The sequence below is a fragment of the Streptomyces sp. NPDC001858 genome (genome assembly GCF_053594615.1).
Window position 1 is genome coordinate 57672 of record NZ_JBSFEV010000002.1, and the last position, 420970, is coordinate 478641.

The 420970-nt window shown below is 71.0% G+C and carries 370 protein-coding genes, 7 tRNA genes, 1 other RNA gene and 2 pseudogenes (1 of these 380 running past the window's edge); 208 read left to right on the plus strand and 172 right to left on the minus strand.

Annotated features, from left to right (window positions below; all coding sequences use genetic code 11):
* Positions 1 to 31 carry the 5' end (the start) of a hypothetical protein gene (locus tag ACWCPF_RS02780; protein ID WP_351917132.1) on the minus strand. Its footprint begins 161 nt before the window's first position, so only the first 31 of its 192 coding nucleotides appear in the window; its start codon is at positions 29 to 31; the stop codon falls past the left edge of the window.
* A gap of 291 nt (positions 32 to 322) precedes the next feature.
* Here ACWCPF_RS02780 and ftsE point away from each other — a divergent pair, with 291 nt between their 5' ends.
* From ftsE to ACWCPF_RS02865, 17 genes are all read left to right on the plus strand, one after another.
* Positions 323 to 1012 (plus strand): cell division ATP-binding protein FtsE, encoded by a 690-nt coding sequence (gene ftsE, locus ACWCPF_RS02785; protein WP_451043163.1) that lies wholly within the window; start codon positions 323 to 325, stop codon positions 1010 to 1012.
* 31 nt (positions 1013 to 1043) lie between these two features.
* Positions 1044 to 1961, plus strand: coding sequence for a permease-like cell division protein FtsX (ftsX, locus tag ACWCPF_RS02790; protein ID WP_451043164.1), 918 nt, complete (start codon positions 1044 to 1046; stop codon positions 1959 to 1961).
* A 67-nt stretch (positions 1962 to 2028) separates the two neighbouring features.
* Positions 2029 to 3219, plus strand: coding sequence for a S41 family peptidase (locus ACWCPF_RS02795; protein ID WP_451043165.1), 1191 nt, complete (start codon positions 2029 to 2031; stop codon positions 3217 to 3219).
* 75 nt (positions 3220 to 3294) lie between these two features.
* Positions 3295 to 3843, plus strand: coding sequence for an SsrA-binding protein SmpB (smpB, locus tag ACWCPF_RS02800; protein ID WP_451043166.1), 549 nt, complete (start codon positions 3295 to 3297; stop codon positions 3841 to 3843).
* 109 nt (positions 3844 to 3952) lie between these two features.
* Positions 3953 to 4340, plus strand: a transfer-messenger RNA (tmRNA) gene (ssrA, locus tag ACWCPF_RS02805).
* Between the two features lie 820 nt (positions 4341 to 5160).
* Entirely contained in the window at positions 5161 to 5838 is a 678-nt protein-coding gene (locus ACWCPF_RS02810; RefSeq protein ID WP_451043167.1) for a hypothetical protein, read from the plus strand.
* Positions 5839 to 6443: 605 nt separating this feature from the next.
* Positions 6444 to 8576 carry a bifunctional polysaccharide deacetylase/glycosyltransferase family 2 protein gene (locus ACWCPF_RS02815; RefSeq protein ID WP_451043168.1) on the plus strand — a complete coding sequence of 711 codons (2133 nt, stop codon included), beginning with the start codon at positions 6444 to 6446 and terminating at the stop codon, positions 8574 to 8576.
* Positions 8573 to 9853, plus strand: coding sequence for an acyltransferase family protein (locus ACWCPF_RS02820; protein ID WP_451043169.1), 1281 nt, complete (start codon positions 8573 to 8575; stop codon positions 9851 to 9853). Before ACWCPF_RS02815 ends, ACWCPF_RS02820 begins: the two co-directional genes overlap by 4 nt.
* A 203-nt stretch (positions 9854 to 10056) precedes the next feature.
* Positions 10057 to 10971 carry a hypothetical protein gene (locus tag ACWCPF_RS02825; protein WP_451043170.1) on the plus strand — a complete coding sequence of 305 codons (915 nt, stop codon included), beginning with the start codon at positions 10057 to 10059 and terminating at the stop codon, positions 10969 to 10971.
* 162 nt (positions 10972 to 11133) lie between these two features.
* Complete coding sequence (locus ACWCPF_RS02830) at positions 11134 to 12537, plus strand: nitrate/nitrite transporter (RefSeq protein ID WP_451043171.1); 1404 nt, start codon at positions 11134 to 11136, stop codon at positions 12535 to 12537.
* Positions 12538 to 12638: 101 nt separating this feature from the next.
* A complete protein-coding gene (locus ACWCPF_RS02835) occupies positions 12639 to 13814 on the plus strand; it encodes a uroporphyrinogen-III synthase (protein ID WP_451043172.1) in 1176 nt (391 codons plus the stop codon).
* 175 nt (positions 13815 to 13989) lie between these two features.
* The gene (locus ACWCPF_RS02840) at positions 13990 to 14568 is read left to right on the plus strand and encodes a CGNR zinc finger domain-containing protein (RefSeq protein ID WP_451043173.1); all 579 of its coding nucleotides are present in this window, start codon (positions 13990 to 13992) and stop codon (positions 14566 to 14568) included.
* Positions 14569 to 14886: 318 nt separating this feature from the next.
* Complete coding sequence (locus ACWCPF_RS02845; RefSeq protein WP_010039908.1) at positions 14887 to 15408, plus strand: sigma-70 family RNA polymerase sigma factor; 522 nt, start codon at positions 14887 to 14889, stop codon at positions 15406 to 15408.
* A 50-nt stretch (positions 15409 to 15458) separates the two neighbouring features.
* Complete coding sequence (locus tag ACWCPF_RS02850) at positions 15459 to 16241, plus strand: anti-sigma factor family protein (RefSeq protein ID WP_451043174.1); 783 nt, start codon at positions 15459 to 15461, stop codon at positions 16239 to 16241.
* Positions 16242 to 16310: 69 nt separating this feature from the next.
* Positions 16311 to 18704: a HelD family protein gene (locus ACWCPF_RS02855; RefSeq protein ID WP_451043175.1), complete on the plus strand. Its 2394-nt coding sequence runs from the start codon at positions 16311 to 16313 to the stop codon at positions 18702 to 18704.
* 309 nt (positions 18705 to 19013) lie between these two features.
* Entirely contained in the window at positions 19014 to 20432 is a 1419-nt protein-coding gene (locus tag ACWCPF_RS02860) for a malic enzyme-like NAD(P)-binding protein (protein ID WP_451043176.1), read from the plus strand.
* 312 nt (positions 20433 to 20744) lie between these two features.
* Positions 20745 to 21026 carry an HU family DNA-binding protein gene (locus tag ACWCPF_RS02865; RefSeq protein WP_004000874.1) on the plus strand — a complete coding sequence of 94 codons (282 nt, stop codon included), beginning with the start codon at positions 20745 to 20747 and terminating at the stop codon, positions 21024 to 21026.
* A 135-nt stretch (positions 21027 to 21161) separates the two neighbouring features.
* Here the strand turns inward: ACWCPF_RS02865 and murA are convergent, their stop codons facing one another.
* Positions 21162 to 22508 (minus strand): UDP-N-acetylglucosamine 1-carboxyvinyltransferase, encoded by a 1347-nt coding sequence (gene murA / locus ACWCPF_RS02870; protein WP_451043177.1) that lies wholly within the window; start codon positions 22506 to 22508, stop codon positions 21162 to 21164.
* Positions 22509 to 22802: 294 nt separating this feature from the next.
* Between murA and ACWCPF_RS02875 the strand changes: the two genes are divergently transcribed.
* From ACWCPF_RS02875 to ACWCPF_RS02920, 10 genes are all read left to right on the plus strand, one after another.
* Positions 22803 to 23375 carry a YqgE/AlgH family protein gene (locus ACWCPF_RS02875; RefSeq protein ID WP_451043178.1) on the plus strand — a complete coding sequence of 191 codons (573 nt, stop codon included), beginning with the start codon at positions 22803 to 22805 and terminating at the stop codon, positions 23373 to 23375.
* Between the two features lie 53 nt (positions 23376 to 23428).
* A complete protein-coding gene (locus ACWCPF_RS02880; RefSeq protein ID WP_351911809.1) occupies positions 23429 to 23716 on the plus strand; it encodes a DUF3039 domain-containing protein in 288 nt (95 codons plus the stop codon).
* A gap of 287 nt (positions 23717 to 24003) precedes the next feature.
* A complete protein-coding gene (locus ACWCPF_RS02885; RefSeq protein WP_451043179.1) occupies positions 24004 to 25299 on the plus strand; it encodes an extracellular solute-binding protein in 1296 nt (431 codons plus the stop codon).
* Positions 25296 to 26216, plus strand: a complete 921-nt coding sequence (locus ACWCPF_RS02890) for a carbohydrate ABC transporter permease (protein WP_451043180.1) — start codon at positions 25296 to 25298, stop codon at positions 26214 to 26216. The genes ACWCPF_RS02885 and ACWCPF_RS02890 overlap by 4 nt, the downstream gene beginning before the upstream one ends.
* Positions 26213 to 27037: a carbohydrate ABC transporter permease gene (locus ACWCPF_RS02895; protein WP_451043181.1), complete on the plus strand. Its 825-nt coding sequence runs from the start codon at positions 26213 to 26215 to the stop codon at positions 27035 to 27037. Before ACWCPF_RS02890 ends, ACWCPF_RS02895 begins: the two co-directional genes overlap by 4 nt.
* A gap of 6 nt (positions 27038 to 27043) precedes the next feature.
* On the plus strand, positions 27044 to 28669 hold the full coding sequence (locus ACWCPF_RS02900; RefSeq protein ID WP_451043182.1) for a beta-N-acetylhexosaminidase: 1626 nt from the start codon (positions 27044 to 27046) through the stop codon (positions 28667 to 28669).
* 237 nt (positions 28670 to 28906) lie between these two features.
* Positions 28907 to 29800, plus strand: coding sequence for an FAD binding domain-containing protein (locus ACWCPF_RS02905; protein WP_358805253.1), 894 nt, complete (start codon positions 28907 to 28909; stop codon positions 29798 to 29800).
* The gene (locus ACWCPF_RS02910) at positions 29797 to 31599 is read left to right on the plus strand and encodes a 2Fe-2S iron-sulfur cluster-binding protein (RefSeq protein WP_451043183.1); all 1803 of its coding nucleotides are present in this window, start codon (positions 29797 to 29799) and stop codon (positions 31597 to 31599) included. Before ACWCPF_RS02905 ends, ACWCPF_RS02910 begins: the two co-directional genes overlap by 4 nt.
* Positions 31596 to 33905, plus strand: a complete 2310-nt coding sequence (locus ACWCPF_RS02915) for a xanthine dehydrogenase family protein molybdopterin-binding subunit (RefSeq protein WP_451043184.1) — start codon at positions 31596 to 31598, stop codon at positions 33903 to 33905. Before ACWCPF_RS02910 ends, ACWCPF_RS02915 begins: the two co-directional genes overlap by 4 nt.
* Before the next feature lie 255 nt (positions 33906 to 34160).
* Positions 34161 to 35426 carry an SUKH-4 family immunity protein gene (locus ACWCPF_RS02920; RefSeq protein ID WP_451043185.1) on the plus strand — a complete coding sequence of 422 codons (1266 nt, stop codon included), beginning with the start codon at positions 34161 to 34163 and terminating at the stop codon, positions 35424 to 35426.
* 112 nt (positions 35427 to 35538) lie between these two features.
* Here the strand turns inward: ACWCPF_RS02920 and ACWCPF_RS02925 are convergent, their stop codons facing one another.
* The 3 genes from ACWCPF_RS02925 to ACWCPF_RS02935 form a co-directional block, all read right to left on the minus strand.
* On the minus strand, positions 35539 to 37911 hold the full coding sequence (locus tag ACWCPF_RS02925) for an endonuclease/exonuclease/phosphatase family protein (RefSeq protein ID WP_451043473.1): 2373 nt from the start codon (positions 37909 to 37911) through the stop codon (positions 35539 to 35541).
* A 218-nt stretch (positions 37912 to 38129) separates the two neighbouring features.
* On the minus strand, positions 38130 to 39446 hold the full coding sequence (locus ACWCPF_RS02930) for a hypothetical protein (RefSeq protein WP_451043186.1): 1317 nt from the start codon (positions 39444 to 39446) through the stop codon (positions 38130 to 38132).
* Positions 39443 to 39868, minus strand: coding sequence for a hypothetical protein (locus tag ACWCPF_RS02935; RefSeq protein WP_451043187.1), 426 nt, complete (start codon positions 39866 to 39868; stop codon positions 39443 to 39445). Before ACWCPF_RS02935 ends, ACWCPF_RS02930 begins: the two co-directional genes overlap by 4 nt.
* A gap of 1567 nt (positions 39869 to 41435) precedes the next feature.
* On the opposite strand from ACWCPF_RS02935, the gene ACWCPF_RS02940 reads away from it, so the two are divergent.
* From ACWCPF_RS02940 to ACWCPF_RS02950, 3 genes are all read left to right on the plus strand, one after another.
* Entirely contained in the window at positions 41436 to 41927 is a 492-nt protein-coding gene (locus tag ACWCPF_RS02940; RefSeq protein ID WP_451043188.1) for a hypothetical protein, read from the plus strand.
* A 144-nt stretch (positions 41928 to 42071) separates the two neighbouring features.
* Positions 42072 to 42539, plus strand: coding sequence for a GntR family transcriptional regulator (locus ACWCPF_RS02945; RefSeq protein ID WP_451043189.1), 468 nt, complete (start codon positions 42072 to 42074; stop codon positions 42537 to 42539).
* Entirely contained in the window at positions 42536 to 43102 is a 567-nt protein-coding gene (locus tag ACWCPF_RS02950; RefSeq protein WP_451043190.1) for an HD domain-containing protein, read from the plus strand. The genes ACWCPF_RS02945 and ACWCPF_RS02950 overlap by 4 nt, the downstream gene beginning before the upstream one ends.
* Here the strand turns inward: ACWCPF_RS02950 and ACWCPF_RS02955 are convergent.
* Complete coding sequence (locus ACWCPF_RS02955; RefSeq protein WP_451043191.1) at positions 43090 to 43563, minus strand: NUDIX domain-containing protein; 474 nt, start codon at positions 43561 to 43563, stop codon at positions 43090 to 43092. The genes ACWCPF_RS02950 and ACWCPF_RS02955 overlap by 13 nt on opposite strands.
* A gap of 2 nt (positions 43564 to 43565) precedes the next feature.
* The gene (locus ACWCPF_RS02960; RefSeq protein WP_451043192.1) at positions 43566 to 44333 is read right to left on the minus strand and encodes an XRE family transcriptional regulator; all 768 of its coding nucleotides are present in this window, start codon (positions 44331 to 44333) and stop codon (positions 43566 to 43568) included.
* Positions 44334 to 44824: 491 nt separating this feature from the next.
* On the opposite strand from ACWCPF_RS02960, the gene ACWCPF_RS02965 reads away from it, so the two are divergent.
* From ACWCPF_RS02965 to ACWCPF_RS03035, 15 genes are all read left to right on the plus strand, one after another.
* Positions 44825 to 45115 (plus strand): hypothetical protein, encoded by a 291-nt coding sequence (locus tag ACWCPF_RS02965; RefSeq protein WP_451043474.1) that lies wholly within the window; start codon positions 44825 to 44827, stop codon positions 45113 to 45115.
* Positions 45112 to 46230: a conjugal transfer protein gene (locus ACWCPF_RS02970; protein WP_451043193.1), complete on the plus strand. Its 1119-nt coding sequence runs from the start codon at positions 45112 to 45114 to the stop codon at positions 46228 to 46230. Before ACWCPF_RS02965 ends, ACWCPF_RS02970 begins: the two co-directional genes overlap by 4 nt.
* Positions 46227 to 46844, plus strand: a complete 618-nt coding sequence (locus tag ACWCPF_RS02975) for a GGDEF domain-containing protein (protein WP_451043194.1) — start codon at positions 46227 to 46229, stop codon at positions 46842 to 46844. The genes ACWCPF_RS02970 and ACWCPF_RS02975 overlap by 4 nt, the downstream gene beginning before the upstream one ends.
* Entirely contained in the window at positions 46841 to 47182 is a 342-nt protein-coding gene (locus ACWCPF_RS02980) for an RRQRL motif-containing zinc-binding protein (RefSeq protein ID WP_451043195.1), read from the plus strand. The genes ACWCPF_RS02975 and ACWCPF_RS02980 overlap by 4 nt, the downstream gene beginning before the upstream one ends.
* 158 nt (positions 47183 to 47340) lie before the next feature.
* Entirely contained in the window at positions 47341 to 49563 is a 2223-nt protein-coding gene (locus ACWCPF_RS02985) for a cell division protein FtsK (protein WP_451043196.1), read from the plus strand.
* Between the two features lie 141 nt (positions 49564 to 49704).
* Positions 49705 to 49956, plus strand: coding sequence for a hypothetical protein (locus tag ACWCPF_RS02990; protein ID WP_451043197.1), 252 nt, complete (start codon positions 49705 to 49707; stop codon positions 49954 to 49956).
* A 17-nt stretch (positions 49957 to 49973) separates the two neighbouring features.
* Complete coding sequence (locus tag ACWCPF_RS02995; protein ID WP_451043198.1) at positions 49974 to 50168, plus strand: hypothetical protein; 195 nt, start codon at positions 49974 to 49976, stop codon at positions 50166 to 50168.
* 15 nt (positions 50169 to 50183) lie between these two features.
* A complete protein-coding gene (locus tag ACWCPF_RS03000; protein WP_451043199.1) occupies positions 50184 to 50651 on the plus strand; it encodes a hypothetical protein in 468 nt (155 codons plus the stop codon).
* 18 nt (positions 50652 to 50669) lie between these two features.
* Positions 50670 to 50963, plus strand: a complete 294-nt coding sequence (locus ACWCPF_RS03005; RefSeq protein WP_451043200.1) for a hypothetical protein — start codon at positions 50670 to 50672, stop codon at positions 50961 to 50963.
* Positions 50964 to 50980: 17 nt separating this feature from the next.
* Complete coding sequence (locus ACWCPF_RS03010) at positions 50981 to 51430, plus strand: hypothetical protein (RefSeq protein WP_451043201.1); 450 nt, start codon at positions 50981 to 50983, stop codon at positions 51428 to 51430.
* A 172-nt stretch (positions 51431 to 51602) separates the two neighbouring features.
* A complete protein-coding gene (locus ACWCPF_RS03015) occupies positions 51603 to 52481 on the plus strand; it encodes a bifunctional DNA primase/polymerase (RefSeq protein ID WP_451043202.1) in 879 nt (292 codons plus the stop codon).
* A gap of 128 nt (positions 52482 to 52609) precedes the next feature.
* On the plus strand, positions 52610 to 52801 hold the full coding sequence (locus tag ACWCPF_RS03020; protein WP_451043203.1) for a hypothetical protein: 192 nt from the start codon (positions 52610 to 52612) through the stop codon (positions 52799 to 52801).
* A gap of 11 nt (positions 52802 to 52812) precedes the next feature.
* Positions 52813 to 54357, plus strand: a complete 1545-nt coding sequence (locus tag ACWCPF_RS03025) for a DUF3987 domain-containing protein (protein ID WP_451043475.1) — start codon at positions 52813 to 52815, stop codon at positions 54355 to 54357.
* Between the two features lie 339 nt (positions 54358 to 54696).
* Positions 54697 to 54924: an excisionase family DNA-binding protein gene (locus ACWCPF_RS03030; protein WP_451043204.1), complete on the plus strand. Its 228-nt coding sequence runs from the start codon at positions 54697 to 54699 to the stop codon at positions 54922 to 54924.
* An 84-nt stretch (positions 54925 to 55008) separates the two neighbouring features.
* The gene (locus ACWCPF_RS03035; RefSeq protein ID WP_451043205.1) at positions 55009 to 56289 is read left to right on the plus strand and encodes a tyrosine-type recombinase/integrase; all 1281 of its coding nucleotides are present in this window, start codon (positions 55009 to 55011) and stop codon (positions 56287 to 56289) included.
* Positions 56290 to 56368: 79 nt separating this feature from the next.
* Here the strand turns inward: ACWCPF_RS03035 and ACWCPF_RS03040 are convergent, their stop codons facing one another.
* Positions 56369 to 57544 (minus strand): pentapeptide repeat-containing protein, encoded by a 1176-nt coding sequence (locus tag ACWCPF_RS03040; protein WP_451043206.1) that lies wholly within the window; start codon positions 57542 to 57544, stop codon positions 56369 to 56371.
* 1614 nt (positions 57545 to 59158) lie between these two features.
* Between ACWCPF_RS03040 and ACWCPF_RS03045 the strand changes: the two genes are divergently transcribed.
* The 3 genes from ACWCPF_RS03045 to ACWCPF_RS03055 all read left to right on the plus strand — a co-directional run bounded on the left by ACWCPF_RS03045 (position 59159) and on the right by ACWCPF_RS03055 (position 60825).
* The gene (locus ACWCPF_RS03045; protein ID WP_451043188.1) at positions 59159 to 59650 is read left to right on the plus strand and encodes a hypothetical protein; all 492 of its coding nucleotides are present in this window, start codon (positions 59159 to 59161) and stop codon (positions 59648 to 59650) included.
* A 144-nt stretch (positions 59651 to 59794) separates the two neighbouring features.
* On the plus strand, positions 59795 to 60262 hold the full coding sequence (locus ACWCPF_RS03050; RefSeq protein WP_451043189.1) for a GntR family transcriptional regulator: 468 nt from the start codon (positions 59795 to 59797) through the stop codon (positions 60260 to 60262).
* A complete protein-coding gene (locus tag ACWCPF_RS03055; RefSeq protein WP_451043190.1) occupies positions 60259 to 60825 on the plus strand; it encodes an HD domain-containing protein in 567 nt (188 codons plus the stop codon). Before ACWCPF_RS03050 ends, ACWCPF_RS03055 begins: the two co-directional genes overlap by 4 nt.
* Here the strand turns inward: ACWCPF_RS03055 and ACWCPF_RS03060 are convergent.
* Together ACWCPF_RS03060 and ACWCPF_RS03065 are read right to left on the minus strand one after the other, a co-directional pair.
* A complete protein-coding gene (locus ACWCPF_RS03060) occupies positions 60813 to 61286 on the minus strand; it encodes an NUDIX domain-containing protein (RefSeq protein ID WP_451043191.1) in 474 nt (157 codons plus the stop codon). The genes ACWCPF_RS03055 and ACWCPF_RS03060 overlap by 13 nt on opposite strands.
* A gap of 2 nt (positions 61287 to 61288) precedes the next feature.
* Positions 61289 to 62056: an XRE family transcriptional regulator gene (locus ACWCPF_RS03065; RefSeq protein ID WP_451043192.1), complete on the minus strand. Its 768-nt coding sequence runs from the start codon at positions 62054 to 62056 to the stop codon at positions 61289 to 61291.
* A 491-nt stretch (positions 62057 to 62547) separates the two neighbouring features.
* Between ACWCPF_RS03065 and ACWCPF_RS03070 the strand changes: the two genes are divergently transcribed.
* From ACWCPF_RS03070 to ACWCPF_RS03140, 15 genes are all read left to right on the plus strand, one after another.
* On the plus strand, positions 62548 to 62838 hold the full coding sequence (locus ACWCPF_RS03070) for a hypothetical protein (RefSeq protein WP_451043474.1): 291 nt from the start codon (positions 62548 to 62550) through the stop codon (positions 62836 to 62838).
* Positions 62835 to 63953: a conjugal transfer protein gene (locus tag ACWCPF_RS03075; RefSeq protein ID WP_451043193.1), complete on the plus strand. Its 1119-nt coding sequence runs from the start codon at positions 62835 to 62837 to the stop codon at positions 63951 to 63953. The genes ACWCPF_RS03070 and ACWCPF_RS03075 overlap by 4 nt, the downstream gene beginning before the upstream one ends.
* Positions 63950 to 64567 (plus strand): GGDEF domain-containing protein, encoded by a 618-nt coding sequence (locus tag ACWCPF_RS03080; protein WP_451043194.1) that lies wholly within the window; start codon positions 63950 to 63952, stop codon positions 64565 to 64567. Before ACWCPF_RS03075 ends, ACWCPF_RS03080 begins: the two co-directional genes overlap by 4 nt.
* Positions 64564 to 64905 carry an RRQRL motif-containing zinc-binding protein gene (locus ACWCPF_RS03085; protein ID WP_451043195.1) on the plus strand — a complete coding sequence of 114 codons (342 nt, stop codon included), beginning with the start codon at positions 64564 to 64566 and terminating at the stop codon, positions 64903 to 64905. Before ACWCPF_RS03080 ends, ACWCPF_RS03085 begins: the two co-directional genes overlap by 4 nt.
* A 158-nt stretch (positions 64906 to 65063) precedes the next feature.
* Positions 65064 to 67286 (plus strand): cell division protein FtsK, encoded by a 2223-nt coding sequence (locus ACWCPF_RS03090; RefSeq protein WP_451043196.1) that lies wholly within the window; start codon positions 65064 to 65066, stop codon positions 67284 to 67286.
* Between the two features lie 141 nt (positions 67287 to 67427).
* Positions 67428 to 67679 carry a hypothetical protein gene (locus ACWCPF_RS03095; protein WP_451043197.1) on the plus strand — a complete coding sequence of 84 codons (252 nt, stop codon included), beginning with the start codon at positions 67428 to 67430 and terminating at the stop codon, positions 67677 to 67679.
* Between the two features lie 17 nt (positions 67680 to 67696).
* Positions 67697 to 67891 carry a hypothetical protein gene (locus ACWCPF_RS03100; protein ID WP_451043198.1) on the plus strand — a complete coding sequence of 65 codons (195 nt, stop codon included), beginning with the start codon at positions 67697 to 67699 and terminating at the stop codon, positions 67889 to 67891.
* 15 nt (positions 67892 to 67906) lie between these two features.
* On the plus strand, positions 67907 to 68374 hold the full coding sequence (locus ACWCPF_RS03105; RefSeq protein WP_451043199.1) for a hypothetical protein: 468 nt from the start codon (positions 67907 to 67909) through the stop codon (positions 68372 to 68374).
* Positions 68375 to 68392: 18 nt separating this feature from the next.
* Positions 68393 to 68686 carry a hypothetical protein gene (locus tag ACWCPF_RS03110; RefSeq protein WP_451043200.1) on the plus strand — a complete coding sequence of 98 codons (294 nt, stop codon included), beginning with the start codon at positions 68393 to 68395 and terminating at the stop codon, positions 68684 to 68686.
* A 17-nt stretch (positions 68687 to 68703) separates the two neighbouring features.
* Positions 68704 to 69153, plus strand: coding sequence for a hypothetical protein (locus tag ACWCPF_RS03115; protein WP_451043201.1), 450 nt, complete (start codon positions 68704 to 68706; stop codon positions 69151 to 69153).
* A gap of 172 nt (positions 69154 to 69325) precedes the next feature.
* Positions 69326 to 70204, plus strand: coding sequence for a bifunctional DNA primase/polymerase (locus tag ACWCPF_RS03120; RefSeq protein WP_451043202.1), 879 nt, complete (start codon positions 69326 to 69328; stop codon positions 70202 to 70204).
* Positions 70205 to 70332: 128 nt separating this feature from the next.
* The gene (locus tag ACWCPF_RS03125; RefSeq protein WP_451043203.1) at positions 70333 to 70524 is read left to right on the plus strand and encodes a hypothetical protein; all 192 of its coding nucleotides are present in this window, start codon (positions 70333 to 70335) and stop codon (positions 70522 to 70524) included.
* Between the two features lie 11 nt (positions 70525 to 70535).
* Positions 70536 to 72080 (plus strand): DUF3987 domain-containing protein, encoded by a 1545-nt coding sequence (locus ACWCPF_RS03130; protein WP_451043475.1) that lies wholly within the window; start codon positions 70536 to 70538, stop codon positions 72078 to 72080.
* A 339-nt stretch (positions 72081 to 72419) separates the two neighbouring features.
* Positions 72420 to 72647, plus strand: coding sequence for an excisionase family DNA-binding protein (locus tag ACWCPF_RS03135; protein ID WP_451043204.1), 228 nt, complete (start codon positions 72420 to 72422; stop codon positions 72645 to 72647).
* A gap of 84 nt (positions 72648 to 72731) precedes the next feature.
* Complete coding sequence (locus tag ACWCPF_RS03140; RefSeq protein ID WP_451043205.1) at positions 72732 to 74012, plus strand: tyrosine-type recombinase/integrase; 1281 nt, start codon at positions 72732 to 72734, stop codon at positions 74010 to 74012.
* Between the two features lie 79 nt (positions 74013 to 74091).
* Here ACWCPF_RS03140 and ACWCPF_RS03145 read toward each other — a convergent pair whose 3' ends face one another.
* Together ACWCPF_RS03145 and ACWCPF_RS03150 are read right to left on the minus strand one after the other, a co-directional pair.
* Entirely contained in the window at positions 74092 to 75267 is a 1176-nt protein-coding gene (locus ACWCPF_RS03145; protein WP_451043206.1) for a pentapeptide repeat-containing protein, read from the minus strand.
* Between the two features lie 249 nt (positions 75268 to 75516).
* Positions 75517 to 75588 (minus strand) — tRNA-Cys (locus tag ACWCPF_RS03150).
* Positions 75589 to 75825: 237 nt separating this feature from the next.
* On the opposite strand from ACWCPF_RS03150, the gene ACWCPF_RS03155 reads away from it, so the two are divergent.
* The 6 genes from ACWCPF_RS03155 (at position 75826) to ACWCPF_RS03180 (ending at position 82393) form a co-directional block, all read left to right on the plus strand.
* Positions 75826 to 77322, plus strand: coding sequence for an MFS transporter (locus ACWCPF_RS03155; RefSeq protein ID WP_451043207.1), 1497 nt, complete (start codon positions 75826 to 75828; stop codon positions 77320 to 77322).
* Between the two features lie 3 nt (positions 77323 to 77325).
* Positions 77326 to 77523, plus strand: coding sequence for a hypothetical protein (locus ACWCPF_RS03160; protein ID WP_371660291.1), 198 nt, complete (start codon positions 77326 to 77328; stop codon positions 77521 to 77523).
* Positions 77523 to 77891 carry a type II toxin-antitoxin system death-on-curing family toxin gene (locus ACWCPF_RS03165; protein ID WP_451043208.1) on the plus strand — a complete coding sequence of 123 codons (369 nt, stop codon included), beginning with the start codon at positions 77523 to 77525 and terminating at the stop codon, positions 77889 to 77891. Before ACWCPF_RS03160 ends, ACWCPF_RS03165 begins: the two co-directional genes overlap by 1 nt.
* A gap of 132 nt (positions 77892 to 78023) precedes the next feature.
* On the plus strand, positions 78024 to 79826 hold the full coding sequence (locus ACWCPF_RS03170; protein WP_451043209.1) for a DEAD/DEAH box helicase: 1803 nt from the start codon (positions 78024 to 78026) through the stop codon (positions 79824 to 79826).
* 369 nt (positions 79827 to 80195) lie between these two features.
* A complete protein-coding gene (locus ACWCPF_RS03175; RefSeq protein WP_451043210.1) occupies positions 80196 to 80846 on the plus strand; it encodes an IclR family transcriptional regulator in 651 nt (216 codons plus the stop codon).
* Positions 80847 to 81601: 755 nt separating this feature from the next.
* On the plus strand, positions 81602 to 82393 hold the full coding sequence (locus ACWCPF_RS03180) for a YlbL family protein (protein ID WP_451043211.1): 792 nt from the start codon (positions 81602 to 81604) through the stop codon (positions 82391 to 82393).
* 26 nt (positions 82394 to 82419) lie between these two features.
* Here ACWCPF_RS03180 and ACWCPF_RS03185 read toward each other — a convergent pair whose 3' ends face one another.
* Genes ACWCPF_RS03185 through ACWCPF_RS03205 form a run of 5 tightly spaced genes read right to left on the minus strand, consistent with a single transcriptional unit; the run spans position 82420 to position 86632 of the window.
* Positions 82420 to 83364 carry a glycine betaine ABC transporter substrate-binding protein gene (locus tag ACWCPF_RS03185; RefSeq protein ID WP_451043476.1) on the minus strand — a complete coding sequence of 315 codons (945 nt, stop codon included), beginning with the start codon at positions 83362 to 83364 and terminating at the stop codon, positions 82420 to 82422.
* Between the two features lie 8 nt (positions 83365 to 83372).
* Positions 83373 to 84236 (minus strand): ABC transporter permease, encoded by an 864-nt coding sequence (locus ACWCPF_RS03190; RefSeq protein ID WP_451043212.1) that lies wholly within the window; start codon positions 84234 to 84236, stop codon positions 83373 to 83375.
* Positions 84233 to 85477, minus strand: coding sequence for a betaine/proline/choline family ABC transporter ATP-binding protein (locus ACWCPF_RS03195; RefSeq protein WP_451043213.1), 1245 nt, complete (start codon positions 85475 to 85477; stop codon positions 84233 to 84235). Before ACWCPF_RS03195 ends, ACWCPF_RS03190 begins: the two co-directional genes overlap by 4 nt.
* A complete protein-coding gene (locus ACWCPF_RS03200; protein WP_451043214.1) occupies positions 85470 to 86117 on the minus strand; it encodes an ABC transporter permease in 648 nt (215 codons plus the stop codon). Before ACWCPF_RS03200 ends, ACWCPF_RS03195 begins: the two co-directional genes overlap by 8 nt.
* Positions 86118 to 86155: 38 nt before the next feature.
* Positions 86156 to 86632, minus strand: a complete 477-nt coding sequence (locus ACWCPF_RS03205; protein ID WP_451043215.1) for an Lrp/AsnC family transcriptional regulator — start codon at positions 86630 to 86632, stop codon at positions 86156 to 86158.
* 125 nt (positions 86633 to 86757) lie between these two features.
* Between ACWCPF_RS03205 and hppD the strand changes: the two genes are divergently transcribed.
* Positions 86758 to 87903, plus strand: coding sequence for a 4-hydroxyphenylpyruvate dioxygenase (hppD, locus tag ACWCPF_RS03210; protein WP_451043216.1), 1146 nt, complete (start codon positions 86758 to 86760; stop codon positions 87901 to 87903).
* A 117-nt stretch (positions 87904 to 88020) separates the two neighbouring features.
* On the opposite strand, the gene ACWCPF_RS03215 is transcribed toward hppD, so the two are convergent.
* The gene (locus ACWCPF_RS03215; RefSeq protein WP_451043217.1) at positions 88021 to 89442 is read right to left on the minus strand and encodes a tetratricopeptide repeat protein; all 1422 of its coding nucleotides are present in this window, start codon (positions 89440 to 89442) and stop codon (positions 88021 to 88023) included.
* Between the two features lie 98 nt (positions 89443 to 89540).
* Between ACWCPF_RS03215 and ACWCPF_RS03220 the strand changes: the two genes are divergently transcribed.
* The gene (locus ACWCPF_RS03220) at positions 89541 to 90911 is read left to right on the plus strand and encodes an FAD-binding oxidoreductase (protein WP_451043218.1); all 1371 of its coding nucleotides are present in this window, start codon (positions 89541 to 89543) and stop codon (positions 90909 to 90911) included.
* Between the two features lie 56 nt (positions 90912 to 90967).
* On the opposite strand, the gene ACWCPF_RS03225 is transcribed toward ACWCPF_RS03220, so the two are convergent.
* Positions 90968 to 91444 (minus strand): SsgA family sporulation/cell division regulator, encoded by a 477-nt coding sequence (locus tag ACWCPF_RS03225; RefSeq protein WP_451043219.1) that lies wholly within the window; start codon positions 91442 to 91444, stop codon positions 90968 to 90970.
* Positions 91445 to 91730: 286 nt separating this feature from the next.
* Here ACWCPF_RS03225 and ACWCPF_RS03230 point away from each other — a divergent pair, with 286 nt between their 5' ends.
* Together ACWCPF_RS03230 and ACWCPF_RS03235 are read left to right on the plus strand one after the other, a co-directional pair.
* Positions 91731 to 93245, plus strand: a complete 1515-nt coding sequence (locus ACWCPF_RS03230; protein ID WP_451043220.1) for an RDD family protein — start codon at positions 91731 to 91733, stop codon at positions 93243 to 93245.
* A gap of 98 nt (positions 93246 to 93343) precedes the next feature.
* The gene (locus ACWCPF_RS03235) at positions 93344 to 94042 is read left to right on the plus strand and encodes an RDD family protein (RefSeq protein WP_451043221.1); all 699 of its coding nucleotides are present in this window, start codon (positions 93344 to 93346) and stop codon (positions 94040 to 94042) included.
* A 103-nt stretch (positions 94043 to 94145) separates the two neighbouring features.
* On the opposite strand, the gene ACWCPF_RS03240 is transcribed toward ACWCPF_RS03235, so the two are convergent.
* Positions 94146 to 94484, minus strand: coding sequence for a hypothetical protein (locus ACWCPF_RS03240; RefSeq protein WP_451043222.1), 339 nt, complete (start codon positions 94482 to 94484; stop codon positions 94146 to 94148).
* Between the two features lie 355 nt (positions 94485 to 94839).
* Between ACWCPF_RS03240 and ACWCPF_RS03245 the strand changes: the two genes are divergently transcribed.
* Together ACWCPF_RS03245 and ACWCPF_RS03250 are read left to right on the plus strand one after the other, a co-directional pair.
* Positions 94840 to 97191, plus strand: coding sequence for an immune inhibitor A domain-containing protein (locus ACWCPF_RS03245; protein WP_451043223.1), 2352 nt, complete (start codon positions 94840 to 94842; stop codon positions 97189 to 97191).
* A 121-nt stretch (positions 97192 to 97312) separates the two neighbouring features.
* Positions 97313 to 97666, plus strand: a complete 354-nt coding sequence (locus ACWCPF_RS03250) for a hypothetical protein (protein ID WP_450945626.1) — start codon at positions 97313 to 97315, stop codon at positions 97664 to 97666.
* Between the two features lie 37 nt (positions 97667 to 97703).
* Here the strand turns inward: ACWCPF_RS03250 and ACWCPF_RS03255 are convergent, their stop codons facing one another.
* The 4 genes from ACWCPF_RS03255 to clpS form a co-directional block, all read right to left on the minus strand.
* Positions 97704 to 98126, minus strand: a complete 423-nt coding sequence (locus ACWCPF_RS03255; protein WP_451043224.1) for a Mov34/MPN/PAD-1 family protein — start codon at positions 98124 to 98126, stop codon at positions 97704 to 97706.
* 484 nt (positions 98127 to 98610) lie between these two features.
* Positions 98611 to 100065: an amino acid permease gene (locus tag ACWCPF_RS03260; RefSeq protein WP_451043225.1), complete on the minus strand. Its 1455-nt coding sequence runs from the start codon at positions 100063 to 100065 to the stop codon at positions 98611 to 98613.
* 288 nt (positions 100066 to 100353) lie between these two features.
* Complete coding sequence (locus tag ACWCPF_RS03265; RefSeq protein WP_451043226.1) at positions 100354 to 100962, minus strand: DUF2017 domain-containing protein; 609 nt, start codon at positions 100960 to 100962, stop codon at positions 100354 to 100356.
* 44 nt (positions 100963 to 101006) lie between these two features.
* Entirely contained in the window at positions 101007 to 101324 is a 318-nt protein-coding gene (gene clpS / locus ACWCPF_RS03270) for an ATP-dependent Clp protease adapter ClpS (protein ID WP_451043477.1), read from the minus strand.
* Positions 101325 to 101462: 138 nt separating this feature from the next.
* Between clpS and ACWCPF_RS03275 the strand changes: the two genes are divergently transcribed.
* The 6 genes from ACWCPF_RS03275 (at position 101463) to ACWCPF_RS03300 (ending at position 106094) form a co-directional block, all read left to right on the plus strand.
* Complete coding sequence (locus ACWCPF_RS03275) at positions 101463 to 102797, plus strand: nicotinate phosphoribosyltransferase (RefSeq protein ID WP_451043227.1); 1335 nt, start codon at positions 101463 to 101465, stop codon at positions 102795 to 102797.
* 110 nt (positions 102798 to 102907) lie between these two features.
* Positions 102908 to 103492 carry a nicotinamidase gene (locus ACWCPF_RS03280; RefSeq protein ID WP_451043228.1) on the plus strand — a complete coding sequence of 195 codons (585 nt, stop codon included), beginning with the start codon at positions 102908 to 102910 and terminating at the stop codon, positions 103490 to 103492.
* A 62-nt stretch (positions 103493 to 103554) separates the two neighbouring features.
* On the plus strand, positions 103555 to 104580 hold the full coding sequence (locus ACWCPF_RS03285) for a LacI family DNA-binding transcriptional regulator (protein WP_451043229.1): 1026 nt from the start codon (positions 103555 to 103557) through the stop codon (positions 104578 to 104580).
* Positions 104581 to 104673: 93 nt separating this feature from the next.
* Positions 104674 to 104769 (plus strand): putative leader peptide, encoded by a 96-nt coding sequence (locus ACWCPF_RS03290; protein ID WP_351911754.1) that lies wholly within the window; start codon positions 104674 to 104676, stop codon positions 104767 to 104769.
* Positions 104770 to 104857: 88 nt separating this feature from the next.
* Positions 104858 to 105136: a MoaD/ThiS family protein gene (locus tag ACWCPF_RS03295; protein ID WP_351911825.1), complete on the plus strand. Its 279-nt coding sequence runs from the start codon at positions 104858 to 104860 to the stop codon at positions 105134 to 105136.
* Positions 105137 to 105143: 7 nt separating this feature from the next.
* Positions 105144 to 106094, plus strand: a complete 951-nt coding sequence (locus ACWCPF_RS03300) for a PLP-dependent cysteine synthase family protein (RefSeq protein ID WP_451043230.1) — start codon at positions 105144 to 105146, stop codon at positions 106092 to 106094.
* Between the two features lie 35 nt (positions 106095 to 106129).
* Here ACWCPF_RS03300 and ACWCPF_RS03305 read toward each other — a convergent pair whose 3' ends face one another.
* Positions 106130 to 106603, minus strand: coding sequence for a type II toxin-antitoxin system PemK/MazF family toxin (locus ACWCPF_RS03305; protein ID WP_451043231.1), 474 nt, complete (start codon positions 106601 to 106603; stop codon positions 106130 to 106132).
* 216 nt (positions 106604 to 106819) lie between these two features.
* Here ACWCPF_RS03305 and ACWCPF_RS03310 point away from each other — a divergent pair, with 216 nt between their 5' ends.
* Positions 106820 to 107572 (plus strand): MBL fold metallo-hydrolase, encoded by a 753-nt coding sequence (locus ACWCPF_RS03310; RefSeq protein ID WP_451043232.1) that lies wholly within the window; start codon positions 106820 to 106822, stop codon positions 107570 to 107572.
* A gap of 69 nt (positions 107573 to 107641) precedes the next feature.
* Here the strand turns inward: ACWCPF_RS03310 and ACWCPF_RS03315 are convergent, their stop codons facing one another.
* The gene (locus tag ACWCPF_RS03315) at positions 107642 to 108958 is read right to left on the minus strand and encodes a PTS transporter subunit EIIC (protein ID WP_451043233.1); all 1317 of its coding nucleotides are present in this window, start codon (positions 108956 to 108958) and stop codon (positions 107642 to 107644) included.
* Positions 108959 to 109083: 125 nt separating this feature from the next.
* Positions 109084 to 110385, minus strand: coding sequence for a PTS transporter subunit EIIC (locus ACWCPF_RS03320; protein ID WP_451043234.1), 1302 nt, complete (start codon positions 110383 to 110385; stop codon positions 109084 to 109086).
* A gap of 98 nt (positions 110386 to 110483) precedes the next feature.
* Between ACWCPF_RS03320 and ACWCPF_RS03325 the strand changes: the two genes are divergently transcribed.
* From ACWCPF_RS03325 to rdgB, 4 genes are all read left to right on the plus strand, one after another.
* The gene (locus ACWCPF_RS03325; protein ID WP_450945637.1) at positions 110484 to 110753 is read left to right on the plus strand and encodes a glucose PTS transporter subunit EIIB; all 270 of its coding nucleotides are present in this window, start codon (positions 110484 to 110486) and stop codon (positions 110751 to 110753) included.
* A gap of 78 nt (positions 110754 to 110831) precedes the next feature.
* Positions 110832 to 111569 carry a ribonuclease PH gene (rph, locus tag ACWCPF_RS03330; protein WP_451043235.1) on the plus strand — a complete coding sequence of 246 codons (738 nt, stop codon included), beginning with the start codon at positions 110832 to 110834 and terminating at the stop codon, positions 111567 to 111569.
* Positions 111570 to 111658: 89 nt separating this feature from the next.
* Positions 111659 to 112075, plus strand: coding sequence for a hypothetical protein (locus ACWCPF_RS03335; protein WP_451043236.1), 417 nt, complete (start codon positions 111659 to 111661; stop codon positions 112073 to 112075).
* A gap of 34 nt (positions 112076 to 112109) precedes the next feature.
* On the plus strand, positions 112110 to 112712 hold the full coding sequence (gene rdgB, locus ACWCPF_RS03340) for an RdgB/HAM1 family non-canonical purine NTP pyrophosphatase (protein ID WP_451043237.1): 603 nt from the start codon (positions 112110 to 112112) through the stop codon (positions 112710 to 112712).
* Between the two features lie 55 nt (positions 112713 to 112767).
* On the opposite strand, the gene ACWCPF_RS03345 is transcribed toward rdgB, so the two are convergent.
* From ACWCPF_RS03345 to bcp, 3 genes and pseudogenes are all read right to left on the minus strand, one after another.
* A tRNA-Leu gene (locus ACWCPF_RS03345) sits at positions 112768 to 112852 on the minus strand.
* Positions 112852 to 113039: pseudogene (locus tag ACWCPF_RS03350) on the minus strand (HNH endonuclease); the annotation flags it as partial. The pseudogene ACWCPF_RS03350 and the gene ACWCPF_RS03345, both read right to left, overlap by 1 nt.
* A 98-nt stretch (positions 113040 to 113137) precedes the next feature.
* Positions 113138 to 113605: a thioredoxin-dependent thiol peroxidase gene (gene bcp / locus ACWCPF_RS03355; RefSeq protein ID WP_451043238.1), complete on the minus strand. Its 468-nt coding sequence runs from the start codon at positions 113603 to 113605 to the stop codon at positions 113138 to 113140.
* A gap of 105 nt (positions 113606 to 113710) precedes the next feature.
* Between bcp and ACWCPF_RS03360 the strand changes: the two genes are divergently transcribed.
* From ACWCPF_RS03360 to ACWCPF_RS03370, 3 genes are all read left to right on the plus strand, one after another.
* Positions 113711 to 114040, plus strand: coding sequence for a DUF3618 domain-containing protein (locus tag ACWCPF_RS03360; protein WP_451043239.1), 330 nt, complete (start codon positions 113711 to 113713; stop codon positions 114038 to 114040).
* Between the two features lie 97 nt (positions 114041 to 114137).
* A complete protein-coding gene (locus ACWCPF_RS03365) occupies positions 114138 to 114440 on the plus strand; it encodes a GroES family chaperonin (protein ID WP_398425392.1) in 303 nt (100 codons plus the stop codon).
* 166 nt (positions 114441 to 114606) lie between these two features.
* Positions 114607 to 114927, plus strand: a complete 321-nt coding sequence (locus tag ACWCPF_RS03370; RefSeq protein ID WP_451043240.1) for a DMT family transporter — start codon at positions 114607 to 114609, stop codon at positions 114925 to 114927.
* 56 nt (positions 114928 to 114983) lie between these two features.
* Here the strand turns inward: ACWCPF_RS03370 and ACWCPF_RS03375 are convergent, their stop codons facing one another.
* A complete protein-coding gene (locus ACWCPF_RS03375; RefSeq protein WP_451043241.1) occupies positions 114984 to 117383 on the minus strand; it encodes a transglycosylase domain-containing protein in 2400 nt (799 codons plus the stop codon).
* 243 nt (positions 117384 to 117626) lie between these two features.
* Between ACWCPF_RS03375 and ACWCPF_RS03380 the strand changes: the two genes are divergently transcribed.
* Genes ACWCPF_RS03380 through ACWCPF_RS03395 form a run of 4 tightly spaced genes read left to right on the plus strand, consistent with a single transcriptional unit; the run spans position 117627 to position 121112 of the window.
* Entirely contained in the window at positions 117627 to 118427 is an 801-nt protein-coding gene (locus tag ACWCPF_RS03380; RefSeq protein WP_451043242.1) for an ABC transporter permease, read from the plus strand.
* 49 nt (positions 118428 to 118476) lie between these two features.
* Entirely contained in the window at positions 118477 to 119241 is a 765-nt protein-coding gene (locus ACWCPF_RS03385; RefSeq protein WP_451043478.1) for an ABC transporter permease, read from the plus strand.
* Between the two features lie 59 nt (positions 119242 to 119300).
* Complete coding sequence (locus tag ACWCPF_RS03390) at positions 119301 to 120407, plus strand: ABC transporter ATP-binding protein (protein WP_451043479.1); 1107 nt, start codon at positions 119301 to 119303, stop codon at positions 120405 to 120407.
* 9 nt (positions 120408 to 120416) lie between these two features.
* A complete protein-coding gene (locus tag ACWCPF_RS03395) occupies positions 120417 to 121112 on the plus strand; it encodes a DUF1707 SHOCT-like domain-containing protein (protein WP_451043243.1) in 696 nt (231 codons plus the stop codon).
* A gap of 79 nt (positions 121113 to 121191) precedes the next feature.
* On the opposite strand, the gene ACWCPF_RS03400 is transcribed toward ACWCPF_RS03395, so the two are convergent.
* Positions 121192 to 122535, minus strand: a complete 1344-nt coding sequence (locus tag ACWCPF_RS03400) for an SGNH/GDSL hydrolase family protein (protein WP_451043244.1) — start codon at positions 122533 to 122535, stop codon at positions 121192 to 121194.
* 185 nt (positions 122536 to 122720) lie between these two features.
* On the opposite strand from ACWCPF_RS03400, the gene ACWCPF_RS03405 reads away from it, so the two are divergent.
* Positions 122721 to 123983 carry a DUF445 domain-containing protein gene (locus ACWCPF_RS03405; RefSeq protein WP_451043480.1) on the plus strand — a complete coding sequence of 421 codons (1263 nt, stop codon included), beginning with the start codon at positions 122721 to 122723 and terminating at the stop codon, positions 123981 to 123983.
* Positions 123984 to 124014: 31 nt separating this feature from the next.
* Here the strand turns inward: ACWCPF_RS03405 and ACWCPF_RS03410 are convergent, their stop codons facing one another.
* Positions 124015 to 125517: an alginate lyase family protein gene (locus ACWCPF_RS03410; RefSeq protein WP_451043245.1), complete on the minus strand. Its 1503-nt coding sequence runs from the start codon at positions 125515 to 125517 to the stop codon at positions 124015 to 124017.
* Between the two features lie 153 nt (positions 125518 to 125670).
* Entirely contained in the window at positions 125671 to 126126 is a 456-nt protein-coding gene (locus ACWCPF_RS03415) for a hypothetical protein (RefSeq protein ID WP_451043246.1), read from the minus strand.
* A 144-nt stretch (positions 126127 to 126270) separates the two neighbouring features.
* Between ACWCPF_RS03415 and ACWCPF_RS03420 the strand changes: the two genes are divergently transcribed.
* Both ACWCPF_RS03420 and ACWCPF_RS03425 read left to right on the plus strand, forming a co-directional pair.
* Positions 126271 to 127275: a GlxA family transcriptional regulator gene (locus ACWCPF_RS03420; protein WP_451043247.1), complete on the plus strand. Its 1005-nt coding sequence runs from the start codon at positions 126271 to 126273 to the stop codon at positions 127273 to 127275.
* Positions 127276 to 127375: 100 nt separating this feature from the next.
* Positions 127376 to 128413, plus strand: coding sequence for a hypothetical protein (locus tag ACWCPF_RS03425; protein WP_451043248.1), 1038 nt, complete (start codon positions 127376 to 127378; stop codon positions 128411 to 128413).
* A gap of 65 nt (positions 128414 to 128478) precedes the next feature.
* Here ACWCPF_RS03425 and ACWCPF_RS03430 read toward each other — a convergent pair whose 3' ends face one another.
* Entirely contained in the window at positions 128479 to 128802 is a 324-nt protein-coding gene (locus ACWCPF_RS03430; protein WP_451043249.1) for a hypothetical protein, read from the minus strand.
* 222 nt (positions 128803 to 129024) lie between these two features.
* Here ACWCPF_RS03430 and ACWCPF_RS03435 point away from each other — a divergent pair, with 222 nt between their 5' ends.
* The gene (locus tag ACWCPF_RS03435) at positions 129025 to 129462 is read left to right on the plus strand and encodes a hypothetical protein (protein ID WP_451043250.1); all 438 of its coding nucleotides are present in this window, start codon (positions 129025 to 129027) and stop codon (positions 129460 to 129462) included.
* A gap of 19 nt (positions 129463 to 129481) precedes the next feature.
* Here the strand turns inward: ACWCPF_RS03435 and ACWCPF_RS03440 are convergent, their stop codons facing one another.
* From ACWCPF_RS03440 to ACWCPF_RS03450, 3 genes are all read right to left on the minus strand, one after another.
* Positions 129482 to 130579, minus strand: a complete 1098-nt coding sequence (locus tag ACWCPF_RS03440) for a CU044_5270 family protein (RefSeq protein WP_451043251.1) — start codon at positions 130577 to 130579, stop codon at positions 129482 to 129484.
* Positions 130576 to 131202, minus strand: a complete 627-nt coding sequence (locus ACWCPF_RS03445) for an RNA polymerase sigma factor (protein ID WP_451043481.1) — start codon at positions 131200 to 131202, stop codon at positions 130576 to 130578. Before ACWCPF_RS03445 ends, ACWCPF_RS03440 begins: the two co-directional genes overlap by 4 nt.
* Positions 131203 to 131294: 92 nt before the next feature.
* Positions 131295 to 132020, minus strand: coding sequence for an SDR family NAD(P)-dependent oxidoreductase (locus ACWCPF_RS03450; RefSeq protein ID WP_451043252.1), 726 nt, complete (start codon positions 132018 to 132020; stop codon positions 131295 to 131297).
* A 101-nt stretch (positions 132021 to 132121) separates the two neighbouring features.
* Between ACWCPF_RS03450 and ACWCPF_RS03455 the strand changes: the two genes are divergently transcribed.
* Both ACWCPF_RS03455 and ACWCPF_RS03460 read left to right on the plus strand, forming a co-directional pair.
* Complete coding sequence (locus ACWCPF_RS03455; RefSeq protein ID WP_451043253.1) at positions 132122 to 132991, plus strand: helix-turn-helix transcriptional regulator; 870 nt, start codon at positions 132122 to 132124, stop codon at positions 132989 to 132991.
* A gap of 75 nt (positions 132992 to 133066) precedes the next feature.
* Complete coding sequence (locus ACWCPF_RS03460) at positions 133067 to 133924, plus strand: hypothetical protein (protein WP_451043254.1); 858 nt, start codon at positions 133067 to 133069, stop codon at positions 133922 to 133924.
* Positions 133925 to 133928: 4 nt separating this feature from the next.
* Here the strand turns inward: ACWCPF_RS03460 and ACWCPF_RS03465 are convergent, their stop codons facing one another.
* Both ACWCPF_RS03465 and ACWCPF_RS03470 read right to left on the minus strand, forming a co-directional pair.
* Positions 133929 to 134480: an N-acetyltransferase gene (locus ACWCPF_RS03465; RefSeq protein ID WP_451043255.1), complete on the minus strand. Its 552-nt coding sequence runs from the start codon at positions 134478 to 134480 to the stop codon at positions 133929 to 133931.
* A complete protein-coding gene (locus ACWCPF_RS03470; RefSeq protein WP_451043256.1) occupies positions 134477 to 135742 on the minus strand; it encodes a helix-turn-helix transcriptional regulator in 1266 nt (421 codons plus the stop codon). Before ACWCPF_RS03470 ends, ACWCPF_RS03465 begins: the two co-directional genes overlap by 4 nt.
* Positions 135743 to 135911: 169 nt before the next feature.
* Between ACWCPF_RS03470 and tgmA the strand changes: the two genes are divergently transcribed.
* The 4 genes from tgmA (at position 135912) to ACWCPF_RS03490 (ending at position 139543) form a co-directional block, all read left to right on the plus strand.
* Positions 135912 to 136175, plus strand: coding sequence for a putative ATP-grasp-modified RiPP (tgmA, locus tag ACWCPF_RS03475; protein WP_451043257.1), 264 nt, complete (start codon positions 135912 to 135914; stop codon positions 136173 to 136175).
* Positions 136175 to 137152: an ATP-grasp ribosomal peptide maturase gene (gene tgmB, locus ACWCPF_RS03480; RefSeq protein WP_451043258.1), complete on the plus strand. Its 978-nt coding sequence runs from the start codon at positions 136175 to 136177 to the stop codon at positions 137150 to 137152. The genes tgmA and tgmB overlap by 1 nt, the downstream gene beginning before the upstream one ends.
* A complete protein-coding gene (gene tgmC, locus ACWCPF_RS03485) occupies positions 137136 to 138350 on the plus strand; it encodes an ATP-grasp peptide maturase system methyltransferase (RefSeq protein ID WP_451043259.1) in 1215 nt (404 codons plus the stop codon). The genes tgmB and tgmC overlap by 17 nt, the downstream gene beginning before the upstream one ends.
* Positions 138351 to 138559: 209 nt before the next feature.
* Complete coding sequence (locus ACWCPF_RS03490; RefSeq protein ID WP_451043260.1) at positions 138560 to 139543, plus strand: HNH endonuclease; 984 nt, start codon at positions 138560 to 138562, stop codon at positions 139541 to 139543.
* A gap of 31 nt (positions 139544 to 139574) precedes the next feature.
* On the opposite strand, the gene ACWCPF_RS03495 is transcribed toward ACWCPF_RS03490, so the two are convergent.
* Together ACWCPF_RS03495 and ACWCPF_RS03500 are read right to left on the minus strand one after the other, a co-directional pair.
* Complete coding sequence (locus ACWCPF_RS03495; protein WP_451043261.1) at positions 139575 to 139787, minus strand: DUF397 domain-containing protein; 213 nt, start codon at positions 139785 to 139787, stop codon at positions 139575 to 139577.
* Complete coding sequence (locus ACWCPF_RS03500) at positions 139784 to 140632, minus strand: helix-turn-helix domain-containing protein (protein ID WP_451043262.1); 849 nt, start codon at positions 140630 to 140632, stop codon at positions 139784 to 139786. The genes ACWCPF_RS03495 and ACWCPF_RS03500 overlap by 4 nt, the downstream gene beginning before the upstream one ends.
* 216 nt (positions 140633 to 140848) lie before the next feature.
* On the opposite strand from ACWCPF_RS03500, the gene ACWCPF_RS03505 reads away from it, so the two are divergent.
* On the plus strand, positions 140849 to 141478 hold the full coding sequence (locus ACWCPF_RS03505) for an ATP-binding protein (RefSeq protein ID WP_451043482.1): 630 nt from the start codon (positions 140849 to 140851) through the stop codon (positions 141476 to 141478).
* A 237-nt stretch (positions 141479 to 141715) separates the two neighbouring features.
* Here ACWCPF_RS03505 and drmB read toward each other — a convergent pair whose 3' ends face one another.
* Genes drmB through ACWCPF_RS03525 form a run of 4 tightly spaced genes read right to left on the minus strand, consistent with a single transcriptional unit; the run spans position 141716 to position 153484 of the window.
* A complete protein-coding gene (drmB, locus tag ACWCPF_RS03510; RefSeq protein WP_451043263.1) occupies positions 141716 to 143572 on the minus strand; it encodes a DrmB family protein in 1857 nt (618 codons plus the stop codon).
* Positions 143569 to 146832 (minus strand): helicase-related protein, encoded by a 3264-nt coding sequence (locus tag ACWCPF_RS03515; RefSeq protein ID WP_451043264.1) that lies wholly within the window; start codon positions 146830 to 146832, stop codon positions 143569 to 143571. Before ACWCPF_RS03515 ends, drmB begins: the two co-directional genes overlap by 4 nt.
* Positions 146829 to 148733, minus strand: a complete 1905-nt coding sequence (locus tag ACWCPF_RS03520) for a UvrD-helicase domain-containing protein (RefSeq protein ID WP_451043265.1) — start codon at positions 148731 to 148733, stop codon at positions 146829 to 146831. Before ACWCPF_RS03520 ends, ACWCPF_RS03515 begins: the two co-directional genes overlap by 4 nt.
* Complete coding sequence (locus ACWCPF_RS03525) at positions 148730 to 153484, minus strand: DEAD/DEAH box helicase (protein ID WP_451043266.1); 4755 nt, start codon at positions 153482 to 153484, stop codon at positions 148730 to 148732. The genes ACWCPF_RS03520 and ACWCPF_RS03525 overlap by 4 nt, the downstream gene beginning before the upstream one ends.
* A 763-nt stretch (positions 153485 to 154247) precedes the next feature.
* Here ACWCPF_RS03525 and ACWCPF_RS03530 point away from each other — a divergent pair.
* Genes ACWCPF_RS03530 through ACWCPF_RS03540 form a run of 3 tightly spaced genes read left to right on the plus strand, consistent with a single transcriptional unit; the run spans position 154248 to position 158272 of the window.
* The gene (locus ACWCPF_RS03530; protein ID WP_451043267.1) at positions 154248 to 156383 is read left to right on the plus strand and encodes a helix-turn-helix domain-containing protein; all 2136 of its coding nucleotides are present in this window, start codon (positions 154248 to 154250) and stop codon (positions 156381 to 156383) included.
* Between the two features lie 3 nt (positions 156384 to 156386).
* Positions 156387 to 157382 carry a hypothetical protein gene (locus tag ACWCPF_RS03535; protein WP_451043268.1) on the plus strand — a complete coding sequence of 332 codons (996 nt, stop codon included), beginning with the start codon at positions 156387 to 156389 and terminating at the stop codon, positions 157380 to 157382.
* Positions 157379 to 158272: a DUF6339 family protein gene (locus ACWCPF_RS03540; RefSeq protein ID WP_451043269.1), complete on the plus strand. Its 894-nt coding sequence runs from the start codon at positions 157379 to 157381 to the stop codon at positions 158270 to 158272. The genes ACWCPF_RS03535 and ACWCPF_RS03540 overlap by 4 nt, the downstream gene beginning before the upstream one ends.
* Before the next feature lie 9 nt (positions 158273 to 158281).
* On the opposite strand, the gene ACWCPF_RS03545 is transcribed toward ACWCPF_RS03540, so the two are convergent.
* From ACWCPF_RS03545 to ACWCPF_RS03565, 5 genes are all read right to left on the minus strand, one after another.
* Complete coding sequence (locus ACWCPF_RS03545; protein ID WP_451043270.1) at positions 158282 to 159835, minus strand: DNA cytosine methyltransferase; 1554 nt, start codon at positions 159833 to 159835, stop codon at positions 158282 to 158284.
* Positions 159836 to 159880: 45 nt separating this feature from the next.
* Positions 159881 to 160846, minus strand: a complete 966-nt coding sequence (locus tag ACWCPF_RS03550) for a DNA cytosine methyltransferase (RefSeq protein ID WP_451043271.1) — start codon at positions 160844 to 160846, stop codon at positions 159881 to 159883.
* 50 nt (positions 160847 to 160896) lie between these two features.
* A complete protein-coding gene (locus ACWCPF_RS03555; protein ID WP_451043483.1) occupies positions 160897 to 161319 on the minus strand; it encodes a very short patch repair endonuclease in 423 nt (140 codons plus the stop codon).
* A 170-nt stretch (positions 161320 to 161489) separates the two neighbouring features.
* Positions 161490 to 162509 carry an SEC-C domain-containing protein gene (locus ACWCPF_RS03560; protein WP_451043272.1) on the minus strand — a complete coding sequence of 340 codons (1020 nt, stop codon included), beginning with the start codon at positions 162507 to 162509 and terminating at the stop codon, positions 161490 to 161492.
* Positions 162510 to 162608: 99 nt separating this feature from the next.
* Positions 162609 to 164084 (minus strand): beta-1,6-galactanase, encoded by a 1476-nt coding sequence (locus tag ACWCPF_RS03565; RefSeq protein ID WP_451043273.1) that lies wholly within the window; start codon positions 164082 to 164084, stop codon positions 162609 to 162611.
* Between the two features lie 211 nt (positions 164085 to 164295).
* Here ACWCPF_RS03565 and ACWCPF_RS03570 point away from each other — a divergent pair, with 211 nt between their 5' ends.
* Positions 164296 to 165087: a class E sortase gene (locus ACWCPF_RS03570; protein ID WP_451043274.1), complete on the plus strand. Its 792-nt coding sequence runs from the start codon at positions 164296 to 164298 to the stop codon at positions 165085 to 165087.
* A 49-nt stretch (positions 165088 to 165136) separates the two neighbouring features.
* Here the strand turns inward: ACWCPF_RS03570 and ACWCPF_RS03575 are convergent, their stop codons facing one another.
* Together ACWCPF_RS03575 and ACWCPF_RS03580 are read right to left on the minus strand one after the other, a co-directional pair.
* On the minus strand, positions 165137 to 165520 hold the full coding sequence (locus tag ACWCPF_RS03575; protein WP_451043275.1) for a GntR family transcriptional regulator: 384 nt from the start codon (positions 165518 to 165520) through the stop codon (positions 165137 to 165139).
* Complete coding sequence (locus tag ACWCPF_RS03580) at positions 165513 to 166268, minus strand: hypothetical protein (RefSeq protein ID WP_451043276.1); 756 nt, start codon at positions 166266 to 166268, stop codon at positions 165513 to 165515. Before ACWCPF_RS03580 ends, ACWCPF_RS03575 begins: the two co-directional genes overlap by 8 nt.
* Before the next feature lie 231 nt (positions 166269 to 166499).
* Here ACWCPF_RS03580 and ACWCPF_RS03585 point away from each other — a divergent pair, with 231 nt between their 5' ends.
* The 3 genes from ACWCPF_RS03585 (at position 166500) to ACWCPF_RS03595 (ending at position 168667) form a co-directional block, all read left to right on the plus strand.
* Positions 166500 to 166811, plus strand: a complete 312-nt coding sequence (locus ACWCPF_RS03585; RefSeq protein WP_451043277.1) for a DUF6412 domain-containing protein — start codon at positions 166500 to 166502, stop codon at positions 166809 to 166811.
* 133 nt (positions 166812 to 166944) lie between these two features.
* Positions 166945 to 167646 (plus strand): YidC/Oxa1 family membrane protein insertase, encoded by a 702-nt coding sequence (locus tag ACWCPF_RS03590; protein ID WP_451043484.1) that lies wholly within the window; start codon positions 166945 to 166947, stop codon positions 167644 to 167646.
* 163 nt (positions 167647 to 167809) lie between these two features.
* Positions 167810 to 168667 (plus strand): fumarylacetoacetate hydrolase family protein, encoded by an 858-nt coding sequence (locus ACWCPF_RS03595; RefSeq protein WP_451043278.1) that lies wholly within the window; start codon positions 167810 to 167812, stop codon positions 168665 to 168667.
* A gap of 96 nt (positions 168668 to 168763) precedes the next feature.
* Here the strand turns inward: ACWCPF_RS03595 and ACWCPF_RS03600 are convergent, their stop codons facing one another.
* Both ACWCPF_RS03600 and ACWCPF_RS03605 read right to left on the minus strand, forming a co-directional pair.
* Positions 168764 to 169273 carry a heme-degrading domain-containing protein gene (locus tag ACWCPF_RS03600; protein ID WP_451043279.1) on the minus strand — a complete coding sequence of 170 codons (510 nt, stop codon included), beginning with the start codon at positions 169271 to 169273 and terminating at the stop codon, positions 168764 to 168766.
* Entirely contained in the window at positions 169273 to 170364 is a 1092-nt protein-coding gene (locus tag ACWCPF_RS03605; protein ID WP_451043280.1) for a Gfo/Idh/MocA family protein, read from the minus strand. The genes ACWCPF_RS03600 and ACWCPF_RS03605 overlap by 1 nt, the downstream gene beginning before the upstream one ends.
* 56 nt (positions 170365 to 170420) lie before the next feature.
* Between ACWCPF_RS03605 and ACWCPF_RS03610 the strand changes: the two genes are divergently transcribed.
* The 5 genes from ACWCPF_RS03610 (at position 170421) to ACWCPF_RS03630 (ending at position 175706) form a co-directional block, all read left to right on the plus strand.
* Positions 170421 to 171755 carry an ROK family transcriptional regulator gene (locus ACWCPF_RS03610; protein ID WP_451043281.1) on the plus strand — a complete coding sequence of 445 codons (1335 nt, stop codon included), beginning with the start codon at positions 170421 to 170423 and terminating at the stop codon, positions 171753 to 171755.
* Positions 171756 to 172337: 582 nt separating this feature from the next.
* Positions 172338 to 173294 (plus strand): LPXTG cell wall anchor domain-containing protein, encoded by a 957-nt coding sequence (locus ACWCPF_RS03615; protein ID WP_451043282.1) that lies wholly within the window; start codon positions 172338 to 172340, stop codon positions 173292 to 173294.
* Positions 173295 to 173502: 208 nt separating this feature from the next.
* On the plus strand, positions 173503 to 174282 hold the full coding sequence (locus ACWCPF_RS03620; RefSeq protein WP_363174178.1) for an HAD-IIA family hydrolase: 780 nt from the start codon (positions 173503 to 173505) through the stop codon (positions 174280 to 174282).
* Between the two features lie 104 nt (positions 174283 to 174386).
* Positions 174387 to 175043 (plus strand): hypothetical protein, encoded by a 657-nt coding sequence (locus ACWCPF_RS03625; protein ID WP_451043283.1) that lies wholly within the window; start codon positions 174387 to 174389, stop codon positions 175041 to 175043.
* 3 nt (positions 175044 to 175046) lie between these two features.
* Positions 175047 to 175706, plus strand: a complete 660-nt coding sequence (locus ACWCPF_RS03630; protein WP_451043284.1) for a class F sortase — start codon at positions 175047 to 175049, stop codon at positions 175704 to 175706.
* A 303-nt stretch (positions 175707 to 176009) separates the two neighbouring features.
* Here the strand turns inward: ACWCPF_RS03630 and ACWCPF_RS03635 are convergent.
* Positions 176010 to 176083, minus strand: a tRNA-Lys gene (locus ACWCPF_RS03635).
* A gap of 205 nt (positions 176084 to 176288) precedes the next feature.
* Between ACWCPF_RS03635 and ACWCPF_RS03640 the strand changes: the two genes are divergently transcribed.
* The 5 genes from ACWCPF_RS03640 to ACWCPF_RS03660 all read left to right on the plus strand — a co-directional run bounded on the left by ACWCPF_RS03640 (position 176289) and on the right by ACWCPF_RS03660 (position 182149).
* The gene (locus ACWCPF_RS03640) at positions 176289 to 177728 is read left to right on the plus strand and encodes a peptidoglycan-binding protein (protein ID WP_451043285.1); all 1440 of its coding nucleotides are present in this window, start codon (positions 176289 to 176291) and stop codon (positions 177726 to 177728) included.
* 134 nt (positions 177729 to 177862) lie between these two features.
* Positions 177863 to 178972, plus strand: a complete 1110-nt coding sequence (locus ACWCPF_RS03645; protein ID WP_451043286.1) for an SPFH domain-containing protein — start codon at positions 177863 to 177865, stop codon at positions 178970 to 178972.
* Between the two features lie 200 nt (positions 178973 to 179172).
* On the plus strand, positions 179173 to 179778 hold the full coding sequence (locus tag ACWCPF_RS03650) for a lytic polysaccharide monooxygenase auxiliary activity family 9 protein (protein ID WP_451043287.1): 606 nt from the start codon (positions 179173 to 179175) through the stop codon (positions 179776 to 179778).
* A 103-nt stretch (positions 179779 to 179881) separates the two neighbouring features.
* Positions 179882 to 180298, plus strand: a complete 417-nt coding sequence (locus ACWCPF_RS03655) for a DUF3592 domain-containing protein (RefSeq protein ID WP_451043288.1) — start codon at positions 179882 to 179884, stop codon at positions 180296 to 180298.
* Positions 180299 to 180490: 192 nt separating this feature from the next.
* Positions 180491 to 182149, plus strand: a complete 1659-nt coding sequence (locus ACWCPF_RS03660; RefSeq protein ID WP_451043289.1) for an AMP-binding protein — start codon at positions 180491 to 180493, stop codon at positions 182147 to 182149.
* Here ACWCPF_RS03660 and ACWCPF_RS03665 read toward each other — a convergent pair.
* The 7 genes from ACWCPF_RS03665 to ACWCPF_RS03695 form a co-directional block, all read right to left on the minus strand.
* Positions 182115 to 182188 (minus strand) — tRNA-Lys (locus ACWCPF_RS03665). The genes ACWCPF_RS03660 and ACWCPF_RS03665 overlap by 35 nt on opposite strands.
* A gap of 126 nt (positions 182189 to 182314) precedes the next feature.
* Positions 182315 to 183073 (minus strand): IclR family transcriptional regulator, encoded by a 759-nt coding sequence (locus ACWCPF_RS03670; protein WP_451043290.1) that lies wholly within the window; start codon positions 183071 to 183073, stop codon positions 182315 to 182317.
* A gap of 206 nt (positions 183074 to 183279) precedes the next feature.
* Positions 183280 to 184035: an ectoine/hydroxyectoine ABC transporter ATP-binding protein EhuA gene (gene ehuA, locus ACWCPF_RS03675; RefSeq protein ID WP_451043485.1), complete on the minus strand. Its 756-nt coding sequence runs from the start codon at positions 184033 to 184035 to the stop codon at positions 183280 to 183282.
* A gap of 10 nt (positions 184036 to 184045) precedes the next feature.
* Positions 184046 to 184696 (minus strand): ectoine/hydroxyectoine ABC transporter permease subunit EhuD, encoded by a 651-nt coding sequence (gene ehuD, locus ACWCPF_RS03680; RefSeq protein ID WP_451043291.1) that lies wholly within the window; start codon positions 184694 to 184696, stop codon positions 184046 to 184048.
* Positions 184693 to 185337, minus strand: coding sequence for an ectoine/hydroxyectoine ABC transporter permease subunit EhuC (gene ehuC, locus ACWCPF_RS03685; protein WP_451043292.1), 645 nt, complete (start codon positions 185335 to 185337; stop codon positions 184693 to 184695). The genes ehuD and ehuC overlap by 4 nt, the downstream gene beginning before the upstream one ends.
* The gene (gene ehuB / locus ACWCPF_RS03690; RefSeq protein ID WP_451043293.1) at positions 185334 to 186239 is read right to left on the minus strand and encodes an ectoine/hydroxyectoine ABC transporter substrate-binding protein EhuB; all 906 of its coding nucleotides are present in this window, start codon (positions 186237 to 186239) and stop codon (positions 185334 to 185336) included. Before ehuB ends, ehuC begins: the two co-directional genes overlap by 4 nt.
* Positions 186240 to 186378: 139 nt before the next feature.
* On the minus strand, positions 186379 to 187329 hold the full coding sequence (locus ACWCPF_RS03695; RefSeq protein ID WP_451043294.1) for a D-2-hydroxyacid dehydrogenase: 951 nt from the start codon (positions 187327 to 187329) through the stop codon (positions 186379 to 186381).
* 213 nt (positions 187330 to 187542) lie between these two features.
* Between ACWCPF_RS03695 and ACWCPF_RS03700 the strand changes: the two genes are divergently transcribed.
* The 3 genes from ACWCPF_RS03700 to ACWCPF_RS03710 all read left to right on the plus strand — a co-directional run bounded on the left by ACWCPF_RS03700 (position 187543) and on the right by ACWCPF_RS03710 (position 189993).
* Positions 187543 to 188241: an aspartate racemase/maleate isomerase family protein gene (locus ACWCPF_RS03700; RefSeq protein ID WP_451043295.1), complete on the plus strand. Its 699-nt coding sequence runs from the start codon at positions 187543 to 187545 to the stop codon at positions 188239 to 188241.
* Between the two features lie 25 nt (positions 188242 to 188266).
* Positions 188267 to 188755 (plus strand): hypothetical protein, encoded by a 489-nt coding sequence (locus ACWCPF_RS03705; protein WP_451043296.1) that lies wholly within the window; start codon positions 188267 to 188269, stop codon positions 188753 to 188755.
* Positions 188756 to 188817: 62 nt separating this feature from the next.
* On the plus strand, positions 188818 to 189993 hold the full coding sequence (locus tag ACWCPF_RS03710) for an LLM class flavin-dependent oxidoreductase (RefSeq protein WP_451043297.1): 1176 nt from the start codon (positions 188818 to 188820) through the stop codon (positions 189991 to 189993).
* On the opposite strand, the gene ACWCPF_RS03715 is transcribed toward ACWCPF_RS03710, so the two are convergent.
* Positions 189972 to 191807, minus strand: coding sequence for a putative bifunctional diguanylate cyclase/phosphodiesterase (locus ACWCPF_RS03715; protein ID WP_451043298.1), 1836 nt, complete (start codon positions 191805 to 191807; stop codon positions 189972 to 189974). The two genes, ACWCPF_RS03710 and ACWCPF_RS03715, sit on opposite strands and share 22 nt — an antisense overlap.
* A gap of 323 nt (positions 191808 to 192130) precedes the next feature.
* On the opposite strand from ACWCPF_RS03715, the gene ACWCPF_RS03720 reads away from it, so the two are divergent.
* Entirely contained in the window at positions 192131 to 193447 is a 1317-nt protein-coding gene (locus tag ACWCPF_RS03720; protein WP_451043486.1) for a M6 family metalloprotease domain-containing protein, read from the plus strand.
* Positions 193448 to 193517: 70 nt separating this feature from the next.
* Here the strand turns inward: ACWCPF_RS03720 and ACWCPF_RS03725 are convergent.
* From ACWCPF_RS03725 to ACWCPF_RS03755, 7 genes are all read right to left on the minus strand, one after another.
* A tRNA-Lys gene (locus tag ACWCPF_RS03725) sits at positions 193518 to 193591 on the minus strand.
* Positions 193582 to 194169, minus strand: coding sequence for a bifunctional DNA primase/polymerase (locus tag ACWCPF_RS03730; RefSeq protein WP_451043299.1), 588 nt, complete (start codon positions 194167 to 194169; stop codon positions 193582 to 193584). The genes ACWCPF_RS03725 and ACWCPF_RS03730 overlap by 10 nt, the downstream gene beginning before the upstream one ends.
* A gap of 133 nt (positions 194170 to 194302) precedes the next feature.
* Positions 194303 to 194671 carry a hypothetical protein gene (locus ACWCPF_RS03735; RefSeq protein ID WP_451043300.1) on the minus strand — a complete coding sequence of 123 codons (369 nt, stop codon included), beginning with the start codon at positions 194669 to 194671 and terminating at the stop codon, positions 194303 to 194305.
* Between the two features lie 357 nt (positions 194672 to 195028).
* Positions 195029 to 196369: an AAA family ATPase gene (locus ACWCPF_RS03740; RefSeq protein ID WP_451043301.1), complete on the minus strand. Its 1341-nt coding sequence runs from the start codon at positions 196367 to 196369 to the stop codon at positions 195029 to 195031.
* Entirely contained in the window at positions 196366 to 197964 is a 1599-nt protein-coding gene (locus ACWCPF_RS03745) for a hypothetical protein (protein WP_451043302.1), read from the minus strand. The genes ACWCPF_RS03740 and ACWCPF_RS03745 overlap by 4 nt, the downstream gene beginning before the upstream one ends.
* Positions 197955 to 199088 carry a hypothetical protein gene (locus ACWCPF_RS03750; protein ID WP_451043487.1) on the minus strand — a complete coding sequence of 378 codons (1134 nt, stop codon included), beginning with the start codon at positions 199086 to 199088 and terminating at the stop codon, positions 197955 to 197957. Before ACWCPF_RS03750 ends, ACWCPF_RS03745 begins: the two co-directional genes overlap by 10 nt.
* Positions 199039 to 200010 carry a phosphatase PAP2 family protein gene (locus ACWCPF_RS03755; RefSeq protein WP_451043303.1) on the minus strand — a complete coding sequence of 324 codons (972 nt, stop codon included), beginning with the start codon at positions 200008 to 200010 and terminating at the stop codon, positions 199039 to 199041. The genes ACWCPF_RS03750 and ACWCPF_RS03755 overlap by 50 nt, the downstream gene beginning before the upstream one ends.
* A 223-nt stretch (positions 200011 to 200233) precedes the next feature.
* Between ACWCPF_RS03755 and ACWCPF_RS03760 the strand changes: the two genes are divergently transcribed.
* Complete coding sequence (locus tag ACWCPF_RS03760) at positions 200234 to 200827, plus strand: histidine phosphatase family protein (RefSeq protein ID WP_451043304.1); 594 nt, start codon at positions 200234 to 200236, stop codon at positions 200825 to 200827.
* A 47-nt stretch (positions 200828 to 200874) separates the two neighbouring features.
* On the opposite strand, the gene ACWCPF_RS03765 is transcribed toward ACWCPF_RS03760, so the two are convergent.
* Complete coding sequence (locus ACWCPF_RS03765) at positions 200875 to 202335, minus strand: hypothetical protein (protein ID WP_451043305.1); 1461 nt, start codon at positions 202333 to 202335, stop codon at positions 200875 to 200877.
* Between the two features lie 268 nt (positions 202336 to 202603).
* On the opposite strand from ACWCPF_RS03765, the gene ACWCPF_RS03770 reads away from it, so the two are divergent.
* Both ACWCPF_RS03770 and ACWCPF_RS03775 read left to right on the plus strand, forming a co-directional pair.
* Complete coding sequence (locus tag ACWCPF_RS03770; protein ID WP_451043306.1) at positions 202604 to 202993, plus strand: hypothetical protein; 390 nt, start codon at positions 202604 to 202606, stop codon at positions 202991 to 202993.
* A gap of 101 nt (positions 202994 to 203094) precedes the next feature.
* A complete protein-coding gene (locus tag ACWCPF_RS03775) occupies positions 203095 to 203964 on the plus strand; it encodes a spermidine synthase (RefSeq protein WP_451043307.1) in 870 nt (289 codons plus the stop codon).
* Positions 203965 to 204047: 83 nt separating this feature from the next.
* Here the strand turns inward: ACWCPF_RS03775 and ACWCPF_RS03780 are convergent, their stop codons facing one another.
* Positions 204048 to 204614, minus strand: a complete 567-nt coding sequence (locus ACWCPF_RS03780; protein ID WP_451043308.1) for a hypothetical protein — start codon at positions 204612 to 204614, stop codon at positions 204048 to 204050.
* A gap of 122 nt (positions 204615 to 204736) precedes the next feature.
* Here ACWCPF_RS03780 and ACWCPF_RS03785 point away from each other — a divergent pair, with 122 nt between their 5' ends.
* From ACWCPF_RS03785 to ACWCPF_RS03820, 8 genes are all read left to right on the plus strand, one after another.
* On the plus strand, positions 204737 to 205450 hold the full coding sequence (locus ACWCPF_RS03785) for a response regulator transcription factor (protein WP_451043309.1): 714 nt from the start codon (positions 204737 to 204739) through the stop codon (positions 205448 to 205450).
* On the plus strand, positions 205447 to 206832 hold the full coding sequence (locus ACWCPF_RS03790; RefSeq protein WP_451043310.1) for an ATP-binding protein: 1386 nt from the start codon (positions 205447 to 205449) through the stop codon (positions 206830 to 206832). The genes ACWCPF_RS03785 and ACWCPF_RS03790 overlap by 4 nt, the downstream gene beginning before the upstream one ends.
* A 168-nt stretch (positions 206833 to 207000) precedes the next feature.
* Positions 207001 to 208317, plus strand: coding sequence for an ABC transporter substrate-binding protein (locus tag ACWCPF_RS03795; protein WP_451043311.1), 1317 nt, complete (start codon positions 207001 to 207003; stop codon positions 208315 to 208317).
* Entirely contained in the window at positions 208314 to 209294 is a 981-nt protein-coding gene (locus tag ACWCPF_RS03800) for a carbohydrate ABC transporter permease (RefSeq protein WP_451043312.1), read from the plus strand. Before ACWCPF_RS03795 ends, ACWCPF_RS03800 begins: the two co-directional genes overlap by 4 nt.
* Positions 209291 to 210175: a carbohydrate ABC transporter permease gene (locus ACWCPF_RS03805; protein WP_451043313.1), complete on the plus strand. Its 885-nt coding sequence runs from the start codon at positions 209291 to 209293 to the stop codon at positions 210173 to 210175. Before ACWCPF_RS03800 ends, ACWCPF_RS03805 begins: the two co-directional genes overlap by 4 nt.
* Positions 210176 to 210203: 28 nt before the next feature.
* Positions 210204 to 211517 (plus strand): glycoside hydrolase family 36 protein, encoded by a 1314-nt coding sequence (locus tag ACWCPF_RS03810; protein WP_451043314.1) that lies wholly within the window; start codon positions 210204 to 210206, stop codon positions 211515 to 211517.
* Positions 211514 to 213544, plus strand: a complete 2031-nt coding sequence (locus ACWCPF_RS03815; protein ID WP_451043315.1) for a beta-galactosidase — start codon at positions 211514 to 211516, stop codon at positions 213542 to 213544. Before ACWCPF_RS03810 ends, ACWCPF_RS03815 begins: the two co-directional genes overlap by 4 nt.
* A 195-nt stretch (positions 213545 to 213739) precedes the next feature.
* Positions 213740 to 214267 (plus strand): hypothetical protein, encoded by a 528-nt coding sequence (locus ACWCPF_RS03820; RefSeq protein WP_451043316.1) that lies wholly within the window; start codon positions 213740 to 213742, stop codon positions 214265 to 214267.
* A 69-nt stretch (positions 214268 to 214336) separates the two neighbouring features.
* Here ACWCPF_RS03820 and ACWCPF_RS03825 read toward each other — a convergent pair whose 3' ends face one another.
* The 4 genes from ACWCPF_RS03825 to ACWCPF_RS03840 form a co-directional block, all read right to left on the minus strand.
* Complete coding sequence (locus ACWCPF_RS03825) at positions 214337 to 215773, minus strand: GH1 family beta-glucosidase (protein WP_451043317.1); 1437 nt, start codon at positions 215771 to 215773, stop codon at positions 214337 to 214339.
* Positions 215774 to 215977: 204 nt separating this feature from the next.
* Entirely contained in the window at positions 215978 to 216865 is an 888-nt protein-coding gene (locus tag ACWCPF_RS03830; RefSeq protein WP_450945927.1) for a carbohydrate ABC transporter permease, read from the minus strand.
* Between the two features lie 41 nt (positions 216866 to 216906).
* On the minus strand, positions 216907 to 217917 hold the full coding sequence (locus tag ACWCPF_RS03835; RefSeq protein WP_451043488.1) for a carbohydrate ABC transporter permease: 1011 nt from the start codon (positions 217915 to 217917) through the stop codon (positions 216907 to 216909).
* Between the two features lie 5 nt (positions 217918 to 217922).
* Positions 217923 to 219251, minus strand: coding sequence for an ABC transporter substrate-binding protein (locus ACWCPF_RS03840; RefSeq protein WP_451043318.1), 1329 nt, complete (start codon positions 219249 to 219251; stop codon positions 217923 to 217925).
* 392 nt (positions 219252 to 219643) lie between these two features.
* On the opposite strand from ACWCPF_RS03840, the gene ACWCPF_RS03845 reads away from it, so the two are divergent.
* Positions 219644 to 220699, plus strand: a complete 1056-nt coding sequence (locus ACWCPF_RS03845; protein ID WP_451043319.1) for a LacI family DNA-binding transcriptional regulator — start codon at positions 219644 to 219646, stop codon at positions 220697 to 220699.
* 85 nt (positions 220700 to 220784) lie between these two features.
* Here the strand turns inward: ACWCPF_RS03845 and ACWCPF_RS03850 are convergent, their stop codons facing one another.
* From ACWCPF_RS03850 to ACWCPF_RS03870, 5 genes are all read right to left on the minus strand, one after another.
* Positions 220785 to 221294, minus strand: a complete 510-nt coding sequence (locus tag ACWCPF_RS03850; RefSeq protein ID WP_451043320.1) for a GNAT family N-acetyltransferase — start codon at positions 221292 to 221294, stop codon at positions 220785 to 220787.
* A gap of 77 nt (positions 221295 to 221371) precedes the next feature.
* Positions 221372 to 221444: transfer RNA gene (locus ACWCPF_RS03855), tRNA-His, on the minus strand.
* A gap of 105 nt (positions 221445 to 221549) precedes the next feature.
* Positions 221550 to 222152 carry an oligoribonuclease gene (gene orn / locus ACWCPF_RS03860; RefSeq protein WP_451043321.1) on the minus strand — a complete coding sequence of 201 codons (603 nt, stop codon included), beginning with the start codon at positions 222150 to 222152 and terminating at the stop codon, positions 221550 to 221552.
* Between the two features lie 147 nt (positions 222153 to 222299).
* Positions 222300 to 223511 (minus strand): helix-turn-helix domain-containing protein, encoded by a 1212-nt coding sequence (locus ACWCPF_RS03865; protein WP_451043322.1) that lies wholly within the window; start codon positions 223509 to 223511, stop codon positions 222300 to 222302.
* 377 nt (positions 223512 to 223888) lie between these two features.
* Entirely contained in the window at positions 223889 to 224230 is a 342-nt protein-coding gene (locus ACWCPF_RS03870; RefSeq protein ID WP_451043323.1) for a hypothetical protein, read from the minus strand.
* A gap of 355 nt (positions 224231 to 224585) precedes the next feature.
* Here ACWCPF_RS03870 and ACWCPF_RS03875 point away from each other — a divergent pair, with 355 nt between their 5' ends.
* Complete coding sequence (locus ACWCPF_RS03875) at positions 224586 to 225113, plus strand: universal stress protein (protein ID WP_451043324.1); 528 nt, start codon at positions 224586 to 224588, stop codon at positions 225111 to 225113.
* Between the two features lie 159 nt (positions 225114 to 225272).
* Positions 225273 to 225839, plus strand: coding sequence for a GPR1/FUN34/YaaH family transporter (locus ACWCPF_RS03880; protein WP_451043325.1), 567 nt, complete (start codon positions 225273 to 225275; stop codon positions 225837 to 225839).
* 181 nt (positions 225840 to 226020) lie between these two features.
* Here the strand turns inward: ACWCPF_RS03880 and glmS are convergent, their stop codons facing one another.
* The gene (gene glmS / locus ACWCPF_RS03885; protein WP_451043326.1) at positions 226021 to 227838 is read right to left on the minus strand and encodes a glutamine--fructose-6-phosphate transaminase (isomerizing); all 1818 of its coding nucleotides are present in this window, start codon (positions 227836 to 227838) and stop codon (positions 226021 to 226023) included.
* Positions 227839 to 227885: 47 nt separating this feature from the next.
* Positions 227886 to 228143 carry a hypothetical protein gene (locus ACWCPF_RS03890; protein WP_451043327.1) on the minus strand — a complete coding sequence of 86 codons (258 nt, stop codon included), beginning with the start codon at positions 228141 to 228143 and terminating at the stop codon, positions 227886 to 227888.
* 186 nt (positions 228144 to 228329) lie between these two features.
* On the opposite strand from ACWCPF_RS03890, the gene ACWCPF_RS03895 reads away from it, so the two are divergent.
* Complete coding sequence (locus tag ACWCPF_RS03895; RefSeq protein ID WP_451043328.1) at positions 228330 to 229892, plus strand: purple acid phosphatase family protein; 1563 nt, start codon at positions 228330 to 228332, stop codon at positions 229890 to 229892.
* 71 nt (positions 229893 to 229963) lie between these two features.
* Here ACWCPF_RS03895 and ACWCPF_RS03900 read toward each other — a convergent pair whose 3' ends face one another.
* Positions 229964 to 230875, minus strand: a complete 912-nt coding sequence (locus ACWCPF_RS03900; RefSeq protein WP_451043329.1) for a DUF4429 domain-containing protein — start codon at positions 230873 to 230875, stop codon at positions 229964 to 229966.
* Positions 230876 to 230944: 69 nt separating this feature from the next.
* Between ACWCPF_RS03900 and ACWCPF_RS03905 the strand changes: the two genes are divergently transcribed.
* Positions 230945 to 232447 (plus strand): beta-N-acetylhexosaminidase, encoded by a 1503-nt coding sequence (locus ACWCPF_RS03905; protein WP_451043330.1) that lies wholly within the window; start codon positions 230945 to 230947, stop codon positions 232445 to 232447.
* Positions 232448 to 232519: 72 nt separating this feature from the next.
* On the opposite strand, the gene ACWCPF_RS03910 is transcribed toward ACWCPF_RS03905, so the two are convergent.
* From ACWCPF_RS03910 to ACWCPF_RS03955, 10 genes are all read right to left on the minus strand, one after another.
* Entirely contained in the window at positions 232520 to 234289 is a 1770-nt protein-coding gene (locus ACWCPF_RS03910; RefSeq protein ID WP_451043331.1) for an IucA/IucC family protein, read from the minus strand.
* On the minus strand, positions 234286 to 234816 hold the full coding sequence (locus ACWCPF_RS03915) for a GNAT family N-acetyltransferase (RefSeq protein WP_451043332.1): 531 nt from the start codon (positions 234814 to 234816) through the stop codon (positions 234286 to 234288). The genes ACWCPF_RS03910 and ACWCPF_RS03915 overlap by 4 nt, the downstream gene beginning before the upstream one ends.
* On the minus strand, positions 234813 to 236102 hold the full coding sequence (locus tag ACWCPF_RS03920) for a lysine N(6)-hydroxylase/L-ornithine N(5)-oxygenase family protein (protein ID WP_451043333.1): 1290 nt from the start codon (positions 236100 to 236102) through the stop codon (positions 234813 to 234815). The genes ACWCPF_RS03915 and ACWCPF_RS03920 overlap by 4 nt, the downstream gene beginning before the upstream one ends.
* Positions 236086 to 237528, minus strand: coding sequence for a lysine decarboxylase DesA (gene desA / locus ACWCPF_RS03925; RefSeq protein ID WP_451043334.1), 1443 nt, complete (start codon positions 237526 to 237528; stop codon positions 236086 to 236088). Before desA ends, ACWCPF_RS03920 begins: the two co-directional genes overlap by 17 nt.
* A 150-nt stretch (positions 237529 to 237678) precedes the next feature.
* Positions 237679 to 238482: a siderophore-interacting protein gene (locus ACWCPF_RS03930; RefSeq protein WP_451043335.1), complete on the minus strand. Its 804-nt coding sequence runs from the start codon at positions 238480 to 238482 to the stop codon at positions 237679 to 237681.
* 91 nt (positions 238483 to 238573) lie between these two features.
* Positions 238574 to 239632 carry an ABC transporter substrate-binding protein gene (locus ACWCPF_RS03935; protein WP_451043336.1) on the minus strand — a complete coding sequence of 353 codons (1059 nt, stop codon included), beginning with the start codon at positions 239630 to 239632 and terminating at the stop codon, positions 238574 to 238576.
* A gap of 203 nt (positions 239633 to 239835) precedes the next feature.
* A complete protein-coding gene (locus ACWCPF_RS03940) occupies positions 239836 to 240996 on the minus strand; it encodes an acyl-CoA dehydrogenase family protein (RefSeq protein ID WP_451043337.1) in 1161 nt (386 codons plus the stop codon).
* 6 nt (positions 240997 to 241002) lie between these two features.
* Entirely contained in the window at positions 241003 to 241920 is a 918-nt protein-coding gene (locus tag ACWCPF_RS03945; protein ID WP_451043489.1) for a hydroxymethylglutaryl-CoA lyase, read from the minus strand.
* Positions 241921 to 241928: 8 nt separating this feature from the next.
* Positions 241929 to 243944: an acetyl/propionyl/methylcrotonyl-CoA carboxylase subunit alpha gene (locus ACWCPF_RS03950; protein ID WP_451043338.1), complete on the minus strand. Its 2016-nt coding sequence runs from the start codon at positions 243942 to 243944 to the stop codon at positions 241929 to 241931.
* Between the two features lie 6 nt (positions 243945 to 243950).
* Complete coding sequence (locus ACWCPF_RS03955; protein WP_451043339.1) at positions 243951 to 245603, minus strand: carboxyl transferase domain-containing protein; 1653 nt, start codon at positions 245601 to 245603, stop codon at positions 243951 to 243953.
* 113 nt (positions 245604 to 245716) lie between these two features.
* Between ACWCPF_RS03955 and ACWCPF_RS03960 the strand changes: the two genes are divergently transcribed.
* From ACWCPF_RS03960 to ACWCPF_RS03970, 3 genes are all read left to right on the plus strand, one after another.
* Complete coding sequence (locus ACWCPF_RS03960) at positions 245717 to 246310, plus strand: SACE_7040 family transcriptional regulator (RefSeq protein WP_451043340.1); 594 nt, start codon at positions 245717 to 245719, stop codon at positions 246308 to 246310.
* A 133-nt stretch (positions 246311 to 246443) separates the two neighbouring features.
* Positions 246444 to 247601, plus strand: coding sequence for an acyl-CoA dehydrogenase family protein (locus ACWCPF_RS03965; protein ID WP_358805303.1), 1158 nt, complete (start codon positions 246444 to 246446; stop codon positions 247599 to 247601).
* A gap of 83 nt (positions 247602 to 247684) precedes the next feature.
* On the plus strand, positions 247685 to 248551 hold the full coding sequence (locus ACWCPF_RS03970) for an acyl-CoA thioesterase (protein WP_451043341.1): 867 nt from the start codon (positions 247685 to 247687) through the stop codon (positions 248549 to 248551).
* Positions 248552 to 248698: 147 nt separating this feature from the next.
* Here the strand turns inward: ACWCPF_RS03970 and ACWCPF_RS03975 are convergent, their stop codons facing one another.
* Positions 248699 to 249511, minus strand: coding sequence for a phosphatase (locus ACWCPF_RS03975; RefSeq protein WP_451043342.1), 813 nt, complete (start codon positions 249509 to 249511; stop codon positions 248699 to 248701).
* Positions 249512 to 249577: 66 nt separating this feature from the next.
* Positions 249578 to 251077 carry a helix-turn-helix domain-containing protein gene (locus ACWCPF_RS03980; RefSeq protein WP_451043343.1) on the minus strand — a complete coding sequence of 500 codons (1500 nt, stop codon included), beginning with the start codon at positions 251075 to 251077 and terminating at the stop codon, positions 249578 to 249580.
* A gap of 174 nt (positions 251078 to 251251) precedes the next feature.
* On the opposite strand from ACWCPF_RS03980, the gene speB reads away from it, so the two are divergent.
* The gene (speB, locus tag ACWCPF_RS03985) at positions 251252 to 252220 is read left to right on the plus strand and encodes an agmatinase (RefSeq protein WP_451043344.1); all 969 of its coding nucleotides are present in this window, start codon (positions 251252 to 251254) and stop codon (positions 252218 to 252220) included.
* Entirely contained in the window at positions 252217 to 253902 is a 1686-nt protein-coding gene (locus ACWCPF_RS03990; RefSeq protein WP_451043345.1) for a thiamine pyrophosphate-binding protein, read from the plus strand. Before speB ends, ACWCPF_RS03990 begins: the two co-directional genes overlap by 4 nt.
* Before the next feature lie 61 nt (positions 253903 to 253963).
* Here the strand turns inward: ACWCPF_RS03990 and ACWCPF_RS03995 are convergent, their stop codons facing one another.
* Both ACWCPF_RS03995 and ACWCPF_RS04000 read right to left on the minus strand, forming a co-directional pair.
* Positions 253964 to 254500: a hypothetical protein gene (locus ACWCPF_RS03995; protein ID WP_451043346.1), complete on the minus strand. Its 537-nt coding sequence runs from the start codon at positions 254498 to 254500 to the stop codon at positions 253964 to 253966.
* A 26-nt stretch (positions 254501 to 254526) separates the two neighbouring features.
* Positions 254527 to 255105 (minus strand): PadR family transcriptional regulator, encoded by a 579-nt coding sequence (locus ACWCPF_RS04000; protein WP_451043347.1) that lies wholly within the window; start codon positions 255103 to 255105, stop codon positions 254527 to 254529.
* 347 nt (positions 255106 to 255452) lie between these two features.
* Here ACWCPF_RS04000 and ACWCPF_RS04005 point away from each other — a divergent pair, with 347 nt between their 5' ends.
* Positions 255453 to 255803, plus strand: a complete 351-nt coding sequence (locus tag ACWCPF_RS04005; RefSeq protein WP_451043348.1) for a hypothetical protein — start codon at positions 255453 to 255455, stop codon at positions 255801 to 255803.
* A gap of 62 nt (positions 255804 to 255865) precedes the next feature.
* A complete protein-coding gene (locus tag ACWCPF_RS04010; protein WP_451043349.1) occupies positions 255866 to 256492 on the plus strand; it encodes a hypothetical protein in 627 nt (208 codons plus the stop codon).
* A gap of 86 nt (positions 256493 to 256578) precedes the next feature.
* On the opposite strand, the gene ACWCPF_RS04015 is transcribed toward ACWCPF_RS04010, so the two are convergent.
* From ACWCPF_RS04015 to ACWCPF_RS04025, 3 genes are all read right to left on the minus strand, one after another.
* A complete protein-coding gene (locus tag ACWCPF_RS04015; RefSeq protein ID WP_451043350.1) occupies positions 256579 to 257385 on the minus strand; it encodes an endonuclease I family protein in 807 nt (268 codons plus the stop codon).
* Positions 257386 to 257596: 211 nt separating this feature from the next.
* Positions 257597 to 259915: a glycosyltransferase family 39 protein gene (locus ACWCPF_RS04020; RefSeq protein ID WP_451043351.1), complete on the minus strand. Its 2319-nt coding sequence runs from the start codon at positions 259913 to 259915 to the stop codon at positions 257597 to 257599.
* Between the two features lie 96 nt (positions 259916 to 260011).
* Complete coding sequence (locus ACWCPF_RS04025) at positions 260012 to 261235, minus strand: RNA-guided endonuclease InsQ/TnpB family protein (RefSeq protein WP_451043352.1); 1224 nt, start codon at positions 261233 to 261235, stop codon at positions 260012 to 260014.
* Between the two features lie 398 nt (positions 261236 to 261633).
* On the opposite strand from ACWCPF_RS04025, the gene ACWCPF_RS04030 reads away from it, so the two are divergent.
* The 5 genes from ACWCPF_RS04030 to ACWCPF_RS04050 all read left to right on the plus strand — a co-directional run bounded on the left by ACWCPF_RS04030 (position 261634) and on the right by ACWCPF_RS04050 (position 269657).
* Complete coding sequence (locus ACWCPF_RS04030; protein WP_451043353.1) at positions 261634 to 262488, plus strand: serine hydrolase; 855 nt, start codon at positions 261634 to 261636, stop codon at positions 262486 to 262488.
* Between the two features lie 57 nt (positions 262489 to 262545).
* Positions 262546 to 263571, plus strand: a complete 1026-nt coding sequence (locus ACWCPF_RS04035) for an esterase-like activity of phytase family protein (protein ID WP_451043354.1) — start codon at positions 262546 to 262548, stop codon at positions 263569 to 263571.
* Positions 263572 to 263698: 127 nt separating this feature from the next.
* The gene (locus ACWCPF_RS04040) at positions 263699 to 267418 is read left to right on the plus strand and encodes an ABC transporter ATP-binding protein (RefSeq protein WP_451043355.1); all 3720 of its coding nucleotides are present in this window, start codon (positions 263699 to 263701) and stop codon (positions 267416 to 267418) included.
* 285 nt (positions 267419 to 267703) lie between these two features.
* Complete coding sequence (locus ACWCPF_RS04045) at positions 267704 to 268105, plus strand: hypothetical protein (RefSeq protein ID WP_451043356.1); 402 nt, start codon at positions 267704 to 267706, stop codon at positions 268103 to 268105.
* Positions 268106 to 268235: 130 nt separating this feature from the next.
* The gene (locus ACWCPF_RS04050; RefSeq protein ID WP_451043357.1) at positions 268236 to 269657 is read left to right on the plus strand and encodes a S28 family serine protease; all 1422 of its coding nucleotides are present in this window, start codon (positions 268236 to 268238) and stop codon (positions 269655 to 269657) included.
* Between the two features lie 21 nt (positions 269658 to 269678).
* Here the strand turns inward: ACWCPF_RS04050 and ACWCPF_RS04055 are convergent, their stop codons facing one another.
* The 4 genes from ACWCPF_RS04055 to ACWCPF_RS04070 all read right to left on the minus strand — a co-directional run bounded on the left by ACWCPF_RS04055 (position 269679) and on the right by ACWCPF_RS04070 (position 276803).
* On the minus strand, positions 269679 to 273860 hold the full coding sequence (locus ACWCPF_RS04055) for an nSTAND1 domain-containing NTPase (RefSeq protein ID WP_451043358.1): 4182 nt from the start codon (positions 273858 to 273860) through the stop codon (positions 269679 to 269681).
* Positions 273857 to 274183 carry a CU044_2847 family protein gene (locus ACWCPF_RS04060; RefSeq protein ID WP_451043359.1) on the minus strand — a complete coding sequence of 109 codons (327 nt, stop codon included), beginning with the start codon at positions 274181 to 274183 and terminating at the stop codon, positions 273857 to 273859. Before ACWCPF_RS04060 ends, ACWCPF_RS04055 begins: the two co-directional genes overlap by 4 nt.
* 67 nt (positions 274184 to 274250) lie before the next feature.
* A complete protein-coding gene (locus ACWCPF_RS04065; protein ID WP_451043360.1) occupies positions 274251 to 274895 on the minus strand; it encodes a hypothetical protein in 645 nt (214 codons plus the stop codon).
* 123 nt (positions 274896 to 275018) lie between these two features.
* Positions 275019 to 276803 (minus strand): glycoside hydrolase family 3 protein, encoded by a 1785-nt coding sequence (locus ACWCPF_RS04070; protein ID WP_451043361.1) that lies wholly within the window; start codon positions 276801 to 276803, stop codon positions 275019 to 275021.
* A 474-nt stretch (positions 276804 to 277277) separates the two neighbouring features.
* Between ACWCPF_RS04070 and aroA the strand changes: the two genes are divergently transcribed.
* Positions 277278 to 278543: a 3-phosphoshikimate 1-carboxyvinyltransferase gene (gene aroA / locus ACWCPF_RS04075; protein WP_451043362.1), complete on the plus strand. Its 1266-nt coding sequence runs from the start codon at positions 277278 to 277280 to the stop codon at positions 278541 to 278543.
* Positions 278544 to 279019: 476 nt separating this feature from the next.
* On the opposite strand, the gene ACWCPF_RS04080 is transcribed toward aroA, so the two are convergent.
* The 3 genes from ACWCPF_RS04080 to ACWCPF_RS04090 all read right to left on the minus strand — a co-directional run bounded on the left by ACWCPF_RS04080 (position 279020) and on the right by ACWCPF_RS04090 (position 281588).
* The gene (locus ACWCPF_RS04080; RefSeq protein WP_451043363.1) at positions 279020 to 279820 is read right to left on the minus strand and encodes a sugar phosphate isomerase/epimerase family protein; all 801 of its coding nucleotides are present in this window, start codon (positions 279818 to 279820) and stop codon (positions 279020 to 279022) included.
* Positions 279821 to 280128: 308 nt separating this feature from the next.
* Positions 280129 to 280545 (minus strand): hypothetical protein, encoded by a 417-nt coding sequence (locus ACWCPF_RS04085; RefSeq protein WP_451043364.1) that lies wholly within the window; start codon positions 280543 to 280545, stop codon positions 280129 to 280131.
* The gene (locus ACWCPF_RS04090; RefSeq protein WP_451043490.1) at positions 280542 to 281588 is read right to left on the minus strand and encodes a LacI family DNA-binding transcriptional regulator; all 1047 of its coding nucleotides are present in this window, start codon (positions 281586 to 281588) and stop codon (positions 280542 to 280544) included. Before ACWCPF_RS04090 ends, ACWCPF_RS04085 begins: the two co-directional genes overlap by 4 nt.
* A 339-nt stretch (positions 281589 to 281927) precedes the next feature.
* Here ACWCPF_RS04090 and ACWCPF_RS04095 point away from each other — a divergent pair, with 339 nt between their 5' ends.
* The 5 genes from ACWCPF_RS04095 to ACWCPF_RS04115 all read left to right on the plus strand — a co-directional run bounded on the left by ACWCPF_RS04095 (position 281928) and on the right by ACWCPF_RS04115 (position 287950).
* Entirely contained in the window at positions 281928 to 283085 is a 1158-nt protein-coding gene (locus tag ACWCPF_RS04095) for a Gfo/Idh/MocA family protein (RefSeq protein ID WP_451043365.1), read from the plus strand.
* Positions 283082 to 284236, plus strand: a complete 1155-nt coding sequence (locus ACWCPF_RS04100; RefSeq protein ID WP_451043366.1) for a dihydrodipicolinate synthase family protein — start codon at positions 283082 to 283084, stop codon at positions 284234 to 284236. The genes ACWCPF_RS04095 and ACWCPF_RS04100 overlap by 4 nt, the downstream gene beginning before the upstream one ends.
* A gap of 32 nt (positions 284237 to 284268) precedes the next feature.
* Positions 284269 to 285066, plus strand: coding sequence for a sugar phosphate isomerase/epimerase family protein (locus ACWCPF_RS04105; protein WP_451043491.1), 798 nt, complete (start codon positions 284269 to 284271; stop codon positions 285064 to 285066).
* Positions 285067 to 285268: 202 nt separating this feature from the next.
* Positions 285269 to 285520 (plus strand): hypothetical protein, encoded by a 252-nt coding sequence (locus ACWCPF_RS04110; RefSeq protein ID WP_451043367.1) that lies wholly within the window; start codon positions 285269 to 285271, stop codon positions 285518 to 285520.
* 327 nt (positions 285521 to 285847) lie between these two features.
* Positions 285848 to 287950, plus strand: a complete 2103-nt coding sequence (locus ACWCPF_RS04115; RefSeq protein WP_451043368.1) for an NPCBM/NEW2 domain-containing protein — start codon at positions 285848 to 285850, stop codon at positions 287948 to 287950.
* A 260-nt stretch (positions 287951 to 288210) separates the two neighbouring features.
* Here the strand turns inward: ACWCPF_RS04115 and rbsD are convergent, their stop codons facing one another.
* From rbsD to ACWCPF_RS04140, 5 genes are all read right to left on the minus strand, one after another.
* Complete coding sequence (gene rbsD / locus ACWCPF_RS04120) at positions 288211 to 288600, minus strand: D-ribose pyranase (RefSeq protein ID WP_451043369.1); 390 nt, start codon at positions 288598 to 288600, stop codon at positions 288211 to 288213.
* Complete coding sequence (rbsK, locus tag ACWCPF_RS04125; RefSeq protein WP_451043370.1) at positions 288597 to 289502, minus strand: ribokinase; 906 nt, start codon at positions 289500 to 289502, stop codon at positions 288597 to 288599. The genes rbsD and rbsK overlap by 4 nt, the downstream gene beginning before the upstream one ends.
* An 82-nt stretch (positions 289503 to 289584) precedes the next feature.
* Positions 289585 to 291546 carry an ABC transporter permease/substrate-binding protein gene (locus tag ACWCPF_RS04130; RefSeq protein WP_451043371.1) on the minus strand — a complete coding sequence of 654 codons (1962 nt, stop codon included), beginning with the start codon at positions 291544 to 291546 and terminating at the stop codon, positions 289585 to 289587.
* Complete coding sequence (locus ACWCPF_RS04135) at positions 291536 to 293098, minus strand: sugar ABC transporter ATP-binding protein (RefSeq protein ID WP_451043372.1); 1563 nt, start codon at positions 293096 to 293098, stop codon at positions 291536 to 291538. The genes ACWCPF_RS04130 and ACWCPF_RS04135 overlap by 11 nt, the downstream gene beginning before the upstream one ends.
* Positions 293095 to 294189, minus strand: coding sequence for a LacI family DNA-binding transcriptional regulator (locus tag ACWCPF_RS04140; protein WP_451043373.1), 1095 nt, complete (start codon positions 294187 to 294189; stop codon positions 293095 to 293097). The genes ACWCPF_RS04135 and ACWCPF_RS04140 overlap by 4 nt, the downstream gene beginning before the upstream one ends.
* 225 nt (positions 294190 to 294414) lie before the next feature.
* Here ACWCPF_RS04140 and recD2 point away from each other — a divergent pair, with 225 nt between their 5' ends.
* Together recD2 and ACWCPF_RS04150 are read left to right on the plus strand one after the other, a co-directional pair.
* Entirely contained in the window at positions 294415 to 296691 is a 2277-nt protein-coding gene (gene recD2, locus ACWCPF_RS04145; protein ID WP_451043374.1) for an SF1B family DNA helicase RecD2, read from the plus strand.
* 206 nt (positions 296692 to 296897) lie between these two features.
* The gene (locus tag ACWCPF_RS04150) at positions 296898 to 298187 is read left to right on the plus strand and encodes a citrate synthase (RefSeq protein WP_451043375.1); all 1290 of its coding nucleotides are present in this window, start codon (positions 296898 to 296900) and stop codon (positions 298185 to 298187) included.
* Positions 298188 to 299043: 856 nt separating this feature from the next.
* On the opposite strand, the gene ACWCPF_RS04155 is transcribed toward ACWCPF_RS04150, so the two are convergent.
* From ACWCPF_RS04155 to ACWCPF_RS04165, 3 genes are all read right to left on the minus strand, one after another.
* Positions 299044 to 301284, minus strand: a complete 2241-nt coding sequence (locus ACWCPF_RS04155) for a heavy metal translocating P-type ATPase (protein ID WP_451043376.1) — start codon at positions 301282 to 301284, stop codon at positions 299044 to 299046.
* 100 nt (positions 301285 to 301384) lie between these two features.
* A complete protein-coding gene (locus ACWCPF_RS04160) occupies positions 301385 to 301624 on the minus strand; it encodes a heavy-metal-associated domain-containing protein (RefSeq protein WP_358805082.1) in 240 nt (79 codons plus the stop codon).
* A gap of 131 nt (positions 301625 to 301755) precedes the next feature.
* Complete coding sequence (locus ACWCPF_RS04165) at positions 301756 to 302427, minus strand: TetR family transcriptional regulator (RefSeq protein WP_451043492.1); 672 nt, start codon at positions 302425 to 302427, stop codon at positions 301756 to 301758.
* A 212-nt stretch (positions 302428 to 302639) separates the two neighbouring features.
* Here ACWCPF_RS04165 and ACWCPF_RS04170 point away from each other — a divergent pair, with 212 nt between their 5' ends.
* Positions 302640 to 304949: an MMPL family transporter gene (locus ACWCPF_RS04170; protein ID WP_451043377.1), complete on the plus strand. Its 2310-nt coding sequence runs from the start codon at positions 302640 to 302642 to the stop codon at positions 304947 to 304949.
* Positions 304909 to 305952 (plus strand): zinc-dependent alcohol dehydrogenase family protein, encoded by a 1044-nt coding sequence (locus tag ACWCPF_RS04175; RefSeq protein WP_451043378.1) that lies wholly within the window; start codon positions 304909 to 304911, stop codon positions 305950 to 305952. The genes ACWCPF_RS04170 and ACWCPF_RS04175 overlap by 41 nt, the downstream gene beginning before the upstream one ends.
* A gap of 46 nt (positions 305953 to 305998) precedes the next feature.
* On the opposite strand, the gene ACWCPF_RS04180 is transcribed toward ACWCPF_RS04175, so the two are convergent.
* The 4 genes from ACWCPF_RS04180 to ACWCPF_RS04195 all read right to left on the minus strand — a co-directional run bounded on the left by ACWCPF_RS04180 (position 305999) and on the right by ACWCPF_RS04195 (position 309264).
* Positions 305999 to 306583 (minus strand): GNAT family N-acetyltransferase, encoded by a 585-nt coding sequence (locus tag ACWCPF_RS04180; RefSeq protein ID WP_451043379.1) that lies wholly within the window; start codon positions 306581 to 306583, stop codon positions 305999 to 306001.
* A gap of 57 nt (positions 306584 to 306640) precedes the next feature.
* Complete coding sequence (locus ACWCPF_RS04185; RefSeq protein ID WP_451043380.1) at positions 306641 to 306841, minus strand: helix-turn-helix transcriptional regulator; 201 nt, start codon at positions 306839 to 306841, stop codon at positions 306641 to 306643.
* A 385-nt stretch (positions 306842 to 307226) separates the two neighbouring features.
* A complete protein-coding gene (locus tag ACWCPF_RS04190; RefSeq protein ID WP_451043493.1) occupies positions 307227 to 308060 on the minus strand; it encodes a helix-turn-helix domain-containing protein in 834 nt (277 codons plus the stop codon).
* Between the two features lie 286 nt (positions 308061 to 308346).
* On the minus strand, positions 308347 to 309264 hold the full coding sequence (locus ACWCPF_RS04195; protein WP_451043381.1) for a sugar phosphate isomerase/epimerase family protein: 918 nt from the start codon (positions 309262 to 309264) through the stop codon (positions 308347 to 308349).
* Between the two features lie 166 nt (positions 309265 to 309430).
* On the opposite strand from ACWCPF_RS04195, the gene iolC reads away from it, so the two are divergent.
* The 8 genes from iolC (at position 309431) to ACWCPF_RS04235 (ending at position 320910) form a co-directional block, all read left to right on the plus strand.
* A complete protein-coding gene (gene iolC, locus ACWCPF_RS04200) occupies positions 309431 to 310381 on the plus strand; it encodes a 5-dehydro-2-deoxygluconokinase (RefSeq protein WP_451043382.1) in 951 nt (316 codons plus the stop codon).
* A complete protein-coding gene (locus ACWCPF_RS04205) occupies positions 310381 to 311367 on the plus strand; it encodes a Cgl0159 family (beta/alpha)8-fold protein (protein ID WP_451043383.1) in 987 nt (328 codons plus the stop codon). Before iolC ends, ACWCPF_RS04205 begins: the two co-directional genes overlap by 1 nt.
* Before the next feature lie 7 nt (positions 311368 to 311374).
* Positions 311375 to 312199 (plus strand): 5-deoxy-glucuronate isomerase, encoded by an 825-nt coding sequence (iolB, locus tag ACWCPF_RS04210; protein ID WP_451043384.1) that lies wholly within the window; start codon positions 311375 to 311377, stop codon positions 312197 to 312199.
* Positions 312196 to 314088, plus strand: a complete 1893-nt coding sequence (iolD, locus tag ACWCPF_RS04215; protein WP_451043385.1) for a 3D-(3,5/4)-trihydroxycyclohexane-1,2-dione acylhydrolase (decyclizing) — start codon at positions 312196 to 312198, stop codon at positions 314086 to 314088. Before iolB ends, iolD begins: the two co-directional genes overlap by 4 nt.
* A 14-nt stretch (positions 314089 to 314102) precedes the next feature.
* Complete coding sequence (mmsA, locus tag ACWCPF_RS04220) at positions 314103 to 315605, plus strand: CoA-acylating methylmalonate-semialdehyde dehydrogenase (protein WP_451043386.1); 1503 nt, start codon at positions 314103 to 314105, stop codon at positions 315603 to 315605.
* A 134-nt stretch (positions 315606 to 315739) separates the two neighbouring features.
* A complete protein-coding gene (locus tag ACWCPF_RS04225; protein ID WP_451043387.1) occupies positions 315740 to 318397 on the plus strand; it encodes an alpha/beta fold hydrolase in 2658 nt (885 codons plus the stop codon).
* Positions 318394 to 319248, plus strand: a complete 855-nt coding sequence (locus ACWCPF_RS04230) for an ABC transporter permease (RefSeq protein ID WP_451043388.1) — start codon at positions 318394 to 318396, stop codon at positions 319246 to 319248. The genes ACWCPF_RS04225 and ACWCPF_RS04230 overlap by 4 nt, the downstream gene beginning before the upstream one ends.
* 141 nt (positions 319249 to 319389) lie before the next feature.
* On the plus strand, positions 319390 to 320910 hold the full coding sequence (locus ACWCPF_RS04235) for a YfbK domain-containing protein (RefSeq protein ID WP_451043389.1): 1521 nt from the start codon (positions 319390 to 319392) through the stop codon (positions 320908 to 320910).
* A gap of 71 nt (positions 320911 to 320981) precedes the next feature.
* On the opposite strand, the gene ACWCPF_RS04240 is transcribed toward ACWCPF_RS04235, so the two are convergent.
* Both ACWCPF_RS04240 and ACWCPF_RS04245 read right to left on the minus strand, forming a co-directional pair.
* Positions 320982 to 321389: a rodlin gene (locus ACWCPF_RS04240; protein WP_451043390.1), complete on the minus strand. Its 408-nt coding sequence runs from the start codon at positions 321387 to 321389 to the stop codon at positions 320982 to 320984.
* Between the two features lie 110 nt (positions 321390 to 321499).
* A complete protein-coding gene (locus ACWCPF_RS04245) occupies positions 321500 to 321910 on the minus strand; it encodes a rodlin (protein WP_451043391.1) in 411 nt (136 codons plus the stop codon).
* Positions 321911 to 322138: 228 nt separating this feature from the next.
* Between ACWCPF_RS04245 and ACWCPF_RS04250 the strand changes: the two genes are divergently transcribed.
* From ACWCPF_RS04250 to ACWCPF_RS04260, 3 genes are all read left to right on the plus strand, one after another.
* Entirely contained in the window at positions 322139 to 322549 is a 411-nt protein-coding gene (locus ACWCPF_RS04250; RefSeq protein WP_451043392.1) for a rodlin, read from the plus strand.
* Between the two features lie 241 nt (positions 322550 to 322790).
* Entirely contained in the window at positions 322791 to 323018 is a 228-nt protein-coding gene (locus tag ACWCPF_RS04255; protein ID WP_451043393.1) for a chaplin, read from the plus strand.
* Positions 323019 to 323124: 106 nt separating this feature from the next.
* Positions 323125 to 324396: a chaplin family protein gene (locus ACWCPF_RS04260; RefSeq protein WP_451043394.1), complete on the plus strand. Its 1272-nt coding sequence runs from the start codon at positions 323125 to 323127 to the stop codon at positions 324394 to 324396.
* A gap of 45 nt (positions 324397 to 324441) precedes the next feature.
* Here the strand turns inward: ACWCPF_RS04260 and ACWCPF_RS04265 are convergent, their stop codons facing one another.
* A complete protein-coding gene (locus ACWCPF_RS04265; protein WP_451043395.1) occupies positions 324442 to 325686 on the minus strand; it encodes an FAD-dependent oxidoreductase in 1245 nt (414 codons plus the stop codon).
* A complete protein-coding gene (locus ACWCPF_RS04270) occupies positions 325686 to 326990 on the minus strand; it encodes a carboxylate--amine ligase (RefSeq protein WP_451043396.1) in 1305 nt (434 codons plus the stop codon). Before ACWCPF_RS04270 ends, ACWCPF_RS04265 begins: the two co-directional genes overlap by 1 nt.
* A 161-nt stretch (positions 326991 to 327151) precedes the next feature.
* Between ACWCPF_RS04270 and ACWCPF_RS04275 the strand changes: the two genes are divergently transcribed.
* Positions 327152 to 328624, plus strand: a complete 1473-nt coding sequence (locus ACWCPF_RS04275) for a glycosyl hydrolase (RefSeq protein WP_451043397.1) — start codon at positions 327152 to 327154, stop codon at positions 328622 to 328624.
* Positions 328625 to 328652: 28 nt separating this feature from the next.
* On the opposite strand, the gene ACWCPF_RS04280 is transcribed toward ACWCPF_RS04275, so the two are convergent.
* From ACWCPF_RS04280 to ACWCPF_RS04320, 9 genes are read right to left on the minus strand one after another with little or no spacing between them, the layout of a single operon-like run.
* The gene (locus ACWCPF_RS04280; protein WP_451043398.1) at positions 328653 to 329768 is read right to left on the minus strand and encodes a GNAT family N-acetyltransferase; all 1116 of its coding nucleotides are present in this window, start codon (positions 329766 to 329768) and stop codon (positions 328653 to 328655) included.
* The gene (locus tag ACWCPF_RS04285; protein WP_451043399.1) at positions 329765 to 330415 is read right to left on the minus strand and encodes a lipopolysaccharide biosynthesis protein; all 651 of its coding nucleotides are present in this window, start codon (positions 330413 to 330415) and stop codon (positions 329765 to 329767) included. Before ACWCPF_RS04285 ends, ACWCPF_RS04280 begins: the two co-directional genes overlap by 4 nt.
* Positions 330412 to 331575 (minus strand): glycosyltransferase, encoded by a 1164-nt coding sequence (locus ACWCPF_RS04290; RefSeq protein ID WP_451043400.1) that lies wholly within the window; start codon positions 331573 to 331575, stop codon positions 330412 to 330414. The genes ACWCPF_RS04285 and ACWCPF_RS04290 overlap by 4 nt, the downstream gene beginning before the upstream one ends.
* Positions 331572 to 332312 (minus strand): polysaccharide deacetylase family protein, encoded by a 741-nt coding sequence (locus ACWCPF_RS04295; protein ID WP_451043401.1) that lies wholly within the window; start codon positions 332310 to 332312, stop codon positions 331572 to 331574. The genes ACWCPF_RS04290 and ACWCPF_RS04295 overlap by 4 nt, the downstream gene beginning before the upstream one ends.
* Positions 332299 to 333981: a murein biosynthesis integral membrane protein MurJ gene (gene murJ / locus ACWCPF_RS04300; RefSeq protein WP_451043402.1), complete on the minus strand. Its 1683-nt coding sequence runs from the start codon at positions 333979 to 333981 to the stop codon at positions 332299 to 332301. The genes ACWCPF_RS04295 and murJ overlap by 14 nt, the downstream gene beginning before the upstream one ends.
* Positions 333978 to 335354 carry an O-antigen ligase family protein gene (locus ACWCPF_RS04305; protein WP_451043403.1) on the minus strand — a complete coding sequence of 459 codons (1377 nt, stop codon included), beginning with the start codon at positions 335352 to 335354 and terminating at the stop codon, positions 333978 to 333980. The genes murJ and ACWCPF_RS04305 overlap by 4 nt, the downstream gene beginning before the upstream one ends.
* Positions 335355 to 335362: 8 nt before the next feature.
* The gene (locus tag ACWCPF_RS04310; RefSeq protein WP_451043404.1) at positions 335363 to 336778 is read right to left on the minus strand and encodes an exopolysaccharide biosynthesis polyprenyl glycosylphosphotransferase; all 1416 of its coding nucleotides are present in this window, start codon (positions 336776 to 336778) and stop codon (positions 335363 to 335365) included.
* A complete protein-coding gene (locus tag ACWCPF_RS04315) occupies positions 336775 to 337950 on the minus strand; it encodes a glycosyltransferase (RefSeq protein ID WP_451043405.1) in 1176 nt (391 codons plus the stop codon). The genes ACWCPF_RS04310 and ACWCPF_RS04315 overlap by 4 nt, the downstream gene beginning before the upstream one ends.
* Positions 337951 to 338003: 53 nt before the next feature.
* Positions 338004 to 339128: a DUF3344 domain-containing protein gene (locus ACWCPF_RS04320; RefSeq protein WP_451043406.1), complete on the minus strand. Its 1125-nt coding sequence runs from the start codon at positions 339126 to 339128 to the stop codon at positions 338004 to 338006.
* Positions 339129 to 339367: 239 nt separating this feature from the next.
* On the opposite strand from ACWCPF_RS04320, the gene ACWCPF_RS04325 reads away from it, so the two are divergent.
* The 8 genes from ACWCPF_RS04325 (at position 339368) to ACWCPF_RS04360 (ending at position 344651) form a co-directional block, all read left to right on the plus strand.
* Positions 339368 to 339607 (plus strand): chaplin, encoded by a 240-nt coding sequence (locus tag ACWCPF_RS04325; RefSeq protein WP_451043407.1) that lies wholly within the window; start codon positions 339368 to 339370, stop codon positions 339605 to 339607.
* Positions 339608 to 339873: 266 nt separating this feature from the next.
* Complete coding sequence (locus tag ACWCPF_RS04330; RefSeq protein ID WP_451043408.1) at positions 339874 to 340794, plus strand: hypothetical protein; 921 nt, start codon at positions 339874 to 339876, stop codon at positions 340792 to 340794.
* A gap of 139 nt (positions 340795 to 340933) precedes the next feature.
* Entirely contained in the window at positions 340934 to 341221 is a 288-nt protein-coding gene (locus ACWCPF_RS04335) for a hypothetical protein (protein WP_451043409.1), read from the plus strand.
* 169 nt (positions 341222 to 341390) lie between these two features.
* Positions 341391 to 341891 (plus strand): DUF5949 family protein, encoded by a 501-nt coding sequence (locus tag ACWCPF_RS04340; RefSeq protein ID WP_451043410.1) that lies wholly within the window; start codon positions 341391 to 341393, stop codon positions 341889 to 341891.
* Positions 341891 to 342499 carry a vitamin K epoxide reductase family protein gene (locus ACWCPF_RS04345; protein WP_451043411.1) on the plus strand — a complete coding sequence of 203 codons (609 nt, stop codon included), beginning with the start codon at positions 341891 to 341893 and terminating at the stop codon, positions 342497 to 342499. Before ACWCPF_RS04340 ends, ACWCPF_RS04345 begins: the two co-directional genes overlap by 1 nt.
* A 114-nt stretch (positions 342500 to 342613) precedes the next feature.
* Positions 342614 to 343135: a hypothetical protein gene (locus ACWCPF_RS04350; RefSeq protein ID WP_451043412.1), complete on the plus strand. Its 522-nt coding sequence runs from the start codon at positions 342614 to 342616 to the stop codon at positions 343133 to 343135.
* Between the two features lie 165 nt (positions 343136 to 343300).
* Positions 343301 to 343801, plus strand: a complete 501-nt coding sequence (locus ACWCPF_RS04355; protein WP_451043413.1) for a tyrosinase family oxidase copper chaperone — start codon at positions 343301 to 343303, stop codon at positions 343799 to 343801.
* Entirely contained in the window at positions 343785 to 344651 is an 867-nt protein-coding gene (locus tag ACWCPF_RS04360; protein WP_451043414.1) for a tyrosinase family protein, read from the plus strand. The genes ACWCPF_RS04355 and ACWCPF_RS04360 overlap by 17 nt, the downstream gene beginning before the upstream one ends.
* Before the next feature lie 124 nt (positions 344652 to 344775).
* Here ACWCPF_RS04360 and ACWCPF_RS04365 read toward each other — a convergent pair whose 3' ends face one another.
* The 4 genes from ACWCPF_RS04365 to ACWCPF_RS04380 form a co-directional block, all read right to left on the minus strand.
* A complete protein-coding gene (locus tag ACWCPF_RS04365) occupies positions 344776 to 345099 on the minus strand; it encodes a chaplin (protein ID WP_451043415.1) in 324 nt (107 codons plus the stop codon).
* A 140-nt stretch (positions 345100 to 345239) separates the two neighbouring features.
* Entirely contained in the window at positions 345240 to 345527 is a 288-nt protein-coding gene (locus ACWCPF_RS04370; RefSeq protein ID WP_451043416.1) for an acyl carrier protein, read from the minus strand.
* Positions 345524 to 346606, minus strand: coding sequence for an HAD-IIIC family phosphatase (locus tag ACWCPF_RS04375; protein ID WP_451043417.1), 1083 nt, complete (start codon positions 346604 to 346606; stop codon positions 345524 to 345526). Before ACWCPF_RS04375 ends, ACWCPF_RS04370 begins: the two co-directional genes overlap by 4 nt.
* Positions 346603 to 348390: a GNAT family N-acetyltransferase gene (locus ACWCPF_RS04380; RefSeq protein ID WP_451043418.1), complete on the minus strand. Its 1788-nt coding sequence runs from the start codon at positions 348388 to 348390 to the stop codon at positions 346603 to 346605. The genes ACWCPF_RS04375 and ACWCPF_RS04380 overlap by 4 nt, the downstream gene beginning before the upstream one ends.
* A gap of 537 nt (positions 348391 to 348927) precedes the next feature.
* On the opposite strand from ACWCPF_RS04380, the gene ACWCPF_RS04385 reads away from it, so the two are divergent.
* Positions 348928 to 349308 carry an S-adenosylmethionine decarboxylase family protein gene (locus ACWCPF_RS04385; RefSeq protein WP_069773010.1) on the plus strand — a complete coding sequence of 127 codons (381 nt, stop codon included), beginning with the start codon at positions 348928 to 348930 and terminating at the stop codon, positions 349306 to 349308.
* A gap of 31 nt (positions 349309 to 349339) precedes the next feature.
* Positions 349340 to 350122: a 4'-phosphopantetheinyl transferase family protein gene (locus ACWCPF_RS04390; protein WP_451043419.1), complete on the plus strand. Its 783-nt coding sequence runs from the start codon at positions 349340 to 349342 to the stop codon at positions 350120 to 350122.
* Between the two features lie 63 nt (positions 350123 to 350185).
* Here the strand turns inward: ACWCPF_RS04390 and ACWCPF_RS04395 are convergent.
* Positions 350186 to 350258, minus strand: a tRNA-Arg gene (locus ACWCPF_RS04395).
* 321 nt (positions 350259 to 350579) lie between these two features.
* Between ACWCPF_RS04395 and ACWCPF_RS04400 the strand changes: the two genes are divergently transcribed.
* The 4 genes from ACWCPF_RS04400 to ACWCPF_RS04415 all read left to right on the plus strand — a co-directional run bounded on the left by ACWCPF_RS04400 (position 350580) and on the right by ACWCPF_RS04415 (position 356864).
* Entirely contained in the window at positions 350580 to 352187 is a 1608-nt protein-coding gene (locus ACWCPF_RS04400; protein WP_451043420.1) for a dynamin family protein, read from the plus strand.
* A 3-nt stretch (positions 352188 to 352190) separates the two neighbouring features.
* Positions 352191 to 354245, plus strand: coding sequence for a GTPase (locus ACWCPF_RS04405; RefSeq protein WP_451043421.1), 2055 nt, complete (start codon positions 352191 to 352193; stop codon positions 354243 to 354245).
* A 296-nt stretch (positions 354246 to 354541) separates the two neighbouring features.
* Complete coding sequence (locus ACWCPF_RS04410) at positions 354542 to 355090, plus strand: single-stranded DNA-binding protein (protein ID WP_451043422.1); 549 nt, start codon at positions 354542 to 354544, stop codon at positions 355088 to 355090.
* A 349-nt stretch (positions 355091 to 355439) separates the two neighbouring features.
* Positions 355440 to 356864 (plus strand): TQXA domain-containing protein, encoded by a 1425-nt coding sequence (locus ACWCPF_RS04415; RefSeq protein WP_451043423.1) that lies wholly within the window; start codon positions 355440 to 355442, stop codon positions 356862 to 356864.
* Between the two features lie 75 nt (positions 356865 to 356939).
* On the opposite strand, the gene ACWCPF_RS04420 is transcribed toward ACWCPF_RS04415, so the two are convergent.
* Positions 356940 to 357278, minus strand: coding sequence for a hypothetical protein (locus ACWCPF_RS04420; RefSeq protein ID WP_451043424.1), 339 nt, complete (start codon positions 357276 to 357278; stop codon positions 356940 to 356942).
* Positions 357279 to 357693: 415 nt separating this feature from the next.
* On the opposite strand from ACWCPF_RS04420, the gene ettA reads away from it, so the two are divergent.
* The 3 genes from ettA to ACWCPF_RS04435 are packed head-to-tail and all read left to right on the plus strand — an operon-like array spanning position 357694 to position 360467.
* Complete coding sequence (gene ettA / locus ACWCPF_RS04425; RefSeq protein ID WP_451043425.1) at positions 357694 to 359358, plus strand: energy-dependent translational throttle protein EttA; 1665 nt, start codon at positions 357694 to 357696, stop codon at positions 359356 to 359358.
* Positions 359359 to 359364: 6 nt separating this feature from the next.
* Entirely contained in the window at positions 359365 to 359775 is a 411-nt protein-coding gene (locus ACWCPF_RS04430) for an acyl-CoA thioesterase (RefSeq protein WP_451043426.1), read from the plus strand.
* Positions 359772 to 360467 (plus strand): hypothetical protein, encoded by a 696-nt coding sequence (locus tag ACWCPF_RS04435; RefSeq protein ID WP_451043427.1) that lies wholly within the window; start codon positions 359772 to 359774, stop codon positions 360465 to 360467. Before ACWCPF_RS04430 ends, ACWCPF_RS04435 begins: the two co-directional genes overlap by 4 nt.
* Positions 360468 to 360526: 59 nt before the next feature.
* Here the strand turns inward: ACWCPF_RS04435 and ACWCPF_RS04440 are convergent, their stop codons facing one another.
* Positions 360527 to 360940, minus strand: coding sequence for a globin (locus tag ACWCPF_RS04440; protein ID WP_451043428.1), 414 nt, complete (start codon positions 360938 to 360940; stop codon positions 360527 to 360529).
* A gap of 135 nt (positions 360941 to 361075) precedes the next feature.
* On the opposite strand from ACWCPF_RS04440, the gene ACWCPF_RS04445 reads away from it, so the two are divergent.
* A complete protein-coding gene (locus ACWCPF_RS04445; RefSeq protein WP_451043429.1) occupies positions 361076 to 362110 on the plus strand; it encodes a methyltransferase domain-containing protein in 1035 nt (344 codons plus the stop codon).
* Between the two features lie 175 nt (positions 362111 to 362285).
* Here the strand turns inward: ACWCPF_RS04445 and ACWCPF_RS04450 are convergent, their stop codons facing one another.
* The 14 genes from ACWCPF_RS04450 to ACWCPF_RS04515 all read right to left on the minus strand — a co-directional run bounded on the left by ACWCPF_RS04450 (position 362286) and on the right by ACWCPF_RS04515 (position 381819).
* Positions 362286 to 363968 (minus strand): FHA domain-containing protein, encoded by a 1683-nt coding sequence (locus ACWCPF_RS04450; RefSeq protein ID WP_451043430.1) that lies wholly within the window; start codon positions 363966 to 363968, stop codon positions 362286 to 362288.
* A gap of 62 nt (positions 363969 to 364030) precedes the next feature.
* Positions 364031 to 365377 carry a vWA domain-containing protein gene (locus ACWCPF_RS04455; RefSeq protein WP_451043431.1) on the minus strand — a complete coding sequence of 449 codons (1347 nt, stop codon included), beginning with the start codon at positions 365375 to 365377 and terminating at the stop codon, positions 364031 to 364033.
* Between the two features lie 160 nt (positions 365378 to 365537).
* Positions 365538 to 366914 carry a PP2C family serine/threonine-protein phosphatase gene (locus ACWCPF_RS04460; protein ID WP_451043432.1) on the minus strand — a complete coding sequence of 459 codons (1377 nt, stop codon included), beginning with the start codon at positions 366912 to 366914 and terminating at the stop codon, positions 365538 to 365540.
* A 3-nt stretch (positions 366915 to 366917) separates the two neighbouring features.
* Complete coding sequence (locus ACWCPF_RS04465; protein WP_451043433.1) at positions 366918 to 369608, minus strand: tetratricopeptide repeat protein; 2691 nt, start codon at positions 369606 to 369608, stop codon at positions 366918 to 366920.
* Between the two features lie 2 nt (positions 369609 to 369610).
* A complete protein-coding gene (locus ACWCPF_RS04470; RefSeq protein ID WP_451043434.1) occupies positions 369611 to 370984 on the minus strand; it encodes a hypothetical protein in 1374 nt (457 codons plus the stop codon).
* A gap of 95 nt (positions 370985 to 371079) precedes the next feature.
* Positions 371080 to 372111 (minus strand): glutamate ABC transporter substrate-binding protein, encoded by a 1032-nt coding sequence (locus ACWCPF_RS04475; protein WP_451043435.1) that lies wholly within the window; start codon positions 372109 to 372111, stop codon positions 371080 to 371082.
* Positions 372112 to 372155: 44 nt separating this feature from the next.
* Positions 372156 to 373535 carry a hypothetical protein gene (locus ACWCPF_RS04480; RefSeq protein WP_451043436.1) on the minus strand — a complete coding sequence of 460 codons (1380 nt, stop codon included), beginning with the start codon at positions 373533 to 373535 and terminating at the stop codon, positions 372156 to 372158.
* Between the two features lie 171 nt (positions 373536 to 373706).
* A complete protein-coding gene (locus ACWCPF_RS04485; protein ID WP_451043437.1) occupies positions 373707 to 374696 on the minus strand; it encodes an N-acetylglucosamine kinase in 990 nt (329 codons plus the stop codon).
* Positions 374687 to 375952 (minus strand): 6-phospho-beta-glucosidase, encoded by a 1266-nt coding sequence (locus tag ACWCPF_RS04490; RefSeq protein ID WP_451043438.1) that lies wholly within the window; start codon positions 375950 to 375952, stop codon positions 374687 to 374689. Before ACWCPF_RS04490 ends, ACWCPF_RS04485 begins: the two co-directional genes overlap by 10 nt.
* 7 nt (positions 375953 to 375959) lie before the next feature.
* Positions 375960 to 376856 carry a carbohydrate ABC transporter permease gene (locus ACWCPF_RS04495; protein ID WP_451043439.1) on the minus strand — a complete coding sequence of 299 codons (897 nt, stop codon included), beginning with the start codon at positions 376854 to 376856 and terminating at the stop codon, positions 375960 to 375962.
* A gap of 4 nt (positions 376857 to 376860) precedes the next feature.
* Positions 376861 to 377829 (minus strand): carbohydrate ABC transporter permease, encoded by a 969-nt coding sequence (locus tag ACWCPF_RS04500; protein WP_451043440.1) that lies wholly within the window; start codon positions 377827 to 377829, stop codon positions 376861 to 376863.
* Positions 377830 to 377831: 2 nt separating this feature from the next.
* Positions 377832 to 379181 carry an ABC transporter substrate-binding protein gene (locus ACWCPF_RS04505; RefSeq protein ID WP_451043441.1) on the minus strand — a complete coding sequence of 450 codons (1350 nt, stop codon included), beginning with the start codon at positions 379179 to 379181 and terminating at the stop codon, positions 377832 to 377834.
* 101 nt (positions 379182 to 379282) lie between these two features.
* Positions 379283 to 380494, minus strand: coding sequence for an ROK family transcriptional regulator (locus tag ACWCPF_RS04510; RefSeq protein ID WP_451043442.1), 1212 nt, complete (start codon positions 380492 to 380494; stop codon positions 379283 to 379285).
* A 212-nt stretch (positions 380495 to 380706) separates the two neighbouring features.
* Positions 380707 to 381819 carry a mechanosensitive ion channel family protein gene (locus ACWCPF_RS04515; RefSeq protein WP_451043443.1) on the minus strand — a complete coding sequence of 371 codons (1113 nt, stop codon included), beginning with the start codon at positions 381817 to 381819 and terminating at the stop codon, positions 380707 to 380709.
* A 324-nt stretch (positions 381820 to 382143) separates the two neighbouring features.
* On the opposite strand from ACWCPF_RS04515, the gene ACWCPF_RS04520 reads away from it, so the two are divergent.
* From ACWCPF_RS04520 to ACWCPF_RS04540, 5 genes are all read left to right on the plus strand, one after another.
* Positions 382144 to 382680 (plus strand): HNH endonuclease, encoded by a 537-nt coding sequence (locus tag ACWCPF_RS04520; protein WP_451043444.1) that lies wholly within the window; start codon positions 382144 to 382146, stop codon positions 382678 to 382680.
* Between the two features lie 206 nt (positions 382681 to 382886).
* Positions 382887 to 383072 (plus strand): hypothetical protein, encoded by a 186-nt coding sequence (locus ACWCPF_RS04525; RefSeq protein WP_451043496.1) that lies wholly within the window; start codon positions 382887 to 382889, stop codon positions 383070 to 383072.
* Positions 383073 to 385148, plus strand: coding sequence for a 4-alpha-glucanotransferase (gene malQ, locus ACWCPF_RS04530; protein WP_451043445.1), 2076 nt, complete (start codon positions 383073 to 383075; stop codon positions 385146 to 385148).
* A 90-nt stretch (positions 385149 to 385238) separates the two neighbouring features.
* Positions 385239 to 385499, plus strand: a complete 261-nt coding sequence (locus tag ACWCPF_RS04535; protein ID WP_451043446.1) for a hypothetical protein — start codon at positions 385239 to 385241, stop codon at positions 385497 to 385499.
* A 124-nt stretch (positions 385500 to 385623) separates the two neighbouring features.
* A complete protein-coding gene (locus ACWCPF_RS04540; protein WP_451043447.1) occupies positions 385624 to 387426 on the plus strand; it encodes a hypothetical protein in 1803 nt (600 codons plus the stop codon).
* Positions 387427 to 387465: 39 nt separating this feature from the next.
* Here ACWCPF_RS04540 and ACWCPF_RS04545 read toward each other — a convergent pair whose 3' ends face one another.
* Positions 387466 to 387987: a MarR family winged helix-turn-helix transcriptional regulator gene (locus ACWCPF_RS04545; protein WP_451043448.1), complete on the minus strand. Its 522-nt coding sequence runs from the start codon at positions 387985 to 387987 to the stop codon at positions 387466 to 387468.
* Positions 387988 to 388127: 140 nt separating this feature from the next.
* On the opposite strand from ACWCPF_RS04545, the gene ACWCPF_RS04550 reads away from it, so the two are divergent.
* A complete protein-coding gene (locus ACWCPF_RS04550; protein WP_451043449.1) occupies positions 388128 to 389048 on the plus strand; it encodes an EamA family transporter in 921 nt (306 codons plus the stop codon).
* Between the two features lie 98 nt (positions 389049 to 389146).
* Here the strand turns inward: ACWCPF_RS04550 and pepN (ACWCPF_RS04555) are convergent, their stop codons facing one another.
* Positions 389147 to 391714, minus strand: coding sequence for an aminopeptidase N (gene pepN / locus ACWCPF_RS04555; protein WP_451043450.1), 2568 nt, complete (start codon positions 391712 to 391714; stop codon positions 389147 to 389149).
* 182 nt (positions 391715 to 391896) lie between these two features.
* Between pepN (ACWCPF_RS04555) and ACWCPF_RS04560 the strand changes: the two genes are divergently transcribed.
* Together ACWCPF_RS04560 and ACWCPF_RS04565 are read left to right on the plus strand one after the other, a co-directional pair.
* The gene (locus ACWCPF_RS04560) at positions 391897 to 393090 is read left to right on the plus strand and encodes an MFS transporter (RefSeq protein ID WP_451043451.1); all 1194 of its coding nucleotides are present in this window, start codon (positions 391897 to 391899) and stop codon (positions 393088 to 393090) included.
* A 432-nt stretch (positions 393091 to 393522) separates the two neighbouring features.
* Positions 393523 to 394050, plus strand: a complete 528-nt coding sequence (locus ACWCPF_RS04565) for a DUF1203 domain-containing protein (RefSeq protein ID WP_451043452.1) — start codon at positions 393523 to 393525, stop codon at positions 394048 to 394050.
* On the opposite strand, the gene ACWCPF_RS04570 is transcribed toward ACWCPF_RS04565, so the two are convergent.
* On the minus strand, positions 394047 to 395078 hold the full coding sequence (locus tag ACWCPF_RS04570) for an aspartate-semialdehyde dehydrogenase (protein ID WP_451043453.1): 1032 nt from the start codon (positions 395076 to 395078) through the stop codon (positions 394047 to 394049). The genes ACWCPF_RS04565 and ACWCPF_RS04570 overlap by 4 nt on opposite strands.
* Positions 395079 to 395408: 330 nt before the next feature.
* Between ACWCPF_RS04570 and ACWCPF_RS04575 the strand changes: the two genes are divergently transcribed.
* Complete coding sequence (locus tag ACWCPF_RS04575; RefSeq protein ID WP_451043454.1) at positions 395409 to 395936, plus strand: sigma-70 family RNA polymerase sigma factor; 528 nt, start codon at positions 395409 to 395411, stop codon at positions 395934 to 395936.
* A 1-nt stretch (position 395937) separates the two neighbouring features.
* Complete coding sequence (locus ACWCPF_RS04580; RefSeq protein WP_451043455.1) at positions 395938 to 396729, plus strand: hypothetical protein; 792 nt, start codon at positions 395938 to 395940, stop codon at positions 396727 to 396729.
* 63 nt (positions 396730 to 396792) lie between these two features.
* Here the strand turns inward: ACWCPF_RS04580 and ACWCPF_RS04585 are convergent, their stop codons facing one another.
* Positions 396793 to 400104 carry a S8 family serine peptidase gene (locus tag ACWCPF_RS04585; RefSeq protein WP_451043456.1) on the minus strand — a complete coding sequence of 1104 codons (3312 nt, stop codon included), beginning with the start codon at positions 400102 to 400104 and terminating at the stop codon, positions 396793 to 396795.
* A 293-nt stretch (positions 400105 to 400397) separates the two neighbouring features.
* Between ACWCPF_RS04585 and ACWCPF_RS04590 the strand changes: the two genes are divergently transcribed.
* Both ACWCPF_RS04590 and ACWCPF_RS04595 read left to right on the plus strand, forming a co-directional pair.
* Positions 400398 to 400847 (plus strand): NUDIX hydrolase, encoded by a 450-nt coding sequence (locus tag ACWCPF_RS04590; protein WP_451043457.1) that lies wholly within the window; start codon positions 400398 to 400400, stop codon positions 400845 to 400847.
* A gap of 143 nt (positions 400848 to 400990) precedes the next feature.
* Positions 400991 to 402196 (plus strand): glycosyltransferase, encoded by a 1206-nt coding sequence (locus ACWCPF_RS04595; protein ID WP_451043494.1) that lies wholly within the window; start codon positions 400991 to 400993, stop codon positions 402194 to 402196.
* On the opposite strand, the gene ACWCPF_RS04600 is transcribed toward ACWCPF_RS04595, so the two are convergent.
* The 3 genes from ACWCPF_RS04600 to pepN (ACWCPF_RS04610) all read right to left on the minus strand — a co-directional run bounded on the left by ACWCPF_RS04600 (position 402193) and on the right by pepN (ACWCPF_RS04610) (position 406638).
* The gene (locus tag ACWCPF_RS04600) at positions 402193 to 402579 is read right to left on the minus strand and encodes a hypothetical protein (protein ID WP_451043458.1); all 387 of its coding nucleotides are present in this window, start codon (positions 402577 to 402579) and stop codon (positions 402193 to 402195) included. The two genes, ACWCPF_RS04595 and ACWCPF_RS04600, sit on opposite strands and share 4 nt — an antisense overlap.
* Before the next feature lie 89 nt (positions 402580 to 402668).
* Positions 402669 to 403727, minus strand: a complete 1059-nt coding sequence (locus ACWCPF_RS04605; RefSeq protein WP_451043459.1) for a hypothetical protein — start codon at positions 403725 to 403727, stop codon at positions 402669 to 402671.
* 319 nt (positions 403728 to 404046) lie between these two features.
* A complete protein-coding gene (gene pepN / locus ACWCPF_RS04610) occupies positions 404047 to 406638 on the minus strand; it encodes an aminopeptidase N (RefSeq protein ID WP_451043460.1) in 2592 nt (863 codons plus the stop codon).
* Between the two features lie 153 nt (positions 406639 to 406791).
* Here pepN (ACWCPF_RS04610) and ACWCPF_RS04615 point away from each other — a divergent pair, with 153 nt between their 5' ends.
* Positions 406792 to 407436, plus strand: coding sequence for a mycothiol-dependent nitroreductase Rv2466c family protein (locus tag ACWCPF_RS04615; protein WP_451043461.1), 645 nt, complete (start codon positions 406792 to 406794; stop codon positions 407434 to 407436).
* Between the two features lie 57 nt (positions 407437 to 407493).
* Positions 407494 to 407587: pseudogene (locus ACWCPF_RS04620) on the plus strand (SAM-dependent methyltransferase); the annotation flags it as partial.
* Between the two features lie 51 nt (positions 407588 to 407638).
* Here ACWCPF_RS04620 and ACWCPF_RS04625 read toward each other — a convergent pair.
* The 10 genes from ACWCPF_RS04625 to ACWCPF_RS04670 form a co-directional block, all read right to left on the minus strand.
* Complete coding sequence (locus ACWCPF_RS04625; RefSeq protein ID WP_451043462.1) at positions 407639 to 408901, minus strand: RNA-guided endonuclease InsQ/TnpB family protein; 1263 nt, start codon at positions 408899 to 408901, stop codon at positions 407639 to 407641.
* A 125-nt stretch (positions 408902 to 409026) separates the two neighbouring features.
* Positions 409027 to 409671 (minus strand): response regulator, encoded by a 645-nt coding sequence (locus tag ACWCPF_RS04630; protein WP_451043463.1) that lies wholly within the window; start codon positions 409669 to 409671, stop codon positions 409027 to 409029.
* The gene (locus ACWCPF_RS04635) at positions 409668 to 410828 is read right to left on the minus strand and encodes a sensor histidine kinase (RefSeq protein ID WP_451043464.1); all 1161 of its coding nucleotides are present in this window, start codon (positions 410826 to 410828) and stop codon (positions 409668 to 409670) included. The genes ACWCPF_RS04630 and ACWCPF_RS04635 overlap by 4 nt, the downstream gene beginning before the upstream one ends.
* 32 nt (positions 410829 to 410860) lie before the next feature.
* The gene (locus tag ACWCPF_RS04640) at positions 410861 to 413080 is read right to left on the minus strand and encodes an MMPL family transporter (RefSeq protein ID WP_451043465.1); all 2220 of its coding nucleotides are present in this window, start codon (positions 413078 to 413080) and stop codon (positions 410861 to 410863) included.
* A 196-nt stretch (positions 413081 to 413276) separates the two neighbouring features.
* On the minus strand, positions 413277 to 414170 hold the full coding sequence (locus tag ACWCPF_RS04645; RefSeq protein ID WP_451043466.1) for a TauD/TfdA dioxygenase family protein: 894 nt from the start codon (positions 414168 to 414170) through the stop codon (positions 413277 to 413279).
* A gap of 22 nt (positions 414171 to 414192) precedes the next feature.
* Positions 414193 to 415554: an LLM class flavin-dependent oxidoreductase gene (locus ACWCPF_RS04650; protein WP_451043467.1), complete on the minus strand. Its 1362-nt coding sequence runs from the start codon at positions 415552 to 415554 to the stop codon at positions 414193 to 414195.
* Positions 415555 to 415677: 123 nt separating this feature from the next.
* The gene (locus tag ACWCPF_RS04655; RefSeq protein ID WP_451043468.1) at positions 415678 to 416412 is read right to left on the minus strand and encodes an ABC transporter ATP-binding protein; all 735 of its coding nucleotides are present in this window, start codon (positions 416410 to 416412) and stop codon (positions 415678 to 415680) included.
* Positions 416388 to 417260, minus strand: a complete 873-nt coding sequence (locus ACWCPF_RS04660; protein WP_451043469.1) for an ABC transporter permease — start codon at positions 417258 to 417260, stop codon at positions 416388 to 416390. Before ACWCPF_RS04660 ends, ACWCPF_RS04655 begins: the two co-directional genes overlap by 25 nt.
* Positions 417257 to 418324 carry an ABC transporter substrate-binding protein gene (locus tag ACWCPF_RS04665; protein WP_451043470.1) on the minus strand — a complete coding sequence of 356 codons (1068 nt, stop codon included), beginning with the start codon at positions 418322 to 418324 and terminating at the stop codon, positions 417257 to 417259. Before ACWCPF_RS04665 ends, ACWCPF_RS04660 begins: the two co-directional genes overlap by 4 nt.
* A 254-nt stretch (positions 418325 to 418578) precedes the next feature.
* Complete coding sequence (locus ACWCPF_RS04670) at positions 418579 to 419808, minus strand: ROK family protein (RefSeq protein ID WP_451043495.1); 1230 nt, start codon at positions 419806 to 419808, stop codon at positions 418579 to 418581.
* Positions 419809 to 420265: 457 nt separating this feature from the next.
* Between ACWCPF_RS04670 and ACWCPF_RS04675 the strand changes: the two genes are divergently transcribed.
* Entirely contained in the window at positions 420266 to 420844 is a 579-nt protein-coding gene (locus tag ACWCPF_RS04675; protein ID WP_451043471.1) for a biotin transporter BioY, read from the plus strand.
* Positions 420845 to 420970 lie beyond the last annotated feature (126 nt).

Sequence of the window (420970 nt, forward strand, 5' to 3'; positions counted from 1 at the left end):
AGTTAGCGCACACCAGCCGGTCGTATGTCATGCGCTCGCCCTCCTTGCACCGGTTCCACGTACACAACGCCTACGGGAACGGGAACGTTCCCCCTCCACTGTGCCAGGTTCCTCCGGAGGGTGCGCGGCTCCCCCGGAGAGCGGCCGGAGCGCGAGCGGGGAGCGACTGGGAAGCGAACGGGGAGCGGCCGGAGCGCGGGGGACGTACAAAGGCGGGTACAAAAACGCACAAGCCACACCCAACCCTTCCCGACGCCTGCGCCGCCCTCCTCGGTTCGCGTATGGTCACGCTCATCTACCCCCGGCGACCCGTGGTGCATCCGTGATCCGATTCGACAACGTCTCCAAGGTCTACCCCAAGCAGACCCGCCCCGCACTCAGGGATGTCTCCCTAGAGGTGGAGAAGGGCGAGTTCGTGTTCCTCGTCGGGTCCTCCGGCTCCGGAAAGTCCACCTTCCTGCGGCTGATACTCCGCGAGGAGCGGTGCAGTCAAGGTCAGGTGCACGTCCTGGGCAAGGACCTCGCGCGCATCTCCAACTGGAAGGTGCCGCAGATGCGCCGCCAGCTGGGGACGGTCTTCCAGGACTTCCGACTGCTGCCCAACAAGACGGTCGCGGAGAACGTGGCCTTCGCGCAGGAGGTCATCGGCAAGTCCAAGGGCGAGATCCGCAAGTCCGTGCCGCAGGTGCTCGACCTCGTCGGGCTCGGCGGCAAGGAGGACCGCAGGCCGGGCGAGCTCTCCGGCGGTGAGCAGCAGCGCGTGGCCATCGCGCGGGCCTTCGTGAACCGGCCCAAGCTGCTGATCGCGGACGAGCCCACCGGCAACCTCGACCCGCAGACCTCCGTCGGCATCATGAAGCTGCTGGACCGGATCAACCGGACCGGCACGACCGTCCTGATGGCGACGCACGACCAGAACATCGTGGACCAGATGCGCAAGCGCGTCATCGAGCTGGAGCAGGGCCGGCTCGTCCGCGACCAGGCGCGCGGCGTCTACGGCTACCAGCACTGACCGTCTTTCGGAAAGGCCTGAACAACACGCCATGCGCGCCCAGTTCGTACTGTCGGAGATCGGCGTCGGTCTCCGCCGCAACCTGACGATGACCTTCGCCGTCATCGTCTCCGTCGCCCTGTCCCTGGCGCTCTTCGGCGGGTCGCTCCTGATGAGCGACCAGGTCACCACGATGAAGGGCTACTGGTACGACAAGGTCAACGTCTCGGTCTTCCTCTGCAACAAGAGCGACGCCGAGTCCGACCCGAACTGCGCCAAGGGCGCGGTCACCGCGGACCAGAAGAAGCAGATCAAGTCCGACCTCGACAAGATGGGCGTCGTCGACTCGGTGACGTACGAGTCGCAGGACGACGCGTACAAGCACTACAAGGAGCAGTTCGGCGACTCCCCGCTGGCCAGCTCCCTCACGCCGGACCAGATGCAGGAGTCGTACCGCATCAAGCTGAAGGACCCGGAGAAGTACCAGGTCATCGCGACCGCCTTCGACGGGCGGGACGGCGTGCAGTCCGTGCAGGACCAGAAGGGCATCCTGGACAACCTCTTCGAACTGCTCAACGGCATGAACTGGGCGGCGCGGGCGGTGATGGGGCTGATGCTCGTCGTCGCGCTGATGCTGATCGTCAACACCGTGCGCGTCTCGGCCTTCAGCCGGCGGCGGGAGACCGGGATCATGCGGCTCGTCGGCGCCTCCGGCTTCTACATCCAGGCGCCGTTCATCGCCGAGGCGGCGGTCGCCGGGCTCATCGGCGGCACGGTCGCCTGCGGATTCCTGGTGATCGCCCGCTACTTCATCATCGATCACGGACTGGCCCTGTCCGAGAAGCTGAACCTGATCAACTTCATCGGCTGGGACGCCGTGTTGACGAAGCTTCCGCTCATCCTCGCCACCAGTCTGCTGATGCCCGCGCTGGCCGCTTTCTTCGCGCTGCGCAAGTACCTCAAGGTGTGACGCACGCCCCGAGGGCCGTACGGTCAACCGACCGTGCGGCCCTTCGCGTTCCCCTAGACTCACCGCCATGTCAGGCCGCGACCTGTTCTGTCAGCCCCGCCGTTTCGGCCGCGGGGCCGCCCTGACATTGGTGTTCGCGAGCGTGCTCGTCGCCGGTGCCGCGACCGGAGCCCTGCCCAGGGAGCCGGGTGACGGGCGCGTCGGCGCCTCGGACGCCGCTCCCGCCCCCGCGCCCACCGGTCACTCCGAGGACGTCACCCGGGCCGCCGAGGAGGCCGCGGCGAGCGGCAAGTCCCCGATGGAGGCCGCCGAGCGCGCCGTCAGCCGCAGCGGGGACCGCTGGGCCGCCGTCTACTCCGAGGGCGAGTACCAGGAGTTCGAGGACTCCCTGGACGGCCGCTACACCGGCGTCGGCCTGGAGGCGCGCAGTGAGCGGGACGGCCGGATCGAGGTGACCAAGGTGCAGTCGGGATCGCCCGCGGCCGCCGCCGGGATCCGTTCCGGCGACCGGCTGCGCACGGTCGACGGCCGCAGCGTCGACGGCCTCCCGGTCACCGACGTCGTCTCCTTACTGCGCGGTGACGGCGCAGGCGAGGACGCCTCCGCCGGCACCACGGTCCGGCTCGGCCTGGAGCGCGGCACGCACGCGTGGACCGAGACCATGCGCCGGGCCCTGCTCTCCACGGACTCCGTCACCGCCCGCAGCCGCGCCGACGGCATCACCGTCATCACCGTCGCCGCCTTCACCAAGGGCGTCGGCGACAGCGTGCGCACCGCCGTCCGGCAGGCGCCGGTCGGCGCCGGGATCGTCCTGGACCTGCGCGGCAACTCCGGCGGACTGGTCACCGAGGCCGTCGCGGCCGCCTCCGCCTTCCTCGACGGCGGTCTCGTGGCCACCTACGACGTCGAGGGCGAACAGCACGCCCTGCACGCCGAGGCCGGCGGCGACACCGCCAGACCCCTGGTCGCGCTCGTCGACGGCGGCACGATGAGCGCGGCCGAGCTGCTCACCGGGGCCCTCCAGGACCGCGGCCGCGCGGTCGTCGTCGGCTCGCGCACCTTCGGCAAGGGCTCGGTCCAGATGCCGAGCCGGCTGCCCGACGGCTCCGTCGCCGAACTGACCGTCGGGCACTACCGCACCCCCTCCGGCCACAGCGTCGACGGCCGGGGCATCACGCCCGACCTGGAGGCCGACGAGGGAGCGCTGGAGCGCGCCGAGACCGTACTGGGCGGACTCGGGGACGCGTCGGCCCGGTAAATCCGGTCCCGCGGGCCGTCGGCTCCCTAATCGGCTTTCCCTCCGGGCCCCTCCAGGTGCGAAAATGGCGGGACTATGAGCAAGGGAATGTACGTACCGAAGGAGTCCCAGCCGAAGCAGGGCGGGGCGGCCGCCACGGCCAAGGCCAAGGACGGCAAGCGCAAGATCGTCGCGCAGAACAAGAAGGCCCGGCACGACTACGCGATCATCGACGTCTACGAGGCGGGCCTCGTGCTCACCGGCACCGAGGTGAAGTCGCTGCGCCAGGGCCGCGCCTCGCTGACCGACGGCTTCGTCCAGATCGAGGGGAACGAGGCGTGGCTGCACGCCGCGCACATCCCCGAGTACAGCCAGGGCAGCTGGACCAACCACTCGGCGCGCCGCAAGCGCAAGCTGCTGCTGCACCGCGAGGAGATCGACAAGCTGGCGGTGAAGTCGGAGGAGACGGGCCACACCATCGTGCCCCTCGCCCTGTACTTCAAGGACGGCCGGGCGAAGGCCGAGATCGCGCTGGCGCGCGGCAAGAAGGAGTACGACAAGCGGCAGACCCTGCGCGAGCAGCAGGACCGCCGGGAGACGGACCGGGTGATCGCGGCGGCCAAGCGCAGGCAGCGGCACGCCTAGCCGTCCACGCGCGCGTGGCCGCGGGGAATACGGTGGCATCGTCGGTCGTCGGTCACGTACGATGGGCATCAGCACCGGGCGACCGGTGTGCGCATTGAAAAATCAACATGGGGATGATCGGTTTCGACAGCGGCTGTCGAAGCAGGGGAAGCGTGTCGAGGAAGCGGCAATGATCTCGTAAACCATATGTCGCAAAAAATAATCGCCAATACCAAGAGCGATTCCCAGTCCTACGCCCTCGCTGCCTAATAAGCAGTGAGTGTAGGGCCCTTAATGGGTGTCAGCCCGGAAGTGTTCCCGATCCGGATCCTGGCATAATCTAGGGGACTAAACCTTGATCCCGGTCACGGGGTGAAGAGGGAAATCAAACAGTGACTGGGCCCGTCGGCGACTTGTTCGCGTGATCACCGGGGCCGAGAAAATCACAGCGAACTGCACACGGAGAAGCCCTGATTCTGCACCGTTGGACGCGGGTTCGATTCCCGCCATCTCCACTCATCCCATGTGACAGAGAACCCCGTCCCTTTCGAGGGACGGGGTTCTCTGCCGTTCCGGGCCCTGTGTGACCGTCCAAACAGCAGTTGCGCCGGCACGTCGAGCGGACCCGGGCCTCGGGACCCGGCTCACCGGTCCGTTGCGTGCGCCAGCGGGGTGTGCGTCAACGGGGCGTGCGGGAATTCACCCGAGCTGAAGGTTTTATTCAATCGCGGACAAATATGGGCAATTCCTCGCTCGTGTCGGTGGAATTTCCGGCCATGCCTGAGGCCGCGTTCCGCGCCCCTCCGGGCTCGCCGGCCAGGCCCTCCCGTGTCACTGGTGTGGCGAAAGGTGCCTGTCTCCCCGCTCCTCGGCGCTGCGTCAAGGGACTGTTTTCGGACATGGGCATGAACATGACTTCTGTCCATATATGACACATCGCGAACACAGGGCCCATGCCTGCGCTAGATTCGTCGACCTGAGCACAATGGGGTAAATGGGGCACGGGAACTGGGTGGGGGCCCGGTTCCCGCGACGTGTGCTCGGGGTCGTAGGTGCACCCAGAACAGTTCCGTGGGGGGAAGAGCGCACGTGAAGAATTGGCGAGAAGACGCCCAACCGGAGTGGCCGGAGGCGGCACCGCCGACCAGGGATATCCCGGTCGTGGGAGCAGGATCCCGGCAGTACCGATCATTGCTGGACGTACTGCCGCAAAGCGGTTCATCCGGGACCTCGAACGCCTCGAACAGCCTTTCCGAAAACGAACGGTCGAGCGATCTCCGGGATCCCTGGGGCGAAGAGCCCGGCGGTGCCGAGGCCAAGGCCAACGATCCGGGCGAGGTGACCGTCCAGCTCGACCCGCTGAAGAAGGGGCGGGCCGACGGTCCGGACGCCGCCTCCGACGTCCCGGTGTTCGTCGACGAGTCGGGCCGCCGCGGCCGGACGTTCCGCCGCATCGGCATCCTCGTGGGCACCGCGTGCGGGGCCTACGCCGTCGTCATCGTGGCCACGCTGCTGTCCGGCAACGCCGTCGCGCCCTGGCTGCCGGTACCGGTGCCGGGCAAGGCCGACGACAAGCCGGCGGCCGGCAAGGTGGACGACTCGGAGACGCCCGAGGACTCCGCGACCTCGCGACCCGGGGCGCCGGGCGGGGTGCTTCCGGGCGGCGCGGGGATCACCGCGTCCACGCCGGGCGCGGTGCCGGGCAAGCCGGGGGTGAGCGCGGCGCCGGGTGCGTCGGGGAGCGCGGCTCCGTCGGGCGGGCCGTCCGGCGCGACCCCGCCCTCGGCGAGCGGCAGCGCCCGGCCCAGCGCCGGGCCGACGGCCTCGGCGCCTTCGACGCCGCGCCCGAGCACGCCGGTCGTACCGCCGCCGGCGTCCTCGCCGCCGCCCGCGCCCTCGTCGCCCGCCGCTTCGCCGTCGGCCGACTCCTCGCCGTCCCCGGCCGGAGGAGCCTCCAACACGGTCGCCGACGGCCCGCCGGAACCGGCCCCGGCCGCCTCGAGCCCGGCGGCCTGAACCGGCCCTCGCACGCGGGTCGCCGACGGCGGCGCCCGGCATACCGGCCCCTGAGGGGGCCGGGCCCGCGTCGGCCGACGGGTCGATGCCGGCGGTCCGGTGGTCCGGCGGTCGGTGCCGGGCCGACCGCCCGCCCGCCGCGGCCGACCGCCCACTTTCCCGAGACGACCGCGACCGGATCCGCTCCGGCCCGTTGGCTCTGTGCCGGTCGGCTCTGCGCCCGTTCGCGCAGTGCCCTTTCACCGCGCGCTCTTCACTCCACGATCTGCACTCCACTCTCTGCAGCCTCGCTCTTCACTCCACGCAGCCCGAACTCGCGGCGTGGGTCCCTTTCGTCCGTCCTCGTCCCCGGAGAACCACCTCTCATGGCACCACGTACCAGCCGACGTTCGGCCCGACGGTCCGCAGTCGGGCAGCCCGCGCACTCGCCGTCTTCCTCGTCGTCGGGAAGCTCATCGGGAAGCTCATCGGGAGGTGAGCCGGCCGGCGCAGGGCCCGGCCACGGGCGGCGGTCCGGCCGGCGACAGGGGCGGGGCCGGGCCCCGGGGCACGCCGCCGGCGGTCCCGGGCACGGGTCGGCGCCGCCTCCTGAACGCCGTCGGTCGATGCCGCTGCGGCTGCGGCATCTGCTGCCGATGGTCGTGCTGCTCGCGATGATGGCGATGCTGATGCTGCGCGGCTACGTGCACAGCGAGATCCTCGCCGACCACCGCGTCCGCCCCGAGGCCGCCGCCGAGAAGGTGCCGGAGCTGATCCGCGAGGGCGGGCCGGTCGTCGACACCCGCGGCGGACGGCAGACCAGCCTGGACGTGCCCGACGGCCGGATCGTGCTCACCTTCGACGACGGGCCCGACCCCAAGTGGACCCCCGTGGTCCTCGACGTCCTCAAGAAGCACGACGCGCACGCCGTCTTCTTCATCACCGGCACCATGGCCTCCCGCTACCCGGACCTGGTCCGGCGGATGGTGGACGAGGGCCACGAGATCGGGCTGCACACCTTCAACCACCCCGACCTCTCCTACCAGTCGAACAAGCGCATCGACTGGGAGCTCACCCAGAACCAGCTGGCCCTGGAGGGCGCGGCGGGCATCCGCACCTCCCTCTTCCGGCCGCCCTACTCCTCCAGCACGGACGCCCTCGACGACGAGACCTGGCCGGTCACCGAGTTCGTCGGCAGCCGCGGCTACCTCACCGTCTTCACCACCGCCGACAGCGAGGACTGGCGCCGGCCGGGCGTGCGGGAGATCATCCGCAACTCCACTCCGGCGGACGGCAAGGGCGCGATCGTCCTGATGCACGACTCCGGCGGCGACCGGTCCCAGACCGTCCGGGCGCTCGACGCCTACCTGCCCGAACTCCAGCGGAAGGGCTACGAGTTCGAGAACCTCACCGAGGCCCTGAACGCGCCGAGCGCGCACACCCCGGTCGGCGGACTCGACCTGTGGAAGGGCAAGGCCTGGGTCTTCCTGGTCGCGGCCTCCGACGACATCACCGCCGTCCTGGTCGTCGGCCTCGCCGTGATCGGCGTCCTCGTCTTCGCCCGCTTCGGCCTGATGCTGCTGCTCTCCGCGCTGCACACCCGCCGCACCCGCCGCAAAGGCTTCGTCTGGGGTCCCGACGCGCCGGTCACCGAACCGGCGTCGGTGCTGGTCCCGGCCTACAACGAGGCCAAGTGCATCGAGAACACCGTGCGTTCGCTGATGAAGAGCGAGCACCCGATCGAGATCCTCGTCATCGACGACGGCTCCAGCGACGGCACCGCCCGGATCGTCGAGGACCTCGCCCTGCCCGGCGTGCGCGTCGTCCGGCAGCTCAACGCGGGCAAGCCCGCCGCCCTCAACCGGGGCATCGCCAACGCCCGGCACGACCTCATCGTGATGATGGACGGCGACACGGTCTTCGAGCCCTCCACGGTCGGCGAACTCGTCCAGCCCTTCGCCGACCCGCAGGTCGGGGCCGTCGCCGGCAATGCCAAGGTCGGCAACAAGGACACCCTCATCGGCGCATGGCAGCACATCGAGTACGTGATGGGCTTCAACCTGGACCGCCGGATGTACGACGTCCTGCGCTGCATGCCGACCATCCCCGGCGCGGTGGGGGCCTTTCGCCGCTCCGCGCTGGACCGGGTCGGCGGCATGAGCGACGACACCCTCGCCGAGGACACCGACATCACCATGGCCATCCACCGCGACGGCTGGCACGTCGTGTACGCGGAGAAGGCGCGGGCCTGGACCGAGGCGCCCGAGTCCGTCCAGCAGCTGTGGTCCCAGCGCTACCGCTGGTGCTACGGCACCATGCAGGCGATCTGGAAGCACCGCCGGGCGCTGATCGAGAGCGGTCCCTCCGGGCGCTTCGGCCGCGTCGGGCTGCCCCTCGTCTCCCTCTTCATGGTCGTCGCGCCGCTGCTCGCCCCGCTCATCGACCTCTTCCTCGTCTACGGCCTGCTGTTCGGCCCGACCGGCAAGACGATCGCGGCCTGGTTCGGCGTCCTCGCCGTCCAGGCGGGCTGCGCGGCCTACGCCTTCGTCCTGGACCGCGAACGCCTCACCCCGCTGATCTCGCTCCCGCTCCAGCAACTCCTCTACCGGCAGTTGATGTACATGGTGCTGCTCCAGTCCTGGATCACCGCGCTGACCGGCGGCCGGCTGCGCTGGCAGAAGCTCCGCCGCAAGGGGCAGGTGGCCGCGCCGCCGGGCGCACCGGCAGCGGCGAGCGCGGACGGAGGCACGGCCCGATGAGCACCCAGAGCACCGAGCCGACGGAATCCACCCAGCCGACAGAATCCACCCAGCCATCGCAAGCGAACGAGCCGACGGAATCGACCGCCGCCCTCGACCTCTCCGGTCTCGAGAAGGAGGCCAAGAAGAGCGGGGGGCGGGACCGCTACTTCGATCTGCTCCGGGCCGTCGCCCTCTTCCGCGTCGTCTTCTACCACCTGATGGGCTGGGCCTGGCTCCCCGTCGTCTTCCCCTCCATGGGCGTGATGTTCGCGCTCGCCGGCAACCTCATGGCCCGCTCGCTGGCCAGGCGCCCCGCGCTGGAGGTCGCCCGCGGGCGGCTGCGCCGGCTGCTGCCCCCGCTGTGGCTGCTGGGCGCCGTCGGCCTCACCGGCATGCTGGCCGGGGGCTGGGGACCGGACGGCGACGAGGACTCCACCTGGTGGTGGCTCCAGCTGGCCTTCTGGATCGTGCCGCTGGGCGACCCGCCCTACGGCGACACCGTGCCCGGCGTGCACGGGCTGATCGGCGACGACTGGGCCGCCGACATGGGCGTCCCGCTCTGGTACCTGCGCGCCTACCTCTGGTTCGTCCTGCTCTCCCCGCTGCTGCTGCGCGCCCTGCGCCGGCTGCCCTGGCCGACGATCCTCGCGCCGATCGCGCTGTCCGCCGCCCTGGAGTTCGGCGCGCTGTCGGTGCCGGGCTGGCGGCTGGAGGCCGGCGTCGTCGACTTCGGCGCGTTCGGCGCGTGCTGGCTGCTGGGCATGGCGCACCAGGAGGGCATCCTGCGCCGGCTGCCCCGCTACGTCGTCCCGTCGCTGGCCCCGGCGGTCGCCGGGACCGGCCTCTGGTACGCGCTGAGCCAGAACCTGCGCGAGGGCCACGACCTGGACGACATGCCGTTCGCCCAGTCCCTGTGGTCCTTCGCGGCGGTCCTGCTGCTGCTGCACATCAGCCCGTCCTGGACCGAGTGGCCCGTCCGGCTGCGCCGCTGGGACCGGCTGATCACCCTGCTCAACTCCCGTGCCGTGACGATCTACCTGTGGCACAGCGTGTGCATCGGGGTGGTGTCGGCCCTGTGGGACCACCTGTGGAACATCGCGTGGCTGGAAGCGAACGCCGGCTGGCTCCTGGAGAGCCCGTGGGCGCAACTGCCCGCGATCTGGCTGCTCACGGCGGCCTGTGTCGTCTGCTTCGGCTGGGTGGAGGACCTGGCGGCCCGCCGCAAGCCCCGGCTGTGGCCGGACGGACGAGCGACGAAGTCGCCGCACCGAGCCCGGAGCGCACGAAGCGCCTGAAGCGTCTGGATCTCCCGACGTGCCCGAAGCTCCTGACCTGCCCGAAGCGCCTTGACCTGCCTGCGGCGATGCCCGTAAAGGGCAGGTCAAGGCGGGTCGGACGTCGATTCCCGGCGCCCGGGGCGTGTGGAAGACTGCCTCGCGTTGCGTAAGTGAACAGCGGTCCGGCCGACGGGCGACGGGCGACGGGGGAGTGAGTGCCGGTGAGCAAGCGGCAGATACAGAAGATGCTTCGGCTGATGGCGGGAGGCGAGCCCGTCGAGCTCACCAGCGCCATGGCCTCGGTGAAGAAGCTGGCCCGACTGGCCTTCGTGGCCCAGCAGTTCGGGTACGAGTACGCGGACGTACGGCAGGGCGGCGGACGCAGCACCGCGCTGGTGATGCTGATCCTCCCGGACCCGAGCCCGCAGGCACGCGCGCGTGCCGCGCAGAACTGGGCGCAGTATCCGAACGCCTCCGACGGCGTCTCCCTGCCGCCCCTCGTGCCGGACGCCTTCGAGCTGCTCAAGGCCCGCATCAACTTCGACCTCACCGGCAAGAACGCCGAGAAGAGGATGGGGTACGGCGCGCTGGGCGCCACCGCCGGCTGCGCGATCATCGGCATCCGGCTGGGCGCCAGTGGACCGGACTTCGCCGTCGCCGCCGTCATCTGGGCCGTACTCATGGGCGTCCTCGGCATCGGCCTCGTCGTCACCCGGCGCCGCAACGCCAAGTTCGCCGCCCGTCTCCAGGCCGCCGGGTTCTTCCCGATGACGGACGAGACGGGCCGGCTGCGGTATCTGCCGCCGGGCGCGCACCCCTATGGCGGCGGTCTCCCGGGGCAGGCCGCGGGCCCGTACGGACCCTACGGCGCCGCCCCAGTCACCCCTGCCGCGCCCGCCGCGCCCACGGGCGGTCCCGGCGGCTACGGGCACCCGCACCCCCAGCCCCACCAGTCACACCAGCCCCACCAGCCCGGACCGTACGGCCAGCCCGGGCCGTACGCTCAGCCCCAGCCGTATCCCCAGCAGTACCCTCAACCCCAGGCTCAGCCGTACCCTCAGCCGTACCCGCAGCAGCCCCCGGCCCAGTACCCGCCGCAGCAGCCCAACCCCTACGGCCAGGCCCCCCAGCGCTGAGCTCTCCCCGAAACCTCTCACCGGGCGCCCACGCAAGGTGAGAGCAACGTTCCTTTCCGGTCACCCACAGCCACAGCCCGGAAACGCGCCCTCCCTACCTTCGGGACTCATCACCGCTCATCCCCCCGAACCACCCGAGCCCCGGAGCACCGTGGAGGCGTCATGACAGCCCCGAGTACAGCCCCCGCACCAGCGTCGTCCCCGTCGTCCCCGAAGAAGGGGAGCCGCTGGATCGAGGAGTGGGACCCGGAGAACGAGGCCTTCTGGAACGAGAAGGGCGAGAACGTCGCCCGTCGTAACCTCGTGTTCTCCGTCCTCTCCGAGCACATCGGATTCTCGATCTGGACCATGTGGTCCGTGCTGGTGCTCTTCATGGGCCCGGAGTACGGCCTCACCCCGGCCGACAAGTTCCTGCTGACGTCGATGGTGACGCTGGTCGGAGCGGTCGTCCGGGTGCCGTACACCTTCGCCGTCGCGGTCTTCGGCGGCCGGAACTGGACGATCGTCTCGGCCGGTCTGCTGCTGATCCCCACGATCGCCGCGTTCACGGTGATGGAGCCGGGGACGTCCTTCAGCACGTTCCTGCTGGTCGGCCTGCTCGCGGGCATCGGCGGCGGCAACTTCGCCTCCTCCATGACCAACATCAACGCCTTCTTCCCCCTCCGTAAGAAGGGCTGGGCGCTCGGTCTGAACGCGGGCGGCGGCAACATCGGTGTGCCGGTCCTGCAGCTCGCCGGCCTGGCCGTCATCGGCGCGAGCGGCGGTCCGCGCGTGCTCCTCGGGATCTACATCCCGCTGATCGTGATCGCCGCGACCCTCGCCGCGCTGTACATGGACAACCTGGCGTCCGTGAAGAACGACACCGGCGCGGCGATCGACTCCGCGAAGGACGCCCACACCTGGATCATGTCCTTCCTCTACATCGGCACGTTCGGGTCGTTCATCGGCTACAGCTTCGCCTTCGGCCAGGTCCTGACGAACCAGTTCGGCCGGACGCCCCTCCAGGCGGCCTACCTGACCTTCATCGGCCCGCTGCTCGGCTCGCTGATCCGCCCCGTCGGCGGCTGGCTGGCCGACCGCTACGGCGGCGCCCGCATCACGCTCTACAACTACGTCGGCATGGCCGCCGCCACCGCGGTCCTGGTCTTCGCCAGCATGCAGAAGTCGCTGCCGCTGTTCGTCTCCGTCTTCGTGGTGCTGTTCGTGCTCACCGGCCTCGGCAACGGGTCGACGTACAAGATGATCCCCGGCATCTTCCAGGCGAAGGCCGTCGCCAAGGGGCTTCAGGGCGAGGAGGCGGCCGCCTACGGCCGGCGGCTCTCCGGGGCCTCCATGGGACTCATCGGGGCGGTCGGCGCGCTGGGCGGCGTCGGCATCAACCTGGCCTTCCGGCAGTCCTTCCTCTCCTACGGCTCCGGCACCGGCGCGTTCGTCGCCTTCCTCGCCTTCTACGCGGCCTGCTTCGTGGTCACCTGGGCCGTATACCTTCGCCGCCCGGCGGGCCGGGTGACGGCATCGAGTTCGTCCTCCGAGGCGAAGCCGCAGCTCAGCTATGCCGAGGTGTGACGTAACACTGGCGACATGAAGCCGAACCGAGCCTGTCACGGACCGTTGACAGGCTCGTCGGCATGTAGGTGTTGATGCGAATCGAGCGCGGAACGAGAGCTATGTACGAGGAACAGCGACCACCGGCCGTCAGCCCTCAGGGCGTCGTCGAACACGGACCCCTCGCGGGCTTCACCGTGGGCGTGACGGCCGCGCGCCGGGCCGAGGAACTCGGCGTGCTGCTCCAGCGGCGCGGGGCGGCGGTGCTGCACGCGCCCGCCCTGCGGATCGTGCCGCTCGCGGACGACGGCGAGCTGCTCGCCGCCACCAAGGACCTCATCGACCAGGCGCCGGACGTCGTCGTCGCCACCACCGCCATCGGCTTCCGCGGCTGGGTCGAGGCCGCCGACGGCTGGGGGCTCGGCGAACAGCTGCTCGCCCGCCTCGGCGGCGTCGAGCTCCTCGCCCGCGGCCCCAAGGTCAAGGGCGCGGTGCGGGCCGCCGGGCTGACCGAGGAGTGGTCGCCGTCCAGCGAGTCCATGGCCGAGGTGCTCGACCGGCTCCTGGAGGAGGGCGTCGACGGGCGCCGGGTCGCCGTCCAGCTGCACGGCGAGCCGCTGCCGGGGTTCGTGGAGTCGCTCAGGGCCGCCGGCGCGGAGGTCGTCGGGGTGCCCGTCTACCGGTGGATGCCGCCGGAGGACATCGCGCCGCTCGACCGGCTCCTCGACGCCGCCGTCACCCGCGGACTGGACGCGATCACCTTCACCAGCGCGCCCGCCGCCGCCTCGCTGCTGTCACGGGCGGAGGAGCGCGGGCTGCTCTCCGAGCTGCTCACCGCCCTGCACCACGACGTCCTGCCTGCTTGCGTCGGCCCGGTCACCGCGCTGCCGCTGCAGGCGGCGGGCGTGGACACCGTCCAGCCGGAGCGGTTCCGGCTCGGGCCGCTCGTGCAGTTGCTGTGCAAGGAACTGCCGGGGCGGGCCCGGGCGCTGCCGGTCGCCGGGCACCGGGTGGAGATCCGGGGGCACGCGGTGCTGGTGGACGACTGTCTGAAACCGGTGCCGCCGGCGGGGATGTCGTTGCTGCGGGCGCTGTCGCGGCGGCCGGGGTGGGTGGTGCCGCGGTCCGATCTGCTGCGGGCGCTGCCCGGGGCCGGGCGGGACGAGCATGCCGTCGAGACGGCGATGGCCCGGCTGCGGACGGCGCTCGGCGCGCCGAAGCTGATCCAGACGGTGGTGAAGCGGGGGTATCGGCTGGCGTTGGATCCGGCGGCCGACGCGAAGTACTCCGACGGTTAGGCGGGTTGTCGCGCTCGCCGTCGCTTGGCGTGCCGTCTCTGGGGGCTCTGCCCCCAGACCCCCGTTCGGCCTGAACGGCCTCGTCCTCAATCGCCGGACGGGCTATGAAACGTCATCCTGCGCTGGCACTGTGAAGGGGACTGTTCTCCCCGGACTACGCCTGAGGCGGTGGCGGATGGAGTTCCACGAGCTGCGGTTCGATGCCGGGCGGAGTTGTCTCGATCTGCTGGCGACCAGTCATCCCCATGAACACCTGGACGCCGTCGCGCCGTTGTGCGCCTGGATCCGGGGGTCCGGGCTGGTGCCGGCGGACACCCCGCTCGGTCACGCCGACGGGGCGTGGCCGGTGGCGTTCCGGGAACTGCGGCGCAATGTCGGACAGTTGGTGCACGGGTGGGTCGCGCACCACGCCGTCGGGCCCTACGACCTCGCGCTGGCCCGGGTCAACGATCTCGCCCGGGTCGCGCCCCCGATCCCCCGTGCCGTGCGCGGCGAAGACGGGGTGCTCGTGCGGGCGTTGGACCATCCGCCCGGGTGCGCCGCCTTGCTCGCGGCCGTCGCGCGGGACACTGTGGAGCTGCTCACGGATCCCGTCGCCCGCGCGGATCTGAGGCAGTGCGCGGGGGACAACTGCCCGATCGTGTACCTCGACACCTCCCGCGGGCGGCGTCGGCGCTGGTGCTCCAGTGAGGTCTGCGGGAACCGGGAAAGGGTGGCTCGGCACCGGCGGCGGGCGGCGCTCGCATCCAGGTGATGGGGCGTTATGTCCCTTCTGTGGAGCGGGCGTTAAAGTGATTTCGGTTACACCTCGTTTACTCGTGTCGCTTGCCGGGCAGCCGCCGCGATCTCGCTCCCGTGGTGGAAATGTAAAGAAAACGAGGGGGGAATGTGCCCGCATGTCCCTCTCGTCATGACACCCGGAAGAAAAGTCTCCCCACGATGTGAACACCCGACACTCCACTTCCGTACCCGTTGTCGAGCGACCGACTGGGGGAACCCCCGGACACCGGAGGTGGGCGTGCGCAAGGATGCGGCCGTGGCCAATGAACGTGGATCGAGGGCCCGACATCGCATGTCCCAGCCCTCGGAACCTGACGAGGAGCTGATGCGTGCTCTGTATCGGGAGCATGCCGGACCCCTGCTTGCGTATGTCCTGCGCCTGGTTGCCGGAGATCGGCAGCGTGCCGAGGACGTCGTGCAGGAGACGCTCATCCGTGCCTGGAAGAACGCCGGTCAGCTCAATCGAGCGACCGGATCGGTACGCCCCTGGCTGGTGACGGTCGCACGCCGCATCGTCATCGACGGCCACCGCAGCCGGCAGGCCCGGCCGCAGGAGGTCGACCCGTCGCCGCTGGAGGTCATTCCTGCGGAGGACGAGATCGACAAGGCGCTGTGGCTGATGACGCTGTCCGATGCGCTCGACGACCTGACCCCGGCCCACCGGGAGGTGCTCGTCGAGACGTACTTCAAGGGGCGTACCGTCAACGAGGCGGCCGAGACGCTGGGCATACCCAGCGGCACCGTGCGCTCACGGGTGTTCTATGCCCTGCGGTCGATGAAGCTGGCTCTGGAGGAGCGGGGGGTGACGGCGTGATGAGCGTGTACGGGGGATTCGGAGCAGGTGGTTCGGGTATGTCTGGCCCCATGCAGGGATCAGTGGGATCGCCGAGCCCGAGCGAACACGAGACCGTCGGCGCCTACGCCCTCGGCATCCTCGACGACGCCGAGGCGACCGCCTTCGAGATGCACCTCGCGGGCTGCGAGTGGTGTGCTCAGCAACTCGACGAGCTCGCCGGCATGGAGCCCATGCTGGCCGCCCTCGCGGACCTGCCGGGCGCCGGCACGCCCGCGATCGGCGAGTCCCTGTCGGCCCGTCCCAGCCCGCGCCTCGCGGAACGGCTGGTCGACGAGGTGTCCGACCGCCGCGCGCAGAAACGTCGCCGCTCCTTCTTCCTGGTCGCGGCCGCGGCCGCGCTGATCATCGGCGGCCCGCTCACCGTCCTTGCGGCGACCGGCGGCGACAACGGCACCAAGGGCACCGAGGCGAGCGCCACCAAGTCGGCCAACTCCGCCAAGGACATCTTCGCGACCCTCACCGACCGGGTCTCCTCGACCGACTCCGCCAGCAAGGTCACCGCGACCGTCGGCATGGGCGAGAAGCTGTGGGGCACGGAGATCGGCGTCGAACTGAAGAACGTGACCGGTCCGGAGAAGTGCTCCCTCATCGCCGTCGGCAAGAACGGCGAGCGCGAGACGGTCTCCTCCTGGTCCGTCCCGGAGTGGGGCTACGGCATCGCCGACGCCAAGACCGAGCAGGCAAAGAACCCGCTCTACGTCGTCGGCGGGGCCGCTTTCAGCACCGATGAGATCGATCACTTCGAGGTCATGACCTTCGACGGCAAGAAGCTCGTCGAGATCAAGGCGTAGCGTACGTAGCTTTGCCGGGTCCCCTTCGCGTACGGTTGACGGCTGCCCAGCACGTCAGAAGGGGGCCCGGTGGCCGTACAGGCTCAGCAGGAAACCGCGGTCGGCGCCGCGTCCGACTCGGTCCGAGAGCGCGAGATCAGCGTCGAACAGGAACATCTGGACCGGGTGTACCGGCGTCTCGAGGAGAAGATCCACGAGGCTGAGTTCCTCATGAACGACGCGGCCAAGCGTGGCCAGGTCGGCACACCCGGCGCGCTCGCCGAGCGGGACGCGCAGGTCTTCCGCGCGGGAGTCCACCTCAACCGGCTCAACAACGAGTTCGAGGACTTCCTGTTCGGGCGGATCGACCTCCTCCTCGGGAAGGACGGCAAGAAGGGCCCGGACGGCGCCTACACCGCCGTGGAGCCCGCGGAGGGGACCGTCCGGCCCGACAACAGCGCCGACATCGCCGAAAGCCTCCACATCGGCCGCATCGGAGTCCTCGACTCCGAGTACGCCCCGCTCGTCATCGACTGGCGGGCGCCCGCAGCCGCGCCCTTCTACCGCTCCACCCCGGTCGACCCGGGGCGCGTGGTGCGCCGCCGGGTGATCCGCTCCAAGGGGCGGCGCGTCCTCGGCGTCGAGGACGACCTGATGCGCCCCGAGCTGACGGCCCTGCTCGACGGCGAGGAACTGGCCGTCATCGGCGACGGCGCCCTCATGGCCGCCCTCGGCCAGGCCCGCAGCCACACCATGCGCGACATCGTCGCCTCCATCCAGGCCGAGCAGGACCTGGTCATCCGGGCCCCCGCCGCCTCCGTCACCTACGTCGAGGGCGGCCCGGGCACCGGGAAGACCGCCGTCGCGCTGCACCGGGCCGCCTACCTGCTCTACCAGGACCGGCGCCGGTACGCGGGCGGCATCCTGATCGTCTCGCCCACACCCCTGCTGGTCGCCTACACCGAGGGCGTGCTGCCCTCCCTCGGCGAGGAGGGCCAGGTCGCCATCCGCGCCATCGGCTCCCTCGTCGACGGCGCCGAGGCCACCCTGTACGACGCCCCGGCGGTGGCCCGGGCCAAGGGCTCGTACCGGATGCTGAAGGTGCTGCGGAAGGCCGCGCGCGGCGCTCTGGAGTCCGGCGGCAGCGGCAGCGGCAGCAGTGGCAGGGGCGCCGGTCAGGGGCAGCTGTCCTTCGGCGACGGCGACGGCGACGCCGACCAGCCCGCCGCCCCCGCCGGGACGCCCACCCGGCTGCGGGTCGTCGCCTTCGGCCGCCGGCTGGAGCTGGAGGCCGCCGACCTGGACCGCGTCCGGCAGAGCGCCCTCAGCGGCACCGCCCCCGTCAACCTGCTGCGCCCCCGCGCCCGCAAGCTCCTCCTGGACGCCCTGTGGGAGCGCTCGGGCGCGGCGGGCCGGCACACCGACGCCGAGCTGGCCGCCGAGCTGCGCTCGTCCTTCGACGAGGACGTGACCAGTGAGGACGCGTTCATCGGCTTCCTCGACGCCTGGTGGCCCGAGCTGACCCCGCAGGCCGTCCTCGCCGCCATGGCCGACGAGCGGCGGCTCGGCCGCTGGGCCCGGCGGATCCTCAACCCCGGCGAGGTCCGCCGGGTCGCCCGCTCCCTCAAGCGGGACGGCCGCTCCGTGCACGACATCGCCATGCTCGACGAGCTCCAGGCGATCCTCGGCACCCCGGCCCGCCCGCGCAAACGGCGCGAGCTGGACCCGCTGGACCAGCTCACCGGCCTGGAGGAGCTGATGCCGGTGCGCGAGGAGACCCAGCGCGAGCGCGCCGAGCGGCTCGCCCAGGAGCGCGTCGAGTACGCGCACGTCATCGTGGACGAGGCCCAGGACCTCACGCCGATGCAGTGGCGGATGGTCGGCCGCCGCGGCCGGCACGCCACCTGGACGGTGGTCGGCGACCCGGCCCAGTCCTCCTGGTCCGACCCCGACGAGGCGGCCGAGGCCCGTGACGAGGCCCTCGGCAGCCGCCCCCGCCGCCGCTTCGAGCTGACCGTGAACTACCGCAACCCGGCCGAGATCGCCGAGCTGGCCGCCAAGGTGCTGGCGTTGGCCATGCCCGGCGCGAAGTCCCCGTCCGCGGTCCGCTCCACGGGCGTCGTCCCCCGCTTCACCGCCCTGCAGGGCACCCTGGGCGCGACCGTCCGCGCGGAGGCCGAACGGCTGCTGCAGCGGGTCGACGGCACCATCGGCGTCGTCGTCGCCATGAACCGGCGCGAGGAGGCCCGGCGCTGGCTCACCGGCCTCGGCGACCGCGTGGTGGCCCTCGGCAGCCTGGAGGCCAAGGGCCTGGAGTACGACGCGACGGTCGTCGTCTCCCCGGCGGAGATCGCCGACGAGTCCCCGGCCGGGTTGCGGGTGCTGTACGTCGCCCTGACCCGGGCCACGCAGCAGCTGACGGTGGTCTCGGCGGACCGCGACGACCCGGACGCGAACGGAGTGCCCGACCTCCTCAGAGACTGATTCCTGTGAACTCCCCGGACGGGAATGGTGTTCGGGCATCCGTTTGTTAGCCTGGTCGTGACACCGGCTCGATCCAAGCCCCCGGGCCCAACCTTCGTCGCTACGAGCGACCACTTGCCGCGAGGCGAGCATGGCGGGTCGGTGTCATGAACGTCGGAGAGGCCCACATCACGTTGTGATGTGGGCCTCTCCTATTTGAAGTCATTGAGAACAAAACGATCGCAATTCGGGGCGGCTTTCGCCTACTCGTCGGTAGGTGCGACGATCGGACGGCAAACCCGCGACCCAGCAGTGCAGAGGAAGTCGGCCATGGCAACGGCGCCCAGCGTCTCCTACTCGATCACGGTCCGTCTGGAGGTGCCCGCCAGCGGAACGGCGGTCTCCCAGATCACCACGGCCGTGGAGTCCCACGGAGGCTCGGTGACCGGCCTCGACGTCACCGCGTCCGGCCACGAGAAGCTCCGCATCGACGTGACCATCGCCGCCACCTCCACCGCCCACGCCGACGAGATCGTCGGGCAGCTGCGCCGCATCGAGGGCGTCACCCTCGGCAAGGTCTCCGACCGTACGTTCCTGATGCACCTCGGCGGCAAGATCGAGATGCAGTCCAAGCACCCCATCCGCAACCGTGACGACCTCTCGATGATCTACACCCCGGGTGTGGCCCGGGTCTGCATGGCGATCGCCGAGAACCCCGAGGACGCCCGCCGCCTCACCATCAAGCGCAACTCCGTTGCGGTCGTGACGGACGGCTCGGCCGTGCTGGGCCTCGGCAACATCGGCCCGAAGGCCGCGCTGCCCGTCATGGAGGGCAAGGCGGCCCTCTTCAAGCGGTTCGCCGGCATCGACGCCTGGCCGCTGTGCCTGGACACCCAGGACACCGACGCGATCGTCGAGATCGTCAAGGCCATCGCCCCCGGCTTCGCGGGCATCAACCTCGAGGACATCTCCGCCCCCCGCTGCTTCGAGATCGAGGCCCGGCTGCGCGAGGCCCTCGACATCCCGGTCTTCCACGACGATCAGCACGGCACCGCGATCGTGGTCCTCGCCTCCCTCACGAACGCCCTGCGTGTCGTGGGCAAGGGCATAGGGGACGTCCGGGTCGTCATGTCCGGCGCCGGGGCGGCCGGCACGGCCATCCTCAAGCTGCTGCTCGCGGCCGGCGTGAAGAACGCGGTCGTCGCCGACATCCACGGCGTCGTCCACGCGGACCGCGCCGACCTCGTCGACGCCGCCCAGGACTCGGCGCTGCGCTGGATCGCCGACAACACCAACCCCGAGGGCCTCACCGGCACCCTGAAGGAGGCCGTGCGCGGCGCCGACGTCTTCATCGGCGTCTCCGCCCCGAACGTGCTCGACGGCGCCGACGTGGCGGGTATGGCCGAGGACGCGATCGTGTTCGCGCTCGCGAACCCGGACCCCGAGGTGGACCCGACGATCGCCCGCCAGACGGCCGCCGTCGTGGCCACCGGCCGCTCCGACTTCCCCAACCAGATCAACAACGTGCTGGTCTTCCCGGGTGTCTTCCGCGGCCTGCTGGACGCGCAGTCCCGCACGGTCAACACCGAGATGATGCTCGCGGCCGCGAAGGCCCTCTCGGAGGTCGTGAGCGACGACGAGCTGAACCCGAACTACATCATCCCGAGCGTCTTCAACGACAAGGTCGCGGGCGCGGTGGCGGGTGCGGTGCGGGACGCCGCGAAGGCGGCGGGCGCGTCGGCGTCGTAGGCTCTGTCGCGGAGTGTGCGGGGGCTGTGCGCCTTGTGAGGATCGCCACGGCGGCCCCCGCAACGGCGCGTCGCGGAACCTCGCGCAGATCGCCGCGCTTTAGGGTTGCGCGGAGCTAAGCATCCCTCGTGTGGCACACGTGTGACACACATGGGTTGTCTCACGCCTCCGTGCGGGTGCCGGATTGGCTTTCCCGCCGCAGGTAGGGGCAGGATGCGTCTCTGGGCGCGAGCACAACGACTTCGCTGTGCCCCACATGCGGCTCCGCCGCGTGGCACGCCTCAACGGCAAGAAGAACACGGGAGTAACAACATGAACCGCAGTGAGCTGGTGGCCGCGCTGGCCGACCGCGCCGAGGTGACCCGCAAGGACGCCGACGCAGTGCTGGCCGCGTTCGCCGAGGTCGTCGGCGACATCGTCTCCAAGGGCGACGAGAAGGTCACCATCCCCGGCTTCCTGACCTTCGAGCGCACCCACCGTGCCGCTCGCACCGCGCGCAACCCGCAGACCGGCGACCCGATCCAGATCCCGGCCGGCTACAGCGTGAAGGTCTCCGCGGGCTCGAAGCTCAAGGAAGCGGCCAAGGGCAAGTAAGCGCTCCGCTGAGAGCGTCGTGGTCAACGACGAGGGGGCGGCACCCGGACTTCCGGGTGCCGCCCCCTCGTCGTTGCTGTCAAGGATGGCCTCAAACGCCGGCCGGGTTGTTTTGGCGGCCGGTGTTGATGAGTCCTAGCCGAGGGGCTTGCCCGGGAGTTCTACCTTTGCGCCCAGTTCCACGAGCTTTTCCATGAAGTTCTCGTAGCCGCGGTTGATGAGGTCGATGCCGTGGACGCGGGAGGTGCCCTGGGCCGCGAGGGCGGCGATCAGGTACGAGAAGCCGCCGCGCAGGTCGGGGATGACCAGGTCGGCGCCCTGGAGCTTCGTGGGGCCCGACACGACCGCGGAGTGCAGGAAGTTGCGCTGTCCGAAGCGGCAGTCGGAGCTGCCGAGGCACTCGCGGTAGAGCTGGATGTGCGCGCCCATCTGGTTCAGCGCCGACGTGAAGCCCAGCCGGGACTCGTAGACCGTCTCGTGGACGATCGACAGGCCCGTGGCCTGCGTGAGGGCGACGACCAGCGGCTGCTGCCAGTCCGTCTGGAAACCGGGGTGCACATCGGTTTCGAGGGCGATGGACTTCAACTGGCCGCCCGGGTGCCAGAAGCGGATGCCCTCGTCGTCGATCTCGAACGCGCCGCCCACCTTGCGGTAGGTGTTCAGGAACGTCATCATCGAGCGCTGCTGGGCGCCGCGGACGTAGATGTTGCCTTCCGTCGCCAGCGCCGCGCTCGCCCAGGAGGCGGCCTCCAGCCGGTCCGCCAGGGCCGCGTGGTTGTAACCGCCGAGCTTGTCCACGCCGGTGACGCGGATCGTGCGGTCGGTGTCCATCGCGATGATGGCGCCCATCTTCTGCAGCACGCAGATGAGGTCCTCGATCTCCGGCTCCACGGCCGCGTTCGAGAGCTCGGTGACGCCCTCCGCCAGGACGGCCGTCAGCAGCACCTGCTCGGTCGCGCCGACGGACGGGTACGGCAGCCGGATCTTCGTGCCGCGCAGCCGCCGCGGCGCCTCCAGGTACTGGCCGTCCGCCCGCTTCTCGATCGTCGCGCCGAACTGCCGCAGCACCTCGAAGTGGAAGTCGATGGGCCGGCCGCCGATGTCGCAGCCGCCGAGGCCGGGGATGAAGGCGTGGCCGAGACGGTGCAGCAGCGGACCGCAGAGCAGGATCGGGATCCGGCTCGAGCCCGCGTGGGCGTCGATGTCGGCGACGTTGGCGCTCTCGACGTAGGTCGGGTCGAGCACCAGCTCCCCCGGCTCCTCGCCCGGACGGACCGTCACCCCGTGCAGTTGCAGCAGGCCGCGTACGACCCGCACGTCTCGGATGTCCGGAACGTTGCGCAGCCGGCTCGGCTCACTGCCCAGCAGGGCGGCGACCATGGCCTTGGGTACGAGGTTCTTCGCACCGCGGACACGGATCTCGCCCTCGAGCGGGGTTCCGCCGTGGACCAGCAGTACGTCGTCAGAGCCGTTGACGGTCATGTATCTCGCGTTCCATGGATGGTGGAGTGGGTCGGGGCAAGGGCCATCGGGTAGGTGCAGGGGCCAGAGGAGACAGAGTAATCGCCGTCGACCCCTGTCCCGTAAGCCCGAGGACCACCCAGCGAGGTCATAGCTGTGTCACAACACGGACGGTTTCCCGGCGGGCACAGGGGGTCACCGCCGCGGCTGTTTCCGTTCGTGCGCCCGGACCGCATCCGTGCGCTCGACCTGCCCCCGCTCCCCGAGCCCCGATTGCCTCCCCCATTCACGGGAAGATGCGGGATCATGTCTGGCATGACCGAGGTGTCCTCGCTCACAGGGCGGCTGCTCGTGGCAACGCCCGCCCTGGCGGACCCGAACTTCGACCGTGCGGTGGTGCTCCTTCTCGACCACGACGAGGAGGGCTCCCTAGGTGTCGTCCTCAACCGGCCCACCCCGGTGGGCGTGAGCGACATCCTGGAGGGCTGGGCGGACCTCACCGGCGAGCCCGGCGTCGTCTTCCAGGGCGGCCCGGTGTCCCTCGACTCCGCCCTCGGGGTCGCCGTCATCCCGGGCGACACGAGCCTCGACGGCGCCCCGCTCGGCTGGCGCCGGGTGCACGGCGCCATCGGCCTCGTCGACCTGGAGGCCCCGCCGGAACTCCTCGCCGCGGCCCTCGGCTCCCTGCGGATCTTCGCCGGGTACGCCGGCTGGGGTCCCGGCCAGCTGGAGGACGAGCTGGTGGAGGGCGCCTGGTACGTCGTGGAGTCCGAGCCCGGCGACGTCTCCTCGCCGTCCCCCGAGAGACTCTGGCGCGAGGTGCTGCGCCGCCAGCGCAGCGAACTGGCGATGGTGGCGACCTATCCGGACGACGCCTCGCTCAACTGACGCACGTGTGATGCGCGTGAGCTTCGCCGCCGGGCTTCAGTACCCTTGGCGGTATGAGCACTCTTGAGCCCGAGCGCGGGACTGGTACGGGGACCCTCGTAGAGCCGACGCCGCAGGTGTCGCACGGCGACGGGGACCACGAGCGCTACGCCCACTACGTCCAGAAGGACAAGATCATGGCGAGCGCCCTCGACGGGACGCCCGTCGTGGCGCTGTGCGGCAAGGTCTGGGTGCCCGGCCGCGACCCGAAGAAGTACCCCGTGTGCCCCATGTGCAAGGAGATCTTCGAGTCCATGGCCGGCGGCGGGGACGACAAGGGCAAGGGCGGCGACAAGAAGTAGCCGGCCTGAAGCGGCCGGCTCGGCTCGCCTCGGTTGCGTCGGCCGGCTCGGTTTGGTTTTTCCCAAGGCCCTCGGGGCGCGTTTCGGCGCGCTTCGGGGGCCTTTGGCGTGCTTCTGGCGGGCTTTTGGCGTGATTCTCGCGGCGGCTGCCGTTGCACGGGATGCGTCAAGTGGTCACAGAGTGGTGGAGACCTCTTGTCGACGTGTTCATGTAGTCCCTAGCCTCCGGTGTGTTGTGCAGAGCAAAACAGCCATTGCATATGTTGCAACGCTCGGAGGATCGCTCCATGAAGCTCCCCATCAGACTGGCCGTGCTCGCGGCCGCCGCGCTCGTCGCCACCGCGTGCGCCCCCCAGACGTCCGACAACTCCGCTTCCGACACCGACGCGAAGACGGGCACCGTGCGGGTCTGGCTCTTCCAGGAGGTCGGCAACAAGCCGAAGGAACAGGTCGTCGACTCCGTCGTCACCGCGTTCGAGAAGGCCCACGACGGCGTCGAGGTCGCCGTCGAGTACATCCCGGTCGAGACCCGCGCCCAGCGCGTCAAGGCCGCCTTCAACGACCCCAAGTCGGCTCCCGACGTCATGGAGTACGGCAACACCGACACGGCCGGCTACGTCCACGACGGCGGACTCCTCGACGTCACGAAGGACTTCGGCGACTGGAGCGAGACCAAGGACACCGACCCCACCGCCAAACAGTCCGTCACCGTCGACGGCAAGCTCTACGGCGCCCCCTTCTACGTGGGCGTCCGCGCCCTCTACTACCGCACGGACGTCTTCGAGGAACTCGGCCTGACGGTCCCGAGGACCATGGCCGAGCTGGCGACCACCGCCCGCAAGATCCGCACCGCGAAGCCCGACCTGTACGGCCTGGTCGTCGGCGGCGCCTACACCTACGGCGCGATGCCCTTCGTCTGGGCCAACGGCGGCGAGCTCGCCAACGGCAAGAGCGGCTCGTACGCCTCCGCCATCGACAGCGCGGCCGCCCGGAAGGGCATCGCCGCGTACACCTCGCTCTTCTCCGACGACAACTGCCCCGCCGCCAAGTGCGCGGGCATGGGCGGCAACGACAGCGTCACCGCGTTCGCGGCCGGCAAGGCGGGCATGGTGATCGGCGGAGACTTCAGCCACACCGCCGTGGAGGCGGGCGCGGTGAAGGGCAAGTACGCCGTCGTGCCGCTGCCGGGTGTGACGTCCGGCTCGATCGCTCCGGCGTTCGCGGGCGGCAACAACATCGGCGTGCTGAAGAGCACGACGCACCGCACGCTCGCCGTCCAGCTGATGCAGGCCCTCGCCGGCAAGAAGACGCAGGCCTCGCTGTTCGACGCGATGGGCTTCCTGCCCACCTTCACCGACGTCCGGGACGCGGCCGCCGCGAAGGAGCCGTTCGTGAAGCCGTTCGTCCAGACGCTGGCCGCCGGCACCAAGTTCGTGCCCGCGTCGCCCGCCTGGTCGCAGATCGACTCCCAGCTGGTCGTGCCGACCATGTTCCAGGAGGTCATCAGCGGCAAGAAGGACGTGGCGGCGGCCTCGACGGAGGCGGCGCAGAAGATGGACACCGCGTTCGGCTCCACCGGGTGACGCCGGGCACGCCTGTCAGCTCGGGGCGCGCGGATCTCGGGCGGCGGGGGCAGAAGGCGCCCTGGCTCTATCTCGCGCCCGCTCTCGTCGTCCTTGCCGCGTTGCTCGTCTATCCCGTGTACCAGCTCGGGCTGATCTCGCTCTTCCGGTATACCCAGGCGCAGGTCAGCGGTGGGCAGCCGACCGTGTTCCGGGGGTTCGGGAACTACGCCGACATCGTTGCCGACGACCAGTTCTGGCAGGTGCTGCTGTCCACGGTCGTCTTCGCGGCGGCCTGCGTCGTCTCCACGCTCGCCGTCGGCTGCGCGCTCGCCGTGTTGCTCACGCGCGTGCGTGCCGTGCCCCGGCTCGCGCTGATGCTGGCCGCGCTGGGCGCCTGGGCGACGCCGGCGGTCACCGGCTCCACGGTGTGGCTGCTGCTGTTCGACCCCGACTTCGGCCCGGTCAACCGGCTGTTGGGACTCGGCGACCATTCCTGGACGTACGGTCGCTACAGCGCCTTCCTCTTGGTGCTCCTCGAAGTGGTGTGGTGCTCCTTCCCGTTCGTGATGGTCACCGTCTACGCCGGGGTCCGCGCCGTCCCGTCGGAGGTGCTGGAGGCCGCCGAGCTGGACGGCGCCTCGCAGTGGCGGGTCTGGCGGTCCGTGCTGGCCCCGATGCTGCGGCCGATCCTCGTGGTGGTCACGATCCAGTCGGTCATCTGGGACTTCAAGGTCTTCACCCAGATCTATGTGATGACGAACGGCGGCGGCATCGCCGGGCAGAACCTGGTCCTGAACGTCTACGCCTACCAACAGGCCTTCGCGTCCTCGCAGTACGGCCTCGGCGCGGCGATCGGCGTCGTGATGCTGCTGATCCTGCTCGCCGTCACCCTGGTCTACCTGCGGCTGCTGCGGCGGCAGGGGGAGGAACTGTGAACTCTTCCCGGCGATGGCTCGCCGACGCGGTGGCGCTGCTCGTCGCCGTCGTGGTCGCCTTCCCGCTCTACTGGATGGTGCTGAGCGCCTTCAGACCGGCCGGGGAGATCGAGTCCGGCGAGCCGCGGCCCTGGACCCTGTCGCCCTCTCTGGATTCTTTCCGGCGGGTGTTCGGGCAGCAGGAATTCGGTCGGTACTTCCTCAACAGCCTTGTCGTGGCGTGCGCGGTGGTGATCTTCTCCGGCGTGATCGCGTTTCTCGCCGCGACCGCCGTGACCCGATTCCGGTTCCGCTTCCGGACCACCTTGCTGATCATGTTCCTGGTGGCCCAGATGGTGCCTGTGGAGGCGCTGACGATCCCCTTGTTCTTCCTCATGCGGGACTTCGGTCAGTTGAACACCCTGGGGTCGCTGATCCTGCCGCACATCGCCTTCTCGCTGCCCTTCGCGATCTGGATGCTGAGGGGGTTCGTGAAAGCGGTTCCGGAGGCGCTGGAGGAGGCCGCGTACCTCGACGGGGCGAGCCGCAGCCGCTTTCTGTGGCAGATCCTTTTCCCGCTCGTCCTGCCCGGACTGGTGGCCACGAGCGTGTTTTCCTTCATCTCCGCGTGGAACGACTTCCTCTTCGCCAAGTCCTTCATCATCAGCGACACTTCGCAGTCGACGCTGCCGATGGCCCTGCTGGTCTTCTACAAGCCGGACGATCCCGACTGGGGCGGTGTGATGGCCGGCTCCACGGTGATGACGATTCCGGTGCTGGTGTTCTTCGTACTCGTACAGCGACGACTGGTCTCCGGGCTGGGCGGAGCGGTCAAGGACTGAACTGACGTGACTGAACTGATTCCGGTGCCCCGCAGCGTCGTCGCCGGTTCCGGCGAGGTGCGGCTGACGGCGCACTCCCGGATCTACGCCGGCATTGCGACAGAAGGTGTCGGCGCCTGGCTGACCGGCGTCCTCCGGCAGGCCACCGGCCTGCCGCTGCGCGAGGGGCGAGAGCTCGACGACATCGAAGGCGGTGGAATCGGTCTGCAGCTGGACTCCCGGCTGAGCCCCGAGGAATACCGTCTCGTCAGCGACCCGACCGGCGTCCTCATCGAGGGCGGCAGTGCGGCCGGTGTCTTCTGGGGTGCTCAGACTCTGCGCCAACTCCTCGGCCCCGACGCGTACCGCAGGGCCCCGCTCGGCCGTGACCGGACGTGGGCCGTACCGCATGTCACGATCGAGGACGCCCCGCGCTTCGGCTGGCGCGGCCTCATGCTCGACGTGGCCCGGCACTTCATGCCCAAGGAAGGCGTCCTGCGGTACCTGGATCTGATGGCGGCGCACAAACTCAACGTCTTCCACTTCCATCTGACGGACGATCAGGGCTGGCGGATCGAGATCAAGAGGCACCCCCGGCTGACCGAGGTCGGTTCCTGGCGGGCGCGCACGAAATTCGGCCATCGCGCCTCACCGCTGTGGGACGAGAAGCCGCACGGTGGCTACTACACACAGGACGACATCCGCGAGATCGTCGCCTACGCCGCCGAGCGGCATATCGCCGTCGTCCCCGAAATCGATCTGCCCGGCCACTCGCAGGCCGCGATCGCCGCGTACCCGGAACTCGGCAACACCGACGTCATCGACACCTCGCTCCTCTCCGTGTGGGACACCTGGGGGATCAATCCCAACGTACTCGCCCCCACCGACAACACCCTGCGCTTCTACGAGGGGGTCTTCGAGGAACTCCTGGAGCTGTTCCCCTCGGAGTTCATTCACGTCGGGGGTGACGAATGTCCCAAGGACCAGTGGCGGCAGTCGCCGACCGCGCAGGCGCGCATCCGGGAACTCGGCCTCGCGGACGAGGACGAGTTGCAGTCCTGGTTCATCGCTCACTTCGACAAGTGGCTCTCCGCGCGCGGGCGCAGGCTCATCGGCTGGGACGAGATCCTGGAGGGCGGGCTCGCCGAGGGCGCGGCCGTGTCGTCCTGGCGCGGTTACGCGGGCGGGATCGCCGCCGCGCGGGCCGGGCACGACGTCGTGATGTGCCCCGAGCAGCAGGTCTACCTGGACCACCGGCAGGCGCCGGGCGCGGACGAGCCCGTGCCGATCGGCTACGTGCGCACCCTGGAGGACGTCTACCGGTTCGAGCCCGTTCCCGGGGAGTTGACCTCGCAGGAGGCGCGGCATGTGCTCGGCGCGCAGGCCAACCTGTGGACCGAGGTGATGGAGGACCACGCGCGCGTGGACTACCAGGCCTTCCCGCGGCTCGCCGCCTTCGCCGAGGTCGCCTGGAGTGCGCTGCCCACCCCGCGGGAGCGGGACTTCGCCGGCTTCGAGCGACGGATGGCGGCCCATTACGGGCGACTTGACGCCCTGGGCGTCGGCTACCGCCCGCCCGCCGGGCCCCGGCCCTGGCAGCGGCGGCCCGGTGTCCTGGGGCGTCCGATCGACGGTCCGCCCCCGAACCGGTGATACCGCTCGTCACGGAAAAACCCCTGCAGGATCACCGAAGAGTGGCAATTCACGCGCACCGGTGATGCCGTACGAAAACGGACCATCTCCACGGTGAGGTGGGTGAATGCCTCCTAGCGGACCCCCGCGTTCGGGTGTTGCGAAGATGTGCCAGAGTTGCCACGTCCGCCCTGTCAGCACGTACCGTACGGCAACACAGGTGGGACCAGGTGGGGCAGCGGGAAGGGGCAGCCGGTTTTGAGCACGCACGCACCGCAGGCGGCGCAGGCCGTCACGCTGCCCACGTCGCTGGACGAGGCCGTGGCGGCGCTCGCGGCCATGCCCGCGGCCGTGCCGGTGGCCGGCGGCACGGACCTGATGGCCGCCGTCAACTCCGGGCAGCTCAGGCCCGCCGGGCTGGTCGGCCTCGGCCGGATCAGCGAGATCCGCGGCTGGCAGTACCAGGACGGCCACGCGCTGCTCGGCGCCGGACTCACCCACGCGCGCATGGGCCGCCCCGACTTCGCCGCGCTCATCCCGGCGCTCGCCGCCGCCGCGCGCGCCGCGGGCCCGCCGCAGATCCGCAACGCGGGCACCCTGGGCGGCAACATCGCCTCGGCCGCCCCCACGGGCGACGCGCTGCCCGTGCTGGCCGCGCTGGAGGCGACCCTGATCATCGCGGGCCAGGGCGGCGCCCGCCGGGAGATCCCGGTGTCGCACCTGCTGGCCGGCATGGAGATGCTGCGCGGCGGCGAACTCATCGGCTACGTGCGCGTGCCGCTGCTGCACGCCCCGCAGGTCTTCCTGAAGGCCACCGGCCGCACCGGCCCGGGCCGTGCGGTGGCCTCCGTGGCGCTGGTCCTCGACCCCGCCCGGCGCGGCGTCAGGTGCGCCGTCGGAGCCATAGCGCCGATGCCGCTGCGGCCCCTGGAGGCCGAGCAGTGGGTCGCCCGGCTGATCGACTGGGACAACAACCGCACGATCGTCCCGGAGGCGCTGACCGCCTTCGGGGAGTACGTCGCAGCCGCCTGCATCCCCGACCCGGTGCCGGGCGTGGACGGCTCCGTACCGGAACTTCCGCCTGCCGTACTGCACCTGCGGCGCACCGTCGCCGCGCTGGCCCGACGAGCACTGGGGAGGGCGCTGTCGTGACCGACGACCAGCACGGACCCGGACACGGACAGGACACCGGGCGGGAGCAGGGCGCTCCGCAGGGCGGCGGCCGCTGGGACCCGCTGCCCCAGGGGGACTACGACGACGGCGCGACCGCCTTCGTCAAGCTCCCCGAAGGCGGCATCGACGCCCTGCTGGCCGCCCGCGGCGCCGACCCGCTCGCCGCGCCCGGCCACGGGTACGTGCCGCCGCAGATAGCGGTCACGCCCCCGCCGGACGACGCCTGGGCGGCCCCGCCCGGCGGCAGCGACTGGCCCGCACCCCAGGGCACCCCGCAGACGGTGGGCGACGACCGGTTCTCGTACCGGCCGGGCTCGACCGGCCAGTGGTCCTTCGACGACAACTCGACGGCCCAGGGCGCACCGCAGCCCGCCCCCGGCCACGACGTGACCGGCCAGTGGTCGATCCCCGTCGCGGGCGGCGACCTTCCGGACGAATCGGGCGAGTTCACCACATCGGCCCTGGTCGAGCAGTGGGGCGGCACGCCCCCGGCCACCCTGCCCGGCGGCGCGCCCGCGCCCTGGGCGACGGGCACGACCGACACGACCGGCACGGCGAACCAGACCTGGGGCCCGCCCACGGACCAGCCCGGCATGGCGGCGCGACCGGCGACGGACACACCCCCGTACGGACTCGCGCCCCAGCACACGCCCGCGCACGGGACGGGTTACGCGCCGGAGCACGACACGCCGGCCGCCGACCACGACCTGCGCCACCCCGCGCCCGACTACACCGGGCACACGGAGCACCCCGGGCACACCGAGCACCACGCCCACTCCACCGGGACGTTCGCCCCGGACGGCGGCCAGGCCGCCCCGGAGATCTCCGCCGAGGCGTACACGGTGTCCCCGGACGGCCCCCAGGAGGCCGCTCGGCGGCCCGCTGAGGCCGACGGGGCGACCGAGACGCCCGGGAGCCCGGACCACGCCCACGAGGCCGCCCACGGCCCCGCTGAGCCGTCCGCCGAACCCGCCGCCGCGCACGGAGCCCCCCGGGACCCGGCCGACGCGCCCGACGACGAGCCGTCCGAAGGCGGAACCGCGCCCGAGGCGGACGCGGAAGCGGAAGAGACCCCCGCGACCGCCGCGCCCCCCGAGACCGACGACACGCCCGACGACGCCCCGTCGCCGTTCCACGAGGAACACCCCCTCGCGGCCTACGTGCTGCGCGTCAACGGCTCCGACCGCCCCGTCACCGACGCCTGGATCGGCGAGTCGCTGCTCTACGTGCTGCGCGAGCGCCTCGGCCTCGCCGGCGCCAAGGACGGCTGCTCGCAGGGCGAGTGCGGGGCCTGCAACGTCCAGGTCGACGGCCGGCTCGTCGCCTCCTGCCTGGTCCCGGCCGTCACCACCGCCGGCAGCGAGATCCGCACCGTCGAGGGCCTCGCCGTCGACGGCCGGCCCTCGGACGTGCAGCGGGCGCTCGCCAAGTGCGGCGCCGTGCAGTGCGGGTTCTGCGTGCCCGGCATGGCGATGACCGTGCACGACCTGCTTGAGGGCAACCCCGCGCCGACCGAGCTGGAGACCCGCCAGGCCCTGTGCGGCAACCTGTGCCGCTGCTCCGGCTACCGGGGCGTCCTGCGGGCCGTCAAGGACGTCGTCGCCGAACGCGAGGCGCACGCAGAGGCCGAGTCGAACGGGGACGAGGCCCGCATTCCCCACCAGGCCGGCCCGGGCGCGGGCGGCGTCCATGTGTCGGCCTTCGAGAACCCGGCACAGCCCCACCCGCATGACCCGGCATACGGCCAGGGCCAGGGCCAGGACGGAGGCCAGGCGTGAGCAACGAAGCAGCCACCGCGACGAACCCCGCGGCGGCGGCCCCGGCCCCCGAGCCGATCCCGCACGGCCTCGGCGCGTCCCTCCAGCCCGCCGACGCGCGCGCCAAGACGGAGGGCACCTTCCCGTACGCGGCCGACCTGTGGGCCGAGGGCCTGCTGTGGGCGGCCGTGCTGCGCTCACCGCACCCGCACGCGCGCATCGTGTCCATCGACACGTCCCACGCGCGGGAGATGCCCGGCGTACGGGCCGTCGTCACCCACGAGGACGTCCCCGGGCGCGCGTTGCACGGCCGCGGCAAGGCCGACCGGCCGGTGTTCGCCTCCGACGTCGTACGCCACCACGGCGAGCCCATCGCCGCCGTCGCCGCCGACCACCCGGACACCGCGCGGATGGCCGCAGCGGCCGTCATCGTCGAGTACGAGGCACTCGACCCGGTGATCGACCCCGAGCAGGCCTTCGAGGCCGAGCCCCTGCACCCCGACGGCAACCTGATCCGGCACATCCCGCTGCACCACGGCGACCCGGCCGCGGCCGGCGAGATCATCGTCGAGGGCCAGTACCGGATCGGCCGCGCCGACCCCGCCCCGATCGGCGCCGAGGCCGGCCTGGCCGTGCCCCGTCCCGACGGCGGCGTGGAGCTCTACCTGGCCTCCACCGACCCGCACACCGACCGGGACACGGCCGCCGCCTGCTTCGGCCTCGAACCCGAACGGGTGAAGATCGTCGTCACCGGGGTGCCCGGCGCCACCGCCGACCGCGAGGACCAGGGCTTCCAGCTCCCGCTCGGCCTGCTCGCCCTGAAGACCGGCTGCCCGGTGAAACTGACGGCCACGCGCGAGGAGTCGTTCCTCGGCCACGCCCACCGGCATCCCACCCTGCTGCGCTACCGCCACCACGCGGACGCCGAGGGCCGGCTGGTGAAGGTCGAGGCGCAGATCCTGCTCGACGCGGGCGCCTACGCCGACACCTCCGCCGAGGCCCTGGCCGCCGCCGTCTCCTTCGCCTGCGGCCCCTATGTCGTCCCGAACGCCTTCATCGAGGGCTGGGCGGTCCGCACGAACAACCCGCCGTCGGGCCATGTGCGCGGCGAGGGCGCGATGCAGGTGTGCGCCGCCTACGAGGCGCAGATGGACAAGCTGGCGAAGAAACTCGGCGTCGACCCGGCGGAGCTGCGGCTGCGCAACGTCATGGCCACCGGCGACGTCCTGCCGACCGGCCAAACCGTGACCTGCCCGGCGCCCGTCGCCGAACTGCTCCAGGCCGTCCAGGAGTTCCCGCTCCCGCCGCTGCCCAAGGACACGCCCGAGGAGGACTGGCTGCTGCCCGGCGGCCCCGAGGGCGCCGGCGAACCCGGCGCGGTGCGCCGGGGCGTGGGCTACGGCCTCGGCATGGTGCACATGCTGGGCGCGGAGGGCGCGGACGAGGTCTCCACGGCGACCGTCAAGGTCCAGGACGGCATCGCCACGGTCCTGTGCGCGGCGGTCGAGACCGGCCAGGGCTTCACGACGCTGGCCCGCCAGATCGTCCAGGAGACGCTCGGCGTCGACGAGGTGCACGTGGCGCCCGTGGACACCGACCAGCCCCCCGCGGGCCCCGGCTGCCGCGGCCGCCACACCTGGGTCTCCGGCGGCGCGGTGGAACGCGCGGCCAAGATGGTCCGCACCCAGCTTCTGCAGCCCCTGGCGCACAAGTTCGGCATGTCCACGGAGCTGCTCCAGATCACCGACGGCAAGATCACCTCCTACGACGGCGTCCTGTCGACGACCGTCACGGAGGAGATGCACGGCAAGGAGCTGTGGGCGACGGCACAGTGCCGCCCGCACCCGACCGAGCCGCTGGACGCCGCCGGCCAGGGCGACGCCTTCGTCGGCCTCGCGTTCTGCGCGATCCGCGCGGTCGTAGACGTCGACATCGAGCTCGGCTCGGTACGCGTCGTGGAACTCGCCGTCGCCCAGGACGTCGGCCGGATCCTCAACCCCGCGCAGCTCACCGCCCGCATCGAGGCGGGCGTGACGCAGGGCGTCGGCATCGCCCTCACCGAGAACCTCCGCACCCCGCGAGGCCTGATCCGCCACCCCGACCTCACCGGTTACGCGCTGCCCACGGCCCTGGACGCCCCGGACATCCAGATCGTCAAACTGGTCGAGGAACGGGACGTCGTCGCGCCGTTCGGGGCGAAGGCCGCCAGCGCGGTCCCGGTGGTGACCTCGCCCGCGGCGATCGCCTCCGCCGTCCGGGCCGCGACGGGCCGCCCGGTCAACCGGCTGCCGATAAGGCCCCAGGCCGCGGTGGTGACGGACCGGTGAGCGAGCGGGATCCGGCTGCGGCGGCGGTGGCCGTGGTGCTCGGCGGGGTCCGCCTCACCTGAGCCGCGTTGCGCGAGCCGCCGCCTGCCTCCCCGAGGGAACGCGTGGGGCTGCTCGGACGTCTGTCAGTGTGAGGGACCGGCGTCCGGCGTCCCGTGTGCGGGGTGTTGTCGCTGGTCGGGGCCGTTGTCAGTGGTGCCGCGTAGGCTGCGGAGCAGTGGGACGGCGCACGCAACTTTCCGCACGGGGGACCCGATGAGCACGACCAGGACCACCATCGGCACGACGACCACGGCCACCGCCATGACGACGATCACCTTCACCGAGGACGAACTGAACCCGTACATCACGCACGCGCCGACGCGCCGCTGGCTGACCGGCCCCGGCCTGCCGGCCGTGCCGGGCGACGGCGCGCTGATGACGTTCGAGGCGCTGCGCACGGACGGGCTGCGCACGGTCGCGGACTCCACGGGCGACCCCGGCGGCCTCCTGGCGGCGGAGCTGCGCGACCGGCTGGTCATAGGCGGAATCCTGGGCGCCGACGGCCGGGAGACGGAGTCGGTCCTGCTCGACGGGATGACCGGCGAGATCTCGACCACGTACTTCCTGCACGACGGCCCCGGCCTGATGGACACCCGCCCGCTCGCCCCCTCCCTGGAGAAGCTGCTGCGCTACGCGACCGCGGTGGACGAACTGGCGGCGCTGCGCGGCCAGTTCGCCTGCTACGCGGGCCGCCTCGGACCGAAGGCGGTGGCGGAGGCCACCCGTCAGCTGCTCGCGGTCTTCGAGGAGGCGGCGGAGGGCGCGGAGAACGCGGCGACCGCGGAGGCGGACCGCGAGGGCGACTCGGGCCTCTTCTGGAAGCTGGCCGCGGTGATCCGCCCGCTGGCGCTGGTGGCCGGCCCGGGCACGACGTCCGGCCTGGCGCTGGACCTCCCGGTCCGTCTGCTGGACGAGGAGTTCGGCTCCGGCGAGATCGTCCGCTTCGAGGACGTCGACTTCCCGAACGCGCTCACCCACGCCCCGACCCGCCGCTTCCTGCGGGAGACGGGCCTGCCGGAGGAGGTCGTCTGGTTCTCGCTGGAGACCGACATGCCGCTGCAGACCCTCGCCGAGTACGGCGAGGACGACCGCGGCGGAGCCCGCACCGAGGGGCGGCTCCCGGCCGACGCCGACCGGCTGATCCGCCTCGGCCACCTGCTGGAGGACACCAGCCTGGTCGTCGACGGCGCCACGGGCGCGGTGCTGAGCTGGAGCGAACCGGACCTCGGTCTGCGCCCGCTCAACGCCGACATCTCCACCCTGGCGTTCACCCTCTGGCTGATACGCCGCGAGCGCGCGCTGGACGCGGTGCACGAGCTGACCGAGGCCTACGACCAGCTCGCCGAGACGATGTCCCGCACCCTGGCCGCGGTCGACCCGGTCGCCTGCGACCCGACCCCGAACAACCCCACGGACGACGGCTGGCGCTACTGGCCGGGGATGTTCGAGGACGAGGCAGGCGGCGGCCTGTACGCCTAGCAGTGCCTGGAGACGCGCCCCCGAAGGGGCGCGGGGAACTGCGTGACCAGCCACGACGGCGCCGCACCGGAACGACGGCACTTCGCGGCACTTCCAGCGGAGCGCGGAGCGCCTAGTGGCAGCGGCTGACGTCGATCCGCACGATCTGCGGGTCGTGGTCGCTGGCCTGGCCGGCGAACTCGGCGTTGATGTGCACCACGTCGTAGTCGAAGTGCGTGACCGCCGGGCTGGTCAGGATGTGGTCCAGGGTCTGCGAGTTGCCGTCGAAGACGTAGGTGTAGCGCTGGTCGGCCGGCAGGGTGGTGATCAGCGGCTTGAGGACCTTGCCGTCCGTCAGCGTGCTGACGGTCCCCGAGAACTCGTAGTCGTTGAGGTCGCCGAGCACCACGGTCTTGGCGTTCTTGTCCGCCGCGAGCAGCGACTTGACGAACGCGTTCACCTCGGCGGCCTGCGCCTGACGCTGGGTCTCGGAGCTGCGGGCCGGCGGCTGGTAGCGGGAGTGCAGGGGCTGGTCGCCGCCCTTGGAGGTGAAGTGGTTGGCGATGACGAACACGCTCTCGCCGCGGAACACGAACTCGCCCACCAGCGGCTTGCGGCTGTTGGCCCAGGCGTCGCTGGTCGGGTCGATGCGCCCGGGGGAGTAGGTGAGCCGGGCGCCCTTGCGGGTCTTCACCACGCCGGTGGCGGTGGTGGCGTCGCCGCCGGCCCGGTCGGTGAACGAGACCCGCTTGGGGTTGAACAGGAACACCTGGCGGATGTTGCCGCCGGGCTCGCCGCCGTCCTGGTTGTTCGTCGGGGCGACGTAGCGCCACTGGTAGCGGGGGCCGCCGGCCGCGCGGATCGCGTCGGTGAACCGCTTCAGCGTGGCCTCGGAGGTGACGGTGCCGTCGTTCGTCGCGCCGTTGTCGTCCTGGATCTCCTCCAGGGCCACGACGTCGGGGGAGTTGAGGTTGACGGCGATGCCCTGGGCGAGCCGGTCGATCTTCTCCTGGTCGTCCAGCGCGTCCAGGTTCTCCACGTTGTAGGTGGCGACCGCGAGCTCGTCGCCCTTCTGGCGGCGGGTCACCTCCGGCTTCAGCCCGTTGTCGACCAGGGTGCCCAGCTGGGTGGCCTGGACGTTGTAGCCGCCGTAGGTGGAGTAGTCGAGCGGCCCGGTGGTGCTGCCGGAGAGTTCGTCGCCGACGTCGGCGAGCGGGAAGGCGGCGGCGGTGCCGAGCGACATCACCTTCAGCCGGCCGGTGTTCGGCTGGTCGTAGGAGGAGTAGAGCGTGCCGCCGTGGGGCGTGGGGCTCTCCTGCGGCTTGACGGTCACCCACAGCTCGCCGTACTCGTTGCTCGGGCCGACGACCCGGGCGTCGGAGAACGAGACGCGCATGCCTTCGGCGGCCTCGAAGAAGTCCTGGGCGTAGGCGGCGGGTTCGAGCGGGAGCGACTCGATGCTCGCGCCGCCGGCGGTGGGGATGTAGGCGTCCGGCACGCTGCTCGCGTCGGCGGTGACGGCGGCGGGCAGGGCGTTGCCGCTGCTGAGCACGGTCGCCGTCGGCGCGGTGAGCTCGGTGAGGGACTGGCTGCTGCTGCTCGGGTAGTACTCGGTGACCTTGCCGCTGACCAGCACGGAGTCCCCGACGGCCACCGTCGGCGTGACGGACCCGGTGTACACGAAGACGCCTTCGCTGGTCCTGGGGTCGGCGTCGGCCGCCGGGTCCTGGATCCAGTACCCCTGGGACCCGGAGGTCCGCACTCCGGTGACGATCCCCGGCACCCGGGTGACGGTCTGCCCGGCGAGCGGGGAGAGCCGGGTGGCGCCCTGGATGTCGTGGACGCGGACGGTCCCGGGCGTAGTGGGATCGCCCCCGCCCCCGTCCCCGTCGCCCGGATCCGGGGTCTGCCCGGCGGAGTTGACGGGGGACGGCGTCCCGGACGCGAGATCGACGGCGTTGTCGTCGGTGTCGGCGAGGGCGGCGGCGCGGCTGACGGAGGCGGTGTTGGAAGCCCCGGCAACCGGCCCGCTCCCCTCCCGCACGACGGCGCTGCCGTAGCCGACCAGGTCCACGATCCGGCTGTCGGCGGCGCAGTCGGCGGCGGTCTTGCAGGTCAGGGCGGCGGTGCCGGAGACGAGCGCGATGGTGCCGGTGGTGGCGCTCATGGCGATGGACCCGGTGGCGTCGACTGCGGGCAGGGCGACCGTCCCCCCGGAGCCGACCCCCTCGCCGACGAGGAACCGCCCGCCGGGCGCGACGCTGCCGCTGAGCGCGGTGACCTGCCAGGTCGAGGAGGAGGACGGCGAGCCCGGCAGGTACTGCACGCTGTACCCGGCGAGGTCGTAGGCCGCGGCGCCCGCGTTCGCGAGCTCGACGAAGTCCCGGGTCAGGGTCGCACCCGAGTTCCCGCCGCCGCCGTACACCTCGGAGATCACCGCGGAGGCGGACGGCGTCGCGTAGGCCGCGGGCAGCGAGGTGATGGCGAACGCGCTCGCCACACCCACGGATATGAGCGCGTAGGCGGTACGGCGGGGTCTGTTACCTACAGATCTGGACACGCTGGCGATCTCCTCGTACGTCGTCGGGTACGGCCGATGGTGGTGTGGGGGAGTCGGCTCAAGTTACGCGCGTAGAGAGGCGGTCTCAAGAGGTCGTAGGTTAAATCCGGGGAACGGGAAGGTGTGTTGAGCCGCCCGGTCGAAGAGTTCGCGGCCGCCCGGAGTCAACTGCCGCCGGTCGGGGCGTCGTCGTGGTCGGACGATCGGGACCGACTGGGCTTCGCGGAACTCTGGTCGACCCGGTCCGCCAGGAGCAGCATGGCGGTGAGGAGGCCCAACACGGCCGGCAACCCGATCTGGTGGGTGACGCCGATCCGGTACAGCCCGATGCTCGCCCCGACACAGGCCACGATCCCGAGGACGACGACGAGACCCGCGAGCGCTCCGCCGTGGTCCTCCCGGAGACACCGCGAGCACCACCGCGACGAGCACCTCTCCCCGCTCGCCACCAGCTTGATCCCGCGGACCTTTTTGTATCTGTAGTGAACGCGGAACTTCCCGAGGCGCGAATGATGCATGCGGCGTCGACGTCTGCGCAGGCAGACGCGCCGGTCGCAGGGAGAGGTGCCGACGACGATCTCCCTTGCGAGGTTCCACATGACCTGCTGGTGCACATGCCCCGGACGGCCGCTACCGCCGTAGCCACCAGCGGTAGCGGTAGCCGTAGCGCCGACGGCGGTGACGGTGGCCGCCGGGCCTGGCCCGCTGAGCACGGCGACCGGCTCGCGCTCCTCCGGTCGCGGCTGTGTCGACTGCGAGGGCCGCTTCGCGAGGCGACGGTGGGCGTCGTCGCGTTCGGCGGCGTACTGGTCGGCGCGGGCGCGTTCGGCCGCCGCCTGCCGGTCGGCGTGCTGCCCGGCGGCTTCCGCGGCCTCACGGCGTCGGCGTTCGGCGCGGTGGTCGGCCTCGGAGGCGGCGGCGGAGGCGTAGGCGGCGTCGCGCTGCTCCTGCAGCCGCGCGTTGGCGGCCAGCGTGTCGACGTGGCGCTGTTGGAACTCGGCGAGTTGGCCTTCGAGTGCGGCGAGCCGGTCGGCGTAGGCGGCGAGTCGGACCCCGTGCGACTGGAGGTCGGCGAGCCGGCGTTCGACGGCGACGAGCCGGTCGGCGTAGGCGTCGACCTGGGTCGCGTAGTTCCGGAGGTCGTCGAGGGCGGCGTCCGCGTGCGGGACGGGCCTGCGTTCGAGCACGGCGAGCCGGTCGGCGTGGGTGGCGAGCCGGTCGGCGTGTCGCTGGAGGTCGGCGAGGGCGGACTCGATCTCCGGCAGCGACCCCCCTGGCGGCTCGGCGCCGGGCGCCGCGTGATGGATGTGCAGCTCACCGATGTTCGTGACCCGACTGTCCGGGGCACAGGCGGAGTTCTCGACACTGCCGCCGACCCCGATGGCGTCCGGACCGACGTGCAGGTGGCGCGCGCCGTCGGCGGACGAGGCGGCGGTGCCGTCGACGGGGCGTTTTCGGCGGGACCAGGGCTGTGCGGTCATCGGCGGCTGTCGTCCCCCAAGGCGTTGTCGGCGATGTCCCCGACGGCGGCCACCGAGCCCGGCCCGGCCTGAACCTCACCTCTGCCCGGCCGGTCGGCGGGCCGCCGCCGGGGCGTATGCGGCCCCGAAACCACGGCGCCCTGCCCGATCGCGTTCCCGACGAGGTCCCCGCCGGCCGCGATGCCGCCTCGCTCGGCCCGTACGAGACGCCTGGAGCCGCCGATGCTGCCCGAGGCACCGTTCAGGGCGAGCACGGAGATCGCCACCCCGGCCAGCCCGACCACCGCACCGACGACACTCGCCACCTGCCCCGCGGCATTCAGATCCCCCACGACGGCGAGCGACACCAGCGCCGCCGACCCCGCCCCCGCCACTCCCACGGCGGCCCACACCACACCCCGGCGCTGCCCCACGATCCCCATCGACCCCTCCCGCCGCCCGTTCCGAAGAAGCGCCCACAGAGTCCCACCACGCGACCCCAACCGCCGGGAGAACAAAGAGACATCGCAAAACCGCTCATCAGACGCCTCGAACGATCACGTTCAGGCATCCGGCCGGACGACCGAAAGGGCGGCACCCCACGCGGGGTGCCGCCCTTCCGTTCTGCCTGGTCAGACCGGTCGGAGGCCGTGGCGGGAATCGAACCCGCGTAACTCGCTTTGCAGGTTTGTCTGTGCTGGTCAGGGCATGGTTCGGGTGCGTTCATGTGCGTTCGAACTCGTACAGGTGGCGAGCTAGACGGGGTAGAGCGAACCGCTGTGGACGGTCGTGTACGGCCATGAACGAGACGGAAACTGAGACGGACTTGGAGTCCCGGCATCCGCACGTAGCCGTTCACGGACGGCTGACAGGGCCAGGATGCGACCATGGGCGGAGCCCGCTGTGACTGACACCTCCTGAGCGACTTCACGAGGGCAGATGGGATGCTCAGTAAGGAAAGAGATCATGCGTAGTCGTACTTACTTCGTTCCGTTCTCTCCGACTCCCACCGCTTTGCCGAAAGGGCGTGTGGAGTCTTTCCTTGAATGGATTTCAAACCGTAGTGAACTTCCTGCCTCCATTCGTTCGCGGGCCCGGTTTAGGTACATCCATCTAAATGGCACTCGGTTTACGCGTCGTTTCACTCAGCGGGATATCGAGGAGAATGCCAATGCGCGCCTTCCTCAAGGCGAATCGGTTTCGTTTCGCGCAATTTGGATGGTTGAGTTCTATACGCCACCGGACGCTAGGGATATTTATAGGAGACTTCAGCAGCTTGACGGCCTTGCCCCGGCGGCGACTCGGCGGGGTTACGCAAATTGGTTCAGGTCTGCCCGAATGGCTGACGGAGGCGCTTGGATCAAACTGCCCAATTTTGCGCCTCCGGGTCAGTCGACTTTGGGGCGGGATGAGATTTTTACCGCACTTCCTGAGGGGGTCAGTCGAGTTTGGGCCAGCCTTGTAGCAGTGACGCATGGGATCAGTGCGCTCGTGCTTAGGTTTGAATATTACGAGGATTTCGCAAAGAGCTACGGGGAACTTTTGCGTGAAGATCAAGGTAAGAGATTGGAGCCTATCGGTAATGGGCACTCCATCATTTCTCCAATGTCTATGAAGTCGCGAAAGGTTAAGGAGTGGCGGCGATGTCGGGTTCAGCAGGCTAGCGCATGGGTTACCGCGCATTACCCCGGGCATTTCGCCCGACAGGCCGAAACGCACCCTGTCGTCTACTTTGTTACAACATCTAACGTAGTGCCGTGGCGAGATGAGCCATCGGGCAACAGGGCCGATGGGTACGGCGTGCTTGATTTGAGACCCGACTTTAGGTCTCAATGGGAGCCGGTGAATCTGACATCGCTACGGTTTCGATGGGCGACTGAAAACACAGATTATTGGCATGGCGGACAGGAGTTGCTCACGTGTGCGGCGCGCGAGTCGGATTTGCTATCTGCGGAACCTGTTGGAGTTGGTTCCCACTCCTCTTCGAGCATCTCCCATGCCATGCAACGCTTGGATGACGATCTTAATGGTATCGCCGTTAGGTGGAGTCTCTACTACTACGTCGACAAGCTAAGTGATCAGATTGCGGAGGTTCGAGATCAGGCCACTTCAATCGCGAACGACGCTACTCACAAGGCTTTCGTATCTCTTCGAAATCGCCTGCTAGTCAGTGGAATTGAAAGTCAGCTTGTAGGGAAAGAAATTGTCGCCTTTTCTGCGAGCAATAGATGGGTCGGGCAAAGCTTTCAGTTGAACGAAATTTTGTCTCAGGCGCTTTTGGGTCTAGGTGGGTCTCCGGGCCGGTTTCATTCCGCTCTGGCAGGACGTATCGCGAACGAGTCGGCCCGAATTGCTAGTTCGGAAAAAGAAATCAGGGATTTGGTGTCGGCTGCCGCTGACTTGACTAATGCGGCGTACGGGATTCGGTTGCAGGCGGTAGTGCTCTGGCTTACGGTGGTCTCGATAGTAGTGGCAGTTATTGCACTGGTCGTTGCCTTTTAGATCAGTTGCTTCAGAATTTCATGGGGCGTGGATGCGGTTCCCTGAACGAAGCGAAGCCGGTACCTTTTCCAGCTGAGGCGCTCTGGCCCGACCCTCAGCGTGGGACGCTTGACGCTGACGGCGGGATACGAAGAGGGAGGGTGAGTGGCGCAACAGGCAAGCCCGCGCGGGACTTTTCAGAAGATCGCTGATCAGCTCAAGGCACAGATGGATCGCGACCCGGAGTTGGTGGAGCTACCACCGATCGCAGAGGTCATACACGATCACCAGGTCTCGCGCGGTGTGGTGCTTCGGGCGTTCGCGGCGCTTCAAAGGGCTGGTGTTGCAGAGCCCGTTCCGGGCGGACGCTGGCGCTTGGTCAGGGAGGGACAGCGGACCGATCGCCGGCCCCTCGCTGAGCGGCTCACTGACGTCTTCGCGGATGACGGCCTTGAAGTTGGGGCAGCGTTCCCGAGTGCTTCTGTGCTGTGCGAGAGGTTCGGTGTCTCGCGCCCGACGCTCACCAAGGCGTTGGGGAAGCTGGAAGCCGCAGGATGGCTGTCCGAAGGGGGGCAGGGCAAGCTACGTACCGTGCGGGCCCTGCCGAATCGAGAGGAGAGTTCCGCACCGTGACGGGACTGACGGAGTGGGCGTACCCGCTCGCCGAATCGCTGCTTTCCGACCCATTGCCGCGTCGTTGGAAGCACTCGGTTGGAGTCGCCGAGCGCGCACGCAGCATCGCGCCGATCCTCGGTGCGGACGCGGAGCTGTTGGAGGCTGCTGCTGTCCTACACGACATCGGGTACGCGCCGGACCTCGCCAAGACGGGATTTCACCCGCTCGATGGGGCCCGTTACCTTCGCGACATCGCGCATGCTGACGAGCGGGTTGTGCACCTGGTGGCTCATCATTCCTGCTCATGGATGGAAGCAGAGGCCAGGGGGCTGCGCGAGGAACTTGAGGCCGAGTTCCCGCGCGAGAGCGCGCACCTCAATGACGCCCTGTGCTACTGCGACATGAACACGACTCCGGACGGCACGCCCACGAACCCGGTCGATCGGATCAATGAGATTGCCGGCCGGTACGGTCCGGACAGCCTGATCGGGACGTTCATCCGTCGGGCCGAACCGGAGATCCTCGCGAGCACATCACGCGTACTCGAACGCGTCGCCGTCGCGAAGCGTCAGCCGACGTAGGGTGCCGTGCGCGTTTGGTTTATCGCGTGCTCAATTCTGAGCTGCATGGTGGGGTGGACGTCTAGCTTCGGCAGGTCCGATGGGGCGACCCATCGGACCTGCGTCGTTTCGTTGCTCGTGCGTACCTCGCCCCCGATCGGTCGCGCGTGGAAACAGATGCTGAACTGCTGCCTGACCTCGCCGTCGTCGTACTGCATCACGTGGCCGGGGTCGGTGTAGATCCCGGAAATGTCGACGACCTCAGCCTTGATTCCTGTCTCTTCCCAGACCTCGCGAACCACTGTGTCACTGATGGATTCGCCTACATCGTGCCCGCCGCCAGGCAGCGCCCAGCGTCCATTGTCGGATCGCTGGATCATCAGCACCTGTCCCGCGTCGTCTTGCACGAACGCGACCACGGACGGCACCACCGAGTTGGCCGGCGGGGCGTCAGGGTCGTGCAGGTAGTCAATGCGTCCCATGGTCAGGCTCCTGTGATACTCGCGATGTCTTGATCTGTGATCGGTCGGGCGTTTTCCCAGGTGTGTTCGATGCTATTCGCGTACGTGTCGAACAGTCCGCCCCCAGGCAGTCGACGCAGATGCAGGACTGGGGCCATGTAGGCACCGATGCCGTAAACATGTGGGTTCACCAGCATCTCGTCATCGGACCGGTAGATGGAGTTGTAGAGCGTGGCATCGTGCAGCCGGAACCCGATGTCAGGGTGACTTCTCATGAGCGGCCGGTAGTGCACTAGGGAATTCCGAATCTTGCCGCCCATGATCCGATGTCCCTCGTCTATGCCGCGCTGCTCGACTGCCGCGCAGTCGGGGTCGCCAAGCAGGATGCGCACCTGTGCGCCTGCCTCAACCTTCGCCTTGGCGAGGTCGTGAAAGACGGGGTCCTCAGACAGAAAGAGCCCGGAGTAGACGAGTACGTCAATGTTTTGTCGCGCCCGTCCGTAGATCTCTCGCCAGAGACCGGGCGGCACCGCGTGGCGATGTGGGTAGACCGTGACGATCTCGGCTTTCGTCAGGTCGGCCGCGCTCTGAACTGCTCGATCGTCGTCCCAGAGCGTCGTGACATCGACCTTGAGAGCGGCGGCCGTCGCGTACTGATGTCGCCTATACGGAACCTTCCCCTTCGTGATCCAGCGTTCGACGGTCTTCGGATTGACATCGATCTCTTCGGCCAGCGTCTGAACCGTCATGCCGCTGGCTAACAGGGCAGACCGCAAGCGTTCGTTGGACATCTGAACCCCCGATGGGACGTCTAGGGACCTCTTGAAGGTACTCAGACGTCCTTGAGGTGTCCACGTACGGGGTGACCAAGTCCCCTGACCTGGGGCGATTCTGATGGTGCGCCAAGAAGTTCCGGCGCAAAGCCAAGAGGTTCCGCCGCTGCACTTGACGGATCCCCATGCGGTACCTGTAAAACAGGTACCGCAGCGACGTCCGGAGGAAAGCCCGAGGGGGTGAGTACGAAGGCAGCGTTCGTTCCTTGAGAACTCAACAGAGTGTTGTGAGCTGACGGGGCCTGACCCCGTCCCCGTGGCGGCCGGGTGATGACCGTCGGCCCCGGCATGCAGCCGTGAAGGGCGCGGGATCGAATCCCGCCCGGGGCGCTGGGCCTGCCGCCATGCGTGGTGACGGCCCTCATTTCCGGTGCGGCGGCACTCCCGGACAGGACAGCCCGCCGCCCGGTTCCCTCCCGACGTAGCAAGAGGAGAGATCCACCATGCGCATGCGCAACTTCGTCGCCGGCCAGGAAGCGCACGGCGACACCGAGTTCGCGGAACTGGCGATCGGCATCGACGTCGACCTGTTCCGGGGCCCGCTGGAGTTCGAGACGGACGACGAGCGGGCCGCCCGTGAGGACGCGGCCCGTGACGTCCTCGCCGACCTGTGGGAGCAGGCGGAGGCCGGTGAGGAGATCGCCGGTTGGGACGCCCTATACGCCGACGCGCTGACCCGGACGGTGCCCTTCCTGCGTGCCGCTCGCGGCCACCGCGAGGGAGCGGGGGAAGCGGCATGAGCGAGATTCGCAAGCCCCTGACAAGGGTTCAGATCGGTGTGCTGACGGCCGCGTTCGTGCCGATGCTGGCCACGGGCGTGGTCGGCGGCATCGGCACCTACAGCAACATCGGCCACGCCTACGGCACCGGCACCGCGCTCGGTGCGCTCGGTGCCGGCGAGGGCGCGACGGCGGTGCTCGCGCTGGTCCTGCTGGGGTTGACCATGCTGGGGCAGTCCTCGCCGCGCGTCGTGCGGGCGGGACTGTGGGCGTTGCCGGCCGCCGCCGCCGTCATGGGCGCGATGGCCGCCCCGGACCCGGGCCGCACGGTCGTCTACGCGCTGACGCCGATGGGCATGTCCGTCTCGGCCGAGGGCATGGCGTTCCTCGCCCGTCGGATCGTGGTCCACACCGACGGGCGTGATGCGGAGAACGAGCGGCGCACGGCCGACATCGTGCAGGCCCTCGCCTACCACCGGGCGCGCGCCGCACATCACCCGACCAGTCGGGTGCGGAAGCGTTCGGATCGGGTGTCGTGGCGTCTGGCTCGCAAGGTCGGGGTCGGGGACACGGCGTTGGGATCGAGGCTGTTGGACGTCCAGCGCGACCGGATCACCGGCGGTGCGGACGCTGCGCTCGCGGCGATGTTCGCTCCCGCCGCGCTCGATTCGATTCCGGTCGCGAATGAGGAGGAATCGTCTGGTAGTAGTCGAGAACGGTCTATGGCTGACCTGCTGGAATCGAGCGCTCCGACGGTCGTGGTGACGCGGCTTTCGGTGCCCGATCCGGTGCCGGTCGACTTCGGCAAGAGCGGCACCGGCATGAAGTCGATGCCGGCTGTCGTCCCGGCGGTGAAGCCGGTGCCGATCGCCCCGGCACCGGTCCGGTCGCTGCCGGCCGCGTCGACCCCGGCGCGTCGGGCGACGGGCCGTGTCCCGGTCGCCGCGAAATCGACCCGCACCCGCCGCACCCCCGACCAACTCATGACGGAGGCGCGGAAGGCGACGGCCGGTTGGACGGACGCGCAGATCACCGCTGAGGGCATCCGCCGGGCCCTGCGCACCTCGCCGGCGAACGCGCGGACGCTGCGGGACGCGCTGCTCGCCGAACGCGCCGCGACGGCGGTGACGCCGTGAGCACCCTCGCCGCGCTCTTACCGACCGTGCCGCCCATCCTCGGGTGGGCGGTGCACGCCCGGTGGCTGCACGCACGGCTGACCACGGCCCGCCGTGACCCGCTGACCGGGCTGTGGACGCGGGACGCGTTCACCCGGCGGGCCCGCCGCCTGCTGCGCGACCCGCGCGCCGTGGTCGTCCTCGCGGACGTCGACCGCTTCAAGCAGATCAACGACACCCACGGCCACGCCGCCGGTGACCTGCTGCTCGCTGCGGTCGCCGCCCGTCTCGCCCACGGCACCAACCCGGGCGGGGTCGCGGGACGGTTGGGCGGGGATGAGTTCGCCGCCGTCGTCGTCGACCGCGACGGCACCATGGCCGACCGGCTGCACACCCTCGCCCGCGTCCTCGCCCGCCCCGTCGACACCGCCCCCGACGTGCACACCACCGTGTCACTGGGGTGGGTGCGCGCCGTCGACCATCCGGGCGAGGACCTGTCGGCGCTGCTGCGCCGCGCGGATGAAGCGATGTACGCGGCCAAGCGGTCCGGCCGCTCCGGGCCCCGGCGTGCCCGCCTCGGTCGCCTGCTCGGGTCGGTGGCCGGCCGTCGTCCCGGACGGCGCGGCGCGGCATGAGTACCCTGCCCGTCTTCCGGTGGCACCTCGCCCCGGACGGCTATGCCACCCGCCGCCAACTGAGGGCCCGCGACCTGCGCCCCGGCGGTCAGGACGTCGCCGCCCAGCTTGAACGCCCCCGGCGGCGGGGCCGCCCGCCCCTGGTCGCCTATCTGTACCGCGTCGACCTCGCTCGCCCGGTGCGTCCGATGACGCCGGCGAAGTGGGCGGCGCTGGCAAAGGCCAATGCCGCCCGCCGCCGTTGCCCCGAGTGTGGCCAGGACGCCGGGTACGTCATCCCGCCCACGCTCGGATCCTGCGTGACCTGCGCATTTCCCGAGGAACAGCGCGTCGCGTGACCTGCGAGGGGTACAGACCGTACCCCTCCGCATGGGGGCAGGATTCCTACCCCTTACCGCCCAGTAGGGCCCTCATCATCTCTGCACCGGGTCCGGCCGCCCGACCTTCCACAGCAAGCCGGCCGGACCCTTCGACTCCAAAAAGGAGCACCTACATCGTGTCCGAGACCACCACGTTCACGCCCACCGGGGACCCCGAGGGCACCGAGCGGCCGACGGCCGACGTGCTGCCGTTCCCGCTGAAGAAGACCACCGGCCCGGCCGCGTCCGGCGAGGGCGAGGCCAAGCCGGGTGAGTGGGAGGCCGAACTCCCCGACGCCGACGACCCGGAGGCCGACGGGCTGACCGAGGGCGTCGCGGTCGACCCGCCCCGCGAGGTTTACCCGCCCTCGGTCGCGGAGTGGATGGAGGCCAGGGACAAGGCCCGTCTGCCGGTCCTGCCGGACTGGGTGAAGCTCCCCGACCAGCGCACGGCCGTCCGCAAGTGGGCCGTCCGCCACTACACCGCCGTGGCCGGCTACCACGCCGTACGCCTGCCGCTGGTCTACACCCCGAAGATCTGCATGTACTCGCCGCGCGGCGCGTGGCGCTGGTCGGCCGCCGTCGGCCGGTGGGTGGCCGACACCGAGGGCAAGCCCCTCAGGCTCGCCGCCGTCGCCGACGAGAACGCGGCCGACTACCTGAAGCTGTCCCGGCAGCGCAACGACCGGGTCAGGCTGCGGGGGATCGTCGCCGCGCTCGGAGGGTTCATCGGCCTCGCCGCCGCGCTGACCCTCTACGTCATGGCCCCGTCCTGGCTGTTGCTGCTGTCCGTGGCCGCGCTGACCACCACCCTGGGCATCGTGGGCGCGCCGGCGGATCGGCCGCTGATCGACATGGCTAAGGTGACGTTCCGCAAGCGGAAGCTGTCCTCGGACATCGTCATCCGCGCGCACGAGGTGGCGCGGCTGACCAGCAAGGATCAGTCGATCTCGTTCCCGCGTCCGATCGGGCGGGACGGCGACGGGTGGCGGGTGGTCGTCGACCTGCCGTACGGCAAGACGTTCGAGGACGCCCTGAACGCCCATGCGCGTCTGGCGTCCGGCATGGACATCGCCCCGACGCAGTTGTTCTTGGACAAGGACGACAGCAGCGGGCGGCGGGTGTCGTACTGGATCGCCGACCGTGACCCGCTCGCCGTGCCGTCGGGCAAGTCGCCGCTGCTGGGGGCGACGCGGGTGGACTTCTGGAAGCCGTTCCCGTGGGGCGTCGACGAGCGCGGCAACCCGGTCATGGCCACGATGCTGTGGCTGTCGCTGCTGGTCGGCGCGGTGCCCAGGCAGGGCAAGACGTTCTCCGCCCGCACCATCGCCCTGGCCGCCGCGCTGGATCCGCACGTGCGGCTGTACGTGTTCGACGGGAAGGCGTCGCCGGACTGGCGCACGTTCGTCAAGGTCGCTCACCGCATCGGGTTCGGCATCGTCCCGAAGAACGGGGTCGACCCGGTTCAGCATCTGCTGACCTCGCTGCGGGAGTTGAAGGCGGACGTCGAAGACCGCTATCACCGGCTGTCCGAACTGCCGCTGCACATCTGCCCGGAGGGCAAGCTGACCCCGGAGATCAGCCGGGACAAGAAGCTGAACATGCCGCTGACGCTGTTCGTGGTCGACGAGGTGCAGGAGTACCTGACCCATCCCGAGCACGGCAAGGAGATCCTGTCCCTGCTGGTCTACCTCGCCCGCGTCGCCCCCGCGGTGGGCGTCAGCGTGATGACGGCGACGCAGAAGCCGGACGACAAGGCGTGCCCCTCGGAGCTGCGCGACCAGCATCAGGCCCGGTTCGCGCTGCGCGTCGGTGCCTACCAGGTCTCCGACACCATCCTCGGTGCCGGCTCGTACAGCGAGGGCTTGGACGCGTCCAAGCTGCTGAAGTCCCACAAGGGCGTCGGTCTGCTCAAGGGCATGTCCGATGACTCGGGGATCGTGCGGACCTATCTCGCCGACGGCCGCGACGCCGAACGCGTCCTGACCCGCGCCGCCGCGCTGCGCGAGGCCGAGGGCACGCTGTCCGGGGACGCGGTGGGCGAGGCACCGGCCCCGGAGACGTCCGCGACGATCCTGGACGACGTCGCGGCCGTGCTCGGCAAGGGCGAGGCCAAGGTGTGGTCCGAGACGATCGTCGACCGCCTCGCCGACCTGCGCCCCGATGTCTACGGCCCGTGGGCGCAGATGGAGGCCAAGCCCAAGGCCGAAGCGCTCACCGCAGCGCTCAAGCCGTTCGGCGTCGGCACCGGGCAGATCAGCCGGCGCATCGACGGCGAGCAGGTCAACAAGCGCGGCATCAAGCGCGAGGACGTCGCCGCCGCGATTACACAGCGCAACGACAAGAGGGACGCCGGATAGGTCCCGAACCCTGCTACCGGTAGCGGCGGGCGTCGCTACCGGTAGCAACCCTGCTAGCAACTGAAACCGCCCCTGATCAGGCCGCTAGCAGATAGCGGCCGACCTGCGGAAACCCCCTTCAACCCCTCCGAGAGGCACCTGATGAGCCTTCCCCTCCTCGCTGCCGCATGCCTCCTCATCGTCACCCTGGGTTACGGCGTCAAGTGCTGGCTGAGCCCGTTCGGCGACTGCCGCAAGTGCGACGGCATGGGCCACGACCTCAAGACCGACCGCAAAGGACGCCTCAAGCGCGGCAAGGACTGCCGCCGCTGCCAGGCGACCGGCAAGCGCATACGCGTCGGCCGCTGGATCTACAACCGCGCCGCGCGCACCTACCGCGCCGGCACCCGCTGACCCCCTCGGAGACGCCCGTGGTCCTCACCGTCCCGCTCGTGCTGCTGCTCGCCGTCGTCGCTGCCCTGCTGCTGCGCTCCAAGGCCGTCGGTGCCGGCGCGGCCGTCGCCCTCGCCCTCTTCGGCTTCTACCTCGCCGGCACCGACGCGGCCGACACCGTCAACCAACTCGTCACCGCCCTCGCCGACGCCCTCAACGACGTCGGCCGCTAGAACGGAGACCAGGACATGAACGAACCCACCCTGTACGGCCGGACGTCCGGGCACGACACGGCGGCTGTGGAAGTCCACCGCCCCACCCCGCTCGCCCCCGCGCACACCGTCCCGCTCGTTCCCGTGCAGCCCGGCGGCATCCCGACCGTGGCGAGCGTCGTCCTGCCCGACGGCCGCGTCGTCACCGGCTACGCCATGAACCCCGTCCAGCCGGAACCGGTCGCCGCCAAGCCGGCCGTCTCCCGCGCGGCGGTGAACGTCGCCCTCGGAGGCGTCGGCTTCCTCGCCGTGTGCGGCGGGCTGCTGCTGCTGACCGCGTTCATCACCGCGCTCACGGCGCTGGTCACGCAGCTCGTCATCCTCGCGGCCGTCGTGTTCGGCGGGTGGGTCGCCGTGCAGATCTTCGGCGGACGCGGCCACGGCGGCGGGACCACGGTCAACATCCGCAAGGCCGTCATCAAGCGCAACAAGTTCTACGGCTGACAAGGGAGAACAACACCCGTGCTCCGACTCCGCATTCAGGTCTCCGACTGGCCGCGCCGCGCGCTGGTCCTGACCGACACCCCTCGCCCCGACTGCTCGGACTGCCGGGGCGAGGGCGGACACGCCTACGACTACGGCGACCACAACGGCGAGTACGCCGGCACCGAATGGGACCCCTGCCCCTGCTGGGACGAGAACCGCCGCATGACCCTGCTTCCCCTGCCGCGTCGCCGTCCCCGGTGGCTGCGCCGCCGCTCTATCGGGCGCGACCCGTGGGGCACCGACGGCTACAGCGACGAACCGCCCTTCTGACCCCGAGAGGAACGCCTGTGTTCGAGATCAGGATCATCTGCGACCCCGCCGACTCCGACCGCGTCACCGACGTCCTGGAGAAGGCGTTCAAGACCGGACGGGTCACGGTCCACACGGCCCGCGGCGGCAAGCGTCAGCGCCTCTACCTCGACGCCGATCACGCTGACGTGTGGCCCGACGCCGAGCAGGCGTACGCCACCGCCCCCAGCATCCACAGCGAACTGGACTGGATCGCCCGCACCCTCAACGACGCCGAGTGCTACACCGCGTTGAAGCGGGAGTACTACGTGCGCAAGGCCGCCGTCCTCGACCGCATCGCGCTCAGCGAGGGAGCCGACCGCCGCGACGACGACACCGCCCACGTGGCCGCGAAGTTCCTGGTCGAGCTGGACGACGCGCACGCGGACTGCGAGCCGCGCGCCTACGTCCGTCAGCAGTACGCGCTCATGGTCGCCGACGGCCGATAGCTGTGCCCGTGGGCGGCGGCACTCCCGGACAGGACAGCCCGCCGCCCACGGTCTCCGATCCCGACATTGCAGAACAGGAGACCTACAGCATGACCGAACCGCGTGTTTTCAGCGAGGGCCTCATGGTCCCGGCCACTCGAACGGGACGGGCTCTTGTCGTGGGGCTGATCTCATGAGCGCGACGCCCGAACCCCTGCGCGTCGCCCTCGCCCTCGCGGCGGCCGGTGTCCCGGCGCTGCCGTTGCGGCAGGGCAAGGCCCCGTTCGGCAACTGCCGCACCTGCAAGGACAGCGCCTGCGGTGACCGGCCCAACATGAAGGCGGCGGGCCCTTGCTGGTGTCCCGCGCCCTGCCACGGATGGGCCGCCGCCACCACCGACCCGCACACCCTCACCTCGCCCGCATGGGCCCCGGCATGGTGTCACGCCGTGGCCGTCGCGTATCACCCCGGCGGGGCGGGGGTGACCGTCGTGGACCTGGACAACGCGGCGGCTGTCGCCTGGGCCCTCGAGACCCTGCCCGCCACCCGCACCGTGCCCACGACGCGCGGCCAGCACTGGCTCTACCGGGGCGTGATGCGGTCGGCGAACGCCGTTCGGCCCGGGGTCGACGTCAAGTCGCTCATGCAGTACGCCCGTTGGCTCGGTCCCGGCACCGGCCGCATGGTCGACCTGCCGACGGCCGTGCGCGCCCTCGCGGTGAAGGAAGACACCACCCTCTCGCGCAGCGAGGTGGACTCTTCCCTCCCGACCCGCGCCACCTGGGACCGGAACGTGGCCGCCGGGTGCCGCCACACTCAGCGCTACGTCCGCACCGGCCTGGAACGCGGCCTCGCCCTCGTACGGGCCCGCGCCGAATCCGGTGCCGGATCACAGGCGTTTGGCGTCGCCCGGTTCCTCGCCGCTCAGCACGCCCGGTGCCCCGGCCCGTGCGGACTGGCCGTGATCGGGGAAGAGATCGTGGCCGTCGCCGTCTCCGTTGGGGTCCCCGGGGCCTACGCACGCCGCGCCGTGGCCAACGGCCTTGAGGCGGCCTCGGAGCGTGCCGCATGAACAATGTGCCGCATAGTCCCACAAACGGCCCTGAGAGCGCCGTACAGGGCCCGTCACGGCCGACCGTGGGCGAACCGAAGGTCGCCGCCCGCAAGGGCGTCCTTTCTGCCGTTGGTTCTGACCCGCACATGGTCACCGTCACCGGCATCACCCCGGGGCTCCAAGTCCGGTGCGAGGGCGTAACCGTCGCGGACTGGGTCTGCGCGTGCGGGCATCACGAACGCGCCCGGGGTCGTGCCGCCGTCATCCGACTGACCGCCCGCGTCCGCGTCGACGTCTGCCCGCACACCACCACCGCCGAAGGGAGGGCGGCAGCGTGAATGCACAGCCTGTGGACAACGACCTGTGGGTCGGACTGCCCGCCCTGGAAGAGCCGACCGGCGAGGACGACGCGGCACCCGACGTGTGGGAGGATCCCATGCCTCTCACCGGCCGGCGCGAGCTTGCGCCGTTCCCCGCGCACGTCTTCCCCGCATGGATGGGGGAGTTCGTGGCGGCCGTCGCGGAAGAGACGCAGACCCCGGTGGATCTCGCCGGATCGATCGCCCTCGCCGTGCTCGCCACGGCGGCCGGCGGCCGGTCCGTGGTCCACGTACGCGGCAACTGGCGCGAGCCCACCAACCTCTACACCGTGGTGGCGCTCCCGCCTGGTAACCGCAAGTCCGCCGTGTTCGCCCTGCTCACCAATCCTCTCTACGACGCGGAGAAACAGCTCAAGGCCGCGATGCAGCCCGCCATCGTCGAGGCGGAGGTGACCGCCCGACTCGCTAAGGAGGCGGCCGACAAAGCCGCCGCCCGTGCCGCGTCAGCCGACGACGACAAGCGGCAAGAGATGGTGGCCACCGCCGTCGGTCTCGCGCAGACCGCCGGCACGCTCACCGTCCCGGCTGAACCCGTGCTGCTGGCCGACGACTCCACACCCGAGACGGTTACCTCTCTCATGGCCGAGCAGGGCGGTCGGCTGTCGGTGATGAGCGCGGAGGGCGGCATCTTCGACATCATCGCGGGCCGCTACTCCGGGGCCCCGAACATGGACGCGTTCCTCAAGGGGCATGCCGGGGACCGACTGAGGGTCAACCGGCAGTCCCGCCGCGAGTACATCGACGCCCCCGCCTTGACCATCGGGCTCGCCGTGCAGCCCGAAGTGCTGCAAGACATCGGCAAGGTGAAGGGGTTCGACGGACGCGGATTCCTGGCACGCTTCCTGTTCTCCCTGCCCAAGTCCATGGTCGGCGAACGGAAGGTCGTCACCGACCCCATCCCCGAGCAGACGGCCGCCACCTACGCCGCGCGGGTCATCGACCTCACCCTGTCCCTCGCGGAATGGACCGACCCGGCCGTCATCCAGCTCACTCCGGGGGCGGACGCGGCCCTGATCGCCTATCAGGAAAAGGTCGAACCGCAGCTAAAGAAGCGCGGCGGCAAGCTGGGCCACATCACCAACTGGGCCGCGAAACTCGCCGGGGCCACCGCCCGCATGGCCGCGCTGCTGCACCTCGCCGAACACGGCGGCAACGGCTACACCCACCCGATCACCGAAGACACCATGCGCGCGGCCATCGAGCTGGGGGAGTACTACACCGCCCACGCCCTCGCCGTGTTCGACGCCATGGGGGCGGACCCGGTCATCGGCCGGGCCCGTAGCGTGCTGGACGCGGTCAGGGACAACCGGTGGGAGGACGTCAGCCGGCGGGACGTCTTCACCGCCCTGTCTCGCAGCGAGGTACCGACCGTCGCCGATCTCGAACCCGCCCTCGCGCTGCTGGAAGATCACGGATACCTGCGGTCCTACCAACCCGAGCGCACCGGCAAGCGCGGCAGGCCCCCCGCGCCCCGCCTACTCGCCCACCCCTCCCTGCGGGACGGCGGCCGGTGACCACTGGCCGCGCCCTCAACCCCTCCCGCACAAACCGCAAAATCCGCAGAAAAGCCAGGGCCCCCCGCTGACCTGCGGCGGGACCCTCGCGCCACACCGGCGAGGGAGCCGCCGCACAATCCCGCGATATTCCGCAAAAAACCGAGCACCACCCCCGAGCTGGGACCGGCGACCGGCCGCCCCTGATTTTTGCGGAATATCGCGGGTTTCTGCGGAGCACCGCCCGCCACCACCCGCACACCGCATCACCACAGGTCAGAGACCATCCCCGGTTTTTCTGCGGATATTGCGGTTTGTGCGACGGCACTTGCCCATGAACTCAGCCCCACGGAGTGAGCATTGGACGAACACCCCACCCTTCTCGCCCCCGCCGACGACGACGCGACCCTCGTACTCCTCAAGGTTGAAGAGGCCGCCCGCCGACTCCGCATCGGCCGGACGACATGCTTCGCGCTCATCCGTACCGGAGAGCTGGAGTCCGTCATGGTCGGCGGTCTTCGCAGGGTCCCGGTCGACGCGCCGGCAGCGTATGTGACCCGTCTCCGCACCGCCCACCGCGCCGCTTGACGACGCCCGGGGCGGCGGCACTCCCGGACAGGACAGCCCGCCGCCCCGGTCCCCATCCCGACACCGAGAAACAGGAGTCTGCCTGTGGCAGAGGAACAGAAGCGCAGTCGACAGCCCAACGGCCGTAGCTCCATCTACCTGGGCAAGGACGGCAAGTGGCACGGCCGCGTCACGGTCGGCATCCGCGACGACGGCACACCGGATCGCCGTCACGTCGAACGCAAGAGCCGCGCCGAAGTGACGGCAGCTGTACGCGAGTTGGAGAAGCAGCGCGACGCCAAGACGGTGCGGAAGCCGGGCAAGGCGTGGACGGTCAGGACATGGCTGACGCACTGGGTCGAGAACGTTGCGCCCCTCGCCGTCAACGACAACACCATGGTCGGGTACCGCGTCGCCGTGCGGAAGCACCTGATCCCCGGCTTGGGGGCTCACCGTCTCGACCGGCTCAAGCCCGAGCACATCGAGGTGTTCTACGCGAACATGCAGGCCAACGGCAGCAAGCCGGGGACCGCGCACCAGGTGCATCGCACCTTCCGAACCGCCCTCAATGAAGCCGTACGGCGAGGGCACCTCGGCAAGAACCCCGTTCAGTTGGCCAAGGCCCCGAAGACGGGGGAGTACGAGGTGGAGCCCTACAGCGTCCAAGAGGTGCAGCGGTTGCTCAAGGCCGCTGGCCGGCATCGCAACTCCGCCCGGTGGGCCGTCGCCCTCGCCCTCGGACTGCGCCAGGGCGAGGTGTTGGGGCTGAAGTGGGAGGACGTGGACCTTGAGGGTGGGTTCCTCGTTGTCCGCCGTAGTCGTCACCGGCCGCAGTACGCCCACGGGTGCGCGGAGCCCTGCGGACGAAAGGCGGCCGGGTACTGCTCGGAGCGGCGGCGAACCAACCCGGAGTTGTCCACCACCAAGTCCCGCGCCGGGCGTCGTGCGGTCGGTCTCCCCGAACAGCTTGTTGACCTACTCGGTGCGCACCTCAAGGCGCAGGAAGCGGAGCGGGAACGGGCTGGGAAGCGATGGGAGGGCAACAGCCTCGTCTTCCCGGACGAACACGGCCGTAGTCCGTCCCACCGTCGGGACTGGACCGAGTGGAAGGATCTCTTGGCTGAGGCGAAGGTGCGGGACGGTCGGCTGCACGACGCGCGCCACACGGCCGCCACGGTCCTACTCATCCTCGGTGTCCCCGAGCGGGCAGTCATGGGCCTCATGGGGTGGTCGACCACGGCCATGGCTGCCCGCTATCAGCACATGGTGGATGCCGTGCGGACGGACATTGCGAAGCAGGTGGACGGCCTGATCTGGAAGCCCGAGGCGGATCGGCCGCACGATGACGACGAAGGTGAGGCTGGCGTGCCCGTACCGACCAACTGAGATTTTGGATCAGAGCGGGCATCGCCTTTTGGGTGGTGCCTGCTACATCCCTCGATCCGTGAGCGTTATTTCTCGGATTTCATGAGTCCGTGGAGTGGCTGTGTTTTCTGTCATCCCATTCGTCTTCCACTCGACGTACTCGTGCCTCGATCTCAGGGTTCCCGTGCAGTGCTTTCGGCAGCGTTGTCGATTTAAAAATGTGAGCCCCGAGTAGCGAGTTGAGCGGTGGATTTGCTCTAGGGGACAAGTGAACTCCGAACAAGCATGCATCGCCGAAGTCGACTCTCTCCAAATTGCTCCCTCTGAAGTTTGTGTGATGAAGGATCGCGCTTTCGAAGAAAGCACGGTCTAGGTCCATATGGCCAAATCGGCATCTTGTGAATTCCGTGCTTACGGCAGACAGTTCGTGTGCTTCACCTCCGAGGAATGAGGTTTCGGTGACCTCCGAGTAGTCCAGCTCTGCTCGTTTTAGCGTGCATTTGCTGAATCGGCATCGCACAATCTTTGCCTGGGTGATATTAGAGAACGAGAGATCGCATTCCTGAAAGACGACATCGGTCAAATCTGCCATATATAGATTGAGCCTGCGGAGATCTGCGTTCCTGATGGTGCATCCTGTCAGGGTGGTTCGGCGTAGATCAATGTCGAACGGCTCTTCCCTCTCGGGGCGTCTCGCCAGAACGTCAAGCGCGGCTTGCACGGGGTCGCTTGAGAGTATCCTTTCGGAATCTATCTTGGCGTGTTGCCTTATGAAAGCGGCTAGCACCTCAACTACGGTGTCGTGATCCTTTGTGGAGTCTCGCATAATTCTTTCAAGAGAGTAGATGCCTCCAAGTTGCTCTGTCTGATTATCTGAAGCGATGAGGCGGATTGCTGAGACGTATCTTTCCGTGACCTGCCCTTCACGACTAATCTCCGCCTGTTGGGTGGAATTTCTTTCTGAATGACGTAGTGACTCTCTCGTCAATTCGGCTTGTTCCGTGAAGTTTTCTTGGGATTTGAGGAATGACTCGCGACTCTGTTTGTGGTTCAGGTGGGTGTAGGCGAGGCTTCCCGCTGCAAGGATTCCCGCGCCGAATGCGACTATCGTCGTTCGAAATCCTGTAACGACCGCCCCCTCCCCAGGTGTCAGGCCGCGTCCAAATTGGGACCCGTCTGCCCACCAAGGCCCTTTCCAGAGCAGAAGGATGAACGTGCCGAGCAGGAGGGCCGCAGATATCGCGCTGATCGATATGGTGACAATGCGTCTCTTCACCTTGAAATCTCAGCACGGCCGGGAGCCCTGTGTGGCAAGTTCCGCAAGTCTGACCCCGATGGGGTGGACGGGAGGGTGGTTGGTTGGGGCCACTCCGTGGTGGGGTTGGCAGCTCCGCATGCTGGCGACTGTGCGCTGCCGCGTGCGTGGCCGGCGGGGCTCAATCGAGACGGGAACTGAGACGGAGAGCTTCAATGGGCGGCACCCGGAGAGGTGCCGCCCATTCGTTTTGCCTGGTCAGGCATACAGAGGCCGTGGCGGGAATCGAACCCGCGTAACTCGCTTTGCAGGTTTGTCTGTGCTGGTCAGGGCATGGTTCGGGTGCGTTCATGTGCGTTCGAACTCGTACAGGTGGCGAGCTAGACGGGGTAGAGCGAACCGCTGTGGACGGTCGTGTACGGCCATGAACGAGACGGAAACTGAGACGGACTTGGAGTCCCGGCATCCGCACGTAGCCGTTCACGGACGGCTGACAGGGCCAGGATGCGACCATGGGCGGAGCCCGCTGTGACTGACACCTCCTGAGCGACTTCACGAGGGCAGATGGGATGCTCAGTAAGGAAAGAGATCATGCGTAGTCGTACTTACTTCGTTCCGTTCTCTCCGACTCCCACCGCTTTGCCGAAAGGGCGTGTGGAGTCTTTCCTTGAATGGATTTCAAACCGTAGTGAACTTCCTGCCTCCATTCGTTCGCGGGCCCGGTTTAGGTACATCCATCTAAATGGCACTCGGTTTACGCGTCGTTTCACTCAGCGGGATATCGAGGAGAATGCCAATGCGCGCCTTCCTCAAGGCGAATCGGTTTCGTTTCGCGCAATTTGGATGGTTGAGTTCTATACGCCACCGGACGCTAGGGATATTTATAGGAGACTTCAGCAGCTTGACGGCCTTGCCCCGGCGGCGACTCGGCGGGGTTACGCAAATTGGTTCAGGTCTGCCCGAATGGCTGACGGAGGCGCTTGGATCAAACTGCCCAATTTTGCGCCTCCGGGTCAGTCGACTTTGGGGCGGGATGAGATTTTTACCGCACTTCCTGAGGGGGTCAGTCGAGTTTGGGCCAGCCTTGTAGCAGTGACGCATGGGATCAGTGCGCTCGTGCTTAGGTTTGAATATTACGAGGATTTCGCAAAGAGCTACGGGGAACTTTTGCGTGAAGATCAAGGTAAGAGATTGGAGCCTATCGGTAATGGGCACTCCATCATTTCTCCAATGTCTATGAAGTCGCGAAAGGTTAAGGAGTGGCGGCGATGTCGGGTTCAGCAGGCTAGCGCATGGGTTACCGCGCATTACCCCGGGCATTTCGCCCGACAGGCCGAAACGCACCCTGTCGTCTACTTTGTTACAACATCTAACGTAGTGCCGTGGCGAGATGAGCCATCGGGCAACAGGGCCGATGGGTACGGCGTGCTTGATTTGAGACCCGACTTTAGGTCTCAATGGGAGCCGGTGAATCTGACATCGCTACGGTTTCGATGGGCGACTGAAAACACAGATTATTGGCATGGCGGACAGGAGTTGCTCACGTGTGCGGCGCGCGAGTCGGATTTGCTATCTGCGGAACCTGTTGGAGTTGGTTCCCACTCCTCTTCGAGCATCTCCCATGCCATGCAACGCTTGGATGACGATCTTAATGGTATCGCCGTTAGGTGGAGTCTCTACTACTACGTCGACAAGCTAAGTGATCAGATTGCGGAGGTTCGAGATCAGGCCACTTCAATCGCGAACGACGCTACTCACAAGGCTTTCGTATCTCTTCGAAATCGCCTGCTAGTCAGTGGAATTGAAAGTCAGCTTGTAGGGAAAGAAATTGTCGCCTTTTCTGCGAGCAATAGATGGGTCGGGCAAAGCTTTCAGTTGAACGAAATTTTGTCTCAGGCGCTTTTGGGTCTAGGTGGGTCTCCGGGCCGGTTTCATTCCGCTCTGGCAGGACGTATCGCGAACGAGTCGGCCCGAATTGCTAGTTCGGAAAAAGAAATCAGGGATTTGGTGTCGGCTGCCGCTGACTTGACTAATGCGGCGTACGGGATTCGGTTGCAGGCGGTAGTGCTCTGGCTTACGGTGGTCTCGATAGTAGTGGCAGTTATTGCACTGGTCGTTGCCTTTTAGATCAGTTGCTTCAGAATTTCATGGGGCGTGGATGCGGTTCCCTGAACGAAGCGAAGCCGGTACCTTTTCCAGCTGAGGCGCTCTGGCCCGACCCTCAGCGTGGGACGCTTGACGCTGACGGCGGGATACGAAGAGGGAGGGTGAGTGGCGCAACAGGCAAGCCCGCGCGGGACTTTTCAGAAGATCGCTGATCAGCTCAAGGCACAGATGGATCGCGACCCGGAGTTGGTGGAGCTACCACCGATCGCAGAGGTCATACACGATCACCAGGTCTCGCGCGGTGTGGTGCTTCGGGCGTTCGCGGCGCTTCAAAGGGCTGGTGTTGCAGAGCCCGTTCCGGGCGGACGCTGGCGCTTGGTCAGGGAGGGACAGCGGACCGATCGCCGGCCCCTCGCTGAGCGGCTCACTGACGTCTTCGCGGATGACGGCCTTGAAGTTGGGGCAGCGTTCCCGAGTGCTTCTGTGCTGTGCGAGAGGTTCGGTGTCTCGCGCCCGACGCTCACCAAGGCGTTGGGGAAGCTGGAAGCCGCAGGATGGCTGTCCGAAGGGGGGCAGGGCAAGCTACGTACCGTGCGGGCCCTGCCGAATCGAGAGGAGAGTTCCGCACCGTGACGGGACTGACGGAGTGGGCGTACCCGCTCGCCGAATCGCTGCTTTCCGACCCATTGCCGCGTCGTTGGAAGCACTCGGTTGGAGTCGCCGAGCGCGCACGCAGCATCGCGCCGATCCTCGGTGCGGACGCGGAGCTGTTGGAGGCTGCTGCTGTCCTACACGACATCGGGTACGCGCCGGACCTCGCCAAGACGGGATTTCACCCGCTCGATGGGGCCCGTTACCTTCGCGACATCGCGCATGCTGACGAGCGGGTTGTGCACCTGGTGGCTCATCATTCCTGCTCATGGATGGAAGCAGAGGCCAGGGGGCTGCGCGAGGAACTTGAGGCCGAGTTCCCGCGCGAGAGCGCGCACCTCAATGACGCCCTGTGCTACTGCGACATGAACACGACTCCGGACGGCACGCCCACGAACCCGGTCGATCGGATCAATGAGATTGCCGGCCGGTACGGTCCGGACAGCCTGATCGGGACGTTCATCCGTCGGGCCGAACCGGAGATCCTCGCGAGCACATCACGCGTACTCGAACGCGTCGCCGTCGCGAAGCGTCAGCCGACGTAGGGTGCCGTGCGCGTTTGGTTTATCGCGTGCTCAATTCTGAGCTGCATGGTGGGGTGGACGTCTAGCTTCGGCAGGTCCGATGGGGCGACCCATCGGACCTGCGTCGTTTCGTTGCTCGTGCGTACCTCGCCCCCGATCGGTCGCGCGTGGAAACAGATGCTGAACTGCTGCCTGACCTCGCCGTCGTCGTACTGCATCACGTGGCCGGGGTCGGTGTAGATCCCGGAAATGTCGACGACCTCAGCCTTGATTCCTGTCTCTTCCCAGACCTCGCGAACCACTGTGTCACTGATGGATTCGCCTACATCGTGCCCGCCGCCAGGCAGCGCCCAGCGTCCATTGTCGGATCGCTGGATCATCAGCACCTGTCCCGCGTCGTCTTGCACGAACGCGACCACGGACGGCACCACCGAGTTGGCCGGCGGGGCGTCAGGGTCGTGCAGGTAGTCAATGCGTCCCATGGTCAGGCTCCTGTGATACTCGCGATGTCTTGATCTGTGATCGGTCGGGCGTTTTCCCAGGTGTGTTCGATGCTATTCGCGTACGTGTCGAACAGTCCGCCCCCAGGCAGTCGACGCAGATGCAGGACTGGGGCCATGTAGGCACCGATGCCGTAAACATGTGGGTTCACCAGCATCTCGTCATCGGACCGGTAGATGGAGTTGTAGAGCGTGGCATCGTGCAGCCGGAACCCGATGTCAGGGTGACTTCTCATGAGCGGCCGGTAGTGCACTAGGGAATTCCGAATCTTGCCGCCCATGATCCGATGTCCCTCGTCTATGCCGCGCTGCTCGACTGCCGCGCAGTCGGGGTCGCCAAGCAGGATGCGCACCTGTGCGCCTGCCTCAACCTTCGCCTTGGCGAGGTCGTGAAAGACGGGGTCCTCAGACAGAAAGAGCCCGGAGTAGACGAGTACGTCAATGTTTTGTCGCGCCCGTCCGTAGATCTCTCGCCAGAGACCGGGCGGCACCGCGTGGCGATGTGGGTAGACCGTGACGATCTCGGCTTTCGTCAGGTCGGCCGCGCTCTGAACTGCTCGATCGTCGTCCCAGAGCGTCGTGACATCGACCTTGAGAGCGGCGGCCGTCGCGTACTGATGTCGCCTATACGGAACCTTCCCCTTCGTGATCCAGCGTTCGACGGTCTTCGGATTGACATCGATCTCTTCGGCCAGCGTCTGAACCGTCATGCCGCTGGCTAACAGGGCAGACCGCAAGCGTTCGTTGGACATCTGAACCCCCGATGGGACGTCTAGGGACCTCTTGAAGGTACTCAGACGTCCTTGAGGTGTCCACGTACGGGGTGACCAAGTCCCCTGACCTGGGGCGATTCTGATGGTGCGCCAAGAAGTTCCGGCGCAAAGCCAAGAGGTTCCGCCGCTGCACTTGACGGATCCCCATGCGGTACCTGTAAAACAGGTACCGCAGCGACGTCCGGAGGAAAGCCCGAGGGGGTGAGTACGAAGGCAGCGTTCGTTCCTTGAGAACTCAACAGAGTGTTGTGAGCTGACGGGGCCTGACCCCGTCCCCGTGGCGGCCGGGTGATGACCGTCGGCCCCGGCATGCAGCCGTGAAGGGCGCGGGATCGAATCCCGCCCGGGGCGCTGGGCCTGCCGCCATGCGTGGTGACGGCCCTCATTTCCGGTGCGGCGGCACTCCCGGACAGGACAGCCCGCCGCCCGGTTCCCTCCCGACGTAGCAAGAGGAGAGATCCACCATGCGCATGCGCAACTTCGTCGCCGGCCAGGAAGCGCACGGCGACACCGAGTTCGCGGAACTGGCGATCGGCATCGACGTCGACCTGTTCCGGGGCCCGCTGGAGTTCGAGACGGACGACGAGCGGGCCGCCCGTGAGGACGCGGCCCGTGACGTCCTCGCCGACCTGTGGGAGCAGGCGGAGGCCGGTGAGGAGATCGCCGGTTGGGACGCCCTATACGCCGACGCGCTGACCCGGACGGTGCCCTTCCTGCGTGCCGCTCGCGGCCACCGCGAGGGAGCGGGGGAAGCGGCATGAGCGAGATTCGCAAGCCCCTGACAAGGGTTCAGATCGGTGTGCTGACGGCCGCGTTCGTGCCGATGCTGGCCACGGGCGTGGTCGGCGGCATCGGCACCTACAGCAACATCGGCCACGCCTACGGCACCGGCACCGCGCTCGGTGCGCTCGGTGCCGGCGAGGGCGCGACGGCGGTGCTCGCGCTGGTCCTGCTGGGGTTGACCATGCTGGGGCAGTCCTCGCCGCGCGTCGTGCGGGCGGGACTGTGGGCGTTGCCGGCCGCCGCCGCCGTCATGGGCGCGATGGCCGCCCCGGACCCGGGCCGCACGGTCGTCTACGCGCTGACGCCGATGGGCATGTCCGTCTCGGCCGAGGGCATGGCGTTCCTCGCCCGTCGGATCGTGGTCCACACCGACGGGCGTGATGCGGAGAACGAGCGGCGCACGGCCGACATCGTGCAGGCCCTCGCCTACCACCGGGCGCGCGCCGCACATCACCCGACCAGTCGGGTGCGGAAGCGTTCGGATCGGGTGTCGTGGCGTCTGGCTCGCAAGGTCGGGGTCGGGGACACGGCGTTGGGATCGAGGCTGTTGGACGTCCAGCGCGACCGGATCACCGGCGGTGCGGACGCTGCGCTCGCGGCGATGTTCGCTCCCGCCGCGCTCGATTCGATTCCGGTCGCGAATGAGGAGGAATCGTCTGGTAGTAGTCGAGAACGGTCTATGGCTGACCTGCTGGAATCGAGCGCTCCGACGGTCGTGGTGACGCGGCTTTCGGTGCCCGATCCGGTGCCGGTCGACTTCGGCAAGAGCGGCACCGGCATGAAGTCGATGCCGGCTGTCGTCCCGGCGGTGAAGCCGGTGCCGATCGCCCCGGCACCGGTCCGGTCGCTGCCGGCCGCGTCGACCCCGGCGCGTCGGGCGACGGGCCGTGTCCCGGTCGCCGCGAAATCGACCCGCACCCGCCGCACCCCCGACCAACTCATGACGGAGGCGCGGAAGGCGACGGCCGGTTGGACGGACGCGCAGATCACCGCTGAGGGCATCCGCCGGGCCCTGCGCACCTCGCCGGCGAACGCGCGGACGCTGCGGGACGCGCTGCTCGCCGAACGCGCCGCGACGGCGGTGACGCCGTGAGCACCCTCGCCGCGCTCTTACCGACCGTGCCGCCCATCCTCGGGTGGGCGGTGCACGCCCGGTGGCTGCACGCACGGCTGACCACGGCCCGCCGTGACCCGCTGACCGGGCTGTGGACGCGGGACGCGTTCACCCGGCGGGCCCGCCGCCTGCTGCGCGACCCGCGCGCCGTGGTCGTCCTCGCGGACGTCGACCGCTTCAAGCAGATCAACGACACCCACGGCCACGCCGCCGGTGACCTGCTGCTCGCTGCGGTCGCCGCCCGTCTCGCCCACGGCACCAACCCGGGCGGGGTCGCGGGACGGTTGGGCGGGGATGAGTTCGCCGCCGTCGTCGTCGACCGCGACGGCACCATGGCCGACCGGCTGCACACCCTCGCCCGCGTCCTCGCCCGCCCCGTCGACACCGCCCCCGACGTGCACACCACCGTGTCACTGGGGTGGGTGCGCGCCGTCGACCATCCGGGCGAGGACCTGTCGGCGCTGCTGCGCCGCGCGGATGAAGCGATGTACGCGGCCAAGCGGTCCGGCCGCTCCGGGCCCCGGCGTGCCCGCCTCGGTCGCCTGCTCGGGTCGGTGGCCGGCCGTCGTCCCGGACGGCGCGGCGCGGCATGAGTACCCTGCCCGTCTTCCGGTGGCACCTCGCCCCGGACGGCTATGCCACCCGCCGCCAACTGAGGGCCCGCGACCTGCGCCCCGGCGGTCAGGACGTCGCCGCCCAGCTTGAACGCCCCCGGCGGCGGGGCCGCCCGCCCCTGGTCGCCTATCTGTACCGCGTCGACCTCGCTCGCCCGGTGCGTCCGATGACGCCGGCGAAGTGGGCGGCGCTGGCAAAGGCCAATGCCGCCCGCCGCCGTTGCCCCGAGTGTGGCCAGGACGCCGGGTACGTCATCCCGCCCACGCTCGGATCCTGCGTGACCTGCGCATTTCCCGAGGAACAGCGCGTCGCGTGACCTGCGAGGGGTACAGACCGTACCCCTCCGCATGGGGGCAGGATTCCTACCCCTTACCGCCCAGTAGGGCCCTCATCATCTCTGCACCGGGTCCGGCCGCCCGACCTTCCACAGCAAGCCGGCCGGACCCTTCGACTCCAAAAAGGAGCACCTACATCGTGTCCGAGACCACCACGTTCACGCCCACCGGGGACCCCGAGGGCACCGAGCGGCCGACGGCCGACGTGCTGCCGTTCCCGCTGAAGAAGACCACCGGCCCGGCCGCGTCCGGCGAGGGCGAGGCCAAGCCGGGTGAGTGGGAGGCCGAACTCCCCGACGCCGACGACCCGGAGGCCGACGGGCTGACCGAGGGCGTCGCGGTCGACCCGCCCCGCGAGGTTTACCCGCCCTCGGTCGCGGAGTGGATGGAGGCCAGGGACAAGGCCCGTCTGCCGGTCCTGCCGGACTGGGTGAAGCTCCCCGACCAGCGCACGGCCGTCCGCAAGTGGGCCGTCCGCCACTACACCGCCGTGGCCGGCTACCACGCCGTACGCCTGCCGCTGGTCTACACCCCGAAGATCTGCATGTACTCGCCGCGCGGCGCGTGGCGCTGGTCGGCCGCCGTCGGCCGGTGGGTGGCCGACACCGAGGGCAAGCCCCTCAGGCTCGCCGCCGTCGCCGACGAGAACGCGGCCGACTACCTGAAGCTGTCCCGGCAGCGCAACGACCGGGTCAGGCTGCGGGGGATCGTCGCCGCGCTCGGAGGGTTCATCGGCCTCGCCGCCGCGCTGACCCTCTACGTCATGGCCCCGTCCTGGCTGTTGCTGCTGTCCGTGGCCGCGCTGACCACCACCCTGGGCATCGTGGGCGCGCCGGCGGATCGGCCGCTGATCGACATGGCTAAGGTGACGTTCCGCAAGCGGAAGCTGTCCTCGGACATCGTCATCCGCGCGCACGAGGTGGCGCGGCTGACCAGCAAGGATCAGTCGATCTCGTTCCCGCGTCCGATCGGGCGGGACGGCGACGGGTGGCGGGTGGTCGTCGACCTGCCGTACGGCAAGACGTTCGAGGACGCCCTGAACGCCCATGCGCGTCTGGCGTCCGGCATGGACATCGCCCCGACGCAGTTGTTCTTGGACAAGGACGACAGCAGCGGGCGGCGGGTGTCGTACTGGATCGCCGACCGTGACCCGCTCGCCGTGCCGTCGGGCAAGTCGCCGCTGCTGGGGGCGACGCGGGTGGACTTCTGGAAGCCGTTCCCGTGGGGCGTCGACGAGCGCGGCAACCCGGTCATGGCCACGATGCTGTGGCTGTCGCTGCTGGTCGGCGCGGTGCCCAGGCAGGGCAAGACGTTCTCCGCCCGCACCATCGCCCTGGCCGCCGCGCTGGATCCGCACGTGCGGCTGTACGTGTTCGACGGGAAGGCGTCGCCGGACTGGCGCACGTTCGTCAAGGTCGCTCACCGCATCGGGTTCGGCATCGTCCCGAAGAACGGGGTCGACCCGGTTCAGCATCTGCTGACCTCGCTGCGGGAGTTGAAGGCGGACGTCGAAGACCGCTATCACCGGCTGTCCGAACTGCCGCTGCACATCTGCCCGGAGGGCAAGCTGACCCCGGAGATCAGCCGGGACAAGAAGCTGAACATGCCGCTGACGCTGTTCGTGGTCGACGAGGTGCAGGAGTACCTGACCCATCCCGAGCACGGCAAGGAGATCCTGTCCCTGCTGGTCTACCTCGCCCGCGTCGCCCCCGCGGTGGGCGTCAGCGTGATGACGGCGACGCAGAAGCCGGACGACAAGGCGTGCCCCTCGGAGCTGCGCGACCAGCATCAGGCCCGGTTCGCGCTGCGCGTCGGTGCCTACCAGGTCTCCGACACCATCCTCGGTGCCGGCTCGTACAGCGAGGGCTTGGACGCGTCCAAGCTGCTGAAGTCCCACAAGGGCGTCGGTCTGCTCAAGGGCATGTCCGATGACTCGGGGATCGTGCGGACCTATCTCGCCGACGGCCGCGACGCCGAACGCGTCCTGACCCGCGCCGCCGCGCTGCGCGAGGCCGAGGGCACGCTGTCCGGGGACGCGGTGGGCGAGGCACCGGCCCCGGAGACGTCCGCGACGATCCTGGACGACGTCGCGGCCGTGCTCGGCAAGGGCGAGGCCAAGGTGTGGTCCGAGACGATCGTCGACCGCCTCGCCGACCTGCGCCCCGATGTCTACGGCCCGTGGGCGCAGATGGAGGCCAAGCCCAAGGCCGAAGCGCTCACCGCAGCGCTCAAGCCGTTCGGCGTCGGCACCGGGCAGATCAGCCGGCGCATCGACGGCGAGCAGGTCAACAAGCGCGGCATCAAGCGCGAGGACGTCGCCGCCGCGATTACACAGCGCAACGACAAGAGGGACGCCGGATAGGTCCCGAACCCTGCTACCGGTAGCGGCGGGCGTCGCTACCGGTAGCAACCCTGCTAGCAACTGAAACCGCCCCTGATCAGGCCGCTAGCAGATAGCGGCCGACCTGCGGAAACCCCCTTCAACCCCTCCGAGAGGCACCTGATGAGCCTTCCCCTCCTCGCTGCCGCATGCCTCCTCATCGTCACCCTGGGTTACGGCGTCAAGTGCTGGCTGAGCCCGTTCGGCGACTGCCGCAAGTGCGACGGCATGGGCCACGACCTCAAGACCGACCGCAAAGGACGCCTCAAGCGCGGCAAGGACTGCCGCCGCTGCCAGGCGACCGGCAAGCGCATACGCGTCGGCCGCTGGATCTACAACCGCGCCGCGCGCACCTACCGCGCCGGCACCCGCTGACCCCCTCGGAGACGCCCGTGGTCCTCACCGTCCCGCTCGTGCTGCTGCTCGCCGTCGTCGCTGCCCTGCTGCTGCGCTCCAAGGCCGTCGGTGCCGGCGCGGCCGTCGCCCTCGCCCTCTTCGGCTTCTACCTCGCCGGCACCGACGCGGCCGACACCGTCAACCAACTCGTCACCGCCCTCGCCGACGCCCTCAACGACGTCGGCCGCTAGAACGGAGACCAGGACATGAACGAACCCACCCTGTACGGCCGGACGTCCGGGCACGACACGGCGGCTGTGGAAGTCCACCGCCCCACCCCGCTCGCCCCCGCGCACACCGTCCCGCTCGTTCCCGTGCAGCCCGGCGGCATCCCGACCGTGGCGAGCGTCGTCCTGCCCGACGGCCGCGTCGTCACCGGCTACGCCATGAACCCCGTCCAGCCGGAACCGGTCGCCGCCAAGCCGGCCGTCTCCCGCGCGGCGGTGAACGTCGCCCTCGGAGGCGTCGGCTTCCTCGCCGTGTGCGGCGGGCTGCTGCTGCTGACCGCGTTCATCACCGCGCTCACGGCGCTGGTCACGCAGCTCGTCATCCTCGCGGCCGTCGTGTTCGGCGGGTGGGTCGCCGTGCAGATCTTCGGCGGACGCGGCCACGGCGGCGGGACCACGGTCAACATCCGCAAGGCCGTCATCAAGCGCAACAAGTTCTACGGCTGACAAGGGAGAACAACACCCGTGCTCCGACTCCGCATTCAGGTCTCCGACTGGCCGCGCCGCGCGCTGGTCCTGACCGACACCCCTCGCCCCGACTGCTCGGACTGCCGGGGCGAGGGCGGACACGCCTACGACTACGGCGACCACAACGGCGAGTACGCCGGCACCGAATGGGACCCCTGCCCCTGCTGGGACGAGAACCGCCGCATGACCCTGCTTCCCCTGCCGCGTCGCCGTCCCCGGTGGCTGCGCCGCCGCTCTATCGGGCGCGACCCGTGGGGCACCGACGGCTACAGCGACGAACCGCCCTTCTGACCCCGAGAGGAACGCCTGTGTTCGAGATCAGGATCATCTGCGACCCCGCCGACTCCGACCGCGTCACCGACGTCCTGGAGAAGGCGTTCAAGACCGGACGGGTCACGGTCCACACGGCCCGCGGCGGCAAGCGTCAGCGCCTCTACCTCGACGCCGATCACGCTGACGTGTGGCCCGACGCCGAGCAGGCGTACGCCACCGCCCCCAGCATCCACAGCGAACTGGACTGGATCGCCCGCACCCTCAACGACGCCGAGTGCTACACCGCGTTGAAGCGGGAGTACTACGTGCGCAAGGCCGCCGTCCTCGACCGCATCGCGCTCAGCGAGGGAGCCGACCGCCGCGACGACGACACCGCCCACGTGGCCGCGAAGTTCCTGGTCGAGCTGGACGACGCGCACGCGGACTGCGAGCCGCGCGCCTACGTCCGTCAGCAGTACGCGCTCATGGTCGCCGACGGCCGATAGCTGTGCCCGTGGGCGGCGGCACTCCCGGACAGGACAGCCCGCCGCCCACGGTCTCCGATCCCGACATTGCAGAACAGGAGACCTACAGCATGACCGAACCGCGTGTTTTCAGCGAGGGCCTCATGGTCCCGGCCACTCGAACGGGACGGGCTCTTGTCGTGGGGCTGATCTCATGAGCGCGACGCCCGAACCCCTGCGCGTCGCCCTCGCCCTCGCGGCGGCCGGTGTCCCGGCGCTGCCGTTGCGGCAGGGCAAGGCCCCGTTCGGCAACTGCCGCACCTGCAAGGACAGCGCCTGCGGTGACCGGCCCAACATGAAGGCGGCGGGCCCTTGCTGGTGTCCCGCGCCCTGCCACGGATGGGCCGCCGCCACCACCGACCCGCACACCCTCACCTCGCCCGCATGGGCCCCGGCATGGTGTCACGCCGTGGCCGTCGCGTATCACCCCGGCGGGGCGGGGGTGACCGTCGTGGACCTGGACAACGCGGCGGCTGTCGCCTGGGCCCTCGAGACCCTGCCCGCCACCCGCACCGTGCCCACGACGCGCGGCCAGCACTGGCTCTACCGGGGCGTGATGCGGTCGGCGAACGCCGTTCGGCCCGGGGTCGACGTCAAGTCGCTCATGCAGTACGCCCGTTGGCTCGGTCCCGGCACCGGCCGCATGGTCGACCTGCCGACGGCCGTGCGCGCCCTCGCGGTGAAGGAAGACACCACCCTCTCGCGCAGCGAGGTGGACTCTTCCCTCCCGACCCGCGCCACCTGGGACCGGAACGTGGCCGCCGGGTGCCGCCACACTCAGCGCTACGTCCGCACCGGCCTGGAACGCGGCCTCGCCCTCGTACGGGCCCGCGCCGAATCCGGTGCCGGATCACAGGCGTTTGGCGTCGCCCGGTTCCTCGCCGCTCAGCACGCCCGGTGCCCCGGCCCGTGCGGACTGGCCGTGATCGGGGAAGAGATCGTGGCCGTCGCCGTCTCCGTTGGGGTCCCCGGGGCCTACGCACGCCGCGCCGTGGCCAACGGCCTTGAGGCGGCCTCGGAGCGTGCCGCATGAACAATGTGCCGCATAGTCCCACAAACGGCCCTGAGAGCGCCGTACAGGGCCCGTCACGGCCGACCGTGGGCGAACCGAAGGTCGCCGCCCGCAAGGGCGTCCTTTCTGCCGTTGGTTCTGACCCGCACATGGTCACCGTCACCGGCATCACCCCGGGGCTCCAAGTCCGGTGCGAGGGCGTAACCGTCGCGGACTGGGTCTGCGCGTGCGGGCATCACGAACGCGCCCGGGGTCGTGCCGCCGTCATCCGACTGACCGCCCGCGTCCGCGTCGACGTCTGCCCGCACACCACCACCGCCGAAGGGAGGGCGGCAGCGTGAATGCACAGCCTGTGGACAACGACCTGTGGGTCGGACTGCCCGCCCTGGAAGAGCCGACCGGCGAGGACGACGCGGCACCCGACGTGTGGGAGGATCCCATGCCTCTCACCGGCCGGCGCGAGCTTGCGCCGTTCCCCGCGCACGTCTTCCCCGCATGGATGGGGGAGTTCGTGGCGGCCGTCGCGGAAGAGACGCAGACCCCGGTGGATCTCGCCGGATCGATCGCCCTCGCCGTGCTCGCCACGGCGGCCGGCGGCCGGTCCGTGGTCCACGTACGCGGCAACTGGCGCGAGCCCACCAACCTCTACACCGTGGTGGCGCTCCCGCCTGGTAACCGCAAGTCCGCCGTGTTCGCCCTGCTCACCAATCCTCTCTACGACGCGGAGAAACAGCTCAAGGCCGCGATGCAGCCCGCCATCGTCGAGGCGGAGGTGACCGCCCGACTCGCTAAGGAGGCGGCCGACAAAGCCGCCGCCCGTGCCGCGTCAGCCGACGACGACAAGCGGCAAGAGATGGTGGCCACCGCCGTCGGTCTCGCGCAGACCGCCGGCACGCTCACCGTCCCGGCTGAACCCGTGCTGCTGGCCGACGACTCCACACCCGAGACGGTTACCTCTCTCATGGCCGAGCAGGGCGGTCGGCTGTCGGTGATGAGCGCGGAGGGCGGCATCTTCGACATCATCGCGGGCCGCTACTCCGGGGCCCCGAACATGGACGCGTTCCTCAAGGGGCATGCCGGGGACCGACTGAGGGTCAACCGGCAGTCCCGCCGCGAGTACATCGACGCCCCCGCCTTGACCATCGGGCTCGCCGTGCAGCCCGAAGTGCTGCAAGACATCGGCAAGGTGAAGGGGTTCGACGGACGCGGATTCCTGGCACGCTTCCTGTTCTCCCTGCCCAAGTCCATGGTCGGCGAACGGAAGGTCGTCACCGACCCCATCCCCGAGCAGACGGCCGCCACCTACGCCGCGCGGGTCATCGACCTCACCCTGTCCCTCGCGGAATGGACCGACCCGGCCGTCATCCAGCTCACTCCGGGGGCGGACGCGGCCCTGATCGCCTATCAGGAAAAGGTCGAACCGCAGCTAAAGAAGCGCGGCGGCAAGCTGGGCCACATCACCAACTGGGCCGCGAAACTCGCCGGGGCCACCGCCCGCATGGCCGCGCTGCTGCACCTCGCCGAACACGGCGGCAACGGCTACACCCACCCGATCACCGAAGACACCATGCGCGCGGCCATCGAGCTGGGGGAGTACTACACCGCCCACGCCCTCGCCGTGTTCGACGCCATGGGGGCGGACCCGGTCATCGGCCGGGCCCGTAGCGTGCTGGACGCGGTCAGGGACAACCGGTGGGAGGACGTCAGCCGGCGGGACGTCTTCACCGCCCTGTCTCGCAGCGAGGTACCGACCGTCGCCGATCTCGAACCCGCCCTCGCGCTGCTGGAAGATCACGGATACCTGCGGTCCTACCAACCCGAGCGCACCGGCAAGCGCGGCAGGCCCCCCGCGCCCCGCCTACTCGCCCACCCCTCCCTGCGGGACGGCGGCCGGTGACCACTGGCCGCGCCCTCAACCCCTCCCGCACAAACCGCAAAATCCGCAGAAAAGCCAGGGCCCCCCGCTGACCTGCGGCGGGACCCTCGCGCCACACCGGCGAGGGAGCCGCCGCACAATCCCGCGATATTCCGCAAAAAACCGAGCACCACCCCCGAGCTGGGACCGGCGACCGGCCGCCCCTGATTTTTGCGGAATATCGCGGGTTTCTGCGGAGCACCGCCCGCCACCACCCGCACACCGCATCACCACAGGTCAGAGACCATCCCCGGTTTTTCTGCGGATATTGCGGTTTGTGCGACGGCACTTGCCCATGAACTCAGCCCCACGGAGTGAGCATTGGACGAACACCCCACCCTTCTCGCCCCCGCCGACGACGACGCGACCCTCGTACTCCTCAAGGTTGAAGAGGCCGCCCGCCGACTCCGCATCGGCCGGACGACATGCTTCGCGCTCATCCGTACCGGAGAGCTGGAGTCCGTCATGGTCGGCGGTCTTCGCAGGGTCCCGGTCGACGCGCCGGCAGCGTATGTGACCCGTCTCCGCACCGCCCACCGCGCCGCTTGACGACGCCCGGGGCGGCGGCACTCCCGGACAGGACAGCCCGCCGCCCCGGTCCCCATCCCGACACCGAGAAACAGGAGTCTGCCTGTGGCAGAGGAACAGAAGCGCAGTCGACAGCCCAACGGCCGTAGCTCCATCTACCTGGGCAAGGACGGCAAGTGGCACGGCCGCGTCACGGTCGGCATCCGCGACGACGGCACACCGGATCGCCGTCACGTCGAACGCAAGAGCCGCGCCGAAGTGACGGCAGCTGTACGCGAGTTGGAGAAGCAGCGCGACGCCAAGACGGTGCGGAAGCCGGGCAAGGCGTGGACGGTCAGGACATGGCTGACGCACTGGGTCGAGAACGTTGCGCCCCTCGCCGTCAACGACAACACCATGGTCGGGTACCGCGTCGCCGTGCGGAAGCACCTGATCCCCGGCTTGGGGGCTCACCGTCTCGACCGGCTCAAGCCCGAGCACATCGAGGTGTTCTACGCGAACATGCAGGCCAACGGCAGCAAGCCGGGGACCGCGCACCAGGTGCATCGCACCTTCCGAACCGCCCTCAATGAAGCCGTACGGCGAGGGCACCTCGGCAAGAACCCCGTTCAGTTGGCCAAGGCCCCGAAGACGGGGGAGTACGAGGTGGAGCCCTACAGCGTCCAAGAGGTGCAGCGGTTGCTCAAGGCCGCTGGCCGGCATCGCAACTCCGCCCGGTGGGCCGTCGCCCTCGCCCTCGGACTGCGCCAGGGCGAGGTGTTGGGGCTGAAGTGGGAGGACGTGGACCTTGAGGGTGGGTTCCTCGTTGTCCGCCGTAGTCGTCACCGGCCGCAGTACGCCCACGGGTGCGCGGAGCCCTGCGGACGAAAGGCGGCCGGGTACTGCTCGGAGCGGCGGCGAACCAACCCGGAGTTGTCCACCACCAAGTCCCGCGCCGGGCGTCGTGCGGTCGGTCTCCCCGAACAGCTTGTTGACCTACTCGGTGCGCACCTCAAGGCGCAGGAAGCGGAGCGGGAACGGGCTGGGAAGCGATGGGAGGGCAACAGCCTCGTCTTCCCGGACGAACACGGCCGTAGTCCGTCCCACCGTCGGGACTGGACCGAGTGGAAGGATCTCTTGGCTGAGGCGAAGGTGCGGGACGGTCGGCTGCACGACGCGCGCCACACGGCCGCCACGGTCCTACTCATCCTCGGTGTCCCCGAGCGGGCAGTCATGGGCCTCATGGGGTGGTCGACCACGGCCATGGCTGCCCGCTATCAGCACATGGTGGATGCCGTGCGGACGGACATTGCGAAGCAGGTGGACGGCCTGATCTGGAAGCCCGAGGCGGATCGGCCGCACGATGACGACGAAGGTGAGGCTGGCGTGCCCGTACCGACCAACTGAGATTTTGGATCAGAGCGGGCATCGCCTTTTGGGTGGTGCCTGCTACATCCCTCGATCCGTGAGCGTTATTTCTCGGATTTCATGAGTCCGTGGAGTGGCTGTGTTTTCTGTCATCCCATTCGTCTTCCACTCGACGTACTCGTGCCTCGATCTCAGGGTTCCCGTGCAGTGCTTTCGGCAGCGTTGTCGATTTAAAAATGTGAGCCCCGAGTAGCGAGTTGAGCGGTGGATTTGCTCTAGGGGACAAGTGAACTCCGAACAAGCATGCATCGCCGAAGTCGACTCTCTCCAAATTGCTCCCTCTGAAGTTTGTGTGATGAAGGATCGCGCTTTCGAAGAAAGCACGGTCTAGGTCCATATGGCCAAATCGGCATCTTGTGAATTCCGTGCTTACGGCAGACAGTTCGTGTGCTTCACCTCCGAGGAATGAGGTTTCGGTGACCTCCGAGTAGTCCAGCTCTGCTCGTTTTAGCGTGCATTTGCTGAATCGGCATCGCACAATCTTTGCCTGGGTGATATTAGAGAACGAGAGATCGCATTCCTGAAAGACGACATCGGTCAAATCTGCCATATATAGATTGAGCCTGCGGAGATCTGCGTTCCTGATGGTGCATCCTGTCAGGGTGGTTCGGCGTAGATCAATGTCGAACGGCTCTTCCCTCTCGGGGCGTCTCGCCAGAACGTCAAGCGCGGCTTGCACGGGGTCGCTTGAGAGTATCCTTTCGGAATCTATCTTGGCGTGTTGCCTTATGAAAGCGGCTAGCACCTCAACTACGGTGTCGTGATCCTTTGTGGAGTCTCGCATAATTCTTTCAAGAGAGTAGATGCCTCCAAGTTGCTCTGTCTGATTATCTGAAGCGATGAGGCGGATTGCTGAGACGTATCTTTCCGTGACCTGCCCTTCACGACTAATCTCCGCCTGTTGGGTGGAATTTCTTTCTGAATGACGTAGTGACTCTCTCGTCAATTCGGCTTGTTCCGTGAAGTTTTCTTGGGATTTGAGGAATGACTCGCGACTCTGTTTGTGGTTCAGGTGGGTGTAGGCGAGGCTTCCCGCTGCAAGGATTCCCGCGCCGAATGCGACTATCGTCGTTCGAAATCCTGTAACGACCGCCCCCTCCCCAGGTGTCAGGCCGCGTCCAAATTGGGACCCGTCTGCCCACCAAGGCCCTTTCCAGAGCAGAAGGATGAACGTGCCGAGCAGGAGGGCCGCAGATATCGCGCTGATCGATATGGTGACAATGCGTCTCTTCACCTTGAAATCTCAGCACGGCCGGGAGCCCTGTGTGGCAAGTTCCGCAAGTCTGACCCCGATGGGGTGGACGGGAGGGTGGTTGGTTGGGGCCACTCCGTGGTGGGGTTGGCAGCTCCGCATGCTGGCGACTGTGCGCTGCCGCGTGCGTGGCCGGCGGGGCTCAATCGAGACGGGAACTGAGACGGAGAGCTTCAATGGGCGGCACCCGGAGAGGTGCCGCCCATTCGTTTTGCCTGGTCAGGCATACAGAGGCCGTGGCGGGAATCGAACCCGCGTAACTCGCTTTGCAGGCGAGTCCCTGAACCACTCGGGCACACGGCCAGGTCGGGGGTGGGGGGTTGAGGCCCCGTTCCGGACTTGGTAGGTCGACCGTACGGGGCGGTTCGGACGTGGCTCAAGGGGCGCGGGCGCGCTGCAATGGGACTGCCATACGGCGTTCATGAAGCGGTGGAGCGGTGGAGCGGTGGAGCGGTGCCGTAGGCCTACGACCAAGGTCTTGGGTGCAGTCCCGTCTTCGGACAGGCGTCAACGGCGGTGGTGAACCTTACGCTGGCGGCCATGGCTGCCCTCGAACCCCGCGACGCCGGTGTCGCAGACGACCCCGTTTCCTCCGCCGTGGAACGTCACCCCGAGAGCGTTCTTGGGCGGGCCTATCGGGCGCTCAGTGTCGGGATCGTCTCCGTCGTGCTGCTCATCGCCTTCGAGGCCACCGCCGTCGGGACCGCGATGCCCGTCGCCGCGCGGGAGCTCGACGGGGTGTCGTTGTACGCGTTCGCGTTCTCCGGGTACTTCACGACCAGTCTGTTCGGGATGGTGTTCGCCGGGCAGTGGTCGGATCGGCACGGGCCGCTCGGGGCGTTGGGCGGGGGGATCGTCGCCTTCGGGGCCGGGCTGCTGCTGTCCGGGAGCGCCGGGGTCATGTGGGTGTTCATTCTCGGGCGGGCCGTGCAGGGGCTCGGGGGCGGGCTGGTGATCGTCGCGTTGTACGTCGTCGTCGGGCGCGCCTATCCGGAGCGGCTGCGGCCCGCGATCATGGCCGCGTTCGCCGCCTGCTGGGTGGTGCCGTCCGTCGTCGGGCCGCTGGTCGCCGGGACGGTGACCGAGCGGCTCGGATGGCGGTGGGTGTTCCTCGGGATACCCGTCCTCGTCGTCGCTCCGCTGGCGCTCGCGCTGCCGCAGATACGGCGGCGGGCGGGCGGGCCGGTGGCGGGGGCGGCCCGGGCGGGCTTCGACCGGCGGCGGATTCGGCTCGCCCTCGGGATCTCGCTGGGGGCCGGGCTGCTGCAGTACGCCGCCCAGGATCTGGAGCCCGTCTCGGTGGTTCCGGCCGCCGCCGGTGTCGCGCTGCTCGCGCCTGCCGCCCTCGGGCTGCTGCCGCGTGGCACCTGGCGGGCTGCCCGGGGGCTGCCGTCCGTCGTGCTGTTGCGCGGGGTGGCCGCCGGGTCCTTCATCGCCGCGGATTCCTTCGTGCCGTTGATGCTGGTGACGCAGCGGGGGCTGAGCCCGACCCTGGCCGGGCTCTCGCTCGCCGCCGGTGGGGGGACCTGGGCGCTGGGGTCGTGGGTGCAGTCGCGGCCGCGGGTGGAGCCGTACCGGGAGCGGCTCATGGCGCTCGGGATGGTGCTGACCGCGACGGCCATCGCCGCCGCGCCCAGTGTGCTGATCCACTCCGTGCCGGCCTGGATCGTGGCCGTCGCCTGGGGTGTCGGCTGCTTCGGGATGGGGCTCGTCATCTCCTCCACCAGCGTGCTGTTGCTGCAGCTCTCCGCTCCCGAGAAGGCGGGGGCCAATTCCGCCGCGCTGCAGATCTCGGACGGGCTGTGCAATGTGCTGCTGCTGGCCGTCGGGGGAGCCGCCTTCGCGGCCCTCGGCGGGGGCGCCGTCTCGCACACGGTCACGGACGCGGCCGCGACGGCCGGCGGGTCCGCGCATCCGGCCGCGTTCGTCGCCGTCTTCCTGCCGATGGCGGGCGTGGCGTTGTTCGGGGCGTGGGTGACTACGCGGTTGCGGGGCGGAATCGCGGTGACACCATCTGGTACCACGCAGTACCGTTGAGGCATGGCTGGACTGAATCTGCGGTTTTCGGACGATGAGCTCGACGCGCTGCGCGAACGTGCGGCAGCGGAGGGGCGCAGCATGCAGGCGTTCGCGCACGACGCCGTGATCGCGGCCATAAACGAGCATTCGAGACTGTTCAACGAGGCCGCTGACCACGTACTGAAGGCGAGCGCCGAGCTGAACCGCAGGCTCGCTTGATGCACTACCTCACGTTGCCCGAACTGCTGAACCTCGCGAAGCGGCTCGGGGCTGACGACGTGCGCGACTTCGGGCTCTTGGACTCGGCCCTCGCGCGCCCTCAGTCGAGCGTGTTCGGGCAGGACGCCTATCCGGACGTCTGGCAGAAGGCCGCGGCGCTGATGGAGTCCCTCGCCCGCAATCACGCCCTCATCGATGGGAACAAGCGCATCGCCTGGTACACGACCTGGGTCTTCCTGCACATGAACGGACATCCGCTGGACGCGGAGTTCGACGTGGACGAGGCCGAGGCGTTCGTCCTCGATGTCTGCCAAGGAGCCCTCGACGTGCCGAAGATCGCCGCCCGGTTGCCGCGCTTCGCGCGCTGACCCCTGCGGATGCTGTGAGCTGAGTCCCATCCCCGGGCACCCCGCCTCGTACGCACATTGACAGGACCGGGCCGCCGGTAGGGTGGCCCGGTTGTCATACGTAGCCGAGCCGCTCGACCACCCACGGAGACCGTGACTACCACCGCCGCTAACACCTCGTCGCACTCCCACCACCTTTCCCCCGCCTTCCCCGGCCGGGCCCCCTGGGGTACCGCCAGCAAGCTGCGTGCCTGGCAGCAGGGGGCGATGGAGAGGTATCTCCAGGAGCAGCCCCGCGACTTCCTCGCCGTCGCCACCCCCGGCGCCGGCAAGACGACGTTCGCGCTGACCCTCGCCTCCTGGCTGCTGCACCACCATGTCGTGCAGCAGGTGACCGTGGTCGCGCCGACCGAGCATCTGAAGAAGCAGTGGGCGGAGGCCGCGGCCCGGATAGGGATCCGGCTCGATCCCGAGTACAGCGCCGGGCCGCTCAGCAAGGACTACCACGGCGTCGCCGTGACGTACGCGGGCGTCGGCGTCCGCCCGATGCTGCACCGCAACCGCAGCGAGCAGCGCAAGACGCTGGTCATCCTCGACGAGATCCACCACGCCGGTGACAGCAAGTCCTGGGGCGAGGCCTGTCTGGAGGCGTTCGAGCCCGCCACCCGGCGGCTGGCGCTGACCGGCACGCCGTTCCGGTCCGACACCAACCCCATCCCCTTCGTGACGTACGAGGAGGGCAACGACGGGATCCGGCGGTCCTCCGCCGACTACACCTACGGCTACGGGTCCGCGCTCGCCGACAACGTCGTGCGGCCGGTCATCTTCCTCTCCTACAGCGGCCAGATGCGCTGGCGGACGAAGGCCGGCGACGAGATCGCGGCCCGGCTCGGCGAGCCGATGACCAAGGACGCGATCAGCCAGGCCTGGCGGACGGCCCTCGACCCGCGCGGCGAGTGGATGCCGAGCGTGCTGCGCGCCGCCGATCAGCGGCTCACCGAGGTCAGGAAGGGCATCCCGGACGCCGGCGCGCTCGTCATCGCCTCCGACCAGGACTCCGCCCGCGCCTACGCCAAGCTGATCCGCGAGATCACCGGGTCGAAGGCGACCGTCGTCCTGTCCGACGACACCGGCGCGTCCAACCGCATCGACGAGTTCAGCGCCGGCACCGACCGGTGGATGGTCGCGGTGCGGATGGTGTCCGAGGGCGTCGACGTGCCCCGGCTGGCCGTCGGCGTGTACGCCACCACCATCTCCACCCCCCTCTTCTTCGCCCAGGCCGTCGGCCGATTCGTGCGGTCCCGGCGGCGCGGCGAGACCGCCTCCGTCTTCCTGCCGACCGTGCCCGATCTGCTCACCTTCGCCAACGAGATGGAGGTCGAGCGCGACCACGCCCTCGACAAGCCGAAGAAGGAGGGCGAGGAGGACCCGTACGCCGAGTCCGAGCAGGAGATGGACGAGGCGAACAAGGAGCAGGACGAGGACACCGGCGAGCAGGAGCAGTTCGCCTTCGAGGCGCTGGAGTCCGACGCCGTCTTCGACCGGGTGATGTACAACGGCGCCGAGTTCGGCATGCAGGCCCACCCGGGAAGCGAGGAGGAGCAGGACTACCTCGGCATCCCGGGGCTCCTCGAACCCGACCAGGTCCAGCTGCTGCTGCAGAAGCGGCAGGCCAAGCAGATCGCGCACAGCAAGAAGCGGCCGGACGCCGAGGCCGATCTGCTGGAGCTGCCCGCCGAGCGGCGGCCGGTCGTCTCGCACAAGGAGCTGATGGAGCTGCGCAAGCAGCTCAACACGATGGTCGGCGCGTACGTCCACCAGAGCGGCAAGCCGCACGGCGTGATCCACACCGAGCTGCGGCGCGTGTGCGGCGGCCCGCCGAGCGCGGAGGCGACGGGGGGCCAGTTGCGGCAGCGCATCGCCAAGGTGCAGGAGTGGGCGACCCGGATGAAGTGAGGCCCCCGCCTCGCCCTCGCCTCGCCCCCGCCCCGCCCTCGCCTCGCCCCGTACCGGTACCTGTGACGGAGGGGGCGCATGGGGTGCCGTCACGCTCCGTACGTATCGGGATAAATACAAGTAGTCCATACCGGCCAATGACCGGATTCTGGACGGAGCCTTCCGCTCAGCGAACCTGCTTCGCTACTGTCCCGCTACGCACACGCCCCGTGGCAGCGCCGCCGCGGAGCGCAGCCGTGAAGCGACTGGGCCCGGACACGCCGGGCCCATCTGTCGATCGGCGGCCTCTGAAGCGCGTCACTGACGGGACTCGGTGACGCATCCGCCGCGACGGAGGTTGCCGACCTCACCACTTAAGGAGTGGGAGTCGTGACCGCGGAGACCTCCCAGACGCTCGATCGAGGACTGAAGGTCCTCAAGTTGCTGGCCGACACCGACCACGGGCTGACCGTCACCGAACTTTCCAACAAACTGGGTGTGAACCGGACCGTCGTGTACCGGTTGCTCGCCACCCTGGAGCAGCACGCACTCGTACGGCGTGACCTGGGCGGGCGAGCCAGGGTCGGTCTCGGAGTGCTCAGGCTCGGCCGGCAGGTGCATCCGCTGGTGCGGGAGGCCGCCCTGCCCGCGCTGCGCTCGCTGGCCGAGGACATAGGCGCGACCGCGCATCTCACCCTGGTGGACGGGACGGAGGCGCTCGCCGTCGCCGTCGTCGAGCCGACCTGGACGGACTACCACGTCGCCTATCGGGCCGGGTTCCGGCATCCGCTGGACCGTGGCGCGGCCGGCCGGGCGATTCTCTCCGCGCGGCAGAAGCCGGCGCCGCCGCAGAACGAGCCCGGCTACACGCTGACCCAGGGCGAGCTGGAGGCCGGCGCGAGCGGCGCGGCCGCCCCGCTGCTGGGCGTGACCGGCGTCGAGGGCAGCGTGGGCGTGGTCATGCTCGCCGACGCGGTCCCGGAGCGCGTGGGCCCCCGGGTCGTGGACGCGGCACGGGAGGTGGCAGAGGCCCTGCGCTGAACGGAGCCGCAGGCCGCGGCCCGCGGCGGGCGACAGCGACCGTCGGCCACGCGCCGCGGCCTGCGGTCGGGTGACGGCGGCCGTCGGCCACGCGCCGCGGCCTGCGGTCGGGTGACGGCGGCCGTCGGTCACGCACTGCGGCCCGGGGCCGGGCGCCGACGGCCGGCCACGCACTGCGGCCCGGCCGTCGGCCACGCGCCGCCGCCTACGGCCGGGTGACGGCGGCCTCCGGCCACGCACCGCCGCCCGCGGCCGGGCGCTGACGGCCGTCGGCCACGCGCCGCGGCCCGCGGCGGGCGACAGCGACCGTCGGCCACGCGCCGCGGCCTGCGGCCTGCGGCCGGGCGACGACAACCGCCGGCCACGCAGCGCGGCCTGCGGCGGGCCGACAGCGACCGTCGGCCACGCACTGCGGCCCGCGGTCGGGCGACGGCGACCGTCGGCCACGCACCGCCGCCGGCGGTCGGGCGACGGCGACCGTCGGCCACGCACCGCCGCCCGCGGTCGGGCGACGGCGACCGTCGGCCACGCACCGCCGCCCGCGGTCGGGTGACGGCGGCCGTTGGCCATGCGCCGCGGCCTGCGGTCGGGTGACGGCGGCCGTCGGCCACGCAGCGCGGACCGCGGCGGGCGACGGCGCACGTCCGCCATGCACTGCCGTCCGTGGCCGGGCGACGGCGGCCGCCGGCCGTCGGGCCCGCACGCGGCCTGCCGCCGCCGCGGGGCCGTACGCGGGGGCGCGTTAGATTGGGGCCGTGCTTTCACGCCTTTCACGCCCCCAGGCCCTCGTCGTCTGCGCGCTGCCCGTCGTGGCGCTGCTCGCCACGGCCGCGTTCGCGCCGCTGCCGTTCGCGGTGGCGCAGCCGGGCATGACGGCGAACGTCCTCGGCGAGAACCAGGGCGCCCAGGTGATCACGATCTCCGGCGCGCCCACCCGGGACACCAGCGGGCAGCTGCGGATGACGACGATCGAGGCGACCAACCCCGACACGGACGTCAGCCTCGGCGATGTCATCGACGGCTGGTTCCGGACCGACCAGGCGATCATGCCGCGCGACTCCGTCTACCCCAGCGGGGAGAGCACGAAGGAGATCGAGCAGCACAACACCGAGCAGATGGAGCAGTCCCAGGACGCCGCGACCGAGGCCGCGCTGAAGTATCTGAACCTCTCCGACGACGACATCAAGGTCACGCTGAAGCTGTCCGACGTCGGCGGCCCGAGCGCCGGGCTGCTGTTCTCGCTGGGCATCGTCGACAAGCTCGACGGCGACGGCAGCGGCGGCGACCTCACGGGCGGCCGGTCCATCGCCGGCACGGGGACGATCGAGGCCGACGGCACGGTGGGCGCGGTCGGCGGCGTCGCCCTGAAGACGCAGGCCGCCCGGCGGGACGGTGCGACCGTCTTCCTGGTGCCGAAGGACGAGTGCGGCGACGCCAAGTCCGAGCTGCCCAAGGGTCTGCGGCTGATCCCGGTCACCACGCTCAAGGGCGCGGTGAGCTCGCTGGTCGCGCTGGAGAAGGGGACCGGCTCGGTCCCCGCCTGCTGACCGGGCCGACAGCGGGCCCGCTTCACCTACTTCACGAACCCCTCCTTCTTCATCCAGTCCAGCGCCACCTGGTGCGGGTCCTCCCCGTCGACGTCCACCTTGGCGTTCAGCTCCTGCGCCACCTTGTTGGTCAGCTTCTTCGTGACGGGGTTGAGGACCTCCGCGATCGCCGGCCACTTCTTGAAGGTCTTCGAGTTGATGGCGGGCGCCGCGTTGTAGTTGGGGAAGAACTTCTTGTCGTCCGCCATCACCACCAGGTTCATGGACCTGATGCGCCCGTCGGTGGTGAACACCTCCCCGTAGGTGCAGCTCCCCTTCTGCACCTGGGTGTAGATGATCCCGGTGTCCATCTGCGTGATCTTGGACTGCGGCACGTTCATCCCGTACGCCTTCTGCATCCCGGGCAGTCCGTCCGCCCGGTTGGCGAACTCGCTCTCCACGCACAGCGTCACCGCGCCGGGGTCCGACTTGGAGAGAGCGGCCACCTCCGACAGCGTCTTCGTGCCGTACTTCTTGTAGGCGGCCTGGTTCATCGCCAGCGCGTAGGTGTTGTTCAGCCGGGACGGGGGCAGCCAGGTCACCCCGTTCTTCAGGTCGGCGTCGTGCACGGCCTGCCACTGCGCCTGGGGGTCGGCGATGGGCTCGCTGTTGCCCTGGTAGGTGATCCAGGCGGTGCCGGTGTACTCGTACATGCCGTCGGCGTCGCCCTTGCGGACCGCCTCGCGCGAGCCGATGGAGCCCTGGATGCCGGTGCGGTCCAGGACGTCCGCGCCGGCCGCCTCGAAGGCGATGCCCATGATCGCGCCGAGGATGAGGTTCTCGGTGAAGGACTTGGACGTCACGGTCAGATGGGCGCCCTTGAGCGGCTCGCCGCGGCCGATCGAGCCGGGCGAGACGTCGTCGACCATGGGCGAGCCGCTGGTCAGCCCGCAGCCGGCGAGCAGCGCCAGGGCGAGTGCCGCTCCGGCCATCGGGCGCTTCACCGGCCCACCTCCAGCCCTCGTGGCCGCAGCAGCACTTCGGCCAGTGAGGCGAGCCAGTCGACCAGCAGGGCCAGGGCGACGGTGAGGATCGAGCCCAGCACCAGCACCGGCATGCGCTGGTTGGTGATGCCGGTCGTGATCAGCACGCCCAGTCCGCCGCCCCCGCCGAAGGTCGCCAGGGTCGCCGTGCCGACGTTCAGGACGAGGGCGGTGCGCACGCCGGCCAGGATCAGCGGGACGGCCAGCGGCATCTCGATCCTGCTGAGCACGCCTGTCGGGGACATGCCGATCCCGCGCGCCGCCTCCAGCAGCGTCGGGTCGTTGGCCTTCAGCCCCGCGACGGTGTTGGAGAGCACGGGCAGGATGGCGTAGGCGATGATGCCGATCAGGGCGGCCTTCATGCCGGTGCCCAGCCAGATCACCAGCAGGGCGAGCAGCCCGATCGCCGGGGTGGCCTGACCCATGTTGGCCACGGTCATGACGATCGGGGTGGCCTTGCGGAACGCCCGGCGGGTCAGCAGGACGCCCAGCGGGATGGCGATGATCAGCACGAAGAACGTGGAGATCGCCGTCAGCTCCACGTGCTGCCACAGCGCCTTCGACACCTGCCCGTCGGACAGCGCGTTCCTGGAGATCGCGTCCAGGTCCGCCTGCACGAACCACAGCCAGGTCGCGAGCATCAGGGCGACGATGAAGGCGGGCACGAGGGTCAGCTGCTGCCAGGTGAGGCGTCGCAGGGGCGACGGCGGGGGAGGCGGGGGCGGCGGGACCGCGGTCTCCTCCTGCTCCGGCCGGAGCACGCCGTCCGGTCCGAGCACGCCGTCCGGCCCGGGAGTCTCGTCCAGCTCCGGCGTGCTCATGCCTTCGCCTCTCCGGCCGGGCCCTCCTGTTCCGCGTGCGTCTGCGCGGCCCGGGCCTCCTCCAGCTCGTGCTGCGCCTCCAACGCCTCCAGCCGGTCGGCCTCCAGCAGTTCGTGGACGGAGTTCATCAGCGTCTCCATGTCGACGACCCCGGTGTACTCGCCCCGCCGCCCGGTGACCACGACCCGCCCGGTGTTGTCCGTCAGCACCGCCTCCAGCGCGTCGCGCAGGGTGGCGTCCCGGGTCACCGTGTCGCTGACCAGGGTTCCCGCCCGCGCCAGCGAGCCCCTGGCGCGCATCAGATCGCCGCGGCGCAGCCACTTGTAGGGCCGGCGCCGCTTGTCGAGGAGCAGGATCTCGTTGGTGCCGCTGGAGCGGAGCCGGTTGAAGATGGTCTGCAGCGGGTCGTCGACGGTCACCGTCGGGTAGTCGGTGATCTCCACGTCCCGCACCCGGCTGAGGTTGAGCCGCTTCAGCGCGGCCCCCGCCCCCACGAACCCGGAGACGAAGTCGTCCGCCGGGTTGGTGAGGATCGCCTCCGGGGTGTCGAACTGGGCGATGTGCGAGCGTTCGCGCAGCACCGCGATGCGGTCGCCCAGCTTGATCGCCTCGTCGAAGTCATGGGTGACGAACACGATCGTCTTGTGCAGCTCGCGCTGGAGCCGGATCAGCTCGTCCTGGAGATGGTCGCGGGTGATCGGGTCGACGGCCCCGAACGGCTCGTCCATCAGCAGCACCGGCGGGTCCGCCGCCAGGGCCCGGGCCACGCCGACCCGTTGCTGCTGCCCGCCGGACAGCTGGCGCGGATAGCGGCCGTGGAACTCGCCGGGGTCGAGCCCGACCAGGTCGAGCATCTCCTCCACGCGGTCCCGGATCCGGGTCTTCGACCAGCCGATCATCCTCGGCACGAGGGCGATGTTCTGGGCGACCGTCATGTGCGGGAAGAGCCCGGAGGACTGGATCGCGTAGCCGACCTTGCGGCGCAGCTTCACCGGGTCGATGTCGGTGACGTCCTCGCCGCCGATCCGGATCCGCCCGCCGGTCGGCTCGATCAGCCGGTTGATCATCTTCAGGGTGGTCGACTTCCCGCACCCGGAAGGCCCGACGAAGATGACCGTCTCCCCGGCCTTGATCTCCATGTTGACGCTGTCGACGGACGGGTGGGGGTTGCCGGGATACCGCTTGCTGAGGTTCTCCAGCTCGATCGACGCGCCATGGGATTCGGACCGGGCGTCAGACACGGATCCCCCTGGGAATCGTCAGCCGTCCGAGAAGGACGTACGCGGCGTCGAACAGCAGGGCCAGGACGATGATCCCGAGCGTGCCCGCGAGGACCTGGTTGAGCGCGTTCTTGCTGCCCAGCGAGGCGAGACCGCGGAAGATCTCGTTGCCGAGGCCGGGCCCGGAGGCGTACGCGGCGATGGCGGCGATGCCCATCAGCATCTGGGTGGAGACCCGGATCCCGGTCAGGATCGGCGGCCAGGCCAGCGGCAGCTCGACCCGGGCCAGCCGCGTCAGCCGGGACATCCCGATGCCCGTCGCCGCGTCCACCAGGGCGGGGTCGACGCCGCGCAGCCCCACGATGGAGTTCCGCACGATCGGCAGCAGCCCGTACAGGGTCAGCGCGATCACCGTCGGCGGCACGCCCAGGCCCACCATCGGGATCAGCAGACCGATCATGGCGAGCGAGGGGACGGTCAGGATGGTGGAGGTGGCGGTGGTGGCGAGGCCGCCGCCCCAGTTGCTGCGGTAGGAGACGACCCCGATCAGCACGCCCAGCAGGGTCGCCACGACCATGCACTGGAAGACGACGCTGGCGTGTTGCCAGGCATCGGTGAGCAGCTGCTGGTGACGGTTGTCCAGGTACTCCCAGAAGCTCACACGCTCTCACCGCCCGACATCGACCAGTTCGACTGGGTCTACTCCCGTGCGTCCTCGGCGGCCTGTTCCACCAGCGGGATGATCCGCAGCGGAACGGGGTTCTCCATCACGATCGCGGTGGAGGCCCGGACAATCCCATCAAAGCCGACAACCCGGTCGATGACCCGCTGGAGATCTGCGTTGGACCGGGCCACCAGTCGGCACAGCATGTCCCCGCCGCCGGTGGTGGTGAGCAGCTCCAGCACCTCCGGCACCGATCCCAAGTGCGCCCGTACGTCGGGCCCTTGCCCCTGCCGGATCTGGAGGGTGGCGAACGCGGTGACCGGATAGCCGAGGGCCGCCGGATCGACCTGCGGTCCGAATCCCCGGATGACTCCGTTCGACTGAAGCCGGTCGAGCCGCGCCTGCACGGTCCCCCGGGCCACTCCCAGCCGCCGGGACATCTCCAGCACCCCCAGGCGCGGCTCCCGTGCCAGCAGCACGATGATCCGGCCGTCCAGCTGATCGATCGCCATATGCGTCGCCTCCGAGATGGTCATCCTGTACAGAAAGCCCGCCGCAACCGGTGCGTCACTGAGCATATTGTCCAGCCGATACGGGAACTGTTGCGCACCTTGCGAGCCGGAGCGAGGCTTTCGCTATGACGCAGACCACACACCGCACCCCCGACACCGCCCGGCAGGCCGACCCCTTCCCGGTGAAGGGAATGGACGCGGTCGTCTTCGCCGTGGGCAACGCCAAGCAGGCGGCGCACTACTACTCCACCGCCTTCGGCATGCGGCTGGTCGCCTACTCCGGACCGGAGACCGGCAGCCGCGAGACCGCCTCGTACGTGCTCACCAACGGCTCGGCCCGGTTCGTCCTCACCTCGGTCGTCAAGCCCGCCACCGCCTGGGGCCACTTCCTCGCGGAGCATGTGGCCGAGCACGGCGACGGCGTCGTCGACCTCGCCATCGAGGTCCCGGACGCGCGCGCCGCGTACGCCTACGCCGTCGAGCACGGCGCCCGCTCGATCGCCGAGCCCTACGAACTGAAGGACGAGCACGGCACGGTCGTCCTCGCCGCGATCGCCACCTACGGCGAGACCCGGCACACCCTCGTCGACCGCTCCGGCTACGACGGCCCGTACCTGCCGGGGTTCGCGGCCGCCGACCCGATCGTCGAGCCGCCCGCCCACCGCACCTTCCAGGCGATCGACCACTGCGTCGGCAACGTCGGACTCGGCCGGATGAACGAATGGGTCGGCTTCTACAACAAGGTCATGGGCTTCACGAACATGAAGGAGTTCGTCGGCGACGACATCGCCACCGAGTACAGCGCGCTGATGTCGAAGGTCGTCGCGGACGGCACCCTCAAGGTCAAGTTCCCGATCAACGAGCCCGCGATCGCCAAGAAGAAGTCCCAGATCGACGAGTACCTGGAGTTCTACGGCGGGGCCGGCGTCCAGCACATCGCGCTCAACACGGGCGACATCGTGCAGACGGTACGGACGATGCGGGCGGCCGGCGTGCGCTTCCTCGACACCCCGGACTCCTACTACGACACCCTCGGCGAGTGGGTGGGCGACACCCGCGTCCCCGTGGAGACCCTGCGCGAGCTGAAGATCCTCGCCGACCGCGACGAGGACGGCTATCTGCTGCAGATCTTCACCAAGCCGGTCCAGGACCGCCCGACCGTCTTCTTCGAGATCATCGAACGGCACGGCTCGATGGGCTTCGGCAAGGGCAACTTCAAGGCCCTGTTCGAAGCGATCGAACGCGAACAGGAGAAGCGCGGCAACCTCTGAGGGGCAGCGCCCTGAAGGGGCGCGGGGCGCTGACATCTGCGGCTCCGCCGCGTGGGCGCGACCAGCCACGACGGCGCCGCAGCCTGACCCGCTCAGCGGCCCCTCGGGCGGGAGGCGTCACTCCGGCAGGGGCCGTTCGGGGACCTCGCCCAGCTGCGCCAGCGCCTCCCGGGCCACCGGGCCGAGCAGCGGTGAGAAGTACGGGTTGATCTGCAACGCCTCCCGCAGATGCCGCCGGGCCGGCCCGTCCCGGCCCAGCTTCCGCTCGATCATCGCCAGGTGGTAGAGGTACGGCGCGCTGTGCACCGCGCCGCCGTGCACCCGGTCGGTGGCGATCAGGGCGAACCCCAGGGCCGCCTTGTCGTCGCCGGCCCGGTGCAGCGCCCAGCCCAGCGCGTCCGCGACCGCGATCCCGGGCTGGCGTCGCCACTCGGCCCGCAGCCGCCGCACCGCCGAGACCGGGTCCCCGTGGTCCGCCTCGAACCGGCCGAGCAGCAGCTCCCCGTCGACCCCGCCCGCCGCCTCCTGCCGCACGCGTGTCCGCAGCAGGTCGTACTGCACCTGCGCCGCCTGGGTGAGCCCCAGCGACTCGTACAGCTCGCCCAGCTCCAGCGCGTAAGTCGGCAGTGGCTGCCTCGCGAGCGCCGCCCGGTACGCGCTCAGCGCCTCCGAGGTCCGCCCCAGCGCCGCCAGCGCCCGCCCCTGTCCGGCCTGCGCGGCCCGCTGGTCGGGGTCGAGCCGGACCGCCTCCTGGAAGTGCCGCAGCGCGTCCTCCCGCTCGCCGCGCTCCCAGGCGAGCTGCCCGGCCCGCTCCAGCCAGGCCGCCTGCTCGGCGGGGGTGGAGGCGCCGGCCGCCGCGTCCGCCAGCGCCGCCTGGGCGTCCTCGCGCCGGCCCTGCTCCCAGTAGACGCCCGCGGCCCGCGCCCGCACGGCCGGCCCGGAGCGCAGCGCCAGCAGCCGGTCGAGCGACCGGCGGGCGTTCTTGTAGTCGCCGAGCCCGGTGTACGCGTCGATGAGCTGCGGATACGTCGTCCAGCGCTTCGGCGCCAGCTTGCGCGCGGCCTCGCCCCAGCTCAGCGCGGCCCGGAAGTCGCGGCGCGCGTTGGCCAGCGCGGCCAGCCCGTCGAGGGCGTCGGCGTTGCGCTTGGGGCGCACCTTCAGCGAGGTCCGCAGCGCCTGTTCCGCCTTGGGGTACTGGACGGCCACGTCGGCGGTGCGGCGGCCCTGTTCGACATAGGCCGCGGCCAGCACCGCCCAGGACCACGCGTCCCGCGGCTGCTCCCGCACCCGGCTCTCGCGCTCGTCGATCAGCACCGCCAGGTCGGACAGCGCGGCCGGCACCCCGGCCCGGACCGCCGTGGCCGCCTGCGCCCCCGCGGCCGGAGCGGGCGCCCGCTGCCCCGAACCCCCGCCGGGCAGCCACATCAGCACCCCGCCGCCCAGCACCAGACACCCCACGAGGGAGCCGACGACCAGCCGCCGCCGCGGCCGGAACGCCTTCCCGGTGCGCTGTTCGTTCTCCATGGCGTCGTTCTCCATGGCGCTCACTGTGCGCCAGTACGACGACCGTATGACGGCAGCCGAAGCATCCGGCGGACGGGGTTCACACCGATGGCCCCGGGTGCGAACCTGTGATCATGAGCCGTAGCCTCGTAGAACGTCTGCTCACCGGCCTGCCCGCAGAGGCCGTCCTCACCGACCCGGACGTCACGCTCTCCTACGCCAACGACATGGCCGGTTTCTGCCCGGCCGGCGCCCCGGCCGTGGTCGTCCTGCCGCGCACGGCCGAAGAGGTCCAGCACGTCATGCGCACAGCGACCGCACTGCGCGTCCCGGTCGTTCCGCAGGGCGCCCGCACGGGCCTGTCCGGCGGCGCCAACGCCTCCGAGGGCTGCATCGTCCTCTCCCTCGTCAAGATGGACCGCATCCTGGAGATCAACCCGGTCGACCGCATCGCCGTCGTCGAGCCGGGCGTCGTCAACGCGGCCCTCTCCCGGGCGGTCGGCGAACTCGGCCTGTACTACCCGCCGGACCCCTCCAGCTGGGAGACGTGCACGATCGGCGGCAACATCGGCACCGCCTCGGGCGGCCTGTGCTGCGTGAAGTACGGGGTGACGGCCGAGTACGTCCTCGGCCTGGACGTCGTCCTCGCCGACGGCCGGCTGATGACCACCGGCCGCCGCACCGCCAAGGGCGTCGCCGGGTACGACCTCACCCGGCTGTTCGTGGGCTCCGAGGGCTCGCTGGGCGTCGTCGTCCGGGCGATCCTGGCGCTGCGGCCGCAGCCGCCGCGGCAGTTGGTGCTGGCGGCCGAGTTCGCCTCCGCAGCCGCCGCGTGCGACGCCGTGTGCCGGATCATGGCGGGCGGGCACGTCCCGTCCCTCCTCGAACTCATGGACCGTACGACCGTGAGAGCCGTCAACGACCTCTCCCGCATGGGACTTCCGGAGTCCACCGAGGCCTTGCTGCTGGCGGCCTTCGACACCCCCGACCCGGCCGCCGACCTCGCCGCCGTCGGCGCGCTGTGCGAGGCGGCCGGCGCCACCCAGGTCGTGCCCGCCGACGACTTCGCCGAGTCCGAACTGCTGCTCCAGGCACGGCGGTCGGCGCTGGTCGCCCTGGACGCCGTCAAGGGCACGACGATGATCGACGACGTGTGCGTGCCCCGGTCGAGACTCGGCGAGCTGATCGAGGGCGTCGAACGCATCGCGCACAAGCACGAGTTGACCATCGGGGTCGTCGCCCACGCGGGCGACGGCAACACCCACCCGACGGTCTGCTTCGACGCGCAGGACCCCGACGAGTGCCGGCGCGCCCGCGAGTCCTTCGACGAGATCATGGGCCTCGGCCTCGAACTCGGCGGCACCATCACCGGCGAGCACGGCGTGGGCGTGCTGAAGAAGGAGTGGCTGGCGCGCGAGATCGGCCCCGTCGGGGTGGAGATGCAGCGGGCCGTGAAGGCGGCCTTCGACCCGCTGGGCATCCTCAACCCGGGCAAACTGTTCTGATCGCCCACCCTCGATCGCCCACCCTCGATCCCTCTCCCTCGATCGCGCTCCCTCGTTCACTCTCCGTCCCGCGAGCCGTCCCCCGGCCACGGGTCGGAGAGCCACAGGTCCTCCGCGGGCGTCGCGGCGAGCAGCTCCGCCAGACCGTCGTCGATGCCGAGCTGATCGGCCTCGGTGCCCGGCGGCACCACTCGCAGCGTCCGCTCCAGCCAGGCCGAGACCTGCGCCGCGGGCGCCTGGAGCAGGGCGTCGCCGTCGGGCGAGCTCAGCGCCATCAGCACCACGCTGCGCCCGTCCGCCTTCGTCGGCCACACCCGCACGTCCCCGTGCCCGCACGGCCGGAACACGCCCTCCACCAGCAGTTCACGGGCGAACGTCCAGTTGACGGGCTGTTCGGAGTTGATGTGGAAGGCGACGAGCACGGCGAAGGGGTCGTCGCTGCGGAAGCTGAGCCGGGCCGGGACCGGGATGCTGCGCTCCGGCGACAGGATGAGCCTGAGCTCCAGTTCGCGTTCCACCACCGTGTGATGCATGTCGGTTCTCCTCTCGAGACGGGCCTCGCACGGGCCCGCGGGTGGGCCCGTACGAGTGGAGAGCGAGTGGAGCCGGAACCATTACGCGGGTTCGGAGAACTTTTTTTCCGCGCGTTCTCCTCCCCGGGCGCCGACGGAGGACAGGGTCCGGTTCCGAACGTGTGAAGAGCCTGCACGGGGTTGCCCGGAAACGAGCGGGTACGGCAGGACTGGCGGTGCGGCTTGCGTCGGTCTGATAGATGTGGAGCCCCCCATCCCACCCCCGAGCAGATACGGGACGACGGACATGAGCGCCCCAACCCCGGCCCCCGGCGACGACCGGCCCCGCGAAGGGTATTACCCGGACCCGTCCATCCCTGGATACGTCCGGTACTGGAACGGTGCCGCCTGGGTACCGGGCACCAGCCGGCCGGCGCCGTCCGACGGCCGGCCGCTCACGCCCCCGCCCGGCGGCGGGCCCGCGGCCTCCGTGGAGGAGACCGGCCCGCACTTCTTCGACGAGGACCCGGCCGCGGCTCCGGCCGACCCCTACGGCGGCGGCCCCGAGCCCGCCTCCGCGTGGGGCGCCGACCGCTCCCGCCAGTCCGGCTTCGGCGGCGACCAGGACCGCCGGGTCTCCTGGGGCTCCCCGCCGGCCGCCGACCCGAGGGTGCCCGCCCCGGCCCAGCCCGAGGGCCGGTCGACGAGCACGGACGGCATGACGACGATCCCGCCCGCCGAGCCGGCCGACGGCGCCGGGGACGTGGTCTCCGGGGGCACGTTCGTCTTCCGCCGGCCGACCGCGGGCGCCGAGGGCTCGGGCGCGGCCCCCTCCGGTCCCGCCGGCCCCGTCCCCGACGAGGGCACCGTCACCTTCCGTGCGCCGGCCCCGCGCACGGGCCACCAGGACGGCGCGCCCGGCGCGTCCCCCGGGGGCACGCCGGCCCAGGGCGGGGCCTTCGCCCCCGGGACCCAGGGCCCGACGACGGCTCCGGCCGCGCCCCCGGCGACGCCGGCCGCCTCCGCCAAGCCCGGCTTCGGCGCGGGCAAGGCCGCCGCCGACCGCGCCGCGGCCGCCCAGGCGGCGGCCGTCCCCGCCCCGCAGGGCCCCGCGGCCTTCCCGGCCGCCGCCGCCCAGCAGGTCGCCCCGATTCCCACGCAGCCCCAGCCGCAGCCCCAGCCCCAGCCGCAGTCCGCCGCGCCGATGCTCCCCGGCGCCGGCGGCGGGCAGCCCTCGTGGGCGCAGCAGGTGCATCGGCTCGCCGGCGAGGACGGGCCCGTCGCACCGTGGAAGCCGCCGGTCGAGGACATCTTCCAGGCGGCCGCGCGGCGGCAGTCCGAGGCCCGTCCCGCCGGTCTCGGCAGGCGGTTCACGGCCCGGCTCGTCGACACGCTCGTCCTCGCGGCCGTCACGGGCGCCGCCGCCGTGCCGCTCGGTCTGAAGGCCCTCGACCACGTCAACGACAAGATCGACGCGGCCAAGCTCACCGGCGAGACCGTCACCGTCTGGCTGCTCGACGGCACGACGGCGGTGTACCTGGGCATCGTCCTCGCCGTCCTGCTGGTGTTCGGGGTGGTGTACGAGGCGCTGCCGACCGCCAAGTGGGGCCGCACGCTGGGCAAGAAGCTGCTCGGGCTGGAGGTGCGGGACATCGAGGGCGGTTCGCCCCCGTCGTTCGGGGCGGCCCTGCGCCGCTGGCTCGTCTACAGCGTGCCCGGTCTGCTCGTCGTCGGTGTCGTGGGCGTCGTCTGGGGCCTGTTCGACAAGCCGTGGCGGCAGTGCTGGCACGACAAGGCGGCGCACACCTTCGTCGCCGGCTGACGTCTGACGCCCGCCTGACGTCTGACGTCTGACGGCGCGTCCCCCGGACGGCCGCTCGCCGGATGCGGAGCCGGGGGGTTCGCGGTCGACTCGGGGGCATGACCACCGAACCGCCCCCCGGCTCCGGCGGCGGCGAGCCGCCGGAGGACGACCCGTTCAGGAAGCGGCCGCCGCACGAGCAGCCGCAGCCCCCGCACGAGCAGGGCTCGCCGTACGACACCCCGCACGGCCCGCAGGGACCGGAGGATCCGTACGGCGGCGGCGGTTCGCCCGGTGGCGGCCCGTACGGAGGCGGCGGCCCGTACGGGGGCGGCCCCTACGGCGGTTACCCCGCGGACCCGCTCGCCGGGATGCCGCCGCTGGCCGACGGCGGCAAGCGCACGCTGGCCCGGCTCATCGACATGATCCTGGTGTTCATCGTGGTGGCGCTGCTGGCCTGGGCCTTCGGGGTCGGTCAGTACAGCGTGGACACGGACGACGTCGAATTCGGCAAGACCTTCGGGCGGGAGCTGCTCGCCGCGATCCTGTACGTCGCGTACGACACGATCCTGATCGCCCGGACCGGCCAGACGCTGGGCAAGAAGTGGCTCGGCATGCGGGTGGCCAACCTCGACAACGGCTCCACGCCCTCCGCGCAGACCTCGCTGATCCGCGCGCTGGTGCTGTGGGTGCCGTTCGCGTTCTGCTGCGCCTGTCTGTGGACGGCGGTCTGCGGCGGCTGGAGCTACTTCGACAAGCCCTACAAGCAGGGCCTGCACGACAAGTCGGCCAAGACGGTGGTGGTCAGCACCGGCTGACGCACCGGGTCGGCGGCAAGCACGGCAAGCACGGCAAGTACAGCCAGGGGCCGGCGCCTCGCGGGAGGCGCCGGCCCCTGGCCGTACGTACGTAGGCCGGGTGTCAGGGGGCCGTGCGCTCCCGGACGGGCTCGGGCGCCGAGGCGACCGAAGCCGGCACGGGCGCGTGCACCGCAGCGACCACGGTGACCGGGGTGACGGGAACGGAGACGGGCTCGGGCCTGCTCGCGGGCTTCTTCGCCGCGGAGCGGGCCACGACGGTCCCCCGCGACTTCGGCGCCGGTACCGTCATGGCGACGAGCACGCCGAGCGCGACCGCGGCGACGACGATGACGGCGATGCCGGGGCCCGAACTCGTCTGTGACAGCAGCAGCATGGCGAGCGTCGAGAGGATGACGGTGCAGGAACCGTACGTGAGCTGTGCGAGGTTCGGACGAGGCATGGCAATCGTGTCCTCGGAAGCGGGGGCGGTCTCGACTCTATTCGGCTGCATGCCCGAGCGGAACGAACGGTAAGCGTGACCTAACCCACGGTGCCGGTGCACAGGGGGCGCACGGAGTCATGACGTCCAACCGGTGGACTGGTGTGCGCGCCCGTCATGTAACAGTCATATGTCCGCAATGCGAACAGCCGGTCCTGATAATGCAATTGACTTGTTCAAGTCAAGGTCTGTCTTTTCTTCCCAACCAGTAGTCAAATGGCGTCACTTGACTACACGCGTATAACAGCGCGCGGACCTTCCCAGACCGGGAATCCCCCCTACCGCGCGCACGGGCGCGTGCGTGGGAGGACATCAAGTGAGCAGTAGAACCTGGACGTTCAGAACGGCCGCGACGGTCGTCGCCCTGGCGGCGGCCTCGGCGACGTTCACGACGTTCGCCGTGGCGCAGGCCGCCGAGAACGGCTCGGCGAAGGCCCCGGCGGCGGACCGGCAGGACCCGCAGCCCGAGAAGGCCCACGAGCACGACTTCGACGGGCCGCTCAGCAAGACCCAGGAAGCTCAGCGCGAGGAGGCCCTCAAGCAGGTCATATCCGGCGAGGCCACGGTCAAGGACCGGGACGGCTCCAAGGTCGTCCAGCTCGCCAGCCGCAAGGGCGACAGCAAGTACGTCGAGCTCGGCCGCGAGAAGACCGACAAGATCTTCACGATTCTCGTCGAGTTCGGCGACCAGGTCGACCCCCGCTACGGCGGCACCGTCGGCCCGCTGCACAACGAGATAGCCGAGCCGGACCGTGCCACGAACAACACCACGGCCTGGCAGGCGGACTACAACCAGAAGCACTTCCAGGACCTGTACTTCGGCACCGGCAAGAACACCGAGTCGCTGAAGAAGTACTACGAGAAGCAGTCCTCGGGCCGCTACTCGGTCGAGGGCGAGGTGACCGACTGGGTCAAGGTCCCCTACAACGAGGCCCGTTACGGCTCCAACGACGCCTCCACCGGCGCCTGGTACGCGGTCCAGGACGGTGTCAACGCCTGGGTCGCCGAGCGCGAGGCGGCCGGCGCCACCGCCGCCGAGATCAAGGCCGAGCTGGCCGAGTTCGACCAGTGGGACCGCTACGACTTCGACGGCGACGGCGACTTCAACGAGTCCGACGGCTACATCGACCACTTCCAGATCGTGCACGCCGGCGAGGACGAGTCCGCGGGCGGCGGCGCCCAGGGCGCGGACGCCATCTGGGCCCACCGCTGGTACGCCTTCGGCACCGACGCCGGCTCCACCGGCCCGGACGGCAACAGGCTCGGCGGCGCCCAGGTCGGCGACACCGGCATCTGGGTCGGCGACTACACCATCCAGCCGGAGAACGGCGGACTCGGCGTCTACGCCCACGAGTACGGCCACGACCTCGGTCTGCCGGACGAGTACGACACCTCCGGCGGCGGCGAGAACTCCACCGGCTTCTGGACGCTGATGTCGTCCGGCTCCTGGCTCGGCACCGGCAAGCAGACCATCGGCGACCTGCCCGGCGACATGAACGCCTGGGACAAGCTGCAACTGGGCTGGCTGGACTACGACGTCGCCAAGGCCGGCGTGAAGTCCACCCACACGCTCGGCGTCGCGGAGTACAACACCAAGAACGCCCAGGCCCTCGTGGTCCAGCTGCCGGAGAAGGAGGTCACCACCGAGGTGGTCGCCCCGGCCGAGGGCGCCACGCAGTGGTGGAGCGCCAGCGGCGACAACCTGCGCAACACCCTGACCCGCACGGTCGACCTGACCGGCAAGACCTCGGCGTCGCTGACCCTCGACGGCTGGTGGGACATCGAGCAGGACTACGACTACCTGTACACCGAGGTCTCCACCGACGGCGGCGCGAACTACACGCCGATCGACGGCACGCTGCCCGACGGCAGCGCGATCCCGCGGGACGGCAGCGGCAAGCCGGCCCTCACCGGCACGGTCGACGCCCACCAGAAGCTGACGTTCCCGCTGGACGCCTACGCGGGCCAGCAGATCAGCCTGCGCTTCCGCTACGCCACCGACGGCGGCGTGGCCCAGAAGGGCTTCACGGCCGACGAGATCACCGTGACGGCGGACGGCGCGACGCTGTTCTCCGACAACGCGGAGAGCGCGGACGCGGCCTGGACGGCGAGCGGGTTCTCCCGCATCGGCGCGTCCATCACGGACGACTACGCGCAGTACTACATCGCCGAGAACCGCCAGTACGTGTCGTACGACAAGACCCTCAAGGTCGGCCCGTACAACTTCGGCTTCTCGACGACGCGCCCCGACTGGGTCGAGCACTACCCGTACCAGAACGGCCTGCTGATCTGGAAGTGGGACACCTCCCAGGCGGACGACAACACCAGCCAGCACCCGGGTGAGGGCCTGATCCTCCCGATCGACTCGCACCCCACCGCGCTGAAGTGGGCGAACGGCACCGCGATGAACGCCCGGCTGCAGAGCTACGACTCGCCCTTCAGCCTGTACCGCACGGACGCGATCACGGTCCACAAGGCCGATGTCGCGGTCAAGGTCAAGTCCCGTCCGGGCGTCGGCGTCTTCGACGACGGAAAGTCGACGTACTCCGACCCGCTGACCCCGCTCGCGGGCGTCAAGGTCACTGACACCAACACCTCGATCAAGATCGTCAAGGAGGCCCTGAACGGCTCCACGATCCAGGTGAAGGTCGGTCCGTCGGCGAAGTAGCCGACATCGTTGCAGGTCAAAGGCGCATCGGCGGCAGCCCCCTGGCGGGTTGCCGCCGATCGTGTTTAGGTGCCTCCTGTGATTCTCTTATTGACGCCGACTCGCACGGGGGTGTGACCGCATGGCCGCAGGAGGCTTCTGCAAGCTGCCCGACGGCATGGTGGTGGTGGCGGTCAACCTGCCCAGCCCCACCGCCCGAGAGGGCCTCCCAGGGCCCCTGGCGGACGTCCGCGTGCTCGTCCACGCCCAGAACCGGGCCCGAGCCCTGACCCGGCTCCGCAACCTGGGCCTGCGCGCCGTCTACCTGCGCGGCAACGCCGCTCCGCCGACCCCCGACGAGATCACGGCCGTCCTCCACCACCCGGACGGCCTCATATGGCGCACCGCCCCCGACAACGCCGTCCCCCTCGACGTGACGGTCGTACCGGAACTCTGGCGCCCCATCCGAGCCCTGCTGCGAAAGGCAGCGGCCTGAGCGCGGCGGACCCGAGGGCAGGCGCCTGTGCTGCTGCTCAGTAAGCCTCGACGACCTGGACGTCTTCCTCCGTGACCACCGCGTCCACGATGCGGAACGAGCGGAACTGGAACTCGCCGCCGCCGTCGGTGTCGGCCGTCGACACCAGGACGTAGTGCGCGCCCGGCTCGTTCGCGTAGGAGATGTCCGTGCGGGACGGGTAGGCCTCGGTGGCCGTGTGGGAGTGGTAGATGATCACCGGCTCCTCGTCGCGGTCGTCCAGCTCGCGGTAGAGCTTCAGCAGGTCACCGGAGTCGAACTCGTAGAACGTGGGCGACATGGCCGCGTTCAGCATCGGGATGAAGCGCTCGGGGCGGTCCGCGCCCTCCGGCCCCGCGACGACGCCGCACGCCTCGTCGGGGTGGTCCTTGCGCGCATGCGCGACGATCTTGTCGACGAGCTCCTGGGTAATGGTCAGCATGCCCGCCAGGATAAACAGCCCGCCCCGCGCCCCGGAGCGAAGCCGACCCCGCTTCGGCAGCGCCCTTTAGGGGCGCGGGGAACTGCGCGACCGGCCACGATGGCGCTGTAGTCGAGCGACGGCCCATCGTGGCGCATCCGGCGGACGAAGTCGCCCGCGGTGCGGCAGCGCCCTTATAGGGGCGCGGGGAACTGCGCGACCGGCCACGATGGCGCCGCAGCCGAGCGACGGCCCATCGCGGCGCATCCGGCGGACGAAGTCGCCCGCGGTGCGGCAGCGCCCTGAAGGGGCGCGGGGAACTGCGCGACCGGCCACGACGGCGCTGCAGCCGAGCGACGGCCCATCGCGGCGCATCCCGCGGACGAAGCCGACCGCGCTTCGGCAGCGCCCTGAAGGGGCGCGGGGAACTGCGCGACCGGCCACGATGGCGCCGCAGACGAGCGACGGCGCATCGTGGCACAGCGCGGCGCAGCCGGCCGAGCGGCTAGCCGAGCTTCGCCGGTTCCCGCTCGTGCCGGTCGGCGATCTGCGGGTTGCGGCCCTTGAGGATCTTCCAGCCGATGCCGAGGGCGGCAGCCCAGCCCGCCATGACATAGAGGCAGACGCGCGAGTCGGCGTCGTACGCGATCAGGCAGGTCACGAAGAGCAGGAACGCGATGGCCACCCAGCTGAACGCCGAACCGCCCGGGGCGGGGAAGCTCGACGCGGGCAGCCGGCCCGCGACGACCGCGCGGCGGTACAGGACGTGGCTGATCAGGATCATCAGCCAGGTCCAGATGCCGGCCGCGGTGGCCACCGAGGTCACATAGCCGAAGGCCTTCTCCGGGACGATGTAGTTCAGGACCACGCCGATGCCCATGAAGGCGACCGAGACCGCGATGCCGAAAGCAGGGGTCTTCGTCGACGACAGCTTGCGGAAGACCGCGGGGGCCTCACCGCTGTCGGCCAGGTTCCGCAGCATGCGGCCCGTGGAGTACATGCCCGAGTTGCAGGAGGACAGGGCCGCGGTCAGCACGACGAAGTTGACGATGCCGGCGCCCGCCGGGATGCCGATCTTCGCGAAGGCCGCCACGAACGGCGAGACGCCCGGCGCGAACTCGGTCCACTTCACCACGCACAGGATGACGGTGAGCGCGCCGACGTAGAACAGCGCGATCCGCCAGGGAAGCGTGTTGATCGCCTTGGGGAGGGTCTTCTCCGGGTTCTCCGACTCACCGGCCGTCACACCGACCAGCTCGACCGCGAGGTAGGCGAACATCACGCCCTGCAGCGTCATCAGCGACGAGCCGACGCCCTTGGGGAAGAAGCCGTCGAACTCCCACAGGTTCGAGACCGCGGCCGTGTCGCCGGCGCTGCTGAAACCGAAGGTCAGCACGCCCAGGCCGATCACGATCATGCCGATCAGCGCGGTGACCTTGACCATCGAGAACCAGAACTCGAGCTCGCCGAAGAGCTTCACGGAGATCAGGTTGACCCCGAAGAGGATCACCAGGAAGACCAGCGCGGTCACCCACTGGGGGACGGCCGGGAACCAGTAGTTGACGTAGATCGCGGCGGCCGTCAGCTCGGCCATACCGGTGACGACCCACATCAGCCAGTACGTCCAGCCGGTGAAGTAGCCGAAGAACGGGCCGAGGAATTCACGGGAGTACTCCGCGAACGAACCCGAGACGGGCCGGTAGAGCAGCAGCTCGCCGAGCGCCCGCATGATGAAGAAGACGATCGCGCCCGCGAGCGCGTACATCAGGATGAGGCTGGGACCGGCCTTGGCGATGTTCGCCCCGGCGCCCAGGAAGAGGCCGACGCCGATGGCGCCGCCGATCGCGATCATCTGGACCTGGCGGCTGCCGAGCCCGCGCTCGTATCCCTCTTCGGGCGTCCGGTCCGGGCCGTTGCCGTCCGCGCCGTTGTGTTCCGTGTCGACCTGAGCGGAGGTCATGTGTGTGGTGCGCCTTTCTCCGAATCCCCCCGGGTACAGGAGCTGCCCGGCCGACGGTCCGTCGGCCACACGGCGCACCCGGCGGGACATGGGTGGCGTCCGCCGGGTGGTCGTGAAGATTTATCACGCCCGCAACATTGATCACCGGCGGAACATGTGGCGCACACCATAGGAAGAAGCGGACAAAACGCATCCCCGGGCGGCATAACCGGCCGGGGAGGTAATGCGATCGTTATCCGGATTTGAGTGTCCGCTGAGCGAACAGCGCGATCGGCGAATTAGCGCGAACTACGGCAAAAGGGTCGCCACAAGGGTCTCCTGGAGCCCGCCCAGCCACAGATACGCCATCACCATCGGCTTGCGCGGGTCGTCGTCCGGCAGCCGGTACAGGAGGTCGGTGTCGTCCTCCTCGGTGATCTCCAGCCGGGAGCCGATCGCCAGCCGCAGGTCGTTCAGCGCGCGCAGCCACCGCTGGGACTCCGCCGGGGACAGCTTCAGCACCGCCCCGCCCTCGCCGGCCGCCTCGGAGGCCAGCGCGTCCAGTGAGCGGACCATCGCGAGGGCGTTCTCCCGCTTGCCGGCCCGCAGATCGTTCTCGGTGAAGCGGCGGAACTCGGCCGAGTATGCCTTCTGCTCGTCCGCCTGCTTCGGACCCGAGGAGCCCTCCGGGTCGGTGTAGGCGTCCGGGAACAGGCGCCGCAGCACCGGGTCGGCGGGCGGCTCGCTCGGCCCCTCGGCGAAGAGCTCGGCGAGCGGGTCGTCGGAGGCGTCCTCGGCGGGGCCGGGGCCGATGAGCTCCAGGAGCTGCACGGCCAGCGACCGGATGATCGAGATCTCGACGTCGTCGAGTGCGACGGCCGCGCCGCCGCCGGGGATCGGTTCGAATTGTCCAGGCATCAGTGAGGTCGTTTACTCCGGTCTGCTTCCGGTCTGCTTCCGGTCTATTTCCGGTCCTGCTGGAGGGTGGCCCACAGGCCGTAGCCGTGCATGGCCTGCACGTCGCGTTCCATCTCCTCGCGAGAGCCGCTGGAGACGACCGCCCGGCCCTTGTGGTGGACGTCCATCATGAGCTTGGTGGCCTTGTCCTTGGTGTACCCGAAGTACGACTGGAAGACATAGGTCACGTAGCTCATGAGGTTGACCGGGTCGTTGTGGACGATCGTGACCCACGGGACGTCCGGCTCGGGGACGGCGAAGACCTCCTCCGCCGACTCGGTGCGTTCGATCTCAAGGGGAGCGGGTGACGTCACATGGCCCATGCTGCCACGCATCCCGGAAATCGTCACACTGACGAAATGGGGGTACGATGCTTGCCATGCTGCATACACCGGGGGACAACCCCCGGACCCCCGGCCGACGTCGGGGGCACCCGGAGATACAGGGCTAGGAGTGCTTTCGTGGACGTGGCGGACCTTGGGCTCCCGGTGGACGTTCCCTCTACCGCGCTCTTCACGGACCAGTACGAGCTGACGATGCTGCAGGCCGCCCTCAAAGCGGGCACGGCCGAGCGGCGCAGCGTGTTCGAGGTCTTCACCCGGCGGTTGCCGGACGGCAGGCGCTACGGAGTCGTCGCCGGCACCGGGCGCGTCCTGGACGCCGTCGAGAACTTCCGCTTCGACGCGGCCGTCCTCGGCTTCCTGCGCGAGCGCGACATCGTCGACGCACAGACCCTGGACTGGCTCGCCGGATACCGCTTCTCGGGTGACGTCTGGGGCTACCCGGAGGGCGAGGTCTACTTCCCGGGCTCGCCGATCATGCGCGTCGAGGGCTCCTTCGCCGAATGCGTGCTCCTGGAGACCGTGATCCTCTCCATCCTCAACCACGACTCCGCCATCGCGGCCGCCGCCTCCCGCATGTCCTCCGCGGCCGGCGAGCGGCCCCTGATCGAGATGGGCGCCCGCCGCACCCACGAACTCGCCGCGGTCGCCGCCTCCCGCGCCGCCTACGTCGGCGGCTTCGCCACCACCTCCGACCTGGCCGCCGGCTTCCGCTACGGCATACCCACCGTGGGCACCAGCGCCCACGCCTTCACCCTGCTGCACGACACCGAGCGCGACGCCTTCCAGGCCCAGGTGAACTCGCTCGGCCGCGGCACCACCCTGCTCGTGGACACCTACGACGTCGCCGAAGCCGTCCGCATGGCGGTGGAGGTCGCCGGGCCCGAGCTCGGCGCGGTCCGCATCGACTCCGGCGACCTGCTGCTCGTGGCCCACCGGGTCCGCCGGCAGCTCGACGAGCTGGGCGCGCGGGACACCCGGATCATCGTCACCTCCGACCTCGACGAGTACGCCATCGCCTCGCTCGCCGCGGCCCCCGTCGACGCGTACGGCGTCGGCACCCAGCTGGTCACCGGCTCCGGACACCCCACCTGCTCGATGGTCTACAAACTGGTCGCCCGCGCCGAGTCCGCCGACCTCAAGGCCCCGCTGGTCCCGGTGGCGAAGAAGGCGTCCGGCGGCAAGACCTCCGTCGGCGGCCGCAAGTGGGCGGCCCGCCGGCCCGACGCACAGGGCGTAGCCCAGGCCGAGGTCGTCGGCACCGGACCGGTCCCCGCCGCACTGGCCGACCACCAACTCCTCGTCGAACTGATCAAGGGCGGCGAGGTCGTCGCCCGCGAGCCCCTCGACGTCGCCCGCGACCGCCACACGGCCGCCCGCGCCCGCCTCCCGCTCTCCGCGACCCAGCTCTCCCGCGGCGAACCCGTCATCCCGACGGAATACGCCACGGAGTAGGCCCGTCCGCCGGGCCCTCTCCTCAGGGCCCGTTCCGCCGGGCCCCCTCCCGCAGCGCCGACAAAGTCTCTAGGCTCAATTACTTCATCCTCAGTCGAAGGACACCGACCATGCGCCGCGCCTTGATCGTCGTAGACGTGCAGAACGACTTCTGCGAGGGGGGCAGTCTCGCGGTGACCGGCGGTGCCGACGTGGCCGCCGCCATCACCGAGCTGATCGGGCAGGCCCCCGCCGGATACCGGCATGTGGTGGCCACCCGCGACCACCACATCGCGCCCGGCGGCCACTTCGCCGACAACCCCGACTACGTCCACTCCTGGCCCGCGCACTGCGTCGCCGGCACCGAGGGCGTCGGCTTCCACCCCAACTTCGCCCCGGCCGTCGCCTCCGGCGCCGTCGACGCCGTCTTCGACAAGGGCGCCTACTCCGCCGCCTACAGCGGCTTCGAGGGCGCCGACGAGAACGGCGTCGCACTGGGCGACTGGCTGCGCGCCCGCAGAATCGACGAGGTCGACGTCGTCGGCATCGCCACCGACCACTGCGTGCGGGCCACCGCCCTGGACGCGGCCCGCGAGGGCTTCCGCACCCAGGTCCTGCTCGACCTCACCGCCGGAGTCGCCGAGGAGAGCACCGACCGCGCCCTGGAGGAACTGCGCGCGGCGGGCGTGGAACTCACCGGAAAGCCGGTCGTCTGACACGCGACCCCCGGATACCGTCTCCGTATCTCTCAGTCCGACTCGGCCCCACGGAGACGGTGTTGACGCAACGCTCGCACGCACGGCGCCCCACGCTCGACGATGTCGCCCGGCGGTCGGGGGTCTCCAAGTCGACCGTCTCACGGGTGATCAACGGCGAGGCCCGGGTCCGGGCGGAGGTCGCCGACCGGGTCCGCCACGTCGTCGCCGAACTCGGCTACGTGCCCAACCAGGCCGCCCGGCAACTCGTCACCCACCGCACCGGCGCCGTCGCCGTGGTCGCCGCCCAGCCTGAGAACCGGCTCTTCCTCGACCCGTTCTTCGACCTCCTGCTGCGCGGCATCCGCCGCGAACTCGCCCTGCACGGCGCCCAGGCCGTCCTGCTGTTCGTGGAGGAACCCGACGACTACGCGCGCGTGGCCGACTACCTCGGCGGCGGCCACGTCGACGGCGCGATCCTGTTCTCCCTGCGCCCCGGCGACCGACTGGCCGAGATGACCGACCGGCTCGCCCTGCCCGCCGTCTTCGGCGGCCGCCCCCTCCTCCGCGACGGCGACACCGTCCACCGCCACGCCTACGTCGACGGCGACAACCGCGGCGGCGCCCGCCAGGCCGTCCAGCATCTGGTCGCGCTCGGACGGCAGCGGATCGCCACCGTCGCCGGCCCCTACGACCAGGAGAACTCGGCGGCCGACCGGCTCGCCGGCTACCACGACGTCCTGCTCGACGCCCCGGCCGAACTCGTCGAGCGCGCCGACTACACCCGCCAGGGCGGAGCCGACGCCATGGCCGCACTGCTGGACCGCCGCCCCGACCTGGACGCCGTCTTCGTCGCCTCCGACCTCATGGCGACCGGTGCGCTGCAGATCCTGCGCGAGCGCGGCCGCCGGGTGCCCGAGGACGTCGCCGTCGTCGGCTTCGACGACCTCGCCTCCCTCGCCGAGTCCACCGACCCGCCCCTGACCACCGTCCACCAGGACGTCCCGGAGATGGGCCGGCTGCTGGCCCGGCTGCTCCTGCGCGACGACACCCCGCAGCCGCCCTCGGTGGTCGTCCCGACCCGCCTGGTGCACCGCGCCTCCGCCTAGGCCCTGTCCAGGGATCTCAGTCCCCGACCGCAATCCGTCCATCATGTGGGATCACACTCCGGCAGCCGGACCGGGAATCGATACGATGAGCCCATGGTTCTGAACGACGTGAGCGAGAAGACGCCGGGCACGCTGCTCGTGGCGCGGCTGCACGTCGACCTGTGCAGGCTCGCCAGCGCCATCTGTTGACGCCGGCCCTGCCGCCGTAGGCCGTGAGCCGCGGCGCCTCACACGCACGTTCCGCGCCGCCCACACCTTCCGACAGGAGTCCTCAGCCATGGCCATCGAGGTCCGCATCCCGACCATCCTCCGCCAGTACACCGACGGTCAGAAGGCGGTGGAGGGAAACGGTGACACCCTCGCCGCGCTGTTCACCGACCTCGAGACCCGGCATGCGGGAATCCACGCCCGCATCGTGGACGACGGCAAGCTGCGCCGCTTCGTCAACGTGTACCTGAACGACGAGGACGTCCGCTTCGTCGACGGCATCGACACCAAGCTGACCGACGGCGACACCGTGACGATCCTGCCGGCCGTCGCCGGCGGCATGGCCTGACCCCGGCATGCGTTACGACTCCCCGCTGGCCGCGGTGGGCAACACCCCTCTGGTGCGCCTGCCGCGGCTCTCGCCGTCCGCCGAGGTCCGCATCTGGGCCAAGCTGGAGGACCGCAACCCCACCGGCTCGGTCAAGGACCGCCCCGCGCTGCACATGGTCGAGCAGGCGGAGAAGGACGGCCGGCTCACCCCCGGCTGCACCATCCTGGAGCCGACCAGCGGCAACACCGGCATCTCCCTCGCCATGGCGGCCAAGCTCAAGGGCTACCGCATGGTGTGCGTGATGCCCGAGAACACCTCGCAGGAACGCCGGGACCTGCTCCGCATGTGGGGCGCCGAGATCATCCCCTCCCCGGCCGCCGGCGGCTCCAACACCGCCGTGCGCGTCGCCAAGGAACTCGCCGCCGAGCACCCCGACTGGGTGATGCTCTACCAGTACGGCAACCCCGACAACGCCGGCGCCCACTACGCGACGACCGGCCCGGAGATCCTCGCCGACCTCCCCTCCGTCACCCACTTCGTCGCGGGCCTCGGCACCACGGGCACGCTCATGGGCGTCGGCCGCTACCTCCGCGAGAACAAGCCGGACGTGAAGATCGTCGCCGCCGAGCCGCGCTACGACGACCTGGTCTACGGCCTGCGCAACCTCGACGAGGGCTTCGTCCCGGAGCTGTACGACGCCTCCGTGCTCACCACCCGCTTCTCGGTCGGCTCGGCGGACGCCGTCACCCGCACCCGGGAACTCCTCCAGCAGGAGGGCATCTTCGCGGGCGTCTCCACGGGCGCGGCCCTGCACGCGGCGATCGGCGTCGGCAAGAAGGCGCTGGCGGCCGGCGAGAGCGCGGACATCGTGTTCGTCGTCGCGGACGGCGGCTGGAAGTACCTGTCGACGGGCGTCTACACGGCGGCGACGACGGAGGAAGCGATCGAGACGCTGCAGGGCCAGCTCTGGGCGTAGCCGCCGGCCGCTGAAGCGGTGAAGCGGTGAAGCGGTCAGGTGGTGAGGTGACGGACCTGGTCCCACAGGAGCGGGTCCACCACCCCCACCCGCCGCCGGAAGTCCCACACCCGCACCTCGCGCAGCTCGCCCGTCTCCAGGAAACTGGCCCGCCCCTGCGCGTCGCCCACCGCACCGGGCGGCAGCGGGATCACCCCGGCCCGCTCCTCGTGATACTTGCTGGTGATCTTCGCGACGGTCACCCGGTCACCGCGCACCGTCAGCACCAGACACGGCCGGTCCTTGTTCCCGGGCAGCCCGTCCTCGAACGGCACGTTCGCCCACCAGATCTCCGCCGGCCGCGGCTTCCCGGCGAGCCCGCGCCTCCGGCTCGGCCGTCCCGCCGCCCGGCCCGGCGGCCGCGTCCGCCGCCTCCGCAGCCGCCCCCGCCGTCCCCACCCGTCGACGAGCGTGGCGACCAGCGCGAGCAGCACCAGCGCCGCGAGCGCGAGCCACCAGGACGTGTCCATAGGACGACGTTACCGGCGCGCGACGACCACCGCGCGCCCTCTTCGTGGCCCGCGCGCCTCGGGTCCAGCCGAACCGGTGACACCACAGGTGAGTTCCCCCACAACAGCCCCTGGCGGAGGAGCGACCCGGGGTTTTGCGCCTTACGCTCGACAAACCGCACGACCCCCGTCGCCCCATTCACGATCATTCGTCCCGCCAGCGGAGGTTTCTGCTTTATGAAGCTCACCGTCGTCGGCTGCTCGGGGTCGTTCCCGTCCGCGGAATCGGCCTGCTCGAGCTACCTCGTAGAGGCCGACGGCTTCCGGCTGCTTCTCGACATGGGCAACGGCGCCCTGGGCGAGCTGCAGCGCCACTGCGGTCTCTACGACCTCGACGCGATCTTCCTGAGCCATCTGCACGCCGACCACTGCATCGACATGTGCGCGTACTTCGTCGCACGCTACTACCGCCACGAGGGCGGCCGCTGCGCCCCCATTCCGGTCTACGGACCGGAGGGCACCGAGCACCGTCTGACCACGGCCTACGCGGACACCCCGTCGGCCTCCTCGATGAGCGAGGTCTTCGACTTCCACACGGTCAAGCCGTCCACCTTCGACATCGGACCGTTCACCGTGCACACGGAACGCGTGGCGCACCCGGTGGAGGCGTACGGCATCCGCGTCGAACACGGCGGGAAGTCGCTGACGTACTCCGGTGACACGGGAGTGAGCCCGGTCCTGGCCGACCTCGCCCGCGACACCGACCTGTTCCTGTGCGAGGCCGCCTTCACGCACGGCAAGGAGAACATCCCCGACCTGCACCTCAACGGCCGCGAGGCGGGTGAGACGGCGAGCCTGGCGGGGGCGCGCAAGCTCGTGCTGACCCACATCCCGCCGTGGACCGACCCCCAGGTCAACCTGGCGGACGCCCGCGCGGTCTTCGACGGCCCGGTGGAGCTGGCGGCGCCACGGGTGACGTACGAGATCTGACGAGCACGTCATGCAGAAGACCCCCGAAGCAGTTCAGGGCTCCGGGGGTCTTCGCGTCGCTGCAGAGGCCTACTTCGCCTCCGCCGCCTGCAGCTCGGCGAGTTCCTCGTCGGACTCGCGGCCCGGCGTGGGCAGGTTGAACTTGATGATGGCGAAGCGGAAGACGAAGTAGTAGACCGCGCCGAAGACCAGGCCGACGGGTATCAGCAGCCAGGGCTTGGTGGAGATGCCCCAGTTGATGAAGACGTCGATGAAGCCGGCCGAGAAGCTGAAGCCCATGTGCATGCCCAGGGCCCAGGTCACGGCCATCGAGATCGCGGTGAGGACCGCGTGGATGGCGAAGAGCACCGGGGCGATGAACATGAACGTGAACTCGATCGGCTCGGTGACACCCGTGAAGAACGAGGTCAGGGCCATCGACATCATCATGCCCAGCACGACCTTGCGACGCTCGGGACGGGCGCAGTGCGCGATCGCGAGGGCGGCGGCGGGCAGACCGAACATCATGATCGGGAAGAAGCCGGTCATGAACATTCCGGCCGACGGGTCGCCGCCGAAGAAGCGCGGCAGGTCGCCGTGGAAGGCCGTGCCGGCGGAGTTGGTGAAGTCGCCGATCTGGAACCAGGCCACCGAGTTCACGAACTGGTGCATGCCGATCGGGATCAGCGCGCGGTTGATGAGTCCGAAGAGAGCCGCGCCGAAGGAGCCCAGGCCGGTCATCCACTCGCCGAAGTCGGTGATGACGTCGCCGATGGGCTCCCAGCCCACGACCACCAGGACGCCCAGGACGGTACCGAGGGCGGCGGTGATGATCGGGACGAGCCGACGGCCGTTGAAGAAGCCGAGCCAGTCGACGAGCTGCTTGCGGTGGTAACGCTGCCAGAGCACCGCCGTCAGGAGACCGAGGATGATGCCGCCGAGCACGCCCGGGTTCTGGAAACTCGCGGCCTGCGCGGCCTCGTTGCCCTTCTGCCAGAAGCCGCCGCCCAGCCCGGTCGCCGTGTAGGTGGCGCCCTCGTGCCCGTCCTTGATCGGGTACTGGTGGATCACCGCGTAGTAGCTCAGGAAGCCGACCACCGCGGCCAGCGCCGTCGAGCCATCGGCCTTCTTCGCGAAGCCGATGGCCACGCCTATGCAGAACAGCAGAGGCAGACCGAAGGAACTGTCCAGCAGGGCACCGCCGGCTCCGGCGAACACCTTCGCCACATCGGCCGGGATGTGGAACCTCTCCTGGGAGTCCGCTTGACCGAGGCGCAGCAGCAGACCCGCTGCCGGCAGTACGGCGATCGGGAGTTGGAGGCTGCGGCCGACCTTCTGCAGGCCCTGGAACAGACCGGATCCCCACTTCCTCGCGGGGGCCGCCGTGGGCGCGGTGGCGGTGCTCATAGACTTCCTCCATCGGGTGGTGGTCTACACCACTCAGTGGTGTAGACCATGTTGTAGCACGATGAAGGCGGCATAAGGAACCCACTGTTCCCGCAACCGTTGAACTACGTTGAGCTACCGCTCCACTACGCCTTGGTGACGTCCTCCCGCTCGTCCTCCGGCTCCCGCCCCGGCGTCTTCAGATCGAACTTCGTGATCGCGAAACGGAAGATCACGTAGTAGACGACGGCGAAACACAGACCGATCGGGATGATCGCCCACGGCTTCGTCGCCAGGTTCCAGTTGATGACGTAGTCGATGAGCCCGGCCGAGAAGCTGAAACCGTCATGTACGCCCAGCCCCCACGTCACCGCCATCGACACACCCGTCAGCACCGCGTGCACCACATACAGCAGCGGCGCGATGAACAGGAACGAGTACTCGATCGGCTCGGTGATACCCGTGACGAACGACGTCAGCGCCACCGACAGCATCAGACCGCCGACCTCCTTGCGTCGCGCCGGCCGCGCGCAGTGCGTCATCGCCAGCGCCGCCGCCGGCAGCGCGAACATCATGATCGGGAAGAAACCCGAGGTGAACTGGCCCGCGTCCGGGTCGCCCGCCAGGAACATGTTGATGTCACCGTGCACCACCGTGCCGTCCGGCTTGGTGTACGTCCCGAACTGGAACCAGATGGGCACGTTCAGGAACTGATGCAGACCGATCACCAGCAGCGCCCGGTTCGCGAGGCCGAAGATGCCGGCGCCCCATGAACCCGCGTCGCTCAGCCAGTCGCTGAAACTCTCCAGCCCGTCGCCGATCGGCGGCCAGATCCACAGACACAGCGCGGCGAACCCGATCGCGACGAACGCCATGATGATCGGCACCAGCCGCCGCCCGTTGAAGAAGCCGAGCCAGTCCACCAGCTTGGTGCGGTGATAGCGCTGCCAGAAATAGGCCGTCAGCAGCCCCATCACGATCCCGCCGAAGACCCCCGGATTCTGGTACGTGAACGCCACCACCGTCTGGTCGACGGTCGCCTGACAACCGATCCCGACGACCGCCTGCGCCCCGCTCGGACAGTCCTCCGGGAACTGCCGCAGCACGCTGTAGTAGACGAGGAACCCCGCCACCGCCGCCAGCGCCGTCGAACCGTCCGCCTTCTTCGCCATGCCGATGGACACACCCACGCAGAACAGCAGCGGCAACCCCAGCTGACCGTCGAGCAGTGCGCCGCCCGCCCCCGCCATCACCTTCGAGACATCGGTCCAGCCCAGTCCGTCGTCCCCGAACACATCAGGCTGCCCAAGGCGGTTGAGAATGCCCGCGGCCGGCAGCACGGCGATCGGCAGCTGAAGACTGCGGCCCATCTTCTGCAGCCCCTGGAACGCGGTGTTCCAGTGCTGACGTGCGGGACCGACCCCGGTCCCCGCGCTCTCGGCACTCATCGTTTGGCGACCGCCTGTCAGGTGGTGTAGACCAGCTACGGACGATTGGGTTGCTGTGAGGTCATCCTTCGGTACACACAGCGCAATCGCTCGCGAAGATGGGCCAACTGTGCGTCACGTGTAAGGAGACCGAAATGGCCACCAAGGCTGAGAAGATCGTCGCCGGACTCGGCGGCCTCGACAACATCGAAGAGATCGAGGGCTGCATCACCCGGCTGCGCACCGAGGTCAACGACCCCGCACTCGTCGACGAAGCCGCCCTCAAGGCCGCCGGCGCCCACGGCGTCGTCAAGATGGGCACCGCCATCCAGGTCGTCATCGGCACCGACGCCGACCCGATCGCAGCGGAGATCGAAGACATGATGTGAGCCGCCCGGCTCCCCCCGGCAGGGGCTCCCTCCCACGCGGGCGGAGCCCCTCCCGCATGTCCCGCTAGGCTCGACGCCATGTCACGCATCGACGGCCGCACCCCCGAACAGCTCCGCCCCGTCACCATCGAACGCGGCTGGAGCAAGCACGCCGAAGGATCCGTCCTCGTCTCCTTCGGCGACACCAAGGTCTTCTGCACCGCCTCCGTCACCGAGGGCGTCCCCCGCTGGCGCAAGGGCAGCGGCGAGGGCTGGGTCACCGCCGAGTACTCCATGCTCCCCCGCGCCACCAACACCCGCGGCGACCGCGAGTCCGTCCGCGGCAAGATCGGCGGCCGCACCCACGAGATCAGCCGGCTCATCGGCCGCTCGCTCCGCGCGGTCATCGACTACAAGGCCCTCGGCGAGAACACCATCGTCCTCGACTGCGACGTCCTCCAGGCCGACGGCGGCACCCGCACCGCCGCCATCACCGGCGCGTACGTCGCCCTCGCCGACGCGATCACCTGGGCCCAGGGCCGCAAGCTGATCAAGGCCGGCCGCCAGCCCCTCACCGGCACGGTGAGCGCGGTCTCGGTCGGCATCGTCGGCGGCGTCCCGCTCCTGGACCTCTGCTACGAGGAAGACGTCCGCGCCGAGACCGACATGAACGTCGTCTGCACCGGCGACGGCCGCTTCGTCGAGGTCCAGGGCACCGCCGAGGCCGAGCCGTTCGCCCGCGACGAACTCAACTCCCTTCTCGACCTCGCCGTTTCCGGCTGCGCGGAACTCGCTGTCCTGCAGCGCACGGCACTTGATACGGTCCTGGAAAAGTAAAGAGAACACCAAGACGTCCTGGCGGCGCGGGCAACCGGCCCGGCCGTCAGGGCGTCTTCGCCAGTACACCGACGGGGAGGAACACTCATATGTCCACGGCCGCGAGCCGACGCCCACACCGGCGTCGTCGTACCGTCATAGCCGCCGCCACGGCGGCCGTCGCCCTGAGCCTGGGCCTGACGACGACCGGCTGCGACGCAGTCAACAAGGCCCTGGACTGTGTCCAGACCGCCGACGCCATCGCCGACAGCGTCACCGACCTCCAGCAGGCCGTGGAGAACGCCGCGAACGACCCCACGCAGACCGAGGAGTCGCTCACCTCCATCGAGAACAACCTCGACGAGATCGGCGACAAGACGGACGACACCGACGTCAACAAGGCCGTCGACGACCTCCAGGCAGCCGTCACCAACGTCCGCAAGGCCGTCGAAAGCGGCGACACCACCCCCGACCTCAGCCCGGTAACGGACGCAGCAGGCGAACTGACAAAGGTCTGCACACCGTAGGAAACGCATCGGGCGACTGGCGATACTGGGGAACATGACCCGCCTGATCCTCGCCACCCGCAACGCCGGAAAGATCACCGAACTCAGGTCGATCCTCGCCGACGCAGGCCTGCCCCACGACCTCGTCGGCGCGGACGCCTACCCCGAGATCCCCGACGTCAAGGAAACCGGAGTGACGTTCGCCGAGAACGCCCTCCTCAAGGCCCACGCCCTCGCCCAGGCCACCGGCCACCCGGCCGTCGCCGACGACTCGGGCCTCTGCGTCGACGTCCTCAACGGCGCCCCCGGCATCTTCTCGGCCCGCTGGTCCGGCACCCACGGCGACGACAGGGCCAACCTCGAACTGCTCCTGGCCCAACTCTCCGACATCGACGACGAACACCGCGGCGCCCACTTCGCCTGCGCCGCGGCCCTCGCCCTCCCGGACGGCACGGAACGCGTCGTAGAAGGCCGCCTCACGGGCACCCTCCGCCACACCCCCACCGGCACAAACGGCTTCGGCTACGACCCGATCCTCCAACCGTCCGGCGAGACACGCACCTGCGCGGAACTGACGGCCGAGGAAAAGAACGCGATCAGCCATCGGGGGCAGGCGTTCCGGGGGTTGGTACCGGTGGTGCGGGAGCTGCTGGGCTGAGCCATGGCACGGAAACGGCCTGCGCATCGATCCTTCGATTCGCAGGCCGTTCATGTGCGGCGGAAGGGATTCGAACCCTCAAGCCCGATCAAGGGCCACAGATCCTAAGTCTGCTGTGTCGCCAGTTGCACCACCGCCGCTAGCTGCCTGTCATCGTACCGGGAGTTGCTTGCCGCCTTTTGCCTCCCCTGCACCACGTGCTGGTGACCGCATGACAGTTGGGGCACAGCAACCGCAGGTTCTCCCGCCGATCGTCGCTCCAGTCCCCGTCATGGGCTTACCGAGCCACTCGGGGGCGGTGCCGCGTTCGGCGCAAGCCTCGGTCACGACGAAGCGTTTATCGGACAGTCACGCCTGGAAAGGGGAAGCGGCCTGTGGCGGGGGTCACCCCGGCACAGGCCGCTGAAGGGAAGGAGAAAGGGGGCTCAGATGGCCAGGTCTTTGATGATCTTGGCTACGTGGCCTGTGGCGCGGACGTTGTACAGGGCTCGTTCGACCTTGCCCTCCTCGTCCACGACGATCGTGGAGCGGATGACGCCCAGGTACGTCTTGCCGTAGTTCTTCTTCTCGCCGAACGCGCCGTACGCGTCCAGCGCGGTCTTGTCGGGGTCGGCCAGGAGGGTGACCCTGAGGGACTCCTTCTCGCGGAACTTGCCCAGCTTCTCGGGGGTGTCCGGGGAGATGCCGATGACGTCGTACCCGGCGCCGGCCAGGAGGTCCAGGTTGTCCGTGAAGTCGCAGGCCTGCTTCGTGCAGCCGGGGGTCAGGGCGGCCGGGTAGAAGTAGACGATGACCTTGCGGCCCTTGTGGTCCGACAGGGACACCTGGTTGCCGTCGGCGTCGGAGAGGGTGAAGGCGGGGGCCACGTCCCCAGGCTCGAGTCGCTCGCTCATCGGTCCAGCGTAACGGGGGGTCCTGACAGTGCGGTGACGAGAAGAACTGACAGACTGTCCGGAGCAGCAGGAAAACGCAGTAGCTGACCTTCGGAGGCCGAGACCGTGGCGGAGACGTCGGACACCAGAACCCCGGCGCAGATCGAGGCGGACATCAGGGCCCGCCGAGACGTGCTGGCGGAGACGCTGGACGAGATCGGGGTGCGGGTGCATCCGAAGACCATCGTCGGGGATGCGAAGGCGAAGGTCGTCGCCAACGTCGATCACACCCTGGGGAAGGCCTATGTCCAGGTCAACCGGGTGGTGAGCGAGGTGCGGGCGCAGTTCGTGGACGAGGAGGGCGCGCCGCGGCTGGAGCGCGTCCTGCCCGTCGCGCTGGTGGCCGTCGGCGTCGTCGGACTGCTTGCGCTGGGCGCCCGTCGCCGCAAGGGCTGACCTCGCGCTCACGTTTCCGCTTCGGGCAGGTAGGTTCAGTGCTGTGAGCGTCAACAGAATCGACCCCAGTTCGCAGCACGACAAGCTGCCCATCCGGATGCTGCACGATCGTGTGCTCGTGCGGCAGGAGGCCGGCGAGGGCGAGCGGCGTTCCGGTGGCGGCATCCTGATTCCCGCCACCGCGGCCGTCGGTCGTCGGCTGGCGTGGGCGGCGGTCGTCGCGGTGGGGCAGAACGTCCGGACGGTGGAGCCGGGGGATCGGGTGCTGTACGACCCCGAGGACCGTGCGGAGGTCGAGGTGCGGGGTGTCGCGTACGTGCTGATGCGGGAGCGCGATCTGCATGCGGTGGCGGCGGACCGGTTCGAGGGGTCCGAGGACACCACCGGGTTGTATCTGTAAATCTGTGGTCGTAGGGGCCGGTGACCGTCGTCACCGGCCCTTTTTGTCGTTTCTTTGCTACATTCGAAGGAGCCCGACGAGACGCGCCGTACCGGGATGTTCCGCACAGCGGACCGTGCAAAGACGACGCACCCCTGATGGATTTCGTGTCTCGGAGGTGCCTGTCATGGCCTGGGTTCTGCTTGTCGTCGCCGGTCTGCTGGAGGTCGGCTGGTCGATCGGGATGAAGTACACGGACGGGTTCACCCGGCTCGTGCCCAGTCTGTTCACGGGCGTCGGGATCGTCGCCAGCATGGTGTTGTTGTCGCAGGCCGCCAAGACGCTTCCCATCGGCACCGCCTATGGCGTGTGGGTGGGGATCGGGGCGGCCGGGGCGGCGGTGCTCGGGATGGTGGTGCTGGGGGAGCCGGCGACCGCCGCCCGGATCTTCTTCGTGTGTCTGCTGCTGGTCGCCGTGGTGGGGCTCAAGGCGACCAGCGGGCATTGACCCCAGGTAACCCGGCAGCCCGGTAACCCGGCAGCCCGGCGCGTGCGCCGGGAACGCTAGGGGCTTGCGCCCGTCGTCGTTCCGGCGTTGGCGCCCGGGGTGCCTCCCGTGGTGCCGACGATGGTGCCGGTGGAGGTGTTGCCCTCGGTCGTGCTGCCTTCGGTGGTGGTGCCCGCGCTGGTGTCGCCCGCGCTGGTGCCGGTCGAGGTGTTGCCCTGGGTGGTGCTGCCCTGGGTGGTGGTTCCGGCGGAGGTGTCGCCCGTGGTGGTGCCCGCGTTGCCGGTGCCGGTCGTGGCGCCCGGGGTCTGGCCCTGGCCCTGGGTCTGGCCCTGGGCGGTCTCGGTTCCGGTGGTGGCGCTGTCGTCCGGGTCGGGGCTGGCGTCGTCGTCGGCGGGCGGGGCGGAGGGGTAGGCGGATTCCTCGCCGCCCTCCTGGATCTGGAGGTTGAAGTCGGTGGCGGGGGTGCCCTTGAGGGCGTTCTTGGTGAACTGGGCCCAGATCTGGGTGGGCGCGCCGCCGCCGTTGATGCGGGGCAGGCCCATGACGCCCTTGAGGGACTTGTGGTGGGCGGTCTGCGGGTCCTGGCCCATGACCGCGACGACGGTGGCGAGGTCGGGGGTGTAGCCGGCGAACCAGGCGGCCTGGTCCTCCTCGGCGGTGCCGGTCTTGCCGGCGGCGGGGCGGCCGGCGGCCAGGGCCTCGGTGGCGGTGCCCTGCTGGACGACGCTGCGCAGGATGGAGGTGGTGGTGTCGGCGGCCTCGCGGCTGATGACCTGGGAGGCGGTCTGCGCGGGCAGTTCCAGCACGTCGGAGCCGTCCTTGGTGACCTTGTCGATCATCGTGTACATGCCGTGCTTGCCGTGGTTGGCGAGGGTCGCGTAGGCCTGGGCCATGTCCAGGACGCTGGCGTTGGCCGTGCCGAGGGCGATGGAGGGGTAGGGCTGGAGTTCGGGGGTGTCGGTCGGCAGGCCGAGCTCGATCGCGGTCTGCTTGACCTTCGCGGGGCCGACGTCGACGGCCATCTGCGCGTACACCGAGTTCACGGACTTGTCGGTGGCGGTGCGCACGCTGATGTCGCCGTAGTTGACGTAGTCCTCGTTCTCGGGGTCGTAGACGCTGCCGGACCAGCCCTGCACGGGGCGCCTGTTGGTGCCGTCGTAGATCGTGTTGGGGGTGATCCGGCGGTTGTCCTGGGTGGTGGAGTCGTTCTCGACGGCCGAGGTGAAGACGAACGGCTTGAAGGTGGAGCCGACCTGGAAGTCCTGGCGGGTGGCGTTGTTGGTGTACTGCTTGACGTAGTCGATGCCGCCGTACATGGCGAGGATCTTGCCGGTCTTGGGGTCGACGGCGGCGCCGCCCGCGCGGACGTACGAGTCGACCTTGCGCTTCTTGGGGTCCAGCTTGGACATGAGCTGGTCGTTCACGGCGTCGACGAAGGCGTCCTGCTTGGCCTTCTCCATGGTGGTGGTGATGCGGTAGCCGCCGCCCTCCAGCTCCTCCGAGGTGACGATCTTGTTGTTCTTCAGGTAGTCCTTGATCGCCGTGACGAGGTAGCCGCGCTGCCCGGACATGCCGGTGTCGGCGCCGGAGGTCTCCTTGACCGCGGGGAAGGCCATGCCCGTGCGCTTGGCCTGGGTGAGCCAGCCCTTGGTGACCATGCCGTCGAGGACGTAGTTCCAGCGGTCCTCGACGGCGGCCTTGTTCTCGGGGTGGGCGATGATGTCGTACTCGCTGGGCGCGTTGACGAGCGCGGCGAGGTAGGCGCCCTGGGCGGGGGTGAGCTTCGCGGCGTCGATGCCGTAGTAGGCCTTGGCGGCGGCCTGCATGCCGTAGGCGTTGCGGCCGAAGTAGCTGGTGTTGAGGTAGCCCTCGAGGATGTCGTCCTTGGACTTCTCGCGGTCCAGCTTGATCGAGATGAAGAACTCCTTCACCTTGCGGGTGACGGTCTGCTCCTGTGCGAGGTAGTAGTTCTTCACGTACTGCTGGGTGATCGTGGAGCCGGACTGCTTGCCCTTGCCGGTGGCGGTGTTCCAGCCGGCCCGGAGCATCGCCTTGGGGTCGATCGCGGACTCGGTGTAGAAGTCGCGGTCCTCGGCGGCCAGGACGGCGTGCTGGGCGTCCTTGGAGATCTGCGCGAGGTCGACGTTCTCGCGGTTGACGGTGCCGTCGCGGGCGATCTCGGTGCCGTCGGCGTAGAGATAGACGTTGGACTGCTTGGTGGCGAGCGCGTTGGCCGGCGGGATCTTGACCAGCGAGTAGCCGAGGACGAACAGGCCGCCGAGCAGAGCGATGCCGAGGACGAACAGGCCGAGCACCATCCGCCAGGTGGGCAGGAGCCGGCGCCAGCCGGTGCGGCGCGGTCGTTTCCCCACTGCGGTGCTCCCCCCGTCCGAGGCCTCCGGCCTTCCGGGTGCTGAGCCCTCGGTCGGCTGCTGCGGCTGTGGCTCGTCACTCATGTGCTGCTCGAACTCCCGTTTAGCGCCGTACGTTTCCGTACGTCGTGGTTCGTTCCCATACTTCTCGTACGCGTTCTGCGCCCCCTCTTGAAGACTCTCGCACCAAGCGTTCCGTTCCCGACAATCGGCGCGTGTTGCGCCGGAAAAGGCGTGGCACGCGGCCGGACCGGCGCACTAGGCTCCTGCGCTTCGGCGTCGAAGAGGGTGCCTGGCAGGCCCTTAAGGGTGAGGAGGACGGTTGCCTTGGGATCGGCGCGGTTGTACGCGGCCGTCGCGGCGGGGGGTTTCAGAAGGTACGCGACGTATCGGGTGGCGACGGCCGCCGGAGTGTTCACGAACACCGTTTTCGGCCTGATCCTCGTCTACACATACCTGGCGTTGTGGGACGAGCGGCCGCACCTGGGGGGCTACGACCAGGCGCAGGCGGTCACCTATGTGTGGCTGGGGCAGGCGCTGTACGCGACGCTGGCGATCCAGGGCGGCGGCTTCGAGGCCGACCTCATGGCGCGCATCCGTACGGGTGAGATCGCCATCGACCTGTACCGGCCCGCCGATCTTCAGGTGTGGTGGCTGGCGAGCGACATGGGGCGGGCGGTGTTCCAGCTGCTGGGGCGCGGGGTGGTCCCGTTCGTGTTCGGGGCGCTGTTCTTTCCCACGGCGCTGCCGGACGATCCGGTGACCTGGCTGGCGTTCCTGGTGGCGGTGGCGCTCGCGATGCTGGTCAGCTACGGGATCCGGTTCCTGGTGGCGCTGAGCGGGTTCTGGCTGCTGGACGGCACGGGCGCGTTGCAGGTGCTGATGGTGACGGGCATGTTCTGTTCGGGGATGGCGCTGCCGCTGAACGCGTTTCCGCAGCCGTACGGGGACATCGTGGCGTTGCTGCCGTGGGCGGCGCTGTTGCAGATGCCGGCCGATGTGCTGATGGGCGAGGCCGATCCGCTGCCCGCGTTCGCGTTCCAGGCGGTGTGGGCGGTGGTGCTGCTGGCGGTGGGGCGGGTGCTCCAGGGGGCGGCGACGCGGCGGGTGGTGGTCCAGGGTGGGTGAGAGCGGGCGGCTGGCGGAGGGGTTGCGGGCGTATCGGCTGATCGCCGGGATGTGGATCCGGTCGACGTTGGCCTACCGGGTGTCCTTCGTGATGACGGTGGTGGGCGGGCTGCTGGTGACCGGTCTGGACTTTGTCGCGATCTTGCTGATGTTCTCGCAGGTGGACACGTTGGGCGGGTACACGCTGCCCGAGATCGCGTTTCTGTACGGGCTGTCGGCGATGTCGTTCGGGCTGGCGGATCTGGCGATCGGGTCGGCGGGCCGGCTGGGCACGCGCGTGCGTGACGGCACGCTGGACACGTTGCTGGTGCGGCCGGCGCCGCTGCTGGCGCAGGTCGCGGCGGACCGGTTCGCGTTGCGCCGGATCAGCCGGATCATGCAGGGCGCGCTGGTGCTGGGCTACGCGCTGGTGACGATGGATGTGGCGTGGACGCCGGTGAAGGCGCTGCTGGTGCCGGTGACGCTGGTCTGCGGCGGGGTGATCTTCTCGGCGGTGCTGGTGGTGGGCGCGGCCTTCCAGTTCGTGGCGCAGGACGCGTCGGAGGTGCAGTCGGCGTTCACGTACGGCGGTCAGACGCTGTTGCAGTACCCGCCGACGGTGTTCGGCAAGGAGCTGGTGCGGGGGGTGACCTTCGTGTTTCCGCTGGCCTTCGTCAACTGGGTGCCCGCCGCCTATGTGTTGGGGCGGCCGTACCCGCTGGGGCTGCCGCAGTGGGCGGCGTTCGCCCCGCCGCTGGTGGCGGCCGGGTGCTGTGCGGCGGCGGGACTGGCTTGGCGGACGGGGCTCAGGTCGTATCGGAGTACGGGGAGTTAGTGACGATGGGCACGACGGGCACGAACGGCACGATGGGCACGACGGGCAGTGGGGACAGCATGGGCGCCACGGACGCCGCGGAGGCCGCGGAGGCCGCGGACGCCAGGGACGCTTTCATCGAGCTGGACCGTGTCGAGAAGGTCTTCGACGTGCGGAAGAGGACCGGCTTCCTGAGGCGGGAGCTGCGGCAGGTGCGGGCGGTCGACGCGATCTCCTTCACCGTGGCGCGCGGCGAGATGGTCGGTTACATCGGTCCGAACGGCGCGGGGAAGTCGACGACGATCAAGATGCTGACGGGGATCCTGACCCCGAGCGGCGGCCGGCTGCGGGTGGCCGGCATCGACCCGTCCCGCGAGCGGACGCGGCTGGCGCACCGCATCGGGGTGGTGTTCGGGCAGCGCACGACCCTGTGGTGGGATCTGCCGCTGATCGACTCCTACCGGCTGATGCACCGCATGTACCGCATCCCGGACGCCCGTTACCGGGAGAACCTCGACAGCCTGGTCGAACTCCTCGACCTCGGGGCCCTGTTGGACGTCCCGGTCCGTCAGCTCTCGCTGGGTCAGCGGATGCGCGGCGACATCGCGGCGGCCCTGCTGCACGATCCCGAGGTGCTCTACCTCGACGAGCCGACGATCGGTCTGGACGTCGTCTCCAAGGGGCGGGTGCGGGAGTTCCTGCGCGAGCTGAACGCCGAGCGCGGCACGACGGTGCTGCTCACCACGCACGACCTCCAGGACATCGAGCAGCTCTGCTCCCGGGTGATGGTCATCGACCACGGGCGGCTGGTCTACGACGGCGCGCTGGCCGGGCTGCACGAGGCGGGCGACAGCGAGCGGACGCTGGTGGTGGACCTGGAGCGGGAAATGCCGCCGATCGATGTGGGGGAGGCGGCGCGGGTGGTGAAGGTGGACGGTCCGCGGCAGTGGCTGGCGTTCCCGGCGTCGGATTCGGCGGCGCCGCTCGTCGCCCGGATCGCGGCCGAGTATCCGCTGGTGGACCTGTCGGTGCGGGAGCCGGACATCGAGGCGGTGATCGCGAAGATGTACGCGGAGCGGGAGCCGGAACGGGAGTCGGAGCGTGGGGCGGGGCGCGAGGCGGCGCGGGAGCGTGGCGGGGCGGCGGCCGGACGGCCGACCGTAGTGCCCGGGCCCGGGAAATCGTAGGCTGCTGACATGAGCGACGACGCAGTCCCGGGCCTCCCTGACCTCCGTGCCTCCGACGCCGATCGTGAGCGGGTCTCCGAGGTCCTGCGCGATGCCCTCGCGGAGGGTCGTCTCGACATGGCGGAGTTCGAGGAGCGGCTGGAACAGACGTACAAGGCGCGCACCTACGGGGAGCTGGCGCCGATCACCCGTGACCTGCCGGTCGCCGGAGTCGCGCCTCCGCCGGTCCTGTCGCTGCACAAGGAGCCGGTGGCGGACGGGAGTTGGGCCGCGCGGGTGGTGGGCGGCGAGGGTTCGTCGACCTGGGGCGTGGCGGTGATGTCCGGTTTCCAGCGCAAGGGCCGCTGGACGGTCCCGCGGCGCTTCAACTGCTTCGCGTTCTGGGGCGGCGGCGAGATCGACCTGCGCGAGGCGGACTTCGCCGCCGAGGAGGTCGTGATCAACTGCGTCGCGATCATGGGCGGGATGCAGATCACGGTGCCGCCGGGCGTCGAGGTGGTGGTCCGCGGCATCGGTGTGATGGGCGGCTTCGACCAGCGGGAGAGCGGTGTCGTGGGGGAGCCGGGGGCGCCGCGGGTGATCGTCACCGGGTTCGCCTTCTGGGGCGGGGTCGGCGTGGAGCGCAAGAAGACGCGGGCCGCCCGGCGGCAGGAGAAGCTGGAGCGCCGGGCGGCGAAGCGCGAACTGCGCTCCAACGAGGACTGAGTTCCGACGAGGACTGAGTTCGGGCGAGGACTGAGTTCCGACCAGGACCGAGTTCCAGCTAGGGCTGAGCCCCGTCCGCTTACAGCCGGGCGGCCACGGAACCGTTCAGCCCGGCCAGGTCGACGGTCCGCGCCATCCTCCGGTAGCCCAGGTCGCTGGGGTGCAGATGGTCGCCGGAGTCGTACTCGGAGCGGAGGCTGCGCGGGTCGTACGGGTCGCGCAGGGCCTTGTCGAAGTCGACGACCTCGTCGAACAGTCCGCCCGTGCGGATCGCCCGGTTGATCTGCTGCCGGACGTCCTCCCGCGCGGCGGTGTAGCGGGCGTGGCCGCGGAACGGCGTGAGGGTGGCGCCGACGACCTTGACGCCGCGGGCGTGGGCGCGGTCGACGAGGGTGCGCAGTCCGTCCACGATGCGCTGCGGGTCGGCGAGGGCGCGGCTGCGCAGGATGTCGTTGACGCCGAGATCGATGACGACGACCTTCACGTTCGCCCGGTCGAGGACGTCGCGTTCGAAGCGGTTCAGGCCGCTGGCGCCGCGGGCGTCGTCGTCGACGAGGACCTGGTTGCCGCTGATGCCGGCGTTGACCACGCCGTAGCGCGGGGCGTCCCCCTCGGCGTCGGCGGTGGTGCGCAGCCGGTCGGCGAGGACGTCCGGCCAGCGGCGGTTCTCGCCCACGGTGGAGGTGACGCCGTCGGTGATGGAGTCGCCGAACGCGACGACGGTGCCGTCGGCCTCGGTGCCGAGGACGTCCAGCGCGGTCAGGTAGCGCCAGTGCGTGCCGGCGGCGGTGAACGCGGCGCCGGTGACGTCCTCGGTGGCCTCGCCGACGGCGACGTAGCCGGTCTGTCGGCTGTTCGGGTGGTAGGTGACCGGTCCGGCGGAGGCGGGGGAGTAGGTGCTGACCAGCACGTCGGCGTCGGCCGGGACGGCGACGGCCACGGCGTCGCTGACGGCCTCCCGGCCGGCCGGGACGACGACGGTCGTGGCCCCGCCGAAGGTGAGCCGGCGCAGGCGCTCGGGGTCGGCCGCCGCGCTGTTCTCGGCGGCCGCGACGGCGAGCGTGGCGTGGGTGACGGTGAGCGGGCCGGTGCCGTAGAGGTTCGAGAGGGTGACCCGGGCGCTCGTGCCGCCGACGCTGGTGTGCACGACGTTGCGGACCGTGCGGCCCGCCATGCCGTCGGCCTCGGTGCCCGGTTCGCCGCCGACGGGCGCGGCGGCCCAGCTGCCGGCCCAGACCCCGGTCGACACGGGCGCGGCGCGGCCGGGGCCCCCGGCGGCCGGGTCCGCGCTGCGGGGGTGGCCCGGACCGCGATCGGCGCCGGCCCCGACGTAGCCGGCCCCGACGTATATGGCCGCGGACAGGGCCACGACGAGGGCGACGAGCGCCGACAGGAGGGCATAGCCCTGGTGCTTGACGGTCACCACCTGACAGACGCCGGGAACTCTTGATTCGTTCCGGGAGTCGGTCAGGAAGGGACAATGTGCGCGGGATCACCGAACGGGTGGAGCAAATGGAACCTACCGAAGCGGCAGCGGCAGCGGCAGCGGCGGAGGCGGCGTCAGAGGCGGAGGCGGCGGCGCCCGGCGGGCCGGCGTCCTACAAAGCCATGACCTCCTTCACCCCCGCCGACGAGGAGAAGCAGCGCGGCGTGCGCCGGATGAAGCTCACCGCGGTCGGGCTGCTGCTCTTCGTGGCCGTGGTGTACGTGCTGGCCGAGGTCGCGTCCCACCATGGCGCGGGCGCCTGGGCGGGCTATGTGGCGGCGGCCGCGGAGGCCGGCATGGTCGGTGCGCTCGCCGACTGGTTCGCGGTCACCGCGCTGTTCCGTCACCCACTCGGCCTCCCCATCCCGCACACGGCGATCATCCCGAACAAGAAGGACCAGCTGGGCGTCTCGCTGGGCGAGTTCGTCGGCGAGAACTTCCTCTCCGAGGACGTCGTACGGCAGCGGCTGCGCACGGTCGGCATCGGCACCCGGCTGGGCGCCTGGCTGGCCGAGCCGGAGCACGCCGACCGGGTGACGGCGGAACTGGCGACGGCGCTGCGGGGCGCGCTGACGGTGCTGCGCGACGCGGACGTCCAGGCGGTCGTCGGGGAGGCCATCACCCGGCGCGCGAACGCCCAGGAGATCGCGCCGGGCATCGGAAAGCTGCTGGAGCGGATCGTCGCGGACGGCGGCCACCGGCGGGCGGTGGACCTGGTGGTGACCCGGGCGCACGACTGGCTGGTGCTGCACGCCGACTCGGTGATGGACGCGGTGCAGGGCGGCGCGCCCGGCTGGACCCCGAGATTCGTCGACAAGAAGGTCGGCGAGCGCGTCTACAAGGAGCTGCTGCGCTTCTGCGCCGAGATGCGGGACATGCCCACCCACCCGGCCCGCGGCGCCCTCGACCGCTTCCTCACCGACTTCGCCTCCGACCTGCAGTCCGACACCGAGACCCGCGCGCGGGTGGAGCGGCTCAAGGGCGAGGTGCTGGGCCGGGGCGAGGTCCAGGACCTGATCGCGTCCGTCTGGACCGCCGTCCGCTCCATGATCGTCGCGGCGGCGGAGGACGAGCGCAGTGAGCTGCGGCTGCGCGTGCGGGCCTCCCTGCTGTCGCTGGGCGCGCGGATGGCGACCGAGCGGAAGGTCCAGGACAAGGTCGACAGCTGGGTCGAGGGCGCGGCGGTGCACGTCGTGACGACGTACCGGAAGGAGATCACCTCCCTGATCACCGACACGGTCGCCAGTTGGGACGCGGAGCACACCACCCGCAAGATCGAGGCCAACATCGGCCGTGACCTGCAGTTCATCCGGATCAACGGCACGGTGGTGGGCTCACTGGCGGGGCTGGCGATCTATACGGTGGCGCGGTGGCTGGGGGCGTAGGGGGCTGTTCGGCCTCGGGGTCTCGGGTTTTCTACTCGGTCGTGTCCCGGGTGCGGCCGCGGCGGCGCAGCAGCAGCAGTCCGCCGGCCAGGGCGGTGAGGCCGGTGGTCGCGGTCCAGGCGACGAGGTCGGTGGAGCCGGTGGAGGCGAGGTCGCCGCTGTTCCCGGCGGGGGAGAGGCCGGGGGCGGAGCTTGCGGTGGGGGAGGGGGCGGGCGCGGCGGTGGAGGCGTCCGTGGCGTCCGACGCGTCCGTGGCCGGGGAGGCAGAGGCCGAGGGGGTGGGAGTGGGCGTCGTGGGGGCGGCCGTCGTCGCCCTGCGTTCCGCGTCGCGGGTGAACGCCAGTGTGCCGAAGCCGAGTTGGTCGTAGCCGCCGCTGTTGGGGCCGTAGTCCCCGCCGCCGCCCTCGGGGGCCGCCTTGGCGGCGATGCGGGTGAGGTAGGGGGCGGAGAGCCCCCGGCGCTTGGTGTAGTGGTGGGAGATCATCGCCCAGATCGGCCGGGTCATCGCGGGGTCGACGGCGGCGGCGTCGGACGCGGTCTCGCTGCCCGACCAGCCCCCGATCGCGCCCTTCCTGCGGGTGTTGGCGGTGTAGGGGACGTCGCCGCCGAGGCTCCATTTGGCCACGTACTGGGCGCCCTTGAGGAAGCGGTTGTCGTCGTGGCCGTAGAGGTCGATGCCCTGGTTCCAGGCCATCTCGCAGAAGGTGCCCATGAGGCCGACGCCGAGCAGTGCGTGGCCCTGGTCGCGGCCGGCCTCCAGCCACTCGGCGAGGCCGTCGTCGTGCACGACGGGGATGGCGTTCCTGACGGCGCCCAGCCCGGAGCCGCTCTTGAAGTACTCGACGGCCTGCTCCACCTTGGCGCTGTCGTCGCAGAAGACGCCGGTGGCGAGGACGCAGGCCATGGCGGTCAGGTCCCAGTTGGGCCAGTAGTTCGTGACGACGGCGTTGTTGTGGCTGACGAGGAAGCTCTCGCTGAGCGGGGAGAAGACCGTGCTCAGCAGCTTCTGGAACCGTTCGAGCTCGAAGTCGGGCCGGTCGCGGACGAGTTCGGCCGCGTTGGCGGCCTGGTAGCCGTACAGCCCGGCCGCGAGGAACCGGTCGGCCGAGCCCGCGAGCGAAGTGAGCTTCGCCGACCAGGCGTTGAGGATCGCGACGGCCGTGTCGGCGTACCGGCTCTCGCCGCTGACGTGGAAGCGCAGGCCGTTCTGGTAGGCGGCGTGCAGGTCGTGGTAGAGGATCGCGTAGTTCTGGGGCGAGCCCGCGCCCCGGTACACGGTCGGCTGCGGATTGGCCGTCCAGCCGCTCTGCGCATGCCGGTTGGCGGTCAGCCTGGCGTACCCGGCGGTGTAGGGCGCGGCGCCGGCCTTCACCTTGGCGGCCATCCGGGCCAGGTCGGCGCGGGTGTGCAGGAGACCGGGGTGGGCGTAGTCGGCGGCGGCGGCAGGGGTCGCGGGGACGGCCGCCGCGAGGCCGGCGGCCCCGGCCGCGACGCCCGCGGCCTTCAGCATGCTCCGGCGGCTGACGCTGTTCATTGGCGGTCGAGTCAGGTGCATGACCGGGAGACGGGCGCAGGGCGCGGGGATAACGAAAAGTCGGGAAGCCGTGCCCCCCGGCTACGCGCCCCCCGGCTACGCGCCCCCCGGCTACGAGTCCCCGGCTACGCGCCTTCGGCTACGCGCCTTCGGCTACGCGCCTGTGGTCGACCCCGGCCGGACGATCATCAGGATCGTCACGGTCGCCCACAGCAGGTTGAACACCCCGGTGAACATGCCGAGTTGGACGGTCGTCTCCCGCGTCCCCGCCGCGCTGTCCTCGACGAGGACCTCCTGCCGGGGCAGGACGAGGACCAGCAGCACCCCCGCCGCGACGACCGTCAGCACGATGGACACGATCAGCCACGGGTCGCCCATCACCCCCATCGCGCCCGCCGTGGCGAACCCGAACACGGGGACGGCGATGCCGACGGCCGCGTACACCCGGCAGATGCGGTGCAGCAGCCGCACGGTCTCGCTCGCGCGCGCGTCCTCGGGCGCGGCCAGGGCGCGACGCGCGGCGGGCGGGAACATGCTGGCGGCGACGGTGACGGGCCCGATGGCGATGATCGCGGCGAGGACGTGGACGGCGAGGAGGAACTTGGTCACGGTCCGACGCTAGGCGGCAGGGGGATCTCGCAGAAGCGGCGGAAATGCCAGAGGCCGACGGATTCCCGCCAGACCATGCCTCCGAGGCCAGGGGCGGGAGGGGGCCGCGTCGGCAGTAATCCGTCGTATGCCTACGCTCTCGCCATGCACACCGTCGCCGTACTGGTCCTGGACGGGGTCATCCCGTTCGATCTGTCCGCCCCGATCGACGCCTTCGGCTGGGCGCGGCTGCCCGACGGCCGTCCCGCCTACCGGGTGCGGGTCTGCTCGCCGTCCGCCGCCGGGGAGGTGAGCGCGGGGGCGTTCACCGTGCGCGCGCCGTACGGGCTGGAGGCGCTGGCGGAAGCGGACACGATCGTCCTGCCCGGGGTCGAGAGCCCGCCGGACGAGCTGCCGCCCGGGGTCGCCGAGGCGCTGCGGGACGCGGCGGCGCACGGCACGCGGATCGCGTCGGTCTGTGTCGGCGCGTTCCTGTTCGCCGCGACGGGCCTGCTGGACGGGCTGCGCGTGACCACGCACTGGATCGCGGCGCGGGAGCTGGCCGAGCGCTACCCGAAGGTGGTGGTCGACCCGAACGTCCTGTACGTCGACAACGGTCAGTTCCTCACCTCGGCGGGCGCGGCCGCGGCCCTGGACATGTGTCTGCACATGATCCGCGGCGACTACGGCTCGGCGGTCGCCGCGCAGGCGGCCCGGATGTCGGTGATGCCGCTCGAACGGGAGGGCGGCCAGGCCCAGTTCATCGTCCAGGATCTGTCGCCGGCGCCCGCCGGGGCGACCCTCGAACCCCTGCTGGTCTGGCTGGAGGACAACTGCGGCGACGATCTGACGCTCGACCGGATCGCCGAGCGAGCCGGGGTGAGCACCCGCACCCTCAACCGCCGCTTCCGCGAACAGACCGGGACGACGCCGCTGAGCTGGCTGCACCGGGCCCGGGTGCGGCGCGCGCAGTACCTGCTGGAGTCGACGGCGTACCCGGTCGAACGCATCGCCGCCCAGGCGGGGTTCGGCTCCCCGACGGCGTTCCGGGAGCGCTTCCGCAGGGTGGTGGGGACGAGCCCGCAGGGGTACCGGCGGGCGTTCCGGTCGGGGCAGGAACCAGCGTCCCCGCACCCGTCGGAGGCCGTAGGAGGCCGTCGGCACCCGTGAGCGGCCGTCGGCGGGCCGCCGGTAAAGATCGGATAAGGTGATCCGTCGTGGCACGTGCGAACACGTGAACCACCGTCACGTACTCGGGGGAGACGTCACAGTGAACACCAGGCGCACAGGACTGTCGGCCGCGCTGCCCTCCTCGCTCAACCCGTTCAGGGCCGCCGCCGCGATCGCGGCCGCGTCCCGTCCCGACCGCGTCGGGGACCCGACCGTCCAGCGGCTCCAGTCCGGTCGTACCTGGGCGGGGGTCGTGGCGTCGGTGTGGATGCTGTTCGCCTACCCGCTGGCCGAGAGCGGCCAGGACCTCCTGCTGGGCAAGCTCGTGGACGTGCTGATCGGCTGCGGGATCGCCTTCGTCGCCGGGGTGATCACCCTGAGCGTCTTCATCGGCATGTCCGACGTCTCGCTCCGCGCCGTCTACGTCCGGCGCCTCACCGGGCCGGGCACCGCGCTCGGCGCGATTCTGCTCGGCGCGGGCGTGTGCGGCGCCGGCGCGGTGCTGATGACGAAGCTGCTGCACGCGGAGATCATCCCGTGGGCCGACATCCGGGCGGCGGGCAACCTCGCCTGGCTGCTGTCCTTCTTCGTGTTCGTCATCGCGATGCTCATCGCCGCGCTCGTCCTGGGCGTGGTGGCGCTCTTCACCCTGGTCGCCGCGGTGCACGCGCTCAACTGCTGCTTCCGGGTCGGCGACGTCCACGAACTGCTGCCCGCGCTGATCTCACCGTTCCTGGTGTGGGCCCTGTTCGTCCTGAGCCTGTTCGACGGCCCCGACGTGGCCGCACCCCCGATGGTCCTCTACACCTTCCTCCTGGGCGGCCCGCTCTCGGTGACGGCCCTGTCGGTGTGGGAGATCCGGCGGCTGAACGGCCGGTACGGCGTGACGATGCGATCGGCACTGGGACGCGACGTGGACGGCGAGCGCCGGCCCGAGCCGCAGCGGGCACCGGAGCCGCAGTGGGGTCCGGGGCCGGTCCCGGGGCCGGTCCCGGGTCCGGAGGGAGGACCGGCGCACCTGCTGCCGGGCCAGACCTCCGGCTACGGCTTTCCGGCGCAACCCCCCGGCTACGGGACGCCCCCGTCCCCGTCCCCCTCCTCGTCCCCGTACGGTGCCTACCCGCCGTACTCCTCCTGAGGCCGAGGGCTGAGGGGGCTGAGGGGGCTGAGGGGGCTGGGACCGAGACTGAGGCCGCCGGCCGATCAGAGGCTCTTCCGGTCCGCGACCGCCCACGAGGCGACCGCCACCGCACCCGCCACCCCGAAGACGGCCGGCCACGCGCCCACCTTCTTCGCCAGCGGATGCGACCCCGCGAAGGCGGCGACGTACACAGCCGTCAGCGCCCCGGCCGTCTTCCCGCCCGCCCGCTGCTGCCACTGCCGCGCCGCGGCGGCCCCGGCCACGGCGAGGACGGCCCCGCCCAGCGGCCGTTGCTTCGTCCACCGGGCCACGGCGTACCCGCCGACCAGTCCTCCGGCGGCGATCACCGCTCCGGGCACGTCCGCAACTTTCGCGAGCTTCGCCATGCCTGTCTGCCTCCTGATCGGTCCCGTATCCCTTACACCTGCGAGGCTAACGCGCAGGCATGACACCCTCGGCTCGCGGGGGCATCGACCGCGAGCCCACAACCGTTGCGCGAGGCGATGACGAACTTCCTGGACCCCACCTCAGAACCATCCGAGCCGTCAGACTCGTCCGAACCGTTCGATGCGTCCGAACCCCCGGAACACGCGAGGTTCGCCGAGTACGTGCGGGCCCTCGACGCGGCCCCGGCGGCAGCAGAGGCACCGCTGATCCGCCGCATCCTCACCGAGGACCCGGACCGCCTGATGGCCCGGGCGGCGGTGGTCCGACACGTGGACAAAAGGGCGGCGAAACTCGCCGGCTCCGGCTCCGGCTCCGGCGCCGAGACGTGGCACACCTGGACAGCCGCCCTGACGGAGGCCATCGGCGACGACCCCTTCCTGACCCTCCGCCTACAGGAGTGGACGCTCGTCCACGAGGCCACCACCACCCACGCCTGGAGCCCGTCCGCCCTGTCCGCCGCCTCGGACTGGTTGCAACGCAGACTCACCGAGACCCCGGGCGTCCCGGCCCCCGTACTGGCGTTCCTGGCGGAACACGGCCGCACAAAACGCGTCCGTGCGGCGGCGAGACGCCCAAGGACGAACCCGGACGCCCCCTAATCCCTTAACGCCCCCCGGGTCAACTCCTCCCCGCCCGCCGACGCTCGCCGGGCTCCTGCCCCCGCTTGCCGACGACGGCCCGCTCCAGCACGGCGCTGGTGAACAGGACCGTCCCGGCCTCGGCCCGCTCGGTGTCCCGGCTGAAGACGGTGCGTTCGCCGAGGTAGCCGAGGGTGGCGCGGTCGAAGATCCACTCCGTGCGGGTCCCGTCCACCGTGTCCTCGCGGGCGATCGCGATTCCGTGCCGTCCGGCCGCGTCGACGGCGTCGGGCAGCTCGGTCACGCCGGGAATCCGCGCGGCGGCCCGGTAGAAGGCGGCGGCGGTGGCGGGAGGCATGATCTGCTCCCTGATCAGATCGCCGATCTCGTTGAAGACGGCCTGGCCCCGGTCCTCACGGGTCTCGTCCTGGGGCGTCTCCACGTAGAGCAGCTTCAGCAGCGCCTCGGGATCGGTGGGCAGGGAGGCGAGCCAGGCGTAGGTCGGCCGGTCGACCCCGGCGGGAATCCCGGCGTCCTTCGGATCGGTCCCGTCCGGCACGCCCACCTCGATCGGCCAGTCCTGCCCGTCCTCGTGGATCAGCCCGACATCGATCGTGGCCCCCGCCTGCTGCGAGAACCACACCTGCCGTTCGTGCGGCTTCCCCGGCTCGACGGGCCCGTCGAAGACGCCTTCGTTCCCGGCCGTCCTGCTCCGCACGTACACGAACTGGTCCTCGCCCACCGCTTCGACGTCGGTCCGCAGGGCGACGGCGGCGATCCGGTCGAGGGTGACGACGGCGCCGGCGCCGCCCTGCGAGGGCGCGCCGCCGACGCCGGCCCGCACCGACGACGTATCGCCGCCACCGTGGCTCGCCACCCCGACCCCCGCGACCAGCGCGACGGCCACGGCGCAGGCGAGGGCACCGGTGACGAGGGCGGGCCGCGCGGGCCGGGCGAACGTCCGCCTTGCGGGGGGCATGGCTGTGTCACGGTCGATGAGCTGCATCAGAACGTCCTTGTGATGGGAGTGACGTTCAGGAGGCAGCACCTGCGGGACGCCCCCGGAGGGCAACAGCAGAGCCACGTCCTCACGTGCCTCCTCAAGCTCCCGCTGCGGCTCGCGCTCGGTGGAGTTCATCGGGCTTCCTCCTGAATGGGCAGGACCGCGAACGCGGTCTCACGCTCTACCTCTCCGCGACGCCCCCGAAGTTCCGTATGCGATTCCGTACGCGATTCCGCATCCGCGATGATCTCCCGAAGCCGCGCCCGAGCCCGCGAGAGCCGAGACCGGACGGTCCCCACGGGCACCCCGAGCGCCTCGGCGGCCTGCGCGTAGTCGAGCCCCGCCCAGACGCAAAGGGCGATGACCTCGCGCTCATGCCGCCGCAATTGCTGCATCACCCGCCGCACTTCGGCGAGCCGCCGGGCGTCGTCGACCCGCCCGACGACGTCCTCGGCGAAGTCGTCGATCGTCTCGGACTCGGTGCGCCGGGCAAGAAAGGCGAGCCGCCGCCGAAGCCCCCGATGGGCGTTCCGCGCCTTGTTCGTGGCGATCCCGAACAACCAGGGCCGCAACGACCCGCCCTCGACGGCCACCTCCCCGCGCCCCCGCCAGGCGGCCAGAAACGTCTCGGACATGACCTCCTCGGCCACCGACCAGTCACCGGTCAGCCGAAGCGCATGCTGGTACACGGCCGTGGCGTACAACTCGTACAGCTCGGAGAACGCGGCACGCTCCCCGCCCCGCACCCGCTCGCGCAAACGCCCGTCGTCGTCATCGTCGTCGTCATCGTTGGACCTCACACCTGTACCTCTCCGGCCCCCCGACGGAGTTCCCGTGGTGTGGCTCACACCTACCAGGGAAGCGGCCCGGACGCGTCGAAGTACCCACCGGTGGGACCGTCGACCCCCACCCGCGCCATGCGGACGACGATCTCAGCGCCCTCCTCGACACTCTGGACGCCGGTGTTCCCGTTGAGGTCGGTCTTCGTGAACCCGGGCTCCACCGCGTTGATCCGCATGCCCGGGAACGCCTTCGCGTACTGCACGGTGATCATGTTGACCGCCGTCTTCGAGGCCGGATAGGCGACGCCGGGATAGGCGTACGCCGGAGTACCCGCGTCCGTGACCCGGCTCAGGGACCCCAGCCCACTGCCGACGTTGACGACGACGGGAGCGGCGGAGCGTCGCAACAACGGCAGAAAGGCATGGGTGACACGCACCATGCCGAAGACGTTCGTCTCGAACACCTCCCGCATGTGCTCGGCGGTGACGTCCGCGGCGCCGACGATCCCGTTGTCGGCGCCACGGCTCTCGATGCCCGCGTTGTTGATCAGCACGTCCAGTCCGCCGTCGGCCTCGATGGCCGCGGCCGCGGCCTCGACGGAGACGTCGTCGGTGACGTCCAGCCGGACCCACCGCGCCCCCAGCCGCTCGGCGGCCAGCCGCCCACGCTCGGCGTCACGACTCCCGACGTAGACGATGTGGCCGGCGCCGACGAGCTGCCGAGCGGTCTCGAAGCCGAGCCCTTTGTTGCCCCCGGTGATCAGTGTCGTGGTGGTGTTGCTCGTCGCAGTCATGCCCCCAGGCTGCGAGGGACGGCGGGGAGCAGCCAGGAGCCCGGTCTTCCTGGGACCACCGGTACCAGGAAGACCGGGCCGGGCCGGGGCACAGTGGTGACATGGCGAGCGCGAGCACGGACTTCGGCCGGACGATACGACGATGGCGGGACCGGGTCTCCCCAACGGCGGCCGGACTGCCCTCGGGCGGCCACCGACGCGCCCCCGGCCTGCGCCGCGAGGAACTGGCGATGCTGGCGGGGATCTCGGTCGACTACGTCACCCGCCTGGAACAGGGCAGGGCGGCGAACCCCTCGGAGCAGGTGGTGGAGGCCCTCGGCCGCGCGCTCCGCGTCTCCCCGTCCGAACGAGAACACCTGTTCCACGCGGCCGGCCTGGTCCCACCCGGCCAGGGCACGGTGCCGGCGTACATCGCCCCGAGCGTCCACCGCATGCTGGACCGCCTGACCGGAACCCCGGTCGCGGTCTCGGACGCGACATGGACACTCCTCCTCGCCAACCCCCTCTACACGGCGCTGATGGGCGAACGCCACGGCCGAGAACGCAACGGCGCCTGGCGCGCGTTCCTGGGCTCCGGCGACCGCGTCCGCCACACACCGGAGTCCCGCCGTGCACTGCAGGTCGCGGTGACCGCCGACCTGCGCACAGCGGCAACCCGCTACCCGGCGGACCAACGCCTGCGCACCCTGATCGCCGACCTCCGAACCAACAGCCCCCGCTTCGCCGAACTCTGGGACTCCGCAGCCATCGGCCACCACCACTCCTCCCGCAAAACCATCGACCACCCCCACGTAGGCCCCATAACCCTCGACTGCGACACCCTCACGGTCACCGGCACCGACCTCCGCATCATGCTGTACACAGCAGAACCAGAAACAGCGGACGCGGAACGCTTGGAGCTGCTGGCGGTACTGGGCTCACAGCCACTTGTTGAGGAAGGGCAGGCGAATCCACTCTCTGGAGAGCGGTGAATTGGCGCTTCCCACGGGTCCATGGAGTCGCCGGGATGCCTTGCCGGCGTCTGACGCGCTGCTACGGTCGCCTTCATGACGCTCTCGGTCTCCGCTGGTCGTTCTGTTGATCTGCGCCTCCAGCCAGTAGATGAGGTTCTTGAGCGTGTCGAGCGTTCCTTTCAGGTGCGCTTGGGTTTGGACACCATCGTGCGTAAGCGCCGTTCCGTGGGAGCCCGTACGGATCGTGACACGTGGATCCGGGTGGAACGTCGCCCGCTCGACAAGATCGGTGACCAGGGATGGAACGGCACCGAGTGCGCCGCGTGGTTGAACAGCGTTGCTCAGCCCGCATGGCGGGGATGCGCGGTCTGGCAGGACTCCGACGAGCCCGCGATGTGGCGTGCTGACGAGACCGAGCTTCTGCCCGGGACTCCGGTGGGCACCGCCGTACTGAGTGAAGATCCGAAGCTGACGGACGCGTGGTGGCAGGCGTTCAACACCTCGCTGGACGGGCTCGCGGCTCAGCGAACGAGCCGCATCGCGACGCCGGACACCGTCACCATCACCCAGGCGCTCGTCACCAAGTCCATTCGCACCGCCTTCCCGGACGACTTCGACACGACCGTCGAGCAGTGGGCACCGGCTCACGCGGACCTGAACTGGGCCAACATGACCGCGCCGACGTTCTGTCTCTTCGACTGGGAGGACTGGGGGAACGCCCCTCGGGGTCTGGACTCCGCGTCACTGTGGGGGAGTTCGCTCGCAGTCCCTGCGCTGGCCGCGCGTGTCCTGCACGAGCGGCACCGCGACTTCGAAAGCAGGGACGGCCGACTGATGACCCTGTTCACGTGTGCCAAGATCCTCGGGCCTGGAGCGCACCCCGAGGACCCTCGCTCGGCCTCCGCGCGCCACATGGCGGAGCGGCTTGTCATGGAGCTTCAGGCCGGCTGACAGCTCATACCTGGTGCAGCGGATCGCGCATCATCGAGGCGAAGACCGGGGAGTCCTCGAACGGCTGCTGTTCGCCGATCTTCTCGTAGCCCCAGCGCTCGTAGACAGTTTGGACCTTGCCGTCTCCCGCCTTCGGATTGACCAGCAGCGTGACCCGGTCCTCCTCTCTGCCGGCCAGAAGTTCCTCGTGGATGCGGAGGGCGAGGCCGGTCCCGCGCCATGCGCGCCGGACCACGATCTCGTTCAGCGCGAGCGTGCGCTTGCCCGTCTCTTCCGTGTACCCGTCGGGCAGTGGGGTCGTCATGGCTCGCCACCAGCGAGTGCCGGGGCCCAACGGGGTGGCGTACGCGAAACCGGCGGGCTCGGTCCCGTCGTACGCGATGACTGTCTCCCATCCCGGCAGCGAGCTGTGTCCTGTCAGGCGCTCGTGGAAGCGGTCGGCGGAGTAGAAGGGGCTGGTGAGGCCCAAGTCGCGCTGACGGACCTCGACATGGATGTCGACGATCGTCCGGCGCACGGGCTCGACGGCTGTGTGGTGGCGCAACTCAAGGCTCACAGGAGCTCCGTTTCGAACCACTCGCGAGTGGCGGGGGCGTCGGGGACGAGGGCGTGGAGGCGGTGTCCGAAGGTGTTCAGCAGACGGGCGGTGCGTCCGTGTCGAGCCTGAGCAGGGATCTTGTTGGCTGTGGGCACGGCGAGGTCGGGCTCGTGCTGGCCGAGCTGCGCGTGGGCGAGGTAGGCATGGGTGAGGGCCCGGTTGCGTTTCAGGTCCGGCCGAAGTGTCGCAAGCGTGTGGTGAGCGTGTGCCTCTGCCTCTTCCCACAAGCCGAGCGTGGCGCTGGTCGTCAGGGCGAGGAGGTGGAACTCGGCGGAGTCGTAGAACCGCAGCCACGCGGGGCGTTGCGCCCCCGCCTCAGCCCGGCTCAGATTGGTCTCGGCGACGCCGAGGGAGCGCAGGGCGGCCTGGCGGTCGCGGAGATCGGCGTGGTGCACGGCGGCACGCGCGTGGGCGAGAGAGGCGTAGAGAGGGTCGCGGGCGGCACGAGTACGTTTTGCGGCTTCGTCGGCCGCGAGAGCATTGGCGTACTGGCCCTGATGCCGGTAGTACGCCCCAGCGTGTCCCCAGACACGGAACTGGATTGCGGAGTCACCGGAAAGGCCGGCGAGAGCGATCGCCTCGCTCAGATGCTGACGGGCCTGGTCGAGCCGCCCGCCGTCGATCGCGGCCCACAAGGCGGAGCCCGTGAAGGCCGCGGCAAGGCCGTAGAGCTGACCGCGTACGCGCTGTGAGGCGGGTCGTGTGTCCTGGAGGTGCAGCACACGTTGCGACCAGACGAGTGCTGCCGCCTCGACCTGATGGGTTCCGCCTGCCTTGTTGTCGTTGGCGATGATCAGTGCGAACTGGGCGGCGAGCCGGTTCACATCGGACTGACCGATGCGCCCCGACAGGCTGGAGGAGCCCGCGATGGGCGCGAGGGCGGAGGCGGAGGCGCTGGTGAGGAAGGTTCGGCGGAGCACGGGCTCCTCCTTGTGGTGCCGACTGCTTTCGGGTGTTGGCTGTTCGACCGAAGATCTGGCGTGGGGAGTGAACCCCAGCTCGATCGTCGTACACCCGAATACTGCCTCCAGTGCCAGTCGTTGGCGGACCTGTGGCCATCGGGTTCTTCCCGTCGCCAAATTGTGGATCGTGCGGACGGAGACGGTTCCTTGCCTGCCGGTGACCTGCTCGATCGCCCTGTTGATCGCCTCCGCCAACTCTTCCTGCGTGAAGCCGAGTTCGCGCATGCGCGCCTTGAACTTCTCGTTCGCCTCCGCCACGCGACCACCGTAAGGGCGGGATGCCGTGCTCATCCTGGCGCGAGTAAAGGAAGGGTCAGTTTTTCCGGTTGAGCGCGGAGTGCGCGAGCACGGTCTTTCCTGCCGATCAGCGCCGCTCCTGCCGTTCACTGAGTGTCACAGCATGAACACGACCCATCAAGGAGAATCCGTGGCCCACACGAAGCCGCACTGGATCACCGCTACTCACCCATGGGGAGTCGGCCGACTGGCCCCCTATCCGACGACGGTGAAGCTGCCGTTCGCCACGGTCACGGTCGATCCGGCCACGCAGACCGGCGTCTTCCGCGACCATCGGGGCCAAGTGGTCGAGATGGGCAAGCACGGCACCAGCTCCGGCACCGAGACGTCCACCTCCACCAACCTGGACTCGCAGCCCGATCAAGGACACGACCAGGACAGCAACAAAGACTGATGACCGTGACCGAGGAGAGGCCCGTGCTGGTGGCCACCGAGGAGAACGACATCACCGCCGACATGGTGATCACCCACCTCAACCGGCGCGGCGTGCCGGTGGTCCGTTTCAACCCTGCTGACATCGGTCTCGACCTGACGGTCACAGCACGACTCGGCAGCTGCCCGGCCTCGGTGGCCGGGCACATCCGAACTCCATCGCGTACGGCCGGCCTGGAACACGCGCGAGCGGTGTACTGGCGCCGCCCCGTCTGGCCGGAATTCGAGCACCTACGGGACGTCGACGCATTGTTCGCCGCCGCGCAGGTCCGCTACGGACTCGGTGGAATCCTGTACGCCTTACCGGGTTGCCTGTGGGTCAATCACCCACTCAGGAACGCGGCCGCCGACTACAAGCCCGCCCAACTGGCACTCGCCCACCGAATGGGCCTCACGGTTCCGCCCACGCTCGTGACGAACGACCTCGACGAGGCGCGTCGGTTCATCCGCGAACACCGTGAGGTGGTCCACAAAACGCTGCGATGGACGCCGTACCAGCGAGACGGTGTCGGCCTCACTTCGTGGGCGGAGCCGGTTCGCGCAGAGGAACTGGACGACTCCGTCCGCGTCACACCGCACCTGTTCCAGGCATGCGTGGACAAGGTCGCAGATGTGCGAGTTCTCATCGTCGGACGGCGGGTGTTCGCCGTACGCATCGACTCCGGCCTCTTGGACTGGCGCAAGGACTACGGCCGGCTCAGGTACGGCGTGGTAGACCTGCCGGACAGCCTGGTGAAGGCCCTTCTCGCCTACCTCGACCACCTCGGTCTCGTCTCTGGATCCTTCGACCTCGCCCTGGATCACGGCGGCGAGTTCCACTGGCTGGAGCTGAATCCCAACGGCCAGTGGGGATGGCTGGAGGAGAAGACCGGACTGCACATGGCCGCCGCGTTCGCCGACCTGCTCACTCAAGGAGAAGAAGATGTCTCTGTCCGATAGCGCTCCACAGCGGCGCGCCCTCGCCGACCGGCTGGAGGCCGCCGGAATCCTGAGGAGTCCCCAGTGGCGTGCAGCGGTCGAGACCGTCCCGCGTGAGCTGTTTCTGCACCCGGGTGTGTTCCTTCCTGTGGATGGCGGACGCTGGCGCCCGATCAACGCGCTCGGCACGGACGCGAAGGAGTGGCTCGACACCGCGTACAGCGAACAATCCCTGGCCACCCAACTGGACGGCTCCCTGACCGCCGACCAGAGCGCCGACTTCGTCACCGGGACTCCCACATCGTCGTCCACCACACCCGTGACCGTGATCGGCATGATCGAGGACCTGGAGCTCGAAGACGGCCACAGCGTGCTGGAGATCGGCACCGGCACCGGCTACTCCACCGCTCTGATGTGCCACCGCCTTGGTGAGGACAACGTCACCACGGTCGAAGTGGATCCGCAGGTGGCCGCCCGTGCGGACGCCGCGCTGGAGGGGGCCGGATACTCCACGTGGACGGTCACCGGTGACGGCCTTCTCGGCCACCCGGCCCGGGCTTCCTACGACCGAGTGATCGCCACCTGCGCCGTACGCCGTATCCCCTACACCTGGGTGCGCCAGACCAGGCCCGGCGGCACCATCCTCAGCACCGTCGGCTCCTGGTCGTACGGCACCGGCCTGGCGAAGGTCGCCGTGAACGAGGACGGCAGCGCCGAGGGGCGGATCATCGGACGCTCCTCCTTCATGCACGCCCGCTCACAGGCATCACTTCCGCTCGCCGGGGACCTGTCTGCCCGCACTGCCTACCCGGACACGGAACGTCCGGTGAAGGTACCGCCCACCCTGCTGGACGAGTGGATGCCGGCCTTTCTCGCTCAACTCGCCGCACCGGCCGCCCAGCTCGTACGCGCCACGGGCAGCGACGGCACCCTGGCGCTCTACCTGTTCGACCCTGACCGCGAGGCGTTCGCGGCATTCACGGAGGCCGCCTCCGGCTGGACGGTCAGCCAAGGAGGCCCCGTCGCGCTGTGGGACGACATCGAACAGGCCCTCATGAGCTGGCAGGACGCCGGGCAGCCCGACATGAGCGCGGTACGGCTCCACATCACAGACCGCGTGCACACCTACTGGATCGGCGGCAGGAAGATCACGACCAAGCACCGCTCGCACTGGATCGGGGAGAGTCCTTTGCTGCGATGGGAACACAGGCTTGCCTGATCCGGTCGGCGACGAGGCTGATGCGACTACGACACCTGGCTGAGCACGGGCCGGAAGGATGTGGATCTCACCTCGGAATGCTGGGCACCCTGGGTCGACCTGCTCTCGCGAGCGGCGGCCCGAGGTGGGTTCCTGCGAGGCAGTCCCCACCTCGTCCGGACGCGCGGAGTCCCGAGCTCGATGTCAGTGCGGGCTCCTAAGCTTGTGTCATGGACGAGACAGGGATGGTCATGGGGGAAGCTGTCGGACGTGCTTGGTCGTTCCTGATCGCAGGTGAGGATCGACAGTTCCAAGGAAACACCGGCTACGAGGACGTCGTCGAGGAGTCCTACAGCTACGACTCCACCGTGGGTAACCATCGACGTGTTGCACTGGACGACCTCGTTGTGGTCCGAAGTGGACGTGAAGCTCTCGGTATCGGCTACGTCGAGCAGCTGGAGATCTTCCCGAACCAGGAGAAGCTCCGGAGCAGATGCCCTGGTTGCGGGAGCACCGGCTTCAAGGAGCGGACCTCTACGCTCCCCAGATTCAGGTGCAGTCCGTGCGGAGAAACATTCGACGACCCTTCGACCGAAACGATAGAGGTGACCTCCTATCGGGCCCATTACGGAGGAACCTGGCAGGCTCTTGAGGGCTGCCTCGAAAAGACCCTGCTCTCCGAACTCAGCTTGACCAATTCCGACCAGCAGTCGATCAAAGCCCTGGACTACTCCGGGGTCCTTGCGGCCGTGGCCTTCAGAGGCGTCCGACTTCCTCGCAGGAGACCGGCATCCGCCGTCACTCGGCCTCGCCCCTTCGAGCTTCCTGGCGGGCGCCGGCGGACAACGGTGGCCGTGCGACGGGGGCAGGATGCGTTCCGCCGAGCGTTGGTCCGTCGATACGGGATGATCTGCGCGGTCACGGGGCCTGCTCCCGCGGAAGTACTCGAGGCTGCCCACCTCCGCTCCTTCGCGATCACGGAGCGGCACAGAGAGGAGGAAGGCATTCTCCTCCGCTCGGACATCCATCACCTCTTCGACAGCGGCCTCCTGGCCATCAGGCCTGAAGACTTCATCGTCCAAGTCGCCCCGAGCCTCGGCGGCTACGCCATGTACAGCGAACTGGACGGCACCTCACTACGGATCCCGAACACGGACCTGATCGACCGGAGCGCCGTGGAGGAGCACTATGCGTCGACCGTGGCGACTTGGTGAGGGGCACTCTGCGAGATGATCTGAGGAACCCTCAGCCGTCGGCATCCTGCCTGACAGCACGTATGAACGACAACCAAGCCCCGCTTCGGACAGCGATCCGAGCGCCTGCCGCACGCTTCGAGTCGCGAACAAGCGCGCCGTCGTCCGTGAACGCGCACTCGACGCACTCCCCTCCCGCACCGTTGCTGTACGACGACGTGAACCACGTCGGCCGGCTGTTCTGGCTGGGCGCTGCAATGCTCACCTTGCGTATTCCTTCAAGACTGTTTCGATCAGGTGGGCCGAGCGCTGAGGGCTCAGGGCGGCGGCTCGCAGGCCGTCGAACGCTCGGCTGTACTCACGAACATGATGCTCGCCCTCCAGGTAGACGGCATCGGTGATGCCGTCCCGATAGACGATGTCGGGATCCTCCTGTGCGGGAAAGCCCAGCATGGTGAAGGAGCCCGTGGTCGGATAGGTGCCGGAGTCGAAAGGGAGGACCTGAAGGGTCACGGCGGGCAACTGGGCAGTGCCCAGGACGTGTTCGAGCTGGTCGCGCATCAGGGCACGGTCCCCGATGACATTGCGCAACGCCCCTTCGTTCACGATGAACCAGGCTTCGGGGGCGTCGGGCTGCTTCAGCAGAGCCTGACGCTCCATGCGTACTCGTACGGCCCTGTCGATGTCCTCGGCGGACATGTGCGCGCCGGTTTTGTGGAGCTCGGAGGTGTAGGCGTGGGTCTGCATGAGGCCGGGCACCAGCTCGCACTGGTACTGGCGGAAGGTGGAGGCCTCCTGTTCCAGGCCGATGTAGATGTTGAACCACTCCGGTACGCCTGAACCGTGAACCTGCCACCAGCCGCGCATCTTGGCCTGCCGGGCGAGCGACTTGAGAAACTCGCGGAGCTCGTCGCTGGTGCTGTAGAACCGGCACAGGGCGTCGATGTCCGACGGCTGCACCCGACCGCTGCCCGTCTCCATGCGGTTGACCTTGGAGCCGCTCCAGTCCAGAGCCGCGCCGACCTGGGCGCAGGTGAGAGTGGCCTCCTCACGGAGCTTCTTCAGCTCGTACGAGAGGCGACGACGGCGTGCCGTGGGCGATCCGGCCATTTCAACCCCGTTTCGGATAGCGGGCGTTCAGTCTCACGCCAAGGGACGTGCTTGCCAATCACTCGGAAGTGGGAATCTCGCTGTGCACATTGCATGAAGGGATCCGCCGGCTGCACTCTGATGGCGATGCAACTCATCGTGACGCCACGTGACAGTGCGTGGCTTTCCGGGGTGTCACCTGCGACCAGAGGGGTCTTCGTGGGACAGGAAGCCTGCATGACGCGCAAACCGTGGGACCTGGCCTTCACAGCCGAGCCGAGAGAGGTGGCGGCCCTGCGCCGGGTCATGCGGCTGCACCTCGGCATCTGGGGTCTGCACGACGTCACTGACGAAGCCCAGCTCTGTGTGAGCGAGTTGGCGTCCAACGTCATCACGCACGTCGGCCCCGGAACACCGGCCACACTCGCGGTGTCGATGAACGGGGTGCATCTGCGTATCGAGGTCCACGATCCCGATACGCGCGCCCTGCCCACCCTCCTGGCCGCGAACGTCGACTCGGAGGGTGGGCGAGGCATGGCCCTCGTCGACACGGTCGCCGCCCGCTGGGGCGTGCAGCTTCGGCTCGACCGGAAGGTCACGTCGTGTGAGCTGGAAACGGGCCTTACGTCCCCGAACGGCCATGTGGAAGGCCCTGGTGTGCGGCGGGCTGAGGCATTGCTGGCGCTCTACCCGGGTGTGAAGCCGCCCCTCCAACGTGGCCCGGGAAGACTGGGAAGGGCCGTGGTCGAGGACTCGGTGATCACGGCCATCGCGGACTTTCTTCACTGGCTTCGCGCCCACGGTTGCGACGTGGACGAGGCTTTGGATCGTGCTCAAACCCGCTACGACGCCGAACTGAACAGCTGAGGATCACGGCCTCGCCGTGCGCGGCGAGCGGGAGTGCATCGTGCAGACTCCTGGTACCCCGCCCTGGGGAGGATGGGCTTGCATCAAAGGCAATCCACTGCTCGTCGGTCCCCGCGTGCATGGATGCAGAGGCAGGGACCGGACCGTGGCGTCAGGTGACGTGCTCCTCCCTGCTTCTGCCGAGGCGGCGGCGGTCGAGAGCGTCGTTCGCTGTCGGGGCCCACGGCCTGCCGGCTGTCACTGCGCCAGCACTTTCGCGAAGAACCCCAGGTGCGGATCTTCCGGAGTTCCGACGAGCAGCGCCCGGTCCAGCAGGACGTTGTTGTGCTCGCAGCTCGTCTCCGGAAGCATCACGCATGCGTGGCAGGCGGCCATGTTCGTGCCACCGGTGCCGGACACTCCGCTCTCCATGCAGAGGGGGTCGGAGGAGCACCACTCGGCACGGAGGACGGCCGAGCGGACCGCACGGTCCAGCAGGTGCGGTTCGCCCTGTGCGACCAGGCCGCCGAGACTGCCCGCCGAGTCGCTCGTCGCCGTGTAGATCAGGACCCCGGCCATGTCGTCGTCCGCGTACAGACGCTCGCGGAGCGCCGCCGCCGGGTACCCCGCCTCCAGACTCCACTCGTTGATGAGCACATGGGCCAGCGTGTGGAGCAGCACCATGCGGGGGGAGGCAGGGGACCGGACGGCCTGGCGGCGGTCGCCCGCCCGCTCCTCCAGCACCCGCTGATGGGCCGTGCGCAGACGTTCCGCGCGAGCCGCCACGCCGACCGTCCGCTCCCAGGAGCCGAGCCGTTCCTCGTCCAGACGGAGGAACACTCCCTCGCCGTGGACCTCCATGGCCGGGAGCCACGGCACGGGACCGCCGGCGAGCGGCATCTCCTTCGCCTCGGTGGACGAGTCGGGGTCGGCGAGCCGGGTGAAGGCCTTCAGCGCGCGCACCTCGCGGAGCCGCTTGACCAGCATGGGGTCGGTCACGCCGAGCGGTTTCAGCACGGCCGTGTCGCCCACCGGGGGTTCGCAGAGGAACTGCTCGTCGTGCGTGTGCTCGCTGTCTTCGTTGCCTGCGCGGAGACGCTCGTACTCCTTGTTCCGCAGAGCGCGATAGCGGTGGTCGAAGGTGGGAGCTGTGTCGCCGTCGGGATCCTCCTCGCGCTCCGCGTCCAGGAGCGTCATCACCACTTCCAACGGAATGGGTGTCTTGCCCTTGAGGACGGCCTTCAGGTACCCCGCCACCTCACTGCGGTCGGCGCACTCGCGCAGCGAGTCCCAGTGCTCGGCCAGCGGGTCCGAACGGCCGTCGCTCCAAGGCGGGATGGACAGCGCCGACTTCAACACCGGCTGCCATACGGTGGAAGAGCCGCGCTGGAGGGTGCGCAGGGGCAGCCCACACGCCTCCTTGGCCGAATCGCCCAGCCAGGGACGAGCGCCCTGACACCTGAGACCGAGGTCCTTGAGCGTCTCCTTGCGGAAGGAGCCCTCCATCGAGACCTCGGGCTTCGGGGCGCAGTCGCAGGAGACGACGATCGAGCGGAGCGAGGACGTACGACCGGACGAACGCAGCCTGAGCTGCCCGCCGCACCGCCCGGCCTTGGTCCCCGGCTCGGTGGACCGGTGGACCCAGTGCCAGTACGGGAACTCGTCGAGGTGCCCGTCCTCGCAGGCGACGACGAAGCGGGAGGGGACCAGGTCGACCTCGCAGGTGCCACAGACGCTGCGCCCCTCGGGCGGGTTGAAGTCGCGGTGTCGCTGGAGCTCGTCGCAGTCGGGGCAGGAGTGCATCTGGGGGAACCGGCGGACCCGCATGCCGTCCTTGCTGTCGTCGGCGGACGCGGGCGGCAGCCGGAAATAGCCGACGCCGAGCAGGCGGGCCAGACGCCGTTCGTAGATCCGGGGCGCTTCGTCCGCCCGCCAACTCCTCTCCGCGTCGTCCAGACCCGAGACGACGAAGGACTCCTGGTCGACCGCGATGAGCGAGCCGACACCGTAGGTGGTGATGGCCTGGGCGCGGCGGACCGAACCCCGCCGGGGCAGGTTGTGGGCGGGCGCACCGCTCTGACCCGTACGGCGGCGGCGGGCGGGGGGCGGGGTCATCGGTTTCCCTCCATGAACAGTGCGGACTCGGCGTCGACGTCGCGCAGGCTCCACAGCGTGGGCCATGCCTCGCGGTCCTCGGTCTCGTCGTCGTACGACTTCAGGATCGACGGGGAGCGGCTGCCTCGCTGAGGTTCGAAGAGCAGGCCGCTGTGGACATCGGCCTCTTTGCACCACCAATCCACGAACTCGTCGAACGCCCTGGACACGGCGGTGATCTCCTTGCTGTCGACGGTGCCGGCGCGGTCGAGGACGATGTCCTTCACCTCGTTCCTGAGCACCGCCTCGTACGACTCCACCTTGGCGGCACCGTCGTTGGGGCGGGCGGCCGGGATCAGGATGCGGGCCAGGGCCACGATCACCGCGTGCAGGCCCCGGTCGCGGGAGCGCGCGGAGAACGGGGTGACCGAGGTGGACTCGACCTCCCGGTAGAGAGCCGAGTGGAAGTGCTGGAAGCTCTCGTAGTGTGAACGGTCCCGGGAACGGGAGGAGTTGAGCATGACCGCCACCAATCCCGGGTGTGCGCGCCCGACGCGGCTGGTCGCCTGGATGTACTCCGCCGTGGTCTGCGGTTGGCCCATCACGGCCATGAGACCGAGCCGGTCGACGTCCACACCGACCGCGATCATGTTGGTGGCCAGAAGCACGTCCACCGCGTCCTCGTCGGGGTAACGCTTCTCGATGCGCTTGAGGCGGGTCGGGATCTCGCTGGCGTCGACGCGGCTCGTCAGCTCCGAGTAGTTCGGGATCGGTCGGACCTCCCTTCCCTCGCGCTCGGCGAGCAGCTCCAGGTACGCCACCACGTCGTCGTGGACCTGGAGTTCCGCGGCCGAGAGCAGTCGCAGGCTGTTGAAGTAGCCGACGAGGCTCCAGTACGTGTCCTTCACCCCGTCGTCGTCCGTGTCCGCGTGCATCGCCCGGTGCAGCAGGGTGGCGTACGTACGGATCAGCAGCGTGGACTGGCTGGTGCCGGGTGCCAGGAGGCCGACGTAGCGGCGACTCGCCTTCTCCTCGCGAGGGGTCTCCACGGCGAACCAGGAGTCGCGGGAGTCCAGTCCGGCAGGGGGAAACTGACGTACTCCGCGGGCGAAGAGGTGCTTGCCCTGGTCGGCGGCGCGGCGGATGGTCGCGGTGGACGCGATGACCTTGGGCTTGTTCGCGAGGGCGTCCACGGCCGTCTCGTAGAGGCCGGTCAGGGTCCCCAGCGGTCCGGAGATCAGGTGGAGTTCGTCCTGGACGATCAGTTCCGGCGGCGGAGTGGGGTCGGTCGTGTCGTCCCGGTTGAACAGTGCCGCGGTGGCCGGGCGCCACGGCATCGAAGCGAATTTGTCGACGGTGGCGATCACCAGCGTCGGCCGGGCGGCGTACACCGCCTCGTCGACCAGGTGGACGGGCAGGCCGTCGGCGAAGTCGCAGCGCTCGCCGGGGCAGCGGACGAACATCCGTGCGGCCTCGACGTCGGCGTCGTAGTCGCGCGCGTCGAGCCGCTCACCGCACCACGGACAGGCGTGCAACTGGACGGGATTCTCCTTGGCGAGGCTCTTGCCGAGGTTCCGGCGCAGCTCGACGAGCTTCTCGTCGGCCTTCTCCAGCGTGTTGGGAGTGGCCGAACGGCCGACCCACATGCCGACGGAAAACTCTTCCTCACCCAACTCGGGTTCGCGACGCCTCAGTTGTTCCATCGCGCAGAGCAGGATCGCCGCGCGCTCGAACTGCTGAAGGGTGAGCAGACGAAGCGTGTACCGCATGATCACCGTGACTCCGGCGCCGGCTGCTCCCTTACGGATGCGGCGCAGGAACGACGTGAGTGCGATCAGGCCGAGATAGGCCTCCGTCTTGCCACCACCGGTGGGGAACCAGAGCAGGTCGGAGAGCGCACGGTCGTCGTGGCGGGGGTCGTCGATCCCTGCCAGACACAGCAGCACGAACGCGATCTGGAACGGGCGCCAGCGCCCCTTGGTCAGGTCCGGCGTGCCGATCCGTCCCTTCCGCACCCAGTCGCTGCGGGCGCGCTGATCGGCCATGGCACGGTTGGCCAGGCGGAACGCCCGCATCACGTCGGGCTTGGTCCGCAGCAGCTCGATACCCTCACGGATGCGTCCGAGAGCCTCGTGGCAGGCCCTCACCTGATTCCGCGCGGCCTCATCGTGCTGGGTGCCGGCCAGGGCCTCGGCCTCGGCTCGCTTGCGGTCGATCCACCGCTCGTACCCCGAGGCGAGACCTTCCAGTGCGGCCAGGATCTCGGCGTCGGGCTTCTCCGCCAGTCCCAGCATGGACAGTGTCGAGCTGTCGATCTCAGGGTTGGAGTCGGTGAGCAGCACCTCCACCGACGGTACGAACTGGCTGCGCACCTCGGGCACGCCGCCCTCATGGGTGTCGGTCACCCCGATGGGCGATGGCGTCCACTCCCATTCCGCCGAGCAGCCGTGCCCGACGGCGAAGGTCGGCGCGTGCCGGTGCAGCAGCCGGCTCGTGGCGACCTCCGGGTCGTGGGAGGTCGTCCTCGCGGAGCGTTCGACGAACGCCGTGGAGCCGTCGGCGGCGCGGACCCGAAGGCCACACTGGAACAGGGAGAACGCGTCCTTCAGGTCGTACTTGCCGACCTGCTCCGCGTTGATCAGGGTCACCGTGACGCTGACCGCCCCCGACCGCGGGTCGGGGCGACGGACGATCGCGTGCAGGTCGAGCTTCCTGTCGGTGTGCAGCCGGGCCCGTACGCCGCTGCCCGGCACGGTGACGTCGATCGTGTGGTCCGGGAGATCGAGTTCCTCCCGCCGCCAGTGCTCACGCTGGGCGGACAAGGTGCGGGCCTCGGCCCTGCGCGCTTCGATCGGCCTGCCGTCCGTGTCGGTCGGACGGTAGGCGGCGGCGCGCGTCGAGACCACGATCGTCCCGCTTATGTCCGGGTCGACCGCGAAGGTCAGGCCCATGGACGAGGGGCGACGGTCCCCCGGCCGCCCCGGGTCACGCTCCGCGCCGGACTCCTCCACGCTGTCGCGGGTCAGCACGGGCGGGGTGTCCAGGCCGTCCTGCTCGGCGGCCTCCTCATTGCGCGCTTCCGCCGCGCCTTTGTCCGCCGAACCCGGGTACAGAACCCCGGTCGGGTACCGGTCGATGGGCGTGTCCTGGGTGAGGATCTCCTCCCGGTCGTCCTTGTCCGCATCCTCGGCAGGGCCGAGGAGTTCGCGGCGGAGCCCCACGAGGAGGTCCTCGTCCCGCACGCGGTAGTGCTCGGAGTGCCCGTACGCCCCGTTCGTCACGTGTTCTGCTCCTCGTCGTTGTCCGTCCACCGGTACCGTCCGACGCCGGTGATCCTGGGGGCGATCCACACGCCCCGGTCGCCGAGACCGGCGTTGGCGCCGGCCGCGGTGCTGCCCGTCACGGTTTCCGTGGTGTCGATCCGCAGGCCGTGGATCTCGGTGGGCCAGGAAGGCTCCCACGTCCTGTTCACCTTCTGCACCCGGAACAGGTCCTCACGGAACCGTCGCGAGGCCTCCCCGATCTCCCGCCCTTCGTGCAGCAGGGCGTAGGGCGGGCTCTGCGACTCGCCCATGGGCATGTCGTGCCGCTTGCGCAGTACAACGGAGTGCCCGGGAGCGACCTGCTCCAACAGGTACCTCTGCACGTCACCCGCGTTCCCCTCGGGGCCCGGCGGGTCGTCCCGATCCACGTCGCCGGCCTCGGCGACGATGCCGAATCGCTTGTACGACTGCCAGCCTCCGAGGTAGCGCCGGCCGTCGCCCCGCTTCCCCGTCCGCCCGAAGTGCGGCAGCTCCGGGGACTTCACGTGGTACAGGTCCTGTCGGGCGCGGGTCATCGCCACGTAGAGGGCACGCGCCTCGGCGGGCAGGTCCAGGTCGTCCGTGTACCGCCGGGCGAGTTCCTCGGTGCTGGGAGGGGCCAGGAGGATCACCCGGTCGAACTCCAGCCCCTTGGCCCGATGGACGGTCGAGACGACGATCCGGGCGGTTTCGGGGTCGGCCGCCTCGTCGGGGAATCTGCCCCCCGCAACCGCGTGCCGCAGTCGGCCGAGGTCGAGCACGCCCCGCGCGGACCCGCGGGCCACCCTCCGCAGGACGGTCCACAGCGTCGACGCGTCCGGCTCGAACGGCAGGGGGATCTCGCCGAGCATGGTCCGGAACCGGTCCTCGGTGAGACCGGTCGCGTCTGCACGACGCAGCAACTCGCCCACCCAGTAAGGAACGGGACGGTCTTCGAGCGGACGTCTCAGCCGGTGCTCGACGCCGTGCGCGTGCAGCAGTTCGGAGACCACGAGAGCCTCCCTGTTGTCGCGGGTGAGGACGGCGCAGGTGTCGGAGAGGTCGCGCAGACCGTCCAGAGCGAACTCGTCGGTGAGGTCGCCCATGCCGTTCACCGGGTCGAGGAGCAGGTCGCGCAGTTCGTCGTAGAGCACGCCGGCCTCGTCCCGCTCTGTGAGCCGCTGGAGACGCGGGCCGTACGCCAGCGCCACCCGGGCCTCGTCGGTGGTGGCCCGGAAGTTGCCGGTGAGCTCGAGCTCCACCAGGTCGTCGGGGTAGGAGACGCGCAACCAGTCGAAGAACCGGCCGGTCTCGTCCAGCCGTTCGTCCGGGTCGGCGATCTGGAACCCGTACACGGACTGGGCCATGTCCCCGACGACCGTGAAGCCGCAGCTGTCCCGGTAGCGGTCGAGCAGTGTCTCCACCAGCTCGCGACGCACGCCCAGCAGGTCCTGCACCTCGTCCACGACGACATGGGAGGGCGGATCGGAGTCGCCGATCTCCAGCGCTCCCTTCTCGACCGCGTCCACCGCCGCCGCGATCCGCTCGTCGAAGCTCGTGCCTCCCCATTCCCCGTCCGGGAAAGTCCGGTCGAGCACTCCGTACGCCCAGGCGTCGAAGGTCTGCGCCCGGACCCGGCGGGCCCGCTCGCCGTGCCGGGCGATCCGCTCGCGCAGTTCGCGGGCGGCTGCACGGGAGAAGGTCAGGACCAGGATCTCGGCGGCCTGCAACGACTCCTCCGGGTCCTCGTGACCGCACAGCGCGTCCAGTCGGCGCACCAGGGTGTGCGTCTTGCCGGCCCCGGCTCCCGCCGTCACCAACACCCGCGAGTCCCACGGCTGTTCGACGACCTTCCGCTGCTCCTCGGTGAGCGGGGGGCTGTCCAGATAGGCGTCGGTCACTTACGGCTCCAGAGGTGCTCGAACTGGTTGAACGCAAGCTGGGTGTCGAAGTTGGCGATGTTGTCGCTGACGTTGAGGATCAGGCAGGTGGGCTTTCCACCGTTCTTCGGGCCGCGCAGGCCGCGACCGATCATCTGCTGGTAGACGTTGGTGCTGTAGACCGGGCGGGCCACCACCACGACACGGGTGGCGGGAGCGTCGAACCCCTGAGTCAGTACGCCGTAGTTGGTGAGCACGCGAATGCGTCCCTCGCGGAAGTCGTCGATGCGCCTACGACGGTCCTGCATGCTGTTGGTCGAGTCGACGGCTGCGGAGGGCACGTTCCGGTCGTTCAGCAGGGCGGCCAGCGAGTTGGCGTGGTCCACGGAGGTCGCGAACAGCAGGGTCGGCCAGTCCTCGGGGAGGCCGGCCACCTCCTCGACGATACGAAGACTGCGCGCGTGGTCCTCGACCAGGCGCTGTTCGGCCGAGCGGGAGAGCACGGCCATGCGGTCCGCCTGGACCTTCTCGTCACTGGTCAGCTCGATGCTGCCGCCCTCCAGGGTGCGGTGCTCGACCTGGGCGAGCATGCCCCATTCCTGGAGGTCCCGGTAAGGGTCGCCCGAGGGAAAGACGCCTTCGTCCAGACGTCGCCGGCCGAAGCGGCCCACCAGACGGCTGGTCTCCTCCTCGTTGGTGTTGCGGAACGGGGTGGCGGTCAGACCGAGCAGATGCCGTCGGGTCTCGTACTGCGTGAGCCCCAACTCCCCGAGAATGGCGGTGTATCGGGGCGAGATCGCGGTGTGCGCCTCGTCCACGATCACCAAGGAGGCCTTCCGCAGCCAGTCGTAGGCGTCGCCGTCCAGGCACCGCTCCAGCTTGGCGTCGGTGGCCACCACCAGGTGTGGGTGCCCCTGGACGTCACCGGCCTCGTTGCCTCCCCAGAGCCGACTGATGGTGAGTGGACGCTCCGCACCCACCTTGCCCCATACGAACTTCCAGCTCTGCACAGCCTGCTCGCACAGCTCCTCGGTCTGCGCGATCCACAGCAGCGGCCCCTCCAGTTCGCCCACCCGCTTCACCCAGCGGATCACGGCCTCGGCGGTGACCCGGGTCTTGCCCGCGCCGGTGGGCAGCGAGAGCATGGCCCGCTGCGGCGCCAGTCGGTCGAGCAGCGTGGTGATGTTGCGGACCAGATCCTCCTGGTAGGCGTGCAGCGCGGGGAAGTCCCGCGGCCCGTCGACCGTCTCGGAGGCGGGCGGGGACGGTGTGCGGGAACCCGCGAAGGTCATCGGCAGCCCGAGACCGGACACGAACGAGATCGCCGCCGCCGAACCCCCGTATCCGACAGGTGCGTTGGGGAAACGGACTTGGATGTCACGGGCGTGGTGGTGCAGCACCCTGTCGCCGCGCGCGTTGAATGCCATCTGCGCGACCCGGTGCGCGGAAGGCTCCGTGCCCCCGGTCGCTTCCGCCTCCGCGTCCAGCAGACCGTCCGGCAGCCCCGAACGGAGAGCCTCGGTGCCGATCAGCAGCTCGATCTTGGTGACCACGTCCGTCGCGTCACGCACGGCCTTCACCGCGGCCTGGGCCGCGCTGTCCCGGGCCATCTGTTCCTCACGCTCCAGAACCGTCCGGCAGCCGCTCGCGCCCAGTCCGAGTTCCAGTTCGCGGTCGATCAGACGGAGCATCGGCTCCCGCTCCAAGGGGACCAGGACCTTGACCGTGGTCCCCTGGCGGATCGCGTCCAGTGCGCGAGACTTGGTGCCGTTGTCCGTCCGGGTCACCTCCTCCAACTCCGTGCACCGCTGCACCAGACTGCCGCGATGGGCGCTGCCGAGCCGCTGGCGCAGCGCGGGGTACAGCTCGACGAGCGGGACCGGTTCGCCTTCCGGGACCTCGCGGGTCTCACGGGTGATCGCCCCCGTGTAGGACTTCATGCCCCACTGTTCGATCATCAGCTCGGCGTCGGCCGCCGTCCCCATGAGCAGCGCGGGGAGCTGCTCCGCGCGCAGGGCACGGTACTCGGCCGCGCCGACGGCGACGACGATCTCGTCGTCGGGACGGGTGCTCCAGGTGTCTCCGATCCGACAACGGGTCAGGGAGTCCTCGGGGAAAGCCGCACCCAGCCGGGTGAGCATCACGTACGTGTTGCCGACGAATCTGTCGTCCTCGCTGCGGGTCAGTTCCAGCAGCAGCGGTGCCCAGCGTTCGGCCGGCACGTCGTCGACCGTGGTGGGCAGCCGCAGCTTTCGGGCCTTCTCGGGGGACAGGTCGGCCACCGGCAGGACGTCGCGGTAGGAAGCCAGCTGAGGTCCGACCGCTTCGGCCAGCGGCTTGACGCCCTGGGAGGTGAGGACCGTGCCGTGCTTCCTGAGCATCCAGCGGATCGGCGACTCGACGGCCTGCCGTGTGCTCGACTGTGCGCCGATCTGCCGCGTCCAGTTGTCCACCACGGCGTCGTCCGGCAGGGCCTTCAGGAAGGCGGCGCGGGACTCCTCCGACAGCGACGGGAACAGGTGCAGCGGTCCTCCGATGGGGGCTCCCTCCACCTTCAAGCGGTTGAGGGTGGGCCGGGGGGCGCGCTTGTCCAGCCCATGCAGGTAGGTCGCGTGGACCGCCTCCCGGTACTCCTCGAACCAGGCCTCGCCCTCGGGCCGCGCCGTGGTGGGTCGTTCTCTCGGGCCCACCTGGCGGAAGACGGCGAGGTCGTCGGAGTGGAAGCGCATGTCGACGGCGATACGTGGGTCACGTTCGGCGCTCACCACCGCGCCCGGCAGCATGCAGTCGCGCAGCGGACGGAACCTCCCGTCGGCGGTGCGCACCCGCAAGGTACGGGGGACGTCCGGTACGTGCTGGAGCACGGTGTCGATCAGCCGGTGTCCGCCGGCCTGACGGAAAAGATTCCAGAAGCGCTCCCAGTCGGCGTCGCCGTAGCCGTCGAGGCCTCGGTCGAGGACGCTGACGAAGCGGCCCTCCACATCGGCCTCGCGGATCCCGAGCGCGTCGAGGGCGGAGGCGAGTTCGGGGTCCTCGGAGATCTCGGGTGCCACGTACACCAGGGACTCGCGGGGCCCGTCGTCGTCGGCGCGACGGAACACCTGACCGGGGACGGGCGGCACCAGGCCGTGCTCCTCGGTGAGCACGACCCTGGCCTTGCGCGCCTCTTCGACGTACGGAGAACCCGTCCGGACCATGTCCGCGAGAATGCGGACGGCGGTCGCGGACGCCACCGCGGAGCCGTCCGGGACCAGGGCCTCCAGCCACTCGCGGACGCTGGATCGCTCGTGCTCGGCTGCGTCTAGAACGTGCTGGACCTTTCCCGAGCGAAGGATGTTGACCTCCGCCGAGGGGTGCAGCCAGTTCGAGGGTCGACCGGGCGTCTCGTGCCACATCCGTGCCCAGGTCGTGTGGTGGTCCTTGTCGAGGCGAGGCGGGATCCGCAGTTCGGTCGGAACGCGCAGTACGCCGTCCTGATCGGGGAGCGAGGGCCTGCCGGCCGCCCGCTTCCAGATCTCCTGGGTCAGGAAGTCGTCGGCCCAGCTGATCGATTCCTTCGTACGCCCGGGCAGGAGAGGGAGGTACGCGGCGGGATCGTCGGCCGGTGACAGGCCCGGCAGGGAGTCCACCACCAGTGCGGCGGAGACCTTGATCATTTCCTCGTTGAACGCGGAGGAGTCCAGCAGGTTCTGCCGGTCCTCGTTGGTCTTCCACGCGCCGTTGAGGATGCCGCTCAACGACATCTCGTACTTGGTGGGGAAGAAGGACCAGAAGCGGCCACGTCCCCGGGACCGACTGATGCAGAGCCCGCTCTCCGGGTCCTTCTCGAACGCCGGCACCGCCCACGCGAGTTCGAGATCGAGGCGGTCGTGCAGTTCACCGGCATCGGCGCGGGCCGCCCGGCCGGGCTCGTGCGTGGCGGTGAAGACCCGCCACCGGGTGTCGCGGGGCGACCTGTCCGTCCGTTCCTCCCGCACCGTGTGCAGATTCCCGTCCCGCTCGGTCGAGAGCACGCGATGGGCCGAAGGAACCGTCCTGCGGTCCTCCAGCACCACCCGCGCCACGTGCGGGGAGAGGAGCTGGAACCCGAGCGGGAACTCCTCGCGGCTCGTCCCGGCGGAGGTCTTCCCCCCGTGCATGTCCAGCGCCAACCTGCCGGCGGCCCCGGGGAGCAACGGCAACCGTACGACGGTGCTGGCCCAGCCGAGCAGCTCGTCGAGCACGGGGTCCGCCGCCCGCTCGACAGCCGCGTCGAGCGGGCGGGCCATCCGGAGCACCGGAGCCTCGAACCGGTCGCCCAGACGTTCCAGGACACCGGGGACCGAGCGGATCTGTTCGCGTGCCCATTCGCGATCGAACCCGAATGCACCGGAGGTACTGAAGAACTGAGGGGCGTCGGTGACCACCAGAACGGACTTGACCCCTACACCGAAGCGGCCGATCTGGCCACCCCTTTTACGGGACATGCTCATACGGAGAATGGTTTCGGCGCCCTCGGCCGTCACCGGTGAACCCTCGTTGGCGCAGTAGAGGTGGGTGGTGGTGAGAACCACATGAGTGGTACCGCCGGGCTCGTCCGCGATTTCGTCGGCGGCGTTCTGGACGAGCTCGAACAGCTGCCGATCTCCGTACCCGCCCTGGGTGATTCGGCGCTCACCGTTGGCGTGCTCGGGAATCAGGCCGGGGTCGACCTCGTATGTCTGGAGAACGCGCGATGACTGTTCCAGGACGGTGGCGATGACCAGCGATACCGGCGACGAGGGTTCGGACACTGCTTCTTCACGACTCCTGCGGTGGGCGGGATGACGAAATCAGGAAAGCGGAAAGCAACGAGACAAATCTGCTCTGAAATGTGCAGGTGAGGATGGCTGGACCGAGTTGCCTGCGGGGCTCCGGAAGGTCGGTCGAGGGATTGTCCCGGGCGACTCTTGAGGATTTCGGTGAATCCTCGAAAGGAGTGTCAGGACTCGTCGAGATCTTCGGGAGTGAGTCCGGAAAAATTGAAGATCTGCTTTTTCCGTACGTCGTCGCCCGTCGATAACTTCTGGAGTTCCAGACAGTGGATCTCGCGTCCAGAAAAAGGTTCGAAAGCGGACGGAGGGTCCGCCTCCCCGGAAGGCTCATCCATGACGTTGCTCTTCCTCCTGTTTTGTCTTCCGGGTCCTCGTGCCACGAGAACTTCCGGAGAATTTTTCGATGAAGACATGGCTGTGCCGTCTGTCACTCAGAGATTCCTGAGTCAGGAGGTAGAACCACCTTCAACGACCTTAGCAGGGTTCACTCGTTCGGGCTAAGTGATTTAGCGAATCGATTTCCGGATGTCGATATTCCGATTTTCGCAAACGTTCGCGAAAGGGAAGCGGAATTTCGGCTGTCGCGCATCGAGTCGGTAGATTCCGACCAAATGGGACACCCTGGTGTCCGGATGCCGAGGACCGGGCCCGTCAAGCGTTTGTTGACGAGTGATCGCCTGTCAAATTAGCCTGTCCGGAGTCGTGTACACAACGGTGGAAGCACAAGGAGTTGGGGAGGCACATGGAGGCCGGCGAGGAGTTCGGGCCCTGGCTGGCCCGTCAGCTTGCGATCTCGAACATGAGCCAGACGGAGCTGGCGAGGGAACTGAAAATGACCCGGGCTGCGGTCTCCGCCTGGGTCACCAGGCGTTCCGTGCCGCGCCCCTCCGTCATGGTGCAGATCGCCGAGGCACTCGGCACCGACCTCGGCACGGTCCACACGCGCACCGCTGACACCCAGGCCGGTCTGCCCGTCACCTGGTACCACCGACCCGGCTACCGGGACGGCGGGCGCGACGGCGGAAACGCGGCGGCCTTCGCATTCGACGCGGACGTCCAGGTGCTCGCGCGCGAGACCTGCCAGAACAGCCTCGACGAGCGGATCGTGAAGAACGGTCGCCCGGTACGCGTGCGATACACCATCCACGAACTCACCGGCGGAAAACTGGAGGCCTTCCGTGCCGCGCTCCTCTGGGACGAGCTCCAGCCCCACTATTCGGCCGTCTCCGAGTCGTCCGCAGATCAGAAGGTCGGCCGGGTCGTGGACGCCGGCGTGCGCGACATGTTCGAGAAGGGTCGGCTGATCCTGTTGCGGGTCGACGACTACAACGCCTCCGGCCTCACCGGGGACGACTACGACGACGGCAAGTTCGCAGCCGTCGTCCGTCGACAGTTGGAGAGCCTCAAGTCCGGTTCCGGAGCCGGTGGCTCGTACGGTCTCGGCAAGGCCACGCTCTGGGCGACCAGCGCGCTGGGCCTGGTGCTGATCAACTCCACCCTTTCCGTCCCGCACGAGGGACGCACCGAACGGCGTGTCATCGGGCGGCTGGAGCTGCCATGGCGTTCCGTCGGCGGCACCGCGTACGCAGGCCCCGCCTGGCTCGGACGCCCCGACCCCGAGACGCACAACGCCGAGGTCGTACGTTCCTGGTGGGCCGACGAGGACACGGTCGAACGCCTCCACCTCGCCCGTGACAGCGACGAGCCCGGTACCTCCTTCCTCATCGTCGGCGCCCACGACGTGGCGAGCCTCGACCCGGCCAAGGACTCCTCCGCCGAGACCGAGGGCGACGACGATGGCACCCGTGACATCAAGAACATGCACAAACGCCTGGTCGAGGCGCTGGGTCGCGATTTCTGGGCGGCCATGACCGGAGGCGGCGCCCGGCTCCCGCTGCTGGAGACCTCGGTGCGCACCCTGCGCAACGGCGAGATCGTCGTGGAGGAGCAGCAGGTCGACCCCATGGAGGACGAGCCCTCCCGCACCCGGGCCCTACGAGCTTTCTACGAGGGCACGACCGTGGACCGGCTCACCGAGTCCGGTCAGGTCGCGCTCCGTACCGTCCCGTTCAAGCTTCCCCTGTCCGGCGGCCGGCACGGCACTCTCGGCGTCCACCAGGGCGTGCTCCTGGTGACGGAGGGCGAGGACAGGGACGGGACCTCGAACCAGGTCCACTCCCTGCGCGGCAACCGGATGACCATCAAGAAGTCGTCCGTCCACGGTCTGCCGTTGGGCGTCACGGCCTTCCAGGCGGTGCTGCTGGTGGGGCACGCGGCGGGGGATTCGGCGCCCTTCGCGGAGGAGGCCGAGGAGTTCCTGCGGGCTGCCGAGCCGCCCGAGCACGACCGATGGGGCCAGACCGAGGAGTTGACGCTCCGCTGGTCCCACAGCGCCCACCATCGGATCGCCCGGCTCACCACGGACGTCAACTCCGCGGTCAAGGAACTCGTCGTCCGTCCCAAGCGCCCCGGATCGCAGGAGAACACCAAGCTCCGCAAGAAACTCACCGTCCCGCGCAAGTCGACGCCGGCCAAGCGCCCCACGGGTTCGGGCCTGCCGGAACTCTCCGAACTGGACGCCAAGATCGGGGAGAAGAGCGAGTGGCGCATCACCGCGGAGGTGAAACTGCCGCGCGCCGACGAGCTGCCCGCCATGACCCCGATGGTCCTTCTCGACGTCCGCTCCGGTGGGCGGCCACGGCTCGACTGGGCCGAGCTCGTCGCGGTGGAGGGCTGCGAGGTCCGGGACGGCGTCCTGCACTTCACGCCTGGGGTCCGTCGGGCCGTCTTCAGCGGCGCCACCGATCCCACCAGCCATCCGGTACGCACCGAACTGACGCGACTCGTACTCGAACTCCGTGCCGGTTCAGGGGAGTGAGGCATGAAGTTCTATCCGTACAAGCGACTCAACCGTCCCGTCACGCTGCGGGTGACTTCGGTCTCCCTGAAGCTGCCCGACGGCTCGCGTGACCCTCTGGACACCTCGTCCTTCTCGACCCCCAAGCGCACCGTCGCCCTGGGCGTCGCCCAGCACGAGGACTGGGTGACGGCCCGGATCGCCCTGTCCGCCACCCTGCCGCCCGGGGCCACGGACGCCGACGCCCCGTGGAGCGAGGTGCGGGTGCTCGCGGTACTCACCGACGGCGACACCAACGTGCGTACCTCCGTGGACCTCACGCAGGACGGCCCGGACAGCAGGGAGTGGTCCGGGACTGTCGACGTACGCCGTGACGACCACGCGGGCCGCGCCTCCCTCGCGGTCCACGCCGTGGCCACCATCGATGACATCCCTGGCAGGGCGATCACCGAGACGGACGTCGACTGGAAGATCGACACCACGGCCGAGGAGCCGCTCGAAGGCCTGGCCCTGGACGTGAAACAGACGGGCTTCTCCAAGAGCGCCCGTGAATGGCTCCGCCCGTACGCCGACGTGCCCTGGATCGTCGACGCCTCGGGCCGGCTCCCCCTGGTGATGATCAACACCGACGTGGAGGGGTTCTCGGACCTTCTCGGCGGTGATACCGGCGGGATGGAGAACAAGGTCCACGAGTTGTTGCTGTCCCAGATGGCCACGGACGTGTGGACGGCCGTCTTCCACAGCGCGATCGGCGATCTGGAGGTCGAACCCGACGGATCGCCGGTCTTCCCCACCGACTGGAGGGGAGAGGTGCTGCGGGACATGCTTCCCGACGTGGTACCCGGCTTCCGTCCCGAGGACGCCCTTCGCCAGGTCCAGCGCCGACGGACCGGGGACGCGGGATGGGTCGAACTCCAGACCCGCATCCACTACGCCGCCGTACGTCGAGCGGGAGCGCGCCAGTCGCTCACCAACATGCTGCGCGCGCTCCAACGGAACAACCGGGAGGACCTGCCGTGAACGACCGGTACCAGCACCTCGAACCGCAGCACATCCCGGAGCGGCTCGGTCTGCTCTCCGCCACGGCCGCCGACCCCTTCCTGACCGAGGATCTCCTTCGGGGGATCCAGGGACACGGCGGGGTCGACCTGGCCAAGGTCGTCGAGCCGTTGTCCGAGGACGATCCCCGCTGGAAGGTGGAACCGCTGCGGGAGCTGATCGAGGACGCGCCTTACAAGGGCAGGGAGAACCGGACCGCGGCCGACGCATGGCTGGCTCCCCGACTTCATGCCGCGCTCCGTATCAGTCGGCGGGAGGCAGCCGACCAGCGGATCTGGAATCACCTGGCGCTGGGCGTGGCCCCGGACTACGTGGCATGGCGGCACATGGGCGCGCCCACGGCGAAGAGTCCCGAGCCTCGCATCAGCGCGGCCCGATTCAAGGGCGTCGCCGACCGTCAGTGTTTCTCACGTCTGTGGTGGGCGGCCGAACTGTTCCGCAACGGTCCGGACTACTCGCCGGTGGAGGCCGCCTGCTCCAACCAGGACCTGATCCACACCGTCCTGCGTGTGTCCCTCATCGACCACCGGCCCACGGCCCAGGCGCTGGTCCGAGTCCTCCGGAAGGGGATCGCCACCACCGGCCGGGAGATCAACGGGCTGATGGCCGCGGTCAACACCGCCGGTGCCACCCTCGTCTACGACGCCATGGTCGAGGACGAGCCGCGAGACCCCGACGATCTGCGGCACTGGATCGCCGAGGCCGAGAACGCCCCGCCGGTGGACCGTCACGAACTGCCGATCGGACCCGACGAGGAGCCCGTCCCCGAGGCGTCGATCGAGAAGCTGACCGACTACTTCGCGGAACTCTTCGAGACGGCCCCCGTCAGGGGGAAGACCCCCCAGGCATGAGCCGGAGGTTCACCCGTCGGTGAGCGGGTGCCCCTCCAGATCCTTGCGCCGGCGGACCTTCACCGGTTCGCCCGGAGGACGCCAGTTCTCGAGCTTCGCAACGGCCTGCTCCAGCCTGGCTGCGGCCTCCTTCTTGCTCAGCTCCGGTTCGAGCACATGCCGGAGTACGTGCAGTGCCAGCCGGGGCGGCACCGCGTTGCCGATCTGCTGGGGCCGGTCACCGCCCCGCCAGGGGTACGCGACGGGGAACGTCTGGAGCACCCCGGCCTCGGCGAGTTCGAACCGGCTGTACAGGGGGAGGTCCGTGTCCGTGCCCTTGTGCACGAGCCGGTTGCGGGAGACCTTCCCGGTGACCGTCGAGGACGGGGCGTCGTGGTCACGGCGTCCTCGCGCGCCCGGGTCGCCACCGGTCCCGTAGTTCGAGACGACGGTGAAGGCGGGGCGGTCCGGCAGGTTCAGGTCCGGCGCGATGTCCCGGACCTTTTTCAGTGCGGTCTCCATGGACACCCAGGAGTCCTTCGGATCTTTCTCGCACGTGCCCAGGCTCTTCTCGTCGATGTCCCAGAGCAGCCCGTCCGCGCGATCCGCGCCCCGCGAGGCGGCGGGAACACCGCCCGGCCGATAGCGCTCGTGGGTCTCCTCCAGCTCCGGGATGTCGATCTTTCCGAGCCTGGCCATGAGCACGGCACGCCTGCGGGTCTGCGGGACGCCGAACGCCTCGGTGTGCATCATCTGCGTCCTGGTCCGGTAGCCGAGGGTGGCCAGCACCTTCTCGTACTCCTCCCACACCCGCATCACGGCGGGAACCTGCTCCAGCACGACAGCCTCGTAGGGCTCCAGCCCGGGGCGTCGGCTCCGTTCGATCACCCACCACAACGGTTGGAGAACGAGCCCTGTCCGTTCGTCGCCCAGCTCCTCCAACCTGATCCGGTGCGCGTCGAGGGACTTCTCCAGGGAGACGAGACCGTCGAAGAGACTCGCCAGGTCGGCGTCCCGGCGGGTGAGGCCGAGCGGCGCCTCCAGCGTCTTCAACGCCGTCTTGATGTCCTCGGTCGAGCAGCCGTGCTCGGCGAGGTTCTTCCTGGCCGCCTTGCGGGTGAGCGAGCGGACCGCCTCGTCCTCGCGCTTCGCGGCTTTGACCGCCTTCGCCTCGTCGGCCTTGTCTCGAAGTTCCTCGGAGATCCTGCGCCAGGTACGGAAGACCTCATGCCAGGGCGTCGACTCCGAGCGCACGGCGTCGTGCAGCCGCGCGATGTATTCCAGCACGTCGTCCAGTGCCCTGCGACCGGCACCGTGTCCGGCGACGGTGAACGTCTGACAGGGCGGTCCGCCCGTCAGTACCTGGGCGCGTGGGAAGTGGGCGGCGCGGTACTCCCTCACGTCACCGGCGAAGGTGTCCATCCCTGCTGCCGCACGGGTCTCACAGGCGTTGTCGTCCCATTCGATGCCGGTGACCCGATGACCGAGGACATCCGCCGCCACATCCAGTCCTCCCGGCCCCGCGAAGAGGTCCACGATGCGAAAAACCGCAGGTGAGGAGGGTGTGTGCGTGACGTGGCTCATGTGCGAGAAGTGTATCCGGCTGTCAGGTGTGCCTTCGCCCACGAGCTACTTCCGGTCCGAGGACCGCAGCGCGGTCGCGATCGCCTTGCCGAGTGCCCTGCCGACCGGCGGTGGGGTGGCATGGCCGATCTGCCGGTATCGGGCGGTCTTCTGGCCCGTGATCCGCCATTCCGGGGGGAATGCCTGGACGACGGCGGCCTGGTCCACCGTGATCTTCGGCATATGCGCCACGTCGTCCGAGCGGGGCCAGACGTAGTCCGGTCCCGGCACCTCGTCGGCGAACGCGTTCCCGTTGATCCCCATCCGTGCCCAGGCACGCTTCGTGCCGGTCGGGCCGACGTCGGCACCGCCCCGGTTGTCCGAGCCGCCCACGAGGGTCGGAGCCACGGCGCTCGCCTGATCCGCCCAGGCGTCGGCCTCCGGCCACCCCCGCGCCGCCATGGACTTCCGCAGCGCCTCGCCGACCGGGACATGCGTGTCGACCGTCGGCCTCGGCGGGGTGAAGGCGTCGAACCAGGACTCCTTGAGTGCCACCAGGACGCCCTGTTCCCGGTCCTGAGGCACGCCGAAGTCCGCTGCGTTCAGCACGAACCAGCGCAACCGGTAGCCGAGATGGGCGAGTTCCTCCGAGACGAACCGGCGCACCTCCTCGTACGCGGGCGAGTGTACGAGCGCCGGCAGATTCTCCAGGAGCAGTGCGCGCGGCTGGATGCCGTGGACGAGGTACACCGCGGCCCGGAGGAGATGCAGCTCGGGCTCGCTGTCCGAACGCCCCACGGCGGCGGCGGACTTCACCCGCGGCAGACCCGCCGAGAGCAGGTCGACGTCCAGACTCTCCCGGTGTTCGTCCGGCACGAAGTCGATCAGATCCTCGCGGACGACGTTCCAGTGAGGTCGGTTGGCCAGGAGCGTCTCGCACGCCTGCTGTTTGTCGTCGAGGAGCAGCGTCGGCGTGAAGCCCGCGTCCTCCAGCCCCGACGCCAATCCGCCCGCGCCGGAGCAGACGTCCACGAAAGTCAGTCTGTCATTCAACCGTCGTTCCCCCTCGGCTCGTTAGCCGATCATTCTCCCGTGCCTCCGGCCCGACGGATGGCACTCTCCCGTATCTCGCGTCTCCTGCGGTCGACCGTGACGCGCACCGCGTCGGCGGCCTCCTCCGGCCGTGTGTGCTCCCAGAACCTCAACACCGTCCACCCTTGGGCGTTGAGATGCTCGGTCGTCTCACGGTCCCGTGCCATGTTCCGGTCCAGCTTGGTGCGCCACCACTCCGCGTTGGCCTTCGGCTGCGTCGCGTGCTGCGGACAGCCGTGCCAGAAGCAGCCGTCGATGAGGACCGCCACCTTCGCCCCGGGGAACGCCACATCGATCCGTCGTCGCGGCAGACCGGGTACGGGGTACTCCACGCGGTAGCGCATGCCGGAGGCGTGCAGCAGCCGTCGTACGGCCAGCTCGACGCCGGTGTCCTTGCTCGCCTGCCTGCTCATGCGGGCCGAGACGCTGGGAGAGGAGGGCGTCACGCTGTTCACTGTCGTCATGCCTCACGAATGCATGTGGTCACGGTCGATGATGGTCTTGGGCGAGGACTCCCGGAACCGGCTCGTCGCGTGTGCGTGTGTTGCAGGCTGCGAGTCCCAGGAGCGCCACGATGCCGGTCTCAGGCCCTTGATGCCCCATGGCACGCCTCATAGCTGTTCCCCGACCCACACCAACACTTCACCCTTCGCTCCGGTGGCCACCCCGTAGCCCTCCCCCGCGCCGCCAGCGTCGTCGCGTACTGCGGCAGCAGGTTCGTGTCGGCGGGGGACGTGCCCTCTGAGGCTGCGAAGGCCTCGTAGGACGGGACTGTGCCTGTCACGATGCCGAGGTTGGCTGTGCCTGAGGCGGCCAGTTCGGTCAAGGACTCCTCTATGCCGGCCAGGTGTTCCGTGTGGGAGGGGTACTCCGCCTCCAGTGTCGGGTACGCGGTCAGGAGTTCCGCGAGTTCCGCCGCCGGCCAGTGCAGGACCGCGACCGGGAACGGGCGGGACAGTTCCTCGCGGTACGCGCCCAGTTCGGCGCGCAGGCGGGAGATCTCCGCCTCCAGTTCCGCCGGGTTGTCCGAGCCCAGGGACCAGACGCGCTTGGGGTCGTGGAGCTCGTCCAGGGAGACGGGGGAGGAGTGGAGGGTGTCCGCGAGGACGTCCCAGTCGTCGTGGGCGGCGCCCAGCATGCGGCGGACGCGGTGGCGGCCGAAGAGGAGGGGGTGGGCGGCGTGCGGGGGTTCCGTCCCGTTCGGCAGGAGCGCCGTCGTCCCCTCGGTGAACGTCTCCTGCGCCGCCTCCAGCTCGTCGTGGGACTCCAGGGACTCCGCGACGATCACCCAGGGGGCCGGGTCGCGGGGCGCCGCGGCGCGGATGCCGTCGATGATCGCTCGGGCCTCCGCCTCGTGGCCGTACTCCCACAGGTTCGAGGCTTTGAGGGCTCGGACCAGATGGACGTTGACCAGCCCGTCGGGGGCGGACAGCAGACGGTCGTAGAGAGTCGTCGCGGCGGGGCGGTCGCCGGCCAGTTCCAGATGGGCCGCGGCCTGCAGCAGCAGGGCTTCCGCGTCCTCGGGATACAGGCCGGCGGTCCGCTCCAGGCGTGCCGCTTCGGTGGTGTGGTCGACGTTCTCGGCAGGCGTGTCGGGGCGCATGGGGGACACGGTAGCGCCGCCGGGTGACAAAGGAGAGATATCTGCAGGCCAGGGGAGCCGGACGCCCATCTCCCACCTCCCCCGGCTCTCCCAGCGGAGCTAGATCGTCACTCCGTCCACCTGGAGCGTCTGCACGGCGCCCGCCGCGAACGGCACGCTGATCGTCTTTCCGCTCAGATAGGTGTCCGAGCGGGCCGTGTAGAGGTCGCCCGTTCCGCTCGTCACCGTGTTCCAGCGGGGGACGAGGCCGGACGAGCCGCCCGTCACCGTCGTGAAACGGGAGAGGTCGAAGGTCAGGGTCTGGGCGGCGGTGGAGGTGTTCGCGGCCACGATCACCAGCCGCTTCGCTGTCTTGTCGATCGCCGCCGCCGCGTAGCTGACGCCCGTGTCGAGGATCGTCATGCCGGGGCGGATGTGCCGGCTGAACTGGGCCATCACGTAGTACTTCGTCGTGACGGCGCCCGCCGCCAGCGTGCTCGCGTCGTACGCGATCATCGCCCAGTTCGTCGACGGGTCCATGACCTGCCAGTAGACCCAGGCCGTCGGGTGCAGCCAGCGGAAGTCGTAGAGCAGGTTGCTCGCCATCGACAGGCCCGTGCCGTCGTTGTCGCCCGTCTCCGAGTTCCACAACGCCTTGCCGGCCGTCGTCACGACGTCCGTGTAGAGCAGGTCGCGGCGGCCGCCCGAGCCCTGGTAGCCGTGGACGTTGACCCGGTTCACATACCCCTTCGTCGTCGACGAGAAGGAGTTCCAGGTGGTGCGGGCGAGGTCGTAGCTCGTCTCGTCCGACGCCGAGATCTTCGTCGCCGTCAGGCCGCGCTTGTCCAACTCGCTGCGCATGTACGGCAGTACGGCCGACTGGACGGTCGCGTCCATATGGCAGCCCTCCTGCGTTCCGGTCGCCGTCCACCAGGACGACGACGGCTCGTTGAAGGGGTCGACCGTCGCGAAGTTCACGCCCCAGTTGTTCTTGGCGTAGAGGGCCACGGCCGCCAGGTGGGAGGCGTGCTGGCGGTAGTTCCAGGACTGGAGGTTGTTGCCGCCGCCCGACGCGCCGGACGGGTTGTGGTTCAAACACATCCACCACATGGGGGAGTTGGCGAACAGTTCGGTCGTCGCGCCGCGCGCCGTCGCCTTCTGGAGCATCGCGCGCTGGGCGGCGTCCGCCGTCCAGTCCCAGGCGGAGGACGTCGGGTCCTCGTTGTTCCAGTCCTGCCAGTAGCCCTCGATCTGCTTGAACCCGGGGATGTTGGCGGAGGCGACCATGCTGGAGCCGCTCACCGAGTTCCAGCTGCACGCGCCCAGGTTGTAGCGGGCGATGTTCAGGCCGAGGCCGGGGAGGGTTCTGCCGTTGTAGGACACCGAGTTGGTCGTGAAGAAGATGTCGGCGAAGTCGTCCCGGGCACCGAAGACATTCGCCCACCAGGCCAGGGACGTTCCCCAGCCTTCCCAAGTTCCGTACGTCGTCGCCGGGTTGACGGAGATCGTCGCGTCGGCGTGGGCGGTGCCTGCGGCTAGGGCGCTTCCGAACAGTGCACCGCCGGAGGCGGCCAGCAGTGTTCTACGTCGGATCATGGTCACTCCACTCCGAGTCGTGGCCTGTCCCGTTCGGCCGAATCGAAGCATCGGGTGTCGCGACTGGGGTTGTCGAGAGTTCTGACAGCCCTTTCCCCAACCTGTGGAGGAAGGGGGAGGGGACGGCTCCGCACCGGTTCGAGGGGGCGAACGGCCAGGTCGTGCGGGTGCCGCTCTGGAGACCTCGTTCCCTTGCGCCTATCGTGCCCGCGTGCGCATTCCCCTCGTACAGCACAGCACCCGGCGACGGCGCGCCCGGTACCGGTGGGTGCTCTGGAGCAGTGGCGAACTGCTCGTCACCGCCGGGGTGTTGGTCCTGCTCCTCGTCGTCCACCAGCTGTGGTGGACCAACCGGGAGGCGAAGGACGGCGCCGAACGGCGGGTCGATGCGCTGGAACGGGAGTGGGAGACAGCCCCCGGCGCAGACACCGGCATCGATGCGGAGAGCGACAGTGACCACGCCGGTGACAGCGAGAAGAGCAGTGGCGGCGACAGTGGCAGCGACAGCAGCGGCAGCGGAGACGGCACCGGTGGCGGCAGCCGCCCGTCGTCCCAGGCCTACGCCGTCCTCCGCATCCCCCGCCTCGACCTCCGGGTCCCCGTCGCTGAGGGCACGAGCAAGCAGAAGGTCCTCAACAAGGGGTACGCCGGCCACTACGCCGACACCCAACAGCCGGGCCAGAAAGGGAACTTCGCGGTCGCCGGGCATCGCAACACGCACGGCGAGCCCTTCCGGTACCTCAACCGTCTCAAGAAGGGCGACAAGGTGGAGGTGGAGACCAGGAACGCGACCTACACCTACACCGTCGACGAGATCCTGCCGCAGACCTCACCCCGCGACTCGGGCGTCATCCAGCCCGTACCCCGTTCCCTCGCCAAGCCCGCCTACGGCTACGACGTCCCCGGCCGCTACCTCACCCTCACCACCTGCACACCCGAGTACACCTCGCGCTATCGGCTGGTGGTCTGGGGGGAACTGACCTCCATCGAGCCGAAGTCCTGACGAGCCGTAATCCTGACGAGCCGAAGTCCTGAGCCAACTCCCCTCAGGCCTACGGCCGTTGCTCCAGCGCCTTCCGTACCGCGTCCAGGATGGTCTCCGTGTCGGCGCCCAGCGCGCGGGCCGCCGAGGTGAAGTCGCGGGCCAGGGTGGTGAGTCGGCCGGCGTCGGGGTGCTGGGGTTCGGCGGGGAGGGCCGCGACCCGGGTGCCCGCGCCCCGGCGGGTGCGGATCAGCTCGGCGGCCTCCAGCTCACGGTAGGCGCGGGCCACCGTGCCCGGCGCCAGGCCCAGGTCGGCCGCCAACTGCCGTACGGTCGGCAGGCGTTCACCCTCCACCAGTCGGCCGGTGACGATCAGCGAGGCCAGCTGGACGCGGATCTGCTCGTACGGCGGCACCTGGCTGGTGGTGTCGACGCGGACGGCGGCTTCAGTCATCGTCCACGGCCCGGGGCGCGACGATGGTGAACAGGGACCACGCGAGGGCGAACAGGCTGAGCAGGCCCAGGGGGTAGATCACCAGGGCCGTGACGTTGCCCAGCATTCCGGCGCACTGCGAGTAGAACAGCACTCTCGCGATCATCCCGACGACGAGCAGCAGTTGGCTGGAGACCAGCAGTCCCCAGGCCCCCGTGATCGCCCAACTGCGGTCGTGGCGCTGCTGGTTGTCCCCGGGCCGGTGGGCGATCCGGCGCAGCGACCAGACGCAGGCGGCGGTGCCGAGGGCGAGGGAGACGAGGACCGGGGCGGCGTAGTAGAGGCCGGGCCACGGGCCGAGGTGTCTGGTCACGGTGGAGCAGGTGACGGCGAGGCTGCGGCCCGTGCGGCCGGCCTTGTCGGGGGAGGCCGTGGCGGCGCCGATCGTCAGCAGGACCATGATGCAGGCCGTCTGGAAGACGAGCAGCGGGGCCATGCGGGGCGGCACGTGGTCCCGGACCCGGCGCGGGGCGAGACCGGCGGTGCGGACCGCTTCCTGCGGGGCGGGCGTGAGGGAGTCGCCGAGCAGGACCCCGCCGACGGCGCACAGTCCGAAGGCGGTGACGGCGGAGACGAAGGGCATGGCGAGTTCGTCGCCGCCCATGCTGAGCAGCAGTTGGACGACCGCGAGGCCCAGAGCCAGCCCGGCCCAGCGGGCGCAGAGATCGGCACGGGCCAGGAGTCTTTCGGGCGAGACGGAGTCGAGCATGGCTGAGTCCCCCGGTGAGCACTGGTTATCTCTTGCATCTCTTGTATCAATGGGTGAGTACAAGATGCCGTGAACGAGATCTTGTGTCAAACGGTTGATACAAGCTCGGCGAGGCCCAGGTGCGGAACTGTCGTCCGGTCCCGGACGTCCTCATGGTGACGGGGCCGGGGGTCGACCCCGACCCGGCGGATCCGGCCGGTCAGGTGTGACCGAGCAGAGAGGGGAGGGAACGTGACGCGCAGTCGGTTCGTGCCGCGCCCCGCCCTGCTCCTGTTCGTCCTCCTCGTGGACGTCCTGCTGCTGGACGCCGGCGGGCTCTCCGCCGCCGTCGCGCTCGCCGCGACCGCCGCCGCCGGTTCCGCGCTCGCCGTCTGCACGCACGTCGCCGCGCGCAGCGCCCCCGCCGTCCCGCCCACCCGGGTGCGCACCGCCATCCGGGACCGGGCCAGGCGGACGGCCTTCCTGCCGCAGCGCGACCCCGACGCCTCGGGCCGACCGCGCCCCAGGGCCCCCGGCCACGCCCTCCCGACGACCGTCGCGTAGGGCACCCCCGGCCGGCCCGCCCGGCTCAACTCCGTGACCCCGCGCGGGTCGTCATGCCGCCACGAAGTCGACGTCCGGCACGACGAGACCCCCGGAGGGCTCCTCACCCATGTCCGCACCCCTGTCCGTACCCATGTCCGCTTTCGCCGGCCTGGTCGAGCAGCTCGCCGACCTGCTCCAGCCCCTGTTCGGCACCGCCGCCGCGGCCACGGCGATCGTCCTGTTCACCGCGCTCGTACGGCTCCTCGTCCACCCGCTGTCCCGGGCGGCCGCCCGCGGGCAGAAGGCCCGGACGGCATTGCAGCCGATGATCGCCGCACTGCGCACGAAGCACGCCAGGAACCCCGAGAAGCTCCAGCGGGCGGTGCTGGCGCTGCACGCCGAGGAAAAGGTGTCGCCGCTGTCCGGACTGCTGCCCAGCCTCTGCCAGTTGCCCGCCTTCTTCCTCCTCTACCACCTCTTCTCCAGCTCCTCGATCGGCGGCGCGAACAACGAACTGCTCAGCCATGAGCTGTTCGCCGCGCCCCTCGGCGACCGCTGGACGGACGCGCTGACCGGCGGCGGGATGTTCGGCGCGGCCGGGCTGGTCTACCTCGGGCTGTTCGCCGTCGTCGCGGCCGTCGCGTCCTTCAACTTCGTACGGGCCAAGCGGACGCCGCTGCCCCAGCCCGCCGCCGGTCAGGAGGTGCCCGGGCTCGGCACGGTCGCCAAGGTGATGCCGTTCCTGTCCTTCTTCACCCTGGTCACCGTGGCCGTCGTACCGCTGGCCGCGGCGCTGTACGTGATCACCAGCACGACGTGGAGCGCGATCGAACGGGCCTTCCTGTACCGATGACGGGACCGGTGACGGGACCGACGACGGGACCGACGGCGGGACCGGTGACGGTCCAGTACGTGAACCGGGTATTGCGGAGTGGACGTCCAGCTTGGAGGATCGACCAGTCATCCGATGGCTGCACCCGTCGGACGGCGTGTTGCGATCGAGGGAGACAGTCACCATGAAGCTGCTGCGAGTCGGTACGGCGGGAGCGGAGCGTCCCGCGCTGCTCGACCCCGAGGGGGTTCTGCGGGATCTCTCCGGGGTCGTCCCGGACGTCGACGGCGCGCTGCTCGCCGACGAGGCCGCGCTCGGCCGGGTCCGGGCCGCCGCCGAGTCGGGCGAGCTGCCGGCGCTGGACGCGACCGGGCTGCGGATCGGGCCGCCGCTGGCGCGGATCGGCAAGATCGTGTGCATCGGGCTCAACTACCACGACCACGCCCGCGAGACCGGGGCCGAGCCGCCGCCCGAGCCCGTCGTCTTCTTCAAGGCGGCGGACACGGTCGTCGGCCCGTACGACACCGTGCTCGTTCCCCGCCGGTCCGCCAAGACCGACTGGGAGGTGGAGCTGGCGGTCGTCATCGGACGCACCGCCCGCTACCTGGAGTCGGCGGCGGAAGGCCTCGCGCATGTCGCCGGGTACGCCGTCGCGCACGACGTGTCCGAGCGCGAGTTCCAGATCGAGCGGGGCGGGACCTGGGACAAGGGCAAGAACTGCGAGACGTTCAATCCGCTCGGGCCGTGGCTCGTCACGGCGGACGAGGTCGGCGACCCGCAGGGGCTTTCCCTGAGGCTCTGGGTCAACGGCGAACTGAAGCAGGACGGCACGACCGCCGAGCAGATCTTCCCGGTGGGGGAGGTCGTGCGGTACGTCAGCCAGTTCATGACGCTGTACCCCGGGGACGTCATCAACACCGGCACGCCGGCGGGCGTGGCGCTGGGCGCGCCCGAGCCGAAGCCGTACCTGCGGGCGGGGGATGTCGTCGAGCTGGAGATCGAGGGGCTTGGCCGACAGCGCCAGGAGTTCAACGACGCGTAAGCGCTCCGCTGGGGGGGGCGGGGAACTGCGGTGGTCCGTCGGCGGCAGGCCGGTTGTGGCTGGTCGCGCAGTTCCCCGCGCCCCTGAAGGGGCACGTCAGCCGAGGTACTTTTCCAGGAACTGTTCCAGTGCCTCGACCACGAAGCGGTGGTCTTCCAGTTGGGGCAGGCCCGAGACCGTGACCGCGCCCACGATGCCGACGCCCTCCACGTTGATGGGGAAGGAGCCGCCGTGGGCCGCGTAGGTGTCGGGGTCCAGGCGGGAGGAGTCCTCGAACGTCGTGCCCTTGGCGCGGCAGCGGGCGCCCACCAGGTAGGAGGAGGCGCCGAAGCGCTCCACCACCCGGCGCTTGCGGGCGATCCAGGCGTCGTTGTCCGGGGCCGAGCCGGGCAGGGCCGCGTGGAAGAGCTGCTGGCCGGAGCGGTGGATGTCGACGGCGACCGGCGCCTGGCGCTCGCGGGCCAGTTCCACCAGCAGTGAGCCGAGCGCCCACGCGTCGTCGTGGGTGAACTGGCGGAAGACCAGTCGCCGTTCCTGGCCCTGGAGCTCCTCCAGGGTCGGGGTGATCTCCGGGGTGAACTTCGGGGTGATCTCGTGGGTGCCCATTACAGCGTCACCGCCACTTTGTCTCGTGCCGAACGGCGGGCCGCCTCCAGGACGTCGAGGGCGGCGGCCGCCTCGACGGCGGTCACCGGGCCCGGGCCGCCGTCGATCAGTGCCTTGGCCACCGCAGCGTAGTAGGCCGGGTAGTCGCCGGGGAGGGTCCGTACGGGTTCTCCGCCGCCGGTCAGCGGGGACTCGCCCGAACCGAGCCGGCCCCACAGCTCCTCCGGCTCGGTTCCCCATGCGGCGGAGTCGGCAGAATCAGCGGATCCGGCCGGGCGCTCACCCTCCCGCAGTGCCGCCTCCTGCGGGTCCAGGCCGTACTTCACATATCCCGCCTTCGAGCCCAGCACCCGGAAGCGCGGGCCGAGTTGGGCGGTCGTCGCGGAGACGTAGAGGTGGGAGCGGACGCCGTTCGCGTGCGTGATCGCGATGAACGTGTCGTCGTCGGTCTCCGCGCCGGGCCGGCGGATGTCCGCCTCGGCGTAGACCGAGACCGCCGGGCCGAAGAGGACCAGCGCCTGGTCGACGACGTGGCTGCCGAGGTCGTAGAGGAGACCTCCGATCTCTGCGGGGTCGCCGGACTCCCGCCAGCCGCCCTTCGGCAGCGGCCGCCACCGCTCGAACCGGGACTCGAAGCGCCAGACGTCGCCCAGCTCGCCCTCGTCCAGCAGCCGGCGCAGGGTCAGGAAGTCGTTGTCCCAGCGGCGGTTCTGGAAGACGGAGAGCAGCAGCCCGCGCTCCTCGGCGAGGGCCGCCAGCTCCCGGGCCTCGGCCGCGGTCCCGGCCACCGGCTTGTCGACGACGACGGGCAGGCCCGCCTTCAGGGCGGCGGTGGCGAGCGGGACGTGCGTCTTGTTCGGGGACGCGACGACGACCAGGTCCAGCTCGTCGGCCCGGGCGAGCAGTTCGTCGGGCGTGGCGGCGAGGCGGATGTCCGGGAACTCGGCGCGGGCCTGCTCCTGCCGCTCGGGGTTCGAGGTGACCACCGTGTCGAGGGTGAGGCCCTCGGTCGCGGCGATCAGCGGGGCGTGGAAGACGGAGCCCGCGAGGCCGTAGCCGATCAGGCCCACACGGAGGGGAGTAGCACTCATGAACTCCACTTTCGCAACGCTGTTGCCAAAGTGCAAGCAGGGGAGAGAATGGGTGCGTGAACCTGACGAACGGAGGCGCCCGCCCGGACGGCACGGAGGGCGCGCATCGCCCGGACCGCACGACCGGCGTGAACCTGCTGGCCCTGCGCAGCCACAACACCGCGCTGGTGCTGGATCTGCTGCGGTCGGCCGGGCCGGACGGCATCAGCCGCCTCGAACTCGCCGAGCGCACCCGGCTGACCCCGCAGGCCGTCAGCAAGATCACCGCCCGGCTGCGGGACGAGGGGCTGGCGGCGGAGGCGGGCCGCCGCGCCTCGACCGGCGGCAAGCCGCGCACGGTGCTGCGCCTGGTGCCCGAGGCCGGCCACGCGGTCGGCGTCCACCTCGACCGGGACGAGCTGCGGGTGGTCCTGGCCGATCTCGACGGGCGGGTGGTGGGGGAACGGTGCGTCCCGCTGTTCCTGGGCGCGGGGGCGGAGGCCGTGCTGGGGGCGGTGGTGCGGGAGGTGGGCGAGGTCGTCGAGGACGCCTCGATCCGGTCGACCGGGGTCGCCGGGGCCGTCGCGTCGTCCCTCCTCGGCGTTGGTGTGGCGCTTCCCGGCCCCCTCGACCATGCCCGCGGCGTGCTGCACCGCGTCACCGGCTTCCCCGAGTGGAACGGGTTCCCGTTGCGGGACGTGCTGGCGGCGCGGCTCGGCATGCCGGTGGTCGTCGACAAGGACACCAACGCGGCCGCGCTCGGCCTCGCCGTCGGCGTCGCACACGGCGGCGCGGCTGCCGCCGGGCTCAGCGGCGGTGAGGAGAGCGGTCGTGAGGGGAGCGGTGGCGAGGGGGACGGCGGTGAGGCGGACGGCGGTGAGGCGGACGGCGGTGAGGCGGGCGGCGGTAGGGAGGGCGGCGGTGAACGCGGCGGCCGCGCGCAGGGCTCCTTCGCCTGCCTCCACCTCGGGACGGGCCTCGGCGCGGGCCTGGTGATCGGCGGGACCGTGCACCGGGGCGCGCACACCGGCGCGGGGGAGTTCGGCCACCAGGTCATCCAGCTGGACGGGCCGCCCTGCCCCTGCGGCAACCGCGGCTGCATCGAGGCGCTGTGCCTGGCGGCCATCGCCCGGGGGGACGTCGCCGAGGCGGCCCGCGTGCTCGGCGAGGGCGCCGCGAACCTGGCCTGTCTGCTCGACATCGACGCCGTGCTGCTGGGCGGCCGCACGATCGCGGCGGCGCCCGAGCGGTTCGTCCGCGGAGTCGCCGCCGTCCTCGACGCCCGCGCCCGCCGCGAGGGTTCGGCGCAGGCCGCCGTACCGGTCCGCCTCGCCCCCGGCGGAGCACGCGGCGTGGCGGAGGGAGCGGCCCAACTCCTCCTGGCCCCGGTCTTCGGCAGAGGCGACGGCTGACGGCCCGGCGGCCCCCTGCCCGGTCCGGCGGCCCTCGCCCGGTCCGGGGGCTCCCGCTCGGTCCGGCGGCCCTCGGCCAGTTCCACGGCTCCTGCCCGGTCCGGGGGCTCCCGCTCGGTCCGGGGGCTCTCGCTCGGTCCGGGGGCTCTCGCTCGGTCCGGGGGCCCTCGCTCGGTCCGGGGGCTCTCGCTCGGTCCGGGGGCCCTCGCTCGGTCCGGGGGCCCTCGCTCGGTCCGGGGGCTCTCGCTCGGTCCGGCGGCTCTCGCTCGGTCCGGGGGCTCTCGCTCGGTCCGGCGGCCCTCGCTCGGTCCGGGGGCTCTCGCCCGGTCCGGCGGCCCTCGCCCGGTCCGGCGGCTCCCGCTCGGTCCGGCGGCCCTCGCCCGGCCCGGGGGCTCCCGCTCGGTCCGGCGGCCCTCGCCCGGTCCGGCGGCCCTCGCCCGGCCCGGCGGCCCCCGCCCGGCCCCGCGGCGGAGGCCGCCCCCATGACGGAGGCCGCCCCCGAGGGTTACGTCTGAACGAGGGGATTCGTACGGTCGTGCGGTGTGCCTTTGCCGCTCGCGTCGTTTCCTCGGGCAGGCTCACGTGTTCATGCGACTGTGCCCGCCTGTCTCCCTCTGTCTTGCCGCGGCCGCCGCCCTCCTTCCCGTGCCCGCGCACGCGGAAGCCGGCCCGAGTTGCTCGGGCCCTGAAGCCGGTGGCTTCCCCCTCACCACCCGCCTCCACGGCGGCCCGGACACCTACCGGGCCGGTGGCGGATACGGCATCTGGTACCTCGACCTCACCAACACCACCCGCCGTACCTGCAGCGAGATCCACCCGGTCGTCGTCCTCGTCGACGCCGAACGCGCCCTCAAGCCGACCCAGCCCCGCCTGGAGTTCTACGCCGACGGCCGACCGCACCCGGTCCGCTTCGAGCCCACGGACGACGACGAACTGGTCGGAGCGTTCACCGACGAGGACGACGTGGACGGCCATGCCGCCGACCCCGCCGACCCTGCTGACCACCCCGCCGACCACCCCGCCGACCTGCCCCCCTTCCCCGGCTTCACCGTCGGCCCCGGTCGGACCCTCACCGTCAAGCTGCGCCTGGCCCTCACCTCGGACACCGCGCCCAACGCCGTCACCGCCAACGCGGCCGTCGTCCAGCGGCACGGTGACGACGGCGACTGGATCGGGCAGTCGAACGACTACCGCTTCGCCGTCGAGACCGCCCCGCACGCCGCAGCCGGAACGGACGGCCCCGCCGCGGAAGCCGAAGCCGAAGCCGAGGCCGGAACCGGGGCCGGAACCGACCGTCCCGTCCCCGACCCGGCCGTCTCCGCCTCCGACTCGGCTTCCGCCGCAGGCAAGACCTCCGCCGCTCACCCCACCCCCGCCCCCGACCATCCCTCCGCCACGGACACCGGCCCGCTCTCCCTCGCCGAGGAGGCCGAGGAACTCGCCATGACCGGCCTCTCCTCACCCGCCGCCCTCGTCGCCGGAACCGTCTGTCTCCTCGCCGCGGGCGCGGCTCTCCTCCTGGCCCGCCGACGCCGTTGATCCGGGGCGGAGCCCTGCCCGAACCCTGCCGAAGCGCTGCTCAAGCCCTGTTCACGCCCCGCCCGCGCCCCGCCCGCGTCCCAGCCAGTGGACGGTCCGAATCCGGCCATTCCCACAAGATCCGGCCTGTGATTAGGGTGGGGCGCACGCAGCGACCGCGTACACACGCAACGACCGCGTACTCGCGTACGGCAGGGAGATCCCGGACATGGCAGACCGCAAGCCCATCGAGTCGTGGCTCACCGACATGGACGGTGTGCTCATCCACGAGGGCGTGCCGATCCCCGGCGCCGACGCCTTCCTGAAGAAGCTGCGGGAGTCCGGCAAGCCGTTCCTGGTGCTGACCAACAACTCGATCTACACTCCGCGCGACCTCCAGGCCCGCCTCCAGCGCATGGGCCTGGACGTGCCGGTCGAGAACATCTGGACCTCCGCGCTGGCCACCGCCAAGTTCCTGGACGACCAGCGGCCGGGCGGCACGGCGTACGTCATCGGCGAGGCGGGCCTGACCACCGCGCTGCACGACATCGGCTACATCCTCACCGACCACGAGCCGGACTACGTCGTCCTCGGCGAGACCCGCACCTATTCGTTCGAGGCGATGACCAAGGCGGTCCGGCTCATCAACGACGGCGCCCGTTTCATCTGCACCAACCCGGACGAGACCGGCCCCTCCACCGAGGGCCCGCTGCCGGCCACCGGAGCCGTCGCCGCGCTGATCACCAAGGCGACGGGCAAGAACCCGTACTTCGCGGGCAAGCCCAACCCGCTGATGATGCGCACCGGGCTGAACGCGATCGGCGCCCACTCGGAGACCAGCGCGATGATCGGCGACCGTATGGACACCGACGTGCTGGCGGGCATCGAGGCCGGGATGCAGACCTACCTGGTGCTGACCGGACTGACCCGGCCCGAGCAGGTCGAGAACTTCCCGTACCGCCCGTCGAAGATCGTGGACTCGATCGCGGACCTCGTCGACCGGATCTGAAACCCGGCACGGAGCGAATCAGACCCGTAGGGAGTAGCGAGACCCCGCCTGGGGGTGCGCATCGGGTCGGGGCGAGGGAGTCTCCAGATAGCTGGAGGTTCACGATGAGCTCAATGAAAGTCACTCTCTGTGCGGGTGTCGCGGTCGCCGCCGCGGTGCTCATCCCCACGGCCCACGCCTCGGGCGAAGGCGGCGCGGACGGAAGCGGCGACGTCTCGGTCACACCGTCCACGCCCGCACCCGGCTCCCAGGTCACGCTGAAGGTCAGCGGCTGCGTCGGCAGGACGGCCACCGCGGCCTCCGCCGCCTTCGTCGCGGACGCGCAACTCGTCGGCTCGGGCGGCACGCTCTCCGGCGACACCCGGGTCCGCTCCTCGATCGTGGCGGGCACCTACGACGTGCAGATCACCTGCGCCGACGTCAAGGTGAAGGGCCGGATCAAGGTCGTCGAACCGACGTCTCCCGACCTGTCGGAGTCGGACGGCCTGACCCCGCCCATCACTTCCGCTTCCCATTCCGCTTCCGCTTCCGCTTCCGCTTCCGCTTCCGCTTCCGCTTCCCCTGGCACCGCCACCCCCGTCGCCCCGGTCCACGCCGGAGGCGGCGGCACCGCCCCGCTCGCCGCCGCCGAGGACGCGCGGGTGCGGGTGGACGGTCGCGGGCCCGGAACCGTGCAGGCGGTCATCGGGCTGGTGCTCGTGGGCGTCGCCGCGACCGCCGTCGTGTTCCGCGGGCTGCGCCGGAGACACAGGGCGGACTGAGCGATGCCCGACCGCGAACGTTCTTCCGGTCGCTTCCTCACTGGCCTGGCCTGGGCGCTGCTGCTGCTCGGGCTGTGGCTGTGGGGGCGCGACGCGACCGACATACGGCACGGGATATCCGCCCCGGCCACCGGCGACATCGCCGCGGTGGGCCGTCCGCCGGACGCCGAACTCCCGCCCGCCGCCGAGCCGTTGGGGCAGGCGTTGCCGCAACGCATCGACATCCCCGAACTGGGTGTGCAGGCTCCGGTCGTCGCCCGCGGTCTGGACACCGAGGGGGCCGTCGACCCACCGCCCTTCGACCAGGCGGGCGTGGTCGGCTGGTACGCCGACGGCGCGCAACCCGGCGCCAAGGGCACCGCCCTGCTGGTCGGGCACGTCGACACCGAGACCCGGCCCGCCGTCTTCTACAAGCTCAGCACGCTGGAGGCCGGCGAGACGGTACGGGTGGTCCGGGACGACGGCAAGGTCGCCGAATTCACCGTGGACGACGTCACGGTCGTCCAGCGCGACCGGTTCGACGCCCAACAGGCCTACGGAACCCGCCAGTCGGGCCGCGCGGAACTCCGTCTCATCACCTGCGGCGGGTCCTACGACCGGGTCAGCCGCAGCTACACCGCCAACGTGATCGTGTCGGCGTACCTGACCGGCCCGGCCGTCTAGGACAGGCCCCAGGACCGGGACGTGTCACCGGCTTCGCGGCCACCAGGCCCGGTCGGCGGCCCGCTCCCCCGAAACCGCCGACCGGACCGTCCTCGACCGCGCGCGCCCGGGCTGCGGGAGTAACCCGGCGTCCGGCGCGGGAGGCTGCGAAGTCACGGTAGGTGAAGGACCCACCACGGATCGGGACCGTCCCGTCGACTGTAGAACGGATGTACGCCGGGGCCTAGATGGCGACGCCCGCACAGAGGGCGCGAGGGGCAATGCCGAAGGCCCCCCGCTTTCGCGAGGGGCCTTCGGTGTCTGTGCGCCGCCAGGGACTCGAACCCCGGACCCGCTGATTAAGAGTCAGCTGCTCTAACCAACTGAGCTAGCGGCGCCTGCTGACGCGACAACTCTACAGGACCCCCGACCGTGCCCAGGACCATCCGCCCCGAGCCCCGGCCTCTCCCGCCCGGGCCGCTGGGCCGGGCGGGTGCCGCGTACATCATTCGGACCGTCAGCATGCGCGTCGGGAAGACAGTTGAGAAACTGGCGAACGTGCACAGGCGCGGACATTTCCAGCTGGAGTGTGAGGGGAATCGCATGGAGACTCCGGTATTCGAGGAATTCGATCCCGAGAGCGACTGCGACTGCCCCGGATGCGTATCGCGGCGGCGGACGATCCCGAATTCGCCGCCCGCCCCGTTCGGCGGCCGCCCGGCCGCCCACCGCGCCCTGGTCGTCGCCACCGCGACGGCCGCCGCGCTCGCCGCGCCCCACGCGGCACCCGCCCTCGCCGCCCCGCAGACCCCCGAGCGGCCCGGCGTTCCCGCAGGTGACGAGCCCGACACGCCCCAGGGCGGCAAGGCGCCGCTGCACGGTCCGGCCGGGCAGCCGGCCCGGCCCGGCGGGCTCGCGGGACCGGTCAAAACACCCCCGACGACCCGGTCGGACATCATCAGAAGGGCCAAGGACTGGGTTTCGGCGCAGGTGCCGTACAGCATGAGCACCTACTGGTACGACGGTTACCGGCAGGACTGCTCGGGTTTCGTCTCCATGGCCTGGAACCTGCCGGGGAACGAGTGGACGGGCAGTCTCCACCAGTACGGGACGCGGATTTCGAGGAAGGAACTCCAGCCCGGCGACATTCTGCTGTTCCATAATCCGTCCGACCCCGAGAAAGGCTCGCACGTCGTCATTTTCGGCGGCTGGACGGACTACACGCACAGCTACTACATCGTCTATGAGCAGACCCGTCCCACCACCCGCCGGCAGGCCACGCCCTACGCGTACTGGAGCAATTCCAGCCGCTACATCCCCTATCGCTACAAGGGCCTGACGACGCCCGCGCCGACCACCGCGCAGCAGGTGAGCATCAGCAGCAACGGCAACGCCGGCGGGGGGAGTGGGAGCGGGAGCGGGGGCTACCGGCCCGGTTCCGGGGTCGCCGCGACGACGGTGTCGTTCCCGGGGCGGCGCGCCTTCGGGCCCGGCGCGAACAACCCGTACGTCACCCTGCTGGGCAAGCTCCTCATCGAGCGCGGCGGCAGGCGCTTCTACCCCGCGGGGCCCGGCCCGCGCTGGTCGAACGCCGACGGCCGGGCCACCCAGGCCTTCCAGCGGGCCCAGGGCTGGAGCGGCGCCGCCGCGGACGGCCTGCCCGGCCCGAGGACCTGGGCGCTGCTGATCACCGGCCAGGGCAGGAGCATCGCGGCGACCGGTGTGGCCGGGCCGCCCGCCGCTTCCCCGCCCACTGCGTCGACGCCCGTCTCTTCCGCGCCTGCCCCGCCCTCGGCGTCGCGCGTTCCCCCGTACCCGGGCCGGGGTGTGTTCCGGCCCGGCGCGCAGAGCCCCTATGTCACGCAGCTGGGGCGGCAGCTGGTGAAGAAAGGGTTCGGCAAGCACTACACGACGGGTCCGGGACCGCGCTGGGGCGAGCCGGACCGGCGCGGAGTCGAGGCCTTCCAGCGCGCCCAGGGCTGGCGCGGCGGCGCGGCGGACGGCTACCCGGGCCCGGAGACCTGGCGCCGCCTCTTCTCGTAGAACCACTCGTAGAACCACTCGTCGAACACCTGCGGAACCACTCGCTGAACCACTCGCTGAACCGCTCGCCCCTGTAGTTCCACTGGTTCCACTCACACTCATGGCGTATCTGGCGCGGAGGCTGGAGGCACGCAATGAACACGACCACTTCACAGACGCCCGAGCCCGAGGGGCCCATCCGGCCCACCCGGCTCATCCAGAACGAGGCGACGACCGAGATCCCCGTCCACCTGCTCTTCCGCGATGAACCCGAGCCGCGGCCGGTGCCGCTCGGGCCCGCCGTGGTGGGCAGCCGGACGGGCACCGGCGAGCAGCCGCGGCTGCGCCGGCCGATGCAGGCCAAGCCCCGTCCGGTCGCGCAGGTCGACCCCGAGCTGGTCGAGCGGCCGGCCCGGGTGCTGCCGGGCGCGGCGGGCGTGTTCGCCGGGACCTGCGGGGCGGCCGGGTGCGTGGCCGCCTCGTGGTGGGCCGGGGTGCTGCCGCCGCTGGTGGCGCAGGCGCTGCGGCTGCCGGAGCTCGCCGGCGCCGGGCTCGGTCCGGAGCAGTGGGCGGCCTACGCCGGTGCGGGCGCGCTGGGACTGTTCGGCTTCGGCGGCCTCGCCCGGGGGCGGACCGGACGGGCCTGGGTGCTCGGCCTGTTCGGCCGCTACCGGGGGTCCGTGCGGCGCACCGGTCTGCTGTGGGTGAACCCGTTGCTGCTGCGCCGCCGGGTGGATGTGCGGCTGCGGCACTGGCGCAGCGAGCCGATGCCCGCCGCCGACGGCAGCGGGGTCGCGCTGCGGGTGGTGGCCCTGGTCGTGTGGCGGGTGCGGGACACCGCGCGGGCCACGCTCGGCGTCGAGGACCACGAGACGTATCTGCGCGAGTGCGTCGAGGCGGCCCTGGTCCGGATCCCGGTGGAGACGCCGGGGACCGGGCGGGGTTCGGCGGAGGCGGCGGGGGAGGCGCTGACCCGGCTGGTCGCGCGGGACGCGGGCGCGATCGGCCTGGAGGTGTTCTCGGTGCGGCCGGTCCGGGTCGAGTACGCGCCCGAGGTCGCGGCCGCGATGCACCGCCGCCGGATCGCGACGCTGGACGCCCAGCACCGGGCGACCGTGCTGACCTCGGTGGTCGACTCGGTGGAGGACACGGTGACGCGGCTGACCATGCGGGGGCTCGTGGAGCTCGACGACTACGAGCGCAAGGCGCTGGTGAAGGACCTGACGGTCGCCTTCTGCTCGGGGCGGCAGGAGCAGAGCCCGTGAATCGGGTCAGTGAATCAGGTCGGTGAATCAGGTCGGTGAATCAGGTCAGTGAAGCGTGTCCTGTGATTGGTATGGACATGTTCAAGAAACGCCCATAACCTCAGACTTGGTCTAGACCTGCACGCACATCCTGCGGGGCTCCTCGCGAAGCTCCGCAGGAACTCCTCACTGAACTCCCCACGTTCTCCAGGAGCGGCAGCATGCGCAAAAAGACCAAGTGGTACGCCGCCGCGCTCGGGCTCACCACGGCGGGAGCCTTCGTGCTCACCGCCGGGGGCGCGAGCGGCCACGGCTACACCGACCTCCCCATCAGCCGGCAGAAGCTCTGCCAGAACGGCTCCGTCACCAACTGCGGCGACATCCAGTGGGAACCGCAGAGCGTCGAGGGCCCGAAGGGCTTCCCGGGCTCCGGCGCGGCGGACGGCCGGATCTGTTCCGGCAACAACACGCGCTTCGCCCAGCTCGACAGCCCGAAGACCCCCTCGGGCGGGGCATGGCCCACCACCAAGGTGAGCGGCGGCCAGAGCTACACGTTCCGCTGGCAGTTCACCGCGATGCACGCCACGACCGACTTCAAGTACTACGTCACCAAGGCGGGCTGGAACCAGAACCACAACCTGGCCCGCTCCGACCTCAACCTCACCCCGTTCCTGACCGTCCCCTACAACGGCCAGCGGCCCCCGTCGACCCTCTCGCACAGCGGCACGCTGCCGTCCGGGCTCAGCGGACGTCACATGATCGTCGCGGTGTGGACGATCGCCGACACGACCAACGCGTTCTACGCCTGCTCGGACGTCACGTTCTGACCCCGCGCGGGTAGCCTCCGCGTGCGCCGCCCAGGGCCACCGGCCGTGCGCCGGCGCACGCGGATGTCTCTGTCGAAGCGGTCGAAGCGGGGGTGCTTACCGAGTGGACGCCACCGGCCTGTTCGTCGCGCTGATGATCGCCCTCTACCTCGTGGCCGCGGTCGCGCTGGTGCGCCGCGTCCGGCAGCGCCGTGCCGCCTGGCGGAGCGGGCTCACCGCGCCGGGCCGGGTGGTCCGGGCCTGGGAGACCACGGAGATGATCAGCACCGTCGCCACCCGGACGCGGTGGTACGCGTACGAGTTCACCGCCCGCGACGGTCGCACCGTCCGTTTCGAGGAGAGCGGGGGGCCCCGCGAACGGGCCGTCGGCGACGAGGTCCTCGTCCACTACACGGCGCAAAAGCCGGAGCGAGCCACCTGCTCCGCGCCGCGGCCCGGCAAGGACATCGCGGGCACGGCGATCGCGCTGGCCTCCCTCGCGGTGGTCACCGGCGCCATCGTCCTCCTGGCGGTCACCTGAGCGGATCGAACGAAGTCGGCAGAGCCCCGGAGGGGCGCGGGGCGCTGACATATGCGGCTCCGCCGCGCGGGCGCGACCAGCCCCGACGGCGCCGCAGCGGAACGACGGCACAGCGCGGGACATCGCCGCACAGTGCGGCACTTCCAGCGGAACGCTCCACATCTGACGTACCGTCAACTACCCTGCGCGGCCATGGAGTCCGTCGCGGAGCTGCTGGCAGTGCGGTGGGGCGACCACCGTCCGGGGCTGTGGTTCGAGGATCTGGTCCTCAGCCATCACGAGATCGCGGCCGGGGCCGCCGCCCGCGCGGCGCTGCTCGCCGAGCTGCTGCCGCCGGGCGGTCCGCCGCACCTCGGAGTGCTGCTGGACAACACCCCGGAGTTCCCGCTGTGGCTGTCCGCCGCGGCGCTCGCCGGAGCGGCCGTCGCCGGGATCAACCCGACCCGCCGGGGCCCCGAACTGGCCCGGGACATCCTGCACACCGAGTGCGGGCTGCTGATCACCGAGCAGGCGCAGCTGCCGCTGCTCACCGGCCTCGACCTGCCCGGCGTCTGGATCCTGGTGACCGGCACGGCGGAGTACGACGCGCTCCTCGCGCCCTATGCCGGCGCCCGCCCCGATCCCTCCCGGGCCGCCCCCGCCGACCGCGTCCTGCTCTACTTCACCTCGGGTTCCACCGGCGCGCCCAAGGCCGCGATCTGCACCCAGGGCAGGCTCGCCGCCGCCGGGCGCGCGCTGGCGGCGCAGTTCTCGGTCCGGCCGGACGACGTGCACTACATCTGCATGCCGATGTTCCACGGCAACGCGGTGATCGCCGACTGGGCGCCCGCGCTGGCCGCCGGGGCGGGCGTGGCCCTGCGCCGGCGGTTCTCGGCCTCCGGCTTCCTGGCGGACGTGCGGCGCTACCGGGCGACGTACTTCACCTACGTCGGCCGGGCCGTCCAGTACCTGCTGGCCACCGAGCCGGGGCCGGACGACCGGGACCACGTGCTCAGGCTCGGCTTCGGCACCGAGGCGGGAGTCGTGGACGCGGCGGCCTTCGAACGCCGTTTCGGGGTGCCGCTGGTGGAGGGGTACGGCTCCTCGGAGGGCGGGGCCGCCGTGCAGTGGACGCCGGGCACCCCGCCGGGCGCGGTGGGACCGGCGCGGCCCGGTCTGGTCGTCCTCGACCAGGAGACGGGGGCGGAGTGTCCGCCGGCCGTCTTCGACGACGTCGGCCGGCTGCGGAACGGGGAGGCGGCGATAGGCGAGCTGGTCAACCGGGGGCCGAACCCCTTCGAGGGGTACTGGCGCAACCCGGCGGCGGAGGCGGAGCGCCGCCGGGCCGACGGCGAGTACTGGACCGGGGACCTCTTCTACCGCGACGCCGACGGCTACCTCTACTTCGCGGGCCGCACCGACGACCGGCTCCGCGTCGACAGCGAGAACCTCGCCGCCGCGATGATCGAGAACATCCTCGCCCGCTACGAGGGGGCGGACGCCGTCGCCGTCTACGCGGTGCCGGACCCGGTGACCGGGGACCAGGTGATGGCGACGCTGGCGGGGGCCTTCGATCCGCTGGGCTTCGCCGAGTTCCTGCTCGCCCAGCCCGACCTGGGGACGAAGATGGCGCCCCGGTTCGTGCGGGTGGTGCGGCGGATGCCCGTCACGGCCACGAACAAGATCCACCGGGCGCTGCTGCGGAGGGAGGGGGTGCGCTGCGCCGATCCGGTGTGGTGGCGACCGCCGGGCGAGTCCGGCTACCGCAGGCTCACGGAGCGGGAGGCGCAGGGGCAAGGCGAAGGGCCCCTCGTTCCCACGAGAGGCCCTTCAGTTGTGCGCCGCCAGGGACTCGAACCCCGGACCCGCTGATTAAGAGTCAGCTGCTCTAACCAACTGAGCTAGCGGCGCATGACTCTCGCCCTCCGCTTCGCGGCGGCTGGCGACGGAGAAAATACTACCCGGTTCTCAGGGGTGCTCCCGACCGCCTGTCGGCCCCTTCGCCGACAGGCCCTACGGCAGGCCTGGCGGCCCGCCCTAGATCGCCAGTGACAGCAGGACCGGTGCCGCGTTCCTGTTCAGGGTCTCGGCGGCCTGGCGCAGTCGATGGGCGTGGGCGACGGGCAGGGAGAGGGCCAGGCAGCCCGCCGTGGCGCCGGCGGTGATCGGGACGGCCGCGCAGACCGTGCCGATCGCGTACTCCTGGAGGTCGAGCACCGGGACCGTGGGCGGCTGGGACTCCAGCCGGGAGAGCAGCAGCTTGTCGTTGGTGATGGTGCGCGAGGTGAGCCGGGCCATCTTGTGCCGGGAGAGGTGGTCGCGCCGGCCGTTGTGGTCGAGCTGGCCGAGCAGGCTCTTGCCGAGCGCGGTGGCGTGGGCGGAGTGGCGGAAGTCGACCCACTCGTTCACGGACGGCGTGGCGGGGCCGTCGGCGTACTGGGTGATCGTGACCTCGCCGTCCACGTACCGGCTGATGTAGACGGCCGCGCCGACGGAGTCGCGGAGCCGGTCGAGCGTGTGCTGGAGCTTGTCGCGCAGGGCCTGCTCGCGCTGGTGCGCGGACCCCAGGCGGGTCAGGGCTTCGCCGGTGACATACGCGCCGTCGGCGATCTGCTCGACGTAGCCCTCGCGGCGCAGCATGCGCAGCAGCGGGGTCAGGCGCTCCCCGGCGAGGCCGGTCCGGCGGGCGAGTTCGGCGTCGGTGACGCCGGTGGAGTGCCGCGCCACCGTCTCCAGGACGCGCAGTGCTTCCTGGGTCGAGTGGGACGGCGCGGTCGGCTCGTGCTTCAGCGCCACGGTTTCCCCCCTGGTCGCTTTTCCGGCAGCGAATCACCTTCCACGATAACGGCCAAGGGGGCCGGAGGGAGGGGTTGTTGGCGAGAATGTGTTGCAGCTTCAGCTCGCCCAACTGCGGTACTGACCCATTGGCGTATGCCACAGGCAAGTTACCGGTTACCGGTTACCGGTTGCCTTACCGACAGCCGTGCCACCTCCGTGCCACCTCACAGCACCGCGCTGAGGAATTCCCGTGTCCGTTCCTGCTCCGGCGAGCCGAAGATCTGCTCCGGCGGGCCCGCCTCGACGACCCGGCCCGCGTCGAACATCAGGACCTGGTCGGAGATGTCCCGGGCGAAGTTCATCTCGTGGGTCACGCAGAGCATCGTGATGTCCGTGCTGCGGGCGATGTCCCGCAGGACGTCCAGGACGCCCGCGACCAGCTCCGGGTCCAGCGCCGAGGTCACCTCGTCCAGCAGCAGCACCTGCGGTCGCATCGCCAGCGCCCGCGCGATCGCGACCCGCTGCTGCTGCCCGCCCGACAGCCGGGACGGCTTCGCGTCGCACTTGTCGGCCAGGCCCACCAGGTCCAGCAGCTCCCGCGCCCGCGCCTCCGCCTCGTCCGCCGACAGGCCGAGCACGGTCACCGGGGCCTCGGTGATGTTTCTGAGCACGCTCATGTTCGGGAACAGGTTGAACTGCTGGAACACCATCCCGATCTTCTTGCGGATCTCGCGGACCTGCTTCTCGGGGGCCGGGAACAACTGCTGCCCGTCGACCGTGATCGTGCCCTCGTCGGGCTCGGTCAGGGTCATCAGCAGCCGCAGGATCGTGGTCTTGCCGGAGCCGGAGGGCCCGATGAGGGTGACGTGCCTGCCGGGCCGCACGGAGAAGTCGAGACGGTCGAGGACGGTGTTGTCCCCGAACCGCTTGGTGACCTGTTCCAGCCGGATCAGCTCGGTGGTCTGCTGCTTGGTCAGGATGGGTGTGGTGTCAACGGACAAGGCGTCGCTCCAGGGTGCGCAGAAGGAGGGAGGCGAGAGAGGAGATGACGATGAGGGCCACGCCGATCACCGTGAGGGGCTCGGTGAACCGGAAGTGCTCCTGGGAGAACAGGCGGGCCCGGCCGAGCAGCTCCAGCACGGTGATCGCCATCAGCAGCGGCGTGTCCTTGAGCATCGCGATGACGTAGTTGCCGAGCGCCGGAACGACCCGGCGGACCGCCTGCGGCAGGATCACCGCCCGCCAGGTCCGCGCCCTCGGCAGGTTCAGCGCGGTCGCCGCCTCCCACTGGCCGACGGGCACCGCCTCGATGCCGGCCCGGTAGACCTGCATCGTGTACGTCGAGTAGTGCAGCCCGATCGCGACGACCCCGGTGGTCATCGCCGACAGCGTCAGCCCCCATTCGGGCAGCACATAGAAGAGGAAGAACAGCTGCACCAGCAGCGGGGTGTTCCGCACGAACTCGGTCACGATCCCCACCGGCCACTGCACCCAGCGGGTGGGCGCCCGCATCAGCAGCGCCCACACCAGACCCAGCGTGAACGAGATCAGCGAGCCGAGGGCCAGCGCCTGGAGGGTGACGAGCAGCCCGTCCCGGAACAGAGGCATGAAGTCGCGGACGGCGTTCCAGTCCCAGTTCATCGCACACCCGCCTTCAGCCGGCGCTCGAGCCCTCGCATCCCCCGCGTCAGCACGAACGCGATCAGGAAATAGCCGAGCAGCACATACGTGTAGACCTCCGCGCTCTCCTGAAGGGCGAGGCGGATCAGATTGCCGCTGAAGGTCAGATCGCCCATGCCCATGACGGACACCAGCGCGGTGCCCTTGAGCAGTTCGACGAGGAGGTTGCAGAACGGCGGGATCATCTCCGGCACCGCCTGCGGCAGCAGGATCTTGCGCATCCGCTGCCCGGGCGTGAACCCGAGCGCGATCCCGCCCTCCCGCTGCGCCGCGTCGACGGCCCCCAGCGCGCCGCGCACGATCTCCGCGCCGTACGCGCCGTACGTCAGCCCCAGCGCGAGCGTGCCCGCCCACATCGGCACCAGCTGCCAGCCGAAGGCGGGCGGCAGCACGAAGTACACCCAGAAGATCATCACGAGCGCCGAGGTCCCGCGGAACACCTCGGTGTAGCAGCCCGCGAGGAAGCGGACGGCCCACCGCCGGTGCGTGCGCGCGATCCCGACGACGAAGGCCACGGCGGCCCCCAACAGGGCGCTGAGCACCAGCAGTTGGACGGTCGTCCAGAGCCCGTCGAGGAGGAGTTCCCAGAGTCCCGGGGTCATCGGCCGCAGAGCTCCTTCGCGGTCAGGTCGGTCAGCTCGGCCCGGGTGAACCCGAAGGGCCGCAGGATCCGCAGCAGTTCCCCGCTCTTCTTCAGCTTGTGCAGCTCGGCGTTGAAGGCGTCCCGCAGCCGGGTCTCGGTGAGCCGGAAGGCGAAGGCGCCCCCGTCGACGGCCGGCTCGCCGTCCACGACGGGCGCGAAGGGCTCGGTCGCCTCCGCCTTGCGGGACTTCTTCACCACGTCCCGGGTGGTGACGGCCGTACCGGCGAACACATCGACCCGCCCGGCCTCCACGGCGTTCAGGCCGGCGACCTGGTCGGGCACGATCAGGATGTCGCTCTCCTTGTAGCCCGCCGCCACGGCGTGCTCGATCTGCGCGTACCCGGTGCCGGTGGCGAACCTCGCCTTCTTCGCGACCACGTCCTGGTAGGTGCGCAGCCCCTTGGGGTCGCCCTTGCGCACGACGAACGCGTCGAGCATCTGGTAGTCCGGGTCGGCGAACAGGACCTGCGCGCAGCGCTCGGGGGTGACGTACATCCCGGCGGCCACGACGTCGAACTGCTGCGAGTTCAGTCCGGGTATCAGCGAGCCGAACTCGGTGGGCACGGGCTGCACCCGGTCCACCCCGAGCCGCTGGAAGACCGCCTTCGCCAGCTCGGGCGCCTCACCGGTGAGCTGCCCGTCCCTGTCGATGTAGCCGAAGGGGATCTCCCCCGCGATCCCGAGGCGTACGACCCCCGCGGCCCGGAGCCGGTCGAGCAGGTCGCCGCCGTCGGTGGTGGACGCGGTGGCCACGCGCGAACAGCCCGCGGCCCCCAGCGCGCCGACCGCCGCCACCCCCGCGAGCAGCGACCCGCGGGTTGGATCGTCCTGATTTCTGGGTTGTCTGTTCGGTGGAGCCATGGCCGCGCGGCTACCCGGGTCCATCCGCGTTATGCGGGTGCGTCGTGTGAGGGGAGTGTGGGGACCGCCGGTGTCACCGCAACCGCCAGTGTCGCCGCCACCGCCACCGCCACGGCAACTGCCCCCGCCACTGTCACCGTCAGTGGCCGGGCACGTACCCGCGCTGCTTGTCGACCACGTTCTTCAGCGGCCGGCCCGCCGCCCACCGCTCGAACAGCTCCACGAACTGCGCGCCGAGCTCGTCCCGCCGGCCGACCGTGTCGCCGCTCATGCGCGGCGAGATCAGCAGCTCCGGGACCTGCCACAGCGGGCTGTCGGGGGCGAGGGGCTCGGTGGCGAGGACGTCCAGCGCCGCGCCCGCGATCCAGCGCCGCTCCAGCGCCCGCACCAGCGCGTCCTCGACGACCAGTCGCCCGTGGCCGACGTTCACGAACCGGGCGGACGGCTGCATCACGCCGAACCGGCGCAGGTCGAACAGGTCGGTCGTCCGCTCGGTGAGCGGGGCGGCCGCGATCACCCAGTCGGCGCGGGCGAGGAGCCGGTCCAGGTCCTCGGGGCCGTGGATGCCGGTGCGCGGGACCCGGCCGACGATCGCGGTCGTCATGCCGAGCGCCTTCAGCGTGCGGGTGATCGCCCGCCCGACCGGCCCCGACCCGACGACCACGGCCCGGGTCCCGGCCACCCGCCGGCTCTCCCGGTGCCGCCACTCGCCCCGCCGCTGCAGCTCCACGGTGCGCGGCAGGTCCTTGGCCAGCGCCAGGACCAGCGCGGCGACGTACTCGGCGACCGGCTCTTCGAAGATCCCGCGCGCGTTGGTCACCACGGTGTCCGAGGCGGTGAGCTCGGGGCACATCAGCCGGTCCACGCCCGCGCTCGCGATGTGCACCCAGCGCGGCCGGGGCCCCTCGCCGGGCCAGGCGGCGCGCACCGCGTGCGAGGTGACGTCCCAGACCAGCAGGACGTCCGCCTGCGGGAGCCGCGCGGGCAGCGAGGCCTCGTCGGTGTGCAGCACCCGGACCTGCCCGGTGAGCCGCCCGAGCCGGGGGAGGGGCTCGGCGTCGAGGACGAGGAGCGTGGGGACGTCGGCCATCCGGGGGCCCTTCGCTGGTGACCAGGTGACCATGTGCCTGACGTGCGCGGATTGACCACGTTCGCACCCGAACCCGCGGCCGTCAACACGGCTGCGCCCCGCGCTCGTTGCCCTGGTCGTCTCGGCCAACCAGGTGACCGGGTGGGCGACGCCGCGCCGACTGGGTACCCGGGCGGTGGGACCTTGAGAAGAGCAGCAGCAGGAAGGCTGGACATGACCGCACTCGGTTTCCTCTACCCGGGCCACTCGGCCGCGGACGACTACCCCCGCATCGAACAGCTCCTGGGCAGCGACGTCCGGCTGGATCTCGTCCACACGGACATCGGCGAGGACGCGCCGGAGCGGTTGGCGAAGGGCGTCGAGCAGCTGCGGCTCGGGGGCGCGGAGGCGATCGTGTGGGCCTGCGCCGGCGGCAGCTTCGTGCACGGCTGGGAGGCGGCCCAGCAGCACGTGCGCGCCCTGGCCACGGCCGCCGGGATGCCGGCCTCCTCCACCTCCCTGGCCTTCGTGCACGCGGCCCGCGAACTCGGCTCCGTCCGGGTCGCGGTCGGGGCGACCTACCCGCAGGACGTGGCCGCCCTGTTCGCCGACTTCCTGGCCGCGGGCGGCCTGGAAGTGACCGGCGTCCACAGCGCCGGCCTCGCCACGGCGGCCGAGGCGGGAGCGTGGGGCGAGGCGGAGCTCCTGGCCCTGGCCCGGGCGGCCGACTCCCCGGACGCCCAGGCGATCCTCCTGCCCGACGCGGCCCTGCACACGGCCGCCCACCTCCCGGCCCTGGAAAGGGCACTCGCCAAACCCCTCCTCACCGCCAACCAGACAGCAGTCTGGGAGGCCCTGCGCCTCACCGGCCGAAGGGTGAACGCCCCGGAGCTGGGCATCCTGTTCACCCGGGAGCCGATCGTGCAGGTGTGACGCGCAGGGACGGGGACGGGGGCACATGCAGGCGGAAACGGTCATAGCCGTCGCGGCGACGGTCGTCGCGCTGGGTTCGCTGTGGGTCGGCTACAGCCAGAGCAGGGCGATCCGTGTGCACAACCGGCAGTCGCTCCGGCCGATTCTGCAGATACGGCGCATCCGCAACCGCCTGGCGGGCCACACCGGGTTCCAGGTGGTCAACGCGGGACTGGGCCCCGCCGTCGTCACGGACACCGTGGTGCGCTGGGACGGCGTGGTCGTCGGTCAATGGGACCGCGGGGCCTGGAACCTGATGTTCGATGACGACGACCGGATTCAGAAGTACTCGCTCCGGCGGGGCTCCGTCGTCCTGGTCGGGCAGGACACGTTCCTGGTCCGCTTCGACTCGGACGACCCCGACAGCCTCGGCCGCTTCCACGACCGCATCCGGAACCGCGTGGTGATCGACATCCACTACGAGTCCGTCTACGGCGGCGAGGGATTCGTCGTCTCCTCGGGCTCTCCGGAATAAACGGGGACCCCCTCCTGTTAGCGCCCGGAGGACAGCATCCGGCCGACAACAGGAGGACCCCCGTGGCGGCAGACGAGACGGCGGCAGACGGCGCGACGGCGGCGGAGCAGGGCGGGACCGGGACGACGGCGACGGCGGTGACGGCGGCTGCGGCGCAGGACGGGATTCGCGGGACCGTGCACGGCACCGCCCCGGCCCCCCTCTCCGTGCTGGATCTGGTCACCGTCGGGTCCGGGAGCACCGCCGCCGACGCTCTGCGCACCAGCGTCGACCTCGCGCGGTTCGCCGAGTCACGCGGCTTTCACCGGTACTGGGTCGCCGAGCACCACTCGATGCCGGGCGTCGCCTCCTCCTCGCCCGCCGTGATCCTCGCCCACCTCGCCGCCCACACCGACCGCATCCGGCTCGGCTCGGGCGGCGTGATGCTGCCCAACCACGCGCCCCTCGTCATCGCCGAACAGTTCGGCACCCTGGAGGCGCTCGCCCCGCACCGCGTCGACCTCGGCCTCGGCCGCGCCCCGGGCACCGACGGGGCGACGGCCGCGGCCCTGCGCCGGACCGCCACCCTCAACGAGGGCGCGGACGACTTCCCCGAGCAACTCGCCGAGCTCACCCGCTTCCTGGACGACGACTTCCCCGACGGCCACCGCTACCGCCGGATCCACGCGATCCCGGGCCCGATCCAGGGCGCCTCCCCCGGCGGGGTGCAGTCGGCGCACCGGCCGCCGATCTGGCTGCTCGGCTCCTCCGGCTTCAGCGCCCGCCTCGCCGGACTGCTCGGGCTGCCCTTCGCCTTCGCGCACCACTTCTCCGCGCAGAACACCGTCCCGGCGCTCGACCTCTACCGGGAGTCCTTCCGGCCGTCCGAGACGCTCGCCGAGCCGTACGCGCTGATCGGCGTCTCGGTGCTCGCCACCGACGACGAGCGCGAGGCCCGCCGGCAGATCCTGGCCACCGGCCTCAACATGGTCCGGCTGCGCAGCGGCCGCCCCGGCCTGTTCCCCGCCCCCGAGGAGGCGGAGGCCCATGAATTCAGCCCGCTGGAGCGGGAGTTCGTCGACTCCTGGACCGCGAACATCATCCACGGCACGGCCGACGAGGTCCGTACCGGCCTCGACGACCTCCACAAGCGCACCGGCGCAGACGAGTTGATGCTCACCAGCCACGCACACCGCGGCGAACTGCGGCTGCGCTCCTACGAACTGGTCGCGGACGCCTACGGGTTGCCGACCGCGTAGGACTCGGTGCCGTGCGACTCGGTGCCCAGCAGCTCGGAGATGCGATCCGGCGACACCGGACGGGAGTACAGCCACCCCTGCCCGGTGTCGCAGCCGATGCTGCGCAGCCGGGTCGCCTGCGCGGAGGTCTCCACGCACTCGGCGGTGACGGTCAGCCCGAGCCGATGGGCGAGGTCGATCATCGCCTCGACGACGACCTGGTCCGCCGGGTTCGGCGGGGAGCCCTGCCCCTCGTACTGGAAGCCCCGCACGAAGGACCCGTCCAGTTTCAGCACCGAGACCGGCAGCCGGCTCAGGTAGGCGAGGTTGGAGTAACCGGTTCCGAAGTCGTCGATGGCGATGCCCACGCCCATGTCGCTGAGGGCCTGCAACGCCTGCAACGGCCGTCCCGCCGAGCCCATCACCGCGGACTCGGTCAGCTCCAGCTGGAGCAGACGCGGCGCGAGCCCGGTCTCGGCGAGGATCTCCGCCACGTCCGTCACCAGGTCCGAGTCCCACACCTGACGGACCGCCACGTTGACGCTGACGAACAGCGGCGGCTCGTCGGGGTTGTCCAGCTGCCACCGGCGGGCCTGCCGGCAGGCGGTGGCCAGAACCCATCGTCCGAGCGGCACGATCGAGCCGTCCTCCTCGGCCAGCGCGACGAACCGATTCGGCGGCAGCAGCCCGAACCGGGGGTGGTCCCAGCGCACCAGCGCCTCCACCCCGCGCAGCCGGCCGTCCGACATCCCGACCAGCGGCTGGTAGTCGAGCCGGAACTCGCCGCGCTCGATGGCGGGCCGGAGCGTGGACGCCAGCGCCTGCCGGGTCATCAGATGGGCGTTGCGCTCGGGGTCGAACAGGGTCCAGCGGTCCTTGCCGTCCGTCTTCGCCCAGTACAGCGTGGTGTCGGCGGCCTGCATCAGACCGGTCGCGGTGGTGCCGGCCGCGTGCCGCTCCACGACGCCGATCGACGCCGACACGTTCAGCCGGTGTCCGGCCAGGTCGAAGGGGGCCTGGAGCGCCTTGAGCACGGACTCGGCGAGGTCGGCGAGCTGTTCGGTGCCGGTGGAGTCCTCGACCAGCAGCGCGAACTCGTCCCCGCCGAGCCGGGCCACCAGCGGCACACTCGGCCGGGTCCGCCCGGCCTCCTCGGCGCACTCGGTGAGCCGCTCGGCGACGGCGGCCAGCAACCGGTCGCCCACCCGGTGACCGAGGGTGTCGTTGACCGCCTTGAAGCCGTCCAGGTCCAGATAGCAAAGGCCGATCCGGCCGGTCCCGCTCTGCTCGTACGCCTCCGCCTCCAGCGCGGCCGACACCCGCTCGAAGAACAGGGTGCGGTTGGGCAGCCGGGTCACCGGATCGTGCATCTGGAGGTGCCGCAGCCGCGCCTGGAGGTCGCGGTGGGCGCTGACGTCGGCTACGGACAGCAGCACCCCGGGCGGGTCCGCGTCCAGCGGCGAGACGGTGACCTGCGCCCACAGCGAGCGCCCGTCGGGCTGCTTCAGCCGCCGCGTGCAGCGCAGCTTCGCCTGCCGGCCGCGCAGCACCTCGCGGTAGGCGTGCCAGGTCCGGGCGTCGGACGCCAGGTCCAGCAGATCGGAGGCGACCCGCCCGACCAGGCCGGTCGCCCCGCCGCCGAGCAGCGCGCCGAGCGCTTCGTTGGCGTCGACGACGAGCCCCTGGCGGTCGACCACCGCCATGGCCAGGGGCGCTGCCGCGAAGACGGAGCGGTAGGCCGGTGGCCCGCTGTCCGTACTGTCGATGTCACTCTCTGTGACGGCTGACCAGTCGAGGTCTGCCGCGGGCGTCGGCCCTTCGGACGTTCCGCTCACCGCTCGCTCCCGCAGTGCACTCGATCTCTGTCCGTGCAGGAAAGTCTGCCGATCATAGAGGCTGCCCCAGGATCCGCGCAGCCACTGCCCAGTGTCCCGGAACAACCCACTGTTCTGACAGATCGTTTCTGCCCGCACCTGGCCCGGTTCTGCGGCCGGGCGACCGCTTGTGACGTTCCGTGAGAATTCCGGGGGTGTCGAGGTGATGCCCGCTTTCGACCGCCTCACTCGTCTGGGGCAGACAAACAGGGCGTAGTAGTACAAATTCACACAGGCTGGGTGGCGGTGTCCCGTGAACCGCCCCGGAGGTCCCTGTGCCGCGACTGCCGCGACTCCTGCGACTGCCGCGCCCCCTGCGAGCGGCGCAGCCCTGGCGACTGCTGCAGCGCCCTCGACTGCGCAGTACCGCGGCCCTGTTCACCACCCTCTCCGCGTTCGCCGCGAACTCCCTGGTCAGCGGCCCCTCCGCCGCGGACCCCTACTCCACCGCGCCCTGCGCCCTGACCCGCACCGCCGCCCACCACTCGGAGGGCGTGGACACCTGGAACACCGCCTATCCCCGCCCGAGTCGCTCCCTCGACGCCGTCATGGTCTTCCTGTCCTTCCCGGACCGGGCCCCCATGACCACCCCCGCCGAACTGACCGCCGACCACTTCCCGGCCACCAGCCGCTTCTTCCGGGAGGCGTCCTACGGCAGGTTCACCCTGCGCCCGCATCCGCTGAAGCACTGGATCCCCATGCCGAAGCCGTCCACCGGCTACGCCATACAGCGCGACTGGAGCCCCGAGGGCCGGGCCGCCTATCTGCACGACGCGCTGGCCGCCGCCGACCCGCACGTCGACTTCTCCCGCTACGACCTCGTCTACTTCGTGGCCGACCCGGACGCGCCCGGCGTCGACTCGGACGCCACGAAGGTCGTCAACCTCGAAACCCCGCTGCGCGCCGACGGCACGGACATCCGCCGGGTCGTCACCGTGTTCGAGCAGCACCCCCCGGACCGGCTGGTCCTCGCCCACGAGACCGGCCATGTCTTCGACCTGCCCGACCTCTACCACCGCCCCGCCGACGGCAAGGGCGACTGGGACACCTATGTCGGCGACTGGGACCTGATGGGCAGCCAGTTCGGCCTCGCCCCGGAGCTGTTCGCCTGGCACAAGTGGAAGCTGGGCTGGCTGGAACCACGCCAGGTGGTGTGCGTACGGGGCCCCGGCCCGACCCGGCTCACCCTGGAACCGCTGGCCGCCGGACCGGACGTGCCGGTCGCCCGCGCCTCCGGAGCGCCGGCCTTCGGCCTCGGCGGCGGCGCCAAACTCGCGGTGGTGCGCACCGGCACCGACAGCGTGCTCGCCTTCGAGGCCCGCGGCCCGGTGGGCGTCGACCGGGATGCCTGCCGCGCCGGCATCCTCGTCTACCGCGTCAGCAGCGACGCCCGGTCCGGCCGCGGCCCGGTCGAGGTCGTCGACGCCCACCCGCACACCGAGGCCTGCTGGGAGAACTCCGTCTACCCGCCCCTCGCGGACGCCCCGGTCGCCCTCGGCGAGCACTTCACCGTGCCGGACAACGGCGTCCGGGTGGACGTCGAGGGCCGCACGGCCTCGGGCGAATGGACGGTGAAGATCACCCCGGGCACCCAGCTGTGACGGCGTTCCGAACGGCATGACGGCGGCATGCAGAAGGCCCCTCGCTTTCGCGAGGGGCCTTTGCTGTCGGTGCGCCGCCAGGGACTCGAACCCCGGACCCGCTGATTAAGAGTCAGCTGCTCTAACCAACTGAGCTAGCGGCGCCTGCTGACGTCGTAGACCTTAGCATCCTGATCGGCGGGAGGAAAAATCGATATCCGCACGGCCGCGCGGGCCGCCCGGACGGCCGCCCAGAGCAGGATCTCCGGCCCCGGAAGCCAGGGATGACGGGTGTCCGGGGCGACCATCCAGCGGGTCGCGGAACCTGCTCCGGCCGGGCTCAGCGCGGGCACCGTGACGGCGTCGCCGGTGCCGTGGCACAGCAGCGGCGGCACGCTCGCGGTACGGCCGTCCCGGCGGCCGTCGGCGCTCCACTCCTCCCACTCCAGCAGCGAGGGCAGCCGCTGGGCCGTGCCCGGCGCCGCGAACAGCAGCGTCCGCGCACGGAACGCGGCCACCGGCCCGGAGCCCGGCCCGTCGCCCCAGAGCCGGTCGAGCATCAGCCGGCCGAACATCGCCGGCGCACTGACGATGTCGAAGACCGCGCCGCAGGGCAGGACCACCGGGGCCTGCGGCCGCTCCTCCCAGAGAGCGAGCGTGCTGCGCGGATACGTTCCGGCGGAGGCCAGCCAGGCGGCGCCGTCCGGGGTGACGCCGATGGGTTCGTCGTATGCGCGGCTCATGTCCACAGGTCTACCGGAGGTGACCGGGTGAATTCACAGGGTTGCGAGAAACGGGGACGGGGCCGGGAGGGACGGAGTATCTTGCCCACCCGGCATATGCCACACCTGCCGCCCGGGGCCGCTGCGCCAGGCTCTAGACGGGGTCGACGTGCCCCCGTCCCTCGGCGTCGCCCCGCAGCAGATCGCGGCCGAACTCGACCATCTTCTTCGCGTAGTCCTCGGTCCACTCGGCGCGCTCGGCGATGTCGGCGGCCGTCAGCCGGTCGAAGCGGCGCGGATCGGCGAGCTGGGCGGCCGCCATGGCCTGGAACTCCGTCGCGCGGTCGGCCGCCGCGCGGAACGCGAGCGTCAGCTCCGTCGCGCGGGTCAGCAGCGCCCCCGGATCGTCTATCGACTCCAGGTCGAAGAAGTGCTCCGGGTCACCGGCTGCCTCCGCGGGCTCGAAGAGCAGGGGCGCGGGGCGTAGCCGCGGTTCGTTCCGACGCGGCGTGGGCTCCGCCATGTCTTGTCCTCCTCGTGCGGGTTCGGATGCGGACCACCTTCCATTGTCCCCCGGTGGCGCAAGAGGCACTCGGCCCCGAACCCTCAAGCCCCCCGAACGCCCCGATGTTCCCGCTCGGCGAGGGGGCGGCGTCGCGGTCGGCCCCGGGCGGGTGGCAAGCCGGTCACGGGCGGCGGGCGGGAGTCGGTCAGGGTGTCCAGCGCGCCCGGTGTTCCGCGAGGTGGGCCAGTACCGCGTGGTTGGCTTCCCAGCCGTCCGGGCTGTGTTCTTCGGCCGCCTCAGGCGGCGTGCCGGACTCCGTCCGGCGAGGGGGCGGCGTCGCAGTCGGCCCCGGGCCGCGGGCGGGTGGCGAGCCGGTCAGGGTGTCCAGCGCACCCGGTGTTCCGTCAGGTGGGCCAGTACCGCGTGGTTGGCCTCCCAGCCGTCCGGGAACTTCACGAGGGTGCCCAGTTGGACGGGTTCCGTCGAGGGGTATTCGTCCAGGAGGTCGCCGACGCCCGCGCGGCAGACGACCACGCACGCGTGGCGGTGGCGGGACGCCAGGACGCACAGGCGGCCCGTCTCCAGGTGGAAGGCGGTGGCGTCGGGGCGCCCGGAGAGCGGGTGCAGGATGACCGTGACGTCGAACTCCATGCCCTGGAGCCGGTTCGCCGTGTCCACGGTGACGTCCGTGACGCCCAGCTCCGCCAGCGCCGCCCGGACCGCCGCCGCCTGGTCGCGGTGGGCCGTGCCGACGGCGACCCGGGCGGCGGTCAGCGGGGTCGGTTCGGGGGAGCGCTCCGAGGTGGCCGCGCCGCCTCGGTCCAGCAGCCGCCGGACCACCGACGCGACCGCCCGCACCGCCTCCGGGTCGGTGCGGGGCGTGTGCCGGGCGGGCAGCTCCAGCAGGCCCCAGCCCGACTCCGCCGCCTCGTCGATCACCCGGTCCGCGCCGGAGCCGTCCGACGCGACCGCGAAGGACAGCCGCCGGTCGCCGTGCCCGGTGCCGCTGCGGAACCGGGTGTACGGGTAGAACGCGTCGGAGACGAGCGGCGCGGCCGACGCCGGGAGCCGCCAGGACACCGGCAGCCGGTGCTGCGGCAGCTCGGGGTTGTGCGCGAGCAGCGTGCTCACCGCCGAGGCCGACGGGTCGTACGACAGCCCCGCCCACTGCTCGCCGCCCACGATCGAGAACGGGTCCAGCTGCCCCGGATCGCCCACGAACAGCGCCCGCTCGAACAGCCCGGCCACCGCCAGCAGCCCGTCCGACCGCATCTGGTAGGCCTCGTCCACGATCGCGTGCCGCCATGGCTCGTCGACCTTCACATGCGCCCACTTCGCGGCGGTGGAGATCACCACCGGCAGCCCGGCCAGCTCCGCCGCCTTCGCCGACTTCTTCACGTTCGGCAGCTCGTCCAGCGCCTTGTCGTACGGGTCGGCGTCACTGCTGTGCAGCCGGCCCACCGCCAGCTCGGGGCTCTTCTCGGCGAGCCGCACCACCAGGTCGTCGACCTGCGCGTTCGTCTGCGCCACCACCATCAACGAGCGCCCCGCCTCGGCGAGTTCGAGCGCCGCGCGGACCACGAGCGTGGACTTCCCGGCCCCCGGCGGGGAGTCGACGACCACCCCGCGCGCGGTGCCGTGCAAGGTGTCCCGAAGGATCGCGTCGGTGGCGCGGCCGGCGGCGGCACCGGGGTCGAAAGCGGCCTCGGCGGTCACAGGACATCCTCCGGGGTGACGGAATCGGGGGCTTCGGGCGCCTGCTCCCCGGGCGGCCCGCCGTGCGTCCACGGCGTGTCCTCCGGGTCGGGCAGCTTCGCGCCGCCGCGCTGTTCGTGCTCGAAGAGCGTGAAGCAGAGCAGCTCGCCCTTCTCCGGCACCGACCCCTGCTCGGGTTCCTTGCCGCGGCCCATCTTGTCGACGATCCGCAGCACCAGGAGGCCCTCGGCCTCCTCGCCGTCCCGCTGCACGAACTCCGCCGCCTGCGGCTTCCCGCCCAGCGACCGGTACACCTTGGCCCGCTCCGCGAGCCGCGGCCGGTCGTCCGTCCGCACGGTGACCAGCGGGCGCGGGCTCGGCCGCTTGCTCTCGCTGTACGCCATGACGACGTCGACGACCTCGCCCGCGAACGCCTCCCCGGCCAGCCGCCGCCCCGCCATGACCAGCGGGTCGTCCAGCGCCTCCTGGGCCTCCAGCCGGGCCTGTTCACGCTCGCGCGTGGCGAGCTTGTTGGCAGCCGTCACCGCGTCGTCCCGGCGCGGCTGCGGGGGCTCGCCGGCCACGACCCGGTCGCGGTGGCCGGTGAACGACCAGCGGTCGCGGGTCCACCGCTCCTCGACGTGCGCGCCCTCGGGCAGCGCCCGGAGCAGGTCGAGGCCCTCCCACACCCGGTCCCAGGTCGGCAGCGTCCGGCTGCGCACGAGCTCGTGGATCTCCCGCTCGGCGGCGGTGAGCGCGCCCAGCCGGTCGTCGGCCTGCAGACCGTCCTCGGCGGCGGCCAGGGCGGTGCGGGCGCGGTCGTAGCGCTCGATCGCGGGGGCGAGCAGCTTGTTGTCGAACGCGGGATCGGTCGCCGGGCCGGCCGGCGGGCACAGCAACTGCCGGTCCGCGTCCCGCGCGAGCTCCGCCCGCAGCGCCGCCTCGGCGCCCGTCTCGCCGTCCGGCGGGGCGATCCAGGCGAGCAGCGCCCCCAGATGCTGGTCCTCCAGGCTGGACTGTCCGGTCGCCCAGTGCCGGCCCAGCAGCTCCGTGAGCGCCACCAGCAGCGAGGAGCCGGGCACCCGGGAGCGCTCCCCGAAGTGGGTCAGCCACCGCCCGAGCAGCGGCACGCGCGGGGGCGCGGGATACGGCGTCTCCGGATCCTGCTCCGCCGTCCGCCTGAAGCGCATCGAGCGGCCCAGCAGCCGGACGAGGTCGACGCCCGCGCGGCTCGGCACGATCAGCTGCGGCGCGTCGGCGCACAGCTCGACCTCGACCTTGACGCGTTTGCCGGTCTCCGGATCGGTCTCGCTGCGCTCGGCGGCCTCCACGGCCTCGGCGTAGGAGTCGATGTACGGCAGGACGACGTCGGCCAGCTCGGCGAGGAACGCGAACCGCAGGTCGCGGTCGCGCGGCTGCGCCACGACGAGCAGCCGCGGCGCGGCCCGGTCGGTGCCGACCAGCGCGCCCAGCGGGGCGCCGGCCTCACCGGCGGTGGTCAGCGGCACGAAGACCAGCGGCCGGTCGGACAGATGCCGGTGCCGGGCGGTGGCGGTGGGCTGGGCGCGGCCGGTGCTGAGCGCCTCCAGCCGGGCGAGGGCGGCCATCAGCGACACATCGCCCCCAGGGCTTCGCTCAGGGCCTCGGTGCGCAGCTCGGCCGCTCTGCGCAGCGCGGCCACCGCCGGATCGTCCGGATCGCCGGCCTCCCCGCGGGCCGCCGCCAGGACGGCCTCGACGGTCGTCAGCCCGCCCAGTTCGGCGCGCACCGACCGGCCCAGCGTGGTGACGGCGCCGGCCGCGCGGGAGCGGTCGCGGCAGTGGAACGCCAGCTCGCAGGCGGCCAGGCACTCGGGCGCGTACGTCGCCGGGACGGCCTCGACGGCCGCCGTGAGCTGCTCGGCGGGCAGCTCGGGGGAGAAGCAGGTGCCTGCGGGGAGGGCGTCGGCGATGTCCTGGATGCGGGTGAGGCGGGCCAGTTGGCGGCTGGTGACCGCGCGCTGCTTGCGGACGTCCACGGCGGAGGCGGTGGGCAGGTTGGAGAAGTCCTTGGGACAGACCAGCAGCACGCGGTGGCGTACGCGCGGGGCCGGGTCGAGGCGGGCGGCGACCTGTTCGAGGGCGAGGACGTAGACCGCGGCCTGGCGGGCGGCGGCGCCGACCTTCGCGGGGTCCGCCGAACCGTCCAGCATGGGGAAGGACTTGATCTCCACGACCGTCCAGCTGCCGTCCGGGTGCACCACCACCGCGTCCGGCTCTAGGAAGGCGGGGGAGCCGGCGACGTCGAGCGCGATCATCGGGTGGTCCAGGAGCGTCCACGTGCCGGTGGCCTCGGTGGCCTCGCGCAGCGCCAGCGCGGTGCGGGCGGTGCGGCCCTCGGGGCCGATCGCGGACAGGTCGGGCACGGCGGCGGCGACCGGCGGCGCGGCGGCCGGGTCGAGCCGTTCGTGCACCAGCCGCAGCAGTTCCGCGCCGCCGTCCGCCTTCACCTTCGCCTCGAACGCGTTGCCGCGTGTGAGGGCGAACTGGGACTGCCCGAAGGCCGACGGCGAGCCCAGCGCGCCCGCCAGCGCCGCCTTGTTCACCCCGGCGCCGTCGAGGATCGCGCGCCGCTTGCAGCCCGGGTTCGCGGCCAGCGCTGCGAGGGCCCGGGCGTCCAGCGCCTTGGCCGGTACGTCAGGGCCGCGCAGCTCAGCGAGCCGCTGCCGGAGCGCCGTCCCCCGCGTCCGAGGGAGAGGCACTCGGCTCGGCTCCGGGTCGAAGCCGTTGCTCGCGCTGCCGTGGAATTCGCTCACCCGGGGAAGTCTGGCATCCGCCACTGACAATCGAGGCCGAAGCGCCCTGAGAGTCCGCCGGGACCACCGGGATCCGGTCCAGCACCGGGACCCGGTCCGCGAACCACACCCGGGCGCGGTTCGCGCTGCGCATCACGACCGGCGTCAGCAGCAGGCCCACGCCCATCACGGCCGCGCCCGCGACCGCGTCGAGGAAGTAGTGGTTGGCGGTGCCCATCACGACGATCGTCGTGACCAGCGGGTAGACGACGGCCGCCGTCTTCGCCAGGCGGGTGCCGCCGTGGCGCCACAGGATCACTCCGCACCACAGGGCCCAGCCCACGTGCAGACTCGGCATGGCCGCGTACTGGTTGGTCATGCCGCCCATCCCGCGCGGCGCGCTCGCCTCCCCGCCCCACCAGCCGTACGAGCTGTACTGGGCCATGGTGTCCACGAAGCCGTGGCCCGCCGACAGCAGCCGGGGCGGGCAGGTGGGCAGCAGTGTGAAGCCGATGAGGCCCATGAACGTGGACGTCATCAGCCAGGTGCGGGCCGCCCGGTAGTGCAGGGACCGGGACCGGAACAGCCAGATCAGGATCGCGGGCGTGACCAGGTAGTGCAGCGACGCGTACCAGAAGTCGGCCGGCACGCCGATCCACGCCTCGTTGCGGAACAGCCGGTTCAGCGGGTGCTCGGCGTTGATGTGCAGGAACTTCTCGATGCGCAGGATCGCCAGGCCGTGGTCGACGGCGGTCGTGACATCACCGCGCGCGAGCAGTCGGCCCCCCGAGTAGCAGGCGTAGACCAGCAGGATCAGGGGCAGCTCCGTCCACCAGCGCAGCCTTGCCCGCGGGGCCGCCTCGGTGCCTGGTGTCTCGGTCTGCGGCATCCGATCGCCTCCCCCTTCGTGTCGCTGTGTCGTCGCTGCGGCGCCTGAGGCGCGGGACGGGCCACTTTACGGTGTATGTGTGCGCCGTGAACGAGCGCCCCGGCTGTCAAAGACGCTGAGATCGCCCCCCGGGTTGCCCCTGTTCAGGGTGAGCGATGATGGAGGGGTTCCGCCCCTGATTTCTCCCCTGGTTCCTGCCAGGGCTTCCCCGGAAAGGTCCCCCATGGCACCGCGCATCCTGCTGGCTCGGCACGGGCAGACGGAGTGGTCGCTGTCCGGCAGACACACCGGCAGGACCGACGTGCCCCTCCTGGAGGAGGGCCGCCGGGGCGCGAAACTGCTCGGCGAGCGGCTGCACCGGGCGCCCTTCGACGGTCTCGCCGACGTCGAGATACGCACCAGCCCGCTGGCACGCGCGCGTGAGACGTGCGAACTCGCGGGCTTCGGCGAGCGGGCCATGCGCTGGGACACCCTCATGGAGTGGCACTACGGCGCCTACGAGGGCCTGACCCCCGCCGAGATCCAGGCCGCCCGGCCCGGCTGGCTCATCTGGCGCGACGGCGTCCCCGAGGGCGAGACCCTCGCCGAGGTCACCGCCCGCGCGGACGAGGTCGTCGCCTGGGCCCGCTCGGCCGACCGGGACGTCCTGGTCTTCGCCCACGGTCACATCCTTCGCTCCATCGGGGCACGCTGGCTGGGTCTGCCGCTGGACTTCGCGGCCCGGATACGGCTGAACCCGACGTCCCTGTCGGTTCTCGGCTGGGCCTACGGCGAACCGGCGATCGAGAGCTGGAACGACCTCGGGCACCTCGCGTAGCACCCCACTACGCGCGCGGGGCTTTCAGAACTACGCGCGCGGGGCTTTCAGATCTTCCGCGGCGTCGAGGCGTGCCGCTCCAGGAAGGTCGAGACGCCGCCCGCCCGCCGGTGCGGCAGCAGCACCCTCGCCGTGCCCGCCAGCATGGTCTGGATCCGGGACGACTGGACCTGGTCGAGCAGGTCGAGGACCCGCAGCCCGGCCACCGCGGCCTCGTCGGGACGGCCCCCGCGCGCGAGATCGTCGGCCAGCTCGGCCGTGTACAGCGCGATGTTCCGGGTGAAGTGCGGGTCCTGGAGGTCCGCCGCCCGTCCCGCGTGCCGGGCGGCGCGCGGCCAGTCGCCCAGCGTGGACCAGCACTGCGCCTTGAGCCCCTCCAACTCGGCCTCGCCGTAGAAGCTCATCCACTCGGGGTCGTCGTCGCAGGGCCCGCGGTCGTAGAGGGCCTGTGCGCGGACGAGAGCCTGCTCACAGCCGGCGCGGTCGGTGAGCCCGGCCCAGCCGCCCGCCTCGCGCAGCGCGAGCAGGCTCATCAGCCGGGGCGAGCCCAGCGGGCGGGCGACGCGCTGGGCGGCCTGGGCGGCGCGGACCGCCTCGCGGGGCCGGCCGGCGTCACGCGCGAGGAACGCCGTGTTGCAGAAGGCGTGCGCCTCCAGCGCCTGGTCCCCGGTCATCCGGGCGGTCGCCAGGGCCTCGGCGTAGTGCGAGCGGGCGTCGTCGAAGCGGCCCGAGTCGTGGGCCAGCCAGCCCACGGAGATGGCGAGCTCGCCCGCGCCCGAGTGCAGCCGGTCGGCGGTGGTCTGCCGGGTCGTCCCGGCGTCCAGCAGCGCGTAGGCGGCGCGCAGCGGGGCGGCGGCGCGCCGGTAGAGGCCGTCGGCCCCGTGCCGGTCGTCCAGCAGCCGGATCCGGCGGACCGCTTCTTCCAGGGCGCCCGCCTCGCTCGTCCCCACGCGGCGCGCGGGACGTTCCGCCGCCGAAGCGTGGGGTGCGAGCCTCAGGGGGCCCAGAGTGGCGGCGGCCATGGTGGCGCCTCCGCCGGTCATGAATGCGCGACGCAGCACGTCGCTCTCCTCGTGGTTGTGGTGCTTGTCGTACGGGTCCTGCGTGTCATACGGCTCATGCGCCCCACCCGTCTCACCCGTGTCCCGCTCGTCACTGGTAGTGCGCTCCGGTCTTGTGGTGTGCGCACAGGGCGCATCCCCGGCGGTGTGCGCCCCTCGTCCGCGAACGGACGCGCGGGGCGCGAACCCCAGGTCGATGAGCGTGCGACCGGGGAACATGTGCAGGAACACCCGCTCGTACGCGTAGTTGGGGCAGCGGATCTCGCCCGCCTCGACCCGACCGATGTAACGCGCGTCACAGCTGACCCGCTCGCCGATCTCACGAGCGGCTCGCCGTACGAGCGCGGCGAACTCGGCCGGCGAGCGCTGTCCGCGCAGGTGCCGGAAGACGAGGTTGGGCCGTGGTGGCCGGTCGGGCCGAGGTGGGGTCACCGTTGACGACGCCATGGCCGGGTCCTCTCGTGCGAACCGTCGAACCATGCCGGATTCGGGGTGACTTGTCCGTGTGGCACCCTTGTTCCCGGCGGGCAAGAACGTACCTGCTGTGGTCGGGCCGCCATGCGGTGTTTGGCTACAAACCGGATATCTCATCCGCGATCTGCCATGAACTGCCATCCTTTGCGGCGGACTTCCGCCGTAGCCCTTGACGCGCCCGGGCGTTGAGCAGGGTGGACCGGGACAGGTCCGACAGGCGGGCTGCGCGGTGGAGGCCGGGATGGAGACCAGCCAGAGCAACGAACCTTGTATGCCGTCGGTGGCGGCGTGCGACCTAGTGACGGTGCCCACCCGTCAAGGGCTGGAGGCGGTCGACATCCTGCGCAGAGCCTCGGCGGGGGACGGAGTGGGGCCCGTCCTGCACGACGACGGCGACGACACCCTCGGCTTCGTCGTGCCGGCCGGGACGGCGGCGGCCTGGGACGTACCGGGCAGCACCTGCACGAAGACCGACGGCCGGGGGCTCAGACTCGTCCCCGAGCCCCCGAACGAGGGCTCGGACTGGCTGGTGCCGCCCGGCGAGGCGGACCTCGCGACGGATCCGGCGGTGCTGCGGCGGGCGTTGGGCGAGGCGGCCCGGCTGATCGAGGCGGCCGACAGCTGCCGTTGACCGGTATTGACCGGTGCTGACCGGGGTGTCCGTGCCCCTGCCATGGTCGCCGGGATCGGCCGAGCGCGCGGGGAGCGTCCGCGGCCTGCGAAAATACCGGCATGGCAAAGTCCAGGAACACCCGGCGCGAGCGGGACGCCGACGCCACCGTCGTCGAGACGGTCGACGGCGGCCTCGCCCAGCTCATACCCGACCGGGACCGGGCGCGGGCCTGGACGCTGCTCATCGACGGAGCCCCGCAGTCGCACGTCGACCTCGACGACCCCGCCTTCCTCTCCTTCGAGTACCAGCGGCGCCTGGGCCATGTCATCGACCTCGCCGCCCCGCCCGGCAAGCCCCTCCAGGTCGTGCACCTGGGCGGCGGCGCCTTCACGCTCGCGCGCTATGTCGCCGCGACCCGGCCCCGCTCCACCCAGCAGATCGTCGAACGGGACGCCGCCCTCGTCCAACTGGTGCGCCGGGAGCTGCCGTTGGACCCGGGGGCGCGGATCAGGGTCAGGTCCGTCGACGCCCGCGAAGGGCTCGCCAAGGTGCCGGACGGCTGGGCGGATCTCGTCGTGGCCGATGTGTTCAGCGGCGCCCGCACCCCCGCCCACCTCACCTCGACCGAGTTCCTCGACGAGGTCCGCAGGGCGCTGAAGCCCGGCGGGAGCTATGCCGCCAACCTCGCCGACGGCCCGCCGCTGGCGCATCTGCGCGGCCAGATCGCCACCGCGGCGGCCCGTTTCCCGCACCTCGCGCTGGTCGCCGACCCGACCGTGCTGCGGGGCAAACGGTTCGGCAACGCAGTGCTCGTCGCCTGCGACCTGCCGCTGCCGATCGCCGAGCTGACCCGCCGGGCCGCCTCCGACCCGCACCCGGGCCGGGTCGAGCACGGCCGTGCGCTCACCGACTTCAGCGGCGGTGCGGCACCGGTCGCGGACGCGTCGGCGGTGGCCTCACCGGCGCCGCCGCCCTCGGTGTTCCGGTAGCGGAACCGCCGTCAGCGGTTCACGGGTTCAGCGGTTCACGGGTTCAGCGGTTCACGGGTTCAGCGGTTCACGGGTTCAGCGGTTCAGTAGTTCTGCACGTCGACGCGTGGCGGGCCGTCGTGCCAGGTGCAGAACACCGTCACCCGGTCCGCGCCGGAGGCGAAGTCCACCCGGATCCAGGACTCCGTCTTCCACACCTGCACCGACCAGTCCGCGCCCGGCGTGGCCGACACGAGCGTCGCGTACGTCTCTGCCAGGTCGAGGACGACCCGGCCGCCCTCGGTGTCGTAGCTCTTGACCGTGCCGGACGCGCTGCCGGACCCGCCGGCGGACGGGGTGGAGGCGACCGGCGTGCGGCTCGGCGTCGGGGACGCGGCGGGCGTGGGCGTCGCGGGCGCGGAGGGCGTGGCCGGACTCTTCGAGGCCGTCCGCGACGGGCTCGGCGAGGGCGGCGGCCCGGCCGCCTGGGCAGCCGGGTCGTCCCTGTCCGCCGCGGCGGACCCGTCGGCTTCGGCCACCGTCAACGGAAGGGCGCGCGGCGGGTCGTAGACGGTGCCCGCCATGACCGTGTGGACACCCCACCACGACAGCGTGACCGCCGCGCCCGTGGCCAGCGACCAGGCCAGTACGTGTAGGAGTGTGCTCCGCATAGCGCGCCATCCTGCCTCACCCGCCTCACAGGTGTCCCCCCGAGGGGCCACCGATTGTCCACAGCGGGGGAGTTGTCCACAGGCCCCGGTCGGGCCGGGGCGCATGGCGTAGGTTGCGGCGCATGGCAAGTGTGCTCGTGGTCGAGGACGACCAGTTCGTGCGCTCGGCGCTCATCCGGCAGCTGACCGACGCCTCCTACCTGGTGCGCAGCGTCGGCACGGCGCTGGAGGCGCTGCGCGAGGTCGCCCATTTCCGCTTCGACGTGGTCGTCCTGGACCTCGGACTGCCCGATCTGGACGGCTCCGAGGCGCTGAAGATGCTGCGCGGCATCACGGACGTGCCGGTCATCATCGCCACCGCGCGCGACGACGAGTCGGAGATCGTCCGGCTGCTGAACGCGGGCGCGGACGACTACCTGACCAAGCCGTTCTCGGCGGAGCATCTGTCGGCGAGGATGGCGGCGGTCCTGCGCCGGTCCCGGCGGCCCGGCGCCGGGGACGCTCCGCCGTCCTCGCCGGTGCTGCACGTCGGCGGTCTGACCGTCGATCCGCTGCGCAGACAGGCCGAGTTGGACGGCGTCCGGCTGGATCTGACGCGTCGTGAGTTCGACCTGCTGGCCTTTCTCGCCGGCCGGCCGGGCGTCGTGGTCCCGCGCCGGGAACTGCTGGCCGAGGTGTGGCAGCAGTCCTACGGCGACGACCAGACCATCGACGTCCATCTGTCCTGGCTGCGGCGCAAGTTGGGCGAGACGGCGGCGCGGCCGCGTTATCTGCACACCCTGCGGGGCGTCGGGGTGAAGCTCGAACCACCGGGGGAAGCAGGGCCGTTGGGATGAGGTGGGCGCTGGTCAAGGTGTGTCTGGCGGTCACCGCGATGGTCGTGGTCGCCTTCGCGGTGCCGCTCGGGCTCGTCGTCAAGGAGATGGCCCGTGACCGCGCCTTCTCCAACGCGGAGCGGGAGGCCGCGGTCGTGGTGCCGGCGCTGTCCATCACGACCGACCGGGACCAGCTGGAGCGGGTCGTGGCCTCGGCGGGCTCCGACGACGGCATGGCGGTGCACATACCCGCAGGTGACGGCCGTGCCGCCGTCGACCTCGGCCGGCAGCGCGCCGCCGACGCGGACATCGCGGCCGTGCGGAAGCTGGGCCGCGCCTCCACCACCGAGGTGCCCGGGGGATCGGCGCTGCTCCAGCCCGTCGCGCTGAGCCTGGGGACGGTGGTGATCGAGGTGTATGTGCCCGAGTCGGAGGTGAGCAACGGCGTCGGCACGGCGTGGGCGGTGCTGGCGGCGGTGGGGGCGGCGCTGGTCGTCGGCTCGGTGGCGGTCGCCGACCGGCTGGGCGTACGGATGGTGCGGCCGGCCCGCCGACTGGTGGAGGGCGCGCACGAGTTGGGGGAGGGCAAGCTCGGGGCGAGGGTGCCGGAGGAGGGGCCGAGCGAACTGCGCCTGGCCGCGGTCGCGTTCAACTCGATGGCGGACCAGGTGGTGCAACTCCTGGCCAATGAGCGGGAGTTGGCGGCGGATCTCTCCCACCGTCTGCGCACTCCGCTGACGGTCCTTCGCCTCAACGCCGCTTCCCTCGGCGACTCTCCGGCGGCCGAGCAGACGAGGACCGCCGTCGCCCAGCTGGAGCGCGAGGTCGACACGATCATCCGCACGGCCCGGGAGGCGAAACCGCAGACGACGGCACCCGGTCCCGGCGCCGGCTGCGACGCCGCGCAGGTGGTCCGGGAGCGGATGGCGTTCTGGTCGGCGCTCGCGGAGGACGAGGGCCGCAAGGTGCGCACGGCCGGTGTCGACCGTCCGGTGCGGGTGCCCGTGGCCCGCACCGACCTGGCCGCCGCGCTGGACGCCCTGCTCGGCAACGTCTTCCGGCACACCCCGGAGGGCACGGCCTTCGCGGTCGACGTCCACAACGGCGAGGACGCGGTGATCGTCCTCGTGTCGGACGCCGGTCCGGGCATCCCCGATCCCGAGACGGCGATGGCCCGCGGCCGGGGCTCGGGAACCCCCGGCTCGACCGGTCTCGGCCTGGACATCGTGCGCCGCCTCGCGGAGTCGACCGGCGGCGATGTGCGGATCGGCGCGTCGGTGCTGGGCGGCACGGAGATACGCCTCTGGATACAACTGGCCGGAACCGCCCCCGCGCGCAGGGGCCACCGGGGTTCCGTGCGCCGGCGCCGACGTGCGGCGAGCAAGGGATCGACCAAAAGGTGATCAAGGTGTGTCGATTACGTTTCGACAAATGAAGCCAGCGGCTCTTGACGCATGACCGGACATACGGCTGTTATTGCGCCACCCCGTGTTCGGTCAAGTTGATTTCTGGTCGATTGCGATCAGCTTTCAGCCACACCTCGTGGCCGAACCTCGCGTCAGGAGCCGTTCATGCACCACCTCTCCCCCTCCGGCCGCATCGCTCTCCCCTCCCCGAGCCGTCGCACGCTGCTGCGCGGCATAGGCGGCGCGGCCGTTCTGGGCGCCGGCATACCGCTGCTGTCCGCCTGTGGCGACAGCGGCGCCGCGGCCGACCCGAAGGCCGTCACCCTCGGCTCCAACGCCTCCGACGCCGTGCCGAAGAAGGCCTTCGCGGAGATCTACGCCGCCTTCAAGAAGCAGTCCGGCATCACGGTGGACGTGAACACCAAGGACCACAACACGTTCCAGGAGCAGATCAACTCCTACCTCCAGGGCACCCCGGACGACGTGTTCAACTGGTTCGCCGGCTACCGCATGCAGTTCTTCGCGGCCAAGAAGCTCGCCACCCCGATCGACGAGGTCTGGGACAAGATCGGCGGCAACTTCCCCGACGCGATGAAGGCGCTCAGCAAGGGCGCGGACGGCAAGTACTACTTCGTGCCGCTGTACACGTACCCGTGGGCGCTGTTCTACCGCAAGAGCGTCTTCGAGAAGTACGGCTACACCGTCCCCACCACCTGGGACCAGTTGGTCGCGCTCTGCAAGCAGATGAAAAAGGACGGACTCGTCCCGATCGCTTTCGGCGACAAGGACGCCTGGCCCGCGCTCGGCACCTTCGACCAGATCAACTTCCGCACCAACGGCTACGACTTCCACGTCGAACTGATGGCAGGCAAGGCCTCCTGGACCGACGCCAAGGTCCGCAAGACCTTCGACAACTGGGCCGAGATCCTCCCCTACCACCAGGACGGCGCCGTCGGCCGCACCTGGCAGGACGCCGCCCAGACCCTCGTCTCCAAGAAGGCGGGCATGTACCTGCTGGGCACCTTCGTGGGCCAGCAGTTCACCAACCAGGCCGACGCCGACGACCTCGACTTCTTCGCCTTCCCGGAGATCGACCCGGCTTACGGCCAGGACACCGTCGAGGCGCCCACCGACGGCTTCATGCTCTCCAAGGCCCCGAAGAGCAAGGCCGCCGCCGTCAAGCTCCTGGAGTACCTGGGCACCCCGGAGGCCGAGTCGATCTACCTCAAGGCCGACCCGAACGTCGTCGCCGCCTCCAGCAAGGCCGACACCTCCTCGTACACGCCGCTGCAGAAGAAGGCGTACGACATGATCAGCGGCGCCAAGCACCTCACCCAGTTCATGGACCGCGACAGCCGGCCCGACTTCACCTCGACGGTGATGCAGCCCGCGCTGCAGAAGTTCGTCCGCGACCCCAAGGGCGTCGACAGCCTGCTCACCTCGATCGAGCGCCAGAAGAAGACGATCTTCGCGTCCTCATGACCACGCCGACCAGCACCCAGAACCCGGAGGCGGCCGCCGTGCCGCCTCCGGGCCCCGCGCCCTCCAAGAAGCGGGTCCCGCAGGGCCACCGGCGCCTGCTGACCCGCCGCGACCGGTTCACGCTCGCCCTGATGGCGGGCGTGCCGACGATCCTGCACGTGGCCCTCGTCTGGCTCACCGCCCTCGCCTCCATCGCCCTCGCCTTCACCACCTGGGACGGCATCGGCTTCGACTCGATCAAGTGGGTCGGGCTGGACAACTTCCGCGAGCTGTTCACCAACAACCCGCAGTTCTGGCCCGCCGTCCAGCACAACGTCGTCTGGTTCGTCGTGCTCATCCTGATCCCGACCCCGTTCGGGCTCTTCCTGGCGATCCAGCTGGACAAGAAGATCCGCTTCAGCCGCGTCTACCAGACGGCCTTCTTCCTGCCGGTCGTGGTGTCGCTGGCCGTCACCGGATTCGTCTGGCAGCTCGTCTACAACCCCGACACCGGCCTGATCAACAGCATCATCGGGGCCAACCAGCCGGGCCACTACATCGACTGGATCGGCGACCCGGACCTCAACCTGTGGGCCGTCCTGGTCGCCGCCTGCTGGCGGCACACCGGCTACATGATGATCCTCTACCTGGCCGGACTGAAGGGCGTCGACCCGTCCCTGCGCGAGGCCTCCGCGCTGGACGGCGCCAACGAGTGGCAGACGTTCAAGAACGTCATCTTCCCCACCCTGCGGCCCACCAACACCGTCGTCCTCGTCGTGACGATCATCGAGGCCCTGCGCGCCTTCGACCTCGTCTTCGTCTTCAACAAGGGCGCCCAGGGCACGGAACTGCTGTCGATCCTGGTCACCAACAACATCATCGGCGAGTCCAGCCGCATCGGATACGGCTCGGCGATCGCCGTCGTCCTGCTGGTGATCTCCCTGGCCGTGATCATCCCGTACCTGATCGCGACCTTCCGGAAGGAGCGACGAGCATGAGCGCGACCCTCGCCGGCAAGCCGCGCACCCCCCTGCGCCCCGCCCGGATCCTGCTGCACGTCTTCCTCGTCGGCACCGCCCTGGCCTGGCTCGCGCCGCTGCTCTGGGCCCTGTTCGCGGCCCTGCGCCCGTACGCGGAGACCAGCGAGAAGGGCTATGTCTCCTGGCCCGACAAGCTCAGCTTCGACAATTTCACCAACGCGTTCGAGCAGTCGGACATGATGCACTACTTCGGGAACACGCTGCTGATCGCGGTCCCGGCGGTGCTGCTGACCCTGTTCCTCTCCTCCTGCGTCGCGTTCTACGTCAGCCGCTTCGACTTCCGGGTCAACCTGTTCCTGCTTCTGGTGTTCACGGCCGGCAACCTGCTCCCGCAGCAGGTCATCATCACCCCGCTGTACCGCCTGTACCTGCTGGTCGACCTCCCCGGCATCACCGCCAGCGGCAAGCTCTACGACTCCGCGCTCGGCCTGGTGCTGATCCACGTGGCGTTCCAGGCCGGCTTCTGCGCCTTCGTGCTGAGCAACTACATGCGCTCGCTGCCGCACGAGCTGACCGAGGCGGCACTCGTCGACGGCGCGTCCGTCTGGCGGCTCTACTGGCAGATCGTGCTCCCGCTGTGCAAGCCCGCCATGGCGGCCCTGGCCACCCTGCTCTCCATCTGGATCTACAACGACTTCTTCTGGGCCATCGTCCTGATCTCCACCGGGGAGAACATGCCGATCACCTCGGCCCTGAACAACCTCTCCGGCCAGTACTTCACCGACCCCAACCTGGTCGCGGCCGGCGCCCTGCTCACCGCGATCCCCACCCTGATCGTGTACTTCGTGCTCCAGCGCCAGTTCGTCAGCGGCCTGACCCTCGGCGCCAACAAGGGCTGACGGCCCCCTCCCCGCGAAAGAGACACCCGTGCCCCACCCCTTCACCCCGGTGGCCTCCGTCCCCGTGGACCCCCGTCGCGCCCGCGTCCACGAGGAGGGCTGGCAGTCCTGGAGCCCCAGCGGCGGCTACGCCCTCGACGCGTACCCGTACCGCCCGACGAACGACAACTGGGCGACGGTCTGCTACCGCCCCGGCGTCACCGTCCCCGCCGGAGCCTTCCAGGGCGAGGGGCTGCTGGCCCTCGACCCCGGCGACGGATCGCCGGTACGCCTGTGGGCGGCCCCGGAGCCGACGCGCGAGACCCCGTCCATCCGGCTGGTCGCCCGGGACGGGGTGGCCGAGATCAGCGCCGACGGCCCGGTGAAGGAGTACGCGGGCACGGCGATCCAGGAGGTGCTCGCCGACTGGGCCGCCGGCCTCGGGCTCCCGGCGCCCCGCCCGGCGCCCACCGTCTGGTGCTCCTGGTACGAGTACTTCACCCAGGTCAGCGAGGACGACATCCACGAGAACCTGCGCGCCATGGAGGTCCTCGACCTGCCCGTCGACGTCGTCCAGATCGACGACGGCTACCAGCGCGCCCTCGGCGACTGGCTCACCCTCTCCGGCCGCTTCCGCTCCCGGGCCGGCATCGCCGACGCCATCCGCGCCCGCGGCCGCCGGGCCGGCATCTGGACGGCGCCCTTCCTCGTCGACCCGAGCAGCGAGCTGGCCGCCGCCCACCCCGACTGGCTGGTCCGGTCCGCCGACGGCGGCCTCGCACACGCCGGCCACAACTGGGACCACGACCTGTTCGTCCTGGACACCACCCACCCGGACGCGGCGGCCTACCTGACGGACGTCTTCCGCACCCTGCGCACCGAGGGCTACGACTACTTCAAGGTCGACTTCCTGTACGCGGGCGCGCTGGACGGCGTCCGCCACCAGGACGTCGACGCCGTCACCGCGTACCGCTCCGGGATCGAGCTGATCCGCGCGGCGATCGGCGCGGACGCCTACCTGCTCGGCTGCGGCGCGCCGATCCTGCCCTCCATCGGCCTGTTCGACGCGATGCGGGTCAGCCCCGACACGGCCCCGCACCGCCGCCCCGAGGCCGACGACTACAGCCAGCCCGGCCAGGACCCGGCCGAGTTCACCGGCGCCGGCCGCCAGTGGCAGCACGGCCGTCTCTGGGTCAACGACCCCGACTGCCTGATGGCCCGCCCGGCCGTGGAGACCCGCGAGCGGTGGGCCGCCCACGTCGAGGCCACGGGCGGTCTGATGGCGTCCAGCGACCGGCTGCTCTCCCTCGACCAGTGGGGCGTCGAGACGACGCGCCGCCTCCTGTCGGGAGGCGGGCGATGAGCCGCGAACTGAACGTCCCGGGCCTCGCCTACGGCGGCGACTACAACCCCGAGCAGTGGCCCGAGGAGGTCTGGGCCGAGGACATGCGGCTCATGGCCGAGGCCGGCGTGAACATGGTCAGCGTCAACATCTTCTCCTGGGCGCTGCTGGAGCCGTCCGAGGGCGTCTACGACTACTCCCGCCTCGACCGCGTCCTCGACCTGCTCCACGCCCACGGCATCGCCGCCGACCTGGCCACCCCGACGGCCGCGCCGCCGGCCTGGTTCTTCCGGGCCCACCCCGAGGCGCTGCCGGTGGACCGCGACGGCCGGCGACTGTCGTACGGCAGCCGTCAGACGTTCTGCCCGAGCAGCCCCGCCTACCGCGAGGCCGCGCTGCGGATCGCCCGCGCGCTGGGCGAGCGGTACGCCGACCACCCGGCGGTCGTCATGTGGCACGTCCACAACGAGTACGGCTGCCACAACGCGGAGTGCTACTGCGACACCAGCGCCGAGGCGTTCCGGACCTGGCTGCGCGCCAGGTACGGCGACGACCTCGCCGCGCTCAACGACGCCTGGGGCACCACTTTCTGGAGCCAGTGGTACTACGACTGGGACGAGATCCTGCCGCCGCGCGCGACCGGCGCGGTCCCGAACCCGACCCACCGCCTGGACTGGCGCCGCTTCTGCAGCGACGAACTCCTGTCGCTGTGCACGGCGGAGCGGGCGGTGCTGGCGCAGGCCGCACCGAGACTCCCCGCCACCACCAACTTCATGGTGATGTACAACTTCGACGCGCTGGACTACTGGCGCTGGGCACCGGAGCTGGACGTCGTCTCCAACGACCACTACCTCCGCTCGACCGACCCCGAGTCGGAGATCGACATCGCGATGAGCGGCGACGTGGTGCGCTCCCTCGCGGGCGGCCGCCCCTGGCTGCTGATGGAGCACTCGACGGGCGCGGTGAACTGGCAGCCGGTCAACCGGGCGAAGACGCCGGGGGAGTTGCGCCGCAACGCGCTCGCGCACGTGGCCCGCGGCGCGGACGGCATCGCCTACTTCCAGTGGCGGGCGGCGAAGGCGGGCGCCGAGCAGTGGCACTCGGCGATGCTGCCGCACGCGGGCACCGACAGCGTCATCTGGCGGGACGTCGTCGCGCTGGGCGCGGACCTGCGGGCGCTGGCGGAGGTGCGGGGCGCGGTCGGCACGGCCGAGACGGCCATCGTCTGGGACTGGGACGCGAAGTGGGCGCTGGAACTCCCGTCGCAGCCCAGCGAGGAGATCCGCTACCTCGACCTGATCCGCTCCTGGTATGAGCCGCTGTGGCGCGCGGGCGTCGCGGTGGACTTCGTCCGCCCGGACGCGGACCTCTCGGCATACCGCCTGGTCCTGGCCCCGAGCCTCTACCTGGTGGACGACGCGGGCGCGGCGAACCTCACCGGCTTCGCCGAGCGGGGCGGCACCCTGGCGGTCGGCTTCCACAGCGGTGCCGTGGACGAGAACTGCCATGTGCGGCTGGGCGGTTACCCGGGCGCGTTCCGAGCCGCCCTGGGCGTCCGCACGGACGAACTGTTCCCGCTGCTGCCGGGCGAGACGGTCGCCCTGACCGACGGCGGCACCGCGTCCCTGTGGTCGGAGCGGGTGACCCTGGCGGGCGCGGAGGCGGTGACCTCGTACACGGCCGGCACCCTGACCGGCGTCCCGGCGGTGACACGCCACGACCACGGCACCGGAACGACCTGGTACCTGGCCACCCTCCCCGACCCGACCACCCTGACGTCACTGCTGAACCGGATCCGCGATGAGTCGGGCGTACGACCGGTGCTGGCCGACGCACCCCCGCCGGGCCTGGAGGCGGCCCGCCGCCGCGGACCCGACGCCGACTACCTCTTCCTCATCGACCACACCGGCAAGGGCGCACAGATCCCGGTGTCCCCCGACGCCATGGAACTCCTCAGCGGCACGCCGGTGCAGGGCGGTTCGGTATCGGTCCCACCGGGCGGGGCGGCGGTGGTCCGGGAGCCACGCGGGCAGGTGCCACTGGCATAGGCGAAGGGCAAATTCTCACGGAGATCAAGCCGCTGGAACGTCGCGTGGAACAAGCTCAACAGCTGGACCTACTACCTGGCTCATCTCTACGCCAGGTACGAGCTGCCCCCGATCCTGCTGGTCGTCTGCGCGGACAAGGCCACCGCGGACTGGGCGGCTGAGCCCATCCGCATCGGTCTGCCCGTGCACACCAGCATGGCCGTGTTCCCACTGGTCCTGGGGCCGGGCAACGTTCCGGCGGTCATCGACCCGGAGGAGGCCGCCGAGGATCTCGCCCTCGCCGTCTTCTCCGCACTCGCTCACGCCGAGGATCCGGTTCTGCCTGCGATACTGCACGCGCTGGCGGCGGCAGTGACGAACACCGGCGGCGAGACCGCGAAGCGCTGGGCGGAATTCACCGAAGTCGGCCTGGGTGACACCCGGGCCCGTGCACTGTGGAGGCATCTGATGGCCACATACACCCCCCAGTTCCCCGGCAGCGGGACCCTCATCGAGGAAACCCTCATCGAGGGCGAGGCCAAGGGGCGGGCCAAGGGGCGGGCCCAGGGTCGCGCCGAGGGGCGAGCCGAGGACATCCTCCGCATCCTGGCTCTCCGTGGCGTCGACGTGCCTGGAGACGCGCGGGAGCGCATCACCACCTGCGCCGACCTGGACACCCTGGGCACCTGGTTCGACCGGGCGCTCACGGTCTTGAGCACCGAGGAACTGTTCGAGGCGTCCTAGTCGGCCGTGGTAAGGCAGCGGGGCGCGGCACGCTCCCTCGGTGTGCCGCGCCCCTTCCCCTTCCCCGCGTCAGGTGGTTTCGGGTGACGGTGACGGCAGGGTCCCCGTGCGGGCCGCCTCGCCGTACCAGTGGGCGCTGGACTTCGGGGTGCGGGCCAGCGTCGCGTAGTCGACGTAGACCGTGCCGAACCGCTTCTCGTAGCCGTACGCCCACTCGAAGTTGTCGAGCAGGGACCAGAGGTAGTAGCCGCGGACGTCCGCGCCGTCGGCGATGGCCCGGCGGACCGCCGAGAGATGGCCGTGCAGGTAGGCGATGCGCTCCGGGTCGTGGACGCGGCCGTCCGGGTCGGGCTTGTCGTCGTAGGCCGCGCCGTTCTCGGTGATGTAGAGCGGGAGGCCCGGGGCCTCGCTCGAGTAGCGCATGATCAGTTCGTGCAGGCCCGTCGGGTCGATCGTCCAGCCCATCTCGGTGCGCTCGCCCGGGGTCTGGTGGAAGGCGACGTCGTCCGCGCCCGGCCAGGGGGAGTGCTCGCTCGCGCCGTGGCCGTCCGAGCGCGGGCCCTTCACCGTGGTGTCCGCCGCCGAGACCAGCGTCGGCGTGTAGTAGTTCAACCCCAGTGCGTCCAGCGGTTGGTGGGCGGCGCGCAGGTCGCCGTCCAGGACGAAGGACCAGTCGGTCAGGGAGGAGGTCGCGGCCAGCAGCGTCTCGGGGTACGCGCCGCGCAGGATCGGACCGTGGAAGACGCCGTTGGCGAGGTCGTCGATCTTCTGGACCGCCGCCAGGTCCGCCGGGTCGCCCGGCGTGAGCGGGCGCACCACCGACGAGTTGAGGCTGATCGCCACCGAGTTACGGGCCGGCATGGCCGCGCGCAGCGCCGAAGTGCCCAGCCCGTGGGCGAGGTTGAGGTGATGGGCCGCCTTGAGCGAGGCCACCGGGTCGGTACGGCCCGGTGCGTGCACGCCGGACGCGTAGCCCAGGAACGCGCTGCACCACGGCTCGTTCAGCGTGATCCAGTTCTCCACGCGGTCGCCGAGCGCCTCCCCGACGATCTGCGCGTACTCCGCGAACCGGAACGCCGTGTCCCGCTCCGGCCAGCCGCCCGCGTCCTCCAGCTCCTGGGGGAGGTCCCAGTGGTAGAGCGTGACCGCGGGCTGGATGCCGGCCGCCAGCAGCTCGTCCACCAGACGGCGGTAGAAGTCCAGGCCCACCTGCACCGCGGGGCCGCGGCCCGTCGGCTGGACCCGGGACCACGAGATCGAGAAGCGGTACGCGTTGAGGCCCAGGTCCGCCATCAGCGCCACGTCGTCGCGGTAGCGGTGATAGTGGTCGACAGCGATGTCACCGGTCTCACCACCGGCGGTCCTGCCGGGCGTATGGCTGAAGGTGTCCCAGATCGACGGCGTGCGGCCGTCCTCCCGCACCGCCCCCTCGATCTGGTAGGCGGAGGTCGCCGCGCCCCAGAGGAACGCGGGAGGAAAGGTCACCGGAGTAGTCGGCTCAGGCATGGAAGCGCTCCCATGAATGGTCGGCGGGACCGACGGAGGTTGGGGGGAGTGGTGCGAACTGGTGTGAAGGGGGCGATCAGATGCGACGGATGCAGTGGATGCAGTGGATTCGGTGGATGCGATCGGGTGCTGGGGGTGCTGGGAGTGCCGGGGGCCGGGGCGGCGATGGCCCGGCCCCCGGAAGTCACGGGGGCGGCGGCGGACTCAGCCCTTCACCGCGCCCTGCATGATGCCGCCCACGATCTGCTTGCCGAAGATCGCGAAGACCAGCAGCAGCGGCAGCGTGCCCAGCAGCGCGCCCGCCATGATCAGGGACTGGTCGGGGGTGTATCCGCGGCCCAGGCCCGCGAGGGCGACCTGCACGGTCGGGTTGCCGTTCTGGCTCAGCACCAGGAACGGCCACAGGAAGTCGTTCCACGTCTGGACGAACACCAGCATGCCGAGCACCGCCATCGCGGGTCGCGCCGCGGGGAACACCACGTGCCACACCACGCGCCAGCTGCTCGCGCCGTCCACCCGGGCCGCCTCGATGATCTCGTCCGGCAGCGCCTGGATGAGGTACTGCCGCATGAAGAACACCCCGAACGCGCTCACCAGCGACGGCAGGATCACCGCCTGGAGCTGGTCCGTCCACTCCAGCTTGGCGACCATCATGTACATCGGGATGATGCTCAGCTGCGGCGGCACCATCATCGTGCCGATCACGATCAGCATCAGCGCGCCCCGGCCCCGGAACCGGAGCTTGGCGAAGGCGAATCCGGCGATCGTCGACAGGAAGACGACCGTCGCCGCCGAAACTCCCGCCACGATGGTCGTGTTGTAGAACGCATTGCCCAGGTTCGCGTCGTTCCAGGCCACATCCAGGTTGTGGAAGAGGTTGGAGCCGAACACGAACGGCGGCGGGTTCTCCGCCAGTCGGTTGTTGTCGCGGGACGCCGCGATCGCCGTCCACACCAGCGGGAACAGCGAGACGATGGTGAACACGCCCAGGATGAGGTAGGCGATCGGGCCGCCGTGCATGTGCCCGCCGGCCCGCGCGGACTTGGGCCGGCGTACCTTGCGGGCCGTCGGCGCCGCGTCCTCGGGTGCCACGGACTTCGCGGTCGTTGTCGTCGTCGTCACGGCCGGTACTCCTAACTACTGGCGCGCAGCCGGCGCGAGATGACGTAGTTGACGATGCCGATCAGGATCAGGATCAGGAACATCGTCCAGGCGATGGCCGAGGCCCGGCCCAGGTGCTGGTTCACCCAACCCTGCTCGTACAGGTACAGGCCCAGCGTCTGGAACTGGTGCTCCGCGCCGCCCGACGCGCCCTTGTTGGTGTCGAACAGCAGCGGCTCGCCGAAGACCTGGCTCGCGCCGATCGTCGAGACGACGACCGTGAACAGGATCGTCGGCCGCAGCGACGGCAGCGTGACGTGCAGGAACTGCCTCCAGCGGCTCGCGCCGTCCAGCGCCGCCGACTCGTACAGGTCCTGCGGGATCGCCTGCATCGCGGCCAGGTAGATCAGCGCGTTGTAGCCCGTCCACCGCCAGATGATGATCGTCGACACCGCGATCTGCGACGGCCACCTGTCGTTCTGCCAGTCGATCGCGTCGATCCCGGCGAAGTGCAGCGCCCAGTTGATCATGCCGTAGTCGCGCCCGAACAGCAGCGTGAAGACCAGCGAGGCGGCCGCGATCGAGGTCGCGTACGGCGCGAGCATCGCGACCCGGTAGAAGGTCGAGGCGCGCAGCTTGTAGTTGAGGATGTGCGCGAGGCCCATGGCCATCGCCAGCTGCGGAACGGTCGAGATGATCCCGATCGTCAGGGTGTTCTTCGCCGCGTTCCAGAAGAAGTCGTCGTCGAAGATGCGCGTGTAGTTGCGCATCCCCACCCAGGTCATGTCGGTGGGCGCGGTCAGCTCCACCTGGTGCAGCGACGCCCAGCCGGTGTAGACCAGCGGGAACAGGCCGAACGCGAGGAACAGCAGGAAGAACGGCGAGACGAAGGCGTACGGGCTCCAGCGCTTGTCCCGCTGCCAGCGGCGGGACAGCCGGTCCCGGCGCCGCCGCTCCGCCTCCGTGGGAACGGCGTGCGGGCGGCCCGGGGCCGCGCCCCCCTCCTTCGCGGGGGGCGCGGCGGTGTCGTGGCGGGTGGACATACGGGTCACTTGTCCAGGTTGTTGTCGATGGTCTTGGTCGCCGTTTCCCAGGCCTCCGCCGCCGACTTGCCCTTCGTCACCAGGATGACGCCGTTGTTGGCCAGGCCGTCCTGGATGACCTGGTCCTTCGGGCCGATCACCTGCACCGGGGCGGACTTGGCGGCCTCGGAGAAGACCGTGCCGATCGGCGAGTCACCGGTCATCTCGTTCTTGGCGCCGGTGACCTCGGGCATCGTGTACGTGGCCGGCGCGCTCGGGAAGTTGCCCTGCACCTTGAACAGCTTCGCCTGCTGTTCGGGCGCGGTCAGCCACTTGACGAGCTCCGTGGCCTCCTTCACGTGCTTGCCGCTCTTGGGCACCCCCAGGAAGGAGCCGCCCCAGTTGCCGGACTTGGGCGCGACGGCCACGTCCCACTTGCCGGCGTCCTCGGGCTTCGCGCTCTCCTTGATGGTGCCGAGCATCCACGGCGGGCAGGCGATGGTGGCGAACTTGCTCTGGGAGATCGTCGTCTTCCAGGTCGGCGTGAACGCCGACTGGGCCTGGACCAGGCCCTCCTCGGCGGCCTTCGCGGTCAGGTCGAACGCGGCCTTCACGGCCGGGTTCGTCTTGTAGATGATCTCGCCGGAGGCGTTGTTGAACTTGTCCTTCTCACTGCTGAGGACGGCGTTGAGCAGGCCGCCGGGCGAGTCCATGAAGAACGTGCCCGCCTTGGCCTTCTTCTTGTACTGCTGGCCGGCGGCGATGAACTTGTTCCAGTCGCCCGCCCACAGCGCGCCGACCTTCTCGCGGTCGGTGGGCAGACCGGCCGCCTGGAAGAGGTCCTTGCGGTAGCAGAGGGCCATCGGGCCGACGTCGGTGCCGAGCGCGATCGTCTGGCCGTCCTTGGTGCTGGCCTGCGCCCACTTCCAGTCCAGCCACTGGCTCTTGTCGATGCCCGAGACCTTCGACATGTCCTCGAACTTGCTCGCTTGGGTGGCCACGACCTCGGCGATGTTGCCCACTTCGATGGCCTGGACGTCCATCAGGCCGCTGTTGGTGGTGAGGTGGTTGACGAGCGCCGGGTAGTAGTTCGCGTTCTCCACCGTGACGTTCTGGGTGATCTTGATGTCGGGGTGGAGCTTCTCGTACTCGGCGTAGAGCCCGGCCTCCTCGTAGCCGAAGGTGCCGAACAGGCCAAGCGAGATCGTGGTCTTGCCCTTGCCGCCGCCCGACGACGAGTCGTCGGAAGCGCTGTCCTTGCCGTCGTCGGCACAGCCGGCCAGCAGCCCGGCGCCCAGCGACGCGACGGCCGCGAGGACCACCACCCGGCGGGTGCTTCGGGTACGTGCTCGCATTGCGTCCTCCTGTTGCCCTGACGTGCCGACCCCCCGGCCAACTGCATTGTTGGGCCCGTTAGTTACTCGCTGCGGCTCGGGCGGGGAACGTGCGGGTTGTGTATGTGTCAGGTACCGTGGGAGCGCTCCCACAGGTGATGTGTTGAAGAGTCGTCGGTTCGAGCGGGGGTGTCAAGGGTGGGAGCGCGGAAGGATGAGTTCAGTTATCTGCCTGTTAGCTAACTCGGGGAGAGAGCGCTTTCGGTTCCTTTCGGCCTGCCCGGCAGTGGAGGGCGGGGCCCGTTCGGGGCCGCAGCGGGCGTCCGGGGGCGGCGGCCCCCAGGGCCGGTGAGCGACCCGACGGGACTGTTACATTCCAGGCCAGCACGAAAAGCGGCGGGAAGGCGGAGCCCATGGCAAGCCACGGAACGCGAGGGCGCAGCGGGGGCAGGCCGACCCTCGAAGAGGTGGCCGCCCGCGCCGGCGTCGGCCGCGGCACGGTCTCCCGGGTGATCAACGGCTCGCCGCGGGTCAGCGACGCGACCCGTGCGGCGGTGGAGGCGGCGGTCGCCGAGCTCGGCTATGTCCCGAACACCGCCGCCCGCGCCCTGGCCGCCAACCGCACGGACGCGATCGCGCTGGTCGTCCCCGAACCGGAGACGCGTTTCTTCGCGGAGCCGTACTTCTCGGACATGCTGCGGGGCGTGGGCGCGGAGCTGTCCGAGACGGAGATGCAGCTGCTGCTGATCTTCGCGGGCAGCGACCGCGAACGACGCCGGCTCGCCCAGTACCTGGCGGCGCACCGGGTGGACGGAGTCCTGCTGGTCTCGGTGCACGCCGATGATCCGCTGCCGGATCTGCTGGCCCAGCTGGAGATCCCGGCGGTGATCAGCGGCCCGCGTTCCGCCGCGGAGACGCTGCCGTCCGTGGACTCCGACAACTACGGCGGCGGCCGCTCGGCGGTCGAGCACCTGCTGTCCGGGGGCCGCACCCGCATCGCCCACATCACCGGCCGCCTGGACGTCTACGGCGCCCAACGGCGCCTCGACGGCTACCGCGACGCCCTGCGCGACGCGGGCTACGCGGCGGACGAAAGCCTCGTCGCGCCGGGCGACTTCACCGAGGAGGGCGGCCACCGGGCGATGCGCGAGCTGCTCGCCCGCACCCCGTCCCTGGACGCGGTCTTCGCCGGCTCCGACGTCATGGCGGCCGGCGCCCGCCAGGCCCTGCGCGAGGCGGGCCGCCGCATCCCGGAGGACGTCGCCCTGGTCGGGTACGACGACTCGGCCATCGCCCGCCACATGGACCCGCCGCTGACCAGCGTCCGCCAGCCGATAGAGGAGATGGGCCGCAGGATGCTGGACCTGCTGCTCACCGAGATCGCCGACCGCCGTCCGGCGGCCTCCCGCGGACTGGAGCGCCGTCAGGTCGTCCTGGCGACGGAACTGGTCGACCGGTCCTCTTCCTGACCGCTTTCTGCCGCCTTCGTGACCGTTTCCCGACCCCTTCCTGCCCCCTCCCTGCCCCCTTCGCGGCCTCGGCGCGGTCGCGTCGTCAGAGCCGCCAGCGCACCTCGCCGTCCTGCTGCTCGGAAGTGACCGACAGGCCGGCGGAGCGGGCCACGGCCGCCGACGCGTGATGGTCCGGGTGGACGTGGGCGACGATCGTGCGCACCCCCTGCTGCCGCAGCCATCCGACGAGTCCGGTCGCCGCCTCGGAGGCGAGTCCGCGGCCCTGCCAGGGGGCGCCGACGACCCAGGCGATCTCCGCGGCCCCGCCCCGGTCCGTGATCGTCGCCTGGACGGTGCCGGTCAGACGATCGGCGTCGCGCAGCCGCAGGACCCAGTTGCACCAGGAGACGGCCGGGTCCGGGCAGCCGGCGACCAGGCGTTCGTAGCGGGTGCGCAGGGCCTGCGGGGTGTCGGGGGCGCCCCCGATGAAGGCGTGGAGCGCGGGGTCGGCCAGGACGACCGCCATTTCGGGCGCGTGGTCGACGCGCAGCGGGAGGAGGTCGAGCCGGGCGGTGCCGATCGGCTCGACACGGACGACCGGACCTGACCGCATGATCGCCCCCATGAGCAGTCCGGGAAACACATCAGCCGGTGACCGCCCTTACGGGAGGTCACCGGCTGATGACTCAGGGTGAGTGACGGGACTCGAACCCGCGGCATCCTGGACCACAACCAGGTGCTCTACCAGCTGAGCTACACCCACCACGCCCGGCAGTTGGACTTTGCGGTCTCCCTACCGGCCGAGAAAAAGTGTACAGGGTCCGAAGGGGTGCTCGCGCACGGCTTTTCCGGGACCGCCCCGACGCCCCTACGGGGCGGGCAGGACGTGCTTCGCGGCGATCGACTTCGCGGTGTCGGAGTCCGGTCCGGGCTGCGGCACGAAGACGGCCTCGCGGTAGTAGCGCAGCTCCGCGATGGACTCGCGGATGTCGGCGAGCGCGCGGTGGTTGCCGTTCTTCTCCGGGCTGTTGAAGTACGCCCGCGGATACCAGCGCCGGGCGAGCTCCTTGATCGACGACACGTCGACGATCCGGTAGTGGAGGTAGTCCTCCAGGTCGGCCATGTCCCGGGCCAGGAACCCGCGGTCGGTGCCGACGGAGTTTCCGCACAGGGGAGCCTTGCCCGGCTCCTTCACATGCTCCCGTACATACGCCAGGACCTGCCGCTCGGCCTCCGCCAGCGTCGTCCCGCCGGCCAGCTCGTCGAGCAGTCCGGACGCGGTGTGCATCTGACGCACCACCTCCGGCATCGTCTCCAGTGCCTTGGCCGGCGGGCGGATGACGATGTCCACGCCGTCGCCGAGGATGTTCAGCTCGGAGTCGGTGACGAGGGCGGCTACCTCGATGAGAGCGTCGTCCGACAGCGAGAGGCCGGTCATCTCGCAGTCGATCCACACCATGCGATCGTTCATGCGACCACCCTAAAGCTGACGTCGGCTTTTGAGGTGCCCCGCGGGTGTGTGGGCCTTGTCCTCAAGCGCCGGACGGGCCGAAATGCCCCGCCCGTCCGGCGTTCTCCTGAGACCGCGCCCCCCGGTCATGCCCTGGTCATGCCCCGGTCACGACCCGCTGCGTTGCCCCGGCAGGCTCGCTCGCGGGGTCGCGTACGAGTCGCGCGCGTGTTCCGACGGCAGGGACGCCACCGTGGCCGTACGCCTGAGCTGCGGGGGCACCGGCCCCGGCGCGTCAGGGTGCAGCGACGGGGGCGGTGGTGGCGGAGACGACGGCTCGCTGTCCGTCGTCCGTTCGCCCTGCGGTCTGCGCGCCCGGTACGCCGCCCGGTACGCCGCCGGCGACGAGCCGAGCTGGCGGCGGAAGTGGCCGCGCAGCGCCACCGGCGAGCGGAAGCCGCAGCGCCCCGCGACCTCGTCCACCGAGTAGTCCGACGTCTCCAGCAGCCGCTGCGCCTGCAGCACCCGCTGGGTGATCAGCCACTGCAGCGGCGCGCTGCCGGTCAGCGACCGGAACCGGCGGTCGAAGGTGCGACGGCTCATATAGGCGCGGGCCGCCAGCGTCTCCACGTCGAACTGCTCGTGGAGGTGTTCCAGCGCCCAGGCGACGACCTCGGCCAGCGGGTCGGCGCCGATCTCCTCTGGTAAAGACCGGTCGAGATAGCGCTCCTGGCCGCCCGATCGGCGCGGTGGGACCACCAGCCGCCGGGCCAGCGCGCCCGCCGCCTCGTTACCGTGATCCGTCCGCACGATGTGCAGACACAGGTCGATTCCGGCCGCGGTGCCGGCCGACGTCAGTACGTCGCCGTCGTCCACGAAGAGTTCTCGTGGATCCACGTGGACCGACGGATAGCGCTTGGCCAGCGTCGGCGCGTACATCCAGTGCGTGGTGGCCGGACGGCCGTCCAGCAGGCCCGCGGCGGCCAGCACGAACGCGCCGGTGCACAGACCCACGATGCGGGCACCCTCTTCGTGCGCCCGGCGCAGTGCTTCGAGCGCGTCCTCCGGTGGCGGTGAGGTGATCGAACGCCAGGCCGGCACGACGACCGTGCCCGCCCGCGCGATCGCCTCCAGGCCATGTGGCGCGGTGAGTTCCAGGCCCCCTGTGGTCCGCAGCGGGCCTTCCTCGCCGCCGCACACCAGCAAGCGGTAGCGCGGCACGCCGGCGTCCTGGCGGTCAATCCCGAACACCGACAGCGGAATGGAACTCTCGAAGATGGGGCCGCCGCTGAACAGCAGCACCGCGACGATCTCCTTGCGGCGTCGCCCGGACAGTTTCCGGGCCGCGGCTTCCGGCGCGGCAGTGGAGTCGTGGCTCATCCTGCTAAGCCCCCCTCGGTGGTCGCGGCTCCTCGGTTGTGTCGCTCCTGCACGTTTCCCCTCGGTCCTGCACGAGTCCCCCGCCGTAGACAGTCAAGATCGAATCTACTGTGTCGCATGATGCCGGCGTGGCCAGTTCACCACCCGGCAGATTGTCGACATGGCAACTTGGCGTGAAGCATTCGATCACGAAGCGTTGCACTCGTGGGCCGTGCAGGGAAGTGCGCCTCGGTGCGGTGGCCAATCCCCGTAGGGTGCGCAGGGCCCCTGAGGCCCTTTCCGTGCAGGTGGAACGGGGGGTGGGGGGTGGTTACGGCAAGGGATGCACAGTGGCGGGAAGTTGGCTGAAAACCACCGTGTCCGTGCATGAAAACCGGTCAACCGACCGGTGAGTTTCCTCCGGAGTGCCGACCGCCCCGATGTGATCCCGTTCCGGTGCGCTGATGGCGCCCCCGGTGGTGCGCCTGGGGCGCGTCCTCCTCGCTGAGCAACCGGGCCGCACAGCGCTCGGACCGGCGCAGCAGCAGCCGGCAGGCGGCCGTGACGGCCGCGAGCCCGAGGGCGGTGCCGGCGGCGCCGGCGAGCGAGGTGCCGTACCAGAGGAGGACCACCGGAACCAGGACGCAGCTGAAGGCCGCCCAGCGGATCAGATCGGTCGTCCGGTCGTCGCCGTGGCGGGACTCGGGGCGGGACTCGGGGCGGCTGCGGGGCGAGGGCACGGGGCGGGCTCCTTCCTGGGGCGTGGGCGGGGCGCGGGCGGGGCTTGGGCGGGACGGCGGCGGGGTAGGGCTGCGGTGCACGGGGTTCAACGCCTGCCTGGGCGGACAGTCACTGGCGCGGGTCGGTTCCGTGTAAGTGAATCCTGTGCAAACCGCCTGTACGGGGCAGCAACCATTGCGTTACGGGCGTCCGCTCGTGCATGCTCCCTGGAACCCTCACCGAGGGCGTGCGGGCTCTGGGCCCAGGAGGCGTGCCGCCGTACCCTTGGGGGTATGGGGTTGGGAAGATGATTCCCGGACAGCTCCGCCGCTCACCGCCGTCCACCCGTATAAGGATCGATTCGCCGAGACAGTCATGGCCGGTCACGAATTCTTCGAACCCGCGGACCGCAAGCGGCCCGTCGCCGACCCCACGGCGGCCGAGCCCCTGGCGGCGGAAGAGACACGCCCGTCCTGCGACCCCGCCTTCAAGCACGGCGTGGTCGTGGGCTTCGACGGCTCCACGTCCAGCGAACGCGCCCTCGCGTACGCGATCGGCATGGCCCATCGCTCCGGGGCGGGCCTGATCATCGTCCATGTCGCCAACCGGCTGCCCACGACCGTGTGGGCCGGCTGCGAGCCGCCCGTCTTCGTCGATGTGCCGGACCACCGCACCGAGGTGCTCGGTCTGGAGCTCGCGTGTGCGGAGTACCTCGCCGAGGTGCCGTGGATCCTCGTCGAGCGCGGTGGCGACATCTGCCATGAACTCGAGGAAGTGGGGCGGGAGTACGAGGCCGACGCGATCGTCGTCGGCTCGACGCACGGCATCGTGGGGCGGATCTTCGGGTCCGTCGCGGGGCGGCTCGCCAAGCGGGCGAAGCGGCCCGTCGTTGTCATTCCGTAACTCGCCGTTCTCCCAGGTGAGATGAGATCTGGGTAACTCCGGCTCCTTTTGTGCGCAGTGCGCGCCCGGCATAAATCTACTGGCGCGTAGGAGTGTTTGTGCCCTTGTGAAGGGCATATACCGCTCACACAACTGCACATGCATGAAGGGAGCCCCGCCGTGGACAACGACGTCTCTGCGGGAAGCAGCACCACCACGATCGCCGGCCGACTCGCCCTGGGTGTCACCCTGTTGGCGTTCGGGCTCGGGTACACCGACCTCATCGACGGCGTGACGGCTGCGGACGCCGTATCCATCGCGCATTACATCGGCGGCGTCGCGCTGTTCGTCGCCGGCCTGTTCGCCCTGCGGGAGCGGGACACGGCCACCGGCACCGCCTATACCGTCCTGGGCGCGTTCTGGTTCACCTGGGCGGTCTCCGCCGGGACCCAGGTCTCCGAAAACGCCGCAGGGCTGTTCCTGCTCCTGTTCGCCCTCGTGGCGCTCTCCCTGACCCTCGCCGGGGGCGACCAACTCGGCCAGGGCGCCTACGCGTTGTTCTGCGTGGCGCTCGTGCTGATGGCGGTGGCGCGGTTCGCCGACAGCGACGGGCTGGCCAAGGTCGGCGGCTGGTTCGCCGTCGCGGCGGGGGCGGTTGCGTGGTACGCGGCCACGGCGGCCCTGGCTCACTGGCCCACTGCGCTTCCGCGACGCGCTGCCCGCCCCGGTGTGACGGCCGCGGGCTGAACTCGGCAGCCGTGCCGGGGGGTTGGGCTTCCCCGGCGACATGGCGGCCCCCCACGTGGACGGTGGCATCACGTGGGGGGCCGTTTCGTTTGTTCGGCCTCTGCGGGCCGGTGGGGCTTCTCGCGCCCACGCGGCGGAGCCGCAAATCGATACAGCCTCGCGCCCCTAAAAGCTAAAAGCCCTACTCGACCGTGACCGACTTGGCGAGGTTCCTCGGCTTGTCGATGTCCCTGCCGAGGGCCTTTGCCGTGTAGTAGGCGAGGAGTTGGAGCGGGATGCCCATGAGGATCGGGTCGAGCTCGTCCTCGTTCTTGGGGACGACGATCGTCCGGTCGGCCTTCTCCTGCTCCTGGTGGGCGACCGCGATGATCCGGCCGCTGCGGGCCTTGATCTCCTCCAGCGCCGCGCGGTTCTTCTCCAGCAGGTCGTCGTTCGGGACGATCGCGACCGTCGGCAGCGCGGGCTCGATGAGGGCCAGCGGGCCGTGCTTGAGCTCGGAGGCCGGGTAGGCCTCGGCGTGGATGTAGGAGACCTCCTTGAGCTTCAGGGAGGCCTCACGGGCGACCGGGTAGCCCCGGACGCGGCCGATGAAGAGCATCGAGCGGGCCTCGGCGAGCTCCTCGGCCAGCTTCTCGATCTCCGCCTCCTGCTCCAGGATCTCGGCGATCTGCGCGGGCAGCTTGCGCAGGCCCTCGATGATCCGCTTGCCGTCGCGCACCGAGAGGTCGCGGGTGCGGCCCAGGTGCAGGGCGAGCAGCGCGAAGGCCACCGTGGTGTTGGTGAAGCACTTGGTGGAGACCACGCAGACCTCGGGGCCCGCGTGCACATAGACGCCGCCGTCCGCCTCGCGGGCGATCGCCGAGCCGACCACGTTGACCACGCCCAGCACCCGCGCGCCCTTGCGCTTCAGCTCCTGGACGGCCGCGAGGACGTCGTACGTCTCACCGGACTGGGAGACGGCGATGTAGAGGGTGTCGGGGTCGACGACCGCGTTGCGGTAGCGGAACTCGGAGGCCGGCTCGGCGTCGGCGGGGATGCGGGCCAGCTCCTCGATCATCTGGGCGCCGATCATGCCCGCGTGGTACGAGGTGCCGCAGCCGAGGATCTTGACGCGGCGGATCTGGCGCGCCTCGCGGGCGTCCAGGTTGAGGCCGCCGAGGTGCACGGTGGAGAAGCGGTCGTCGATGCGGCCGCGCAGCACGCGGTCCACGGCGTCGGCCTGCTCGTGGATCTCCTTGTGCATGTAGGTGTCGTGGCCGCCCATGTCGTAGGAGGCGGCCTCCCACTCCACGGTGGTGGGCTCGGCGGTGGTGCGGGTGCCCTCGGTGGTGTAGGTGCGGAAGTCGTCGGCCTTGAGGGTGGCCATCTCGCCGTCGTCGAGCGTGACGATCTGGCGGGTGTGGGCGACCAGGGCGGCGATGTCCGAGGCGACGAACATCTCCTTCTCGCCGATGCCGAGGACGACCGGCGAGCCGTTGCGGGCGACGACGATGCGGTCGTTGAAGTCGGCGTGCATCACCGCGATGCCGTAGGTGCCCTCGACGACGCGCAGCGCCTCGCGGACCTTGTCCTCCAGCTTCTCCTGCTGGGAGCGGGCGATGAGGTGCACGAGGACCTCGGTGTCCGTCTCCGAGAGGAACTCGACGCCGTCGGCCTCGAGCTTCTTCCGCAGGTCGGAGGCGTTGTCGATGATGCCGTTGTGGACGACGGCGACCTTGAGGTCGGCCGACATGTGCGGGTGGGCGTTCGCGTCGGAGGGGGCGCCGTGGGTGGCCCAGCGGGTGTGGGCGATGCCGGTGGTGCCCTTGAAGCGCGCCGGGACCTTGGCCTCCAGGTCACGGACCCGGCCCTTGGCCTTGACCATCTTCAGGCCGGCCGTCTTCGGGGAGGTGACGACGATGCCCGCCGAGTCGTACCCGCGGTACTCGAGCCGCTGGAGCCCCTCCAGCAGCAGCGGGGCCACGTCACGCTTCCCGATGTATCCGACGATTCCGCACATATATAGGTATCCCCAAGCTTTCAGGTCGGCCGTGGAACGACCGTGGATCAGCCGTACACCATGCGGCGCAGCTGCCTGAGCGTGAGCTCCGGCGGCGCGACCGCGCGGTATTTCAGATCCGCCTCGATCCGTTCGAAGATCTCCGCGTTCACCAGGCCCTGGGCCTGGAGCTCGCGGTGGCGGCGACGGACGTAGTCCTCGGTCGTCTCGTCGAAGTAGGCGAGCACGTCCTGGATCACCCGCAGCGCCTCGCCCCGCTGGAGGGTCGTGGACCGCATCAGATGATCAACAAGTTCGTCGTGCACCCGGTAGATCCTGAGGGACGCGAGCGGGTTTCGCAAGAAACCTGCCCGATTTCGGGCAGGCGCCTGTTAAGGAGCCTTGGGTGAACCTTGAATGTGTTATGAGAGCCTGTTCGTGCACCGTCCATTTGGCGTCTTGCGGTCCGTCGCCCGGGGCGACGACTTTCAGACGTCATGGACACTCCTCGCATGGGCGTACCCGAGCAGCTCGCCGAGCGCATGAGCATGGCGGAGCAGCACGAGTACCTGCGCGCACGATTCTCCCGCCGCACGATGATCCGCGGCGGTGCGGTCACGCTCGGCGCCGTCACCGGCGGCGCCTTCGTGGCCGGCAGCACGGCCCAGGCCGCCGTTCCGGCCCAGCCCCTGACGCAGACCGAGTACGTCAACGGCTCGCTCGTCGCCCCCTTCGGCCGCCACCTCGCCTTCGGCAACGACCCCAGCACCGAGATCAGCGTCTCCTGGCAGGTCCCGCTCCCGGTGAAGAAGCCCTTCGTCCGGATCGGTACCCACGCCTCGCACCTCTCCGTCAAGATCGAGGCCGAGGTGCGCTCGCTGTTCACCCCGACCGGGGTCGGCGCGAGCGGCAACCACACCCAGTACTACGTGCACGCCAAGCTCACCCACCTCAAGCCCGGCAGGACGTACTACTACGGCGTCGGCCACGACGGCTTCGACCCGGCCGCGCCGCAGTTCGCGGGCACCGTCGGCACCTTCACCACCGCCCCCGCGCACAAGGCGCCGTTCACCTTCACCGCCTTCGGCGACGAGGGCGTCGGCTACCACGGGCTGGCCAACAACAGCCTCCTCCTCGGCCAGAACCCGGCCTTCCACCTGCACGCCGGCGACATCGCCTACGCCGATCCGGCCGGCGCGGGCAAGACCGCCGACACCGGCTTCGACTCGCGGGTGTGGGACCAGTTCCTCGCCCAGACCGAGTCCGTCGCCAAGACCGTCCCGTGGATGCCGGCCTACGGCAACCACGACATGGAAGCCTGGTACTCGCCCAACGGCTACGGCGGCGAGGAAGCCCGCTGGAACCTCCCCGACAACGGCCCCGACAAGAAGAACCTGCCGGGCGTCTACTCCTTCGTCTACGGCAACACGGCGGTCGTCTCGCTGGACGCCAACGACATCTCCTTCGAGATCCCGGCCAATCTGGGGATCTCCGGCGGTACCCAGACCAAGTGGCTGGAGGCGCAGCTCAAGAAGTTCCGCGCCGCCAAGGACGTCGACTTCGTGGTGGTCTTCTTCCATCACTGCGCGTACTGCACCTCCACCGCGCACGCCTCGGAGGGGGGCGTGCGCCAGGAGTGGGTGCCGCTGTTCGAGAAGTACACGGTGGACCTGGTCATCAACGGCCACAACCACCAGTACGAGCGCACCGACGTCATCAAGGCGGGCAAGGTCACCAAGAAGCTCCCGATCGGCGGGACCTCGTACCCCGAGACCGACGGCGTCGTCTATGTGACGGCGGGCGCGGCCGGCCGCAGCCTGTACGCGTTCACCGCCCCGCAGTCCTACGAGGGCCACGAGAACGAGGTCGACTCGGTCGCCTCCTTCATCAACACCAAGGACGGCAAGGTCGACGAGACCGTGACCTGGTCGCGGGTGCGCTACCTCGACTACTCGTTCCTGCGCGTCGACGTCACCCCGGCGTCGAAGGGCCGCACGGCCACGCTGACGGTGCGCGGCATCGCCGAGACCGGTGCGCAGGTCGACCACTTCACGGTGGCCCGCAAGGCGAAGTAGCTCCCTCACGCAGACCCTGACGCCGACCCTGACCCAGACCCTGACCCACCCGCAGGCGGTCCTCGGGCGCCCTACAGGCGCTTGAGGACCGCCTGTTTGGCCAGGGCGAACTCGTCGTCCGTCAGGATCCCGTCCCGGTGCAGCTCGCCCAGCTCCCGCAGCCGGCGCAGCAGGGCGTCGTGGTCGTCCCCGGAGCCGACGGAACCGTCGGAGCCGCCGGGGGAGGCGGGCGCGGCGGGGGAGGCGGGGGCGAGCTCCAGGGGTACGGCGTCGTCGGGGGCGGCGGCCGGATGCGGGAGCCGGGCCTGTACCGCCGCCGCGACCAACGCCATCAGCGGATCCTTCTTGAAGCCCCACAGTTCGACGGCGTTGGGGTCGTACTTCGGCGGGGCCTTGGTGGGCGCGCCCCGCACACTGAACCGCAGATGGCCGTTCTCCAGGCCGACCGCCGGCTGCCATTCGACGCCCGTGATGTCCGAGACCGCGAGCGTGCGGGCCCCGGCGGCGGCCTTCGCGTCCTCCGTCTTCCAGTTCCACTCCAGCCGGACCCGGTCGCCGTCGAAGCTCGCCGTGCCGTCCCCGGCGGCGGCCGTGACCGGCACGGACGGGCCCGGCAGCAGATACGCGTCCACCGGGCCGGTCGGCGCCCGGTCCAGGGTCAGCGCGTGGCGCACCTCGTCCGCGACGTACTCGGCGACCCCGTACCGGTCGGACTCCACGGTCAGCTGATACGGGTCGTGCGGCTCGGCCAGCCGGCCGCCGGTGGCCAGCAGCAGCGGATCCGAGCCGTCCCGCAGCCGCAGCCTGAGCCGCCCGGTCCGCTTGCCCTGTTCGAACGAGATCCCCGCCAACGCCCCCAGCGGGACGGTCAGTTCACCCAGTTCCCGGCGCAGTGGCGAGACGCCCTTGTCCCGGCCCGGCGTCAGCCGCAGCGCGTCGCCGTCGAAGACCCAGGTGCCGTCCTTCTGGATGATTTCCGCCATGACGGAGATTGTTCCACCGGTTCCGCGCGAGAATCGAATGGTCTATACCCCTTGGGAAGGGAGCCCTGGGTGAAACAGGAGCACAGAACGACCCCGCTCGCCCGCGTGGTCCCGGCCCCCGCCTCGGTCTCACCGGGCGGATCTCCGTACCGCATCACCCGGTCCACGCAGATCCGGGTGGACGACTCCGGGGAGGTCCGCCGCATCGGCGAGTACCTCGCGGACGTGCTGCGGCCCTCCACCGGCTACCGCCTGCCGGTCACCACGCGCGACGACGGCGGCATCCGGCTGCGGCTCGCCCAGGGGCCGTTCGGCGCCGAGGGCTACCGGCTCGACAGCGGCCGCGGCGGGGTCACCATCACCGCCCGCGAGCCCGCCGGGCTGTTCCACGGCGTCCAGACCCTGCGTCAGCTGCTGCCCGCGGCCGTCGAGAAGGACTCGGTGCAGCCCGGCCCCTGGCTCGTCGCGGGCGGCACCGTCCAGGACGCCCCCCGCTACGCGTACCGGGGCGCGATGCTCGACGTCTCCCGGCACTTCTTCACCGTCGCCCAGGTCGAGCGGTACATCGACCAGCTGGCCCTCTACAAGGTCAACAAGCTGCATCTGCACCTCAGCGACGACCAGGGCTGGCGCATCGCGATCGACTCGTGGCCCCGGCTCGCCGCGCACGGCGGCTCCACCCAGGTCGACGGCGGCCCCGGCGGCCACTACACCAAGGCCGACTACCAGCGGATCGTCCGGTACGCGGCCTCGCGGTTCCTGGAGGTCGTCCCCGAGATAGACCTGCCCGGCCACACCAACGCCGCCCTCGCCTCCTACGCCGAGCTGAACCGCGACGGCGTCGCACCCCCGCTCTACACCGGCACCGACGTCGGCTTCAGCTCGCTGTGCGTCGACAAGGACGTCACCTACGACTTCTTGGACGACGTCATCCGCGAGCTGGCCGCGCTCACGCCCGGCAGGTATCTGCACATCGGCGGGGACGAGGCGAACTCCACCGGTCACGAGGACTACGTGAAGTTCATGGACCGGGTGCAGCCGGTCGTCGCCGAGTACGGCAAGACGGTCATGGCCTGGCACCAGCTGACCGGCGCGACCCCCGCGAAGGGCGCGCTGGTCCAGTACTGGGGGCTGGACGACACCGGCACCGAGGAGAAGGCGCAGGTCGTCGAGGCCGCGAAGAACGGAACGGGGATCGTCCTGTCGCCGGCCGACCGGATCTACCTCGACATGAAGTACACCGCGGACACCCCGCTGGGCCAGGACTGGGCCGGTCCGGTCGAGGTCCGGCGGGCCTACGACTGGGATCCGGGCGCCTACCTCGCCGGACTGCCCGCGGCCGCCGTCCGGGGCGTCGAGGCGCCTCTGTGGACCGAGACGATCGTGACCGGCGCCGACCTGGAGTACATGGTCTTCCCGCGGCTGCCGGGCGTCGCCGAGCTCGGCTGGTCGCCGGCGGCCACGCACGACTGGGACGCCTACAAGGTGCGGCTCGCGGCGCAGGGGCCGCGCTGGGACGCGCTCGGGATCTCGTACTACAGGTCGCCCCAGGTGCCCTGGCCGACGAGCTGAGACAGGCCGACCGGCTGAACACAGACGGACGGGCTCCCCGGGGACCGTACCCGGGGAGCCCGTCCGTCTCGATCAGAACCCCGTGACGGGATTCTTCAGGGTTCCGATCAGCTGGAGGGCGCCCGACGGGTCCGACAGGTCCACCATCTGCTCGTTGTCGCGCAGCTGGAGGCGGTTGAGGCAGGACAGGGCGAACTCGGGGGCGAACATGTCGTACTGGCGGAACTTGTCGGCCAGTTCCGGGTTGGCCTCCTGGTAGGCGCGGGTGACCTCGGCGACCGTGCGCCAGAAGCCGTCCTCCTCCAGGATCCCCTCGCGGGCCAGTTCGGCGGCGAGGAAGCGGAAGAAGCAGTCGAAGACGTCCGTGAAGATCGACAGCAGTCTCGTGTCCTCGGGCACGTCGACGCGGATGCGCCGGACCTCCGGCGGCAGCACCGCGTCCGGGTCCAGGACGGCGATCTCCTCGGCGATGTCCTTGTAGACCGCCCGCTGCACGACCCCGTCCTTCAGCACCAGGATCGTGTTCTCGCCGTGCGGCATGAAGACCAGGTCGTAGGCGTAGAAGCTGTGCAGCAGCGGCGTGTAGTACGCCCGGAGGTAGTGGCGCAGCCAGTCGGCCGGGGCCAGGCCCGACTGCTCGACGAGCGCGCCGGCCACCGACCTGCCGTCGTCGTCCACATGGATCAGGGCGGCCATGGTCGCGAGCGACTCGCCCTCCCCGAGGGAGGCCACCGGGCTCTCCCGCCACAGCGCCGCCAGCATCTTGCGGTACGGCGAGTAGCGGTCCGTCGCCGCCTCGTACTCCAGGTGCCGGTAGCCGACGGCCGCCCGCTCCCGGATGATCGACAGTCCGGACGACTTCAGCACCGGGTCGTTGTCGATGAGCTGCGCCAGCCAGTCGTTGATGGCCGGGGTCGCCTCCATGTAGGCGGCCGACAGCCCGCGCATGAAGCCCATGTTGATGACGGACAGGGCCGTCTTCACATAGTGCTTCTCGGGGTGCGAGGAGTTGAAGAACGTCCGGATGGACTGCTGGGCCAGGTACTCGTCGTCGCCCTCGCCCAGGCACACCAGGTTGCCGCGCGCGATCTCGGCGGCGAAGGTGACGGTGAGCTTGTTCCACCACTGCCAGGGGTGGACGGGGATGAGCAGGAAGTCGTCCGGGTCGAGGCGGCGTTCGCGCAGCACGGCGGCGAACCGCTCGACGGTCTGCTCGCCCAGCTCCTCCCGCAGGAAGGCCTCGTACTCGATGCCGACCCCGGCCGTGAACGCGGCGCGCGACCGGTGGGCGGCCAGCCACACCAGCCGGACCGGGCTCGCCGTCTCCGGCGCGTACGACAGGTACTCGTGGACGCCGAAGCCGAGCCGGCCGTTGTTGGCGACGAAGCAGGGGTGGCCCTCGGTCATCCCGGTCTCGATGGCCTGGAAGCCGCTGTGCACCAGCTCCGCCGAGGTGATCCGCGGTTTGGTGAGCTTGTAGCAGGTGCCGGAGAGGGTGGAGGAGATCTCCTCCAGGTAGACGGGGAGGATCGCGTCGCTCAGGCCCAGCGTCTTCTTCAGCTCGATGAAGAAGTCCAGCGCGGCGACGGGGAGTTCGACGTCGTCGCGGGTGCGGGTGATCGAGTCGGCGGCCACCTGCCAGTGGTCGAGGGCGCGGCGGACGGCCGTGAAGCGGTAGGAGGTCAGCCCGTCGTCGCTGCGCACGACGTAGTGCTCGCCCTGGAGCTGCGGGTCGAGCAGCCGCTCGTGCGCGAACTCGGCGAGGGCCTTGCGGACCAGCAGTCGGTTGGCCTGCTCCCAGCGCTCGGGGGAGAGGTGGGCCACGGCGTCGGAGAGGCTCATACGGCCGCCCCCATGGCAGCCTCGAACCGCTCACGGGTGCAGAAGCTCAGCAACGCCTTCTTCTCCGGCTTCTGGATCTCGCGCTCGGGCACGAACCCGACGGCCTCGTTCAGGGCGTGGACGGCCGTGTTGGACACGTCCGGCTCGACGACGACCCGCCGCACAGCCGGGTCCTCGAAGAGGTGCGCCATCACGGCGGTGATGACGGCCCGGGTGAAGCCGTGCACCGGGTTGTCGGTCGCCGGGGTGAGGAAGTGCATGCCGACATCGCCGGGCAACGGCTCGTACAGGCCGACCAGTTCGCGGTGGACCGGGTCGTACCGCTCCATCAGGAACACCGGTACGTCGTCCCGCAGACCGAACAGGGCCTGCTGGTGCGGGTCGGCGGCGATGTCCATGTAGGCGCGCTCGACGTCGACCAGTGCGGCGTCCTGCATCATCCAGTAGGCGGCTTTCGGATGCGTCAGCCAGGAGTGCAGCAGCTCCGCGTCGCTCAGCGGGTCCAGGGGGCGGAAGGTGAAGGTCATACGGCGAACTCCTGGAACGCGATGGACTTCTCGACCGGGTAGTACTCGCTGCCGAGCAGCTCACGGACGATGCAGCTGTTGCGGTACGCGCCCATGCCGAGGTCGGGGGAGGTGACGCTGTGCGTGTGCACACCGGCGTTCTGCAGGAACACGCCCCGGCCCGTGGTGTCGATGGCGTAGTTGCGGGCCACGTCGAAGTTGCCGTGGGAGTCGTAGCGCAGCCGGTCCCGGATCGGGGCGAGGAACTCCGGCTCCACGTAGCGGTAGCCGGTGGCCAGGATCAGCCCCTGCGAGGTCAGCTCGTAGTCCTTCCCCTGCTCCTCCTGACGGAACGCGAGGGTGTACGAGCCGTCGGCGTAACTGGCGCTGTTGAGCGAAGAGTTGGTGAGGAGCCGGGTGGGGACCGGGCCGCCCAGGTTCTTCTGGTAGAGCAGGTCGAAGATCTCGTCGACGAGATCGCCGTCGATGCCCTTGAAGAGGCTCTTCTGCTCGGCCGTGAGCCGGTAGCGGGTCTGTTCCGGCAGCTCGCGGAAGTAGTCGATGTACTCCGGGGAGGTCATCTCCAGCGTGAGCTTGGTGTATTCCAGCGGGAAGAAGCGCGCGGAGCGGGTGACCCAGTTCAGCCGGTAGCCGTGGACGTCGATCTCGCTGAGCAGGTCGTAGTAGATCTCGGCGGCGGACTGACCGCTGCCGACCAGCGTGATCGACTCCTTCTTCTGCAGCTCCGCCTTGTGCCGCAGATAGCGGGAGTTGTGCAGGAAGTCGCCGCCCAGGCCGGCGCAGGCCTCGGGGAGGTACGGGGGCGTGCCGGTGCCGAGGACCAGCCGGCGGGCGCGGAACACCTCGCCGGCGGTGGTGCGCACGACGTACAGCGCGTCCTCGTCCGTGTAGGTCACCTCGGCGACCGTCGTGCCGAACCGCACGCTGCGCAGCCGGTTCGCGGCCCAGCGGCAGTAGTCGTCGTACTCGACGCGCAGCGGGTAGAAGTTCTCGCGTATGTAGAACGAGTACAGCCGGCCTTTCTCCTTCAGGTAGTTGAGGAAGGAGTACGGCGAGGTCGGGTCGGCCAGCGTGACCAGGTCCGACATGAACGGCGTCTGCAGATGGGCGCCGTCGAGGAACATGCCGGAGTGCCACTCGAAGTCGGGCTTGGACTCCAGGAAGAGACCGTCGAGCGCGTCGATCGGCTCGGTGAGGCAGGCGAGGCCGAGGTTGAAGGGGCCGAGCCCGATGCCCACGAAGTCGTAGGTGTCTTTCACGGGTGCGGGCTCAGGAAGCGCGGTCAAGGGAGTCTCCCAGGTACTGCTCGGCATGGCCGGCGATCAGGTCGAGGACGGCCGTGATGTCGTGGGCGGTCGTCTCGGGGTTGAGCAGGGTGAACTTGAGGTAGTGGCGGGCGCCGACCTTGGTGCCCGCGACGACCGCGTCGCCGGAGGCGAACAGGGCTTTGCGGGCGTAGAGGTTGGCGCGGTCGATCTCGGCCGGGTCGGTGACGGCGGCGGGGATGTAGCGGAAGACGAGGGTGGACAGCGACGGCTGCACGACGACGTCGAAGCGGGGGTCGGCGGCGAGCAGTTTCCAGCCCTCGACGGCCAGGTCGCAGACCTCGTCGAAGAGCTGCCCGATGCCGTCGGCGCCCATGGTGCGCAGGGTCATCCACAGCTTGAGCGCGTCGAAGCGACGGGTGGTCTGCAGCGACTTGTCGACCTGGTTGGGGATGCGCTCCTGCACCATCCGGCGCGGGTTGAGGTACTCGGCGTGGTAGGTGGCGTGCCGCAGCGTGGCCGCGTCCCGGACCAGCACGGCGGACGAACTCACCGGCTGGAAGAAGGACTTGTGGTAGTCGACGGTGACGGAGTCGGCCCGCTCGATGCCGTCGATCCGGTCCCGGTATTTCACGGAGGCGAGCAGACCGCAGCCGTAGGCGGCGTCGACGTGCATCCACGCGCCGTACTGCTCGCACAGCTCGGCGATCTCGGGCAGCGGGTCGATGGAGCCGAAGTCGGTGGTGCCGGCGGTGGCGACGACGGCCATGGGGACGAGGCCGTCCGCGCGGCAGCGCTCCAGCTCGCGGGCGAGCGCCACGGTCTGCAACCGCTTGTCGGCGCCGACCGGGATCGACACGACGGCGTCCTGGCCCAGGCCGAGCAGTTTCGCGGACTTCTTGACGCTGAAGTGGCTGACCTCGGAGGCGAAGATGCGCAGGTCGGCGAGCGAGTCGGTTTTGGCCTCCTCGCGGGCCAGCAGCAGCGCCTGGAGGTTGGACTGGCTGCCGCCGGAGGTGAACACACCGTCGGCGGCGGGGCCGAGGCCGATGCGCTCGTTCGTCCAGTCGATCAGTTTGCGCTCGATGAGCGTGCCGCCGGCCGACTGGTCCCAGGTGTCGAGGGAGGAGTTGACGGCGGACAGCACCGCCTCGCCCAGCACGGCGGGGATGACGACGGGGCAGTTGAGGTGGGCGAGATAGCGCGGGTGGTGGAAGTAGATCGCGTCGCGGAGGTACACGTCCTCCAGCTCGTCCAGCACGGCGGCGGTGTCGCCCAGCGGCCGGTCGAGGTCGATCGCGTCGATACGGGGAGCGAGGGCGTCGACCGTCACGCCGGTGAACGGACGGTCGGTGGCGGCGAGTTTTGCGGCCACCCGCTCGACTCCTTCGGTCACGGAGCGGCGGTACTGCTCCGCGGTCGTGTCATTGAGCAGGTGCGAGCGCATGGTGGGGGTCCTCCGGGGAACGGAATTCAAGGTTCCGGAATGTTATTTAGGTAAGCCTAACCTAACTAAGGCCTTGGAGGCCGTGCCTCTGCCGTGACCGTGATCACGTAGGAGACATACGCAGGAGAACTGCGCAGAAGAGGGGCCCGGTTACTCGGCCGCGCGCAGCTCTTCCTCGCTCATCCCCAGCCGCCAGTACCCGACGAAGGTGACGCGACGCCGGTCGATCCCGCGCTCACCGACGAAGTGCCGGCGGAGCGCCTTCACGGACCCGGACTCGCCGGCGATCCAGACGTAGGGGTGCTCGGCGTCGGGGAGCCGGGCGGCGCGGAACGCGTCCAGGGAGCGACCGGCGTGCAGCCAGGTCACCTCGGCGTCCGCCGGAGAGGCCAACTCATGGACGTTGCCCGAGTCGTGGGCCTCGATCCAGGCCCGCACCCGCAGCCCGGGCGGGAGCGACTCCAGGATGGACGAGACGGCGGGAAGGGCGGTCTCGTCGCCCCAGAGCACGACCAGGTCGGTGTCCGCGGGGGGCCGGAACCGGATCGCCCGGTTGTCGGCGACGGCCGGCCCCAGCAGCACGACCCGGTCCCCGGCGGCGGCCCGCGCGGCCCACTCGGAGGCGGGACCGGCGGGGGTGTGCAGCACGAAGTCGATGTCGATCTCGACGGACCCGCCGGGATCGCGCCGTGCGGCGCGCAGGGTGTACGACCGCATCACGGCCCGTACATCGTCCGGCAGTTCCCGCCATCCCTGAACCCGAGGCTCACGCTGCCCGGGCTGCGGGATGAACAACGACAGAGACTGATCGAACCCGTCGGAGAAGAAGTACTGCAGATCGTCCCCGGCGAAACTGACCCGAACAAGCGAGGACCCGACCCGCCGAACCCTGACGACCTGGAGGGAGAAGAACCGGAAGGGGTCGGTACTCACGGGGGGCAACTCCTGAAACATGGGGCTGGGCAGGGCTTTAAAGGGGCGCGGGGAACTGCGCGACCAGCCACAACGGACCCGCAGCCAACCCGCAACCTCAAGTCACCCTGTCTCAGGCAACCTTCGTCGCCTTCTCAAGAGCCTCCGCCAGGTTCTCCAGCAGCGGCACACACTTCGCATACGACAGAATCGGCTCCGGCGACCGCGCGATGACCTGCCCGGCCTTCACCGCAGGCAGCTTCTTCCACGTCGCCTCGGTGATCGCCGAAGGCTGGATCGTCGACGAGCGGTCGTCCATCATGATGATGTCCGCCGCGTACTTGTCGACGTTCTCCCAGCTCAGCGACTCGTACCAGCCACCACCCTGCGCCTTCGCGCTCTCCGGCGGCTCGACGAAGTTCACGCCGAGGGCCTTGAAGTACTCCAGGTCGATGGAGAGGTCGGTGCCGGAGACGTAGAACAGGTCGGCGCTCGCGGAACCGGCCATCACCTTGATGTCGGGCTTGGCCTTCGCGGCGGCGCGCAGCCGGGCGGCCGCGTCCTCGAACTTCTTCTTGGCGTCGGTGGCGGCGGCCGCGGTGAGGTCCGCGCCGAGGGACTGCGCCAGCTCCCACATGCGCTCCAGCGGAGCGGTCAGCTGGCGGTCGTAGACGGAGACGCCGACGCTCGGCGCGAGCTTGGCGATCTTGTCCTTGGAGGCCTCGGGGACGTACCAGAGGGTGCCGGCGTTGTCGAACATCGTGGAGATGAGCACGTCGGGCACGAGGGCCGCGTACTTCTCGACGCTGAACTCGTCCCAGACGTTGCCGAGGATCGTCACCTTGGTGACGTCCATGTCGCCGGCCTGGACGTCCGCCTTGCCGTCGGTGGTCTTGGTCGGGCCGAAGACGCCCTTGACCTGGATGCCGTAGTCGTAGAGGGCGGCGCCGACGCCGGTGAACGCGACGATGTTCGCCGGGATCTTGTCGAGCTTCACCGTGGTGCCGCGGTCGTCCTTGAACGTCCAGGGGCCGGACTTGGCCGAGGCGCTCGCCGACGACGACGATTCCGAGCCGCTGCTGCTGCTCGCGTCGTCGTCCCCGCAGGCGGCGAGCACGGCACCGAGGCCGAGGGCGCCACCTGCGGCGAGGATGCCACGGCGGGTGGGACGAGCGGCGCTGGCGTGGGGCATGAGTCTGGCTACCTTCGAACGGGGTGGGTCACCCGGGGACGATTCGGAACGAAGGTTAGCCTAACCTCAGCTGATGTCCAGAGGGTGCCCGCCCCCTGTGCTCGACCTGTGTATCGAAGGCGGGACGGGTTTCGGGAGGATGTTTCAGCTACGAGAGTGCCGACGGCCCCGCGGAAGCGAGGAAGCGCGGGGCCCCGCGCGGGTCAGCCGGTCAGCCCCAACTCTCGGGCGATCAGCATCCGTTGCACCTCGCTCGTGCCCTCCCCGATCTCCAGGATCTTGGAGTCGCGCCACATCCGGGCCACCGGGTATTCGTTCATGAAGCCGTAGCCGCCGTGCACCTGGGTCGCGTCGCGGGCGTTGTCCACGGCGACCGTCGACGAGTACAGCTTCGCCAGGGCGGCCTCCTTCTTGAAGGGGTCGCCGGCCACCAGCCGCGAGGCCGCGTCCCGCCAGGCGAGGCGGGCGGTGTGCGCCTTCATCTCCATGTCGGCGATCTTGAACTGGATGGCCTGGTTGGCGCCGATCGGACGGCCGAACGCCTCCCGTTCCCTGGCGTACTTCACCGACTCGTCCACACAGCCCTGCGCGAGCCCGGTCGCCAGGGCCGCGATGGCGATCCGGCCCTCGTCCAGGATCCGCAGGAACTGCGCGTATCCGCGGCCCTGTTCGCCCAGCAGGTTCGCGGCCGGGACGCGTACGTCGGCGAAGGACAGCTCGCGGGTGTCGGAGGCGTTCCAGCCGACCTTCGAGTAGGGGGCCGCGACCGTGAAGCCCGGGGTGCCGGACGGGACGATGATCGCCGAGATCAGCGGCCCGCCGTCCGGCTTGCGGCCGGTGACCGCCGTGACGGTGACCAACCCGGTGATGTCGGTACCGGAGTTGGTGATGAAGCACTTGGTGCCGTTGATCACCCATTCGTCCGTGTCGGGGTCGAGTCGGGCCGTGGTGCGCGTGGCTCCCGCGTCCGAGCCGCCGTCCGGCTCGGTCAGGCCGAACGCGCCGAGCAGCTCGCCGGAGCACAGCCGGGGCAGCCACTCGCGCTTCTGCTCCGGCGTGCCGAAGACATGGATCGGCATGGCGCCCAGCGAGACGCCCGCCTCCAACGTGATCGCCACCGACGAGTCCACGCGCGCGAGTTCCTCCAGCGCGATGCCGAGCGCGAGGTAATCGCCGCCCATGCCGCCGTACTCCTCGGGGAACGGCAGCCCGAACAGGCCCATGCGGCCCATCTCGCGGACGATCTCGTAGGGGAACTCATGGCGCTCGTAGAAGTCGCCGATCTTCGGCGCGACGACGTCGTGGGCGAACTCCTCGACCGTGCGGCGGAGTTCTTCCAGCTCGGGGGAGAGACGGTGGTCCATGGTCGTTCACTCCTGGTGGGAGAGGGCGCGGACGGTACGGGACGGGCTGGGTCGGCCCAGTCGGGCGGCCATCCACTCGCTTGTGGCGACGAGACGGCCGAGGTCGACCCCGGTGTCGATGCCGAGGCCCCGCAGCATCCACACGAGGTCTTCGGTGGCGAGATTGCCGGTGGCGGACTTGGCGTACGGGCAGCCGCCGAGACCGCCCGCCGAGGCGTCGACCGTGGTGACGCCGTGCTGGAGCGCGGCGAGGGTGTTGGCGAGCGCCTGGCCGTAGGTGTCGTGGAAGTGCACCGCCAACGCGCCGGTGGGCACGCCCTGTTCGTTCAGCGCGGTCAGCAGCGCCCGGACGTGCCCCGCGGTGGCCACGCCGATGGTGTCGCCCAGGCTCAGTTCGTCGCAGCCCAGGTCGAGCAGGGCGCGGCAGACCCGGACGACCTGCTCGACCGGGACCGCGCCCTCCCACGGGTCGCCGAAGCACATGGAGAGATAGCCGCGCACCCACACGCCCTGCGCCTTCGCCCGGGCCACCACCGGCTCGAACATGGCCAGCGCCTCGTCCACCGTGCGGTTGAGGTTGGCCTTCGCGAAGGACTCGGTGGCGCTGGCGAACACCGCGACGCGCCGTGCGCCCAGCGCGAGGGCGCGGTCCAGCCCGCGTTCGTTCGGCACGAGCACCGGCAGCGCCGCCGGCAGGTCCGAGACCAGCGGGAACAGCTCCTCGGCGTCGGCGAGTTGGGGAACCCACCCGGGGTGGACGAAGCTGGTGGCCTCGATGGTGGTGAGCCCGGCTGCGGCGAGGCGGCGGACGAACTCCGCCTTGACGGCCGTCGGCACGGTCGACTTCTCGTTCTGCAGGCCGTCGCGGGGGCCGACCTCGTGGATGCGCACCCGCGCGGGCAGTTCCGGGGCCGGTACGACCATGGGGAGGGTCACCGCTCCTCCTCCGCCGGGGCGATCACGGCCAGCACCTGGTCCATGGCGACCGTCGTGCCCGGGGTGACGTCGAGTTCGGCGACCGTGCCGGCGTGCGGGGCGGAGATGACGTGCTCCATCTTCATCGCCTCGACGACCAGCAGACTCTGCCCCGCGGCCACTTCGTCCCCCACGGCCACCTTGACGACCGTGACGGTGCCGGGCATGGGCGCGGTGAGCGAGTCCGCGCCCGCGTGCGCCCCGCGGGTGAGGGAAGCGGCGACGGGGTCGTGGTCGCGCACCTGCCAGGCGTCGCCGTCCCGGCCGAGCCAGGTGCCGTCCGGCAGCGCGGTGAAGGTGTGCGTGACGCCGTCGAGCAGACAGCCGAACCGGCCGTCCCCGCCGGGCCGCGGGGGCAGGCCCCAGGAGCCCCGGCGCGGGGCGGTTTCCCCGGCCACCAGCACCTCGGCTCGGCCGTCGGCCGTGCCGCGGACGCGGACGGTCACCGGGTCGTGCCCCGGCACCTGGAGGTGGTGTGCCGTCCAGGCCCGCTCGCCCCCCAGCCGCCAGCCGTCCGCGGCCGAGAAGGGGTCGGCCCAGCCGGCGGCGGGCGCCGGGGCGAGCGCGGCCTGGCGCAGCAGGGCTGCCGCCGCGTAGACCTCCCCCGGCACCTCGGAGGCGACCAGTTCGTCCACCACCCGCTCCACCAGGCCCGTGTCCAACTCGCCCGCCACCACCGCCGGATGGGCCAGCAGCCGGCGCAGGAAGCCCGCGTTGGTCGGCACGCCCAGCGTGACCGTCTGAGCGAGGGCCGCCCGGAGCTTTCTGAGCGCGGTCTCCCGGTCGGGGCCGTAGGCGATCACCTTGGCCAGCATCGGGTCGTACAGGCTGCCGACCTCCGTGCCCTCGCTGAGCCCGGAGTCGGTGCGCACGCCGTCGCCCTCGGGTTCGCGCAGCCGCAGGACCGTCCCGCCGGAGGGGAGGAACCCGCGCGCGCCCTCTTTGACGGACACGGTCTCGGCGCAGATCCGCGCCTCCACCGCGTGCCCGGTCAGCCGGACCTCCTCCTGTCCGAAGGACAGGGGCTCGCCGGCCGCCACCCGCAGCTGCCACTCCACCAGATCCAGCCCGGTGACCAGCTCCGTCACCGGATGCTCCACCTGGAGCCGGGTGTTCATCTCCATGAAGTGATAGGACGACGGGTCGACGCCCGGCACGATGAACTCCACCGTGCCCGCGCCCCGGTACCCGCAGGAGCGGGCCGCCTGGACCGCCGCCTCGCCCATCGCGGCCCGGGTCTTCTCGTCGAGCAGCACACTGGGCGCCTCCTCGACGACCTTCTGGTGCCGCCGTTGCAGCGAGCACTCGCGCTCGCCGAGGTGGACGACCTGCCCGTGGCCGTCGGCCAGCACCTGGATCTCGATGTGCCGGGGGCGGTCCACCCAGCGCTCGACGAGGAGCGTGTCGTCGCCGAAGGAGGCGCGGGCCTCGCGGCGGGCGGCGGCGATCTCCTCGTCCAGCACGGACAGATCGCGCACCAGCCGCATGCCCTTGCCGCCCCCGCCGGCCGACGGCTTGAGCAGCACGGGCGCGCCCAGCTCACGGGCGGCGGCGGCCAGGTCCGGGTCGCGCCCGCCGGGGACCACCGGCACCCCGGCGGCCTGCACGGTCTCCTTGGCGCGGATCTTGTCGCCCATGAGCGCGATCGCGTCGGCGGGCGGCCCGACGAAGACCAGCCCGGCCTCCTCGCAGGCGCGCGCGAAGGCCGCGTTCTCCGCGAGGAAGCCGTACCCGGGGTGGACGGCCTGCGCGCCGGTGCGGGCCGCCGCCTCCAGCAGCCGCTCGGCCGACAGATAGCTCTGCGCGGCGGGCGGCGGGCCGATCCGGACCGCCGTGTCGGCCTCCCGGACGTGCCGGGCGTCCGCGTCGGCGTCGGAGAAGACGGCCACCGAACGCACGCCGAGCGCCCGGAGCGTGCGGATGACCCGGACGGCGATCTCGCCCCGGTTGGCCACCAACACCGTTTCGAACATGGGTCCTCACATCCGGAAGACGCCGAACTGGGGGTCTCCCAGTGGCGCGTTGGCGCAGGCGGTCAGGGCCAGGCCCAGCACCTGCCGGGTCTCCAGCGGGTCGATCACACCGTCGTCCCAGAGGCGGGCCGTGGCGTAGTAGGCGTTCCCCTGGCGCTCGTACTGCGCGCGGATCGGCGCCTTGAAGGCGTCTTCGGCCTCCGCCGGCCAGGACTCCCCGCGGCCCTCCAGCTGGTCGCGCTTGACGGTCGCGAGGACGGACGCGGCCTGCTCGCCGCCCATGACGGAGATCTTCGCGCCCGGCCACATCCACAGGAACCGGGGTGAATAGGCCCGGCCGCACATCGAGTAGTTCCCGGCGCCGTACGAACCGCCGACCACGACCGTCAGCTTCGGCACGCGCGTGCACGCCACGGCCGTCACCATCTTGGCGCCGTGCTTGGCGATGCCCCCGGCCTCGTAGTCCCTGCCGACCATGAACCCGGAGATGTTCTGCAGGAACACCAGCGGGATCCCGCGCTGGTCGCACAGCTCGATGAAGTGGGCGCCCTTCTGGGCGGACTCGGAGAACAGGATGCCGTTGTTGGCGACGACGCCCACCGGGTGGCCGTGGATCCGGGCGAAGCCGGTGACCAGGGTCTGCCCGAACTCGGCCTTGAACTCCGCGAACCGGGAGCCGTCCACCACGCGCGCGATGACCTCCCGTACGTCGTAGGGGGTACGGGAGTCGACGGGGACGGCGCCGTAGATCCCGTAGGGGTCGACCTTGGGCTCGACGGACGGCCGGACCGACCAGGGGAGCGGCCCGCGCGCGGGGAGCGTGGCGACGATGTTCCGGACGATGCGCAGCGCGTGCGCGTCGTCCTCCGCCAGATGGTCGGTCACGCCCGACACGCGCGCGTGGACCTCACCGCCGCCGAGCTCCTCCGCCGTGACGACCTCGCCGGTGGCGGCCTTCACCAGCGGGGGCCCGCCCAGGAAGATCGTGCCCTGGCCGCGGACGATGACCGCCTCGTCGCTCATGGCCGGGACGTAGGCGCCGCCCGCCGTGCACGAGCCCAGCACGGCCGCGATCTGCGGGATCCCGGCCCCGGACATCCGGGCCTGGTTGTAGAAGATCCGCCCGAAGTGCTCCCGGTCCGGGAACACCTCGTCCTGCATGGGCAGGAAGGCGCCCCCGGAGTCCACCAGGTAGAGGCACGGCAGCCGGTTCTCCAGGGCGACCTCCTGGGCCCGCAGATGCTTCTTCACCGTCATCGGGTAGTAGGTGCCGCCCTTGACGGTGGCGTCGTTGGCGACGACCACGCACTCGCGCCCGGCGACGCGCCCGATCCCGGCGATGACCCCGGCGGCCGGGGCCTGTCCCTCGTACATCCCGTCGGCGGCCAGCGGGGCCAGCTCCAGGAACGGCGACCCGGGGTCCAGCAGGGTGTCCACGCGGTCCCGGGGCAGCAGCTTCCCGCGCGCGGTGTGCCGCGCCCGCGCCTGCTCCCCGCCGCCGAGGCGGGCCGCGGCCAGCTTGCCGTGCAGCTCGTCCACGAGCGCGCGGTGCGCCTGCTCGTTGGCCTGCCAGGCCTGCGAGGCGGGGTCCTCCCCCACGCTCGAAAGGACTCGCGCGGGGGCACCCCCATCACTCGTCAGCTCCGGTGCCTCTTCCATCCTCGCGGTCCCCTCACCCGGTCCACCCGGTTCACCCAGTGATCGCTGTTAATGAGCGTTAACCAGTTCCTCCAGGTTAACGACCGCTAACGCCCCTGTCTAGAATTGCCTCCATGGCCACGAGAACCGACGCCCCCACCCGCCGCGAGCAGATCCTCAAGGAGGCCGCGCGGCTCTTCGCCGAGCGCGGGTTCCACGGGGTCGGGGTCGACGAGATAGGAGCCGCGGTCGGCATCAGCGGCCCCGGGCTCTACCGGCATTTCCCGGGCAAGGACGCGATGCTCGCGGAGCTGCTGGTCGGCATCAGCGGCCAGCTCCTGACGGGCGCGAAGCGCCGCCTGGCGGAGGCCGACGGGGGTCCTGCGGCGGCGGTCCTCGACTCGCTCATCGAAGGCCACATCGACTTCGCGCTCGACGACCGTCCCCTGATCACCCTGCACGACCGCGAGCTGGACCGCCTGCGCGACAGCGACCGCAAGCTGGTCCGCCAGCTCCAGCGGCAGTACGTCGAGCTGTGGGTGGAGGTCCTGCGCGCCGTGTACCCGGGCCTCGCCGAGCCCGCGGCCCGCTCCGCGGTGCACTCCGTCTTCGGCCTGCTGAACTCCACCCCGCACCTCGGCCGACCGGGTTCCCTGCCGGGCCGCGCGACCACCGCGCGCCTGCTGCACCGGATGGCGCGGGGGGCCTTCGCGGCGGCGCGGGAGTGACGGCCGAGGTGCGGGGTGGAGTGACGAGCGTTACGGACCGACCCCCCTGGACGCCTCTCCCTACCCGCCGGTACGGTGAAAGTCTGAGCAAGCGCTTAGATATGGACCCTTGAGCCAGGTGGAGGTGGCGGCGGTGCGCCGTACGGTGTTCAACGAGGATCACGAGGCGTTCCGGGAGACCCTGCGGGCCTTCATCGAGGCCGAGGTCGTCCCGGTCTACGACGAGTGGTTCGCGGCCGGCCAGGCGCCGCGCGACTTCTACTACAAGCTCGCCGAGCTGGGCGTCTTCGGCATCCGCGTCGACGAGGAGCACGGCGGCGCCGGCATCGACTCCTACAAGTTCGAGGCCGTCCTGTACGAGGAGACCGCCCGCGCGGGCGTCTCCTTCGGCGGCTCCGGCGTGCACGTGCTGCTCGGCCTGCCGTACATCAAGCTGCTCGCCACCGACGAGCAGAAGAAGCGCTTCCTGCCGAAGTTCGTCTCCGGCGAGGAGATGTGGGCGATCGCGATGACCGAGCCGGGCACCGGCTCCGACCTCGCGGGCATGAAGTCCACCGCCAAGCTCTCCGAGGACGGCACGCACTACGTCCTCAACGGCTCCAAGACCTTCATCACCGGCGGTGTGCACGCCGACCGCATGATCGTCTGCGCCCGCACCTCCGCGCCCACCGCCGAGGACCGCCGCCACGGCATCTCCCTCTTCGTCGTGGACACCAAGGCCGAGGGCTACTCCGTCGGCCGCAAGCTGGACAAGCTCGGCCTGAAGACCTCCGACACCGCGGAGCTGGCGTTCGTCGACGTCAAGGTGCCCGTCGAGGACCTCCTCGGCGAGGAGAACAAGGGCTTCTACTACCTCGGCCACAACCTCGCCTCCGAGCGCTGGGGCATCGCCTACGGCGCGTACGCGCAGGCCAAGGCCGCGGTCCGGTTCGCCAAGCAGTACGTGCAGGACCGCGTCGTCTTCGGCCAGCCGGTCGCCGCGTTCCAGAACACCAAGTTCGAGCTGGCCGCCTGCCAGGCCGAGGTGGACGCGGCCGAGGCCGTCGCCGACCGCGCCACGGAGGCGCTCGACGCCGGTGAGCTGACCCCGGCCGAGGCCGCCAGCGCCAAGCTGTTCTGCACCGAGGTCGCCCACCGCGTCATCGACCGCTGCCTCCAGCTGCACGGCGGCTACGGCTTCATGAACGAGTACCCGATCGCCCGCCTGTACGCGGACAACCGGGTCAACCGCATCTACGGCGGCACCAGCGAGATAATGAAGTCGATCATCGCGAAGGACATGGGCCTGTAAGGACACAGGCCTGTAAGGACACGGGTCTGTAAGGACACGGGTCTGTAAGGACACGGAAATTACTGACCAGTAGAAATGGCTGCATGGGCCAGGCACTTCAGGATCTCCTCGATCTGCTCGACCTGGAGCAGATCGAGGAGAACATCTTCCGCGGCCGGTCCCGCTCCGCCGTCGTCCCGCGCGTCTTCGGCGGGCAGGTCGCGGCGCAGGCGCTGGTCGCGGCCGGACGGACGGTCCCCGAGGACCGTCTCGCCCACTCCCTGCACGCGTACTTCCTGCGCCCCGGCGACCCGGGCGCGCCCATCGTCTACACGGTCGACCGGATGAACGACGGCCGTTCGTTCACCGCGCGCCGGGTCCTCGCGGTCCAGCACGGACAGCCCATCTTCGCGCTGTCCGCCTCCTTCCAGCGGTACGAGGAGGGCTTCGAGCACCAGGCCCCCATGCCGCCCGCCCCGGACCCGGAAGGCCTGCCCACCTCGGAAGAGCGGCTGCGCGGCTACGGCCACCTCGCCCCCGAGATCGTCGAGCGGTTCCTGGAATCGCGCGAGGCCGTCGACCTGCGGTACGTCGACGAGCCGCCGTACGGCCGCTACGGCGAGCCGCGCGAGCCGCACTCCCAGGTCTGGTTCCGCGCCAACGGCAAGCTGGCCGACGACCCTCTGCTGCACGTCGTCCTCGCCACCTACGTCTCCGACATGACGCTCCTCGACTCGGTCCTCCTCGCGCACGGCCGCGGCGGCTGGGCGGTGGGTGACGTCGTCGGGGCGTCCCTGGACCACGCGATGTGGTTCCACCGCCCGTTCCGCGCCGACGAGTGGCTCCTGTACGACCAGGAGTCGCCGTCCGCGCACGGCGGCCGCGGCCTCGGCCAGGCCCGCATCTACACGCAGGACGGCAGCCTCGCGATATCAGTGATCCAGGAAGGCGTGGTCCGCGCTCCGCGCTGAGCGCTCCGCTGGTAGTGCCGCGATATGCCGTCGTTCCGCTGCGGCGCCGTCGTGGCCGGCCGCGCCCCGCGGCGGGGCCGCAAGTCGATGCGGCCCCGCGCCCCCAAAGGGGCGCTGCCGAACCGCCGCCGACCTCGCCCGACCCGCCTAGCCCTGCTCGGACTCCGCTTCCTCGCCGAGGCCCGCCTCGGCCAGGAGGTACGCGACCATCGGGTCGTAGTGGCGCGGGCTGACGACGTGGTCGTCCAGGGGGACCGCCACCTGGACGGTGCCCTCCGCCTCCGCGATGAACAGCGCCGGGTCGTTGCAGTCGGCGTACCCGACGGAGTCCACGCCGTGCCGGCCCGCGTAGCCCGCCCAGCCGTGGTCGGCGACGACGAGGTCGGGCAGCGGGCGGCCCTCGCGCTCCAGCGCGGTCAGGATGGCCTTCATCGGCTCGCCCGAGTGGGTGTGCCACAGGCTGGCCCCGTGTTCGAGGACGGCCACGTCGGCGAGCTGCCAGACGTACCCCTCGTCCGTCTGCAGCCCCTCCGGGATGACGACGATCTCGCAGCCGGCCGAGCGCAGCGCGGCGGCCGTGGCCCGGTGCACGTCGAGCAGGCCGCCGGGGTGCCCGGTGGCGAAGAGGACCCGCTGCCGTCCCTCGGCCGCCTTGCGCAGCCGGGCCGCCAGCCGGTCCAGGCCGTCGACCGTCAGCTCGGGGTCGATGGTGTCCTGGCCGTAGCGGTACTCGGGATCGTCGTTCACGCCGACCCGCTCCGCCATCACCGCGAGCACGTCCTGCTCGTCGCTCCAGCGGTCGCCGAGTTCCAGGCCGAGCCAGAAGTTGCGGACGCCGTTGGCCAGTTGGCGGTAGTGGGAGAGGTTGTTCTCGCGCGGTGTGGCGACATCACCTGCGATACGGGTTCTGACGAGGTGGTCGACGAGTTCGGCGCGGCTGGGCGTCCCGGGTATCGGCATGGTTTCCATTGTGAGGCAGCGGGCTGTGCACGTCGTGGCTGTTCCGGCCGCTGGGATACGCGTCACTCACTGATTTTTCAACGCGAACCACAGCTCCATCCGTACGTCGGGATCGTCCAGATCCGTCCCCAGCAAAATCGCGCAGCGGGCGATCCGCTGCCGCACGGTGTTGCGGTGCACGGACAGCGCCACCGCCGTGCGGTCCCAGCTGCCGTGCAGGGAGAGCCAGGTGCGCAGGGTCTCGCTGAGCGGAGCGCTCGCGGCGAGCGGGGCGAGGAGCGTCCGGGCGTGGGCGCGGGCCTCGTCCTGCGGCAGCAGGTCGAGCAGACCGGCGCCGGAACCGTGCCGGACGAGGGCCGCGCGGGTGGCGCGGGCCCGGGCCAGCGCGCGGGCCGCCTGCGCGTCGGCGGCCGGCCAGCCGGAGGGGTCCGCCGCCGCGCTGACGCCGAGCGTCCAGCCCGGCTGCGGCCCCGGCGTCCGGTCGGCCGGCACCAGGACCCGGACGACGTCGGCGGCCAGGTCCACCAGCGGCGACCCGAGCGCCGTCCCCAGCGCCGAGGCCGCCACCGGGTCGGGCGCCTGCGCCTCGGGCCGGGCGTGCACGACGAGCCACCGCTGACCGGATTCCCCGCCGAGCAGCGACGCCACCTCCTCCGGCGCGCCGCCCAGCAGCAGCCGGACGAGCGCGGAGGAGCGCGCCGCGCCCGAGCCGCTCTGCTGCTCGCCGGTGAGGAGGGCGAGCAGCACGGCGGCGACGGAGGCGATGGCATGGTCGCCGGGGTCCCGCCGGGGCGCCGCGACCCCGAGCACGAACCCCTGACCGGCGCCCAGCGCGTAGGCGGCGAGATGGACGCCGGAGGGCGCGGTGTCGCTGGCGGTGGCGGTCGCGGAGGGCGCGGCCGAGGCCCGGGCGGTGAGGATACGGGCGAGGTCGGCGAGGGGAAGGTCGTCCGGGGACGCCTGCCCGGCCCCCGCGATCTCCGCCCCCTCCGGCCCGTACAGCACCGCGCGCCCCGCGACCCGCTGGGCCAGCTGCCGCAGCACGGCAGGGACCGGGTCCGGCCGGGAGGCGGCCGCCGCGAGACTCGCCTGGGCCTCCGTCACCCGGCGCAGCTCGGCCGTGCGGGCGCGCTCCATCAGCTGCCAGACGGCCCGGGCGACGGCCGCGAAGGTCGTCCGCGGCGGCACCTCCAGCAGCGGCAGCCCGTGCGCCTCGCAGGCGGCGACCAGCGCCTCCGGCACCGTGTCGTGCACCGGCGCCACCCCGAACCCGAGGGCCGCACCGCCGCCGGCGACGATCCGCGTCACGTAGTCGTCGAGGTAGGAGTCCCACGCGGAGGCGTCCGGCAGGTGCACCCCCGCCGTCAGCAGCAGCTCGCCGCCCAGCAGATACGGGTACGGGTCGGTCATCTCCGAGGCGTGCGCCCCGTGCAGCACGACACCGGGAGCGGCGGGCCCGGCGATCTGGCGCAGGGCGAGATCCTCCCGGGCCAGGAGGGCGGCGAGGGGCACCGGAGGAGTGAGAGGAACGGCCGGCTGCTCCGCCATGGTGTGCGATCCCTCCATTGCCTGCCCCTCAGATGGTGGAAACGTACACTTCGTGCCGGCTCTCCCGCCACCTACGCTCGATATCGGACCCGGCTGCGAAGCGAGAGAAGTTCGATGTCGGCCCCGGCTGCGAAGCGAGAGAAGTTCGATGTCGGACCAGGCGACGAAGTGAGAGAAAGCAGGCATACGACCATGAGCGGCAACGAGACGCCCCGCGGCCCCGTCGACTCCTCCCGCATCCCGAGGTACGCGGGCCCCGCGACCTTCGCCCGGCTGCCCCGGCTCGACGAGGTCGGCCGCGCCGACGTCGCCGTGGTGGGCGTGCCCTTCGACTCCGGCGTCTCCTACCGCCCGGGCGCCCGCTTCGGCGGCAACGCGATCCGCGAGGCGTCCCGGCTGCTGCGGCCGTACAACCCCGCGCAGGACGCCTCCCCCTTCGCCCTCGCCCAGGTCGCGGACGGCGGCGACATCGCGGTGAACCCGTTCGACATCCACGAGGCCGTGGAGACGATCGAGGCGGCGGCGGACGACCTGCTCGGCACCGGCGCCCGGCTGATGACCCTCGGCGGCGACCACACCATCGCGCTCCCGCTGCTGCGCTCGGTCGCGAAGAAGCACGGCCCCGTGGCCCTGCTCCACTTCGACGCCCACCTCGACACGTGGGACACCTACTTCGGCGCGGAGTACACGCACGGCACGCCGTTCCGCCGGGCGGTGGAGGAGGGCATCCTCGACACCGAGGCCCTCTCCCACGTCGGCACCCGCGGCCCCCTCTACGGCAAGCAGGACCTGACCGACGACGCGAAGATGGGCTTCGGCATCGTGACGTCCGCGGATGTCATGAGGCGCGGGGTGGACGAGATCGCCGACCAGCTGCGCCAGCGCATCGGCGACCGCCCGCTCTACATCTCCATCGACATCGACTGCCTCGACCCGGCGCACGCCCCCGGCACCGGCACCCCCGAGGCCGGCGGCATGACCTCCCGCGAGCTCCTGGAGATCCTGCGCGGCCTGGCGTCCTGCAACCTGGTCTCCGCGGACGTCGTCGAGGTGGCCCCCGCGTACGATCACGCGGAGATCACGTCGGTGGCCGCGTCCCACACGGCGTACGAACTGACCACGATCATGTCCCGCCAGATTGCAGAGGCTCGCCCGAAGTGACCCACGACCACGACCTGGAACTCCGCCCGACGCCCGCCCAGACGGAGGCGGCGCTGAACCCCCCTGCGGGCCGCATCGGCGGAGACCTGGTCGTGGAGACCCTGGCCGCGCTCGGCACGACGACGGTCTTCGGCCTGCCCGGCCAGCACGCGCTCGGCATGTTCGACGCGCTGCGCCGCTCCTCGCTGCGCTACATCGGCCTGCGGGTGGAGAACAACGCGGGCTTCGCGGCGGACGCGTACGGCAGGATCACCGGGGAAGCGGCCCCGCTGCTGCTCTCGACAGGCCCGGGCGCGCTGACCGCCCTTGCGGCCCTCCAGGAGGCGGCCTCGGCCTCCGCCCCGGTACTGGCGATCAGCAGCCAGGTCCCCACCGCCGGCCTGGGCGGCGGCCGGCACGGCTACCTCCACGAACTCCCGGACCAGCAGGCGTCGTTCAGGGGCGTGGTGAAGTCCGTCCACACGGTCCGCGCCCAGTCCCAGATCCCGTCCGCGATCGAGGCGGCCTGGAAGTCGGCGCTGACGGCCCCGCACGGCCCCGTGTGGGTGGAGATCCCGCAGGACGTCCTGCTCGCCGAGACGGCCATCCCGGTGGTGACCGGAGGCGACGCCTTCCCGGAGGAACTCCCGCCCCGCCCCGAACTGACGGCGGTGGCGGCCGACTTGCTGTCCCGTGCCGCCCGCCCGGTGATCATCGCGGGCGGGGGAGTGGTCCGGGCGGACGCGTCGAAGAAGCTGCGCCGGCTCGCGGAGCGCATCCAGGCCCCCGTGGTCACCACCCCCGGCGGCAAGGGCGCCTTCCCGTGGCAGCACCCGCTCTCCCTCCAGTCCTGGATCGAGGACCGCCACACCACGGACTTCCTGGAGGACGCCGACGTAGTCCTGGTGGTGGGCTCGGGCCTCGGCGAACTCTCGTCCAACTACCACACGTTCAAGCCCCGCGGCCGGGTCATCCAGATCGAGGCGGACCTCGGCAAACTGGAGTCAAACCACCCGGCCCTCGGCATCCACGCGGACGCCCGCCTCGCTCTGCAGGCCCTGCTGGAGACGGTGTCGGACCGGGCGGACGAGGCGGCCCCGGAGCGCGTCCGCGAGGTCCTGGCGAAGGTGGCCGACCGCATTGCGGCCCAGGAACTCACCCTGGAACAACAGGTGTTGGCGTCGGTCCGAGCAGCGCTTCCGGCAACCTCCCCGTCCTTCTGGGACATGACCGTCCTGGCGTACTGGGCGTGGTCGGCGTTCGACGCCAAGGGCCCCAACCACATGCACTCCGCCCAGGGCGCCGGCGGCCTGGGCTACGGCTTCCCGGCGGCGATCGGGGCCGCGGTGGCAGACCCGACCAAGCCCGTGCTGGCCGTCTCCGGCGACGGCGGCGCCCTGTACTCCATCGCCGAACTGGCCACAGCGAAGCAGCACGACCTGCCGGTGACCTGGCTGATCATCGACGACGGCGGCTACGGCATCCTGCGCGAATACCTGACGGAAGCCTTCGGCGAGACGACAGCCACGGAACTGACCCGCCCCGACTACACGGCCCTGGCAGAATCCTTCGGCGTCCCGGCGGTACGGACGTCCCCGGAGACCCTGCGCGACGATCTGGCCAAGGCGCTGAACGAACCTGGTCCGTCCGTGGTCGTACTGCCCGCGGTCCTGCGGATGTTCGCCCCGACGCACCTGGGCTGAACAGAAGGGTTCGGAAGACGAAGTCGTCGACACGGACCGACCGCTTCGACGAAGTGGGTCATCACCGGAGACTGCGGCGATGGCCCATGACGTCGGCGAAGCGAGTCGCGACAACGGTGGCGATCGTGCCGGTCGCGACGCTGACGAAGACACCGTCGGTGACGACTCCGGCTGCGACGAGGGTGACGAGGGCGGCCGTCAGGGCGACCAGGGAAGCCGCGCTGTTCGCACGGTTGCCGATGGCGATGGCGATGGCGATGGTGACGCAGACGGTCGTGACGACCGTAGTCGCGGTGATGTCCGCCAAGGCACTCACGGCGGCGCTGGCGGTGGCTCCGACGGCGACCAGGCAGTAGCGGACGGTACGTGACTTGTCGTGCGGCGTCGGCTTACGGCGCATCGTGAGCGACCGAAGCGGCAGGGCGGACAGGCTCAGCGCGAACCGCAGGACCGCAGCGGTTCGTTGGACTTGGAAGCGGAAGTCCGGGTCCAGGGAGACTGCTTCGGCTTCGGCGAGCCACTCTTCCTCGCGCTCGGCGCGTTCAGCCCTCGGCAAGGCGCGGCACGTCATGCGGATCAGCCGCTCTGCGATTCGCAACGTCTTTTCCCTCCGGTGCTGGTTCATCAAGCACCTCCACCGATTGGGTGAACGGATGGTACCGGACGTTCCCAGGGCCGTTTCGAATGCGACTGAGCGAGTTGCAAACGGGCGGCTTGCGTACCGTGGGGAGTGAGTTTGTAGTAGCGGCGGGGCCGCTGCCCTTCCTTGGGCGTCTCCCAGGCAGAGACCACCCACTCATGATCGAGAAGGCGATTCAAGATCGGATACAGGGTGCCGCTGGCCAGGCTCGCGGACTTCATGAGCTCGTAACCGTAGCGCGGGGCGGTTGGATCTTGAAGGAGAACCTCTAGGACCCGCTCCATTTGAGGTGTTAGCTTCACGGCTCGGAATCCTACATGCAGTGAATGCCTCGCACCTTGCTCCAGGCAGATCTCGCCGGCCCGCAGGCGGTGTTGGAGCTGACGCTCGAACAGGTTCGTGCTGCCGAGGTGCGCGATCGGTGGCGTACCAGTCCCAGCCGGTACGCCACCGGGCCTGACCTGCGGCAACAGGTCATGGCTGCACGCTTTCCCGTGTTGCGCCTTGTCCGAGCCGTCAGACCGGGAACACGCGGGTGATCCTCTACATGTGTCGAGCGACATATGTAGAGCTGGTGCTGGGTCTATTGATGCTCACTTCCCGGTCGTTTGGCAACTGCGCATGTCAGGTGCGAAACGCGTCTTGAAGAATAGCCCTCGGCCCCGCGCGCGGAGTGTGCCCGGGTCGGCTCCGGTGAAGCGCATTGCTGTGAACGCCCGACATGTGCGGGACTTGAGAATGCGACGACCATCTTTCAGATCTGTACTGCGTTGACACCAGGCGAACTTGACGGATAGTTCGTCTACCGATTCCATGGCTGGCAGTGTCGCCTCATCGCGGACGGCAATCCGCGCAGACGCTGAACGGAAAAGTCCTTGTCCGAGCCACCTGACCATAGTGGAGCTGCCGTATGGCCACCACGCATCATTCCGACGCGTCCAACTCCGAAAGCGCGGAAGTGCATTCCACGCAGGCCGAGAACGGTCCCGCGCCGTTCTCGCCGATGTATGTGATGGCGTCCCCGATGCAGTCCGGGATGCCGCCTGCCTATGGCGGTGTCGTGCCGGTACTGGCGACCCCTGTCCCGAACACCACCACCACGTCGGCGAATCGCTCGCCGTACGCGATGCTGGTTCTGCTGGTCATCGTCCTGGGAAGCATGATCACCCTCGTCATGCTCGGTTGGGAGGTCGCCGTGGCCCTTTGCGCGATCGCCGGGGCCGGCTTCGTCGCGGTGCAACTGGCCAAGCATCTCCTCTGAGTCCACCGTCGGGCGCCGGGAGTGTGACCCGGCGCCCGGCCTCGGGCCGAGGGAGTGACACTGTGGCCCGCACTTCATCCCCGCTGCCGCGTCGTAGCAAGGATCCATTCGTCAACTTCGCTCGTGAACTCCGCGACGCACGCAAACGCGCCGGCAATCCCACGCTCAAGAACATGGCCGAGGTCGGCGGAGTGTCCGAGGGCTCGCTGTCCAAGGCGCAGAACGGCGACCCGCGCATGTCGTGGAGGACCGCGAGCGCATGGCTGGGCGCCTGCGAGGAGAACCCTGCTCAGTGGATCGAGAAATGGACCCGGCTGCAGCGGCAGGTTCGCTGCATGCAGGAGCCGGACGGCCCTCAAGAAGGGCCACGTCGTCGCGCACGCGACTGCTGGACCAAGAGCGGAGGCTTGACGGCCCCGGGCGCGATCGGCACGTATGCGCAACTCCTGGCCACACTCGGCGAGCTTCAGGCTTTCCAGCGCTGCTCGCTCCGGGAGATGGCCGAACGGAGCTGTATGTACTCGCACAGCAGCCTGCACGCGGTTCTCACCGGCAGACGCAAGCTCACCCTGGTCCACTTGAAGGCGATTCTCGCGGGCTGCGGCGTGTCTGAAGCGGACAGCCACTCATGGCTCGCGGTGCTGGACAGATTGGACCACCACGCAGTCGTCGCCGAAAAGGGGAAATGACTGCGATCCACCAAGCCGCGCATGGCACAGGGCCCTCCCGGAAGCACTCCGGGAGGGCCCTGGCGTGAGGTGGACGGTGCCGTGTCCTACCAGATCGCCTCGATCCACTCCGGGTGGTCGATGAACGGGTTGCGGTTGTGCTGGTAGGTGTCGTAGATCGCCTGGTTGCGTCGCTCCTCGAAGGCGCTCGGCGGGTCCGCCTCGTTCCAGGCCTTCAGGACGGAGAGCTTGCCCATGTACGGGTTGCTGCCGTTGGCCACCTTCTCGTTGGGCTCCAGGTCGGGCCAGCCGTCGTCGCCCTCGTAGCGGACGGCCATGTAGAGGATGATGCGGGCCACGTCGCCCCGGTCCGCGGCGCGCGGTGCGAAGGAATCGGAGTCGACGGTGCTGCCGCCGCCGTTGGTGACCGCGCTGCCGCCGTTGTCGAAGTCCAGGTTGCCGCGGATGCTGTTGACCTGGACGTCGCAGGCGCGCAGGTGGTGCAGGTCGGTGCCGGGGCCGATCGCCTCGCCGAAGTCGCCGTGCGACTTGGCCCAGGTGTGCTCGCGGTTCCAGTCGCCGACGTCGCCGCCGTTGAGGGACTTGCTGCGCGAGACGCCGCTGTACAGCAGGAGCACGTTGCTGCTGTTGTTGGGGTCCTGGTCGGTGACCTTCAGGGCGTCCCAGACCGCGGAGTACGAGATCTTCGTGACGTTGGCGCTGATGATCGTGTGCAGGGACGACTTCAGGCTCGTACCCGTCTTGCCGACCGCGTTCTTGTAGTACGTCGCGTCGTAGGCCGTCGTCGTCGCCGCGGCGGGGGTCGCGGTGAGCGTGGACGCGGTGAGACCGACCAGGACGGCAGCGGTGGCAAGCGCCACCGACTTCCATCGGCGTATGCGTGTCGCCAGCATGTGGGAGTCCGATCTACGCGGGTTGATTGGAGGCGGCAATCGGGAGAGTGACATGCACATGCGGTCATGGCAATGAATCTGACATGTCCATCAGATGACGGGAACCGGCAAATCGCCGCTTGTCTACGCGAGTTGATGCACCGACAACGCGCGGAGAACGGACGGAAACGGCCCCTGACCATTTCGTCAGGGGCCGTTGGCGTCGTACCGGTCAGCTCACGTCCGAGGCGTCCAGCCGGTAGACCGTGGACGTGTTGGACGAGGAGGACGAGGACGACGACGAGGTGTCTGTTTCGGAGGTCGATTCCGACTCCGACTCCGACGTCGAGTTGTAGTCGCTCTCCTTCACCGCCGTCCCGTTCTTCTGGACCCAGGTGGTGATCTCCTGGTTCAGGCTGCTGTTGCCGCCCATTCCGCCGCCGCCGAGCTGGATGTAGTGCAGCTCACCCTTCTTCACCAGCTCCTTGAGCTTGGCGAGCGTCATCGCCTGGTCGGAGCCGGTGAAGCCCCACATGGAGATGACCGGCTTGCCGGAGCTGAGGATCAGCTGCCCCGCGCTCTGCGAGTTGGACACCGCGATCAGCCACTTGGCGCCGTCCTGGTTCTTCTCCAGGTACGAGACGAGCTGGCTGTCCGCGCCGCCCATACCGCCACCGCCTCCGCCTCCGCCGCCCATGCCTCCGCCGCCCCCGCCGCCGGGTCCACCGCCGGTCCCGCCGCCCGGAGCCGTGCCGCCGCCGGGGAACTCCCCACCCGCAGCGCCCTGTTGGCCGTCCTGACCGTCCTGACCGTTCTGGCCGTCCTGACCGCTCGGCGCGCCGCTGGGTGCGCCGCCGCCCGGGTTCTGCTGGCCGTTGCCGCCGCCGGGGAACTCGCCGCCCGCCTGGCCGCCGGCCTGCGTGCCGCCCGGCGTCTGGCCGCCCGGGCCGCCGCCGTTGCCGCCGCCCCGGCCTCCGCCGCCCCCGCCGCCGGGGCCGCCCATGCCGCCGCCGGTGGACGGGCCCGCGGTCGGGTTGGTGCCGCCCATCATGCCGCCGCTAGAGCCGAAGGCCGGCGAGGCGGCGTACGCGGTCGGACCCGCGAGGGCCGCCACGATCGCCGCGACGACGGACGCGCCGAGCAGCCGCAGCCGGGTGCCGGAGCTCGCGGACCTCAGCACGAACAGACCCACGACCGCCACGGCCATGAGGGCCCCGATCGCCGGCCACAGCCAGGTGTTCCAGTCGGTGGCGCGGCGCAGCAGCACGATCGCCCAGACGGCGGTGACCACCAGCCCCGCAGGCAGCACCCACGACCAGCGGGCGTCGCCGCCGCGGAAGGCGCGCCACAGCATGACGCCGCCGCCCCCGCACAGCGCCGCGATGCCCGGGGCGAGCGCGGTCGTGTAGTACGGGTGCATGGTGCCCTCGGCCATGGCGAAGGTCAGGTAGTGCAGTGCGAGCCAGCCGCCCCAGAGCAGCAGCGCGGCCCGGGTGACGTCGGTGCGCGCGGCCCGGCCGCACAGCACCAGGCCGGCGACGAACGCGAGGCCCGCGAAGGGGATCAGCCAGGAGATCTGGCCGCCGAGGACGTCGTTGAACATCCGGCCGAGGCCGGCCGTCCCGGCGAACGTGCCGCCTCCGCCGCCCCCGCCCCCGCCGCCGCCGTTGCCCTCGCCGCCGAGGACCCGGCCGAGGCCGTTGTAGCCCATGATCAGGTCCCAGGCGCTGCCGTCGGTCGAGCCGCCGATGTACGGGCGGTCGTCGGCGGGGACGAGGGAGACGGCCGCCGCCCACCAGAAGCTGGAGACGGCCAGTGCCACCGCCGCCAGCGCGAGGTTGACGACCTTCTTCTTCCAGCCCAGCTTCGACGCGTACACGTACACGGCGAAGACGGCGGGCAGGGCGATGTAGCCCTGGAGCATCTTGGTGTTGAAGGCGAGGCCGAAGCACACCGCCGAGCCGATGAGCGGCAGCAGTCGGTCGTCGCGCGTGGCGCGCAGCGCGAGCGCGGCGCCCGCGACCATCAGCAGCACCAGGATCGTGTCGGGGTTGTTGTCGCGGTTGATGGCGACGGTGATCGGCGTCAGCGCGAGCACCAGCGCGGCGACGGCCGCGGCCGCGTGTCCGAACACCCGCTTCACGGAGGAGTGCAGGATCCAGATCGTGCCCAGGGCCGCCCCGATCTCGGGCGCCATCATCTGCCAGGTGCCGAAGCCGAAGATCCGGCAGGACAGGCCCATGATCATGAGCGCGAAGGGCGGCTTGTCGACGGTGATGAAGTTCCCGGCGTCGAGCGAGCCGAAGAACCATGCCTTCCAGCTCTGCGTGCCGCTGTAGATCGCGGCGCTGTAGAAGCTGTTGAGGCTGTTGCCCGACAGGTTCCAGCCGTAGAGCACGGCCGCGAGGGCCAGGATCGCGAGCAGTGCGGGGAGCGACCAGCGTGGCGCCTTGTCGTCCGGCGCCGGTGGCGGCGCCGCGGTGGTCGCCGTCGGCGGGGCCCAGTCGGGGGACACGGTCGGGTGGGGGTGCGGATCGGTGGCTGATGTCACCCTGCGGATGCTGTCCGCCGGTTGTGGGTGATTGCTGTGCCGAGGCTGGCCGCAACCTTTGAATCCTCCCCCTCATGAATTAGGGGGATTCCTGACTCAGGCTGCCTCTGGGAGCAGCGCTCCCGGGGGTCTTACGCCTTCTGCGTCAGCCGGGTTGAGACCAGCCCGGACGAGCATCACGCGGGCGGAGTTCTTATCTCTGGGGGAGACGGCTCCGCACGCGGTGCAGGTGTACGTTCGTTCCGACAGCGGCAGTGCGTGCTTGGCTCTCGCTCCGCACTGCGCGCAGTCCATCGTGGTGTGGGCCGGGTGCACCAGGTGCACGATCCGGCCGTGCTTGCGGGCTATTTCGGTCAGGGCTCGTCTGGTGGCGCCGATCGCGGCGTCAGCGGCCTTGCGGGCCATCGTCGACTTCGCGAGGAACTTCGGGCGGAAGTCCTCCACCGCCAGGGCGTCGTGGTCGCGGACCACGCGCTTGGCCCATTTACGGCCGGTGTCCTGACGCTGCCGGGCGATCTTCGCGTAGGTCTTCGCCCGCCACTTCTTCGCCTCCCGGTAGCCCTTGGTCCCGGCCTGCCCCTTCTTCGGTCTGCGCCGGGCCGTCATGCGGTCGTACTTCGACAGCCGTGCCTGGGCCTTCTTCCCGTGCTGGGCGTGGGGGAGGTCGTGGGCGTCGGACGTGGTGGTCGCGATCTCGCGTACGCCCCAGTCGACCCCGATCACCCGGCCGGTCTCCGACAGGGGCTGGACCTGGGCGGGGACGACGAACGAGGCGTACCAGTGCCCGAGGCTGTCCCGGTACACGCGCACCGAGGACGGCTCGGCCGGCAGTTCCCGTGACCACACCACCGTCACCACGATGCCCCCGGCCAGGTGCAGACGGCCGTCCTTCAGCCGGAACCCGCGTTTCGTGTAGTTCAGGCTCGGCAGCGCCTCGTGCTTCTTTTTCCACCCCGGCATCCCGGCCCGCTGCCGCTGCGGGAGGCGCTCGCGGATGTCCTTGTGCGCCTTCGCCCGGGATTTCCCGAAGTCGCGGATGATCTGCTGCTGCGGTACCGAGCTGCCCTCCCGCAGCCAAGGAGTACGGGCACGGGCCTCGGTCAGCATCCGGTCCAGCTGTGCCGGACCGCACGTCTGCCTGCCGACGCCCTCGGGCCGGGTCTGGTTGTGGGCGTGGACCTGCCGGGACTTGGCCACGCTCTCGTTCCACAGCCACCGGCACCGGCTCCACTCGTCCGTCAGCGCGGCGAGTGCGGTGGACGACACGCGCAGGCGGAACGTCCACCGGGCATGCCCGGCTTCCTCTGCGACCGCCCTCACTCCCGTCACACCCTCACCCCCTCCACGGTCCTCGGACCGAAAGGCCACAGCCCGTTGACGCCTTGCACAGGGGACCGTACGTGCGACAACCGCACACCCGCACCCCGATCGCGCCATCACCACTCCCACCGGCGACCACCGGCACACACGTTCGCATTTCCCCGGCTCCGTCGGCTGAGTGCGAACGCTCCGCGCCCACAAGCCAGAGGCGGCGGCGCTCCACGCCGCGACACCGGGATGCGATTCCTCCCCGGCGTGAACGCCGGGGCATCCTCGCAAGAGGGCGGTGAAAAGGCACTGGGGCGGGTCACGGGTTGCCCAGGCGTTCACCAAGATCCTCGCCAGTACATTCGGCCAATCGCGCAACCGTTCGTACGAACTGGTGAGTCATATCGTGTATGACTCACCGAACTTCCAAACGCAGAAGGGCGCTGGCCGCCATCGCGCTCGGCACCGGCGTTCTCATAACCGGCGTGGCCACCGCCGCACCCGCCACGGCGGCCACGCCCGTCGTCACCTGTACGTCGGCCAAGGCCGGGCTGGCGGCCAAGTTGAAGAAGGACATCACCGCCGCGCTCGCCGCCCGCAAGGGCACGGTCGCGGTCGGCGTCTACGACCGCACCACCAACACGACCTGCACGTTGCGCGCTTCGACGGCGTACGACTCGGCCAGCGTCGTCAAGGTGACCGTCCTCTCCGCACTGCTGTGGGACGCGCAGAAAACGCGTCGCGCGCTGACGAGCCGTGAGAAGACCCTCGCCAAGGCCATGATCACCAAGTCGGACAACGCCTCCACCACCACCCTGTGGAAGCAGCTCGGCCTGACGAAGATCAAGGGCTTCCTGACGGCCGCGAAGATGACGCAGACCAAGCCGGGCGCGAACGGCTACTGGGGCCTGACCCAGATCACCGTCACCGACGAGCAGAAGCTGATGAAGCTGCTCACGGCCAAGAACGCGGTCCTCACCGACGCCTCGCGCGCCTACGTCAACACGCTGATGGGCCAGGTCGTCTCCACACAGCGCTGGGGCACGCCGTACGGGCGGCCCGCGAACGTCTCCTGGCATGTCAAGAACGGCTGGCTGTCGCGTGCCACGCACGGCTGGCGGGTGCACAGCGTCGGCACCTTCAAGGGCGGCGGCCACGACTACATGATCAGCGTCCTGACGCACGGCAACAGCACGATGAACTACGGCATCGCGACCATCCAGGGCGTCGCCAAGGTCGTCCACAAGGATCTCGCCGCGTCCTGAGCGAGCTTTTACGCGCTGTCCCACCGCACGTCACCGGTCGGTCCTACGGTGACGTGCATGCGCCTGCGAACCGTACTCGCCACCCTCACCGCCGGCCTGGCGGCGGCCACCGCACTCACCGCCGCCGGGCCCGCGAACGCCCACCCCGCCGCAAGGTACGCCTGCTCGCCGTCCGTCTCCCTCGACCGCTTCTCCGACGCCCTCGACAAGACGACCTACGACGGAACCTTCGTCGGCAACTTCTCCGCCCTCGCCGTCGACCGGGACGGCTCCCTCGCGGCCCTCTCCGACCGCTCCTCCCTCTTCGGCCTGAACGCCACAACCCTCGCCCCGAAGAAGGTCGTGCCGCTCGCCGACGAGAACGGCGCGGCCCTCGACTCCGAGGGCCTGGTCATAGACCGGGACGGCACCCGGCTGATCACCTCCGAGACCGAGCCGTCCGTCCGCCGCTACAGCGCCGACGGGCAGATCCTCGACCGCCTGCCGGTGCCGTCCTCGCTCCTGGTCGCCCCCGCCGGGCGGGCCACCGTCAACCAGACCTTCGAGGGCCTCACCCTCCTCCCCGGCGGCCGCACCCTCCTCGCGTCGATGGAGTACGCGATCTCCGGGGACAGCGCGGGCATCGTCCGCTTCCAGACCTGGCAGCGCACCAAGGGCGATCACTTCAGGCTCGGCGCCCAGTACGCCTACCGCACCGACGCCGGCCTCGGCGTCCCCGAGGTGCAGGCCACCCCCGACGGCCGCCTCCTGGTCCTGGAGCGCGGCTTCACCGCCGGCGTCGGCAACACGGTCCGCCTCTACCTGGCCGACCCGCGCCACGCCACGAACACGACCGGCATCGAGCAGCTGACCGGGCAGGACGACGTCCGCCCGATCAAGAAGACGCTGCTCACCGACATCGTGACCTGCCCGTCACTGGGAGCCACGGCCAAGCAGCCCCAGCCGAACCCCCTCCTGGACAACATCGAGGGCATGGTCGTCACCGGCGGCGAGCGCGGCCGTCTCAAGGTCCTCCTGGTCAGCGACGACAACCAGGGCGCGACCCAGACCACCCGCTTCTACTACCTGCGGGTACGCGTCTGACATCAGCGGGTGCACGTCCGATCACCCACTGCCCCCATTGTTGCGGAGGGATGAAATCCGCTTCATTTCGCGTTGGTGCCTTCCGGAAGATCAGGGCTGAGATGCAGGGCTGACGGAGGGCATCGGCGTGGCAGTGCAACAGGGGGAGAAACCGCGAGGATGGGCGCGCAGGCTGGTCCAGTACGCCTGGCGCCACCCGACGGACGTCGTCCTCGCGCTCGGTTCCTCCCTCGCCGGCATGGCCGTGATGGCGGTCGTCCCGCTGGTCACCAAGGTGATCATCGACGACGTCATCGTCGGCCACACCCGTGACATGGCCCCCTGGGCGGGAGCCCTGATCGGCGCCGCCGTGCTCGTCTACGCCGCCACCTACGTCCGCCGCTACTACGGCGGCCGGCTCGCCCTCGACGTCCAGCACGACCTGCGGACCGAGATGTTCGAGACGATCACCCGGCTCGACGGCCGCCGCCAGGACGAGCTGTCCACCGGCCAGGTCGTCGGCCGCGCCACCAGCGATCTCCAGCTCATCCAGGGCCTGCTCTTCATGCTCCCGATGACGATCGGGAACCTCCTCCTCTTCCTGATCTCCCTGGTGATCATGGCGTGGCTGTCGCTCCCGCTCACCCTGGTCGCCCTGGCCGTCGCGCCCGCCCTCGCCTACATCGCCAAGCGCAGCCGCACCAAGCTCCACCCCGCCACCTGGTACGCCCAGGCCCAGGCGGCGGCGGTGGCGGGCGTGGTCGACGGCGCCGTCAGCGGCGTCCGCGTGGTGAAGGGCTTCGGGCAGGAGGACCAGGAGACCGGGAAGCTGGCCGAGGTCGGCCGCCGGCTGTTCGCCGGCCGGCTGCGCACGATCCGCCTGAACTCCAAGTACACCCCCGCCCTCCAGGCCGTCCCCGCCCTCGGCCAGGTCGCCATGCTGGCGCTCGGCGGCTGGCTCGCCGTGCGCGGGCACATCACCCTCGGCACGTTCGTCGCCTTCTCCACCTACCTCGCCCAGCTCGTCGGCCCGGTCCGGATGCTCGCCATGGTCCTCACGGTGGGCCAGCAGGCCCGCGCGGGCACCGAACGCGTCCTGGAGCTGATCGACACCGAACCGTTCATGCGGGACGGCGGGAAGGAACTCCCGGCCGACGCCCCCGCCGCCGTCGAGTTCGACGACGTCGCGTTCGGCTACGACCCCGACCACCCGGTGCTCGACGGGCTCACCTTCGAGATCCGCCCGGGGGAGACCCTCGCGGTCGTCGGCTCCTCGGGCTCGGGCAAGTCCACCGTCGCCCTCCTCCTCCCCCGCTTCTACGACGTCACCCGGGGCGCGGTCCTGATCGGCGGCCATGACGTCCGCGAGCTCACCCTCGACTCGCTGCGCGCCGCGATCGGACTGGTCCCCGAGGACTCCTTCCTGTTCTCCGACACGGTCCGCGCCAACATCGCCTACGGCCGTCCCGACGCCACCCAGGAGCAGATCGAGGCCGCCGCCCGCGCCGCCCAGGCCGACCGCTTCATCGCCGAGCTGCCGCACGGCTACGACACGACGGTCGGCGAGCACGGCCTCACCCTCTCCGGCGGCCAGCGCCAGCGCGTCGCGCTCGCCCGCGCGATCCTCACCGACCCGCGCCTGCTCGTCCTCGACGACGCCACCTCCGCCGTGGACGCGGCCGTCGAGCACGAGATCCACGAGGCCCTCAAGCACGTCATGGAGGGCCGCACGACCCTCCTCATCGCGCACCGCCGCTCCACCCTCAACCTCGCCGACCGCATCGCCGTCCTCGACGCCGGCCGGCTTGCCGACCTCGGCACCCACGAGGAGCTGCAGCGGCGCTCCCCGCTCTACCGCCGGCTGCTCACCGACCCCGACGAGCTCGGCGGCGTCTCGCCCGGCCACACCCGGCCGGTGGAGCCGAGCGAGGACACCTCCGTCCGCGACGAGCTGGACGCCGAGTTCGACGCCGAGCGCGGGGTGACCCCCCGGCTGTGGACCGGCGACCGACAGCCGAAGGACACGGCCCTCGCCGACTCGCCGGCCACCCCCGAACTCCTCGCCCAGGTGGAAGCGCTGCCCCCGGCCGTCGACACCCCCCAGGTCGACGAGGGGCAGGCGGTCCGGCCGGAGGAGTCCTATGGTCTGCGCAGGCTGCTGCGCGGCTTCGGCGCGCCCCTGCTCGTCAGCCTCGGCCTGGTCGCCGTCGACGCCGGGATGAGCCTGCTGTTGCCGGTGATGATCCGGCACGGCATCGACCAGGGCGTGACACGGATGGCGCTGGGCGCCGTCTGGGCGGCCTCGCTGCTCGCGTTGCTCGGCGTGCTGGTGCAGTGGATCGCGCAGTCCGGCGAGATCCGGATGACCGGCCGCACCGGCGAACGCGTCCTCTACGCCCTCCGCCTGAAGATCTTCGCCCAGCTCCAGCGGCTCGGACTCGACTACTACGAGCGGGAGCTGACCGGCCGGATCATGACCAGGATGACGACGGACGTGGACGCGCTGTCGACGTTCCTGCAGACCGGCCTGGTCACCGCGTTCGTCTCGGTCGTCACCTTCTTCGGCATCATGGTCGCCCTGCTGGTCATCGACGTGGAGCTCGCGCTGGTCGTCTTCGCGACGCTGCCGCCCCTGATCATCGCCACCTACTTCTTCCGCAGGGCGAGCGTGAAGGCGTACGAACTCGCCCGCGAGCGGGTGTCGACGGTCAACGCCGACCTCCAGGAGTCGGTGTCCGGGCTGCGGATCGTGCAGGCCTTCCGGCGCGAGGGCGACGGCGCGATCCGGTTCGCCCAGCACAGCGACAGCTACCGCAGGGCGCGCATCCGGGGCCAGTGGCTCATCTCGATCTACTTCCCGTTCGTGCAGCTGCTGTCGTCGGCAGCGGCCGCGGCGGTCCTGATCGCGGGCGCGGGACGGGTGGACGCGGCGACGCTGACCACCGGCGCGCTGGTCGCGTATCTCCTCTACATCGACCTGTTCTTCGCCCCCGTCCAGCAGCTCTCCCAGGTCTTCGACGGCTATCAGCAGGCGACGGTGTCGCTCGGCCGCATCCAGGAGTTGCTCCGGGAGCCGACGTCCACGAAGACGGCCGACGAGCCCCTCGAAGTGCTCTCGCTGCGCGGCGAGATCGCCTTCGAGGACGTGCACTTCGCGTACGGCGCGCAGGAGGAGGCGCTTCGAGGCATCGAGCTGCGGATCCCGGCCGGTCAGACGGTCGCGTTCGTCGGCGAGACCGGCGCCGGCAAGTCCACCCTGGTGAAGCTGGTGGCGCGGTTCTACGACCCGACGGGCGGCCGGGTGACGGTGGACGGCACGGACATCAGGTCCCTCGACCTCACCTCGTACCGCCACCGGCTGGGCGTCGTCCCGCAGGAGGCGTATCTCTTCCCCGGCACGATCCGCGACGCCATCGCCTACGGCCGTCCGGCCGCGAGCGACGCCGAGGTGGAGGCGGCGGCGCGGGCGGTCGGCGCGCACGAGATGATCGCGACGCTCGACGGCGGCTACCTCCACGAGGTCGCCGAGCGCGGCCGCAACCTCTCCGCGGGCCAGCGCCAGCTGATCGCGCTGGCCCGCGCCGAACTCGTCGACCCGGACGTCCTGCTCCTCGACGAGGCGACGGCGGCCCTGGACCTGGCGACGGAAGCCCAGGTCAACCAGGCCACGGACCGGCTGGCAGGCCGCCGCACGACCTTGGTGGTCGCCCACCGCCTCACCACGGCCGCCCGCGCGGACCGCGTCGTCGTGATGAACCACGGCCGGGTGGAGGAGGACGGCACGCACGAGGAGTTGCTCCGCCTCGGCGGAAGCTATGCCGCGCTGTGGCGGACGTTCGTCGGCGAGGATGAGCCTGCGGCGGTGTGACCCGGTTCGGACCGGTGCCGTCGAGCGGTGCGGTTGCTGTGCCGGCCCGCCGGACGGAGTCCGGCCAGTCGTCCCGAAGCCCGGGAGGCCCGCCAGGGCCGAGCGGTGCGAGGGCGACAGCGGGAGGTTCAGCCTTTCGTCGGGGCGGCCGAGCCGGAGGAGCCGGTCGGCGCGTCTCGGTGACGGGCGTGCAACCATCCGACACATGTCGTGCGTCCGTACATCAGTACGGCAGGCGCGAGTACGGCCATCGCGTACGGCGAACGTAGGAGAGGGACGGGGACCGTGGGCAGAGGCAGACGGGGTACGACCGTGCGACGGCTGACGGGCGGGTTGGTCGTCCTGATCGCATCCGCACTGCTCGCCGTGGCCGCGCCGGGCAGCGCCCAGGCCGCGTCCGGCTCCTCGTGCCCGGGGCGCAAGGTGCGCACCCTGTCCTTCTCCGCCGGCTCCGTGCTGGTCTACCGGGACGGCGGCTATGTCTGTGCCGTCACCGTCCAGAAGAACCCGGGCGCCAGACGGCTGATGGCGGTGAGCCTCCAGGCGCGCGGCCATGTCGCCGTGCCGAAGTCGCGGCAGCACACCCGGAGTTCACCCCCGGTGCGGGTTTACGTGGGACACCGCTACATACGGGTGACCGGAGCGGTGGGCAGCGCCAAGTACAGCTCGCCCTGGTTCTCCTGCTGATCCCCTCGGGCCTGTCCCCCCGATGGCCCTCGACGGTCCCTGATGGCCTGTCAAGCCCCTCTGGCGCGACCGGTGTTGCTCCGATAGCTTCCGGCGAGGCACATCGGTCTCACAGGGAGGGTGCACGCGCATGCGCAAGGCGCTCAGATGGCTGCTGGCGCTCACCGTGCTCATAGGCACGCTGAGCACGGCGGGAGCGGCCACCGCCGCCGAACCGGAGCCGGCGGACATCAAGGACCGGCTTCTCTCCGTCCCGGGCATGAGCCTGATCCAGGAGAAGCCGTACTCCGGCTACCGCTACTTCGTCCTCGAATACACCCAGCCGGTGGACCACCGGCACCCCTCCAAGGGCACGTTCCAGCAACGGATCACCGTGCTGCACAAGGACGTCAGCCGCCCCACGGTCTTCTACACCGGCGGCTACAACGTCTCCACCACCCCCAGCCGCCGCGAACCCACCCAGATCGTCGACGGCAACCAGGTCTCCATGGAGTACCGCTTCTTCACGCCGTCCCGCCCCGACCCCGCCGACTGGACCAAGCTGGACATCTGGCAGGCGGCGAGCGACCAGCACCGCATCTTCAAGGCGCTCAAGAAGATCTACAGCAAGAACTGGATCTCCACGGGCGGCTCCAAGGGCGGTATGACCGCGACCTACTACGAGCGTTTCTACCCGCGTGACATGGACGGCGTCGTCGCCTACGTCGCCCCCAACGACGTGGTGAACGACGAGGACTCGGCCTACGACCGCTTCTTCGCGGAGGTCGGCACCAAGGAGTGCCGCGACCGGCTGAACGCGGTCCAGCGCGAGGCGCTCGTGCGCCGCGCGCCGCTGAAGAAGAAGTACGAGGCGTACGCGGCGGAGAACGGCTACACCTTCACCACCGTCGGCAGCCTCGACAAGGCGTTCGAGGCGGTCGTCCTCGACTACGTCTGGGGCTTCTGGCAGTACGCGCTGATCGCCGACTGCGACGAGGACGAGCTGATCCCGCCGGACGCCAAGACCGCGACCGACGACCAGATCTGGGACTCGATCGACACGATCTCCGGGTTCTCCTTCTACACCGACCAGGGACTGCAGCCGTACACGCCGTACTTCTACCAGGCGGCCACCCAGCTCGGCGCGCCGAACATCCACTTCCCGCACATCGAGAAGAAGTACATCCGCTACGGCTACCAGCCGGCGCGCAACTTCGTCCCGCGCGAGATCCCGACCAGGTTCCAGCCGACCGCCATGCGTGACGTGGACAGCTGGGTCCGCCACAACGCCCGGCACATGCTCTACGTCTACGGCCAGAACGACCCGTGGGGCAGCGAGCGGTTCCGTGTCGACAAGGGCGCGAAGGACTCGTACGTCTTCACCGCCCCCGGTCTGAACCACGGCGCCAACGTGGCAGGTCTGGTCCCCGACCAGAAGGCCTTCGCCACCGCCCGCATCCTGCAATGGGCAGGCGTCGCCCCGACCGCGGTGGCCGAGGCGAAGCCCCTGGCGAAGTTCGACGCGAAGCTGGACACACAGGACATGGAGCGTGAGCTGACGCTGCGTCCCTGACGTGTGTCGGACGGGCCCCTGTCAGTCGGAAGGACAGACGGGGGCCACGTCTTCGTCGGGGAGGTAGGCGGCGCGTTCCTGGGAGGTCAGGTCGCGGTCGACGACCTGGCAGATCCGCTTGATCGCCTGGCCGGGTTCGACGACGGTGTCCGCGTTCCACAGCCGCACGGTCTCGTCGGCGCCGGCGGAGGCGACGGTGCGGCCGTCGGGGCTGAAGGCGACCGCGTTCACCCAGGCGGCGTGTCCTTTGAGGGGGATACGGGTCTTGCCGGTGTCCGCGTCCCACAGCCGTGCCGTGTCGTCTTCGCTCGCCGTGGCGATGGTTTCGCCGTCGGGGCTGTATGCCACCCCGTACACCTCAGCGGCGTGGCCTTTGAGGACGGTGCGCGGCTTGCCGGTGTCCGCGTCCCACAGCCACACCGTCTTGTCGTCGCTCGCGGTGGCGATGCTGTTGCCGTCAGGGCTGAAGGCGACCGCGTTCACCTCGTCGATGTGTCCTTTGAGGGTGCGGCGGTGCTTGCCGGTGTCCGCGTCCCACAGACGGGCTGTTTTTTCCGCGCTGGCGGTGGCGATGGTTCTGCCGTCCCGGCTGAAGGCCACGGACCACACCGTGTCGGTGTGTCCTTCGAGGGAGCGGCGGTACTTGCCGGTGTCCGCGTCCCACAGGCGCACGGTCTTGTCGCTGCCGGCGGTGGCGATGGTGTGGCCGTCGGGGCTGAAGGCGACTGCGTTCACCTCGGCGGTGTGTCCCTTGAGGGTGCGGCGGTATGCGCCGGTCCGCGCGTCCCAGAGGCGTGCTGTCTTGTCGGCGCCGGCGGTGGCGAGGGTGCGGCCGTCGGGGCTGAAGGCCACCCCCGTCACCGAGCCGGTGTGTCCCTTGAGGGTGCGGCGGTGTTTGCGGGTGTCCGCGTCCCACAGCCACGCCGTCTTGTCGTCGCTCGCGGTGGCGATGGTGTGGCCGTCGGGGCTGAAGGCCATTCCGGTCACCGCTTCGGTATGTCCGGCAAGGACAGCTCGGGACTGGCCGACGTCCGTGTCCCAGAGGCGTACCACCCTGTCACGGCCGGCGCTGGCGAGGGTGCGGCCGTCGGGGCTGAAGGCCACCGCGAAGACGAGGTCGGTGTGGCCCGTGAGGGCGGTACGCGGCGTCCCGGTGGCCACGTCCCACAGGCGTACCGGGCGTTCGGCACTCGCGGTCGCGAGGGTCTTGCCGTCCGGGCTGAAAGCCACCGAGACCACCGCGTCGGTGTATCCGCTGAGGGAGACCCGGGGTTTGCCGCCGGCCACGTCCCAGAGTTGAGTGACCCAGTCGAAGCCGGCGGTGGCGAGGGTGCGACCGTCGGGGCTGAAGGCCAGTGCGTTCACCTCCGCGTCGTGTCCTTTGAGCGTGCGGCGGTACTTGCCGGTGCGCGCGTCCCACAGACGGACCGTCTTGTCGTTGCCGGCGGTGGCGAGAGTGTGGCCTTTGGGACTGAAGGCCACCGCGTTCACGTCGGCGGTGTGTCCTTTGAGCGTGCGGCGGTATGCGCCGGTCCGCGCGTTCCACAGGCGGGCCGTCTTGTCCTTGCCGGTGGTGGCGAGGGTGCGGCCGTCGGGGCTGAAGGCCACCCCCGTCACCTCGCCGGTGTGTCCCTTGAGGGTGCGGAGGCAGGCGCCGGTGTTCGCGTTCCACAGGCGTGCCGTCCGGTCTTCGCTTGCGGTGGCGAGGGTGCGGCCGTCGGGGCTGAACGCCACGGACCACACCTTGCCGGTGTGCCCCTTGAGGGTGCGGACGTGTCTGGCGGTGGCGACCTTCCACAGCCGCACCGTCATGTCGGCGCCGGCGCTGGCGAGGGTGCGGCCGTCGGGGCTGAACGCCACCCGGTACACATCGCTGGTGTGACCCGGCAGGCGCCGGTTCATCGGGAGGTCCGCGACGGCGACCCGCACGCTTTCGACGGACTCGGCCGTGTGGCTGCTGCGGTAGGCCTGAACGGCCAGGAGCGAGGCGAGCTCGGAGTTCGTGTCCAGAAGCTCGTTGGACTGCGCGGCGAGTTGCCGCGACACCGCTTCCTGCCGCTCCTCGGCCACGGTCCGCCACTGCCAGATCGCACCTCCCGCGGCCATCAGCGCGAGTGCCAGCAGACCGCCGAGCACCGCGTTGAGCCGCCTGCTACGACGGATTCTGGCCCGCTGCTGCTGTCGGCTCGCCGTGAGGAACGTCGCGATGTCGTCCGGCAGCCGGCGTCGCCGTGACCACTCGAGCCCCTCCGCGAGCGCCGTCCCGCCCAGGAGGTCCCCCGGGTCCTTGTCCACTGCCCAGTGGGCCTGTCGTTTGTGGATGTGGTCGAGCCACTCCTGGAAACGGTGATCCTGGTCGACCCACTCACGCAGCGCGCCCCAGTCGCGGATGAGCGCCTCGTGGATCAGCTCGGCGACCGGTTCCCCGGGCGGAGCGCCGGGCGGAGCACCGGGGTGTTGCGGGGCCCGCAGCGTCTGGGTGGTGATGATGCGATGGCGGGCGAGGGCGGCGATGACGTCGTCGACGGCCGTTTTCTCACCGCCGGGCGTGTCGCTCGGGTCCGCTGCCAGGTCGCGCAGCTCGTCGAGCGGGACCTGCGTGCGGACGGCCGTGATGTGGTGGCTGGGGTCGGCCGGGTGCACCAGGGAGGTCAGCGTCCGGCGGGCGATCAGCCGTTGCTCGGGGGACAGTTCGCTCAGGGCGCTGTCGCACCATGTGGTCACGCTTCCGCTGACCGCCCCGATACGCCGGTACGCCTCATGGGTCAGGTACCCGTCCTGCCGCCGCTGCCACAGCTGGCTGAGTGTCATCTCCAGCAGGGGCAGTACGGTCACGGGCGCCTGGCGGGTCGTCGCCGCCTCGGGCGTGATGTCCAGGACGTCACCGATGATCCGCTCGGGCAGCCCCGGCTGGAACCGGAGTCCCACGTCCAGGGCGGGCAGCGTGATGATGTCGTGCAGGTCCTGCTGGCTCAGGGTGCCCGGTACGTTGAGCAGCCCCGGCATGGCGGCCTCCAGCAACTTGGGTGCCAGTGAGGCCAGTTGGGGATAGAAGTCGTCGCGCATGATCAGGATCACGGTGACCTTGGTGTACGCGTCGGCGGCCGTCGCGACCTCGTCGATGACGCCCAGCAGCTCCCGCAGCCGACCGCTGGCGGTCTGCACCAGGAGCTCTTCGAACTGGTCGATGACCAGCAGCACGCGCTCGTAGGAGGAGTCGGCCGCCAATCGCCGGTTGACGGCCGCCGCGATGCCCTCACCGGCCGCCCCGGGCAGCCCCGCCCGCTCGATCTCGGCGAGCACGTCCTGCCTCGGCCGCGCGAGCACCGGCAGCCACCGGTCGCTTCCCACCACCTCCCCCGCCGCCAGCGCCCGCAACACCCCCGCCTGGATCAACGACGACTTGCCCGACCCCGACGGCCCGAGCAGCAGCGTCAGCCGCTGTTGGCGGGCCAGGTTCGTCACGACCTGCCGTACCGCGTCCGCCCGGCCCTGGAACCAGCGGGCGTGCTCCGCGGTGAACGGCTCCAACCCCCGGTACGGGCACACCTCCTGCTCCGCCAGTTCCGGCAGGATCTCCCGCAGGACCTGGGTCGGCGTGACGTACGCGACGCCCGTCCCCCGTTCGAACTCGTCCGGCGCGGTGATCTCCGTGAGCATGCCGATGACCAGGCCGGTCACCTCGTCCAGGACGGGCCCGCCGCTGAAGCCCGTGGTGAGATCGTTCGCGGCGGTCAGTTGCAGGTGCGGGCCCCGGTCGCCCGAGCCCGGCACCAGGTCGCCGGCCACGCCGAAGCCGAAGTGCCCTTCCGGCGGCGCCTGCGCGGGGAACCCGAACGAGCGCACCTCATGGCCCCGGCGCCCCTCCGCCGAGCCCAGCGGGACCGTCCGCGCCCCGGTCGGCATACCGCCCCGCAGCCGGATGAACGCCACGTCCCCGCCCTCGGCGGGACGCCACAGGTCGCCCGGGACGTCACCCTCCACGCGTCCCGCGGCGGCCACATGCGGAAAGGACAGCAGGGCCCCCGCTCCTGGTCCGCCTCCGGCGGCCTCGACGACGTGCGCGCAGGTGACCACGACCCCCTCGGCCACCAGGAAGCCCGCCCCGGCGACCGAGCCGTCCGGCCGCAGAATCCGGGCGACGGCGGTCAGCAGACCGGAAGCGACGTCGTCACCCGGCGTCTCGTGCTCCGCGGCGGTCACGAGGAGCCGTCGCCCTTCCAGGACACGGTCACCTTCAGGTGGCCACCGGCCTGGCTCTTGGTGATCACGGCCCCCGCCTCCACCGCCAGGTCGACTCCGAACTCGATGGTGATCTCGTCGGGTCGGGCCTTGCGCAGCTGGTCGAGGGCGGCGCGGGCGGCCTCGGTGATCGGCTCCAGCGCCCCTTGCAGGGTCACCGGCAGCTCACGCACGGCGTCGCCGACGCGACCTGCCTTCACCGGCCCGTCCCACGCGGCGGACGGCTGCTCGACGAGAACGGATCCTCCGCCGTCCAGCGGAATCCGGGTCAGCGGAGTCACCATGCCACCAGCCTCTTTGGCATTGGCATATGCCGCATGCCGGGTGGGCCATCTGCGCGGGGCGCACAGGTCACACCGGCCGAGCACACCCCACCGGATTCGGCTTGCCGCCGAGTTGGACATAGAGGGCCGTGGACGGCGGGCAGTGTGCGCGGGCGTCCACCGCCCTCACCACCTTGTACTGGGGTTTCCGTGTCCCGGAGCCGTCGCACGGCGTCTCGCGGACCTGCCCGCTGCCCGCGCCGTACACGCAGTCGCCGACGATCGTGCGGGGCCCGCCGCCCGCCCCCGGGTCGCCGGGATGGGGCGGCTGGAGGGTGCGCATACAGGCGTAGCCCTGCGGGATCGAGCCCGCGCCGCCCTCCGCGGGCTGCTCGCCGATGTGCAGCACGAAGTCGGTGGTCGGCGGACAGAGCGGGCCCGCGCCGACTTCTCCCTCGTGCCGGGCGACCACCCGGGCCGCCGCCCGTTCGCCCGTGCACGGCACCTCGGTGAAGCTGGTCGACCCGAACGAGCTGCACTCGTCCACGGCGAGGAAGACCGAGCCGAACCCGGACACGGGCAGCAGCGAGGACGGCGTCCGGGCCGGCGTCGACGACCCGTGGCCGCCCCCCTCCTCGGAGGACAGGATCTGGCACCCCGTCAAGACCAGAACGGAAGCCAGCGCCCAGCGGACCCACCCCACCGGCGTGTCCACGGACCGTCTCCCACGCATGGCATCTCCCGTTCGCCCGAGGTACAGGGCCTGACCAGCGTGACCCGCGACGCAGGGCGCACGCCAGCCGCGTGGAGCGCTTTACGCGTGGTGCGGGAGGCCCGCCGAGCCCCCGGCGTACGCCTAGTACGACAAACCGTGTCCGATCGGGTACAGCACCTGAGTCGGGTCGTTCGCCCGCCGCACCGGCACCGGCAGCTTTCCGTGCGGGGCGGCCTTCCCGGCGATGACCCGGGCGGCGGCCCGCACCTCGACGTCGGTCCACGAGTAGGCGGCCAGGAAGGCTTTGACAGAGGGGAGTTGGGCGATGTCGTAGGGGTTGCGGATTGCTACTGCGACCACCGGCAACCCCGTCGCCGTGAGCCGCTCCACCAGGGTGCGCTGGGCACTGGTTGCTGTGACATTGGACGTCGTGACCACCACCGCGTCGACCGCGTCCGCCGCCGCCACCGCCTGCGCGATTTTTTCGGCGGAGGGCGCCGAGCCTGTCGTCAGGGCCGTCGCCTGGAAGCCCAGCTCGATGAGAGCGGCGGCCAGGACGCCGGTGGGCGGGCCGGTGGTGCCGGTGGGAGAGGCGGGGTCGACGCCGACGACCAGCAGCCGGGGGTGGGCACCGGGGGACAGCGGCAGCACCGGGCCCTCGTTGACCAGCAGGGTCGTCGTCCGGGCGGCCAGCCGGTCGGCCGTCGCGAGGTGCGCCGGCGTGCCGACCGTCCTGCCGATCTCGTTCTCGTCGACGTACGGCTCGTCGAACAGGCCCAGCCGCGCCTTCAGCCGCAGGATCCGCAGCACCGCTTCGTCGAGCCGCTGCTCGCTCAACTCCCCGTCCTGGACGGCCTTGAGGACGGCGTTCCAGGCCACGTCCAGCTTCGGCGGGTTGAGGAGCTGGTCGACGCCCGCCTGGAGCGCGAGCACGGGCACCCGGTCGTCGCCGTACTTCGTGCGCACGCCCGCCATGTCGAGGGCGTCGGTGACCACCACCCCGTCATAGCCGAGCTGCTCGCGCAGGATGCCGGTGACGATGGGACGGGAGAGGGTGGCCGGATCGCCGGAGTCGTCCAGGGACGGGACCAGGATGTGCGCGGTCATCAGGGAGTCGATGTCGGCGGCGATCGCCGCGCGGAACGGCTCCGCGTCCAGCGTCTCCCACTCCTCGCGCGTGTGGGTGATGACGGGGAAGCCGTAGTGGCTGTCGACGGCGGTGTCCCCGTGCCCCGGGAAGTGCTTGGCGGTCGCCGCGATCCCGGCCGCCTGATAGCCCTCGGTCTCCGCCGCCACCAGTCCCGCCACCGCCTTCGGGTCGGCGCCGAAGGAGCGGATGCCGATGACCGGGTTGGCCGGGTTGACGTTGACGTCGGCGACGGGGGAGTAGTTCTGCCGGATGCCCATCGCGCGCAGCTCGACGCCCGCGAGCCGCCCGAGCGTGCGGGCGTCGGCCCGCGAACCGCCCGCCCCGATCGCCATCGCCCCCGGGAGGAGCGTGGCCGGTCTGCCCACCCGGCAGACGGCCCCGTGCTCCTGGTCCGTGGAGATCAGCGCCGGCAGCCCGCGCGGCTGCTGGAGCGAGGCCCGCTGGATGCCGTTGGACAGTGCCGCGATCTGCTGCGGGTCGCGGGTGTTGTGCGCCCAGGCGAAGTAGATGATCCCGCCGAGCCGGTAACGGGCGATCAGCTCGGCGGCCGTGCGCACGCCGAACTGGGCGAGGTTGGCTTCGGCGTCGGCCTGGTCGGGCGCGGTCGCCGAATGGCCGTACACCTGCGAGACGAAGACCTGGCCGACCTTCTCCTCCAGCGTCATCCGGGAGAGCAGGGTGCGGAGTCGACGGTCGTCCGCATGCGCCGTACCGCCGACCGCGAGCGCGGCGGTGAGGCCGGCGGTGGCGGCGAGGACGGTGCGTCTGGAGGGCATCGTGCGTTCCTTCCTGAGGGGGGCTTCCGGTGCCCGAGGGGGGCTTCCGGTGGCGCGCACGCTACCCCGGAGGCGCCGTCATCGGCGCATTGGAGGGGGCGCGCCGATGACGGCTCCGCTGCCGGCCGCGGTGCGGCGGAGAGGGTGGGTCAGCGATCGCAGCCAGTGGCGAGGGCCGACACCGCACCGAGGTGACTCATCCGACAGCTTGGGCATTGGACGAGCGGGGCGGGGACAGGGTTCCCACTCGCACACGGATTTCCGGAAGTCGGGGCGGACGGGACACGAGGGAACCCGTGGGGCGACGCGTGGGCGACCTGTGGGGGAACGCGTGGGGCGATCCGTGGGGCGACCGTGGGGCGGCCGATGTCCCTCGGCCTCGGCCGTTGTTCACCCGGCGGACACCGCCCCGACCGTCGTCCATCCCGTGGACGTACCGGCGACCGGGCGGATCGGCGCGGGATCATGAGGGGCATGGCCCTCGTCGACATCCCCGGTTCCAAGTCCATCACCGCCCGCGCCCTCTTCCTCGCGGCCGCCGCCGACGGCGTCACCACCCTCCAGCGCCCCCTGCGCTCCGACGACACCGAGGGGTTCGCCGAGGGCCTGACGCGGCTCGGCTACCGCGTCGGACGGACGCCCGACGCCTGGCAGATCGACGGCCGCCCGCAGGGACCGGCGCTTGCCGAGGCGGACGTCCACTGCCGGGACGGCGCGACCACGGCCCGCTTCCTGCCGGCCCTCGCCGCCGCCGGCCACGGCGTCTACCGCTTCGACGCCTCCCCCCAGATGCGCCGCCGCCCCCTCCTCCCGCTCACCCGCGCCCTGCGCGACCTCGGCGTGGACCTGCGGCACGAGGAAGCGGAGGGCCACCACCCGCTGACCGTGCGGGCCGCCGGCGTCGAGGGCGGCGAGGTGACGCTGGACGCCGGCCAGTCCTCCCAGTACCTGACCGCCCTCCTCCTGCTCGGCCCGCTCACCCGCACCGGCCTGCGCATCACCGTCACGGACCTGGTCTCGGCGCCCTACGTCGAGATCACGACCGCGATGATGCGGGCGTTCGGCGTGGAGGTCGGCCGCGAGGGGAACACCTACACCGTCCCGCCGGGCGGCTACCGCGCCACGACCTACGCGATCGAGCCGGACGCCTCCACCGCGAGCTACTTCTTCGCGGCGGCCGCGCTCACCGGCGGCGAGGTGACCGTGCCCGGCCTCGGCACGGACGCGCTCCAGGGCGACCTGCGCTTCGTGGACGTCCTGCGCCGGATGGGCGCCCGGGTGGACATCGGCGCGGACCGCACGACCGTGGCCGGAACAGGCACGCTCCGCGGCGTCACCGTCAACATGCGGGACATCTCCGACACCATGCCGACCCTTGCCGCGATCGCGCCCTTCGCCTCCGGACCCGTCCGCATCGAGGACGTGGCGAACACGCGCGTGAAGGAGTGCGACCGGCTGGAGGCCTGCGCGGAGAACCTCCGGCGGCTGGGCGTGGAGGCCGTCACCGGGCCCGACTGGATCGAGATCCGCCCCGGCGCCGCGCCGACCGCCGCCGACGTCAAGACCTACGGCGACCACCGCATCGTCATGTCCTTCGCGGTGACCGGACTGCGCGTCCCCGGGATCTCGTTCGACGACCCCGGCTGCGTCCGCAAGACTTTCCCCGGCTTCCACGAGGCGTTCGCCCGGTCCTTCGGGGCTGGGGTGAGCGCCCGCTCCCGCGGAGCGGGGCAGGGGTAGCCGGATCACCGTCAGGGCGGATCCGGCGTCGTCGTCCGGGATGTGGAGGGTGGCTGCGGACGGGTGGTGGTGACCGGGAGTCGAGAGGTCCGGTGGCTGGTGATCGGTGGGGTGGTCACCCGCACGGGTGATGCTGATCGACGGTGTGCGCGGGCGGGGAAGGCCGACGGTGCTGGACTGGTGCCTGGACGGGACGGCGGAATTCAGGGTGCGATGGTCGGCCGCTGCCCAAGCGGGCCGGGCGAAGTCGGCAGCGCCCTGAAGGGGCGCGGGGAACTGCGCGACCAGCCACGACGGCGCCGCAGCGAAACGACGTCACCTCGCGGCACCTCCACCGGAGCGCTCAGACGGCCGGAGCGGCGGCCGACGCACGCACACACCCGCCGCGGGCTGCTGAGGCACGGCCGGGGAGACCAACCGGTCCCGCTGCCGACGATCGAGCCGTTGTTCCGGGCGCGCCGGCCCGCGACAGCTGCTCAGGCGGAGTCGTTGAGCAGCCGCCCCAGATGCTCGCGGCCCCCGCTCAGCAGCCCGGCCAGCGGCTCCGCGCTCTCGTACCAGCGCTTCTCGTACTCCCAGCACAGCCACCCGTCCCAGCCGTGCCGGGTCAGTACCTCGACGCACTCGGCGAGCGGCAGCACGCCCGCGCCCAGCGGCAGCGGGGTGGTGTCCTCGGCCGACGCGATGTCCTTGACCTGCACGTATCCGAGATACGGGGAGAGCGCCGCGTAGGTCTCCTGCGGCTGCTCGCCGCTCAGCCAGGTGTGCATGACGTCCCACAGCGCACCCACCTGCCGGTGCCCGACGGGGCCGAGGATGCGGATGGCGTCCGCACCGCTGCGGTGCGAGTCATGGGTCTCCAGCAGGATGCGTACGCCGAGGTCGGCGGCGTACTCGGCGGCGGTGCCGAGCCGCCGGGCGGCGACGGCGTCGGCCTCGGCGGGGGACGGGGCGTCCGCACCGCCGGGAAAGACGCGGACGAAGGGCGCCCCGAGATCACGGGCGAGCGAGACGAGGCCGCGGATCTCCTCGATCACCGGTTCGTCGTCCCCCGGCGCGGCGACCCGTGCGTACCCCGCGACCCCGAGGATGTCGACGCCCGCCGCCTTGAACTCGGCGGCGACATCGGCCCGTTGGTCCGGGGACAGCCCCGGGTGGACCGGCTCCTCCGGATGGGCGCGCAGTTCCACGCCGTGATAACCGTGCGCCACCGCCAGCCGCAGCACCTCGGAAAGCGGCAGACCGGGAACCCCAAGCGTAGAAAACCCAAACCTCATGCCCCCACTCTGACCCCACCCCCACCCCCAGGTCCACCGCAAGCCCCCCACCCCAGCCCCGCGCCAGCGCCCTGAAGGGGCGCGGGGAACTGCGCGACCGGCCACGACGGCGCCGCAGCAGAACAACGACGTCACATCACGGCACCCCCAGCGCAGCGCTCAGCCGCCGGACCCCGGTCCGTGGGCTGCCCAAGCGGGCCGCGCGAAGTCGGCAGCGCCCTTAAAGGGGCGCGGGGAACTGCGCGACCAGCCACGACGCTGCCGCAGCAGAACAACGACGTCACATCACGGCACCCCCAGCGCAGCGCTCAGCCGCCGGGTGCCCCCTCGTTCGCCGGCCGACCGCCGGGTACGCATGCCCGGAACCGCCCCAGCAGTTCCCGCCCCGCCCCGCTCTCCGCCTCGAAGTCCTGGACGCGCAACTCCGCCGGGACATCCCGGCCCAGGACGCGTGCCCCGTTGCAGCGGAAGCAGAACGCGATCTCGAAGAGCGGATCGGGGTCGGCGTCGTCGTAGAGGCGGATGCCCCAGCCGGGCACGAAGCAGCGGTACCGCTCGCTGTCCGGCAGGGCGCGGATCAGGGCCAGCGCCTCCCGTACCTCGTCCCCGGCCCAGACCTCGACGACCTCGCCCGCCAGCCCCCGGGAGGTGAAGGGGCCGGCGGGATCGGTGAGCCGGACGACCTCGAGAAGTTCGCCCCGGTCGTGGGCGGCGGGCAGCCTCAACTCCGGGGCACCCCGGAGGACCCCCGCACCATCAACTCCCCGCGCACCGTGGCGATCCCGCCCGGCGGCGGCTCCTCACGGCCCATGGCGATGCGTCCCGCCCGCGCCCCCGCCTCGGCCAGCGGCAACCGCACCGTCGTCAGCGAGGGCACCGCGTCGATGCTGAACGGGAGGTCGTCGAAGCCGGCGACCGAGACGTCCTCGGGGATGCGCAGCCCGGAGTCGCGCAGCGCCGCGCACGCGCCCAGCGCGACGGAGTCGTTCGCGGCGACGACCGCCGTCAGCGACGGGTCCCGGCGCAGCAGTTCGAGCGTGGCCTCGTAGCCGGCCCGCCGGTCGTAGCGGCCGTGCACGGTCCAGCGCGGGTCCTCTTCGAGGCCGGCCGCGGCCAGCGCCGCCCGGTGGCCTTCCAGTCGGTGCCGGGTGGTCGTCCGCTCCTCGGGGCCCGCGATATAGCCGAGGCGGCGATGCCCGAGGCCGATCAGGTGCTCGGTCAGCTCCCGTCCGCCGCCGCGGTTGTCGAAGGTCAGCGCGATCGCCTGGGTGTCCGGCGCGGGCGGCCGGCCGCACAGCACCACCCGGGTGCCCGCCTCCGCGAGCCTGCGCAGCTTCGCCGCCATCGCGGCCGCGTGCGGCTCGTTCTCGATGGCGCCGCCGGTCAGCACGACGGCCGCGGCCCGCTGCCGCTGGAGCAGCGTCAGATAGGTCAGCTCCCGCTCGGGCGAGCCCCCGGTGTTGCAGACCACCGCCAGCCGCTCGCCGCCCGCCCGGCCGCCCGGCCCGCCGATCTCCAGCTGGATCGCGCTCGCCATGATCCCGAAGAAGGGGTCGGCGATGTCGTTGACGAGAATCCCCACCAGGTCGGAGGTCGCCGCGGCCAGCGCGCTGGCCGGCCCGTTCAGCACGTAGTCCAGCTCGTCGACGGCCCGCAGCACCCGCTCCCTGGTGGTGGCCGCCACGGGGTAGTTCCCGTTCAGCACGCGCGACACCGTCGCGGGCGAGACCTGCGCGCGGGCCGCCACGTCCGCCAGGGTCACCGTCATCTCGTCGTCCTCCGGTAAACGCATCGTGTCGTACGTCGGCGTACGTCGTCGTACGTCGTGGCACGACGACATATGTCGTCGTACGCCCTGGTGGACAGCGGCCTCGCGGGCGCGGTTCCGGGCGTGTCGAGCAGACCTTACGGCCCAGGACCTCCGTTGTTCGCCCCCTCGAACAACTCGAGATGGACACGGTCTTGTCCGGACCGCTGGTCAGAGGCTAGCTTCTCCTTGGATAGAAAGCGCTTGCTGTAACGCTGATCAGGAAGAGGCGTACGCGGCGCGCACAACCGCGTACGAATCGCGCAGGCGACTGCGCACGACGCCTACGAAGGGATCGACGTGACACGCAAGACAGTCCGTATCGCCATGAACGGGGTGACCGGGCGGATGGGTTACCGCCAGCACCTCGTCCGCTCCATCCTCGCCCTGCGCGAACAGGGCGGCCTCGACCTCGGCGACGGCACCGTGCTGTGGCCGGAGCCGATCCTGGTCGGCCGCCGCGAGCACGCGCTGCGGGCGCTCGCCGAGCAGCACGGCCTGGACCCCGAGAACATCTCCACGGACGTCGACGCCGTCCTCGCCGACCCGACCGTCGAGATCTACTTCGACGCGCAGGTCACCTCCGCCCGTGAGGAGGCGATCACCAAGGCGATCGCCGCCGGCAAGCACATCTACACCGAGAAGCCGACGGCCACCGGGCTCGACGGCGCCCTGGAGCTGGCCCGGCTGGCGAACGAGAAGGGCGTCAAGCACGGCGTCGTCCAGGACAAGCTGTTCCTGCCGGGCCTGCTGAAGCTCAAGCGCCTCATCGACGGCGGCTTCTTCGGCCGGATCCTGTCCATCCGCGGCGAGTTCGGCTACTGGGTCTTCGAGGGCGACTGGCAGGCGGCCCAGCGCCCGTCCTGGAACTACCGTTCCGAGGACGGCGGCGGCATCGTCGTCGACATGTTCCCGCACTGGGAGTACGTGCTGCACGAGCTGTTCGGCCGCGTGAAGTCCGTCCAGGCCATCGCCACCACCCACATCCCGCAGCGCTGGGACGAGAGCGGCAAGCCCTACGACGCCACCGCCGACGACGCCGCGTACGGCATCTTCGAGCTCGACGGCGGCGCCATCGCCCAGATCAACTCCTCCTGGGCGGTCCGCGTCAACCGCGACGAACTCGTCGAGTTCCAGGTCGACGGCACCGAGGGCTCCGCGGTCGCGGGCCTGCGCAACTGCCGCGTCCAGCACCGCTCCGCCACCCCCAAGCCGGTCTGGAACCCGGACATCCCCGCCACCGAGGTCTTCCGCGACCAGTGGCAGGAAGTGCCCGACAACGGCGAGTTCGACAACGGCTTCAAGGCGCAGTGGGAGCTGTTCCTGCGGCACGTCTACGCCGACGCGCCCTACCACTGGGACCTGCTGGCCGGCGCCCGCGGCGTCCAGCTCGCCGAGCTGGGCCTGAAGTCCTCGGCCGAGGGCCGCCGCCTGGACGTCCCCGAGGTGACGCTGTGACGATCCGACTCCCGGACTCCACGGGCCGCCTGCGGGCGTACGAGCCCCGCGCCGAACCCCTCGCCCTCGCCACGGGCGCCCCCTTCACCTCCCGGACGGTCTTCTCGGCGGCCCACGTGGTCGCCGACCCCTTCGCGGACGCGACCCCGGATTCCCCCGCGGCCGTCGACTGGGACGCCACCCTCGCCTTCCGCCGCCATCTGTGGTCCCACGGACTCGGCGTCGCCGAGGCGATGGACACCGCCCAGCGCGGCATGGGCCTGGACTGGGCGGGCGCGGCGGAGCTGATCCGCAGGTCGGCGGCCGAGGCCAAGGCGGTGGGCGGTCTGATCGCCTGCGGCGTCGGCACCGACCAGCTCACCGGCCCGGCGACCCTCGCCGAGGTCCGCGCGGCCTACGAGGAGCAGCTGGCCCTCGTGGAGGCCTCCGGGGCCCGGTCCATCCTGATGGCGTCCCGGGCGCTGGCGGCGGCGGCCTCGTCCCCCGAGGACTACCTCGACGTCTACGGCCATCTGCTCCGCCAGGCCGCCGAGCCGGTCGTCCTGCACTGGCTGGGCCCGATGTTCGACCCGGCGCTGGACGGCTACTGGGGCTCCTCCGACCTGGACGCGGCCACCGACACCTTCCTGGAGGTGATCGCGGCCCACCCCGACAAGGTGGAGGGCATCAAGGTCTCCCTGCTGGACGCCCAGCGGGAGATCGACATCCGCCGCCGGCTGCCGCAGGGCGTCCGCTGCTACACGGGCGACGACTTCAACTACCCCGAGCTGATCGCGGGCGACGAGAAGGGCTTCAGCCACGCCCTCCTCGGCATCTTCGACCCGCTGGGCCCGCTGGCGGCGGAAGCGGTCCGCGTCCTGGACACGGGCGACACGGCGGGCTTCCGCGCCCTGCTCGACCCCACGGTGGAGTTGTCCCGCCACCTCTTCCAGACCCCCACCCGCTTCTACAAGACGGGCGTGGTGTTCCTCGCCTGGCTGGCCGGCCACCAGTCGCACTTCACCATGGTCGGCGGCCTGCAGTCGGCCCGCTCCCTCCCGCACTTCGCGCGCGCCTACGAACTCGCGGACGGCCTGGGCCTGTTCCCGGACCCGAAGCTGGCGGAGGAGCGCATGAAGACCCTCCTGGCCCTGTACGGAGTGACCCAGTGAGCGCATCCCTCTCCCGCTTCTCGATCAACCAGATGACGGTGAAGCAGCTGTCGATGCCCGAACTGGTCGAGGGCTGCCTGGAGTTGGGCATCCCCGGCGTGGGCCTGTGGCGCGAGCCGGTCCAGACGTACGGCCTGGAGGCCACCGCCAAGCTGATCCGCGACGCGGGCCTGACGGTCACCACTCTCTGCCGCGGCGGCTTCTTCACGGCGATCGACCCGGCCGAGCGGACGGCGGCCCTGGCCGACAACCGCCGGGCGATCGAGGAGGCGGCCACCCTGGGCACGGAGGTCCTGGTCCTGGTCTCGGGCGGCCTCCCGCCCGGGTCCAAGGACATGCACGGCGCCCGCGAACGCATCGCCGACGCCCTGTCCGTCCTCGGCCCCTACGCCGAACAGCACGGAGTGAAGCTGGCCATCGAGCCCCTCCACCCCATGTTCGCCTCGGACCGCTGCGTGGTCTCCACCCTCACCCAGGCCCTGGACATCGCGGAACGCTTCCCGGCCGAACAGGTCGGCGTGACCGTCGACACCTACCACATCTGGTGGGACGACCAGGCCCCCGCCCAGATCGCCCGGGCGGGCGCGGGCGGCCGCATCCACACCTTCCAGCTCGCCGACTGGACGACCCCCCTCCCCGAGGGCGTCCTCAACGGCCGCGGCCAGATCGGCGACGGCGCGATCGACATGCGCGAGTGGCAGGCCTACGTCGAGGCGGCCGGCTACACGGGCCCCATCGAGGTGGAGCTGTTCAACGACGGACTCTGGTCCCGCAACGGCCGAGAGGTACTGGCGGAGACGGCGGAACGCTTCGTGGAACACACGGACTAAGCGGGTCGGGCGAAGTCGGCAGCGCCCTGAAGGGGCGCGGGGAACTGCGCGACCAGCCACGACGGCGCCGCAGCGGAACGACGGCACATCGCGGCACGTCCAGCGGAGCGCCCAGCACTCCACGACGGCCGGAGAGGGGCGAACGATCCTCTCTCCGGCGACTGTCGTATACGGACGGCATACTCGCCGCATGGTCGACGTGATGATCCGTGTACCCGCTGAAGTCCGTGACCGGCTTGCAGCCGTGGCCGAGGCGCGAGGCACCAGTCTTCGCGTCCTCATACAGGACATCGCCGCTCAGCTGCTGACTCCCGAGCAGATCAAGGAGCGGGCCGACCGCACCCGCACGCTGCTCGCCGAGCGCTTCGGACGCCATGTGTCGGACGAGGAGTCCGCCGAGATGCGACGCAAGATGCGGGAGGCCGCCGCTGCTCACCGTGCAGCCACGGCCTAGACGGAACCGCCCCGTTGAGTCCAGCGCGCGCCGCCGGCGTACCGACTCCTCGCTCACCCGTACCTCCCAACTCCCAGGCGAGGTACGGGACTTCGGCATGCCCGGCCGGGCCGCGTCGCGCTTCCGGCCCGACGGAGGGAACTCGGGGTGCCTGAGGCGCTCCTCCTTCAGTAACTCCTAATTTAGGAATTATTGTTGACGCCTGCCGGTAGCCGCTGCAAGATCCTGGAAACAAACCGCAGGTGCGCAGGCAACGACTGGTCCGAGACCGACTCACGACCAGGACGGCTCGGCTCGCCTGATCGATCGGACAGCGAAGGTTCCGATGTGAAACGACATCTCACCGTCCTCCTCGCCCTCGTGACCGGCCTCCTGGCCGCCGGGCCCGCATCCGTCCAGGCGGCCCCGGCAGCCGCCCCGGCAGCGACCCCGGCCCCGGCCGCGGCCCCGGCGTCGGCGCCTCAGGAGGTACTGAGCCCGACGCCGTACATGGGCTGGAACACCTACTACGCGCTGGGCGGCGACCCGACCGACGCGGAGATCAGGTCGATAACCGACTTCCTGGTCAGCAGCGGTCTGCGCGACGCCGGCTACGAGTACGTCTGGATCGACGGCAACTGGGCGGCGCCCACGCCCCGCAGCGCGGCCGGCGACCTGGTGCCCAACCCCGACCAGTTCCCGAACGGGCTGAAGCCGCTGGTCGACTACATCCACTCCAAGGGCCTGAAGGCCGGCATCTACACCGACGCCGGCCCGTACATCCCGGGCAAGTGCGGCCTCGGCAGCCACGGCTACTACCAGCGCGACGCGGACAACTTCGCCGCCCTGGAGTTCGACGCGGTCAAGGTGGACTACCTCTGCGGGATCGCCGCGGACCTCGACCCGAAGACCGTCTACACCGAGTTCGCGCAGGCCTTGCGGAACAACGCCAGCAAGCGCCCCATGCTCTTCAACCTCTGCAACCCGGTGACCTCGCCCGACTGGGGCAACTACCCGGAGGAGCAGCAGTCGACGTACTCCTGGTCCTACGCCCCGGGCATCGCGCAGTCCTGGCGGACGTACACGGACGTCGGCTTCGTCGGCGAGATCAAGTTCAAGGACGTGCTGCGCAACTACGACGCGAACGCGCGGCACCCCGAGGCCGCCGGGCCGGGGCACTTCAACGACCCGGACTACCTCGGACCCGAACTGGGGATGTCCGACGAGGAGTTCCGCAGCCAGATGACGCTCTGGTCGGTGGCCGCCGCGCCGCTGGTGATCGGCAGCGACGTCCGCAAGCTCAGCAAGACCTCGCTTGACATCATCTCGGACCGCGATGTCCTGGCCATCAACCAGGACAAGGCCGGCGTCCAGGCCGTCCGCGTCGGCCCGGCGGGCACGACGGAGACCTGGGTGAAGCGGCTGGCCAACGGCGACCGTGCCGTGGTGCTGCTGAACCGGGGCGACAGCCCGGCGACCCTGAGCACGAAGGCGCGGACGGTCGGTCTGTCCGGCGATCGGTTCACCCTGAAGAACGCCTGGACCAACCAGGTCACCGAGAGCGCCGGCACCATCAGCGCCGCCGTCCCGGCCCACGGCACGGCCCTGTTCCGGGTCAGCCGGGCCACGGGCAAGCCCGGTGTTCCGCACGTCGTCGCCGGTCTTCCGCTGGTGACGCAGGTCGGCGGCGACACGGTGCCGGCCGGGATCGCCCCGGTGGTCGCCGGCGGCGACCAGGCCCGCGTCGAGGTCAGCGTCCGCAACGACGGTCCGCGCCCGGTCTCCTCGCCCCGGGTCGAGCTGGCGGTCCCCGCCGGCTGGACCGCCCGTCCGCTCGGCAATGCGCCGAAGCAGCTCGGCTCCGACCGCTCCGTGACCCTGGCCTTCGAGGTGACCCTGCCGGCCACCGCCGAGCCGGGCAGCGGCACGCTGACCGCCACCACCTCCTACGAGGTGAGCGGCAAGGGCCGACTGCGGCAGGAGACGTCCACGGCCGTGGTCGTCGCACCGGCGGCGCCGGACGGCGAGGTCGTGCTCTCGCACCACAAGTGGATCAGCGCCACCAGCGGGTGGATGAGCCCGACGGTCGACAACAGCGTCGGCGGCTGGTCGCCGATCAGCATGCTCGGCCAGGTCCACCCGACGGGCATCGGCGTCGCCTCGCCGTCGACGGTGCGTTACTACGTCGGCGGTCAGTGCAGCCGGCTGACGGCGACCGTCGGCATCGACGACGCCGTGCGCAACGTCGGTCCGGAGGGCGGCACGTCGACCTTCCAGGTGATCGGTGACGGCCGGGTGCTGTTCGACAGCGGCGTGCTGACCCGCGACGACGTCCGTCAGGCCGACGTCGACCTGACCGGCGTCCGGGTCCTCGACCTGGTGGTCGGCGACGCCGGCGACGGCGGCTACAACGACCGCGCCGACTGGGCGGGTCTGAACGCCACCTGCTGATCCCGTTCGGCCGGAAGAATCTTGAAGGTCTGCTGCAACCCTTCCGGCCCCGAACCCGTCGTACATGGCATCAGGACTTCTGGAGGGGGATCCGGGGGGATCGCGGGGGCTCCTGATGCGGAGGGGAAAAGCCGAGGGGCCCGGTCGACAGACCGGGCCCCTCGAAGCTTTCTCCGACCCGCAAGAACACGGATCTCGGAAGTACACGCGTCTCGCAAGAACACGGTTCTAGAAGAACACGGTTCTAGAAGAACACGGGTCTAGAAGAACACCCCGCACCTGAGCAGCACGTTCGCGTACGGCCGTGCCTCGCCCGTGCGCACCACCAGCCGCGCCCCCGCCGACAGCTTCTTCAGCTCCTCGTGCGAGACGAACTCCAGCTTGGGGAAGTGCTCGTCCAGCAGAGCCGCCGCCGCCGGGTTCGCGTCGCGGATCTCCTCCGCCGCCGTCGCCCCCTCCACGACCAGCTCGGTGAGCAGTCCCTCCACGATCTCCGCGAAGGTCGGCACTCCGGGCAGGAAAGCGAGGTCGACCACCCGGGGGCCGTCCGGGATCGGCATGCCGGCGTCGCACACCAGCACCCCGTCGCCGTGCCCCAGCGCGGCCAGCGCGCCCGCGAGATGACGGTTGAGTATTCCGGCCTTCTTCACAGTGCAGCCACCTCCTCCGTCGTCGGGAACGACTCCTGCGCGCCTCGCCGGGTCACGGCGACCGCCCCGACGCGCGCCGCGTACGCCGCGGCCTCGGCCAGGGACACGCCCGTGCCCAGCTTCCACGCCAGCGCCGCGGTGAAGGAGTCGCCCGCGCCCGTCGTGTCCACGGCGTCCACCTTCACCGGCGCCACCCGCTCGGCACCGCCGTCCGCGGACGCGACCAGCGCGCCCTGCGAACCCAGCGTCACGACCACCGACTTCGGGCCCTTCGCGAGCAGGGCCCGCGCCCAGTCCTCGGGCTCCTCGCTGACGCGGGCGTCGCCGAGGATCACCTTCGCCTCGTGCTCGTTGACGATCAGCGGGTCGCAGACGTCGAGCACCTCGGCCGGCAGCGGCAGCGGCGGGGAGGGGTTCAGCACGAAGCGGCTGCCCGGGGCCAGGCTCGCGGCCACCTCCACGACCGTCTCCAGCGGGATCTCCAGCTGCGCCGACACCACCCGGGACGACTGGAACAGCGAGGCGGCGGCGCGGACGTCCTGCGGCGTGAGCCGGCCGTTCGCCCCCGGTGACACCACGATGCTGTTGTCGCCCGACGGGTCCACGGTGATCAGCGCGACGCCGGTCGGAGCCCCGCCCACCAGCACGCCCACGGTGTCGACCCCGGCCGCCTGCTGCGAGTCGAGCAGCAGCCGGCCGTACGCGTCGTCGCCGATCCGGGCCAGCAGGGCCGTACGGGCCCCGAGCCGGGCGGCCGCGACGGCCTGGTTCGCGCCCTTGCCGCCGGGATGGACCGCCAGGTCGGAACCGAGCACCGTCTCACCGGCGGCCGGTCGACGCTCGACGTCGATCACCAGGTCGGCGTTGGCCGATCCCACGACCAAGAGATCGTAGTCGTCCATGAAATGACTCCCTTGATACGTGCTGATAGGTGACCCGGGCGGGCGGCCCCTGTCAGGAGGACCGCCCGCCCGTGCACCGATGTCAGCCGCTGAATCCGGCCACGTTCTCCTTCGTGACCACCTTCACCGGCACCTTCACCATCTCCGAGACCTTCTCGCCCTGGAGCGCCTTCAGCGCGTTCTCCACAGCGATCTTGCCCAACTGGGACGGCTGCTGGGCCACGGACGCGTAGAGCGTGCCGCTCTTGACGGCCTTGAGCCCGTCGGGGGTGCCGTCGAAGCCGACGACCTGGACCGACTTGCCGGCCTTGGAGCCCAGCGCCTTGACCGCGCCGAGCGCCATCTCGTCGTTGGCGGCGATGACGCCCTGGACGTCCGGGTGGGCCTGGAGCAGGTTCGACATCACGTCGAGTCCCTTGGTGCGGTCGAAGTCGGCCGGCTGCTGCGCCAGGACCTTGATGCCGGGGTAGGCCTTGAGCCCCTTGGCGAAGCCCGCCGCCCGCTCACGGGCCGCGGAGGTGCCCGCCTGGCCCTGGAGGATCACGATCTTGCCGGAGCCGCCCAGCTTCTCGGCGACCGTCTTCGCCGCGAGCTCACCGCCCGCCACGTTGTCGGAGGCGACCAGCGTGTCCACCGTGGCCTTGTTGACGCCACGGTCGACGGCGATGACCGGGATGTCCGCCTTGTCGGCGGCCTTCACGGAGTTGCTCGCCGCGTCCGAGTCCACCGGGTTGACGATGATCGAGTCATAGCCGGAACCGGTGAAGTTCTGCAGCTGGTTGGCCTGCTGCGAGGCGTCGTTCTGCGCGTCGGTGACCGTCAGGTCCACGCCCAGCTTCTTCGCCTCGGCCTTCGCGCCCGACTGGATCTGCACGAAGAACGGGTTGTTGAGGGTGGACAGCGCCAGGCCGACCTTCGGGTTCGAGGCCGAAGAGTTCCCGGTGTGCAGGAAGGAGGTCGCGCCGACGATCGCCACGGTCACCACGGCCGCGAGTGTGTAGGTCGCAGCCCGTTTGCCCTTGCCTCCGCCGGAGCCCGCCCCGGCCGGCGTCGGGGTCGAGCCCGACTTGCGACGCAGGGTGTCGAAGAGCACCGCCAGCGCGATGACCACACCGATGACGACCTGCTGCCAGAACGCGGACACGGAGAGCAGGTTCAGGCCGTTGCGCAGCACCGCCAGGATCAGCGCGCCGATCAGCGTGCCCGAGGCCTTGCCCGTACCACCCGCGAGGGAGGCGCCGCCGATGACGACCGCGGCGATGGCGTCCAGCTCGTAGCCGTCGGCCGCCTGCGGCTGCGCCGAGGACAGCCGGGAGGCGAGCACGATGCCCGCCGCGGCGGCGAACACACCGGACAGCGCGTAGATCGCGAGCTTCTGGCGCTTCACCCGCAGACCCGACAGCCGGGCCGCTTCCTCGTTGCCGCCGATGGCGTACATCGAACGGCCGATGTAGGTCCGGCCGAGCACGAACGCGGCGATCGCGCCCATCACGATCATGACCAGCACCGGCACCGGCAGCCAGCCGCCGAGGGTGTCACCGAGGTGCGAGATCGAGTCGGGGAACGCGATCGGCGAGCCCCCGGAGATCACCAGCGACAGACCGCGCGCCACCGACAGCATCGCGAGCGTCGCGATGAACGGAGGCAGCTTGCCGTACGCGATGAGGAAACCGTTGACGAGACCGGCCGCGATGCCCGTGGCGATGGCCAGCAGGACGGCTATGACGACCGGTACGCCTTGTTGGGTCGCGCTCCAGGCCAGCACGGTGGCCGAGAGCGCGGCGACCGAGCCGACCGACAGGTCGATGCCCGCCGAGACGATCACGAAGGTCACGCCGAAGGCGAGGATGGCGGTCACGGCCGCCTGGACACCCACGTTGAGCAGGTTGTCCGTGGTCAGGAAGTCACCGGACAGCGCCGACATGGCGATGACGAGGACGATCAGCGCGGTCAGCGCGCCATTGTCGAGGAGCAGACGGCGGACCGCCGAGGCGCCCCCGGCGCCCGATGTGCTCTTGGTGCTCTTGAGCGTGTCAGCGGCCACGGCCGGCCTCCACTTCAGTGGTCGTAGTGGTACTGGGGGTACTAGGGGTGGTGGGCGTGCTGACGGCGAGTGCCATCACCGCGTCCTGGGTGGCTTCTTCGGCGGCGAGCTGACCGGCGATCCGGCCCTGGGCCATGACCAGCACCCGGTCGCTCATGCCGAGCACCTCGGGCAGATCGCTGGAGATCATGAGCACCGCGGCGCCGGCGGCCGTCAGCTCGTTGATGAGCTGATAGATCTCGACCTTCGCGCCGACGTCGATACCGCGCGTCGGCTCGTCGAGGATCAGCACCTTGGTGTCGGCCAGCAGCCACTTGCCGATGACGACCTTCTGCTGGTTGCCGCCGGACAGAGTGCGCACATGCTGGCCGAGGCCGGCCATCCGCACCCCGAGCTGCTCGGCGATCCGGGCCGCCGCCTCGTGCTGGCCCTTCAGGTCGACCATCCCGCCGCGGGTCGCGGAGCGCATGGTCACGAGCCCGAGGTTCTCCTCGACCGACTGGTCGAGCACCAGCCCCTGGCCCTTGCGGTCCTCGGGCACCAGCCCGATCCCGGCCGCCATCGCCGCGACCACGTCGTGCCGGGCGAGCTTGGCGCCCGCGACCCGCACGGCTCCGTGGTCGTAGGGGTCGGCCCCGAAGACGGCCCGTACCACCTCGGTACGACCCGCGCCGACGAGCCCGGCGATGCCGACGACCTCACCGGCGTGCACCTCGAAGCTGATGTCGTGGAAGACGCCGTCCTTCGTGAGGCCTTCGACCGACAGCAGGGCGGTGCCCGCCTCGGCGCTCTCCTCGGCCCGCACCCTGGGGTACTGCTGCTCGATGGAGCGGCCCACCATGAGCCGGACGAGTTCGTCCTCCGGCGTGGAGGCGGGCACCTGGCCGACGGACCGGCCGTCCCGGATGACCGTGACCCGGTCGCCGAGGGCGGCGATCTCCTCCAGGTGGTGCGTGATGAACACGATGCCCACGCCGTCCTCGCGCAGCTTGCGCACGATGGCGAAGAGCTTCTCGACCTCCTCGGAGGTCAGCACGGCGGTCGGCTCGTCCATGATCAGCACGCGCGCGTTCAGGCTGAGCGCCTTGGCGATCTCGACCATCTGCAGCCGCGCGATGCCCAGTTCGCGCACGAGCGCGCGGGGCGAGACGGACACGCCCACCCGCTCCAGCAGGACGGCGGCGTCGGCCTCCATCCGCTTGCGGTCGATCATCCCGTAGCGGCGCGGCTGCCGCCCCAGGAAGATGTTCTCGGCGACCGTCAGATCGGGGACGAGGTTGAACTCCTGGTAGATGGTGGCGATCCCGAGCGCCTCGGAGTCCTGCGCACCATGGATGCGCACCTCCTCGCCGCCGGCCAGGATCCGCCCGGCGTCGGGCCGGTAGGCGCCGGAGAGCATCTTGATGAGCGTGCTCTTGCCCGCGCCGTTCTCACCGAGCAGCACATGCACCTCGCCCCGACGCAGGTCGAAGTCGACGCTGTCGAGCGCGACCACACCGGGAAAGGTCTTGCGTATGCCTTCGATGCGCAACAATTCGTCCGCGTTGCTCACGTCTGGCTCCTGTTCATTACTGGGGACTGCACAGAAATTGCCTGCACAGGCGGCTCTGGGGGAGGGGGTGACGTCAAGGACGTCGGCGGCTCGCCCAGAGCCGGCTCGCCGCAGGAGCGGCGTACGACCAGGCGGGCGGGCAGGGTGACGGACTGCGGGGGGCGGCCCTCGATGCGGTCGACCAGCGCCCGCACGGCGGCCCGTCCCAGCTCGCCCGTCGGCTGGGCGATCGCCGTGACCGGCGGATCGGTGTGCACGAACCAGGGGATGTCGTCGAACGCGGCCAGCGCCAGGTCGTGCGGAACGCGCAACCCACGCGCGCGTGCGGCGTCCAGCGCGCCCAGTGCCATCAGGTTGTCGGCCGCGAACACGACCTCGGGCGGCTGCGGCAGGTCGAGGAAGCCCTCGGTGACCCGCCGTCCGCTCTCGGCCTGGAAGTCGCCCTGGCCTATGTAGTCGTCCGGGAGGGGGAGCCCGTACTCGGCCATGGCGGCCCGGAAGGCCTCCACGCGCTCGCTGCCGGTGGTGGTGGCCGCCGGACCCGCGATGATGGCGAGCCGCCGGTGCCCGAGCGCGTGCAGATGCGCCACGAGCTCCTGTATGGCGGCCCGGCCGTCCGCCCGGACCACGGGCACGTCCACGCCCGGGATCCAGCGGTCGACGAACACCATCGGGGTCCCCGCGCGGGCGGCCTCCAGCATCAGCGGCGAGCCGCCGTCGGTGGGGGAGACCAGGAGACCGTCCATCCGGCGGTCCAGCAGGGTCCGCACGTGGTGGTCCTGCAGTTCGGGCCGTTCGTCGGCGTTGCCGATGATCACGCTGTAGCCGAGCGTACGGGCCTCCTCCTCCACGGAGCGGGCCAGCTCGGTGAAGTAAGGATTCATCACGTCGCTGATGACCAGGCCGAGGGTGCGGGTCTGGTCGGTGCGCAGCGATCGTGCGACGGCGTTCGGGCGGTAACCCAGCACGTCGACGGCGGCCAGTACGCGGGTGCGCGCGTCTTCGCTGACCGACGGATGGTGGTTGAGGACGCGCGACACCGTGGCGACGGAAACTCCCGCCTCGGCTGCGACATCCTTGATGCTCGCCATCGCAGGACCACCTCCTTGTGGGCGCGCATGGAATCGATTACATCTACCTGCATTGACGATTGGAATCGATTACATGGCAGAAAGCAAGCCTTTGGCCGAATTCCGATGCCCCACTGTGATGAAGGGGACAGCGCAGCCCTGACCCGCGCGTCCCGACGCCGAGCCCTCCGGCCCCGCGGACCTGGGCGGACAGGCCTGTCAGTGCCGGGCGGTACCGTCTGTTTCATGACCGATCAGGCGGGGGCCGCCCAGGCGGGAGAACGGCGACTGGCCACGCTCGAAGGCGTGCTCGAGCGCATCACGTACGCCAACGAGGACAACGGCTACACGGTCGCCCGGGTCGACACCGGCAGAGGCGCCGGCGACCTCCTCACGGTGGTCGGCGCGCTGCTGGGCGCCCAGGTCGGCGAGTCGCTGCGCATGGAGGGCCGCTGGGGCTCCCATCCCCAGTACGGCAAGCAGTTCACCGTCGAGAACTACACGACCGTGCTGCCCGCCACCGTCCAGGGCATCCGCCGATACCTGGGATCCGGCCTGGTCAAGGGCATCGGCCCGGTCTTCGCCGACCGCATCACGCAGCACTTCGGCATGGACACCCTGCAGATCATCGAGGAGGAGCCGAAGCGGCTCATCGAGGTCCCCGGGCTCGGTCCGAAGCGCACGAAGAAGATCGCCGACGCCTGGGAGGAGCAGAAGGCGATCAAGGAGGTCATGCTCTTCCTCCAGACCGTCGAGGTGTCCACGTCCATCGCGGTCCGCATCTACAAGAAGTACGGCGACGCGTCGATCTCCGTCGTCAAGAACCAGCCCTACCGGCTCGCGGCCGACGTCTGGGGCATCGGGTTCCTCACCGCCGACAAGATCGCCCAGTCCGTCGGGATCCCGCACGACAGCCCGGAGCGCGTCAAGGCGGGCCTGCAGTACGCCCTGTCCCAGGCCACCGACCAGGGCCACTGCTACCTCCCCGAGGAGCGGCTGATCGCCGACGCGGTCAAGCTCCTCCAGGTCGACACCGGCCTTGTCATCGAGTGCCTCGCCGAGCTCGCGGCGCCCGGCGAGGAGGGCGAGGAACCGGGTGTCGTCCGCGAGAAGGTCCCGGGCCCGGAGGGCGGCCCGGAACCCGTCACCGCCGTCTACCTGGTCCCCTTCCACCGTGCCGAACTCGCCCTGGCCGCCCAGCTGTCGCGGCTGCTGCGCACCGAGGAGGACCGGATGCCGGCCTTCCGTGACGTGGCCTGGGACAAGGCGCTGGCCTGGCTGAAGACCCGGACGAAGGCCGAGCTCGCGCCCGAGCAGGAGGCGGCCGTCAAGCTCGCGCTGACCGAGAAGGTCGCCGTGCTCACCGGCGGCCCCGGCTGCGGCAAGTCCTTCACCGTCCGCTCGATCGTGGAGCTGGCCCGCGCCCGCAGGGCCAAGGTCGTGCTGGCCGCCCCCACCGGCCGCGCCGCCAAGCGCCTTGCCGAGCTCACCGGCGCCGAGGCCTCCACCGTCCACCGGCTGCTGGAGCTCAAGCCCGGCGGGGACGCGGCCTACGACCGCGACCGCCCGCTGGACGCCGACCTGGTGGTGGTCGACGAGGCGTCGATGCTGGACCTGCTCCTGGCCAACAAGCTGGTCAAGGCCGTGCCGCCGGGCGCCCATCTGCTCTTCGTCGGGGATGTGGACCAGCTGCCGAGCGTCGGCGCGGGCGAGGTGCTGCGCGATCTGCTCGCCGAGGAAAGCCCCGTCCCGGCCGTGCGCCTCACGCGCGTGTTCCGCCAGGCCCAGCAGTCCGGCGTGGTGACCAACGCGCACCGGATCAACGCCGGGCAGCACCCGCTGACCGACGGCATGAAGGACTTCTTCCTCTTCGTCGAGGACGACACCGAGGAGGCCGGCCGGCTCACGGTGGACGTGGCGGCCCGCCGCATCCCCGCGAAGTTCGGCCTCGACCCGCGCCGGGACGTCCAGGTGCTCGCGCCCATGCACCGCGGACCCGCCGGGGCCGGCGCGCTCAACGGACTGCTCCAGCAGGCCGTCACCCCGGGCCGCCCCGACGTCCCCGAGAAGCGGTTCGGCGGCCGGGTCTTCCGCGTCGGCGACAAGGTCACCCAGATCCGCAACAACTACGACAAGGGGAAGAACGGTGTCTTCAACGGCACCGTGGGCGTCGTGACGTCGCTCGATCCGGTCGACCAGCGCCTCACGGTGCTGACCGACGAGGACGAGGAGGTTCCGTACGAGTTCGACGAACTGGACGAACTGGCGCACGCGTACGCGGTGACCATCCACCGTTCACAGGGAAGTGAATATCCCGCCGTGGTGATCCCCGTCACCACGGGAGCATGGATGATGCTGCAGCGGAACCTTTTGTATACGGCCGTCACCCGCGCGAAGAAGCTGGTCGTCCTCGTCGGCTCGCGCAAGGCGATCGGCCAGGCGGTGCGCACGGTGTCGGCGGGCCGGCGCTGCACGGCCCTGGACTTCCGGCTCGCGGCCCTTCGTACTCGCGGCCCTTCGTAAAAAATGATCGATCAAATGAGTCACAAAGGTCACAGAGCACTTCCCCAACCGTGACCAAGGCGGCAGGATGAGGTAGTTGGCGGCACTGAGTGCCGCCGATAAGCCCAATGGTCGACCCCGAGTGCACTCTCGTGCGCCAAATGGGGGATGGTAGTAGACAGTCAGGGCAACCTCGAAGAAGAGGCACAACGTCGGTGAGGGATGACGTGAGCGACAACTCTGTAGTACTGCGGTACGGCGACGGCGAGTACACCTACCCGGTGATCGACAGCACCGTCGGCGACAAGGGCTTCGACATCGGCAAGCTTCGCGCCCAGACCGGTCTGGTGACCCTGGACAGCGGCTACGGCAACACCGCCGCGTATAAATCCGCCGTCACATACCTGGACGGCGAACAGGGCATCCTCCGGTACCGCGGCTACCCGATCGAGCAGCTGGCCGAGCGTTCGACCTTCCTCGAGGTCGCCTACCTGTTGATCAACGGTGAGCTGCCGAGCGTCGACGAGCTCAGCGTCTTCAAGAACGACATCACGCAGCACACCCTGCTGCACGAGGACGTCAAGAACTTCTACAAGGGCTTCCCGCGCGACGCCCACCCGATGGCCATGCTGTCGTCGGTGGTCTCCGCGCTGTCCACGTTCTACCAGGACAGCCACAACCCGTTCGACGAGAAGCAGCGCAACCTCTCCACGATCCGGCTGCTCGCCAAGCTCCCGACGATCGCGGCGTACGCGTACAAGAAGTCGATCGGTCACCCGTTCGTCTACCCGCGCAACGACCTGGGCTACGTCGAGAACTTCCTCCGGATGACCTTCTCGGTCCCGGCCCAGGAGTACGACCTCGACCCGGTCGTCGTCTCCGCGCTCGACAAGCTCCTCATCCTGCACGCGGACCACGAGCAGAACTGTTCGACGTCCACGGTCCGCCTGGTCGGCTCGTCCCAGGCGAACATGTTCGCGTCGATCTCGGCCGGCATCAACGCGCTGTGGGGCCCGCTGCACGGCGGCGCCAACCAGTCCGTGCTGGAGATGCTCGAGGGCATCCAGGCCAACGGCGGCGATGTCGACTCCTTCATCCGCAAGGTGAAGAACAAGGAGGACGGCGTCCGCCTGATGGGCTTCGGCCACCGGGTGTACAAGTCCTTCGACCCGCGCGCGAAGATCATCAAGGCTGCGGCGCACGACGTCCTCTCGGCCCTCGGCAAGGACGACGCGCTGCTGGACATCGCGCTGAAGCTCGAGGAGCACGCGCTGTCGGACGAGTACTTCGTCTCGCGCAACCTCTACCCGAACGTCGACTTCTACACCGGCCTGATCTACCGGGCCATGGGCTTCCCGACCGAGATGTTCACGGTCCTCTTCGCCCTCGGCCGCCTCCCGGGCTGGATCGCCCAGTGGCACGAAATGATCAAGGAGCCGGGTTCCCGTATCGGCCGCCCGCGCCAGATCTACACGGGTGTCGTCGAGCGGGACTTCATCCCGGTCGAACAGCGCTGACGCCTGCCGGCGGGGGACCACATGGTTCCCCGCCGTTGCTTGTCGGCTGCGGGTGCGTGGGGGTTGTTCGCGCAGTTCCCCGCGCCCCTCAGGTGGCTCGACCGACCCCACGCAAGGGGCGCGAGGAACTGCGCGACCAGCCACGAACCACCTGCAGCCGCACACGAGCCGATCCCTGCTCGCACGGTTTGCGCGTAGGCCTACGGAGCCCCTCAGGTGGCTTGGCTGGTCCCACTCAAGGGGCGCGAGGAACTGCGCGACCAGCCCCCACGGGCCTGCAGTCGCACACGAGTTGATCCCGCTCGCGCAGCCTTGTGCGGGCATACGGAAGGCGCCCTGGCGGCGGTCCCCCCACGGGCCGACGACCAGGGCGCCTTCCCATGTCCCGGTGCGGATTCCCCCCACGGGATCCGGCCGGGCGTTGTGAGAACAGCGCCTGAATTCGCTGTTTGTAACCATGTGCGGTTGTTGTGCGTGCGGTTGAGCAAAACGAGCAGAACTCGTCGTACTACCACCTGTGTGCGATCTGCCGGGACAGCGCACGCTGGGAGGGCCGCTCAAAGCTTCCCGGTGTGCGTGCCCCGGCAACGCATCTCTGAGGAAGTCCCCCAAGACATCCTCAGACGTCAGGTCACGCCCCCCAAGACGCTTCCTGACATCGTCAACTTAGACCGTCGAGCCCCTTCGATGGTTACGTTCACATCACTGTGATCTGAGTCTCTTGCATATGTCCGTTAGATGCGCAAGAGACCGGATACGGCGATCGAGGCCCAAGCGTAAGGATGGTGCGCGAGCCTTGTGAAGAGCTTATGTGAGGCGCGCCCGGGACTCCAGGGGGTATGACTTTTCGCGACGGTCACTTGAAGGCACGCAACCGCAGGCTGTTCGTCACGACGAAGACCGACGAGAACGCCATCGTCGCCCCCGCGATCATCGGGTTCAGCAGCCCGGCCGCGGCCAGCGGCAACGCGGCCACGTTGTAGCCGAAGGCCCACACCAGGTTGCCCTTGATCGTGGTCAGCGTCCGCCGGGCCAGCCGGATCGCGTCGGCCGCGGCCCGAAGATCCCCGCGCACCAGCGTCAGATCGCTCGCCTCGATCGCCGCGTCCGTGCCGGTCCCCATGGCCAGCCCCAGGTCGGCCGTGGCGAGCGCGGCCGCGTCGTTGACGCCGTCCCCGACCATGGCGACGACCCGCCCCTCGTCCTGCAGCCTTCGTACGACGTCGACCTTGTCCTGCGGCAGCACCTCGGCGATGACCCGGTCGATCCCGACGGCCTGTGCGACGGCCTGCGCGACCGTCTCGTTGTCCCCGGTCAGCAGCACCGGCGTGAGCCCCAGCGCGCGCAGTTCCCGCACCGCCTCGGCGCTGGTCTCCTTGACCGTGTCGGCGACCGCCAGCACCCCGCGCGCCACTCCGTCCCACCCGACGACGACGGCCGTACGACCGCCCCGCTCGGCCTCGTCCCTGGCGCGCGCCACCTTCTCCGGGACGGCCTCGAAGAGGCGCCCCACGGCCACCTCGTGGCCCTCCACGAGCCCGCGCACGCCCCGCCCGGGCACGTTCTCGAACCGTTCGGCCGCCGGCAGCTCGCCGACCCGTGCCTCGGCGCCCGCCGCCACCGCTCGGGCGACCGGATGCTCGGAGGCGTGCTCCAGGGCCCCGGCCAGCCGCAGCAGCTCCCGCTCGTCCGTGCCGTCCCCGACGTACACGTCCTGGAGCGTCATCCGGCCGGTGGTGACGGTTCCGGTCTTGTCGAGTACGACGGTGTCGACGCGGCGCGTGGACTCCAGGACCTCGGGGCCCTTGATGAGGATGCCGAGCTGGGCGCCGCGCCCGGTGCCGACCAGGAGCGCGGTGGGCGTGGCGAGCCCGAGCGCGCACGGGCAGGCGATGATCAGGACCGCGACGGCGGCCGTGAACGAGGCGGCCGTGTCGCCCGTCGCGCCGAGCCACGCGCCGAAGGTGGCGACCGCGAGCACCAGCACCGCCGGCACGAAGATCCCGGAGATCCGGTCGGCGAGCCGCTGCACCGCGGCCTTGCCGTTCTGCGCGTCCTCGACCAGCTTCGCCATCCGCGCGAGCTGCGTGTCCGCACCGATCCGCGCGGCCTCGACGACGATCCGCCCGCCGGCGTTCACGGTGGCCCCGGTGACCGCGTCGCCGGGCCCCACGTCCACCGGCACGGACTCGCCGGTCAGCATCGACGCGTCCACGGCGGACGCGCCCTCCACGACCGTCCCGTCGGTGGCGACCTTCTCCCCGGGCCGCACGACGAACCGGTCCCCGACGGCCAGCAGGTCGACGGGGATCCGCACCTCACGGCTGTCCCGCAGCACGGTGACGTCCTTCGCGCCGAGTTCCATCAGCGCGCGCAGGGCCGCGCCCGCGTGCCGCTTGGAGCGGGCCTCCAGATAGCGGCCGAGCAGGATGAAGGCGGTGACGCCGGCGGCGACCTCCAGATAGATCGCCGAGGCGCCGTCCGTGCGGGAGACGGTGAGTTCGAAGGGGTGCCGCATGCCGGGCATGCCCGCGTCGCCGAAGAACAGCGCCCACAGCGACCAGCCGAGCGCGGCCAGCGTGCCGACCGAGACCAGGGTGTCCATGGTGGCCGCGCCGTGCCGCAGATTCGTCCACGCGGCCTTGTGCAGGGCCGCGCCGCCCCAGACGACCGCCGGAGCGGCGAGCGTCAGCGACAGCCACTGCCAGTTGTCGAACTGCAGCGACGGAACCATCGACATCAGCACGACCGGCACGGCGAGCAGCACGGTGACGACGAGCCGGTGCCGCAGGCCGTCGAGTTCGGGATCCCGGGGCGCCTCCTCCTGCCCCTGGGCCGGTGGTTCCGGCTCGGGTTCCTCGGCCGTGTACCCGGTCTTCACCACGGTCGCGATCAGGTCGGTGACCTCGACGCCGGCCGGATAGCTGACCTTCGCCTTCTCGGTCGCGTAGTTGACCGTCGCGGTGACGCCGTCCATGCGGTTGAGCTTCTTCTCGACGCGGGCCGCGCAGGACGCGCAGGTCATCCCGCCGATGAGCAGTTCGACCTGGGAGGTGGGGAACGCTATCGGGGTGTCGGCGGTGGCGGTGCTGGTCATGTCCGTGCTCCAGGAAGCGGACCGGACCGTACGGAACCAGTATCAGCTGGTCGGTACGGCCCGGTGGGTGGAGGAGGGGGGCGGTGCGGAACGGGGTGCCTCAGGCCTGGCCGACCAGCTCGAATCCCGCCTCGTCGACGGCGGCGCGCACGGCCTCCTCGTCGAGCGCGGCGGTGGAGACGACCGTGACCTCGCCGGTCGAGGCGACGGCCTTCACCGAGGTGACACCGGGGAGCTCCGAGAGCTCGCCGGAGACGGCGCCCTCGCAGTGGCCGCAGCTCATGCCGCTCACCTTGTAGACGGTGGTGACGGAGCCCGGGGTGTCGATCTGAGCGGTCATTTCGTTCTCCTCGTAGCGGCAGGTGGGGCTGACGGGGCCGCAAGGCGTCTCCCGCTACTTCAGACTATACCCCTAGGGGGTATGAATCCAAGAAGGATCCCCCCGCGTCGGCGCGTGCCGCTGAACGGGTGCTACGGAGCCGTGGTGACCGTGGCCGCGCCGTGGCCGGGCCCGTTCCCGCCCTCGCACACCAGCGGTTGCAGGTAGCGGACCAGCACGTTCTTCAACTCCCGTACGTACGCGTCGCGTTCGGCGCCCTCATGGCCCAGGATCAGCTCCAGGCCCGCCTTGTACATGCCCAGGCAGACATGGGTGGTGCGGGTGAGGTCGGCGCGGGGCGCGTCGGGCAGGTAGGAGGAGAGCAGGCCCTCGATGCGGGAGAGCAGCGTCGCGTGCAGCGCGTCGTGCTCCTCGGCGATATGGCCGGGGATGTCGGGGCCGTGCATCAGGGTGAAGAACACCGGGTGCAGGCAGTTGAAGGCGACGAACCGCTCGACGGCCGCGCCGACGGCCTCCTCCAGCGGGGTCGTCGGGTCGACCGGGGCGAGCGCCTCGCCGTAGGCCTCGCGCATCTCGTGCATGAGCCGGTCGCCCAGCTCGATCGCGATCGCTTCCTTGTTCGGGAAGAACTGGTAGAGCGTGCCCGGTGAGACGCCGGCCTCGCGGGCGATGGCGTTGGTGCTCGCGGCGGTGTAACCGCTGGTGGTGAAGACGGTGGCCGCGGCCTCCAGCAGCTGCGCGATGCGCCGCTCGCCGCGCGCCTGCCGACGGCGCGGCTGCTCCTTCGCCTGCCCCTTCTCCACCGCCTGCTCCTTCGCCTGCCCCTGCTCCTTCGCCTGCTCCTGGCTCTCGGTCTCCTGGCTCTCGGGCACGTGTTATCCCCAGCTCTTCCTGCACGGTTGACAAACGCGAGTGGTCGCTCGCATTCTGGGATCAGTCAGAACGCGAGCGATGTCTCGTGTTTTCGATTCTACGGTTTTCACGACTGCTTGCCAGGTGAAGGGGACACCGCACGATGAGCGAAGTCAACCGCCCACCCCGCGCACGAGGCTGGACGCGCTTCGTGACCGCCCGCCCCAGGCTGACGCTGCTGGCGGCCCTGGTGCTGACCGTGCTCGCCGTGCTGGCCGGCAGCGGAGTCGCCGACCGACTGGGCAGCGGCGGCTGGGAGGACCCGGGCGCACAGTCCACGTACGCGACCAAGGCGCTGGAGCGCGAGTTCCCCGGCTCCCAGCCCAATCTGCTGCTGCTCGTCGACTCGGGCGGCACCTCGGTCGACGACAAGGCCGTCGCCGCCGAGGCAGAGCGGCTGACGAAGCGCCTGGCCGCCGAGAAGGGAATCGTGGGCGTCGGCTCCTACTGGCGGGCGGCTGCCTCGACCGCCCCCGCCCTGCGCGCGAAGGACGGCCACGAGGCGCTGATAGCGGCCCGCCTCACGGGCGACGAGAAGGCGGCGGCCGAGACCCTCGACCGCATCGCGCCCTCCTACCGGGGTGTGCACGGCCCGGTGGAGGTCAAGCTGGGCGGCATCGTCGCGGTCCGGCACGAGATGCAGCAGATCATCCGGGAGGACCTGACCCGCGCCGAGCTGATCGCCCTGCCGATCACGCTGATGCTGCTGGTGATGGTGTTCGGCAGCGCCGTCGCCGCCCTGCTGCCGCTCGGCATCGGCATCGTCGCGATCCTCGGCACCAACGCGGTCCTCAGCGGCCTCACGCGGTTCACCGACGTCTCCGTGTTCGCGATCAACCTCACCACGGCCCTCGGCCTCGGCCTGGCCGTCGACTACGCCCTGTTCATCGTCCGGCGCTTCCGCGAGGAACTCGGCACCGGCGCCGATCCGGTCACGGCGATCGGAACCACCCTGCGCACGGCCGGGCGCACGGTCCTGTTCTCCGCGCTCACGGTCGCGGTGTCCCTCGCGGCGATGCTCCTCTTCCCGCAGTACTTCCTGCGCTCCTTCGCCTACGCCGGCATGGCGGTGGTGGTGCTGGCCGCCTCGGCCGCCCTGATCCTGCTTCCGGCGACGCTCGTCCTGCTGGGCGACCGGGTCAACGCCCTCGACCTGCGCCGCCTGTTCCGCCGGCGCAATCCCGCGAGCACCTCCGGTGCGGAGGGCGGCAGGGCGTGGGGGCGGGCGGCGAGCCTGGTCATGCGCCGGGCCCCCTTCTTCGCCCTGGGGACCACGGCCGTCCTGGTCCTCCTCGGGCTGCCCTTCCTGGGCGTGAAGTTCGGCACGGCGGACGACCGCCAGCTGCCCTCCTCGGCCGAGTCCCGCGTCGTGCAGCAGCACATCAGGGACGGCTTCCCGGGCAACCCCGGCGGCGGTCTCGAAATCCTCGCGGAGGGCAAGGCGACCCAGGCCCAGTACGCGGCCTACAAGGAACGCGTCGCCGCCCTGCCCGCAGCGGCCCGGGTGGACGGCCCGACGGTCAAGGGCGACCTGGCCTACTTCACGGTGCTGCCCAAGGGCGAGGCCGTCGACGAAGCGGCCCAGAACCTGGTCCGCGACCTGCGCGCCACCGACGCCGCCTTCGACACCAAGGTGACCGGCACGGCGGCCGTCCTGGTCGACTCCAAGCACGCGATCGGCGCCCGACTGCCGTGGGCCGCGGCCTTCGTGGCGATCGTCACCCTGCTCCTGGTCTTCCTCCTGACCGGCAGCGTGCTGATCCCGCTCCAGGCGGTCCTGCTCAACGCCCTCAGCCTGACGGCGATGTTCGGTGCGGTGGTCTGGGTCTTCCAGGACGGCCACCTCTCCGGCCCGCTCGGCTTCACCAGCCCCGGCTCCATCGAGACGACCCTCCCCGTCCTGATGTTCTGCGTGGCCTTCGGCCTCTCCATGGACTACGGCGTGTTCCTGCTCTCCCGCATCAAGGAGGAGTACGACCGCACCGGCGACCACGACCGCGCGGTCCGCCTGGGCCTGCAGCGCACGGGCGGTCTGATCACGGCGGCGGCGGTGATCCTGGCGGTGGTCATGGTCGCGATAGGCACCTCGCGCGTCACCAACACCAAGATGCTCGGCCTGGGCATCGCCCTGGCGGTCCTGATGGACGCGATGGTGGTCCGCAGCCTCCTGGTCCCGGCGGTGATGCGCCTGACCGGCAAGGCCACCTGGTGGGCGCCGGGACCACTGCGAAGGTTCCACGAACGGTTCGGATTGAGCGAGGGAGGAGAGGAGCAGGCTTTCAGGGGCGCGGGGCTGTGCCGACCTGCGGCTCCGCCGCGGGGCGCGACCAGCCACGATGTACCCGCAGACGAAAACGGCGAGGGGAGCGCAGATGCGAGCGGTGATCTTCGAGCAGTTCGGTCGACCCGCTGAGGTACGTGACGTCCCCGACCCCGGACGGGCACCGCACGGAGTCGTCGTCCGGGTGGAGGCCACCGGCCTCTGCCGAAGCGACTGGCACGGCTGGATCGGCCACGAGCCGGACATCACACTCCCGCACGTCCCGGGCCACGAACTGGCCGGGGTGATCGAGGAGGTCGGCGCGGAAGTGCGGAACTGGCGCCCCGGCGCCAGAGTGACCGTCCCCTTCGCCTGCGGCTGCGGCAGCTGCCCCTCCTGTACGGCCGGCCACCACCAGGTGTGCGAACGCCAGACCCAGCCCGGCTTCACGCACTGGGGCTCCTTCGCCCAGTACGTGGCCCTGGACCACGCCGACGTGAACCTGGTCGCCATCCCCGAGGACCTGTCGTACGCCACCGCCGCCTCCCTCGGCTGCCGGTTCGCCACGGCGTTCCGGGCGGTCGTGCAGCAGGGCCGGGTCGCCGCGGGGGAGTGGGTGGCGGTGTACGGCTGCGGAGGCGTGGGCCTCTCGGCGGTGATGATCGCGGCGGCCTCGGGAGCGCGGGTGGTCGCCGTGGACGTCTCACCCAAGGCCCTGGACCTGGCGCGGAAATTCGGCGCGGCGCACTGCGTGGACGCGACGGGCCTGCCGGACCCGGCGGAGGCGGTCCATGAGCTGACCGGGGGCGGCGCGCACCTCTCCCTCGACGCCCTCGGTTCCCCCGCCACCTGCGCCGCCTCGGTGAACGGCCTGCGCCGCCGCGGCCGGCACATCCAGGTCGGCCTGCTCCCCTCGGCGGACGGCACGACGCCCGTCCCGATGGCCCGCGCCATCGCCCTGGAACTGGAGATCCTGGGCAGCCACGGCATGGCCGCCCACACCTACCCGCAGCTGCTGGAGCTGGTCCGGGCGGGGGTGCTGCGCCCCGACCTGCTGGTCACGTCGACGATCACCTTGGACGCCGTCCCGGACGCACTGGCCGCGCTGGGCACGGCGCCGGGCGCGGGAGCGACGGTGATCGAGCCATGGGCCTGAGAGCCGGCCGAAACCGAAGCCGACGTCGCGGGACGGCGGCGGCAGGTCAGCGAGCCGCGGCTTCGGAAGCGGCCGGCGTCGCCCGTGCGGCCGTCCACTCCCGGTCCAGGATCGCCATGAGCACCTCGTCGACCCACACGCCGTTCCGCAGAGCGGCCTCCCGCCGCACCCCCTCGACCACGAAGCCGACCTTCTCGTAGACCCGGCGGGCCCGGCCGTTGTCGCCGTACAGCTCCAACTGCACGCGGTGCAGACCGAGTCGTTCGAAGCCGTGGCCGACGATGAGCCGGGTCGCCTCGGTGCCGAGTCCACGGTCGCGGCCCCGAGGACCGATCAGCGTACGGAAGGTGCAACCCCGGGCGTCCGGGTCCCAGTCGTAGAGCACGACCTCGCCGACGAGCTCGCCGGTGGCCCGGTCGGTGACGGCGAGGTCCAGCCGGTCGGGCTGCTCGGAGCGGGAGGCGTACCAGGAACGCACGCGCTCGGGGGTGAGTTCACGGTCGGGCGGTCCGGTGAAGCGGATGACCTCGGGGTCGCCGATGATCTCCCACATGGTGTCGGCGTCGGCCTCCGTGAAGGGCCGCAGGACGGTCTTCGGGCCGCAGAGCAGGGGTTTGACGGAGAAGTCCACGCACAGCACTGTGCCCCACGCGACGGTGGGGCACAGCCGGTTTTTCACCGCGGCGGGTCAGTCCAGCCTGCGCCCCCGGTTGCCCGGCCGGGCGGCGACCCAGGTGCGGACGGTCTCGGCGTACCAGAAGGGCTTGCCGCCCTCGACGTGGTCGGGCGGGGGCAGCAGTCCGTGCTTGCGGTAGGACCGTACGGTGTCCGGCTGCACCTTGATGTGCGCCGCGATCTCCTTGTAGGACCAGAGCCTTGGGTCGGTCATGAGCTGCACCTCCTGCGCGCGCGGGGGCGGCGGCCGGGAGGCCGCCCGGGGGAGCCCGGCGCTGCGTTGGCGATCACTGAGCCTGTGCCCCGTGAACGACGCTCGGTGACTGTCGGGAGGCGGTTGTCGACCGCGTGTGACGCAAGGCCCGCGTACACGCGACATGTGTGACAACAAGGGGGTGTTTGTGACAGAGGTGACGCATAGACGCGCGCGGGGCTCGTGGGAGGGGCGCGTTGACAAACCCCTCGGACCACCGACAGAACCCACTACAAGGCGTCGCCGACAGGAGGCGGGCCGGATCCGCTGCGACGGACCCGACCCGACCCCGTTCCCCGCCATCCCCCCGGAACAACCGGATCAACTGGCGGGACCCAGCCTGTATTCAGCCAACGCGCCGGGTCTTGGAAAAATGCGCACCCGGTCCGGACCAATCGTTCGGCCGTACCGGCAGCATCAGGCTCGTCGCCTCCCCGCTCAGCCGGTCCGCCCCCGGTGACAGCGTCACCGGACCTTGCCTGGCCTGCGCGAACTCCCTCGGCGTACACCCCGTCATGGCCTTGAACTCGCCGCTGAGATGGGCCTGGTCGTAGAAGCCGCAGAGCGCCGCGGTCTCGGCCGCGCTCTGTCCGTCCGCCAGCAGCCGACGGGCTCTTTGCAGCCGCAGCACCCGGGCCGCCGCCTTGGGGCCGAGCCCGATCTGCTCCCGGAAACGATTCTCCAGGTGTCGTACGCTCCAGCCGACCTCCTCGGCCAGCCGGGGCACCGGTATCGCGCCACCCGTCCGCACGAGCAGGGCCCACGCCCTGGCCACCCGTTCCGAACTCGGCGGGCCGGCCGCCGACCACCGGGCGAACACCTCGTCGAGCAGTCCGAACCGTTCCTCCCAGCCGGGCAACGCGGCCAGTGCGGCGGCGAGTTCCCCGATGGAGCCGGCCAGCGCGTGCGGCAGCTCGTCGGGGTCGACGGTGCGGTTGACGAGCTCGTGCTGAGGGGTGCCGAACAGGCTGAACGCGGCCCAGGGCGTGAGTAGCACCTCGATGCCCGACATCCGCCCGCCGTGCTCGCCGACGGCCGGTGTGGTCGTCGGCCCGCAGTACACGGACACGAGCGTGTCCGGGGCCCGTCCGCCCCGGGAGATCCGCACGGGCTCGTCGAACCCCAGCAACAGGGTCGAGGCCCCGATCGGCGTCTCCAACCGCCGCCGGGGCCGGGTCATGGCCAGCCGGATCCCGCGATAGCTCATCACTCCGGGCCGCAGCCGGGGATGCGGCAAGCCCATGGCGAACTCCCAGGACCCGCCGGCCCCTTGCCCACACCGGACACGCACCGCACGCGCAGTCATGGGCACCCATGGTGCTACGGCAAGGGCGGCACCGTTAAGGGGCGCGGGACTGTATCTATGTGCGGCTCCGCCGCGTGGGCGCGACAAGCCACGCACAACCCGTACTCGCCCAAGCACGGCACCCGCTACCCCGTAGGCGCCCTGCCCGGCCCCCGGAGGGTTACGCCCCGCAGGACCGCAGAAACGCCCTGGTCCGCTGAGCAATGGGCAAAGGCTTGTCCGGCTCACAGGGATACATGTCCTGCTCGACGATCGCGAAGAGATCGACGTCGAGCTTGCCCGCCGCCGCCAGCACAGGCCCCAGCTCCGGCACGCCGCGAGGCGGCTCGCACATCACGCCCTGCGCGACGGCCGGCCCGAACGGCGTCCCCTTCGACTTCACGTCGGCGAGAATCGCCGGGTCGACCTGCTTGAGGTGCAGATATCCGATCCGCGACCCGTACGTCTCGATCAGCTTGACGCTGTCGCCGCCGCAGTACGCGTAGTGCCCGGTGTCCAGGCAGAGCGAGACCAGGTCGGAGTCGGTGCCGTCCAGGAACCGGACGACGTTCTCCTCGCTGTCGATGTGGGTGTCGGCATGCGGGTGGACGACGATCTGCAACCCGTACCGCTCCCGCACCTCCCGCCCCAGCCGCTCCGTCAGCGAAGTGAGATTGCGCCACTGCTCGGGCGTCAGCGTGTCGGACTCCAGCACCTCGCCGGTCTTGTCGTCCCGCCAGAAGGACGGGATGACGACGAGATGCTTCGCGCCCATCGCCTGTGCGAGCACGGCGTTGTCCGCGACGTGCGCCCAGGTCTTCTCCCACACGGCCTCGCCGTGGTGCAGGCCGGTGAAGACCGTGCCCGCCGAGACCTTGAGGCCGCGCTTCGCCGTCTCCTCGGTGAGGACTGCGGGATCGGTCGGCAGATACCCGTAGGGGCCGAGCTCGATCCACTCGTAGCCGGACTGCGCGACCTCGTCGAGGAAGCGCTGCCAGGTGACCTGTGCGGGATCGTCCGGGAACCAGACGCCCCAGCTGTCGGGGGCCGATCCGATCCGGATGCGGGAAAGTGAGGACTCAGGTGACAACGACGTCATGGGCGTCAGCGTGCGGTCTCTCCGAAGGGGGTGTCAAGGGCTGGTCCGAATGTCTGGACAAAACATTGACAGGGCCCGCCGCGCGGGGCTACAAAGCCGTGAGAGCCGACACCGGACGTGGACGAGGGACGTGTGCCGGGGACGAGCCGATGGCGAAGGGAACTCGATGGCGTACGACCTGATCACCATGGGGCGGATCGGAGTGGACCTCTATCCGCTGCAGACGGGTGTGCCACTCCCGCAGGTCACGTCCTTCGGGAAGTTCCTCGGGGGCTCGGCGACCAACGTCGCCGTCGCCGCCGCCCGCCTCGGCCGGGAGACCGCGGTGATCTCCCGCACCGGCGACGACCCCTTCGGCACGTACCTGCACGAGGCGCTGCGCGGCTTCGGCGTGGACGACCGCTGGGTCACCCCCGTGCCCGGGCTGCCGACGCCCGTCACCTTCTGCGAGGTCTTCCCGCCGGACGACTTCCCGCTGTACTTCTACCGGCAGCCCAAGGCCCCGGACCTGGAGATCGACGCCCATGAGCTCGACCTCGGCGCCGTCCGCGAGGCCCGGATCTTCTGGGTCACCGGCACCGGTCTGAGCGAGGAGCCCAGCCGGACGGCGACCCTCGCCGCCCTCGCCCACCGGGCCAGGGCCGGCACCACGGTCTTCGACCTGGACTGGCGCCCGATGTTCTGGTCGGACCCGGAATCGGCCCGCCCCTTCTACACCGAGGCCCTGAAGCACACCACCGTCGCCGTCGGCAACCTCGACGAGGTGGAGGTCGCCACCGGAGTGCGCGAGCCGCAGGCCGCGGCGCAGGCGCTGCTGGACGCCGGCGTCGAACTCGCGGTCGTCAAGCAGGGCCCCAAGGGCGTCCTCGCCGTCAACAGCAAGGGCGAGTCCGCCGAGGTCCCGCCGCTGCCGGTGAACGTGCTCAACGGCCTCGGCGCCGGTGACGCCTTCGGCGGCTCCCTCTGCCACGGCCTGCTCGCGGGCTGGGACCTGGAGAAGATCATGCGCCACGCCAACGCGGCCGGGGCGATCGTCGCCTCCCGGCTGGAGTGCTCCTCCGCGATGCCGACCGCCGCCGAGGTCGAGGCCGCCATCGCCGCCGGAGCGGTGCTGTGATGGCGGGCGGCAGCCGCGACGCCGCGGCCGGCACCGACGCCCCGGGCCACCCCGGCCCGACCCCCCAGCCCCCCGAGACCGAGCCCGTGACCCAGCCCACGACCACGACCGTCGACGTCTCCGAGCTCGTCCGGCTGCGTACGCAGTACCCCGAGGCGATCGCCGAGGCCGCCGCCCGCCGCCCGCGCAGACCGCTCCTCGACGAGTCCGGCCGGCTGATGATCGTCGCGGCCGACCATCCGGCCCGTGGCGCGCTCGGCGTCGGCGGCGACCCGATGGCCATGGCCAACCGCGCCGACCTGCTGGAACGCCTCTGCCTGGCGCTCTCGCGCCCCGGCGTGGACGGCGTCCTCGCGACCGCCGACATCCTCGACGACCTGCTCCTCCTCGGCGCCCTCGACGGCAAGGTCGTCATGGGCTCGATGAACCGCGGCGGCCTCCAGGGCGCCGTCTTCGAGCTCGACGACCGCTTCACCGGCCACCGCGCCGAGGACATCGAGCGGCTGAACTTCGACGCCGGCAAGCTGCTGCTGCGCATCGACTACGACGACCCGGGCTCCCTCACCACCCTGGAGACCACGGCCCGCGCCATCGACGACATGGCCGCCCGCAGGCTCCCCCTCTTCGTCGAGCCGTTCATCAGCCGCCGCGGCGAGGACGGAAAGCTGCGCAACGACCTCTCCGCCGCGGCCGTCACCAAGTCGATCGCCATCGCCTCGGGTCTGGGCGGCACCTCCGCCTACACCTGGCTGAAGGTTCCGGTCACCGACAACCCCGACGACATGGCCGAGGTCATGGAGACGTCCACGCTCCCCGCCGTCCTGCTGGGCGGCGAGGTCGGCGACGATCAGGACGGCGCGTACGAGAAGTGGCGCGGGGCGCTGCAACTCCCCACCGTGCGGGGCCTGGTGGTCGGCCGTTCGCTGCTCTACCCGGCGGACGGGGACGTCGCCGCCGCCGTGGACACCGCCGTCGGACTGCTGTGAGGGCCGCATGACGAACAACGACCTGTACGTCCCGCGCGGCGCCGCCGCGGACGGGGAGTACCTCCTCGACATCGACCCGAAGCGGGCCGGCTGGACCCACAGCAGCCTGCGGATCGTCGAGCTGGAGCCGGGCGGCACGCACGCCTTCAGCACCGGTGACAGCGAGTGGATCGTGCTTCCGCTCGAAGGCGGATGTACCGTACAAACAGCCGGAAATGAGTTCCAACTCCTGGGCAGGGAAAGCGTGTTCGCGTCGGTCTCCGACTTCGCGTACGTTCCCCGAGACGCCCGGGTCCAGATCGCCTCCGGCGCGGGAGGCCGCTTCGCCCTGGCAGGAGCGAAGTGCGAGCGACAACTCCCCGCCCGCTACGGCCCCGCGCCGGAGGTCCCCGTCGAAGAGCGCGGCAGCGGCAACTGCGCCCGTCTGGTGCGCAACTTCGCCTCCGCCGACGCCTTCGACTGCGACAAGCTGATCGCCGTCGAGGTGATCACCCCCGGCGGCAACTGGTCCTCGTACCCGCCGCACAAGCACGACGAGCACCGGCCGGGCGAGGAGGCCGAGCTCGAGGAGATCTACTACTTCGAGATCGACGGCCCGAACGGCTTCGGCTACCAGCGCGTGTCCCCCTCCCGCGAGGGCGGCGCCGACGTCCTCGCCGAGGTCCGCTCCGGTGACGCCGTCCTCGTCCCCGACGGCTGGCACGGTCCGGCCATCGCCCAGCCGGGCCACGCCATGTACTACCTGAACGTCATGGCGGGACCGGGAGAAACCCGGGAGTGGCGGATCTGCTTCCACCCGGACCACGTAGAGAGCACAGGGGGTTACCGATGACGTCGACCTCGACGACCACCAGGCTGACCGTGGCCCAGGCGCTGGTGCGCTTCCTCGCCGCCCAGTACACGGAGCGCGACGGCGTTCGGCAGCGGCTGATCGGCGCGACCTGGGGCATCTTCGGCCACGGCAACGTCGCCGGCCTCGGCCAGGCGCTGATCGAGTACGGCGCCGAGATGCCGTTCCACCAGGGCCGCAACGAGCAGTCCATGGTGCACGCGGCGGTCGGCTACGCCCGCCAGTCGAACCGGCTCTCCACGCACGCGGTGACGACGTCCATCGGCCCCGGCGCGACGAACCTCGTGACCGGCGCCGCCCTGGCGACCGTCAACCACCTCCCGGTGCTGCTCCTCCCCGGCGACATCTTCGCGACCCGCGTGGCCGACCCGGTGCTCCAGCAGCTCGAAGTCCCCTACGCGGGCGATGTGTCGGTCAACGACTCGCTGCGCCCGGTGTCGCGGTACTTCGACCGCGTCACCCGCCCGGAGGCCCTGATCCCGGCGGCCCTCCAGGCCATGCGGGTGCTCACCGACCCCGTGGAGACGGGCGCGGTCACCCTCGCGATGCCCCAGGACGTCCAGGCCGAGGCCTACGACTGGCCCGACGAGTTCTTCGCCGAGCGCACCTGGGTGGTCCGCCGCCCGGGCGCCGACCCGACCGAACTCGCCGAGGCGGTCCGCGCGATACGCGCCGCCCGCCGCCCGCTGATCATCGCCGGCGGCGGAGTCCACCACAGCCGCGCGGAGGAGGCCCTCGCCGAGTTCGCCGAGGCCACCGGCATCCCGGTCGCCTCCACCCAGGCCGGCAAGGGCTCGCTGCGCTACGACCACCCCCAGGACGTCGGCGGCGTCGGCCACACTGGCACCGCCACCGCCGACGAACTCGCCCGCACCGCCGACCTGATCATCGGCGTCGGCACCCGCTACACCGACTTCACCACGGCCTCGAACACCCTGTTCACCGGCGACGGAGTCCGCTTCCTCAACCTCAACATCGCCCCCTACGACGGCCACAAGCTCGCCGGTCTGCCCCTCGTGGCGGACGCCCGCAGCGCCCTCGGCGAGCTGACCCAGGCCCTCGGACTGCACGGCCACCGCGTCCCGGACGCCTACGTCACCGAGTACGCGGAGGACAAGGAGCGCTGGGAGCAGCGTGTCGACGCCTGCTACGAGGCCGACGAGCCCGACGTCCGCCCGACGCAGCCGCAGGTGCTGGGCGCGCTGGACGCCCTCGCCGACGAGTCGGACGTCGTCATCAACGCGGCCGGTTCCCTCCCCGGCGACCTGCACAAGCTGTGGCGGGCCCGCTCCCGGGACCAGTACCACCTGGAGTACGGCTACTCCTGCATGGGCTACGAGATCCCGGCGGCCATCGGAGTGAAGCTGGCGGCCCCCGAGCGCAACGTCTGGGCGCTGGTCGGCGACGGCACGTATCTGATGATGCCGACCGAGATCGTGACGGCCGTGCAGGAGGGGATCGCGATCAAGATCCTGCTCATCCAGAACCACGGCTACGCCTCGATCGGCGGTCTGTCGGAGTCGGTCGGCGGCGAGCGGTTCGGCACGGCGTACCGCTACACGTCGGAGGACGGCACCTTCACCGGGGCCCCGCTGCCCGTCGACCTGGCCGCCAACGTGGCCAGCCTCGGGATGCGCGTCCTGCGGGCGAAGACCGTGGGCGAACTGCGCGAGGCGCTCGCCGAGGCGCGCCGCGCCGACACTCCCACTTGTGTCTACGTGGAGACCGAAACGGCCGACACTGTGTCGGGCCCGCCGCCCGCGCAGGCCTGGTGGGATGTACCTGTGGCCGAGACCGCGACGCGCCCGTCCGCGGTGAAGGCACGTGAGCTGTACGAACGGCACGTCTCTACCCGACGCCGCCATCTGTGAAGGAGCACTCGGTCATGACGAAGATCGTCAACCACTGGATCGGCGGCAAGACCGTCGAAGGCGCGTCGGGCAACTACGGGCCGGTCACCGACCCGGCGACCGGCGCGGTCACCACGAAGGTCGCGTTCGCCTCCGTCGAGGAGGTCGACGCGGCGGTTGCGGCCGCGAAGGACGCGTTCGCGACCTGGGGTGTCTCGTCCCTCGCCAAGCGCACCGCGATCCTCTTCAAGTTCCGTGCGCTGCTGGACGCGCACCGCGACGAGATCGCCGAGCTGATCACCGCCGAGCACGGCAAGGTGCACTCGGACGCGCTCGGCGAGGTCGCGCGCGGCCTGGAGATCGTCGACCTGGCATGCGGGATCACCGTGCAGCTGAAGGGCGAGCTGTCCACCGAGGTCGCCAGCCGCGTCGATGTGTCGTCGATCCGTCAGCCGCTGGGCGTCGTCGCCGGCATCACGCCGTTCAACTTCCCGGCGATGGTGCCGATGTGGATGTTCCCGATCGCGATCGCGACCGGCAACACCTTCGTGCTGAAGCCGTCCGAGAAGGACCCGTCGGCGTCCCTGAAGCTCGCCGAGCTCTTCGCCGAGGCCGGTCTCCCGGACGGCGTGTTCAACGTCGTCAACGGCGACCGGACGGCCGTCGACCGCCTCCTGGAGCACCCGGACGTCAAGGCCGTCTCCTTCGTCGGCTCGACCCCGATCGCCCGGCACATCCACACCACCGCCTCCGCCAACCACAAGCGCGTGCAGGCGCTCGGCGGCGCGAAGAACCACATGCTGGTCCTCCCGGACGCGGACCTGGACGCGGCCGCGGACGCCGCCGTCTCCGCCGCCTACGGCTCGGCCGGCGAGCGCTGCATGGCCATCTCCGCGGTCGTCGCGGTCGGTTCGATCGGCGACGAGCTGGTGGAGAAGATCCGCGAGCGCGCCGAGAAGATCAAGATCGGCCCCGGCAACGACCCGACGAGCGAGATGGGCCCGCTGATCACGAAGGTCCACCGCGACAAGGTGGCGTCCTACGTCACGGGCGCGGCGGCGGAGGGCGCCGAGGTGGTCCTCGACGGCACCGGCTACACCGTCGACGGCTTCGAGGACGGCCACTGGATCGGCATCTCCCTCCTCGACAAGGTCCCCACCAGCGCGAAGGCCTACCAGGACGAGATCTTCGGCCCGGTCCTGTGCGTGCTGCGCGTGGACACCTACGACGAGGGCGTGGCGCTGATCAACAGCTCGCCCTTCGGCAACGGCACCGCGATCTTCACCCGGGACGGCGGCGCGGCCCGCCGCTTCCAGCTGGAGATCGAGGCCGGCATGGTCGGCGTGAACGTCCCGATCCCGGTCCCCGTCGGCTACCACAGCTTCGGCGGCTGGAAGGACTCCCTCTTCGGCGACCACCACATCTACGGCAACGACGGCACCCACTTCTACACCCGCGGCAAGGTCGTCACCACCCGCTGGCCCGACCCCGCCGACGCCCCCACCGGCGTCGACCTGGGCTTCCCCCGCAACCACTGACACCCGGACACCCGAGTCCGAGCCGTGTACCGCTCAGGTCGTACACGCGGTCGCTCGCGTACGCCTTGAGGAGGTCGGCCGGTTCGGTCTGCGGTCGACAACTTGACGACAGGTTGACGCCGTACCGTTGAAGCATGGATCTTCGATTGCCCGGTCTGCGAGGACCATGGCGGCCGCGACGGATCATCTCCGCCGCGGCCGCGGTGGTCGTACTCGCCGGTGCCGGTACCTGGACGGCCGTCGCCTCCGCCGACGACACGCCCGCGGTGCACAGCGCCGACCGGGTCATGGAAGTGGACGGGGTACGCCTGGACACCTCCTACTTCACCGCCGGCGGAGCGGGCCGCCGCCCCGCCGTCCTCCTCGGCCACGGCTTCGGCGGCAGCAAGGACGATGTGCGCGGGCAGGCCGAGAAGCTCGCCCGCAGCGGCTACGCGGTGCTGACCTGGTCGGCGCGCGGCTTCGGCGAGTCCACCGGCAAGATCGGCCTGAACGACCCGAAGGGCGAGGTCGCCGACGTCTCGAAGCTGATCGACTGGCTCGCGAAGCAGCCCGAGGTCCAGCTCGACAGGACCGGCGACCCGCGCGTGGGCGTGGCCGGCGCCTCCTACGGCGGCGCGATCTCCCTCCTCGCCGCCGGACACGACGACCGCGTCGACGCCATCGCCCCCTCCATCACCTACTGGAACCTCGCCGACGCCCTGTTCCCCGACGGCGTGTTCAAGAAGCTGTGGGCCGGCATCTTCTTCAACACCGGCGGCGGCGCCGCGAACTTCGAACCCGCGCTGGCCTCGATGTACGAGCGCGTCGCCGAGTCCGGCACCCCGGACGCCGCCGCCCGCGCGCTCCTCGAACAGCGCTCGCCGTCCGCCGTCGCCGACCGCATCAAGGTCCCCACCCTCCTCATCCAGGGCCAGACGGACTCCCTCTTCACCCTCGCCCAGTCCGACGCCGCCGAGAAGGCGATCAAGGCCAACGGCGCACCCGTCGACGTCGACTGGATCGCGGGCGGCCACGACGGCGGCAACCTGGAGAGCCGCCGCGTCCAGGCCCGCATCACCTCGTGGTTCGACCGGTACCTCAAGAAGGACGCCTCCGCCGACACCGGCCCCGCCTTCCGCGTCACCCGCACCGGAGGCGTCGACTCCACCGACGGCGCCGCCCGGTACAGGGGCGCGACCGCGACCACCTACCCCGGCCTGACCAGCGGCGACCGTTCGTTCCCGCTGACCGGCCGCCGCCCGGAGCAGTCCTTCGCCAACCCGGCCGGCGCCAGCCCGCCCGCCGTCTCCGCCCTGCCCGGCCTCGGCAGCGGCGGCCTCTCCCAGCTCTCCTCCCTCGGCGTCGGCGTCTCCCTCGACTTCCCCGGCCAGTACGCCTCCTTCGACTCCGCCCCGGTCACCGGCGACCTGCGCGTCACCGGCTCCCCGACGGTCACCGTCCACGTCAAGTCGACGACCGACCAGGCCGTCCTCTTCGCCAAGGTCTACGACGTCGGCGCCGACGGCGTCCGGCAGGTGCTGCCCTCCCAACTCGTCGCCCCGGTCCGGGTCGAGGACGCCAAGGCCGGCCAGGACGTCACGATCACGCTCCCGGCCATCGACCACAAGGTCGACGACGGCCACCGGCTGCGCCTGGTCCTCGCCTCCACCGACCTCGGCTACGCCTCCCCGCTGACCCCGGCGACCTACACCGTCTCCCTCAAGAGCGACCTGTCGGTCCCCACCGCCCCGGCCGTGACGACCGCGGCGGCCACCCTGCCGTCCTGGGTCTGGTGGCTGCCCCTGGCCGGCGCGGCCGTCGCGCTCGCCCTGCTGCTGACCGCCCGCCGCCGCGTCACCACGGCCCCGCCGCCCGACCCCGCACTCGCCGACGTCCCGCTGCAGATCACCGACCTCAGCAAGAAGTACGCCAAGGGCGACCGCTACAGCGTCCGCGACCTCTCCTTCCGCGTCGAGAAGGGCCAGGTCCTCGGCCTGCTCGGCCCGAACGGCGCGGGCAAGACGACGACCCTGCGCATGCTGATGGGCCTGATCAAGCCCGACGGCGGCGAGATCCGCGTCTTCGGCCACGCCATCCGCCCGGGCGCCCCCGTCCTGTCCCGCGTCGGCTCCTTCGTCGAGGGCGCCGGCTTCCTCCCGCACCTGACCGGCCGGGAGAACCTGGAGCTGTACTGGCAGGCCACCGGCCGCCCGGCCGCCGACGCCCACCTCGAAGAGGCCCTGGAGATCGCCGGCCTCGGCGACGCCCTCGCCCGCGCGGTGCGGACCTACTCCCAGGGCATGCGCCAGCGCCTCGCCATCGCCCAGGCCATGCTCGGCCTCCCGGACCTGCTCATCCTGGACGAGCCGACCAACGGCCTCGACCCGCCGCAGATCCGCGAGATGCGCGAGGTGATGATCCGCTACGCGGCCGCCGGCCGCACGGTGATCGTCTCCAGCCATCTGCTGTCCGAGGTCGAGCAGTCCTGCACCCACCTCGTGGTCATGGACCGGGGCCGGCTCGTCCAGTCCGGCCCGGTCGCCGCGATCATCGGCTCCGGCGACACCCTCCTCGTGGGCGCCGCCGCCCCGCTGGAGGAGCCGGTCGTGGAGAAGATCGCGGCGCTCCCCGGCATCGCCTCCGCGGTCGTCACCGACGACGGACACGGACTCCTCGTCCGCCTGGACGCCGACGGCACCGCCCCACGCCTGGTCGCCGAACTCGTCCGGCTCGACGTGCCCGTGACCTCCGTCGGCCCGCACCGCCGCCTGGAGGACGCCTTCCTCACCCTGATCGGAGGTTCCGCATGAGCACGCTCACCGAGGTCGCCTCCGGCTACCAGGCCCGCCGCACCCTCCCGCTGCGCGTCGAGCTGGTCCGCCAGCTGGGCCGCCGCCGCACCATCGTCATGGGCGCCATCCTGGCCGGACTCCCGTTCGTCCTGCTCATCGCCTTCGCCATCGGCGGCCAGCCGGGCGGCCGCAACGACACGGTGTCCCTGATGGACACCGCGACCGCGTCCGGCGCCAACTTCGCCGCCGTCAACCTGTTCGTCTCGGCGGGCTTCCTGCTGGTCATCCCGGTCGCCCTGTTCTGCGGGGACACGGTCGCCTCGGAGGCCGGCTGGTCCTCCCTGCGCTACCTGCTGGCCGCGCCCGTCCCCCGGGCCCGGCTGCTGTGGTCCAAGCTCGTCGTCGGCCTCGGCCTGAGCCTGGCCGCGATGGTCCTGCTGCCGGTCGTCGCCCTCGCCGTCGGCTCCGCGGCCTACGGCTGGGGCCCGCTGGAACTGCCCACCGGCGGCGAGCTCGCCCCGGGCACGGCGGCCGGGCGGCTGCTGATCGTGATCGGGTTCATCTTCGTCAGCCAACTGGTCACCGCCGGACTGGCGTTCTGGCTCTCCACCAAGACCGACGCCCCGCTCGGCGCGGTCGGCGGCGCGGTCGGCCTGACCATCGTGGGCAACGTCCTGGACGCCGTCACGGCCCTCGGCGACTGGCGCGACTTCCTGCCCGCGCACTGGCAGTTCGCCTGGGCCGACGCCGTCCAGCCCACCCCCGAATGGTCCGGCATGATCCAGGGCGCCGCCGTCTCGGTAACGTACGCGCTCGTCCTGTTCGCCCTGGCCTTCAGGGGTTTCGCCCGCAAGGACGTCGTCTCCTAGGTCACCGGAAGATCACCCACCGGTCTCGACGACCGGCCGCCGTGCCCTCTTCGAGACGTATCCGCAACCCCCCGTGCCGCACATTCCGGCCCCCTGCCCCGTCACAGTCACAGACAAGGACGGACACAGGGGGCACGGGACATGAAGACGCACCGGACACCACGACTCCTCGCCGCCACCGCGGCGGCCACGGCACTCCTGCTCACCGGCTGCGGCGCCGGCGGCGACTCCGACAGCGGCAAGGCCTCGGACGGAGCGGCGAACCGCAGCGACGGCTTCCCCGCCCCGAGCGCACCCCGCACGGACGAGGACCTCACGGACCAGGACCTCGACGAGGGCCGCGAGGCCGCCCCCGACCTCCTGTCCACCTTCGCCCTCGACGTCGACACCGCCTCCTACGGCTACGCCCGCCGCACCCTCGCCGAAGGTCGCCTCCCGGACCCCTCGACCGTGCGCCCCGAGGAGTTCGTCAACAGCTTCCGCCAGGACTACGAACGCCCCGACGGCAACGGCTTCTCGGTCACCGTCGACGGCGCCCGCACCGGCGACGACGACTGGTCCCTGGTCCGCGTCGGCCTGGCCACCCGCAAGGCCTCCACAGCGGGCGAACGCCCGCCCGCCGCCCTCACCTTCGTCATCGACGTCTCCGGCTCGATGGCCGAACCCGGCCGCCTGGACCTCGCCCGCTCCGCCCTCGGCACGATGACGGACCGCCTGCGCGACGACGACTCCGTCGCCCTCGTCACCTTCAGCGGCGAGGCCGAGACCGTCCTGCCGATGACCCGCCTCGGCGACGACCGCGACCGCGTCCACGACGCCATCGACAGCCTGGAGCCGACCGACTCCACCAACCTCGGCGCCGGCGTCGAAACCGGCTACGACACCGCCGTCGAGGGCCTGCGCAAGGGCGCCACGAACCGGGTCGTCCTCGTCTCCGACGCCCTCGCCAACACCGGCGACACCGACGCCGACTCCATCCTGGAACGCATCTCCGACGCCCGCGAGGACCACGGCATCACCCTCTTCGGCGTGGGCGTCGGCAGCGACTACGGCGACGCCCTGATGGAACGCCTCGCCGACAAGGGGGACGGCCACACCGTCTACGTCTCGAACGAGTCGGACGCCCGCAAGGTCTTCTCCACCGACCTCCCGCAGAACGTCGACCTCACCGCCCGCGACGCCAAGGCCCAGGTCGCCTTCGACCCCGAGACGGTCGCCGAGTTCCGCCTCGTCGGCTACGACGACCGCAGCGTCGCCGACGACGACTTCCGCGACGACCGCGTCGACGGCGGCGAGGTCGGCCCCGGCCACACCGTCACCGCCCTCTACGCCGTGCGCACCGAGCCCGGCGCCGACGGCCACCTCGCCACGGCCACCGTCCGCTGGCTCGACCCCGACACCCGCACCCCGCACGAGACCTCCGGGCAACTGGAGACCGACGCCCTGCACGACGACCTCACCGACGCACCCGTCCGCTTCCAGGTCACCACGACGGCCGCCTACTTCGCCGACGCCCTGCGCGAGTCGGAGCGCTCGCTGCCCGACGCCCCGCCCCTGGGCGAACTCGGCGAAACGGCCGACGCGCTGGCGAGGAAGACCGAGGACAAGGAGGTCGCCGACCTCGCCGAAGCCATCGCCGACGCAAGCCGCCTCGACCTCTAGCGCCACCGCACGCGAAACGGCGGGCCACCGGAGAACCGGTGACCCGCCGTAGCGGTACGTCAGGCTGTGGCTCAGCCGTTGCCCGCGCCGTTGCCCGACAGTGCGGAGATGTCGTCCAGGATGTGCGAGAGCGGCTCGTCGCCCTTGGCCTGGGTGCTGTTCTCGACGCACTGCTGGTTCTGCGGGGAGGACAGGACGTTGATGTCCTGGACGTTGATCGGCACAGCGCCGACAAGGCCCTGCAGGTTGAGCTTGGCGGGCAGGCCGAGGCACGGCTTGTTCAGCGAGCCCTGGACCAGCGAGAGCTGCGGGCTCTTGTCACCGAAGGTGGCCGAGTTGCCGAACTCCGACGAGGCGCCGTTGCCGCTGGCGGAAGTGGTGCCGCTGTCGTCGCCGATGGCAAGGGCCTGCGGCGCGGAGGCGACCGCGACACCGGTCAGGGAGGCGGCTACGACCGCGGTCGCCCACAGCTTCTTCATGTTGTTTCCCTTTCGAAAAGCGGACTCCGGTGGAGGCGCCGCGTGATCGTCACGCCTGCGCCGAACAGCGGGTCGCAGGTGGTCCGTCGACCCGCTGTCGGGGTGGAACGTCAGTGGTTGGCGGCGCCGTTGCCCGCGAGGACCGAGATGTCGTCCAGGATGTGCGAGAGCGGCTCGTCGCCCTTGGCCTGGGTGCTGTTCTCGACGCACTGCTGGTTCTGCGGGGAGGACAGGACGTTGATGTCCTGGACGTTGATCGGCACAGCGCCGACAAGGCCCTGCACGTTCCCCTTGACCGGCAGGCCGATGCACGGCTTGTTGAGGGAGCCCTGGATGAGCGCCATCTGGGGGCTCATGTTGCCGAAGGTGGCCGAGTTGCCGAACGACTGGCTGGCGCCGTTGCCGCTGGCGGAGGTGGTGCCGCTGTCGTTGCCGATGGCGAGCGCGGGGGCGGCAGCAGCAGCGGCGACGCCGACCACGGAAACGGCGACCGCGGCGGCGGCCAGAACCTTCTTGATCACTTGCTAGTCCCTTCTGGAGAAACCCCGTCCACCGGAGCGCTCTGATCAACTGCCCAGGCGGCGTTTGGTTGCCCCCCTTCACTCTGATGGCCCATTCCTGCGAGGGCCCCAAGAAAGGGGCGAACTCCTATCGGGTGAAGCGCCGCAACCATTACCGGCGTACCGGGTTGAGTCGGTCGCAGGCACATGGTTCTGGCGCGAGGCCAGGACAGGGAAAGGAAAAGCGAAATGCTGAAGAAGGCAATGGCCGTGGCAGCGGTCGCCACGTCCGTCATCGGTATGTCGGCGGCGGCCGCGCCTCAGGCGCTTGCCATCGGGGACGACGCCGGCACCACCTCCGCCAGCGGCAACGGCGCCTCGTCGAAGTTCGGCAACTCGGTGACCAAGGGCGACATGAGCCCGCAGGCCACGCTGGTCCAGAGCTCCCTGAACAAGCTGTGCATCGGTCTGCCGGTCAAGGGGAACGTGCAGAGCATCCTCGGCGCTGTCCCGATCGACGTCCAGGACATCAACGTTCTGTCCGCCCCGCAGAACCAGCAGTGCGCGGAGAACTCCACCCAGGCCAAGGGCGACGAGCCGCTCTCGCACATCCTGGACGACATCTCCGCCCTGTCGGGCAACGGCGTGGCCAACGGCTGACGTCCCCCTTCTGACGTCCATCGGCGCTGCCCGTCGGACGGCCCGCGCGTTTCCGGCGGGCCGTCCGGCGGTGGTGTGCCGGAGAAGCGTTTCTTCCGCAGTGGGCCTGATGCGTGAATCATATGAATGCGTTCGAGTGAATTCCCGGGCGACGCGCGTTCGTCAGTTGCTTCCGCTGTCTATCTCTCGTTTGCAGCTTGCGAGTCGTGCATCCGGGCACGGCCGCTGAGAAGGGAAATCCATGAAGAAGAGCGCTGCTGTTGTCGCGGGTCTGATCCTGGCGCTGGGCGGGGCCGCCCCGGCTTTCGCCGACGCCGATGCCAACGGTGCGGCCATCGGCTCGCCGGGCGTCCTGTCAGGCAACGTGGTCCAGGTTCCGATCCACATTCCGATCAACGTGTGCGGCAACTCGATCAACGTCATCGCGCTGCTGAACCCGACCGCAGGCAACGTCTGCATCAACGACTGACGACGCGACACACCCGCCGTACGGCTGGGTCGAGGCCGGCCTTGGACGACTCTTCGGTGGTCCAGGGCCGGCTTTTCCCACTTCTCCAAGCAGGAAGACAACGAGATTGCGCCAGACCCTGAGCAGGGGAATGGTCGCGGCCGCCGCCGCTACCAGCATTCTGTCCCTGTGCGGGGGCGGTTCCGCCCTCGCCGACTCGAACGCCGACGGGGCCGCCAAAGAATCGCCCGGACTCCTGTCGGGCAACCATGTCGAGGCCCCGGTGAACATCCCGGTGAACGCCTGCGGCAACTCGGTCGACGCCGCCGCCGCGCTCAACCCCACCTTCGGCAACGCCTGCGCCAACCAATCGGCCGAGCACACGCACCGCGCCCACTTCACCGACGGCTCCTACGGCCCGCACGGCACCCCATACGCCGACGACGACTCCGGCCACGCCCCCCCGGGCCACTGGGGCGCCGGGTACGGCGACGCGGGACACGGAGGCTCGGACGACGGGGCCTCCGGGTACGGCGACCAGGGCTACGGCGACGACGGCTACGGCGACCAGGGCTACGGGGACGACGGCTACGGCGACCAGGGCTACGGGGACGACGGCTACGGCCACGACGGCCCGGGCGACGACTGCGGGGGCTACGGCGACTCGTGCGGCGGCGGGGGTCACCTGCCGCCGCCTTCTGGCGGGGAGCACACCCCGCCTCCGCCGGGCGGGAGCCACACACCGCCGCCTCCCGGTGGGGAGCACACCCCGCCGCCTCCCGGCGACGACCACTCGTTCCCGCCGCCGCACGGTGGCGAGGGCACCCCGCCGGGAGGCGGTCACTCGTCTCCGCCGCCGCATGGGGGTGAGGGCACTCCGCCTGGGGACGATCACTCGTCTCCGCCGCCGCATGGTGGGGGCGGTACTCCGCCGGGTGGCGGTCACTCGTCTCCGCCGCCGCATGGGGGTGAGGGCACTCCGCCCGGGGACGATCACTCGTCTCCGCCGCCTCACGGCGGCGAGGGCACTCCGCCGGGTGGTGACCACTCCTCCCCGCCCCCGCACGGCGGTCACGGCACTCCGCCCGGTGGTGACCACTCCTCCCCGCCGCCGCACGGGGGTGGCAACACGCCTCCCTCCGGGGGTGGTGGGCACTCGACGCCTCCGCACGGTGGGGAGCACTCCACGCCTCCGCCCGGCGGTGGACACTCGGCGCCGCCCCACGGTGGTGGCGGAGACTTCACGCCTCCGCACGGCGGCGGGCAGTCGGCGCCGCCCGAGTTGCCGCACACCGGCAGTGACAAGGCGGCGCTGCTCGCCGCGTCCGGGGTCAGCGCGGTGCTCATCGGCAGCGGCGCGCTGCTGTACCGGCGAGGCAGGGCCGCGTCCCGTCGCTGAACGGCTTCGGGTGCCGGACGCCCTCGCGCCCGGCACCCGCGTCGTTCAGCCCCGTACCGCCGGCGCCGTGTCCTGGCGGACCGGCGCCGGGATCGCCCCGCTCGGCACGCCCGTGCGCAGCCGGCGCCGGACTCCCCGGACGAGGGACCCCGCCGTGAAGGTCGCGCCGTAGACGAACCGCATCGCCGGGCCGAAGCCGGCCGCCGTCACCAGGCCGGCCATGAACAGGCCGGGGCAGGACGACTCGAAGTCCCGGCCGATCTCGGGGGAGCCGTCGGCCACCGTGGCCAGCGAGTCGCGCAGGTCGCCGGAGAGGAGTCCGAGCCGGTCGCGGGTCGCCTTGAAGCCGGTCGCCGCGATCACATGCTCGGTCTCGAAGGAGTCGCCTCCGCTCACGTCGAGGCGGACCCCGCCCGGGACCGCCCGCGCCGCCGTCACCTCGTGGTCGAGCCGCACCTCCACCGCGCCCTCCACCCGGTCCCGAACCCACCACGCGCCGGCCGGTCCGAGCGCCGTCGCCGCGATCCGGGCCCGGGTCGGTTCCCGGAGCCGCCGGTACAGGCCGGGGCGCTCCGCGTAGAACCAGTTGCGCCAGCCGCAGCCGAGGCCGCCGAGCGGGGAGCGGGCCGACTGCCACCACGGGCGTTCCCAGGCCGGCGGCACATCGTTCCAGCGCAGCCGGTCGGCCCGCGCCAGCACCCGTACCCGGGTGCCCTGTTCGGCGAGCAGGGCGGCCGTCTCCAGGGCGGCCTGGCCGCCGCCGATCACCGTGACGTCCCGGCCGCGGAAGCGGTCGAGGTCGCCGTGGTGGCTGCTGTGCGAGACGAGGCCGCCGGGCAGTGCGCGCAAGGCGGACGGGATCTCGACGAACGGCATCACGCCGACCGCGAGGGCGATCGTGCGGGCGTGCACGGTCTGGCCGTCCTCGGTGACCGCCTCGAAGCCGCCCGGCCGGGGCGCGATCCGGGTCACGGTGCGTTCGTCGACCTCGGGGACGGCGTTGCGGGCGAACCACAGGCCGTACTCGGCGAACATCTCCACCGGGATCGGCTCCCCGTGCCGGGCCGTCACGCCCTGGGTCGCGCAGTAGGCGTCGAGCCGCCAACGGGCCGCGGGGTCGGAGAGATTGGAGGCCCAGGGCTCGGACTTCAGGAACATCCCGCCGGGCATGTTGTCGCGCCAGGAGGCCATCGGCCGGCCGAAGACGCGCAGGGTCAGCCCGGCGGCCGCGGCGTGGGACGCGATGGACAGGCCGTACGGGCCGGCGCCTACTACCAACAGGTCGTACATCAGCAACTGCTCGCTTTCTCGTCGTCGGTCGGTTCGGTCAGGCCGGTCAGGGACGGCGGCGGTGGCGGGGACTGGCGGACCACGCGGGGACGCACCCCGGCCGCGCCCGCCGTGCCGAGCCGGCGCAGCCGGCCGAGCAGTCGACGGGCGACATGGGAGCCCCACAGACCCCACATGGCGCGGCCGGGAGCGGTGTCGTCGCCCGCGTGCCAGGCCAGCTCGCGGCCGGGGCCGCGGCGCGCCGGTCGCAGTGCCGCCAGCGGGGCGTAGTTCTCCACCACGAACGCCCGCCCCGGCAGCGGGGACCCGGCGGGCAGCGGACGGTGGGTCAGATCCAGGTGCTGGGCGCGGACGACGTCCAGTCCGCCGCCGTCGGAGAAGAGCCGGAACTGGGCGCCGGGGCGGGGGTTGAAGTCGAGGAGGTGGTAGTCGCCCGTCAGTCCGCAGCGCCGGAAGTCGAGGTCGAGGATGCCCCGGTAGCCGAGTTCGCCGGTGAGCCGCTCGGCCAGCGTCCGCACCTGCGCGTTCTCGGTCCACTCGCCCACCGCGGTGAGTCCCGCGCCGCGCGGCCAGGCGCACAGCTTGCGGCCCGCGCCGCCGCCGCCGACCGTGCCGGAGCGGTCGGCGTAGCCGTGGAAGAACCAGTCGCGGTCCGGTCCCGGCGGCAGGAAGGCCTGGAGCAGCAGTCGGCTGCCCGCCTCCTCGGTGCGCAGATACAGTTCGCGCGCCTCCTGGGTGGAGCGCACCACGAGGGTGCTGCGCAGCCCCGAGTCGGCGGGCAGCAGCCAGGGCCGGCTCCACTTGGCCACCACCGGCAGGCCGAGCCGCCAGGCGGCGGAGGCGGCCTGGGCCGCGCTGTCCGGGACCACGGTCAGCGGGTGCGGCACGTCGGCGGCCGCGCACAGCTGGGCCAGTTCCGCTTTGTCGGCGACGCGTTCGGGCACCGTGCCGGGCTGCTGGGGCAGCAGATAGGCGGGCGCGAGTTCCGCGCGCAGTCTGCCGACCGCGATCGCGCCGGCGTCGTCCATCGGGATCAGGACGGCGGGCCGTTCGATGCGGGCGGCCACCCGCAGCAGGACGGCGGCGATGTCGGCGGCGGTGGCGCCGGGCGGCGGCGGGGGATGCAACTGGCGTACGAAGCGTGATGTGCGTACGGGACTTCCCGTCGAGTCGGCGACCACGTGCACATCGACTCCGGCTCTGCCGAGCGAGCGCACGGCACCCAGCGTTCCGTGGTGAAAGGGATTCCGGTCGATCCGCAGGAGTACGGCGGGGACGCGGGTGTCGAGCAACGACTCGGGCATTTTTTGCCGGTCCTTCGGTTCAGTTCACCGGTTCGGGCGATCGAGGCACTCGAAAGCCCTAATGGCGGTGGCGTAATTCCTTTTCGTGTGACTTTCATATGACTGTGTGTCAGTAATGCGCGGGCATGGCGCGTTACGTGAGAGTGGAGAAAGGAGCAGGCATGGCCCCACAGCAGCGAACCGCACGGTCCCGACGGCTGGCCGTTGTCGCGGCAGCGGTCGCGGCGTCGGCGGTTCTGGCGTCCGGACCTGGATTCGCCGCGGGCGCGGGGGTGGTGCGGGTCGCCGATCCTCCCGCTCCCACCCCGACCGTCCCGCGGCCCGCGGTGGTCGAACCGGCGCCCGCGGCACCCGAACCGGCCGCCTCCGTGCAGACGGCGACCACCCTGCCGACCACGGCGCCCCTGCCGTCCGTCGCACCGGTCGCACCGGTGACGCCGGTGACGCCGGCTCAGCCCCCGGCGCAGACCCCCGTCCCGTCCACCGTCCCGTCCACCGAGCCGTCCACCGCGCCGTCCACCGCGCCGACGGAGGCCGCGGCCTCCGCCTTCGGCGCCTACCTCGACTACGGCCCCCGGGGCGTGGCCCGGATCGCCGAGCTCAGCGAGTGGCTGGGCGGCGCGGAGCTGCGCGTCGGCCACACCTACCTGCCGGGCGACCGGTGGCGCAACATCGCGGGCGCGCCCAGCTTCCTCGACGTGTGGGCGAAGTGGCGGCTGGAGCGGGAAGACCGGATGTTCGTCCTCAACGTGCCCATGCTGGAGCGCAACGAGGAGGGCGTCTCCGACGCCGAGGTGCGCCGGCTGCTGCGGCAGGGCGCGGCCGGGGAGTTCGACCACCACTACCGGGCTCTCGCCGAGCGGCTGGTCGCGCTGAAGGTGCCGGACACGGTGATCGTGCTCGGCTGGGAGATGAACGGCATCACGTACACCCATCGGTGCGGGCCGGACCCGGAGGCCTGGAAGAAGTACTGGAACAGGATCGTCTCCACGATGCGTTCGGTGCCGGGTCAGAAATTCAAGTTCGACTTCACGCCGAGCCGCGGCAAGGACGCCATTCCCTGGACCCAGTGCTATCCGGGGGACGACACGGTCGACATCCTCGGAATGGACTCCTACGACCAGCCGACCGGTCTGTCCTTCGACGAGCAGGTGAAAGAACCCTACGGGCTCCAGGCGCACGTGGACTTCGCCAAAGCGCACGGCAAGCCCATTTCCTACCCGGAATGGGGACTCTTCCGTAACGGTGACAACGCCGAATACATGCGGCGCATGCTCGCGTGGATGGACGAGCACAAACCGCTGTACAACACGGTGACCGACTACTGCCCGCACGGGGTGTGGCAGTGCAAGCAGAACCCGCTGTCGTCCGCGGTCTACCGTTCGCTCCTGTCCGGCCGCACCGACGAGCCGGGCACGACTCCGACGACCCCGACGATCCCGACGCCCTCCGTGGAGCCGACGACACCGATGCCCACGAAGGAGCCCGTCAAGGAGCCCGTCAAGGAGCCCATGCCCGAGCCCGGCGTCGAAACCCAGGCGAACTGCCTGCCGATGGACCTCGGCGACTGGGTCGAGTACTGGCTCGGCGGCAAGCTGTGCCTCCGCCTGGACTGGTGGTCGCGCAGCGGGTGAACCGCGGTGCGGTGGCGGCAGGCCCGCGTCAGGACCTGCCGCCACCGGCCCGCTCCTTCCGCTGCTCCAGCCGGAGCAGCAGCTCCTTGCCGCGCCGCCGCGCGGCCACGTCGCACAGCGCCGCCGACAGCAGCGGCGCGGTGCGCCGGCGGGCCAGCAGCAGCCGCTGGTTGACGACCGGTTCGGGCCGCCAGTGGTGCTTGTAGGGCTCGTTGCCGCGCAGCAGGCTCAGCGCGGCGAGCCCGCCGCCCCGGGTGTGCTCGGCGCACGCGTCGAGCAGCATCACCGCCACGTCCGCCTTGCGCTCGCGCAGCTGCGGATGGGCGCCGTAGAGGTAGCCCCCGGCCAGCCGCCGCGACAGCAGGGTCAGATCGACGGCCACGACGTCGTCGTCCAGCCGGAACTCGGTGACCACCGCGTTGCCGGAGCGGACCATCGGGCCGACCGAGCGCACCAGGTGCTCGCAGAACCGGGGCAGCAGGTGTTCGCCCGTCACCTTCCGGCCCTGCCACTGCAGCTGGTGCAGTTCCAGCAGCCGCCGCAGCGCCGGGTCGACCTCCTCCGGGCGCACGACCTGCCGTTGCACGCCCAGCGCGGTGAGTTTGCGCAGCTTGGCGCGCACGCGCTGGGCCTTCGCCGAGGGCAGCCGGGCCAGCAGCTCGTCCATCGGGACGGCGGGCAGCTCCAGGCACACCGAGTCGTTCACCCGCCGCCGCGGCCCGTGCCACCGCTCGTAGACCTGCTCCACCGCGCCGCCCGGGCGCACTTCGCGGAAGTCGATCAGCGCGGTGCGGGCGGCCGCCGCGAGGCCCTCGGTGAGCGCGGCGACGGCCCGCTCGCCGTGTTCGTCGTCGACGAGGACGTCCCCGTAGTCGGAGATCGCCCCGCCGAGCGGCACGAGCGCGGGCAGCGGACGGCGGACGGCCGTCAGGGGGGCGGCGGCGACGAGTTCGGCGCCGTCGCGGACCAGCAGCAGCCGCAGTCGGCCGGGCCTGCCGTACGAGAGCCACCACGAGTGCAGCCAGGCGTGGCTCTGGAACGGGGTGGCCGTCGCGCACCTCTGGTACAGCCGGCCCCAGGCGGGTGCGAGGGCGGCGAATGCCTGTTCGTCGGTGACGACCTCGGCCGTGAACGTCGGCTTCACAGCGCTCCGTGGGCTTCGGCGGCGAGGGCCGGGCCGGGGACGGCGGCGGGGCGCACGGTCTCCTCCTCGCGGGCCCGCCGCGGTCGTGTCAGCAGCGCCAGCCCGCCGAGCAGCCCGCCCGCGCTCGCCCCCACCAGAGCGGTCACCGTCGGGGACGCCGAGGACGGCGCGGTCGGCCGCACGGCGCGCGCGAACTGCTGGAGCTCGACGTTGGTGGCGGCCCGGGAGCTCTTGGCGTGCTGGGTCAGCGAGCGGGAGACCGCGTTGGCCATGTCGGCGGCCAGGTCGGCGCGGGTGGAGGTCGCCGTGATGGCGACCATCGGGGCGTCCGGCGAGGTCGCCGTCTGCACGTTTCGCCGGAGCGTGTTCACCGGCACGCCCGCCCAGACCTGCGCGTCCCCGAGCACCGCGAGCTGGGTGGCGACCCGGCCGTAGGCCTGCGCGAAGCCGAGCGCGGACGCCGGGTCGGACTTCGCGGTCGGGACGGCGACGACATAGGCGGTGGCCGAGTAGACGGGCGCCTTGACGGTTCCGTACGCGCCGCCGAGCAGGCCGCCGGCGACGGCGCCGACCGCGAGCAGGGACCAGGGCGGGAGCGCCTTGGCACGGCGCAGCGCGGCGGCGGGACGGCGGGGGTTCTCGGTCATGGGGAACTGACTCCCTGAGGTGTCGGGGAAGCGGGGGACAGCCGGGGTGGTCCGGAGACGGCGGCCGCGTACACGTCCATGAGCTGGGCGGCGCTGCGGGCGATGTCGTAGTGGCGGGCGGCGCCCGGGGCGGTGCGCGGGCCGGGGGGCCGCGCGCGGGCCTCGGCCAGCGCGCGGACGAACGCCCGCGGTCCGCCGGTCACCCGGCGGGCGCCGGCCGGCTGCGCGGGCAGCTGTTCGATCGCGGGGCAGGAGGCGTAGAGCACGGGCAGTCCCGAGGCCAGCGCCTCCACGACCGCCAGACCGAAGGTCTCCTCGGGGGACGGGGAGACGAACAGGTCCATGGCGCAGACCAGGGAGGGCAGGTCGGGGCCGGGGGTGCCGTCGGCGACGTAGGGGCGTTCGCCGGTGAACAGGACGCGGTCGGCGACGCCCGCCTCGTGCGCGAGGCGCCGCAGCACGTTCTCCTCGGGGCCCCCGCCCACCAGCAACAGCCAGTGGTCGTCGGGGAGTTGAGCCATGGCCTGGATGACGACGTCGAAGCGTTTGCCGGCGGTGAGGCGTCCGATGCCGCCGACGACGTAGGCGTCGTCCGGCAGTCCGAGGCGGCGCCGGGTGGTGCTGCGCGCGACCGGGTCGAAGCGGAAGCGGTCCAGGTCGATGCCGTTGGGGACGACCTCGATCCGGGGGGCCGGCACCCCCCAGTTCCGCAGCCGGTCGGCGACCGTCGGCGAGACGGCGACCGTGGTGCGGCCCAGCCGCTCGCTGGCCAGATAGAGCGCGCGGACCCCGGAGGTCAGCTTCCGCCCCTCCAACTGCGAGTCGCCCAGGGAGTGTTCGGTGGCCACGACCGCCCGGACCCCGGCGAGGCGCGCGGCGAGCCGGCCGTAGACGCAGGCCCGGTAGAGATGGGTGTGGACGAGGTCGTAGCCGCCGGAGCGGATGATCCGGACCAGGCGCGGCAGCGCGCCCAGATCGCGGTTGCCGGCCATGCCGAGGTGGACGACCCGGACCCCGTCCTCGGTCAGCCCGTCGGCCACCGACCCCGGGTTGGTCAGCGTCACCACATCGCAGTCCACCGGCAAGTGCCGCAGCAGCAGCCGCAGTTGCTGCTCGGCGCCGCCGACGCCCAGCCCCGTGATGATGTGCAGCGCCTTCACCGCAGCCCCTCGACGGGGCGCCGGCGCAAGGCGTGCAGCCGGTACTTGAGGAACAGGCGCAGCGTGTGGTCGTCCTGCCCGATGTGCACGCGCGGCAGGGCGTGCAGGCCGTTCAGCTCGCCGGGGTCGATCGCGCAGCCGTAGCGGTAACCGGCCTCGCGCACGGCGTCCATGGCCCGTCGGTCGATCGTCCCGTACGGGTAGCAGAAGCCGTCGATCTCGGTGCCGAGGAGTGCGGTGAGGGCCGCGCGGCTGTCGACCGTCTCCTTCTTGAGGGTGAGGTCGTCGGCCTTGGTGAGGTCGACATGGGTGAGGCCGTGCGAGCCGATCTCGACGCCCTCGTCGGCCGCGCGGCGGATGCCGTCGGCGGTCAGCAGGGGCTTGCGCGGGCCCAGCGGGTCCCAGGCGTTGTCGCCGCCGAGCCGCCCCGGCAGCACGAAGAGGGTGGCCGTGCAGCGGTGCCGGCGCAGCACGGGCAGGGCCTCGGTGAGGAAGTCGGCGTACCCGTCGTCGAAGGTCAGGCCGACCAGGTCGTGGCCCCGGCCCTCGGCGCGGGCGGCGAGCAGCCGGGACATGGAGACGCCGTGCAGTCCGCGCCGCCGCAGCCAGGTCAGCTGCTTGTCGAGTCGTTCGGGGGTGACCGTGATGCGGTAGGGGTCGTCGGTGCAGTCGTTCACGGAGTGGTACATCGCCACCCACGGGACGGAACTGCGTCTGCGGTTGTCAGGAGCGGCCATGGGAGTGCCTTCGGGTCGCGGAACGGAGGAAACGGAGTGCGGAGACGATGCCCTGGGCGCCTAGCGCGCGGCCGAGCAGCAGGAACACGACGGTCGCGGTGCAGCCCCCGGCGGCCAGACCGGCCAGGGGATCGGTGAACTGCGCGGCGGCCAGCGCCCCGACCGGGGTCGCGAACAGGGCCGCCCGCACCGGCCGGCTCAGCTCGCGCAGCACGCCCCGGACGCCGATCGGGACGCTGCGCGGACCCATCCCGGCCAGCAGCACCAGCGCGGTGACGGTGATGCCGATCGCGTTGGCGGCGGCGATCCCGTACACCCCCCAGGCGTCGACGCTCAGGGCGCCGATCCAGGTGGTGACGGCGATCCCGGTGGCCATCGCGCCCACCGGGTACCAGGAGCCGCGGCCCGCCGAGAAGTAGGAGCGGACCAGCGCGCCCACCATGGTCTGGCCGAGCAGCCCGAGCGCGTACACCCGCATCACGCCCGCCGTCGCCGCCGTGTCCCGTGCGGTGAACGCGCCGCGCTGGAAGAGCAGTTCGATCATCTGCGGCGCGCAGGCCACCACCGCGGCGGTGCCGAGCAGCACGATGCAGGCGGCCAGCGAAAGATCCCGCTCCACCCGGCTGCGGGCCCGCTCGGTGTCCCCTTCGGCCAGCGCCCGCGCGACCACCGGGAAGGTGACCGTGCAGACCATCACCGACAGGATCATCGGCATCTGCGCGACCTTCTGCGCGTAGTTGAGGTGCGAGATCGCCCCGGCCGGCAGATTCGAGGCGAGGAACCGCTCGACGAGGGTCTGGGACTGCCGGCACAGCGCGAACAGCAGGACGGTCGTGAGCAGCGCGGTGTCCAGCGGCCGGGGCTCCTCGACACCGAGCTCCACCCCGTCCGGCCCGCGCTTCTTCCTCAACTGCCCGATCAGTGAAGGTAGTTGGGCGAAGACCATCAGCAGTCCGCCGACCGCCACCCCGGCCGCCGCCGACCGCACCCCCCAGCGCCCGCCGAGCACGAACATCCCGGTGATGATGCCGACGTTGTAGGCGACGTAGATCGCCGCGGGCGCCACATACCGCCGGTGGGCGCGCAGGGCCGCGCTGCAGTACCCGGCGAGCCCGAAGCTCACCACGCAGGTCGCGGTGAGCCGGGTGCAGTCGACGGCGAGCGCGGGATCGGGCAGCCCGGGCGCGAGGACCGCGACCAGCTGGGGCGCGATGCCGATGAACAGGGCGCCGACCGCGACGAACGCCAGCGACAGCCGGGGCAGTGTGCCGGCCACCAGGGCCCGGACCGGGTCGCCGGGGGCGCCCTGGGCGCGGCGGGCCAGCGCCATGCTGAACGCCGGGATCAGCGCGAACGCCAGTCCGTCCTCGATCAGCAGCGTGGCCGCGAACTCGGGCACGGTCCAGGCGACGAGAAACGCGTCGGTGTCGCTGCCCGCCCCGAACAGCCGGGCCAGCGCCTGGTCCCGCACCAGCCCGAGGAACGCCCCGGCGACGGAGAGGGCGGCGGTGACGGCCGCGGCCTTGGCGAGGAAACCCCGTGATGCCGCGGGAAGGTCGCCGGCCTCCCCGGCGGCTTCCCCGGACGGTGCGGCCGGCCCGGCGGCCCGCGCCGACGGCACGGACACGGGTCCGTCCGCACGGGGTGTCCGAGGAGGCTTCACCGTCATCGCGCGAGCGCCCCCTCGCGCCCACCGCTGCTCCGGCCGCCGTCGGCACTGCCGCTCACCAGCGCCCACCAGGCCACGAGCCCGAAGACGACGGCGGTCAGGACGGTCGACGGCCCGCCGATGTCGGCGTACATGAAGTCGATCAGCTGCCAGCTCAGCAGCCCGCAGGCGACGAGCGCGCAGTCCAGACCGGGGCCGCCGTCCTTGACCCGCCACCAGCCCCGCAGTGCGCACACCAGCAGCGCCAGCCAGCCGCCCGCGAGGGCCAGCAGCCCGATCAGGCCCTGCTCGCCGAGGATCAGCAGATACATGTTGTGCGGGGACAGCAGCCGCTGCCGGACGAAGCCGGTGCCCGCGCCCGCGGTGTCGCTGCCGGAGGACAGCGCGAGCGACGCGTGCGCGTCCCGGTGCTCCGGGAAGCCCTTCAACCCGACGCCGGTGAGCGGCTGTTCGCGCCACATGCCGACCGCGGCCGCCCACATCGTGTACCGGTCGGTGACGGACTGATCGGGCGCGTCCGCGACCTGCGTGATGCTGCTGACGCGCTCCTGGAGCATCGCCGAGCCGACGCCGAACCCGCCCACCAGCACCACCCCGGACAGCGCGACCGCCGCGCCCAGCTTCAGCGCCCGCCGCAGCCCGGCCAGCGCCAGCTGAAGGGTGCAGGTCAGCGCGGTCGCGATCCACGCGCCCCGGCTGAAGGAGAGCGCCAGCGGCGCCAGCAGCGCGAGCGCGAAACCGGCGGCGATCGCCCGCTGCCGCAGGGAGGTCCGGCCGAGCGCCAGCCCGACCGCGCAGATCAGTCCGAAGGACACGACGGTCGCCATGCCCATCACGTCCTGCGGTCCGAAGGTGCCGACCGCCCGGATGTCCTCGCCCTGATAGGAGGCGCCGGTCCCGGTGACGAACTGGTGGACGCCGACCGCCCCCTGCCACGCCGCCAGCCCCACGAACGACCAGGCGAGCACCCGGAAGTCGGACCGGCCCCGGATCAGCAGCAGCACGGCCACCGGAACCAGCACGAACACCTGCAGATAGCGGCCGAGGCCGCCCAGCCCGGCCCCCGGCGAGGACGCGCCGAGCGCGGCGAGCGTGAGCCCGACGACCGGCAGGCCGAGCACCACCACCGCGGAACGCGACAGCCGACGCCCGGGGCGCCGCAGCTCCCGGACCACACACCACCCCACGACGAGCGCGGACAGCGCGTCGGCCGGTCCCGCGCCGCCCTCCCCGCCGGGCGAGGCGGGCAGCGCGAGCAGGGCGACGACGGCGACCACCGGCAGCACCGGCGACAGCGCCCGGGCCCGGGCGCGGGACAGCGGGAGGGGGAGCGGCGGGGGCGGAGCGAGGTGCGGGGGTGGGGCGAGGGTCATCGGTCGGTTCAGCTCCCGGTCGGTCGCACGAGGGCGGCCGCGGTGCGCAGCAGCAGGCACACGTCCTGCCACAGCGACCAGTTGTCGATGTAGGCGTTGTCGAAACGGGCCCGGTCCTCGATCGAGGTGTCGCCGCGCAGCCCGTGCACCTGGGCGAGGCCGGTGATACCGGTCCGCATCCGGTGCCGGGCCGCGTATCCGGGGTAGGTCTGGCTGAACTGGCCGACGAAGAAGGGGCGTTCGGGCCGCGGCCCGACCAGGCTCATGTCGCCGCACAGCACGTTCCACAGCTGGAGCAGCTCGTCCAGCGAGAACCGGCGCAGGAAGCGGCAGAAGGGGCTCATCTCCCGCTCGCCGGCCACGCTCCAGCGGGTCGCCGCCTCGTGCTCGTCGACCGGGCGGTGGGTACGGAACTTCAGCAGCGTGAAGGGCCTGCCGTCCTTGCCGATGCGCTCCTGGCGGAACACCACCCCCGGCCCGTCGGACAGCCGCAGCGCCACCGCGCACACCAGCAGCAGCGGGCTGACCAGCAGCAGCAGCGTCCCGGAGACGGCGATGTCCAGCAGCCGCTTGCCCAGGCTGCCCCGGCGCCGGGCGCCCAGGTCGAGGCGTCGGCAGGAGAACCCGGCGAGCTGCTCGCGGCTCGTGTACGAGGGGGTGTCGGCGTCGATCTCCCACACCGTGCAGCCCGACTCGGCGAGCGCCCGCAGCAGCGGGCCCTGCCCGGTGCGCACGGCGGGATGGACGCACAGCACGTCCCGGACGCCGTTCTGGATGAGAGCCCGCTGCACCTCCTCACCCGTGGTCAGCACCGGCAGTCCGTCGGCGCCGTCGGGCTGTTCGGCCACGATGCCCACCGGCCGGACCCCGCACCGCGGGTGGCGCAGCACGGCGGCGGCCACCCGCTGGGCGGTTGCCGCGGGGCCGATGACGAGCGCGGCGCGCGGCCGGCGCAACAGCGCCCGGTGCCGCCGCAGATGGACGAGCGCGCGAGCGGCGCAGCCGGCCGCGGCCTGCGCCGCGCACCCGAGGAGCAGGGTGCGGGGCGACAGCGCGTGCGCCGGGCTCCACGCCGCCACGAGCGCCCCGAGCGCCAGCCAGGCCACCGCGATCCGGCCGCACACGAGGGGCAGTTCGTCCAGCACCCCCGCCACCGGGCGCGGGCGCTGGGGGCGCAGCAGTATCGTCGCCGCCACCAGCAGGGCCACCAGCAGCGGGCGGCGCTGCGCCCCGGTCAGGGCCAGCGCGCCGACGAAGGCGGCGAGGCCGTCGGCGAGCAGCAGCGGCACCGGCGACGCGGGCCGCGCCACGGGCCGCCGGGTGGGGAACCGGAATCCCGCTGCGCTCTCCCGCCGCGGAATGACCGACACGGGCGAGTATCCGGGCTGCGCGCCCGGAGCGGGCACGGTGCTTTCCGCAGTCACGAGTGGATGGACTCCCTGCACTCGGTGGGCGCGACGCGCGCCCCTTCCGTGGTCGTGAGCAGTTCGCGGTACACGCCCGCGACCGCCTCGGCCGCGCGCCGCACATCGTGCGTGGCCAGGACATGACGGCGTCCCTGGTGGCCGAGCGACTCGCGCAGCAGCGGGTCGAGCAGCAGTGCGGCGACGGCGTCGGCCAGCGCCGCCGGGTTCTCGGCGGGCACCAGACAGCGGGCCGCGAGCGCGCCCGGGAGGCTCTCCCGGGCGCCGTTCACATCGGTGACCACCACGGGCCGCCCGCAGGCCAGCGCCTCCAGCGGGGTCAGTGCCATGCCCTCCCAGCGGGAGGGGAGCACCACCAGATCGGCGGCCTGGTACCAGGGCGCGGCATCGGCGACGGCCCCGGCGAACAGCACCGACTCCGGTGCGCGGGCGCGCAGCCGCTCGCCGTCCGGCCCGTCGCCGACCAGCACCAGCCGGGCGCGGGGCGCCTTCGCGGTGACGGCGTCCCACGCGCGCAGCAGCACGTCCTGCCCCTTCTGCCGGCACAGCCGCCCCACGCACACCACCAGCGGGACGGCCGGGTCGAGCCCGGGGAGCAGGGCGGCCCGCACGGTGTCGACGGGAGCCGGGTGGAAGCGCTCGGGATCGATGCCGTTGGGGATGACGCTCCACCGCCCGGCGATCCCGGCCCGCAGCCCGGTGTCCCGCTCCGCCTCGCTGACACACACCACCCGGTGCGCCCAACGCGCCCCGAACCGCTCCCACTTGAGGGCCAGGGCGGCGGTCGTGCCGCCGACGGCCTCGAAGGACCAGGCGTGCGGCTGGAACACGGTCGGGATCCGTCCGCGCACCGCGAGCCGCCCGGCGAGACCGGCCTTCGCGCTGTGCGCGTGCACCAGGTCGGGGCGTACCTCGTCGAGCACGCGTACGAGCCGTCGTACCTCGCCGGGGACCGAGGGTCCCGGCGACCGGGTCGCCGCCCAGTGCCGTACGTCCGCTCCCAGGGACCGCAGGTCCCCGGCGAGCCGGCCGGCCGGGCAGGCGACGGTGACGTGCAGGCCGGCCGCGAGCTGGGCCCGCGCGAGGTCCGTCACGATCCGGGGGACCCCGCCGTCCACGGGCTGGGTGAGGTGCAGGACCCGGGGTCTGTCGTCGGGTTCTGGCTGGTGCATTGCGCGGTTTCCTCGCTCACGGTGGCGCTCGGGACGTGCGGGAACGCGCCTGACTACTTCTTTCGTGCGTCGACGGCGACGAAGAGCGCCCCGGCCCACGCCGCGTCCCGGTGGGAAACGAGCCGAACGGTCAGCTGGTCACCGCCGCGGCGCAAACCCCCGCCGAGATCGAACACGTCGGAGTCGTAGCCGAGGGTGTTGACGTACGCCGGTACACGCGCCGCCGGAGCCTCCCCCGGCTCGCTGATCGTGGAGTTCAACACATCGTCAGATGGATTGACCGGGTCTTTGAGCGCGACGGCGGCCCCGGCGCCGGTCGAGAGGGTGAACGAATCACCCGAACGGCCGCGGTCGCCGCGGTCGCCGTCGTAGGCGACGAGCCCGGCCCGGCCGCTCGCGTTTTTGGGGATGTCGAGGCCGCGCAGCCGCAGTTCCTTCCCGGCGGCGGCCGCGAGGGTGTCGAAGCCGTCCCAGACCGACAGGTCCCGCAGCGGCTCCGCCGCGTTCTCGTACGCCACGACCAGCGTCCAGCCGCCCCAGGCCCCGGCCGCCGACCTGCCCATGGCGACGTTGATCTGCGCGACCGTGTACAGCCCCCGGCCGCTCTCGCGCACCAGCTTCGTGACGTCCGCGGAGGCCTGGAAGGCGTCGGCGCCCTGGGCCACGCGGTGGCCGACGACCGTGTCCGCGAGCACCTCCTTGTACTCCCCGCCCGGCTCGGCGATCAGCACCCGCCCGTTGTCCTTCGGCGGCTTCTGCTCGCCGACGCGCAGGTTGCCGCCCCAGTACAGGCGCGCGTACGACACCCGCGCGTCCTGCGGCAGACGGACCTCGGCGCGGGAGGAGTTGTAGGTGTTCGGGTCGCTGTCGACGTCGACGTAGAACATGTCGAAGTCGCTGTTGGCGGCTGCCTTGCCCTGGCGCACGGAGGGGCAGGCGGGCGCCGCGCCGGCCGCCGGGGCGGCCCGGCAGCTGATGGCCGCGTTGGCCGCGCGGACGATCCCGCCGTGCTGTGTCGCGTGGTAGCGCTGCGCGAAGGCGAGGCGCTGGGCCTCGGCGGCGGGCGGCGCGACGCTCCGGTCGCCGGCCGCACGGGCGCCGGCCGGCGCCCCGAGCGAGGCGAGCGCGAGGACACCGATCGTCGCGCGGCGCAGCGACGGACCCAGGGAATTACGCATGAGCGGCGGTGCCCTTTCGTGCGATTTGCTGGCTATAAGCGTGGGTCGGACGGGGCGCAACTCTAGCCGGTATCAGGATTAATCCGGAGAAACCGGACAAGTGTGTCGGAATGGTGAAGCCGCACCTTCGGTGACATCACTCATTTGGCGGCACAACCCCGGTGAGTCCCGCGCGTTGACTTCAGCGCCGGGCATCCCCGCCCGGGTGTTTGTGTCAAAACCCCAAGGAGCACCTCTCCATGTCGCGTATCGCGAAGGGCCTGGTCCTGACCTCCGTTGCCGCCGCGGCCGTCGCCGGCGCCTCCGGCATCGCCGCCGCCGACAGTGACGCGAACGGCGTCGCCGCGCACTCCCCGGGCGTGCTGTCCGGCAACGCCATCCAGGTTCCGGTTCACATCCCGATCAACCTCTGCGGCAACACGATCAACGTGATCGGCCTGCTGAACCCGTCCTTCGGCAACACCTGCATCAACGACTGACGTCGCCTCCCCCAGAGGTCACGACACGTCATTCGCCGAACGGCCGCCCTCCCGCCAGGAGGGCGGCCGTTCGCGCTGTTCGGGGCGCTCCCCCGAACGGGGGATCGGGGCGCGACACGCTCGACGGGCCTTGACAGGCCACCCCACCAGCACGGATGCACGCAAGGCGAACACCTGTCCGTCACGTGGTGCGTTCGATCTGTTGCGGAGCGCGACGGCGGTTCGCACCGTGGGCTCGAGACCCGACGCAATCGAGAGGAATTCCCATGCGTGGTCTGCCCGTACGGCGTATCGCTTCCACCGCACTCTGCGCCACCGTCGTCCTCGGCATCACGACCCCCGCCGCCATGGCGGCCGACGGAGCCGCGGCCCGTGAGCGCATCGCCGCGGCCTCCGATGCGCCCGCCCCCGGCGTGGTCGCGCTGCTCGCCCAGGCCGAGGGCACCGTCTTCACCCCGGTCGCGGACCTCGTCGACACGGTCCTCACGCTCGACGACGGTCAACTCACCGCCGCCCAGGCGACCGAGCTCGGCGACGCCATCAAGACGGCCGTCGCCCAACTCACGGGAACCACCCCAGTGCCGACGGTCCCGGCCGCCCCGGTCACCACCCTCCCGGCCAAGCTGCCCGCGGATCCGGCGGCGGAGCTTCCGGCCAAGCCCGCGCTGCCCGAGGACCCGGCGACGACGGTCCCGGCGGCCCCGGTCACGACGCTCCCGGCCAAGCTGCCCGCGGATCCGGCGGCGGAGCTTCCGGCCAAGCTGCCCGAGGATCCGGCGGCGGAGCTTCCGGTCAAGCCCGCGCTGCCCGAGGACCCGGCGACGACGGTCCCGGCGGCCCCGGTCACGACGCTCCCGGCCAAGCTGCCCGCCGAACCGGTCACCACGCTCCCGGCCAAGCCGGCGCTTCCGGCGGAGCCCGCTTCGCCCGCGCTGAGCAAGACCGGTGACGTCGGGAAGGCGCGGGCCGCCGATCCCGTGGCCGATGCCGTCGCCGCGCTGCAGAGCGCCGTCGACGCGCTGCTCGCCGCCGCGACCTCCCTGGACGTCGGTGAGGTCGTCGGGGCGGTCACCGGCGTGGTGGGCGGCCTGCTCGACCTGATCTCTTCGACGATCGCCGGGCTCGGCCTGACCCTGCCGAGTGTGCCGAGCCTGCCGGTGGAGGCCCCGGAGCTGCCCGCCGCCTGACGGCTGCCCACCGGTTCCGGCAACCCGATTCCCGCACCCCGGAGTTCCCCCGGGGTGCGGGAATTTTCTGCGTACGGGGTTTCCGCATCCGACGGGGATCGTTATGCACGGCGTCAGAATTTCCCCGGAAAGGAATCCGATGAAGTCCCTGAAGGCTGCCGCTGTCGTTGCCGGATCCCTGGCCCTCGCCGGCGCCGCCGCGCCCGCGTTCGCCACCCCCGCCGACCTCACGCCCACCAGCCTCAACGGCGCCGTGGACACCCTCGCCAGGGGGCCCATCAACCTGGAGGACGCGATGCCGCTGCAGCACCAGTCGGACGCGCTCGACACCGAGAACAAGGACTCCGTGCTCAGCACCGTCAAGGGCGCGACGGGCGCCCTCAACAGCCACAACCCGCTGCTCGGCGGACTGCCGCTGAAGGGCTGAGCCACGCGCCCCCGAAGGGCCGGTCCCGTCACCGACGGGACCGGCCCTCGGCGCTGTTCGAGCCGAGTCGAGCGGCGCGTCCCTCGTTCGTGTGGAGCAACGGACCGGCGTCCCCCGGTCGGGTGAGAACGCGCCCGGAGGGCCTGCGCCGCGCCGATAGGGTCGCGCGGTGACCTCAACCCCAAGCACCACCCACCCCTTCCGCGTGACCGACCTGGGCACCCTCGTCGTGATGCCGTGGAGCGGCGAGGCCCCCGACGGCAGCGACATGCCCTACCTCCTGGCCTACTCCCTCGGCGACACCGAGGACGGCCCCGAGGGGACGGCCGCCGCCGTCCGGCGACTGCTCGCCGACAACGGCATGTCCATCGGCGGCGACGTCGTCGACGGCACCGAGCGGCCGAGCCTGCCGTTCACCCTGCTCGTCGAGTCCGGCGCGGCCGTCCTGAACATGCCGAGCCTGAACGCCCAGTGCCTGCCGCCGGCGGAGTGGCTCGCGGCCGTCGAGCAGCGCGGCTACGCCTACCTCGTCTTCACCACCCGCGCCTGGCCGGAGGCCACCCCCGGCCGGGCCGTCACGCCCGAGGCGCTGGCCGCCTTCGCGGGCGCCGACGAGACCCTGACGGCCGCGGCGCACATCGTCCTGCCCGCCCGCCGCCTGCGCGGCTGATGCCCCGGCCCGAGCCCCGGCCGCAGCCGGTGGCCGCGGGCGGCGGCCCCGCGTACGCCCTGCTGCTCGTCCTCGCCGGTGCGGCCGGGCTGCTGGCCGCCTGGGTCATCACCCTCGACAAGTTCAAGCTGCTGGAGGACCCCGGCTTCACCCCCGGGTGCAGTCTGAACCCGGTCGTCTCGTGCGGCAGCGTCATGACGAGCGACCAGGCCTCGGCGTTCGGGTTCCCCAACCCGATGCTGGGCCTGGTGGCCTACGGGATCGTCGTGTGCGTGGGCATGAGCCTGCTGGCCGGCGCCGCGTTCCCCCGCTGGTACTGGCTCACCTTCACCGCCGGCTGTCTGTTCGGCGTCGGGTTCGTGTCCTGGCTGCAGTTCGAGTCCCTGTACCGGATCAACGCGCTGTGCCTGTGGTGCTGTCTGGCGTGGGTCGCCACGATCCTCCTGTTCTGGTACGCCGTCTCGTACGACGTACGGCACGGCTTTCTGCCGGCCCCGGCCGGAGTGCGGAGTTTCCTCGCCGAATTCACCTGGGTGCTGCCGCTGTCGCACATCGGAGTGGTCGGCATGCTGATTCTGACCCGATGGTGGGATTTCTGGACGAGCTGACTGTTCGTAGCACTATTACGGCACCCGGGGGAATTGTGAACTGATGCCGATTTCCGGCTCGTTACCCGCTACGGACGCACTCCCCGTACACCTCCGAAAGGGCCCGTACCCGAGATGAAGTCGACCACCCGAGGAACCCTCGCCGCAGTGATCACGTGTGTCGCGGCGGCCGCCGGCGCGGCCGCCGCGGTGACGCCCGCCGCCGCGATCGGCACGGTCCCCGTCCCCGTACCGCTGGACGGCGTCGAGAAGTCCCTCAACGTGGAACTGCCCAAGATCGGCGGCGAGATCCCGCTGCCGACGCCGGGCGCGCCCGAGGGACCGCGTTTCGTCGAGGGCCGTCTCATCCCGGAGCGGGTCGTGCCGCAGCTGCCCGTCGCCGCCGGGCTGCCCGGGCTGGGCGTGCGGGCGCCCCTGCCGGAGATCCTCGGGGACGAGTTCAACCACGTCGGCCTCGACGCCCCCGCCGCCGACCTGCGCACGCTCGGCCCGGGCCTGGACGTGGACGCCCCGCTCACCGCGCCCAACCCCGACCGCTTCGGGCTGCCGGACCTGAAGCTGCCCGAGGCGGGCGTGCTCACGCCCGTGCTGCAGGCGGTGCCGACCGCGGACCTCGGACTGGGCAAGGGGCTGTAGGGGGACGGGAGTCGTAGCCGAACCGCCGCGATCACGGGCCCGGACACCTCGTCCGGGCCCTTCGTCATGCCCGCATCCGGCACCGGGCGGTGACCAGTCGGCCCGATCGACGGTTACCCACGGAGAACCCAACCGGACCGCATCGCATCGGACGAGGAGAACACCATGGTCGTCAGCGTCGACGGAGCAGCCGCGACCACCGCGTCGGCGGGCGCGGACAGACCCGGCCCGGCGAGCCGCACCCGACGGCGTGACCTGCTGCGCGGGCTGCTCGGCGGCGCCGCCGCCCTCGCGATCGTCCCCGTCGTCGCCTCGTCCTGGCCCTCGAGCCCCACGGACTCCTCGCCCGATTCCCTCGACTCCTTCGACGAGACCTATCGGGGGCGGCAGATCAGCGGGGTCCTGGCCGTGACCGGGCGCACCGCGACGGCGGCCGACGCCGCGTGGACGGTCACGGTCGACGGCCGTCCGCTGCATCTCATGCGGCGCGCCGACGGCACCTGGCTGAGCATGGTCGACCACTACCGCTCGTACGCCACCCCGCTGGAGGCGGCCCGCGCCGCCGTCGACGGACTGGGCCCGGGCGAGCGGCTGCGCGCGGCGGCTCCGGCACACCACGACACGCACCACACGCACATGGGGGGACACCATGGCCTACATCCGTAAGGACGTCAGCACGCTCACCGCCGCCGAACGGCGGCGCTTCGTCAACGCGCTGCTGGAGATCAAACGGAAGGGGGAGTACGACGAGTTCGTCCGGATGCACATCGACCACTACGTCTCCGACGGCGACGGCGGCCGGCGCACCGCCCATATGACGCCCTCCTTCCTGCCCTGGCACCGCAGGTTCCTGCTGGACCTGGAGGAGGCGCTGCGCCGGGTCGACTCCTCGGTGACGCTGCCGTACTGGGACTGGACGCGCGACCGCAGCTCGGCCTCCGCCCCCTGGAGCAATGACCTCCTCGGCGGCAACGGACGGCCCTCCGACCGCCAGGTGACCACCGGGCCGTTCGCCTTCGCGGGCGGCGACTGGACCATCACGGAGAACGTGACCGACGGGGAGTTCCTCACCCGCGACCTCGGCCGCGCCGCCGCCCCTCTGGACCTGCCCGCCAAGAGCGACGTGGACCGGGCGCTGGAGGACCCGGTCTACGACACCGAGCCCTGGGACTCGACGTCCGCCCGGGGCTTCCGCAACAAGCTGGAGGGGTGGGGGAGCGGTCCGGGCAGCGCCGCCTGGCGCAACCACAACCGGGTGCACCGGTGGGTCGGCGGGGTGATGCTCGGCGGCGCCTCCGTCAACGACCCCGTCTTCTGGCTGCACCACGCCTTCGTCGACCTGCTGTGGACCCGCTGGCAGAGCCGGCACGCCGAGCACCGCTATCTGCCCGCCGAGCCGCCGGGACCGCGCAGCGGCCAGTACCGCAGGGTCGTCGCCCGGCACGAGAAGCTGGCCCCGTGGGACGTGACCCCGGATGAGCTGGAGGACCTCTCCGAGACGTACCGGTACGCCTGACCCGGGGTCCGGGACCCGGTCCGGGATGCGGGAGAGCCCCGGCGCTCGAGGTGCCGGGGCTCTCTTGGTGGTGCTGGTGATACGGGTGGTGCAGGTCGTGCTGGTGGTGCGTGCGGGAGTCGGCTCAGCCGCCGTAGCCGCCGTGCTTGTCGCCACCCTTGTCGTGGTGGTCGCCGCCCTTGTCGTGGTCGCCACCCTTGTGGTGGTCGCTGACGTTGGCGCAGGTGTTGCCGAAGGCCGGGTTCAGCAGGCCGACGACGTTGATGGTGTTGCCGCAGACGTTCACCGGAACGTGCACGGGAACCTGGATGATGTTGCCCGACAGGACGCCCGGCGAGCCCACGGCCGCACCCTGCGCACCCGCGTCCGCCATGGCCAGGCCGGCTCCGCTGACCACCACGGCGCTGGTGCCGAGGGCAACAGCGGCCACCTTCGCGATGCGAGACATCACGTTCTCCTTAGTGACTCGGTTCATGCGGCGGCAGGGGGCGCCGTCGCACTCCCCGTTCAACGCCGCCGCCCCGCACGGGTCACGGCACGTCCGTACGGATCACCCTTTTTGAACGGGAGGGGCATACAGACGGGTGGCTAGTGGTGTGTCGCGACGAAGTCGGACAGCGTCTCGATCGACTGCAGGCTGTCCAGGCTCAGGTCCAGCGCGGCGACGTCGACGCCGAAGCGCTGGTCGATCGCGCCCAGGAGGGTCACGCCGGCCAGCGAGGTGAGGCCGATCCGCGGGCCGAACAGGTCGGTGTCGGCGGGGAGCCCCGCGACGAAGGCCTCGTCCAGGCGGGCGGCCTCGGCGATCATCGAACGGAGTTCCCGTTCCACCGCGACCCGGTCCTGGGGGGCTCGGGAGTCCTGGGTGTCCGTCACGCCTCTGTGTCCTCTCGGTCGGATACGTGCAGCCATGCGGGCGGCGTGGGCAGCTCGCCGTGGAGCGTCCGGCCCAGGACGGCGGAGTCCGCGGCGGTCGCTGTGTCGGCGCCGGCGTCGGGTGTGCGGCGCAGGCCTGCCTGGCGGAGCAGGATGCGCATCTCCAGGTTGGCGTCGGTCGGGCGCAGGGTCACCCGGAACTCCTCCGCGCCGGCCTCCCGGGCGCGCTCCATCAGCCGGAACAGGAAGGCCGCCGCCGCGCCCCGGCCGGCGACCCGGCAGGAGAGGGCGAGCAGCGGGATCGACCAGACCGCGGGAGCGGTGCGGTCGACGAGCGCGGCGCCGATGATCCCGTACGCGCCGAACCGGTCCGCCATCCGGGCGGTGTACACCTCGTGTCCGTCCGAGGCGGCCAGTTCGCGCAGCCGGTCGGGGGTGAGGCCGGAGGAGTTCAGCCGGTGGGTGCGGGCGGCGAGTTCCAGCGCGCGGGGGATCTCCTCGGGCGTGGCCGCGCCGATGGTGAGGCGCATGTCGCACCAGCGCAGGAACTCCTCGCGCGAGCCCTGGAAGCGTTCGCCCTCGGCCCGGCGGGTCTCCTCGGTGCGGTAGCGGTGCACGCGCGCGCGGGACTCGGGGGTGACCTCCCGGCCCTCGAACGCGGCCAGCAGTTCCGGTACGTCGGCGGGGTCCAGGGTGCGGACGCCCGGCAGCAGGGCCTCGACCTCGGCGCGCTCGTACGGGGAGTCGTCGACGAGGAGCAGGGCGTCCACGGAGATGCCGAGGTCCTTGGCGATCCTGCGCAGCGACTCGCTCTTGTCCTGCCACGACACCTGCGGCGCGAGGAAGCGCATCCGCACGTCGGGACGGCCGGCGGCCAGCCGGTCCAGGACGGCGGGCGCGCTGCGGCTCGCGATGCTGCCGAGCACGCCGTGCGCCGCCAGCGCGTCGATCGCGGCGAGCATCTCCGGGCGGGGGGTGGGGAGTTCGTCGGTGGGGGTCTCCACGGCGACGTCGTCCCACAGGGTGCCGTCGAGGTCCCAGACGACGCACTTGACGCCCTCGGCGTCGAAGGCCGTCATCGCTCCTCCGCGGGCAGGAAGAGCTTCATCGACAGGCTGGTCGGATCGAACCCGAACTTGCGGTAGACCGTGCGCATCGGGACGTTGCCGACGTGGACCCGGCCGACGACCTCCGTGATCCCGTTCGCCAGGCAGAACTCCAGGCCGGCGGTGAGGAGGAGTTCGGCGACGTCGCTGCGGTTGTCCACCGGGGACACCGCCAGGGAGCGGAAGTTGGCGTAGCGGTCGCCGGTCATCGCGTTCTGGTTGATGCTCACCCAGCACCAGCCGACGGGCTCCTCGCCCGGACCGTGGGCGACGATCATGCCCTCCTTCGACTTCTCCATCGCCCTGCCGAGGCGGGCCGCCCAGCGCTCCGGGTCGTCGATGGCGTCCTCGCCGAAGGAGACCCGGGCGATCTCGGCCTCGAACCTGCCGATGGCCGGCAGATCACGCTCGTCGGCCTGCCGGGTGACGTACGGCCGGGCCCGCTCGGCGAGGGCGGCGCGCTCGGCGTCGGCGGGGCGATGCCAGCCGTGCGCGCGGGGGGCGGCCGGCGGCACGGTTGCGGCCTCGGCCTTCTGGGCGGGTGCGGGGGTGGTGGGGGCGGGGGCCGGGGGTTGTTCGGTCGGCGTCGGCGGCGTCGGCGTCGTCGGTTCCTCCGCCGGGACCAGGCGGCCCGGGCGGAACGGGCCCTTGCCACAGGTGGGGCAGCCGTCCTCGCGCAGGGCGGCGACCGAGGTCCAGCGGGCGCCGGGGCCGACGCGGACCCGGGCGTCGCACGCCACGCACGTGTACTCGCGCTGCCGGGTCCGCTTGTCGCCCGTGTAGAGGGGACCGCTGAACTCGCCCTGGTGGGAGGGGGCCGTCGAGGTGGTGGTGAGGAGGTGCTGGAAGAAGCCGACACCGCCGAGGATGCCGCTGCCCTCGTACTCGTTGAAGTTGCGGATGTAGCCGTTGGTGACCAGGCCGAGGCCCATGATCTCCCGCTGGACCTCCAGCATCTCGTCCGGGCTCTTGCCGCCGAAGGAGAAGAAGACGCTGTGCGCGGGACCGGGCCGCAGCCCCTCCACGGCACGGGAGAGGAAGAGCCGGGCGCCCTCGGGGGTGTACGGCGGGTCGGTCATGGCCACATCGTGCTGCCCGTGGAGCTCGGCGGGCAGCGGCAGGCGCAGATCGTGCCGGACGGTCTCGACGCGGGTGCCGAGCCCGGCCGACACCTTCTGGATGTAGTCGAGGATCTCCGCGGAGATGTCGACGACCGTGACCTGCTCGACGATCGGCCCGCCGAGGACGTCGCCCACCACGGCGACGGTGAGGGAGACGAGGTCGTCGTCGCCGATCAGCAGCAGCGAGCCGCCCGGCAGCGCGCCCGCGGTGAGCAGCGCGAGCACCCGGCGCACCTTGGTCTCGGCCGTGCAGTGCGACTGGTCGATGGCCATGTCCGCGGCGGGCCCCGACTCCATGAGCGCGCGCAGCCGCCGCACGGCCTCGTCCAGCACGTCGGGGATGACCAGCTCACGCCCGTCGCACGTGGTGCAGGTCGCGTCCAGGGAGAGATCCATGCCGAGCTCGGCGACGAGTTCCGTGCCGGCCTCGGTCAGCCGGGACGGACGCTCCTTGGTGACGAGTCCCCGGCGGCGCAGTTCGTTGCCCAGGGCCGCCACGATCGGCACGGGCAGGCCGGTGGCGCGGCTGAGGTCCTTGGTGGAGGCCGGGGCCAGCCGGCGCAGGGCGCGCAGGACGGACCGCACTCCGGGCGGACCCTCCTGGAGCCGGACGGCGTCCGCGACTTCCGTGAGCACAGAATCGGCGGTGGTACTCCGAGGGTGCCGACGCGCGTTCGTCACAATGCTGCTCCAGGCAAGCTGATTGGTGGATTCCGGGACTATCGAGTATACGGGCTGGCGGACAGTCGACCGGACCCGCGCAGCAGACGCGAAAACGGCGCTGAATCAGATTGCGCAGCCGATATGGAGAAGAAAAGTCCGCGATGTTTTGCGAGATGTTTTCCGCGACGTCCTGTGCGGTGTTTTCGGAGACGTTGTTGAGATGTTTTTGAGATGGCGCAGAGAACGCTTCGAGACGATTTCGCGACGGTTTTGCGATGCTTCCGAGAAGGAATGACGAAACGGCCGAGGTGGGTTTTCGGCCAAATCCATCGCGTACCCCCCGTCCCCCTTGACGCAGTGCGCGCGCGAGCCGTAGAGCGCCCCGGATGCTACGCTGGGCACCATCGAGGGCCGTTTACCGGCCTCGCAACCTTCCCCTTCGGCCGCGCGGACCAGCGCAGACCTATGTGAAAGGAGACGGGGGCAGCGGTTCGTCACCCCCGGTTCCCCATGACCAACTCCGCCAGCCTCGCCACCGAGGGCATAAACGTCGACGATCTGTGCTCTTATGCCGTCGATGTATGGGTGAGCGACCACAGCATCCTGACCGACGAGGAGCGCCTCCTCCAGGTGCTGCGCACGGCCGCCGAAAAGGGAAACGCGACGGTACTCGGCGAGGCGTCGCACGTTTTCCCGAACGGTGCCGTCACCGCGATTCTCCTGCTTTCCGCTTCACACCTGAGCATTCACACCTGGCCCGAATTCAGCCTGGCCAACGTCGATCTGCTCGCCTACGGCCGGCTGAACGGCGAGCGGATGATGCAGAGCGTCGAGCTCGGTCTTTCGCCGACGCGGATCAACGTGACGCGCATGCTGCGCGCGGTTCACTAGCGGTTCCCGAAGCCGTTCGCCGGCCGGCGTCATGCTTTCCCCGCAGTCACAGCTGGTGCAGGTCTCGTGGGCACGCCTCGGCGATGCCCACGAGGGCCTGCTGCAGCTGCTGGACCCCGTGGAGCGGGCCCGTCATGACGCGACTGTCGACCCGGCCGGCCGGGCCCGCTTCCTGGTCGGCTGCGCCCTGAGTCGGCTGCTCCTGGGCGAACTGCTCGACGTGCCCCCGGCGAAGGTGCCGCTGCGGCGCGAGTGCCCCCGCTGCGGCGGACCGCACGGGAAAGTCCGGCTGGACACCCGGGAGTCGCCGGGTGGTGCGGTGCCCGAGCCGTACGAGTTCTCCGTCACGCACAGCGGTGCGGTCGTCGGCGTGGCCGTGTGCCGGAGCGGCGTCCAGGGCGGGCAGGGCGTGCAGGTGGGCCTGGACGTCGAGGACGCCGACGGGTTCGTCGACGTCGGGAACGCGGCGCGCACGGCTCTCTCCGGCCCCGAGCTGGCCGCGCTCCACCTCCTCCCCCCTGCCGGGCGGAAGCCTGCCTTCCTGCGCGTCTGGACCAGGAAGGAAGCCGTGCTGAAGGCCCTCGGCGTGGGCCTGCGCGTCCCGCCGAGCGGGCTGGAGGTGTCGGCGCCCGAGGCGCCGCCGGCCGTCCTGTCCTGGCCGGACCGACTGGCCGCCCCGCCCGAACTGGCCATGGCGGACATGGCCGTCGACGGAGTGCATCCGGCGGCGGTCGCGGCGACGGGAATGGGCCCGGGCCCGCTGCGGGTCGTGCAGCGCGACGCCTCTGCCCTGCTGGCCGGATATGGCCGCTGAGGGCCTGCGCGGCCGAGCCCCTCGACCAACAAAAAGCCCTCCCGGGGGGAGGGCGGAGACTTGCGCCCCCGGCAGGACTCGAACCTGCGGCCAAGCGCTTAGAAGGCGCCTGCTCTATCCACTGAGCTACGGGGGCCGGGTGTGGTGGCCTCGTACGTGCTGCCCGGGTGTGGGCTGATCCGTGACGTTGCCGGGGACAAGGATAGGGCTCCCGGTTCCTTGTCCTGGTTGCTTCGCCTCCGTGGCTCAATGTGGAGGTTCGGTGAAGCGGTCCTGATAATCGCAGGCAGGTGCGAATCGTGCATCGCTTTTGCCCTCCAGGGCTACGGGTGTTGTGCACTCGTTATGCCTGCGCTGTGCCTCTGTCCCAGTCGCACCTTCCGTCCCTTGTGTCCTATCGGCGCGCAGACATGCCTATATGCTTCATAAATCCCCTAAAATTGGGCATTCTTCGCGTGTGGTGACCTTGGACGTACGGCCTCAGCTGCTCGACGCACTCTCCGCCCTGCGCGACCGTGTCGCCGCCGCGCGCTTTCCGCTGCCCCTGGCAGGGGCTCCACGCGCGCGTGCCAACCGCGACGAACTGCTCGCCCAACTCGACGACTACCTGGTTCCCCGGCTCAGGCAGCCCGAAGCGCCGCTTCTGGCCGTCGTGGGCGGGTCCACCGGCGCCGGCAAGTCGACGCTCGTCAACTCCCTGGTGGGGCGGCGGGTCAGCGAAGCGGGCGTGTTGCGGCCCACGACACGGACTCCGGTGCTCGTGTGCCACCCGGAGGACCATCACTGGTTCAGCGGCATGCGGGTGCTGCCCGGCCTCACACGCGTGTGGGCGCCCCATCAGGAGTCGGCGGACGACCTGTTGCTCCCCGGCGAGGACGCCAGACGGGTGCTGCGGATCGAGACCGCCGACACCCTCCCGCCCGGCCTCGCCCTCCTCGACGCGCCCGACATCGACTCCCTCGTCGCCGACAACCGCGTCCTCGCCGCGGAACTGATCTGCGCCGCCGACGTCTGGGTGATGGTCACGACGGCCGCCCGGTACGCCGACGCCGTGCCCTGGCATCTGCTGCGCACCGCCAAGGAGTACGACGCCATGCTCGTGACCGTCCTCGACCGGGTGCCCCACCAGGTCGTCTCCGAGGTGTCGCGGCAGTACGGCGCCCTGCTCACCAAGGCCGGGCTGGGCGACGTGCCGCGCTTCACCGTGCCCGAACTGCCCGAGTCCGCCTGGGGCGGCGGGCTCCTGCCGGCCACCGCCGTCGCGTCGCTGCGGACCTGGCTGGTCCATCACACCCAGGACCCCGGCGCCCGCCGCCACGCCCTGGCCCGCACGGCCCACGGCGTCCTCGCCTCGCTCAAGGCCCGGATGCCCGAACTGGCCGGCGCCGCCGCCGCGCAGTACGCGGCCGCGCTGCGGCTCACCTCGGCCGTCGACGGGGCGTACGACAGCGAGCACACGCGCGTGCGGGGGCGTCTGCAGAGCGGCGCGGTGCTCGCCGGCGACGCGCTCAAACGCTGGCGGGCCTTCCCGCTGGACTGCACCGCGGGCGAACTCCTGGACGCCCTGGTGGAGAGCCTCGGCGCGCTCCTGCTGTGCGCCGTCACCGCCGCCGACGAGCGCATCGACGAGGCCTGGCGGCGCGAACCGGCGGCGAGCGCACCGACGCTGACGGACCGGGACACCTCGCAGGAGAACGCCGAACACCGCATCGGCCTGGCGGTACGACGCTGGCGGCGCGAGCTCGAGGAGTACGCCGAGGACGAGGTGCGCGGCCTGGAGCGCGCTCTCGCGCCCGATCCGGAGGCGGTCGCCGCCCTCGTTGCCACGGCCCTGCTGGGCGGCCGCAGGGCGCGTTCAGCGGGCGAGGGACTCGCCGAACGGCTCGGCGCCCACGGCGCGCTGCGGCTGCGCGACCGGGCCGGACGGCTGCTCACCGAGCATCTCGACCGCGTGATGCACACCGAACGCGAGCGCCGCCTCGCCCCGCTCGACGCACTCGAAGTCCACCCCGAACCCCAGGCCGAACTCATCGCCGCGCTGTCCGTACTGCAGAAGGAGAGGTGACCGGTGACCGCCGTCACTGACCAGGACCACACGGACCACACGGATCACACCAGCCACACCAGCCACACCGATCCCGCGGAGCATGCGGAGCACGCGGAGCATGAGACTGCGGGGGAGGGCGAAGGCGCGGGCGCGGAGTTGAACGGTGGTGAAGGCGGGGATCAGGCGCAGGACCGCAGAGGTCCCGAGGAGGTCGGCGTCGGCGTCGCGGAGAGCCCCGCGAAACCGGTGAACCAGGTGAACCCGGCGAACGCGGCGAACCACGCGCGCGTACCCGACGCCGGCCAGGACGCCTCCTCCCGTCCGGACCCGCGCACGGACCCCGCCGAAGCCTGGGACGACGGTCTCATCGCCCGGCGCGTCAGCGAGGCCTCCGCCGCCGAGCAGGCCGCCGTCCTGGAGAAGCGGATCGGCGGCGGTGGCGCCGCCCCCCTGCCCTCGACCCCGCTCGCGTACGACGGAGCCCTGCGCTCCCGCCTCGACGCGCTGCGCGAACTCGTCGGGCTCTCCCGCACCCGCCTCGACAGCCGGACGCTCGCCCAGGCCGGCCGCGTCCTCGACGAGGCGGCGGCCCGGCGCAGGCTCTCCGGGCAGCACACGGTCGTCGCCATCGCGGGCGCCACCGGGAGCGGCAAGTCGCAGCTGTTCAACGCCCTCGCCGGAGTGACCATCTCGGAGACGGGCGTACGCCGGCCGACCACCTCGGCGCCCATCGTGTGCAACTGGAGCGACGGCGCGTCGAGCCTCATCGACCGGCTCGGCATCCCGGGCCGGCTGCGCAGACGGCCGGTGCAGAGCGCGGACGCGGAAGCCCAGTTGCGCGGGCTCGTCCTGGTCGACCTGCCCGACCACGACTCGGCGGCCGTGCAGCACCGCGAACAGGTCGACCGCGTCCTGGGGCTCGTCGACGCCGTCATCTGGGTCGTCGACCCGGAGAAGTACGCCGACGCCGTCCTCCACGAGCGCTATCTGCGGCCCATGGCGGGCCACGCGGAGGTCATGTTCGTCGTCCTCAACCAGGTCGACCGGCTGCCCGGCGAGGCCGCCCATCTGGTCCTCGACGACCTGCGACGGCTACTTGACGAGGACGGCGTCGCCCTCGGCGAGTACGGCGAACCGGGCGCCACCGTGCTCGCCCTGTCCGCGCTCACCGGGGACGGCATCGGGGAACTGCGCGAGCTGCTCGGCCAGTTCGTCGCGGAGCGCGGCGCCGCGGCCCGGCGCATCTCCGCCGACGTGGACGTCGCCGCGTGGCGGCTGCGGTCCGTCTACGCCACCGGGCGGCGGACCGGGCTCAGCGAGGAGGCGCGGGACGAGTTCGCCGCCCTGCTCGCGGACGCCGTGGGCGCCGTCGCGGCGGGCGAGGCCGCCGAACGCGCCTGGCTGCGCCACGCGGGCCGCGCGTGCGGGACGCCGTGGCTGCGGCTGTGGCGCTGGCACCAGGACCGGCGCGACCCTCCCACCGGACGGCTCCCCGTGCGCGCCCAGGCCGACGAGGAGGCCACGGCACGGCAACGGGTCGAGCAGGCGGTGCGCACGGTGTCCGAGCGGGCCTCGGCGGGGCTGCCCGCGCCGTGGGCGCAGGCCGTGCGGGAGGCGGCCGTACGGGGTGCGCAGGGGCTGCCCGAGGCGCTGGACGAGCTGGCGGTGCGCGCGGGACTGCCGTCGGGGCGGCCGCCGCGGCCCGGCTGGTGGCCGGCGGCCGTCCTGGCGCAGGCGTCCATGACCCTCCTCCAGGTCGTCGGCGGGCTGTGGCTGGTCGGCCAGATCGTCGGGGTCATGGCGCCGAACCTCGGGGTTCCGGTGCTGCTGATGGTGGCCGGCATCATCGGCGGCCCGCTGGTCGAGTGGAGCTGCCGGCTGGCGGCCCGGGGACCGGCCCGGCGGTACGGACAGGACGCGGAGCGGCGGTTGCGGGAGGCGGCGGCCGGCTGCGGCCGGGCGCGCGTCCTGGATCCCGTGGCGGCGGAGCTGCTGCGGTACCGGGAGGTCCGGGAGCAGTACGCGCGCGTCACGGGCGTGGGCGTGGGGGCGGGGGCGGGCGCGGGCGCACGCTGAGGCCCGCGTGGGACCGGGTGTTCACGGGGAGTGGGTGATCACGGGAGCGGGGCGTGGGTCACTCGTCCGGGTGGTGGAGTTTTCCACAGGCGGACGGTGATCCACAGCGCTCGGCGGGCCCGGCCCGACGGAGGCAGTCTGGCTGCGCGGCGATCGTGACGGACGCGGTCGCCGCGAGGGCGGTGACGGCACGCGGTGAACGCGGCGGCCGTGGCCGCCGAGGCGGACGCAACCGTACGGGACGGGCCCGTACGCGTATCCGGGCGGCGCGGCCGTCCGGCGAGGGAGGGGTCGAAGTGAACGACACGATCATCTGCGCGGTGGGCAACGTGGCGACGCAGCCCGTCTATCGGGACCTGGCGGCGGGCGGGTCGGCGAGGTTCCGGCTGGCGGTGACCTCGCGCTACTGGGACCGCGAGAAGAGCGCCTGGACGGACGGGCACACCAACTTCTTCACGGTGTGGGCCAACCGCCAGCTGGCCACGAACGCGACGGCCTCGCTGAACGTCGGCGACCCGGTGATCGTCCAGGGCAGGCTGAAGGTGCGCACGGAGTCGCGCGACGGACAGCAGAGCCGGACGTCGGCGGACATCGACGCGGTGGCGATCGGCCACGACATCTCGCGGGGCACGTCCGCCTTCCGGCGCTCGGGCCGCACCGAGCCGACGACGGCCGCCGGAGCGCCCACGCAGCCCGAGCCCAACTGGGAGACGCCGGCCGCGGATGCCACGGATGCGACTGACTCCACGGATGCGACGGACTCCACGGGCTTCAGGGATTCCACGGGCTTCACGCAGCCGGAGGCCGACACCTCGCGCCGACGCGAGCCGGTGGCGGTGATGTGAAGTGAGTTGAGTTGATGGGTGGGGGTGCGCGGAGACGCATAGGGGCGTGTGAGGGTGCGCAGGGGTGCGCAGTAGTGACGGAGTGTCAACGATCGTGACCGGACCCCTGAGGTCGAACTGCGGCTTATCGGCGAATGCGTTCCGAGCGACGGAATGGATTTGTCGATAAGCCGGGCCGCTGGACGATCTTGGGGATAACGATTCCGAGTCGGATCGGCGATCCGATGAGATGACCGGCAGGCGTGGTGCGCGGCGTCTCTAGGATGCCGGACGTGGCTCACGGGGCTTCTGATTCTGCTGGTGGGACCGTACCCCTGACATCAACGGGTCCTGCTCGAAGGGGAATTGCGTGATTTCTTCGTTCTCCGCGCCGTTCGTGCGTGGACGGGGGGCGGTCCGCCTCACGGTGGCGACGCTGGCGTCCGGCTTCGTCGCCGCCGCCTTCGGCGTGCTCGCGGGTGCAGGCCCGGCCGCGGCCGCCGAGATGACACAGAGTCAGGGCGGAGCCACCGCGACCATAGGCGGCCTCAAGACCTTCGGCGCCGCCGTGATCCACGCCGAGGGCGGGGACCAGGAGGTCTCGGCCGGCCTGTTCGAGATGTCCGTCGAGGGCGGCGGCACCCTGCAGACCTACTGCGTCGACCTCTTCAACCCCACGCAGCGGGATGCCAAGTACCGCGAGACGCCGTGGACCGGCACCTCGCTCGGCGCCAACCAGAACGCGGGCCGCATCCGCTGGATCCTGCAGAACTCGTACCCCCAGGTCAACGACCTCGCCTCGCTCGCGGACAAGGCGGGCATCGACGGCGGTCTCACCGAGCAGGACGCGGCCGCCGGCACCCAGGTCGCCATCTGGCGCTACTCGGACGGCGCGACCGTCGACGCCGTCGACCCGCAGGCCGAGCGGCTGGCGGACTACCTTCAGAAGGCGGCCCGAGTCCTGGCCGAGCCCAAGGCCTCGCTCACCCTCGACGCGCCCGCCGTCTCCGGCCACCCCGGCGAACTGCTCGGCCCGGTGACGGTGCACACCAACGCGAGCGGCGTGACGGTGACGCCCCCGCTGGACGCCGCCACCAGCGGGGTGCGGATCGTCGGGAAGGACGGCAAGGAGGTCACGTCGGCGACGAACGGCAGCCAGCTGTTCTTCGACGTGCCCCTCGACGCGGCGGACGGCTCGGCCGAGCTGACCGTCCAGGCCTCGACCACCGTGCCCGTCGGCCGTGCCTTCACCTCCGACAGCCGCAGCCAGACCCAGATCCTGGCCGGCTCCAGCGAGTCGACGGTGTCGGCGACGGCGAGCGCTACCTGGGCGAAGCAGGGCGCCATTCCGGCGCTGTCGGCGGCGAAGAACTGCGCGAAGACGGGCGTGGACATCACCGCCGCCAACCAGGGCGACGCGGCTTTCGTCTACGAGCTGATGGGCATCGAGCACACCATCCCGGCGGGCGCGTCCCAGACGGTGACGATCCCGCTGCAGGAGGACCAGGCCTACGACTTCACGATCAACGGGCCGCAAGGCGTCGAGAACCGCTTCACCGGCGTCCTGGACTGCCAGACCCAGGCCGACGAGACCGCCGGCCTGACCACCCAGACCCTCAGCGAACCGAGCCCGGCCACGGCGGGCGGCACCTCCGTCGCGAACGACACCAACCTCGCCGCAACAGGCGGCACCAGCGCGACCCCCCTCATCGCGGGCACGGCCATCGGCCTGGTGGTCATCGGCGGAGCAGCCCTGATCCTCACCGCCCGCAAGGAAAACGGGGCGCAGGACTGACCGCCGTCAAAAGGCGGCGATCCCCAGGGAATACCAGCCTCGTGACACCTCTAAAAAAATCGTGAGGAGAGCGAGTCATTCATCGCTCTCGCAGAGCGCAATTGCCTGAATCGGGACGTGGCTGTCGGCCAGCCACGTATTCGGCTTCTCGGTCGAGGGCGCATTTGCGAGCACCAAAGGGTTCGGCCACTGGGTGCTGATCGCCACGATGAGCCCCCAGTTGTATCCGCCCCCGATCAGATGCGTGCCTGCCGGGCACGTCGCCTCAGATCTCAAGTCCTGGCCCGGGTCGGACCAGTTCCCGGCAACCGCTGTGGTCGTCGCGGCCTCCGCTGCGGGCGCCATGGTCATGAGCAGGGCGCCGGCGGTGACGGTGCTTGCGGCCAGGACGGCGAGGTTGATACGACGAGTCACGGGATCCTCTTTTCATCAGAAGTATTCCCAGATATCGAGTGTAGGTGTGCTGCCTCCGTCTCGCATATCGTCGTTCTGGGCCTCGGATTGCCTATCACATTCCCATCGACTCGCCACTGGGGTGAGCGCAACTCTTTTGTAGAGCGTGCCGGTGCATTGTTGGGGAAATGCACGGCGAGGCGAGGCGGCGGCTGAGGTTCAGCCCGGCGGCGTCGAGGGCGTCGTCCTCGGCGGAGCGGGCGGTGCGCAATGATCAACCCGGGGCCGTCTCGGGGCCGTCCCTGGGCCGTCCGACGCCCCCCGAGCCCCCAGGCCAGCCGCCCCCGACCATATGGGTTACCACCCGGGGGTGGACGTCAGGCAAGATGGGGTGTATCTGCCCACTGCCTGATTTCAAGCTGCCGGACGGTTTCTCTTGGCTGAGTACATCTACACCATGCGCAAGACGCGCAAGGCGCACGGCGACAAGGTCATCCTTGACGACGTGACGCTGAGCTTCCTCCCCGGCGCGAAGATCGGTGTGGTCGGGCCGAACGGTGCTGGTAAGTCCACCGTTCTGAAGATCATGGCGGGGCTGGAGCACCCCTCCAACGGCGATGCCTTCCTGTCGCCGGGCTACTCCGTCGGCATGCTGCTCCAGGAGCCGCCGCTCGACGAGGCCAAGACGGTCCTGGAGAACGTGCAGGACGGCGCCGCCGAGATCATGGGCAAGCTCAAGCGCTTCAACGAGGTCGCCGAGCTGATGGCGACCGACTACTCGGACGCGCTGCTCGACGAGATGGGCAAGCTGCAGGAGGACCTGGACCACGCCAACGCGTGGGACCTGGACACCCAGCTGGAGCAGGCCATGGACGCCCTGGGCTGCCCGCCCGGCGACTGGCCCGTCACCAACCTGTCCGGGGGTGAGCGCCGCCGGGTCGCGCTGTGCAAGCTGCTGCTGGAGGCCCCCGACCTGCTGCTGCTCGACGAGCCCACCAACCACCTGGACGCCGAGTCCGTGCAGTGGCTGGAGCAGCACCTCGCGAAGTACCCCGGCACCGTCGTCGCCGTCACCCACGACCGGTACTTCCTGGACAACGTCGCCGAGTGGATCCTGGAGCTCGACCGCGGTCGGGCCCACCCCTACGAGGGCAACTACTCCACCTACCTGGAGACCAAGGCGACCCGCCTCAAGGTCGAAGGGCAGAAGGACGCCAAGCGCGCCAAGCGGCTCAAGGAAGAGCTCGACTGGGTGCGGTCCAACGCCAAGGGGCGGCAGGCCAAGTCCAAGGCCCGTCTCGCCCGGTACGAGGAGATGGCGGCCGAGGCCGACAAGATGCGGAAGCTGGACTTCGAGGAGATCCAGATCCCGCCGGGCCCGCGGCTCGGCTCCATCGTCGTCGAGGTCAACAACCTCACCAAGGCCTTCGGCGAGAAGGTCCTCATCGACGATCTCTCCTTCACGCTGCCGCGTAACGGGATCGTCGGGGTCATCGGGCCCAACGGCGCCGGCAAGACCACGCTCTTCAAGATGATCCAGGGGCTCGAGACCCCGGACTCCGGCAGCATCAAGGTCGGCGAGACCGTCAAGATCTCGTACGTCGACCAGAGCCGCGAGAACATCGACCCCAAGAAGTCGCTGTGGGCCGTGGTGAGCGACGAGCTCGACTACATCAACGTCGGTCAGGTCGAGATGCCGAGCCGCGCGTACGTCTCCGCCTTCGGGTTCAAGGGGCCGGACCAGCAGAAGCCCGCCGGCGTGCTCTCCGGCGGTGAGCGCAACCGTCTCAACCTCGCGCTCACCCTCAAGCAGGGCGGCAACCTGCTCCTCCTCGACGAGCCGACCAACGACCTCGACGTCGAGACCCTCAGCTCCCTGGAGAACGCGCTGCTCGAGTTCCCGGGCGCGGCCGTGGTCGTCTCCCACGACCGGTGGTTCCTGGACCGAGTGGCCACGCACATCCTCGCCTACGAGGGCGACTCCAAGTGGTTCTGGTTCGAGGGCAACTTCGAGTCGTACGAGAAGAACAAGATCGAGCGTCTCGGCGCGGACGCCGCCCGTCCGCACCGCGCCACCTACAAGAAGCTGACCCGGGGCTGATCGATCTTGCGGCACATCTACCGCTGCCCGCTGCGCTGGGCGGACATGGACGCGTACGGCCACGTCAACAACGTGGTCTTCCTCCGCTACCTGGAGGAAGCCCGTATCGACTTCCTGTTCCGCCCGGAGAAGGACTTCAAGCAGGGGTCCGTGGTGGCGCGCCACGAGATCGACTACAAGCGGCAGCTCGTCCACCGGCACACGCCCGTGGACATCGAGCTGTGGGTCACGGAGATAAAGGCGGCGTCCTTCACCATCACCTACGAGGTGAAGGACGGGGACGTCGTCTATGTCCGCGCCTCGACGGTCATAGTGCCGTTCGACTTCGACACGCAGCGGCCGCGACGGATCACCGCCGACGAGCGTGAGTTCCTCGGCGAGTACCGGGACGACGCCGAGGAGGCCGTCGCCGCATGACGGTGCTGCACCTCGCCGACGAGGGGGAGGCGGCGGATCTCGCGGCCTTCCTCTCCCGGCTGCTCCACTACGACCGTGGAGCCGCGGTCCGGCTGCAGGCGGCCGGCACCGCGCTCGCCGTCTTCGGCCGGCCGCCGTCCTTCGAGGTGCTCGCGATCCGCGCGGTCCGGCTGGCCAAGCCGTACGAGAACGGTCTCGACGCCACGCTGGACGTGACCGTCTCGGCGGGCGAGCTGCTGGAGTCCGTCGACGAGGGCGCCGCCACCGCGGGCGTCCCCGGAGCCGTCACCGGGCCGCCGTGGGCCGGTGTGCTGCCGCCGCGCGGTGGCTGGCGGCCCGAGGCGGGGCTGCCCGCGCCGGACGCGCTGCGGGCGATGGTCGGGGCGGCCGTCGCCGAATTCCGGTCCCGTACCGAGGAGTTGGCGGCCGAGCTGCGGACCCGCACCGAGCTCGACCGGATCGGGCGCGAGATCTGGTCCCGGACGGTCGGGGAGACCGGCCTTCCCGTGCGGGTCGTGCACGCGGCCCAGTCGCTCGGCTTCCTGCGCCCCTCGGCGGGTTCGGGGGATCTGGCGCTGCTGTCGCTCGGCGGGTGGCTGCGGCTGCGCACCCCGTACGGGTCGATCGCCGTACGGCGTGCGGGGGCGGGGCTCGGGATGCCGTCCCTCAGCGTCCGCCGACAGCACCCCTGAGAGCCCCGGAAGCACCACCCCCGGGGTCACTCCGGGGTCACTCCGGGGTCATTCCGGGTTCATTCCGGGGTGTTCACCATCGACGCCGCCGCGTACGTCAGGTAGTTCCACAGCGTCTGCTCCTGCTCCTCGGGCAGGGCGAGCTCGTCGACCGCGTCGCGCATGTGCTTCAGCCAGGCGTCGTGCGCCGCGCGGTCCACGGCGAAGGGCGCGTGGCGCATCCGAAGGCGCGGGTGGCCGCGGTTCTCGCTGTAGGTCGTCGGGCCGCCCCAGTACTGCATGAGGAAGAGCGCGAAACGCTCCTCGGCCGGGCCCAGATCCGCCTCGGGGTACATGGGCCGCAGGATCGGGTCCTCGGCGACTCCCTGGTAGAAACGGTGGACCAGTCGGCGGAAGGTCTCCTCCCCACCGACCTGCTCGTAGAAGGTCTGCTCCTGAAGCGTGCCGCGCCGAATCTCTTTCACATCCCCCATGGTCTCAGACGGGGAGACGGAGGACCCGAGGCTTAGGACCACGGGCCCGGGCCTGCCCCAGGGCTCACGTCAGGGCTTGCCCCGAGGGGCACCGCGGGGCTCGCTTCCCGGGGCCGTGCGCCGCACAGTGGAGTCATGGGCGCCCATGAAGTCGACCGGGGCGGCGAGCCGCTCGCGGGGGTCGCCGTCGCCGCGCGTGCCTCGCTGGTGCGCGTGATCGAGGCCAGCGGGGCCTTCGACGCCGATCCGGGGTGGCGGGAGGCGTTCGCGAACGTCCCGCGGCATCTCTTCGTGCCGTACTACTACGTCGGAGGCGTAGGCGGCTACGAACGGCGCTGGGGCGAGAGCCCCGACCCCTGCGCCCGGGAACGCTGGGTGCGCGGCGCGTACGAGGACGTCCCGCTGGCCACCCGGCTGCGCGACGGTGTGCTGGTCTCCTCCAGCAGTCAGCCCTCGCTGATGGCGCTGATGCTGGCCGAGCTGCGGGTCGAGGCCGGCAGCCGGGTCCTGGAGATCGGCGCGGGCACGGGCTACAACGCGGCGCTGCTGTCGTTCCGGCTCGGCGACGGGAACGTCACCACTGTCGATCTGGACACGGAGATCACCGAGTCCGCCCGCCGGCATCTCGCCGAGGCCGGGTACCGGCCCACGGTCGTCACCGGGGACGGGGCGCGCGGAGTTCCCGAACGCGCCCCCTTCGACCGGATCATCGCGACCTGCACGCTGACGTCGATCCCCCGGGCCTGGCCGGCCCAGTGCGTCCCCGGCGCCCTGATCCTGGCGCCGCTGGCCACCGGGCTGATCGCGCTGACCGTCCGGGACGCGGAACACGCCGAGGGGCGCTTCCTGCACACCCCAGCCTACTTCGTGCCGCTGCGCGGGTCGCCGCCGGGCGGGCCGGAGCGGCCCGAGCCGGAGCCGGTGGCGCTGGCCGGGGTGCCGCGCCGGGCCAGGGAGAGCGAGCTGTTCCACTTCCTGCTGGCGCTGACCCGGGACACCCTCGAACCGCAGGAGGCGTTCGCCCTGTGGGAGCGCGAGGGCATGCCGGGGCGGGAGCGCTTCGGCATCACGGTCGGCGCCCGGCACGCGTGGGCATGGCTCGACGAACCGGAGGGGCCGTACGCATGGCCCCTGCCCGGCTCGTTCGACCCCGGTTTGGTAGAGCCCTAGAGGTCTAGAGCCGGTCCGGGCTTTAGAGCCTGTCCGGGCCTAAGCGGGTCGGGCGAAGTCGGCTGCGGTTCGGTAGCGCCCCGAAGGGGCGCGGGGAACTGCGCGACCAGCCACGACGGCGTCGCAGCGGAACGACGGCACAGCGCGGCACAGCGCGGCACCCCCAGCGGAGCGCCTAGCCGCGGCGGACCGTGATCGTCGTCCAGGCGCCGACGTGCACCTGGTCGCCGTCCTGCAGCGGGACCGGGACGAACGGCTGGATCGGTTCTTCCGAGCCGTTGACCGTCGTGCCGTTCGTCGAGTTCTGGTCGACGACCGCCCAGCTGCCGTCCGGCTGCTGGACCAGCACCGCGTGCTGGTGCGAGACGCCCGGGTCCTCCGGCGGCACCGACAGGTCGATGTCGGGGGTCTCGCCCGTGGAGTGACGGCGGCGGCCGATGGTGATCTGGTTGCCGGTGAGCGTGCGCTGCTGCTCGGGCGAGTACGCGGGCAGGTTCAGCCCCGCGGCCTCGGGGCCCGAGCGGTGCATCATCGCCATGAAGTACCCGCGGTCCGGGCCGATCGTCGCCGACCAGGTCGTCGGCTGCTGCGGGAACGCCGGACCGGGCGGGGGCGGCGCCTGCGTGGTGCCGGGCTGCGGGTAGCCGTAGCCACCGCCGCCCTGAGGTCCACCGGGGCCACCGGGACCGCCGGGGCCGGTGTTCGACGGCGGGGACAGCACCCAGTCGTCGTCACCGCCGCCGAAGGGCTGGCCGCCCTGCGGTCGGCCCGTCTCCTGCGGGTAGCCCGGCTGGGCCGGCGGACCGGACGGCTGGAAGGCCTGCGGAGCCCCCGGACCTCCGGGGCCTCCCGGACCGCCCTGGCCGCCGCCATGGCGACCGTGGCCGCCCTGGCCCGGCATGCCGGGGCCGGCCGTGGGCGTGGGCCCGGACGGCGGCGGAGCCTGGCGCGAGGGGTCGCCGCCGAAGCCGGACGGGCCGCCGGGGCCGCCGGGGCCGGAGCCGGGCGGGCCCGGCGGACGGCCGCCGGGGCCGGAGGGCAGGCGGCCGAAGGGGTCTGCGGAGGGCTCGCGGCCGAAGGGGTCCGAGGACTGCCCGGTCTGCTCCCGCCGGTAGGGGTCCTGCGGCGCACCGGGCGGCGGGCCTGCGAAGGGGTCGCCGGGCGGGCCGGGAGGACGGCCGCCGCCGGGACCGGAGGGACCGCCGGGCCTGCCGGGTCCACCCTGTCCACCGAGTCCACCGGGTCCGCCCTGTCCACCGGGTCCGCCCGGGCCCGACGGCTCGCGGCCGAACGTCGGGGGGCCGCCGGCCCGTCCCGAGGGACCTCCCGGCTCGCCACCGAAGGGCTGGAGCGGTTCGGCGGGACGATTCACCTGTGACGGGCGGGAGCTCTGGTATTCGAACGAGTCACCGCCCCCGTAGGACGGCGGCGCCGGCGGGAACTGCCCACCAGGACCCCCGGGACCCCCAGGACCACCCGGACCCCCGGGACCACCCGGACCCCCGGGACCACCGGGTCCGCCCGGGCCAGGGGCCGGTGGGCGCGGGGCGGCCGGCATGTACGAGGTCGCCGTGTTGGTCAGGAAGTTCCACCGGCACTCCTCGCAGAAGGGCGCGCCGCCCTCACGGGGCGTACGGCACTGCGGGCAGAGCTCCGGCTCGTGGTCCGGCACGGAGGACAGGTGCCGTCCGCCACCGGGCTGGCCGGGCTGGCCCTGGCCGGGCGGGGGCGGCGGGAAGCCGTAGCCGCCGGCGGTGGGGGGCGGCGGAGGCGGAGGTACGGCACCGGCCATGCGGTGACCGCAGACCTCGCACCAGTCGTCGGAACCCGACTGGTGTCCGTTCGGGCAGGTCGGCATGTCGGCGCGTCCCCCTCTCTCCTTCGGTGTCCCGGAAAGCTGTTCTCGGGAGCTCGTTCAGGTCACTTCTTTACACGAACAGTCTTTGTGGACCGGGTCTCGAGCGTCATCTCGTCGGCGTCCGCGACCTTCGCCTTCAGTCGCACAGTACCTGTCGTGGCATCGACCACGTCCACCACCTTCGCAAGCAGTTTCGCAGTATCCGCGTTCCCCGAGACGTTCGCGAGCTGAACGGCCCGGCCCAGTTTGGCCGTTGCTCCATCCATATCGCCCGCTTTGCGTAGATCGAGCCCTTGTTGGATGACCTGTGCCAGTTCGGCCTGGCCCGTGTAGTGCGCGACCTGAGGGTTGATCGACGTCGAGGCGGCCATGTCGTCGGTCCACACGGCGCGGACGAGACCCTGCGCGCCGAGGTTCTGGACGCTGCCCTCGGGCTGCGGGATGACCAGCGAGACCCGCGCGGCCAGCATCTCCTGGCCCAGGCTCGCGGCCGGGACCTCGACGCACACGTGGTAGTCGCGGGACTCGTCGCCCCAGGAACCGGTGGGGTAGTCGCCCGCGCGCGGGCCCGCCTCGGTGCGGCGTCCGGTGAGTTCCTCGACCGTCGGCGCGACCTGCTTGACGAACTTGACGGTGGTGCCGACCGGGGTCCACAGCCGCAGGGCGACGTCCGCGACCTCCTTGCCCATAGCCGTCTCCATCATCTGCGTGAAGTCGGCGGCGAGGCCGGCCGGGTCGGCGACGATGTCGGCGGTGCCGAGCAGGGCGGAGGCGATCCCTGTGACTTCTTTCACTTCCCAGTCGGTGCCCACGCCGCGGGCGTCACAGGTGAACCGTCCGGCGCAGGAGTCCAGGGCGGCCTTCAGGTCCTCCGGCGACTCGTGCTCGTTGCGGCCGTCGGTGAGCAGGATGCCGTGCCGGATGGCGACGTCCGCCGTGGACAGCAGCCGGTCGGCCAGCCGCAGCCAGGTGCCGATCGCGGTGCCGCCGCCCGCGCTCAGCCGGCGCAGCGCCTGCTTGGCCTGCTCGCGGGTGCTCGCGTCGGCGACCGCGAGCCGGCCGCCGCCCGGGTACACCTCCTTGGCGACGTGCGTGCCGCCGATCACCGCGAAGTGCACGCCGTCGCGCAGGGTGTCGACGGCGGCGGCGGTGGCGTCACGGGCGTTGCGCATCTTGGTGGGCGGGTAGTCCATCGAGCCGGAGCAGTCCACCATGACCGCCACCGCGGCGGACGGGCCCTCGCCCGGCGAGTACAGGTGCGGCGCGGCGACCGCGCTGCCCACCGTGCCGCCGCCGGTGGAGGTCACCGTGACGATCGCGCTGACCTCGCGGCCGCCCTCCGGGAGGTACTCGTTCTGGTAGACGTCCACCGAGAACTGCGGCACGTTCGACTTCGAGAAATTGGCCATGCCTACTCAAATCCCCCTCGAAAACCCTGTGTTCGCAGGGCGATGTCTGGGTACGGGCCGGTCCCCACCGGCCCGTACGCGTGCTTCCCCGTGCTTGCGCGGGTTACGCCGTGTTGCTCCGCGTCACCCCGCGTCACCCGTGTTTCCCCGTTTTGCGGCCTCAGGCCGATCCTGCCCCCTGTACGGGGGCGGGGAACGGCACGACGGCCACTGTTACGTTGTCGTGGCCCCCGCCGTCGAGGGCGTGACCGACCAGGACGCGTGCGCTGTGCAGGGGCCGGACGGCGGCGTCCGGCGGGACGACCTCGGCCATCTCCTCGGCCGCCTCCGCGTAGTTCCACAGGCCGTCCGTGCACACGACCACCACACCCGGCCGGTCGGGTTTGAAGGACGCGGTGTGCGGCTCCAGTTCGTAGGCGTCGGCGCCGAGCCAGCCGGTGATCGCGTGGGCGCGCTCGTCGGCGTAGGCCTCCGCCTCGTTCATCAGGCCCGCGGCGACCATCTGCGCGGCCCATGAGTCGTCCTCGGTGAGCCGGGCCGGGGGCGAGCTGCGGTCCGCCGGGACCCAGTAGGCGCGGCTGTCGCCCACCCAGCCGACGACCAGCAGCCCCGGGGTGACGACCGCGCCGACCAGGGTGCAGGCGGGAGCGTTCTGGTGCGGGGCGTGCTCCCGGGCCGTGGCGGGCTCGGCGGCCAGCGCGTTGACCGCGTGCGACGCGGCGACGATCGCCTCGTGCATCGCCGCCTGCGGATGCGTGCCCTGCGGCAGGGCGGCCAGCAGCGACGCGCTCGCCGTCTTCGACGCGGCGAGCGAGGCGTCGTCGGGGCGGGTCGCGGAGGACACGCCGTCGCAGACGATCGCCACGAGGGCCGGCGAGCCGTCGGGCAGGGCGGTGCAGCCGAGGCCGAAGGCGTCCTCGTTGCGGTGGTGGCGCAGGCCGCGGTCGCTGACGGCGGCCAGCGGGCCCGATTCCAGTTCCATGTGGTCCCGTTCGCGCGGCTGGGCGTGCCCGCAGTTCTCGCAGTAGCCGTCGTCGTCCACCCGGCCCGCACGGCAGGCCACGCACACCTGGGCGGGCTCGGCTCCCGCGGCGGCCTCGGCGGCGACGCGCGGGTCCGGCGCCTGCAGCGCGTACTCGTCGGGCTCCGGGGGCCGGTCGAACCGGACACCCGTGGCGGGGGCGGGAGCGGACGGCGGCGGGGCGGCCCCCGGGGGCGGCGGCATGCTGGGGCCGTGCGGTGGCGGCACGCCGGGGCCGTCCGGTGGCGGCAGGGCCGCACCGGTGGCGCCCGGCAGTCCCGGTCCGGCGCCCGGCACGGGCGTACCGGGTGCGCCCACGCCCGTGTTCCTGCCCGGCCCCTGCACAGGAGCCGGCTGCGCGGAGCCGTTCATCGTGAGGGTCGGGTGGTCGTCCGGGCGCGGCGGGACGGCGGACAGGTCGTATCCGCAGGCGCCGCAGAAACGGTCACCCGCGTCGAGCGGCTCCGCGCAGCTCGGACACGTCGGCAGGGCGGCCTGCCGGGGCATCTGCGACATCAACTACACCCACGTCCGGGGGCGGTAACGATTGGCACGTTCCACCAGGTCGATCCTCTCCTCGCCGCCGGTCGCCAGCCGGGCCAGCGTGCGGTACGAGCGCTCCAGGCCGAAGCGCAGCCCCCGCTCGTCCAGTTCGCTGCCGAGCAGCACCCGGGCGGCCGGGCCGGTGCCCTGGCCACCGGAGAGTATCCAGTCGAGGGCGCTGCCGAGGACTTCCGCGGACAACTGCTCGCGCCGCGTCGGATCCAGACCGTAGGCGTCCAGTGCCTCGACCTGGGCCGCGGCGGCGGTGAGGTCTTCCAGGAAGGGTACGTCGGTGGCGAGGGCGGTCCGCAGCCGGAGCCGGGCGCGCACGGCCGCCACCCGGGCCGCCGTGTAGTGGATGGAGGACTCCGGCACCGACTCCAGCGTCCGGACGGCGCTCCGGCGGTCGCCCGCGGCGAGCTGCACGCGCGCGAGGCCGAACGCGGAGCTCACATAGCTCGGGTCGGTCGACCACACCAGGCGGTAGTACTCGGCGGCGTTGTCGAGCTGCCCCAGCACCTCCGCGCACAGGCCGAGCGCCAGCTTGGGCGCGGGTTCGCCCGGGAAGGCGTCGTAGATCGCGTCGAAGGAGAGCGCGGCGCCCTCGTGGTCGCCGGTGACCAGCGAGGCCACGCCCCGGTACCAGACCACCCGCCAGTCGTCGGGCCGCTCGCTCTCCAGTGTCCGGAGGGAGGTGAGAGCGGCCTGGTGGTCGCCGTTCTCCAGCCAGGCGCGGATCTGCCGCAGCCGGGTCTCGATCGACGGCGCGGGCGCGGCCGAGAGGGCTGTGATCAGCTCGCCGGGACCGGAGGTCAACAGGCCTGCGAGGAAGCCCGCGTTGGGGTCGGTGGGGTCGACGTGCGGGACGGGCAGCGCGAGGGCCGCGGCGGGCGCGGGCACGGTCTTGACGATGCCGGGGGTGGCGCCGGGCACGACGGTCGGCGAGGAGCCGCCCGACGCGAGGCCACCGGCGCTCGGCAGTGCCGGCACGGCGCCCGCACCGGGGCCCGTACCGGGCAGCGAGGCGCCGCCGGCGAACGCGGGGGCCACGGCGGGGACGGGTGCGGCGCCGAGGGACGGCGTGGCCGACGCGCCCGTACCGTCACCGCCGCCGAGGGCCGCCGTCGCCGAACTCCCGAACAGCCGCCGGGACTTGACCGCGGCGACCCGGGAGCCCAGCCGCGAGACCTCGCCGTCCAGCTTCGGGAACAGCTCGCTGTCCGTGACCTTGACCTCCGGCCCGAACAGGGTCGACAGCGCGGGCCGCGCCCGGCCGGTCTGCAGCGAGACGACCTCGCGCAGCACGCCCGTCAGCTGCTCCGCCATCTCCTGCGCGGAGGCGAACCTGCGGGCCGGATCGGGGTCGGTGGCGCGGACCAGGAGCCGGTAGAAGGACTCGTACTGGCGGAAGACCTCGATGTTGTCGGGGTCGGGCAGGGAGTCGACGAAGACGGTCGTGTAGCCCTGGAAGTCGAACGTCAGGACGGCGAGCGTACGGCCCACCGTGTACAGGTCGGAGGCGACCGAGGGGCCGACCTCGGCGACCTCCGGGCCCTGGTAGCCGACCGTGCCGTAGATGGCCGACTCGTCGTCGTCCATTCTGCGGACCGCGCCCATGTCGATCAGCTTGAGCTGGTCCTCGGTCTGGATCGCGTTGTCGACCTTGAAGTCGCAGTACAGCAGGTTGCGGCTGTGCAAATGGCCGAGCGCCTCCAGGGCCTCGATGCCGTACGCGCACGCCTGCTCCACCGGCAGCGGGTCCCGCTTGCCCGCCGTGGTGCGGCGGTCGTTGGCGATCTCCTTGAGGGACTTGCCGCCGACGTACTCCATGACGATGTAGCCGTCGAGCGAGCCGGTGCGCTGATCGAGGTGTTCGACGAAGTTGTAGATGCGGACGATGTTGGAGTGCTCGATCTCCGCGAGGAAGCGCCGCTCGGAGATCGCGGCGGCCATCGCGTCCTGGTCGCCGGTGTCGAGGAGGCCCTTGAGGACCACCCACCGGTCGGAGACCGCGCGGTCCACCGCCAGATACACCCAGCCCAGGCCGCCGTGCGCCAGACAGCCCGCGACCTCGTACTGGCCGTGCACCACATCGCCGGACTTCAGCTTCGGGACGAAGGAGTACGGGTTGCCGCACTTGGTGCAGAAGCCCTCCGTGCGGCCCTCGCGCTCGCTGCGCGAACGGCCCACCGGCGCACCGCAGTCGGAGCGCGAGCAGAACCGCTTGCGCTCGGGCACCTCGGGGTTCTCCAGCACCATCGCGCGCGGGTCGGGACGCGGCACCTGCGGCACCGAGACCAGGCCGACGCCGAGCCGGGCGCGCCCGGAGGAGCCGGCCGTCGAGCCGGAGCTGCGCACCGACACCGAACGGCCCGTCGACTTGCCCGAGAGCGAGCGCGACAGCCGCCCGGACACCGAGCGGCGCGACTTCGACGACTGCGACGACGTCCGGGAGCTGCGGGCGCTCTGCCCGCTGGAGCGTGAACTCGCGCTGCCCGAACCGCCCTTGCCGCCGCGGGTCACGCCGGTCGGCGGGGAGCCGACCATGCCGGACGACGAGACGACCGGGGCCAGACCGCAGGTGTCGCAGTACAGCTCGCCGCCGCCCACGTCCTCGTACGAACCCTCGCAGCCCGGCCGCTGACACGACTGTCCCGCCTGACTCATGGCTACTGCTCCCCCCTACGGTCCTGAGGTCCGCCCTGGTCCGGCACGCGCGGCGCCGTGAGCAGTTCGGCGGCCGCCTGCTGGTAGCGCAGGACGGCCTGTTCGGCGACGCGCAGATCGCACGGCGCGCTCCACAGCATGCGGCGTGCCGCGTCGTAGCGCTCGATGAGGAACGGGTCCTCGGCGAGCCCGTGCCGGGCGACCTTCGCCTTGTACGCGTCGAGGCGGCCGCGCAGCTCCGCGCGGACCGCCAGCGGCTGGGTGACCTCGGTCAACGACTCCCGGGCGCGCAGCAGTTCGTCCTCCGCCTTCTCCTCCAGGGACTCCAGGAGCGGCGACAGCCGGTGCCACTGGGCGTGTCGGCGGTACTCGGCGGCCGTCGCGAGCTGCTCCTGCAGCACCGTCGGCGGGCCGCTGACCACCGGCACCTCGGTCGCGGCGATCTTCGCGAGCACCTCGCCGCGCGCGGTGCGCGCCTCGGCGAGGGTGCGGTCGGCGCGGCTGAGGATGTCCCGCAGCTTCACCAGCCGCTGCTCGGCGTCCTGGCGGACTGTCAGGACGGCGTCGATCTCCCGGCGGACGTCCTCCAGGGCGCGCGCCTCACGGTCGTAGACCGTGGTGTCCGGACGGCCGCCGCCCGGGGCCGAACTGCCCTGGGTGGGCGTCCAGTAGGCGAGCGGGTCCGACACGACCTGCTCGCGCAGGGCGGTCAGGGTGTGCGTGATGCGCTCCAGGTCGTCGCCCGCCGGGTGCTCGCCCGGGCGGACGCCGACGGAGTGCGCGAGCCGGCGGGTGCGCTGGAGCTCCGCGGCCAGTAAATCTATCCGCGCGGGCAGCGCCGACCACACCGCGTCGGCGGCGACGACCATGTCCAGCGACGACGCGTACAGCTCGTTCATACGGTCGACGAGGGTGCTGAGCGAGAAGCTGTGGCTGAGCTTGCCCGCGCCGTGCAGCGTCGGCGCCTGGGCGGTGGCGGCGGCTGAGCCGGCGATCGAGCCGGTGACCGGTCCCGCGACGGATCCCGCGACCGATCCCGCGATCGTGACGGACTCGCCGCGCAGCAGTTCGGTCAGCTCCACCAGGTCCTCGCGACTGGACCAGCGGCGGCGCGCGCGGATCTCGCGGGCGCCGCGCAGCGCGTCGGCGTACGCGTCGAAGTACGCCCACAGCAGCGTGATCGACGCCTCCGCGGACGCCCAGCGCTCCTTGGTGACGCCGGTGAGCTCGGCGCCTTCGAGGAGCCTGCGGCCCGCGTGGTCCTGCAAGGCGAGGAGCGAGGTCTCGATCGCCTCGTGCTCCGCGCCGAGCCGCGCCAGCGCACGGTCGACCTCGTCCCGGTCCATCACCGGCCCGGGAGGTCCCGTGACGCCCATCGATCACCTCTCGCTGCCGTGTCGTGCCGTGTCGGTTGTCTGCTGCCCTGCCCCGCCCGGCGGTCCGCCTGGTGCTCCGCCCGGTGTTGCGTCCGTCAGCTCTTGCGCAGGTACTGCGGCGGCGTGGGCGGCTGCGACTTCGCCGCGTCCGTGCCCAGTGTCGCGGACAGCCAGGTGTCGTACGAGGTCTGCCAGCCGCTCGCGCGGTACTCGACCAGGATCTGGTTGACCCGGCGTACCAGATCGCTTGCGTCCTTCTTCATCGCCACGCCGTAGTACTCGGTCGTGAACGGGGCGCCCTTGAGCTCGACCGTGGGGTCCTGGGCGGCCTGGCTGGCCGCGAGCGCGCCGTCGGTGACCACCGCGTCGACCTCGCCGAGCTGCAGCCGGACCAGACAGTCGAGCTGGTTGGGGACGGTGGTGGAGATGTCGACGGTGGAGGCGAGCTTGTTCGCCTTCTTGTCTTCGTCCAGCTGGGTGTTGGCCGTCGAACCGGTCGCCGTGCAGACCTTGTTCTTCGCCAGCGTGTCGTCGTAGCCCGTGATCGGGGAGGACTTGGGGGCGAGGACCTGCTGGCCGGTCTTGAAGTACGGCGCGGAGAACGCGACGTCGGCGAGCCGGCCGCACGAGATCGTCATCGTGCGCACGATCATGTCGACCCGGCCCTCCTGGATGGCCGGGATGCGCTGGTTGGTCGGGATGGCCTTGAACTGGACCGCGTCCGGGTCGCCGAGGATGTCCTGGGCGATCCGGTGGACCAGGTCGATGTCGAAGCCCTCCAGCTCCGCGCCGGTGTTGTTGGGGTCGCGATAGCCCCAGCGGTAGCTGTTCTGGTCCACGCCGACGATCAGCTTGCGCTTCGCGCCCTGCCGGGCCTTGATCGCCGCGATCGTCGGGCCGTCCGCGGTCGACGGCGCCAGCGTCTGCTTCTCCGGGGCCGTGCAGGTGGCGTCGGCCGCCGGACTGCCCTCGGCGGCGCCCTGGCCGCCCCGGCCCGCGCTCCCCTCGCCGTGGGACTGCGTCCACGGCAGCAGCAGCACGAACGCCAGCGCGAGGGCGCACACGGCCGCCATCGCGCCCACCCCGCCCCAGCCCTTCAGGCCGGCCCGTACCCGTCGCACCCGCATCGCCACGCCTCCTCCCACCGGTCCGTTGCCCGGCGCCCGCCCGTTCACCGGTACTCCGACAGCCTGCGGCCGATGCCGAGGACCGCTCCGGCGGCGCCCAGCACGGCGAGCACGGCGGCGCCGACCGACAGGCCGGTCATCGCGTCCAGACCGTCCCCGGCCGCCTCCTTGAACTCGGTCTGTTCGTGCGCCAGCGCGTCCGCGAGGTTCTGGTCGACGTTGTCGAAGCACGCGCCGGTCGCGTCCTTGCCGCCGATCACCAGGGCGAGCGCCTGCTCGTAGTTGCCGTTGTCGTCCTGCGCGCGAGCGGTGGTGTGGCGCTTCTCCCACTCCGCCATGTTGCTCTCGGCCGACGCGACCGGCTTCTCGCCCGCCTGGTCGTCGGCCAGCTTCGCCGCCTGCGCGAGGCCCTTGCCGAGGGTGGCCATCTCGGTGGCGAACTCGTGGTCGTACTTGTCGAGGGTGACCTCTTTGCCGTCGGCCGTCACCTTCACCGTCTCGGCGCCGCGCGCCACCAGCGTGAGGTTCTCGTTGCCGCGCGCCTTGAGGGAGGCGATCCGGGCGTCGTGCAGGACGTTCAGCGAGCGCACGCCGTGCTCGTAGGAGTCCTCGAGACCCGCGCGGGCCACGGTGTGCCCGACGACCAGCCAGAGGAGGACGACGGTGGAGGCCGCCGTGGCGGCGACCAGACCGTGGTTCAGGACACGGTTCGTGCGGCGGTAGTTGCGGGCCTGCGCCCAGGCCAGACCGGCCAGCGCGAGGACGCCCAGCCCGATCGCCGCCCAAGGGTAGGGCGTGGCGTCGCCGTAGTCCGCCTGAAGGCGCCGGTTCTCCGTCTTGTAGAGCTCCACGGCCGCCGGGAGCATCTCGCCCTGCATCTTCTCGTTCGCGTACCGCAGATAGGCGCCGCCGACCGGGAAGCCCTGCCGGTTGTACGTACGCGCGCGTTCCACCAGGCCCTTGTACTCGGGCAGCAGCTTGTTCAGCTTGGTGATGGACGCCGTGGAGGGCGAGCCGGGGTCGGCGTTGTTGGCCGCGGTGACGAGCTTGGCGGCGGCCGTGTCGATGTCCTCCTCGTACCGCTGCCGGGACTCCGCCGTCTCCTCGCCCCCCGCGAGGAAGCCGCTGGAGGCGGCCGTGTTGGCGTCGGCCAGCGAGCGGTAGATGTCAGCCGCGGCCGTGCTGAGCGGCTGGCTCTTGTGCAGCACGTCGTCCGCGGCGGCCGCGCGGTCGCTCGTCTGCCAGGCCGTCACGGCGCCGAAGGCGACGACGAGGAGGGCGAGGAGGGCGCCGATGATGCGCAGCCGTCCGGGCTCGGTGTTCGCGGCGGCACGCGCCTGGTCCACGCCCTCGGCGAATGCCGTGCGGCGCGTCGGCGGTCGTGTCGTTGTTGCCGGGTGTGCCACGTTGTTGACCTCCCCCATGGTCATCTCTCGCCGCAAGTATCGCTGGCGGGAGTGACATTGCGCACCGGCCTTCACTGGATCTTGATCAGATCGCAGTCACCCCTGTTCATGAATACGCCGTGAGGGGATGTTCGGTTCCCCGGGTCGCCGCCCCCGGACCCCCGTTTCGGCCCTGGACGGGCCTCGTCCTCAATCGCCGGACGGGCTGGGTGTCTCGAAGTGCGCCCGCACTCGTTCCTGCACGTCCGCCCGCGCCCCCAGTCTGTCCAGGCCCAGCAGTGCCGCTCCCAGCACGGGGCGGGCCCGTACCACCTGAGGGACCGCCTTCGGGGCGCGCGCGGCGAGCAGCTCTCGTACGCCGTCGTCCAGTTGGTCGTGGCCGGCTGCCAGGACGCCGCCGCCCAGGAGGACCGGTGCCTCCTCCTCCAGGAGTTCCAGGCGGGTCAGGGCGACCACCGCCATCGTGACCACCTCCTGCGCCAGGCGGTCGACTATCGCGCGCGCGATGCGGTCGCCGGCGGCCGCCGTGGTGAACAGGACCGGGGCCAGTTCGTGGCGGCGGTTCGGTTCGATGCTCTCCAGGTGCAGGGACTCGATCAGGGCGTACATGGTCGGCAGGTCGAAGTGGGCCGGGAGCGTGTGGGCCAGGGCCGTCGCATCGCCCCTGCCGTCCTCCGCGCGTGCCGCGTGCCAGATCGCCTCCTCGGCCAGGCCCCAGCCGCCTCCCCAGTCACCGGAGAGGCGGCCGAGGGCCGGGAAGCGGGCGGTGCGGCCGTCGGGGCGCATGCCCACGCAGTTGATGCCGGCGCCGCAGACGACGGCCACGCCCCGGGGTTCGGCCACGCCGGCCCGCAGGATCGCGAAGGTGTCGTTGCGGACGTCGACGGACGTGCCCCACGCGCGTGCGTGCAGGGCGGCCGCCAGCTGTTCCTCCTCCACCGGCAGGTCCGCGTTGGCCAGACACGCCGAGACATGGGTCGCGGCGGTGACCCCGGCGGCCCGGTACGCGCGCGTGACGGTGTCCGCCAGCGCGTCCATCGCCGCCTCCACGCCCACCACGGGCGGGCGGAAGCCGCCGCCGCGGGCCGTGCCGAGGACCTCCCCGTCGGCCGCCACGACGGCGACGTCCGTCTTGCTGTTGCCCGCGTCGATGGCGAGAACGCTTGCCGTCAGGCCCACGCGAGGTGCTCCCGGTTGTGTGCGATCAGTCGGTCGGTGAGCTGCTCGGCGTACTCGTACTGGCCGATCAGGGGGTGGGCGAGGAGGGCCTTGAACACCCGGTCGCGGCCGCCGTGCAGCGCGGCCGTCAGGGCCAGGTCCTCGTAGGCCGTCACGTCGGCCATCAGGCCCCGGTAGAGCGGGTCGAGGGTCGGTACGGGCAGCGGGGACGTGCCCTTCTGGCCCACCGCCGCCTGGACCTCGATCACCGCGTCGTCCGGGAGGAAGGACAGCGTGCCGTTGTTGAGGGTGTTGACCACCTGGTACGGGCTGCCCGAGCCGGTGAGCAGCGCCGCCGCCAGGTCCACCGCGGCCTCCGAGTAGAACGCGCCGCCGCGCCTGGCGAGCAGCTCCGGCTTCTCGTCGAGCGCAGGGTCGGCGTACATCTCCAGCAACTGCCGTTCCATCGCCGCCACTTCGGCCGCCCTGGACGGCTTGGTGCGCAGTTCCCGGACGACCTCGTCGTGCGCGTAGTAGTAGCGCAGGTAGTAGGACGGGACCACGCCCAGGCGGTCCAGGAGCGGGCGGGGCAGCCGCAGGTCGGCGGCGATCGCGTCGCCGTGTTCGGTCAGCAGGCCCGGCAGGACGTCGTCGCCCTCGGGGCCGCCCAGCCGCACCGCGGTCTCCCAGGTGAGGTGGTTGAGGCCCACGTGGTCCAGGTGCAGATCGGCCGGGCCGACGTCGAGCAGGGCCGCGAACTTGCGCTGCAGCCCGATCGCGACATTGCACAGGCCGACCGCCTTGTGGCCCTCCTTCAGCAGGGCGCGGGTGACGATGCCGACCGGGTTGGTGAAGTCGATGATCCAGGCGTGCGGGTTGGTGCGGCGGACGCGTTCGGCGATGTCCAGGACCAGCGGGACCGTGCGCAGCGCCTTCGCCAGGCCGCCCGCGCCGGTCGTCTCCTGGCCGACGCAGCCGCACTCCAGCGGCCAGGTCTCGTCCTGCTCGCGCGCCGCCTGGCCGCCGACCCGCAGCTGGAGCAGGACGGCGTCGGCGCCCTCCACCCCCGCGTCCAGGTCGGCGGTGGTGACGACCCGGCCGGGGTGGCCCTGCCGGGCGAGGATGCGGCGGGCCAGGCCGCCGACCAGTTCCAGGCGTTCGGCGGCCGGGTCGACGAGGACCAGCTCCTCCACGGGGAGGGTGTCCCTCAGCCGGGCGAAGCCGTCGACGAGTTCGGGGGTGTAGGTCGAGCCTCCGCCTACCACGGTGAGTTTCATGTGGAGTTCAACCCTTCACTCCGGTCAGGGTGACGCCTTCGACGAACGCCTTCTGCGCGAAGAAGAACACGAGGATCACCGGGGCCATGACGAGAACGGTGGCCGCCATGGTGAGGTTCCAGTCGGTGTGGTGCGCGCCCTTGAAGGACTCCAGGCCGTAGGACAGCGTCCAGGCGCCCGGGTTCTCCGAGGTGTAGATCTGCGGGCCGAAGTAGTCGTTCCAGGCGTAGAAGAACTGGAAGAGGGCGACGGCCGCGATGCCGGGCTTGGCCATCGGGATGATGATCTTGAGCAGGGTGCGCAGGTCGCCGCAGCCGTCCACCTTGGCCGCGTCGACGTACTCGTTCGGGATGGTCGTCAGGAACTGGCGCAGCAGGAAGATCGAGAACGCGTCGCCGAAGGCCATCGGGATGATCAGCGGCCACAGCGTGCCCGACAGGTCCAGCTGCTTGGCCCAGAACAGGTACATCGGGATGACGACGACCTGCGGGGGCAGCATCATCATCGAGATCACCAGCATGAGCGTCAGATTGCGGCCCCGGAAGCGGAACTTGGCCAGCGCGTACGCCACCGGGATCGACGAGACGACGGACAGCACGGTGCCGAGGCCGGCGTAGATCAGCGTGTTCTTCCACCAGGTGAGGAAGCCCGGGGTGTCGAAGACCTTCTTGTAGTTGGCCCATTCCCAGGTGTGCGGGATCAGGTCCCGGCTGAGTGCCTGCGAATCGCTCATCAGGGACGTCAGGAACACGAACACGAAGGGGAGCGTGAAGAAGAGGGCGGTCGCGACGCCGATGGAGTGGATCGCGATCCATTCCAGCAGCGCCTTGCGGCGGGCGGTGCGTTCGGCGGGCGAGACGGACGGGGTCCGCACCTCCGCCGGGCGGTCCAGTACTTGGGTCATGGGGTCAGTCACCTGCCTGGATGAGGCCGCCCCGGCGCCGCATGAGGAGCGCGGTGAACGCCATCGACAGGGCGAACAGGACCAGGGCCACGACACAGGCCGAGCCGTAGTCGAAGCGCTGGAAGCCGAGGTTGTAGACGAGTTGGGGGAGCGTGAGCGTGGAGTGCTCCGGGTAGCCGGGCTCGAACATGGTGCCCGCGCCCTGGATCACGCCCGAGGCGACCTTTCCGGCGATGAGCGGCTGGGTGTAGTACTGCATGGCCTGGATGACGCCGGTGACGACGGCGAACATGATGATCGGCGAGATGTTCGGGAGCGTGACGAACCGGAACCGCTGCCAGGGCGTGGCCCCGTCCAGCTCCGCCGCCTCGTACTGCTCCCTGGGCACGTCGAGCAGCGCGGCCATGAAGATGACCATGAGGTCGCCGACGCCCCACAGGGCCAGCAGGGTGAGGGCCGGCTTGGACCAGGTGGGGTCGTTGAACCAGCCCGGGGCCGGGATGCCGATCTTCTCCAGGATCGAGTTGACCGGGCCCGTACCGGGGTTGAGGAGGAACGCGAAGGCCATGGTGGCCGCCACCGGCGGGGCCAGGTAGGGCAGGTAGAACAGGGTGCGGAAGACGCCCGTGGCGGTCTTGATCTTCGTGATGAGGAGGCCGACGCCGAGTCCGAAGAGGACCCGCAGGCTCACCATGATGACGACCAGCCAGAGGGTGTTGCGCAGGGCCGGCCAGAAGAACGGGTAGGACTCGAAGACGTATTTCCAGTTCTTCGTGCCGCTCCACGTCGGCGGTTTGAAGCCGTCGTAGTGCATGAACGAGAAGTAGAGCGTCGAGATCATCGGGTACGCGAAGAAGACCGCGAAGCCGATCAGCCAGGGGGAGAGGAAGGCGAGGGTGCGCAGGGCCTGTTTCCGCTGCTTCGCAGCGAGGCCGGGGCTCCGGCGCTTCGTCCGCAAGGTGAGGGTGGACATGGCTACTTCGCCTGCGCGATGTCCGTGTCGATCTGCGCCGCGGCCTTCGCCAGGCCGGACTTCAGATCGGTGATCTTGCCGCTCTCGTAGTCGTAGCCGAGCTGCTGGATGGTGGCGAGGTAGACGCCGCCGTTGATCGAGGCCGGGGCAGAAGTCGAGTTGGGGTTCGCGGCGATGTCCAGGAAGGTCTTGAAGCGCGCGTCGTACTTCAGGTCCGGGGACTTCAGCGCGGCCAGCGTGGACGGCACGTTGTGGATGTCGTTGGAGAAGCCGACGACCGCGTCCGTGTCGGTGGTCATGTACTTCACCAGCTCCCAGGCCGCGTTCTGCTTCTTGCTGGTGGCGGCGATGCCGGCGATGGTGCCGGTGATGTAGCCCTTGCCGTACTGGTCGGCCTGGTCGTCCGGGACGGGCAGCGGGGCGACGCCGATCTCGAAGTCGGGCTTGGCGTCCAGGGCCATGCCCAGCCGCCACTCGCCGTCGAGCTGCATGGCGACCTGACCGGTCTGGAAGGGATGCTTCGGGCCCCACTCGTCACCGAGCGTCGACCGGAAGGTTTCCAGCTTCTTGAAGCCGCCGAGGTCGTCGACCAGCTTCTTCTGGAGGGTGAAGGCGGCCGCGACGGCCGGGTCCGTGGCGACGGTCGACTTGCCGGCCGCGTCGAAGTAGGTCGGCGAGAACTGGCCGAGGTAGTGCTCGGTGGTCGTCTCCCAGCCGTGGTAGTTCGGCATGAAGCCGAGCTGCTTGAACGTGTTCCCCTGGGCGATCGTCAGCTTCTTGGCGTCGGCCTCGAACTCGGACCAGGTCTTCGGGGGAGCGGTGATGCCCGCCTTCTCGAACGCCGTCTTGTTGTAGTAGAGGCCGTAGGCGTCGCCCAGCAGCGGGACGGCGCAGCGGTCGCCGTCGAACTGGGTGTACTCGTTCATCGCCTTGGGGAAGGTGGCGGCCGGGTCGATGTCCGCCTTCTTGAAGAAGGGGTTGAGGTCGACCAGGGCGCCCGACGAGCAGAACTTGCCGACGTTGCTGGTGGTGAACGACGAGATCACGTCGGGCGCCTTGCTGCCGCCCGCGCGCAGCGCCTGGTTGATCTTGTCGTCGGTCATGTTGCCGACGACGTTCACATGGATGTTGGGGTGCGCCTTCTCGAAGCCGGCGACCAGGGCCTTGACGGCCTTCACCTCGCTCGGCGCGCTCCAGGCGTGCCAGAAGGTGATGGTCTGCTCCTTCGACGCGTCGTCGTCGGTGCCGGTGGCGGACTGGCCGGTACAGGCGGTGGTGCTGAGCAGCAGGGCCGTGGAGGCGGTGAGGGCGAAAGCCGCCTTTCGGACGACTTCGGGAATGCGTGTGGGCATGACGGAGCCTTCCAGGAACAGGGCAGGGTGAGGTGATCTGTACGCGGGAGAAGGGATCTGAGGGATCTGAGGGATCTGAGGGATCTACAAGGGGGCGCGGGCTAGCGCGAGGTGTCGAAGACCTCGTCGCGGGTGGCCGCCAGCGCGCGTTCCAGCGCGCCGCGCAGCACGGGCTGTTCGGTGACGTCGCCCATGACCAGCTTCGGCCGGGACGCGGCCAGCTCCTCCAGTTCGGCCTGGACGAGGGTGCGCAGCACCTCGCCGCCGGCCGTCAGGGAGGCGCCGCTGAGGACGACGAGTTCGGGGTCGAGCACGGAGACGAGCGAGGCGAGACCGGTCGCGAGCCGGGTCGCGTACGTCTGGAGCAGCAGCCGGTTCAGGACGGTGTCCTCGGTCGCGGCCCGCTCCACGAGCGCGGCGGCGACCTCGGCGTACGGTCCCGAGGGGATCTGGCCGATGCCGAGCTCACGGGCGAGCCGGGGGACGGCCTGGGAGCCCGCGAGCTCCTGGAAGCCGCCACTGTTGGCTTTCCTCACCTGTCGGACCAGGGGTGCGCCCGGAACCGGCAGGAAACCCACCTCTCCCGCGCCGCCGGTCCAGCCGCGGTGCAGCCGGCCGCCGAGGACGAGGGCGGCGCCGAGACCGCCCTCGTTCCACAGCAGGACGAAGTCCTCGTGGTCGCGGGCCGCGCCCAGCCGTTGTTCGGCGACGGCGGCGAGGTTGACGTCGTTCTCGTACTCCACCGGCATCGGCAGGGCTGCGGCGAGTTCGTCGAGCAGCGCGGGGGAGTGCCAGCCGGGCAGGTGGGAGGCGTAGCGCAGTCGGCCGGTGGTGGGGTCGAAGGCGCCGGGGGTGGCGACGACGAGCCGCCGCACGTCGTCCAGGGTGAGACCGGCGGCCTTCACGGCGCCGTCGAGGGCGCCGGTGACCTGCCGTACGACGGCCTCGGCGGTCTTTCTGCCGGGGGTGGGCACCTCGTACGTGCCCAGGGTCCGGCCGGTGACGTCGGCGACGGCGGCGAGGACGCGTTCGGGGGTGACGTCGAGCCCGGCGGCGTGGGCGGCGGCCGGGTTGACCTCGTAGAGCTGGGCGTTGGGGCCGGGTCGCCCCTCGGTGGTGCCGGTGGCCAGGACCAGTCCGGCCGCTTCGAGGCGGGCCAGGAGCTGGGAGGCGGTGGGCTTCGACAGGCCGGTGAGCTTGCCGATGCGGGTGCGGGACAGCGGGCCGTGCGCCAGCAGGAGATCGAGCGCGGCGCGGTCGTTCATGGCGCGCAGGACGCGCGGGGTGCCCGGCGTACCGGCGGTTCCTGCCATGGGATCGACACCTGCCTCTCTGAACTGCACAGCCTTTCAGTGACGCCATGCGCAAGTCCACATCGAGCCACTGTTAGGAAAGTTTCCTATCGGTGGAAGGGAAGGTAAACCCGTCACGAAGAGGGCGTCAAGGCAAGAAAACGGAAACCGCCCCCGAGGCAACAGAGTCGTTACCTCGGGGGCGGCGGGCGTTGCGCAGGTGCCTCGCGGGGCTACTTCGCCGGAGGCGTGGTGGCCGCCGCGCGCTGCGGAGTGATCGGGGCGGCTGCGATCGCCTGCGGCGAGGTCGCGTCGGCGAAGACGGACGGGGCGGCGACCGAGGCCGTCGGGTCGGCCGGATCCTCCGTGGCGGTGGCGGTCTCGCCGCCGACGATGCGGATGTCGGCCGCGTCGAAGGCGCGCTTGACGCGCCAGCGCAGCTCGCGCTCCACCGACAGTGCCTTGCCCGGCATCGTCTTCGCGGAGACGCGGACCACCATCGAGTCGAGCAGGACGCTGTCCAGGCCGAGGACCTCGATCGGGCTCCACAGGAGCTCGTTCCAGGGCTCTTCCTTGCTCATCTTCTCGGCGACCTCGTCCAGCGTGGCCTTGACCCGGTCCAGGTCCTCGGACGACTTGACGGTCACGTCGACGCCGGCCGTCGCCCAGCCCTGCGAGAGGTTGCCGATCCGCTTGACCTCGCCGTTGCGGACGTACCAGATCTCACCGTTGTCGCCGCGCAGCTTGGTCACCCGCAGCCCCACCTCGATGACCTCGCCGGAGGCCACGCCCGCGTCGATCTGGTCGCCGACGCCGTACTGGTCCTCCAGGATCATGAACACCCCGGAGAGGAAGTCCGTCACCAGGTTGCGCGCGCCGAAACCGATCGCGACGCCCGCGACACCGGCGGAGGCCAGCAGCGGGGCCAGATTGATCTCGAAGGTGGCCAGCACCATCAGGGCGGCCGTGCCCATGATCAGGAAGCTGGCCACCGAGCGCAGCACCGAGCCGATCGCCTGCGAGCGCTGACGACGGCGCTCGTTGTTGACCAGCAGCCCGCCCAGCGCCGTGCCGTCCACCGACTCCACGGTCCGGTTCATCCGGTCGATCAGCTTGGTGATCGCCCGCTGCACCACCACTCTCAGCACCACGGCGATCACCAGGATCAGCAGCACCCGCAGCCCGATCGCCAGCCAGGTCGACCAGTTCTCCTCGACCCAGCTGGCCGCGTTGTTCGCGCTCTCCTGGGCGTCCTGGAGGGACGGGACGGTCACCGCGGTCGGCGACTCCGAGGGGGTCGGCGTGGGCGACGCGTCGGCGGCCAGTAGGACGGCGGACAAGGACACGGCAGGTACCTCCAGGTGCTGCACTGCTCCGTCCGGTGCGGCGGTCAAGGGTGACACGCGCTGCAAGGTCACGGAAAGGTCACCGGACGGACAGAACCACCACACTAACGGGGCATTGCGTCCGGATCGGCCGGATGCGTGAAGGAGAGACGGTCCTCACCTGCGCTTGAACAGGTCGTGGTAGTGGGGAGAAGACAGGTTGTGGTCGAAAACACTCCCAGCCCGTTACCGGGACATGGTGGCGCGTCCACCAGGCAAGAGGAGAGACTGGCTGCAGATCGTCCCGGCGCGAGCCACGCGCCGCCGACGCCCAAGGAGGCATCCGTGCCGCATGTCCTGGTCCTCAACGCGTCGTACGAGCCGCTCGGCGTCGTACCGCTCCGCCGCGCGCTCGTCCTCGTCCTGGAGAACAAGGCAATCTCCCTGGAGGAATCCGGCGCCTTTATGCACAGCACGACCGTCACAGTCCCCGCACCCAGCGTGGTCCGGCTCAAGCGATTCGTCCGGGTTCCCTACAGGGGGCCCGTTCCTCTTACCCGCAGAGCGCTCTTCGCGCGCGACGGGGGCCGGTGCATGTACTGCGGTGGCGTCGCAACCAGCGTCGACCACGTCATCCCACGCAGCCGTGGGGGCAAGCACGTGTGGGACAACGTCGTGGCGTCATGCCGTCGCTGCAACCATGTCAAGGCCGACCGGCACCTCGTCGAGATCGGCTGGCGGCTGCGCCATAAACCCGCTCCGCCCTCCGGCCTCGCCTGGCGCATCATCGGCACGGGCCATAGGGACCCGCGCTGGCTGCCGTACTTGCAGCCGTACGGCGCGGACGACGCCCTGGCCCGGATCGACGGCATCTCCGCCTGACGGATCCGGGCTTTTCCATGCCCCGTGGCGCCGAGCAGCCGGCAGGCAGGGCCACGGGGCCCTTCGGGGCGCGCTCCCCGCGCCGCGGCGTGCGCGAGGGACGTGCCGCCCGGGGATGTGATGGAGTGAGAACGTCTGTCCTCGCGTCCACTGGGTAGGGCTGCGGTATCCGATCCATCCGATCCGTATCCCACGAGGAGGCCACCGTGATCGCCCCGGCCCGCTGCAAACGCCCGGTGGACCATTCCGCCCGGCTCGACGAGACCCGTGCCCTGATCGCGGAGAGCCCCGCCGCCGAGCCCCCGCTGACCAGCGAGCCGCCGCTGCCCGCCGCCGAGCCCCTGACCAGCGAGCCGCCGCTCGCCGCGGACCCAGACTCCACGAGGCCGTAGATGACGGCGCTCCCCGGAGAGGAGCTCGCCCGGCTCGCCGCGCTGCACGGCGTCGCCACCTCCTACCAGCCCTCCCCGGACCGCACGGTCACGGCCTCGGCCACCGCCGTCACCCGCGCCCTCGCCGCCCTCGACGTCGACGCGGACACCCCGCAGGCCGTGCGCGCCGCCCTCGCCGCCCGGGAACGGGAACTGCGCGAGCGGCTGCTGCCGCCGACGGTCGTGTGCTGGAGCGGCAGCCCGTGCGAGGCGCTCGCCGCACTGCCCGAGGGCGTCCGGCTGCACATCGAGACCGAGCAGGGCGACAGCCGGGACTCCGTCGAGCAACTCCCGGCAGGGGTACACCGGTTGACGGCCGTCGCACCCGACGGCCGCACCGGCCGCGCCCACCTCGTCGTCGCCCCGCCCCGCCTGCCCACGCCCGAAGGGCGCACCTACGGACTCCTCGTCCAGCTCTACTCCCTGCTCTCCCGGCGCTCCTGGGGCATGGGCGACCTCGGGGACCTCGGCGAGCTCGCCGGCTGGGCGGGGCGGGCGCTCGGGGCCGGCTTCGTGCAGGTCAACCCGTTGCACGCGGCCGTACCGGGGGCGCCGACGGATCCGTCCCCGTACCGGCCCTCCTCGCGCCGCTTCCCCGATCCGGTGCATCTGCGGGTCGAGAACGTCCCCGAGTTCGCGTACGTCCGGCCGGACGCCCCGCCTTCGGTGTTCGAACGCGCCGGACGGCTGCGCGAAGCCGTCCTGGAGAAGGGGGAGTTGATCGACCGGGACGCGGTGTGGGAGCTCAAGCGGCAGGCGCTGGAGCTGGTCGCCGAGGTGCCGCTCGGGCCCGGCCGGCGCGCCGCCTACTGCGACTTCCTCGCCGAGCAGGGCCAGGCGCTGGAGGACCACGCCACCTGGTGCGCGCTCGCCGAGGTGCACGGATCGCAGTGGCAGCAGTGGCCCGAGGCGCTGCGCGACCCCCGGTCCGCCGAGACCGCCCGCGCCCGCCGGGAGTTGATGGACCGCGTCGACTTCCACTCCCGTCTCGCCTGGCTCACCGACACCCAGCTCACCGACGCCCAGCGCGCCGCCCGCGAGGCGGGCATGCCGGTCGGGATCGTGCACGACCTCGCGGTCGGCGTGCATCCCGGGGGCGCCGACGCCTGGGCCCAGCAGGAGTACTTCGCCGCCGGGATGTCCGTCGGCGCCCCGCCGGACGCCTTCAACGCCCGCGGCCAGGACTGGGGCCTGCCGCCCTGGCGCCCGGACCGGCTGGCCGCCTCCGGCTACGAGCCCTACCGACGGCTGTTGCGGGCCCTCTTCCGCCACGCCGGCGCGCTGCGCATCGACCACGTCATGGGCCTGTTCCGCCTCTGGTGGGTCCCGCAGGGCGAACCGCCGACCCAGGGCGCGTACGTCCGCTACGACGCCGAGGCCATGCTCGCCGTGCTGGTCCTGGAGGCCTCCCGGGCGGGCTCGGTGGTGATCGGCGAGGACCTCGGCACCGTCGAGCCGGGCGTCCGCGAGGCGCTGCGCGAGCGGGGCGTGCTCGGCACGTCCGTCCTGTGGTTCGAACGGGACTGGGACGGCGACGGACGCCCCCTGCCCCCCGAGCGCTGGCGCGCCGACTGTCTGGCCACCGCCACCACCCACGACCTGCCCTCCACCGCCGCCCGGCTCACCGGCGAACACGTCGAACTCCGCGACCGGCTGGGCCTGTTGACCCGCCCGCTGGAGGAGGAACGCGCGGAGGCGGCAGGAGACACCGGGGAGTGGCTGGCCCAGCTCACCCGCCTCGGGCTGCTGGCCGGCACCGGCGGCAGCAGCGACCGCTCCTCGGAGGAGGCCGAGATCCAGGCCGTCCACCGCTTCCTGCTGCGCACGCCCGCCCGCATGATCGGCGTCTGGCTGCCGGACGGCGTCGGCGACCGCCGCCCGCAGAACCTGCCCGGCACCTGGGACCAGTATCCGAACTGGCGTCTTCCGATCGCGGATGCGGAGGGCCGTCCGGTGACCCTGGAACAGCTGGCGAGCTCGCCTCGCCTGCACGCGCTGGCGGAGGTGTTCCGGGAGGGACTCGGGCAGGGACACTGAGCGTCCCGCAGGAGCCCTGGGCGCCTGGGGGGCACTCCTTACGCACCCCCGGGCGCGCGCGTGCCGACGTCGTTCGCTAACTTGGGCACCGTGGACAAGAAGAACGCCCTGCGCGCCGGCGCCCTGGCTGCCGGTACGACGCTGATGATGCTGCTCATGTCGTCTCCCGCGCTCGCGCTGAGCCGCGACGACGGTGACGACCCCGGCCAGGGCCTGAGCGTCATCGAGACGCTGAGCCTCTATGTCCTGGCGCCGCTGGTGCTGTTCGGGGTGATCACCGGGCTGGTGATGGTCCTGGACAAGTCCAAGACCGAGCACCGCGTCTCGAAGCCCGCCAAGGCCAAGGCCTGACCACGGACCGATCCCGCACCCGGCCTGTCGGCAGGTAGCCCATTCCAGGCAATTCCTTCGACAGGCCGCGGCAGGGCTGTCAGGCTTCGCGCATGACCTACGGAATCGAGTTCCTCAGCGCTCGGTGAGCGCCCTCCACGACCACGTGCTGCGTCTGCTGCACGAGTCCCCCGACGGGCTGCCGCCCGGCCGGGGCTTCGACCTCCCCGACCCGCCGGCCTCGGCGGCCGACTCCGAAGACGGCCGGAAGCGGCTGTCTCCCGGGACCGCCGCCGCCGTCATCGCCGAAGAGCTGCGGCCGTTGCCGGCGGATCCGGCCACCCTGGACCGCCGTTTCGCCGAACTGGGCGTCCGGGGCCGCCATCGCCAACTGATCCTGTCCGCCGTCGCCGCCCTGCCGCTGCCGGCCGAGCAGCACGCCGCGGCGCGCGCCCTGGCCCGCGGACTGACCCGCAGCGGCGCCACCGTGCCCGCCGTCATCGCGGGCCTCGCCCTCCTCGCCCGCGTCGGCGAACCCGAGGACGTCCCGTGTCTCTCCGCCCTTGGACTGCTGCGGCCGCTCACCGGTCCGGCCGTCCAGGCCCTCGACGTGCTCGACCGGCAGGCCGCCGCCGTCGTCTGGCTCATCTCCGCGGTCCGCCGCCCCGAACTGCGGCCGCTCGTCCGGGCGCTGGGGACGGGGGACAGCCGGGCCGTCCCCGGCGAGCTGGTGGCCGTCCCCGCCGGCGCCCGCTTCATCGGCGCCGCGATCGCCCGCCGGATCGCGGAAGCCGTCCGACTGCCCGACCTGCTCGCCGCGCACCCCGCCGACCCGGTCCTGCTCGCCCGCGCGGGCCGCCTCCTCGTCCGGACGGCGTGCTCGTCCGACGGCCCGACCGAGCTTCTCGCCTACGACGACGCGCGCAGCGTGTACGAGACGGTCGTCGGCCGGGCCGCTCTGCTGCCTCCGACCCTCGACCACCACGCGACGCTGCTCTCGCTCGCCCAGGAGCTGAGCAGCGGCGCCGCAGTGCTGCTGGACTGGCCCGCCGGCCGCCGCGAGGCGCTCCTCGCCTCCCTCGGCCGACTGCTCGCGGAGCCGTCCTGGGCCGCCCTGGCCGAGACGGACCCGGGCGACGCCCGCGCCGGCTGGATCCGCCGCGCCGGGCGGCGTCCGTTCACGACCGCCGCCGGCCGGCTGCGCATCGAGGTGGTGGCCGGCGACCCCGGGGACCGGGAGCCCGTCGAGGCGCGCATCCTCGTCGACGGGCGTCCGCTCGTCCCGGACGTCTTCGCGTCCGGTCCCGTGCACAGCCCCGAACGCCTGCTGGACGACGGTCTGCTGCGGGCCGGTCCCGAGCCGCGCCGGGTGCAGCTCGCGGAGGCCTGGTGCACCGAGGGCTGCTGCGGCGCGCTCTACGTCACGATCCGCCGCGACGGCGCGCAGGTCGTGTGGGAGGAGTGGGAGCGGCCGAACTCCACCGGCTCCCGAGGGCGGCCAGCGCGCGAACTGCCCACGCTCCGGTTCGACGCCGCCGCCTACGACGCGGAGATCGCCCGAGCCGAGGCCGACGACTCCTGGTCCTGGCGAGCCCGCAGGACGGCCCGGCTGATCAAGGCGGGGCTGGTCGCACGGCCGGAGCTGCTCGGCCGGTGGGACGCGCGCCGGGGCTGGATCAGCACCGGCCACGGCACCGGCCACGAGGACCCGGACACGATCGAGGTGACCTTCTCCTACGCGCCGGGACTCGGCTCCGGGGCGCCGGACGGCCACCCGCTCCAGTTCCGCTGGACCGTCCGGGACGACGGCACGCCCCCCGAGGCGCAGGCCGCCGCCGCCCTGCGCCGACTGGGCGAGGAGGACCCGAAGACCTACGCACAGGTCTGCGGCGGCAGCCGCGAGCGCGCTGCGGAGCTGGGGTTCCCCTGGCCGCCCGAATACGGCTGATCGCCCCCGGCCTGCATCGACCTCCTGTGTTTCTCCCGCTCAGCGGCCCGGGGCCTCCGTGACCAGCAGCAGCTCGCGCAACAGGTCGGCCAGTCGGCCGGCCTGTTCGGCGTTCAGGGCGGCGGTCAGGGCCTCCGTCTGGACGGCGAGGCCCGCGTCGACCGCGCGGTCCACCAGGTCCAGGCCCTTCTCCGTCAGCGTGACCTGGAGGCCGCGGCGGTCGTGCGGGTCGGGGGAGCGGCGCAGCAGGGCGGCCCGTTCCAGCTTGTCCAGGCGGCCGGTCATCCCGCCGGTGGTGAGCATGAGCGTGGCCGAGAGCTGACGGGGCGAGAGGGTGTAGGGCTCGCCGGAGCGGCGCAGGGTGGCGAGGACGTCGAACTCGCCGCGTCCGATGCCGAGGGCGCCGTACGCCTTCTCCATGCGGTCGCTCATCGCGCGCGCGAGCCGGGAGATCCGGCCGAAGACCTCCATGGCGGCGGTGTCGAGGTCGGGCCGGACCGTCGCCCACTGCCCGATGATCGCGTCGACGGGGTCCTCGCGCGGGGGCTGCTGACTGCTCATGCGGCGAGTATCCCGCCGGGTTCGATCGCCCGCAAGAAAGTGGCTCCGCGCTAAGTGGATCATCGCTAAGCGGATCAGAGTTAAGTGGATCGACGGTAAGCGGGTTGACGGTAAGTTGCTTAGCGCTAAGCTATCTATCCATGAAGAGGTCAGCGACCGTCCTGCTCACCGCCCTCGCCCCGATCTCCTGGGGCACCACCTACGCCGTCACGACCGAGTTCCTGCCTGCCGACCGCCCCCTGTTCACCGGCCTCGTGCGGGCCCTGCCCGCCGGGCTGCTGCTGATCGCGCTCGGCCGGGTGCTGCCCCGGGGCGCGTGGTGGGGGAAGGCCGCGCTGCTCGGCGCGCTGAACATCGGCGCCTTCTTCCCGCTGCTCTTCCTCGCCGCCTATCGGCTGCCCGGCGGCACGGCGGCGGTCATCGGCTCGGCCGGCCCGCTGTTCGTCGTGGGTCTCTCGGCGCTGCTGCTCGGGCAGCGGCCGACCGCTCGGACGCTCCTCGCCGGGGTCGTGGCCGTGTTCGGCGTCGGCCTGGTCGTGCTGAAGGCGGCCGGGGCGCTGGACGGGCTCGGGGTGCTCGCCGCGATCGCCTCCACCGCCTCGATGTCGGCGGGCACGGTGCTCACCAGGAGGTGGGGCAGCCCCGAAGGCGTCGGCCCGCTCGCGCTCACCGGCTGGCAGCTCACCGCGGGCGGCCTGCTCATCGCCCCGCTCGCCTTCCTGATCGAGGGCGCTCCGCCCGCCCTGGACGGCCGTGCGATCGGCGGCTATCTCTACCTCGCGCTGGGGAACACGGCCGTCTCGTACTGGCTCTGGTTCCGTGGCATCGGCCGGCTCGGCGCGACCCGGGTCACCTTCCTCGGCCCGCTCTCCCCGCTGACCGCGGCCGTCGTCGGCTGGGCCGCCCTCGGACAGTCCCTGACACCGCTCCAGCTGGCGGGCATGGCGGTGGCGTTCGGCGCGACGGTCGCGGGGCAGCTGTGGGCGGGACGACGACCGGCCGCACCGCGCCCACCGCACACCGTCCGCAAGGCCGCCCTGCGCGAGACGGCGTCCGGATGACGGCGAGAGCGTCCGGGTGGCGGCAGAGGGCGTTCGGGTGACAGCAGAGGGCGCCCGGCATGGCACCGGGCGCCCTCTGCTGTCACCTTCGCGGGAACCTACCGAGCGTCGGCCGCCTGGGCGCGCAGCGCGCGCTCCACGCCCGAGCGGGCCTCCGAGACCAGGCGGCGCAGGGCCGCGTTGGGCTCGGCCGCGGCCAGCCAGGCGTCCGTCCGGTCCAGGGTCTCCTGGGAGACCTGGATCGCCGGGTAGAGGCCGACCGCGATCTGCTGGGCGATCTCGTGCGAACGGGAGTCCCAGACGCCCTTGACGGCCTCGAAGTACGCTTCCGTGTACGACGCGAGCAGCTCACGCTGGTCGGTCTGGACGAAGCCGCCGATGACCGCCTCCTGGAGCGCGTTGGGCAGCTTGTCGGACTCCACGACCGACGCCCACGCCTCCGCCTTGGCCTCCGGCGTCGGACGCGCGGCCCGCGCGCTCGCCGCGTGCCGCTCGCCGGCCGCCGTCTTGTCGCGCGCGTACTCCCCGGCGATCTCCGCCTCGTCGAACCGGCCGACCGCCGCGAGGCGCAGCACGAACGCCCAGCGCAGCTCGGTGTCGACGGCCAGGCCCTCGATCGTCTGCGTACCGTCCAGCAGGGCCTCCAGGAGGTCCAGCTGCTCCGGCGTACGGGCCGTCGCGGCGAACGCCCGCGCCCACGCCAGCTGGTGGTCGCTGCTCGCGTCGGCCGCCCGCAGATGGGCCAGCGTGGCGTCCGTCCAGCGGGTCAGCAGGGCCTCGCGGGTGGCCGGGGCGCCGTACAGGTCGATGGCGAGCTTGACCTGGCGGTGCAGCGACTGCACCACGCCGATGTCCGACTCCTTGCCGATGCCGGACAGCACCAGGGACAGGTAGTCGTGGGTGGGCAGTTCGCCGTCCCGGGTCATGTCCCAGGCCGAGGCCCAGCACAGGGCGCGCGGGAGCGAGGCCTCGAAGTCGCCCAGGTGCTCGGTGACGAACGCGAGCGACTGCTCGTCGAGGCGGACCTTGGCGTACGACAGGTCGTCGTCGTTGAGCAGGACGACGTCCGGACGGCGCTTGCCGACCAGCTGCGGGACGGCCGTCAGCTCGCCGTCGACGTCCAGCTCCAGGCGCTCGCCGCGCACCAGCTTGCCGGTGCCGGCGTCGAGGTCGTACAGGCCGACCGCGATGCGGTGCGGACGCAGCGTCGGCTCGCCCTTCGCGCCCGCCGGGAGCGCCGGGGCCTCCTGGCGGATGGCGAAGGCGGTGACGACACCGTCGGCGTCCGTCTCGAGCTGCGGACGCAGGACGTTGATGCCGGCGGTCTGCAGCCACTTCTGCGACCAGGTGCCCAGATCACGGCCGGAGGTCTCCTCCAGCGCGCCGAGCAGGTCGGACAGCTGGGTGTTGCCGAACGCGTGCCGCTTGAAGTAGGCCTGCACGCCCGCGAAGAACTCGTCCATGCCGACGTACGCCACGAGCTGCTTCAGGACGGACGCGCCCTTGGCGTAGGTGATCCCGTCGAAGTTGACGAGGACGTCGTCGAGATCGCGGATCTCGGCCATGATCGGGTGGGTCGAGGGCAGCTGGTCCTGCCGGTACGCCCAGGTCTTCATGGAGTTCGCGAACGTCGTCCACGAGTGCGGCCAGCGCGAGCCGGGGGCGTACGCCTGGCAGGCGATCGACGTGTACGTGGCGAACGACTCGTTCAGCCACAGGTCGTTCCACCACTCCATGGTGACCAGATCGCCGAACCACATGTGGGCCAGCTCGTGCAGGATCGTCTCGGCGCGCACCTCGTACGCCGCGTCCGTCACCTTCGACCGGAAGACGTACTGGTCGCGGATGGTGACCGCGCCCGCGTTCTCCATCGCCCCCGCGTTGAACTCCGGCACGAACAACTGGTCGTACTTCTTGAACGGGTACGCGTAGTCGAACTTCTCCTGGAACCAGTCGAAGCCCTGCCGCGTGACCTCGAAGATCGCGTCCGAGTCGAGGAACTCGGCGAGCGAGGGCCGGCAGTAGATGCCGAGCGGGACGCTCTGCCCGTCCTTCTCGTACACGCTGTGCACGGAGGTGTACGGACCGACGATCAGCGCGGTGATGTACGACGAGATCCGCGGCGTCGGCTCGAACTCCCAGACGTCGCCCTTGGGTTCGGGGGTCGGCGAGTTGGAGACGACGGTCCAGCCGCTCGGGGCCTTCACGGTGAACCGGAAGGTCGCCTTCAGATCCGGCTGCTCGAAGCTGGCGAAGACACGACGCGCGTCCGGCACCTCGAACTGCGTGTACAGGTACGCCTGTTCGTCCACCGGATCGACGAACCGGTGCAGTCCCTCACCGGTGTTGGTGTACGCGCAGTCGGCGACGACCCGCAGGACGTTACGGCCCGCCAGCAGTCCCGGCAGCGCGATCCGGGAGTCCTTGAACACCGCGTCGGCGTCCAGCGGGTCACCGTTGAGGGTCACCTCGTGGACGGCCGGGGCGACGAGGTCGATGAAGGACTCCGCGCCCCCCTCGGTGACGTCGAAGCGCACCGTGGTCACGGACCGATAGGTCCCGCCCTCCTGCGCCCCGGAGAGGTCGAGATCGATCTCGTACGAGTCAACGGTGAGCAGCTTCGCCCGCTGCTGCGCCTCTTCGCGAGTCAGGTTTGTGCCAGGCACGCGGTCATCTCCTCGATATGTGTGGGTTGCGCCATCCTTCCACGGGAGGGTCGCGTGAGGCGACGACGTTCCTGGCGACGCGGCGGCCGTCGGCGGCCGTGCGGTGGCCGTGCGGCGGCCGTGCGGTGTCCGGCCCGCGGGACGGGCTGGGAAGCGGGGGCCCGGCGCAGAATGGTGGAGGCATGGCCTCCACCACCCCCACCAGCGTGTCCTCGGACGCCCCCACGGCCGCCGCCCGCCCCTGGGCCGGCGTGCTCGCCCTCGGCGCCGCCACCTTCTGCGTCGTCACCACCGAGATGCTGCCCGTCGGCCTGCTGACCCCGCTGCGCGACGGACTGCACGTCTCGGCAGGCACGGCGGGCCTCACCCTCACCCTGCCCGGGCTGGTCGCCGCGGTCGCCGCGCCCCTCCTCCCGGTCGCGGTACGCCGTGCCGACCGCCGCCGAGTCCTGTGCGCGTTACTGCTCGTGCTCGCCGCGGCCGACCTCCTCTCCGCCCTGGCGCCCGACGTGCGGATCCTGCTCGCCGCCCGCGCGCTCGTCGGGGTCTGCATCGGCGGGGTGTGGGCGCTCGCGGCAGGCCTCGCGGCACGACTGGTCCCCGCGCCGTCGGTCGGCCGGGCCACGTCCGTCGTCTTCAGCGGGGTGGCCGTGGCGTCGGTGCTGGGCGTCCCGGCCGGCACCCTGCTCGCCACGGCCGTCGGCTGGCGCTGGTCCTTCGCCGCCCTGGCCGCGCTCGCGGCGGGAGCCTCGCTGACGCTGGCCCTCGCGTTGCCGCCGCTCCCGGCGGAACAGTCGGTGACACTGCGGCAGTTGGCGCGGCTCGCGGGAGTTCGCCGTGTACGGCGCGGGATGACGGCGGTGGCGTTGCTGATCGTCGGTCACTTCGCCGCGTACACGTATGTCCGCCCGGTGCTGGAGCGGGTGCGCGGGCTGGACGCCGGCCAGGTCGGAACACTGCTCCTGGGCTACGGCCTCGCCGGCGTCGTCGGCACCTTCGCGGCGGGCGTGTTCGCGGCCCGCAGCGCCCGAAGACTGCTGTGCGTCATCGCGGGGGCGCTGGGGACGGTGATCGCCCTTCTTGTCCCCGCGGGTGGGTCCGCGGCCGTTTCGGGGACGTTGGTGGTGCTGTGGGGGCTGGTGTACGGGGGTGTCTCGGTCACCGCCCAGACGTGGCTGTCGGCGGCGGTGCCGGAGGCGCGTGAGGCGGTGTCCGCGATGTTCGCCGGGGTGTTCAACACGGCGATAGCAGTGGGCGCGTTCGTCGGTGGACGGGTGTCGGACGCGGGCGGGGTGACGGTGGCGCTGGGGGTTGCGGCGGCGCTGGGGGTGTTGGCGGTGCCGTTGCTGACCACGGCGGAGGCGGTCCCCTCCTGACGCCGCCCTCGCCCACCCACCCGCCCGACTCGGTGAGTCGGGCGGTCACCCCCACGGGGCTCCGCCCCGGACCCCGAAGGGGTCTCGCGCCCACCCCCGCCCCGCTGGCTCCGCCCCCTACCCCCTCGCCCACCCACCCGCCCGACTCGGTGGGTGGGAAGTGGCCCCCACGGGGCTCCGCCCCGGACCCCGGCGGGGGCTTTGCCCCCTGCACCCCCCACGGGGCTCCGCCCCGGACCCCGGCGGGGGCTTTGCCCCCTGCACCCCCTCCGGGGCTCCGCCCCCGGACCCCGGCGGGGGCTTTGCCCCCTGCGTCCCCAGGGGACCCTGTCCCCCTGCGCCGCTGCCGTCCCGGTGGGGAGGCAGGGTTGTTTGAGGTTGGTGTCTGGAATCCGCCGGTGTGGGGGGCGTGGGTGGTTGGAGGGTGGGGGTATGGCTACTGCTTTGAGTGGGACGACCAGTGCGACAGGTTTTCGGGGCTACGCCGTGCGGGCTATCGATGCCGCTGCTCTCGATGAGTTGCGGGTTCGCGATGATGCCGGGTGTTCGGTCGCGCCGTTTGTCGATCAGGAGGGTGGTGCGCCGTTGCGTTGTTGTCTGCGGCGCAGTGGCGTGGGGGACAACATTGCGCTCGTTTCTTACGCGCCGCTGCGGCGGTGGGCCGCCGAGACGGGTGTTCAGCCCGGGGCCTACGACGAGCAAGGGCCCGTGTTCGTCCATGCCGGCGGGTGTGCCGAGCCGACCGAGGGCGGGTATCCGTTCGGGGGTGCTCATCGGGTCGTTCGGCGGTACTCCCGTGACGGGCGCATCCTCGGGGGCGCGCTCGTCGACGCCGGAGGGCTCGACGTGGCGGTTCGGGAGGCGTTCGACGGCCCGGACGTCGCGTTCGTGCACGTCCGGGCCGTCGAGTACGGGTGCTTCCTGTATGAGGTCAGGCGTTGGGCCTCTGGCCCGGCCTAGCCGTTCAGTTCCTTCGCCACCAGCTCCGCGATCTGGACCGCGTTCAGCGCCGCGCCCTTGCGCAGGTTGTCGTTGGAGATGAAGAGGGCGATGCCGTGCTCGACCGTCTCGTCCTCGCGGATGCGGCCCACGAACGACGGGTCCTTGCCGGCCGCCTGGAGCGGGGTCGGGATGTCGGTGAGGACGACGCCCTCCGCGGCGGACAGCAGCTCCGTCGCGCGCGCCGCCGACAGGGGGCGGGCGAAGCGGGCGTTGACCTGGAGCGAGTGGCCGGAGAAGACCGGGACGCGTACGCACGTGCCGGAGACCTTCAGGTCCGGGATCTCCAGGATCTTGCGGGACTCGTTGCGGAGCTTCTGCTCCTCGTCGGTCTCGTTCAGGCCGTCCTCGACGATCGAGCCCGCGAGCGGGATCACGTTGAAGGCGATCGGGCGCTTGTAGACGTGCGGCTCGGGGTAGTCGACCGACTCGCCGTCGTGCGTCAGCTTGTCCGCGTCGGCGACGACCTTCTGCGCCTGGCCGTGCAGCTCGGCCACGCCCGCGACGCCCGAGCCGGACACCGCCTGGTAGGTGGCCACGACCAGCGCCTCCAGGCCCGCCTCCTGGTGCAGCGGCTTCAGGACCGGCATCGCGGCCATCGTCGTGCAGTTCGGGTTGGCGATGATGCCCTTGGGACGGTTCGCGATCGCGTGCGGGTTCACCTCGGAGACGACGAGGGGCACCTCGGGGTCCTTGCGCCAGGCCGACGAGTTGTCGATCACGACCGGGCCCTGCGCGGCGACCTTCTCGGCCAGCGCCTTCGACGTCGCGCCGCCCGCCGAGAACAACACGATGTCCAGGCCGGAGTAGTCGGCCGTCGCCGCGTCCTCCACCGTCACGCCGTCCAGGACCGACCCGGCGGAGCGGGCCGACGCGAACAGACGCAGCTCCGTGACTGGGCCAAGGGGGGAAGATGCAGCCCGCTCGACGAGGATCCTGCGCATGACCGTGCCGACCTGACCGGTGGCTCCGACGATTCCGACCCTCACGGCGACTCCCTCTGTCTCGTTACGTACGTATTGCCTGGCCGAGGCTTTTCCATCATGCGGCCGACCCCGGCCCACCTGTCCAATTCTTTGGGCGGCATGCCCGAGGGCTGGGACGCCCCGCCGTGCAGCCCGGTTGCGGAACTCCCGCCCGCACACCCCCTGAGCTGGAGAAATTCGCCCCGCGACCAGGTCGCGCCGCAAGCTGTGCGGCCCCGTCGCGCGGTGTGACGTACGCCTCTGAAGCGCCTCCGCACAAATTCCCACGGTTTCGCCGAACGTTTCTGCGCGCCACGGCGTCGTAGAGGGGACGCGGCGAGGGGAGGGGTGTCTGTGCTGCGCAGAATCACCCGCCGTGTCCAGGGGGACGAACACGAAGACCCCCTGGACGCGGCGCAGGAACGCCGGGTGCGAGCGGTGCTCGCCTTGGGCGGGGTGCCGCAGGCGGACCTGCTGGACGGGGTACAGCAGGTCCGCCTCCGGCTGCTGGAGCGGGCGGCGAAGGGGTACGAGGCGCCGCGCGACGTCTCCGCCTGGGCGGCGGTCGTCGCGTCCAACCTCGCCATGGACTGGCACCGGGCCAAGCGCCGTCAGGAACGGCTGGGGGAGCGGCTGGCCTCGCTGCGCCAGCACGAGCACCCCTCCGGCGAGGACACCAGCGTGCTCTCCCTGGCCGTCGCGCAGGGGCTGGACGAGCTGCCCGACGCCCAGCGCCAGGTCGTCGTCCTGCGCTTCTACGCCGACCTTCCGGTGCGCTCGATCGCCCGCGAGCTGGGCGTCCCGGAGGGCACGGTCAAGAGCCGCCTGCACACGGCGGTCCGGGCCCTGCGCGCCCGCCTGCACGAGGACGAGGTGGTGTGACGTGGAAGGCCCACACGACGACGACGGCTACAAAGGCCACGACGGCTACGACGGGTACAAAGGCCACGACGGGTACGACGGCATGGACGCGCTGATGGCGGCCATCCTGGACGTTCCGCCCGGCGAGCTCTCCGAAGGCGTCCGCGCCGATCCCGACCACGGCTCCGCCCGGGCCGACGTCGCTCTCCTGCGCGAGCAGCTCGGCCTCCTCGCCGACGTCCTCACGGAGTCGGCGCCCGAGCCCGTCGATCGACCGACGCCCGCCCCGGTACGGCGACTGCGTCCCCTCGCGCTGCGCGTCGTGGGCGTCGCGGCGGCCGGCGCGCTGGTGTTCGGCGGCGGGTGGGCCGTCGTCCAGGTCGGCCGAGGGGCGGCCGACATCGCGTCGAGCAAGAGCGCCGACGGCAGCGGGGCGGCGTCCGACGAGCGGGCCGAGGCGTCCGCGGGCGGGAAGGGGGCTCTCCTCGGCGATCCCGGCTACCTGGCCTGCGCCCGGCTCGTCGTCGAGGGGGACGTCACGGACATCGCCCCGGTGCCCGGCACCACCCGGGAGCGGATCACCCTGCACATCACCCGCTCCTACAAGCCGGAGACGCCGGCGCGGCCCGAGGTCGAGTTCCTGGTCGAGGAGGACATGGACCCGCTGCTGGCCGAGGGCGACCATGTCCTGGTCGCCCTGGGGAAGGCGTCGGCCACCGCCGAGCTGTGGGCGGTGGGCGAATCCGACATCGCCGTCGAGCGGGAGGCGCTGGTCCGCGCGCTGCCCGACACGGAGGGCGTCGCCTGCGAGTGACACGACGACAGGAGAAGGGCGGGCGCCCTCTCGGACGCCCGCCCCTCACTCAGCCGCACGGTGCTACGGAGTGACCTTCTCGATCACCACGTTGCCGCTGCCCGCGACGGTGCCCCGCGCGTTCACCAGCTGGACCTGGCCGAAGAAGGCGCGGCCCTCCGGTGCGGGGGCCAGCGCGGTGACGGTCGCGGAGACCGCCGCCGAGGCGCCCGTGGCGAGCTTCACCGGCGTCGACTCGTCGACGGTGACGGTGCCGAGCGCGGACGAGAAGAACACGTCCACGTAGTCGTACGCCGTCGTGCCGGCCGGGACGGAGTAGCCCGCGACCTCGATGGTGTAGGTGCCGGCGGCGGGCGACGGGATGGAGACCGCCTCCTCCGAGTCGCCGTCGGCCTGCTGGGCGACCTGGTTGCCGTCCGCGTCGTAGACCGTCAGGTCCAGGTCGGCGGAGGCGTCGGAGACGTTGCCGATGGACACGTCGAGCGACTTGGCGCCGGCCGGGACCTCGACCGTGGTGGTCTGGTTCTCGTGGTCCGCGATGGTCGGGCGGGCCGACTTGGACGAGCCGAGCGGGCCGCCGGCCAGCTTGCCGTCGATGGCCGCGAAGTTGTTCGTGACCTTCCAGGAGGCGGCGGCCGGGGTGCCGACCTTCGCCTCGGGCACGGTCACGGTCTCCGGGTCGAAGGCCGCGCCGTAGACGGTGGCGTCCAGCTTGTACGGGTTGTCGAGCAGCGGCGAGGTGCGGCGCGACTCGACCTCGATCTCCCAGACCCCGGCCTGCGGGTTCTGGTACGAACGGGCGTCCGGCTTGCAGCCGTTGGTGTTCGGGTAGTTGCTGTAGCAGTAGATCGTGGAGCTGTCCTCGACCGCGACGCCGTACGGGTGGACCGAGATGAACCGGGTCTGGCTCTTGTCCTTCAGCCCGCCGATCGCGACCTCCAGCGACTCGGCGCCCTCGGGCACGGTCAGGAAGTAGGACTGGAAGCTGTTGCGCTGCACGGTGTTCGACACGTGGAACGTGTGCTTCACCGGCGTCGAGACGACGACCGTGTTGAGGATCTGCTTGTCGAGGCCCTCGGTCTTCGGGTCGTCGACCTCCAGGATCGCGCTGGCGATGCCCGCGGCCTTCGGGTCGGCCTGGATCCTGACCGTCACCGGCTTGTTCAGCGACAGCTTGACGTCGTCCGAGCCGAGGATCTTGAAGGTGCCGGCCGCGTTGTTCTCGAGGTGCAGCTCGTGGCGGATCGCCTTGTCGGCGCCGGTCGTCCGGGTGATCGTGACGTCGTACGTCTTCTTCTGGCCGGCCTTGAGGCCGCCCTCACGGTCGTAGATGCCGGTGCCGAAGCCCGGCGTCTTCAGCGCCTGGTCGAGCGCGGTGTCGACCGGGGCCTTGACCGTGTACTCGTGGGCGGTGGCGCCCTTCTTGATGGACTTCCAGGCGTCCACGATGTCGATCGCGCCCGCGCCCTCCTCGTAGGCCTGGAGGCCCTTGATGTGGTGGGCGGTCGAGGTCAGCGCGGTGCGCAGGGTCGCCGGGGTGAGCGCGACCTTCTGCTGCTTCGCCGCCGAGATCAGCAGCGCCGAGGCGCCCGCGGCCTGCGGGGAGGCCATCGAGGTGCCCTGGAGCATGGAGTAGCCGGCCGGCAGCGCGTAGCCCGACTCGGCGACCGGGGCGCCCTCCAGCCAGGTCTGCGTGGTGTTGACCGAGGCGCCGGGCGCGACGAGCGTCGGCGTGAAGCCGCCGTCCTCACGCGGGCCGCGCGAGGAGAAGTTCAGCAGCCCGTACTTCTTGGTCACCTGGGAGCCGTAGTTGGACGCCCAGGTCTCCTTGGAGATGGCCGCGCCGACCGAGATCACCTTGTCGGCCAGACCGGGGTCGCCGATGGTGTTGGCGCCGGGGCCCTCGTTGCCGCCGGCGAGCACCAGCTGCACGCCGTAGGTGTCGACGAGGCGCGTGTACAGCTCGGCGCGCGCGTTGTTGCCGTCGTTCAGCCCCGGCAGACCGCCGATCGACATGTTGACGATGTCGACGCCGCGGTTGACGACCAGGTCGATCATGCCCTCGGTGAGGGCGACGTTGGAGCAGCCCGGGCCGAAGACGCAGGCGCGGGAGGAGACGAGCTTCGCGCCGGGCGCCGCGCCGTTCATCTTGCCGCCGAACAGGCTGTTCGCGGCGGTGATGCCGGCGACGTGCGTGCCGTGCTCGCTGGCGATGAGACCGATGTTGGCGAAGTCGGCGGTCTTGCCGACCCAGTCGCCGCCGTACGGGTCCATCGGCACGTCCTTGCGGACCTCGACGACGAACGGCTGCCGCTCGACGACGTCGGTCGCCGGGTTGTCGGTGCCGAAGTAGCCGATCTGGTAGCCGTCCTTGTACGGCTTCATCGCGGTGTCGTCGGTGAAGTCGCCGTTGTTGTTCACATCGACGGTGACCGTGCCGGCGGCCGCGTCGTACAGGACGCCCCACACGTCGGTGGTGTCGCCGTCGCGGTTGACGTCGCCCTTGGCGTCGCCGCCCGCGGTGGCGGACTCGCGGAAGAGGTTGATCTGGTACGAGCCGGGCTTCGCGGCCCAAGTGCGGCCGCCGTAGGTGAAGCTGGGGCCGGAGACCGCGGTCACCATCGCGCGCCAGGAGGCGTCGCCGTCGAGGATCGGGTCGGTCGCGGTGACCCAGTCGACGATCTTGCGCTCGCCGGTGGTGGTCTTCTGCAGCGCCGGGTGCGCCAGGTCCACACCGGAGTCGAGGATGCCGATGGTGACGCCGCGGCCGTCCGCCTTCGGGTTCTTCTTCACGAAGTCGACGGCGCCCGTCTCGAAGGACGGGTTGTACGGGTTCTCGGCGGGGGTCTTCGCGTTCGGCGCGGGGTAGGTCTTCGGCGTGGTGGACGCGGCGCCCTGCGCGGAGTCCGCGTCCGGCGTCGGGTCGTCGAGGACGATTGTCTGCCGCAGGTCGATGGCGTGCACCGAGCTCAGCTTGGCGGCGGCGGCGATCGCCGCGTCGGCCTTGCCGGTCGGGAGGGTGGCGCGGACGTAGCCGACCTTGTCGTAGGACTCGCCCACGGAGCCGCCCTTGACGGCGTCCAGCTCCCCGGCGACCTGCTCGGTCTGTCCGGGGGCGGTCGCGACCATCAGCGTGACGTTCTTGTCGCCGGCGGCCTTGGCCTCGGCGAGGAGGTCGGCGTCGTCGGAGCCGAGCTTGTCGTGGGCGGACTTCACGCCCGGGTCGGCCGCGGCCGGGGTCTGTCCGCTGTCGGCGGAGAAGGCCAGGGGCATCGGCCCGGCCGCGGACAGCGCGGCCACCAGGCCGGCGGCCACGGCTATCCGGGCCACGCGTCTGGTACCCGATATCGGTTCGCGCTGGGGGGTGAGGGTCATCGGCATCCCTTGTAGGCACCTGGTAGGTAAAGGAGCGAGCGGCGCATGATCGGGACCGTTCCTGTCCTGATCAAGACCGTCCGGAACATGGTCCCGGATGACCGCAAAGCTTTACTCAAGGGGCTGCTGTTTGGGGAGAGTTGACCGAATCGATATGGATGAATGGGGAAAACCCTCTACGAGCCCCCTGTGCGGCGACTGTCCCCGCGCTGTCCCCGCACTGTGCCGGACCCTCGCGTCCGCCCGCCGGAAAATCCCGTGTCGGCGGGCGCCGCTGCGGCTAACGTCGTTGCATGCGCAAGAGTTTGAGGGTGGCGGCCTACGCCGTCTGCGTCCGTGGCGGCCAGATCCTGCTCGCCCGCTCGCCGGCCCCCGACGGCACCCCGGAGTGGGTGCTCCCCGGCGGCGGCATGGAGCACGGCGAGGACCCCCTCGACACCGTCGTGCGCGAACTCGACGAGGAGACCGGCTACCGGGTCGAGGTGACGGGCCTCCTCGGCATCGACTCCTTCCGCAACGTCTCGCGCCGCGACGGCCTGCGCGGCCCCGAGGACCACCAGGGCCTGCGCATCGTCTACGAGGGCAGGATCGCCGGCGGCGAGCTGCGCTACGAGGTGAACGGCTCCACCGACCTGGCCGCCTGGCACCACCTGGACGCGGTGCCGGACCTGGTCCGGGTGGGCCTGGTGGACATCGCGCTCGCACTGTGGCGCGAACGGCCGGCGGCCGGGCGTTCGCGGTAATCCAGCAGACCCGGACCCGAAGCGTCCAGTTCATGCGGACGCAATATTCGTACCGCCTCATATCGGCTAACCCGCACTTCACGGGGATGGCTGGATATCGGTGCGAGGCGGGTGATCGTGTGCGCAGGGGAAACGGACTGCGGGTGCTCTCGGTCTACGAGGGGTTCTTCTCCGGAGGAGCCCGGATCGTGCACAGCGATGTGGTGCTGGGGCTGCGCGAAGGCGGCCAGCACCACCGGGTACTGAGCATCCACGGCGAGGTGCACCGCGAGGCCACCCGCCAGCGGATGGAGGACGACGCCTGCTACCGGAGGCTGACGGCGGCCGAGGTGGGCGTCACCTCGCTCGGCCGCACGTTCGCCGCCGGCGCCGCCGGAGCCGCCGAGGGCATGGATCCGGCCGTCTTCACCGGCCCCGAGCTGGCCGATACCGCTCGGGCGACGGCCGACGCGGACGTCGTCCTCTCCCTCAAGGAACAGCCCCTCGCCCTCCTTGCCCGGGCGGGCCTGCCACGCCGCCCGGTCGTGGTCTGTCTGCACCGCTCCGACCCCGAGAACCAGGGCCGCGCCCTCGACGACCTCAAGGCCGCGATCGCCGACGGCACGGTCGCGGCGGCCGTGTGCTGCGCCGAGTCGACCCGGGCCGCGTACGAGGCGGCCGGCGTCCCGGCGGGCCTGCTGCACGTGATCCCCAACGGCGTCGACCTGATCCGCTTCCGCCCGGACGCCGCCCGCCGCCTGGCGGTGCGCACGGCCCTGGGCGTGGACGCCGCGGCCCCGGTCGTCGTCTTCGCCGCCCGCTACGACGGCATGAAGAACGTCCCGCTCTTCCTGGCGGCCGCCGCCGCGTGGCTGGAGGCGGTGCCCGACGGGCACGTCCTGATGTGCGGGGCGGGCATGACGACGGCCAACCCCGGCCTCGCGGGCGACGTCGCGGACGCCTTCGCCGGCGCGCCGGATCGTGCGTCCCGGCTCCACCTCCTCGGCGTGCGGCACGACATGGAGACGGTCTACGCCGCCTGCGACGTCGTCGCGCTGACCTCCGCCTGGGGCGAGGCGGCCCCGCTGTGCCTGGTCGAGGGCATGATGTGCGGCGCGGTCCCGGTGACCACGGACGTCGGCGACAGCGCGGCCATCGTGGCGGGCCGCGGCCTCGTCACCCCGCCCGACCCGCAGGCGATCGCGGCGGCCTGGACGGAGGCGGTGACCCGGCGCGAGGAGTTCGCCCCGGCGTCGGCAGCCGCCCGGGAACGTTTCAGCAGAACCCGCATGATCGCGTCGTACGCGGCCCTGATCGACCGCGTCTACGCGGGCTCCGTCCAGCGGATCCCCCAACGGGAGGATGGCTAGGGCCTGTCCGGCCGGGGCAGGTCCTGGGAGAGACCCTGGAGGCCGGGAGCGGGCTTGCGGGTGGCGGCTGTCGTGATGCCGATGCCCGCCAGGCCGTACAGGGTGAGCAGGATTCCCTGGCGGTACAGGCCGCCGCGTTCGTGGGCCTGGGCGACCTTCAGCTGGTCGTACGTGGCCGTCCCCGCCGAGTCTTCGGTCTGGTTGTAGTAGATCGAGCAGGTGTAGGAGCGTCGCATGCGGCCGGGGTGGTCCTCGCCGTCCGGGCCCAGCTGGATCCCCGGGCAGTCCGGGACGCCGTAGGCCGAACCGGCTCTGAGCAGCGACACCGCCCCCCACAGCAGCGGCAGCACGAACAGCACGATCAACACCGGGCGTAATCTCATCGGTTCACCCTAAGAGCCGGTAAGCCGAGGAGGGCCGCCGGTGACCGGCGGCCCTCCTCTCCCCTCCTGGTGCCTCCCCGGTCCCCCTCCTACCGGGGCAGCACCACGACATACGCGGCCGGGTCCCGGTCGCCCGCGGCCATCAGCGCCGTGCGGACCACCGCGGCCTGCTGCTCGATCGACTCCCGCAGCTTCTTCGGCGTGATGTACACGACCGTGATGCCCAGGCGCTCGAAGTGCTCCCGCTTACGGGCGTACTCGGACCACAGCGCGTCCTCGTCCTGGCGCGGGGCCCGGGTGTCCAGCTCCACCGCCACCGCCTGCTCCGGCCAGTACGCGTCCAGGCCGCCCAGGTGCGGCCCGCCCGGCAGCCGGAGGTCCACGTTCCACACGGGGTCGGGCAGACCGTGCTCGACGACCATCGTGTAGAGCCGGTCCTCCGCGATCGCGCGCCCCTCCGCGAGCAGCGAGTCCACGGCGTCCACCACATGCGGCCGGCTCAGCAGCTTCGCCTCGTTCAACTCCCGTACCACGGCCGCCGGTTCGCAGTGCCCCCCGCGCACCGCCTCCGACAGCAGCCGCCGCACCACGTCCGCGTCCGTCAGCTGCGCCACCGCGTCGGCCAGCGCCCGCGGCACCGGCGCCACCGGAACCCCCGTCGCCTGCTCCGGAGTCGGCAGCGAGGCCGTGCGGACGACGTGCGCGCAGCCCGTCGAGCGCAGCCGGCGCAGCCGCGGGACCAGGACGTCGATGTGCTCCAGGGACAGCAGCGGCGGCGTGCAGGACAGGCCGTGCAGGTTCAGCGCCGCCAGCCCCGTGATCATCGCCTCCTTGTACACCGGCCGGTGCGGCTCCCCGGAGCCCGGCTGGACCGGCACCGCGGGCGCCGCCCCCTCGCGGGCCGCGTACATCAGCACCGCGTGCAGCCGCTCCTCGCTGGTCGGCGGGCCCGGGTGGAGCACGTACACACCGGGGAGGAGCTGCTGCCAGGGCCCGCCGGGCCGGCACTGCTCGTTCGCCTCGGCCGACGCGACGCCCTGCGAGCGGAGCTGGGCCGCGGTGGTGACGCGGCGCTGCACGTCCGACAGATGACGGACGGGGCGGGGGGACGCCGAGGGGACCTGGGGGAGCGGGGTGTTGTGGTTCATGCAACGGGGATTCCGCGCTCGGACGGCGTCATAACCGCTGTTACACGCCCGTCGGCAAATCAGGACAAGCTCGCCCTAAAGGACGGCTGTTCGGATGCCGAGTAGGCGCCGAAAACCCCTGGTCCCGAACGGGGGAGCCAGGGGTTACGGTTCCGATTGACTGAATTCCGTAACGGTAACCGTGGGCGGAATTCATGGCCAAAGGCAGCGCCCCCGAAGGGGCGCGGGGCGCTGACATCTGCGGCTCCGCCGCGCGGGCGCGACCAGCCACGACGGCGCCGCAGCGAAACGGCGACACATCGCGGCACTTCCTGCGGAGCTAGCCGGCGCTGCCGCCCTGCGCCCGCAGTGCCCGCGCCAAGTCGTCCCGCGCCTCCAGCACCAGTCGGCGCAGCGCCGGGGCCGCCGACTCGTGCGCCGTCAGCCACGCGTCCGTCGCCGCCAGCGTCTGCGGCGAGTCCTGGAGCGCCGGGAACAGACCCCGGACCACGTGCATCGCGATCTGGATGGAGCGCTGCGACCAGATGCGCTCGATCGACGCGAAGTACTTCTCCGCGTACGGCGCGAGCAGCTCCCGCTGCGAGGGCTGGTCGAAGCCCGCGATCGTCGCCTCCACCAGCGCGTTCGACAGCGTGTCCGACTCCACCAGCTGCGCCCAGGCCTGCGCCTTGACCGCCGCCGACGGCCGCGCGGCGAGACAGCGCACCTGGTGGCGCTTGCCGGACGCGGTGTCGTCACGGGCCAGCTCGGCCGCCGGCGCCGACTCGTCCGCGACGCCGTGCGCCACCAGCGGCTCCAGGAACACCCAGCGCAGCTCCTGGTCGACCTCCAGCCCGTCGATCTTCGCCGTGCCGTCCAGCAGCCCCTGGAGCAGCGCGAAGTCGGAACCCGAGGACGCGGCCGACGCGAAGAACCGGGCCCAGGCCAGCTGGTGCTCGCTGCCCGGCTCGGCCGCCCGCAGATTCCGCAGCGCCGTCTCGGCGAGGATCCGCTCGCCCGTCGGCCGCCACTGCTCGGGCGCGTAGTGGACCAGCGCCGAGTTCACCCACGCGTGCAGCATCTGCAGGACGCCGATGTCGGACTCGCGGTGCGCGAACCGCGTCACCAGGTCCACGAAGTCGGACGCGGGCAGCGCCGCGTCCCGGGTCATGTTCCACAGCGCCGACCAGCACAGGGCGCGGGCCAGCGGGTCGCTCGTCGCGCCCAGGTGCTCGCGCAGGGTGGCGAGCGAGGTCTCGTCGAAGCGGATCTTGCAGTAGGTCAGGTCGTCGTCGTTGACCAGCACCAGCTCGGGCGCCTCGGCGCCGGCCAGCTCCGCCACCACCGTACGGGGGCCGTCGACGTCCGTCTCGGCACGCGCGTACCGCTCCAGGCGGCCGTCCTGGAGCCGGTAGAGGCCGATCGCGACCCGGTGCGGCCGCAGCTCGGGGTGCGACTCCGCGGCCTCCTGCAGCACGGCCAGCTCGCTCACCCGGCCCGCCGAGTCCAGCAGCACCTGCGGGGTCAGCGAGTTCACGCCGGCCGTCTGCAGCCAGGACCGCGCCCAGACGGCCATGTCCCGGCCGCTGGTCTCGGCGAGCACCGAGAGCAGATCGCCGAGCCGGGTGTTTCCGTACGCGTGCCGCTTGAAATAGCGGCGCGCTCCCTCCAGGAACGCGTCCTGCCCGACGTACGCCACCAGCTGCTTCAGGACGGACGCGCCCTTGGCGTACGTGATGCCGTCGAAGTTGAGCTTGGCGTCCTGGAGGTCGCGGATGTCGGCCGTGACCGGGTGCGTGGAGGGCAGCTGGTCGGCCCGGTACGCCCAGGCCTTGCGACGGTTGGCGAAGGTGATCCAGCCGTCGGTGAAGCGGGTCGCGCCGACCAGCGCGAACGCGCCCATGAAGTCCGCGAAGGACTCCTTCAGCCACAGGTCGTCCCACCACTGCATGGTGACCAGGTCGCCGAACCACATGTGCGCCATCTCGTGCAGGATGACGTTCGCCCGCGCCTCGTACGACGCCCGGGTCACCTTCCCCCGGAAGACGTACTCCTCGCGGAAGGTCACCAGGCCCGGGTTCTCCATCGCGCCGAGGTTGTACTCGGGGACGAACGCCTGGTCGTACTTCCCGAAGGGGTACGGGTAGTCGAAGCGGTCGTGGAAGAAGTCCAGGCCCTGCTTGGTGATCAGGAAGACGTCGTCGGGATCGAAGTGCGGCGCGAGGCCCTTGCGGCACATCGCGCCGAGGGGGATCTCCAGCGTCGTGCCGTCGCCCAGGTCACGACGGTAGGTGTCCGTCACGTAGTGGTACGGACCGGCCACGACACAGGTGATGTACGTCGAGATCGGCTTCGTCTCCGCGAACCGCCACAGCCCGTCCGCCCGCTCGCCGGCGCCGTTGCTCCACACCGTCCACGCCTCGGGCGCGCGCACCTCGAAGCGGAACGGGGCCTTGAGGTCGGGCTGCTCGAAGTTGGCGAAGACCCGGCGGGCGTCGGCCGGCTCGTACTGCGTGTACAGGTACACCTCGCCGTCCTCGGGGTCGACGAAGCGGTGCAGGCCCTCACCGGTGCGGGAGTAGGCGCAACGCGCGTCGACGACGAGCTCGTTCTCGGCGGCCAGATCGTCCAGGAGGATCCGGGCGCCGTCGAAGACCTCGCCGGGGTCGAGATCGCGGCCGTTGAGGGAGACGGCCGTCACACTCGGCGCGATCAGGTCGGCGAAGCTGGACGCGCCGGGCTCGTTGCAGCGGAAGCGCAGCGTGGTCACCGACCGGAAGGTGCGAGGCTCGTCCCCGCCCGGGTCGCCGGTCGGACGGCCGCTCTCCTCGTCCACCGCCGACCGGATGTCGAGGGACACGTCGTACCCGTCGACGGACAACAGGGCGGCCCGCTCCTGGGCCTCGTCGCGGGACAGGTTCTCACCGGGCACGGGCGGTACTCCCTCGGCATGTCATGGGATGGATCTCGTGGTCAGCAGCGATCCTGCCATGCGCCCCTGACGCCGGGAGGCAGGGAATGTGCGGCACGGGCGACGGTGTTGACGGGAGAAGTCTGTGTTGCTGAGGACCTTCTGAGGAGAGACATGTCGGAGAAGACGCCCGTCGACTTCTGGTTCGACCCGCTGTGCCCCTGGGCCTGGATGACGTCGCGCTGGGTCCTGGAAGTCGAGAAGGTCCGCGACATCGAGGTCACCTGGCACATCATGAGCCTCGCCGTCCTCAATGAGAACCGGCTCGACGAGCTGCCCGAGGAGTACCGCGAGATGCTCGCGGTCAAGGCATGGCAGCCCGTCCGCGTGGTCACCGCCGCCTGGCAGCTGCACGGCGCCGACGTCCTCGGCCCGCTGTACACCGCGCTCGGCACCCGTATCCACAACAACGGCGAGGGCCCGACCGTGGAGGCCATCGCGGGCGCCCTCGCGGACGTCGGCCTGCCCGCGTCTCTGATCGAGTACGCCGAGCAGTCGGACTTCGAGTTCGACGCCCAGCTGCGCGCCTCCCACAAGGAGGGCATCGAGAAGGTCGGCCAGGACGTCGGCACCCCGGTCATCGCCGTCCCCGGCCCCGACGGCGAGCAGATCGCCTTCTTCGGCCCGGTCGTCACCCCCGCCCCCAAGGGCGAGGAGGCCGCCCGCCTGTGGGACGGCACCGTCGCCGTCGCGTCGGTCCCCGGCTTCTACGAGCTCAAGCGCACCCGTACCAAGGGCCCGGACTTCAGCAACCTGTAACGAAACCTGCGCGACACGGCCCCCGCGAGCAGCCCTCGCGGGGGCACGATGGTCTCCATGACGGAGATCGACACCTCGGTACCCCATTCGGCCCGCATCTGGAACTAACTGGCTGGGCGGCGCGGCGGCCGGCAAGGACAACTACCCGTTGACATCCTCCCCCTCTTAAAAGTGGGGGATTTCAACCGTTTCGGGTTGAGGTTCACGGACGTTCTTCGACCGCGTGGGCGGTGTCTTCCCTCCGGCACCGGCTGTGCGCCGGGGGCGGGGATCCCGCCCTGTCCTGCCGCGACGCTGGCTGCTGCGTTGGTGTCCGCGTTACAGGTGAAGCCGCAAGAGGAACAGACGAACTCGGCTTGGCTCTTGCGCGAGTTCTTGTCGATCCACCGCAGGCACTGCACCGCAGAGATGTGTAGGGGGCGGGCACGTCCTCGACCCGGCCCGGCGCCTTGTGCCCGGTGCGCTGCCGCAGCAGGCCCCAGCCCTGGGCGAGGACGGCCCGGTTCAGCCCCGTCTTCTGCCGGACGCCCCGGCCGGGCCGCTCCACGGTGCCCTTCGCGGAGCGGGTCATGTTCCTGATGTCCAGCTTCTCGAACCGGATCACGTCGTAGGCGCGGGCCAGCATCGTGCTGGTCTTCTCGCACCAGTCCTTACGGCGGTTCGCCTCCCGCGCCTTGAGCTTCGCGGCCTTCGCGTACTCGGCGGTTTTGCGCTCACTGCCTCTGGGGGCGCGGGCGGCGCGCCGCTGGTGCTTGCGGATCTGGGCGCGTTCGCGGGCGGTGAGCTGCGGGCAGTTGAGTTTCCGGCCGTCGGAGAGGGCGGCGGTGACGGTGACGCCGCGGTCGATGCCGATGACCTCACCGGTGCCGGGCGTCTCGGCCGGGTCGGGGATCACAGCGAACGCGACATGCCACTCTCCGTTGCGGAAGGTGACCCGGAACTTCTTCGCGCCCGGCAGCCTCGCACCCTTGCCTCTACGGCTGAGGCGGAAGCGGACCCAGCCGCAGCCGGGCACCTTGACCTGCGCCCACCGCCGGTTCAGCTTCCGCACGACCACCGAGCGGCCCATGACCTGCCTGCCGGTCTTCGCATTCAGCTTCACCGAGCCGTCTGCGTGGCACTCGGGCACGCGGTCGGTGCCGATGACCCGGAAGCCCTCATGCGTGAACTTCTTGCGCCAGGTCGGGTCGCCGAACCCGGACGTGAAGCGGGCGTTCTTGGCCGTGGCGAAGTTCTTCAGCGCCTGCTGCTGCACGTCCGCGTTCCCGGCGGCCAGCCACTCGTTGCCGCGCCGGGCCTCGGTGAGCTGACGACACTGTTCCGCAAAACCGGGGGCGGGCCTGCGGCCCGGCCTCCAGTGCGCGTGCTGCTCGACGGCGAGGTTCCACACGTACCTCGCGTGCGCGCAGTGCAGCAGCATCTGCTGCTCCTGCCCGCCCGTCGGGTACATCCGAAACCGTGCCATGCCGCGAACGTAGAGCACACACCCGGCCTTGCGGTCCGGCCAGGCCCCGGCTCCGCGGCTCGGCCCGCAGGCAGGTCCGACCCCGCCGCAGCCCCGGCCGCCGGGCCCGCCGCCCGGGCCCCGGGTTACGGCGGGGGCAGCAGCCCGCGCTCCATGGCCACGACCACCGCCCGGGTGCGGTCGTTCACGTCGAGTTTGGCGAACAGCCGCAGCAGATGGGTCTTGACGGTGGCCTCGGAGATCACGAGACGGCGGCCGATCTCGGCGTTGGTCAGCCCGTCGGCGACCGCCCCGAGGACGTCCGTCTCGCGGGCGGTAAGCGCCTCCTGGACCGGCCGCCGCAGCCGGGCGACCAGCTTCTGCGCCACCCGGGGCGCGAGCACCGTCTCCCCGCGCGCCGCCGCCCGGATCGCGTCGACGAGCTGCTCGCGCGTGGTGTCCTTCAGCAGGTAGCCGATGGCGCCGGCCTCCACCCCGCGCTCGATGTCCGCGTCCGTGTCGTACGTCGTCAGGATCAGCACCCGGGTGCGCGGATGGCGGGCGACGATCTCGGTCGTCGTCCGCACCCCGTCGAGGACCGGCATCCGCAGGTCGACGAGGGCCACATCGGGGTCGTGCCGCTCGACGAGGTCGAGCCCGGCCCGGCCGTCGCCCGCCTCGCCGACGATCTCGATGCCGTCCTCCCCGGCCAGCAGGGCCACCACCCCGGCCCGCATGACGGTGTGGTCGTCGACCACCACGACCCGCAGCACGGCCGCGTCGCCGCTCATACCGGAATCACCGCCAGCACCCTCGTGCCGTCCCCGATCGAACTGGTCACCGTCAGCCTCCCGCCCAGTTCCGCCAGTCGCTTGCGCATGCCGTCCAGCCCGAAACCCACCGCGTCCCCCACCACGAACCCGGCGCCGTCGTCGGTGATCTCCAGCTCCACCCCGTACGGCCGCCGGGCGAGCACCAGCCCCACGGTCGACGCGCGGGCGTGCTTGCGCACATTGGCCAGCGACTCCTGCGCGCAGCGCAGCAGCGCGATCCGGGTCCGCTGGTCGCAGTCGAGATCGGTCAGGTCGGCCGCCACGGTGAGCCCGGTGTCCTCCGCGAACCGGTCCAGGACCCGGCGGAGCGTGCGGGCCAGCGACGCCGACCCGTCCGGCGGACGGCCCGAGCCGACCAGCTCCCGCGCCTCCGCCAGGTTCTCCCGGGCCGTCGACTCGATCGAGCGCAGCTGCCGCGCGGCCCGGCCCGGGTCCGCCCCGAGCTCCGTGCGCGCGGCCTCCGCCAGCACCACGATCGACGCGAAGCCCTGCGCCAGGGTGTCGTGGATCTCCCGGGCCAGCCGCTCCCGCTCGTCGGCCGCGCCCTGCCGCTGGTGGGCGGCGGACAGTTCCGCCTGGGTGCGCTCCAACTCGACGATGAGCGCGGCGCGTTCGGTGCTCTGCTCGACCACCGCCCGCGCCCACAGCCCGATCAGCACCCCCACCGCCACCACGATCAGCGTGCCCGTCGCCGTCTCGCCGAAGAACTCCCTCGACCAGCCCTGCCCCACCCAGCTTCCCGCCAGCGTCAGGGTGGCGGCCAGTCCGAGGAACCCCAGGGAGATCCGCGGACTGCGACCGAACATCCAGTAGTGGGGGAGCGTCGCCATGAACAGCGACGCGTAGCCGGTGCGCAGATACGCCAGTCCGCCGAGCGCCACCACCAGCACCGCGAGGTAGCCGTGCGGCCGGACGACGGGGTTGTCCGGGAAGCGGTGCAGGACCCCGTAGCTCAGCGCCACGCCGCCGAGCAGCGCGAGGGCCGCGTACCGGCTGCCGCCGTCGCCCAGGGCGGTGACGATCCCGACCGCCATCGCGGCGAACAGGACCCAGCACACGGCGTTCCACCGGCGCAGCGTCGTCGCCCAGAACACATCGACGGAAGGTAAGGGCATGGGTACAGGCGTGGGGGTGGTCATGGGCATGGTCATACGGAGGAACGTATGCCGGACGGCGCCGTGCTCGCCGCGGGTTTCGCCGGCCGCCCCGTCCGGCCCGGCCACCAGCTGCGCTCGCCGAGCAGCAGCATCGCCGAGGGCAGGATCAGGATCCGCACGACGAAGGCGTCCAGCAGCACGGCCGCCGCGAGCACGAACCCGATCTGCTTCATCTCGATGATGTGCAGGAAGACGAAGCTCGCGAACACGGTCGTCATCACCACCGCCGCACTGGTCACCACGCTCGCCGACCGGCGGACCCCGTCGAGGACCGCCTGCCGGGTCGGGGTCCCCGCGAGGACGGCCTCCCGGATCCGGCTGACCACGAACACCTGGTAGTCCATGGACAGCCCGAACAGGATCACGAACAGGAACAGCGGCACGCGCGAGCCGATCGAACCGGTGGAGTGGAAGTCCAACAGCCCCTCGGCCCACGTGTGCTGGAACACCAGCACCAGCAGCCCGAGCGCGGCCGCCGCCGACAGCAGGTTCAACCCGACGCCGAGCAGAGCGAGGACGACGGAACGGAACGCGTACAGCGTCATCAGGAAGGTCACGAGCAGCAACGCCCCGAGCACCAGCGGGAGTTTGCCGTTCTGGTGGGCCGGATAGTCGGCGTACCGGGCCACGTCACCGCTGACGCCGTACTCGGCGCCGGAGACCTGGCCGACGGTCTTCGGCAGGTACGCGTGCCGCAGGCGGTCGAGGGAGTCGTACGCCTGGTCGGAGTTCCCGAGGTGCGGCACGCGCAGTTCGAGGGTGCTGACGCGGCGGTCGGCGGAGCTGCGGATCCGGGGCCTGCCGGTGAACAGCGGGTCGTCGTCGGTGAGTCGGACGAGCCCGGCGAACGCGGCGGCCACCTCGTCGGCCTGCGCGGCGTCGGCGCGCACGACGACCTGATGGGTGACCCGCTGCTCGGGGAACGCCTCGTTGAGCCGGTCGTACACCCGCATCGCGGGGATCTCGCGGGAGTGCGTGTCCCGGCTCATCTCCGTGATCTGCAGACCGGCCAGCGGGACGACGAGCGCGAGCAGCGCGAGGACCGACCCGCACAGGGTGGCGAGGGGATGCCGGGCGGCGGGCCGCAGCAGTGCCGTCCAGACCCGGCCGCCGCCGTCGCCGCGGGTGGGCCGGGGCGGCTTCCCGCGCTCCGCACGCCGGGACGCCCTGCGCTCCGCGCGCCGGCCCAGCACGGTGAGCAGCGCGGGCAGCGCCGTCAGGGAGCTGGCCATCGCGACCAGGACGACCACGACGGTGCCGGTGGCGAGGGAGGAGAAGATGACGTCCGAGGCCAGATACAGCGTGGCGGTCGAGGCGACGACCGCGAACCCGGAGACCACCACCGCCCGCCCCGAGGTCGCCGCCGCCAGCTCGACCAGCGCCTCGGAACCGAGCCGGCCCCCGCCGCGGGCCCGTTCCTCGCGCTCGCGCTTCAGATAGAAGAGCGTGTAGTCGACGCCGACGGCGAGGCCGATCATCAGGATCACGTTCGTGCCGACCCCGGTGTCGGGGGAGACGTGCGAGGCGACCATCGACAGCCCGACGGCCGCCGCGATCGACGACAGCGCCAGCAGCAGCGGCACGGCGGCCATGGTGAGCGAGCCGAACACGATCAGCAGCGTCAGCAGCGTGACCGGCAGGGTGATCTTCTCGGACAGCGCGAGGTCGTCCCCGCGCTGCTCGTCGACGCCCTTGCTGATGGAGGGGCTGCCGGTCTCCTGGAGCAGCAGCTCCGGGTGGGCCCGCTGGACGGCCGCCGTCTGCGCGGTGAGCGCGTCGACCTTGTCCTTGGCGTCCCGCTCCTCGCCCTTCAGGGCCACCTCGACCATGAGGATCCGGCCGTCGGCGGAGCGGACCGGCGCGGCCACCGCCGCGACCTCGGGCAGCCGTTCCATCCGGGCGGTGAGCTCGCGGACGGCGGACTCGGCGCTCTCGGCGCTCTCGGCTGCGGAGCCGCCGAGCGCTCCCGACCGGGCCGAGACCAGCACCTGCTCGGTGGACCGGCGCTCCAGGCGCCCCTCGGCCGCCATGGCCTCGGCCCGGCCGGCCTCGCCGACCCGGTAGTCGGCCGTCCGCGCGCTGTTCATCCCGACGGCGCCGCCGACCGCCAGACACAGCGCCACGAACACCAGCCAGCCGATGATCGCCCGCCAGGGATGCCGGGCGCTGGAACGCGCTATGCGCACCGTGGGTGAGTCGATTGATGTCATGCCCAAAAGCCTTGCGGACCAGGCCAGTTGACGGACAGCGGCACCCGGTGGAACTTCCCGTCCACCGATCGGTGGACGGGAAGCGCCCCAAAGGGGCGAGGGGCGCTGACATCTGCGGCTCCGCCGCGCGGGCGCGACCAGCCACGACGGCGCCGCACCGAAACAACGGCATATCGCGGCCCCCCGAGCGGAGCGCTTACGCCGCCACGGGCGTGTAGTGCGCCGCGTCGCCCTCGATGGAGTAGCTCTCCTTGCCCTCGATGCCGACCGGCACATCACCGGCCACGGTCACCCGGTGCAGCCGGCGCGGCAGACCGTTGTAGTTGTCGATGGCGTAGTGCTGGGTGATCCGGTTGTCGAACAGGACGAGCTGGTCGACGGACCAGCGGTGGCGCAGGATGTTCTCCGGCCGGGTGACGTACGTCTGGAGCAGGTCGAGGATCTTGCGGGACTCGGCCGGCGACAGGCCCACGATCCGCTGCGCGAAGCCGCCGATGAACAGCCCGCGCTCGCCGGTCAGCGGATGGACGCGGACCACCGGGTGGACCGTGCGGTACTTGATGGAGGTGAACTGGGCGCGGGCGGCGGCGTGTTCCTCGTCGAGCTCCTCGGCCGGCACGGCGTAGTCGTAGTCGTTGGTGTGCTCGGCCCACAGGGTGTCGGCCAGCCGGCGCAGCGGTTCCGGCAGGTCGCGGTAGGCGGCGGCGGAACTGGCGATCAGCGTCTCGCCGCCGTACGGCGGGATCGTGATGCTGCGCAGGGTGCTGGCCTGCGGCGGGTTGAGGACGAACGTGACGTCGGTGTGCCAGTGGTTGGCGGCCCGGCCGCGTTCACTGTCGACGGGCAGCACGTTCGGCGCGGAGTCGACGGACGCGACCGTCGGGTGGGCGGTGGTGAGGTCGCCGAAGTGGCGGACGAATGCCTGCTGGCTCGCGTCGTCCAGCCGGACGTTGTCGAAGACGAGCGCCTTGTGGACGTTGAGCGCCTCACGCAGGGCGGCGACGGTCTCCGCGTCGAGCGGCGCGGAGATGTCCACGCCGGAGACCTGGGCGCCGATGTTCGCGGTGACCTTGCGGATCTCGATGGACATGAAAGACGTCCTTTCAGAAGAGTCAGACGAGTGCTGGCTGGGTGGCCTGGGCGGGCTGGTTCGGCCGGACGTGCTGGTTGGCGGGCCGCGGGAGGCCGTACCTCTCGCGCAGGGTGGTGCGCGGGCCGTACTCGCTGCGCAGCAGACCGCGGGCGCGCAGGATCGGCACGACATGGTCGACGAAGGCGTCGAGGCCGGAGGGCAGGACCGCGGGCATGATGTTGAAGCCGTCGGCGGCGCCCTGGGTGAACCAGGTCTCGATCGCGTCGGCGACCTGCTCGGGCGTGCCCGCGAAGGTGAGGTGCCCGCGCCCGCCGCCGAGCCGCCCGATCAGCTGCCGCACGGTGAGCCGCTCCCGCCGGGCGAGCTCGACGATGAGCGTGTAGCGGCTCTTGGCCCCCTCGATCGCGCTCTCCGGCGGCAGATCGGAGGGCAGCGGGGAATCCAACTCCAGCACACCCGGCTCCAGTTGGAGCAGCTGCTCCAGCCGCTGGATCCCGTGCGCGTGGACGATGTGATCCTCCAGGACCTGTTCGTGCGCCCGCGCCTCCGCCTCCGTCGAGCCGATCACCGGCACGATCCCGGGCAGCACCTTGAGGTGCTCGGGGTCCCGGCCGCCCTGCCGGGTACGGGACTTGAGGTCGGCGTAGAAGGCCTGCGCGTCGGCGAGCGTCTGCTGCGCGGTGAACACCGCCTCCGCGTACCGGGCGGCGAACGCCTTGCCGTCCTCGCTCGACCCCGCCTGCACGAGCAGCGGGTAACCCTGCGGCGAGCGAGGGACGTTGAGGGCGCCCTCGACGCTGAAGTACGTGCCTCGGTGCCGGGGCGGGTGGATCTTGTCGTCGTCGCCCCAGACGCCGGACGACTTGTCGGCGACGATCGCGTCGTCCTCCCAGCTGTCCCAGAGCTTCAGCGCGACATCCAGGAACTCGGCGGCACGCGCGTACCGCTCGGCGTGCGCGGGCTCGGCTTCCAGCCCGAAATTCCGCGCCGCCTCCGCACCGGCGGTGGTGACGATGTTCCAGCCGGCCCGCCCGCCGCTGATGATGTCCAGCGACGCGAACTTGCGGGCCAGGTTGTAGGGGGAGTTGTAGGACGTGGACGCGGTGGCGATCAGCCCGATGTGCTCGGTGGCGGTCGCCAGCGCGGTGAGCAGCGTGAGCGGCTCCAGGGCGCCGGCCGGACGCTGGGCGATATTGCCCCAGAGCTGCGGCCCGTCGGCGAGAAACAGCGAGTCGAAGGTGCCGCGTTCGGCGATCCGGGCCAGCTGCACGTAGTGATCCAGCTCCACATGAGCAAACGGATCACTCTCCGGAAGCCGCCAGGAGGCTTCGTGATGCCCGGTACTCATGAGGAATGCGTTGAGGTGGAGATGGCGGGGCATGGTTGATCCTTTGGTTGTTTCAGCCCGTCTGGGGATCCCCCCTCTGGGGGAGTTTGAGGACGAGGCCCGTTCAGGGCCGAAGCGGGGGCCTGGGGGCGGCAGCCCCCAGACGGCGGCGGACGGTCACCCCACGTCCTCGGTCACACCCAGCGCCGCCAGCAACCGCTCCCGATACTCCCCGAGCAACGGATCCCGATAAGACCGCGGATGGGGCCGATCGATCGCCAGATCGAGCCCGACGCGTCCGTGATCAAGGACAAGCACCCGATCCGCCAGCACGATCGCCTCGTCCACGTCATGGGTGACCAACAGCACGGACGGCCTGTGCCGCTCCCACAACTCCCGCAGCAACGCATGCATCTTGATCCGGGTGAGCGCGTCCAGCGCCCCGAACGGCTCGTCGGCGAGCAGCAGTTCGGGCTCGCGGACCAGCGAACGGGCCAGCGCCGCCCGCTGCGCCTCGCCGCCGGACAGCTCGTTGGGCCAGGCCCGCTCCCGCCCGCCGAGCCCCACCTCGGCGAGGGCGGCCCGCCCCTTGCGGTCGGCCTCCTTGCCGTCCAGCCCGAGCAGGACGTTGTCCAGCACGCGCCGCCAGGGCAGCAGCCGGGAGTCCTGGAAGACCACCGACACCCGCTCGGGGGCGGTGAGCTGCCCGCTGCCGACGACCTCGTGGTCGAGGTCGGCGACCGCCCGTAGCAGGGTGGACTTGCCGGACCCGCTGTGCCCGAGGAGCGCCACGAACTGGCCGGCGGGGATGTCGAGATCGATGCCGTCGAGGACCGTACGCCCGTCGAACGACCGGGTCAGTCCGCGCAGTCGGACGGCGGGTCGGGTCAGTTGCTCAGTGTGCGGCGCCACGACAGCACCCTCCGTTCGACGATACGGACCGCGCTGTCGGAGATCAGTCCGAAGACGCCGTAGATGAGGAGTCCGACGAGGATGACGTCGGACTGGCCGTAGTTCTGGGCCTGGAACATCAGGTAGCCGAGGCCGCTGGTGGCGTTGATCTGCTCCAGGACCACCAGCCCCAGCCAGGAGCCGGTCACCCCGAGCCGGAGTCCCACGAAGAATCCGGGCAGCGCGCCGGGGATCACGATCTGCCGGATGAACTGGACCTTCGACAGGCCCTGCACCTCGGCGAGTTCGACGAACCGATGGTCGATGCCGGACAGCGCGGCATGCGTGTTCAGGTAGATCGGGATGTAGACGACGATGGCGATGATCGCGATCTTGAAGGTCTCGCCGATGCCCAGCCAGAGGATGAAGAGCGGGATCAGGCCGAGGGTCGGGATCGCCCGGTTGAGCTGCACGGTTCCGTCGATCAGCGCCTCCCCGGTCCGGCTCAGCCCGGAGGCCAGCGCGAGCGTGACCCCGGCGGTCAGACCGATCGCGAAGCCGTACCCGGCGCGTTCCAGCGAGGTGAGGATGTCGGTGGTCAGCGTCCCGTCGGTCCACAGGTGGACGCCGGTCTCCAGCACCGTCCAGGGTGCGGGGATCGCGCCGGTGTCCAGCTGCCCGGCGGCCGAGGCGGCGGCCCACAGGGCGATGAGCAGCAGCGGCCCGAGGAGCCGGACGGCGGGCAGCCGGCGGCCGGGGGCGAGACCGCGGCGCCGTCGGCGGCGGGGGCGGGGGCGGCCGGGGGAGTCGTCGTCGACGGCGACTGCGGGGGCCGCGCCCAGGGCGGTGGTGGTGGTCATGGCGGTCAACTCCGGTACTCGGCGGCTACGGACTGCGCGGCGATGCCCTCGAAGCGGTGGTCGAAGAGCGAGGAGACGTCGAACTTCTTCACGAAGCCGCCCTCCGCGAGCAGGTCCGCGGTCTCCTGCTCCCACTTGATCGCCTCCGCCCAACTCGGCGGGAACAGCGGCTTGTTGGCGAGCGCGGTGATCGCCTTCGCCTGGTCGAGGGTCAGGTTCTGGGTCTTGACGTAGAACTCCTCGTTCCAGACGTCCGGGTGCTCGTACTGCCAGACCTGGCCCTGCGCCCACTGCGGGATGTACGCGGCGACCGCGGCCGCCTTCGCCTTGTCGTTCAGCACGGACGCCGGCGCCCACAGCAGGTTGAGCAGGTCGACGACGTCGGTGGTGACGACCCGGGCGCCCTTGGACTCGTACTGCTTGAGGTAGGCCGGGGACTGGCTGTTGGCGAGCGGTGCGATGTCCACCTGGCCGGACTGCAGGGCGGTGAGGAACTGGTTGCTGGTCAGCGGGACGAGCTTGACGTCGTCGTACTTCAGGCCCGCCTGCTTCAGCGCCCGCAGCAGGACGACGCCCTGCGCCTGCCCCTGCGAGAACGCCAGCTTTTTCCCCCGGAAGTCCTCGACGGTGTGGATGTCGCTGCCCGGCTTGGTGGCGAAGAGATAGTTGGGCTTGCGGGTGATGTTGATCGCGACGATCTTCGCGTCGAATCCCTGGTAATGCGCCTGGATCGGCGGAATGCCCGCGTTGTTGGCGAGATCCAGGGACTTCGCGCGAAAGGCGTTGATGACATCCGGGCCGGCCCCGATGTTGAGCCAGCCGGCCACCTTGAACGGCAGCGCCGGCAGATCCGCCAGCTCGAACTGCAACTGCTGGATGTTCTGGAAGGACGCGATTTTCAGGCTCGTGCCGGCGGGCACCTTGTCGGCGAGCGGAGCCGTGGAGGCGCCCTCGCCACCGGTGGCGGCACTGCTCTCGGCGCAGCCGCTGAGCCCGGCGACCCCGGCGGCGGCGCCGAGCAGAGAAGCGAGGAAGAGACGTCGGTCGACACCGGACGCACGGGAAACGGGCATGGGAGAACCCCCAGGGGAAACGGCGGAAAGGCATACGGAAACGCATACGGAAACGCATACGGAAACGCATACGGAATTACGGAAGTGCGGGCATGGCTATGGCCCGACAAAGAAAGCTCACGCGTGAAAGGCGGAGAGAGAAGAGGAGGGGCGCGCTCCCGGCGCGCCGGGGCGTCAGCAACAGAAGGTGCGACAGCTCATGGAACGATATTCCCGTCCTGGGGCAAGGCCTGTCAACATTCGGAGTTTCTGAATTAACTGGGCGCGACGCCGGGCACGGCATCGCGCCCGGCCGAGGTGCCCAGCGGATCCCGGTACAGCACGTCCAGGGCCACCGCGCCGCCCGCCACGGCCAGCACGGAGTGCCCGAAACTCGCGGGCAGGACGCAGTCCGCGCGCCCCGCCCCGACCTCGGCGCGCAGTGCGGCCAGGCAGTCCTCCCGGAACAGCACGCCCACCTCGGTGACGACGACCCGTTCCGGATTGAGCACGTCCAGCAGCAGCCCGGCGGCCCGCCCCACCATCCGCGCCCGCTCCCGCAACAGCCGGACGGCGACCGGGTCCCCGGCGTTCGCGGCGGCGAGCACATGCATCGGGTCGAGCCCGTCGCTCACCCCGGCCGCCGCAGCCCGCCGGCACAGCGTCCGCTCGCTCAGCTCCGCCTGGAGGCAGCCCACGCGTCCGCAGTCGCAGGGCTCGGCGCCGCCGGCCAACGGCAGATGCGCGATCGCGCCCGCCTGCGAACGCGGCCCGTGATGCACCTCGTCGTTGGTGGCGAACGCCGCGTCGACCACGTTCCCGACGAACAGCTGCAGCAGGCTCCGGCTGCCGCGCGCCCGTCCGAACAGCCGCTCCGCGTTGACCAACGCTCGCGCGTGCCCGTCCACATGGACCGTCAGCCCGCTGCGGGCGGCCAACGCCTCCCGCACGGGCACCTCCCGCCAGCCCAGCAGCGGATGCTCGACGACGGTCCCCGAATCCCGGTCCACCCAGCCGCCCACGGCGACCCCCGCCCCGAGGGCCAGGCAGCCGGGAGCCTCGTCCAGCAGCGCGCCGAGCCCGTCGGCGGCCCGGGCCAGCACCTCGGACGGTTCGAGGCTGCGATGCCGCAACTCCCGCCGCGCCACCACCCGTCCGCGCAGATCGAGCAGCGAGACGGTCGTGTACGGCACCGCCACATGCACCCCGCCCACCACCAGCCGGGAGTCGTCCAGGTCCACGGGGACGTGCGGACGGCCCACCCCGTTGCTGCGCCGGGGCACGGCCGACTCGCGGATCAGCCCGAGCCCGGCGAGCCGGGCGCAGTGGTCGGTGACGGAGGCGGGGGACAGCCCGGTCAGCCGGGCGATGGTGGAGCGCGCGACCGGCCCGTGCTCCAGCACGGACCGCAGGATCACGCTGGCGCTGGTGCGCCGCCGGTCGCTGTCGGCGACCCGGTGGGCGACGGGAGAGGTCCGGGCGGGGGGAGCCGCGGTACGGGGCATGGGAGCCATGGGGAACTTCCTCGGAAGTCGGGAGCCGGTCCGACACTGCGCCGTCCGTGGGGCGCGGCGCGCCGGGTGACCGACTCCGCCCGCCTCACACCGGAGGGCGACAGGCGGCCGCGCCGACGCGCCGCAGGTCGACATGGCGACGCGACGAGAAGTTCAGGGCCTGGGCCTGGGCAACCATGGCCGGAAGCGTAGGGCAGGAAAGGTGAATCCGACCAGACCACTAGGATTCCTTTGGTGAGAACACACAATCTCGCCGTGTTGCCGAAAGGTGAGCGAAACATCCCCACCTCAGTGATCGGCGTCACGCCGTACCGGGTGTAACCGGCATCCTTTGTCCGGAGCCGACCAAGGTCGCCTTCCCCCCTTTGTCGAGCGCTGACGGTGAGCGGCCCGTGATCGCTGGGATAGCGTCGCGGTGTCCCGACCGTCCCCACCCCGCGGAGTCCCCATGAGCACCGCCGCCGTCACCGCCGCCCGTCCCGGGCAGGTCCTCGCCGACCTGCTCCCCGCCTCCCGTGTCCGGGACCTCGCGCTCGTGCTCGGCGGTGCCGCGCTGACCGGCCTCGCGGCCCAGATCGCGGTCCCGGTCCCCGGCACCCCGGTCCCGGTGACCGGCCAGACCTTCGCCGCGCTGCTCGTCGGCACGACCCTCGGCACCCGCCGAGGAGTCTCCGCGCTCGCCGTGTACGCGCTGGCCGGGCTCGCCGGCGTGCCGTGGTTCGCCGACGGCACCTCGGGCCTCAGCGTCTCCTTCGGCTACATCCTCGGCATGATCCTCGCCTCCGCCGCCGTGGGCGCGCTGGCCCGCCGCGGCGCCGACCGCTCCATGCCGCGCATGGCGGGCGCGATGCTGCTGGGCGAGGCGATCATCTACGCCGTCGGCGTCCCGTACCTGGCCTACGCCGCGGACATCTCCGCCTCCGCCGCGATCGCGGCCGGCCTCACGCCGTTCCTGGTCGGCGACGCCCTCAAGGCGATCCTGGCGATGGGCCTGCTGCCGACGGCCTGGAAGCTCGTCAAGCGCTGAGGCGAGCTGTCTGCGATGTGCGAAGGGGGCGTGGCCTGACGGAATCCGTCAGGCATCGGCGCGCACCTGGAGGAGCTGTTCCCGGGCATGGAGGTGCTGGAGCACCACGCCTTCCGGCTCACCCGC

Bases quoted from the DNA above. Each gene is read 5' to 3' on its own strand.
- ftsX (WP_451043164.1), top strand. From the start codon at position 1,044: ATGCGCGCCCAGTTCGTACTGTCGGAGATCGGCGTCGGTCTCCGCCGC.
- ACWCPF_RS02795 (WP_451043165.1), top strand. From the start codon at position 2,029: ATGTCAGGCCGCGACCTGTTCTGTCAGCCCCGCCGTTTCGGCCGCGGG.
- smpB (WP_451043166.1), top strand. From the start codon at position 3,295: ATGAGCAAGGGAATGTACGTACCGAAGGAGTCCCAGCCGAAGCAGGGC.
- ACWCPF_RS02815 (WP_451043168.1), top strand. From the start codon at position 6,444: ATGCCGCTGCGGCTGCGGCATCTGCTGCCGATGGTCGTGCTGCTCGCG.
- ACWCPF_RS02820 (WP_451043169.1), top strand. From the start codon at position 8,573: ATGAGCACCCAGAGCACCGAGCCGACGGAATCCACCCAGCCGACAGAA.
- ACWCPF_RS02830 (WP_451043171.1), top strand. From the start codon at position 11,134: ATGACAGCCCCGAGTACAGCCCCCGCACCAGCGTCGTCCCCGTCGTCC.
- ACWCPF_RS02835 (WP_451043172.1), top strand. From the start codon at position 12,639: ATGTACGAGGAACAGCGACCACCGGCCGTCAGCCCTCAGGGCGTCGTC.
- ACWCPF_RS02840 (WP_451043173.1), top strand. From the start codon at position 13,990: ATGGAGTTCCACGAGCTGCGGTTCGATGCCGGGCGGAGTTGTCTCGAT.
- ACWCPF_RS02845 (WP_010039908.1), top strand. From the start codon at position 14,887: ATGTCCCAGCCCTCGGAACCTGACGAGGAGCTGATGCGTGCTCTGTAT.
- ACWCPF_RS02850 (WP_451043174.1), top strand. From the start codon at position 15,459: ATGCAGGGATCAGTGGGATCGCCGAGCCCGAGCGAACACGAGACCGTC.
- ACWCPF_RS02860 (WP_451043176.1), top strand. From the start codon at position 19,014: ATGGCAACGGCGCCCAGCGTCTCCTACTCGATCACGGTCCGTCTGGAG.
- ACWCPF_RS02865 (WP_004000874.1), top strand. From the start codon at position 20,745: ATGAACCGCAGTGAGCTGGTGGCCGCGCTGGCCGACCGCGCCGAGGTG.
- murA (WP_451043177.1), bottom strand. From the start codon at position 22,508: ATGACCGTCAACGGCTCTGACGACGTACTGCTGGTCCACGGCGGAACC.
- ACWCPF_RS02875 (WP_451043178.1), top strand. From the start codon at position 22,803: ATGACCGAGGTGTCCTCGCTCACAGGGCGGCTGCTCGTGGCAACGCCC.
- ACWCPF_RS02880 (WP_351911809.1), top strand. From the start codon at position 23,429: ATGAGCACTCTTGAGCCCGAGCGCGGGACTGGTACGGGGACCCTCGTA.
- ACWCPF_RS02885 (WP_451043179.1), top strand. From the start codon at position 24,004: ATGAAGCTCCCCATCAGACTGGCCGTGCTCGCGGCCGCCGCGCTCGTC.
- ACWCPF_RS02920 (WP_451043185.1), top strand. From the start codon at position 34,161: ATGAGCACGACCAGGACCACCATCGGCACGACGACCACGGCCACCGCC.
- ACWCPF_RS02930 (WP_451043186.1), bottom strand. From the start codon at position 39,446: ATGACCGCACAGCCCTGGTCCCGCCGAAAACGCCCCGTCGACGGCACC.
- ACWCPF_RS02935 (WP_451043187.1), bottom strand. From the start codon at position 39,868: ATGGGGATCGTGGGGCAGCGCCGGGGTGTGGTGTGGGCCGCCGTGGGA.
- ACWCPF_RS02955 (WP_451043191.1), bottom strand. From the start codon at position 43,563: ATGGGACGCATTGACTACCTGCACGACCCTGACGCCCCGCCGGCCAAC.
- ACWCPF_RS02960 (WP_451043192.1), bottom strand. From the start codon at position 44,333: ATGTCCAACGAACGCTTGCGGTCTGCCCTGTTAGCCAGCGGCATGACG.
- ACWCPF_RS02965 (WP_451043474.1), top strand. From the start codon at position 44,825: ATGCGCAACTTCGTCGCCGGCCAGGAAGCGCACGGCGACACCGAGTTC.
- ACWCPF_RS02970 (WP_451043193.1), top strand. From the start codon at position 45,112: ATGAGCGAGATTCGCAAGCCCCTGACAAGGGTTCAGATCGGTGTGCTG.
- ACWCPF_RS02980 (WP_451043195.1), top strand. From the start codon at position 46,841: ATGAGTACCCTGCCCGTCTTCCGGTGGCACCTCGCCCCGGACGGCTAT.
- ACWCPF_RS02990 (WP_451043197.1), top strand. From the start codon at position 49,705: ATGAGCCTTCCCCTCCTCGCTGCCGCATGCCTCCTCATCGTCACCCTG.
- ACWCPF_RS03000 (WP_451043199.1), top strand. From the start codon at position 50,184: ATGAACGAACCCACCCTGTACGGCCGGACGTCCGGGCACGACACGGCG.
- ACWCPF_RS03015 (WP_451043202.1), top strand. From the start codon at position 51,603: ATGAGCGCGACGCCCGAACCCCTGCGCGTCGCCCTCGCCCTCGCGGCG.
- ACWCPF_RS03020 (WP_451043203.1), top strand. From the start codon at position 52,610: ATGGTCACCGTCACCGGCATCACCCCGGGGCTCCAAGTCCGGTGCGAG.
- ACWCPF_RS03060 (WP_451043191.1), bottom strand. From the start codon at position 61,286: ATGGGACGCATTGACTACCTGCACGACCCTGACGCCCCGCCGGCCAAC.
- ACWCPF_RS03065 (WP_451043192.1), bottom strand. From the start codon at position 62,056: ATGTCCAACGAACGCTTGCGGTCTGCCCTGTTAGCCAGCGGCATGACG.
- ACWCPF_RS03070 (WP_451043474.1), top strand. From the start codon at position 62,548: ATGCGCAACTTCGTCGCCGGCCAGGAAGCGCACGGCGACACCGAGTTC.
- ACWCPF_RS03075 (WP_451043193.1), top strand. From the start codon at position 62,835: ATGAGCGAGATTCGCAAGCCCCTGACAAGGGTTCAGATCGGTGTGCTG.
- ACWCPF_RS03085 (WP_451043195.1), top strand. From the start codon at position 64,564: ATGAGTACCCTGCCCGTCTTCCGGTGGCACCTCGCCCCGGACGGCTAT.
- ACWCPF_RS03095 (WP_451043197.1), top strand. From the start codon at position 67,428: ATGAGCCTTCCCCTCCTCGCTGCCGCATGCCTCCTCATCGTCACCCTG.
- ACWCPF_RS03105 (WP_451043199.1), top strand. From the start codon at position 67,907: ATGAACGAACCCACCCTGTACGGCCGGACGTCCGGGCACGACACGGCG.
- ACWCPF_RS03120 (WP_451043202.1), top strand. From the start codon at position 69,326: ATGAGCGCGACGCCCGAACCCCTGCGCGTCGCCCTCGCCCTCGCGGCG.
- ACWCPF_RS03125 (WP_451043203.1), top strand. From the start codon at position 70,333: ATGGTCACCGTCACCGGCATCACCCCGGGGCTCCAAGTCCGGTGCGAG.
- ACWCPF_RS03155 (WP_451043207.1), top strand. From the start codon at position 75,826: ATGGCTGCCCTCGAACCCCGCGACGCCGGTGTCGCAGACGACCCCGTT.
- ACWCPF_RS03160 (WP_371660291.1), top strand. From the start codon at position 77,326: ATGGCTGGACTGAATCTGCGGTTTTCGGACGATGAGCTCGACGCGCTG.
- ACWCPF_RS03165 (WP_451043208.1), top strand. From the start codon at position 77,523: ATGCACTACCTCACGTTGCCCGAACTGCTGAACCTCGCGAAGCGGCTC.
- ACWCPF_RS03185 (WP_451043476.1), bottom strand. From the start codon at position 83,364: ATGGCCGGAGCGGCACTCGCCCTGGCGCTGCTCGCCGGCTGCGGGCTG.
- ACWCPF_RS03190 (WP_451043212.1), bottom strand. From the start codon at position 84,236: ATGAGCACGCCGGAGCTGGACGAGACTCCCGGGCCGGACGGCGTGCTC.
- ACWCPF_RS03205 (WP_451043215.1), bottom strand. From the start codon at position 86,632: ATGGCGATCGATCAGCTGGACGGCCGGATCATCGTGCTGCTGGCACGG.
- hppD (WP_451043216.1), top strand. From the start codon at position 86,758: ATGACGCAGACCACACACCGCACCCCCGACACCGCCCGGCAGGCCGAC.
- ACWCPF_RS03215 (WP_451043217.1), bottom strand. From the start codon at position 89,442: ATGGAGAACGACGCCATGGAGAACGAACAGCGCACCGGGAAGGCGTTC.
- ACWCPF_RS03220 (WP_451043218.1), top strand. From the start codon at position 89,541: ATGAGCCGTAGCCTCGTAGAACGTCTGCTCACCGGCCTGCCCGCAGAG.
- ACWCPF_RS03225 (WP_451043219.1), bottom strand. From the start codon at position 91,444: ATGCATCACACGGTGGTGGAACGCGAACTGGAGCTCAGGCTCATCCTG.
- ACWCPF_RS03230 (WP_451043220.1), top strand. From the start codon at position 91,731: ATGAGCGCCCCAACCCCGGCCCCCGGCGACGACCGGCCCCGCGAAGGG.
- ACWCPF_RS03235 (WP_451043221.1), top strand. From the start codon at position 93,344: ATGACCACCGAACCGCCCCCCGGCTCCGGCGGCGGCGAGCCGCCGGAG.
- ACWCPF_RS03240 (WP_451043222.1), bottom strand. From the start codon at position 94,484: ATGCCTCGTCCGAACCTCGCACAGCTCACGTACGGTTCCTGCACCGTC.
- ACWCPF_RS03250 (WP_450945626.1), top strand. From the start codon at position 97,313: ATGGCCGCAGGAGGCTTCTGCAAGCTGCCCGACGGCATGGTGGTGGTG.
- ACWCPF_RS03255 (WP_451043224.1), bottom strand. From the start codon at position 98,126: ATGCTGACCATTACCCAGGAGCTCGTCGACAAGATCGTCGCGCATGCG.
- ACWCPF_RS03260 (WP_451043225.1), bottom strand. From the start codon at position 100,065: ATGACCTCCGCTCAGGTCGACACGGAACACAACGGCGCGGACGGCAAC.
- ACWCPF_RS03265 (WP_451043226.1), bottom strand. From the start codon at position 100,962: ATGCCTGGACAATTCGAACCGATCCCCGGCGGCGGCGCGGCCGTCGCA.
- clpS (WP_451043477.1), bottom strand. From the start codon at position 101,324: ATGGGCCATGTGACGTCACCCGCTCCCCTTGAGATCGAACGCACCGAG.
- ACWCPF_RS03280 (WP_451043228.1), top strand. From the start codon at position 102,908: ATGCGCCGCGCCTTGATCGTCGTAGACGTGCAGAACGACTTCTGCGAG.
- ACWCPF_RS03290 (WP_351911754.1), top strand. From the start codon at position 104,674: ATGGTTCTGAACGACGTGAGCGAGAAGACGCCGGGCACGCTGCTCGTG.
- ACWCPF_RS03295 (WP_351911825.1), top strand. From the start codon at position 104,858: ATGGCCATCGAGGTCCGCATCCCGACCATCCTCCGCCAGTACACCGAC.
- ACWCPF_RS03300 (WP_451043230.1), top strand. From the start codon at position 105,144: ATGCGTTACGACTCCCCGCTGGCCGCGGTGGGCAACACCCCTCTGGTG.
- ACWCPF_RS03305 (WP_451043231.1), bottom strand. From the start codon at position 106,603: ATGGACACGTCCTGGTGGCTCGCGCTCGCGGCGCTGGTGCTGCTCGCG.
- ACWCPF_RS03310 (WP_451043232.1), top strand. From the start codon at position 106,820: ATGAAGCTCACCGTCGTCGGCTGCTCGGGGTCGTTCCCGTCCGCGGAA.
- ACWCPF_RS03315 (WP_451043233.1), bottom strand. From the start codon at position 108,958: ATGAGCACCGCCACCGCGCCCACGGCGGCCCCCGCGAGGAAGTGGGGA.
- ACWCPF_RS03320 (WP_451043234.1), bottom strand. From the start codon at position 110,385: ATGAGTGCCGAGAGCGCGGGGACCGGGGTCGGTCCCGCACGTCAGCAC.
- ACWCPF_RS03325 (WP_450945637.1), top strand. From the start codon at position 110,484: ATGGGCCAACTGTGCGTCACGTGTAAGGAGACCGAAATGGCCACCAAG.
- rph (WP_451043235.1), top strand. From the start codon at position 110,832: ATGTCACGCATCGACGGCCGCACCCCCGAACAGCTCCGCCCCGTCACC.
- ACWCPF_RS03335 (WP_451043236.1), top strand. From the start codon at position 111,659: ATGTCCACGGCCGCGAGCCGACGCCCACACCGGCGTCGTCGTACCGTC.
- rdgB (WP_451043237.1), top strand. From the start codon at position 112,110: ATGACCCGCCTGATCCTCGCCACCCGCAACGCCGGAAAGATCACCGAA.
- bcp (WP_451043238.1), bottom strand. From the start codon at position 113,605: ATGAGCGAGCGACTCGAGCCTGGGGACGTGGCCCCCGCCTTCACCCTC.
- ACWCPF_RS03365 (WP_398425392.1), top strand. From the start codon at position 114,138: ATGCTGCACGATCGTGTGCTCGTGCGGCAGGAGGCCGGCGAGGGCGAG.
- ACWCPF_RS03370 (WP_451043240.1), top strand. From the start codon at position 114,607: ATGGCCTGGGTTCTGCTTGTCGTCGCCGGTCTGCTGGAGGTCGGCTGG.
- ACWCPF_RS03375 (WP_451043241.1), bottom strand. From the start codon at position 117,383: ATGAGTGACGAGCCACAGCCGCAGCAGCCGACCGAGGGCTCAGCACCC.
- ACWCPF_RS03385 (WP_451043478.1), top strand. From the start codon at position 118,477: ATGTGGATCCGGTCGACGTTGGCCTACCGGGTGTCCTTCGTGATGACG.
- ACWCPF_RS03390 (WP_451043479.1), top strand. From the start codon at position 119,301: ATGGGCGCCACGGACGCCGCGGAGGCCGCGGAGGCCGCGGACGCCAGG.
- ACWCPF_RS03395 (WP_451043243.1), top strand. From the start codon at position 120,417: ATGAGCGACGACGCAGTCCCGGGCCTCCCTGACCTCCGTGCCTCCGAC.
- ACWCPF_RS03405 (WP_451043480.1), top strand. From the start codon at position 122,721: ATGACCTCCTTCACCCCCGCCGACGAGGAGAAGCAGCGCGGCGTGCGC.
- ACWCPF_RS03410 (WP_451043245.1), bottom strand. From the start codon at position 125,517: ATGAACAGCGTCAGCCGCCGGAGCATGCTGAAGGCCGCGGGCGTCGCG.
- ACWCPF_RS03420 (WP_451043247.1), top strand. From the start codon at position 126,271: ATGCACACCGTCGCCGTACTGGTCCTGGACGGGGTCATCCCGTTCGAT.
- ACWCPF_RS03430 (WP_451043249.1), bottom strand. From the start codon at position 128,802: ATGGCGAAGCTCGCGAAAGTTGCGGACGTGCCCGGAGCGGTGATCGCC.
- ACWCPF_RS03440 (WP_451043251.1), bottom strand. From the start codon at position 130,579: ATGAACTCCACCGAGCGCGAGCCGCAGCGGGAGCTTGAGGAGGCACGT.
- ACWCPF_RS03450 (WP_451043252.1), bottom strand. From the start codon at position 132,020: ATGACTGCGACGAGCAACACCACCACGACACTGATCACCGGGGGCAAC.
- ACWCPF_RS03455 (WP_451043253.1), top strand. From the start codon at position 132,122: ATGGCGAGCGCGAGCACGGACTTCGGCCGGACGATACGACGATGGCGG.
- ACWCPF_RS03460 (WP_451043254.1), top strand. From the start codon at position 133,067: ATGACGCTCTCGGTCTCCGCTGGTCGTTCTGTTGATCTGCGCCTCCAG.
- tgmB (WP_451043258.1), top strand. From the start codon at position 136,175: ATGACCGTGACCGAGGAGAGGCCCGTGCTGGTGGCCACCGAGGAGAAC.
- tgmC (WP_451043259.1), top strand. From the start codon at position 137,136: ATGTCTCTGTCCGATAGCGCTCCACAGCGGCGCGCCCTCGCCGACCGG.
- ACWCPF_RS03490 (WP_451043260.1), top strand. From the start codon at position 138,560: ATGGACGAGACAGGGATGGTCATGGGGGAAGCTGTCGGACGTGCTTGG.
- ACWCPF_RS03500 (WP_451043262.1), bottom strand. From the start codon at position 140,632: ATGGCCGGATCGCCCACGGCACGCCGTCGTCGCCTCTCGTACGAGCTG.
- ACWCPF_RS03505 (WP_451043482.1), top strand. From the start codon at position 140,849: ATGACGCGCAAACCGTGGGACCTGGCCTTCACAGCCGAGCCGAGAGAG.
- drmB (WP_451043263.1), bottom strand. From the start codon at position 143,572: ATGACCCCGCCCCCCGCCCGCCGCCGCCGTACGGGTCAGAGCGGTGCG.
- ACWCPF_RS03530 (WP_451043267.1), top strand. From the start codon at position 154,248: ATGGAGGCCGGCGAGGAGTTCGGGCCCTGGCTGGCCCGTCAGCTTGCG.
- ACWCPF_RS03535 (WP_451043268.1), top strand. From the start codon at position 156,387: ATGAAGTTCTATCCGTACAAGCGACTCAACCGTCCCGTCACGCTGCGG.
- ACWCPF_RS03545 (WP_451043270.1), bottom strand. From the start codon at position 159,835: ATGAGCCACGTCACGCACACACCCTCCTCACCTGCGGTTTTTCGCATC.
- ACWCPF_RS03555 (WP_451043483.1), bottom strand. From the start codon at position 161,319: ATGAGCAGGCAGGCGAGCAAGGACACCGGCGTCGAGCTGGCCGTACGA.
- ACWCPF_RS03560 (WP_451043272.1), bottom strand. From the start codon at position 162,509: ATGCGCCCCGACACGCCTGCCGAGAACGTCGACCACACCACCGAAGCG.
- ACWCPF_RS03565 (WP_451043273.1), bottom strand. From the start codon at position 164,084: ATGATCCGACGTAGAACACTGCTGGCCGCCTCCGGCGGTGCACTGTTC.
- ACWCPF_RS03575 (WP_451043275.1), bottom strand. From the start codon at position 165,520: ATGACTGAAGCCGCCGTCCGCGTCGACACCACCAGCCAGGTGCCGCCG.
- ACWCPF_RS03580 (WP_451043276.1), bottom strand. From the start codon at position 166,268: ATGCTCGACTCCGTCTCGCCCGAAAGACTCCTGGCCCGTGCCGATCTC.
- ACWCPF_RS03590 (WP_451043484.1), top strand. From the start codon at position 166,945: ATGTCCGCTTTCGCCGGCCTGGTCGAGCAGCTCGCCGACCTGCTCCAG.
- ACWCPF_RS03595 (WP_451043278.1), top strand. From the start codon at position 167,810: ATGAAGCTGCTGCGAGTCGGTACGGCGGGAGCGGAGCGTCCCGCGCTG.
- ACWCPF_RS03600 (WP_451043279.1), bottom strand. From the start codon at position 169,273: ATGGGCACCCACGAGATCACCCCGAAGTTCACCCCGGAGATCACCCCG.
- ACWCPF_RS03605 (WP_451043280.1), bottom strand. From the start codon at position 170,364: ATGAGTGCTACTCCCCTCCGTGTGGGCCTGATCGGCTACGGCCTCGCG.
- ACWCPF_RS03620 (WP_363174178.1), top strand. From the start codon at position 173,503: ATGGCAGACCGCAAGCCCATCGAGTCGTGGCTCACCGACATGGACGGT.
- ACWCPF_RS03625 (WP_451043283.1), top strand. From the start codon at position 174,387: ATGAGCTCAATGAAAGTCACTCTCTGTGCGGGTGTCGCGGTCGCCGCC.
- ACWCPF_RS03630 (WP_451043284.1), top strand. From the start codon at position 175,047: ATGCCCGACCGCGAACGTTCTTCCGGTCGCTTCCTCACTGGCCTGGCC.
- ACWCPF_RS03640 (WP_451043285.1), top strand. From the start codon at position 176,289: ATGGAGACTCCGGTATTCGAGGAATTCGATCCCGAGAGCGACTGCGAC.
- ACWCPF_RS03645 (WP_451043286.1), top strand. From the start codon at position 177,863: ATGAACACGACCACTTCACAGACGCCCGAGCCCGAGGGGCCCATCCGG.
- ACWCPF_RS03650 (WP_451043287.1), top strand. From the start codon at position 179,173: ATGCGCAAAAAGACCAAGTGGTACGCCGCCGCGCTCGGGCTCACCACG.
- ACWCPF_RS03660 (WP_451043289.1), top strand. From the start codon at position 180,491: ATGGAGTCCGTCGCGGAGCTGCTGGCAGTGCGGTGGGGCGACCACCGT.
- ehuD (WP_451043291.1), bottom strand. From the start codon at position 184,696: ATGAACTGGGACTGGAACGCCGTCCGCGACTTCATGCCTCTGTTCCGG.
- ehuC (WP_451043292.1), bottom strand. From the start codon at position 185,337: ATGACCCCGGGACTCTGGGAACTCCTCCTCGACGGGCTCTGGACGACC.
- ehuB (WP_451043293.1), bottom strand. From the start codon at position 186,239: ATGGCTCCACCGAACAGACAACCCAGAAATCAGGACGATCCAACCCGC.
- ACWCPF_RS03695 (WP_451043294.1), bottom strand. From the start codon at position 187,329: ATGGCCGACGTCCCCACGCTCCTCGTCCTCGACGCCGAGCCCCTCCCC.
- ACWCPF_RS03700 (WP_451043295.1), top strand. From the start codon at position 187,543: ATGACCGCACTCGGTTTCCTCTACCCGGGCCACTCGGCCGCGGACGAC.
- ACWCPF_RS03705 (WP_451043296.1), top strand. From the start codon at position 188,267: ATGCAGGCGGAAACGGTCATAGCCGTCGCGGCGACGGTCGTCGCGCTG.
- ACWCPF_RS03730 (WP_451043299.1), bottom strand. From the start codon at position 194,169: ATGAGCCGCGCATACGACGAACCCATCGGCGTCACCCCGGACGGCGCC.
- ACWCPF_RS03735 (WP_451043300.1), bottom strand. From the start codon at position 194,671: ATGGCGGAGCCCACGCCGCGTCGGAACGAACCGCGGCTACGCCCCGCG.
- ACWCPF_RS03755 (WP_451043303.1), bottom strand. From the start codon at position 200,010: ATGCCGCAGACCGAGACACCAGGCACCGAGGCGGCCCCGCGGGCAAGG.
- ACWCPF_RS03760 (WP_451043304.1), top strand. From the start codon at position 200,234: ATGGCACCGCGCATCCTGCTGGCTCGGCACGGGCAGACGGAGTGGTCG.
- ACWCPF_RS03765 (WP_451043305.1), bottom strand. From the start codon at position 202,335: ATGGCGTCGTCAACGGTGACCCCACCTCGGCCCGACCGGCCACCACGG.
- ACWCPF_RS03770 (WP_451043306.1), top strand. From the start codon at position 202,604: ATGGAGACCAGCCAGAGCAACGAACCTTGTATGCCGTCGGTGGCGGCG.
- ACWCPF_RS03775 (WP_451043307.1), top strand. From the start codon at position 203,095: ATGGCAAAGTCCAGGAACACCCGGCGCGAGCGGGACGCCGACGCCACC.
- ACWCPF_RS03780 (WP_451043308.1), bottom strand. From the start codon at position 204,614: ATGCGGAGCACACTCCTACACGTACTGGCCTGGTCGCTGGCCACGGGC.
- ACWCPF_RS03785 (WP_451043309.1), top strand. From the start codon at position 204,737: ATGGCAAGTGTGCTCGTGGTCGAGGACGACCAGTTCGTGCGCTCGGCG.
- ACWCPF_RS03790 (WP_451043310.1), top strand. From the start codon at position 205,447: ATGAGGTGGGCGCTGGTCAAGGTGTGTCTGGCGGTCACCGCGATGGTC.
- ACWCPF_RS03795 (WP_451043311.1), top strand. From the start codon at position 207,001: ATGCACCACCTCTCCCCCTCCGGCCGCATCGCTCTCCCCTCCCCGAGC.
- ACWCPF_RS03800 (WP_451043312.1), top strand. From the start codon at position 208,314: ATGACCACGCCGACCAGCACCCAGAACCCGGAGGCGGCCGCCGTGCCG.
- ACWCPF_RS03805 (WP_451043313.1), top strand. From the start codon at position 209,291: ATGAGCGCGACCCTCGCCGGCAAGCCGCGCACCCCCCTGCGCCCCGCC.
- ACWCPF_RS03815 (WP_451043315.1), top strand. From the start codon at position 211,514: ATGAGCCGCGAACTGAACGTCCCGGGCCTCGCCTACGGCGGCGACTAC.
- ACWCPF_RS03820 (WP_451043316.1), top strand. From the start codon at position 213,740: ATGGCCGTGTTCCCACTGGTCCTGGGGCCGGGCAACGTTCCGGCGGTC.
- ACWCPF_RS03825 (WP_451043317.1), bottom strand. From the start codon at position 215,773: ATGCCTGAGCCGACTACTCCGGTGACCTTTCCTCCCGCGTTCCTCTGG.
- ACWCPF_RS03835 (WP_451043488.1), bottom strand. From the start codon at position 217,917: ATGTCCACCCGCCACGACACCGCCGCGCCCCCCGCGAAGGAGGGGGGC.
- ACWCPF_RS03840 (WP_451043318.1), bottom strand. From the start codon at position 219,251: ATGCGAGCACGTACCCGAAGCACCCGCCGGGTGGTGGTCCTCGCGGCC.
- ACWCPF_RS03845 (WP_451043319.1), top strand. From the start codon at position 219,644: ATGGCAAGCCACGGAACGCGAGGGCGCAGCGGGGGCAGGCCGACCCTC.
- ACWCPF_RS03850 (WP_451043320.1), bottom strand. From the start codon at position 221,294: ATGCGGTCAGGTCCGGTCGTCCGTGTCGAGCCGATCGGCACCGCCCGG.
- orn (WP_451043321.1), bottom strand. From the start codon at position 222,152: ATGAACGATCGCATGGTGTGGATCGACTGCGAGATGACCGGCCTCTCG.
- ACWCPF_RS03865 (WP_451043322.1), bottom strand. From the start codon at position 223,511: ATGAGCCACGACTCCACTGCCGCGCCGGAAGCCGCGGCCCGGAAACTG.
- ACWCPF_RS03875 (WP_451043324.1), top strand. From the start codon at position 224,586: ATGGCCGGTCACGAATTCTTCGAACCCGCGGACCGCAAGCGGCCCGTC.
- glmS (WP_451043326.1), bottom strand. From the start codon at position 227,838: ATGTGCGGAATCGTCGGATACATCGGGAAGCGTGACGTGGCCCCGCTG.
- ACWCPF_RS03895 (WP_451043328.1), top strand. From the start codon at position 228,330: ATGGGCGTACCCGAGCAGCTCGCCGAGCGCATGAGCATGGCGGAGCAG.
- ACWCPF_RS03900 (WP_451043329.1), bottom strand. From the start codon at position 230,875: ATGGCGGAAATCATCCAGAAGGACGGCACCTGGGTCTTCGACGGCGAC.
- ACWCPF_RS03910 (WP_451043331.1), bottom strand. From the start codon at position 234,289: ATGAGCCTCTCCGACGCCGTGGCCCACCTCTCCCCCGAGCGCTGGGAG.
- ACWCPF_RS03915 (WP_451043332.1), bottom strand. From the start codon at position 234,816: ATGACCTTCACCTTCCGCCCCCTGGACCCGCTGAGCGACGCGGAGCTG.
- desA (WP_451043334.1), bottom strand. From the start codon at position 237,528: ATGCGCTCGCACCTGCTCAATGACACGACCGCGGAGCAGTACCGCCGC.
- ACWCPF_RS03930 (WP_451043335.1), bottom strand. From the start codon at position 238,482: ATGTTTCAGGAGTTGCCCCCCGTGAGTACCGACCCCTTCCGGTTCTTC.
- ACWCPF_RS03935 (WP_451043336.1), bottom strand. From the start codon at position 239,632: ATGCCCCACGCCAGCGCCGCTCGTCCCACCCGCCGTGGCATCCTCGCC.
- ACWCPF_RS03940 (WP_451043337.1), bottom strand. From the start codon at position 240,996: ATGGACCACCGTCTCTCCCCCGAGCTGGAAGAACTCCGCCGCACGGTC.
- ACWCPF_RS03945 (WP_451043489.1), bottom strand. From the start codon at position 241,920: ATGGTCGTACCGGCCCCGGAACTGCCCGCGCGGGTGCGCATCCACGAG.
- ACWCPF_RS03950 (WP_451043338.1), bottom strand. From the start codon at position 243,944: ATGTTCGAAACGGTGTTGGTGGCCAACCGGGGCGAGATCGCCGTCCGG.
- ACWCPF_RS03955 (WP_451043339.1), bottom strand. From the start codon at position 245,603: ATGGAAGAGGCACCGGAGCTGACGAGTGATGGGGGTGCCCCCGCGCGA.
- ACWCPF_RS03960 (WP_451043340.1), top strand. From the start codon at position 245,717: ATGGCCACGAGAACCGACGCCCCCACCCGCCGCGAGCAGATCCTCAAG.
- ACWCPF_RS03970 (WP_451043341.1), top strand. From the start codon at position 247,685: ATGGGCCAGGCACTTCAGGATCTCCTCGATCTGCTCGACCTGGAGCAG.
- ACWCPF_RS03975 (WP_451043342.1), bottom strand. From the start codon at position 249,511: ATGCCGATACCCGGGACGCCCAGCCGCGCCGAACTCGTCGACCACCTC.
- ACWCPF_RS03980 (WP_451043343.1), bottom strand. From the start codon at position 251,077: ATGGAGGGATCGCACACCATGGCGGAGCAGCCGGCCGTTCCTCTCACT.
- speB (WP_451043344.1), top strand. From the start codon at position 251,252: ATGAGCGGCAACGAGACGCCCCGCGGCCCCGTCGACTCCTCCCGCATC.
- ACWCPF_RS04000 (WP_451043347.1), bottom strand. From the start codon at position 255,105: ATGTCGCTCGACACATGTAGAGGATCACCCGCGTGTTCCCGGTCTGAC.
- ACWCPF_RS04005 (WP_451043348.1), top strand. From the start codon at position 255,453: ATGGCCACCACGCATCATTCCGACGCGTCCAACTCCGAAAGCGCGGAA.
- ACWCPF_RS04015 (WP_451043350.1), bottom strand. From the start codon at position 257,385: ATGCTGGCGACACGCATACGCCGATGGAAGTCGGTGGCGCTTGCCACC.
- ACWCPF_RS04030 (WP_451043353.1), top strand. From the start codon at position 261,634: ATGACTCACCGAACTTCCAAACGCAGAAGGGCGCTGGCCGCCATCGCG.
- ACWCPF_RS04035 (WP_451043354.1), top strand. From the start codon at position 262,546: ATGCGCCTGCGAACCGTACTCGCCACCCTCACCGCCGGCCTGGCGGCG.
- ACWCPF_RS04050 (WP_451043357.1), top strand. From the start codon at position 268,236: ATGCGCAAGGCGCTCAGATGGCTGCTGGCGCTCACCGTGCTCATAGGC.
- ACWCPF_RS04060 (WP_451043359.1), bottom strand. From the start codon at position 274,183: ATGGTGACTCCGCTGACCCGGATTCCGCTGGACGGCGGAGGATCCGTT.
- ACWCPF_RS04065 (WP_451043360.1), bottom strand. From the start codon at position 274,895: ATGCGTGGGAGACGGTCCGTGGACACGCCGGTGGGGTGGGTCCGCTGG.
- ACWCPF_RS04070 (WP_451043361.1), bottom strand. From the start codon at position 276,803: ATGCCCTCCAGACGCACCGTCCTCGCCGCCACCGCCGGCCTCACCGCC.
- aroA (WP_451043362.1), top strand. From the start codon at position 277,278: ATGGCCCTCGTCGACATCCCCGGTTCCAAGTCCATCACCGCCCGCGCC.
- ACWCPF_RS04080 (WP_451043363.1), bottom strand. From the start codon at position 279,820: ATGAGGTTTGGGTTTTCTACGCTTGGGGTTCCCGGTCTGCCGCTTTCC.
- ACWCPF_RS04090 (WP_451043490.1), bottom strand. From the start codon at position 281,588: ATGACGGTGACCCTGGCGGACGTGGCGGCCCGCGCGCAGGTCTCGCCC.
- ACWCPF_RS04105 (WP_451043491.1), top strand. From the start codon at position 284,269: ATGACGGTGAAGCAGCTGTCGATGCCCGAACTGGTCGAGGGCTGCCTG.
- ACWCPF_RS04110 (WP_451043367.1), top strand. From the start codon at position 285,269: ATGATCCGTGTACCCGCTGAAGTCCGTGACCGGCTTGCAGCCGTGGCC.
- rbsK (WP_451043370.1), bottom strand. From the start codon at position 289,502: ATGGACGACTACGATCTCTTGGTCGTGGGATCGGCCAACGCCGACCTG.
- ACWCPF_RS04140 (WP_451043373.1), bottom strand. From the start codon at position 294,189: ATGGCGAGCATCAAGGATGTCGCAGCCGAGGCGGGAGTTTCCGTCGCC.
- recD2 (WP_451043374.1), top strand. From the start codon at position 294,415: ATGACCGATCAGGCGGGGGCCGCCCAGGCGGGAGAACGGCGACTGGCC.
- ACWCPF_RS04155 (WP_451043376.1), bottom strand. From the start codon at position 301,284: ATGACCAGCACCGCCACCGCCGACACCCCGATAGCGTTCCCCACCTCC.
- ACWCPF_RS04160 (WP_358805082.1), bottom strand. From the start codon at position 301,624: ATGACCGCTCAGATCGACACCCCGGGCTCCGTCACCACCGTCTACAAG.
- ACWCPF_RS04170 (WP_451043377.1), top strand. From the start codon at position 302,640: ATGAGCGAAGTCAACCGCCCACCCCGCGCACGAGGCTGGACGCGCTTC.
- ACWCPF_RS04175 (WP_451043378.1), top strand. From the start codon at position 304,909: ATGCGAGCGGTGATCTTCGAGCAGTTCGGTCGACCCGCTGAGGTACGT.
- ACWCPF_RS04185 (WP_451043380.1), bottom strand. From the start codon at position 306,841: ATGACCGACCCAAGGCTCTGGTCCTACAAGGAGATCGCGGCGCACATC.
- ACWCPF_RS04190 (WP_451043493.1), bottom strand. From the start codon at position 308,060: ATGACCCGGCCCCGGCGGCGGTTGGAGACGCCGATCGGGGCCTCGACC.
- ACWCPF_RS04195 (WP_451043381.1), bottom strand. From the start codon at position 309,264: ATGACGTCGTTGTCACCTGAGTCCTCACTTTCCCGCATCCGGATCGGA.
- iolC (WP_451043382.1), top strand. From the start codon at position 309,431: ATGGCGTACGACCTGATCACCATGGGGCGGATCGGAGTGGACCTCTAT.
- ACWCPF_RS04205 (WP_451043383.1), top strand. From the start codon at position 310,381: ATGGCGGGCGGCAGCCGCGACGCCGCGGCCGGCACCGACGCCCCGGGC.
- iolB (WP_451043384.1), top strand. From the start codon at position 311,375: ATGACGAACAACGACCTGTACGTCCCGCGCGGCGCCGCCGCGGACGGG.
- iolD (WP_451043385.1), top strand. From the start codon at position 312,196: ATGACGTCGACCTCGACGACCACCAGGCTGACCGTGGCCCAGGCGCTG.
- mmsA (WP_451043386.1), top strand. From the start codon at position 314,103: ATGACGAAGATCGTCAACCACTGGATCGGCGGCAAGACCGTCGAAGGC.
- ACWCPF_RS04225 (WP_451043387.1), top strand. From the start codon at position 315,740: ATGGATCTTCGATTGCCCGGTCTGCGAGGACCATGGCGGCCGCGACGG.
- ACWCPF_RS04230 (WP_451043388.1), top strand. From the start codon at position 318,394: ATGAGCACGCTCACCGAGGTCGCCTCCGGCTACCAGGCCCGCCGCACC.
- ACWCPF_RS04235 (WP_451043389.1), top strand. From the start codon at position 319,390: ATGAAGACGCACCGGACACCACGACTCCTCGCCGCCACCGCGGCGGCC.
- ACWCPF_RS04240 (WP_451043390.1), bottom strand. From the start codon at position 321,389: ATGAAGAAGCTGTGGGCGACCGCGGTCGTAGCCGCCTCCCTGACCGGT.
- ACWCPF_RS04250 (WP_451043392.1), top strand. From the start codon at position 322,139: ATGCTGAAGAAGGCAATGGCCGTGGCAGCGGTCGCCACGTCCGTCATC.
- ACWCPF_RS04255 (WP_451043393.1), top strand. From the start codon at position 322,791: ATGAAGAAGAGCGCTGCTGTTGTCGCGGGTCTGATCCTGGCGCTGGGC.
- ACWCPF_RS04265 (WP_451043395.1), bottom strand. From the start codon at position 325,686: ATGTACGACCTGTTGGTAGTAGGCGCCGGCCCGTACGGCCTGTCCATC.
- ACWCPF_RS04270 (WP_451043396.1), bottom strand. From the start codon at position 326,990: ATGCCCGAGTCGTTGCTCGACACCCGCGTCCCCGCCGTACTCCTGCGG.
- ACWCPF_RS04275 (WP_451043397.1), top strand. From the start codon at position 327,152: ATGGCCCCACAGCAGCGAACCGCACGGTCCCGACGGCTGGCCGTTGTC.
- ACWCPF_RS04285 (WP_451043399.1), bottom strand. From the start codon at position 330,415: ATGACCGAGAACCCCCGCCGTCCCGCCGCCGCGCTGCGCCGTGCCAAG.
- ACWCPF_RS04295 (WP_451043401.1), bottom strand. From the start codon at position 332,312: ATGGCCGCTCCTGACAACCGCAGACGCAGTTCCGTCCCGTGGGTGGCG.
- murJ (WP_451043402.1), bottom strand. From the start codon at position 333,981: ATGACGGTGAAGCCTCCTCGGACACCCCGTGCGGACGGACCCGTGTCC.
- ACWCPF_RS04305 (WP_451043403.1), bottom strand. From the start codon at position 335,354: ATGACCCTCGCCCCACCCCCGCACCTCGCTCCGCCCCCGCCGCTCCCC.
- ACWCPF_RS04315 (WP_451043405.1), bottom strand. From the start codon at position 337,950: ATGCACCAGCCAGAACCCGACGACAGACCCCGGGTCCTGCACCTCACC.
- ACWCPF_RS04320 (WP_451043406.1), bottom strand. From the start codon at position 339,128: ATGCGTAATTCCCTGGGTCCGTCGCTGCGCCGCGCGACGATCGGTGTC.
- ACWCPF_RS04325 (WP_451043407.1), top strand. From the start codon at position 339,368: ATGTCGCGTATCGCGAAGGGCCTGGTCCTGACCTCCGTTGCCGCCGCG.
- ACWCPF_RS04330 (WP_451043408.1), top strand. From the start codon at position 339,874: ATGCGTGGTCTGCCCGTACGGCGTATCGCTTCCACCGCACTCTGCGCC.
- ACWCPF_RS04335 (WP_451043409.1), top strand. From the start codon at position 340,934: ATGAAGTCCCTGAAGGCTGCCGCTGTCGTTGCCGGATCCCTGGCCCTC.
- ACWCPF_RS04345 (WP_451043411.1), top strand. From the start codon at position 341,891: ATGCCCCGGCCCGAGCCCCGGCCGCAGCCGGTGGCCGCGGGCGGCGGC.
- ACWCPF_RS04350 (WP_451043412.1), top strand. From the start codon at position 342,614: ATGAAGTCGACCACCCGAGGAACCCTCGCCGCAGTGATCACGTGTGTC.
- ACWCPF_RS04355 (WP_451043413.1), top strand. From the start codon at position 343,301: ATGGTCGTCAGCGTCGACGGAGCAGCCGCGACCACCGCGTCGGCGGGC.
- ACWCPF_RS04360 (WP_451043414.1), top strand. From the start codon at position 343,785: ATGGCCTACATCCGTAAGGACGTCAGCACGCTCACCGCCGCCGAACGG.
- ACWCPF_RS04365 (WP_451043415.1), bottom strand. From the start codon at position 345,099: ATGTCTCGCATCGCGAAGGTGGCCGCTGTTGCCCTCGGCACCAGCGCC.
- ACWCPF_RS04375 (WP_451043417.1), bottom strand. From the start codon at position 346,606: ATGACGGCCTTCGACGCCGAGGGCGTCAAGTGCGTCGTCTGGGACCTC.
- ACWCPF_RS04385 (WP_069773010.1), top strand. From the start codon at position 348,928: ATGACCAACTCCGCCAGCCTCGCCACCGAGGGCATAAACGTCGACGAT.
- ACWCPF_RS04390 (WP_451043419.1), top strand. From the start codon at position 349,340: ATGCTTTCCCCGCAGTCACAGCTGGTGCAGGTCTCGTGGGCACGCCTC.
- ACWCPF_RS04435 (WP_451043427.1), top strand. From the start codon at position 359,772: ATGACGGTGCTGCACCTCGCCGACGAGGGGGAGGCGGCGGATCTCGCG.
- ACWCPF_RS04440 (WP_451043428.1), bottom strand. From the start codon at position 360,940: ATGGGGGATGTGAAAGAGATTCGGCGCGGCACGCTTCAGGAGCAGACC.
- ACWCPF_RS04445 (WP_451043429.1), top strand. From the start codon at position 361,076: ATGGGCGCCCATGAAGTCGACCGGGGCGGCGAGCCGCTCGCGGGGGTC.
- ACWCPF_RS04450 (WP_451043430.1), bottom strand. From the start codon at position 363,968: ATGCCGACCTGCCCGAACGGACACCAGTCGGGTTCCGACGACTGGTGC.
- ACWCPF_RS04455 (WP_451043431.1), bottom strand. From the start codon at position 365,377: ATGGCCAATTTCTCGAAGTCGAACGTGCCGCAGTTCTCGGTGGACGTC.
- ACWCPF_RS04460 (WP_451043432.1), bottom strand. From the start codon at position 366,914: ATGTCGCAGATGCCCCGGCAGGCCGCCCTGCCGACGTGTCCGAGCTGC.
- ACWCPF_RS04465 (WP_451043433.1), bottom strand. From the start codon at position 369,608: ATGAGTCAGGCGGGACAGTCGTGTCAGCGGCCGGGCTGCGAGGGTTCG.
- ACWCPF_RS04470 (WP_451043434.1), bottom strand. From the start codon at position 370,984: ATGGGCGTCACGGGACCTCCCGGGCCGGTGATGGACCGGGACGAGGTC.
- ACWCPF_RS04475 (WP_451043435.1), bottom strand. From the start codon at position 372,111: ATGCGGGTGCGACGGGTACGGGCCGGCCTGAAGGGCTGGGGCGGGGTG.
- ACWCPF_RS04480 (WP_451043436.1), bottom strand. From the start codon at position 373,535: ATGGGGGAGGTCAACAACGTGGCACACCCGGCAACAACGACACGACCG.
- ACWCPF_RS04490 (WP_451043438.1), bottom strand. From the start codon at position 375,952: ATGAAACTCACCGTGGTAGGCGGAGGCTCGACCTACACCCCCGAACTC.
- ACWCPF_RS04495 (WP_451043439.1), bottom strand. From the start codon at position 376,856: ATGACCCAAGTACTGGACCGCCCGGCGGAGGTGCGGACCCCGTCCGTC.
- ACWCPF_RS04500 (WP_451043440.1), bottom strand. From the start codon at position 377,829: ATGTCCACCCTCACCTTGCGGACGAAGCGCCGGAGCCCCGGCCTCGCT.
- ACWCPF_RS04505 (WP_451043441.1), bottom strand. From the start codon at position 379,181: ATGCCCACACGCATTCCCGAAGTCGTCCGAAAGGCGGCTTTCGCCCTC.
- ACWCPF_RS04510 (WP_451043442.1), bottom strand. From the start codon at position 380,494: ATGGCAGGAACCGCCGGTACGCCGGGCACCCCGCGCGTCCTGCGCGCC.
- malQ (WP_451043445.1), top strand. From the start codon at position 383,073: ATGACGGCGCTCCCCGGAGAGGAGCTCGCCCGGCTCGCCGCGCTGCAC.
- ACWCPF_RS04545 (WP_451043448.1), bottom strand. From the start codon at position 387,987: ATGAGCAGTCAGCAGCCCCCGCGCGAGGACCCCGTCGACGCGATCATC.
- ACWCPF_RS04550 (WP_451043449.1), top strand. From the start codon at position 388,128: ATGAAGAGGTCAGCGACCGTCCTGCTCACCGCCCTCGCCCCGATCTCC.
- ACWCPF_RS04560 (WP_451043451.1), top strand. From the start codon at position 391,897: ATGGCCTCCACCACCCCCACCAGCGTGTCCTCGGACGCCCCCACGGCC.
- ACWCPF_RS04565 (WP_451043452.1), top strand. From the start codon at position 393,523: ATGGCTACTGCTTTGAGTGGGACGACCAGTGCGACAGGTTTTCGGGGC.
- ACWCPF_RS04585 (WP_451043456.1), bottom strand. From the start codon at position 400,104: ATGACCCTCACCCCCCAGCGCGAACCGATATCGGGTACCAGACGCGTG.
- ACWCPF_RS04590 (WP_451043457.1), top strand. From the start codon at position 400,398: ATGCGCAAGAGTTTGAGGGTGGCGGCCTACGCCGTCTGCGTCCGTGGC.
- ACWCPF_RS04600 (WP_451043458.1), bottom strand. From the start codon at position 402,579: ATGAGATTACGCCCGGTGTTGATCGTGCTGTTCGTGCTGCCGCTGCTG.
- ACWCPF_RS04605 (WP_451043459.1), bottom strand. From the start codon at position 403,727: ATGAACCACAACACCCCGCTCCCCCAGGTCCCCTCGGCGTCCCCCCGC.
- ACWCPF_RS04615 (WP_451043461.1), top strand. From the start codon at position 406,792: ATGTCGGAGAAGACGCCCGTCGACTTCTGGTTCGACCCGCTGTGCCCC.
- ACWCPF_RS04625 (WP_451043462.1), bottom strand. From the start codon at position 408,901: ATGGCACGGTTTCGGATGTACCCGACGGGCGGGCAGGAGCAGCAGATG.
- ACWCPF_RS04630 (WP_451043463.1), bottom strand. From the start codon at position 409,671: ATGAGCGGCGACGCGGCCGTGCTGCGGGTCGTGGTGGTCGACGACCAC.
- ACWCPF_RS04635 (WP_451043464.1), bottom strand. From the start codon at position 410,828: ATGCCCTTACCTTCCGTCGATGTGTTCTGGGCGACGACGCTGCGCCGG.
- ACWCPF_RS04640 (WP_451043465.1), bottom strand. From the start codon at position 413,080: ATGACATCAATCGACTCACCCACGGTGCGCATAGCGCGTTCCAGCGCC.
- ACWCPF_RS04645 (WP_451043466.1), bottom strand. From the start codon at position 414,170: ATGTCCATCGAGATCCGCAAGGTCACCGCGAACATCGGCGCCCAGGTC.
- ACWCPF_RS04650 (WP_451043467.1), bottom strand. From the start codon at position 415,554: ATGCCCCGCCATCTCCACCTCAACGCATTCCTCATGAGTACCGGGCAT.
- ACWCPF_RS04665 (WP_451043470.1), bottom strand. From the start codon at position 418,324: ATGCCCGTTTCCCGTGCGTCCGGTGTCGACCGACGTCTCTTCCTCGCT.
- ACWCPF_RS04670 (WP_451043495.1), bottom strand. From the start codon at position 419,808: ATGCCCCGTACCGCGGCTCCCCCCGCCCGGACCTCTCCCGTCGCCCAC.
- ACWCPF_RS04675 (WP_451043471.1), top strand. From the start codon at position 420,266: ATGAGCACCGCCGCCGTCACCGCCGCCCGTCCCGGGCAGGTCCTCGCC.